This window comes from Enterobacter sp. CPE_E890 (assembly GCF_046521475.1).
Taxonomy (GTDB): Bacteria; Pseudomonadota; Gammaproteobacteria; order Enterobacterales; family Enterobacteriaceae; genus Enterobacter; species Enterobacter adelaidei.
Genome location: NZ_JBKFZW010000001.1, coordinates 518,383 through 979,755 on the forward strand (window position 1 = coordinate 518,383; position 461,373 = coordinate 979,755).

Genomic DNA, 461,373 nt, shown 5'->3' on the forward strand with positions numbered 1-461,373 from the left:
GCAATATGAAGCTCGACGCGCTGGATATCGACACCAACCAGGGCTCGGTGAATGCCTCTGGCAACGCCCTGCTGCGCGACAACTGGCCGGTGGACATCACACTCAACAGCGCCCTGAATATTGACCCGCTGAAAGGCGAAAAAGTGAAGGTCAAAGTGGGCGGTGCGCTACGCGACAAACTGGACGTCGGTGTGAATCTCTCCGGCCCGGTAGATATGGTCCTGCGGGCGCAAACTCAACTGGCAGAAGCGGGTTTACCGCTCAATGTTGAAATGGTCAGTAAACAGCTTTACTGGCCGTTCACCGGCGAAAAACAGTTCCAGGCCGATGACCTGAAGCTGAAGCTGAGCGGCAAGATGACCGATTACACGCTCTCGTTCCGTACCGCAGTGAAGGGGCAGGGCGTGCCGCCCGCGAATATCACGCTGGATGCGAAGGGCAATGAACAGCAGGTTAATCTCGACAAACTGACCGTTGCGGCGCTGGAAGGCAAAACCGAGCTGACCGCGCTGCTCGACTGGCAGCAGGCGATCAGCTGGCGCGGCGAGCTGAAGCTGACGGGTATTAACACCGCCAAAGAGGTGCCGGACTGGCCGTCGAAGCTGGATGGCCTGATCAAAACCCGCGGCAGCCTGTACGGCGGCACGTGGCAGATGGACGTGCCGGAAATCAAACTCACCGGGAACGTGAAGCAGAACAAGGTTAACGTTGAGGGCTCGGTCAAAGGTAACAGCTACCTGCAGTGGACGATCCCGGGTCTGCACGTAGCGCTGGGCCGCAACACGGCGGATATCAAAGGCGAGCTGGGGGTGAAAGATCTCAATCTGGATGCCACTATCGACGCGCCGAATCTGGATAATGCTCTGCCGGGCCTGGGTGGCACGGCGAAAGGGTTAGTGAAAGTGCGCGGGACGGTAGACGCCCCCCAACTTCTGGCGGATATCACGGCCAATAACCTGCGCTGGCAGGAGCTGACTGTCGCCCGCGTTCGCGTTGAAGGGGATGTGAAATCCACCGATCAGATCGGCGGTAACCTGAACCTGCGCGTGGAGCGCATTGCTCAGCCGGACGTGAACATTAATCTGGTGACGCTGGAAGCGAAAGGCAACGAAAAGCAGCACGACCTCCAGCTGCGTGTGCAGGGTGAGCCGGTCTCCGGGCAGCTTCACCTGACAGGAAGCTTTGATCGTAAAGAGGAACGCTGGAAAGGTCTGCTTGATAACACTCGCTTCAACACACCGGTCGGGCCGTTGGCGTTGTCACGCTCTATTGCGCTGGACTACCGTAACGCGGAACAAAAGATCAGCATCGGACCACACTGCTGGACCAACCCAAATGCTGAGCTGTGTATACCTCAGACCATTGATGCGGGCGCGGAAGGGCGCGCGCAGATCAACCTCAATCGCTTTGACCTGGCGATGCTGAAGCCGTTTATGCCAGATACCACGCAGGCCAGCGGCGTCTTTAGCGGGAAGGCCGATGTCGCCTGGGACACCACTAAAGAAGGGCTGCCACAGGGTAGCGTCACGCTTTCGGGTCGTAACGTGAAGGTGACGCAACAGGTGAATGATGCGCCGCTGCCGGTAGCCTTTGACACCCTGAACCTGAGTGCGGATCTACATAATAACCGTGCAGAGCTGGGATGGCTTATCCGTCTGACCAACAACGGTCAGTTTGATGGACAAGTGCAGATTTCCGATCCGCAAGGACGGCGTAATCTTGGCGGCAACGTCAATATCCGTAACTTCAACCTGGCGATGGTGAACCCGATTTTCGACCGCGGGGAAAAAGCGGCAGGCATGCTGAATGCCAATTTGCGTCTGGCTGGCAACGCGCAAAGCCCGCAGCTGTTTGGTCAGATGCGGCTCAGCGGTGTGGATATCGACGGCAACTTCATGCCATTTGATATGCAGCCTAGCCAAATCTCGATGAACTTCAACGGCATGAGTTCAACGATTAGCGGCTCGGTGTTGACTCAACAAGGGCAGATCAACCTGAGCGGCGACGCAGACTGGAGTCAGCTCAATAACTGGCGCGCCCGTATTGCCGCAAAAGGCAGCCGAGTGCGTATCACCGTACCGCCAATGGTTCGCCTGGATGTCTCACCTGATGTGGTCTTTGAAGCCACGCCAAGCCTCTTCACGCTCGACGGACGCGTCGATGTGCCATGGGCACGCATTGTGGTTCACGACGTGCCTGAAAGTGCGGTGGGTGTTTCAAGTGATGAAGTTATGCTCAATGAAAATCTGAAACCTGTCGAACAGAAGAGCGCTGGCATACCGATTAATAGTAACCTTATCGTGCACGTGGGGAATAACGTGCGGTTGGATGCGTTTGGGCTGAAGGCAAGGCTCACGGGTGATCTGAAGGTGGCGCAGGATAAACAAGGGTTGGGCCTGAACGGGCAGATTAATATTCCTGAAGGGCGTTTCCATGCCTATGGTCAGGATTTAATTGTGCGTAAAGGTGAACTGTTGTTCTCCGGTCCACCGGATCAACCTCTGTTGAATATCGAAGCGATTCGTAACCCGGAGGCAACGGAAAACGACGTCATCGCGGGTGTACGCGTCACCGGTTCCGCCGACGAACCGAAGGCGGAAATCTTCTCTGACCCGGCGATGTCACAACAGGAAGCTCTTTCTTACCTGTTGCGTGGACAAGGTCTGGACAGCGGTCAGAGCGACAGTGCGGCGATGACCTCGATGTTAGTGGGTCTGGGGGTTGCACAAAGTGGGCAGGTTGTGGGTAAAATCGGCGAGACGTTCGGCGTAAGCAATCTGGCGCTGGACACCCAGGGCGTGGGTGACTCCTCGCAGGTGGTGGTCAGCGGCTATGTACTGCCGGGTCTGCAGGTAAAATATGGTGTGGGGATCTTTGACTCACTGGCAACACTCACGTTACGCTATCGCCTGATGCCTAAGCTATATCTGGAAGCAGTGTCCGGCGTAGACCAGGCACTTGATCTGCTCTATCAGTTTGAGTTTTAGCAATGCGAATATTTGTCTACGGCAGTTTACGAACCAAGCAAGGCAACAGTCACTGGATGACCAATGCCCTGCTGCTGGGGAATTACAATATCGAGAACTACCAGTTGTACAGCCTGGGCCACTATCCAGGCGCGGTTCCCGGCGAAGGAACAGTACAGGGTGAAGTCTATCGTATTGATAACGCGACACTTGCCGAACTTGATGCCTTGCGCACCAGGGGCGGTGAATACGCGCGCCAGTTGATCCAGACTCCGTACGGAAGCGCGTGGATGTATGTCTACCAGCGTCCGGTCGAAGGGTTAACGCGGATTGTAAGCGGTAACTGGTTAGACAGAGACCAGTACTGAAAAAAAACAACGCCACCGAAAGGTGGCGTTGTTTTTTGTGGGCTAAATGGCTTCCCGACGCAGCTTGAATATCTGCACCGATTCCAGAAGCTGTTCCGCCTGGCGATGCATTGCCTGCGCCGCGGCGGAAGATTCTTGCGACAAGGTCGCATTTTGCTGTGTTGCCGTATCCATATGCGTGACGGCCACATTGACCTGATCGATCCCGGTACTTTGTTCGTGGCTGGCATGAGAAATTGCCTCAATCAGTTCACTCACCTTACTGACGCTGTGCAGAATATCCGCCATCGCTGCGCCGGCTTGCTGCACCTGGCCATTCCCCTCGTCAATGCGGTTAACGGAGCGGTCGATCAGAACGCGGATATCTTTGGCGGCGGCGGCTGAACGTTGCGCCAGGGCGCGCACTTCTGCTGCAACGACGGCAAAACCGCGGCCTTCAGTTCCCGCGCGCGCCGCTTCAACAGCAGCGTTAAGTGCCAGGATATTGGTCTGGAAGGCGATACTGTCGATCATGCTGATGATGGAGTTGATCTCGCTGGAGAAATTATGAATTTCACTCATGGTGTGCATCGCACGTTCAACGGCCTCTTCGCCCTGGCGGGCTACCTGACGGGCATTACGGGCAAGATCGCTGGCAGTGCGTGAATGTTCTGCGTTGCTTTTCACGACCGATGTCAGCTCCTCCATGGATGCTGCAGTCTGTTCCAGTGCGCTGGCCTGCGCTTCGTTGCGGGAAGAAAGCTCATGACTACCGCTGGCAATCTGCGCTGATGCGGTGGCGATGGTTTCGGTACCCTTACGTACTCCAGAGACAATACGCGTGAGGTTTTCATTCATCTCCTGCAGAGCGCGCATGAGCTCAGCCGTTTCATCTCGACCGGCCACGGTAAAGCGGGACTGCAAATCACCGGCGGCTACGGTACGCGCTATCGTGACGGCTTGTGCCAGCGGAAGAGTAATGCTGCGAATCAGCCACCAGGTAACTAGCATCCCGGCCGCCAGCGTGAGGGCCATTGCCAGCACCAGCATCCATTTTGTCTTCTGATACTGCTCCTGATTGCGGGCGATGGTCTGCTGGTGAATAGTCTCGGCATGCTGCAATGTACGGGCCACGACGTTGTCGATCATTTTTGTCGGCTCGCGGTCAATCCCTGTAACCTGCTTGTCCACGCGCTGGGCGCTGGTGAGATCTCCCACCTGGTAGGTAGCCAGTGCCGCCAGGTATTTCTGTTCGAGGCTGGCGTGGATGTCGCGCGTTGCCAGCACTTGTTGATTATCCATGCCAATTTTCGGCAGAAGCTCACTTAGCCGGGTCAGCAGTGTCTGCGTGTTCTGACTTTCTGCGACAAAGGCCTTTTTGTATTTATCGAATGCTTCTTGCCCCTGCGCGCCACGAATCAGGGTGTTTTTCCACTCCTGGACCTGGATCTTGAATTGCACCTGAGCATTGCGTGCAGTATCTATGCTGCTGGTAATGGTTTGTTCCATCGCCATAATCTGTTCGTTCTGCGCCTGGCTGTCGCTGTTGATCAACAGGCCACGCAGACCAATAAAAAGTGTTGCAAGCAGCAGAAGTGACGCCAAAAGGCCCAGTCGCTGCCCAATTGTGAGTGTGTTGAGTTTCATGATTTCCTGTTATATGAAAAAGCGATTGCGCTCATATCACGGGAGGTATCGACCGTCGGCAGGGAGACTTTAAGAAGAAAAGTGGGGATAAGGCAGGTAAAAAGCGATATCTAATTAATATTATGAGACAAAATCTCTTTATGACGTTTTTGTGACAGTTCAGAGAGACAAAAAAGCCCCGACTTGCGGGGCTTTAATATCAGCAGTAAGAATTACTTCTTAGCAGCGCGTTCGAAAGAGGCGATGATTTCTGCTTTCGCCGCTTCTGCGTTGTCCCAGCCGTCAACTTTAACCCACTTGCCTTTTTCGAGGTCTTTGTAGTGCTCGAAGAAGTGAGTGATCTGCGCTTTCAGCAGCTCTGGCAGGTCGTTCACATCTTTGATGTGATCGTATTCTTTGCTCAGCTTGGTGTGCGGTACCGCAACCAGCTTCGCATCTTCACCGGATTCGTCGGTCATTTTCAGCACGCCAACTGGACGGCAGCGAATGACGGAGCCTGGCTCCAGTGGGTATGGCGTTGGGACCAGTACGTCAACCGGGTCACCGTCCAGAGACAGGGTGTGGTTGATGTAACCGTAGTTGCACGGATAGAACATCGCGGTAGACATGAAACGGTCTACGAACAGGGCGCCGCTCTCTTTGTCCACTTCGTATTTGATAGGATCTGCGTTAGCCGGGATTTCGATTACTACGTAGATATCTTCTGGCAGTTCTTTACCCGCTGGGACGTTGAGTAAGCTCATGTCGGTGTCCTTTAAAATGGATGGTAAACAAGTGGCAGGTATTATAGCCAACTCGCGCTGAATGTCTTCGCCTGTTTTCGCCTTCTCTCACCGCTAACCCCACTTTTCAGACCGATTCCATGACAGAAAAATCCATAAACTCAGCTGCATTTTTCATGGCGAAATGAAAGCGATTACAAACTTGTGATTAACGTTTTATTCACTTTCCCGAAGTGTGATGTAACGCAATTCGTTACATATTTCATTGGCTATAGTCATTTCGCAGAACATATTTTCACCAACAATAATCCCCCTACGAGGACGTTCATATGTGGAAGCGCTTACTCCTGGTCACAGCAGTTTCGGCAGCCATGTCGTCTATGGCGATGGCCGCCCCTTTAACCGTAGGTTTTTCGCAAGTCGGCTCTGAATCCGGCTGGCGAGCAGCAGAAACCAACGTTGCAAAAAGCGAGGCCCAGAAACGTGGTATCACCCTGAAAATTGCCGATGGTCAGCAAAAGCAGGAAAACCAAATCAAAGCCGTGCGTTCGTTTATTGCCCAGGGCGTTGATGCCATCTTTATTGCGCCTGTCGTCGCGACGGGCTGGGAACCTGTCCTGAAGGAAGCGAAAGACGCTGAGATCCCGGTTTTCCTGCTCGATCGTTCCATTGATGTCAAAGACAAATCGCTCTATATGACCACCGTCACCGCCAACAACATTCTTGAAGGACAGTTGATTGGTGACTGGCTGGTGAAACAGGTGGATGGCAAGCCGTGTAACGTCGTTGAGTTGCAGGGCACCGTTGGCGCGAGCGTGGCCATCGACCGTAAGAAAGGGTTTGCTGAGGCTATCGCTAAAGCACCAAACATCAAGATTATCCGCTCTCAGTCCGGTGACTTCACGCGCAGTAAAGGCAAAGAGGTCATGGAGAGCTTTATCAAGGCTGAAAACAACGGCAAGAACATCTGCATGGTTTACGCCCACAACGATGACATGGTGATCGGTGCGATTCAGGCCATTAAAGAAGCGGGCCTGAAGCCGGGCAAAGATATCCTCACCGGCTCAATCGACGGCGTGCCAGACATCTACAAGGCGATGATGGACGGTGAAGCGAACGCCAGCGTGGAGCTCACGCCGAACATGGCGGGTCCGGCATTTGATGCGCTGGAGAAATTCAAGAAAGACGGCACGATGCCTGAAAAACTGACCATCACCAAATCCACACTCTACCTTCCTGACACAGCAAAAGAAGAGTTAGAGAAGAAGAAAAATATGGGTTACTGATCCAGTGTAATTGCCGGGTAGCGCTACGCTTACCCGGCCTACGATTTGTGCCGGAGGCGTAAATATGAACTCGGAACAACATCAGGAAATCCTCCGCACAGAGGGCTTGAGTAAATACTTTCCTGGCGTAAAAGCGCTGGATAACGTTGATTTCAGCCTGCGGCGCGGTGAGATTATGGCGCTGCTGGGTGAGAACGGAGCAGGGAAGTCGACGCTGATTAAAGCCCTGACCGGCGTCTATCATGCCGATCGCGGCACTATCTGGCTGGAAGGCAATGCCATTTCGCCAAAAAATACCGCTCACGCCCAGCAGCTTGGGATCGGGACGGTCTATCAGGAAGTGAACCTGCTGCCGAACATGTCGGTGGCGGATAATCTGTTTATTGGCCGTGAACCACGACGCTTTGGCCTGCTGCGCCGCAAGGAGATGGAGGCGCGGGCGACAAAGCTGATGGAATCCTACGGCTTTTCTCTTGACGTTCGCGAGCCGCTGAACCGCTTTTCCGTTGCCATGCAGCAGATCGTTGCGATTTGTCGCGCTATCGATCTCTCCGCAAAAGTACTGATCCTCGATGAGCCCACCGCCAGTCTCGATACCCAGGAAGTGGAAATGCTCTTTACCCTGATGCGCCAGCTGCGCGATCAGGGCGTGAGCCTGATCTTCGTGACTCATTTCCTCGATCAGGTGTATGAAGTGAGCGATCGCATTACGGTACTGCGTAACGGCAGTTTTGTCGGCTGTCGGGAAACCCGTGAATTACCCCAGATTGAACTGGTCAAAATGATGCTCGGGCGCGAGCTGGAGACCAACGCGCTCCAGCGCGCCGGCCGCACGTTGCTGAGTGATAAACCCGTCGCGGCTTTCAGTGATTTCGGCAAAAAAGGGACTATTTCACCGTTTAACCTGGAGGTTCGTCCTGGCGAAATTGTCGGTCTGGCCGGATTGCTGGGCTCCGGACGAACAGAAACCGCCGAAGTTATCTTCGGAATTAAGCCAGCAGACAGTGGCACCGCATTAATCAAAGGCAAACCGCAAACGCTGCGATCGCCGCATCAGGCCTCGTGTCTGGGCGTTGGCTTCTGTCCGGAAGACAGAAAAACGGACGGTATTATTGCCGCCGCCTCGGTGCGGGAGAATATCATTCTGGCGTTACAGGCGCAGCGAGGCTGGCTGAGGCCAATCCCACGCAAAGAGCAAAACGCCATTGCGGAACGCTTTATCCGCCAGCTTGGCATTCGTACCCCGAGCGCAGAACAACCTATTGAATTCCTTTCAGGGGGTAACCAGCAGAAGGTCTTGTTGTCGCGCTGGCTGCTGACCAAACCCCAGTTCCTGATCCTCGATGAACCGACGCGCGGGATTGACGTCGGTGCGCATGCTGAAATCATCCGGCTTATTGAAACGTTGTGTGCGGACGGCCTGGCGCTGCTGGTCATTTCGTCTGAGCTGGAGGAACTGGTGGGGTATGCCGATCGCGTTATCATCATGCGCGATCGTAAACAGGTGGCAGAGATCCCGCTGGATAAACTGTCCGTTCCGGCGATCATGAATGCCATCGCGGCGTAAGGAGTGAATTGTGATGTCTCGTTCGCTTTCGCAAACAGGGGAGTCAAAGCGCCGCTTCAACTGGCCAACCGGCACACCGCAAATCGCGGCACTACTGGTGGTACTGTTGGTTGACAGCCTTGTCGCGCCGCATTTCTTCCAGATTATTGTCCAGGATGGCCGTCTGTTTGGCAGCCCGATCGATATTTTGAACCGTGCGGCGCCGGTGGCGCTGCTGGCGATTGGCATGACGCTGGTCATTGCCACTGGCGGGATTGACCTCTCCGTCGGCGCGGTGATGGCTATCGCCGGGGCTACGGCAGCCTCAATGACCGTGGCCGGGCACAGCCTGCCGGTGGTGCTGCTTGCCGCCTTAGGCACTGGCGTACTCGCCGGGCTGTGGAACGGTATTCTGGTGGCAGTCCTCAAGATCCAGCCGTTTGTCGCCACCCTGATTTTAATGGTCGCCGGGCGCGGTGTGGCGCAGCTGATCACATCCGGGCAGATCGTCACCTTTAACTCTCCGGGCCTGGCGTGGCTTGGCAGCGGAAAACTGCTGTTCTTCCCGACTCCGGTGATCATTGCCCTGGTGACGCTGGTGGTGTTCTGGCTCTTTACCCGCAAAACGGCACTGGGCATGTTCATCGAGGCCGTCGGGATCAACATTCGTGCCGCGCGAAACGCCGGGGTCAATACCCGGTTGATGGTGATGCTGACCTATGTGCTGAGCGGCATATGCGCCGCCATTGCCGGGACGATCGTCGCGGCAGATATTCGTGGGGCCGATGCCAACAACGCAGGACTCTGGCTGGAACTGGATGCGATCCTGGCGGTGGTGATCGGCGGCGGATCGCTGATGGGCGGGCGTTTTAACCTGCTGCTCTCGGTGATTGGCGCGCTGATTATTCAGGGGATGAACACCGGGATCCTGCTCTCTGGTTTCCAGCCGGAACTCAACCAGGTGGTGAAAGCGGTGGTCGTGCTCTGTGTGCTGATCGTCCAGTCGCCGCGCTTTGTCAGCATCATTAAGGGGATCCGTGGCCATGATAAAACGTAATTTGCCGCTAATGATCACGCTGGGCGTGTTTGTGCTGGGTTATCTCTACTGTCTGACCCAGTTCCCGGGGTTTGCCTCCACGCGTGTGATTTGCAATATCCTGACCGATAACGCTTTTTTAGGCATTATCGCCGTCGGGATGACCTTTGTGATCCTTTCCGGTGGGATCGATCTCTCCGTTGGTTCGGTGATCGCATTCACCGGCGTGTTTCTTGCGAAGGCGATCGGTTTCTGGGGGATCTCACCGCTGGTGGCTTTCCCGCTGGTGCTGGTGATGGGGTGCGCGTTTGGTGCCTTTATGGGGCTACTGATCGATGCGCTGAAAATCCCGGCTTTTATTATTACCCTCGCCGGGATGTTCTTCCTTCGCGGCGTGAGTTATCTGGTGTCGGAAGAATCTATTCCGATTAACCATCCGATTTACGATACGCTCTCCAGCCTGGCGTGGAAAATACCCGGCGGTGGTCGTTTGAGCGCGATGGGGTTATTGATGCTCGGCGTCGTGGTGATTGGTATTTTCCTTGCGCATCGCACCCGGTTTGGCAATCAGGTTTACGCCATTGGCGGAAACGCCACGTCGGCAAACCTGATGGGGATCTCCACCCGCAGTACAACTATTCGCATCTATATGCTCTCAACAGGTCTGGCGACGCTGGCGGGAATTGTATTCTCGGTTTATACCCAGGCGGGTTATGCCCTGGCAGGCGTAGGGGTGGAACTGGATGCCATTGCCTCGGTGGTGATCGGTGGAACCCTGCTCAGTGGTGGCGTGGGGACGGTGCTGGGAACGCTGTTTGGCGTAGCAATCCAGGGCCTGATACAAACCTACATTAACTTTGACGGCACGCTCAGCTCCTGGTGGACCAAGATTGCCATAGGTATTTTGCTGTTTATTTTTATCGCCCTGCAGCGTGGTCTGACGGTGCTCTGGGAGAATCGTCAAAGCTCGACGGTTACACGCGTAAACACATCAGTAACAGAGCGATAACACGCTGAATTTGCTTAAAGTCTAAACATTTTCCGGTAGCGGCCGATACTCTTTTTTTATGCCCAGAAATATCTCGCTACCGGAAATAATATCATGCTTAAAACGCTATCGATTCGTACCGGCTTGCTCTCTTTACTGGCCGTTATGACCCTTCTGCTGCTGATTGTCAGCGGTATTGGCATTTATGCCCTCACACAGAGTTCTTCTTCACTACAGCGCATCAACCACCTTCAGGGTGAGCAGATGGTGCAGCTTAATTCCGGCTATACGCTGATCCTCCGCGCCCGCAATGAGGCGGGTCAGGCCGTCCGAATGATGGAAATCGGCATGCTGGATGATGCGGCCAAATCGGTAAAAAATATCAATCAGGAAGTCACCCTGGCTCAGAAAACGCTGAAAGGCGTGATCGATGGCGGCGTGGCCGATGAGCAAGGCCAACAACTGCTTGATAAAGTGGCGGTCAGCCTCGCGACGTACAACCAGCAGGGGATTAACCCGATGCTGAAAGCGCTGAACGAACAGAGCGCGGACAGCTATTACGACCTACTGGAAAACAAGCTGATTCCGGTGGCCTCCCGGTTTGATAACGATATGCAGGCCTTCCAGAAATGGAGTGAAGCGCGCGGCAAAGCGGAAGTGAGTGCCGTGCAGTCCAGCAAAAATCGGGTACTGATCCTGATCGTGGTGGCGGCTCTGCTGACGGCGGGCATTATTGTGCTGGCCTGGCTGGTACTGCGCCACATGTTGCTCAAACCGCTCTCGACCTCTATTGCTCAACTGGAGAATGTGGCAGCAGGCGATTTAACCCACACGCTGAATCCACCGGCAAGCCAGGAATTTAATCGCCTGAATGCGGCAATCGAAGAGATGCGCCATTCGCTGATGAACTCGGTTCTGCGGGTACGTGATGCCAGCTCGCAAATTGATACCGGCAGCCGTGAGCTGACGGCGGGGAACAGGGATCTTGCTGAGCGTACGGAATCGACCGCCACGTCGCTGGAGCAGACCGCCGCCAGCATGGAACAGATCACCGCGACGGTGAAACTCAACGCCGATAATGCCGAACAGGCCCACCAGCTGGCGAAATCGGTGTCAGACACGGCCGATCACGGCAGCGAAATGGTCTGCTACGTCATTGAAAAAATGCGTGATATCTCCGGCAGTTCGGCACGTATCGCGGACATTCTCAGTGTTATCGACGGTATTGCCTTCCAGACCAATATCCTCGCGTTGAACGCCTCCGTGGAAGCGGCGCGCGCGGGTGAGCAAGGACGCGGGTTTGCCGTCGTCGCGGGCGAAGTGCGAAACCTTGCAAGCCGCAGTGCCGATGCAGCAAAAGAGATCCGAGCGCTTATCAGTGATTCCCAGACCCACGTCAGCGAGGGCAGTGAACTGGCCCAGCAGGCTGGCGAAACCATGGATGAGATCGCAACCGAAGTGCTGCGCATGACGAAACTGATGCGTGAAATTGCGACTGCGTCCCAGGAGCAGAGTCGCGGCATTGAGCAGGTGAATATTGCGGTGAATCAGATGGATGAGACTGCGCAGCAGAATGCGGCGCTGGTACAGCAATCCTCCGCCGCGACTCGCTCCCTTGAGGAGCAGTCGCGCCAGCTGATGGAAGCCATGTCATCATTCAAGCTGTCGGCTCAGACTGCAGCATAATATTATCCAGCCCCGGTGCATGATGTGCCGGGGTTTTATTCTTCCCTGAATTTACTTCAGCAATATTATCGTGAATATTACCCACTAACATTTCCAGTGCGCTGGTTAAGGCTAACGCATTTTCCGTCGGCTCAAGATATAAACCTTTGCGGAAAAATAGTGGCTCATCAAACAGTTGATTAAAGCGCTTCAACGCCAGACTGACCGCTGGACGAGACATCTCCAGGCGCAAAGAGGCTTTTGCCATGCTGCCGCAGCGGACAACTTCAATAAATACCGGGATAAGATTTAAATCAATGCCGGTATTAGCACGGGAATAATTTTTCATTGCGATTTTGCTCCACGAAATATTTGCCAAACTGTTATGGAAATAATGCAGGAGCAGTGATGAATATTAAAGCGTGTTTTTTATAAACACTTATACGGTTAAATATATAAATGACCTGGGGAGCCGGATGGGCTCCCCTGAGGAAAGGTATTACGCGTCCGGATACTCACGAATAAAACGTTCAACGTCTTCAACCATATGGTTGTTGCCGACGAAGAACGAACGGCGCTGGTGAAGGCTTTCTGGCACGATTTCCAGAATACGCTCTTTACCGTCGCTCGCCTTGCCGCCAGCCTGTTCGGCCAGGAACGCCATCGGGTTGCATTCGTACAGCAGGCGCAGTTTCCCGTCCGGGTGGCTTGCAGTGCTTGGGTAGAGGTAGATACCGCCTTTCAGCAGGTTACGGTGGAAATCCGCGACCAGAGAGCCGATATAACGGGAGGTGTAAGGGCGCTGAGTGGCTTTATCTTCTTCCTGGCAGAATTTGATGTACTTCTTCACGCCGTTCGGGAATCGGATGTAGTTTCCTTCGTTGATGGAGTAGGTGTTGCCCTTCTCCGGGAAGCGCATACGTTCCTGGCTCAGACAGAAAACGCCCAGTGAAGGATCGTACGTAAAGGCGTGAACCCCACACCCGGTGGTATACACCAGCATGGTGGAGGAGCCATACACGACGTAACCGGCAGCAACCTGATTAATGCCCGGCTGCAGGAAATCTTCTTCGGTCACCGGCGTGCCAACAGGCGTGACGCGGCGGTAGATGGAGAAAATGGTACCGACAGAAACGTTAACGTCGATGTTAGAGGAGCCGTCCAGCGGATCCATCAGAACAACGTATTTAGCGTGTTCACACCCGTCGAAAACAACAATTTCATCTTCTTCTTCGGAGGCGATACCCGCCACGATGTCGCGTGCGCGCAGTGCAGCTTTCAGTTTTTCATTTGCGAACAGATCGAGTTTCTGTTGAACCTCGCCCTGAACGTTCTCGGCACCGCTGGCACCCAGGATATCGACCAGACCGGCCTTGTTGATATCACGATGGATGATCTTAGCGCCCAGCTTTATTGCCGACAGCAAAGCAGTGAGTTCACCCGTAGCATGAGAAAACTCGTGCTGCTTTTCGACAATAAATTCACCTAACGTTTTCATAACACTTTCCCTGCATCTTTGTGAGTAGAGCGATTGTATGTTCACTAAAACGACTAAAGCCCAACAATCTTAACAAATATTCAAATAGTAGCGCAGTGGTGAATCGCGCCAGCAGTATACGGATTTACCTGAAATGCATTTCACAGCCGCTAACATGTGAGTAAAATGTGCGCCACATTGAAGAGGGATAGTGACGTATGCGCATTCATATATTGGGGATTTGTGGCACTTTCATGGGCGGACTGGCAATGCTGGCGCGCTCGCTGGGCCATGAAGTGACAGGTTCGGACGCCAATGTGTATCCGCCAATGAGCACACTTCTGGAGAAACAGGGCATCTCTTTGATTCAGGGCTACGATGCCAGCCAGCTGGAGCCTGAACCGGATCTGGTGATCATTGGTAACGCCATGACGCGTGGGAACCCGTGTGTTGAGGCGGTGCTGGAACGCAATATTCCGTTCATGTCCGGCCCACAATGGCTGCATGATTTCGTCCTGCGTGACCGCTGGGTGGTTGCTGTTGCCGGAACGCACGGCAAAACCACGACCGCCGGTATGGCGACCTGGATCCTTGAAGCCTGTGGCTACAAGCCGGGCTTCGTGATTGGCGGTGTGCCGGGTAATTTCGATGTTTCTGCGCGCCTGGGTGACAGCCCGTTCTTTGTGATCGAGGCCGACGAATATGACTGCGCGTTCTTCGACAAGCGTTCCAAGTTTGTACACTACTGCCCGCGCACGCTGATCCTCAACAACCTTGAGTTCGACCACGCGGATATTTTTGACGATCTGAAAGCGATTCAGAAACAGTTCCACCACCTGGTGCGCATCGTTCCGGGCCAGGGGCGCATCATCCTGCCGGAAAACGACATCAACCTGAAGCAGACCATGGCGATGGGCTGCTGGAGCGAACAGGAGCTGGTGGGCGAGCAGGGCCACTGGCAGGCGAAAAAACTCAACGCCGATGCCTCCGAGTGGGAAGTCCTGCTCGACGGGGAAAAAGTGGGTGAGGTGAAGTGGGGTCTGGTGGGCGAGCACAACATGCACAACGGCCTGATGGCGATTGCTGCTGCACGCCATGTGGGTGTTCTGCCTGCGGATGCGGCCAATGCTCTGGGTTCGTTTATCAACGCCCGTCGTCGTCTGGAACTGCGTGGTGAAGCCAATGGCGTCACGGTGTATGACGATTTCGCACACCACCCAACGGCCATTCTGGCAACGCTTGCCGCCCTGCGTGGCAAGGTCGGCGGCACAGCCCGTATTCTGGCGGTGCTGGAGCCGCGCTCAAACACCATGAAAATGGGCATCTGCAAAGACGATCTCGCGCCGTCGTTAGGCCGCGCCGATGAAGTCTTCCTGCTGCAGCCGCAGCATATTCCGTGGCAGGTGGCGGAAGTGGCTGATGCCTGTATTCAGCCTGCACACTGGAGTGCGGATGTGGATGCGCTCGCGGATATGGTGGTGAAAGCCGCTCAGCCTGGTGACCACATTCTGGTGATGAGCAACGGCGGTTTTGGTGGCATCCACCAGAAGCTGCTTGATGGTCTGGCGAAGAAAGCCGAGGCCGCAGAGTAAAAAAGAGCCCGGTGGCGCTAGCGCTTACCGGGCCTGCATTCTTTTCTCCCTCGCCCCTATAGGGAGAGGGGATTACTCTTCGTTCTCAGACAGCTCGCGCAGATACTGGAAAATCAGGCGCGCGGACTTCGGCGGCTTATTCCCTTCTTTCTCTTTCTTCGCGTTGCGGATCAATGAACGCAACTGCTGGCGGTCGGCGTCTGGCCACAGATTTAAGACTTCCGGTACCGCGTCATCACCCTGTTCAATCAGACGATCGCGGATCTGCTCCAGCTTATGGAACAGTGCAACCTGCTGGTTATGGCGGTTTTTCAGCTTGTCCAGCGCCTGGCGGATCGGATCAACGTCGCGCTGACGCAGCATTTTACCGATAAGCTGAAGCTGGCGACGACGGCCTTCTTTTTTGATTTTCTGTGCCAGTTCAATGGCATCACGCAGATCCTGGTCGAGCGGGATCTTATCCAGCGCGTTTTTACCCAGTTCTACCATTTCTGCGCCAAGCTGTTTTAACTCTTCGGCGTCACGTTTAATTTCACTTTTACTGACCCAGATGATCTCATCATCTTCGTCTTCGATGTCATCACCGGGAACGTCGTCGAGCCAGTCTTCGGGCTGCTTAGTCATGTCAGGCTCCTTAAAAAAAGAGGCTAATGTTACCAGTTAAGACGCGCACTGAAAAACGGTTCTCTGTTAGACTTCAGTTAACTCTCTCTTACAGTATGGCATTTGCGATGAAAGTAACCTCACAAGTTGAAGCGCAGCGTAAGATTCTGGAAGAAGCCGTCTCCACCGCGCTGACGCTCGCTTCAGGTAAATCAGATGGCGCCGAAGTGGCGGTCAGCAAAACCACCGGCATTAGCGTGAGCACCCGCTATGGCGAAGTGGAGAATGTAGAATTCAACAGTGATGGCGCGCTTGGCATCACGGTGTACCACCAGAATCGCAAAGGCAGCGCGTCGTCGACCGATCTCAGCCCGGATGCGATTGCTCGTACGGTGCAGGCGGCGCTGGATATCGCCCGTTATACCTCTCCGGACCCTTACGCCGGCGTGGCTGATAAAGATCTGCTGGCGTTTGACGCCCCGGATCTCGATCTTTTCCACCCGGCAGAAGTCACCCCGGACGAGGCGATCGAGCTGGCGGCGCGTGCCGAACAGGCTTCTTTGCAGGCGGATAAACGCATCACCAATACCGAAGGCGGCAGCTTCAACAGCCACTACGGTATCAAAGTGTTCGGCAACAGCCACGGCATGTTGCAGGGCTACTGCTCAACCCGTCATTCACTCTCCAGCTGCGTCATCGCCGAAGAGAACGGTGATATGGAACGTGACTACGCCTACACCATTGGCCGTGCGCTCGGTGATTTGCAGTCTCCGGAGTGGGTGGGTAAAGAGTGTGCCGAACGCACGCTGTCACGCCTGTCACCGCGCAAACTCTCCACCATGAAAGCCCCGGTGATTTTTGCCAATGAAGTGGCGACCGGCCTGTTTGGTCACCTGGTCGGGGCCATTGCCGGTGGCTCTGTGTACCGTAAATCAACCTTCCTGCTCGACTCACTGGGCAAGCAGATCCTGCCGGAATGGCTGACCATCGAAGAACACCCGCATCTGCTGAAAGGACTGGCCTCCACACCGTTCGACAGCGAAGGCGTGCGCACGGAACGTCGCGACATCGTCAAAGACGGCGTGCTGACCCAGTGGCTGTTGACCAACTACTCCGCGCGCAAGCTGGGGCTGAAAAGCACCGGTCACGCGGGCGGTATCCATAACTGGCGTATCGCCGGACAGGGCCTCAACTTTGCGCAAATGCTCAAAGAGATGGGCACCGGCCTGGTGGTGACCGAGCTGATGGGCCAGGGCGTAAGTGGTATTACCGGGGATTACTCTCGCGGTGCGGCGGGCTTCTGGGTGGAAAACGGCGAAATCCAGTATCCGGTAAGCGAAATTACCATCGCCGGAAACCTGAAAGATATGTGGCGCAATATTGTTACGGTCGGTAACGATATTGAAACACGTAGCAATATACAGTGTGGTTCTGTACTTCTGCCGGAAATGAAAATCGCCGGCCAGTAATACCCGTAAAGGCGTTTTAATAATAAAAAAGGAAGTGAGCAATGCGTAAACATCTGTTAGCGATCGTCGCGGCTTCAACGCTGGTTATTGGCTCTTCTGCGTTTGCTGCCGATCTTGAAGAAGACATGGGCACCCTCGGTCAAAACCTGAAGGTGGTGCAGAAAACCGACAATGCGGCGGAAATGAAAGACGCACTGACCAAAATGCGTGAAGCGGCGCTGGACGCCCAGAAAGCGACACCGCCGAAGCTGGAAAGCAAAGCGGCAGACAGCGCGGAAATGAAAGATTACCGCCACGGTTTTGATATCCTGGTCGGCCAGATTGACGGTGCGCTGAAGCTGGCGAACGAAGGTAAAGTGAAAGAGGCGAAGGCGGCGGCCGAGCAGTTCGTGACCACCCGCAATACCTACCACCAAAAATACCGCTAACAGAGACTGCATCTGACACAACAGCAAGGCGAGGGCGAAATGCCCTCGCTTTTTTTATGCGTCGTAATAAGTAAACCCTATCGCTGTCACATTTCTGCGACTCCCTTGCCAGATGTTTTCGTTTTCTTCCCTGCCGTTTTGCCAATGGATTGCGTGATATTCATCACGTAAATCCAGCGAATTGTCATTATTCACCGCATTTATGTGGCACAGATCACTGCTGCGGCTCTCCTTTCCACTTCGAAGTGGAAAACAACTCGCTACAAACATTTCCCACCCAACGTTAGTTTTATTCCAGAGCCATTAACGGGGTAAGACGAGTGATTAACGGAGCGGTAATGAACGACGTTGGGGATCAGGCGAAGCAAACAGAGCAGCTCGCTAACACCATGCTGCAGCAGGTTTATGCCCTGCTGGCCCGGCACAACATCATCCCCAACGCAGTACAGGAACAGATGCTGACCTCCCACGTTCGCGCAATGGCGCACCGGTCGGTGACCGGCGAGCCGCTGCCGGAGGTTGAAGCGGAACTGTTTGACGAAATTTCACCGGATTCAATGCGGCTCGCCCGTGAAGTGGTAGCTCAGTTTGGCAATCTTCCTGATGAAGAAGCCTGGCTGCTCTCCGTTCACTTTGAAGTCGCAAAAGACAACCTTTAAGGAGCAATACATGGAACAGATTACAGTCGTGATTGGCGATCGCCTGGGTAAAGGTCAGAAAGTGGCTGCAGGTGTGGAAAAAGCCGGTGGACGCGCGGTTGTCGTACCGGGTATGGCGGCAGACATGAAGCTGGGCGACGTCATGAAAGCGGAAAACGCCACCTTCGGCATCTCCTTCTGCGGCAGCGGCGGCGCGGGTGCCATTACTGCACAAACCAAATATGGCTACAAGGCCAAATACGGTATGCGTTCAGTGGAAGAGGGCGTGACCGCTATCAACGAAGGCTGCAACGTGCTGGGCTTTGGCTTTATGGATAAAGAAGAGCTGGGCGAGCGTCTGGTACAGGCGTGGCAGAAGAAATTCGGCGCATAAGCATGAAAGAACAATTCACGACCACGGTGAGAGTGAAGGGGAAAGGCGACGCCAAAGCGCGCGCCTTTGCCGATGCGCTCAACCACGTTCAGGCCGCGGTGATGAAAGCGTCACCGCATATCTTACTGCGTATTGAGCCACAGGATGTGCAGGTCGTTCAGGCGCAAGAAGCGGTGCGTAAAGAAGCGTTTCTGTTCTTCTTTTTGCGCCGGGAAAGACGCACCTACAGCGTGGAGCTGGATGTGACCGTCAACGTGACCGCCATCAATCTCGATCGGGTGGATTTCGTCACGCAACGCTGATTATTCATAAAAGGGCAGACTGATGTTCTTAATTATATTAATAAAATCGCTCATCATTGGCGGCCTGGTAGGCGTCGGTGTCGGAGCCGGGGCTGCACGCATGTTTCATGCGCCTACCACACAGGGTATGGGCGCGTTTCGTACGTTGGGGGAACTGAACTCCTGCGAAGGGGATCCGGCTTCTCACTTCTCCTTTGGGTTAGGCTTCTTCTTTAACGCCTGGGCCTCTTCCGTGGCCGCAGGTGCCTTCACACAGGACGTAGACCACCGCATCATCCCAAACTGGGGTGCTGCTGCACTGATGATCAAAAACCGCAACGTCGGCGAAACGCTGCATGATCCCCGCAAAATGGCGATTGCCTGCGGCATCATCGGCATGATTGTCGTCACCTTCCTTAACTTGACTGCCTCGTCTGTTCCGGCCGCACTGCAGGTCACCGCCGTGAAGGTACTGGTACCGGCGGCAAACCTGCTGGTGAATACCGTGATGCCGGTGATCTTCTGGCTGGCGGCCATCGACGCGGGCAAAAAGTCGGGCTTCTGGGCCACCATTTTCGGCGGCGCGGCGCAGCTGATTATGGGGAACGCCGTACCGGGCCTGGTACTGGGGATCCTGATCGGTAAAGGCGTCGAAGAGAGCGGCTGGAACCACGTCACCAAAGTGATGATGGCGGCTATCGTCCTGCTCTTCGTGCTGAGCGGCTTCTTCCGCGGCTTCGACATGAAGATGATCGAATCCTTCCATCTGACCGTGCCGAACTGGCTCGATATGATCCACAACTCGCTCAGCGGTAAATAACAGGAGCCTCTAAATGGAACAGAATAAAGGTTTTTGGTATGCCGACTGGTCGTTCCCGATCTTCGTTGGCCTGCTCTCCTCCGGCGTGTTCGCCGGGACGCACATGTACTACCTCTACGGCATTGGCGCGTTCAACGAAGTGGCCTTCGTGGCGATGCTGAAAGCGGGGATTGATACCGGCGTGTACGGCGCGGTGGCGGCATTCGGTGCGAGCTTCCTGTTCGCCCGTATTATCGAAGGCTCGCTGGTCGGTATTCTCGATATCGGCGGGGCGATCCAGACCGGTGTGGGCCTCGGTGTCCCGGCGCTGCTGCTGGGCGCGGGCATCATGTTCCCGGTGACCAACTTTATTGCCGCGCTGATCACCGGCCTGGTGATTGGTCTGGCGATTGGCTACGTCATCATCCTGGCGCGTAAGTTCACCATCAACCAGAGCAACTCCACCTACGGTGCAGACGTGATGATGGGCGCGGGTAACGCCTCCGGCCGCTTCCTCGGGCCGTTGATTATCCTCAGCGCCATGACTGCCTCTATTCCTATCGGTGTCGGTTCACTGGTGGGCGCGCTGCTGTTCTACATCTGGCAGAAACCGATTACCGGTGGCGCCATCCTCGGCGCAATGATTTTGGGCTGGCTGTTCCCGGTCGCCCTTTAATACCCACGGGCGCTCCGGCGCCCGTCTTATCAGGAGATCCTCATGTTTGATTTACTCCTGCGCCGTGCGCGCCTTGCCGACGATACCCTGACCGATATCGCCATTCAGGACGGGAAAATCGCGGCGTTGGGCGAGATTACTGCCCCTGCCCGTAAAACGGTTGAGTTGAACGGCGATGTGTTCGTCAGCGCAGGCTGGATTGACTCCCACGTTCACTGTTACCCGAACTCCCCGATTTATCACGACGAACCAGACAGCGTAGGTATTGCTACTGGCGTCACCTCCGTGGTGGATGCAGGCAGTACCGGCGCGGATGACGTGGACGATTTTTACGAAATTACCCGCAAAGCCTCAACCGACGTCTTTGCTCTGCTGAACATCTCCCGCGTGGGGCTGATAGCCCAGAACGAACTGGCCAACATGGCGAATATTGATGCAGATGCCGTGAAGCAGGCGGTAAAACGCCATCCGGATTTTATCGTCGGCCTGAAAGCGCGTATGAGCAGCAGCGTGGTGGGTGAAAACGGCATTACGCCGCTGGAGCGCGCCAAAGAAATTCAAAAAGAGAACGGCGACCTGCCGCTGATGGTGCACATTGGCAACAACCCGCCGAACCTCGACGAAATTGCCGAACTGCTGAGCTCGGGCGACATCATTACCCACTGCTACAACGGCAAACCCAACCGCATTCTGACGCCGTCCGGCGAGCTGCGAGCGTCCATTACGTCTGCGTTAAAACGCGGCGTGCGGCTGGACGTCGGCCACGGCACGGCGAGCTTTAGCTTTGAAGTGGCAAAACGCGCCATCGCGATGGGCATTCTGCCGCACACCATCAGTTCGGATATCTACTGCCGTAACCGCATTAATGGCCCGGTAGGGTCGCTGGCGAGCGTGATGTCGAAATTCCTCGCCATCGGCATGTCGCTGCCGCAGGTGATTGACTGCGTGACCGCGAACGCCGCCGACGGCCTACGCCTGGCGCGTAAAGGCCGCATTCAGGCGGGTCTCGACGCCGACCTGACGCTGTTCACCATTAAGCGCCAGCCAACGGTATTAACCGATGCCGAAAACGACAGCCTGCAGGCTGAACACATTTTGGTGCCGCTTGCCGCGATCCGCGCGGGCAAGGGCTACATGACAGAACAAGGGAGCACGGAACATGCCTTCGATTTATGAGAAATACCACTTAAAGCAAGTCATCAACACCTCTGGCCGCATGACGGCGCTGGGCGTCTCCACGCCGCGCCCGGAAGTGGTGCAGGCGGCGATGGACGGCATGAACCACTATTTCGAGATGAAGGATCTGGTCAACAAAACCGGTGAATACATCGCGAAACTGCTGGAAGTAGAAGGCGCGACAGTGGTTTCCTGCGCGTCAGCAGGGATTGCCCAGTCCGTGGCGGCAGTGCTGGTAAAAGACAGCGACTGGCTGCTGGAAAACCTGCACGTTACCCCGATTGAGAACAACGAGATCGTGCTGCCGAAAGGCCACAACGTGAACTTTGGCGCGCCGGTAGGCACCATGGTCGCACTGGGCGGCGGTAAGCTGGTGGAAGCGGGCTATGCCAACGAATGCTCAGCCGATCAGCTGGCGGCGGCGATTACCCCGCGCACGGCAGCGATCCTCTACATCAAATCTCACCACTGTGTGCAGAAAAGTATGCTCAGCGTCGAGCAGGCGGCGGTTGTGGCACGTAAGCACGGCCTGCCGCTGATTGTCGATGCGGCGGCGGAAGAAGATTTGCACGTTTACTACCGTTCCGGTGCAGACCTGGTCATTTACAGCGGTGCGAAGGCGATTGAAGGGCCAACCAGTGGTCTGGTGATCGGCAAAACCCAGTACGTTGAGTGGGTGAAACGCCAGACGGCGGGCATTGGCCGTGCGATGAAGGTCGGCAAAGAGGGCATTCTGGGCCTGACCTGCGCTATCGAACATTACCTCACGGCGACCAAAGAGAGCGGCGAAGAGATGGTGGCGAAGATGACGCCGTTTATCGAGGCGCTCAACACCCTGAACGGCGTGACGGCACGCGTGGTCTGGGACAGCGCCGGGCGCGATATCGCCCGCACCGAAATTAAGTTCGATGAAGCGACAACCGGCGTCGGCACCGGGGATTTGGTAGCGAAACTCAAGCAGGGTGACTACGCCATTTACTTCCGTGGCTACAAGGCCAACGAAGGGATTATCGAAGCGGACGTGCGCAGCGTGAATGCTGACCAGCTAAACATTGTTTACCGCCGCATTAGCGAAGTATTAGAACAGGAGAAAAACGCATGAAACTGACCCCCAACTTTTACCGTGATCGCGTCTGCCTGAACGTGCTGGCGGGCTCTAAAGCCAATGCCAGTGCCATTTACGAAGCGGCAGAAGGTCATGTGCTGGTGGGCGTGCTCTCCAAAAATTACCCGGATGTGGCAAGCGCCGTTGCTGATATGCGTGAATACGCTCAGCTTATTGATAACGCGCTGTCCGTTGGCCTGGGGGCGGGCGATCCGAACCAGTCGGCGATGGTCAGTGAAATTTCCCGCCAGGTGCAGCCGCAGCACGTGAACCAGGTCTTTACTGGCGTAGCAACCAGCCGCGCGCTTTTGGGACAAAACGACTCCGTGGTCAACGGTCTGGTTTCTCCAACCGGAACCGTCGGCATGGTGAAAATCTCTACCGGTCCGCTGAGCAGCGCGGCACCGGACGGTATCGTTCCGGTGGAAACGGCAATTGCTCTGCTGAAAGATTTTGGCGGTAGCTCCATTAAATATTTCCCGATGGGTGGCCTGAAATGCCGTGATGAGTACAAAGCGGTGGCGGAAGCCTGCGCGCGTCACGACTTCTGGCTGGAGCCAACCGGCGGTATCGATCTGGAAAATTACGAAGAGATCCTGCAGATCGCCCTGGACGCGGGCGTGAGCAAAATCATCCCGCATATCTACAGCTCGATTATCGATAAAGCCAGCGGCGATACGCGCCCGGAAGATGTGCGCACGTTGCTAGCGATGACGAAAAAGTTAGTTAAGTAGTCCCTCACCCTAACCCTCTCCCACCGGGAGAGGGGATAATGATCAGGAGCCACCATGCACACCCGTAACCTGCTTGTTGCTTCACTCTCTCTGCTTGCTACTTCCGCTGTTGCCCAGACTCATTACGCCTGGGTGGGAACCTATAATCCTAACGGTGAAGGGCTGTACCGTTTTACCGTCGATCCGCAAAGCGGCGCGCTTGCGGATAAAACGCTGGTCAGCACGCTGCCGAATGCTGCACAGCTTACCGTCTCGCATGATGGCAAAACGCTCTATCTGGCGAGTGAAGTAGAGCAGGGCGTGGTGCAGGCGCTGCGGGTGAATGACAACGGTGAGCTGAGTGAGCTCAATCAGGTGGCTTCCGGTGGCGCGGGGCCGGTGTATCTCTCCCTGACGCCGAACGGCCAACATCTGCTGGTGGCCAACTACGTCAGCGGAACGATTGCCGTTCTGCCGGTCAAAGCCGATGGCAGCCTGGGTGATGCCACGGACAAACATCAGGATCAGGGCGAACCGGGTGCGGCGAAGCCGGAAGCCGCTGCGGAGGGCAGTTTCGCTATCAGCGATCATAACGGGCCTCATGCACACATGATTGCCGCCGATCCGAGCGGAAAATACGTGTTTTCAACCGATCTGGGGCTGGATCGCATCTATCAGTATCGCTTTGACGATCGAAGCGGAAAGCTGACGCCTAACGATCCACCGTTTATCAACGCCTCCTCGAAAGGGGCCGGGCCGCGCCACTTTGTCTTTACACCAAAAGGCGATGCTCTGTGGTTGATTAACGAAGAGGCGTCTACGCTGACTCACTATACTGTGGATGCAAACGGCATTCTGAAAGAGGGCAAAACGCTCTCCGCCCTGCCGAAAGGTTACAAAGGCACCAGTTTTGCTGCAGGTCTGGCGTTAAGTGCGGATGGTAAGCAACTGTATGTGGCTAACCGTTTGCATAACAGCATCGGGCACTTTACCGTAACAACGGAAGGCACGCTGACGCATCAGGATGATGTCTGGACCCGTGGCGACTACCCGCGCACCCTGACGCTCGATAAACAGGGGCGTTGGCTGTACGTCATGAATCAACGCAGCGATAACATTACCCGTTTCCGCGTGGCGCAGGACGGCAAGCTCAGCTTTGAGCCAGACTATACGCCGGTCGGTAGCCCATCTCAGATGATCATTTCACCCTAAGCCGTAAGAGGACAACGACGTGCGATTTCCGAATCAACGTTTAGCGCAACTTTTCGATCTGTTGCAAAACGAGACGCTGCCGCAGGATGAACTGGCGCAGCGGCTGTCGGTTTCCACGCGAACCGTCCGCGCTGATATCACGGCCCTGAACGCGCTGCTGGCGAGCCACGGCGCGCAGTTTATTCTGAGCCGGGGGAATGGTTATCAGCTTAAAATTGATGACGCCGAGCGTTATCAGCAATTGCAGGCCTCCCACCCGCGCGCGCTGCGTATTCCCCGAACCGGGATGGAGCGCGTGCATTATCTGGTGGTGCGTTTTCTTACCTCGGCATTTTCTCTCAAACTTGAGGATCTGGCTGACGAGTGGTTCGTCAGCCGCGCCACGCTGCAAAGCGACATGGCGGAAGTGCGCGAGTGGTTCCACCGTTATAATCTGACGCTGGAAACCCGACCGCGCCATGGTATGAAGCTGTTTGGCAGCGAGATGTCGACCCGTGCCTGCCTGACGGACTTGCTCTGGGAGCTGGCACAGCAGGACAGTCTGAACCCGTTGGTGACCGACGTGGCGCTCAATGCAGGTGTGGCAGAACAGATGGTGCCTGTACTGCACGATGCGCTAACACGCCACCATATCCGCCTGACCGACGAAGGTGAGTTGTTCCTGCGCCTGTACTGTGCGGTATCGGTACGTCGTATCAGCGAAGGCTATCCACTGCCGGAATTCCATGCTGAAGATGTGGAAGAGAACGTGCGTGACGCCGCGAAAGATATCGCAGTGTCCATTCAGCATCTGGCGGGCAAAACGCTTTCGCCGTCGGAAGAGAGCTGGCTTTGCGTACACATTGCCGCGCGGCAGATCCAGGAGATAGCACCCAGCGCGATCAACGCTGACGACGACGAAGCGCTGGTCAACTACATCCTGCGCTACATCAACACCCACTATAACTACAACCTGCTCAGTGACGAGCAACTGCACGCGGATCTGCTCACACACATTAAAACCATGATCACCCGGGTGCGGTACCAAATCATGATCCCCAATCCGCTGCTGGAAAACATCAAGCAGCACTACCCGATGGCGTGGGATATGACCCTGGCGGCGGTGTCGAGCTGGGGCAAATACACGCCGTATGTGATCAGCGAAAACGAGATTGGTTTTCTGGTATTACATATTGGCGTTGGGCTGGAGCGTCACTACAACATTGGTTACCAGCGCCAGCCGCGCGTGCTGCTGGTGTGCGACGCCGGAAACGCCATGGTGCGTATGATTGAGGCGGTGCTGCAGCGCAAATACCCGCAGATTGAGGTGACACGCACGCTCACCCTGCGCGAGTACGAGCTGGCGGAAATGATTAGCGAAGACTTTGTGATCGCCACCGCCCGCGTCAGCGAAAAGTCGAAACCGGTGGTGATGATCGCCCCATTCCCGACCGACTATCAGTTAGAACAGATCGGCAAGCTGGTGCTGGTGGACCGCACCCGCCCGTGGATGCTGGATAAATACTTCGACGCTGCCCATTTCCGCATTATCGACACGCCCGTTGATCAGCAAACGCTGTTCCGTGAGCTGTGCGCGCAGCTTGAAAGCGAGGGGTTTGTTGGCGCGGAGTTCCTGGATTCGGTCGTCGAGCGTGAAGCCATCGTCAGCACCATGCTCGGCGATGGCATTGCGCTGCCGCACTCACTCGGCCTGCTGGCGCAAAAAACGGTGGTCTATACTGTGCTGGCTCCGCACGGCATCCCGTGGGGCGACGAAACCGCACACGTCATCTTCCTGCTCGCCATCAGCAAAAGCGAGTACGAAGAGGCGATGGCGATATACGATATCTTCGTCACCTTCCTGCGTGAACGGGCGATGTCGCGGCTCTGTAGCTGCGGAGATTTTTCCGAGTTTAAGGCAGTGGCGATGGAGAGTTTGAGCCGGTTTTGAGAGGCGTTATCCAGAATTCGATGTAATGCGAATGTAATGCTAAACTGCATTACGCATTCGATTTTACTGGAGGCATAATGGCCACGCTGAACGTCCGTCTGGATGACAAACTCAAAAACGAGGCTTATGCCGTGCTGGAAAAACTCAATATCACCCCAACGGAAGCCGTGCGATTACTGTTTCAGTACGTCGCGGAGACGGGGCGTATGCCGGTGAAAACGGTCACCATTAGCGACAATGAAGAAGAACTGATACAGGCAGTCCGGGAGCGGCTGGCTAATCCGCAAAAGGGAATTAAGGTTAGTCTGGATGACTTATGAACTGGCATTTGATCCGAGGGCGTTAAAGGAATGGAGCAAGCTGGGGGAGACTGTAAAAGACCAGTTTAAGAAGAAACTAGCGGACGTATTGGTGAACCCAAGGGCCGAATCGGCCCGCCTGCATGGTCTACCGGATTGCTACAAAATAAAACTCAGATCCCAGGGTTATCGTTTGGTCTATCAGGTTCAGGAAAACGTTGTAACGGTATTTGTTATCGCTATCGGCAAGAGAGAGAAAGCAGCCGTTTATCATGATGCAAACAAACGGCTCTAACGATCACTGCAGATGATGCACAACCTGATTGCTGCTGCCGCGCCAGATCAGCGCCGGGTCTTTTAAATCCTGCACGAATTTGCCGTCGACCAGCACGTTAATCAGATCCACCACTTCCATTTGCTGCGCGTTCAGCTCATCCAGCTTGTAGCCTGTCCAGACCCAGATATCTTTTCCCGTACATTCGCGGCGAATGCGTTTAACCAGCTTCAGGATTTCCGGCACGTTTTGCGGGTGGAGCGGGTCGCCACCGGAAAGTGAAATCCCTTGGCGGTTGATGCGAGTGTCGTTGAGATCGTTAATGATCCGGTCTTCCATCTCTGCGGTGAACGGCATACCGGAATTTAAACGCCAGGTGCTTTTGTTGTAGCAGCCGGGGCATTCGTGGACGCAGCCTGAGACGAACAGGGTGCAGCGGGTGCCGGGACCGTTGACGATGTCGACGGGATAATATTGATGATAATTCATAGCGTTAACCTGATGCCCTCACCCCGGCCCTCTCCCACAGGGAGAGGGAGAAAACCGGCGTCAGGCTTGCAATGTGCTCGATCGGTTCCCTCTCCCTTGAGGGAGAGGGGTAGGGTGAGGGGGAAAACCCGGCGAAGAACTTACCCGATCTGCCCATTCCCCAAATGCTTCACGCGGCGCTTCACCTCTTCCTGCTTGCCGGCGTTGAACGGACGCGCATCCGGGCTGCCGAGATAGCCGCACACGCGGCGGGTCACAGAGACGCGAGCCGCATCGTGGTTGCCGCATTTCGGGCAGGTGAAACCTTTGCTGGTGCACTCAAACTCACCGGTAAATCCGCACTCGTAACACTCGTCGATTGGCGTGTTGGTCCCGTAATACGGCACGTGCTGATAGCTGTAATCCCACACGTCTTCCAGCGCTTTCAGGTTATGCTGAATGTTTGGGTACTCGCCATAGCAGATGAAGCCGCCGCTGGCGATCGGCGGGTACGCCGCTTCAAAGTCGATCTTGTCGTACGGGTTCACCTTCTTCTCCACGTCGAGGTGGAAGCTGTTGGTGTAGTAACCTTTGTCGGTAACCCCTTCCACAATCCCGAACTCGGCGGTGTCCAGACGGCAGAAACGGTCGCAGAGGTTTTCGCTCGGCGTACTGTACAGGCTGAAGCCGTAGCCGGTTTCCTCTTTCCACTGATCAACGGCGTCGCGCAGGCGCTGAACGATGGCGATGCCTTTCTCACGCAGGGCTTCGCTGTCATACATATGCGTGCCGCCAGCCAATGCGTTGATGGTCTCGTGAATGCCGATATAGCCCAGCGAAATCGACGCACGACCATTTTTGAAGATCTCAGACACGTCATCGTCCGCTTTCAGACGCACGCCACAGGCCCCTTCCATGTAGAGGATTGGCGCCACGCGGGCTTTGACTCCTTCCAGACGCGCAATACGGGTCATCAACGCTTTGCGCGCCAGCTGCAGGCGCTCGTCCAGCAATTTCCAGAACTCGGCCTCATTGCCTTTGGCTTCCAGCGCGATGCGCGGCAGGTTCAGGCTGATGACGCCGAGGTTGTTGCGCCCGTCGTGGATCTGCTCGCCGTTTTCATCTTCGTAGACGCCGAGGAAGCTGCGGCAGCCCATAGGCGTTTTAAACGAACCGGTGACTTTAACGACCTGATCGTAGTTCAGGATGTCCGGATACATACGTTTGCTCGCGCACTCCAGCGCCAGCTGTTTGATGTCGTAGTTCGGATCGCCAAACTTATGGTTCAGGCCGTCGCGGATGGCGAACACCAGTTTCGGGAACACGGCGGTTTTGCGGTTTTTGCCGAGGCCGGAAATACGGTTGCGCAGGATCGACTGCTGAATCAGGCGCGATTCCCAGCTGGTGCCCAGGCCAAAACCGAAGGTCACAAACGGCGTCTGGCCGTTGGCGGTGTGCAGCGTGTTCACCTCATATTCCAGCGACTGGAAGGCGTCGTAGCACTCTTTCTCGGTGCGGGAATGGGCGTAGCCGTCCGCGTCCGGGATCTGCCACTCTTCTGCCGTTTTACGGTGCTTGTTGAAGCTTGCCGTCACGAACGGAGCCAGCACTTCATCAATGCGGTTAATGGTGGTGCCGCCATAAATGTGGCTGGCAACCTGAGCGATAATCTGCGCGGTGACGGCGGTGGCCGTGGAGATGGACTTAGGTGGTTCAATCTCGGCGTTACCCATTTTAAAACCGTGGGTCAGCATGCCTTTCAGGTCGATCAGCATGCAGTTGAACATCGGGAAGAATGGCGAGTAGTCGAGATCGTGATAGTGGATCTCACCGCGCTCGTGCGCCGACACCACGTCGCGCGGCAGCAGGTGCTGGCGGGCATAGTGTTTAGCGACGATACCGGCCAGCAGGTCGCGCTGGGTCGGGATCACTTTACTGTCTTTGTTGGCGTTTTCATTCAGTAGGGCGGAGTTGGTCTGCTCTACCAGGCCACGGATCTCCTGGTTCAGACGGCCGCGCTTCTCACGCTCAACGTCACGATCGTGACGGTATTCAATGTAGGCACGGGCTAACTGCTTGTAGGGGCCCGCCATCAGCTGGTTCTCAACCGCGGTCTGGATCTCGTTGATATCCACCTGGTTGCGTTCATTCATCTGGCTGCTAACGACTTCTGCGACGGTGGCGCAGTAATCTGCGTCATCGACTCCCGCTGCTTTAGCTGCACGCAGAATGGCTTCCTGGATGCGCTCTGATTTAAACGGCACTTTACAGCCATCACGTTTCATCACATGCGGTGTCATGATCACTCCATTTTAAAAACAGGTTATCCACAGAGGTGGAGAAGTATTCAGAGGCTGTATTGTCAGCCAGGTGAGTGACTTCCCTCGTTCCCGACATTTGTTATCCACAATTCCGGAGAGCTGAGTCGCCGTCTTGTTGTTGGAATAGTAGACGATAAATACAAGATGTTGGGTCGGCGTGCATTTTAAGTGCTACATATAGTGATTTGCATCAAACATGTTTGCGTTTTATTTGATTCAGAACAAAGTAAAAAGACGAGAGTACAAACGACGGGCGCTTCAGCGATTGTAAATACGGGCAGGAAAAATCTGATTAATTATTCAACAAAAACAGTAAAATAAGCCGGGCACGGTATTGTGCCCGGCGTCGCATTACGGTTGCAGCCACCAGACGGCTTCAAACGGACGTAGGCTGGTGGTTTGTGGCGCGGCATAGTTGCTCATTACTGGCTGCCATTCGCCACTGAGGGCGTCATTCTGCCATGTCTGGCTCTCGCCGCTGAGGTTCGCCACCACAATCAGCGTCTTTCCCTGCCACTGACGACGGTAGCACCACAGAGAAGGATGTTCTGGCAGGAGATCCTCATAATCCCCCCACGTCAGTACCGGCAGGGTTTTACGCAGGCTAATCAACGACTGATAGGTGTAAAACACCGAATCCGGGTCGTCCAGCGCGGCGCGGGCGTTTACCGTCTCGTAGTTGTCGCAAACGCCAATCCACGGCTCACCTTCGGTGAAGCCCGCATTGTGCGAAGCGTCCCACTGCATTGGCGTGCGGCCGTTATCGCGGGATTTACTCGCCAGAATCGCCAGTAATTCGTCCGGATCGCGCTCGCTGGCCCGCAGTTCGGCGAACATGTTCAGGCTTTCCACGTCACGGTAATCGGTGATGCGGCTGAAGTGCGGGTTGGTCATGCCAAGTTCTTCACCCTGATAGATATACGGCGTACCTTGCATGCCGTGCAGCACCATGCCGAGCATCTTCGCAGCCTGAACGCGGTATTCGCCTTCGTCACCAAAGCGCGACACGATGCGCGGCTGGTCGTGGTTACACCAGAACAGCGCGTTCCAGGCTTTGTTGTGCATGCCCTGCTGCCAGTGGCGGAAGAGGGTTTTTAGCGCCACGAAGTCCGGTTTCGCCTTCGTCCACTTTTCGCCGCCGGGATAATCCACCTTCAGGTGGTGGAAGTTAAAGGTCATCGACAATTCACTGCCATCAAGAGAGGCGTACTGCTGGCAGTTTTCCAGCGAGGTCGAGGACATCTCGCCCACCGTCATCAGGTTGCGCGGCGTAAAGACGTCGCGGCTCATCTCCCGCAGATATTCATGAATGCGCGGCCCGTCTGTGTAGAAACGGCGGCCATCACCCGTCTCGTCATTCGGGAAATCCTGATCTTTTGAGATCAGGTTAATCACGTCGAGACGTAAGCCGTCCACGCCGCGATCGGCCCAGAATTCGCACACCTTTTTCAGCTCGGCGCGCACTTCAGGGTTTTCCCAGTTGAGATCCGCCTGCTCCGGAGCAAAGAGGTGCAGGTAGTACTGTTCGCTCTCGGCGTGCCAGCGCCAGGCGTTGCCGCCAAACTTGGAGCGCCAGTTGTTGGGAAGCTGCTCCGGCGTGCCGTCGCGCCAGATATAAAACTGGCGGTACGGACTCTCTTTATTCAGTGATTCGCGGAACCAGGCATGCTGCGTTGATGTATGGTTAAACACCATATCCAGCACGATGCGAATGCCGCGCTCATGCGCCCTGGCGACCAGTTCATCAAAATCATCCAGAGTGCCGTAGGCGGGATCGATGGCGGTGTAATTCGCCACGTCGTAGCCGTTATCCACCTGCGGGGAGATATAAAACGGTGTCAGCCAGATGGCGTCGATACCGAGGGTTTTCAGGTAGTCCAGACGCTGCGTCACGCCGCGTAAATCACCGGTGCCGCTGCCAGTGGTGTCCTGGAAACTCTTTGGATAGATCTGATAGATGACGCCGTTCTGCCACCAGTGAGGAAGGGTATTCATAATGCGTTCCTGCAAATGCGAAGGGGCGCAACTGCGCCCCGAAAGATAAAGTTAAACAATCTGCAGCGAGCCCTGACGGAACTTACGCTGGTAAACCACGGTGGTGAGCGCCATTGGGACGATAATCGCGATGGCCATCGCCAGGGCAAACACCTGCCAGAAAGCGGGCTGGATGGAGAGAATGCCCGGCAGACCGCCAACACCGATACCGTTCGCCATTACGCCGTTCAGACCGCACACCAGCCCTGCCAGACCGGAACCGATCATCGCGCAGAGCATCGGGAAACGGTATTTCAGGTTGATACCGTACATCGCTGGCTCGGTCACGCCGAGGTAGGCGGAGATGGCAGCCGGAACGGAGATTTCACGCTCGTTATGTTTACGGCTGACCAGAATAATGCCGGTTACCGCAGACGCCTGTGCGATGTTAGACAGGGCGATAATCGGCCAGACCGGCGTACCGCCAAGGCTCTGAATCATCTGCATATCAATGGCCAGGGTGGTCTGGTGCACGCCGGTGATCACCAGCGGGGCGTACAGGAAGCCAAACAGCGCGGCACCAATCGGCGCGAAGCTGCCGGTCATCAGGTGACGAACCGCGAAGGCCACGCCGTCGCCGATCATGCGGCCAAACGGACCGATAAAGGCATGCGCCAGGAATACGGCAATAATCAGTGAGCAAACCGGAACCACCACCAGATAAAGGTAATCCGGGACGATGCGTTTTAAGCGAGTCTCAATGAATCCCAGCGCCAGACCTGCCAGCAACGCCGGAATGACCTGCGCCTGATAGCCCACTTTAGCGATGGTAAACAGACCAAAGTTCCACACTTCCGGCACCTGCTGACCAAGTAAGTAAGCGTTCATTAACTGTGGAGAGACCAGCGTGACGCCCAGCACGATACCGAGAATCGGCGTGCCGCCCATTTTGCGCACTGCGGACCAGCAGATCCCGACCGGCAGGTAGAAGAAGATCGCTTCGCCAATCAGCCACAGGAAGTCGTAAACGGTTTTCAGCGCCGGGTACATCTGCGCCAGGGTTTTGCCGTCGCTCATCGGCACATCACCGATGACGTTACGGAAGCCTAAAATTAAGCCCCCGCTGATCAGCGCTGGCAGCAGCGGGAAGAAGATTTCTGCGAAGTGGGAAATCAGCTGCTCGTGCCACTTCATGTTCTGGCGCGCGGCTTTCTTTGCCTGCTCTTTATCGGCAGAAGAGTGCCCGGTAGTCGCCAGCAGAGCCTGATAGTAATCGCCCACTTCGGTACCTATAACGACCTGGAACTGACCGGCGTTGGTGAAGCAGCCTTTAACCATTGAGAGTTCTTCAATGGCTTTCGGGTTGGCTTTGGCCGGATCGTTCAGCACGAAACGCAGGCGGGTAATGCAATGGCTGACGGTTGCGATGTTTTCGCTCCCGCCGACCAGGACGATCAGCCGATCGATATCTGCTTGTTTGACTTTACTCATCATGAAACCTCATGACAGATGGTTAGGGGTGTAATGACCTGAGCGCAAGCCTACTCCTTCATCGTAACGGCGAAAATGGGAACGTTCCCGAAATCGGGCGAAGATCACAATAAACCGTTGAGCGGGGGTTAAGAGAGGTGGGCAGGAATAACGATCTGGCGCGGCTCAGTTCGCCCGTTGATCTGCTCGATCAGCTGTGTGGCGGCCTGTCTGCCGGACTCGGCGTAGCCCGGGTCGACTGTAATAATTTCCGGGTGCAGGAACTTCATCAGCGGCGTGCTGCCGACGCTCGCGACCTGCAGGTCGTCGATGCCCTGTTCCTGCAAATATTTGCTCGCACCCAGCGCCAGGGTATCCGTGGCACACACCAGTGCGGTGGTCTGCGGCGTCAGGACGCTGGCGACCTGCTCGTAGCCCTGCTTCATCCCCAGCCCCGGCAGGGAGGCCACGGCAGAGAGGTTGTGCTTTTTGCAAAATGCCAGGTAGGCTTCGTGGCGACGCTTGCCGGTAGTGACGTCCGCGTGCGGCACGCCGAGGAAACTAATGTGGCGATGACCTTTATCGAATAGTCGCTGCATCAGGGTGATAATCGCGCCTTCGTCGTCATAACAAACGGAGGCAAAACCGTTGGCATCGCGCGCCAACAGCACCAGCGAAGGCTGCCAGGGTTTCAGTATCTCTTCCTGAATGCCGGTAAAACCAAACAGCACCACGCCGTCAATGTTGCGTCGCTGAAGCATCCCCAGATGCTCTTCAACCAGTTGGGGAGAGAACTGGCTCTCCATCATGATCGGATCGTAGCCTTGTTCATAGAAAGCGGGCAGCATGGTCTGAACGGCGAGGTTTTCCGACAGCGAATCCAGACGCGAAACAATGATGGCCACCACCTTGTCACTCTGTCCCCGCATGGCACGCGCAGAGCGGGAAGGGGAAAAACCGTGCTGATTCATCACCGCCTCAACGCGCTCGCGAGTACGCTCGCTGACGCCACTTTCGTTGTTCAGCACGCGCGACACGGTGGATTTCCCCACGCCGCTTAAACGTGCGATGTCTTTAATCGTAAGGCGGTTCTGCATACTGTATTCCCTGTAACAACAACAAAGTGGTTAATTGAGCCTAATGACTGAGCACAATTTCGCTATGGGCAAAGTCTGGTTTACGTTCGGTTTATTTGCAGGGGGGTATAATACCGCCCGAATCATCACAAAGGGTACGCTTAAATCCTTATACTGCGCGGCGACACCCTGTTTTTTACTTACCGGAGGCTTCATGGATCCCGATCCCACACCTCTCCTGAACGGGAGAAGACGTTCTTTCCGGTAAGCCAGCCTTTTGCTGTCTCACCGGCGTGAGGCAGCAACGTCATAAACGTTCCTGCTTGAAAAATTGAGTGCCTCTCAGGTACGGCCTTGCCACGCCTGAAGGAAATGCTGCGTCCGCGTTTGCGGATGTGGAGGAATGACTATGTTGAAAAATTTTACCCGGCAACTACAGGCCCTGTTAAGCCGCCACCTGCCACATCGCCTGGTTCAGCGCGACCCGCTGCCCAATGCCAAAAACATGGCTGGCGCGGCGATCCCCGCTTCTCTGACCGAGCGCTGCCTGAATGTGGCAGCAATGGATGAAAACGAAGTCTGGCGCGCCTTTGGCGGACACCCGGAAGGGCTGAATGCGGCCGAAGTGGAAAAAATCCGCGCCGTGCATGGCGATAACCAGATCCCGGCGCAAAAACCGTCTCCGTGGTGGGTGCATCTGTGGCTCTGCTACCGCAACCCTTTCAACCTCCTGCTGACCGTGCTCGGCATCATCTCTTATGCCACGGAAGATCTGTTTGCCGCAGGCGTGATTGCCCTGATGGTGGGGATCTCCACGTTGCTGAACTTTATTCAGGAAGCCCGGTCCACCAAAGCGGCGGATGCCCTGAAGGCGATGGTCAGTAACACCGCGACAGTCTCGCGCGTGATTAACGATCTCGGCGAAAATGCCTGGGTGGAACTGCCCATCGACCAGCTGGTGCCGGGCGATCTGGTGAAGCTTGCCGCAGGGGATATGATCCCGGCGGATTTACGCATCATCCAGGCACGCGATCTGTTCGTCGCGCAGGCCTCCCTGACCGGGGAATCCCTGCCTGTGGAAAAGGTGGCGCGCAGCCGCGACCCGCAGCAGATGAACCCGCTCGAGTGCGATACCCTGTGCTTTATGGGCACCACGGTGGTGAGCGGCACCGCGCAGGCGATTGTCACCGCTACCGGGGGCAACACCTGGTTTGGTCAGCTTGCCGGGCGCGTCAGTGAGCAGGAGAGTGAACCCAATGCCTTCCAGAAAGGGATTGGCCGCGTCAGCATGCTGCTGATCCGCTTTATGATGGTGATGACGCCGATCGTACTGCTGATCAACGGCTACACCAAAGGCGACTGGTGGGAAGCGGCGCTGTTTGCGCTTTCCGTGGCCGTCGGCTTAACGCCGGAAATGCTGCCGATGATCGTCACCTCTACTCTGGCGCGTGGGGCGGTGAAGCTCTCTAAACAGAAAGTGATCGTTAAACACCTCGACGCCATTCAAAACTTTGGCGCGATGGACATTCTCTGCACCGATAAAACCGGCACCCTGACGCAGGACAAAATCGTGCTGGAGAACCACACCGATATCTCCGGTAAAACCAGCGAGCGTGTCCTGCACAGCGCGTGGCTGAACAGCCACTACCAGACCGGGCTGAAAAACCTGCTCGACGTTGCGGTGCTGGAAGGGGTGGATGAAGAGTCTGCCCGCACCCTCTCTGGCCGCTGGCAGAAGGTGGATGAGATCCCGTTCGACTTCGAGCGCCGCCGTATGTCGGTGGTGGTGAGCGAGCAGGCGGATGTCCATCAGCTGATCTGCAAAGGTGCGCTGCAGGAGATCCTGAATGTGTCAACGCAGGTGCGCTATAACGGTGACATCGTGCCGCTGGACGACACCATGCTGCGCCGCATCAAGCGCGTCACCGACAACCTGAACCGCCAGGGGCTGCGCGTGGTGGCGGTAGCGAGCAAGTTCCTGCCAGCCCGCGAGGGGGATTATCAGCGTATTGACGAATCCGATCTGATCCTCGAGGGCTACATCGCCTTCCTCGATCCGCCGAAAGAAACCACCGCACCGGCGCTGAAAGCGCTGAAGGCGAGCGGGATTACCGTGAAAATCCTCACCGGGGACAGCGAACTGGTGGCGGCGAAAGTGTGCCACGAAGTGGGGCTGGACGCGGGTGATGTGGTGGTGGGGAGCGATATTGAGCATCTCTCCGACGACGAACTGGCAAAACTGGCGCAGCACACCACGCTGTTTGCCCGCCTGACGCCGATGCACAAAGAACGTATTGTCACCCTGCTGCGTCGTGAAGGTCACGTGGTAGGCTTTATGGGCGATGGCATCAACGATGCACCCGCCCTGCGAGCAGCGGATATTGGCATCTCCGTGGATGGTGCGGTGGATATTGCCCGTGAAGCGGCCGACATCATTCTGCTGGAAAAGAGCCTGATGGTGCTGGAGGAAGGGGTTATCGAAGGGCGTCGTACTTTTGCAAATATGCTCAAGTACATCAAAATGACCGCCAGCTCCAACTTCGGTAACGTCTTCAGCGTTCTGGTGGCGAGTGCATTTTTGCCGTTCCTGCCAATGTTGCCGCTGCATCTGCTGATCCAGAACCTGATGTACGATGTGTCTCAGGTGGCGATCCCGTTTGATAACGTGGACGATGAACAGATCCAGAAGCCACAGCGCTGGAACCCGGCCGATCTGGGGCGCTTTATGCTGTTCTTTGGCCCGATCAGCTCCATCTTTGACATCCTGACCTTCTGCCTGATGTGGTTTGTGTTCCATGCCAACACGCCGGAACACCAGACGCTGTTCCAGTCTGGCTGGTTTGTGGTGGGGCTGCTGTCGCAGACGCTGATTGTGCATATGATCCGCACCCGCCGCATTCCGTTCATCCAGAGCCGTGCCGCGTGGCCGCTGATTGTGATGACGGGGATTGTGATGGCGCTTGGGATCGCGCTGCCGTTCTCGCCGCTGGCGAGCTACCTGCAGCTGCAGGCGCTGCCGCTGAGCTACTTCCCATGGCTGGTGGCGATCCTTGCGGGTTACATGGTACTGACGCAGATGGTGAAAGGATTCTACAGCCGTCGGTATGGATGGCAGTAACGGCAAGCCCGGTGGCGCTGCGCTTACCGGGCCTACGATCCGAACGTAGGCCGGGTAAGGCGAAGCCGCCACCCGGCAGCTGGCTTTCCTCTCAAATTCAACAACCTGTGATCTCCGTCGGCGCATTCGCTTGACGACAAATTGAGCGCATGTTAACAGAATGTTTTGCCTTTATTTGGCCCGTCAGATAAGGAACATTCATGTTACGGTACAGTCTCTTAACCGCCGGGCTGATGCTCGGCTTCTCTGCGTTTGCCGCCCCGGCAGGCGATCTCCCCCTGATGCCCTGGCCTGCCAAGGTCGAACGCCCGACAACCCAGGGCACGCTGGTGCTCAGCAACAACGTTTCCATTAGCGTCAGCGGGGACGATCTCGGTGACGCCGTCAACCGCCTTCGCCAGCGCATCGCTCTGCAAACGGGCTGGACGCTCCAGCCGCAGGCTGAAAAGCCGGAAAAACCGACCATCCGCATTGCCATCGCCAGAAAGGTCAAGCCCCAGCCGCTGCCGGATAGCGATGAAAGCTATAAGCTGACGGTGGATGCCAGCGGTGTCGATATCTCCGCCAACACCCGTTTCGGCGCATTGCGCGCCATGGAAACCCTGCTCCAGTTGATGCAGAACGGCGCGGAAAACACCTCGCTGCCGTGGGTTGCCATTGAAGATTCGCCACGCTTCCCGTGGCGCGGGCTGCTGCTTGATTCGGCGCGTCACTTTATTCCGCTGGCGGATATCAAGCGCCAGATCGACGGTATGGCTGCCGCAAAACTTAACGTATTGCACTGGCATCTGACCGACGATCAGGGCTGGCGCTTCAGCTCGACGCGCTATCCAAAGCTCACTCAACTTGCCAGCGACGGGCTGTTTTACACGCCTGAGCAGATGCGTGAGGTCGTTCGCTATGCGACCGAGCGCGGTATTCGCGTGGTGCCAGAGATCGACATGCCGGGCCACGCGTCGGCCATTGCCGTGGCTTACCCGGAACTGATGAGTGCGCCGGGGCCATACAAAATGGAGCGTAACTGGGGCGTGCTCAAGCCGGTACTGGATCCCACTAAAGACGCAACCTATGCCTTTGCTGATGCGATGGTCAGCGAACTGGCAGCGATCTTCCCCGATCCGTATCTGCATATCGGTGGTGATGAGGTGGATGACAGCCAGTGGAAAGCGAACCCGACCATTCAACAGTTTATGCGCGATCACAAACTGGCGGACAGCCACGCATTGCAGGCGTATTTCAACCGCAAGCTGGAAACGATCCTTGAAAAGCATCACCGCCAGATGGTCGGCTGGGACGAGATCTACCACCCGGATCTGCCAAAAAGCATTCTGATCCAGTCCTGGCAGGGGCAGGACGCGCTGGGGCAGGTGGCACAAAGCGGCTACAAAGGTATTCTCTCGACGGGCTTCTATCTCGACCAGCCTCAGTCCACGGCCTATCACTATCGCAATGAAATCGTCCCACAGGGATTAAACGGTGTGGATGTGATTGCCGACACCGACAGCGTCCAGAGCTGGGCCTTCTCCATGCCGCGTCTGAAAGGTAAACCGGTAGAAGGGAGTTTCACCCTGGTGAAAGGGGAATCTGGCTGGCGCGGGTTTATTGATTTCGCCGGGAAATCCCGCCGCGCGGTGCAGGATATTGAATGGCGTGATGACAGCCAGGTGACGTTCACCGTCGATACCTGGATGGGCGAAACGCGGCCGGTTGTCTCCGTTGAAAACGATAAGCTGAGCGGCTATTTCCTCGTGGGGAATACGCGCTACCCGATTAGCGGCACGCGTCTGGACGACGTGCCGAAAGGCATTCCACCTGTCGTGCCGGACGTAGCGAATCAGGCCAACCTGCTCGGCGGTGAAGCCGCGCTGTGGGCGGAAAACGTGGTGGCGCCGGTGCTGGATATCCGCCTGTGGCCGCGTACTTTTGCAGTGGCGGAGCGGCTGTGGTCCGCGCAGGACGTCAACGATGTCGACAACATGTATACCCGTCTGCAGGCAATGGACAGCTGGTCGACGGTATCGGTCGGGTTGCAGCAGCATACCCAGCAGCAGGTGCAGTTCACGCGGCTGGCGAACAATGCCGACACCTTGCCGCTGCAAATCCTCGCCCAGGCGGTAGAGCCGGCACAGTATTACACGCGTCAGCATCTGAAGTTCCAGGCCGGAAACTATCATCAATTTGAGCCGCTTAACCGGTTCGCCGATGCGCTGAACGCCGAAAGTGCCACCGTGCGCCAGATGAACAAATGGGCTGACCGTCTGGTCAGCGATGCCGAAGACACGGAAAGTGCTGACGCGCTGCGTCACGTCTTCAACCGCTGGCAGAGCAACACCAGCGATGCGCTGGCGTTAAGCGAAAATAGCTACCAGTTGAAGGCGATAAAACCGGTTATCCAGGAGGTGGACAAGCTTGCCTCCATTGGCCTCAGGTTGACGGATCTGGTGGCCCGTCAGGGGACGCTGGATGATAAAGAGATTGCGTCGATTCAACGCGAGCTGGATAACGCGGCGAAAGTTCAGGATGAAGTGGTGATTGCGGCGGTTTATCCGCTGGAGACGCTGCTGCGCGCGACGCGCAATCAATAGCGGGCAACAAAAAAGGCAGCCAGGCTGCCTTTTTTATCGCAAAAGCGAATTAGCGACGAACGGCAATCGCTTCAATTTCGATTTTCACGTCTTTTGGCAGACGTGCAACTTCCACGCAGGAGCGCGCCGGGAATGTCGCGTTGTGCTCGGTGAAGAAGGCTTCGTAAGTGGCGTTAACGGTCGCGAAATCGTTAAGATCTTTCACGAAAACGGTGGTTTTCACGATGTCGCCAACTTTCAGACCGGCAGATTCCACAATTGCCTGCACGTTCTCCAGCGACTGACGCGCCTGTGCCGCCACGTCTTCCGGCACAGCGCCGGTTTTCGGGTTCACCGGGATCTGGCCAGAGGTAATAATCATGCTACCCAGATCAACGCCCTGAACGTATGGGCCGATAGCCGCTGGTGCATTTTCCGTCGCGAGTACTTTGGTCATGATTTCTCCAGAATAACAGCTGATTAAATGTTCCCGGCCATTATAGGGAGGCCGGGATCCTTTACCAACCTCAATTAGTTGGCCAGCACCACATAATGAGAAAACTCTTTTTCGCAGTATTTGCATTTGAGTGCGATGTCATCAGCGCGTTTTTTCACTGCAAAACTGGAAGAAACCGGCTCAGCATGACTGATGCAGTTGCTGTTCGGACAGACCAGCACGCTTTCTATGCGCTCCGGCAGGCTCGGACGGGATTTGCCGACCACTTCATATTCGTCGATGCGGTTGACGGTGGCGTCCGGCGCGTACAGGGACAGTTGGTTCACCTGCTCATCGGTCAGGAAAGTGTTCTCGATCTTGATCAGATCCTTACGACCCATTTCGCCCGACGGCAGGTTCAGGCCGATGGTGATGCGCTGGTCGGTTTCGGTCAGTTTGAACAGCGTCAGCAGCTTAAAGCCTACCTGTGCAGGGATGTGGTCAATCACGGTGCCACGCTTGATGGCTTCAACCTGGAGTTTGTTATCGTGTGTCATTGTCGTTTCCCCTTACAGAGCCAATTCGCGATTCAGAACCAGTGCCAGTAACGCCTGGCGAGCGAAAATGCCGTTCCCGGCCTGCTGGAAATACCAGGCGTGCGGCGTTTTATCCACGTCGGTGGTGATTTCATCAATACGCGGCAGCGGGTGCAGCACCTTCATGTTGTCGCGTGCGCCCTCAAGGTCGCTGGCGCGCAGCACGAACTGCGCCTTCACGTTGGCGTATTCGGACGGGTCCAGACGCTCTTTCTGCACGCGGGTCATATACAGAATATCCACGTGGCTCATCACCTCTTCGATGCTCGCATGCAGGCTCCACTGAATGCCTTTCTCGTCCAGCATGTCGAGAATGTACTGCGGCATCGCCAGGGCGTCCGGGGCGATGAAGAAGAAACGGTTGCCGTTAAATTTCGCCAGCGCTTGGGTCAGCGAGTGGACGGTACGGCCATATTTCAGGTCGCCGACCATCGCGATGTTCAGGTTTTCAAGCGTGCCCTGGGTTTCCTGAATGGTGAACAGATCCAGCAGGGTCTGCGTCGGGTGCTGGTTGGCACCGTCACCGGCGTTCAGCACCGGAATGCCACCGGAAAACTCGGTCGCCAGACGCGCCGCCCCTTCTTGCGGATGGCGCATGACAATCGCGTCTACGTAAGTACTGATAACTGAAATGGTATCCGCCAGCGTTTCGCCTTTTTTACCCAGCGACGTGTTGCTGCTGTCAGAGAAGCCGACCACGCTCGCGCCCAGGCGGTGCATGGACGTTTCAAAGGAGAGGCGCGTACGGGTAGAGGCTTCGAAGAAGCAGCTCGCAATCACCTTGTGCTTCAGCAGCTCCGGTTGCGGATTAGCTTTCAGTTTTGCCGCGGTTTCCAGAACCAGTTCCAGCTCTTCGCGGCTGAGGTCGTTTATGGAAATGATGTGTTTTTGATAAAGCGGATTCATGTTTATCTCCTGACGCCGGGCAAAAAAAAAGCCCCTCAAATGAGGGGCTCTGGGAATAGGTTTAGCAACGGGAAGAAAAACGGCAGGCCAGCGTCTGATTTCAGACGCGGTAAGACGTTATGTCGTACACGCTTGACCATGCTTCCTCCCGGCAAATTGTCGGGCATTATACGCACCCCGATTTTCGGATCAAGCGATTTAATGCACGCTTTACTCAATGCAAACGGTTCTTTGTGAATATTAATTCGTTCTGAGTAAATAATTAATTTGCTTATGCACCAGCGCGGTACGCTTCACCACCCGGGGAGCGACCCAGACGATACTGCTGCCAGCCACCACGCCTAAAATTTCCGGTAACTGGTGGTAATCCAGAATACGCGCCACCGCGCGGCCATATCCGGCGACAGTATGAATGAGGATAAACTCGCTATTGTGCTCCACGCTCACCACCATTTCAGAAACGGTACGCGCGGCATCGGGGGCAGGGCGCAGCTGGGGATTCAACGAATAAATCTTTAGCCCTTTGGCATTTCGAATTTTTATGACGCCGAGCAATTTCAGCAGACGCGAAACGGTCGACTGGCTGATGCTGTCAAACCCTCTCTCCTGCAGGTCGCGGCGAATTTCTTCCTGTGAAAGATAGCTCTTTTCGGCGATGAGACGCTGGCACACCGTTAGCTGCAGTTGTTCTTTGGGAGAGTACGCTTCGTAATCCATCATGTTTCCCATATTAGTTCCTGAAATAACCGGTGGCACTGCACCGATCCGTAAGCTGGATAAGCGCAGCGCCATCCGGCAAATCACAACAAGGCACCCAGGCTTAGCGCCACCATAATCACCACCGTCAGGATCGCCAGCAGCGGCGCAACCCATTTCAGGTAGCGCACGTAAGGCACACGGGCGATAGCCAGCCCGCCCATCACCACCGCTGAGGTTGGCGTGACCAGGTTAACGATGCCGGAGGCCGACTGGTAAGCCGTAACTACCAGGTCGCGGTTGACGTTAGCGAAATCGGCTAGCGGTGCCATGATCGGCATCGTCAGTACGGCCAGGCCGGATGAAGAAGGCACAAGAAACGACAGAACAACTTCCAGCCAGTACATCACGTTGATAAACGCCACCGTGGACAACCCGCTGACCAGACCTTCCGCGCTGTGCAAAATGGTGTGGGTAATCATGCCCTTATCCATGATGACTACGATACCGCGCGCAATGCCGATAATCAGCGCGACACCCAGCAAATCTCGCGCACCGTTGATAAAGGTTGAGGTAAGCTCCTCTTCACTCATACGGGCGATAAGTCCCACGATGATGGCGCTGGCGAGAAACACCGCCGAGATTTCTGCCATCCACCACCCCAGCACCGCCACGCCGTAGATCATCACCGCGAAGGCGAGGGCGAAGATCACCAGAATGATTTTGCGCACCGGGGTAAATTCCAGCGACTGTTCACCCTTGTTGCCGAGGAAATGGGCGCGGTTCTCTTCCTGTTTGTCTGCGACGATAGAGAGAGACGGATCCTGACGAACTTTACGGGCGTAGCGCATCACCCATGCCACGCAGATGATCCAGCCGATCACCAGCAGCGCCACGCGCAGGGCAATACCGTGGGTGAAGGGGATCCCGGCGGCGTTGGCGGCGATCACCGTGGCAAACGGGTTAATGGTGGAACCGAGCGTGCCGATCCCCGCCCCGAGCAGCACGGTAGAGGCGGCAACCACCGGATCAAAACGGGCGGCCAGCATGACGGGCACCAGCAAGGTATAGAAAGGCAGTGACTCTTCGGCCATGCCGTAGATCGTGCCGCCTGCGGCAAACAACGCCATCAGGATCGGGATCATCCACTCTTCGCGTCCGCGCAGGCGGGTCGTCACACGTTCGATCCCGGCGTCAATCGCCCCGGTTTTGGTGACGATCCCGAGAAATCCCCCGATGATCAGGATAAACAGCGCCACGTCGATCGCCCCGGCCTGACCGGAAACGGGATCGTACAGCCCGGCGATGGGGGCCATCAGGACGGAAACCAGCCCCTGCGGGTGCGCCGCCACGTGCGCGTACGTTCCGGCAATCGGGACTTCTTTGCCAAGGGTTTCATTCATCGCCATCTGGTACTGACCGGCCGGAACAACCCAGCTCAGCGCCGCCACAACGGCAATCAGAAAAAAGAGAATGGTGTAAGCGGAGGGAAACTTGAACTTGCCCATGATGTTCTCCTGAACCCGGCGCACCCCGTGGCGCGCCGGGCGGTGATTAGTCGCCGAGTGTCGCCACCATGACCGCTTTAATGGTGTGCATGCGGTTTTCTGCTTCGTCAAAGACGATAGAGTTCGGTGATTCAAAGACCTCTTCCGTGACCTCAAGCCCTTTCAGGCCGTAAGCCATCTCAATTTCACGGCCCACTTTGGTGTGCTCGTTGTGGAACGCCGGCAGGCAGTGCATGAACTTGACGTTCGGGTTGCCAGTGGCTTTCATCACCTGAGCGTTAATCTGGTAAGGCTTCATCAGACTGACGCGCTCGGCCCATGCCTCTTTCGGCTCGCCCATGGAGACCCACACGTCGGTGTAGAGGAAATCGGTCCCCTGAACGCCTTCTTCCACGTCGTCGGTGAGGGTGATGCGCGCGCCAGTCTCTTTGGCGATGGCGCGGCACTGCTCAACCAGCCCCGCCTCCGGCCAGAAAGATTTCGGTGCCACGAGGCGGATATCCATCCCCATCTTGGCCGCGCCAACCATCAGAGAGTTGCCCATGTTGTTCCGCGCGTCACCCAGATAGGCAAAGCTCAGCTCCGGCAGGGTTTTCCCTGGCGCATGCTCCAGCATGGTCATCAGGTCAGCGAGGATTTGGGTCGGGTGAAACTCGTCGGTCAGACCGTTCCACACCGGTACGCCAGCGTACTCGCCCAGCTCCTCGACAATCGCCTGGCCGTAGCCGCGATACTCAATGCCGTCGTACATGCGGCCCAGCACGCGGGCGGTGTCTTTCATCGACTCTTTATGGCCGATCTGCGATCCGCTTGGGCCGAGATAAGTGACCTGTGCGCCCTGGTCAAACGCGCCGACTTCAAAGGCACAGCGGGTGCGGGTGGAGGTTTTTTCAAAGATCAGGGCGATGTTTTTCCCGACCAGGGTTTGCTTTTCACGTCCGGCTTTTTTGGCGGCCTTGAGTTCGATGGCAAGGTCGATCAGGAACTGGATTTCTGCCGGGGTATAGTCCAGCAGTTTCAGGAAGTTGCGGTTTTTCAGGTTGATGGTCATGGGTAAATCCTTTTTGAAATTTGAATTAGTTGCGAATCAACGTGCCTTTCTCGCCCGCGAGGATCTCCGCGCCGTCAGCCAGCGCGCCGATCCCGGCAATCCCGTTGCAGGTTTCAACAAACTCGCGGCAGGCGGCCACTTTTGGTCCCATCGATCCGGCGTCGAACTGCATGCCTCTGAGCAGTTCCGGTGTTACCTGTGCCAGCGGACGCTGGGTCGGTTTGCCCCAGTCGAGATACACCGCGTCGGCATCGGTCAGGATCAGCAGGGCATCGGCTTCGATCTGGCGCGCCAGCAGCGCGGCAGAGAGGTCTTTGTCGATCACCGCCTCAATGCCGTGATAGCCGTTGGCGTTTTCCACCACCGGAACCCCGCCGCCGCCGTTGCAGATCACCAGGTGATCGCGCTGGATAAGCGCCGTAATCGCGTCGCTCTCGACGATGCGTTTGGGTTGTGGGGAGGGCACGACGCGGCGGAAGTAGCTGCCGTCGGCCTTAAACACCCAGCCTTTTTCCGCAGCCAGCGTTTTCGCCTGGGCTTCGCTGTAAACCGGACCGATATACTTGGTCGGGTTGCGGAACGCCGGGTCGGCGGCATCCACCTCTACCTGGGTGAGCAGCACGCTCACCTCGCGCTGGGGAAGATTGTTTTTCAGCGCCTGCTGGAGCATGTAGCCGATCATTCCCTGGCTTTCGGCGCCGAGAACATCCAGCGGGTAGGGCGTGACTTTGTCGTAGGCGCTGTTCTGCAATGCCAGCAGCCCGACCTGCGGGCCGTTGCCGTGAACCAGTACCACGCGCCACTGCTCCGTCAGCCCGGCGATGGTGCGGGCGGCCTGCTCGATGTTCTGGCGCTGGATCTCCGCTTCCAGCGGTTCGCCGCGTTTCAGTAACGCGTTACCGCCAAGCGCCACAACCAGAGTGGGTTTTCGTTCCATGATGACTCCTTTAAATTCCGTCACGTTCCAGTGGGCAGCTCATGCAGCGCGCGCCGCCGCGACCGCGTCCGAGTTCGTCACCTGGGATCGGCAGCACGGTTATGCCGGCTTTGTCGTATTTCTCGTTGGTCCAGACGTTGCGCTCGTAGCCAATCACCACGCCCGGGCGGATGGTCAGAACGTTATTGGCGTCGTTCCACTGCTCGCGCTCGGCCTCAAAGGCGTCGCCGCCAGTGGTGATCAGGCGCACCTGGTTAATGCCGAGGGCTTTTTCGATGGCGTGGAGCAGGTCGGTTTCCTGAGTACGCAGCAGACCGCCGCGTCCGTCCGGGGTGAGCGTCCAGCACTGGGCATCTTTGCGCACCACTTCCGGGTAGACGGAGAAGGTGTCCACGTCGATGTGGGTCATCACGGTGTCGAGGTGCATGCAGGAGCGGTGTTTTGGCAATTCAACGGCGATCACGCGCTCGGCCTGGCGGTGTTTGAACAGGCTATTAGCAAGGAATTCCACACCCTGTGGCGTTGTGCGCTCTGACATGCCGATTAATACCGCGCCGCGTCCAATCACTAATACATCGCCACCTTCTAATGTCGCGTGATCGTAATTAATATTCTCGTCGCCGAAATATTTAATAAAATCACCGTCAGCAAACGCAGGATGCCAGCGATATATGGCCCGCAGGTTATTGGTTTCACGCTGGCGAGCCGGTTTAGCCATTGGGTTAATGGACACGCCGTTATAAATCCAGCAGGAAGTGTCGCGAGTAAATAAATGGTTAGGCAGCGGCTTCATAATAAAATCATTCGCCGTGTGGGTATCCACCACCATATTTTTAATGGCTGCCGGAATTTCACCGTAGGTTAATCCGCCGCTTAACCGGCGCGCCAGTTCACGGTGCGGCATATCCGCCAGCCAGCCGCGCACATCACCTGCAAAGGTTGGCCCGAGGCGGTAGTCAGAGATTTGGGTTTCGAGAAGCCAGGCTTTTGCTTCTGCAATATCAAGCGTTTGAGTAAGAAGGTCGGTCAACAGCAGGACTTCCACACCCTGCTCGCGCAGTGTGTTTGCGAAAATATCGTGCTCTTCACCCGCCCGTTCAACCGAGAGCACATCATCGAAGAGTAATTCCTGACAGTTCGACGGCGTTAAACGTTTCAGACTTAAATTTGGACGGTGCAGCATAACGCTACGCAATTGACCAATTTCAGAACCGACATAATGCTTTTCCATAATTATTCCTTTAACTGTTTTTCAGAATAAAAAGGGCATGCGCCATGTGATGTGATTATTTCCATGGCGGCTAAGCTCAATTGATTTCGAGGTTCATACTAGGCGGTTAAATAATCCGTATTGTGATATTGCTCACGTGAAACCGGATATTAAGCGGTTTGTTTTCATTTGCATGATTCGCATCAGATAATGATGAATTGGATATAATTGCCGGGTGAATAGCTAAGCAGGATGCGCTGGTGTTATTTGGAGTTGTTATTATTTTGTGGAATTTAATCATTTGAAATATTTTGTTATCCTGTTGATTTTAAAAGAATAAAAATTATGAGAGGAATGACTATGCAGTATTAGTAATTAACTATTTTCAACTTAAGGAAAATCAATAAATAATTATGGGATTTAATAGCAAATTATCAAAATGATAAAGTGTGAGCCCGGAGAGAGTTTTGTTGTTAACGCCATACGATCAGTGAGTTAGCGATAGGGCGAGACCACGAAGATCTGAGGTTATGCATAACGACTGCATAAATGCCTGTGAGGGCTTAACAGCAAATTAACACATTTCCCGATAAACATGCGCTGGCGCAAAACCTGTCGTGAAAGCGGTGGTATGGCAGTGAGAATTCTCGTATAAAAGATTAAAGTGAAACGATGTTTTATATTGAGGGTTTGTTTATGATTATCGGCAATATCCACCATCTGCAATCCTGGCTCCCTGACGAATTGCGCCAGGCCATTGAGCACGTTAAAGCCCACGTCAACGACGCCACTCCGCTGGGCAAGCACGATATCGACGGCAACAACCTGTTTTATCTGGTCTCGGAAGACATGACCCAGCCGTTCGCCGAGCGCCGCGCCGAGTACCACGCACGTTATCTGGACATCCAGATCATTATGAAGGGGCAAGAAGGGATGACCTTCAGCACTCTGCCGCACGGTACACCGGACACAGACTGGCTGGCGGATAAAGACATCGCGTTTCTGCCGGAAGGTGAGCAGGAGAAAACGGTGGTGCTGAGCGAAGGGGATTTTGTGGTGTTCTGGCCGGGCGAAGTGCATAAACCGCTGTGCGCGGTGGGGGCACCTGCTAAGGTGCGTAAAGTCGTTGTGAAGATTCTGGTGGAGTAAGACCCTCACCCAGGGTTTTGTACGCCGGGTAAGCGCAGCGCCACCCGGCAAGAAGATCGTACCGAATCAGTATTATTGTCAGTACGTCGTTTGGCTCATTTCGTGGTAGCCAGATTTCTTGAAAAATCCGCATTTGAAACCGACTGTACCTTCCATAAGTTGTTTTCTTTAACCATGCAGTCTATGACTACGTGGTCCTGCTTTTTACCGAATGCAATGTATACGTTGACACAGACTGGATCGGTATCCCCAGCTATGGCTGTTACATTCTGCGGCCAGTCATCGCCGACGTATTGCGCTTTTAAAAATATATCTGCCTCGTAAAACTCTTCGTCTGCATAGCGAGGATCCTGCGCGTGACGGAGTTTTTTCATTGTTGATGCTGTGACATATTTATCTATTTCGTTTCCATCAGTGATCGGAAATGCATCTTTGTTGATTTGATTAACGTACCAGCTGTTAAATTTAACCGCACGCTCAATCGGATCAGAATGACCAGCCATCGCAGAGAAAGAAAATATGAAGAGAAGCGGTAAGATATTTTTCATATCAGTAGTGCCTGTAAAGGGTGATTTTTGGCTGTATCTTCCGATATGTCGGACCGGGATAAAGGCTGTTCTGTTTAAAGTCTGAATACCAGGTACCCGATCCGTCGTAGATACATGCATGCCCGTTCTGATGCGCACCAGGTAATGCGTCAATGACTGCAACATCACCTTCAATAGGGGTGCCGTACACCTTACTGAATCCTGCCTTCTCAAGTGATCGCCAGAAGTTTTTTGCATCAGCGCCATCAATCTTCAATCCTCCGGCACGGATAGCAGCAGCAACGGCGCGAGCGCAGTAACCGGTACTTTTATGATGTGAGTGGCTGCGGGCATATGACACAGCTTCGTGCTTATTCCATGACATAAATAATCCTTATTAACGAAATGCAGCAATAAGGAAATATTACGCCTTTAATATACAATGTTTTGTAATAGATAATGAGTTAATATTAACCATTATCTATCCAATAAATAATGGCTAATAAAATCATAAATACATATTATGGTTGATGTGTATCTCTGGGAAGTGTCAGGAAAATGAATTTTTTATGCCAATTGGCCGGAAATGATTATCTGCTGAAAATTAATTCAGCAGATAATCACCATTTCAATGTGGGAGAGAGGATCACTCCCCAAGCGTCGCCACCATCACCGCCTTAATCGTATGCATCCGGTTTTCCGCCTGGTCGAACACGATGCTCGCCGACGACTCAAACACCTCGTCCGTCACTTCCATCCCGCCGTGCAGATCGAACTCTTTCGCCATCTGCTTGCCGAGGGTAGTCTGGTCGTCATGAAACGCCGGCAGACAGTGCAGGAACTTCACGTTCGGGTTGCCGGTCAGCGCCATCATCTGCGCGTTCACCTGATACCCGCGCAGCAACGCAATCCGCTCCGCCCACTTCTCTTTGGCTTCGCCCATCGACACCCAGACGTCGGTGTAGATGAAGTCCGCGCCTTTCACGCCTGCCGCCACATCTTCCGTCAGGGTGATTTTCCCGCCGTTCTTCGCGGCCAACGCGCTGCACTCCGCCACCAGGCTCTCTTCCGGCCAGCAGGCTTTCGGAGCGACCAGACGCAGATCCAGCCCGGTCAGCGCTGCGGCTTCGAGCATCGAGTTGCCCATGTTGTTGCGCGCATCGCCTGCATAAACCAGCGTCATCTCGTTAAACGCTTTGCCCGGCAGGTGCTCCTGCATGGTCAGCAGGTCCGCCAGCAGCTGCGTTGGGTGGAACTCGTTGGTCAGCCCGTTCCACACCGGCACGCCCGCATACTGTGCCAGGGTTTCAACCACTTCCTGACCGTGACCACGATACTGAATGCCGTCGTACATCCGTCCGAGCACGCGTGCGGTATCTTTAATTGATTCTTTATGCCCAATCTGGCTGCCGCTCGGCCCTAAATACGTGACGCGCGCGCCCTGGTCAAATGCGGCAACTTCGAAAGAGCATCGTGTACGGGTTGAGTCTTTTTCGAAGATGAGCGCGATGTTTTTACCGGTAAGCTTTTGTACTTCCTTGCCATTTTTTTTATCGGCTTTGAGTTGTGCGGCAAGAGTCAGCAGAGAAGTGAACTGTGCAGGGGTAAAGTCGAGCAATTTCAGAAAGTGTTTCTTGTACAAATCAGACATTTTATCCTCACATGGCGAACGCCACTTATTGAATTAAAATTCACTTTATATGTGTAATTATTCATTTGCAACCCCGTTTAACAAATCTTTCTCACAAAGGTGGAGGCAAACACGTCCGTGTGTGAAAATAGAAGTATCTGCCGCACTTTAAAGAGGATTGAGCCATGGCAAACCCGGAACACCTGGAAGAGCAACGCGAAGAGACGCGTCTGATTATTGAAGAGCTGCTGGAAGACGGTAGCGATCCGGACGCGCTGTACACCATCGAGCACCATTTCTCTGCGGATGATTTCGACGCGCTGGAAAAAATGGCGGTGGAAGCCTTCAAACTGGGTTACGAAGTGACCGAGCCGGAAGAGCTGGAAGTGGAAGAGGGCGACACCGTCATCTGCTGCGACATCCTGAGCGAAGGCGCGCTGAAGGCGGAGCTGATCGACGCGCAGGTTGAACAGCTGATGAACCTGGCCGAGAAGTTCGACGTGGAATACGACGGCTGGGGAACCTACTTCGAAGATCCGAACGGTGAAGACGGCGAAGAAGGCGACGACGAAGATTATATCGACGAAGACGACGACGGCGTGCGTCACTAATAGCGTTCAAGCGGCAGTGCATGCTGCCGCTTTCAAGGTTTAAACATGGATTACCCGCAGATACTCGCCCCCGTACTCAACTTCCTCCAGTGCCCGACCCCGCAAGCATGGATTGATCAAGCCCGCGACCCGGCGAACCTGCCGCTGCTGCTCACCGACCACATGGTGTGCGAGCTCAAGGCCGCCCAGACCGCGCTGCTGCTGGTGCGTAAATACGTCGCCGACGAAAGCGGTGCCGACGCGCTGCTCGACTGGCTCAAACCCTACGAACAATTCACCTTCCGCGACGGCCCGGAGCCGGACTTCATCGCCCTGCACAAGCAGATTGGCAAAAGCGTGATGCCCAAAACTGACGACCCGTGGGGCCAGGCGCTTATCGACAGCATGGTGTTGCTGATTAAAGAAGAGCTGCACCACTTCTGGCAGGTGCGCGAGGCGATGCTGGCACGCGACATTCCGTACGTCAAAATTACCGCCAGCCGCTACGCCAAAGGAATGCTGAAAGAAGTACGCACTCACGAACCGCTGACGCTGATCGACAAGCTTATCTGCGGCGCGTACATCGAAGCCCGCTCCTGCGAGCGCTTCGCCGCGCTGGCCCCGTTCCTCGACGATGATTTGCAGAAGTTCTACCTCTCGCTGCTGCGCTCGGAAGCGCGCCATTATCAGGACTACCTGACGCTGGCCCAGCAGGTGAGCGATAACGATATCTCACCGCGTATAAAGCTTTTTGGCGAAATTGAAGCCACACTTATCTCGACACCGGACAACGAGTTTCGCTTCCACAGTGGCGTGCCGGTGTAAACCGGCATAGCTAAAGGATAAGGATGCGAGATGAATAAAACGTGGACCCGTATTGTCATTGTCATCATCGCGGCCGCCGCCGTGGCGTTCTGGGTGTACTTCGACAAACAGCGTATGCAGCGCACCCCCGAACAGCAGCTTGATACCACCCTCAACACGATGCCCGCCTGGCAGGTCATCAAAGAACAAGAACCCGCGTTCCAGAAACGCATTCGCGAGCAGATCCTCACCATGCAGAAAGCGGGCGAGTCTGAACAGCACATTATCGACGTCATCCAGCCGCAGATTTTGACCCTGCAGATGTCACGCCTGCAGCATGCCCCGGACGCCAACGTGGTGGAATATATGAAGGTCAACATGGAGCAGACTGCCGCAATCCAAAAGGTGAGCGACGACGCCTGTTTCCGCTTCCTGTACCCGGCAGTGAAAGGCGGCGTCAACCCGATGCGCGTGCTGGACCAACAGATGATGGCCCGCCGTATGCAGGCCGACGCCGATATGATGCGCGCAGCCTACGGCAAAAACAGCCACACCGTGACCCCGGCCGAACGTGAGGCGGCTGTTGAGGATGTGCGACCGATTATGAAGGAACTTGCCGATAAGTACGGCGAGGACATCCAACTGCTGGAGATGCCGGATAAGGCGGTGGGCAAAGAGAAGCTCTCCTGCGATATGGTGCAGGAGATGTGGGCGAAGGTGCTGGCGCTGCCGGAGCAGAAGGCGGCGAGGGTGATTCGGCTGGCGGTTTCCGAGCTGGATTGATGAAGGGCGCTGGTTTTTTGGGCACTTAGCGCGGGTTTAGCGCGTCGCCGCTTGCATGGCGGCGCGTGACAGGTATAATCCACAACGTTTCCGCATCCCCTTCAGTGCCGAAGTGGCGAAATCGGTAGACGCAGTTGATTCAAAATCAACCGTAGAAATACGTGCCGGTTCGAGTCCGGCCTTCGGCACCAACAGATGTAAATCAAAGTCGCTTAAGGGCGGCTTTTTTTGTGTCTGAAATCCCCTATCCACCCAATTATTTTCCTTTATGAACAGCAAGCAGATTCCACATTACTCACTCTGCTGATAATTAGTTATTCAATATCATTGTTCATTTCTTTGCCCTGTATCGTTTGCGATAGCCTTTATAGCGGGTATGATTTTGCGCACTGGATTCCAAAAATGAATATTTGCCTGTGCACATTTGCATTATGGCTGCGATCTCCCCGAGGGTTTCATGACTAACACTAACTTTTCCCAAACGGCTGCGTTTATCTGGTCGGTGGCCGATCTGCTGCGCGGTGATTTCAAACAGTCTCAGTACGGGCGCGTGATCCTTCCCTTTACGCTGCTGCGCCGTCTTGAATGTGTATTGGCAGAGACTAAAGACGCGGTTGTGGCGAAATATGATGAATTAAAAACGAGCCCACTGCCGGAAGATGCCAAAGAGAAGTTTCTGCTGCGCGCCAGCGGGCTCTCCTTCTTCAATACCTCGAAGATGGATCTGGGGAAGATGGGGCAGAACGACATCAAAGCCAACCTGGAAAGCTACGTACAGGCGTTCTCCCCGGACGCGCGTGAAATCTTCGAGCACTTCAAATTCAGCGAGTTTGTCGGCCTGCTGGAGGATGCCAACCTGCTGTTTAAAGTGGTGAAGAAATTTGCCACCACCGATCTCAGCCCGAAAGCCATTTCCAACTATGAAATGGGCCTGGTGTTTGAAGAGCTTATCCGTCGTTTCGCGGAAAGCTCTAACGAGACTGCCGGTGAGCACTTTACCCCACGCGATATCGTGCGCCTGACCACCTCGCTGGTGTTTATGGAAGATGATGAAGCCCTGACGCAGCCCGGTATCATCCGCACCATTTATGACCCGACGGCCGGGACCGGCGGCTTCCTCTCTTCAGGCATGGAATATGTGCACGAACTGAACCCTAACGCGGTCATGCGAGCCTTTGGCCAGGAGCTGAACCCAGAGTCTTACGCTATCTGTAAAGCCGATATGCTGATCAAAGGTCAGGACGTCAGCCGCATTAAGCTGGGTAACACCCTCTCTAACGACCAGTTACCGCAGGACCAGTTCGACTACATGCTCTCTAACCCGCCGTTTGGCGTGGACTGGAAGAAGATCGAGGGCGAGATTAACGACGAACATACGCAGAAAGGTTTTAACGGTCGATTTGGCCCGGGCCTGCCGCGTGTTTCCGACGGCTCACTGCTGTTCCTGATGCACCTGATTAGCAAAATGCGCGACAACCACAATGTGGATGGCTCCGTAAGCAACGGCGGGCGTATCGGGATTATCCTTAATGGTTCACCGCTATTTACCGGTGGTGCGGGCAGCGGCGAGAGTGAAATCCGTCGCTACATTCTGGAAGCCGATTTGCTGGAAGGCATTGTCGCACTGCCAACGGACATGTTCTACAACACCGGCATTGCCACCTACGTCTGGATCCTCTCCAACAAGAAAGCGCCTGAGCGTAAAGGAAAAGTACAGCTGATTGATGGCACCAACCTGTGCGGCAAAATGCGTAAATCACTGGGTTCCAAGCGTAACCTGATGGGCGATGACGACATTAAACTGATCACGCAGACCTTTGGCGATTTTGAGGTGGTGGATGTCACAACCCTGGAAGAACTGGGTCTGGAAAAAGCCGCCGAGCAAAAATCCAACCGTGGCCGTCAGCCAGCAACGGCCAAAACCGAAGCGCCGAAAACCTTCGCCAGCAAAATCTTTAACAGTACCGACTTTGGCTATCGCCGCCTGACTATTGAGCGCCCACTGCGTTTATCCGCTCAGATCACGGATGAGGCGATTGCAACTCTGCGTTTTGCACCGAAACCGTTTAACGCGCCGATGGAGCGCCTGTATGAAGAGTTCGCAGCCCAATGGCAGGAGGAGACCTATGGTGATTTCTCTGAGCTGGAAGCAGAAGCGCGCGCCATCATCAAAGCTGAATTTGCCGAACTGAAAGAGAAGCAGATTAAAGACCTGCTCGACAGCAAACTGTGGCTGGCGCAGCGTGAGTTAATGGAAAAAACGCAGCAGATTCAGACGGCTCTGGGTACGCAGACTGGTGGCAAAACGCGGGTAAGCAATGACTTCAACCAGTTCCAGCTGACCCTGAAAGGGGCCATCAAAACGGCTGGAGTGAAGCTGGACGCCAAAGAGAACAAACAGTTTATCGATGCCATCACCACAAAAAACCCGGATGCCGAGCCGGTGGTGAAGAAGGCGCTGAAAGAAGCCGCTCAGCCGCTGTACGGTGCATTTGAATACAAAGGTAAGGTTGTTGAGTTTGAGCAGGACGGCGAGCTGCGCGATAACGAAAACGTGCCACTGAACCCTGCATTGTCCACCAGCGACCTGATTGAAAACTATTTCAAAGCAGAAGTACTACCGCACGTGAATGACGCGTGGATCAACGCCGATAAGCGTGATGCGAAAGATGGCGAGGTGGGGATTGTTGGCTATGAGATTCCGTTTAACCGCCATTTCTATGTCTATCAGCCACCGCGCCCGTTAGAAGAGATTGATGCCGATCTGGATACGGTCAGCGCCGAGATTATGAAGCTGTTGCAGGAGGTACATTCCTGATGGCTAAGTATAAGGCGTATCCGGAGTATAAGGATTCTGGGGTTGAGTGGTTGGGGGATATTCCCACCCATTGGGATTGCACAGCATTAAAACGCTTATGTTCACTTATCACAGGCTTAACTCCCCCAACTCAGAACGAAGATAACTATGCGGATGAAGGATATCCTTGGGTTAGGCCTGAAGATTTAAATGAAAGTGGATTTGGGACACATGCCTCTAAATATGTTAGCGACATCGGTTGGAAATTGCTGAGGCATATTAAACCTAATTCGACACTGATTTGTTGTATAGGAACAATAGGGAAATGTGGCTATGTAAAGGAAACTGTTTCAACTAACCAGCAACTTACCGCCGCTACTTTCCGTGATTGTGAACGATTCAATTATTATCTTTTGCAGGCTGCCAGAGCACAGCTTGAAGAGTTAGCTACTGGAAATGTTTTAAAAATCTTGAACTCCGAACGACTTGGAGCATTAAATGTTGTAAAAGTGAATCGTAAGGAAGCGAATACCATAGCAGAGTTCCTCGATCACGAAACCACAAAAATCGATGATCTGATCGAGAAGCAACAGCAACTGATTGAACTACTGAAAGAAAAATGTCAGGCAGTGATTATTCATGCCGTCACCAAAGGGCTAAACCCTGATGTGACGATGAAAGATTCTGGTGTTGAGTGGTTAGGGGAATTGCCGGAGCATTGGGAACTCGTACCACTTAAATATTTGTGCAGTTTTAGTGGGGGTGGGACTCCAACAAAAGATAACTTATCTTATTGGCAGGGGGGGACTGTTCCATGGGTTTCGCCGAAAGATATGAAGTATTTTTGGATTTCAGAAACTCAAGATTATGTTACACCAAAAGCAGTAAGTGAATCCTCAACAAACTATGTTGAAGAAGGTTCATTGCTCATGGTAGTTCGTTCTGGAATTCTTCAGCGAAATATTCCTGTGGCTATAAATATCGTAAAGGTTACGATGAATCAGGATATGAAAGCGTTAAGGTTTAATGAAAGAATGAAGGCCCTTTATGCCGCGTATTTTATCAACGGGAATGTCAATTCTTTGTTGTTGGAATGGACAAAAGAAGGGGCTACTGTCGAAAGCATTGAGCATGAGTATCTTGCAAATGGATTGATCCCTGTCCCACCGATAGATGAGCAACATTCGATAATTAAGAGCATCTCAGACCAAATGATACGCTTTGAGTTATTGGAAGAAAAAGCATTAACAGGTATCCGACTTCTCCAGGAACGCCGCACAGCCCTAATCTCAGCCGCCGTCACCGGAAAAATTGACGTCCGTGATTGGGTCGCCCCTGAGACGCAGGATATTGAGGAGACACAGGAGGCTACCGCATGAGCATGGACAGCACCAAAGAGCTGATTTTTCAGAATGAGATGATTGCTCAGATGGAAGCAAGAGGTTGGATTTGTGGCAAAACGGACGGCTACGATCGCGAACGTGCGTTGTACTCGCAGGATGCGCTGACCTTTGTGCAGACCACACAGCCGCAGGAGTGGGAGAAGTTTGCCAAAATTTACCCTACCGATACCGAGCGTCATTTTCTTGATGCGCTGGTGGCGCAGCTGAAAAAAGCGGATATCAACGCCACTGATGTTTTGTCTCGCACCTACGGCACGCTCGGCGTGCTGCGTCACGGCATCAAAAGCCATAATGCGCGTTTTTCGCTGTGCCAGTTTAAGCCGGAACATAATCTCAATCCGGAAACCCTTACGCGCTATAAACAAAATATCTGTCGCATCGTGCCTGAACTGGTTTACAGCCCGCATGCGTCGAACGCCGCGTTTGAAGAAACGGGCGTGAAGGCGAAGAAATGGCGTATCGACCTGGTATTGTTCGTCAATGGTCTGCCGATTGCGACTCTGGAGCTGAAGTCCGAATTTAAGCAGACGGTGCAAAACGCCATTACGCAATATATGAAAACGCGTTTGCCGAAGGACCCAGGCACTAATAAACCTGAGCCGCTGCTGACCTTTAAACGCGGCGCGTTGGTGCACTTTGCCGTCAGCCAGTACGAAGTGTTTATGGCGACCAAACTCGATGGCGATAAAACCTTCTTCCTGCCGTTTAACAAAGGCACCCATGATGGCGGTGCGGGGAATGATATCCCGGAAGATGCCAATGACTACGCCACCAGCTACCTGTGGAATGAGGTGCTGCTGCCAGACAATCTGCTGAAAATTCTCGCCAGTTTTGTGCATCTGCAAATCGTCGAAAAAGAAAACGCCGTTGGCCTGAAGTACAAGAGCGAGAGCCTGATTTTCCCGCGTTATCACCAGTGGGATGTGGTCAACAAACTGATCGTCGCCGCCACGGTGGAAGGCACCGGCAATAAATACCTGATTCAGCACAGTGCGGGGTCGGGAAAATCGAACTCTATCGCCTGGACGGCTCACCAGCTTTCCCGCCTGTACGACGAAAATGGCGAGAAGCAGTTCCACTCGGTGATTGTGGTGACGGACCGCACCGTGCTGGACGATCAGCTGCAGGACACCATCTATCAGTTTGAGCATCAGGATGGCGTGGTCGGGCGTATCAATAATAAAGAGGGTGATGGTTCTAAATCGGAGAAGCTGGCGAGCGCGCTGGAAAACTCGCAGCCGATTATTATCGTCACCATTCAGACCTTCCCGTTTGTCCTGAAGGCGATTGAAAACAGCGTCAGCCTCAAGCAGCGTAAATACGCGGTGATTGCCGATGAAGCGCACTCCTCGCAGAGCGGTTCTACGGCGCGTCAGCTGAAAGAAGTGCTGATGACTGAAGAAACGGATGATGATGTGGAGATGTCTTCAGAAGATATTCTGGATGCCACCGTCGCCGCGCGTAAAGGCAGCAACAACCTCAACTATTACGCCTTCACCGCCACGCCGAAAGCCAAAACCCTGGAGCTGTTTGGCCGTCGCCCGAATCCGCAGGAACCAGCGTCAAAAACCAATAAGCCGGAAGCGTTCCACGTTTACTCTATGCGCCAGGCCATCGAAGAGGGCTTTATTCTTGATGTGCTGAAGAACTACACCAACTACAAAGTGGCGTACAAGCTGCTGCAAAAGCTGGACGATCCTGATCGGGAAGTGGACAGTAAGAAAGCGAAGATCAAACTGAACCAGTGGGTCTCGCTGCACGATCATAACGTGTCGCAGAAAGTGAAGGTGATTGTTGAGCACTTCCGTAAGCATGTGATGCACTTATTGGCTGGCCAGGCGAAAGCGATGGTGGTGACCAGTTCGCGTAAAGCGGCGGTGCGTTACAAGCTGGCGTTCGATAAATACATCGCCGAGCAGAAGTACGACAAGATCAGCGCCATGGTGGCGTTCTCCGGGGAGGTGGAATTCCATGAAGATGACCACAACAGCCTTGCGCTGCTCAATCAAAAGTTCACCGAGATCAATATGAACCCAGGCCTGAAAGGCCGGGATATGCGCAAAGCGTTTGATACCGACGACTACCAGGTGATGCTGGTGGCCAACAAATTCCAGACCGGTTTTGATCAGCCTAAGCTCTGCGCTATGTATGTGGATAAAAAGCTGGGCGGCGTGGAGTGTGTGCAGACTCTGTCGCGCCTGAACCGTACCTATCCAGGGAAGGCGCAGTCCGGCACGTTTGTGCTCGATTTCTACAACGAGCCCGACGAGATTCTGGGAGCTTTCCAGCCGTACTACCAGACAGCAGAACTGACGGATGTCAGCGACCCGCAGCTCGTCTTTGAACTGTTTGAAAAGCTGCGTACCAGCGGTATTTTCCTGTGGAACGAAGTGGAGCAGTTCTGTGAGGCGTTCTTCAGTAAAAACAAATCCAACGCGGCCATTAGCAATATCTGCAAACCTGCAGTAGAGCGCTGGAAGCATCGTTACACCTCAGCGATTGATTCCTATGTGCTGGCCAAAGAGATGTTTGAACGCACTAAAAAAACCGGCGATGTTGTGCTGATAACCAATGCGGAATACACCTTTAAGGACTGCGAGAAAGAAAAAAGTAAGCTGGATATCTTCAAGAAAGATCTCGGCAGCTTTGTCCGCTTTTACGAGTTTATGTCGCAAATCGTCGATTATGACGACAAGAATCTTGAAAAGCTGAGTCTCTTTGCTCGTCATTTGCGTCCGTTACTGCATGAACAGCGTATTGAAGAAGGTGAAATTAATTTAAGCAACGTGGAGATGAGCCATTACCGCCTGTCAAAACTCCACGAACAGCACCTGAAGCTGCAAGAGGATGCTGAAGAATACAAAATCAAACCGGGTAATGATGTCGGAACGGCGAAACCAAAGGACAAGAAAGAGGAGTTTCTTTCAAATATCCTGGCTCGTCTGAACGAGCTTTTTGTCACCGATAATCTGACCGATAAAGACATGATCAATTATGCCTTTGCGGTGCGCGACAAGCTGTCAGAAAACCAGGCGGTGATGACCCAGATCGCGAACAATACGCGCGAACAGGCGATGTTGGGGGATTTCCCGAAGGCGATTGATGACGCTGTTATGGACAGCAATGAAGCCCAGCAGGAGATGATGGTGCAATACCTTTCTAATCCTGAACTGGCGAAGGGCTTTGCCCGCGTGGTGTTTGATATGTTGAAAGGGGCTTAAGGTTTCACTATCAGCCATAATAAGGGATGTTTTGTCAGACGTAAAAAATGACATTTCATCCCGCAACTTAAAATTCACTTTTGCTTTGAAAATCAATTATTACTTTATTATTAATTTAATTCATATGACTGATTTTCTATAAATGGCCTTTTTTACAGGCCATTTATTGTTATAAAAAACTTGCATTTTGATGATTTTTTACATGCTATACCTTGCGTTCTCAGTAATTAAAGTAATCATAGTCAGGAACCCAAGTGTAATTTCTTAGTTGATCTTTGTCATAGTCAACGAAAAAATGACATTGGTCACAATTGCGAATGCTTAATACAGGCGACTCAAATATTTCGCCGTCTTTTTTTCTCATAGTGGCAGTTAGTGTCATTGCTCCTGCTTTTTTTTGAGCTCGAAGCCAGACGTTTTGAAGCACTTCATTCCCTTTAATTCTTTCATTACCGTCGAAAATAATTTCTGTATTTTCTGCTGGTTTGAACATAAATGTTGTTATCCAGTAACCTCGGTCTTGTAGTTGAAAAAATCGCGTTAATTTTAAAAGGCGATCAAGTGTTAAAGATTCTGCTTTTGCAATGGAATCTATAAGTGCATTATTTTCAAATAATTTATCGGGCTCTCTGAAAGGAAATGTTATATCACCGAAGGAAAAGGATAATACAGGCTTTTTATCAAGGAAAGAAGATAATTCGATCCTTAAATTATCCTTCATTTGCTCTGATATGTAATTTGATAAGAACTCTTTATCATTATCATCCAACCCTTTCTTTATTCTGGCTAGAATCAATTCTCTATAGTCACTTGCGAATGTTTCTTTTTTTGTTATTTTTAATTCCGAGATTAAATTGTTGATTGATTTATTATCCATGCCATTTTCAATTAAAAAAACACCTAATTGAATTCTATTGCTAATATCTTTAAATTCAGTTATATTTCTTTCGGCAAATTTTATGGCTAACTCTTTATTAAAGTTTTTGACATTTTCAAATGCTTTCATTTGAAAATCCTCATGCATTTGAGGACTATTATCATTAATTACTGCTAATGCCCAAGGGAACAATGCGCGATCTTTACTTAGGTAATTTATTACATCTATTTTTTTACTATCACTAAATTCTTGGTAATGACTCCAACTTATTGATAGTGTTTTATGTTCAGATAATGCCCGATGACTTTGTCATGCAGCTCCACCGATTTTGAGAACGACAGCGACTTCCGTCCCAGCCGTGCCAGGTGCTGCCTCAGATTCAGGTTATGCCGCTCAATTCGCTGCGTATATCGCTTGCTGATTACGTGCAGCTTTCCCTTCAGGCGGGATTCATACAGCGGCCAGCCATCCGTCATCCATATCACCACGTCAAAGGGTGACAGCAGGCTCATAAGACGCCCCAGCGTCGCCATAGTGCGTTCACCGAATACGTGCGCAACAACCGTCTTCCGGAGCCTGTCATACGCGTAAAACAGCCAGCGCTGGCGCGATTTAGCCCCGACATAGCCCCACTGTTCGTCCATTTCCGCGCAGACGATGACGTCACTGCCCGGCTGTATGCGCGAGGTTACCGACTGCGGCCTGAGTTTTTAAGTGACGTAAAATCGTGTTGAGGCCAACGCCCATAATGCGGGCGGTTGCCCGGCATCCAACGCCATTCATGGCCATATCAATGATTTTCTGGTGCGTACCGGGTTGAGAAGCGGTGTAAGTGAACTGCAGTTGCCATGTTTTACGGCAGTGAGAGCAGAGATAGCGCTGATGTCCGGCAGTGCTTTTGCCGTTACGCAACACCCCGTCAGTAGCTGAACAGGAGGGACAGCTGATAGAAACAGAAGCCACTGGAGCACCTCAAAAACACCATCATACACTAAATCAGTAAGTTGGCAGCATCACCAAATTCTTTGTTATCCAATATACTTGCAATTTTTTTTCCGATGTCATCTTCGTAATATCTACCATAGAGTCCTCTGCTTATAGTTATTAAGCGTAAGGCATCCCTATAATTTTGTTCATCCGTTTCGGGGTTTAAAATTAATGACATCAGACGCAGTCTTTCCTCTGTATTCAAATTAATATTATTCATCGGACCTGAGTTGACTTTTTCTCTTTCATATTTCAATGTTAAGGAATCGAGCAAGGCCTCAGTTCGCAAATCATTGAGAACTCGGCTTCCCCCACTTTCTGAGCTATCGAAGCGTAACCAATGATGCACAGTGTTTATATAATAATCTGTAATTTCCTTGTTAACGCTCTTATAACCTATAAACCCTGCAATGCCTATGAATATAGCAAAAAAACTAGAGCCATAGATTAACCAGAGTCGTGTCTTTTCTAGGATTGACATCGTCTTATCTATTGCGCTTTCTGTTATTTCTACTTTCGCATTTTCTATCTTATCTCTTATTTGTTGCATTAGATTTAAATTTTCATCACGAAGCTTTTCAAGCTCCATCTTATGTTTAATAGCATCTCGCTCAGCTAAGATTATTGTAAGATCTCTTTCCATAAGAACCTCATTGGTTTATATAACATTAATGTGGCTAAAAGTATAATATTTAACCTAATGCTATATCAATATATTTTTTGCGATTTATGAAGTGAAAGTGCTCAGCTATTTGAGTTTATATTGATTGCAATTTTTTCTGTAAACTAATAATCCTAATGAATTATATAGTTAATTACTTCAGAGTGGCAGAACACTTGTACAAGGATCCTGTGTTTGTTTTGTTTCCTTAAACACTTTTCTCCGAGTTTACTCAACAACCCTTCCCTTGAAAATTATCTATTACAAACGATGGAGCATCGTTCTCATTCATTGGGGCTAAGCTATGAAAATACTTTCAAAAGTCCTGAAGTGGTGTGCACTCTCGGTCGCCACAGTCTTTATCCTCGGATGGCTGTTTGTCTGGCTCGTGGCATCGGTTTGGATGAAACGACAAATTACACTGAAAATGACTTTTTGCATTACCACACGCTGACTGGCAAGGATATTGAAAACGCCCCGCGTGTAACGAACGATTACTATTTCGAGGCGAATCCCGGTGATGGTTATGCCCCGTCAAATAGCAAGGAGATACCGGTACTGCACCATTGCGTACGTATCTCGAAACGCTGGGATACACGAAGGAAAAGCGTCGCCTCGGCGAAAAGGAAATCTGGTCAAAACCCGATCAGGTAACCGGGGACATTTTCTATCTGTACTTTAACGCCGCTACGGGTGAAGTTGAGCTGACCAAAGTGATGAATTACTGAGTTAACTTGCTCTGTGCCGATTCATTTTCTTTTTGTGCTTTGGTCATCAAGACCTTCAATTCCTCAATAGTAAGTGAAGGTTTTTGCCTGTGGATCATTGCATGGCAATTGGGACAGACAGGGCGAAGATCATTTACAGGATCGAGTTTGTAGCGCTCTCCCATTTCAGAGAGAGGGGTGATATGGTGGACGTGGATATAGTCCTTGCCGGTTTCACCATATGTTTTCTCAAAGTCCATATTGCACACGGTGCAATGGCAGCCGTAGTGGTCTATACATTTGTCTCTTGCTGTTTTGCTCCGTTCGTACTTGTTAACTTTGATCTGTTTTACGGCCCCTTCATAAAAGGTTTCCGGGACATCATCTGGATAATCGATATCTAACTTGGTAGAAAGCGATTCTGCTTTTTTGATGCCCTCATGAGTGAGTTTCCAGATGCCGAGGCCTGATTCTTTGGCATTATGAAGATACTTGTAATCAACAAGCTTTTTACGCGCCCATTGGACCATATTGTTCCATTGGGGACGGTTGCTATCATCAGGAAGTAAGATGCTCATTTCTTCATCGGTAAGGCCGAACGCCCTCCCCAACGGCACATAACATGAGGAAGAACTAACTTCTCCCCCTCGGTTATAAATATTTAAAAGTAAGGGAATCTCAATCTCTTTATAACTCGGGAATGCCATGTTTATCACCATCAAAATGAATAAGTTACTTTCTGAAAATTTCGCGTATATGCCACTCTATATAACTATCCTGCGGATAATTTTCTTTTTGTAGTGGGAGGTGAATTTGAGCTCCTGCGAAGTCCCAAAAGAATCTGGATACAACGCTATTACCATTTACAGCGGAAGATATTTGAACGCGCATGTTTTCATCCACTCCAAGAGAGCCTTTATCAAAGGCTTTATGATGGATTGCACAGAGAGCTAAGCCATTCGCGATCTCACATGGCCCTCCAAATTGCTTCCATTTGATATGAGCGGCTTCGAGTGCGACAGAGGTATTATCATGTCGCATATTGAAACCGCAAACGGCGCACTGATAGTTATAGGCTCGCAATACCTGCTGTCGAAATAAAGGATCGCGCTGTTTGCGAATTTGCAGGAGGTTGAATCCCAACTCGTCGGCAAGTTCTTCCTGAATGCTTTCGGTAAAGTGTGCTTCGAGGATTTGCTGAGCTATAGAGTTAATGAGGTTCTTACTGTTTATCAAACGAGAGTAATGCTGCTCGTCAAAACCGCCTGCAACATGATTTTCAACCAGCTCTCCCGCAGGAGGTTGTTTGCTGGTACCTGATGTGGAACAGCGCTCCGCATTTTGTAGTTCCCAAAAGCCATCACCTTGTAAACGCCAGAACGGCATATCAGGACGGTACTGTGCACGCTGTGGTCCAAAACGTTCCAACAGGCTGTGCAGCTGATCGCGTACTTCCGTACCGTAATCAAACAGTCTCGCATGCCCCTGCTGATACTTCGCCAGCACGTACAGAAGCAATAAAGGCTTATGCGGCGCGCGCTGTTCGCCTTTGCGCCAGATGGTGATGTCGGCAATTGCCTGTTCGAGAGTTTTGCTGGAAGCCATCGCGTTACGGAAGAAGGTAAATAATTACGATGATGCTCGCAAAACTCAGACCAATCAACCCGCAACTAACAAAAACATGACCTTACCGCACACAACACTATTTCCTGAATCCCCCTCGCAAAATCCAAATTTACCCCACACCAAACCGCTGTATTTATATTCAGCCCTGTATAATGAGCACAAGAAATTACGCCGAACGGCGAAAGGAAGTATCGAAGAATATTTAATTAGGAATTCGCGATATGAAGGTGCTGCAACACCCCCATACCGCTAACCACAAACAACTATAGAGGAGTTGAAAATGGCTGCGACGAATTTTAAGCCAGAGTTTACCGTTTGCAAAACAGAATCAGACACTTTCACCGGCATGATTGAAAACCGCGAGCTGGTACGCAAAAACAGCGCCCGCCGTCTTCACGGCAACCCGCCTAACGCGGCGCCCGTCCACCCGCGCGCGGAAACGCCGCAGGACAGTGCTGCCTGCTGCGAACTGTATGCGCGCATAGACATGAAATACCTTCTTCTGGGCGGCGACTGGTTAACCCGTGCAGGCTTTATCAACGGCATGCCCGTGAAAATCCGCGCCATGAAAGACTGCATTGTGATTACGCCGCAGCATACAAGAGAATTATGGGGATGCCTGGAAGGTATGAGCGTGGTGAATATAAATAAACAGAAAGTCGCACAGTGGCTGAAGACCTTTCCAGGGGCGCTGAATGATACCGGTGATATACCGGCTGTTAAGCGTGGAACAGGGAAGGCGATGTCGGAGTAACCGTGCTTCCCATCTAATGTAACCCTTAAGTAATAAAACGGGCATGTCATCCCATGCCCGTGTTAAGGAACAGTCACTCGTGCTTTACCTGCTCTTTCACAGCTTTAACCAGCACAGCATGAAGTTCGCCGACGGTTAAATCGCGTATAACAGGTTCGGGTATGCCACGTACCCAGCGGATAAACCGACAGATGCCAAAAAAGTCTCTACCTTCACCCGTAAACAGATACTCATTCTCTGCGAGAGAGAACGTTTTCATATAGCCATCTTCTTCCGTGGCAAGCTGAACGCCAAACGCTTCTTCGCAGTCTTCCAGTAGGTCTTCGCCGTCCATACCGCAAATATGCAAATCGGCCTTAATTTAAGGTTTATCACACCAAGGGCTTGAGCTTCTCTCAAAAAACTTAAATTGATGCCTTCTTTTGCCATTTCCAGGTGTTGGTTCATAGAGCCTGAATGTCCCTTTGGATATGTTTTCCATGAAATAAATCCTGCATCTACCAATTCGTTATGACTTTTCCCTGGATAAACAATCATTGCCTCATGTTTGTAATCATCTGTATAAGTCCGCCCTATAGTTTAAACGTAAGCTTTTTTCTCGTTTCAGGGTTTTGAGCTATAAAGTACCTTCCAGATGTAAGTTCTTAGGTTTTCGAAATGAGAAATGGGGCATTAGATATTTAATCTTCATTTAAAGCTCGCCTCCTGAAAGCTGAAAAATTAAGGAAGGTGCGAACAAGTTCCTGATATGAGATCATCATATTCATCCGGAGCGCATCCCAGAGGGACATCATGAGCCATCAACTCACCTTCGCCGATAGTGAATTCAGCACTAAGCGCCGTCAGACCCGAAAAGAGATTTTCCTCTCCCGCATGGAGCAGATTCTGCCATGGCAGAATATGACCGCTGTCATCGAGCCGTTTTATCCCAAGGCGGGCAATGGCCGACGGCCCTATCCGCTGGAGACCATGCTGCGTATTCACTGCATGCAGCATTGGTACAACCTGAGCGACGGTGCCATGGAAGATGCCCTGTACGAAATCGCCTCCATGCGCCTGTTTGCCCGATTATCCCTGGATAGCGCCCTGCCGGATCGCACCACCATCATGAATTTCCGCCACCTGCTCGAGCAGCATCAACTGGCCCGTCAATTGTTCAAGACCATCAATCGCTGGCTGGCCGAAGCAGGCGTCATGATGACCCAAGGCACTTTGGTGGATGCCACCATCATTGAGGCACCCAACTCTACCAAGAACAAAGAGCAGCAACGCGATCCGGAGATGCATCAGACCAAGAAAGGCAATCAGTGGCACTTTGGCATGAAGGCCCACATTGGTGTCGATGCCAAGAGTGGCCTGACCCACAGCCTGGTCACCACCGCGGCCAACGAGCATGACCTCAATCAGCTGGGTAATCTGCTTCATGGAGAGGAGCAATTTGTCTCAGCCGATGCCGGCTACCAGGGAGCGCCACAGCGCGAGGAGCTGGCCGAGGTGGATGTGGACTGGCTGATCGCCGAGCGTCCCGGCAAGGTAAAAACCTTGAAGCAGCATCCGCGCAAGAACAAAACGGCCATCAACATCGAATACATGAAAGCCAGCATCCGTGCCAGGGTGGAGCACCCGTTTCGCATCATCAAGCGGCAGTTCGGCTTCGTGAAAGCCAGATACAAGGGGCTGCTGAAAAACGATAACCAACTGGCGATGTTATTCACCCTGGCCAACCTGTTTCGGGTGGACCAAATGATACGTCAGTGGGAGAGATCTCAGTAAAAACCGGAAATAACGCCAGAAATGGTGGAAAAAATAGCCTAAATAGGCTGATTCGATGTGTTTGCGGGAAAAAAATCGGCCCAGATCCGCGAAATTTTAATCAGCGAGTCAGCTTGGGAAGAAATGACCTGCTTATTCGCACCTTCCTTAAATCTTCCGAGTAGAATATTTTATCTATGAGTTTTTCTAAAAGATGTGCCTGTTTTTCGTTTATATTATAAACACCGATGCCATGCGAGAAGTCGGCTTCATCTTCATCTGAAATGCCCATAATGTCATACAGCGCAGCTACATTTCGCTGAGAGATTATGATTTCATAAAGTAAAAGTTCATCTGTTTTACTGTATACATCTATAGAGTAAACGATCATTGTTTTAATCCTAAAAAATCACTCAGACTTGAAGCAAGGTTTACCATGAGGCTGACGCCACTCTTTTACTTCCTGGACAACGCCTTCTGGGCTATCAACTTTTCCATCTTCGGGATAAAAAATAAGATCTGCACCAGAGGTATGCTCTGCAAGCCATTCGAACTCTCTAACCTGAAAATTACCATCTTCCTCTGTTTCACAATCGGCAGAGCATATTTTTTGTACTAAAGATAGAAATTCACTTTCAGTGTAATTACTTAATTTTTTCATACTTTTATCTAATTAAATTTTTTGCATACAATCCGCGCCCGAAAGCGCGGCATTGTTATTGGTTGTTATTCCTTAAATCCGGATTTTCCATTTTCTCTGCGCCATTCCTTCACTTCTCTAACAATACCTTCTGGACTGTAATCTTTACCTTTCTCTGGATAAAAAATAACATCAGATCCATTAGGATGTTCAGAAAGACGTTCAAACTCTAAAACCAATAAACTTCCTTCTTCTTCTGTATCACTTTCGGCAGTACAAATTTTTCTTACCAAGTCTAAAAATTCTTTTTCAGTATAATCGCTGATGGTTTTCATCCTAATTTCCTCGATGTATATCAATATGATGTTTAGGTGTTGTTATGCTCATATTATCTAGATCATATACAGCACCGCCCTGACTTATAGGATTAATGTGATGTATCTCATACCGATTTCTTTTACCGACTTTATCTATTGCGGGGGTAAAAGGAGAAGCTCCGCTCTGAATATTTGATTGATTGTTAATGATAAATTGCTCCAGCAGTACTGGCTCCCTCGACACCTCCAGCCAAAACGCCTTACGAAACTGGTCAAAGTCCGTAAATGTCTGCCCACGTAACCGATCCGCTATCTGGCTCGGAATGGGAGACCCATTACCCACATTCGCATCAGATAACCAAATGCCGCTAATTTTCTGCCCCTTGCCTGTGACCTGTCCGGGATTGTGGCGGATATAAACATAAATCGGCGGCACCCCGCCCACCGGCAGAATCAGAATATAATCCGCAAACGTCTTCTCTTCCGGTGTCGGGCTGGTCGTCGCACCAATCCCCGTATCCTCCGGCAGCGGATCAACCACAACCGGGTTCGGTATCCGTACCGGGTTATGATTGCCCGTATCCCACGGCTTATTCTCTCCGGTGCGGTTCGGTGTCCAGATGAGGGTGATACCGGGGGCTTCTTCGGTAGTAAAGGTATATGCCTTGCGTTGGCTATCCCACTCCATCCTGCGAACGCGCACGCTGTCTTTGCCGGGCGGCGTATGCCAGCCGCGCGGTGTCGGGTTACCGCTGGCGTCGTTCTCCCAGGTGAAGCGAACGCGGGTAGGGGCTTCCCGCATCTGTTCGGCGCGCATCCTGTCGATAAAATCCTGCTCTCCGTCGTTCAGCTTGCCGGGATACATCCCTATCAGCAGCCCTGCGACAGGTGCACCAAGGCCTCCCGTGGCTATCTCGCCAAGTGCAGCGCCGCGCACGGCCCATGTGCCGGAAATGACAGTACGTCCGCCAACCAGTACGAGTTCGCTGGCATCGGCTATCGCGTTCCGCGCTGTCCAGGCCCTTTCTTCGGCTGCAACGGCAGCCTGATAGTCCATCTCCTCGTGATGCCCATTCCACCAGAGATAAAGCGCGCTGCGTTGCTTGGGTTTTGGGAGCGCCTTACGCTTTGCCGCCTGGGCGTGTTGTGGGGCATTGTTGGGTATGGCCTGGTAAAGCGCCATCTCGGCGAAGTTGGTGTGCGGCTCACTTCCGGTGCCTGCATCGTTACAGCCTTCACCGCGCAGGCAGGATTTCGCAAAGACCCGGTTGCGATCGCGTTCTTCTGCTTGTCGCTGCGCTTCGGCCTCTTGCTCTTTTCGGCGTGCTGCGAGCATGGCCTGATGCTTTTCTTGTGCGATCTGTTCAGGAGAGGGACCAGAGCCGAGCCACTCTCCCGATGGGGCGATCACGCGGTTGGTTCCGTGCGGGCAGCCACAAATGACGACAGAACCATCGACGGCTGAGGTTTGTCCCATCCAGTTAACGCGAGGTTCGCCGTCTGCAACAACGCCCTGTTTGCCGCATTTAGGGCATGCCGTAGTTTTATCGCCAACGCGGATAACGCCGCGACCGTGCTCGGTGCAGTTGGGCAGGGTGCTACAACATATTGCGCCGGTGGTCGTTCTGTCGCCATGCAGCGCCTGACCGCGGCCGTAGTTCGTTGAACGGTAGCCCATGGCCTATTCTCCGGGCCAGGTTAAGAAATCCTCTTGAGGTGGAATCCCTTCGCGGGTGACCAGATAAGTACTGCCGAGCGGTGTGCTGATAATCTCGTCATCGTTATCAAGCAGGCTACCTACCAGGGCAACGCCGTGTCCTTTCCACGTAAACGCGGTTCCTGATGAGGTCATAATCGTGGCGAGCGTTCCATCCGGATAGGCCACACAGTCTCCTTCGACAATCGGGCTGGTGTAACTCCCATCGTCCATGAGCATTGTGGCTTCACGATCGACGGGAAGTACCATGCCGCCCATTCGGGTCTGGCTGCCAGCAGTGGCAATCCGCCAGATGGCGGTGACGGGATGTTGTCGATGAAAGGCTTCCTGTTCAGCAATAATGGCGCGCGCGTCCTCAGGCATGGCGGCCAGTTGTTCATCGGAAAAAGGCGAACGATCTATTTCCGCTTTCAACTCAGCGGTAAAATCATTGGTATAAAGCTGCATGACAATTCCTTGTAGGGGCAGAAGAGTAAATGCAGCAATGCTAGGTTTTAGCCTGTAAGGCGAATATACATAAAGTGGTTAATAAGTCGGGCTAAAATCCGAAATAAATATCCAGATTGATATTGGTTATCTTTTAAAGAAGGGATAGTAATGGTTCCTGTTAATTATAAATGTAATATTCGTTGAATTGCCGATAAATAATATTATGCAGCGCATGTAATATTTGAATACATACGCTGCATGACGTTTTTTCAAAACACCGGCACCCCCAACCCAACCTTCACCTCCCTCAACGTCTCCTGCGTCACCCCCTGCGCCCGTTCGGTCCCGCGCTTCAGCATCGCCATCAGCTCGCCCTTATCCTGCATGTACATCGCCCTCCGCTCCCGCATCGGCGCAATTAGCTCCTGCAAACACGCCTCCAGCTCGTTCTTGCACGCCCGGTCGCCCAGCCCGCCCGCCTGATAGTGCGCCTTCATCGCCGCCACTTTCTCCTTGTCCGGATGAAACGCGTCGAGGTACGTAAACACCACGTTCCCCTCAATTTGCCCCGGGTCGCTCATCTTCAGGTGGTTCGGGTCGGTGTACATGGCGCTGACCGCACGGTGAATCGTCTCTTCGCTGGCCGAAAGGTGCAGCGTGTTGCCCAGCGATTTCGACATCTTGGCGCTGCCGTCGATGCCGGGCAGGCGGCTGGTGTCGCTCAGCATCGCCTTGCAGTGGCGCAGCACCGGGGCGGGCAGCAGGCTGTTCATCTTGTGCACAATCTCGTTGGTCTGCTCAATCATCGGCAGCTGGTCGTCGCCGACGGGCACGCACTCGGCCTTGAACGCGGTGATGTCCGCCGCCTGGCTGATGGGGTAGGCCATAAACCCGACCGGCAGCGAGCGGGCAAAGCCCTTCTGCGCAATCTCGTTTTTCACTGTCGGGTTACGCTCCACGCGGGCGACGGTGACGATGTTCATATACAGCATCGTCAGCTCGGCGAGGGCGGGCAGGGCGGACTGCAGGCAGATCGTGGTCAGGTTCGGGTCGATGCCGGCGGCGAGGTAGTCGGCCAGCACTTCGGGGATGTTGTCGCGGATCTTTTGCGGGTTGCTACCGTTGTCGGTCAGCCCCTGCAGGTCGGCAATCAGCACAAACTGGTTGTGCGTCTGCTGAAGCGCCACGCGCTGGCGCAGCGATCCGACGAAGTGTCCGAGGTGCAGCGGGCCGGTTGGGCGGTCGCCGGTGAGGATGGTTGGCGTGTTCATAAAGACTCCTTAATGTGCAATTGCCGAAAGGGGTCTTAGAAATGTGAAAGCCGCCTTTCGGCGGCTATCTGAAAATGGGGAAAACAACTCCGTGCCGCCTTTAAGAAGGCAGCCACCAGCGGTTTACGGTGAGCACGGCGTGGTTTATGTTCATCTCTTTACCGTACCACGTCCGGCGCGAAAAACAAAAGGGCACGTCATGCTGCAATCACTCAACCACCTGACCCTCTCGGTCAGCGACCTGCAAAAAAGCGTCAGCTTCTGGCACGAGCTGCTGGGGCTTGCGCTGCACGCCCGCTGGAATACCGGGGCCTATCTCACCTGCGGCGATCTGTGGGTCTGCCTGTCGTACGACGAGGCGCGCCAGTACGTGCCGCCGCAGGAGAGCGACTATACCCACTACGCGTTTACCGTGTCGGAAGAGGATTTTGAACCGCTCTCGCAAAGCCTTGAGCAGGCGGGCGTCACCGTCTGGAAGCAGAACAAAAGCGAGGGGGCGTCGTTCTATTTTCTCGACCCGGACGGGCACAAGCTGGAGCTGCACGTGGGCAGCCTCGCCGCGCGGCTGGCGGCGTGTCGCGAGAAGCCCTATGCGGGCATGGTCATTACCTCAGACGAGGCTTGATGCCCGCACTTTCAGCCTGCCCGCCAGCGTCACGTGCGTGGCGGCATCTTCCTGATTGCACAGGTACTCCACCGCCAGCCGTCCCAGCTCGCTGTAGGGCAGCTGGATACTGGTCAGCGGTGGGGTGAGCTGCTCGGAGATCTTCTGGTCGTCGTAGCCCGCCAGCAGCATGTCCTGCGGGATGCCCACGCCGTTCACCGCCAGCGCCTGATAGCAGCCAATCGCCAGCCAGTCGCTGGCGCAGAAGATGGCGTCCGGGCGCTCGGCCAGTTCCAGTAGGGACGCTGTCGCGGTAAAGGACTCGCTGAACTGCCAGTTGGTCTGGCGCACCAGGTTGTCATCACACGCGAGTCCGGCCTGCTGTAGTGCCGCCTGGTACCCCGCCAGACGCTGGCGGGAGGCTTCCATCCAGCTCTCCCCGGTGATGTGGGCGATGCGCGTGGCTCCGCAGGCGATGAGGTGTTTCGTCACCTGGAAAGCGTTGGCGTAGTCGTCCGGGATAAACGACGGCAGCAGCGGCGAGCCGGGGTCGCGCTGGTTGAGCAGCACCAGCGGGATGCGGGTGCAGTCCTGGAACGCCGTCATGTCCACCAGCGTGGTGACCGGGGAAGCAAGAATAATCCCGATGCAGTTGCGCTTCTCCAGCTGGCGAATGATGTTCAGCGCCAGCTCGATGTCGTCGCCGTAGTCGTAGACGGTGAGCAGGGTCTCGTTGCGCCACGCCGCTTCCCGCGCCTGGCTGATGGCGTCAATAAACGGGTCGAAGCTCTGCATGGAGCTGACCAGCAGGGCGATCTCTTCCTGGTTGCGCGGGGCGTGTACGGCGGGGAGGCGGTCGTAGCCGAGCTCGGTGGCCACATTAATGACCCGCTGGCGTGTGTCGTCGCTAAGCTTGATGTTGCGGGACTGGTTAAGCACCAGCGATACCGTCGCCTGCGACACCCCTGCCGCCCGCGCAATATCGTTCATCGTCACTTTCGTTTTTCGCTTCATCCGTCCTCTCCCTTTCGCGACTTCGCATCATACCCTAACCGCACGCTTTAGCGCCGTCGATCACGTTTCTCATTCATCGAAGCGCGAACTTTGTGAGGGGCATCGCTTTTCTTCGTGCGAGAAATTGCGCATTTATCCCGCGGCTAATATTTATTAGCTAAATATTATCAGTAAGAGGACGCGTAATGAAAGAGCAGTGGAGCAGGGAGCAGGCACAGGCGTGGTATGAACAAAAAGGCTGGCTGTGCGGGTTTAACTATCTGCCGTCAACGGCGGTGAACTGGACCGATATCTGGCAGGAAGAGACTTTCGATGCCGAAACCATCGACCGCGAGCTGGGTTGGGCGGCAGACGCGGGTTACAACACCCTGCGCATCAACCTGCCGTTTATCGTCTGGGAGCACGATCGCGACGGGCTGATGGCGCGCATCGACCGCTTTTTGACGATTGCCGACGGTCACGGGTTCAGAACCATGCTGACCCTGATGGACGACTGCGGCTTCTCCGGCGACGAGCCGTATCTCGGCCCGCAAAAGCCACCGGTGCCGGGCAAGCACAACAGCCAGGCAGCGGCGAGTCCGGGGCGAGACAAAGTGTGCGATCCCGACTGCTGGCCGCAGATTGAGCGCTATATCCGCGACGTTGTTCGCCAGTTTCGTGAAGACGGGCGCGTGCTGCTGTGGGATCTCTATAACGAGCCGGGCAACCGTGGCATTTTTGCGACGGGTACACAGGAGGTGCAGTACGACGCGAAGCTGGAGACCTGCGCCCACGAGCTCATGAAGCTGGCGTTCCAGTGGGTGCGTGAAGAAGACCCAACCCAGCCGCTCACGGTCTGCGCGTGGCGAGTCCCGCCGGAAGAGGAGGGCGAGACATTCTTCCAGCATCCGCTGGACCAGACCGCGCTGGCGCTCTCGGACGTGGTGAGCTTCCACGCCTACACCAACACCGGGCGTATGACGGCGATTATCCAGCAGTTGGAGGCGCTCGGGCGCCCGCTGTTCTGCACTGAATGGCTGGCGCGCCACGTGGGCAGCACCATCGAAGAGCAACTTCCGCTGATGTACATGGCGAAAGTCGCACCGTATCAGTGGGGGCTGGTGCGCGGTAAAACCCAGACGTGGCTGCCGTGGCCGGTGGTGATGAAGGAGTCCACGGACTACTGTCGCCTCTGGTTCCACGACGTGTTCGAGGAAAACGGTATTCCGTTCTCGCGCCGTGAAATCGCGCTGATGCAGAAGTTTCGTCAGATCGCCCCGAAAGCGCAGGGCTAATCATATTGCCCCGGCGCCTGTCGCCGGGTAATCAGGTACGCACTATGGCAACGATAATGAAAATACCGTCTCGCGAGTTGTGGTCTTATTTTGGTTATGGTTTAGGTCAGTGTTTTAGCTTTGGTTTAGTGGGTTCGTTTATTAACTATTTTTACACCGACGTGCTGGGGATCTCGGCGCTGGCGGCGAGTACCATCTTCCTGATTGCCCGTGCGTGGGACGCGGTTCACGATCCGCTGTTTGCCAGCATTATGGACACCATTAACAGCCGGTTCGGCAAGTTTCGCCACTTTTTACTGATTGCTCCGTTGCTGATCACCGGCGTCACGCTGCTGTCGTTCTATAAAATCGAAGCGGACATGACCACCAAAATCCTCTACGCCGGGGTGACCTACATCCTGTGGGGGACGCTGTACGCTATCTCCGATATCCCGTTCTGGTCGATGTCGTCGGTGATGACCAACGACTCCGCCCAGCGCACCCGCGCGGTGACGGCGGCGATGCTTGGGGTAAACGCCGGGATTGCCTGCGCCAATATTTTCTTCCCGAAACTGGCGGCGTTTTTTGCCCAGCACAGCAACGATAAAGGCTACTTTATGGCGGCGCTGGTGATGATGCTGGTGGGCCTGCCGCTGATGCTCAACGGCTTTATGCAGATCAAAGAGCGCGTGCCGCCAAGCCCGGAAAAGGTGACGATGCGCGATACCTTCCACAACCTGCGCCAGAACAAACCGCTGTTTATCGTCCTGCTGTCGTTCTTCTTCTGCGTGTTTCATAACGTGGCGGGCGGTCTGTATATCTACTTCTTTATCAACAACCTGGGCGACGGTAGCCTGCAAATGGCGATTGGCGTGATGGGGATAGTGGCGGCGGTGCTGTGCCTGGTCGCCCCGATGCTGACGCGCCGGATGCAGAAGCGGAAGCTGTTTATGATCCTCTGCGGGCTGGACGTGGCGGTGCGCGTGGTGATGTGGTTTGTCGGCTATCAGCAGGTGACGATGCTGTTCATTCTGCTCGGCCTGAGTACCCTGTTCGTGATGATGACCAACATCCTCACCTCGTCGATGATTGCCGACACCATCGAGTACGCGGAGTACCACACTAACAAGCGCTGTGCGGCGATCACCTTCTCCGGGCAGACCTTTACCGGCAAGATGTCGGTGGCGGTGGGCGGCGGGTTAATCGGCGTGTTCCTGACGATGATTGGCTACGTGCCGCAGGCGCAAATCCAGAGCGAGAGCGTGCTGTCTGGGCTGTTCTTCGGGATTTGCCTGCTGCCGGCGATAGGGTCGCTGATCCGAATGGGCTTTATGTCGCGCTTTACCTTTACCGAGGAGAAGCACGCGGAGATTTGTCGGCTGCTGGCAGAGCGCAACGCGTCTGTGAAAGCGCCGGATGGCGGCTGTGCCTTACCCGGACTACAAAACCAACCCTTGTAGGTCAGATAAGCGAAGCCCAAAAGGCTTCGCTTTTAATCGTTTGTACCGACAAGCTCAATCTGTGTTGCCGTTCGGAACCCGGTGCGGCAGCTGCAATCTTATAAACTCCCTCGCTGTCTGTCTCAGAGGACTTTGACCGGTAAAACAGGCTACACTCTGGTTTTGAGCGCGATAAGCTGAGGAAATAACAATGCACTACACACTGAAAGAAAGTGACAAGGATAAGGCCGAAGGGGCAAACGGCGCAGGCGCGCTGCAGCAAAAACTGCTGGAATCCCGTTCGATTGTCATCTCTGGTGAGATCAACCAGGAACTGGCGCAGAAAGTTATCACCCAGATGATCCTGCTGCAAAGCGTAAGTAACGATCCGATCAAACTGTACATCAACAGCCAGGGCGGCCACGTGGAAGCGGGTGATACCATCCACGACTTCATTAAATTCATCCGTCCGGACGTGCACGTCATTGGCACCGGCTGGGTCGCGAGCGCTGGGATCACCATCTTCCTGGCGGCGAAAAAAGAACACCGCTACTCGCTGCCAAATACCCGTTTCATGATCCACCAGCCGCTGGGCGGCGTACGTGGTCAGGCGACGGACATCGAAATCGAAGCGCGTGAGATCATCCGTATGCTGGATCGCGTGAACAAGCTGATTGCTGACGCCACCGGCCAGCCGCTGGAAAAAGTGAAAAAAGACACCGACCGTAACTTCTGGATGTCTCCGGCTGAAGCGCTGGATTACGGTATCGTGGGTAAACTGATTACCCATTATGACGAGTTGAAGCTCGATTAAGCGCTAATATCGTGTATGTGTCGGGTAGTGGCTTCGCCTTACCCGACCTACGCAAGCTCGTTTGACCCATGACAAGTTCCCCCTCCACCGTCTCCCCTATAATCGCGCCTGTTTCCCCTCTCACTGGTGCTACCCATGGCGTATCAACTGAACCTGAACTGGCCGGAATTTCTCGAAAAATACTGGCAGAAAAAACCCGTTGTGCTGAAAAATGCCTTCCCGAATTTTGTTGACCCGATTACCCCGGACGAGCTGGCTGGCCTGGCGATGGAGCCGGAAGTCGATAGCCGTCTGGTGAGCCATTTCAACGGTAAATGGCAGGCCAGCAATGGTCCGTTCGAGCACTTTGACGGTCTGGGGGAAACCGGCTGGTCGCTGCTGGCACAGGCGGTGAACCACTGGCATATGCCTGCGGCGGAGCTGGTGCGTCCGTTCCGCGTATTGCCCGACTGGCGTCTGGACGACCTGATGATCTCCTTCTCTGTTCCGGGTGGTGGTGTAGGCCCGCATATCGATCAGTACGATGTGTTTATCATTCAGGGGATGGGCAACCGCCGCTGGCGCGTGGGGGACAAGCTGCCAATGCGTCAGTTCTGCCCGCATCCGGCGCTGCTGCACGTTGATCCATTTGAGCCGATCATCGACGAAGATCTGGCTCCGGGCGATATCCTCTACATTCCACCAGGATTCCCGCACGACGGCTTTACCCATGAAACCGCGCTGAACTACTCGGTCGGTTTCCGTGGGCCAAATGGCCGCGATCTGATCAGCAGTTTTGCCGATTACGCGCTGGAAAACGATCTGGGGGGAGAGCATTACAGCGATCCGGATCTGACCTGCCGCGAACACCCCGGCCGCGTGGAGCAGTATGAACTCGATCGTATTCGCCAGATGATGATCGACATGATCAGCAAACCTGACGATTTCACGAAGTGGTTCGGCAGCTTTGTTTCTACGCCGCGTCACGAGCTGGATATTGCTGCTGCGGAACCGCCGTACTCAACAGAAGAGGTGCTCGATGCGCTGCAGGGCGGCGAAAGGTTATCTCGCCTGAGCGGGCTGCGCGTGCTGAACATTAACGGCAGCTTCTTTATCAACAGTGAACTGCTGGAAACGGTAGATGCAAAGGCCGCAGATGCGCTGTGCCGCTACACCGAACTCGGTCAGGCCGAGCTGGGTGATGCGCTGAAAAACCCGGCGTTTGTCGACGAGCTCACCGGGCTGATTAACCAGGGATACTGGTACTTCGACGAGTAGTGCTGCACGGTTTTCTCCCTCTCCCGACGGGAGAGATACCGTCTTGCCGGTTATCCGGCAAGCGGTATTTCAGCATTAAATTCATGCCCGGATTTCACCACACCATAAGCCAGTTGCAGTAATTTCCTCATTCCGGCACATACTCGTTCTTTTCCTGTCTTTCCCCGGGCTGCAAGCCTGTCCATCAGGTTTTTCACCACCTCATTGCATCTTCCTGCCACAATCGCTGGCATATACAGTGCGCTGCGTAGCTCTGCATGGCCCACTTTCGACAGCCTGCTTTTTCCTTTCCACATCCCTGACTCACAACGACGCGGATTCAGACCGGCGTATGCCACCAGAGCTTTGCTGTCGCTGAACCGTCGCAGGTTACCTGCGAACGCCAGCAGGCTCACACTCAGCATGTCTCCTATTCCGGGGATACTCTTCAGTAGCTCCCGGTCCCGCTTCAGATCCGGGTTGTCATCGATGTGCCGGTTGATTTTCTTGTGCGTTTCTTCAATCAGTTCCTCCAGCATCGCAACGTGTTCATTCAGGGAAGGAACAATGACTTCATCCGCTGCTTCAAGACGATTTATCTCCATCTGACGCATCTCTTCCAGGTTACGCAGGTGGCGCACCAGAGCTGTCAGTTGCCGTTCGCTCAGCGGAGCAGGATGCCAGGGGGCGGGCTGATGCAGGGCGCAGTAGCGTGCTATCAGCGCCGCGTCGCTTTTGTCCGTTTTATTGCGGGTCAGTTCAGTGCTTGCGAACGCATGGATACGTGCCGGGTTTTCAAGGCTGACGCAGCAGCCATTATCGGCCAGCAGGGTGGCCAGTTCAGTGCTGTAGCAACCTGTTGCTTCCATGCAGACGTGGCAGTCGCCAAAACGTGCCAGCCAGTTCAGGAATTCACGGCATCCGGCAGACGTATTAGAGAATTTTTTGGTTTTGTACTTCTGATTTGGCAGCAGGACAGCAACATCAAATTTGAGTTTGGCAATATCAACGCCGACAGGGACAAGATTCATCATGGCACTCCGTAACCTTATGAATAATATCGCCGGACCATCCTTATATGTGGGTGCTCAGGGCACAGGATACCGTTCGGTCTTGAGGCGACAGGGAAACGGGTTACCGGGGCATAATCTCTCCCGCGGGCTCAGGGGCGCCAGGGCCGGGTGATGCTCACCGGTAACCTCCCGATGATCAATCGGGGATCTTCTCCGCCGGAGCAGAGAAGATCAATACATAAGGGCCGGGGTGAGGGCATCAGGCCGCACTAGCCCTCCTCCATCGCAATCACAATCGCCTCACCCATCTTCTTCAGTGCATCACGATTTTTTTCCGTCGGGGGCAGCGCCACGTTGATCCGCAGGCAGTTGCGATACTTCCCGGAGGCGGAAAACAGCGACCCGGCCGCCGCCTGGATCTTCAGCCGACACAGTTGTTTGCTGACGCACACCATATCCACTTTCTCTGGTAGCTCAACCCACAGCAGGAAACTTCCCTGCGGTCGCGTCACGCAAATCCCTGCCGGAAAATACTGCCGTACCCAGCAGGTGTAGGTTTCCATATTCTGCTGATAAATCTGACGCATACGGCGCACGTGGCGATGATAATGGCCGTCGCGAATAAACGCCGCCACCGCCATCTGGGTGCCGGGCACGTTAAAGCCACCTGCGGCGTATTTCATGTGCATCACCCGGTCATAATAGCGTCCCGGGACAATCCAGCCGACGCGCAGACCTGGCGCAACGGTTTTGGTAAATGAGCTACAGAGGATCACGCGACCATCAATATCCATCGAATGAATGGTGCGCGGGCGCGGGTACTCCGCCGCCAGCTCGCCGTAGATATCATCTTCCACGATCACGATGTCGTGCCGCTGGGCCAGAGCCAGCACCTGCTTTTTACGCGCTTCCGGCATGATGAATCCCAGCGGGTTATTGCAGTTTGGCACCAGGATCACCGCTTTAATCGGCCACTGTTCCAGCGCCAGTTCTAACGCCTCAATGCTGATCCCGGTTTCAGGATCGGTGGGAATTTCAATCGCCTTGATATCAAAGCCGCGCAGCATCTGCATGGTGCCGTGAAACGACGGCGACTCGACCGCCACGATATCACCCGGCTTGCAGACCGAGAGCAGGGCAATCGACAGCGCGCCGTGGCAGCCGTTGGTGATCACAATCTCATTCGCCGCTACGGTCGAGCCGCCATCCAGCATCAGGCGGGCGATCTGCTCGCGCAGCTCAAGACGGCCGTCAAGCACGTCATAGCTCAGCATCTCGCTCGGGTTATGCTGCGCAATACGGCTCATCTCGCGCCACAGAGGCTTCAGGCTCGGCTGGTTAATATCCGGCGAACCGCCACCGAAGGAGATCATCTCTTTGTCGGCGCGGGCATCAAGCAGCATCATCACCTCATCCCATTGTGTCACGTCCACGGGCCGCTGCACCGGTCGCGTCATGGCGGGAACGGGGGGCTGGGCTTTACGTTGTGAGACAAAATAGCCGGAACGCGGCTGGGGGGTGATCAGCTGGAGATTTTCGAGGATCTGATACGCCTGCTGTATGGTGCTGATACTCACGCCGTGCTCCTGGCTCAGCGCACGTACCGACGGTAAACGTTCTCCGCTGCGATACAGCCCTTGTTCAATGCGTTCTGCCAGAAGGTTGGCAAGATGTTGGTAGCGCGTCATGCTGTATCCTTTGTTTTCACCATACAGATTGTAAAACCAGTACAGATTGCCGCAAAAAACGGCATGCAGATACTGTTTTAGCGGATCTGTATGTTAAACAAAAGCTGTTTTTGAATCTGTATTGTGCATGCCGTTTTCCCTGATGATATCCCCACTGGCACAGCGAGGAGAGCATCATGGAATTCTATGAGAATCGTTCAAAACGTCCGTTTATTGCGTTTGTCTGGATCGCGAAAACGCTACGCAACTGGTACCGCATCAACCGTACCCGCCGCATTCTGAGTCAGATGAGCGACGAGCAGCTCAGGGATGTTGGGTTGTCGCGATATGATGTGTGATCCACGTCGCCGCCGGGTGGCGGCTGCGCCTTACCCGGCCTACTCGATCCCGTAGGCCCGGTAAGCGTAGCGCCACCGGGCGATTTTCAGCGCAACAGCGCAAGCGTCTGCCGTTTCGGCCTTTCCAGCAGCTCAATCGCCTCCTGATATGTCCGCACGTTGTTATACCCCATCACCAGCCCATAGCGTTTACCCGACCCGCGATACCATTCCGAAAGGGCATTCACCTGCAACTGCTGTTCCTGCCAGCAACGGGCGATTTCTCTGTCGCAACTGCCTTTCGCCAGAAAGGCCACGATATGCATCCCGCCATCGTTTTGCTCGGTGAAAAACAGATCGCCATACACCTCGCGCAGGGCGGCAATCATCCAGTCGCGGCGGGTCTGGTATAGCGCGCGCATCTTTTTCAGGTGACGGAAAAAATGGCCTTCGTTGAGAAACGCGGTGAGGATCTTTTGCGTCAGCACCGGTTGGCCGCTGGTGGTGATGTCAGCACAGTCGGTAAACGCCCCGACGGTGCTGGCGGGCATCACCACGTAACCCATGCGCAGTGACGGCATAATGGTTTTACTGAAGGTACCCATAAAGATCACCCGGTCATGCTGGTCGAGGCTTTTTAGCGAAGGCAGCACCTTACGGGTGTAGTGAAACTCCCCGTCGTAATCGTCTTCGATAATCCACGCTTCGTGCTGGCTGGCCCAGTCGAGAAGCTGCTGTTTACGCGGCAGGGAGAGCGTCACCGCCAGTGGGCTCTGGTGCGACGGGGTGACAATGACAAAACGCGCATCGCGATGGTGACGAAGTAGATAATCTGTGTCGAGGCCGCAGCGATCGACCGGCACCGTGTGCAGGCGCGGAACGATCCGCTTGAGTAACTGCTGGCCCATAAAGTAGCCCGGATCTTCAAACACCACCTTATCGCTGCGGCTGGCGAGGGTGTCGAGGATCAGGCGCAGGCTGCCGCTGTAGCCGCTGGTGATCAGCACCTGTTCGGCGCTGCAGGAGAGCCCGCGCGAGATGTTGAGGTAGCTGGCGATGGCCTGGCGCAGCGGATACCAGCCCGGAACGGGCGGGTTGAGCATCTCCTCCTGGCGCATGGCGCGCGTTGCCTGGCCTGCCAGCAGCAGCCATTTTTTATACGGGAAGCTGTCGAGCGCGGGGATGCCGGGTCGCAGAAAACCGGCCCGTTCGCGTTGGCTGATAAGCGATGCCGGAAGCGTGCCGGTGGGCTGTTCCGCAGGGGCATTTTTATCCGGTAACAGTAAATCCGGGTTGACCCGCGTGCCGCGTGCGCCCTGGCTCACCAGATACCCTTCGCCCGTCAGGATGGCATAGGCCGTTTCGACGGTTTTGCGCGCCACTTTCAGCTCTTCGGCCAGGACCCGTATAGCAGGCACTTTGTCGCCGGGCTTCAGCACGCCGCGCGTGATGTTGTCGCGATAGCGGGTATAGATCTCGTGATAGCCCGGCTTCATGTCCTACCTCATTTCATGGTTTTTGTATCTTTTTACTATGTCATGAACGGCGTAGATTTGCCTCATCGCATGACATATGCCGCACAAAAAAGAGGAAAGACAATGAGCACTCGCGTTAACCACCATAAAGCCACCCCCGCCCTCGCCAACGCGCTGTCTGCCCTGAGTATGGAGGTGGCGAAAACCTCCATCGACCCGGCGCTGAAACACTTGATCGACATTCGCGTGTCGCAGCTGAACGGCTGTACCTTCTGCCTGGATATGCACTCGAAAGAGGCCAAAATTGCCGGCGAGCGCGAGCTGCGCCTGTATCATCTGGCGGCGTGGCGCGAGTCCCCGCTGTTCAGCGCTCGCGAAAAAGCCGCGCTGGCCTTCACCGAAGCGCTGACCCAGATTGGCGTGCATGGCGTTAGCGATGCGCTCTACCGCAGCGTGGCGGAGCACTTCTCGGACGTCGAGATTTCAGAGCTGAACTTTGCCATCGTGGCCATCAACGCCTGGAACCGCCTGGGGATCACGTCCCGCATGGCACCCGGCTCGCTGGACGCGGCCTACGGGCTGAATAAGGCTAACCTGGAATAATCCCGCGCTCGCGGATCATCGCCACCAGCGCCCGTAGTCCTGGCGGGACGTGGCGGTGGCCGGGGTAATACAGGCGCAGCCCGGCAAACGGCTGCGCCCAGTCGTTCAGGACGCTCACCAGTTCTCCACTCTCAAGCTCTTCCCGAATATACAGTTCCGGCAAAAATCCCACGCCTAATCCCGCTTTCACGGCGCGAATCGAAGCAAAAAGGTCGGAGGTCGCAAAGCGCGGTGGCACGGCAAGCGCGTACGTTTCCCCCCGACGCGCCAGCTCCCAACGGTAGATCCCGCCGTGGGCCATACGCATACCGATCCCCTGGTGTTGCAGCAGATCGTCCGGCGTCTCGGGTATGCCGTGCTGGGCGAAATAGCCCGGCGTAGCGGTGACAAGCTGGCGGATCTCTCCGGTCAGCGGCACGGCGATCATGTCCTGAGGCACGGACTCTTCAAGGCGGATCCCCGCGTCATAGCCTTCAGCAACGATGTCGATCATCTTTGCTTCGCTTACTGTTTCCACGCGCATTTTCGGGTAGCGGATCATAAAGTCGATCAGCAACTGATCCAGGAATAGCGTGCCGATATTGTTTGGCACGTTCAGGCGCAGCGTTCCGGCGGGTTCCCCGGTATCGCTGTGGATCTCCTCGCTGGCGAGACGGATCTCCTGCAGGGCTGGGCCAATACGTGCCGCGTAGCGCTTTCCGGCGTCGGTGAGCGCTACGCTGCGGGTGGTGCGGTTAAAAAGGCGGATATCAAGGCGACTCTCCAGCCCGGCGATGGCATTGCTCACCGCCGTGGCGGACATCCCCAGCTCCTGCGCCGCGCCGCGAAAGCTACCGCGCCGCACGACGGCCATTACCACTTCCAGCTCTGTCAGACCTGAACGATGCATAGATTATCCTGAAAATCGAAACAACCCTTGCAGCATAGCGTGGATTATCGCAACGGAGAAGCCGTGCCAGACTGTCCTCAAACAGCCTCAGGAGGGTTATATGCACACTATCGAACAGATCTTTATTAACGGCGAATTTGTTACCCCGCACGGCACCGAACGGTTTGATTTGTACAACCCGGCGACGGCGCAGGTCATAGGGCAGGTTTGCCTGGCGGATGAGGTTGACGCAGAGCGCGCCATTGCGGCGGCAAAAGCGGCCTTTCCGGCGTGGTCGCAGACCACAAAGCAGGAGCGCATCGCAGCGCTGAAGCGTATGCACGCGGCTGTGGTGGCCCGTCATGACGATTTGCTGGAAGCCGTCATCGAAGAGTACGGCGCGCCGGCCTCGCGCTCGGCGTGGATGGCCAGCTATCCGGCAGATGTTATTGCTCAGGCGATAGAGGCGCAGGAGGCGTTTGAATTCGTTACCCTCGCAGGCGTAGCAACGGTGCAGATGACCCCGCTGGGTGTAGCCGGGCTGATTACGCCGTGGAACAGCGACGCGGGCTTTATCTGCGGCAAGCTGGCAACCGCGTTGGCAGCGGGCTGTACGGCAGTTATCAAGCCGAGCGAAATGTGCGCCCTGCAAACCCAGATTGTCACCGAAGCGCTGCGTGATGCCGCGCTGCCGCCGGGCGTGTTTAATATCGTCACCGGGCGCGGCGAGACGGTGGGTGACACCATCAGCCGCCATCCGGACGTGGCAAAAATTTCGTTCACCGGTTCGACGAATACCGGTAAGGCTATCCTGCGCAACGCGGCGGAAAGCTTTAAGCGCGTGACCCTGGAGTTAGGCGGTAAATCGCCGACGGTCCTGCTGGATGATGTGGATCTGGTTCAGGCGATCCCGCTTGTGATTCAGGCCGGGTTTATGAACAGCGGGCAGGGGTGTGTGGCCGGAACGCGCATTCTGGTGCCGCAGTCGCGTAAGTTTGAGATCGAAACCGCGCTGGCGCAGGCAGTGGCGGCGGTGAAATCCGGTGACCCGCGCGATAGCGAAACGGATGTCGGCCCGATGGTCAGCGAAAAGCAGTGGCAGCGGGTGCAGGGCTATATCCGCAAGGGCACAGAAGAGGGGGCACGCCTGCTGGCGGGCGGTGAAGGGCGACCGGAAGGCACGCAGGACGGCTGGTTTGTGCGCCCGACGCTGTTTGCGGACGTGAATAACCAGATGACGATTGCCCGCGACGAGATTTTTGGCCCGGTGCTGTGCGTGATCCCCTATCAGGACGAGGCGGAGGCTGTCGCCATTGCCAACGACACCGACTACGGCCTGAGCGCGATGGTGCTGGGCGGTGATGTTGAGCGTGCGCGTCGCGTGGCGCAGCAGATTGTCTCCGGTCGCGTGCTGATAAACACACTTGTTCATGAACCGAAAGCACCGTTCGGCGGGTTTAAGCACTCTGGCGTGGGGCGTGAGATGGGCGAGTGGGGGATTCGGGCGTTTATGGAGCCGAGGTCAATTCTGGGCTAAAACTTCGCTATTTACCGAAGCATTGTGCTTATCCATCCCGCATGCTCTCCTCAACATCACCACGGAGAGACCCTCATGATCGCAGTTATTTTCGAAGCCAAAGCCGCGCCAGCCCATCAGGCGCGCTATCTTCAGCTTGCCGCAGAGCTTAAGCCTTTGCTGGCCGACATCGACGGCTTTATTGATATCGAACGTTTTCAGAGCCTGACCACCGACGGCAAAATTCTGTCCCTTTCCTGGTGGCGTGACGAAGAGGCTATCCGTCACTGGAAGCAGAACGTTTTTCACCAGGCGGCGCAGGCTGAAGGACGGGAGTCAATTTTTGCGTACTACCGCATTCGGGTGGCGCAGATGGTGCGGGAGTATAGTTCCGAAACCGGAGGGCATGCCGATGTATGACCTTCACGTGATTTTCAGCGACAGGCCCGGTGAACTGGCGCGCTTTGGGCAACTGTTAGGCCGCAACGGCGTGGGGCTGGAGGGCGGTGGCGTATTTGGTACCGATGCCCATTTTCTCGTTGAGGATGGAGAAAAAGCGCAACGTGTTCTGATGGCGGCAGGATTTACCGTGCAGGCGGTGCGCAAGCCGATTATCAGGAAACTCAGGCAGGAGCGGCCTGGCGAGTTAGGCGACATTGCGGCGGCGCTGGCGGCACGCGGTGTGTCTATTCTTACTCAGTATAGCGACCACGCAAATCACCTTATTCTGCTGACGGATGATGATAAGCTGGCCGCAGAGATCACCGAACCCTGGGCGACCCATGTTAAAAACGAGCTTACCGCCAGATAACAGTGCGGTGCTGGAACAGGCCATTGCAGCGGTGGCGGCGGCAATGGCCGATCCGTCGCGCGTGAAGATGCTCTGCGCGCTGATGGACGGGCGCGCGTGGACGGCTACCGAACTGAGCGCGGCGGCAGATGTCGCACCGTCGACCGCCAGCGGGCATCTCGCCCGGCTGCTTGAAGGGCAACTGATTACTTGCCTGTCGCAAGGGAGGCATCGCTATTATCGCCTTGCCGGGCACGACGTGGCGGCGCTGGTGGAGCAGATGATGGGGCTTTCGTGGAGCCGCATTACTCCACCGGAAACCACCGCGCCGAAAGCCATGCGGGAAGCCCGGACCTGCTACGACCATCTGGCGGGTACGGTGGCGGTGCAGATCTACGATTTCATGCAGGCTGAAGGCTGGCTGGAGGCAGACGGTTTAGCGCTGACCCTGTATGGCCGGGAGCAGTTCCTGACGCTCGGCATTTCGTTAAGCGCTCATCCGCGGCGGAAGGCCTGCTGCGCCTGTCTCGACTGGAGCGAGCGGCGGTTTCATCTTGGCGGAGAGGCGGGCGCGGCGCTGCTTACTCATTTGGAAAGTAAAGGCTGGATCCAGCGGGTGGCGGGGTATCGGGAGGTGGTGGTGACGGCTTCGGGGAAGAGCGCTGTAAAGAGGCTTTTTAGCCGCTAAACTCCGCTGCGGGCTGAGGAATCCCAGTAATTTTTTACCTGAAGCGATTAACGTTTCTTCGGCAAAATTAACGGCTTACAGCAACTCCCTGGTCCGGCTGTAAATCGCCGAAGCGTTTCCGTAAGGCCGGGGCGAGGCGCAGGGATGCGCCGAGAGGGCGTGGCCTGCAGGGATGCAGGCTCATGCCCGACCCGATAGCCTGAAGGAATAAGCTGAGGGTACCGCGAAGCGGCGATTTACCGCCGGGAGCCCGGGTTGCCAGGGCGGCGGCGATTGAGCCGCCCTGGCACGTTCACAGGTCATGCTGTTATAGAGTAGCAATGAACATAAAGTGAACGGAATGACCACCAGAGTCGTATGTTCCCCCTCACCCCAGCCCTCTCCCTGTGGGAGAGGGAGAATATCGTTTTCGCAATTCCTGCGCTTTTACCTCTCGTTTCTTGATACTTACCCTGATAACTATTATCGTGACCGCGTGTGATGAGAGGTTTCCCCATGAGTGAAGAAGATCTGTTTAGCCGCAGGCCGATGGGCATGCGGATGGCAATGATCGTGCGTCAGTGGCGTGCCGTCATTGACGATGCCATTCTCGATACCGGATTAACCCAGTCGAGCTGGACAGTAATGATGCAGCTTCATCAACTTGGGGATAACGTCTCGGTGAGTGAACTGGCGGAGATGCAGGGGATTGAACTGCCGCCGCTGATGCGCACTCTGACACAGCTGGAAAAGCAGGGATACCTGCTGCGCTCCGTATCGCCTTATGACAAGCGTATCCGGCTTCTGACGCTGACGCCTGAGGGAAAGGCCATATTAAAAAGGCTTACTCAGGTGATTGAGACATATCAGACGCGTGTATCGCAAAACATCGCGCCGGAGCATATTGACATTTTCAGCGCCACCCTGAATCAATTCGCCTGCAATTTGCGGACAATCCGCGAAGAAGATAACAAGATCGAAAAATAATGACACCTGAACAAAAGTTTGCCCGCTGGGTAAGGGTGAGTATTGCCTCTTTCCTGCTGATGTTTGTCTACTTTATCGTCGCGGATATCTGGATCCCGTTGACGCCAGATTCCACCGTGATGCGTGTGGTGACGCCGGTTTCTCCGCGCGTCTCCGGCTACGTGGCGGCAGTTCACGTGCATAACAACAGCCAGGTGAAGAAAGGCGATCTGCTCTTTGAACTGGATGACACGCCGTTTCGCAATAAAGTGGAAGCGGCGCAAATTGCGCTGGAGCAGGCACGTCTTTCCAACGAACAGCTGGATGCGCAAATCGCCGCCGCGCAGGCCAACCTGAAAACCGCCGTGCTGACCGCGCGTAACGACAAAGTCACGTTTGATCGTTATCAGAAGCTGAGCACCCTGCAGAACGTTTCGCAGGCGGATCTGGATAAAGTCCGCACCACCTGGCAGAGCAGCGAACAGTCTGTCAGTTCGATTCAGGCCAATATCCAGAACCTTCGCATCCAGCGCGGCGAGCGGGACGAGCACCGCAACGTGACGCTGCAAAAATACCGTAACGCGCTGGATGACGCAGAGCTTAATCTAGGCTGGACGAAGGTCTACGCGCAGGCGGACGGTACGGTGAGTAACCTGCAGTTAAGCCCCGGTTTCTATGCCTCGTCAGGCTCAGCCGCGCTGGCGCTGGTGAACAACCAGACCGATATCGTGGCCGACTTCCGTGAAAAAAGCCTGCGTCATACCCATCAGGGCACCGACGCGGCCGTGGTGTTTGACGCCTTTCCGGGGCACGTCTTTCGCGCCCACGTGACCAGCAGCGATGCGGGGATCCTTGCGGGCCAGGAGGCCGTTAACGGCCAACTGTCAGAGCCGGAAACCTCTAACCGCTGGGTACGTGATGCCCAGCGGATGCGCATTCACGTGACGCTGGATGAAACGCTGCCGAAGCATCTGCCAACCGGGGCACGCGCGACCGTGCAGCTCTACAACAGTGAAGGCCCGTTTGCGCGCTTCTTCTCCGGGATGCAGATCCACCTGGTAAGCCTGCTGCACTATGTCTATTAATACGCTGGCGCGGGTATTTACCCCGCACGGTAATATCGTCTACACGGCAAACGATTTTCGTCAGACCCTGCGAATCGTGTTTGCCGGGATGATTGCCCTGAGCATCTCGAGTTTCTACAACACCAGCTACGGCGTGTTTTATGTGGTCTACCCGATCATGCTTCTGTCGCTGGTCCCGGTGTTTAACCGCCACGTGGCGAAGCAGTTTATCTTCAGCGCATCGCTAAACTGCGTTGAAATGGTGATTATCATCGGCTATCTGTCGCAATGGCCGCTTATTATGACGCTGGTGGTGTTTGCCCTGTACGTGATGCGTTTTCGCTTTATGAGCAAGGGGCCATTGTTCCTGTTCGGTTCGATGGGGGTGGTGTGTCAGAGCGTGATGCTCAACTTTATGAGTTACCCCACCACCAACTGGCACACGCTTTTGTTTTCCAACATCGAAGCGAGCATCATGGCGGTATGCCTGAGCGCGCTGATGAACTATCTCCTGCCGGATGTGGAGCCACGCAAGCCGCCACCGCTGATTGAGAAAGACGACGCCCGGGTGCGACACGAGTCGCTGCTCTCCGGCATCGTCGCGACGCTGATATTCGTGGTGTTTCAGATTAGCGATTTAAGCGATTCGCTCTCGGCGCTGATGGCGGGGATATTGATTCTGTTCCCGATGCACTATCGCGGCGCGGTGATGAGCTCCATCTGGCGCGTGGTCGGCGTAGTGCTGGGCTGTCTCTATATTCTTGTCGTCCAGCTTATCCTCTACGATCACAGCAGCCATATGCTGCTGATGATGCCACTTATTGGCCTCGGCCTGGCGTTTGGTGCGCGTCTGCATGTGATGGAGAAAGTGGGGGCCGGGGTGGGGTTTTCCAGCATCACCACCATCGGCATTATGTTCGGGCAGAACATGCACCCGGACACTGACCTGGTGTTCAGCGATCTCTATCGCATCACCTCCGTCACCTTTTCGCTTGTGGCGACGCTGACGATGATCTTTCTGGTACACCTGATCCTCAATCGCTTCGAGGCGACGCGCTACGTTATCGCGCCGCCCAATGAAGATTAGAAACTCAGTACGACGGGGAGTTGCGAGAGTAAAAACAGGATCAGGCCAATCGTCCCGCCCACCAGCGTGCCGTTGACGCGGATGAACTGCAGATCCTTGCCAATATTCAGTTCAATCTGGCGGGACATATCTTTGGCATCCCAGCTTTTCACCGTGTCGCTGATGTGCCGGGTCAGGAACGCGGCGAAATCCGGCGCCAGGCGATGCGCGGCCTGCTCCAGATGCTCGTTCAGCGACGCCCGCAGGCTGGCGTCGTTTGACAGCGTTTCGCCAAACCACAGCCCGGCGTTGGCGATGCGCTGCTTCACGCGCGAATCCTCACTTTGCATATCCGCTTTCAGCCACTGGCGCAGGTCGGCCCACATTTCCCCCAGATAGCGGTTAAACGCCTCATCGTTCTTCAGATAGTGCTTGATGTTGTCGGCTTTCGCCGCCATCTCCGGGTCATTTTTCAGGTTGTCGATAAGCTTCAACGTGGCGCGGTCGAACGCCTGGCGGATCTGGTGCGTGCGGTCGTGGCTGATATCGTCCAGCAGCGTATTTACCGCGTTCGATACCATCTCCGCACTCTGGTCACCTAGCCACTCGGTGGGAAGCACCATCGCCTTGCGCGGATGCTCGGTCTTCAGCCAGTGGACAATCTGGTCGGCAATAAAGTCCCGCGTGCTTTCCCGCTGAATCAGGGTAATCAGGCGGTTGATGATGGCGTCCAGCAGCACCTGGTGGCGGTTATTTCTGGTCATGCTTTCGAGGATCACGGCGCTGGTTTCGGTGAAGTCGACCTTGTCGATGGCTTTATGCACCGCGCGCTTGAGCAGACGCTGGATACGTCCGTCGTCGGTGAGTTCGAGAAAACCGCTCATCACCTGCATCAGATGCAGCCCGACGCGCTGGGCGTTGTCTGGTTTACTGAACCAGGCACCGATCATCTGTGCGGGTTCATAGCGGCGGATCAACGCCACCAGCGACTGGGTATCAAGAAATTTTTCCTGCACGAACTGGCCGAGATTGTCGCCGATCCTGTCCTTATTGCGCGGGATAATTGCCGTATGGCGCGAGATGAAGGGAATGGGCACTCTGCGGAACAGCGCAACCACGGCAAACCAGTCTGCCAGCGCGCCGACCATCGCCGCCTCGGCAATGGCCTTCACGCCGCGCACCCAGAAGGTCTGCGGCAGGAACAGGGTGGTGATAAACGCCGCAGAGGCCAGCAGTAGCAGCGACAGCGCCAACAGCTTGGCGCGCTTGAGTTCAGTAATTTTTTCCATGGGGTAAGGATAGAGGGAATTGAACGAAAAATGCAAAGCTGGTGTATGGGGAGGTGTCTTAAAATGAACAGACATTTATTATCCGATAAATATATACATTACAATTATTCATTATTAATTTTTCTATATTTTTTGTGCTTAACTCTTCTCGAATGTAAGGTTTTGTGATTGATGTGGTAATTTTTGCTCTTTATTAATATTAAGGTGGGTTAATTTTAATGACAGGGAGCAAGGTTAATGACATGGGAATATGAGATTTCTACAGGGATATTAAGTCACAATGGTGAGTTTATTGCCCGCTGCTATAGCGGTGCCGGTGAATCGAAAGACAAACCTGAGTGTGAACGGCAACGAAACAAAGGCCCTGTTCCACGTGGTATTTATTTTATTGCCGGATGGAATAATCACAAAAGTGCTGAGGCGATTATTCTTGAACCTATAGCGGGGACCAATACTTTTGGTAGGAGTTATTTTCAAATTCATGGTGATAAGAAAGGGCAACCGCCAGGTTCTGCGTCAGCAGGTTGCATTATTATGAATGGACAGGATAAGCGTCATCTGATTTATAATTCGGGTGACACAATACTGGTGGTGAGATGATGAAATATTTCATTGTTTTTTTCTTCTCGTGTTTTTCAGTAGTGTTATTGGCAAAAGATCACTCTCCTGAGCAGATTATGCAGATGATAAATAACAAAGGCGCCAGGAGTGTTGTGGATAATCTGTATTCAAATGATAGTGAAGGGTCGGAATGGTGGAACCATGTAATTCCGGAGATAAGTAAAGGAGCCCATGCATGGTTAGTCGTAGCGAGTGCCATCGAACCCGGGGTGGACGCCGGTACCGCTGAAGATTTAAAGGCGGCGCTTTCAGAAGCCATCCCACATAACCCTGAGGGAGTCTTAGCAATCTTAAAAGACGATAAACCGTTGCTCACTATTGAACAAATCTGCTCTTTTGCTAATTTTCCGGAGACAGAAGCAGAGAGTAATAAGCTTTATGTAGATTCAATCAGGGAAATTTTTAAGGTTAACAACCCTAAGGGTAAAAGATGTCTCGCTGTTATGATCGCTACTGTTGAAAACTCAGTTCCATTCGAAAAGGATAATTAAATGGCCATCCCAGGATATATGTCCTTAACGGACGATGCGGGTAATATCATAAAAGGTAGCGTAAAGGTTAAAGACCGTGAAAACCAGATTGAAGTCTTAGGACTCTATCATAACGTAAGTTATAACTCTGATCTTCATAATGGCAGAGTGTTGAGTAAATGCCAGCATCGCCCATTTCTTATTGAAAAGGAAATTGATGCTTCCAGTGTTCTGCTATACAAAGCACTGAGTACGGGAGGCACACTCAGGAAAGTGGCTATCGACCTTTATCGAATCAACGATGCCGGTCAGGAAGAAATCTATTTCACGATAACGCTGGAAGCGGTAAATATCGTCACATTGTTTTCATTGATGCATGACGTGAAAGATACTTATCATGAAAAACAGGGGCATCTTGAGCTTGTTTTGCTTCGTTATGAAAAGATTACCTGGCATTACCGTGACGGCAACGTTATTCATACGGATGACTGGGATTATCGGTTAGGGGTTTAAGAAGGGCCTGTGAAAATCCTTTCATAGCAACCGCCACAACACCCACCCACCAAACCCCATCAGCACTACTCCTGCCGCGCGCTCAATCAACCACAGCGAACGGCTGAGCTTCTGTTGCACCGCCGATAGCCCCATCAGCGACACCAGCGCCAGATCCCACACCAGAACCACCATCACCATCCAGACGCCGCAGGTCGCCTGCTGAAGCAGCGTGACGTCCGGTCCCAGTAGCGCCGTCATCAGCGCCAGATAGAACAACGCATTCTTCGGATTAAGCAGCGCGGAACCGAGCCCCAAAAGAATCTGCTTACGCAGTGAAGGGAAGCGCTGGTGAGTTTCATTCAGCGCCAGTGCCTGCGGTCGGCTGCGCACCAGATGCGAGCCGATCCATAGCAGGTACAGCGCCCCGCAAAGCTCGATAAGCGTAAATAGCCACGTAAACTGGCGCAGCGCGCTCCAGCCGATAATGACCAGTAAGATATACAACCCGTTGCCCGTAGCGATGCCGACGCACAGCCCGGCGCTGCCGCGTAACCGATAGCGCGCCGAGTAGCCCACAAGCAGGAAGAAATCCGGCCCCGGGCTTAACAGGGCAACAAAATGCGCCAGCGCCAGGGCGAGAAAAGCGGAAGGGAAGAACAGTTCCATAGCGACCTCAGAATGCAAAACCGGGTACAGACTACGGAAACGCAGAACCTATTTATTGTCTGATATTGATCGGCCCGTGGCGTACTGGCGCGGCGTGGCGGCGGTATAGCTCACGAAGGTCTTGTGAAAATGGCTCTGGTCGGCAAACCCGCTCTGGTAGCCGACGTCGGCGATATTATCCCCGGCGCGCAGCCGCGCTTTGGCATACTCTACTCGGGAGATATTGAGGAAGCTCCCCGGCGTCAGGCCGGTATCCTGTCTGAAAGTGCGGATCAGCGTCTCCTTGCGCAGCGAGAATCGTTGGGCAAGTTCGTCTAGGGAAGGCGGGCTGGCGAGATCGGAAAGAAATGCCTCCTGAACCTGCTGGCTGGTTGAGCGAAGCGCTTCTGCATTATCCGCACAGCGGGGAAGGGCAGAAAGCAGCCTGTCGACGGATGCCGGAGACATCGTCTCCGCAATATCAAGATAGTACTTAAAGAGCACAGGGTTGCGAATCACCTGAAGCGCCAGAGGAAGCCCGGTGTCGATATAGAGCATGTGGTAGCTGCGCGGCTTTCCGGCGACGGGGTTGCAGCTGTGCGGCATATAAGCTGGGATCACAATCAGGTCCCCGGGCTGGAGGATGTACTCTCTGTCATGGCACATGCAGCAGGTCTGGCCTTCTACTATCGCGCCAATGGAGAGCTGAGGATGACAATGACGTTTGTACGCCTGCGTGCTCTGCCACGTGCTTCGCAGCTCAAGTCCTGAGGCGCGGTGAAACGTCTGGCGGATATGTCGGGTATTGGTCATGGGAACTCCTTCTGGAGGTTTTTTATACCACGTCAGACAACCGTCTGGCAGCGCTTCATTAAGAACCTTCCGGATATACCCAACTTTACGTCCATAGCCAGTCACGTTGACTACCCTTAATACCCTAAGCGGTAAAACAAGGAGATTCGACATGGCTTATCAGACAGTAAATCCTGCCACTAACCATCTCATCAAAGAATACCCCTCTCATACCGACGCGGATATCGAAGCAGCACTGAAGGCGGCCGATGCGCTCTACCATTCAGAATGGGCGAAAGGCGACATCAGCCAGCGCCTCCCGGTACTGCATAAGCTTGCCGACCTGATCGACCAGCGCACCGAGGAGCTGGCTAAAATCGCCAGCCAGGAGATGGGTAAGCTCATCGAACAGAGCCGCGGTGAGGTGAAGCTGTGTGCGAAAATCGCCCGCTATTATGCTGATAACGCGAAACAATTCCTGGCCCCGGTGAAGTATGAGTCTGAACTCGGGGAAGCGTGGGTGGAGTATCACCCCATCGGCGTGCTGATGGCCGTCGAGCCGTGGAACTTCCCGTATTACCAGCTAATGCGCGTTCTGGCGCCGAACCTGGCGGCGGGTAACCCCGTGCTGGCAAAACATGCCAGCATCGTGCCGCACTGCGCCGAGGCGTTTGCCCATCTGGTGCGCGAAGCGGGGGTACCGGAAGGGGCGTGGACTAACCTGTTTATCTCGTCCGATCAGGTGGCGAACATCATCGCCGACGATCGCGTGCAGGGCGCCGCGCTGACCGGTTCCGAAAAAGCCGGTAGCGTCGTGGCTGCGCAGGCGGCGAAGCACATTAAGAAATCGACCCTTGAGCTAGGTGGTAACGACGTCTTCGTGGTGCTTGATGATGCGGACCTGGATAAAGCCGTGAAGATTGGCGTGAATGCGCGACTCAACAACGCCGGGCAGGTCTGCACCGCGGCGAAGCGCTTTATCCTGCACGAGAAAATTGCAGATGCCTTCCTCAGCAAATTCACCGAGGCGTTTAAGCAGGTGAAGATTGGCGATCCGCTGGACGAAAGCACCACGCTGGGGCCGCTGTCGTCTAAAGATGCCCTGGAAACGCTGACCAGACAGGTTAACGAAGCGGTGAAAAACGGTGCGACGCTGCACTATGGCGGCAAACCGGTGCCGCGAGACGGGAGTTTCTTCGAGCCGACGATCCTGACGACTATCTCGTGCGACAACCCGGCGTATTTCGAAGAGTTCTTCGGCCCGGTGGCGCAGATGTTCGTGGTGAAAAACGATGACGAGGCGGTTGCGTTGGCCAACGACTCCCACTACGGCCTGGGCGGGGCGGTATTCAGTCAGAATATCGAGCGCGCGAAGAAAATGGCGTCGCGGATTGAAACAGGGATGGTGTATATCAACTGGCTCACCGATACCGCGCCAGAGCTGCCGTTCGGCGGGGTGAAGCGCTCCGGCTACGGACGCGAGCTGTCGGATCTGGGGATCAAAGAGTTTGTGAACCAGAAGCTGGTAGTAGTGCGTAAGTAAGAGGTAATAAAAAACCTGCCAGACGGCAGGTTTTTTATCTGTGCGGAGCCTTAGAAGCTCACGCCGCCGCCCACATAGGCGCCGTCAATCAGCGTATGGCCAGGACGGCCGTCTTTGCCATCTACGCTCACGTGACGGTAACCCACTTTCAGGGTCACTGGCGTAATTGGCGTCCAGCTTACGCCGCCATTGGCTTCAACGTAGTTTTTCACGCTGTTGTTCAGACCTTCTGGCGCGACATAACCTTCACCAAATACGTGAATGCTGTCGGTCAGGGCAACGTTAACGCCGCCACCAATCGGGAACGCCACGCCGTTATCGCCTTTTTTCGGGCCAAGGTAGATCGCCTTCGCGCCCGCATTCAGCATGACCGGGCCGACTTCCAGGTTGTAACCTGCACCCACTCCACCTGTCTGGGTGCCGTCGTCAGTGTTTTTAAGCCAGTTGCTTTCGGCATACAGGCCAGACGAGGATTTACCCATTTCCAGATTGAGGTTGGTAAAGTTTTTACCCTGCTCAATGCTGCCACCCATCGCCAGTGCGGAACCCGAGATAGCGGTCAGAGCAGAAAGAAGAAGGATATTCAGTTTTTTCATGTTTTATGCCTCGTCATCAAATTAATCTTACGGCACCTTAACAAGCGATGTTTATGACTGCAAATGTGGTTAGGATCAACTTTTTATACTGTAAATGTTAATTTTATTGCTCAAGTTGTTATGAAAGTGTTTTGTTTTAGGGGTGTCAACGCGTGATTTTCTGCTGTTTAAGAACAGTTTAATTTTTTGACTAAACATAAACTGAACGAGGCGGGGATAATCATTCGGAATGCATTAATGGCATTTCTAATAATTTCCAGAAATGTTTCGGGTGTCATACAAAACCACAAAAAATTACATTTCTGGCGCTGACTATACGTTCAACTGCTCGGCCCTGTTTCCTCGCAATGTCATTTTTCTGACACGTTGATTCTTTACGGTGTTGGCTTCACTCTATGGATGCTAACAATATGAAAAGAAAAATTATTCCTGTACTTATCGGTTGTGCGCTCTCTTTCTCTGGCCTGGCGGCGCAGCCCACGGCTGAACACTATGTCGTTAGCTTTCCCGAAGGCTCCCACGTGAACTACAGCGGGGCGTTTGCGGATGCTTTCCCGCATGGACTTCCTGTCGGAATCGGTTCTGGCCTGTTGTTCACCGGCAAGCAGGGCGATGCGCTGACCTTCGTGACGGTTACCGATCGCGGTCCGAATGCGGACGCGCCAAAAATGGGTAAAAACGAAGCCAAAATTTTTGTTACGCCGGATTTCGCGCCGCTGCTGATGACCATCCGTGTACAAGACGGTAAAGCCGAGGCCATTGATGCCCGCCCTCTGCACGACGATAAAGGCGAGATTAACGGGCTACCGCTGCAAAGCGGCGTGATTGGCTCCACCAATGAAGTGGCATTCAGCGACACGTTAAAGACGCTGAAGGGTGACAACCGCGGGCTGGACACGGAAGGCATCACGCCGGACGGCAAAGGCGGATACTGGCTGTGCGACGAGTATGGTCCGTTCCTGATAAACGTCGACAGTAGTGGGAAAATCCTGGCTATTCATGGGCCGCAGGCGGCGGAAGGGGAAAAATCCATCGCGGGCGGTCTGCCAAACATTATCAAATGGCGTCAACCGAACCGGGGCTTTGAAGGTCTGACCCGTATGCCTGACGGACGCATTATTGCCGCTGTGCAAAGCACGCTGGATATCGACGGTAAAAGTAAAAAACAGGCGCTGTTTACGCGTCTCGTCAGCTTCGACCCGGCGACCGGGAAAACCGCGATGTACGGCTATCCCATCGATAGCTCCGCCTACAGTAAAAACAGTGATGCCAAAATTGGCGACATTGTGGCGCTCGATGACCAGCACATCCTGCTGATTGAGCAGGGAAGCGATAAAAACGACGGGATGCGTAACCTGATCTACAAGGTGGATCTCAGCAAGGCGAGCGACCTTTCCGCCTTTGACAAGCCGGGCGAGTACCCGGAGTTTGATGATGAGAAGACCCTGGCGCAGCGCGGCATAACCCTTGCGGTGAAAACGCAGGTCGTTGATTTACGCGCCCTCGGCTGGCAGCAGGAGAAGGCCGAAGGGCTGGCGCTGATCGACAGCAAAACGCTGGCAGTGGCGAACGATAACGACTTTGGCGTAAAGGTGGCGATGCAAAACCCGGTCGAGGGCAAGAAGCTCAAGGATTATCGGGTGAACGCAGAAGGTAAGCTGACGCTGGATGATAAACCGGTAGAAACCACGCTCAGCGTGAAGCCGCTGAAGAAGCCGGACTCAGACAGCGAGCTGTGGATTGTGACGCTGCCGGAGGCGGTGAAATAAGTATCCCCACAAAATAATGCCTGCACAGACGGCCCCCTCTCCCTTGAGGGAGAGGGCTGGGGTGAGGGGGAACATATGGCAGTGGAGGTTATTCCGTTCACTTTATGTTCCTTGCTACTCTGTAACGGCATGACCTGTGAACGTGCCAGGGTGGCTCACTCGCCACCACCCTGGCGACCCGGGCTCCCGGCGGTAAATCGCCGCTTCGCGGTGCCCTCAGCTTATTCCTTCAGGCTATCGGGTCGGGCATGAGCCTGCATCCCTGCAGGCCACGCCCTCTCGGCGCATCCCTGCGCCTCGCCCCGGCCTTACGGAAACGCCTCGGCGATTTACAGCCGGACCAGGACATCGCTGTAATTTATTCATTTTCCTGATACAAAGCTCATCGCTTCAGGTTAATAAATTACTGGGCAGAGGGGATGCATAGCGTTTATTTCTGTAGTCCCGCAAATGCCGCCCGAATCTCCTCTTCCGGCAGCTGGATGCCAATAAACACCATCACGCTGCGTGGTGTTTCCTCACCCCACGGCCTGTCCCAGTCAGCGCTGTACAGGCGCTGCACACCCTGGAACAGCAGGCGGTTTGGTTCACCGTCTATCCACAGCATCCCTTTGTAGCGCAAAAGCTTGTCGGCAAACGACAGCAGCAGGTTCTCCATGACGCGGGACACGTCGCTGATATCCACCGGGTAATCGAGCTCGACCACAATCGACGCCACGTCGTTTTGCTTGTCGGCCATAAAGTGAAAGCGCGGCTTCGTGGTGACGTTCTCTTCCAGCATAAAGCCGTTGGTGTTGAACAGTTGAGACAGGTCGATATCCCCGTGCGTCACCGTGTAAATCGGGGCGCGGGAGTTGATGCGCGTCAGGCGCTCGCGCAGTTTTTCGCTCTCGCCCGCCACGTCGGTTTTGGTCAGCAGAATGCGGTCGGCATAACCCACCTGAGACTGAGCAATGGTGAACTGATTCATCTGTTCGTCGGCGTGGACGGCATCGACAAGCGCAATCACGCCGTCCAGCAGGTAGCGCTGGCAGAGGATCTCATGGGAGAAAAAGGTCTGAATAATTGGGCCGGGGTCAGCCATACCGGTGCATTCAATCACCAGGCGGTCGAAATTGATGTCACCACGATCGCGGCTGTCGAGCAGGTCCAGCAGAGCGTCTTCCAGTTCGTTAGAGCGGGTGCAGCAAATGCAGCCGTTGGTCAGGGTTTTGATCTGCGTGGCGCGATCGCCGATCAGCTGATCGTCTACCGAAACTTCGCCAAACTCGTTTTCGATAACGGCGATTTTGAAGCCGTGCTGCTCGTTCAGAATATGGCGCAGCAGGGTGGTTTTACCTGCGCCGAGGAAACCGGTCAGCAGGGTGACGGCAATCGGGGTCATGGTGTCTCCTTTAGCAGCAGCGGACGCCGCCTTCTCCACTTCCGCCGTAGCGCGCTTCCTGACGCTCGCGGAAGAATTCGGTGTAGGTCATGTACGGCTTATCCGGATGATTGGTCTTCATATGCTCAACGTAGTTGTCATAGTCCGGAATGCCAATCAGCATTTTCGCCGCCTGACCGAGGTATTTTTTTGCTTCGCCTAAGTTACCAAACATAACGTGTCCTGATAAGAACAAAGCCCCGCCGAAGCGGGGCTGGATATGACGTCATTAATGGTGTGAAGAGGTCTTCACGCCGCCTTCCGGCACCGGTACATACGGGGTTTCTTTATCCGTACGACCCTCGGCGTTACGCACTTTCAGCCAGGTTTTGATGCCGTAGAAGATGATGCTGTACACCACCACCAGGAACAGAATACTCAGACCCGCGTTGGTGTAGTTGTTCACCACGATATGGTTCATGTTGGCAATCTGCTGCGCAGTCAGGTCTGCGCCGCCTGCGGCAATCTTCTCTTTGTACTGGTTAGCCATAAAGAAGAAGCCTTCCAGCTGCGGGTTGGCACTGAACAGTTTCAGGCCAAGTGCCCAGGTGGTGCAGAGCAGCAGCCACAGCGCAGGGACCACGGTGACCCAGATGTATTTGGTGCGTTTCATCTTCACGAGGACAACGGTACCGAGCACCAGAGCAACGGCTGCGAGCATCTGGTTAGAGATACCGAACAGCGGCCACAGGCTCTTCACGCCGCCCAGTGGGTCGACAACGCCCTGATACAGCAGGTAACCCCACAGGCCAACACAGCCCGCCGTGCCCAGAACGCCCGCAACCAGAGAGTCGGTTTTCTTCAGGAACGGCACGAAGTTACCCAGCAGATCCTGCAGCATGAAGCGGCCTGCACGGGTACCGGCGTCCAGCGCGGTCAGGATGAACAGGGCTTCAAACAGAATACCGAAGTGGTACCAGAAGCCCATGTCCGCCCATGGCAGCACTTTGTGGAACACGTGTGCGATACCAACAGCCAGCGTTGGAGCACCACCTGCACGGTTCAGCACGGACGGTTCGCCGATGTCTTTCGCGGTCTGCATGATCTGCTCAGGCGAAATCACGAAGCCCCAGGAGCTGACGGTCGCTGCAGCATGTGCGCTTGCGTCTTTCAACTGCGCCATAATCAGTGCCGCGTTGTCACCACCCATCTCATGCAGGTTTGGCATGGTAATGCCCAGACCCGCCGGAGGCGTGTTCATCGCGAAGTAGAGACCCGGTTCGATAATGGACGCAGCAACCAGCGCCATGATCGCCACGAAGGATTCCATCAGCATGGCACCGTAACCGATCAGACGTGCGTCTTTCTCGTTCGCCAGCAGCTTAGGTGTGGTACCTGAAGAGATCAGCGCGTGGAAGCCTGAAACTGCACCACACGCGATGGTGATGAACAGGAACGGGAACAGCGCGCCTTTCCACAGTGGGCCAGTACCGTCGATGTACTGCGTCACTGCTGGCATTTTCAGATCCGGGTTAATCACCAGGATACCGATCGCCAGACCGACGATCACGCCGATTTTCAGGAAGGTCGCCAGGTAGTCACGCGGAGCCAGAATCAGCCATACCGGCAGCAGAGCGGAGATAAACGCATAACCGATCAGCGCGAAGGTGATGGTGGTGTCCTTGAAGGTCAGCGCCGGGCCCCAGTACGGGTCGTGCGCAATCACGCCACCGAAGTAGATGGAGGCCACCAGCAGCACGATACCAATCACCGACACTTCACCCACGCGTCCTGGGCGCAGGAAGCGCATGTAGATACCCATGAACAGCGCAATCGGCACGGTAGAGCAGACGGTGAAGACACCCCACGGACTCTCAGCCAGGGCTTTCACCACGATCAGAGCAAGCACCGCGAGGATGATGATCATAATCAGGAAGCAGCCGAACAGGGCGATAGTCCCCGGCACGCGGCCCATCTCTTCTTTGACCATCTCACCCAGAGAGGCGCCGTTACGACGAGAAGAGATAAACAGCACCATAAAGTCCTGCACCGCACCCGCCAGCACGACACCGGCGAGCAGCCACAGGGTGCCAGGCAGGTAGCCCATCTGCGCGGCCAGTACCGGGCCGACCAGCGGGCCAGCGCCAGCGATAGCGGCAAAGTGGTGACCAAACAGCACGTAGCGGTTGGTTGGCACATAGTTCAGGCCGTCATTGTTTATGACCGCCGGAGTGGCACGCGTCGGGTCGAGCTTCATGACCTTCTGCGCGATGTACAAGCTGTAGTAGCGATAAGCAACAAGATAGACGGAAACCGACGCGACCACGATCCACAGGGCGCTTACGTGCTCGCCCCGGCGTAATGCGACAACCGCCAGACAAAAAGCGCCGAGGATCCCGAGTAAGGCCCAGGGCACGTGCTTCAGTAGTTTTTTAGTATCCATAATAGACCTGGTTTTTTATGTAAAGAAAAAAGGGTCAGGGTTCGTTGTGAGGAGGTGTTGATTAATGCTGGTGGGATCTTGCCAGAACGTCGCGTGTGTAAAGGAGGGTAAATGGATGAGTGGTTGAAAGTGCCAGGTAAGCGGTCAAAGGTGGCGGCGAGTGGTTCCGGTTCGCCGCCAGCGGTCGGAATTATGTGATTGAGATCACTTGGTTATGCGCGCTGCTCTCCATTGCCAGGTAGCTTTCCAGTGTTCGGATGAGTTTCTCCTTAAGCCAGCTCGGCTCCAGGATCTGAATGTCTGGCAGCCAGTAGAAAAGCAGCGGCAAGATCTGATTTTCGTGTGCCGCCTGACAGCGCAGCGTGACGCCGCCGTGTTGCTCCTCCAGCAACTCTTGCTCCGGCAGGAGATCGCGGCGCAGGAAGTAATGTGAAATATTATTTTTAATAAATATTTTCACTGCGAAAGTATCTTCCGACACCCAGGGGTCGAGGCTTTTTTCCAGCAGCTCGCGGGCATTCTCTTCAGGAGTGAAGGTGGTCGTATGAATATCAAGCCAGCTAATCTGACTCAATGAGAAGGATTTCAGTCTGCCATTCTCGGTGGCTTGTAAATACCATATATTTTTTTTGTTAATCAGTTTATAGGGATTAATCAGACGGGTTTTACTCTTATAAACGATCTGGCAAACATTATGGTTCTTAATCGATTTCTCGATTTTCGCTAAATGACGACGAATATCGCGTTGTACCGTGTGTTCTGCTTCATTCCCAAGGATAAGAATATGGTTTTCGTCAACGCGTGTTTCAAGTTTCTGCCAGAATTCCGTATTTCTTTCAGGGAAAAAGCTATCAGCATTCAGGAAGTTAGCCAGTGAGTGATGTAATCCTTGTCCGCCGGGAGATTGTGAAGAATGGATCAGTCGATATAGCCCATTACCGGTATGTTCAACAATCGGAGAGAGTGCATTTAAATCCCGGTAGACGGTACGCTCGGTAATTTTAAATTTTTCCATTAGCGCACTGCGGTTTACCACACCGTTTAAATGTAGTTCAACCAGAATATCGACCAGACGTTCAGCCGAGCGGCTCCGCGTCGTTTTAGCCATAAGGTCATCCTGTATATTTGTGTATGCGCTGAATGATGCGGATGGCACTGACAACAGATGTCAGTATTCAGGCACAGAAAATTTCTCTTATGGTTATATAACGGCGTGATTTAGTGGAAACCTTAGGAATTTTTGTGGAAAGCGGCGCTGGCCGGAAAAAAAGGCCAGCGCGAGAGGGGTTATACTGCGGCTTCCGTCTCCATCATGACCGGGTGAAAACGGCGTTTGAAGTAGATCAGGCCATGTTCCGCGTCACTGAGAATGATATTTTTAATTTCAACGAGATAGACAAGATGCGTACCGATGGTTTGCACCTGGCTTATCTCGCCCTCAAGGCTGGCCAGCGCGCCTTTCAGCACCGGTTGTGCCAGCGCACCGTTCTGCCAGCAGGAGAGCGCAAAGCGCTCCTCCATGGCCATACCGGTCATTCCGGCGAAGTGGCGAGCCATGATCTCCTGCTCGTGGTTCAGCACGTTAACGCACAGCCTGCCGTTGCCCTGAAATACCGGGTTCATGGCGCTATTGGCGTTGATGCACACCATCAGCGATGGTGGCGTGTCCGTTACCGAGCAGACGGCGGTGGCGGTGATCCCGCAGCGACCTGCTTCACCCTCGGTGGTGATAACATTCACTGCGGCCGACAGGCTGGCCATCGCATCGCGAAAACGCAGACGTTGTTCTGATTGCATTGTCATCTCCCGCTGCGTTATTTCAGCAGCTTATCCAGCATGTTTATATCGCTGTTGTTGTGCAGGTGCGGCACCGTCCAGCCGTGTTGGTCGTACTCGGACATGCAGCGGTCGACCATTGCCATCATCTTGTCCATGTTGCCGGAGCTCTGCGCCTGACGCAGACACTGCAGGCGGATCTCATCCTGGCTACCGGAGTAGTTGATTTCGTACAGCTCGTGACGGCCGCCAAATTCGCTGCCGATGGCGTCCCACATCAGTTTTAAAATCTTGATGCGTTCGACGTGATCCATACCGTTGGAGCCGCGCACGTATTTCGCCAGATACTGGTCGATCTGCGGGTTGTTCAGATCCCGGGCACTGGACGGCAGGTAGATCAGACCGGACGTCACGTTACGTTCGATGATGTTCTTGATCTTCGCGTAGGCCATTGGTGCCATTACGCGGTAGGTTTGCAGCGCGGCGTGATCCGGCAGATACGCACCGTTGACCCACGGCGTGGCTTCAGAGCACATGGAGTCGCTCAGCGCCCAGAACATGTTGCGCCAAGCCACCACTTCGCCGAGATCTGCCTGCACGCCGCGGAACTCCAGGGTACCGGTACACTCCAGGGATTTCTTCAGCAGGGCAGTGATGAAGTCGAGCTTCACCGCCAGACGTACGCAGGCCTGCAGCGGGTACATACGGGCAAAGCCACCTTCCATTGTCCAGCGACGGCAACGGTCGAAATCGCGGTAGATCAGCACGTTTTCCCACGGGATCAGCACATTGTCCATCACCAGGATCGCGTCGTTCTCGTCGAAGCGGCTGGAGAGCGGGTAGTCGTACGGAGAGCCGGTTGCGCCTGCCACCATCTCGTAAGAGGCGCGGGAGATCAGCTTCACGCCTTCGGCATCCATCGGGGCGACGAACATCAGTGCGAAATCCGGGTTTTCGCCCATCACCTGCGCGGAGCCGAAGCCAATCATGTTGTAGTGAGTCAGCGCCGAGTTGGTGGCCACCACTTTCGCACCGCTGACAATAATTCCCGCGTCGGTCTCTTTCTCCAGCTTGATGTAGACATCTTTCACTTCATCGGCGGGTTTATGGCGATCGATCGGGGGGTTAACGATCGCGTGGTTGAAGTACAGGCCGGTTTCCTGAATGCGGGTGTACCAGTTGCGAGCGTTCTGCTCGAACTGACCGTAGAAGGCCGGGTTAGCGCCGAGCGCGCAACCAAATGCCGCTTTGTAATCCGGCGTGCGACCCATCCAGCCGTAGCTCAGGCGCGACCACTCGGCGATGGCATCACGCTGCTGGCGCAGGTCGTCGGCACTTTTCGCCACGCGGAAGAACTTATGGGTATAGCCGCCACTGCCCGTATCGGTACCCCAGCACAGCGTGTCCTGCATGTCCGGCTTGTGCAGGGCATCGTACATCTGCGCGATGGAGGCTGCCGCATTACGAAATGCCGGGTGGGTGGTGACGTCTTTGACGCGCTCGCCGTAGATATAAATCTCACGACCGTCCTGCAGGCTTTTTAAATACTCTTCGCCGGTTAACGGGCGTTTGGCATCAGCGCGGAAATCTTCTGGCTTCATAGGGACCTCGTATCGGAATAGGGTTGTTAAATTTATGTTTTGTTTTTGTTGTTTAATTGAAGCGTGAGAGCGGCGAGACGTGAAGGGACGATTGGGACAACGGCGGGTACTTTTCGCGAGAGATCGCAGAGTGTGATTTCCCTCACCCTAACCCTCTCCCAAAGGGAGAGGGGACGGTTACTCCCTCTCCCTTTGGGAGAGGGCAGGGGTGAGGGGAACAGGTGACACCGGTACTTTCTGCGCCCGATAGCTGCTGGGTGAGCACCCCACTAACCGGTTAAAAAAGCGGGCAAAATAGGCCGGATCTTTAAACCCGAGCTGCCAGGCAATCTCACTGACCGCGCTGTCGGAGAAGAGCAGCAACCGTCTGGCTTCGCGCAGCTGACGATCGAAGATCAGCCGCTTCGGCGGACGGTTGGCAAAGCGGCGGCAGATATCGGTCAGACGGGATTCGGTGAGATGAAGTTCGCTGGCATATTCCGGCACCGTCCAGTGCTGGTGGTAATGCGCATCAATCAGCTGTGTAAAGCGCTGGAAAAGTTTGAGCTCGCCGCGCATCCCGCCTGAAGCATGGTCGTCGAGCTTCGCGTTGCGCAGCAGCAGGGTGAACACCGCCTGTGCCAAAAGTGCCAGCGTATGTTCACGTCCGGGCAGCTGTTCCGTGGATTCGCGTTCGATCAGCCGCCAGTAGTGTTTCAGCGCCGCCAGTTCATCCGGTTTGTCGGCCAGGGACAAGCAGATCCCCGGCAGGCCGAACGTTTCACGCGTGCCGGGGTAGAGCACTTCCAGCAGCGGCCAGATCAGATCCTCGCGCACGGTCAGGACATGCCCGTCGCTGTCAGATTCGGTGATAAACGCGTGCGGCACCGACGGTGGCGTAAGGACGAAAAGCGGCGCCTGCACCGAATAGCGGTGATCGTCGAGCTGAAGCTCAATCTGCCCGGTATCAAGAAAGTGCATCTGAAAATACTGGTCGTGACGATGCGCCTGCATGTCGCGGCCAAAAAAGGCCGCCATGCGCGCGAACGACTGGTAGTGCACATCGTCGGTGCCCAGACTTTCGTCGTACTCCTTGCTGATATCAATGTTGGCGATGGGGCTCTGGCACATGGCCGCTCCTCTGCTGATCCCGGTGCGTCATCGGGATGCGTGTTAATACCAGCGCACCGACCACCAGCAGCCCGGCGACAAACCACAGCCCTGAACTGAAGCTTCCTGTCGCATCACGCAGAATGCCGATCAGCAGCGGGCTGACGGCAGATCCCACGTTGCCGATGGCATTGATCACCGCCAGTGCCACCGCGCGGGATTGCAGGCTAATAACCTGATCCGGCGTGGTCCAGAATATCGCCATGGCGGTAAACGATCCGGTTGAGGCCATGATGATGCCAAGTAGTTGGATCAGACTGTGATCCGTCGCCGAGGCCAGCATCCATCCCGCCGCCGCGAACAGATACGGCAGGATGGTGTGCTTTTTTCGCTCTTTTAGCCTGTCGGAGCGGCGGCTCCACCAGATCATCCCGAGGATGGTACAAAACTGCGGGATCGCCGCCAGCAGGCCGATCACGATATTGCTGCTGTGGCTGTTAAAGCTTTGCAGGATCTGCGGCGTCCAGATGTTGATTGCACTCAGCGTGTTGGTCAGACAGAAGTAGGCCAGGGTGTAGAGCAGCACCGCAGGGGTCAATACTTCACGTAGCGTCGAGCGCGGCGTGGCGGAATGCGCAACGGCAAGCTCCTGCTCGCGGGCGATCATGGTTTTGAGCGCCTGCTTTTCGTCATCATCCAGCCAGGTGGCCTGATCCGGCGTGTCGTTAAGGAAGAACCAGGTCACCACGCCAAGCACCACGGACGGCAGGCCTTCCAGCAGGAACAGCCACTGCCAGCCTTTCAGGTTCCATAGCCCGTCCATAGCCAGAATGTACCCGGAGAGGATCGAACCAAGCATCATGGTCACCGGCATGGCAATCATAAACAGCGCGTTGGCGCGGGCACGGTGATACGCCGGGAACCACCAGGTGAGATAGACCAGGATCCCCGGCAGGAAGCCGGCTTCGGCAATGCCCACCAGCATACGCAGGACGTAGAGCGTCTGCGGGCTGGTGGCGAACATGGTGCAGGTCGAGGCAATGCCCCACACCACCATGATCCCGGCGATCCAGCGGCGTGCGCCGATCTTTGCCAGCATGATGTTGCTCGGGATCCCACACAGCACGTAAGTGACGTAAAACAGCGTTGCCGCCAGGCCAAACATGGTGGACGTCAGGCCCAGATCTTTTCCCATCGTCAGCCCGGCAAAGCCAATGTTAATGCGGTCGAGAAACGAGAAGACAAACAGGATAAAGAGAAACACGATCAAGCGACGGAACAGTTTGTTAATGACGCGATGTTCAACAGCTTTATTATTTTGCAGGGTAGAGGTCGTCATGGTGCGCTCCAGATCTTACGTTTAGTAGACGGATTTATTGTTATTAACTGACGTAACCGGTTTTTCGATAAATCTCGCAGCCAGGGCTTCGGCGCTGCGGGCGAGCAGGGTGGTATCAACGCCGACGGCGACAAACAATGCGCCGAGTTCGAGGTAGCGTTTTGCCAGCGCTTCATTCGCCATCAGGATGCCGGGCGCTTTACCTGCGTCGCGTATCTGGGCAATGGCCTGTTCGATAGCGGCCTGTACGTCCGGGTGCTGCGGATTACCCGCAAAACCCATGTCGGCGCTGAGATCCGCCGGGCCGATAAACACCCCGTCGACCCCTTCCACGTCCAGAATTTGCGGCAGATTTTTTAGCGCCTCGCGGGTTTCGATTTGCACCAGTACGCACATAGCATCGTTCGCCTGTTGCAGGTAATCCGGGATACGGTTCCAGCGCGACGCACGGGCCAGCGCACTGCCCACACCGCGAATACCCGCAGGGGGATAACGGGTAGCGCTTACCGCCAGCCGGGCTTCATCGGCGTTTTGCACCATCGGTACCAGCAGGGTTTGCGCGCCCACGTCGAGCAGCTGTTTGATCTGCACCGGATCGTTCCACGACGGGCGCACGACCGGCTGGCTGGCGTAAGGCGCAATTGCCTGTAGCTGCGTTAAGATGGTTTGCACATTGTTTGGTGCGTGTTCACCGTCGATCAGCAGCCAGTCGAAGCCCGCGCCTGCCAGTAGTTCGGCGCTGTAGCTGCTGGTCAGCCCCAGCCATAACCCAATTTGCGGCGTTCCGGATTTCAGCGCCGCTTTGAATGCGTTTTGCATGGTTGTCTCCTAGACGAAGCGGCAACTGATGGAGCCCATGTTGCCGTAGTCGACATGGAAGGTATCGCCCTTGCTGGCAGCCACCGGGCGGGTAAACGAACCGCCGAGGATGATTTGCCCCGGTTCAAGCTGCACGTCGTACGGTGCCAGTTTGTTCGCCAGCCACGCCACGCCGTTCGCCGGATGGTTCAGCACGCCTGCGGCGACGCCGGTCTCTTCGATCACGCCGTTGCGATAGAGCAGGGCGGAGATCCAGCGCAGATCCAGCTCGTCGGGTTTAATCGGGCGACCACCGAGGATCACCCCAGCGTTGGCGGCGTTGTCGGAGATGGTGTCGAACACTTTGCGCGGGCGTTGGGTGTCGGGATCGATGTTGTGGCAGCGGGCGTCGATCAGCTCCAGCGCCGGGATCACGTAATCCGTAGCGTTGTAGACGTCGAAGATCGTGCAGTTCGGGCCGCGCAAGGGCTTAGCCAGCACGAAGGCCAACTCCACTTCGATGCGCGGCACGATAAAGCGATCGACAGGGATGTCGCTGCCGTCGTGGAAGAACATGTCGTCCAGCAGCGCGCCGTAATCCGGTTCGCTGATCTGCGAGCTGGCCTGCATCGCTTTGGAGGTCAGGCCGATCTTGTGGCCTTTCAGCACGCGGCCTTCGGCGATTTTCAGGCTGACCCATTCGCGCTGCACGGCGTAGGCGTCGTCGATGGTGATCGTCGGGTAGTCCAGCGAGATCTGGCGGATCTGCTCGCGGGATTGCTCCGCCTGGTGCAGACGATGGGCGATCAGGGTATGGGTGTGTTTATCGAGCATGGCGTATCCTTTGTGCGGCTGTTGCCGGGTGGCGCTTCGCTTACCCGGCCTACGTTCGAGCCGTTGTAGGCCCGGTAAGCGAAGCGCCACCGGGCGAAAAGATGTCTACTTAAACAACGCGTGCACGTTGTTTTGTTTGTAATTGAGCGTCGGGTGAAGCTCGTCGAGCTCAAACGACAGCGCCAGATAGCGAGCTGCCATCAGATCCGCGAAATGCGTTTTGATAAGCTCAAACAGCATCTCTCCCACGGCCTCACGGCTCTCCAGGCTTCGCCCGGCACCGATTTTCAAGGTCATGTGTACAAAGGCGTAATCATGTTTGCCGTCGGCCATCTGCCAGGTATCCAGCCAGTGCGCGCGGCTGCGGATGCCCCCGAGCGGGAAAATGCCCGTGGCGGCCAGCGCCTCGTTCACTTTGGCGAACAGTCCCGGCAGATCGGCCTGCTCGCGGATATTGTCGGTACATTCAGCGATAAAATGCGGCATGGTGGCTCCTTAAGCGGGCAGTGGGAAAACAGCGTTGACCTGGCCGGTGCCGGAACTGGCAAACAGCTCGGTGAGAAACTCCACCTTGCCGTCGTAATTGTCCCAGCCGAGCATCCCCAGCAGCATCACCGTGTCGTGCATATTGCCTTCCCCATAGCAGTAGTCGGCGTACTCCGGCAGCATGCTGCAAAACTCTTTGAACTGGCCTTCGCGCCACAGCTTCACCACGCGCTCGTCCATCTGGCGGTCGAACTCGCGGGTGTAGCTGTTCATCCCTTCTTCCGCGCGCTGGTCGTCAATAAAGCGGTGCGACAGCGACCCGCTCGCCAGTACCGCGACCGTGCCGTTGTATTTCTCAATCGCGCTGACGATGGCTTCGCCGAGCCTGCGGCTGTCGGCGAAGTCGTGAACGGTGCAGAACGCTGAAATGGAGATCACTTTGAAGTGCTTGTCGCTGTTCATGTAGCGCATCGGCACCAGCGTGCCGTACTCCAGCTTCAGGCTCGGGATGTTGTGCGCTTTGGCGCGCACGCCAAGCTTCACCGCTTCGTCGGCGATAAGCTGGCCGAGCGCCGGGTTACCGTCGTAGTCGTAGGTCATGTCGCGGATAAAGTGCGGCAGCTCGTTGCTGGTGTAGATGCCGGAAAAATGGTCCGCACAGTTAATGTGGTACGCGCTGTTCACCAGCCAGTGGGTGTCGAAAACAATAATGGTATCGACGCCCAGCTCGCGGCAGCGCTTGCTGATCTCTTTGTGTCCGTCGATGGCCGACTGACGGCAGCCGTGGTTTTTCCCCGGCAGCTCAGAAAGGTACATCGACGGAACGTGGGTAATTTTTGCCGCTAACGCTAACTTGCCCATATCAGACTCCCCATTTTGGAATCGGATGGTCGCCCATAGAGATGCAGACGTTCTTCATCTCCGCAAACACTTCGAAGCTGTACTCGCCGCCCTCGCGGCCGGTGCCGGAGGCCTTCACGCCGCCAAACGGCTGACGCAGATCGCGCACGTTCTGAGTGTTCACAAACACCATGCCCGCTTCGATATTGCGCGCCAGGCGCAGCACTTTGCTGACGTCCTGGGTCCAGATGTACGACGCCAGACCGTACTCCACGTCGTTGGCCAGACGCAGGCCTTCCGCTTCGTCTTTAAACGGCAGCAGGCACGCCACCGGACCGAAGATCTCCTCCTGTGCCACGCGCATGCGGTTATCGACGTCCGCGAGCACGGTTGGGCGCAGGAAGTTGCCGCCCCTCAGGTGCGCAGGCAGATCGGTCGGTTTATCCGGCCCGCCCGCCAGCAGGGCCGCGCCTTCTTCAATACCGAGACGGATGTAGCCGGAGACTTTCTCCCAGTGCTGCTGGCTGATCAGCGCGCCAACCTGCGTGTTCGGATCGGTCGGGTCGCCCACGCGCAGGCGGTTGGCGCGTTCCGCGAAGCGTTTGACGAATTCCGGGTAAATGCTCTGCTGAATGAAGATGCGCGAGCCCGCGGTACAACGCTCGCCGTTGATAGAGAAAATGGTGAACAGGGCGGCATCCAGGGCGCGCTCGATATCGGCATCTTCAAAAATCAGCACCGGGGATTTACCGCCCAGCTCCATGGAGTATTTCTTCAGCCCGGCGTTTTTCATGATATTGCGCCCGGTAGCCGTACCGCCGGTGAATGACACGGCGCGCACGTCGTGATGACGTACCAGCGCATCGCCCGCCGTTGCACCGTAGCCCTGCACCACGTTCAGCACGCCCGCCGGAATGCCCGCCTCCAGCGCCAGCTCGCCCAGACGGTCGGCCGTCAGCGGGGAAAGCTCAGACATCTTCAGCACTGCGGTATTGCCCAGCGCCAGGCACGGCGCAACCTTCCAGGTGGCGGTCATAAACGGCACGTTCCACGGCGACACCAGCGCGCAAACACCCACCGGCTGCACCAGGGTGTAGTTGAGCATCTTGTCGTCAACCGGGTAGGTCTTGCCGTTCATTTGCTGGCACACTTCGGCGAAAAACTCGAAGTTGTGCGAGGCGCGCGGGATCAGCACGTTTTTGGTCTGGTGGATCGGCAGGCCGGTGTCGGCGGTCTCCATGGCGGCGATCTCAGGGACGTTCTGGTCGATCAGATCGCCCAGACGACGCATCAGGCGCGCGCGCTCTTTCATCGGCAGGTTAGCCCATTTTGGGAATGCCTCTTTTGCCGCCGCTACGGCCTGGTTCACTTCGGCTTCGCCGCCGGAAGCGACTTCTGCCAGTACCTCGCCGGAGGCCGGGTTGGTAGTGTGGAAGTACTCACTTCCCGCCACGTTTTTACCGTTGATCCAATGGTTTATCTTTTTCATTTTGTCGTCTCCTCACTGACAATTCGGTTCACCAGGCGGCCCACGCCTTCTACTTCCACCACCACTTCGTCACCCGGCACCACGTCGGAAAGCCCTTTCGGCGTGCCGGTGGCAATCATGTCGCCCGGCTGCAGGGTCATAAATTCGCTCAGGTACGCAATCAGGAACGGGATGCTGAAGATCAGGTCTGCCGTGGTGCCTTCCTGGCGTAATTCGCCGTTAACAAAGGTGCGAAGGGCCAGGTTGTGCGGGTCGGGAATGGCCGCTTTCGGCACGATGTTGGGGGAAATAGGGGTCAGCCCGTCGCGGCTTTTGACGCGCAGATTCGGGCGATAGTAATTTTCGAGATAGTCGCGGATGGCGTAGTCGTTGCACACCGTATAGCCCGCCACGTAGTCCATCGCGTCGGCTTCACTCACCTTGCGGGCGGTTTTGCCGATGACCACCACCAGCTCCGCCTCGTAGTGCATGTACTCGACGTTGTCCGGGCGTACCGACGTCTGGTTATCACCGTTAAAAGTGTTCGGGGCTTTGATAAACACCAGCGGCTCGGTGGGCGGTTTGAAGTCCAGTTCGCTGGCGTGGTCGGCGTAGTTCAGCCCCAGGGCAAACAGCGTGGCATGCGGGTGCGGGCCGTGTGCGATGGCTACGTCGCGTTCATCCACCACCGGGTTTTCCAGCGGGGGAAAACCTTTCGCCATAACGCGCACGCGATCGCCGGGCTGCAGGGGGACGCGGGAATGCGGAGTACCGAGCAGAATGGCATCACCGGGATTGAGGGTGGCGAATTCGCTCAGGGCGCTGAGCAGTTCGGCGGCATTGCGCTGCAAATCGGCCGTGTTCCAGTGGTCAGCTTCGCGGCCGTTGATCTCGGTGATGATGGTCAGGTTATCGACGTTATCAACGGCGACAAGCTCACCCAGCGGACAAAAACCGTCACGGCATTTGGCCTTAATCGCCGGGCGGTAGAAACTCTCTTCCGGCAGGCTCACTTCATTGGCTAACGCATATCCCGCGATGTATGCCGCCGCGTCTTCCACGCGCACCTTGCTGGCGGTTTTGCCCACGACCAGTGCTACCGTCGCACCGCTTAACACCGTTTCCCCTTGTGGGAACGGAATGGGCTCGCCTGCGCGGATCACGGTGTTATGCGGTTTGATAAACCACACCGCCGTTTTTGGCGGCGTGGTGTAGGGGGCTTTTTCAAACGCGTCGCGCCAGGCATCACGCTGGCTTTGATGGTTCAATGCGACGGCAAAAACAGTACCTTTCATTGACTACTCCTCACCCTGAAAGTCCGGGTTGTGATTTCGTTAATATATTAATGATCTGGTTTTATGCTTTTGCTGTTCGTTTCGCAATCAGAAGTGAAAAATTTGTGATATGAATAACAATAAATTTACATATAGATAATTAAATATTTATTTATCATGTAGTTAATAAAATTGTGTTGTTTCTGTTAGACTTTTTGACGTAAAACGAGTTGTTTATAAAAACATCTTTTGTGTAATTGTTTACTTGTTAATGACTGGTGGGGAGAGGCTATGCATGATTCATTAACCATCGCGCTGTTGCAGGCGCGGGAAGCGGCGATGTCTTACTTCCGCCCGATTGTGAAGCGGCATAACCTGACCGAACAGCAGTGGCGGATTGTGCGCGTGCTGGCTGAACATCCGTCGATGGATTTCCACGACCTCGCGTTTCGGACCTGCATTTTGCGCCCGAGCCTGACGGGCATTCTGACGCGCATGGAGCGCGACGGGCTGGTGCTGCGCTTAAAGCCGGTGAACGACCAGCGCAAGCTGTACGTGTCGCTGACTAAAGAGGGTAACGCGCTGTACGAGCACGCCCAGGCGCAGGTGGAAGAGGCCTATCAGCAGATTGAAGCGGAATACACGCCGGAGAAAATGAAACAGCTAACGGCGCTACTGGAAGAGTTCATCGCGCTCGGTAATCGCCATATTGCCGAACGCGGGGAAGAGGAGTAACTCAGCCCTCCGGTTTTGCCAGGTGGATCAGCGTGTCGATACGCGCGGGAGAAAGCGGCTCGCGCGGTTGCGGCAGCGGCCAGCCGTACAGCCAGCGGGCGCTGGTGGCGCAGGTTTTCCCCTGACACGCGCCCATTCCGCAGCGCGAGGCGAGCTTCGCCGCCTGCCAGCTTTCGGCATTTTGCACATCGCCGCAGCGCACATCTTCGCAGCGGCAGAGCAGGGTGTCGGCAGTGATAACGTCTTTTAATGATTCCGGTAAGGTGAAGGTGGTATGAAGCGCCCGGGCAAAACGCTGCCAGCGTGCGCGGGTTGCGATGGCCTTTTCTGCTTTCCCGGGGTTATCCGCCGCGCTATAACCCGCAATCTCCCCTTCTGCCTGCGCCAGTTCGCTGCCGCCAAAACCGGTGCACTCACCCGCAGCATAGATATCCTGCACGCTGGTGCGTTGAGAAGCATCGACCCGGATAGCCTGATTTTCGGTTGTGCAGCCGAAGAGCAGACCGGGTTCAATATTGGGCACCAGCCCATAGCCGATAGCCAGCCTGTCGCACGCTATCTCACGGGTTTTTCCCCCGTGACGCACGGTGACAGACTGAAGGTGTCTCTCCCCCCGGGCGTGGATGACCTGGCTTGCCGGGTGATAGTGGGCCGGAAAAAGCTCGCCGAGCTGGAGCAGTTTTTCTTGCCAGCGCCAGAGCCCAGCCGCGAACCGGGCCAGCGCGCTCACCGGCGCCTGTTCGATGATGGCGACGATATTTCCGCCTGCGCGTTTCACCGTACCGGCGACCGCCAGCAGCAGTGGCCCGCTGCCGGCAATGACGACCCGCTCGCCGTTGAGCGGCAGGCCATGTTTAATCTGTGCCTGTAGCCCACCGGCTCCCGTTACGCCGGGAAGCGTCCAGCCAGGAAACGGCAGGGAGAGTTCCCGTGCGCCGCAGCATAAAATTAACCGCTGCCAGCGGATCTCGCCGCAACTGTCTGCGGTTTCAAAAACAACGCAATGCGATTCAGGGCGGGCAATCAACCGGGCGCCGTTCAGTAGCGTAATGCCCGGCTGTTCCGCCACTGCCTGCCGCAGGCGTAAGGCGCGCGGAGGCAGCGAAACCTGTGGACCATCACGCCAGATTTGCCCCCCAGGGCGCGGGTTGTCGTCAAGTACCATCACCGACTTTCCACAGCGTGCAGCGGCCAGTGCCGCCGACAGCCCGGCTGGCCCGGCACCGAGGACAAGGATCTCGCACTCAAACGTTCGCATGTTGGCTCCTTTCAATCACCATGTCGGGCTGGCATTCCGTCTGGCAGGCCAGCACCCGTCGTCCATTCACCGTGACGCGACACTCCTGGCAAACGCCCATGCCGCAGAAGGGGGCGCGCAGCTCACCGCTGACCGAACGTCGCGTCACGCCGCTACCCGTGAGTGCCAGCGCCGCTGCGATGCTGATGCCAGCAGGAACGTCGCAGGGTTTACCTTCAATAATCAGGTTCAGGGTCGTCATGCAATCGCCTCCTGTGTTTGCAGCCGCGCGGGGAGCCAGGCATCCGGTGAAACGGGTGGACGCTCGCCGAGGATCTGCGCGCAGAGCAGTTCGGCGGTTGCGGGGGCGGTGGTGACACCCAGCCCTTCGTGCCCCAGTGCCAGCCAGATACCCGGCCGCGCAGGATGCGGGCCGATGAGCGGGTTGCCGTCTGCCGACGCGGCGCGAAAGCCGCTCCAGCAGCGAATGATATTGAGGTTATCCAGAGAGGGGAGAAAATGGCGCGCGCGTGCCAGCATGGCCGCCAGAAGCGGTAAATCCAGCTCGCGGTCGGTATTGTCGAACTGGCGGGAAGAGCCAATCAGCAGCTGCCCGGTGGGACGCGGCTGGACGTTAAACGCCACCGAGGTGCCACCCGCATGGGCGCTGGCACCGTATCCCAGCTCTACCAGCTGGTGGCTGAGCAACGGGGCGTAGCGATCGGTGATCGCCAGTTGGCCTTTTTTCGCCCGTAGCCAGTTTTCACCAAGCAGCGCGTTGGCCCCCAGACCGCAGGCGATGACGATGGCGCGCGAGCGCAGGCGTTTGCCGCTGTGCAGGGTGACATAGGGGGCATCGACTGCGAGGGCGCGGTCACGAAGATGCGTGACATCGGCATCATCAATTAACCAGCGAGCGACGTTCGGCGCGTAGACAATCCCGTCTCCGGGCACCCACAGCCCCCCGCTGAGCCGGGAGGTGAGCAGGGGTTCACGTGCGGCAAGCTGGTCGCGGGTCTGCATGTCGCTGGCGACCTGGTGTTGCGCCATCCGCCGTTGTTTTTCTTCTGCCAGTTCAAGCTCCTGCGGCGTTTCCGCCAGCCACAGCGTGCCGCATCCGCGCCAGGCGCAGCTTTCCGGCATCCGGGGCGTCAGTTCCCGCCAGCGTGCCAGAGACCAGGCTGAAAGGGTAAGCTCGGCTGGGTCGTCATCCATGCACACCAGATGTCCCATCCCTGCTGCCGTTGCGCCCGCGTTACCGTCGTCGATCAGCGTGACCCGCTGCCCGCGCTTTGCCAGTTGCCAGGCACAGGCGGCACCGACGATCCCGGCACCAATGACAATGACGTCGGTGTCGGTCACAACGTAATCCCCCAGCGGAACGGATCGCCAGGATTGAGGATCAACCGGTTATCGCCGCAGACCCATGCCTCACCACGGATCGTCGGGATGATCTTGTTGCCATGCGGCACGAAATGGGCGGTAAATTCGCTGCCGATGATGCTCGCCTGCCGCCAGGTTTCTCCCGGCCTGAGTTTGCCGTCTTCTGCCAGACAGGCCAGCTTGGCGCTGGTGCCGGTGCCGCAGGGTGAGCGATCCCAGGCTTTTCCCGGACAGAGCACAAAGCTGCGGCTGTCCGCGCGGTCATCCTCCGCGAAGAGCTCAATATGGTCGATAATGCCGTCATGTTCACCGCGAATACCGGCACGTTCTAACCCTTCCCGGATCGCCCAGGCATACTCCGTTAACTGGTGTATCTTGTCCGGCGTCACTGCAAAAGGATGATCGTTGACGAGGAAGAACCAGTTTCCGCCCCAGGCGATATCCCCCGTGACCGTACCGTGAGCGGTTTCAACCTGCACCTGTTTGCGCCAGCGATATGCCGGGACGTTTTCTACCGAAACGCTGCCATCGTCGTGCAGCGTGGCGGTCACATCACCCACCGGGGTTTCAATCAGATGTTTGCCGGGCTGAATGCGGCCAAGCCAGGCCAGCGAGGCGACAAGCCCGATCGTCCCGTGACCGCACATGTTCAGAAAACCGCTGTTGTTGAAGAAGATGACCCCCGCCGTGGCCTTAGGCGATACCGGCACACACAGCAGAGCGCCGACCAGGACATCGTTGCCGCGCGGCTCAAGAATGATGGCTTTGCGCCAGTCGTCATAGTCGCGGGCGAAGCGGTCCCGGCGCTCGGCCATGTTTCCAGCGCCCAGATCCGGAAAACCGTCGATGACCAGGCGGGTTGGTTCGCCGCCGGTGTGGGAGTCAATTACTCTCAGTTCGCTGTGCTGCGCTGTCATGGGATCTCCGGAAAGTTAACACCTTGTTGCTAAATGCTGGCGTAAGGCCGGGATTCCTGCTTGATCGCTTTCGTCACCAGAAATGACGAAATCAGCACAGTGACCGGTTTTATTCTTAAGTTAAATTCATATTTATTTCTTATTAATCATTCTGTTGTTGGTGTGGTAAACCAAAAAAGGTGACTGCGCCAGTGGATGAAAAGGGTAAATCATAAACCTGTGGCAGGATCGCAAAACGCGGTAAGGGCGCTTGATGAGTTAACGAAAAGTTAATAAAGATCCAGCTCACCGATCGGGAGGAAGCGTTATGTCCTGTGTGATTGATAATGCGCTGGCGCCCTCGCCAGCACTGGAAGTGACTGAACTGAGCCAGATTTGTGAAGGGCTGGCGCGTCAGCGTCCGGACAATATCCAGACCTTGCTTCATGCGATGGCGTTGATTGCGCCGCTGCTCAATGCCATTCCTAATGTGGTGTTTTTTGTCAAAGACGTGCAGGCGCGCTATCTGATGGTCAATATGACCCTGGCGCGTCGCTGCGGATTTAAGACGGTGGCTTCGCTGCTGGGGAAAACCTCTGCCGATGTTTTCCCTTCCGCACTGGGGCAGGGTTATACCGAGCAGGATATGCGGGTGCTGCGCGAAGGGGTGACGCTGCGCGATCAGCTGGAGATGCATCTCTATAACGGCCGCGAGCGCGGCTGGTGTCTGACCCAGAAACTGGCGTTGCGGGATGCGCAGGGCCAGGTGATCGGCATGGCGGGCATTTCGCATGACCTACAGGAAGCGCAGGCGCGTCATCCGGCGTGGCAGCGGCTGGCGATCGTCGACGATCATATCCGCAAGCATTACCACCGGCCGATCGCCATGGAGGAGTTGACCGCGCTGAGCGGTATGTCGGTGGCGCAAATCGAACGCTACTGTAAGCGCATTTTCCATCTCACCCCGCGTCAGATGATCCATAAAGTCCGGCTGGAAAAAGCGACCGAATTGCTGGCGGGCGATACGCCGATTACCGATATTGCCCTGCAATGTGGCTATACCGATCACAGCGCCTTTAGCCGCCAGTTCAAGGCCATGACCGGCTCTACGCCGCGTGATTTTCGCGTCACGCTGGTCGGGTAAGACAAACGCACTGTGCTAATTTCGTCATCAAAGGGGAGGAAAACCACCAAGCCGTCGGCCGCCTGAAACGTCAATCTGTCAGTGAATATTCACCATTCATTCACTTTGATTTAACAAATTGACGACAAGGAACCGAACATGAGCAAGAAAGCCATTCACTGGAGCGGTGTATTCCCGGCAGTCAGCACCCAGTTTCGCAGCGATTACTCTCTCGACCTGGATGCCACCCATACGGTGATGAAAAACCTGGTCAAGGATGGTGTTTCCGGCCTGGTGGTGTGCGGCAGCGTGGGCGAGAACACTTCTCTGACCACGCAGGAAAAGCTGCAAATTATCGAAGTGGCGAAAGACGCGGCGGGTGGTCAGATCCCGGTTATCGCCGGTGTCGCAGAATTTACCACCGCCTTTGCGCAGAAGATGGCGAAAGAGGCCGAGCGTGTGGGCGTTGACGGTATTATGGTGATGCCTGCGCTGGTGTACTCTTCAAAACCGCATGAAACAGCGGCCCACTTCCGCAGCGTGGCAACCGCCACTGACCTGCCAATCATGGTGTATAACAACCCGCCAATCTACAAAAACGACGTGACGCCGGACATCCTGGCGACGCTCGCCGACTGCGACAACATCGTCTGCTTTAAAGACTCTTCCGGCGATACCCGCCGCTTTATCGACCTGCGTAATTCCGTTGGCGACCGCTTTGTGCTGTTTGCCGGGCTGGATGACGTGGTGGTCGAGAGCATCGCCGTGGGGGCGGAAGGCTGGATCTCGGGGATGTCGAACGCGTTCCCACGTGAAGGGGAGACGCTGTTCCGCCTGGCAAAACAGCAGCGCTATGAAGAAGCGATGGCGCTTTACCGCTGGTTTATGCCGCTGCTGCATCTGGATGCGCGTCCGGATCTGGTGCAGTGCATCAAGCTTTGCGAAGAGCTGTTGGGCCGCGGCAGCGCGATTACCCGTCCGCCGCGCCTGGCGCTGGAAGGGGAAACCCGTGCGCAGGTGGTAGCGATTGTCGAGAAGGCGCTGGCGACTCGCCCACAGCTGCCTGACGTCGGCCTTTAAGCACAGGAGTGACGATGACTTTATCTCTCTCTGTAAAAGGCCAGCAGTTTATCGCCGGACGCCGCGTGGCAAGCGGTGAGGCGACGCTGCCGGGCCTGCGTGCCGCTGACGGTGAACCCACCGGATACCGCTTTTACCCGGCCTCCCGCGAGGAGGCCGCCGCTGCGGCGCTGGCGGCAGAACAGGCATTTCCGATCTATTCACAGACGTCACCCGAGGTACGCGCCCGCTTTCTCGAAACTCTCGCCGACGAGCTGGATTTACTCGGCGATGAATTTTTCGCGATAGCCCGCCAGGAGACGGCGCTGCCGCTGCCGCGCTTGCAGGGAGAGCGCGCCCGGACCAGCAATCAGCTGCGCATGTTTGCTGGCGTGCTGCGTCGGGGCGATGCCTTCGGCGTGCGCATTGATACCGCACTCCCTGCGCGCCAACCGCTGCCGCGCCCGGACCTGCGCCAGTATCTGACGGCGCTGGGCCCGGTGGCAGTATTCGGTGCCAGCAATTTTCCGCTGGCTTTCTCCACCGCAGGGGGCGATACCGCCTCTGCGCTGGCGGCGGGCTGCCCGGTGGTGGTGAAGGCCCATCCGGGGCATATGGCAACGGCAGAACTCACCGCCCAGGCCATTGTGCGTGCGGTGGAGAAAGTCGCCCTTCCTGCGGGCGTTTTTAACATGATTTTCGGCACCGACATTGGCGCAGAGCTGGTGCGTCACCCATCGATCCAGGCGGTCGGGTTTACCGGTTCTTTACGCGGCGGTAAGGCGCTCTGGCTGCTTGCGCAGCAGCGTCCGCAGCCGATCCCGGTCTTTGCGGAGATGTCAGCCATTAACCCGCTTATTATCCTGCCGCAGGCGTTAGCCACCCGGGCAGAGGGGCTGGCGAAGGAACTGGTGGCCTCTTTTACCCTCGGCAGCGGGCAGTTTTGTACCAAGCCCGGGCTGATCCTGGCCTTGCGTGGCGAAGGCATGACCCGCTTCACGCAGGCGCTGAAGGAGGCGGTGGATCAGGCTCCGGCACAGACCATGCTCAATGCCCCGACCCTTGCCCACTACGAAGAAGGCGTCAGTGCGTTTGAGGCGCATCCCGCGATTCAGCGGCTGGCAGGCTCTGATGATTCTGTTAGCGGACGCGCGCAGGCTCGCCTGTATCAGGCCCCGGTTTCGCTGCTGCTGGCGCAGGAGCCTCTGTTGCAGCATGAGGTGTTTGGCCCGCTGGCGGTGCTGGTTGAGGTGGCTGACGAGGCTGAAATGCAGGCTGTTCTGCGTGCCATCCAGGGGCAGTTGACGGCAACGGTGCACGCCGAATCCGATGACGGCCCGCTGGCACAACGCCTGCTACCAGCCCTGAGCGAAAAGGCCGGGCGCGTGCTGTTTAACGGATATCCGACCGGCGTGGAAGTGTGCGATGCGATGGTGCACGGCGGCCCGTGGCCTGCCACCACCGATTCACGCGGGACCTCCGTCGGAACCCGCTCCATCGAACGTTTTATGCGTCCGGTGTGCCTGCAGAATGTGCCCGCTGCACTGCTGCCGCCTGCTGTCCAGGATGCTAACCCTCTGAACCTGCTGCGCCTGATTAACGGGCAGTGGACCCGGGAAGCCATTTCCCCCTCTGTTGACTGAAGGGCATGACCATGACGATTCACTCTACGCATCAAACATCGTCCCGCGTTGTTGAGTCAGGGAAATTTAAAAAGCAGCTCACGTTAACCGACCTGACGTTTATTGGTCTTGGGGCTATCTTCGGCTCCGGCTGGCTGTTTGCCGCAAGCCATGTGGCCTCGATTGCCGGGCCTGCGGGCATTGCCTCGTGGGTTATCGGCGGGATTGCCGTGCTGCTGCTGGGGATTGTCTATTGTGAACTGGGGGCGGCGCTGCCGCGCGCCGGGGGGATCATCCGTTATCCGGTGTTTTCCCACGGCGAGCTGATGGGGTATCTGCTGGGCTTTATTACGCTGATTGCGTTCTCAAGCCTGATCTCCATTGAGATTGTTGCCGCGCGCCAGTACGCGGCCGCCTGGTTCCCGATGCTAACGCAGCCAGGCTCAAGCGATCCGACGCTGCTGGGCTGGGTGGTGCAGTTTTTACTGCTCTGTTTCTTCTTTGGCCTGAACTACTACAGCGTAAAAACGTTCGCCCGCTCCAACAACATCATCAGTATTCTGAAGTTTCTGGTGCCGCTGGCGGTTGTCGTCACCCTGTTTACCTTTTTCAAACCTGAAAACCTGCACGTTCAGGGGATTGCGCCGTTTGGCATGTCAGGCGTTGAGGCAGCGATCAGCGCCGGGGGGATTATTTTTGCCTACCTGGGGCTGACACCGATTATCTCTGTGGCGAGCGAAGTACAAAATCCGCAGCGGACCATCCCGGTTGCGCTGATTTTATCTGTGGTGCTGTCGACCATTATCTACGTGCTGTTGCAACTGGCATTTCTTGGCAGTATTCCAACCGAAATGCTCGGCAGCGGCTGGGCGGAGATCAGCAAACAGTTCTCGCTGCCTTATCGCGATATCGCCATTACGCTCGGTATGGGCTGGCTGGCATTTATGGTGGTGTGCGATGCGATTGTCTCCCCAAGCGGCACCGGCAATATCTATATGAACGCGACGCCGCGCGTGATTTACGGCTGGGCGAAAGCGGGGACGTTCTTTAAGGCGTTTACCCACATTGATAAAGAGTCCGGCATTCCGCGTCCGGCGCTGTGGCTGACCTTCGCCATGTCTATCTTCTGGACGCTACCGTTCCCGTCCTGGGAGCAGTTGATTAGTGTGGTGTCGGCGGCGCTGGTGTTGAGCTATGCCATTGCCCCGGTCACGGCGGCGGGGCTGCGCCGTAATGCGCCCGATCTGCCGCGCCCGTTCCGCGTGCGTGCCTTCGGGATTATCGGCCCGGTGTCGTTTGTGATTTCAGCCCTGATTGTCTTCTGGTCTGGCTGGGGGACGCTGTCATGGCTGCTGGGGTTGCAGATTGTGATGTTCGTGGTCTACGTGCTGTGCAAAGCAAAAGTGCCTGTCCACACTGTGAGTCTGGCACAGCAGGTGAAATCGTCCCTGTGGCTCATCGCTTTCTACGCGCTGATTATGCTGTTCTCGTGGCTGGGCAGTTTTGGCGGCACAGGGGTGATTGGTCATCCGTGGGATACGGTGGTGGTGGCGCTGATGTCGCTGGGCATTTACTACTGGGGCGAGCGAACCTGTCTGCCACAGGCTAACTTTACCGGAGACGAAGAAGAGTAGAGGAGTGGGTCATGGAGATGGTAAACCTCTCGTTAACAGAGGCTTATGCGCTGGCATTTAACGTGCTGCGCGGGAACGGATTCAGCGAGGCGCACGCCGCCGCGGTGGCGAAAAACGTCACCCACGGCGAGCGCGATGGCTGCGCCTCGCACGGTTTGTGGCGGTTGCTGGGTATTGTCGAAACGCTGCGTAAAGGGAAGGTGTCACCAGACGCAGAACCGGCGATCGCCGATACCGCACCCGCCATCGTGAAAGCGGACGCTGGTGGGGCATTTTCCCTGCTGGCGTTCGAACGTGCGCTGCCGCTGCTGATAGAAAAGGCGCGACACGGTGGTATCGCCGCGCTGGCGATTAACCGCTGCGTGCACTTTTCTGCCCTGTTTGCGGACGTTGAACCGCTGACGGAGGCCGGCCTGGTGGCGCTGGCGACCACGCCGAGCCATGCGTGGGTCGCCCCAGCGGGCGGCACGCAACCGCTGTTTGGCACGAACCCGATTGCCTTTGGCTGGCCGCGCGGCGATAAACCGCCGTTTATTTTTGATATGGCCACCAGCGCGGCGGCGCGGGGTGAAATCCAGCTGCATCAGCGTGCGGGTAAGGCGGTGCCGGAAGGGTGGGGGATTGATGCTCAGGGCAATTCGACGACCGATGCACAGGCTATTCTTGACGGCGCGATGTTGACCTTCGGCGGACATAAAGGCTCGGCGCTGGCGGCGATGGTGGAACTGCTTGCCGGTCCGCTGATCGGTGATATGACCAGCGCGGAATCGCTGGCGTGGGATGAGGGCGCAGGCGGCCTGCCTTACGGCGGTGAACTGATTCTGGCGCTCGACCCGACGCGTTTTTTAGGGAATGACGCCGCAGCCCATCTGGCTCGTGCCGAGACACTCTTCAGCGGGATGACGCAGCAGGGGGCCCGATTGCCGGGAGAGCGCCGCTATCAATCTCGTGAGCGCGCAAACCGTAATGGCCTGGAGATAACCCTCACACTTTTCAATGACATATCTGAGCTGCTGAAATCATCATCGTGATCATCAACACAAGAGGAGGGAAATAGTCCCTCTTCTCAGTACGTTTTTCGTAAAGTTTTCCCTTTCCAGGCCGAAAATTCTGTTATCTGTCTGAAGGAAAGAGAAAACATGTTAAACCGTATCAAGATTGTCACCAGCCTAATGCTGGTTTTAGCGATATTTGGCCTTTTACAACTCACATCCGGTGGTCTTTTCTTTAACGCTCTGAAGAATGACAAAGAGAACTTCACCGTCCTGCAAACCATTCGCCAGCAACAATCCACGCTGAACGGCAGCTGGGTGGCGTTGCTGCAAACCCGTAATACCCTGAACCGTGCGGGCATCCGCTATATGATGGATCAGAGCAATATCGGCAGCGGCGCGACCGTTAACGATTTGATGCAAATCGCGTCTGCGTCTCTGAAACAGGCGGAAAAAAACTGGGCTGACTATGAAGCCCTGCCGCGCGACTCGCGTCAAAGTGATGCAGACGCGATGGAAATCAAACGTAACTACGATATCTATCACGGTGCGCTGGCGGAGCTGATTCAGCTGCTGGGCGCAGGTAAAATCAACGCCTTCTTCGACCAGCCGACTCAGAGCTATCAGGACGGTTTTGAGAAGCAGTACGTAAACTACCTGCAGCAGAACGACAAGCTGTACAAGACCGCCGTTGAGGACAGCAACAGCTCTTACTCTCAGGCCATCTGGGTGCTGATTAGCGTATTGGTTGCCGTTCTGGTGGTGATTGTCGCCGTCTGGCTGGGTATCAAACAGGCGCTGATCTCTCCGTTGAACCGTCTCATCGACAGCATTCGCCATATCGCCAGCGGCGACCTGGTGAAGCGCATTGATGTGGAAGGCTCCAACGAGATGGGCGAACTGGCCGATTCACTGCGTCATATGCAGGGTGAGCTGGTGCGTACCGTTGGCGACGTGCGTAATGGCGCAAACGCCATTTACAGCGGTGCGAGCGAAATCGCGATGGGCAACAACGATCTCTCCTCCCGTACCGAGCAGCAGGCGGCTTCTCTGGAAGAGACCGCTGCCAGTATGGAACAGCTGACGGCAACCGTTAAGCAGAACGCCGAAAACGCCCGTCAGGCAAGCCATCTGGCGCTAAGTGCGTCTGAAACGGCGCAGAAAGGCGGTAAAGTGGTGGATAACGTGGTGCAAACCATGCGTGACATCGCCGGAAGTTCGCAGAAAATTGCCGACATTATCAGCGTAATTGACGGCATTGCTTTCCAGACCAACATTCTGGCACTGAACGCGGCGGTAGAAGCGGCGCGTGCGGGCGAGCAGGGCCGTGGCTTTGCGGTGGTGGCAGGTGAAGTTCGTAACCTGGCGCAGCGCAGCGCCCAGGCGGCACGTGAAATTAAGAGCCTGATTGAAGACTCTGTTGGCCGTGTGGAAGTGGGCTCTACCCTGGTAGAAAGCGCCGGTGAAACCATGGGCGAGATCGTTAATGCAGTCACTCGCGTTACCGACATTATGGGTGAAATCGCCTCTGCGTCAGACGAGCAGAGCCGCGGTATTGACCAGGTGGGTCTGGCAGTCGCAGAGATGGATCGTGTGACCCAGCAGAACGCCTCGCTGGTGGAAGAGTCTGCTGCGGCCGCGGCCGCGCTGGAAGAGCAGGCGAGCCGTCTGACTCAGGCTGTGGCGGTGTTCCGCATTCAGCAGGAGCAGATGAAAGCGCGCGAGTTCGCTGCGGCTAAAGCGGTTTCCACGCCGGTGATGGCGCGTAAAACCGCGACTGCCGATTCAGGCGATAACTGGGAAACGTTCTAATTAAGTGACAGGCGCATGGCACAGCGGGATTCATACGCTAAGCCATGCGCCGCTTCATCATCTCTTTTCTGACGCAGTTCTGGCGTTAGCTCAGCAATTTGTTCAAATCCCAACCGCGCATAGAACGGCGCATTCCACGGGACGTCCCGGAACGTCGTTAACGTCAGCGACGTCAGCCCTAGCTGACGAGCATGGTCAGCCACACAGGCGATGAGCTGCCGGCCAATCCCTTTTCCCTGCCAGTCCAGATCAACCGAAAGCTCCACGATAAACAGCGATGAAGAGTGTGCTTCGGTGAGGATAAACCCCACGGGGCGGTCATTCGCCAGCGCCAGCCAGCTTTGCCCGCGTTCGGCATACTCAAGATGCTGCTCAGCGGAAATGACCTCACCCTCGGCAAGCCAGGCGAGCTCCGGATAGCGTCGAAAACGTTCCCCCGCCGCGCGTTCAATGGCGGGCAGGGCGTAAACGTCGTCACAGCGAGTTGGCCGAACGGTTATGTTAAGGGGGACGGTCATTAGCCTGCATTACTCACAATTTTAATTTCGACCATGCCTACCCCCAGCTGACGCGGTGAATGGCCGAGGATATTCCCGTCATTCGTGGACTGCGGGTCTGGCGGCACAATCACCAGGGTATTGCTGCGGGATGGATTCTCAAAATGAAGCGTGTGAGTGGTCACTTCGTTTCCAAGCGTTAGCGTCTGCTCTTGTTCGCCCACGCGCACGGGCACGGGCTTATTTGCATTGGAACCATACGCCCTGGCCGTGATCACCAGGTCAAATTGTTCTGGCAGGGGATGGGTGTACTCAATTTTCACCTCGTTGCCCAACTGCGCATTTGACCAGCGTCCCCAGGACTCCGGACGTGAGATGCCGCTAAACTGTTTCACCTCTTCCGGCGCGCCGGCTACGTTAAAGATAAAGCTGTCCGCCTTGTAGCGAATATCGTTATCGACGATTTTCAGCATGTCGACGTTGTGCTGATAGCGTGCGGTATCAATCACCGTGTCTTTAAACGCGGTTTTGCCTTTCCACTGGGCTTTATCCACATGCTGCACGGATTGCTCTCCGCCAAGCTGGCCCTGAGAAACACACCAGTCGGTAGAAAGCGCCAACGGCTGTGACCAGAGTTGGCCCATTTTGTAACATTTGTCGACCCAGACGAAGTTATCGCGAGGGGCAAAGTCAGCCAGCTGGAAACGCAGTGGGGCGGAATACTCACTTTCCGGCAGCGGTTCGACGCGATTGTCCGACACGCGCACCAGCAGCGGCAGGCGGAAGCTGCTGCCCGAGAAGGCAATCGTGTTTTTATTTTGATCGATGGTGAAATCTTTCATCTCTTTCGGGAAGTTCCACAGGCGGATGATGTCTGGCTTCCACGCGAGGATTTTTTCCTTCATGTTGAGGAAGACTTCAGACAGAGATTGCCCCGACAACGTGCTGCGGCCCAGACCAATAAAGTTGTCTCCGCCCAGAATGTCCAGCACGGTCGCGCCGTTATCCATTGAGTTACGTTTGGTGGCAATCACTTCCTGTTGCGGCTGGTCGCCGCGAAGCACGAAGAACAGATTGCTGCGATCCTGCTTGTTGAGTTGATCCCATGCGCTGTTTTTCATCGCCAGATGGTCAGACGAAACGACGATGACGGTATTTTTAAAATACGGTGAAGCTTTGATTTTCTCGACCAGTGCGGCGATATGCTCCTGGCTACAGGTGACGGCGCTGAAAGATTTGTTGTTTTTGCCGCCGACATCATAGCTTCTGCGTTTACAGGTACGTGAGACGAACCCGTCCGGGTGGTGCGTATCCACGGTCAGAGCAAAGAGGGAGAAGCGCTTACCCGAGCGGGAAAGTTCTTCGAATTTCTTCCAGGTTTCGTCCAGCACCGTATCGTCGTAGAAGCCCCAGTCGTTACGGTAGTTTGGATCGGCAACTGTCGTTTTTAACTCCTCTGAGCCATACAGGTGGTCAAAACCGTGGGACTTCAGGAACACATCTTTTCCGGCAAAGCGCAGGTTCGCCCCCTGGACAAAATAGTTTTCATAGCCGGAGTTTTTCAGAATATCGCCCAGGCAAACATTCTGCGGGAAGAATGTCGACATCGAGGCTGAGGCGTTCCCTTCAAAAGGTGCAAACAGCGGGATACCACACTGGGAGGCAACCATTCCGGCGATAGTGTAATCCGTGCCGGGCAGCTGCATGGTGTGGCTGAAATCAAGACCTTCGTTTTTCAACGCGCCCAGCTCTGGTGTCAGGTTCGGGAACGCGTCGTTATCAAAGTACGTGCGCTCCAGACTTTCGCCGTAGATATAGACCAGATTGAGTTTCGGGCTGGCGATCTTTTTCGACGGCTCTTTGTAGTAGGCCACGAAATCCGGATCGCCGTCGCGCGACTGGGACTTTACCAGCTCGGCGATCTGATGGAATGCGGGACTGGCGTCGACTGAGGCCAGTGCCAGGAAAAGCGCCAGCAGGCTGTAACCATGATGGTGCGGATGATGGCGACGTCGCCGCAGTACCCAGGCCAGTGCGCCAAAAACGACCACCAGCGCCACAACCAGGCCCAGCCCAGGAAGAATATACTTACCTACGCCCGCGCCCGTCAGGCTGTTCGTCAGGGTGTAGAGAACCGCATCGTTAATCCCGTCACCGGTAAAGTAATCGCTGGCGTATAAGGTAATGTTTAAAATAATAAAAATGCCGAGCACCACCAGCGTGGCGATAAACCACCAGGTGTGACGGCCAGCTTTCCAGGCGTAAACGCCGACAGAAGCCAGAAAAAGGATAAGAGACATGAATTCAGACAACAGCATATCCTCATGACGCCAGATGCTTCGCTGGCTAACTGTTTATTTTTAGGTACTACAATGTAATTGCGATGTCGTTTAGCTGCAATTCTAGTGTCATGAAAGTGTGCTGTTATTAGGATTTGGTTTAGAAAACCGTTTTTTTGAAGGTGCTCGCATCCTGACAAACGGACGCTGAGACGGTGGCAGGCAGGGAAAACGCTCATTTAGCGCCGCGTTGCAAGACTATCGCATTAAACGCGGCGTGTTGTGGCAGAAAATGGGATGGATCAGGAGATGAAATTAACGCCTTGTTTCAGCACCAGATCGCAGGCTTTGGTTTTCACCTGTTTGGCCAGAGAAGAGTTGCCGATGGTGCTCAGGTTAAGCTGCTGGCCGTTTTTCGCGTTAAGCAGACCCTGAATACCGTCCATGTAGTTGGTATCCGCTTTCTGCTCCTGGGTATCCAGACCCAGCTTGCCCAGCACCTGGTTTTTGACATTTTGCGCGTCGGTCACGGAGGCCAGCTTTTGCTTCGCGCAATATTCCAGAATGCCCGCCGCGTTGTTCATTGTACCCGCACTCAGGCTCTGGGAGCTGTTACCCAGCAGGCTGGTGAGAGAAGATGCGGACAGCCCGCCCTGAGTGCTGCTGCTCTCTTTGGTCAGTTCGTTTGCTGCGCTTGACAGAGAATCCTGCCAGGACGCCGCTTGCACTGCGCCGGTAACCAACAGGGTGCCTAACAGCGTGCTGATAATAATCTGTTTTTTCATCGTAAATTTCTCAAAAAGGTCCGTTTTGGGCCGGAAGTGATTCCAGTATATACCGCCTTCTCACCATCGATTCCTGGAACTATCTTAATACTCTTTTCCGGTGACGCGGCTACGGTAACTTTCCCAGTCGAAGATGACATACAGGCTGTTACCCAGCTTCATGCGATCCATAACGCGCTCACCCAGTAAGCGGGTCATCTCGTCGATATTGTGGTTTGTCAGCATACCGGTAGGTCGTTTGGACGAGGAACGGCGGTCGACAATCTGGTTAATGATCACCTTTTCATAACGGGATTCCGTCTGCACGCCAATCTCGTCGATGACCAGTAAATCGACGTTACTCAGGTCGTTCAGGAGTTGTTCTTCGCTGGTTTCGCGGTTGCTGAAGGTGTCTTTCATCGCGGACATGATATCGGCCACGGTGATGATGAGCACCGATTTTCCGCGCAGGAGCAGTTCGTTGCAGATAGCGGCGGCGAGGTGATTTTTTCCGGTGCCAGGTTTGCCGCTAAAGATGAAGCTGGCAATATTACCATCGAATTCATCCACATACTGACGGGCGGCGGCAAGCGCGTTCATCTGCCCGTTGGTCTCAACTTTATAATTATCAAATGAGCAGTTCTGATGCAGGGGACGAATACCTGAACGGTTAAAGGTGCGCTGCATTTTCATCGCCCGATTTTCACGGGCGAGCGCGGCGGCGCGGATCTCTCCTTGCTCTTTTTGCCACGCCAGCAGTTCTTCACCCGTGGTGAAAGCGGGCTTCACGTTGGCAGGCATCATTTTTTGCAGACGTTTCATCAGGTCGCCGACGTTCTTCATTTCGCACCTCGGAATCCGTTAGGGATCTGTTTATCCGGTTCTGAAAACGCGTTGATATCGCGTTTTGGCTGGCCATTATTGCTGGCGCGGGTGATTTGAAGATGGCGCGCGAGCTTTTGCTGCCACTGAATATGGGTGAAGACTTTACCTTCTGCCTGCCACCAGGCCGTAAACGCGGCCAGTTCTTCAGCGGTGGCGGGTTGTGTTAACGCAATACCCCACAGCGCGGCCTGCCGCTGAAAATCGGCATCAGGTTGCCAGCCCGCATAGAGAGCAAATTTTCCCATCGGAACGCTCATCGGGGCGTTAACCGGCTCATCAAAGAACTGGTTATCCAGCATGATATCGCTCGCCGGGCGTGATAATTGCGCTTCGATCTCCAGGAGCTGTGCCAGACGTTCCGGTGTGATGGCGTAAAATGCCGGTGCATTGTCGGCAAAAACCGCAACCATGCCGCCTTCGGCGTGGGTCAACACACCGCGTGGGTCGCGCATAAAGGCATCAATGCCAGCAATGCTGGTGGTCAGAATTCTGGAGGACATAACGCTTACTCTACTGATGACTACGGGCGTGATATGAGCTTATGGTAGCACAGAGAGGATGAGGGGATGGAGGGGATTTCCCCGGTGGCGATGCGCTTATAGGGCTACAACCGTAGACCTGATAAGCGCAGCGCCATCAGGCATTTATCATGCGATGATATTCAGGGTCACGTCGATGTTGCCGCGGGTCGCGTTAGAGTACGGGCAAACGATGTGGGCGGCATCGACCAGCTTTTTGGCTTCCGCAGGATCCATGCCTTCAACATGGATGTTCAGTTTTGCTTCGATACCAAAGCCGGTTGGCAGCGGACCAATACCCACTTCGCCTTCAATAAAGGCCTCTTTTGGCAGGGTAAATTTGTCGCGTGCGGCGACAAACTTCATCGCGCCCAGGAAGCAGGCAGAGTAGCCGGCAGCAAACAGCTGCTCAGGGTTCGTCACTTCTCCCCCCATGCCACCCATCTCTTTTGGCACGCCCAGTTTCACGTCCAGGACACCATCAGAAGAGGTGGCACGACCGTCACGACCTCCGGTTGCTTTTGCTTTGGCGGTATAAACGACTTTTTCTAAAGACATGTCAGGTTCCTCATTTTATATTTAAGTGCGCTATTAAATAGCGTGCGATATATATGTTTAAATAAATACGCGTAAAGTATAGCCTTACGCGTGGTGTAACTGGTGTCGCAAAAGTTCAAGCTGCTGCTTCAGCGCCAGCATCGTGTCAGTATCACATTGCGCTGCGCAACCCACCGCATGGGGGATATTTAGTGCCTGCTGTTGCAGTGCACGTCCCTCGTCGCTCAGCGTGACGGCCACCTGACGTTCGTCTTTACGCGAGCGCTGACGTTTTATCAGCCCGGCGCTTTCCAGACGTTTTAACAGCGGCGTCAGGGTGGCAGAGTCAAGGAACAGCCGCTCACCAATGTCCGACACCGTCATGTCGTCCTGCTCCCAGAGCACCAGCATCACCAGGTATTGCGGGTAAGTCAGGTTCAGCGGCGCCAGCAGTTGCCGGTACAGCTTGTTAAGCGCCAGATTTGCCGAGTAGAGAGCAAAGCAGAGCTGGTTATCCAGCAGGAGCGCAGCGGTGGTGTCGTTCGTTTTCGTGTTCATGGAATGAATATAGATAGTGCGCGATTTAATTGCAAGCAATTTTATGGGCAGGTATAGCGGAGTGCCACCTGAACGGCCATTTTGCGGTAGTGCTGGCGCTGAGCCTGTTCATCCGCCCCATCTTCAAACAGCAATGTGAAGGTGTAGCTGTTGGCGACGTAGTGAAAGCTGAAACTGCTTATCAGACGGTGGAGATCGCGGGCGTCAACTGTCTGGTTGAATAGCTGCTTTTCTTTACCCCGGTCCAGGATCGCTTCCAGCAGATCGAGCGCGCTACGGTTGACCTGGCGCAGATAGCTCGACTGCTGCATAAAGCGACCACGCTGCATGTTTTCCATGCAGATAATGCGGATGTAATCCGGGTGATCGGCATGATAGTCAAAGGTAGCTTCAACCAGGTTGACCAGCGCTTCTACCGGTGGCATTCCCGCCAGGCTCAGTGCTTTCTCACTGGCGCGGATTTGGGTGTAAACATGCTCCAGGACGAGAAGGTAGAGATTTTCTTTGTTCTTGAAATGGTAAACCACCATGCGCTTGGTCGTGCCTGCTTTCTCCGCAATTTGCTCCATGCGGGCACCGTTCAAACCATATTCGGCGAAAAGCGCGATCGCGCTCTGAAAAATTTTCTCTTTCAGGCTGGATTCTTCATTGTGTGCGGGGTGTTCGCTGCCTGGGTTAGCCACAATCTTTCCTTATTATCACCAAACGGACCAGGACGATTATCCCCATGGCAGCGAAATAACACAAATATCAAACGCGTGGGCGTTTGCGGTACAGCCACAGTCCCGGGATCGACAGCCCGATAGAGAGTGCACCGACAATGGAAGAGGCCTTAAGGAAGTTGCTCAGAAGGAGGATCATCTGTGGCTCGGTGTAGCCAAAATGGCTGATTTTTACTGCGGAAATCATTGCCGTGTAGGCAGATATGCCCGGGAACATCGGGATAACGGCGGCAACGGTGAACACTTTGGGATGCGCCAGATACCAGCGCGACCACTGAATGCCTATGCTACCGACCAGCATAGACGCCATAAATGTCGACCATTCGATGTTAAAACCTGCCGTCATCATGATCATCCGTGACCCATGACCAATCGCACCCAGCAGGGCACACCACGGGAGAGCACGTTGCGGAACATTAAAGACCATCGCAAAGCCAACGGCAGGAATGGCGGCCAGAAGCATGTCCTGTACCAGTGCCAGCAGAAAATCTATCACGCCCATCCGCGTAACCCCCAGAGAGTCATGGCCATGACGACGCCAATACAGGTCGCCAGCGTCAGCAGGCTGGCGATAGCCCAACGTGCCAGACCGGTATTGATGTGCCCTTTAAACATATCGGCGACAGCGTTAATCAACGGGAACCCCGGGACCAGCAGAAGCACACTGGCGGCCATGGCAACAGTGGGGGTGTTAACAAACTGCGGCAGGCGCAGCAGTAAACCAGACACCGTGGTGGCGACAAAAGCGGTAATACAGAAATTGATTTGTGGGTGCATTTGCCGGTGTGTCAGTAGCTGGCGGACATACATCGCGATGCTGCTGGCGAAAAATGTAATGATTGCGCCGTCCCAGCCGCCTTTATTGAGCTTACAAAAACAGGCGCACGACAGCCCAACCATGAGCACAACGAGCCAGCGTGGGTAACGCAATGGCTTTATTTGGTTGAATTTTTTTTCAATCTCATTGTGGTCGAGCAGCTTATGCTCAGCAAGAATGACGATATGTTGCACTTCGGTGACGACGTGCATGTTAATACCACGGTCGTGGTTTTTGCGGGTGGAGGTCAGGCATTGACCATCTTTGATCGTAGTCAGCACAATGGCGTTTGAAGAGATCGCGCTTTCAACGCTATCCATACCTAACGCCAGCCCCAGCCGTGTTGAGAGCTCCTCAACCAGCGCGCTTTCCGCTCCGTGCTGGAGCAGAAAAAGACCGCACTGAATACATAGCCGCGTGATAGCACGCTGCGTTGACCGATCTGCCTGCATGTATTGTCCTGAAGAGAAAATGGATGTTAGCGGTTTGGCCCGTGATGCTTACTTTTAACACAAAGTGCGGTACCCCTTGCTGTGGGTCAGATCAAGATTTATGCAAACAGTTGCAACCTGTATTGTGAAAGGGTTTTCGCTTTAATTCATAACAATGGTGAATCATTAATGCGGTAACATAAAATATTTGTATTTAGTTATTCTAAATTTATATTGTCGATATTTTAATGAGTCCGTAATTAAATTTTCTTGCACTTTATGAGATATTATCTCTGTTTTAGGCATTTCTTAAATCAGAAACATATCTCATCTTCTGCTTGTATTAATCTGTTTTACACTCAGGGACGAAAATACTTATTACGTTGATGCGTATTAACGTTACTCATCAAATGAAAAATGGACACGGAGGGTCTATGTTGTCATTACATGGTAAACATTGCGTAGTCATAAGCCGGATACCCGTGATGCAAAAAGGGTTTGCAGGCGTTATGGCACGTCACTTCCCCGATTTTGAATTGACCTTTTGCCGCTCACTGCAGGAGCTAACGCTGCTTCAGTTACGCAGTGCAGATGTAATTATTGCCGATATTTCAGGTGAATACAGAAACCCCCGGGGCTCGCTCGAAGAGTACTACAGCTTATTGAACCAATACCGTGAAATACACTGGATCTTCTTAGTCTCCCGACCGCTGTACCCGATAGCGGTTGAGTTGCTTATGCGACCAGAAAGCACGCTGCTTTCCGATATGGAACCCATCGACGGCGTGATTAATGCCATCCGGGCCGGGAGTGAGCGTGCTGAACGGATAAGCCAGACGTTATTAATACCAGAACCTCAGAGTGTTGAAGATGAACACGTTATTGCGCTCACGCACTCTGAACGCAAAGTATTACGTTTGTTAGGTAAGGGATGGGGGATTAATCAAATTGCCACCTTGCTCAAGAAGAGCAATAAAACGATAAGTGCGCAGAAAAACAGTGCGATGCGACGGCTGTCGTTGCGGTCTAACGCCGATATGTATGCCTGGATCAGTAGTACACAGGGAATGAGAGAGCTGAGTTTAATCTCAGCCTATGGAGAGTTTGAGGAATGGAAAAAACCGATTCAACAAGACACATCGCCATTATCGAAAATTGTTCGATGAGTGCTGTTGGGCTACAGCATCTTTTTGCTATGCCCACCCTTAACCATTATCAGTTGCACTTATTTAGTGGATTTGAGGGCTTTAAGAAGGCACTTCATCAGACCAATTTTTTTTCGCTGATCTATTCACTTTCCGATGCGCGAGAAGAGCGTCGTAATTGCCTGGCGCACGTGCGGGATCTCGCATTTACCCATAGCCATATTCAACGCATTATTCTGGCGTCTGATGAGATGGAAGCACGGTTAATTAGCCATCTATCACCTTCACGTCTTCACGGAGTGGTCAGTAAATCCTTAACACTTGAGCACTTGCAGAAGGAGCTCGTGGTGTTGTTGGGTGAAACGCTGCGCATCAATGACAATATGCTGAACCACTGGTATCGGAGTCAAAACAGGATGTTAAGCCCCACGGAGCGGGCCATTTTGCGTTATATGTCTTGCGGGTATTCCATTCCCGAAATCGCCGCACAGCTTGAACGCAATATTAAGACTATCCGGGCACATAAGTTTAATGCGATGGTGAAGTTGGGAGTGAGTTCTGACGTAGGGCTGCTTGATGCAGCGGATATTCTTACGCATCTCCCGGCACGAGAACCGCTTAATCCTGCACTCAGCAAACCCACATTTTTATAACCTGCCTTGTGCGCCAGATACTCTCTGGCGCATCAATCAGATGCATACATCAACCCATTTTGCAGATGTTAGCTCTGCCATCCTGTCAGGTGAAATACGTACGGCACTGTGGATCGCGCCAGCGGCAGGAAGTACTTCAGCGTACTGCTTTAAGGAAATATCGCAGTAAACCGCAAGCGGGTTTTCCAGCCCGAACGGACAAACACCACCAACAGGATGACCTGTTATGGTCACTACTTCATCACTGCTGAGCATGCGTGCTTTTGCACCAAAGGTGTCTTTTAGCTTTTTGTTATCCAGGCGCGCATCACCTTTCGCTACCACCAGAATCACCTCGTTTTTCACCTTCAATGACAGGGTTTTGGCAATTTGTCCCGGCTCAACGCGATGGGCGGCTGCAGCGAGTGCAACGGTAGCGGTACTCTGACTCAATTCAATAACGTCTATATCCGGAGCGTTGTCGGCAAAAAACTGCTGTACAGACTGCAAACTCATTGTTTCCTCCTGACAAATATCCTGCGTAATCTGTCATAAGAATTTATGCTCTGTAAATATCTCTTAAGTAACAAATACCCCATATAGCTGATTTCTGGATCATCTTCACAATCACAGAAACCGGTTACAGTAACCGGTTGCAGAGCGTGGTGCGTAGATTAATACTGAGTACGTAACGTTCCCTGTATCCAATAATAAGAGCAAATTATGAAACCATTTAGTCTGAGCAGTACCGCTGGTACACAAGCCAGCAAGGTTGTGAAGCTGATTTATGGAACAACGTGTGGCACGAATGTGCCCGTAACAAACGTCTGACAGGAGATCTGCCATGTCTGCCAACCATGCTGCGTTTAACCTGATATTCCGTTTTGTTGAAAATTACGTTAGCCCAATTGCCGGGCGCATCTCTTCCCAGCGTCATGTTATGGCTATTCGTGATGGGTTCATCTCCGCGATGCCATTTATGATTGTCGGCTCATTTTTGTTAGTGTTCGCTTACCCACCGTTTTCGCCTGATACCACCTGGGGTTTTGCGCGCGCCTGGTTGGATATGGCGAAGCAATTTGAAGGCCAGATCCTGACGCCGTTTGATATGACAATGGGTATTATGTCCATTTATATCTGTGCGGCCATTGCCTATAACCTTGGCAAACACTATGTCAAATCGCATCAGTTAGACCCATTTATGTGTGCCATGCTGTCGCTGATGGCGTTTCTCCTGGTCGCAGCACCTAAAACCAAAGGCACACTTCCTGTGGACAGCCTGGGCGGGACGGGCATCTTTACCGCGATTCTGGTGGCTATTTACTGCGTTGAGATGATGCGTTTCCTTAAAGCGCATAACATTGGTATTCGCCTGCCAGACCAGGTTCCCCCGATGATCAAAAACTCTTTCGACCTGCTGATCCCGGTGCTGGTTGTGGTGTTGACGCTCTATCCGCTGAGCCTGATTATTCAGTCTCAGTTTGACATGCTGATCCCGCAGGCGATTATGTCAGTCTTTAAGCCTTTGGTTTCTGCTGCGGACTCGCTGCCTGCGATTCTGTTAGCTGTGTTGATTGGTCATTTGCTCTGGTTCGCCGGGATCCACGGAGCCGCCATTGTCTCCGGGATGTTACAGATGTTCTGGTTGACTAACCTGGGGGCTAACCAGACTGCGCTGGCTGCCAGTCAGCCTCTGCCACATATTTTTATGGAAGCATTCTGGACGTTCTTTATCGTGATTGGTGGGTCGGGAGCCACAATGGGGCTGGTGATTTGCTATCTGCGCAGTCGTTCAGCACATTTACGCTCTATTGGGCGTTTGAGCGTGGTACCAAGCTTCTTTAACATTAACGAACCTGTCATTTTCGGTACGCCGATTGTGATGAACCCAGTGTTCTTTATTCCGTTCCTGTTGGCACCCATGGTGAATGCCGTGCTGGCCTGGGCGGCGATGTCATTTGATCTGATTGGCCGTGTCATTTCAGTCGTGCCCTGGACAGCACCCGCTCCGATTGGCGCCGCATGGGCCCTTGGCTGGGATTTCCGCGCAGCCATTCTGGTCGTTGTTCTGGCCTGCGTATCAGCAATAATCTACTTCCCATTCTTCAAAGTCTACGAGAAGCAATTGCTGGAGCAGGAAGCCGAGGAAGCGCAGCGTAACGCGGAAGAGGAAAATCAGCAGGTGGCTTAAAAGCGTTGTGCCGGGTGGCGGCTACGCCTTACCCGGCCTACGGGTTGAGGTTTTTGTAGGCCCGGTAAGCGAAGCGCCACCGGGCAATTCAGTGCACTATTTCAGCGTGCAATCTCCGCACTGCTTAACGTCCGGCAGGCGATAGCGCTGGCAGCAGGTGCGACGAACCAGAAGTCCGTCACGGAGAACTACGGAACGGAATAACGGGTTTTCACTGCCATCAGAAAGTTGTTTTGCAAAGAAACAGGACTGACGCAGGGCATCAACGATCTCATCACCAAGCAGAGGCTTCATTTCCGTTAAATACCAGTGGATTAAATACCCGGTATTATTCCAGATAAGTTTCCCGTTAATCTCACCCGTCTCTTCAAGGGCATTAACCACCGGAATCAGAGCCTGAGTGATAAGCTGCTCCATACGCTCCTGAGCAGAAAGTGGCTCTGCGGCCTGGTCTTCGTGGAGATCAATCCAGAAACAGGCTGCACGCCCGGTTTCGTGAAACTCGACATGGAAATTATCCGGCGAGAGTTCCAGCATGCTCTTTTGCGTTAACAGCGCCAGCATGAGGGGAGGCACCATCAGCCCGATATACCACTGCGCCCAGAGAGAGAGCAGGGGTTTATTTTCCCGCTTAAGGGTGGGTTGATGACGATAGATATGGTCGGAATAGGTGGCCAGCAATGATTGCAGTTGGGCTGGTTGCCGCCACTCAGCAAGCGTCATGGCGTGCTGCGGGTGCGCTTCATCAAGCCGGATAAAGTCCAGCAGATGAGCACGAGTTTTCGCAATCTTATCCCGTATGGCATCCGCAAGCGAAGCATTCCCGCTGGCGAGGGGGGCTCGCCAGAGGAGTGGTTCAGCAATGTGTGCGGTCTGAGTGGCCATAGTATGGATAGAAATCTAAATGATAATGATTGCCAATCCTAACTATTGCTCAAACCAATGGCAAGACTTTTGTCCTGGTTAAACGACCTCGTGCTTAAGCCGACTGAAGGCCTTCACTAAGCAGAATATTATTGCGTCCCATATGCTTGGCTTCGTAGAGAGCTTTGTCCGCTTTTTCCAGCGCGCCTTCCACGTCTTCATCCTCGAAAATAGCAATACCAATGCTGATGGTGACATTTGTCGCAACGCTTTCGTTGAACAGATGCGGGATTTTCAAATCGTAGACTTTCTGACGGATCCGCTCTGCCGTCTGGCGGGCATGTTCGAGTGAAATATTGGTCAGCAGCACCATAAACTCCTCCCCGCCAAAACGCGCCACAATATCGCGAGAACGCACGGCGTCGCGAATTGCCGCAGAGACGCGTTTCAATGCCTGATCGCCCATCATATGGCCGTAGTGGTCGTTATAGGCCTTGAAGTGGTCGATATCCATCAGCAGGACAAAGTGTTCGCCGTTTTCAACCGCTGGCAAGTTCTCCAGACGGCTTTGCAGGCCGCGACGATTATAGAGTCCGGTAAGGGGATCCATCATGCTGAGATCGGTGAGGGTTTCCCGTTCTTCCAGTAAGCGAGAGAGCAGCTCCTGAGCAAAGCGATCGTTACGTCTTTGCAAAATGTTATGAATAGCAATTGCCACCACAGGAAGTGCGAAAGAATAGGCTATTCTCAGCCATATATCGTGGTTACCTAACCACAGGCAGACAATAAAGGTGGGTAATGAGTGCAGTATGAATGCCACAATATTACTGGCAAATGCCAGCGTACCGATAAAAAGCACCGTTAATAGCGCTATTATCAAATACGTCATATGGTCGTGAGTAATTAGTGAAAATTTTGAGACAATTTGCCAGGCCCACAAAATACCGAAAATCCCTGAAATAACAGGAATATTGATCTTCCGTGTCCTTTTCTTCCAGTGCCAGGCGAGCAGGCCAGTGCTGATGGAGAAAATAGCAATCAGAGGGAAAGAGAACACGCGCACAGAATTAAGTGGATTTGTTACCGAGAACACGGCTGATGTTGCGTTCAGGAATAAAAATAAACGTAACGATAATTGATATTTTCTGTGAACCAAAGACCGCCAGGATTGTGATGTCATAGTAGTACGTTTTTATTAAAATTTAATTAAAACAAATAAATAGGTGTGGTGTCGCAATTAAAAAAGTAAAAAACTCAAAGAATAATTATCAGAAAATCTTTAGGTGTAGTTAACAGGTGTGCAATTTATCACCTTAGGCAATTCCTGTCATTATGGGAAAGGTAAAGGTCGATGGTTTTTGATTCGCTATGCTGACAAATGATAATTTATTTCATATGATATTGGTTATCATTATCGCTGTGAGAGGGCGAGTCATGTTGAACAGAGCACTGGGAAGTGGTTGGGGTGTATTACTGCCGGGAGTGATTCTCGGCGGTTTGATGTTTGCCGATCTCTCCATCAATGTCTGGAAAGCCATCATTGTGTCAGGATTATTAGTCACGTCAGGAATGATATGGCATAAGCAGTTACGCCACTTTATTCTACTGCCATCGTGCGTTGCACTGGTTAGTGGAATTCTGGTGATACTGATGAGTTTGAAATAACAGAAAAAAGAAGAATTTCAGAAGGGCTGTAAGATAATTGGTGCGAGGGGGGGGACTCGAACCCCCACATCCGTAAGGACACTAACACCTGAAGCTAGCGCGTCTACCAATTCCGCCACCTTCGCACAGTCATCTTACTATTTTTGATATCGCCTCGTTGGTGCGAGGGGGGGGACTCGAACCCCCACATCCTAAGGACACTAACACCTGAAGCTAGCGCGTCTACCAATTCCGCCACCTTCGCCCAGTGCGAGCAATATCAACGTGATTTATGGTGCGAGGGGGGGGACTCGAACCCCCACATCCGTAAGGACACTAACACCTGAAGCTAGCGCGTCTACCAATTCCGCCACCTTCGCATACCATCGATACTGTAAAAGTATCGTAACCACGGAGGCGCATTCTAGATGTTTTCAGCTTTACGTCAACAGAAAAGTGCGCGCGACACCTTGATTGCTGGAAAAATGGCCGATGGTGATGCCATGTGGAGCCGGATAGCGCTTGCGCTTCTCCGGCCTACAGGATTAGAGATTATTTTTTGGCCTGACGCGTCATCACGGTGCGGTAAACCTTAAAGCGACCGGTCTGAGCGATCACTTCATGGAAGCCGAAGGTTTCGTCCAGCACTTTCGGGTACGCCAAGAAGGCGTTAGCCACGATGCGCAGCTCTCCACCGCTGTTAAGGTGACGAACTGCGCCACGGATCAGCGTTTGCGCGGCTTCAAGGCTGGTCTCCATGCCATCATGGAACGGCGGGTTGGAGATAATCATGTCGAAACGACCCGTAATGTCGGAGAAGACGTTACTGGCAATCACTTCGCCTTCGATTCCGTTTGCGGCAAGCGTTGCGCGACTGGCTTCTACCGCTGGCGCGCTCACATCACACAGGGTTAAACGCACTTTTGGCGAATGGCTGGCAAGAACTGTTGAAAGTACCCCCGCGCCACAGCCCACGTCCAGCACTTTGCCTTTGGTGTGCGGCGTCAGGGTGGAGAGCAGCAGTTTGCTACCCGTATCCAGCGCGTCACGGCTGAACACGCCCGGCAGGGTTTTGATGGTCAGACCGTCAAGCTGGTACTCGTCCCAGTAAGCTTGTGCATCAAACGAAGTCTGTTTTTCCAGACGGCCATGGTACAGACCACAGCGGCGAGCGCTGTCGACTTTATTCAGCGGCGCGTAGCCTTCCAACATCTGTTCAGCGCTACGCACGCCGCTGCGGTTCTCACCCACCACAAAAATATCGCAGCCGACCGGCAGCAGGGAGAGCAGGTTCATCAGCTGGAACTGGGCTTCCGGTTTATTCTTCGGCCAGTAGTAAATCAGCGTATCGCAGTCGGCGATATCGCTCTGCTCCGCCACCAGGCTAAAGCGCGCGCGCTCGCCCATCTGGCGGCTCAGGACCTGCCAGTGGTGATAATATTGGGTGTGGGCACGGCTTTCAGCACATTCGAAACGTGCGGGCAGGTCATCCTGCATATCTCCGGCAAACAGAATACGGCTTTCTTCGAAATCATCACTGTGACGCAGCAAGACTTCACTTGCCGGGGTAAATGCAGACATGAATTGTTCCTCAATAAACTCAGGCGGGGATTATAGTAGGTAGATGGCGCACTTTCGACACATTTGCTATATTTGCGCGCCTGAGAGACAGGAGTTTTCCCTATGACATCCCGACGAGACTGGCAGTTGCAGCAACTGGGCATCACCCAGTGGGCTTTGCGTCGCCCGACGGCGTTGCAGGGCGAAATCGCCATCTCCATCCCGGCGCACGTTCGCCTGGTGATGGTGGCGGAAGAACTGCCTGCCCTGAACGAACCCCTGATCGGTGATGTCCTTCGCAGCCTGAAGCTGACGGCCGACCAGGTTTTACAGCTGACGCCAGAACGGGTCGCGATGCTTCCTCCTGATAGCCGCTGTAACAGCTGGCGTATCGGAGAGACAAACGAAATCCCCCTACAGGGGAGCCAGATCTGCACGCCAGCGCTGGACGAACTGAAAGCCAACCCAAAAGCGCGCAGCGCGCTATGGCAACAAATCTGCGAATATGAACACGATTTCTTCCCTCACGACGCCTGACCTGACCACAGCGTTTGCGATTGAAACACGCGCCCACGCGTTTCCGTGGAGCGAAAAAACCTTCGCCAGCAATCAGGGCGAGCGGTATCTGAATTACCGCCTGGACGTTGACGGCACCATGGCCGCCTTCGCGATTACGCAGGTTGTTCTTGATGAAGCGACGCTGTTTAATATCGCGGTTGATCCTGCGTTTCAGCGTCGTGGGCTGGGAAGAGAACTGCTTGAGCACCTCATCCGTGAGCTCGAAACCCGTGACGTTTTCACCCTGTGGCTGGAAGTGCGCGCATCGAACGTCGCCGCCATCGCGCTCTATGAAAGCTTAGGCTTTAATGAGGCGACAATCCGCCGTAACTATTACCCCACCGCAGAGGGACGTGAAGACGCCATCATAATGGCTCTGCCGATTGGATAACGAAAATAAGGTTGTAACGATGAAATGGGACTGGATTTTCTTTGATGCCGACGAAACGCTGTTTACGTTCGACGCGTTCGGTGGTCTACAGCGGATGTTTCTCGACTATAGCGTAACCTTCACCGCAGAGGATTTTCAGGACTATCAGGCGGTGAATAAACCGCTGTGGGTGGATTACCAGAACGGTGCCATCACCGCGTTACAACTTCAGCATCAGCGTTTTGACGTCTGGGCGGAACGTTTAAAGGTGAGTCCGGGAACGCTGAACGATGCCTTCCTGAATGCGATGGCCGATATCTGCGCGCCGCTGCCGGGTGCGGTTTCCCTGCTTGATTCTCTGAAAGGCAAGGCGAAACTGGGCATCATTACCAACGGGTTTACCGCATTACAGCAAATCCGTCTTGAACGTACCGGCCTGCGCGATCATTTCGATGCGCTGGTGATTTCAGAAGAAGTGGGCGTACCAAAACCCGATCCGCGTATTTTTGATTACGCGCTGGCGCAGGCAGGTAATCCTGACCGTGAACGGGTACTGATGGTAGGGGACACCGCTGAGTCGGATATTCTGGGTGGCATGAACTCGGGCTTATCGACCGTCTGGCTGAATGCGCACGGTCGCGTGAAGCCTGAAAGTATCGAACCGAACTGGACCGTGACGTCGTTGAACGAACTGGAGCAACTCCTGTGTAAACAATGATTGCCTGCCCCCCATTGATGGGTAAAATAGCCGCATTTTTCGTATTCCATGATGCACGGCGTGCTGCCGCGCTTATATAAGAAGATTTGATTATGACGTTGTCTCCTTATCTGCAAGAGGTGGCCAAGCGCCGCACTTTTGCCATTATCTCGCACCCGGATGCCGGTAAAACGACCATCACCGAAAAGGTGCTGCTGTTCGGACAGGCGATTCAGACTGCCGGTACGGTTAAAGGCCGTGGTTCCAGCCAGCATGCGAAATCCGACTGGATGGAGATGGAAAAGCAGCGTGGTATTTCGATTACCACCTCCGTGATGCAGTTCCCGTATCACAACTGCCTGGTGAACCTGCTGGACACCCCGGGGCACGAAGACTTCTCCGAAGATACCTACCGTACGCTGACGGCGGTTGACTGCTGTCTGATGGTGATCGACGCCGCAAAAGGTGTAGAAGACAGGACCCGTAAGCTGATGGAAGTGACCCGTCTGCGCGATACGCCGATCCTCACCTTCATGAACAAACTCGACCGTGACATCCGTGATCCGATGGAGCTGATGGATGAAGTGGAAAACGAGCTGAAAATCGCCTGTGCACCAATCACCTGGCCAATCGGCTGTGGCAAGTTGTTCAAAGGTGTTTACCACCTTTATAAAGACGAAACTTACCTGTATCAGACCGGTAAAGGCCACACTATCCAGGAAGTGCGCATCGTGAAAGGTCTGGATAACCCGGATCTGGATACGGCGGTAGGTGAAGAGTTGGCCGCACAGCTGCGCGACGAGCTGGAGCTGGTGAAAGGCGCGTCTCATGAGTTCGACAAAGAGCTGTTCCTGAGCGGTGAAATCACGCCGGTATTCTTTGGTACCGCGCTGGGTAACTTCGGCGTTGACCACATGCTTGACGGTCTGGTGGAGTGGGCGCCGCAGCCGATGCCACGTAAAACCGACACCCGTGAAGTGGAAGCGCAGGAAGAGAAGTTCACCGGTTTCGTATTTAAAATTCAGGCCAACATGGACCCGAAACACCGCGACCGCGTGGCCTTTATGCGCGTAGTGTCCGGTAAATATGAAAAGGGCATGAAACTGCGCCAGGTGCGTATCGGTAAAGACGTGGTAATTTCCGACGCGCTGACCTTTATGGCGGGCGACCGTTCGCACGTTGAAGAGGCGTACCCGGGCGACATCATCGGTCTCCACAACCATGGCACCATCCAGATCGGTGATACCTTCACCCAGGGCGAAATGATGAAGTTCACCGGAATTCCGAACTTCGCACCGGAGCTGTTCCGCCGTATTCGTCTGCGCGATCCGCTGAAGCAGAAACAGCTGCTGAAAGGCCTGGTACAGCTTTCTGAAGAGGGCGCGGTACAGGTGTTCCGCCCAATCGCAAACAACGATCTGATCGTTGGCGCGGTGGGTGTGTTGCAGTTTGACGTAGTGGTGGCTCGTCTTAAGAGCGAATACAACGTGGAAGCGATTTACGAATCGGTGAACGTGGCGACCGCGCGCTGGGTTGAGTGTTCTGACGTGAAGAAATTCGAAGAATTTAAGCGTAAGAACGAAATTCAGCTGGCGCTCGATGGTGGCGATAACCTGACGTACATCGCCCCAACCATGGTTAACCTGAACCTGACTCAGGAACGCTATCCTGATGTTCAGTTCCGCAAAACCCGCGAACACTAATCCCCTCTCAGAGCACGGCTGCCGCCGTGCTTTTCTTTAATTCCTGTCTTATTAATCCCTTGCGGAATGTTCTTAATTCAACGCAATTTCTCGCTATTCGCGCGTTTTTTACCCAATTCTGAAAGCGGCTCTGTGAGAGTGATCTATATTTAACTCAGTGTTTAACGCCGGGCGTGGATAAATTAACTGTTCAATGCATGACTTTAGGTTATCCATTTTGCCCGTGTGTTTATTCGCAATATATAAGACTACTAAGGAAGTATGTAGCCCGAATAACGGGTAAACACAGGAATAGATCGATGAATATGACAAGACTGAAGATTTCGAAAACTCTGCTGGCTGTAACCCTGGGCAGCGTTCTGGTGAGCGGTTCCGCTCTGGCGGAAAGCAGCACCATGGATAAAGCACAGTCCACGGCCGATACCGCAGGGCAAAAAATCGATAGCTCTATGAATAAAGTCGGCAATTTCATGGATGACAGCTCAATCACAGCAAAAGTGAAAGCCGCACTGGTGGATGATGAAGCCATTAAGAGCACCGATATATCCGTTAAGACCGACAAGAAAGTGGTCACGCTGAGTGGCTTTGTTGAAAGCCAGGCTCAGGCCGAACAGGCGGTGAAAGTGGCGAAAGGCGTCGAAGGCGTTGCGTCCGTCAGCGATAAGCTGCACGTACGTGACAGCAAAAACGCGTCGGTGAAAGGTTATGCCGGTGATGCAGCCACCACTAGCGAAATCAAAGCTAAACTTTTAGCAGATGACATCGTGCCGTCCCGTAAGGTGAAGGTGGAAACCACCGATGGCGTGGTTCAGCTCTCCGGTACGGTAGATTCGCAGGCGCAAAGTGAACGTGCCGAGTCCATCGCCAAAGCGATTGATGGCGTGAAAAGCGTTAAAAACGATCTGAAAACGAAGTAATTCTGGATCATTCGCCCGTCTGGCTAAAACCAGCGGGCGAAAATAAGAACGACTCTGGAAAACGCCGGTGAGTGACCTGAGCGCTCACGTTTAGCGGCCGACATTAACTATGGTAAAGGAGAGGCTTATGTTTCGTTGGGGCATTATATTTCTGGTTATCGCGTTAATTGCCGCCGCATTGGGCTTTGGTGGACTGGCGGGTACTGCGGCATGGGCAGCAAAAGTTGTCTTTGTCGTCGGTATTATTCTGTTCCTGGTCAGCCTGTTTACCGGACGTCGACGTCCGTAGCAAACGCAATATTCCTTCAACAAAAAAAAGCCAGTCACTGCGACTGGCTTTTTCTTATTTGCGTTGCAGGTCGTGTGCGTTACTGTGTTGTTAAAGAATAATCAGAACAGGAAGGCAGAGGTGGGGCAACGAATTCCCGTTACGCTCGGCAATATCGCGCCGCTAACGTTAAAGCCGTTTCGTGCAGGCCAGCTCGCGCTGGTCTGTGAGGGGGGTGGGCAGCGTGGCATTTTCACTGCAGGCGTGCTGGATGAATTCATGCGCGCGCAGTTCAACCCGTTTGACCTTTACTTCGGCACCTCTGCCGGGGCACAGAATCTGTCTGCCTATGTCTGTAACCAGCCGGGTTATGCGCGAAAAGTGATTATGCGCTATACCACGGCGAAAGAATTTTTTAATCCGGTACGCTTTGTGCGTGGCGGCAATCTGATCGATCTCGACTGGCTGCTGGAATCCACCTCCAGCCAGATGCCGCTGGCTATGGACACTGCAGCGCGCCTGTTTGATGGCGGGAAAGAATTCTGGATGTGTGCCAGCCGGGGAGATGATTATTCACCGGGGTATTTCTCTCCGCAGAAGGAGAACTGGCTGGATATCATTCGTGCCTCGAGTGCCATTCCCGGTTTTTATCGTACCGGTGCGCAGCTGGATGGCATCAGTTATCTGGATGGGGGGATCAGTGACGCAGTGCCAGTGCAGGAAGCTGCCCGGCGCGGAGCGAAAACTATTGTGGTGATCCGTACCGTACCGTCGCAAATGTACTACACCCCGCAGTGGTTTAAACGCATGGAGCGCTGGTTAGGCGACAGCAGCCTGCAACCGCTGGTGAACATCGCTAAACAGCATGAAACCACCTACGGCGCGATGCAGCGTTTCATTGAAAAACCGCCGGGAAAACTGCGTATTTTTGAAATCTATCCACCTAAGCCGCTGGTCAGTATGGCGCTGGGCAGCCGCGTCCCGGCGTTGCGTGCAGATTATAAAACGGGCCGGCTGTGCGGCCGTTACTTCCTGGCGACAGTGGGGAAAATGCTGGCGGAGCAACCACCGCTACATCGGCATAAACGTATTATTATGCCGCCTGCGATTGTCGCTAACGATGCTCTGACGATGCCGCTGGTGGATATTCCGCAGGCGAATGACGCTCTATTGGATAACGAGGATCTGGCGTGACGCACTGCTTTGTCGATACCCACTGCCACTTTGATTTTCCACCGTTTACGGGGGATGAAGAGCAAAGTATTGCGAAAGCTGCCGAAGCAGGCGTTCAGGCCATCATTGTGCCGTCAGTCGAAGCTGCTTACTTTTCCCGTGTGTTGGAGCTTGCCACACGACATCCCGCGCTCTATGCCGCGCTCGGCCTCCATCCGATTGTCATTGAGCGACATCTTGATGAGCATATTGAGAGGCTTGATGAGGTACTGCAGACCGCAGGAGACAAACTTGTCGCCATCGGTGAGATCGGCCTCGATCTTTACCGTGAAGATCCGCAGTTTGAGCGCCAGCAGACGATCCTTGATGCGCAGCTCAGGCTGGCCAAGCGTTACGATCTGCCCGTGATCCTCCACTCAAGACGCACGCACGATAAGCTGGCGATGCACCTGAAACGCATCGACCTACCACGGAGAGGTGTCGTACACGGTTTCTCCGGCAGCCTGCAGCAGGCGCAGCGTTTTACCGAACTGGGCTATAAAATTGGCGTGGGTGGCACCATCACTTATCCGCGCGCCAGTAAAACCCGGGACGTAATGGCACAGCTGCCGCTGTCGGCGCTTCTGCTGGAAACCGACGCGCCGGATATGCCGCTGAATGGTTTTCAGGGCCAGCCGAATCGCCCGGAACAGGCGGCGCGTGTGTTTACCACCCTGTGTGAACTGCGAAAGGAGCCTGAAGAGGTGATTGCCGATGCGCTGCTTGAGAATACCCGTTCGGTATTTGGCATTACGCTATAGGTAAAGCGCCGGACGAATCACCGTTATCTTCTGTTTTTCCAGCGCGAGCGCCAGCGGCTCAACGTCTTCCGGTGTAGCGCTGCGCCATGACGCCGCTTCGCCATAAACCCCCTGCGCATGAAACGCGTTGATTCGCACCGGGACGTTTCCAAGCCCGTGGATAAATGTCGTCAGCGGTTTGATCTGTTCCAGATAATCGCACCGATCCGGGATGACCAGTAAGCGCAGTTCCGTCAAACGGTGACGATCGGCCAGCCAGCGAATGCTTTGTTTAATCTGTGGGTTTTCGCGTCCGGTCAGGAAACGGTGATGCTCATTTCCCCATGCTTTTAGATCCAGCATCGCGCCATCCAGCACCGGCAGGAGTTTCTGCCAGCCGGTTTCACTTAACAGGCCATTGCTGTCCACCAGGCAGCTTAGATGATTCAGCGTGGGATCCGTTTTGATCGCCGTGAAAAGCGCGATCAGAAAAGGAAGTTGCGTGGTAGCCTCACCGCCACTCACCGTAATACCCTCAATAAAGGGTGCAGCTCTGCGGATTTGCGCGAGGATCTCCTCCACGCTAAAGCGATGCGCCATGGGCGTTGCCTGCTGCTGGCACTGGCGGAGGCAGGTGTCGCACTGCTGGCAGTCACTCTCCTGCCACCAGACGCGCCCGGCATGAATGGTCAGCGCGTCGTGCGGACAGTGGGGCACGCAGTCACCGCAGTCGTTGCAGCGGCCGATCGTCCACGGGTTGTGGCAGGTTTTACAACGCAGGTTACATCCCTGCAGGAAAAGAGCCAGGCGGCTGCCCGGCCCGTCCACGCAGGAGAAAGGGATAACCTGACTAACTAAAGCGCATCTGCTGTTCATGGCTAATCACGCGCGGCTGACGTTCGAGGATGCGGGTGTTACGCGCGGCTTCTTCTCCAAGCCACGTGGTATTAGTACGCGATCCGGCTTCACGGTATTTTTCAAGATCTGACAAGCGCACCATATACCCGGTCACGCGTACCAGATCGTTACCGGCTACGTTCGCGGTGAATTCACGCATACCGGCTCTGAACGCACCAAGACATAGCTGAACCACCGCCTGCGGGTTGCGTTTTACCGTCTCATCCAGGGTCAAAATATCGCTGATCCCTGAGTGGTAGTATTTATGATGCGGCGCTACGGCCAGCAGATGGTTGATCGGATCCGGTTCATCCCCATAGGGCAGGCGCGCCCCCGGCGTGGTGCCGGAGTCAGAGCTGATCCCCGACTGCGCGTGGAGCATCGCGCGGTGCTTCCAGCCGTGTTTCACCGGCGTGTTTTCCACAAATGCCGCAAGCTGCCCGCTGATGCGGTAGCCCAGCGCGTTGGCCTGCTCGTCTTTACCGTAGCGCCCCGCAATACTTTCCTTTTCGCAAAGTATGTTCACCGCTTCTGCCAGACCGTACATCCCAAACATCGGCACAAACCGATCGGCATCAATCAGTCCCTCTTTTACCAGGAAGCTATTCTCAAAGAAGCCAGATTGCTCGTACAGGAAATCGCAGCGTGAATCGATGATAGCAATTTGCTGCCGGCAGTAATGCGGGAGCGTGCGGGTGAAGAAGTCTTCAATGGAAGTGCTGCGTTCAGCAATGGCTTTGAGGTTAAGGCGTACCAGGGTGCTGCCACCGCCCGCAAGCGGCAGGGAGTTGTAACAACTCACCACGCCGTAACGGCCTTTTGTGAAAATTTTATCATTTACCGGGCCGTTAGAAATATGTGGTTTGCTGCACTCACAGATGTTTTTTGCCACCTCAAGCAGCAAATCGTCCGGGGTAATATCTGGATCGTAGATAAAGGTGAGGTTCGGTGCGACCTGCTTCAGCTCTGCATCGGTACGTAGAATGGCACGGGTGATGGGGCCGTCAGCAGGCCCGATGTTAGCGTGCATAAATGCATCCGGCAGCGTTCGGTCGAGATAGCGCCAGAAACGTTTTATTCGGCTATCAACCTCTTCTTGTGTTATAATTCTAACATACGGTTGCAGTAACACATCGAGATGGCCCAGATAGACAGGCATGGATGTTACGGATGGCACATGGTGGTAAAGAATGGTGAGTAGTGAAAGAGCGTCATCCAGGTCTTTCGCGCCTTCCAGCTCCAGCCATTCTGAGCCGTTGGACAAAAATTTTGCGTAATCCGGCAGAACATAGCGGGGTTTGTAAGGCGCATGGCCTTCGAACATGTCGCAGATAAACCCCTCGTCCAGCGCGGCGCGCGCTGCCTGAGGGAGTTCCGGATAAGGCAGGTTGTTTTCCGCTTCCAGCGCCAGGAAATGACGTTTTTGTTCCGGGGTTAACACCGGGCTTGTCACAATGTGCTGGCAACGTTGTTGCAGGGCGTCGGGGCTGGAGTGGGACATGATCGCTTCCTTGTTTATTCTGCGGATGATGAACGGATTGTAGGAAGCACATCTGTTGGGGCTTTTGATCCGACAGGGGGTATTGCTGCTTTCGTCAGCAATTAGCACGATAAAATTTGAAGAAGATCTCATTATAGTAATGCAAATTTGTACGTAGTTTTCATTAACTGTGATGAATGTCGAAGTGTGGATGCGGGTGAATGTTAGAATACTCACAGACCCGCAAGGTAAAATTTATACGGCACTGCCGTTGGAGAATGTTATGACCGATTTAACTGCAAGCAGCCTGCGCGCGTTGAAACTGATGGACCTGACCACCCTGAACGATGACGACACCAATGAAAAAGTCATCGCCCTGTGCCATCAGGCGAAAACGCCCGTCGGTAACACCGCTGCTATCTGTATCTACCCGCGCTTTATCCCGATTGCCCGTAAAACGCTGAAAGAGCAGGGCACGCCGGACGTGCGTATTGCAACCGTGACTAACTTCCCGCACGGCAACGACGATATCGAGATTGCGCTGGCAGAAACTCGCGCAGCTATTGCTTACGGTGCAGATGAAGTTGACGTGGTATTCCCATACCGTGCGTTGATCGCGGGTAACGAGCAGGTCGGTTTTGACCTGGTGAAAGCCTGTAAAGATGCGTGTGCTGCGGCAAACGTACTGCTGAAAGTGATCATCGAAACCGGTGAGCTGAAAGAAGAAGCCCTGATTCGTAAAGCATCTGAAATCTCCATCAAAGCGGGTGCTGATTTCATCAAAACCTCTACGGGTAAAGTGCCGGTTAACGCCACCCCGGAAAGCGCACGCATCATGATGGAAGTGATCCGCGATATGGGCGTGTCCAAAACGGTTGGTTTTAAACCTGCGGGCGGCGTACGTACCGCGGAAGATGCGCAACAGTTCCTGGCCATCGCGGATGAACTGTTCGGCGCTGAATGGGCAGATTCCCGTCACTATCGCTTTGGCGCATCTAGCCTGCTGGCCAGCCTGCTGAAAGCGCTGGGTCACGGCGATGGTAAGAGCGCAAGCAGCTACTAAGGTTTGAATTGCCGGGTGACGCGAAGCGATCCCGGCTTATTTCGGGAGGTTACCGTGTTTCTCGCACAAGAAATTATTCGTAAAAAACGTGATGGTCATGCATTAAGCGACGAAGAGATCCGCTTCTTTATCAACGGCATTCGTGATAACACCGTCTCTGAAGGGCAGATCGCTGCGCTGGCGATGACCATTTTCTTCCACGATATGTCGATGCCTGAGCGGGTCTCGCTGACGATGGCGATGCGAGATTCAGGAACCGTTCTGGACTGGAAGAGCCTGAACCTTAACGGCCCGATTGTGGACAAGCACTCCACAGGTGGCGTAGGTGATGTGACTTCCCTGATGCTCGGCCCAATGGTGGCGGCCTGTGGGGGTTACATCCCGATGATCTCCGGGCGCGGCCTCGGCCATACCGGTGGTACGCTCGACAAACTGGAAGCCATTCCGGGCTTCGATATCTTCCCGGATGACAACCGCTTCCGCGACATTATTAAAGACGTTGGTGTGGCGATTATCGGCCAGACCAGCTCTCTTGCTCCGGCAGATAAGCGTTTCTATGCCACCCGCGATATCACCGCGACCGTTGACTCCATCCCGCTGATCACCGCCTCTATTCTGGCGAAGAAACTGGCCGAAGGGCTGGACGCGCTGGTGATGGACGTAAAAGTAGGTAGCGGCGCGTTTATGCCAACCTATGAACTTTCTGCCCAGCTTGCCGAAGCGATCGTTGGCGTCTCCAACGGTGCCGGCGTGCGCACCACTGCACTGCTCACCGACATGAACCAGGTTCTGGCCTCCAGTGCAGGTAATGCGGTTGAAGTGCGTGAAGCCGTACAATTCCTGACCGGTGAATACCGCAACCCGCGTCTGTTCGACGTCACCATGGCACTGTGCGTTGAGATGTTAATCTCCGGCAAGCTTGCCAAAGATGATGCAGACGCGCGCGCGAAACTGCAGGCGGTGCTGGATAACGGCAAAGCAGCGGAGATCTTTGGCCGCATGGTGGCGGCGCAGAAAGGTCCAACCGATTTCGTGGAAAACTACGCGAAATACCTGCCAACGGCGACGCTCAGTAAAGCGGTTTATGCCGATAGCGAAGGCTTTGTCTCAGCCATGGATACCCGTGCACTCGGCATGGCGGTTGTCTCAATGGGCGGCGGTCGTCGCCAGGCATCGGACATGATTGATTACAGCGTCGGCTTTACCGATATGGCCCGATTGGGCGACAGCGTCGACGGACAACGTCCGCTGGCGGTGATCCACGCCAAAGATGAAGCCAGCTGGCAGGAAGCGGCGAAAGCGGTTAAAGCGGCCATTACACTCGACGATAAAGCACCGGAAAGCACACCAACGGTCTATCGTCGTATCACTGAATAGCGGTATACTGATCTGATCAATCATTTTTAAGCACTACGTACGGAGAACAATTATGAAACGTGCATTTATTATGGTGCTGGACTCATTCGGCATCGGCGCAACCGAAGATGCAGAACGTTTTGGTGACGTGGGTTCCGATACCATGGGTCACATCGCGGAAGCCTGTGCCAAAGGCGAAGCGGATAAAGGTCGTAAAGGCCCTCTGACTCTACCCAACCTGACCCGCCTGGGTCTGGTGAAAGCGCATGAAGGTTCTACCGGTAAAATTGCAGCAGGTATGGACGGCAACGCGGAAGTGGTGGGTGCCTACGCATGGGCTCACGAGCTTTCTTCCGGTAAAGACACCCCGTCTGGACACTGGGAAATCGCCGGTGTGCCGGTTCTGTTCGACTGGGGCTACTTCTCCGATCATCAGAACAGCTTCCCGCAGGAACTGCTGGACAAGCTGGTTAAGCGCGCAAACCTGCCGGGCTACCTCGGTAACTGCCACTCTTCCGGTACCGTGATCCTGGATGAGCTCGGTGAAGAGCACATGAAAACCGGCAAACCGATTTTCTATACCTCTGCTGACTCCGTGTTCCAGATTGCCTGTCACGAAGAAACCTACGGCCTGGATAAACTTTACGAGCTGTGCGAAATCGCCCGTGAAGAGCTGACCGAAGGTGGATACAACATTGGTCGCGTTATCGCACGTCCGTTTATCGGCGACAAAGCGGGTAACTTCCAGCGTACCGGTAACCGTCACGATCTGGCCGTTGAGCCACCGGCACCAACCGTGCTGCAGAAGTTGGTTGAAGAGAAAGACGGTCACGTGGTGTCCGTGGGTAAAATTGCGGATATCTACGCCAACTGCGGCATCACCAAGAAAGTGAAAGCCACCGGCCTGGACGCGCTGTTTGATGCCACCATCAAAGAGATGAAAGAGGCGGGTGACAAGACCATTGTTTTCACCAACTTCGTCGACTTCGACTCTTCCTGGGGCCACCGTCGTGATGTTGCCGGTTATGCAGCGGGCCTGGAGTTGTTCGACCGCCGCCTGCCGGAGCTGATGGAGCTGGTGGGTGAAGATGACATTCTGATCCTGACTGCGGACCACGGCTGTGACCCAACCTGGACCGGTACCGATCACACCCGTGAGCACATTCCTGTGCTGGTGTACGGCCCGAAAGTGAAACCAGGCTCCCTTGGTCACCGTGAAAGCTTCGCGGATATCGGCCAGACCCTGGCGAAATACTTTGGTACGTCCGACATGGAATATGGCAAGGCCATGTTCTGAATCATGTTGGGTGCGGTCTGATGCCCGCACCCAACCCTCTCCCGCAGGGAGAGGGTGAAAAGAATAAACAATTTAAAAGGAACTGAAGATGGCAACTCCTCACATTAACGCAGAAATGGGTGATTTCGCTGACGTCGTATTGATGCCGGGTGACCCGCTGCGCGCGAAGCACATTGCAGAAACTTTCCTCGAAGACGTGCGTGAAGTGAACAACGTTCGCGGCATGCTGGGCTTCACCGGGACTTACAAAGGCCGCAAAATCTCCGTTATGGGCCACGGTATGGGTATCCCATCCTGCTCCATCTACACCAAAGAGCTGATCACCGATTTCGGCGTGAAGAAAATCATCCGTGTGGGCTCCTGCGGCGCTGTGCGCATGGACGTTCAACTGCGTGATGTGGTCATTGGTATGGGTGCCTGCACCGATTCCAAAGTCAACCGCATGCGTTTCAAAGATCATGACTTTGCTGCGATTGCAGACTTTGGCATGGTGCGTAACGCCGTTGACGCAGCAAAAGCGCTGGGCGTTGACGCTCGCGTAGGTAACCTCTTCTCTGCTGACCTGTTCTATGCGCCAGACGGCGGCGAGATGTTCGACGTGATGGAAAAATACGGCATCCTGGGTGTGGAAATGGAAGCTGCGGGCATCTACGGTGTGGCGGCTGAGTTTGGTGCGAAAGCGCTGACCATCTGCACCGTGTCTGACCATATCCGTACCCACGAGCAGACCACCGCTGCCGAGCGTCAGACCACCTTCAACGACATGATCAAAATCGCGCTGGAATCCGTTCTGCTGGGCGATAAAGAGTAATTCTGTCTCTTCCGCCCCTCTCCCGTTGGGAGAGGGGCGGGGTTAGGGTACCAGACCGCACCTAGCGCACGGCCTGCGCAATCCACGCTGACAGCTCCCGCAGCTCATTTTCCTGCTCCGGGAAATCCTCGATCAACACCTCGCATTCCTGTTGCAGCATATCCGCCCGATACAAACAGCCCTGTACACGTGCCGCAAGTGCTTCCAGCGGTGCCGGATTCAGGCTATCGGTAAACACCTGCGTGCGGGTGATATGGCCTTTCTCCACGTCAAAGTGTAACTCCACTCCGCCCCAGGTAAAACGCTCATCCAGCAGGTGAGAAAATGCAGGAGCCTGACCGAAGTTCCACTCCCAGCTGCTCTGACGGGCAAACGTCTCGGCAAAGTTGGGCAGATCCGGGGTTTTGTCAGGGGAGATCACTTCTGCTTCCACGCGCTCGCCGTAATGTTCAAAGAAAGCGTCACGAATCGCATTACAAATCTGCTCGTGAGTAATCCCCGGCAGCAGTTCCACCAGATTCGCCACGCGGCCGCGAACGGAAGTGATCCCTTTGGCCTGCAGCTTTTTCTTGTCCGGGTTCAGATAGTTCGCCAGACGGCTGAGATCGGCGTTCAGAAGAAGGGTACCGTGGTGGAACCCGCGATCCATCGTTTCGCGGTAAGCCGAACCCGAGACTTTCCGGTCGCCTTCAGCGGTTTTCACCACCAGGTCGTTACGCCCGGAGGCCTCTGCCGTCACGCCGAGCGCATTGAGGGCGTTCAGGACGATGGATGTTGAGATGGTTTTGTCGTACTCCGGTTTGCCCGCCATAAAGGTAAAGCAGGTATTGCCCAGATCGTGAAACACCGCGCCGCCGCCGCTGCTTCTGCGCGCCAGGCGGACGTTGTCCTCTTCCATACGCCGCGTATTGCACTCTTTCCACGGGTTTTGCGCACGACCGATGACCACCGTATCCGCGTTGCGCCAGAGAAACAGTACACGTTGGGTGGCGGGCATCTGGCGGAAGATGCACTCTTCTACCGCGAGATTAAACCAGGGATCGTAAGAGTCAGAGATAAGCAGGCGTAACGTCGTCATGGCAGAGTTCCTTTTCCGGGTCGTCCGCCTACTTTATCATTAATCTTTCTTCTCGCTCTCTTCCTCTTCGGGGATAGACTTGCTTGCGGTCAGCAGGAACGGCGACTGTTGCCAGCGGGTGCGTTTGCCCTGAAGCAGCGTGCGCGCCAGCACGACGCCAATTGCCAGAGAGAGCAGCAGCATCAGGCGGAGAATATTGGTGGTGTTATCCACCTGTTTAGCTTCGGTTGGCAGGGTGTGGGTGTCGAGCGTCATACGCAGATACCCCAGTGGGCCATTTTTGCCCTGGACAGGTTCGACAATCTGCTGGTTGAAATAGCCTCCGGCTTTTTTGCCGTCCAGCGCCAGCCTGTCGCGCACGTCGACATGTTCGCCTGCGCGGGCAATCAGGTCACCTTGCTCGTCATAAACGCCCGCATCCAGAATACGACTGTTTTCAGTGAGCTGACGTAAGACCTGACCGATTCGTTTATCGTCCGGCGTCTCGGTACGCATATAGGGTGCGACGTTGAGTGTCACCTGACGCGCCAGCGTGCGGGCCAGCTCTTCAAACTGTGGGTTACGTTGCCGTTGATGATTCTGGCTAAACCACGACGCCCCCTGCATCAGCACCACGAGGAGTGCGAGACAGAAAAGGACAATCACGGCGCGATGAAGCCGGAATTTCAGTTTTGCGCGAGCCATATTCCACCTGCTGAAAATTTAGGGCTTAATGTTGCCAGAAGTGATGGTTACAAGGTAGCCTCATGCGTTATTTTCCCTCTGGAACCTTCCGGCGCGAACGAAATTACAGGAGCTTTAATGCCGAACATTACCTGGTGTGACCTGCCAACGGATGTCTCTTTATGGCCAGGATTGCCGCTCTCTCTTAGTGGCGATGAGGTGATGCCTCTGGATTACCACGCTGGCCGTAGCGGCTGGCTGCTGTACGGACGCGGCCTGGATAAGCAACGCCTTACCCAATATCAAACCAAACTGGGTGCCGCGATGGTCATTGTCGCCGCCTGGTGTGTCGAGGATTATCAGGTCATTCGTCTGGCAGGCTCCCTGACGCAACGTGCGACACGCCTGGCGCATGACGCCGGGCTGGATGTTGCCCCGCTGGGTAAAATTCCTCACCTGAAAACGCCGGGCCTGCTGGTGATGGATATGGACTCTACCGCCATTCAGATCGAGTGTATTGACGAGATTGCGAAACTGGCAGGCAGCGGCGATCTGGTGGCAGAAGTCACCGAGCGTGCGATGCGCGGAGAACTGGACTTCACCGCCAGCCTGAGACAGCGCGTGGCGACCCTGAAAGGGGCCGATGCCAACATTCTGCGTCAGGTACGCGACGTGCTGCCGCTGATGCCAGGGCTGACGCAGCTGGTACTGAAGCTGCAGTCGTTAGGCTGGAAAGTCGCGATCGCCTCCGGTGGCTTCACCTTCTTCGCGGATTATTTGCGGGAAAAACTGCATCTGACCACCGTTGTGGCCAACGAGCTGGAGATCATGGATGGCAAGCTGACCGGCCAGGTGATCGGCGATATCGTGGATGCTCAGTACAAAGCCAACACCCTGACCCGTCTGGCGGAAAAATATGAAATTCCGCACGTCCAGACTGTCGCCATCGGCGATGGCGCGAACGACCTGCCGATGATCAAAGCCGCCGGGCTTGGCATTGCCTATCATGCTAAGCCGAAAGTGAACGAAAAGACGGAAGTGACTATCCGTCATGCTGACCTGATGGGAGTGTTCTGCATTCTCTCTGGCAGCCTTAATCAGAAATAACGAGGTAAACCGTGGCGAAAGCTCCAAAACGCGCATTTGTCTGTAATGAATGTGGTGCGGATTATCCGCGCTGGCAGGGGCAATGCAGCGCCTGTCATGCCTGGAACACCATCACCGAAGTGCGTGGTGTGGCGGCTTCGCCGAGCGTGGCGCGCAACGAGCGCCTGAGCGGTTATGCCGGTAACGCGGGCGTGGCGAAGGTGCAAAAGCTCTCGGATATCAGCCTCGAAGAGCTGCCGCGCTTCTCCACCGGGTTCAAAGAGTTTGACCGCGTGCTCGGCGGCGGCGTGGTGCCGGGCAGCGCCATCCTGATCGGCGGTAACCCGGGCGCGGGTAAATCAACCCTGCTGCTGCAAACGCTCTGTAAGCTCGCCGAGCAGATGAAAACCCTGTACGTCACGGGGGAAGAGTCCCTGCAGCAGGTAGCAATGCGCGCGCACCGCCTTGGCCTGCCAACCGGCAATCTGAATATGCTTTCGGAAACCAGCATCGAGCAGATCTGCATGATTGCCGAAGAAGAGCAGCCGAAGCTGATGGTGATCGACTCCATCCAGGTGATGCACATGGCGGACATTCAGTCTTCGCCTGGCAGCGTTGCGCAGGTGCGTGAAACCGCGGCCTATCTGACGCGCTTTGCTAAAACGCGCGGCGTGGCGATTGTGATGGTCGGCCACGTCACCAAAGATGGCTCGCTGGCGGGGCCGAAGGTGCTCGAACACTGTATCGACTGCTCCGTGATGCTCGACGGCGACGCAGATTCCCGCTTCCGTACCCTGCGCAGCCATAAAAACCGCTTCGGGGCGGTGAACGAACTGGGCGTATTTGCCATGACCGAGCAGGGGCTGCGCGAAGTCAGCAACCCGTCGGCCATCTTCCTGAGTCGCGGCGATGAAATCACCTCCGGCAGCTCGGTGATGGTGCTGTGGGAAGGGACGCGTCCGCTGCTCGTTGAAATTCAGGCGCTGGTGGACGTGTCGATGATGGGCAACCCACGGCGCGTGGCGGTCGGTCTGGAACAGAACCGCCTGGCGATCCTGCTGGCCGTGTTGCACCGTCACGGTGGGTTGCAGATGGCGGATCAGGACGTCTTCGTTAACGTGGTCGGCGGCGTTAAAGTCACTGAGACCAGTGCAGACCTGGCGCTGCTGCTGGCGATGGTCTCCAGCCTGCGTGACAGACCGCTGCCGCAGGATCTGGTGGTATTTGGTGAGGTCGGTCTGGCTGGAGAGATCCGTCCGGTGCCAAGCGGCCAGGAGCGTATCTCCGAGGCGGCAAAACACGGCTTCCGCCGGGCGATTGTACCTGCCGCTAACGTGCCGAAAAAAATCCCGGAAGGGATGCAGGTTTTTGGCGTTAAGAAACTCGCAGATGCGTTAAATGTCTTTGACGACTTATAATTACGTATTCGATTTTGCAGGAGGCACCGTAATTTATGTCATCATTTGACTACATTAAGACCGCAATCCGCCAGAAGGGCTGCACGTTACAGCAGGTGGCGGACGCCAGCGGTATGACCAAAGGCTACCTTAGCCAACTGCTGAACGCCAAAATCAAAAGTCCCAGCGCGCAAAAGCTGGAGGCGTTACATCGCTTTCTGGGGCTGGAATTCCCGCGTATGCAAAAGAATATCGGCGTGGTATTCGGCAAATTTTACCCGCTGCATACCGGGCACATCTATCTGATTCAGCGCGCCTGTAGCCAGGTAGATGAGCTGCACATCATCATGGGGTATGACGAAACCCGCGATCGCCAGCTGTTTGAAGACAGCGCCATGTCGCAGCAGCCGACCGTGCCGGACCGTCTGCGCTGGCTACTTCAGACCTTCAAATACCAGAAAAATATCCGCATCCATGCCTTTAATGAAGAGGGCATGGAACCGTATCCGCACGGCTGGGACGTGTGGAGCAACGGCGTCAAAGCGTTCATGGAAGAGAAGGGCATCAGCCCGAACTGGATCTACACCTCTGAAGAGTCAGACGCGCCGCAGTTCCGCGAGCATCTGGGTATTGAAACGGTGCTGATTGATCCGAAACGGACGTTTATGAACATCAGCGGGGCGCAAATCCGCGAAAACCCGTTCCGCTACTGGGATTACATCCCAACTGAAGTGAAACCGTTCTTTGTCCGCACCGTCGCCATTCTGGGCGGTGAGTCGAGCGGGAAATCAACGCTGGTTAACAAACTGGCGAATATCTTCAACACCACCAGCGCGTGGGAATATGGCCGCGATTATGTCTTCTCGCACCTCGGCGGCGACGAGATGGCGCTGCAGTATTCCGACTACGACAAAATTGCGCTCGGTCATGCCCAGTACATTGATTTCGCGGTGAAATACGCGAATAAAGTGGCATTCATTGATACTGATTTCGTCACCACTCAGGCGTTTTGTAAAAAGTATGAAGGGCGTGAGCACCCGTTCGTGCAGGCGCTGATTGATGAATACCGCTTTGACCTGGTGATCCTGCTGGAAAACAACACCCCGTGGGTGGCTGACGGGATGCGCAGCCTCGGCAGCTCCGTGGACAGGCGGGAATTCCAGACCATGCTGGTGGATATGCTCAATGAGAACAACGTTGAGTTTGTGCATGTTGAAGAGTCAGATTACGACTCCCGTTTCCTGCGCTGCGTCGAGCTGGTGAAGGAGATGATGGGGGAGCAGGGGTAAGCGTTAACCGCCCTCTCCCTTTGGGAGAGGGCCTGGGTGAGGGAATCAGACCACTCAGAACTCAACCACCACTTTCCCGCGCATATGCCCGTCCAGCACTTTACGGTGCGCCTCGGTAATGCTTTCCACGCTCAGCCCGTACAGTGTCTCACTCAGCGAACTCTCTACCACACCGTTATCTACCAGTTTCGCCACCTCATTGAGGATCTCCCCCTGACGTGCCATATCGGCAGTCTGGTACATGCTGCGGGTGTACATAAATTCCCAGTGCAGGGCGGCAGATTTTGATTTCAGCTTATCCTGGTTCAGCGGATGCGCATTCTCAACGATGGAGCAGATATGCCCCTGTGGTGCAATCAGCTCACTGACCGCATCCCAGTGGCCATCGGTGTCGTTGAGAATGAAAATGTAATCCACAAAGGTGATCCCCTGTTTTGCCAGTTCACCTTTCAGGTCGCGGTAGTTCACCACCACATCAGCACCGCGATCGCGGCACCACTGGGCGGAATCCTCTCTTGACGCTGTCGCAATGATCTTCACCTTGCTGTTGTGCTTCGCAAACGGGATCGCCAGCGATCCTACGCCACCCGCACCGCCGATAATCAACAGCGTTTTATCCGCGTCGGCATTCTGAATGTTCAGCCGCTCGAATAATCCTTCCCAGGCTGTCAGGGCGGTCAGTGGCAATGCGGCTGCGGCGGCCCAACCGAGGTTGGCTGGTTTGTGCCCGACGATACGCGCATCGATCAACTGGTGGGTAGTGTTGCTGCCAGGGCGGGTGATATCCCCTGCATACCACACCGCATCGCCCGGTTTAAATCCGCTAACGCCAGCGCCAACGGATTTAACGATACCGCTGGCATCCCAGCCGAGAATACGCGGCTCCTGCAGACCGTTTCTGGCAATACTGGCATGCACTTTGGTATCGACCGGGTTGATGGAAACGGCCTTCACCTCGACCAGCAGGTCGTGCTCGCCGGGTTGCAGCATCGGTTGAGCAATCTCAATAAAGGCTGAAGGGTTCGATGGGTTAACGGCAATGGCTTTAACGGACATGGTGTGCTCCTCAATGGAATGCGTTTTGTTGAGGCTAGTCTATTAAGTGGACAGCTGCATGATAAGATGGACAATCGAGAACTCAGCGTTCGTACAGGGTGAACAATCATGTTTAAACAGCTGCAGGATATGGCGCTGTTTGCGCTGGTGGCAGAGATGGGAAGTTTTACCGCTGCGGCGCAGAAGGCCGAACTGCCGAAATCCAGCGTCAGCCAGCGCATTAGCCAGCTTGAGCAGCAGGTGGGGATCCGTCTGCTTAACCGTACCACGCGCAGGCTGAACCTGACGTTTGCGGGCGAGCACTATCTGGTGCACTGCCGCGAGATGCTGGCAGCCAGCGAGCGTGCGGAGTACGCCATCCAGCGGCTGCGCGAAAACCCGAGTGGTCGGCTAAGGATCACCTGCCCGGCAGGGATTGGCGCGACGCTGCTGGCGCATATGAACGCCGAGTTCCAGTTGAGCTTTCCTGACGTGTCGCTGGATGTGTCGATCTCTGACGACGTGGTGGATCTGGTCGAGGCCGGATTTGACGTGGCGCTGCGTACCGGCAAGCCGCAGGACTCATCCCTGATTGGCCGGATGATCGGGCACTGTCCGCGCTTTATGCTGGCCTCACCCGAATATCTCGCGCGTCGGGAGCCGCTGACGCATCCCCGCCAGCTGGTGGAGCACCGCTGTATTACCCACAAAGCCTGGTCTGAATGGCTGCTGCGAAGCGAGAGTGAGGATTACCGCTATCTGCCGGATAACGCCCATATGACGGATAACCTGGTGTACGCGCGTGAGTGCGCGATTGCTGGCGCCGGCATTACGCTGCTGCCTGCTTTTCTGCTGGAAGATAAGGTGGAGAAGGGCGCGTTGGTAAAAGTGCTGCCTGAGTGGAATGTCGAGGGGAATGACCTGTGGCTGGCCTATCCGAGCCGCAAGCTGAATTCGCCTGCGCTGATGAGCTATATCGAGTTTGCGATGCAGTTCGATGAGGTGAAGCGGTATTACGTGGGCAAATAAACAAGCCGGGTAAGCGTGAGCGCCACCCGGCTTTTTAGACACTTACTTAGCAATACGCTTGTACTTAATACGCTTCGGCTCCAGCGCGTCTGCGCCCAGCGTGCGTTTCTTGTACTCTTCGTATTCGGTGAAGTTACCTTCGAAGAACTCCACCTTACCTTCGTCCTGGTAGTCCAGGATGTGGGTCGCGATACGGTCCAGGAACCAACGGTCGTGCGAGATCACCATCGCGCAGCCCGGGAACTCCAGCAGGGCGTTTTCCAGCGCGCGCAGGGTTTCGATGTCCAGGTCGTTGGTTGGTTCATCGAGCAGCAGAACGTTACCGCCCACCTGCAGCAGTTTCGCCAGGTGCAGACGACCGCGCTCACCACCGGACAGCTCGCCTACGCGTTTGCCCTGGTCGGTGCCTTTGAAATTAAAGCGGCCAACATAGGCGCGGCTTGGCATCTCTGTGTTGCCGATACGCATGATATCCAGACCGCCGGACACTTCTTCCCACACGGTTTTGCTGTTATCCATCGCGTCACGGAACTGGTCAACGGACGCCAGCTTCACGGTTTCACCCAGGGTGATAGAGCCGCTGTCAGGTTGTTCCTGACCGGACATCATGCGGAACAGGGTGGATTTACCCGCGCCGTTCGGACCGATGATCCCGACAATCGCGCCCTTCGGCACAGAGAAGCTCAGATCGTCGATCAGCAGGCGGTCGCCGTAAGACTTACGCAGATTGCTGACTTCAACCACTTTATCCCCCAGACGTGCTCCAGGTGGAATAAACAGTTCGTTGGTTTCGTTACGTTTCTGGTATTCGGTGTTGTTCAGCTCTTCGAAGCGTGCCAGACGGGCTTTGCCCTTAGACTGACGGCCTTTCGCGCCCTGACGAACCCACTCCAGCTCTTTCTCAATAGACTTGCGACGCGCCGCTTCCTGAGAGGCTTCCTGCGCCAGACGCTGATCTTTCTGCTCCAGCCAGGAGGAGTAGTTACCTTCCCATGGAATACCTTCACCACGGTCCAGCTCCAGGATCCAGCCTGCTACGTTGTCGAGGAAGTAACGGTCGTGGGTAATCGCCACAACGGTGCCTTCGAAGTCGTGCAGGAAGCGCTCCAGCCACGCCACGGATTCTGCATCCAGGTGGTTGGTTGGTTCGTCGAGCAGCAGCATGTCTGGTTTTTCCAGCAGCAGGCGGCACAGCGCTACACGGCGGCGTTCACCACCGGACAGATTAGCGATTTTTGCATCCCAGTCCGGCAGACGCAGGGCGTCAGCGGCGCGCTCCAGCTGCACGTTCAGGTTGTGACCATCGTGCGCCTGGATAATTTCTTCAAACTTGCCTTGCTGAGCAGCCAGTTTATCGAAGTCAGCATCCGGTTCAGCGTATTTGGCATACACTTCATCCAGACCTTTCAGGGCGTTAACCACTTCGGACACCGCTTCTTCAACGGATTCGCGGACGGTGTGTTCCGGGTTCAACTGAGGTTCCTGCGGCAGGTAACCAATCTTGATGCCAGGCTGCGGACGGGCTTCACCTTCGATGTCTGTATCGATGCCGGCCATGATGCGCAGCAGGGTGGACTTACCGGCACCGTTGAGACCCAGAACACCGATTTTTGCGCCCGGGAAGAAGCTCAGCGAGATATTTTTAAGAATATGACGTTTCGGCGGGACAACTTTGCCGACACGATGCATGGTATAAACGAATTGAGCCACGTTGGACTTCGCCTCTTTTATCGTAATGAGAAGGAATTTCAGCCTCGAAGTGTAGCCTTTTTCACGACCTAATCCCAGCCAGGAACGTCGGGAGTGTTAAAACGCGCAAGAAAGGTAAAAAAGTGTCCATGACGTGGCGCGTTGCAGGATGCCTGGTTAGCATAAGTTGATTAGACTTTGACGTGGCAAGACGCTGCAATTGACGAAAAACAAAGAGGAAGAGCTTGTGGAAAAAGCCAAACAGGTGGTCTGGCGTCTGCTCGCTGCCAGCGTATGCGTAATGGCGGTAAGCCAGGCGGTGCATGCCGATTCACTGGATGAACAACGTAATCGCTACGCCCAGATCAAACAGGCGTGGGACAACAAGCAGATGGATACCGTGCAGGCGCTGATGCCGACACTGAAGGATTACCCTCTGTATCCGTATCTGGAGTATCGCCAGCTAACTGACGATCTCATGAATCAACCGACCGTCGCGGTGAATAATTTCATTCAGGCTAACCCAACCCTGCCTCCCGCGCGGACGCTACAGTCTCGTTTTGTGAATGAACTGGCTCGTCGTGAAGACTGGCGCGGGCTGTTGGCTTTCAGCCCTGAAAAACCGAACACCACGGAAGCGCAGTGTAACTATTACTACGCAAAATGGGCCACGGGGCAGCAGGAAGAGGCGTGGAACGGTGCCAAAGATCTGTGGTTGACCGGTAAAAATCAGCCCAATGCCTGCGACTCTCTCTTTGGTGCCTGGCGTGCCTCTGGAAAGCAAGATCCACTGGCGTATCTGGAGCGTATTCGCCTGGCGATGAAAGCCGGGAACACGCGTCTGGTCACCGCGCTGGCGGGGCAGATGCCATCGGATTATCAAACCATTTCCACTGCGGTGATTGGGCTGGCCAACGATCCTAACTCGGTGCTGACCTTTGCCCGCAGCACAGGCGCGACCGATTTTACCCGCCAGATGGCGGCGGTAGCCTTTGCCAGCGTGGCGCGTGACGATGTGGAAAACGCGCGGCTGATGATCCCGCAGCTGGTGCAGGCGCAGCAACTTAACGAAGAGCAAACCCAGGAGTTGCGCGATATTGTGGCGTGGCGACTGATGGGCACGGATGTGACTGACGAACAGGCGCGCTGGCGAGACGATGCCATTATGCGTTCGAACTCCATGTCGCTGGTGGAACGTCGCGTGCGAATGGCGCTGGGCTCAGGCGATCGTCGTGGGCTCAATACCTGGCTTGCGCGCCTGCCGATGGAAGCGAAAGAGAAAGACGAATGGCGTTACTGGCAGGCCGATCTGCTGATGGAGCGAGGACGTGATGAGGAAGCGAAAGAGATCCTCCATACGCTGATGCAGCAGCGCGGGTTCTACCCGATGGCGGCCGCGCAACGCCTGGGGGAAGAGTACACCTTCCGCATTGATAAAGCGCCAGCCAATGCGAACCCTGCATTGACGCAGGGGCCTGAAATGGCGCGCGTTCGCGAGCTAATGTACTGGAATATGGATAACACCGCGCGCAGCGAGTGGGCGAATCTGGTCACCAGCCGTAGTACTGACGAGAAAGCTCAGCTTGCCCGCTATGCGTTTGATAACCACTGGTGGGATCTGAGCGTGCAGGCCACGATCGCCGGTAAGCTGTGGGATCATCTCGAAGAGCGTTTCCCGCTGGCTTACAAAGATCTGTTCGATCGCTATACCAGCGGTAAAGATATCCCGCAAAGCTATGCGATGGCGATTGCCCGTCAGGAGAGTGCCTGGAACCCGAAAGTTCGTTCCCCGGTGGGTGCCAGCGGTCTGATGCAGATTATGCCGGGCACGGCAACGCACACGGTGAAGATGTTTAATATCCCGGGGTACAGCAGCCCGTCACAGCTTCTCGATCCGGATACCAACATCAATATCGGTACCAGCTACCTGCAGTATGTTTATCAGCAGTTCGGTAACAACCGTATCTTCTCGTCTGCGGCGTATAACGCGGGCCCTGGTCGCGTGCGCACCTGGCTTGGCAACAGCGCCGGACGTATCGATGCCGTGGCGTTTGTCGAGAGTATTCCGTTTTCGGAAACGCGTGGCTACGTGAAGAACGTTCTGGCGTATGACGCATACTATCGCTACTTCATGGGGCAGAAAGATACCCTGATGAGCGATGCCGAGTGGCAGAGACGTTACTGATCGGCGCGGGTTGTGTTATGCTGTACTCGCTAAAGAGTACAAGAGGCAGCATAACATGACCCAGCATTCCCCGTATTCCTCGGCAATGGCCGAACAACGTCATCAGGAGTGGCTTCGTTTTGTGGAGTTGCTCCGCCAGTCTTACGATCAGGATTTGCATTTGCCCCTTATGCAGCTGATGCTCACGCCAGATGAGCGTGAAGCGCTGGGCACGCGCGTGCGGATCATTGAAGAGCTGTTGCGCGGCGAAATGAGCCAGCGTGAACTCAAAAATGAGCTCGGCGCGGGTATCGCAACGATTACCCGCGGATCGAACAGCCTGAAATCAGCACCGGTTGAGCTGCGTCAGTGGCTGGAGTCTGTGCTGTTGGGCGATCAGCGATAAATCGCGTTATGGAACGGGCTTAAGGCCAGGATCACCGCCTGGTGGTAAACGCCTGAACGCGTCAGTGCGCCTGCAGTAAAGACGCCAATAGCCCCTTCTTTACGGCCAATCTCATCAATGCCGGTGTACTGTGACATCACCGGCCCCAGCGCTTCACCCGCACGGACTTTTTCCAGAATGATCTCTGGCAGAGGGAGGGTAGCCGAGCGCGCTTCACCACGCTGTTCGCGGCTTTCAATCACCACCCAGCTAAAGGTTGCACCTTCGTCGATACCCGCTTCAATCGCCACCCAGAAGTCAGCCTCAGGTGCCGCAACTTTGGCATTTGCCACGCGATTTCGTGCGCCAGCCCGCGTTTCCTCGCTGCCAAACGGCTGTTCAGGAACACCACTCTCGACGCCGATGGCATCAATATGGCAGGATCCTTCGCCGAAGATCTCTTCAAATGCCCTTAGAATTGCCTGAATTTTGGCAGGATTAGTGGTAGCAGAGACAACATGGTGCATAATTAAGCTCGATTCGAAAAAAACTCATCGCAGTATAACGGAAAAAAAGCATGTTACAGGTATACCTTGTTCGCCACGGTGAAACGCAGTGGAACGCCGAGCGACGTATTCAAGGCCAGTCAGACAGTCCCCTCACTGAAAAGGGGGTACAGCAAGCGTGGCAGGTGGCGGAACGCGCCCGAACGCTGGGCATCACCCACGTTATCACCAGCGATCTCGGTCGCACACAGCAGACGGCACGCATCATCGCGGACGCCTGTGGCTGTGACGTCATGCTTGAGCCGCGCCTGCGCGAGCTGGATATGGGCGTGCTGGAAAAACGCCATATTGATACGCTGACGGAGAAGGAGGAGGGCTGGCGTCGTACGCTGGTTAACGGTACCGAAGATGGCCGTATTCCTGAAGGCGAATCCATGCAAGAGCTGAGCGTTCGTATGCATGCCGCACTGGCGGAATGCCTGAAGCTTCCAGCGGGAAGCCGTCCGCTGCTGGTGAGTCACGGGATTGCGTTGGGTTGCCTGGTGAGCACCATTCTGGGGTTACCGGCTTACGCTGAACGCCGTTTGCGTCTGCGCAACTGCTCCATTTCCCGGATTGATTACCAGGAAAGCGCATGGCTGGCGTCGGGGTGGGTGGTGGAGATGGCAGGGGACATCTCGCATCTCGATGCCCCTGCACTTGACGAACTGCAGCGTTAACGACGAATCGGAATTAAGAATTCCATACGCAGATTGATTGGGCCTTCTTCCGGTTTGGCATCCTGCGCCGGGTAGTAGCGCTCAATGTCCTGACCTTTACGGCGATTCAGATTCAGCATAGGCATGCAGGTTCCGTAAACGGTCAGGATAAACTCCTGAACGCCCGTTCCCAGCCCTTCATAGGCGAACATTACGTATTCGCCGCCTTCGAGCACGACAGGCTTCGAACCCTGAATATAGCCATTGGCCATCTCTGGGGTCAGCGCGGTGGTGTAGAACACCTCCTGCTCGTCGTCTTTTTCCTGACTTGGATGCGTTTCGTTGAGGCCATACAGAATCGGCGGGATCGCCGGGGCGTGGCTCAGGAAGTCGCGCCAGAACTGAACGCGCATCTGATGACGGAACTCAGAAATCTGCTCCAGAGAACAGGAGTAGCTCTGCGTCGTACCGATCAGATGGGTTTCAGGCAACGTGACAATTTCGTATTTTGGCATCGCGAACTCGCCCAGACGCAGCGGTGGACGCATACCAAACGAGCTCCAGTCAGGCGAGCGACGATAAAGCGCAGGCGTTAACGAGAACTGTTTTTTAAAGGCTCGGGTGAAGGTTTGCTGCGAATCGAAACGATATTGCAGGGCAATATCCAGAATCGGCCGTGCCGTAAGGCGCAATGCCACAGCAGACTTAGACAGACGACGCGCGCGAATATAGGCCCCGATAGCATGACCGGTGACATCCTTGAACATCCTTTGCAGATGCCACTTGGAATAGCCTGCTTTAGCCGCCACATTATCCAGTGACAAAGGCTGGTCGAGATGACCTTCCAGCCAGGTGAGCAGGTCGCGAATAATTCCAGCCTGATCCATATACTATCCTCATCCTTAAAACAGCAGGTGCCTGATAACAGGTTAGCGGATAATAGCATTTTTTGATGTTTTAGCATTCAGTGTTTTTTTTGCGCATTCATGCTTTTTGGAGCACATTGTGGGCAAATATATTCTAATCCTGTGATCTTGCTACATTTTTGTCTAAAGTGTTGAATAATCGCCCAGTGTAATTTTAAAGAATGGTAACAATATGAAATACAAGACTTTGATCTTCACCGCGTTGATGCTAATGGTCGGGCGCGTGGCGCAGGCAGAACAGATTGGTTCCGTCGATACCGTGTTCAAAATGTTTGGCCCGGACCACAAAATTGTGGTCGAGGCGTTTGACGATCCAGACGTGAAGAACGTCACCTGCTATGTCAGCCGGGCGAAAACCGGCGGTATCAAAGGTGGCCTGGGACTGGCGGAAGATACCTCCGATGCGGCAATCTCTTGCCAGCAGGTGGGTCCGGTTGAGTTAAGCGATAAAATTAAGAACGGTAAAGCGCAGGGCGACGTGGTGTTCCAGAAACGCACCTCGCTGGTGTTTAAAAAGCTACAGGTAGTACGTTTCTATGATGCGAAACGCAACACCCTGGCTTACCTGGCCTATTCCGACAAAGTGGTGGAAGGTTCACCGAAAAATGCAATTAGCGCGGTGCCAATCATGCCGTGGCGTTAATTCAGGGACGAACCATGCAACTACCTGTGGTCTGGCTGGTTGAAGACGAAATCAGCATCGCTGACACACTTATCTACATGCTTCAGCAGGAAGGATTCGCGGTGAAGGCGTTTGAACGCGGTCTGCCCGTGCTGGAAGAGGCGCGGCGGCAGTTACCCGCGCTGGCAATTCTTGATGTCGGGTTGCCGGATATCAGCGGCTTTGAGCTGTGCCGTCAACTGCTGGCGCTGTATCCGGCGTTGCCGGTACTGTTTCTGACGGCGCGAAGCGACGAGGTGGATAAACTGCTCGGTCTGGAGATGGGGGCTGATGACTACGTCGCTAAACCTTTCTCACCGCGCGAAGTGTGTGCCCGGGTGCGGACAATTTTACGGCGGATGCAAAAATCAGCCGCGCCTTCGGATGTTGTGCGTATCGGCCAGTTTGAACTGAACGAACCTGCGGCACGAATCAGCTGGTGCGGTGAGGTGTTACCCCTCACGCGCTACGAGTTTTTGTTACTTAAAACATTGTTACAGGCTCCCGGACGTGTGTACTCCCGCCAGCAGCTAATGGACAAGGTGTGGGGCGAAGACGGGGACAGTTTCGATCGTACCGTGGACACCCATATCAAAACCCTGCGCGCCAAGCTGCGGGCGGTGAACGAGGAGCTTTCACCCATCAGCACCCATCGTGGTATGGGCTACAGCCTGGGGCTTTATTAATGCGCATTGGGATGCGGTTGCTGCTGGGGTACTTCCTGATCGTGGCCATTGCCGCGTGGTTTGTGTTGTCGATCTTTGTTCAGGAAGTGAAACCCGGCGTGCGCAGGGCAACTGAAGGGACGTTGATCGATACCGCGACCTTGCTCGCCGAAGTCGGGCGCGAGGACCTCCTTTCGGGCAATGCGCAGCAGGGCAAACTGGCGCAGGCATTTTCACAACTTCATCAGCGGCCTTTCCGCGCCAATATCGGCGGCATTCATAAAGTGCGCAACGAATACCACGTCTACATGACCGATGCGCAGGGCAGAGTGGTGTTTGATTCCGCGAGTCTGGCTGTGGGGAAAGATTACTCCCGCTGGAACGATGTCTGGCTGACCCTTCGTGGCGAATACGGCGCGCGGAGCACCCAGAGCAATCCTGACGATCCAGAGAGCACGGTGATGTATGTTGCGGCTCCGGTTGTGGACAACGGTAAGATTATTGGCGTGCTGTCGGTCGGGAAACCCAACAGCGCGATGGCACCTGTTATCCATCGCAGCGAGCGACGGATCCTGTGGGCGGGTGGTGCATTGCTTGGCATTGCTTTGCTGATTGGTCTTGTTGTGGCGTGGTGGATCAATCGTTCTATCGGTACGTTGTCGCGCTACGCTGACGCGGTTACCACCGATTCCCCTCTGCCATTGCCGAATCCCGGCAGCAGTGAACTGCGCAAGCTGGCGCAGGCGCTGGAGAATATGCGTATTCGCCTGGAAGGGAAAAATTACATTGAACACTATGTCCACTCGCTCACCCACGAGCTGAAAAGTCCGCTGGCCGCAATCCGGGGCGCGGCGGAAATTCTTGCTGAGCAGCCCTCACCGCAGGTCGCCAGGCGGTTTATCGACAACATCCTGGTGCAAAACGCGCGTATGCAATCGTTGGTCGAAAAGTTGCTTGCCCAGGCCCGGCTTGAAAATCGGGTGGAGATTGTCCCCACAAGCGTCGATGTCGATGCGCTGTTTGCGCGGCTGGCTGACGCCCGCTCGACGCTACTGACCGCTAAAAATATCACCCTGACCTGTAAAAGCACCGCGCTGTGTGTGGAAGGTGATGCGGAGCTGCTTGAACAGGCATTGGGTAATTTACTGGATAACGCCATCGACTTCACGCCGGAGGGCGGGGCTGTTCAGCTTGCAGCCCATGAAGGGGACAAGCAGATACACTTTACCGTCACCGACAGCGGCAGCGGGATCCCGGATTATGCCCTGAAGCGAATTTTCGAACGTTTTTACTCTCTTCCTCGTGGCAACGGATTGAAAAGCAGCGGCCTTGGGCTGGCCTTTGTACAGGAGGTGGCGCGTCTGCACCAGGGGGAGGTCACATTGCGTAATCGTGATGAAGGTGGCGTGATGGCCACGCTGATACTTCACCGTCCCTTCACATAACTTCAAACTGGCCCCACATAGCCCGGTTACGCTCTCCTCATCACAAAGGAGACGTAATGATGAAATCCCCCCTGTTCTGGAAAGTAAGCACTCTGCTGGGGTGCATCCTGCTGTTGTTAGTCCCGCTTTTTATGGTCAGTAACCTGATTTCAGAGCGTGAAAACTACCGTAATGATGTCGAAAACACGCTGCGCCAGAGCACCAGCGGACCACAAAAACTGGTCGGCCCGCTGATTGCGATTCCGATGACGGAGATCTTTTACAAGATAGAGGACGAGAAGAAGGTCGAATACAAGAAAAGCTATATGCACTTTATTCTGCCGGAATCCCTAGTTGTGGAAGGTAACCAGCGCGTGGAGTCCCGAAATATTGGCATCTACGACGGGCAAATCTGGAACGCTGACCTGAAGATAAAAGCACAGTTTAATACCGAAGAGCTAAAACAACTGAGAGGGGAAACGATAACAACAGGGCAACCGTTTATCGTAACGGGCGTTGGCGACGCGCGGGGCATTGGCACGGTCAGTATCTCTAAAATCAACGGGGAGACGCTAAGCGTGGAACCCGGTTCAGGCGTCTACGGGGCGCTTGCTGGGATCCACATCCCGCTGACCGACAAAGCGCTGGAAGCCAAAACGTTTGCGCTTGAGATGTCCCTCAGCCAGGCGGGAACGGGCAGTTTTGCGGTGGTGCCGGTAGGCCGTAATAGTGAAATGATGCTCAACAGTAACTGGCCACATCCGGGCTTCATGGGCGACTACCTGCCGGTTAAGCATCAGATAGGTGAGTCTGGGTTCCAGGCGAACTGGCAGAGTAGCTGGTTTGCAAATAACATGGAAAGTTGGTTCAACGATAAGGAATCCCCGGAGTGGGAGGCGCTCCCGGCCTTTAGCGTGACGGTAGCGACGCCTGCCGACCAGTACCAATTGACTGAGCGCGCGATTAAGTACGCGATTCTGCTGATTGCACTGACGTTTATGGCGTTCTTTGTTTTCGAAACCTTAACCGGATTACGCCTTCACCCGATGCAGTATCTGCTGGTTGGGCTGTCGCTGGTCTTGTTCTATCTGGTATTGCTGGCGTTGTCTGAGCACGTTGGGTTTACCCCAGCCTGGATTATTGCAAGCCTTGTTGGCGCGGTGATGAATGGGATGTATCTGCAGGCGGTGCTGAAAAGCTGGAGGCGCAGCGGGGTGTTTGTGCTCTCATTACTGGGTCTGGATGTGGTGATGTGGTTCCTGTTGCGGTCAGAGGATTGTGCATTATTGCTGGGGTCAGCGGTGCTCGCGCTGGCGCTGTTTGCGGTGATGTTCCTGACCCGTCATTTTGACTGGTACTCGCTTTCTCAGCCGAAGCGTCCTGAGCCTCCCGCAGAGCCTGATAACGATACACTGCGAATCTGGAAATAAAAAAAACGGCGCAAAGCGCCGTTTTTTTATGTGTTGCGTGCGGGATTACTCCTGCAGATCGCCGCAGAAACGGTACCCTTCGCCGTGGATCGTGGCGATGATTTCCGGGGTATCCGGCGTAGATTCGAAATGTTTACGAATACGACGGATCGTTACGTCTACGGTACGGTCGTGCGGTTTCAGCTCACGGCCGGTCATTTTCTTCAGCAATTCTGCACGGGACTGAATTTTGCCCGGGTTTTCGCAGAAGTGCAGCATCGCGCGGAATTCACTGCGCGGCAGTTTATACTGCTCGCCGTTCGGGCTAATCAGCGAACGGCTATTGATATCAAGTTCCCAGCCGTTGAATTTGTAGCTGTCTACGCTACGACGCTCTTCGCTGACCGTACCCAGGTTCATGGTTCGGGAAAGCAGGTTGCGTGCACGAATGGTTAACTCGCGAGGGTTGAACGGCTTGGTGATGTAGTCATCCGCACCGATTTCCAGGCCAAGAATTTTATCAACTTCGTTGTCACGGCCCGTCAGGAACATCAACGCGACGTTCGCCTGTTCACGCAGTTCGCGCGCCAGAAGAAGACCGTTTTTGCCCGGAAGGTTAATATCCATGATCACCAGGTTGATATCATTTTCAGAAAGGATCTGATGCATCTCTGCGCCATCGGTCGCTTCAAAGACATCGTAGCCTTCTGCTTCGAAAATGCTCTTTAACGTGTTGCGTGTTACCAACTCGTCTTCAACGATAAGAATGTGCGGGGTCTGCATGTTTGCTACCTAAATTGCCAACTAAATCGAAACAGGAAGTACAAAAGTCCCTGACCTGCCTGATACATGTCGCAAATTAACATGACCGGCCTAACGTGACTAAAGTACGTAATTGCGTTCTTGATGCACTTTCCATCAACGTCAACAACATCATTAGCTTGGTCTTGGGTACTTTCCCTTTGGACCCGACAGTGTCAAAAACGGCTGTCATCCTAACCATTTTAACAGCAACATAACAGGCTAAGTGACACCAGACACCCAATAAAACTACGCTTCGTTGACATATATCAAGTTCAATTGTAGCACGTTAACAGTTTGATGAAATCATCGTAGCTGAATGCTAGCCTTTATCACAATTTTTCAATAAACCAACTAGTTGCGGACCTTGATTTATAAACGAAGTGAATCCAATCAGAATAGGGTATTCATGTCGCTATTATCATTATAAAACATAAGGATAATAGTCTTCTGTTAACATTCTAACTGATTGTTCAGACACAAAATAGTTTAGCGTTTTTAATTTGTTATGAAACGCTATTTCGGTGATTTGTGTTGCAATTTTGTAAATTCGCGCTGCGTAATATGTTGATGTGCATCACATTTTTACCCGCTAACTGATTAAAAAGAGAGCATAAATGCATCTGTCGATTGTACTGGTTGCCCCAGCCAGAGCCGAAAATATAGGCGCAGCGGCGCGTGCCATGAAGACCATGGGTTTTACCGATTTACGTATTGTGGACAGCGCGGCCCATCTGGAGCCTGCCGCCCGGTGGGTGGCGCACGGGTCGGGAGATATTCTCGATAATATAACCACTTACGACACACTAGCCGCCGCGTTGCACGACATTTCGTTTACCGTTGCGACCACCGCGCGCAGCCGTGCGAAATTCCACTACTACGCCACCCCTGCTGAACTGGTGCCCATGCTGAAAGAGAAAAGCCAGTGGCTGGAGAAAGCCGCGCTGGTGTTTGGCCGTGAAGATTCCGGGTTAACAAACGAAGAGCTGGAACTCGCTGACGTGCTCACGGGGGCACCGATGGTGGCCGATTATCCGTCCCTGAATTTAGGCCAGGCGGTCATGGTCTACTGCTATCAATTAGCTTCCCTAATGCAAATCCCTCAGCCACAGGCTGAAGGGGCAAACGAAAACCAGCTGGCCGCACTGCGCGCTCGTGTTGAGCAACTGTTATCTCAATTGGGGGTAGCGGACGATCAAAAAATGGCTGACTGGCTGCAGCAGCGTTTGGGGCGTCTTGAGCGGCGGGACACCGCCATGCTGCACCGTTTGCTGCACGATATTGAAAAAAAATTGGCCGAGTAAAATACTGCCATAAGTTTTTACTATGGCGAATAAGTCTGTCTGGATGGGTTGCACTTGGGGGAATCGGATGAAAATAAATCTGCACGCAGCGGGACGTGAGAGTCTCCCGAAATGTGATCAAATTAAAAATCCATTGACTTAAGGTGCCCGATCCTTTAACCCTAAAAGAATACAGCACAGACAGATAATAATGACAGAGTACACAACATCCATGAAACGCATCAGCATCAGCATCACCACCATTACCACAACCATCATCATTACCACAGGTAACGATGCGGGCTGACGCGTACAGGAAAAACAAAAAAAAGCCCGCACCTGAACAGTGCGGGCTTTTTTTTCGGCTAAAGGAAACGAGGTAGAACCATGCGAGTGTTGAAGTTCGGCGGTACATCAGTGGCAAATGCAGAACGTTTTCTGCGCGTTGCCGATATCCTGGAAAGCAACGCCAGGCAGGGGCAGGTTGCGACCGTGCTCTCTGCCCCGGCAAAAATCACGAACCATCTGGTGGCGATGATTGAAAAAACCATCGGTGGTCAGGATGCACTCCCGAACATCAGCGACGCAGAGCGTATCTTCGCTGACTTACTGCAAGGGCTGGCAGAGGCGCAGCCAGGCTTTCCGCACGCTCAACTGAAGTCCTTCGTTGAGCAGGAATTCGCGCAAATTAAACATGTTCTGCACGGCATCAGCCTTCTCGGCCAGTGCCCGGACAGCATCAACGCGGCACTGATCTGTCGAGGCGAAAAACTCTCTATCGCCATCATGGCGGGCGTGCTGGAAGCGCGTGGTCATCACGTGACTGTGATCGATCCGGTTGAAAAACTGCTGGCGGTGGGCCACTACCTCGAATCCACTGTTGATATTGCCGAATCAACTCGCCGCATCGCTGCAAGCAAAATTCCGTCTGACCACATGATCCTGATGGCAGGCTTCACCGCCGGTAACGAGAAGGGTGAGCTGGTGGTGCTGGGCCGTAACGGCTCCGACTACTCCGCCGCCGTGCTGGCCGCCTGTTTACGCGCAGATTGTTGTGAGATCTGGACTGACGTCGATGGTGTTTATACCTGCGATCCGCGCCAGGTACCGGACGCCAGGCTGTTGAAGTCGATGTCGTATCAGGAAGCGATGGAGCTTTCCTACTTCGGCGCTAAAGTCCTTCACCCGCGTACCATCTCCCCGATTGCCCAGTTCCAGATCCCTTGCCTGATTAAAAACACCGGTAACCCGCAGGCACCCGGTACGCTGATTGGCGCGAGTAACGATGAAGACGGCCTGCCGGTGAAAGGGATCTCTAACCTCAACAACATGGCGATGTTCAGCGTCTCAGGTCCGGGGATGAAAGGGATGGTCGGTATGGCGGCGCGCGTGTTTGCAGCCATGTCCCGCAACGGCATCTCCGTGGTGTTGATCACCCAGTCTTCTTCCGAATACAGCATCAGCTTCTGCGTGCCGCAGGCCGACTGCCTGCGCGCCCGCCGCGCGCTGGAAGAAGAATTCTATCTTGAGCTGAAAGAAGAACTGCTTGAGCCGCTGTACATTCAGGAACGTCTGGCGATCATCTCGGTGGTGGGCGATGGCATGCGCACGCTTCGTGGTATCTCCGCCAAGTTCTTTGCTGCGCTGGCACGCGCCAATATCAATATCGTGGCGATTGCCCAGGGCTCGTCAGAGCGTTCAATCTCTGTTGTTGTGGACAACGATGACGCCACCACCGGCGTTCGCGTGGTTCACCAGATGCTGTTCAACACCGATCAGGTCATCGAACTGTTCCTGATTGGCGTGGGCGGCGTTGGCGGCGCGCTGCTGGAGCAGGTGAAGCGCCAGCAGGCGTGGCTGAAGAAGAAACATATTGATCTGCGCGTCTGCGGGATAGCCAACTCAAAAGCGTTGCTGACCAACGTGCATGGCTTGAATCTGGAAAACTGGCAGGCGGAAATGAACGAGGCGAAAGAGCCGTTTAATCTGGGACGCCTGATCCGACTGGTGAAAGAGTATCACCTGCTCAACCCGGTGATTGTCGACTGTACGTCGAACCAGGCGGTCGCCGATCAGTACGCTGACTTCCTGCGTGAAGGCTTCCACGTGGTGACGCCGAACAAAAAGGCCAACACCTCGTCGATGAACTATTACCACCAGTTGCGCCTGGCGGCGAGCAAATCGCGTCGCAAATTCCTGTATGACACCAACGTGGGTGCTGGTTTGCCGGTTATCGAGAACCTGCAAAACCTGCTGAACGCGGGGGATGAACTGCAGCGTTTCTCCGGTATCCTCTCCGGATCGCTGTCGTTTATTTTCGGCAAACTGGATGAAGGCATGAGCCTCTCAGAAGCGACCCGCGCTGCGCGTGAACTGGGCTATACCGAGCCGGATCCGCGTGACGATCTCTCCGGGATGGATGTGGCGCGTAAGCTGCTGATCCTGGCGCGTGAAACAGGTCGTGAGCTGGAGCTTTCCGATATCGTGATTGAACCGGTCCTGCCCGCAGAATTTGATAGCTCCGGTGATGTCGGTGCCTTTATGGCTAATTTGCCGCAGCTTGACGATGCGTTTGCCGCACGCGTTGCGAAAGCCCGTGATGAAGGTAAGGTATTGCGCTATGTTGGCAATATTGAAGAAGATGGTGTGTGCCGGGTGAAGATTGCCGAAGTGGATGGCAACGATCCGCTGTACAAAGTCAAAAACGGCGAAAACGCCCTTGCGTTTTACAGCCACTATTATCAGCCATTGCCGCTGGTGCTTCGCGGTTATGGCGCAGGGAACGATGTTACAGCGGCGGGTGTGTTTGCCGATCTGCTGCGTACCCTGTCATGGAAGTTAGGAGTTTAACATGGTCAAAGTTTATGCCCCGGCTTCCAGCGCCAATATGAGCGTCGGATTTGATGTGCTGGGTGCGGCGGTCACGCCGGTTGATGGTTCTCTACTGGGCGATACGGTCACGGTTGAAGCGGCAAATAGCTTCAGCCTGAATAACGTGGGCCGCTTTGCCAGCAAACTGCCGTCGGACCCGCGCGAGAATATCGTCTATCAGTGCTGGGAGCGCTTCTGTCAGGAGATTGGCAAAAATGTGCCGGTCACCATGACGCTGGAAAAAAGTATGCCGATTGGCTCAGGGCTGGGCTCCAGCGCCTGCTCGGTGGTCGCTGCGCTGGTGGCCATGAATGAACACTGCGGCAAACCACTCAACAATAACCGCCTGCTGGGGTTAATGGGCGAGCTGGAAGGACGGATCTCTGGCAGCATTCACTATGACAACGTTGCGCCGTGCTTCCTTGGCGGCATGCAACTGATGATTGAAGAAAATGGCATCATCAGCCAGCAGGTGCCAGGGTTTGATGAGTGGCTGTGGGTGCTGGCCTATCCGGGTATTAAGGTTTCCACCGCTGAAGCGCGTGCGATCCTGCCTGCGCAGTATCGTCGCCAGGACTGTATCGCGCACGGACGTCATCTGGCCGGCTTTATTCACGCCTGCTATACCCGTCAGCCGCAGCTGGCGGCGAAATTGATGAAAGATGTTATTGCCGAGCCATACCGCACCAAACTGCTGCCTGGTTTTAACGAGGCACGACAGGCATCTTTGGATATTGGCGCGCAGGCATGCGGCATCTCCGGCTCCGGCCCGACGCTGTTCGCCTTATGCGATAAACCAGACACTGCGCAACGCGTAGCGGACTGGCTCTCTAAACACTACCTGCAAAATCAGGAAGGCTTTGTTCATATTTGCCGTCTGGACACGGCTGGCGCACGAGTACTGGGATAACGAATGAAACTCTACAATCTTAAAGATCATAACGAGCAGGTCAGCTTCGCGCAGGCGGTGACTCAGGGACTGGGCAAAAATCAGGGGTTATTCTTCCCCCATGACCTGCCGGAATTTCAGCTGACCGAGATTGATGAACTGCTGAAGCTGGATTTTGTCACCCGCAGTACCAAAATTCTGTCTGCGTTTATCGGCGACGAAATCCCGCAGGATCTGCTGGAAGAACGCGTGCGGTCGGCGTTCGCTTTCCCGGCTCCGGTTCAGCAGGTGGAGCCTGACGTTGGCTGTCTGGAACTGTTTCACGGCCCGACCCTGGCGTTCAAAGATTTCGGTGGCCGCTTTATGGCTCAGATGCTGACCCACATCAGCGGCGACAAACCGGTAACTATCCTGACGGCTACCTCCGGTGATACCGGTGCGGCGGTTGCGCATGCGTTCTACGGCCTGAAAAACGTTCGTGTGGTGATCCTCTACCCGAAAGGCAAAATCAGCCCTCTGCAGGAAAAACTGTTCTGTACCCTCGGCGGCAACATTGAGACCGTGGCTATCGACGGTGATTTCGACGCCTGCCAGGCACTGGTCAAACAGGCCTTCGATGATGAAGAGCTGAAGGCGGCGCTGGGTCTGAACTCGGCGAACTCCATCAACATCAGCCGTCTGCTGGCGCAGATTTGCTACTATTTCGAAGCGGTTGCACAGCTCCCGCAGGAAGCGCGTAATCAGCTTGTTGTCTCTGTGCCAAGCGGTAACTTTGGTGACCTGACGGCTGGCCTGCTGGCAAAATCCCTGGGTCTGCCGGTGAAACGATTTATCGCTGCCACCAACGCTAACGACACCGTGCCGCGTTTCCTGAAAGACGGCAAATGGGCGCCGAACGCGACGAAGGCAACGCTCTCCAATGCGATGGATGTGTCGCAGCCGAATAACTGGCCGCGAGTGGAAGAACTGTTCCGCCGCAAAATCTGGCGTCTGGGCGATCTGGGTTACGCAGCGGTGACGGATGAAACCACCAAAGAGACCATGCGTGAGCTGAAAGCGGTGGGGTACACCTCCGAACCGCACGCCGCAATTGCTTACCGTGCTTTGCGCGATCAGCTTAATCCAGGTGAATATGGCCTGTTCCTGGGGACGGCGCATCCGGCAAAATTCAAAGAGAGCGTGGAAGAGATTCTGGGTGAAACGCTGCCGCTGCCGAAAGAGCTGGCCGAACGTGCCGACCTGCCGCTGCTGTCTCATGAACTACCTGCGGATTTTGCCGCGCTGCGTAAGCTGATGATGGCTCGAGCGTGATTTTTGTCGGGTGACGGCTACGCCTTACCCGACCTACAACGGCTCAGAACGTAGGCCGGGTAAGCGCAGCGTCACCCGGCAACAGCAGCACTGTACCGAGGCCGGGTAAGGCGACGGCGCCCCCCGGCTTTTTTATGGAGAAATTAAGGAGAAAAAAAGAAGGGAAAATGCAGAAATTCCCAATAAATGCGGTCACTTAGAGATTAGGATTGCAGAGAATAACAACCCCGGTTCCCCTCACGTAACCTCCTTACATCGGCCCACGTTGGGCAAGAAGAATAAGGAGTCACCTATGTCTACGTTGAAACCTGTCCTCATCGCACTTTCACTGATGCTGGTCGCTCCTATGGCGGTACAGGCATCTGAAATCACACTCGTGCCTGCGGTAAAACTGCAGATTGGTGACCAGGATAACCACGGACACTACTGGGATGGCGGTAGCTGGCGTGACCATGACTGGTGGAAGGCCCATTATGACTGGCGCGATAATCACTGGCGTCCTCATGACGAACATCACGATCGTGACGACCATCCAGACCACCGTCACGACGATCATCGTCCAGGTCCGGACTGGAAGCACCATTAATGCAAACCCCGCCAGCTGGCGGGGTTTTGTTTTACTGCTCGTGGCGCTTAAACACCAGTTCACCTTTCCCTGACGACGCTTCGTCAAAGAAATACCCTTCGCTGTTAAATCCGGTCAACTGCTCCGGCTTCGTCAGTCGGTTCTGAATGATGTAGCGGCTCATCAGACCACGCGCTTTTTTGGCGTAGAAACTGATCACTTTGAACTTACCATTTTTCTCATCAAGGAAGACCGGCTTGATGATTTCCGCATCCAGTTTCTTTGGCTTCACGGACTTGTAGTATTCGTCAGAGGCCAGATTAATCACCACGTTATCGCCCTGGGCATGTAGCGCTGCGTTTAGCTTGTCGGTGATGATGTCACCCCAGAAATGGTACAGATCTTTGCCTTTTGCATTCTCTAATCGGATACCCATCTCAAGACGGTAAGGTTGCATCAAATCCAGCGGACGCAGAACACCGTACAGGCCTGAGAGCATGCGCAGGTGCTGCTGGGCAAAATCGAAATCGGCTTCGCTGAACTCTTCCGCCTGCAGGCCGGTATACACATCACCTTTAAACGCCAGCAGCGCCTGGCGAGCGTTGGCTGGCGTGAAATCCGGGTGCCACTCGTGGAAGCGGGTGGCGTTAAGATCTGCGAGCTTATCGCTGATGCTCATCAGCGAGGCGATTTGTGGTGCAGAGAGTTTACGCGCTTCGCGGATCAGCTGTTGTGAATAGTCCAGCAGTTCAGGTTGCGTATAGCGCTCGGTGGCGAGCGGGCTCTGGTAGTCGAGCGTTTTTGCAGGTGAAATAAGAATCAGCATATCCAGTCCTTGCAGGAAATTTAGAGCGACTTTAGCAAAAAATCGCCCTGAATTGATCGATAGCTGTTATCGCCGGGGCAAATCATCCCATGTGCCGGGGGGCAGTTGCGCGTTAACTTCAGGATAGCGTGTGGGATCAAATACCGGTGGAACACCCAGTTTGCGTTGACGAAGATAGTCCCGGGCAATCAGGCTAACAATGGGGGAGAGCAGCAGGATCGCCGTAAGGTTGGTGATGGCCATCAGTGCCATGATGACGTCAGCCAGTTGCCAGACCAACGGCATGCTGAGTAGGGATCCTGCAATGACCATCAGTATCACTCCCAGGCGCAACGCACTGATTGCGGCACGGGAGTCGAGTTTCAGGAAGATAAGGTTATTTTCGGCGTAAAGGTAATTCACCACAATTGAGCTGAAGGCGAACAATATCAGTATGATCGCGACAAAACCGGCCCCCCAGCTGCCAGTAAGGTTCACCAGAGCCTGCTGAAGAAGCTGTATCCCGGCGTTTCCCGACGAATGCGGTACGGGGCCTGCCAGTAGCAAAATCATGGCGCTGGCGGAGCAGATAATAATGGTATCGGTAAAGACGCCAATCATTTGCACAATGCCTTGTGCGGCAGGGTGTGGCGGCCAGGAAGAGGCGGCTGCCGCCGCGTTGGGGGTTGACCCCATCCCCGCTTCATTGGAAAACATTCCTCGCTGAAAACCCGCCATCAGCGCCTGGCTGAAGGTGTAGCCCAGCGCACCTGATGCCGCCTCACGCCAGCCAAAAGCGCTTTTGAAGATAGTGGTAATGATTCCTGGAACCTGGTCGGCATGCAGTGCGGCGACAAACAGGCTCGCGCCAACCCAGAGCAGCGCCATCACGGGAACCATCCACTGCATCAGGCGGGCGATGCCTTTGAGGCCAGCAGAAATGGTGAACAGAACGAAGAGGGATAAAACGATGCCTGTGATCCACTCCGGGCAGGCGAAGGCATAGCGCAGAGCATTGGCGACAGAATTAGCCTGAACCGTATTAAAAATAAGGCCATAAGCGAGCAGTAAAAAAAGCGAGAACAGAACGCCCATCCAGCGCATCCCTAACCCACGCGCCATATACCAGGCAGGACCGCCGCGAAACTGACCGTGTTTGTCCTTCTCTTTGTACAGCTGTGCGAGAGAGCATTCGGCAAACGAGGTGGCCATGCCAACGATCGCGGTGACCCACATCCAGAAGACGGCGCCAGGACCACCGGCGCTGATGGCCAGCGCTACACCCGCCAGGTTACCGCTACCGACGCGTGCGGCGAGACTGGTACAAAGCGCCTGAAACGAGGTGAGTCCGCCTGGCTGCGGCGTAATGCTGTTTTTCAGACTTCTGCCAAACTTGCGTATATATCTAAACTGGATAAAACCACTGCGCAGTGTGAACCATATACCTGCCCCTAATAGCAGATATATCATTATCGAACCCCAGAGGATTTCGTTGATAAAGAAAAGGAAATCAGGCATTAACGTCCCTCTTGTTGATGCCAATATGAATATGTAAGCGCTACCACTGATTGAGCATGCTGTTACTTAGCAGCCTGTTAATATTCTGAGTTTATCATACTCTGTCTAAGCGCACTGTCTGCGGTTGCGCTACCTCTCACTCGTGTTATCATCTGGGCAGACCGGTTACATCCCCCTAACAAGTAAACCTGTCATTTTTCCGCTGCAGGCATGCTGTCGGTAGCGTGAATTATCCAGGGCACGTTAAAAGAGAAACACTATCATGACGGATAAATTGACCTCCCTTCGTCAGTTCACCACTGTCGTAGCTGACACCGGAGATATCGCGGCAATGAAGTTGTACCAGCCGCAGGATGCCACAACTAACCCTTCTCTGATCCTGAACGCTGCACAGATCCCTGAGTATCGCAAACTGATTGACGACGCTGTGACCTGGGCGAAAGCGCAGAGCAATGACCGCGCGCAGCAGATCGTTGATGCCACTGACAAACTGGCAGTGAACATCGGTCTGGAAATCCTGAAACTGGTTCCTGGCCGTATCTCTACCGAAGTGGATGCACGCCTCTCCTACGACACCGAAGCGTCAATCGCCAAAGCAAAACGCCTGATCAAAATGTACAACGATGCGGGTATCAGCAACGACCGTATCCTGATCAAACTGGCCTCTACCTGGCAGGGCATTCGCGCGGCTGAGCAGCTGGAAAAAGACGGCATCAACTGTAACCTGACTCTGCTGTTCTCCTTCGCGCAGGCGCGTGCATGTGCAGAAGCCGGTGTCTACCTGATTTCTCCGTTCGTAGGCCGTATTCTGGACTGGTACAAAGCCAACACCGATAAGAAAGAGTACGCACCTGCTGAAGATCCAGGCGTGGTTTCCGTTACTGAAATCTACGAATACTACAAACAGCACGGTTATGAGACTGTTGTTATGGGCGCAAGCTTCCGTAACGTCGGTGAAATCATCGAGCTGGCTGGCTGTGACCGCCTGACCATCGCCCCTGCACTGCTGAAAGAGCTGGCAGAAAGCGAAGGCGCGATCGAGCGTAAGCTGTCTTACACCGGTGAAGTGAAAGCGCGCCCAGAGCGCATCACTGAATCCGAGTTCCTGTGGCAGCACAACCAGGATCCAATGGCAGTAGACAAACTGGCGGACGGTATCCGTAAGTTTGCTGTTGACCAGGGCAAACTGGAAAAAATGATCGGCGACCTGCTGTAATCATTTCTGCGTGACCGGGTTCCCGGTCACGCGACTTCTTTCGTACCCTGTCTGAATTTCCTCTCTGCGTGTATCATTCCCTTTAATCAGTACTTTTTAAATGGAATGGCTATGAATACCTTACGCATCGGCTTAGTGTCGATTTCTGACCGCGCCTCCAGCGGTGTTTACCAGGATAAAGGCATCCCGGCTCTGGAAGAGTGGCTGGGCAGCGCGCTGACTACCCCCTTTGAAATCCAGACTCGCCTGATCCCTGACGAACAACCGATCATTGAGCAGACGCTGTGCGAGCTGGTGGATGAGATGAGCTGCCATCTGGTGTTGACCACGGGTGGAACCGGGCCTGCACGTCGCGATGTCACGCCAGATGCGACGCTGGCAGTCGCCGACCGTGAAATGCCGGGCTTCGGTGAGCAAATGCGCCAGATCAGCCTACACTTTGTTCCAACCGCCATCCTCTCTCGCCAGGTGGGCGTGATCCGCAAACAGGCGTTGATCCTGAACCTGCCTGGCCAGCCGAAGTCGATCAAAGAGACGCTGGAAGGGCTTAAAGCCGACGATGGCAGCGTGATCGTACACGGGATCTTTGCAAGTGTACCGTATTGTATACAGCTGCTGGACGGTCCGTATGTGGAAACCGATGAGAAAGTCGTAGCAGCTTTTCGGCCTAAAAGCGCGCGCCGCGAGACAATATCCTGAAAATAATGATTATGTGACATTAGCTGAAGCGGCGATGGCGTGGTAAAGGTTTTACGGTATAGTAATTTTTTCTTTACGTTTGCTGTAAAAATAAATCCACAACACACGCATAATGGTTCGCTATGTCACATAACACCCGACCTCTGAATCGACAGGACTACAAAACCCTCACGCTCGCTGCTCTGGGGGGCGCGCTGGAGTTCTACGACTTCATCATCTTCGTTTTCTTTGCCGCCGTCGTGGGGGAGCTTTTCTTCCCAGCGGATATCCCGGAATGGTTGCGCCAGGTACAAACCTTCGGCATTTTTGCCGCCGGGTATCTGGCTCGTCCGTTGGGTGGCATTGTTATGGCGCACTTTGGCGATCTGGTTGGGCGTAAGAAGATGTTTACCCTCAGTATTTTGCTGATGGCTGTACCTACGCTTGCCATAGGCCTGCTGCCTACGTATGCCTCAATGGGCCTTGTTGCCCCGCTATTGCTGTTGCTTATGCGCGTGCTTCAGGGGGCCGCAATTGGCGGTGAAGTGCCTGGCGCGTGGGTGTTTGTGGCGGAGCATGTTCCGGCGCGTCGCATTGGTATCGCCTGTGGAACCTTAACGGCGGGCCTGACCATCGGCATTCTGCTGGGCTCGGTCGTTGCAACTCTCGTGAATACCCATATGACGCAACAGGCCGTGCACGACTGGGGCTGGCGTCTTCCGTTCCTGCTGGGTGGGGCCTTTGGTCTGGTGGCGATGTACTTGCGCCGCTGGCTACAGGAGACGCCGATCTTCCTTGAGATGCAGCAGCGCAAGGCACTGGCGCAGGAGTTACCGGTTAAGGCGGTGGTGGTCCGTCACAGAAGTGCGGTGGTGGTGTCGATGCTGCTGACCTGGCTGCTGTCGGCGGGTATCGTCGTCGTGATCCTGATGTCGCCGGTCTGGCTGCAAAAACAGTACGGTTTCGCCCCAGCGGTCACCCTGCAGGCGAACAGTATTGCGACCATTATGCTCTGTTTTGGCTGTCTGGCGGCTGGCCTTGCTGTTGACCGGTTTGGCGCGAGCCGGACCTTTATCGTCGGCAGTCTGCTGCTGGCAGCATCAAGCTGGGCGTTCTACCATCTGGCGGGTAGCCACCCGGAGCAGCTGTTCCTGCTGTATGGGGTAGTCGGGCTGTGCGTCGGTGTTGTGGGGGCGGTGCCGTATGTGATGGTGCGTGCGTTCCCGCCAGAGGTTCGTTTCACCGGTATCTCTTTTTCTTACAACGTGTCGTATGCCATTTTTGGTGGTCTGACACCGATTGCCGTCACCATGCTGATGGGGATATCGCCGATGGCTCCAGCCTGGTACGTTCTCGCGCTCTCGCTGATGGGGCTGGTGTTAGGGGTCTGGCTTCGCAAAGGGTGGGAGTGTCGTGCCCGCGAGGCAGGCACGACAGAGGGATCAGTGTTTTTCACCAATCGGTAGAATGGTGCGGTCAAACTGCTCGTTCAGCACTTCGCCCATTGCCAGGTAGATAGCGCTCGCGCCACATACCAGGCCAATCCAGCCGGCAACGTGAACGATGCCTTCGTTATCCACCAGGTGACCGATCGCCAGCAGAGCGAATAGTACGGTCAGGCTCAGGAAGACGAACTGCAGCGCGCGGTTACCTTTCAGGGTGCCGAAGAACATGAACAGGGTGAAGACACCCCACAGACCCAGGTAAACGCCCAGGAAGTGGGCGTTTGCCGCATCTGCCAGACCCATTTTAGGCATCAGCAGAATGGCAACCAGGGTCAGCCAGAAAGAGCCGTAAGAGGTGAAGGCGGTTAAGCCGAAGGTATTACCTTTCTTATATTCCAGCAGGCCCGCGAAAATTTGCGCGATGCCGCCGTAAAAAATGCCCATCGCCAGGATGATGCCATCCATCGGGAACATCCCGATATTGTGCAGGTTCAGCAGGATAGTGGTCATGCCAAAACCCATCAGGCCCAGCGGAGCCGGATTAGCCAACTTAGTGTTGCCCATAAGTCCTCAAAAAAATCATCATTAATATGGTGAAATGGTGAATCCCGCGTCAATACTCCCTGACGGGGCGCGGCATCATAATGGGCGCAATCGATGGCGTCTATGATCTCATCAGGGTGAAATTAAAATTTTTTTTATCCTTCCCCCTTGATGGATGCTGTGGCGACCCCATCTTGTAGTCAACCGCAGTGTGTGGACCTGAAAAAAATCAAATCTGGGCAGTTGAAAAAGCACGTTCTGCCCTTATTACAGGTACACAACCACATGTTGACTGAATTTTTAGTGGAGACGTTTAGATGGGTAAAATTATTGGTATCGACCTGGGTACTACCAACTCTTGTGTAGCGATTATGGATGGCACTACTGCACGCGTGCTGGAGAACGCCGAGGGCGATCGCACCACGCCTTCTATCATTGCTTATACCCAGGATGGTGAAACTCTGGTTGGTCAGCCGGCTAAACGTCAGGCAGTGACAAACCCGCAAAACACCCTGTTTGCGATTAAACGCCTGATTGGCCGCCGCTTCCAGGACGAAGAAGTTCAGCGTGACGTTTCTATCATGCCTTACAAAATCATCGCAGCAGATAACGGCGATGCATGGCTTGATGTGAAAGGCACCAAAACTGCACCACCGCAGATCTCTGCTGAAGTGCTGAAAAAAATGAAGAAAACCGCGGAAGATTACCTGGGTGAGCCGGTAACTGAAGCTGTTATCACCGTTCCTGCATACTTCAACGATGCTCAGCGTCAGGCAACCAAAGATGCTGGCCGTATCGCAGGTCTGGAAGTAAAACGTATCATCAACGAACCAACCGCGGCTGCACTGGCTTACGGTCTGGATAAAGAAGTTGGCAACCGTACTATCGCGGTTTACGACCTGGGTGGTGGTACCTTCGATATTTCTATTATCGAAATCGACGAAGTTGACGGCGAAAAAACCTTTGAAGTTCTGGCAACCAACGGTGATACCCACCTGGGTGGTGAAGACTTCGATACCCGTCTGATCAACTACCTCGTTGACGAGTTCAAGAAAGATCAGGGCATTGACCTGCGTAACGACCCGCTGGCCATGCAGCGCCTGAAAGAAGCCGCTGAGAAAGCGAAGATTGAACTGTCTTCCGCTCAGCAGACCGACGTGAACCTGCCGTACATCACTGCAGACGCGACCGGTCCTAAACACATGAACATCAAAGTGACCCGTGCGAAACTGGAAAGCCTGGTAGAAGACCTGGTGAACCGTTCCATCGAGCCACTGAAAGTTGCTCTGCAGGACGCTGGCCTGTCTGTATCTGACATCCAGGACGTTATCCTGGTGGGTGGTCAGACACGTATGCCAATGGTTCAGAAGAAAGTGGCTGAGTTCTTTGGTAAAGAGCCACGTAAAGACGTGAACCCAGACGAAGCTGTTGCTATCGGTGCAGCGGTTCAGGGTGGTGTACTGACTGGTGAAGTGAAAGACGTACTGCTGCTGGACGTTACCCCGCTGTCTCTGGGTATCGAAACCATGGGCGGTGTGATGACTGCGCTCATCAACAAAAACACCACCATCCCGACGAAACACAGCCAGGTGTTCTCTACCGCTGAAGACAACCAGTCTGCGGTAACCATCCATGTGATTCAGGGTGAGCGTAAACGTGCGGCGGATAACAAGTCTCTGGGTCAGTTCAACCTGGATGGTATCAACCCGGCACCACGCGGCATGCCGCAGATCGAAGTCACCTTCGATATCGATGCTGACGGTATCCTGCACGTGTCTGCGAAAGACAAAAACAGCGGTAAAGAGCAGAAGATCACCATCAAGGCATCTTCTGGCCTGAACGAGGCTGAAATCGAGAAAATGGTTCGCGATGCAGAAGCTAACGCTGAGTCCGACCGTAAGTTCGAAGAGCTGGTTCAGACCCGTAACCAGGGTGACCATCTGCTGCACAGCACCCGTAAGCAGGTTGAAGAAGCAGGCGATAAACTGCCAGCGGAAGACAAAACTGCTATCGAGGCTGCACTGAGTGCGCTGGAAACTTCACTGAAAGGTGAAGATAAAGCGGACATCGAAGCGAAGATGCAGGAACTTGCACAGGCTTCCCAGAAGCTGATGGAAATCGCTCAGCAGCAGCACGCTCAACAGCAGGCAGGCGCTGACGCTTCCCAGAACAACGCGAAAGACGACGATGTTGTTGACGCTGAGTTCGAAGAAGTTAAAGACAAAAAATAATCGCCCTGATGCAGGGTAATTAATCGGCACGGGCGTAGGAGAACTCTCCACGCCCGTGCTCGCATGTTAAGGGGCTTAAAAAAAACAATGGCAAAGCAAGACTATTACGAGATTTTAGGCGTTCCGAAAACTGCGGAAGAGCGTGAAATCAAAAAGGCATATAAGCGCCTGGCCATGAAATTCCACCCGGACCGTAACCAGGGTGACAAAGAGGCTGAAGCCAAATTTAAAGAGATCAAAGAAGCCTACGAAGTCCTGACCGATGCACAAAAACGTGCAGCCTATGACCAGTATGGTCACGCAGCCTTTGAACAGGGCGGCATGGGCGGCGGTGGATTCGGTGGCGGCGGCTTTGGCGGCGGTGCTGACTTCAGCGATATCTTTGGTGATGTATTCGGCGACATCTTCGGCGGTGGCCGTGGTCGTCAGCGCGCAACGCGCGGCGCGGACCTGCGCTACAACATGGAACTGACGCTGGAAGAGGCCGTTCGCGGTGTCACCAAAGAGATCCGTATCCCGACGCTGGAAGAGTGTGACGTTTGCCACGGAAGTGGCGCAAAAGCGGGGACCCAACCGCAGACCTGTCCAACCTGTCACGGTTCAGGCCAGGTACAGATGCGTCAGGGCTTCTTCGCGGTACAGCAGGCCTGTCCTCACTGTCACGGTCGCGGTACGCTGATTAAAGATCCGTGCACCAAATGTCACGGCCACGGTCGCGTTGAGAAAACCAAGACCCTGTCCGTTAAAATTCCGGCTGGCGTCGATACGGGCGACCGCATTCGTCTGGCGGGTGAAGGTGAAGCTGGGGAACACGGCGCACCGGCAGGCGATCTGTATGTTCAGGTGCAGGTTAAACAGCACGCCATCTTCGAGCGTGAAGGTAACAACCTGTATTGCGAAGTGCCGATCAACTTCGCGATGGCGGCACTCGGTGGTGAAATCGAAGTCCCGACGCTGGATGGTCGCGTCAATCTGAAGATCCCAGGTGAAACCCAGACCGGTAAGCTGTTCCGCATGCGCGGGAAAGGCGTTAAATCCGTTCGTGGTGGTGCTCAGGGCGACCTGCTGTGCCGCGTCGTCGTGGAAACGCCGGTTGGCCTGAACGACAAGCAGAAGCAGCTGCTGAAAGAGCTTCAGGAGAGCTTTGGCGGCCCGACGGGTGAGAAGAACAGCCCGCGTTCCAAAAGTTTCTTCGATGGCGTCAAAAAATTCTTCGATGATTTGACCCGCTAATTCGTTAGCTGGCCTTAATCTGCAAAAGCCTGGAAGCAATTCCGGGCTTTTTCTTTTTGTAATGATAGTTCGGTAAAACTGAATCTATACTCAATATTAATCTGTTTTTGCCGAGCTATATGGCTTGGTATTATGGTTTTATCGAGGTATTGTTGTAAAAGAGAGAATTAAAGTGAAATTACTACACCGTTTCTTTAGCAGTGAAGCGTCCGGTGGCGTGATCCTGATTATTGCCGCTGCGGCTGCGATGGTGCTGGCTAACCTGGGGGTTACCCGCGATCTATACCACGCATTTCTGGAAACGCCCGTCGAGCTGAAGGTCGGGGCGCTGGAAATTAACAAGAACATGTTGCTGTGGATCAACGATGCACTGATGGCTGTGTTCTTCCTCCTGGTGGGGCTTGAAGTTAAACGCGAGCTGGTGCTGGGTTCACTTGCCAGCCGCCAGCGTGCAGCGTTTCCGGTGATTGCCGCCATCGGTGGGATGGTGGTTCCGGCGTTGCTCTTCCTGGCATTTACCTGGCAGGACCCCCTTGCGCGTCATGGCTGGGCGATCCCGGCGGCAACGGATATCGCGTTTGCGCTCGGGGTGCTGGCCTTGCTGGGAAGTCGTGTGCCGGTGGCACTGAAGATATTCCTGATGGCGCTGGCAATTATTGATGATTTGGGCGCTATTGTGATTATCGCGCTGTTCTATACCAGCGAGCTGTCGATCCTGTCGCTGAGCGTGGCGGCTGGGGCGATTGCAGTGCTGGCACTGCTGAACATTTTCAATGTGCGTCGCATCGGCATCTACATCCTCGTGGGGATGGTGCTGTGGACGGCAGTGCTGAAATCGGGCGTGCATGCCACGCTGGCAGGTGTGATCGTCGGTTTCTTCGTGCCGCTTAAGCCGCAGGACGGCAAGTCGCCTGCCAAACAGCTGGAACATGTGCTGCACCCGTGGGTAGCCTTTATGATCCTGCCACTGTTCGCATTTGCCAACGCGGGCGTTTCCCTGGGCGGTGTGACGCTTGACGGGCTGACGTCCGTGCTGCCTCTGGGCATTATTGCCGGGCTGTTTATCGGTAAGCCGCTGGGGATTAGCCTCTTCTGCTGGCTGGCGCTAAAGCTGAAGATGGCATCATTGCCACACGGCACCACGTTTAAGCAGATAATGGCCGTAGGTGTGCTGTGCGGAATCGGGTTTACGATGTCGATTTTTATCTCGACGCTGGCATTTGGTACGCATGCGCCGGAGCTTATCGTCTGGGCTAAACTGGGCATTCTTATCGGGTCATTGCTGGCCGCAGTGATCGGTTATACCTTGTTGAAGGTGAAGTTGTCCGGACAGGCCGTCCAGGCATAACGGAAAACCGGGAGGAGGGGAGCCTTCTCCCGACACACTATCAGGGAGCGAAAACGCAATGTCTCATTTGAATTACAACCATCTTTACTACTTCTGGCACGTCTACAAACAGGGCTCGGTCGTGGGGGCCGCAGAGGCGCTCTACCTGACACCACAAACCATCACCGGGCAAATCAAGGCGCTGGAAGAACGACTGCAGGGCAAGCTGTTCAAGCGTAAGGGCCGTGGGATTGAGCCCAGCGAACTGGGTGAGCTGGTGTTCCGTTACGCAGACAAAATGTTTACCCTGAGCCAGGAGATGCTGGATATCGTTAACTACCGCAAAGAGTCTAACCTGCTCTTTGATGTCGGTGTGGCCGATGCGCTGTCAAAACGGCTGGTGAGCGGCGTGCTGGATGCGGCTGTGGTTGAAGATGAGCAAATCCACCTGCGCTGCTTTGAATCTACTCACGAGATGCTGCTGGAGCAGTTAAGCCAGCATAAGCTGGACATGATTATCTCGGATTGCCCAATCGACTCTACCCAGCAGGAAGGGCTGTTCTCAGTGAAAATTGGCGAATGCGGCGTCAGCTTCTGGTGCATTAACCCGCCGCCGGAAAAACCGTTCCCCGCGTGCCTTGAAGAGCGCCGCCTGCTGGTGCCGGGAAGGCGCTCAATGCTCGGGCGCAAGCTGCTGAACTGGTTTAACTCGCAGGGGCTAAAGGTAGAAATCCTCGGTGAGTTCGATGATGCGGCTCTGATGAAAGCCTTTGGCGAAGCCCACAATGCGATCTTCGTTGCGCCGACGCTGTACGCGCACGATCTCTATTCGGACGACAAGATTACGGAGATAGGCAGAGTGGATAACGTGATGGAGGAGTATCACGCCATATTTGCCGAAAGGATGATTCAGCACCCGGCGGTACAGCGAATCTGTAACCGCGACTACTCTGCGCTGTTTACATCACCGGCAATCTGAAGGCATAAAAAAACCCGCGTTAAGCGGGTTCTTTAAACAAGCAACAACAAGTAGCGATTAAGCCAGTTTGTTGATCTGCGCGGTCAGGTTTGCTTTATGACGCGCTGCTTTGTTTTTGTGGATCAGACCTTTAGCAGCCTGACGATCCACGATTGGTTGCATTTCGTTAAATGCGTTCTGCGCTGCAGCTTTGTCGCCTGCTTCGATTGCTGCGTATACTTTCTTGATGAAAGTACGCATCATAGAGCGACGGCTTGCGTTGTGCTTACGAGCCTTTTCAGACTGAACGGCACGTTTCTTAGCTGATTTGATATTAGCCAAGTCCAACTCCCAAATATGATCTATGTGGACAATTCAAAGGCCGAGGAATATGCCCTCTTTGCCTTCTTTTGTCAATGGATTTGTGCAAATAAGCGCCGTTAATTAGCGACGCTACGTTACGTAGTGATGGCGCAGGATTCTACCAGCTTGTGTTCCCTGAATACAGCCTTTCGGCATAAAAATCGCAGTTCACGAGCAGATTTTTTCGCTGCGAAAGGTCAGCCTGATGAAATCATTACGGCTTTCTGTTTTGCGCGAACAATCGCCGGTTAACCTTAACCGCCGTACAAGGTATACTTTGGCGATTTTCACTGTTTTGAGCCAGACATGAAGCTGATACGCGGCATACATAATCTCAGCAGAGCACCGCACGGGTGCGTGCTGACCATTGGTAATTTCGACGGCGTGCATCGTGGTCATCAGGCGCTGTTGCAGGGATTGCGTAAAGAAGGGGAGGCCCGTGGCCTACCTGTCGTAGTGATGATTTTCGAACCGCAGCCGCTGGAGCTGTTTGCGGGCGATAAATCTCCCGCCCGTCTCACTCGCCTGCGCGAGAAGTTGCGCTACCTGGCAGAGTCCGGTGTGGACTACGTATTGTGTGTACGTTTCGATCGTCGCTTTGCCGCACTGACAGCACAAAGTTTCGTCAGTGACCTGCTGGTTGAGCGTCTTGGCGTGCAGTTTCTTGCTGTGGGGGATGATTTCCGCTTTGGCGCTGGTCGTCAGGGCGATTTCTTGCTATTACAGAAGGCTGGTCTGGAGTACGGTTTTGACGTCACGAGCGCGATGACCTTCTGTGAAGGTGGCATTCGCGTCAGCAGCACGGCGGTACGCCAGGCACTGGCAGATGATGAACTGGATACGGCAGAAACCCTGCTGGGACATCCGTTCACCATCTCAGGTCGCGTCGTTCATGGCGATGCGCTCGGCCGCACTATTGGTTTCCCGACGGCGAATATACCGCTGCGTCGTCAGGTTTCCCCGGTTAAAGGGGTCTATGCGGTGGAAGTGGCTGGACTGGGCGATAAGCCGTTTTACGGCGTCGCTAACATTGGCACGCGTCCAACTGTCGCGGGTGTGCGTCAACAGTTAGAAGTGCACCTGCTGGATGTTGTAATGGACCTTTATGGTCGCCATATAGATGTGATACTGCGTAAAAAAATACGCAACGAGCAGCGATTTGCTTCGCTGGATGAACTAAAAGCGCAGATTGCGCGAGATGAATTGACGGCCCGCGAGTTTTTTGGGCTTTGAACCCGGCTTAAATGCCTACGTGATAAATACGGAACCGAGAATCTGATGAGTGACTATAAATCAACCCTGAATTTGCCGGAAACAGGGTTCCCGATGCGCGGCGATCTCGCCAAGCGTGAACCGGGAATGCTGGCGCGTTGGACTGATGATGACCTGTACGGCATCATTCGTGCAGCCAAAAAAGGCAAAAAAACCTTCATTCTGCATGATGGCCCTCCATATGCGAATGGCAGCATTCATATTGGTCACTCTGTAAACAAGATTCTGAAAGACATTATCGTGAAGTCCAAAGGACTCGCGGGATATGACTCGCCTTACGTTCCGGGCTGGGACTGCCACGGTCTGCCAATCGAGCTGAAAGTTGAGCAAGAGTTTGGTAAGCCAGGTGAGAAGTTCACCGCCGCAGAGTTCCGCGCGAAATGCCGCGAATATGCAGCCACTCAGGTTGACGGTCAGCGTGCTGACTTTATCCGTCTGGGCGTGCTGGGCGACTGGTCACACCCATACCTGACCATGGACTTCAAAACTGAAGCCAACATCATCCGTGCGCTGGGCAAAATCATCGGTAACGGCCACCTGCACAAAGGCGCGAAGCCGGTGCACTGGTGCGTGGACTGCCGTTCTGCGCTGGCAGAAGCGGAAGTTGAGTATTACGACAAAACCTCTCCGTCTATCGACGTGGCGTTCCACGCGGTAGATCAGGATGCGGTGAAAGCTAAATTTGGCGTGTCGTCCGTTAACGGTCCGGTCTCTCTGGTTATCTGGACCACCACGCCGTGGACGCTGCCTGCCAACCGCGCGATCTCCCTGTCAGGTGAGTTCGAATACGCACTGGTGCAGATTGACGGTCAGGCGGTTATCCTGGCGAAAGACCTGGTTGAAAGCGTGCTGAAACGCGCGAATATCGCCAACTATACCGTGCTGGGTACCGTGAAAGGCGACGCGCTGGAGCTGATGCGCTTCAAACACCCGTTCCTGGACTTCGATGTTCCGGCGATCCTGGGCGACCACGTCACGCTGGACGCGGGTACCGGTGCGGTGCATACCGCCGGTGGTCACGGTCCTGACGACTACAACATCAGCCTGAAATACGGCCTGGAAATCGCCAACCCGGTTGGTCCGGACGGCTCATACCTGCCTGGCACCTACCCGGCGCTGGACGGTATCAACGTCTTTAAGGCGAACGACATCATCGTCGATATGCTGCGCACCAGCGGCGCACTGCTGCACGTTGAGAAAATGCAGCACAGCTATCCGTGTTGCTGGCGTCACAAGTCGCCGATCATCTTCCGTGCGACCCCGCAGTGGTTCGTCAGCATGGACCAGAAAGGCCTGCGCGAGCAGTCTCTGAAAGAGATCAAAGGCGTGCAGTGGATCCCTGACTGGGGCCAGGCGCGTATCGAATCCATGGTGGCGAACCGTCCTGACTGGTGTATCTCCCGTCAGCGTACCTGGGGCGTGCCAATGTCTCTGTTCGTGCATAAAGAGACGCAGGAACTGCACCCGAACACCCTGGAACTGATGGAAGAAGTGGCGAAGCGCGTCGAAGTTGACGGCATTCAGGCGTGGTGGGATCTCGATTCCCGCGACATCCTGAGCGCAGACGCTGATAGCTACGAAAAAGTACCAGATACTCTGGACGTGTGGTTCGACTCCGGGTCTACCCACTCCTCAGTCGTTGACGTACGCCCGGAATTTGCCGGTCACGCTGCCGACATGTATCTGGAAGGTTCTGACCAACACCGTGGCTGGTTCATGTCATCTCTGATGATCTCTACCGCTATGAAAGGCAAAGCCCCTTACCGCCAGGTACTGACCCACGGTTTCACCGTGGATGGTCAGGGCCGTAAGATGTCCAAGTCTATCGGTAACACCGTTTCTCCGCAGGACGTGATGAACAAACTGGGCGCGGATATCCTGCGTCTGTGGGTGGCTTCGACCGACTACACCGGCGAAATGGCGGTGTCTGATGAGATCCTGAAACGTGCTGCCGACAGCTATCGTCGTATCCGTAACACCGCGCGCTTCCTGCTGGCGAACCTGAACGGTTTTGATCCAGTGAAAGACATGGTGAAACCGGAAGAGATGGTGGTTCTGGATCGCTGGGCGGTAGGCTGTGCGAAAGCGGCACAGGAAGATATCCTGAAAGCCTATGAGTCTTACGACTTCCACGAAGTGGTGCAGCGCCTGATGCGCTTCTGCTCCATCGAGATGGGCTCGTTCTACCTCGACATCATCAAAGACCGCCAGTACACCGCGAAGGCGGACAGCGTGGCGCGTCGTAGCTGCCAGACCGCGCTGTTCCACATCGCAGAAGCGCTGGTGCGCTGGATGGCGCCGATCATGTCCTTCACCGCGGATGAAATCTGGGGCTACCTGCCAGGCAACCGTGAGAAGTATGTCTTCACGGGCGAGTGGTACGAAGGTCTGTTCGATCTCTCCAGCACCGAAGCGATGAATGACGCTTTCTGGGACGAGCTGCTGAAAGTGCGTGGCGAAGTGAACAAGGTTATCGAGCAGGCACGTGCGGATAAGAAAGTCGGTGGCTCTCTGGAAGCGACAGTGACTCTGTACGCAGAACCTGAGCTGGCGGCAAAACTGACGGCGCTGGGCGATGAATTGCGATTTGTCCTGTTGACCTCCGGTGCGAAAGTTGCAGATTATGCCGACGCTTCTGCTGATGCTCAGCAGAGCGAGCTGCTCAAAGGACTGAAAGTCGCGCTGAGCAAAGCCGAAGGTGAGAAATGCCCGCGCTGCTGGCATTACACCACTGATGTCGGCAAGGTGGCGGAACACGCAGATATCTGCGGACGCTGTGTAAGCAACGTCGCCGGAGACGGCGAAAAACGTAAGTTTGCCTGATGAGTAAAACTCTCTGTTCAACAGGACTGCGCTGGCTGTGGCTGGTTGTGGTGGTGCTGATTATTGATCTGGGCAGCAAGTTCCTGATCCTCCAGAATTTTGCTCTGGGGGAGACGGTTTCACTGTTCCCGTCGCTTAACCTGCACTATGCACGCAACTACGGTGCGGCGTTTAGTTTCCTTGCTGACAGCGGTGGCTGGCAGCGCTGGTTCTTTGCAGGTATCGCGATCGGTATCTGCGTGGTGCTGGCGGTGCTGATGTACCGTTCGAAGGCAACGCAAAAGCTGAATAACATTGCCTACGCACTGATCATTGGCGGCGCACTGGGCAACCTGTTTGACCGCCTGTGGCACGGCTTTGTGGTCGATATGATCGACTTCTACGTCGGCGACTGGCACTTCGCGACCTTTAACCTCGCCGATAGCGCAATTTGCATCGGTGCGGCGTTAATCGTGCTGGAAGGCTTCTTGCCTAACTCGGCCGCGAAAGAGCAGGCGTAACACACTCGCCCGGTGGTGTAGTGCCACCGGGCAAAACAAGCGAGCAATTTGCATGTCTAAATCCGTACAGAGCAACAGCGCGGTTCTCGTTCACTTCACGCTGAAACTGGATGATGGCTCTACCGCTGAATCCACCCGCAATAACGGCAAACCAGCCCTGTTTCGTCTTGGCGATACCTCGCTGTCTGAAGGTCTTGAACAACAGCTTCTTGGTCTGAAAGAGGGTGAGAAAAAGGCGTTTTCACTGGAGCCGGATGCCGCGTTTGGCGTGCCAAGCCCGGATCTGATCCAGTATTTCTCGCGCCGCGAGTTTATGGATGCGGGCGAGCCGGAAATCGGGGCGATTATGCTCTTTACCGCTATGGATGGCAGCGAAATGCCTGGCGTGATCCGCGAAATCAACGGCGACTCCATCACCGTTGACTTCAACCATCCACTTGCCGGGCGCACCGTCCATTTTGATATTGAAGTGCTGGAGATTGACCCAGTACTGGAGGCCTGAAATGCAGATCCTGTTGGCTAACCCGCGCGGCTTCTGCGCCGGTGTAGACCGCGCTATCAGCATTGTTGAAAACGCGCTGGAGATCTACGGCGCGCCGATTTATGTGCGTCACGAAGTAGTGCATAACCGCTATGTGGTCGACAGCCTGCGCGAGCGCGGTGCCATCTTTATCGAGCAGATTAGCGAAGTGCCGGATGGTGCGATCCTGATTTTCTCCGCGCATGGCGTTTCTCAGGCAGTGCGTAACGAAGCGAAAAGCCGCGATTTGACGGTGTTTGATGCCACCTGTCCTTTAGTGACAAAGGTGCATATGGAAGTGGCGCGTGCCAGCCGTCGTGGTGAAGAGTCGATTCTGATTGGCCACGCGGGTCATCCGGAAGTTGAAGGCACCATGGGCCAGTACAGCAACCCGGAAGGGGGCATGTATCTGGTTGAGTCACCGGAAGATGTCCTGACGCTGAATGTGAAAAACGAAGCCCGTCTGTCGTTTATGACCCAGACGACGCTCTCCGTGGACGATACCTCTGACGTGATTGATGCCCTGCGTCAGCGTTTCCCGAAAATCGTCGGGCCGCGTAAAGATGACATCTGCTACGCGACCACTAATCGTCAGGAAGCTGTGCGTGCACTGGCTGAACAGGCGGATGTGGTGCTGGTTGTTGGCTCGAAGAACTCCTCTAACTCCAACCGCCTGGCCGAGCTTGCGCAGCGTATGGGGAAAGCGGCATTCCTGATTGACGATGCAACGGACATTCAGGAAGCGTGGGTGAAAAATGCGGCCTGCGTCGGCGTTACCGCAGGCGCTTCCGCGCCGGATATTCTGGTGCAGAACGTGATTGTCCGTCTGCAGGAGTTGGGCGGTGGCGAAGCAGTTCCACTGGAAGGACGCGAAGAGAATATCGTCTTCGAAGTCCCGAAAGAACTGCGTATCGACGCCCGCGAAGTGGAATAGTCCTTTTTCTTATGAAAGGCCAGCACCTCCTGTGCCGGCCTTTTTTTTACCCGTTACTTTATCGTGACGACAAAATCATGTCTTTTACTGATATTTAAGTCGGTTTCACGTTAAATTCTAATTATTGGTGTTTTCAGTTGGCAGCCTCCGTGAAGGCTGGTTAATCTGAAAACGGTTTACATCATTTTAACGTAAGAGAATAACTATGCATGATGCACAGATCCGTGTCGCGATTGCGGGCGCGGGTGGACGTATGGGCCGCCAACTGATTCAGGCGGCACTACAGATGGATGGCGTGGCGCTGGGTGCGGCCCTGGAGCGTGAAGGTTCCTCACTTCTTGGTGCCGACGCAGGTGAGCTGGCGGGTGCAGGAAAGACGGGCGTTACCGTTCAGAGTAGCCTTGACGCGGTTAAAGATGACTTCGATGTATTCATCGACTTTACCCGCCCGGAAGGAACGCTGACGCATCTGGCGTTTTGCCGCCAGCACGGCAAGGGAATGGTCATCGGTACTACCGGTTTTGACGACGCAGGTAAGCAGGCTATTCAGGATGCATCAAAAGAAATTGCGATTGTCTTTGCTGCGAACTTTAGTGTGGGCGTAAACGTCATGCTCAAGCTGCTGGAGAAAGCGGCGAAGGTGATGGGTAACTATACCGACATTGAGATTGTTGAAGCGCACCACCGTTACAAAGTTGATGCGCCATCAGGTACGGCGCTGGCAATGGGCGAAGCGATTGCTCATGCACTTGATAAAGATTTAAAAGACTGCGCGGTCTATACCCGCGAAGGTTACACCGGCGAACGCGTGCCGGGTACCATTGGCTTCGCAACCGTGCGAGCGGGTGACATCGTCGGCGAACATACCGCGATGTTCGCCGATATTGGCGAGCGTGTTGAAATTACGCATAAAGCCTCCAGCCGTATGACATTTGCAAACGGTGCCGTACGTTCTGCTTTGTGGTTAAAAGACAAAGGAAATGGTCTTTTTGATATGCGAGATGTGCTGGATCTTAACAATTTGTAAGGTTTATTACCCATCGTGATGTGGTTATTGCAGTCGTAATTACTTGATTGCATAGGGCAATAATTTATTGCCCTTTTATTTTTCTTATTTCGAGCTTTATTTGCGATTTTGCTTTCAAAAGTAAGCTTATCATCCTATTTTTTCGTTGCTGAAATGTAAATTTTGACCATCTGGTCTACTTTTTATTGCTCTCTTGCCAGATTTCTCATTAAACTTGTCGCGCAAGCGTTTTCCGTGGTGATTTACCTGATCTTTTTGTCGGTTAAGCGGCATTCGGTACGCCAGGCTTGCAAAAGAACAAACAAAATATCCGTTTTAAGTTGACTTTTACCCACCAAATCTCCAGAATGCCGCCGTTTGCCAAAAATCCGCTGGCAACACATTTGCATTGATTCATGACATGGTTATGAATTAATATGCAAATAAAGTGAGTGAATATTCTCTGGAGGGTGTTTTGATTAAGTCAGCGCTATTGGTTCTGGAAGACGGAACCCAGTTTATCGGTCGGGCCATAGGGGCAACAGGTTCGGCGGTTGGGGAAGTCGTTTTCAATACTTCAATGACCGGTTATCAAGAAATCCTCACTGATCCTTCCTATTCTCGCCAAATCGTTACTCTTACTTATCCTCATATTGGCAATGTCGGCACCAATGCGGCTGATGAAGAATCCTCTCAGGTACATGCGCAAGGTCTGGTCATTCGCGACCTGCCGCTGATTGCCAGCAACTTCCGCAACACCGAAGACCTCTCTTCTTACCTGAAGCGCCATAACATTGTGGCGATTGCCGATATTGATACCCGTAAGTTAACGCGTCTGCTGCGCGAGAAAGGTGCACAAAACGGCTGCATCATTGCAGGTGATAACCTGGATGCGGCCCTGGCGCTGGAAAAAGCGAAAGCCTTCCCGGGCCTGAACGGCATGGACCTGGCGAAAGAGGTGACTACCGCTGAAGCCTACAACTGGACGCAGGGCAGCTGGACGCTGGAAGGCGACCTGCCAGAAGCGAAAAAAGAGAGCGAGCTGCCATTCCACGTGGTGGCCTACGATTTCGGTGCCAAGCGCAATATCCTGCGCATGCTGGTTGACCGCGGTTGCCGTCTGACCGTTGTGCCTGCACAAACCTCTGCGGAAGAAGTCCTGAAGATGAACCCGGACGGTATCTTCCTCTCTAACGGTCCGGGTGACCCGGCTCCGTGCGATTACGCTATCAACGCCATTAAATCTTTCCTGGAAACCGATATCCCGGTCTTCGGCATCTGTCTCGGCCATCAGCTGCTGGCGCTGGCGAGCGGTGCGAACACCGTTAAGATGAAATTCGGTCACCACGGTGGTAACCACCCGGTGAAAGATATCGACAACAACACGGTGATGATCACCGCGCAGAACCACGGTTTTGCTGTCGATGAAGCCTCAATGCCGGCTAACCTGCGCGTGACGCATAAATCACTGTTCGATGGCACCCTGCAGGGTATCCACCGTACCGACAAGCCAGCGTTCAGCTTCCAGGGTCACCCTGAAGCCAGCCCGGGCCCGCACGATGCCGCACCGCTGTTCGATCACTTCATCGAACTTATCGAGCAATACCGTAAGACCGCTAAATAATCAGGAGCTGAGAAGACAATGCCAAAACGTACAGACATAAAAAGCATCCTGATCCTTGGCGCTGGCCCGATTGTTATCGGCCAGGCCTGTGAATTTGACTACTCCGGTGCGCAGGCGTGTAAAGCTCTGCGTGAAGAGGGCTACCGCGTCATTCTGGTGAACTCTAACCCGGCAACCATCATGACCGACCCGGAAATGGCTGATGCAACCTACATCGAGCCAATTCACTGGGAAGTAGTGCGCAAGATCATCGAAAAAGAGCGCCCGGATGCGGTACTGCCAACGATGGGCGGCCAGACGGCGCTGAACTGTGCGCTGGAGCTGGAGCGTCAGGGCGTGCTTGCCGAATTCGGCGTAACCATGATTGGTGCGACCGCCGACGCGATTGATAAAGCAGAAGACCGTCGTCGCTTCGACGTGGCGATGAAGAAAATCGGCCTCGACACCGCCCGTTCCGGTATCGCACACAATATGGAAGAAGCGCTGGCCGTGGCGGCTGACGTGGGTTATCCATGTATCATCCGTCCTTCCTTTACCATGGGCGGCACCGGCGGCGGTATCGCTTACAACCGTGAAGAGTTCGAAGAGATTTGCGAACGCGGTCTGGATCTTTCCCCAACCAAAGAGCTGCTGATTGACGAATCGCTGATTGGCTGGAAAGAGTACGAGATGGAAGTGGTGCGTGATAAAAACGACAACTGCATCATCGTCTGTTCCATTGAAAACTTTGATGCGATGGGGATCCACACCGGTGACTCCATCACCGTGGCGCCTGCCCAGACCCTGACCGACAAAGAGTATCAAATCATGCGTAACGCCTCGATGGCGGTACTGCGTGAAATCGGCGTGGAAACCGGCGGTTCTAACGTACAGTTCTCGGTGAACCCGAAAACCGGACGCCTGATTGTTATCGAAATGAACCCGCGTGTATCCCGTTCCTCGGCGCTGGCCTCTAAAGCCACCGGCTTCCCGATTGCCAAAGTAGCAGCGAAACTGGCGGTGGGTTACACCCTCGACGAGCTGATGAACGACATCACCGGCGGCCGCACCCCTGCGTCCTTCGAACCGTCTATCGACTACGTTGTGACGAAAATTCCTCGCTTCAACTTCGAGAAATTCGCTGGCGCGAACGACCGTCTGACTACCCAGATGAAATCTGTCGGCGAAGTGATGGCAATTGGCCGCACCCAGCAGGAATCCCTGCAGAAAGCACTGCGTGGCCTGGAAGTAGGCGCGACCGGCTTTGACCCGAAAGTGAGCCTGGACGACCCGGAAGCACTGACAAAAATTCGCCGCGAGCTGAAAGACGCGGGCGCAGAGCGTATCTGGTATATCGCCGATGCCTTCCGCGCAGGCCTGTCTGTGGACGGCGTCTTCAACCTGACCAACATTGACCGCTGGTTCCTGGTGCAGATTGAAGAGCTGGTGCGTCTGGAAGAGAAAGTGGCGGATCTGGGCATCAACGGTCTGGACGCTGACTTCCTGCGCGTGCTGAAGCGTAAAGGCTTCGCCGATGCGCGTCTGGCTAAGCTGGCAGGCGTGCGCGAAGCGGAAATCCGCAAGCTGCGTGACCAGTTCAACCTGCACCCTGTCTACAAGCGTGTGGACACCTGTGCGGCAGAATTCTCGACCGATACCGCGTACATGTACTCCACGTATGAAGATGAGTGCGAAGCGAACCCGTCAGTCGACCGCGACAAAATTATGGTACTGGGCGGTGGTCCAAACCGTATCGGCCAGGGCATTGAGTTCGATTACTGCTGCGTTCACGCCTCTCTGGCGCTGCGTGAAGACGGTTACGAAACCATTATGGTTAACTGTAACCCGGAAACCGTATCCACTGACTACGACACCTCTGACCGTCTGTACTTTGAGCCGGTAACACTGGAAGACGTGCTGGAAATCGTGCGTATCGAGAAGCCAAAAGGCGTTATCGTGCAGTACGGCGGCCAGACCCCGCTGAAGCTGGCGCGCGCGCTGGAAGCGGCTGGCGTACCGGTTATCGGTACCAGCCCGGATGCGATTGACCGTGCAGAAGACCGTGAGCGTTTCCAGCAGGCGGTTGACCGTCTGAAACTGAAACAGCCGGCAAACGCCACCGTAACTGCGATTGAACAGGCCGTTGAGAAGGCGAAAGAGATTGGCTACCCACTGGTGGTGCGTCCTTCTTACGTACTGGGCGGCCGGGCGATGGAAATCGTTTATGACGAAGCAGACCTGCGTCGCTACTTCCAGACTGCGGTAAGCGTCTCTAACGATGCGCCAGTGCTGCTCGACCGCTTCCTGGACGATGCAGTAGAAGTGGACGTTGACGCTATCTGTGACGGCGAAATGGTGCTGATTGGCGGCATCATGGAGCACATCGAGCAGGCGGGCGTTCACTCCGGTGACTCCGCCTGTTCTCTGCCAGCGTACACCCTGAGCCAGGAAATTCAGGACGTAATGCGCCAGCAGGTGCAGAAGCTGGCCTTCGAGCTGCAGGTTCGCGGTCTGATGAACGTCCAGTTCGCCGTTAAAGACAACGAAGTGTACCTGATTGAAGTGAACCCGCGTGCGGCACGTACCGTACCGTTCGTCTCCAAAGCGACCGGTGTTCCACTGGCGAAAGTGGCGGCGCGCGTGATGGCAGGCCAGACGCTGGCTCAGCAGGGCGTAACTAAAGAGATCATCCCACCGTACTACTCGGTGAAGGAAGTGGTACTGCCGTTCAACAAATTCCCGGGCGTTGACCCACTGTTAGGGCCAGAAATGCGCTCCACCGGGGAAGTGATGGGCGTAGGCCGCACCTTCGCAGAAGCCTTTGCGAAGGCGCAGCTGGGCAGCAGCTCCACCATGAGAAAATCAGGCCGTGCGCTGCTCTCTGTTCGCGAAGGCGATAAAGAGCGCGTGGTTGACCTGGCTGCCAAGCTGCTGAAACAGGGCTTCGAGCTGGATGCGACCCACGGTACGGCGATTGTGCTGGGTGAAGCAGGTATCAATCCACGTCTGGTGAACAAGGTGCATGAAGGCCGTCCGCACATTCAGGACCGTATCAAGAATGGCGAATACACCTACATCATCAACACCACGGCGGGCCGTCAGGCGATTGAAGACTCCAAGCTGATTCGCCGCAGCGCGCTGCAGTACAAAGTGCACTACGACACCACCCTGAACGGCGGTTTCGCAACAGCCATGGCGCTGAACGCGGATGCCACCGAGAAGGTGATTTCGGTGCAGGAAATGCACGCGCAGATTAACAAGTAAGTAAAAATGCCCGGCAGCACTCTGTTGCCGGGCATTATCCCCACCTTCAGAACCTTCTGGTTTTCCATCCACATTCAGTCAGTTAGCCTAAAATGGTTAGGTCGATAACGAAATCCAACTGAATGCAGGGGAAAACACCATGCAAAATAAATTACTGATCGCTTCCGTTCTGGCTGCTACGACAATGTTTACCGTTGTGGGCTGTTCGTCTAATCAGGCCGTAAAAACCACTGATGGCAAAACCATTGTCACCGACGGCAAACCGCAGGTGGATGACGATACCGGTCTGGTGTCGTATAAAAACGCCGAAACCGGTCAAACCGAGCAGATTAACCGTGACCAGGTAAAATCCATGGGCGAGCTGGATAACTAATTCAGAATTCTGCCGTTAGCCCGTCAATAATATTCACTATTAGCCTGCTGAATTACTGACTACACTCTTTTGTTAAAAGAAAGCAGTAACAACAGGCTAATCAATGATTCTGATAATTTATGCACATCCCTATCCGCAGCACTCGCATGCGAATAAGCGGATGCTTGAGCAGGTAAGGACGCTTGATAACGTAGAGGTACGTTCCCTCTATCAACTTTATCCCGATTTTAATATCGACATCGCCGCTGAGCAGGAAGCGGTTTCGCGCGCTGATCTGATTATCTGGCAGCATCCTATGCAGTGGTACAGCACCCCTCCGCTCCTGAAACTGTGGATTGATAAAGTCTTCTCCCATGGCTGGGCATATGGTCATAACGGCCATGCACTGAAGGGCAAAAACCTGATGTGGGCGGTCACGACCGGCGGTGGGGAAAGCCACTTTGATATTGGTTCCTTCCCGGGTTTTGACGTCCTGGCACAGCCTCTGCAGGCCACCGCGCTCTATTGCGGGATGAACTGGCTTCCGCCTTTTGCGATGCACTGTACATTTGTATGCGACGATGAAACGTTGCAGGCGCAGGCTCGTCATTATAAACAACGCTTACTTGAGTGGCAGGAGACGCACCATGGATAGCCATACGCTGATACAGGCGCTGATTTACCTCGGCGCGGCGGCGCTGATTGTGCCCGTGGCAGTACGTCTGGGGCTGGGGTCTGTCCTCGGCTACCTGATTGCGGGTTGCGTCATTGGGCCGTGGGGCTTTCGTCTGGTCACGGATGCAGAGGCGATTCTCCATTTCGCTGAAATTGGCGTCGTCTTGATGTTGTTTGTGATTGGCCTTGAGCTCGACCCGCAGCGTTTGTGGAAACTTCGTGCCTCGGTATTTGGCGGTGGCGCGCTGCAAATGGTGGCCTGTGGCCTGCTGCTGGCTGGGTTCTGCATTCTGTTGGGAATGGACTGGAAAGTGGCTGAGCTTATCGGCATGACGCTGGCGCTCTCCTCGACGGCCATTGCTATGCAGGCCATAAACGAGCGAAATCTGACGGTCTCTCAGATGGGGCGCAGTGCGTTTTCGGTGCTGTTGTTCCAGGATATTGCTGCTATTCCGCTGGTGGCAATGATCCCGCTGCTGGCGGCAAGTGGTTCCTCTACGACGCTTGGCGCTTTCGCTCTGTCGGCATTGAAGGTGGTAGGGGCGCTGGCGCTGGTGGTCCTGCTTGGCCGTTACGTGACTCGTCCGCTGCTGCGGTTTGTTGCCCGCTCAGGACTGCGTGAAGTCTTCAGTGCGGTGGCACTGTTCCTGGTGTTCGGTTTTGGTCTGCTGCTGGAAGAGGCCGGTCTGTCGATGGCGATGGGAGCGTTCCTCGCAGGCGTTCTGCTGGCGAGTTCTGAATATCGTCACGCGCTGGAAAGCGATATAGAACCGTTTAAAGGGCTACTGCTGGGACTGTTTTTCATCGGTGTGGGGATGTCAGTCGACTTCGGCACGCTGGTGACACATCCGCTGCGGATCATCATCCTGCTGGTCGGTTTCCTGGTCATTAAAATGGCGATGTTGTGGTTGATTGCCCGTCCGCTGAAGGTGCCGGGCAAACAGCGTCGCTGGTTTGCCGTGCTGCTGGGGCAGGGAAGCGAATTTGCGTTTGTGGTCTTTGGCGCGGCGCAGATGGCAAACGTACTCGAGCCTGAGTGGGCGAAAGCGCTGACGCTTGCCGTGGCGCTGTCGATGGCGGCGACGCCTGTTCTGCTGGTGGTGCTGACGCGTCTGGAAAAATCGGGCAGCGAGCAGGAGCGGGAAGCTGATGAAATTGACGAAGAACAGCCGCGGGTGATCATCGCCGGATTCGGGCGCTACGGGCAGATTGTAGGTCGTTTACTGCTGTCGAGCGGGGTTAAAATGGTTATCCTCGATCACGATCCTGACCATGTCGATACCCTGCGTAAATTTGATATGAAAGTCTTTTACGGGGATGCGACCCGTGTTGATCTGCTGGAGTCTGCCGGGGCGGCAAAAGCCGAGGTATTGATTAACGCCATCGACGATCCAGAGACCAGCATGCAGATGGTGGAACTGGTAAAAGAACATTTCCCGGAGCTGACCATTATCTCCCGTGCACGCGATGTGGATCATTATATCCGCTTGCGACAGGCGGGCGTCGACGCACCTGAGCGTGAGACGTTTGAAGGTGCGCTGAAATCTGGCCGTATGGCGCTGGAAAATCTGGGGCTTGGCGCGTATGAAGCGCGAGAGCGTGCAGACCTGTTCCGCCGCTTCAATACCGATATGGTAGAAGAGATGGCGGCGATGGCGGGTAGTACGGCCACTGAGCGTGCTGCAGTGTTTAAACGTACCAGTGCGATGCTGACAGAGATCATCAATGAAGATCGTAATCATCTGTCGCTGATCCAGCGTCATGGCTGGCAGGGCACGGAAGAGGGCAAGCACACAGGTAACCCGGAAGACGAACCAGAGAGTAAACCCTCAGTGTGAAGAGGTGTTGCCAGCAATAATAAAAAATTTCTGTTTCTTTACCCTGCCGCCAGTCGACGAAAGATTAAGCTTTCCGTATAGTGGCGGCAATTTTTTGCATCCGGGAAATTTTCAATGATCAGTCTGATTGCAGCGCTGGCGGTGGACCGTGTTATCGGTATGGAAAATGCCATGCCGTGGAACCTGCCTGCCGATCTCGCATGGTTTAAACGTACGACGTTAAACAAGCCGGTAGTGATGGGCCGCCTGACCTGGGAGTCGATTGGTCGTCCATTGCCGGGCCGTAAGAATATCGTTATCAGTAGCCAGCCTGGCACTGACGATCGCGTTGAATGGGTGAAATCCGTGGACGAGGCGATTGCCGCATGCGGTAACGCCGAAGAGATCATGGTGATTGGTGGCGGGCGCGTGTACGAGCAGTTCCTGCCAAAAGCGCAGAAGCTGTATCTGACGCACATTGATGCAGAAGTGGAAGGGGATACCCATTTCCCGGATTACGATCCGGATGAGTGGGAGTCTGTCTTCAGTGAGTTTCACGATGCGGATGCACAGAACTCCCACAGCTACTGCTTCGAGATTCTGGAACGTCGTTAAGTGATTTTCCCTCTCCCGTCCGGGAGAGGGAATAAACCTCAGGAGGCAACGGCCTCGTCTTCACCTAAGTCCAGCTGTCGGTTGGATGGCTGGACAAAGTAAGCTTTATCTTCCCAGCGCAAGCAGGTTAACTCTCCACCCCAGCAGCATCCGGTATCAAGACCGTAGATCCCTTCAGGCGTGCCTTTACCTTCCAGCGCAGCCCAGTGACCGAACACCACGCTGTATTCGTTTGTCACAGGCCCCGGAATGGCAAACCACGGTTTGAGCGGGGCGGGCGCACTTTCCGGTGTCTCTTTTGAATACATGTCCAGCTGCCCGTTCGGGAAACAAAAACGCATTCGGGTAAAAGCGTTGGTGATAAAGCGCAGGCGGGCCAGACCGCTGAGATCTTCGCTCCAGTGGTTCGGCATATCGCCGTACATGGCATCGAGGAAGAAAGGATATGAGTCGCTTGCCAGAACCGCTTCAACATCACGCGCGCAGGTTTTAGCCGTTTCAAGATCCCATTGCGGCGTGATCCCAGCATGGGCCATGACCAGCTTTTTCTCTTCGTCGACCTGCAGCAAGGGCTGCCGGCGTAGCCAGTTGATCAGATCGTCCGCGTCAGGCGCATCCAGTAATGGCGTGAGCCGGTCTTTGGGTTTGTTGCGACTGATCCCGGCGAAGACAGCCAGTAAATGCAGATCGTGATTGCCCAGCACCATGCGCACGTTGTCTCCCAGCGATTTGACGAAACGTAAAACATCAAGAGAGCCGGGGCCACGCGCAACTAAATCTCCCGTCAGCCAGAGTGTGTCCTGTCCGGGCGTAAAGTCGACCTGTTTTAATAATGCGATCAGTTCATCGTAGCAACCGTGAACGTCGCCAATCAGATATGTAGACATTAGATTAATGAATGAGTGTTGTAACGGCGAGACGGAACACAGGAATAGCAACGCGGAACACATTGCCATCAACGTCGACCATTTCGTAATGGCCTTGCATGGTACCCAGCGGCGTTTCAATCACCGCGCCGCTGGTGTACTGATACTCTTCGCCAGGATCGATATGTGGTTGTTCACCGACCACACCTTCACCCTGAACTTCGATTTCACGGCCATTACCGTTGGTGATAAGCCAGTAGCGCCCGCGCAGTTGCACAGGCATCCGCCCCAGATTGCGAATGGTCACGGTGTAAGCGAAGACATAGCGTTCTTCATCCGGTGAGGATTGAGATTCAACATAGACGCTTTGTACATGGACACAGACGCGGGGCGAATCAATCATGGCTTAACTCTCCTTCGGAGGCGCATTTTCACTGATGTAATTAGCCAGCTTGCAGTACTGCTCTACGGAGATGTTCTCTGCACGCATTGCCGGGTCGATACCCAACTCAGCCAGCACGTCAACCGTAAACAGATTACCCAGGCTATTACGGATTGTTTTACGGCGCTGGTTAAAGGCTTCCGTAGTGATACGGCTCAGTACGCGCAGATCCTTGACCGGGTACGGCATCGTTTTATGCGGCACCAGGCGCACAACCGCAGAGTCTACTTTCGGTGGCGGCGTAAAGGCAGATGGCGGAACTTCGAGGACCGGGATCACGTTGCAGAAATATTGCGCCATCACGCTTAAACGACCATACGCTTTACTGTTCGGCCCTGCAACCAGTCGGTTAACAACCTCTTTTTGCAACATGAAGTGCATGTCAGCAATGGCATCAGTATAGCTAAAGAGATGGAACATTAGCGGTGTGGAGATGTTATACGGCAGGTTGCCGAATACGCGCAGAGGCTGTCCCATTTTTTCTGACAGTTCGCCAAAGTTCATGGTCATGGCATCCTGCTGATAGATGGTCAGCTTTGGCCCCAGGAACGGGTGCGTTTGCAGGCGTGCGGCCAGATCGCGGTCCAGTTCGATAACGGTCAGTTCGTCGAGGCGTTCACCTACTGGCTCGGTCAGTGCGGCAAGACCTGGGCCGATTTCGACCATAGCCTGACCTTTCTGCGGATTAATGGCAGAGACGATGCTGTCGATCACGAACTGATCGTTGAGGAAGTTTTGCCCGAAGCGTTTTCGGGCTAAGTGGCCCTGATGGACTCGATTAGTCATTGAGTATTAACAATCATTTTGATGGCGAGATTAAGCGCCGTAATAAAACTGCCGACATCCGTTTTCCCCTGGCCTGCCAGATCCAGCGCAGTACCGTGGTCAACGGACGTTCGAATAAAAGGTAAACCGAGGGTGATATTCACCCCGCGGCCAAAGCCCTGGTATTTTAGCACGGGCAGGCCCTGATCGTGGTACATCGCAAGTACGGCGTCGGCATTATCCAGGTATTTCGGCTGGAAAAGGGTATCAGCAGGCAGTGGCCCGCTTAAATTCATCCCTTTTGCACGCATTTCTTCAAGTACCGGAATAATGGTGTCGATCTCTTCGGTGCCCATGTGCCCACCTTCACCAGCGTGTGGATTCAGGCCGCAGACCAGAACGTGTGGCTGTTTGATGCCGAATTTGGTTTGCAGGTCATGATGCAGGATCCCGATGATCTCCCGCAGCAGTTCCGGAGTGATGGCATCAGGGATGGCCTTAATGGGCAGGTGGGTTGTCACCAGAGCAACGCGCATCTCCTCCGTCGCCAGCATCATCACCACTTTCGGACTGTGCGAGCGTTCTTCAAAGAACTCGGTATGGCCGGTAAACGGGATACCCGCTTCGTTGATGACGCCTTTGTGCACGGGGCCGGTGATAAGCGCGGCAAATTCACCTTTCAGACAACCGTCGCAGGCGCGTGCAAGGGTTTCAACGACATAGTGGCCGTTTTCCGTGCTGAGCTGGCCTGGGACAACAGGCGTACGAAGGGGAACAGAGAGCAGCGTGAGCGTACCGGCTTGTTGCGGTGCTGGCTGTTGACCTTCAACGTAAGGGATAAGCGTTAAAGGCAGACCGAGCAGTGTTGCCCGGTCTTGTAACAGTGTTGCATCAGCGCAGACAACCAGTTCTACCGGCCAGCTGCGCTGGGCGAGCTGGACAACGAGGTCAGGCCCAATCCCGGCGGGTTCGCCGGGAGTGATAACAACACGATGCTGTTTCATTAGTTACTCAGAATTTTCACGTAAGCACTGGCGCGTTGTTCCTGCATCCAGGTTGCCGCTTCTTCAGAGAACTTACGGTTAAACAGCATCCGGTAGGCTCTGTCTTTCTGCGCCGCGTCCGTTTTATCAACGTTACGGGTATCCATCAGCTCGATCAGATGCCAGCCAAACGAAGAGTGAACCGGAGCACTGATCTGGCCCTTGTTCAGCTTCATCAGTGCATCGCGGAATGCAGGATCATAAATATCCGCAGCCGCCCAGCCCAGATCGCCGCCCTGGTTAGCAGAGCCTGGATCCTGAGAGAACTCTTTTGCAGCATTTGCGAAGGATGTTTTACCGCTCTTAATGTCAGCAGCAATTTGTTCCAGTTTCGCACGTGCCTGATCATCATTCATGATCGGAGAGACTTTCAGCAGGATATGGCGAGCATGGACTTCCGTAACGGAAATATTCTGGCTCTGCCCACGGAGATCGTTCACTTTCAGAATGTGGAAACCCACACCTGAACGGATTGGTCCGACGATATCGCCTTTCTTCGCTGTGCTCAGTGCCTGGGCAAAGATGGATGGCAGCTCCTGAATACGTCCCCAACCCATCTGGCCGCCTTTAAGCGCCTGTTGGTCTGCGGAGTAGGTGATCGCCAGCTTGCCAAAGTCACCGCCATTACGCGCTTGTTCGACAATAGAACGTGCCTGGCTTTCTGCTTCAGCAGCCTGATCGGAGGTTGGATTCTCTGGCAGTGGGATCAGAATGTGGCTCAGATTCAGCTCTGTGCTGGCATCATTCTGGTTACCGACCTGTTTTGCCAGCGCGTCCACTTCCTGAGGCAGGATCGTGACACGGCGACGCACTTCATTGTTACGCACTTCCGAAATCAGCATCTCTTTACGGATCTGGTTGCGGTAGGTGGCGTAGCTGATGCCGTCGTAGGCCAGACGGCTGCGCATCTGATCCATGCTCATGTTGTTCTGTTTCGCGATGTTAGCAATCGCCTGATCGAGCTGCTCGTCAGTGACCTTCACACCCATTTTTTGACCCATCTGCAGAACGATCTGATCCATGATCAGACGCTCCAGGATCTGGTGGCGCAACGTTGCATCATCCGGAAGTTGCTGGCCTGCTTCGCCCGAATTGAGCTTCACAGATTTCATCAGACCGTCAACGTCACTTTCAAGCACGACGCCGTTGTTAACCACAGCAGCGACCTTATCAACAACCTGGGGGGCCGCGAAGCTGGTATTCGCAACCATAGCGACACCGAGCAGCAGCGTTTTCCAGTTCTTCATACTTTTTCCATTTCAATTAACCGCAAAGCGGATTACGTTGCAAATCAAGCACATTACAAAGAGCTACGGTACGGCAGAATGTTGGAACGAAGCATTTTCTGCGTACCCAGACCGTAATTGGAACTCAAACCGCGTAACTCGAAGTTAAAGCCAATCACGTTATCGTATTCGCTTTGATTGTTTTTAGTATCCCAGCCGTTAAGTTTGCGTTCGTAACCGACGCGCAGCGCGTAACAGCAAGAGTTATATTGCAGACCCACCATCTGGTCAGCTGATTTACTGGTGTTGGTGTCAAAGTAGTAAGCCCCTACGATTGACCAGCGATCGGCGATTGGCCAACTTGCCGCGCCACCCACCTGCGAGATGCCGTCTTTATACTGTGCCCCAGTACCATAGTTTGGCAATGTGGCCTGAATATATTCCGGACTGGCGTAACGATAGGTCAACTGCACCATACGGTCTTCATCACGGCGATATTCAATGGCCGCAGTACTGTTGGCTATATTGTCCAGGCGAGTGTCATATTGCACTCCGCCACGCAGGCCCCAGCGCTCAGTCATACGCCAGTAAGTATCACCAGCCCAAACCAGTGAACCCGTTTTGTTGTCTTTCTCCCAGTTAATGTTGTCATCACCGGTTCGTGACTCGGTGAAATAGTAGATTTGACCAACAGAAACGTTAAAACGTTCAACGGCAGCATCATCATAAACACGCGATGTGACGCCGGTCGTTAACTGGTTCGCAGATGCAATGCGGTCAAGGCCACCGTAGGTACGGTCGCGGAACAGGCCGCTATAGTCAGATTGCAGTAAAGAGGAGTCGTAGTTATTGATGTTGCTCTGGTCGCGATAAGGCACGTACAGGTACTGCATACGTGGCTCAAGCGTCTGGGTATAGCCATCCGCCAGCAGGCCCATATTGCGTTCGAAGATTAGCTTACCGTCCATTTTGAACTGAGGAAGCGTACGGTTTACGGATTCCTCAAGATGGGCATTGTTGGTGGTATTGTAATCATCAATATTTTTCTGCTGATAGTGGGTCGCCATCAGCTTGGCTTCTGTGTTCAGACTTGCCCAGTCGTTCGACCATGGCAGGTTGATGGTCGGCTCCAGGTGAACACGCGTGGCTTCCGGCATATTGGCGTTTGTGTTTACAAAATGCACCGCCTGACCATAAATACGGGTATCGAATGGACCTACGTCATTCTGGTACCAGTTGACGTCCAGCTGTGGCTCAGCACCATAGGTACTTGCTGTTTGGCTGGAGAAGACCTGGAACTGCTTGCTTGTGACCGTTGCATCAAAGTTCTGCACCGCATAGCCAACGCTAAAGATCTGTGTGGCATAGCCATCGGTACTTGAACCGTATTTTGACGAGAAATCGTTGAAGTAGTTCGGGTCACTGACCTTGGTGTAGTTGACGTTGAAACGCCAGACCTGATCCATCACCCCGGAATGCTGCCAGAAATACATCCAGCGGTGCTTGTTACCTTCCGTTGGATGCTCGTCCTGGAAGACTTTATCCGACGGCAGATAATCCAGCTCCATCAGACCCGCACCGGCGTGAGTCAGATAACGGAACTCGTTTTCCCACATGATGTTGCCGCGCTTATGGATATAGTGCGGTGTGATCGTCGCGTCCATGTTGGGCGCAATGTTCCAGTAATACGGCAGGTAGAACTCAAAGTAGTTCGTGGTGCTGTATTTGGCATTAGGGATCAAGAAGCCGGAGCGACGTTTGTCACCCACGGGAAGTTGCAGGTAAGGGCTGTAGAACACAGGAACCGGACCCAGCTTGAAGCGGGCGTTCCAGATCTCGGCAACCTGTTCTTCACGGTCATGGATGACTTCGCTCCCGACCACGCTCCAGGTATTCGAACCTGGCAGACAGGAGGTAAAGGTACCATTTTCCAGAATGGTATAGCGGTTTTCACCGCGCTGTTTCATCAGGTCAGCGTCACCGCGCCCCTGGCGACCCACCATCTGGTAATCACCTTTCCAGACGTTAGTATCTTTAGTATTCAGGTTTGACCAGGCTTTCGGACCTTTCAGGATGACCTGATTGTCGTCATAGTGCACATTACCCAGCGCATCCACCGTTCGTACCGGCTCGGCCGCACCTTCCGGCTGCTTCTGGTGCAACTGCACTTCATCTGCCTGCAGGCGGCTGTTACCCTGGTTAATATCCACATTGCCCGTAAACGTGGCGTTGTCAGGATAGGTACCTTGGGAACTGTCGGCAGTAATGGTTACCGGTAAGTTATTTGTATCGCCACTCACCAGAGGACGATTATAACTTGGGACGCCAAGCATACACTGCGAGGCGAGATCGGCCGCCAGCCCCTGTTGACTGTACAGGGCTGTGCCAATCATTGTGGCCAGGAGGGTGGGGATACGTTTTTTCATACGTTGTATTTTATTGTTCCGTCATCAGTGGCTACGGCTTACAAACGCTCAGAGACTATCTTACTCATCAGCGCAGTACCAGCGTTAATCCTGCCGTTTGCGTGCCAGAGTGTTAGGCTCGCTATCGAATGACGAGTATGATAAAGCAAATTATAGGCGATGTCCTTCAATTGACCGTGGCTTGAACACTGTGATGATGGCGTTGCGTCGTCCAGGAATATGACTATCCGGGGAGTATATGCAGTATTGGGGTAAAATAATCGGCGTTGCGTTCGCCATCATCATGGGTGCCGGGTTCTGGGGAATTGTGCTTGGGCTTATTATCGGCCATATGTTTGATAAGGCGCGCAGCCGCAAAATGGCCTGGTTTGCCAACCAGCGCGAGCGCCAGTCCCTCTTTTTCTCAACCACCTTTGAGGTCATGGGGCACTTAACCAAATCCAAAGGACGCGTGACAGAAGCCGATATTCAGATTGCCAGCGTCTTTATGGATCGTATGAATCTGCATGGTGACTCCCGTCTGGAGGCGCAAAATGCGTTCCGCATCGGTAAATCGGATAACTATCCACTGCGCGACAAAATGCGTCAGTTCCGCAGCGTCTGCTTCGGACGTTTCGATTTAATTCGGATGTTTCTGGAGATTCAAATTCAGGCGGCATTCGCCGACGGCTCGCTTCATCCTAATGAACGTGATGTTTTATACGTCATTGCGGAGGAACTGGGGATTTCCCGTATGCAGTTCGACCAGTTCCTGCGGATGATGCAGGGCGGTGCGCAATTTGGCGGCGGCTATCACCAGCAGTCATCTGGCGGTGCCTGGCAGCAGGCGCAGCGTGGCCCGACGCTGGAGGATGCTTGCAATGTGCTTGGCGTAAAGCCCTCTGACGATCAGACCACGATTAAACGTGCCTATCGTAAGCTCATGAGCGAGCATCATCCGGACAAACTGGTCGCGAAAGGCCTGCCGCCAGAAATGATGGAGATGGCGAAGCAAAAAGCGCAGGAAATCCAGAAGGCGTATGAGCTCATTAAAGAGAAGAAAGGTTTCAAATAAGAAAAAGCCCGACGGCGTCGGGCTTTTTCTTAGAAGTCCACCGGGGCTTTAAACGTCATCGCGTTACCGAAGGCCGGGTGGGTAATGGTTAGCGTCTGGGCATGGAGCTGCAGACGTGGAGCCATCGCCAGCGCTTCCGGCGGCGCGTAGAATCGGTCACCCAGAATCGGATGCCCCATAGCGAGCATATGTACGCGCAGCTGGTGAGAGCGTCCGGTAATCGGCTTTAACAATACGCGCGCGGTGTTATCCGGCGAGTACTCCAGCACTTCATACTCGGTTTGCGCCGCCTTGCCGGTTTCATAACACACTTTCTGCTTTGGCCGGTTCGGCCAGTCGCAAATCAGCGGTAAATCGACCAGCCCTTCCTCCTGCGCCGGGTGACCCCAGACGCGCGCCACGTACTGTTTTTTCGGCTCGCGCTCGCGGAACTGGCGTTTAAGCTCCCGCTCCGCCGCTTTATTCAGAGCCACTACAATCACGCCGCTGGTTGCCATGTCCAGACGATGGACGGACTCGGCCTGCGGATAATCGCGCTGAATGCGCGTCATCACGCTGTCTTTGTGTTCATCCAGACGTCCCGGCACGGACAACAAGCCGCTTGGCTTGTTGACAACCATAATGTGCTCATCCTGATAAAGAATGACCAGCCAGGGATCCGTCGGTGGATTGTAGGGCTCCATTACCATTTCGCGCTCCGTTTACTGATGCGTCACAACGATGAGACGCAGGGCATCCAGACGCCAGCTCGCCTGGTCCAGGCTTTCCAGCACCTGCTGGCGGTTGCTTTCAATCGCCGCCAGCTCGTCGTCACGGATGTTCGGGTTCACCGCTTTCAGCGCTTCCAGACGGGAAAGTTCAGCAGATAACTTCTCGTCCGCTTCACTGCGCGCGGCATCAATCAGCACCCTGGCCGCTTTTTCAACCTGGGTTTCACCCAGTTGCAGAATGGCATGCACGTCCTGCTGAACTGCGTTGACCAGCTTGCTGCCCGTATGGCGGTTTACCGCGCTTAGCTGACGGTTGAAGCTCTCGAACTCGACCTGTGCGGCCAGGTTGGTGCCGTTTTTGTCCAGCAGCAGACGCACTGGCGTCGGCGGCAGGAAGCGGGTGAGCTGCAGCTGTTTCGGCGCCTGGGCTTCCACAACGTAGATCAGCTCGACCAGCAGGGTACCGACCGGCAGCGCCTTGTTTTTCAACAGGGAGATGGTGCTGCTGCCGGTATCACCAGAGAGGATCAGATCCAGACCGTTGCGGATCAGCGGGTGCTCCCAGGTAATGAACTGGGCATCTTCGCGAGAGAGGGCCACATCGCGCTCGAAGGTGATGGTGCAGCCATCTTCCGGCAGGCCCGGGAAATCAGGGACCAGCATGTGATCGGACGGCGTCAGGACGATCATATTCTCACCGCGATCGTCCTGGTTGATCCCGACGATGTCGAACAGGTTCATGGAGAAGCTGATCAGGCTGGTGTCGTCATCCTGCTCTTCAATGCTTTCAGCCAGCGCTTGTGCCTTTTCGCCACCGTTGGAGTGGATCTCCAGCAGACGGTCACGTCCCTGCTCCAGCTGAGTTTTCAGCGCGTCGTGCTTCTCGCGGCAAGATTTGATCAGCTCATCAAAACCGTCGGTTGTTTCTGGCGCTGCCAGGTAACCGATCAGGTCGCTATGAACCTGATCGTAAATGGTACGGCCTGTTGGGCAGGTATGCTCGAATGCATCCAGACCTTCATGGAACCAGCGCACCAGAACGGACTGAGCGGTTTTTTCCAGATACGGAACGTGGATCTGAATATCGTGCGCCTGACCGATACGATCCAGACGACCGATACGCTGCTCCAGCAGATCCGGGTTAAACGGCAGATCGAACATCACGAGATTGCTGGCGAACTGGAAGTTACGACCTTCAGAGCCGATCTCAGAACACAGCAGAACTTGTGCGCCGCTGTCTTCTTCACCAAACCAGGCTGCCGCACGGTCACGTTCAACAATAGACATGCCTTCGTGGAACACGGCTGCACGAATACCTTCACGCTCACGCAGAACCTGCTCCAGCTGCAGTGCAGTGGCAGCTTTCGCGCAGATCACCAGCACTTTCTGAGAACGGTGTGCGGTCAGGTAGCCCATCAGCCACTCTACGCGTGGGTCAAAGTTCCACCAGGTGCCGGTATCACCTTCGAATTCCTGGTAAATTTGTTCCGGGTAGAGCATGTCACGCGCACGTTCTTCGGCGGTTTTACGCGCCCCCATGATGCCGGACACTTTAATCGCCGTCTGGTACTGCGTTGGCAGTGGCAGTTTGATGGTGTGCAGTTCGCGTTTCGGGAAACCTTTCACGCCGTTACGGGTGTTACGGAACAGAACACGGCTGGTGCCGTGACGGTCCATCAGCATATCGATCAGTTCTTTACGTGCTGATTCCGCGTTGTCACCTTCGCTGTTGGCTGCCTGCAGCAGCGGTTCAATATCCTGCTCGCCAATCAGATCGCTCAGGGTATTGAGTTCGTCATTGGACAGACGCTTGCCCGCCAGTAAAAGGGCGACAGCGTCGGCAACCGGGCGGTAGTTTTTCTGCTCTTCAACAAACTGCTCAAAATCATGGAAACGGTTTGGATCGAGCAGGCGAAGACGTGCAAAGTGGCTTTCCAGCCCCAGCTGTTCCGGCGTTGCGGTCAGCAGCAGGACGCCAGGTACACGTTCGGCAAGCTGTTCGATCGCCATATATTCGCGGCTCGGCGCATCTTCGCTCCAGACCAGATGATGCGCTTCATCGACGACCATCAGATCCCATTCGGCATCGCACAGGTGTTCAAGACGCTGCTTGCTGCGGCGCACGAAGTCCAGCGAGCAAATCACCAGCTGTTCGGTTTCAAACGGGTTGTCCGCATCGTGCTGGGCTTCTGCGTAGCGTTCGTCGTCAAACAGCGAGAAGCGCAGGTTAAAGCGGCGCAGCATTTCGACCAGCCACTGGTGCTGCAGGGTTTCAGGAACCACAATCAGCACGCGCTCGGCTGCGCCAGAAAGCAGCTGTTGATGCAGGATCATACCGGCTTCAATAGTCTTACCCAGACCCACTTCGTCTGCCAGCAGTACGCGAGGTGCATGACGACGGCCGACGTCATGGGCGATATTCAACTGGTGAGGGATCAGGCTGGTGCGTTGACCACGCAGGCCGCTCCACGGCATACGGTACTGTTCACTCTGGAACTTACGGGCGCGATAGCGCAGAGAGAAACGATCCATGCGGTCGATTTGCCCGGCAAACAGGCGGTCCTGCGGCTTACTGAAAACCAGTTTGCTGTCGAGCAGCACTTCACGCAGGATGACATTGGTCTCGTCAGTGTCCAGGCGAGTGCCAATGTAGGCGAGCAGTCCATTCTCTTCTTTTACGTCTTCAACCTTGAGCTGCCAGCCGTCATGGCTGGTCACGGTGTCACCCGGATTAAACATCACGCGGGTCACAGGGGAGTCATTGCGAGCGTACAGGCGGTTTTCACCAGTGGCAGGGAAGAGGAGGGTAACCATGCGCGCATCGACGGCAACGACAGTTCCTAATCCGAGTTCGCTTTCTGTATCGCTGATCCAGCGTTGACCAAGTGTAAAAGGCATAGTTGTTCGGCTCTAATCTTTAATTGCAGGCAATAGTTCGACCCCGTCAAAAAAGACGGTCATCGAAAAATGGGTCCGGGAATGGAAAGGGCGCTATGGTACTGGATGGCAGCCATTTCGTCACGTGTCAAAATAGGCCAAGTTGCCCTGTCACTAGTGTAGCAAAATCATCGTCGATGAAGGGTAAAATTCCCTCTGCAACGGGCTGGAGCTGGCGCGTCAGGTAGTGATCGTAATCGAGTGGCGACTGTTGATAATCAACAGGTTCCGGGCCGCTGGTGGTCCAGACATATTTGATTGTCCCCCGGTTTTGATACTGCGGCGAGCGACCCCGTCGCACATTCTCTTCATCCGCCAGACGGGCGGCGCGCACGTGTGGCGGTACGTTGCGCTGGTATTCAGCCAGCGGGCGGCGCAGGCGTTTGCGATATACCAGTTGATCGTCCAGCTCGCCGGCCATCAGGCTGGCAATGGTTTCGCGCACGTAATCCTGATAAGGCTCATTGCGAAAGACTCGCAGATAGAGCGTTTGCTGGAACTGTTGCGCCAGAGGAGTCCAGTCGGTGCGTACCGTTTCCAGCCCTTTAAAGACCATCCTCTGCGCGTCGCCTTCCTGAATCAGCCCGGCGTAGCGCTTCTTGCTGCCCTGATCGGTACCGCGAATGGTGGGCATTAAAAAGCGGGCAAAATGGGTTTCATATTCCAGTTCTAACGCGCTGGTTAACCGCTCTTTTTGCAAATGCACCCGCCACCAGTCGTTTACGTAGGCAACCAGCGCTTTGCCGATTTGCGCGGCATCGTCTTCCGAATGTGCACCCTTAAGCCACACAAAGGTGGAGTCCGTGTCGCCGTAGATGACGTCATAGCCCCTGGATTCAATCAGCGCTTTGGTCTGTCGCATGATCTCGTGACCGCGCATGGTGATCGAGGAGGCCAGCCGTGGGTCGAAGAAACGGCAGGCGCTGGTACCCAGCACGCCATAAAAGGCATTCATGATGATTTTTAGCGCCTGTGAGAGCGGCTTATTGCCGTGGCGCTTGGCTTCGTCGCGACCGTGCCAGATGCTTCCGACGATCTCCGGCAGACAGTGTTTTTCGCGTGAGAAGCGAGCCCCGAGAAAGCCTTCGGTGCTGTGCTCATCATCCGGTTGGGCCATGCCCTCAACCAGCCCGACGGGATCGATCAGGAAGGTGCGGATTATCGACGGGTAGAGGCTTTTGTAGTCCAGCACCAGCACGGAGTCATACAACCCTGGCCGGGAATCCATGACATAACCGCCGGGGCTGGGCTGCGGTGGTACCTCTCCGAGATTCGGGGCGACATACCCCGCACGGTGCATGCGGGGGAAGTAGAGATGACTAAAGGCCGCCACGGAGCCGCCGTGTCGATCGGCTGCGAGACCGTTTACCGTCGCACGCTCCAGCAGGAACGGCATAATCTCGGTTTTGTGGAAAATCTGCGTGACCAGCTCGCAGTCTTTCAGGTTATAGGTGGCAAGCGCCGGTTTATCTTCGTTAAAGCGCCGGTCTATTTCATCCATTCTGTCCCAGGGGTTGTCGATAGATTTGCCTTCGCCAAGCAGCTCCTGCGCGACGGCTTCCAGAGAGAACGAAGAGAAGTTCCAGAAAGCGGATTTCAGTGCCTCAATGCCGTCGATAATCAGGCGGCCGTTAGCCTGGGCAAAGAATACGCCGTTTTTAAATCCATGTTCGCGCCATTCTATTTCCGTGTTGCCACGTCCCAGCATCAGCGGAATTCGGTACCGCTCGGCGTGTTTTTGCAACACCCGCAGGTCAAACTGCACCACGTTCCAGCCAATCAGCACATCGGGGTCGTACTCGGCAAACCACTGATTCAGTTTTTCCAGCAGATGAGGACGGCTGTTGACATACTCCAGCCGGAAATCCAGCGCGGAGGCATCGCCATTCGGCGGTCCGAGCATATAGACAACCCGATCGCCGCAGCCTTCCAGACCAATGCAGTACAGTTCCCCGTGGCGGGTGGTTTCGATATCCAGCGACACCCATTTCAGCGGCGGGCGATAGTGCGGGTTGGGCTTCAGGCGTGCATCGACAATTCGGCCGTTTTGCTCGGTGCCATCGACCCAAACCGGTGCGGTAATAAACCGCTCCATCAGAAAACGCTCCGGCGGACGGATATCCGCTTCATAAAGCGTGACACCTGCTTCACGCAGCAGTTTTTCATAGCGCATTAATTGCCGGTGGGCGCGACAGTAAAGTCCGTAAACCGGCTGACGGTGAAAATCCTTCAGTTCAAGCGGCGTGATGCGCCAGTTATTTTCGCCGCGCAGCAACTGCTTCGCTTTTTCGACGTGTGCCTCAGGAATAAAGGCCACGGATTCCTGTGGCGGCAGCGTAACATTCAGCGGGCCGTTGTCCGTTGCCAGCCAGAATGCAACCTCAGTACCTTGAGGGGTATCCCGCCAGTGTCGGGTCAGTAAAAAGCCTTCTTGCGCCTGCGCCACGCCGTTATCCCATAAAACAAAACCAGGCATGATTATAGCCTGGTTGAATAGTTTATGCTGGGTATATATACAGTTTATTGCCCGTAATAGGCTTTCGCACCGTGCTTGCGCAGATAATGTTTATCCAGCAGGGTTTGCTGCATATCCGGTAACTGCGGCGCCAGCTGGCGACAGAAGATCCCCATATAGGCAATTTCTTCGAGTACTATTGCGTTATGCACTGCATCTTCCGCGTTTTTCCCCCAGGCAAACGGGCCGTGGGAGTGCACCAGAACCCCCGGCATCTGAGCCGCGTCGATTCCCTGCTTTTCAAAGGTTTCGACAATCACGTTGCCGGTTTCCCACTCATATTCACCGTTGATCTCTGCATCGGTCATTAAACGGGTACAGGGAATGGTGCCGTAAAAGTAGTCCGCGTGCGTGGTGCCAGTGGCCGGGATGGACTGGCCAGCCTGCGCCCAGATGGTCGCATGGCGTGAATGGGTGTGGACAATGCCGCCGACCGTCGGGAATGACTGGTACAGCAGACGGTGAGTTGGCGTATCAGAGGAGGGCTTTTTCGTTCCTTCCACTACTTCGCCCGTGGCGATACTGACCACGACCATATCTTCCGCCGTCATTACGCTGTAATCGACGCCGGAAGGCTTGATCACAAACACGCCTTTTTCCCGATCAACGGCGCTAACGTTACCCCAGGTCAGGGTGACGAGATTGTGTTTCGGCAGCGCCAGGTTGGCTTCGAGTACCTGACGTTTGAGTTCTTCTAGCATGTAATCCTCCAGGAAAAGAGGCCCGCCCTGCGGCAGGCCAAAGATTCCCCTGTTAACGTTTTGAACCGTAATAGACTTCGTTCCAGCGCAGCGCGTCTTTGAAGGCTGGCAGGCGGGTATCGTTATCAATCACGGTCAGCTCGATATCGTGCAGTTCGGCAAACTGACGCATGTCATTGAGATCCAGTGCGTGGCTGAAGACCGTGTGGTGCGCACCGCCGGCCAGGATCCAGGCCTCTGACGCGGTTGGCAGGTCAGGCTGTGCTTTCCACAGGGCGTTGGCAACCGGCAGTTTAGGCAGGGAGTGCGGCGTTTCAACCGCGTCGACGCAGTTGACCAGCAGGCGGAAACGATCGCCCAGATCGATCAGGCTGGCGTTGATAGCCGGGCCAGTACGCGTGTTGAAGATCAGACGCGCCGGATCGGCTTTGCCGCCGATACCAAGGTATTGCACGTCGAGGATCGGTTTCTCTTCGACGGCGATAGAAGGGCACACTTCCAGCATGTGCGAGCCGAGCACCAGGTCGTTGCCGTTCTCGAAGTGGTAGGTGTAATCCTCCATAAAGGAGGTGCCGCCCTGCAGACCGGTTGACATCACTTTCATGATGCGAAGCAGAGCGGCAGTTTTCCAGTCGCCTTCGCCCGCAAAGCCGTAGCCCTGCTGCATCAGACGTTGCACTGCCAGGCCTGGCAGTTGTTTCAGACCGTGGAGATCTTCAAACGTGGTGGTGAAAGCGTGGAAGCCGCCCTGTTCCAGGAAACGCTTCATGCCCAGCTCAATACGCGCCGCGTCCAGCACGTTCTGGCGCTTGTCGCCGTTGATCTGTGCCGCAGGCGTCAGGCGATAGCTGCTTTCGTACTCATCCACCAGCGCGCTCACGTCGCTATCGCTGATTTCATTCACCACCTGGACCAGGTCGCCCACGGCCCAGGTATTCACGGAGAAACCGAACTTGATCTGCGCGGCCACTTTGTCGCCGTCGGTCACAGCGACTTCACGCATGTTGTCGCCAAAACGCACCACTTTCAGGTGGCGGGTATCCTGTTTCGATACCGCCTGACGCATCCATGAGCCGATACGTTTTTGCGCGTGCTGATCCTGCCAGTGGCCAGTCACGACGGCGTGCTGCTGACGCATACGCGCGCCGATGAAGCCAAACTCACGGCCGCCGTGCGCGGTCTGGTTCAGGTTCATAAAGTCCATGTCGATGCTGTCCCACGGCAGGGAGGCGTTGAACTGGGTATGGAACTGCAGCAGCGGTTTATTGAGGATCGTCAGGCCATTGATCCACATTTTGGCGGGCGAGAAGGTGTGCAGCCACACCACCATCCCGGCGCATTTATCGTCGTAGTTGGCGTCCCGGCAAATGTGAGTGATTTCGTCCGGCGTGGTGCCCAGCGGTTTCAGCACCAGTTTGCACGGCAGTTTAGCTTCTGCATTCAGCGCGTTAACGACGTGCTCCGCGTGTTTCGTCACCTGTTTCAGTGCTTCCGGCCCGTACAGATGCTGGCTGCCAATCACAAACCACACTTCATAATTATTAAAAATGGTCATCGTCGTGTCCTTAATGGGTCAGGGTTGCCGTAGTGTCCGCGGTGCTTTTGGCCGGGGCGGCGACAGGGAGATAGTGGAGTTCGGCGCTTTTTGCCCATTGCTGGTAGCGCTGATAAAGCTGTTCAAAGCGCTGCGCCTGTGAAGCGCGCGGCTGCAGGGTGTTTTCGACGGCGCTCGCCATATGCTGCTGAGCCGTCGGAATATCCGCGTGAACACCCGCGGCGACGGCGGCGAAAATTGCCGCGCCCAGCGCGCAGCACTGATCGGAGGCCACAATCTGCAGCGGACGGTTCAGCACGTCGCAGCAGGCCTGCATGATCACCGGGTTTTTACGGGCGATACCGCCCAGCGCCATCACGTTGTTCACGTCGATGCCCTGTTCGGTGAAGCACTCCATAATGGCTCGTGCGCCAAACGCGGTGGCGGCAATCAAACCGCCAAACAGCGCAGGTGCGTCGGTTGCCAGGTTGAGATCGGTAATCACCCCTTTCAGGCGCTGGTTAGCAAACGGCGTACGGCGGCCGTTGAACCAGTCCAGCACCACCGGGAGATGATCGAGAGACGGATTTTTTGCCCAGGCGTCAGTGAGCTGTGGCAGGAGCTGTTTTTTGCTCTCGGCTATCTGGGTTTTCAGTTCAGAATGTGCCGCCGCCAGCTGATCCAGCGGCCAGCCCAGCACGCGGCCAAACCAGGCGTAGATATCACCAAACGCAGACTGACCGGCTTCAAGGCCGATAAAGTCCGGCACCACGCTACCGTCAACCTGGCCGCAGATACCTTTTACCGCGCGGTTGCCAACGGTGGATTTATCGGCCGTCAGAATGTCGCAGGTCGAGGTGCCGATCACTTTCACCAGCGTATTGGGTTGTGCACCTGCGCCGACTGCGCCCATATGGCAGTCAAACGCGCCGCCGGAGATGGCCACATTCTGCGGAAGCCCAAGACGCTTCGCCCACTCTTCGCAGAGCGTGCCGACGGGAATATCTGCGGTGAAGGTGTCGGTAAACAGCGGATATGTCAGGCTCTTGTTGATGATCGGGTCGAGTTCATCGAAGAACGCAGCCGGAGGCAGGCCGCCCCAGCTTTCGTGCCACAGAGATTTATGCCCGGCGCTGCAGCGACCACGACGGATATCCTGCGGGCGGGTGGTGCCGGAGAGCAGAGCGGGAACCCAGTCGCACAGTTCAATCCAGGAGACGGCCGCCTGGGCAACCGATGCGTCTTCGCGGGTAACGTGCAGGATCTTGGCCCAGAACCATTCGCTGGAGTAAATCCCGCCGATATAGCGCGAGTAGTCTGTTTTACCCGTTTGATGGCACAGGCGGGTGATGGCTTCGGCCTCTTCCACGGCGGTATGGTCTTTCCACAGCACGAACATGGCGTTCGGGTTGTCGGCAAACTCAGGGCGCAGCGCCAGCACGCGGCCTTCCGCATCCACAGGGGCTGGTGTAGAACCGGTACTGTCGACGCCAATCCCTACAATCTCTGCCCGCTGAGCATCAGTCAGTTCAGCGAGGACGGTTTTGATTGCCGCTTCCATTGACTCGATGTAGTCACGCGGGTGGTGACGGAACTGGTTATTTGGCGCATCGCAGTAGCGCCCCTCTTGCCAGCGCGGGTACCACTCAACGCTGGTTGCTATCTCCTGGCCGGACGTACAGTCCACTGCCAGCGCGCGAACCGAGTCGCTGCCAAAATCGAGGCCAATCGCAATTGCCATGGTGTTGCTCCATCAAAAAAACAGGTATGGAAGAACATTAGAGACTGGGGGCGAAAATCGTCAGGCAGGATTCGCTAATCTTATGGACTAAATTGCTGTTGCGATGGAAAGTGTGACGCCGTGCAAATATTCAATGTGGACATTTCTGCCGCACTTATAGACACTTTTGTTACTGCTTATTTGCCTGACCTGGCGGATAAATCAGGGGGAAAGGCTGAAACATGGCGGACGTAAAAGAGGCGTGATGCTTTTTGGATCTTTTCGCGGGCCATTTTTAACCTGCTTTTTACGATATGGACAATTGGTTTCCTTCAGGACCCTTGGGAGAACTGAATCTATGGCCGAAACGCAAAACGATCCTTTGCTGCCGGGATACTCGTTTAACGCGCACCTTGTGGCGGGACTGACCCCTATCGAGGCTGAGGGATACCTCGACTTTTATGTTGACCGCCCGCTCGGGATGAAAGGGTATATCCTCAACCTGACCGTGCGCGGGGAGGGGATCATCAAGAACGGTGACCAGCAGTTTGTCTGCCGCCCCGGCGATATTCTGTTGTTCCCGCCGGGGGAGATCCACCACTACGGACGTCACCCGGATGCAAAAGAGTGGTATCACCAGTGGGTCTACTTCCGTCCGCGCGCCTACTGGCAGGAGTGGCTTTCCTGGCCGGCGATTTTTGCGCATACCGGTTTTTATCGACCGGATGATGTCCATCTGGCTCAGTTTCGCGAGCTTTTTGCCCAGATCATTGAGGCGGGGCAGGCAGGAGGACGTTATGCCGAACTGCTGGCAATTAACCTGCTTGAACAACTGCTGCTGCGGCGTATGGAGGCCATTAACGAATCGCTTAATCCTCCACTGGATAACCGCGTGCGCGACGCCTGCCAGTACATCAGTGACCATCTGGCAGATAGTCAGTTTGATATCGCCAGCGTTGCTCAGCACGTCTGTCTGTCTCCGTCGCGGCTGTCGCATCTTTTTCGCCAGCAGCTTGGCGTCAGCGTGCTGAGCTGGCGTGAGGACCAGCGTATCAGTCAGGCGAAGCTGTTACTCAGCACCACCCGAATGCCGATTGCCACCGTGGGGCGTAACGTGGGCTTTGAGGATCAACTTTATTTCTCTCGTGTTTTCAAAAAATGCACGGGTGCCAGCCCCAGTGAATTCCGCGCGGGTTGTGAATAAACGGTAAAAAAAGATAAACAAACAGGTGAACTGTGGAAGCAACCTGTAAACTATTCAGACAATTGATGCCTTGACGCGGTGCGGTGCGCTAAGCAGAATCGCTGATTCGTTTTCTGACCGGAATAGTTATGCAGGCTTTGCTGGAACACTTTATTACCCAGTCCGTTATGTACTCGCTCATCGCCGTTGCGCTGGTGGCGTTTCTGGAATCGCTGGCGCTGGTCGGGTTAATTCTGCCCGGCACCGTGATGATGGCCGGGCTTGGCGCGCTGATTGGCAGCGGCGAGGTCAACTTCTGGCAGGCGTGGCTGGCCGGGATTATCGGCTGCCTGCTGGGCGACTGGATCTCCTTCTGGCTGGGCTGGCGCTTTAAGAAGCCGCTGCACCGCTGGTCGTTCATGAAAAAGAACAAAGCCTTGCTGGATAAAACCGAGCATGCGCTGCACCAGCACAGCATGTTTACCATCCTGGTGGGACGCTTTGTCGGGCCGACGCGTCCGCTGGTGCCCATGGTCGCCGGGATGCTGGATCTTCCGGTCACAAAATTTGTTGTGCCGAATATTATCGGCTGTGTCTTCTGGCCGCCGTTTTACTTCCTGCCGGGGATCCTCGCGGGGGCGGCTATTGATATTCCTGATGGTATGCAAAGCGGTGAGTTTAAGTGGCTGTTGCTGGCGACCGCTCTGCTGCTGTGGATCGCCGCATGGCTGTGCTGGCGGCTGTGGCGCAGCGCGAAAGCGAATATTGATCGTCTGACGCGCTACCTGCCTCGCTCGCGCCTTTTGTGGCTTGCGCCGTTGACGCTCGGCATAGCCGTAGTGGCGCTGGTGGCGTTGATCCGCCACCCGCTGATGCCGGTGTATGGCGAGATTTTATTGAAGGTTGTCAGCCGTTAACCAATACCCAGAAGCTGTGATGCGCTCGCTTTTCCACTTACCAGTGCTTCCGTTTCGCCATCCCATAAAATGCGACCCTCCGCGATCACCACCGATCGCGGAGCAATCCTCGCGGCATCCTCAATGCTGTGCGATACCATCAACATGGTGAGCTTCTGACGCTGGCAGACCTCCTGTACCAGAGCCAGCATCTCCTGGCGCAGCGCCGGGTCGAGTGCAGAGAACGGCTCGTCCAGCAGCAGAACAGGCTGCTCGCGTACCAGACAACGCGCCAGCGCGACACGCTGGCGTTGACCGCCGGAAAGCTCCCCTGGCAGACGGTCGATAAACCCGGTGATCCCCATCTGCCCGGCAATAAGCTCCAGCTTCTGGCGTTGTGTATCGTTCAGTTTTAACCCCGGATCCATCCCCAGGGCGATGTTCTGCCGTACGGTAAGATGGGTGAAAAGATTATTTTCCTGAAACAGCATCGACACCGGACGCCGGGCGGGTGGCGTGCGGGTATGATCGTGGTTTTCAATCATTATTGACCCGCTTGCCGGTTGCAGAAACCCGGCTATCAGATTGAGCAACGTACTTTTTCCTGCTCCACTTGGGCCCAGAACCGCAATCATCTCTCCCTGGCGGGCAGAAAGCGTGAAGCGCATTGGCAGGTGCTGGTAGAGCCAGGTTACATCAATCAGTTTTAACATCACGCCCCGGAAGTTTTTCGATAACGGTAAATAAGGCAAAGCAGAGTAGCAGCAGCAAGAGTGCCGTGACGGCGCCATCCTGGCTACGGTAAGAGCCGATCTGCTGGTACAGCCAATATGGCAGCGTGCGGAAATCTTCATTGCCGAAGAGCGCGACCACGCCAAAATCACCGATTGAGAGCACGCAGGCGAAAGCCAGCGCCTGTGCCAGCGGGCGTTTTAGTGCCCGCAGTTCGACCACTCTCAGCCGTTGCCAGCCCTGAATGCCAAGTGACTGACACAGCAGAGCGTAGCGGCTATTAACGTCGCGCATCGGGTTTTCCAGTACCTTCAGAGCATAAGGGATCGCCATCAGGGCATTGGTAAATATCACAATGCCGTCGGCACTTTCCGGCAGACCCACGGTACTGTTGAAAAGTAAAAAGAATCCCGTCGCCAGTACAATGCCTGGCATGGCCAGGATCAGCATACCCGTTAGCTCCAGCGCCTGTCCGGCTTTACGGGCATGGCAGGCATAAAGCTCGCGACTGCTCCACAGCAGCATCATGGTCAGTATGACGCACAGCAACCCGGCGGCCAGCGCAATGCGCAGTGAAGTCCAGGTCGCTTGCCAGAGCACAGACTGCTGCAACACGGACAGGAGATTGAGGTTCAGGCCATCGATGATAACGGCCATCAGCGGCGGCAGCATCAGCAGCAGCGCCAGCGTAATAAGCGAAATATCGGTGATACGGCTACGCAGGCTATCCTGGGGATCGCGCCAGCCTGTTATCTGGTTACTGCCCGGCGGAATGGCTTTACTCAGACGCTGGCTCAGCAGCACCAGTACAAGACAGCACACCATCTGAACTATCGCCAGCAGCGCAGCCCGACCAGGATCGTAGTCGTAACTCAGTGCCTGATAGATTGCCAGCTCAATGGTTGTTGCCTGCGGTCCACCACCCAGTGAAAGCACGGTAGCAAAGCTGGCAAAGCAGAGCATGAAGATCAGTGCGGCAACTGGCGGGATTTGGCGGCGCAGCCACGGCCACTCAACAAAGCGGAAGAAAGACCAGCCACGCATGCCCAGCTGTGCCGCAAGCTGGCGCTGCTCGCCGGGGATATTTTCCAGCGCCTGTAAAAAGAGCCGTGTCGCCATCGGCATGTTGAAAAAGACGTGCGCCAGCAGGATGCCCTGAAGCCCGTATGGCGAGAAATGCCACTCCAGACCGAGCAGGCCGAACAGTGAAGCCAGCCAGCCCTGACGACCATAAACGCTCAGGATGCCAAACACGGCGACCAGCACGGGCAGGATCAGCGTCATGGCGCACAGGCGCAGCAGCGCCTGCCTGCCGGGGAAACGCCTGCGATAAAGTGCACGAGCAAGGAAAATGGCGGGGATCACCGACAGCAGGGCAGAGAGAAACGCCTGCCAGAAAGAAAAGCGGATAACGTGCCAGAGATAGCTGTCGTGCCAGAGGGAGAGCAGGTCACTCTCTGGCGCGTTCAACCACAATGCAAGAAAAGCGCCCAGGCTGACCGCCACCATCAGCATGGCGGCGAGCAGCCCAGGAATTAACCAGCCGGGAATTAGCGGCTGACGGCGCGTTGCCATTCACTTACCCATGCTGCACGCTGCGAAGCGACCTGTTGCGGCGTAAACTCCAGAGACGTTTGCGGTTTGGTCAGCTGTTCGAAACCTGCTGGCAGCGCTACGTTGGTCACGGGATACATCCAGTTACCCGCCGGAATGGCATTCTGGAATGCCGGTGAAACCATAAATTTCAGGAACTTCTCGGCAAGTTCTGGCTGCTTGCTGGCCGCGGTACGCGCAGCCACTTCCACCTGCAGGTAATGGCCTTCAGCGAAATTGGCCGCGGCATAGTTGTCTTTCTTCTCAGCGATGATGTGGTAGGCCGGGGAGGTGGTGTAACTCAGTACCAGGTCGCTTTCCCCTTTCAGGAACAGACCGTAGGCTTCACTCCAGCCTTTAGTCACGGTGACGGTTTTGGCTGCCAGTTTCTGCCATGCTTCAGGCGCTTTATCCCCATAGACTTTCTGCATCCACAGCAGCAGACCCAGACCTGGAGTGCTGGTGCGAGGGTCTTCATAAATGACGCGCCATTTCTGATCGCCTTCCACCAGCTCCTTCAGGCTTTTCGGCGGGTTCTTCAGCTTGTTTTTGTCGTAAACAAAGGCAAAGTAGCCGTAGTCGAACGGAACGAAAGTGTCATTTTTCCAGCCGCCCGGAACGTTGACGGCATCTGCAGCTACGCCACTTTTGGCAAACAGTTTGGTCTGCGAGGCGGCCTCCAGCAGGTTGTTATCCAGCCCCAGCACCACATCGGCTTTACTGTTTTTCCCTTCCATACGCAGGCGGTTGAGCAGTGAGACGCCATCTTCCAGCGCCACGAATTTCAATTCACAGTTACAGTCCGCTTCAAAGGCTTTTTTCACCACCGGGCCTGGGCCCCAGTCAGCAGAGAAGGAGTCGTAGGTGTAGACCGTCAGAACGGGCTTCGCAATAGCAGGCAGCGCGAACAGCGCCAGCAGGGGAAGAACTTTTTTTAACACTTTGCACCTCAGGGTTGAGTGGCAAAGGATTTTGAGCAACAGCCTCAAATCCCTTCGCCGGCGTTATCCGGATCAGGTTCGACGGGTATTATCTCAGCGCACATCAGTGATGCAGCACCCCGTTGAGAACGGCGCTATTGTAATGATTTGGTGAATATTGCGAAAGCGTTATGGCTCCGGCGGGGCAAACCAGGCGGATTTAAAATCAAACCAGCCTAAGGTGTTCATCCGCAGGCCGCGCATACTGCGCTGACCCTGAATCATCAGCCAGTGATGGATCAGCGGCACAATCGCCTGCTGCGCGAGCAGTTGCTGACACCACGAGGCCAGGTTCATCTCACCTGCTCGCCACCGGGCGGCATCCTGCTGCCAGTCGCGTTCGATGCAGTGCTGGATCAGCGGCACTTCATACAGGTGAGAGAACAGCGAGAAATCGAGCGGTAGGGTGAAATTGGCGCTGTTCAGCCAGATATCACTGACGATATCTCCGCGGTGCCATTCATCATAATCGACCTCCTGAATGTCGAGATGGACGCCTTCAGCAGCCAGCAGTTTGCTCATGATCCGGGCGATAAAGCGGTGTTCCACATGATCACGGTAATAGGTCAACGTGATCGACTCCAGCCCGGCAGGCTTTTCACCGTGAACCGGTCGGGCGTGATGCCAGCGAGGGAGCAGGCCGTATGCCGGGAACCAGTATGTCTGGTATTGCTCTTCCGCCTGATAGATAAGGTTAGCCGGAGAGAGAATGTGGCTAACCCACCTGCGCACCTCGCGACTGGCGCCACGATGGCTGCGAGCGTCAAACAGCAGATAATAGCAGCCCTCTTCAAGACGGCTTTCAACCGCTTTTTCCCCCTCGGTTGGCCCTTCCAGCGTTAAGCCGCAGCTCAACTCTTCGCTGATGTCAGGCAGAACCCAGACGTTGACTTCATCGATCAGCGCGCGATAGCCAAAGTAGTCGTCAAAGGCGCGAATTTTAAGCTGGTTGCTGGTATTGCGCGTCACTGCGTAAGGGCCTGTCCCTACGGGCTGGCTGGCAAAATGAGGCAGAGATGCCCATTCGCGCGGCAGGATCATCGACGGAACATAGCCCATTAGCCACGGCAACCACTGGTCTGGCTCGGACAGTTCGATGTCAACGGTCCATGCTGTCGGGGAATGGATCCGCGAGACATGGGCATACAGAGGAAGTGCGCGCGCGCGCTGAAGAGAGTCAATGACGTCGCTCATCTCCAGCTCGCGGCCGTGGTGAAAGTGAATGCCAGGGCGTAAAAAAAAGCGCCAGTGAAGCGGGGAAAGTTGCTGCCAGTGGTGCGCAATATCTGCTTCCAGTTCCCCATTTTCCTCATTTATGCGCGTCAGGCCGCTGAATATTTGTCGGGCCATATGGGTTTCAGAGCGACGCAACGCCGTGCCGGGTAACAGATTTTTCATTGGCCGATAGTAGAGCACCCGCAGGATGTGTCGGCCCTGACGAAAACTGCGCCCGAGATGTGAAACCAGCATCTGGCGTACGGCCGCTTTGTCGCCGACCAGCTGCACCAGCTGATCGATGCGATCCTGCTCCAGCAAATCTTCTGCACGCTGCTGCTGTAGCGCTAACCCGGTATAGAGAAAGGTCAGACGCGAGCGTTTGCCGCGACCCGCCTCTGCTTCCCAGCTCAACCAGCCTTGCTGTTGCATGGTGTTAAGCAGGGTACGCATATGACGGCGAGAACAGCTGAGCAGGTCAGCCAGCTCGTTCAGCGTGGTCTCCTTCGATTGCCCCTCACAGCACTGCCAGAGGCGGATAAATTGTTGTTGCAGTCGACCGGAAGGCATAAAAGAGGAACTCCTGACAAATAATCAGCAATTTATTAATCCCTATATTAAGCCAATAATAGTTCCCGATGAAGTGAGGAGGTAAATTATGAAGAGGTCTACCGCACGTCAGTTTTATCAGCACTATTTTTCAGCGACAAAAGGAACGTCCTGGCTGGCCCGCCAGTGTGCAGAGCAACGGCTGAAAATTCTGGAAGACCTGATGCAGTGGGACGTTACGAAAGCGACCTCTTCTCGCTGACTCGCCTCGATCATGTGTGACTGAGTATTGGTGCTTATCACCCGCCAGCAAAATGTTTTTGCTGGCTTTTTTCGTTTATTCTTTCACCCAATTTCGATTCGCTTTCACAAGGATTTGCGCATGCTCTGGTTGATGACAATGGGGCGACGCCTGAATGGCGTCTACGCCGCTTTTATGCTGGTGTCCTTTATGATGGGCGTTGCGGGGGCGCTACAGGCGCCGACGCTGAGTCTGTTTCTCAGCCGGGAGGTAGGGGCGCAGCCGTTCTGGGTTGGCCTGTTTTATACCGTCAACGCCATTGCCGGGATTCTGGTCAGCCTGGGGCTGGCGAAACGATCGGATAGCCAGGGCGATCGCCGTAAACTGATCCTCTTTTGCTGTGCGATGGCCGTTGGCAATGCGTTACTCTTTGCCTTTAATCGTCATTATCTGACGCTCATCACCTGCGGCGTGCTGCTGGCGTCACTGGCCAATACCGCCATGCCGCAGCTGTTCGCACTGGCGCGTGAGTATGCTGACAATTCCGCGCGGGAAGTGGTGATGTTCAGTTCGGTGATGCGTGCTCAGCTTTCCCTGGCATGGGTTATTGGCCCGCCTCTGGCCTTCATGCTGGCATTGAATTACGGCTTTACCGCCATGTTCTCCATTGCGGCAGGCATTTTTGCGATAAGCCTGGTGTTGATTGCTTTCGCGCTGCCGTCTGTGGCGCGCGTCGAGCAGACAACGGACAAACCCATTACTCAGGTGAGCGGCTGGCAGGACAAAAATGTCCGCATGCTATTTATCGCCTCCACGCTGATGTGGACCTGCAACACGATGTATATCATCGACATGCCGCTGTGGATCAGCAGCTCCCTGGGGCTGCCGGATAAGCTCGCGGGGATCTTAATGGGAACCGCGGCCGGGCTGGAAATTCCGGCGATGATTCTGGCCGGGTATTACGTGAAGCGTTTTGGTAAACGCAGGATGATGGTCATTGCGGTGGCTGCCGGGGTGATGTTCTACGTGGGGCTGATCTTCTTCCACTCGCGGGAGGCACTGCTGGCGCTGCAGCTATTTAACGCTGTGTTTATTGGAATTATCGCCGGAATAGGCATGCTCTGGTTCCAGGATTTAATGCCTGGCCGTGCGGGCTCGGCGACCACGCTTTTTACCAACAGTATTTCCACCGGGGTGATTCTGGCGGGGGTGATTCAGGGGGCGCTGTCGCAAAGCTATGGACATGCGTCGGTCTACTGGATGATTGCGGCGATTTCGTTGGTTACGCTTGGGCTGACCTGCCGCGTAAAAGACGTGTGATCGGATGAATGAGCGGAGCCCGGGTCTCCGGGCTCTGCAAACCTTTCTATTCCGAATACTGATATTTACGCTGTGCGCGTAAAGTCAGGTACATATGCACGAGACCCATAAATCCGTGTGCCCAGAAGTAGGTCTCAATAAAGACCGTCAGGAATTTATGCAAATCTAAGACGGATTCCGTGACGGATGAAACCGGTCCGAGCGTGGCGTTCAGCACGAACCATACCGCTCCGCAGAGTGCAACGCCGAGCAGAGCCAGTACACCTAAGCCTTGCACCGTTGCCGCCATACCGCCAGCGTGAGCATCAGGAAGCTGACGTTGCATGAGAGTGCGGATATCATCAACGATTCCGCTGAAGTCCAGTGCCAGCCACGCGAAGTAATACTTAAATCCGCGCTGGGTTAACATCCATGCCATCATGGCAATACCGCAAAAAATTAAACCAAAGCCTGAAATAACATGAACCCAGGTGACAATCGCGTTCAGACCCGATTCACCAAGTGCTTCGCTTTCAGTAAAGTTGGAATTAATAATCTGGGCCAGCACCAGTACTGCAACAAGAATGTGCAGTATGCGAAGAAAAGGGGTTTCTTTATGGGGAAGCGTATCGCGTATTGTTGGATTCATCGCTTTTTACCTCAATGATGAGAGAGCTGATGCGATGGAGTGTGACGCAGATTAATTAACGAAACCTTAACGATAAATAAAATGCATCACACCGAAATCATCCACACTATTTTAGTGTGCCGGATCAATATGCGTCATAACATTAAGCACATTAAATTTTTGCATCACGTTGTTTCTGGCCTTCACGGCAATTTCATGTCCTTCTTTTACGCTTAATTCTCCGTCGACTTCAAGATGAACATCGACAAGGGCTAAGTCGCCCATCTTGCGGGTTTTTAAGTCATGGATCCCGGCGACACCTTCGGTTTCGAGCAAACACGTTTTGATGTCGTGCTCAAGGTCAGGTTCAAGCGAACGATCCATCAGGTCGTGCAGGGCGTCAGCAGAGAATTTGTATCCCATATGAGCGATGAACATCCCGACAATCAGGGCGGCAACCAGGTCCATAGAGTGAAAGCCCATTAAATTCCCGGCTATACCAATGGCGACAACCACGGATGAAGCCGCGTCAGAACGGGCATGCCAGGCATTAGCTATCAGTAGTGAGGACTGGATGCGTTTTCCCGTTGCAAGCATGTATCTGAACAGACTTTCCTTAACCACTAAAGCCAGTATCGCTACCCATAGCGCGGCTCCTTTCACTGTCTGATGCGTCTCAGGGTTGAGCAGTTTATTGCCCGCCGACCAGAGCATTCCAATGCCCACAAGCAGCAAAATAGCACCAATAATGAGCTTTGCTCCGTTTTCGAAGCGAAGGTGACCGTAATGATGATCGATATCTGAGGCTTTCTGGCTTTTCTTGTTCGCAATCAGAACGACAAAATCAGAAGATAAATCGGAAAGAGAATGAATCCCATCAGCAATTAACCCTTGCGAGCCGGAAAATAGTCCTGCAACGATTTGAAAACCAGTGAGTAATATATTTATTACCACGCTAACCAATGTGCATTTATGTATTTCTTGAGAACGGAGGTGAGACTCATTGCTATTTTGCTTTTCCATTTAGATTTCCGCTGTAAGCCAACTTTTAGAGTATCTTGCGCAGGCATTATTAAATTGACATTAAATATAATGTCATTAGCGGATATTTTTTCGAGAACGGCGTGTCAGGAGTGGTGGGTAAGGGAATAAAGCGAGGCCTGCAGAATAAACTGCAGGCCAGAGGTTTACTTCATAAACGCAGGCTGTTTGTGTTCGTAAGTTGCAATTGCCGCTTCGTGCTGGAGTGTTAAACCAATGCTGTCGAGACCGTTCAGCATGCAGTGACGACGGAACGCATCAATGCTGAAGCTGTAGGTCTTATCACCGGCTTTCACGACTTCTGCTTCCAGATCCACCTCAAACGAAATACCTGGATTTGCCTGAACCAGAGCGAATAACTCGTCGACCTGCTCGTCCTTCAGTGTGACCGGCAAAAGCTGGTTGTTGAAACTGTTGCCGTAAAAGATATCCGCGAAACTTGGGGCGATAACCACTTTAAACCCGTAGTCGGTCAGAGCCCACGGAGCGTGCTCACGTGATGATCCGCAGCCAAAGTTTTCCCGCGCCAGCAGGATCGATGCGCCTTTATATTCCGGGAAGTTCAGAACGAATTCCGGGTTAGGGACTTCGCCTTTGTCATCCAGGAAACGCCAGTCGTTAAACAGATGGGCGCCAAATCCAGTGCGGGTGACCTTCTGCAAAAACTGCTTAGGAATGATCGCGTCGGTATCGACGTTAGCGGCGTCCAGAGGGACAACCAGGCCCGTATGTTGGGTAAATTTCTCTGCCATGATTGTCTCCCTATTTCAGGCTGCGAATGTCGGCGAAATGGCCGGTGACTGCCGCAGCGGCGGCCATTGCCGGGCTGACCAGATGGGTACGCCCACCGCGGCCCTGACGGCCTTCAAAGTTACGGTTGCTGGTGGAGGCACAGCGCTCGCCTGGATTCAGGCGGTCATTGTTCATGGCCAGACACATGGAGCAACCCGGCAGGCGCCACTCGAAACCTGCTTCGATAAAGATCTTATCCAGACCTTCGGCTTCGGCCTGGGCTTTTACCGGGCCGGAACCCGGAACCACCAGTGCCTGTACGCCTGGTGCCACTTTACGACCTTTGGCAATCTCGGCGGCAGCGCGCAAGTCTTCGATACGGGAGTTGGTGCAGGAGCCAATAAATACTTTATCAATGGTTACGTCGGTCAACGGAACGCCAGGTTTCAGCCCCATGTAAGCCAGCGCTTTTTCCGCACTGGCGCGCTCGACCGGGTCAGCGAAAGTGGCCGGATCGGGAATGGCGTCGTTGACAGAAATCACCTGGCCCGGGTTGGTTCCCCAGGTCACCTGAGGCGCAATCTCCTCTGCCTGCAGCGTGACAACCGTATCAAAGGTTGCCCCGTCGTCAGTTTTCAGGGTTTTCCAGTACGCGACGGCTTCGTCAAAATCATCCCCTTTCGGGGCATGCAGACGACCTTTGACATAGCTGAAGGTGGTTTCGTCTGGCGCAACCAGACCGGCTTTTGCACCCATCTCAATGGCCATGTTGCACAGGGTCATACGGCCTTCCATGCTCAGCGCCTGGATGGCCTCGCCGCAGAATTCCACTACGTGACCGGTGCCGCCTGCACTGCCGGTTTTGCCAATAATCGCCAGCACGATGTCTTTTGCCGTGATACCCGGAGCGGCTTTACCCTTCACTTCAATCTTCATGGTTTTGGCACGACCCTGTTTCAGGGTCTGCGTGGCCAGCACGTGTTCAACTTCAGAGGTACCAATACCGAAGGCCAGTGCGCCGAACGCGCCGTGGGTCGCGGTATGGGAGTCACCGCAGACGATGGTCATCCCCGGCAGGGTAATCCCTTGCTCAGGGCCCATTACGTGGACGATGCCCTGGTACGGGTGGTTCAGATCGTACAGTTCAACGCCAAACTCGTTGCAGTTCTTAATCAATTCCTGCATCTGGATACGTGCCATCTCACCTGACGCGTTGATGTCTTTGGTCTGGGTGGAGACGTTGTGATCCATGGTCGCGAAGGTTTTACCCGGCTGACGCACCGGGCGCTTGTGCGCGCGCAGCCCATCGAATGCCTGAGGAGAGGTCACTTCGTGCACCAGATGACGGTCGATGTACAGCAGCGGGGTTTCGTTTGGTGCTTCGTAAACAACGTGCGCATCAAACAGCTTTTCATATAAGGTCTTTGCCATGATTACACCCCTTCAGCGACATAGCGGGCAATGATGTCGCCCATTTCATCGGTACTGACTGCCGCCGTGCCGCGTGCTAAATCACCGGTACGGACGCCTTCTTCTAACGCCCGGTTAATGGCGTTTTCAATTGCGGTCGCTGCATCGCCTGCATCCAGGCTGTAGCGCAGCAGCAGGGCCAGGGAGAGGATCTGCGCAATCGGGTTAGCAATGTTTTTGCCAGCAATATCCGGTGCGGAACCGCCCGCCGGTTCGTACAGGCCAAAGCCTTCTTCATTCAGGCTTGCGGATGGCAGCATGCCCATGGAGCCGGTGATCATTGCGCATTCGTCAGAGAGGATATCGCCGAACAGGTTGGAGCACAGCAGCACGTCAAACTGGGACGGATCTTTAATGAGCTGCATGGTCGCGTTGTCGATGTACATATGCGACAGCGCGACGTCCGGGTACTGCTTAGCGACTTCACCGACGATCTCACGCCACAGAATGGATGACTGCAGCACGTTCGCTTTATCAATGGAGGTCACTTTATGGCGGCGTTTGCGCGCAGACTCAAAAGCGATGTGGGCGATACGTTCGATTTCAAAACGGTGATACACCTCGGTATCAAACGCTTTTTCATGCTGGCCACTGCCTTCGCGGCCTTTTGGCTGACCAAAATAGATGCCGCCGGTCAGCTCACGCACGCAAAGAATGTCGAAACCGTTAGCCGCAATATCGGCACGAAGCGGGCAGAACTCTTCCAGACCCTGATACAGCTTCGCCGGACGCAGGTTGCTGAACAGCTTGAAATGCTTACGCAGCGGCAGCAGTGCGCCACGTTCTGGCTGCTCTGCCGGTGGCAGGTGTTCCCATTTTGGACCACCGACTGAACCAAACAGCACGGCATCGGCATTTTCGCAGCCTTCGACGGTCGCTTTTGGCAACGGCGTCCCGTGATTATCAATCGCAATGCCGCCTACATCGTAGTGGCTGGTGGTGATTTTCATCGCAAAACGCGAACGAACGGCTTCCAGTACTTTCAGCGCCTGTGCCATCACTTCCGGGCCAATACCGTCACCCGGCAACACAGCAATATGGTAATTCTTCGACATTACACGGTTTCCTTTTTGTTCTCTTTATTCTGAGCTTTGCGTTGCAACTCTTTTTCGACTTCAGCGGCGCGCCAGATGTTGTTCAGAACATGCACCATCGCTTTCGCGGAGGATTCAACAATATCGGTTGCCAGACCTACACCATGGAAACGGCGGCCATTGTGAGTGACAACAATGTCGACCTGGCCCAGCGCATCTTTGCCATGACCTTTTGCCGTCAGGTCATATTTCACCAGCTCAACGTCGTATTCAGTAACACGGTTAATCGCCTGATAGATGGCATCGACAGGACCATTGCCGTTCGCGGCTTCCGCTTTAATTTCATCACCACAGGCCAGTTTGACCGAGGCGGTTGCGATATCGCTGGAGCCTGACTGCACGTTGAAGTAATCCAGACGGAAGTGCTCTGGTTCTTCCTGCTGCTTGTTAATAAAGGCCAGCGCTTCCAGGTCATAGTCGAACACCTGACCTTTTTTGTCGGCCAGTTTCAGGAACGCGTCGTACAACTGATCCATGTTGTAATCGCTGTCCTGATAACCCATCTCTTCCATACGGTGTTTTACTGCGGCACGTCCGGAACGCGAAGTCAGGTTCAACTGCACCTGGTTCAGACCGATCGATTCCGGAGTCATGATTTCGTAGTTTTCACGGTTCTTCAGCACGCCATCCTGGTGAATACCGGAGGAGTGTGCGAAGGCGCCAGTGCCGACGATCGCTTTGTTGGCCGGAATAGGCATGTTGCAAATCTGACTGACAGTCTGGCTGGTGCGCCAGATTTCGTTGTGATTGATGCGGGTGTGTACGTCCATAATGTCTTTGCGCACTTTAATCGCCATGATCACTTCTTCCAGCGAACAGTTACCCGCACGTTCACCGATACCGTTCATCGCGCCTTCAACCTGACGTGCGCCAGCGTGTACCGCGGCTATAGCATTGCCAACGGCCAGACCCAAATCATCATGGGTATGAACAGAGATAATAGCTTTATCAATATTCGGTACGCGCTCATACAGGCCAGTGATGATGTTGGAGAACTCAAAAGGCATGGTGTAACCGACGGTGTCCGGGATGTTGATGGTTTTGGCACCGGCGTTGATTGCGGCTTCAACCACACGCGCCAGGTCTTCAATCGGCGTACGGCCTGCATCCTCACAGGAGAATTCAACGTCATCGGTGTAGTTGCGTGCGCGCTTCACCATGTACACCGCGCGTTCAATCACTTCATCCAGGGTGCTGCGCAATTTGGTTGCGATATGCATCGGTGAAGTAGCAATAAAGGTATGAATGCGGAAGGCTTCGGCAACTTTCAGTGACTCAGCCGCGACGTCGATATCTTTCTCTACGCAGCGCGCCAGACCACATACGCGGCTGTTTTTAATGGTACGCGCAATGGTCTGGACGGATTCGAAATCACCCGGAGACGAGACAGGGAAACCTACCTCCATCACGTCGACGCCCATACGTTCGAGAGCCAACGCGATCTGCAGTTTCTCTTTTACACTCAGGCTTGCCTGCAACGCCTGTTCACCGTCACGTAATGTGGTATCGAAAATAATGACTTGCTGGCTCATGGGTTAGGTCCTTGTCAGTCTTAGGGCGCCTTGCTACGAGCATAAAAAAACCCGCGCAGTGGCGCGGGTTTTTAGTCTTACTGGTGACGATTCAACGCTGAATTTCGCCCGCCAGTCTACCGCGCACAGTGGATGCGTTTAGTAGTAGTAGACCGGTGAAACGAATGGTGCGAATCATGAATCGTGCTCCGTTAAATTCAATATGCTTTTAGTGGTACTGGATACGGCCTTTCATGTCAACCCCTGACGATAAAAACGGACCTGAAGGGCGTAACAGGCAAGATGCCTGCATTAGCTAATTGTGCTGGATTTTACTTTCATGACCCGACTAATTGTCTAATTTTGGACTTGAAAAACAGATTGCAGAAACAAATAAATATAATTGGTATAAATTGAGTAAAACACGTCGCAGTGAATGCATTATGCTTAAATTATTTTAATATCATTAAGTTATGGGTTTGGTGAATGTTTTTGATGCCGTTGAAATGCCAATGGAGATAACAGGTTGTTAACCAACTGTAGATGAATGGCGTTAACAGTTTAATAATACTTAAGTCATCATTAACTTTATGGTGATTGTATATTGGTTTGGTTTATGGTTTCATTCCTGGCATAAAGTTAAGTGTATCATTTTTGCGATCTTTTGTTTTTTTAGTCTTTGCATCATCTTTATATATTCCGAATTTTAAATAATTCTCTTTTGCTAATCGTATTTGCATGATAAATCATATTTTCCGGGATTATTATCGTACCTTGGCAAAGGGAGTGTAGCGTGACAGTGGAGTCTGAAGTGCCAGAAAACAATATTAAACAACCTCAAACTTCTGATGGGATTAAACCGCAATTACGCACGGTGGATCTTAATCTTCTGACGGTGTTTGATGCTGTCATGCAGGAACAGAATATTACCCGCGCGGCACAAGCGCTGGGGATGTCACAACCTGCCGTGAGTAATGCCGTTGCCAGACTTAAGGTCATGTTTAAAGACGAATTATTTGTTCGTTATGGGCGCGGGATCCAACCCACGGCGCGCGCATTCCAGTTATTCGGTTCTATCCGGCAGGCATTACAGCTGGTTCAAAATGAGTTGCCGGGGTCCGGCTTTGAACCCTTAAGCAGTGAGCGAGTATTCCATCTTTGTGTCTGTAGCCCATTAGATAATTATTTAACCTCGATTATTTATAATAAGGTTGAAGAAATTGCGCCGAATATCAACCTTGTTTTTAAGTCATCCTTAAATCAAAACACAGAACATCAGTTACGCTATCAGGAGACGGAGTTTGTTCTGGGATATGAAGAATTCCGTCGACCTGAATTCTCCTGCGTGCCGCTGTTTAAGGATGAAATGGTTTTAGTTGCCAGTAAAAAACACCCACGGCTGAATTCTCCGCTACGAGAAAGTGATGTTTATAGTGAACAGCACGCCGTTGTAGCACTCGACAGATATGCTTCCTTTAGCCTGCCGTGGTATGACTCCGTGGATAAACAGGCCAGCGTGGCTTATCAGGGGATGGCAATGGTTAGCGTATTAAACGTTGTCTCACAGACTCAGTTGGTCGCTATTGCGCCGCGTTGGCTGGCAGAAGAGTTTTCCGACCCGTTAAATCTGCAAATATTGCCACTGCCGCTCAAGCTGAATAGCCGTACCTGTTATCTTTCCTGGCATGAAGCTGCGGGGCGTGACAAAGGACATCAGTGGATGGAAGAGTTGCTTATTAGGGAAGGTGCGAATAAGCAGGTCATTTCTTCCCAAGCTGACTCGCTGATTAAAATTTCGCGGATCTGGGCCGATTTTTTTCCCGCAAACACATCGAATCAGCCTATTTAGGCTATTTTTTCCACCATTTCTGGCGTTATTTCCGGTTTTTACTGAGATCTCTCCCACTGACGTATCATTTGGTCCACCCGAAACAGGTTGGCCAGGGTGAATAACATCGCCAGTTGGTTATCGTTTTTCAGCAGCCCCTTGTATCTGGCTTTCACGAAGCCGAACTGCCGCTTGATGATGCGAAACGGGTGCTCCACCCTGGCACGGATGCTGGCTTTCATGTATTCGATGTTGATGGCCGTTTTGTTCTTGCGCGGATGCTGCTTCAAGGTTTTTACCTTGCCGGGACGCTCGGCGATCAGCCAGTCCACATCCACCTCGGCCAGCTCCTCGCGCTGTGGCGCTCCCTGGTAGCCGGCATCGGCTGAGACAAATTGCTCCTCTCCATGAAGCAGATTACCCAGCTGATTGAGGTCATGCTCGTTGGCCGCGGTGGTGACCAGGCTGTGGGTCAGGCCACTCTTGGCATCGACACCAATGTGGGCCTTCATGCCAAAGTGCCACTGATTGCCTTTCTTGGTCTGATGCATCTCCGGATCGCGTTGCTGCTCTTTGTTCTTGGTAGAGTTGGGTGCCTCAATGATGGTGGCATCCACCAAAGTGCCTTGGGTCATCATGACGCCTGCTTCGGCCAGCCAGCGATTGATGGTCTTGAACAATTGACGGGCCAGTTGATGCTGCTCGAGCAGGTGGCGGAAATTCATGATGGTGGTGCGATCCGGCAGGGCGCTATCCAGGGATAATCGGGCAAACAGGCGCATGGAGGCGATTTCGTACAGGGCATCTTCCATGGCACCGTCGCTCAGGTTGTACCAATGCTGCATGCAGTGAATACGCAGCATGGTCTCCAGCGGATAGGGCCGTCGGCCATTGCCCGCCTTGGGATAAAACGGCTCGATGACAGCGGTCATATTCTGCCATGGCAGAATCTGCTCCATGCGGGAGAGGAAAATCTCTTTTCGGGTCTGACGGCGCTTAGTGCTGAATTCACTATCGGCGAAGGTGAGTTGATGGCTCATGATGTCCCTCTGGGATGCGCTCCGGATGAATATGATGATCTCATATCAGGAACTTGTTCGCACCTTCCTTAGCATTTGCCGCCGGTAAACGCATCAGGGTAAATTGCATCGATATATGTGATTTATCCTGACTTCATTTTGATTATTGATATTTTATTCTGTTGTGATTTTTTTTGGCTGCTATCAGGCTCGCAAAAATAGATGAATTACTGAATCATCGCGCTTTTTAGCGATGATTTATCATCGCATCCTCTAATGCCAGATGAATTGACCACATCGCCTCCCAATGTCTGTTTTTTCTGCTTTAAGTACCTCTTCTCTCTGCCGGTTTGCTAATTGCCTGCCTCATAACGAGCGGTTAAGGTAAGGATCACTCTGCAAAATATAAGATTGGTTCATCCCAATCGTAAGACGGTGCGGAAATGAATTCGGCAGTCCGTCTATAACAAAATGCCTGGAGGCAAAGCATGGAGATGTTGTCTGGCGCGGAAATGGTCGTGCGATCGCTTATCGATCAGGGCGTGAAGCAAGTGTTCGGCTACCCTGGCGGCGCAGTCCTTGATATCTATGATGCGCTGCATACGGTAGGTGGCATTGACCATGTTCTGGTACGCCACGAGCAGGCGGCAGTTCATATGGCTGACGGCCTGGCACGTGCGACGGGTGAAGTGGGCGTGGTCTTAGTCACGTCAGGTCCTGGTGCAACTAACGCCATCACCGGTATTGCAACGGCGTATATGGACTCTATCCCGCTGGTGATCCTCTCCGGGCAGGTGGCGACCTCACTGATCGGCTACGATGCGTTTCAGGAGTGCGACATGGTGGGGATTTCGCGTCCCGTTGTGAAGCACAGCTTCCTGGTAAAGCAAACCGAAGACATTCCTGGCGTCCTGAAAAAGGCCTTCTGGCTAGCGGCAAGCGGGCGTCCGGGACCGGTGGTGGTCGATCTGCCTAAAGATATTCTGAACCCTGCAAACAAGCTGCCTTATGTCTGGCCAGAATCGGTCAGCATGCGCTCTTATAACCCAACAACGCAGGGCCATAAAGGTCAGATCAAGCGGGCTTTACAAACGCTTCTGGCGGCCAAAAAACCGGTGGTTTATGTCGGCGGCGGGGCGATCAATTCTGCCTGCGAAGTACAGCTTCGCGAACTGATTGAAAAGCTTAACCTTCCTGTAGCGTCGTCGCTGATGGGGCTTGGGGCATTCCCGGCCACCCACCCTCAGGCGCTGGGAATGCTGGGTATGCACGGTACCTATGAAGCCAACATGACTATGCATCATTCTGACGTGATCTTTGCGGTCGGGGTGCGCTTTGACGATCGTACTACCAACAATCTGGCGAAGTATTGTCCGAATGCCACCGTGCTGCATATTGATATCGATCCGACGTCAATTTCAAAAACGGTGTCGGCGGATGTGCCGATCGTCGGTGATGCTCGTCAGGTTCTGGAGCAAATGCTGGATCTGCTGGCCCAGGAGAACGCTACCCAGCCGCTGGATGAGATCCGTGACTGGTGGCAGCAGATTGATCGGTGGCGTGCGCGCCAGTGTCTGAAATATGACACGCAAAGCGAAAACATTAAGCCGCAGGCGGTTATCGAAGCGGTGTGGCGACTGACGAAAGGTGAGGCTTACGTGACCTCAGACGTGGGGCAGCACCAGATGTTTGCCGCCCTGTATTACCCGTTTGATAAACCGCGACACTGGATCAACTCGGGCGGCTTAGGAACGATGGGCTTTGGTCTACCTGCGGCGCTGGGCGTGAAGCTGGCACTGCCGAATGAAACCGTCGTCTGCGTAACCGGGGATGGCAGTATCCAGATGAACATTCAGGAGTTGTCTACCGCGCTGCAGTATGAACTGCCGGTTCTTGTGCTGAACCTGAATAACGGCTACCTGGGTATGGTCAAACAGTGGCAGGATATGATCTATTCAGGCCGCCATTCACAGTCATATATGAAATCGCTGCCGGATTTTGTTCGTCTTGCTGAAGCTTACGGTCACGTTGGCATGCGGGTGACAGATCCAGCTGAGCTGGAAACGAAGCTCGCTGAAGCGCTTGAACACGTTAAAAACAACCGCCTCGTCTTTATGGATGTGATTGTTGATGGGACCGAGCACGTTTATCCGATGCATATTCGCGGTGGTGGTATGGATGAAATGTGGTTAAGCAAAACGGAGAGAACCTGATATGCGCCGGATATTATCTGTGTTACTGGAAAACGAGTCTGGCGCACTGTCGCGCGTCATTGGGCTATTTGCGCAGCGCGGCTATAACATTGAAAGCCTGACCGTTGCACCGACGGACGATCCGACGCTGTCGCGGATGACCATTCAAACCGTCGGCGATGCCAAAGTGCTTGAGCAAATTGAGAAGCAACTGCATAAGCTGGTTGATGTACTGCGCGTGAGCGAGCTGGGCCAGGGGGCCTATGTTGAGCGTGAGGTCATGCTGGTGAAAATCCAGGCCACCGGCTACGGACGTGAGGAGGTCAAACGCAGTGCGGATATCTTCCGTGGGCAGATTATCGACGTCACGCCTTCCCTCTATACGGTTCAACTGGTCGGTACAAGTGACAAGCTGGATGCTTTCCTGGCGTCCGTGCGGGATGTAGCAAAAATTGTTGAGGTCGCGAGATCGGGCGTGGTTGGCCTGTCACGCGGCGAGAAAATCATGCGTTAGTTGTCAAAAAGGTTCGCCTCTTTCAGCCCGGTCACCAAAGCCGGGCTTTTTTTTGCGTAATCAGCCGACAACGCAGATAAAAGCGGTTGCCGCGAAGGCTTTTCTGCGTTTAGATGTTAAAAGATTTAACCATAACCTTGACAGGGCCATGGACTCTTTTCTTTTTTTAAGGGGCAATTGTGAAACTGGATGAAATCGCCCGGCTAGCCGGCGTGTCACGAACAACGGCCAGCTATGTGATTAACGGTAAAGCAAAGCAGTACCGTGTCAGCGATAAGACCGTTGAAAAAGTTATGGCGGTGGTTCGTGAACATAACTACCATCCGAATGCTGTCGCAGCCGGTTTGCGTGCCGGGCGCACCCGCTCTATTGGTCTGGTGATCCCGGATCTGGAAAACACCAGCTACACCCGTATCGCTAACTATCTTGAACGTCAGGCTCGCCAGCGTGGCTATCAATTGCTGATTGCCTGCTCGGAAGACCAGCCCGACAACGAAATGCGCTGCATTGAGCACCTGCTCCAGCGTCAGGTGGATGCCATCATCGTTTCGACATCTTTGCCACCAGAGCATCCGTTTTATCAGCGCTGGGCTAACGATTCGTTCCCGATTGTTGCGCTGGATCGCGCCCTGGATCGCGAACACTTCACCAGTGTTGTGGGAGCCGATCAGGATGATGCGGAAATGCTGGCTGCAGAGCTAAGAACCTTTCCGGCTGAAACCGTGCTTTATCTTGGCGCGCTGCCGGAGCTGTCTGTGAGTTTCCTCCGTGAACAGGGATTCAGGACCGCCTGGAAAGACGATCCGCGTGAGGTTCACTATCTCTATGCTAACAGCTATGAACGTGAAGCAGCCGCGCAGCTGTTCGAGAAATGGCTGGAGACGCACCCGATGCCTCAGGCATTGTTCACCACCTCGTTTGCTCTTCTGCAAGGTGTAATGGATGTGACCTTACGTCGGGAAGGTAAGCTGCCATCAGACCTGGCCATTGCCACTTTCGGTGATAACGAACTGCTCGATTTCCTCCAGTGCCCGGTGCTGGCGGTGGCGCAACGTCATCGTGATGTGGCTGAACGTGTACTGGAGATTGTGCTGGCGAGCCTGGATGAGCCGCGGAAACCGAAGCCGGGCCTGACTCGTATCAAACGTAATCTCTACCATCGCGGAATTTTAAGCCGCAACAAATGAAATGATTGGGGCGGCGAAATCTGCCCCATTTTGTTGTAATAATTTGCAGAGATAATTCCCTGACAGAAATTAGGATAATTCCTTAGGAATCATAATCGGCTATTTCTCTTAATTCATTTTGACTTTTAAAATGAGCGTCAAAGAACTTTTAAGCGGGTTTAAGCACCTATTTTTGTATTGTTTTGTTACAAAGCCTATTCGGCCGATGAATATTCAGACGTTTTTCCTTCTCCTGTGTCCGCTTGCATGCCAGCCGCCGTGCTTATCGAGCGCGGTGATGAATCTGGCGCTGTTATCCCCTGAGAATCTGTCATAAAATGCTGCCCGCGTCGCAAACTGACACTTTATATTTATCTGCGATGATATTGAGTGAGTCTTAACGCTCGTGTGCATATTCGGTTTTTTTCTTACAAATATTCATAACGTTAATTTTGCCTCGCCAGTTGTGCAGTTATTAACCAGGACTGTTTAACTCTGTAAATAGAGGGCATTTGAGTCCTTACAGGGAGAGTCCTGGCTTGACAAGCTTTTCCCTCGCTCCGTAAACTCCTTTAGGTGGGAATTTGTGGGTTAAAGTGGTGAGGAGGGGTGAGACTGGCATGTTCCGTGGAGCTACGTTAGTCAATCTCGACAGCAAAGGGCGTTTATCGGTACCAACCCGATACCGCGACCAGCTGATTGAGAACGCTGCGGGTCAAATGGTTTGCACCATTGACATTAACTCCCCCTGCCTGCTGCTTTACCCCTTGCCTGAATGGGAAATTATTGAGCAAAAGCTGTCGCGACTGTCGAGCATGAACCCACAGGAACGCCGCGTGCAGCGGTTGTTATTGGGACATGCGAGTGAGTGTCAGATGGATAACGCAGGGCGATTACTGATTGCACCTGTGTTGCGGCAACATGCCGGTCTGACCAAAGAAGTGATGCTGGTCGGGCAGTTCAACAAGTTTGAACTGTGGGACGAAACGACCTGGTATCAACAGGTCAAGGAAGATATCGACGCTGAGCAGTCTGATTCTGCAACATTATCGGAACGGCTGCAGGACTTGTCTCTATAAATATGATGGAAAATTATAAACATACAACGGTGTTACTGGACGAGGCCGTTAACGGCCTGAATATTCGTCCGGATGGCATCTACATTGATGGCACTTTTGGTCGCGGTGGCCATTCGCGTTTGATCCTCTCCCAACTTGGAGCGGAAGGACGTCTGCTGGCAATCGATCGCGATCCGCAGGCGATTGCCGTGGCGCAAACCATCGATGACCCACGCTTTTCCATCGTGCATGGACCTTTCTCTGCGCTCGCGGAATATGTTGCTGAGCGCGGCCTGACGGGCAAGATCGACGGGATTCTTCTCGATCTTGGCGTCTCTTCACCACAGCTTGATGACGCTGAACGTGGCTTTTCCTTTATGCGTGATGGTCCGCTGGACATGCGTATGGACCCGACTCGTGGCCAATCTGCCGCTGAGTGGTTACAGACTGCTGACGAAGCCGATATTGCATGGGTAATCAAAACCTTCGGCGAGGAGCGCTTTGGCAAACGTATTGCGCGCGCCATTGTTGAGCGTAACCGCATTGAGCCAATGACCCGCACTAAAGAGCTGGCCGAGGTGATCGCGGCGGCGACACCGGTGAAGGATAAACACAAACATCCCGCGACCCGTACCTTCCAGGCGGTTCGCATCTGGGTAAACAGTGAACTGGAGGAAATAGAGCTGGCGCTAAAAAGCTCGCTCGACGTGCTGGCCCCGGGTGGGCGGTTATCCATCATCAGCTTCCATTCGCTGGAAGACCGTATTGTGAAACGCTTTATGCGTGAACAAAGCCGCGGTCCACAAGTCCCAGCGGGGCTGCCGATGACGGAAGAACAACTCAGGAAGCTGGGTGGCCGTCAGTTGCGAGCATTAGGCAAGTTGATGCCGGGCGAAGAAGAGGTGGCAGAGAATCCACGTGCCCGTAGTTCAGTGCTGCGTGTTGCAGAGAGGACGAACGCATGATCAGCAGAGTGACAGAGACCCTAAGCAAAGTTAAGGATTCGTTAGGAAGCAACGAGCGCCATGCCTTGCCTGGCGTGATCGGCGACGATCTTTTGCGGTTTGGGAAGCTGCCACTCTGCTTGTTCATTTGCATCATTGTGACGGCAGTAACGGTGGTCACCACAGCCCACCACACTCGTTTATTAACTGCGCAGCGCGAGCAGATGGTACTGGAACGCGATGCGCTGGATATTGAATGGCGAAATCTGATCCTTGAAGAAAACGCGCTCGGCGATCACAGCCGGGTTGAACGGATCGCAACGGAAAAGCTGCAACTGCAGCATGTTGATCCTTCCCAGGAAAATATCGTAGTACAAAAATAAGGGAAAACGCGACGCATGAAAGCAGCGGCAAAAACGCTAAAACCAAAACGTCAGGAAGAACAGGCCAACTTTGTCAGTTGGCGTTTTGCGTTGCTTTGCGGCTGCATTTTACTGGCACTGGGTTTCCTGCTGGGACGCGTGGCATGGTTACAAATCGTCGCGCCTGACATGCTGGTACGTCAGGGCGATATGCGCTCTCTGCGTGTCCAGGAGGTCTCGACGTCCCGCGGGATGATCACTGACCGCTCAGGCCGTCCGTTGGCGGTGAGTGTGCCGGTCAAAGCGATCTGGGCTGACCCGAAAGAGCTGCACGATGCCGGGGGGATCACCCTCGATAACCGCTGGAAAGCGCTCTCCGATGCTCTGAAAATGCCGCTGGACCAGCTTGCCTCCCGCGTCAACGCTAACCCGAAAGGGCGTTTTATCTATCTGGCGCGTCAGGTGAACCCTGACATGGCTGACTACATTCGCAAACTGAAACTGCCGGGCATTCATCTTCGTGAGGAATCCCGCCGTTATTACCCTTCCGGCGAAGTAACTGCTCACCTCATTGGCTTCACTAACGTCGATAGCCAGGGGATTGAGGGCGTTGAAAAAAGTTTCGATAAGTGGCTCACCGGCCAGCCGGGCGAGCGAATTGTGCGTAAAGACCGCTATGGTCGCGTGATCGAAGATATCTCGTCCACGGACAGCCAGGCGGCACACAACCTGGCGCTGAGTATTGATGAGCGCTTGCAGGCGCTGGTCTACCGCGAGCTGAACAATGCTGTGGCTTTCAACAAAGCGGAGTCAGGTAGCGCCGTGCTGGTGGATGTCAGCACGGGCGAAGTGCTGGCGATGGCCAACAGTCCATCCTATAACCCGAACAACTTTACGGGCACCGCGAAAGACGCGATGCGTAACCGGGCGATCACCGACGTGTTCGAGCCGGGCTCGACGGTGAAACCGATGGTGGTGATGACGGCGCTGCAGCGCGGCATCGTCAATGAAAACACGGTTCTGAACACGATCCCTTACCGTATTAACGGCCACGAGATTAAAGACGTGGCACGCTACAGCGAATTAACCCTGACCGGGGTGTTACAGAAGTCGAGTAACGTCGGTGTTTCAAAGCTGGCGTTAGCGATGCCGTCCTCAGCGTTAGTAGAGACTTACTCACGTTTTGGACTGGGAAAGGCGACCAATTTGGGGTTGGTCGGAGAACGCAGTGGCTTATATCCTCAAAAACAACGGTGGTCTGACATAGAGAGGGCCACCTTCTCTTTCGGCTACGGGCTAATGGTAACCCCGTTACAGTTAGCGCGAGTCTACGCAACGATTGGCAGCTACGGCGTTTATCGTCCGCTGTCGATTACCAAAGTTGATCCACCGGTTCCTGGAGAGAGGATCTTCCCGGAATCTATCGTTCGTACCGTTGTGCATATGATGGAAAGCGTGGCACTGCCTGGTGGCGGTGGCGTAAAAGCGGCGATCAAAGGCTATCGTATCGCCATTAAAACCGGTACGGCGAAAAAAGTCGGGCCAGACGGCCGCTATATCAACAAATACATTGCCTACACCGCAGGCGTTGCGCCTGCAAGCAATCCGCGTTTTGCGCTGGTGGTCGTCATTAACGATCCACAGGCGGGTAAATACTACGGCGGCGCCGTCTCCGCGCCTGTGTTCGGGGCTATTATGGGCGGCGTATTGCGCACCATGAATATCGAACCGGATGCGCTGGCGACGGGCGAAAAAAGTGAATTTGTAATTAATCAAGGCGAGGGTACAGGTGGCAGATCGTAATTTGCGCGACCTTCTCGCTCCGTGGGTGCCAAATGCACCGGAGCGAGCACTGCGAGAAATGGTACTGGACAGCCGCGTGGCTGCATCTGGCGATCTTTTTGTGGCGGTGGTCGGTCATCAGGCGGACGGGCGTCGTTATATCCCGCAGGCGATTGCGCAAGGTGTTGCTGCCATTATTGCTGAGGCCAAAGATGAGGCAACCGACGGTGAGATCCGTGAGATGCACGGGGTGCCGGTTATCTATCTCAGCCAGTTAAATGAGCGTCTTTCCGCGCTGGCGGGGCGTTTCTACCACGAACCTTCCGACCAATTACGTCTGGTTGGCGTGACGGGAACAAACGGAAAAACCACCACCACACAACTCATGGCGCAATGGGCGCAACTGTTGGGTGAAACCGGTGCGGTGATGGGGACCGTAGGCAATGGCCTGCTGGGCAAAGTGAGCCCGACGGAAAATACCACCGGATCAGCGGTTGATGTACAGCATGTCCTTGCTGGTCTGGCAGAGCAGGGGGCAACCTTTGCTGCAATGGAAGTTTCTTCGCATGGACTGGTACAGCACCGTGTGGCGGCGTTGAAATTTGCAGCCTCTGTGTTCACTAACCTGAGCCGCGATCACCTCGATTATCATGGTGATATGGAGCATTACGAAGCCGCAAAATGGCTGCTCTACTCCACGCATCATTGTGGTCAAGCCATCATCAACGCCGACGACGAAGTAGGTCGTCGCTGGCTGGCGAAGCTGCCGGATGCGGTTGCGGTGTCAATGGAAGATCATATTAACCCCAACTGCCATGGTCGCTGGTTGAAGGCCGTTAAGGTGAACTACCACGATAGCGGTGCCACCATCCGCTTTACCTCTTCCTGGGGTGAAGGGGAAATTGAAAGCCGCCTGATGGGGGCGTTTAACGTCAGCAACCTGCTGCTGGCCCTGGCAACATTACTGGCGCTGGGCTATCCGATGGCTGAACTGCTGAAAACTGCCGAACGTCTGCAGCCGGTTTGTGGCCGCATGGAAGTGTTTAGCGCGCCAGGTAAACCGACCGTGGTCGTTGATTATGCCCACACGCCGGATGCGCTGGAAAAAGCGCTGGAAGCGGCGCGCCTGCACTGTGCCGGTAAACTCTGGTGCGTGTTTGGCTGCGGCGGCGATCGCGACAAAGGCAAACGTCCGTTGATGGGTGCCATTGCTGAGCAATTCGCGGATATTCCTGTCGTAACTGATGACAACCCGCGTACCGAAGAGCCGCGTGCCATTATCAACGATATTCTGGCAGGTATGCTGGACGCAGGTCGTGCGCGTGTTGTTGAAGGTCGTGCCGAAGCGGTAACGAACACCATCATGCAGGCGCAGGAAAATGACGTGGTGCTGCTGGCCGGTAAAGGCCATGAAGATTATCAGATTGTTGGCAATCGTCGTCTGGACTACTCGGACCGCGTAACGGCAGCACGTCTGCTGGGAGTGGTGGCATGATTAGCATCACGTTAAGTCAGGCTGCTGCGGTACTGCACGGCGAATTGCTGGGTCAGGATCTGACCATTGACGCCGTGACGACCGACACCCGCAAAGTCACTGCAGGTTGTCTGTTTGTGGCGCTAAAAGGTGAGCGTTTTGACGCGCATGATTTTGCACAGCAGGCCAAAGAAAATGGCGCTGGTGCGCTGCTGGTTAGCCGTAAACTGGCTGTCGATCTGCCGCAGATTGTGGTGAAGGATACGCGTCTCGCTTTTGGCGAGCTGGCGGCATGGGTGCGACAGCAAGTCCCTACTCGCGTCGTGGCCCTGACCGGGTCCTCTGGCAAAACGTCTGTGAAAGAAATGACCGCAGCCATTCTGAGTCAGTGCGGAAATACGCTTTATACCGCAGGCAACCTCAATAATGACGTCGGCGTGCCGATGACATTACTTCGCCTGACCAAAGAGCACGAATTTGCTGTTATCGAGCTGGGGGCAAACCACCAGGGTGAAATTGCCTGGACCGTGAGTTTGACTCGCCCGGAAGCGGCGCTGGTGAATAACCTGGCGGCTGCGCATCTGGAAGGCTTTGGCTCGCTGGAAGGTGTGGCGAAAGCGAAAGGTGAGATCTATACCGGCCTGCCTGTTGACGGCATTGCCATTATGAATGCCGACAACAATGACTGGCTGAACTGGCAGAGCATTATTGGCTCGCGTAAAACCTGGCGCTTTTCGCCGAATGCGGCCAACAGTGATTTTACCGCAACCAATATTCATGTGACGTCGCATGGCACGGAATTCACGCTCACTACCCCAACCGGGGGCGTCGATGTTCTGCTGCCACTGCCGGGTCGCCATAATATCGCCAATGCGCTTGCGGCGGCGGCATTGTCGACAGCGGTAGGTGCTTCGCATGAAGCGATTAAAACCGGGCTGGCAAATTTAAAAGCCGTACCGGGACGCTTGTTCCCTATCCAGCTTGCTGACAACAAACTGCTGCTGGATGACTCCTACAACGCGAACGTCGGTTCGATGACGGCTGCGGTGCAGGTGCTGTCTGAGATGCCGGGCTACCGCATCATGGTAGTGGGTGATATGGCTGAGCTGGGCGACGAAAGCGAAGCCTGCCACACTCAGGTCGGTGAAGCGGCGAAAGCGGCGGGACTGGACTGCGTATTGAGCGCAGGAAAACTGAGCCAGGCGATTAGCCAGGCCAGCGGCGTTGGCGAGCATTTTGCCGATAAAGCTGCGTTGATTAAACGCCTCAACGCGTTGATTGCAGAAAAACAAATTGTGACAGTACTTGTGAAAGGTTCACGTAGTGCCGCCATGGAAGAGGTTGTGCACGCATTACAGGAGAACGGGACATGTTAGTTTGGCTGGCCGAGCATTTGGTCAAATATTACTCAGGCTTTAACGTCTTTTCCTATCTGACGTTTCGCGCCATTGTCAGCCTGCTGACTGCGCTGTTCATCTCATTGTGGATGGGCCCGCGCATGATTGCCCGTCTGCAAAAACTCTCTTTTGGCCAGGTCGTGCGTAACGATGGTCCGGAGTCGCACTTCAGCAAACGTGGTACCCCTACCATGGGTGGGATCATGATCCTGACCGCCATTGTGGTGTCAGTATTGCTGTGGGCGTACCCGTCCAACCCATATGTCTGGTGTGTACTGACCGTCCTGGTTGGCTACGGCATTATTGGCTTTGTCGATGACTACCGCAAAGTGGTGCGTAAAGACACCAAGGGCCTGATCGCCCGCTGGAAGTACTTCTGGATGTCGGTGATTGCGCTGGGCGTGGCCTTTGCGCTGTACCTGGCTGGAAAAGACACACCGGCCACCGAGCTGGTGGTACCGTTCTTTAAAGACGTGATGCCGCAACTTGGGTTGTTCTACATCCTGCTGGCGTATTTCGTCATTGTTGGTACCGGTAATGCCGTCAACCTGACCGATGGACTGGATGGTCTGGCGATTATGCCAACCGTCTTCGTGGCCGCGGGTTTTGCGCTGGTAGCGTGGGCGACCGGTAACATGAACTTTGCCAACTATTTGCACATTCCTTATCTGCGACACGCGGGTGAGCTGGTAATCGTCTGTACGGCGATTGTCGGTGCGGGACTGGGCTTCCTGTGGTTCAACACCTACCCGGCGCAGGTCTTTATGGGGGATGTCGGTTCCCTGGCTTTGGGCGGTGCGCTCGGCATTATTGCCGTTCTGCTGCGTCAGGAGTTCCTGCTGGTGATCATGGGGGGTGTGTTTGTGGTTGAAACCCTGTCGGTGATTTTGCAGGTCGGTTCCTTCAAGCTGCGCGGTCAGCGTATCTTCCGTATGGCACCGATCCACCACCACTATGAACTGAAAGGCTGGCCAGAACCGCGCGTCATTGTGCGCTTCTGGATTATTTCGCTGATGCTGGTGCTGATTGGCCTGGCAACGCTGAAGGTACGTTAATCATGGCAGATTACCAGGGCAAAAAAGTCGTTATCATCGGGTTGGGCCTTACTGGCCTTTCCTGCGTGGACTTTTTCCTCGCGCGCGGCGTGACGCCACGCGTGATGGATACGCGTGTCTCACCGCCGGGTCTGGACAAGCTGCCGGAACAGGTTGAACGCCACCTTGGTGGTCTGAATGATGACTGGTTGCTGGCAGCCGATCTGATTGTCGCCAGCCCGGGTATGGCCCTGGCGCATCCGTCACTGAGCGCTGCTGCGGATGCGGGCGTTGAGATTGTCGGCGATATCGAACTGTTCTGCCGCGAAGCACAGGCACCGGTTATTGCCATTACCGGTTCTAACGGCAAAAGCACCGTAACCACTCTGGTGGGTGAGATGGCGAAAGCTGCAGGCATGAACGTAGGGGTAGGCGGTAATATCGGCCTGCCAGCGCTGATGCTGCTGGACAAAGGCTGTGAACTATATGTCCTCGAGCTTTCCAGCTTCCAGCTGGAAACGACCTCCAGCCTGCACGCTGCCGCTGCGACGATCCTTAACGTGACCGAAGATCATATGGACAGATATCCATTTGGTCTGCAGCAGTACCGTGCTGCCAAGCTGCGCGTGTATGAAAATGCCAAAGTCTGTGTGGTCAATGCGGATGACGCGCTGACCATGCCAGTGCGTGGGGCGGATGAACGCTGCATTAGCTTCGGTATTACCATGGGTGATTACCACCTGAACCGTCAGCAAGGGGAAACCTGGCTGCGGGTAAAAGGTGAGAAAGTGCTGAACGTCAAAGAGATGAAACTCTCCGGTCAGCATAACTATACCAATGCCCTGGCAGCACTGGCGCTGGCGGATGCAGTGGGTTTACCGCGCTCTTCCAGCCTGAAAGCGTTGACCACGTTTTCCGGTCTGGCGCATCGTTTCCAGCTGGCGCTGGAGCATAACGGCGTTCGCTGGATTAACGACTCCAAAGCTACCAATGTGGGCAGCACTGAGGCTGCGCTGAACGGCCTGCACGTTGACGGCACGCTGCATCTGCTGTTGGGCGGCGACGGTAAGTCAGCCGATTTCTCCTCCCTGAAGCAGTATCTTACTGGCGATAACATTCGTCTCTACTGCTTTGGTCGTGACGGCAGTGAACTGGCTGAACTGCGCCCTGAGGTCGCCGAGCAAACCGAAACCATGGAACAGGCTATGCGTCTGATTGCCCCACGTGTGAAGCCTGGCGATATGGTGCTGCTCTCTCCGGCGTGCGCCAGTCTTGACCAATTCAAGAATTTCGAACAGCGTGGTGATGTCTTTACCCGCCTGGCGAAGGAGTTAGGCTGATGCGTTTATCTCTCCCTCGCCTGAGAATGCCGCGCCTGCCAGGATTTGGGATCTTGGTGTGGTTGTTTGCGGCACTGAAAGGCTGGGTGATGGGCTCTCGTCAAAAAGATAACGACAGCCTGATCATGTACGATCGCACGCTGTTCTGGCTCACGCTGGGGCTGGCAGCGGTCGGTTTTATTATGGTGACATCGGCCTCAATGCCTGTTGGACAGCGTCTGGCGAACGATCCTTTCCTGTTTGCCAAGCGTGATGGTCTGTACATCATCCTGGCATTCTGCCTGGCGTTGGTGACTTTACGTCTGCCGATGGAGTTCTGGCAGCGGCACAGTACGGCAATGCTGATTGCTTCAATCATCATGCTGCTGATCGTTCTGGTGGTGGGGAGCTCCGTAAACGGGGCATCGCGCTGGATTGCCTTTGGCCCGCTGCGTATTCAGCCTGCGGAATTTACCAAGCTCTCCCTGTTCTGCTACCTGGCTAACTACCTGGTGCGTAAGGTAGATGAAGTGCGTAACAACCTGCGCGGCTTCTTAAAACCGATGGGCGTGATTCTGGTGCTGGCGGTATTACTGCTGGCGCAGCCTGACCTCGGTACCGTTGTCGTGCTGTTCGTTACCACCCTGGCGATGCTGTTCCTGGCGGGCGCGAAGCTGTGGCAGTTCATCGCTATCATCGGGATGGGGATTTCGGCGGTTGTGCTGCTGATCCTCGCCGAGCCTTATCGTATCCGCCGTGTGACATCCTTCTGGAATCCGTGGGAAGACCCGTTCGGCAGCGGTTATCAGCTGACTCAGTCGTTGATGGCCTTTGGACGTGGTGAGGTCTGGGGGCAAGGCCTGGGCAATTCCGTTCAAAAGCTGGAGTATTTACCGGAAGCGCATACTGACTTCATCTTCTCCATTATTGCGGAAGAACTGGGTTATATCGGTGTGGTATTAGCGCTATTAATGGTATTCTTCGTCGCTTTCCGCGCCATGTCTATTGGCCGAAAAGCGCTGGAAATCGATCACCGTTTCTCAGGTTTCTTAGCCTGCTCAATTGGTATCTGGTTTAGTTTCCAGGCATTGGTTAACGTCGGGGCCGCAGCAGGTATGCTGCCGACCAAAGGCCTGACGTTGCCGTTGATCAGTTATGGTGGTTCGAGTCTGTTGATCATGTCGACAGCCATCATGTTTTTGTTACGCATAGATTATGAGACGCGTCTGGAGAAAGCCCAGGCGTTTACACGAGGTTCACGATGAATCAACCGAAGCGGTTAATGGTGATGGCAGGCGGTACCGGGGGGCATGTGTTCCCGGGGCTGGCGGTTGCGCACCATTTAATGGATCAGGGCTGGCAGGTTCGCTGGCTTGGAACCGCAGACCGCATGGAAGCCGATCTGGTGCCGAAGCACGGGATCGAGATCGACTTTATTCGTATTTCTGGCCTGCGTGGCAAAGGTATCAAGGCGCTACTCCTGGCGCCGGTGCGAATTTTTAACGCCTGGCGTCAGGCGCGCACCATCATGAAGCGCTTTAAGCCGGATGTGGTACTGGGCATGGGCGGTTATGTGTCTGGTCCTGGCGGGCTGGCTGCATGGTCATTAGGTATCCCTGTCGTATTGCATGAGCAGAACGGAATTGCCGGCCTGACTAACAAATGGCTGGCGAAAATTGCCACCAAAGTCATGCAGGCGTTTCCCGGCGCGTTCCCGAAAGCGGACGTCGTGGGTAACCCGGTTCGTGTGGATGTGCTGGCACTGCCGCTGCCGGATGCTCGCCTGACGGGCCGTGAAGGGCCGGTTCGTGTGCTGGTCGTCGGCGGTTCTCAGGGCGCGCGCATCTTAAACCAGACGATGCCGCAGGTTGCTGCAAAGCTGGGGGATGCCGTTACCATCTGGCACCAGAGCGGCAAAGGTGCTCAGCAGACCGTTGAGCAGGCTTACGCCGAGGCGGGGCAGTCGCAGCATAACGTTACAGAGTTTATTGATGACATGGCAGCAGCATACGCCTGGGCCGACGTCGTCGTTTGTCGCTCAGGCGCGCTGACGGTGAGCGAGATCGCCGCCGCCGGTTTACCCGCGCTGTTTGTGCCATTCCAGCACAAAGACAGACAGCAGTACTGGAATGCGCTGCCGCTTGAGAAAGCGGGTGCCGCAAAAATATTTGAGCAGCCACAATTTACCGCCGATGCGGTCGCCACCACCCTGGCGGGCTGGAACAGAGACGTATTACTGGAGATGGCAGAACGCGCGCGCGCGACCGCCATCCCTGATGCGACGGAACGGGTGGCAAAAGAAGTGAGCCTGGCTGCCCAGGCTTAACCCTCGCAGCGCGTGTTGCGCTGCACGAATTTTTAAGTAGTCGATGGCGTTTAGAGAATGAATACACAACAACTGGCAAAACTGCGTTCAATCGTGCCCGAGATGCGTCGCGTCCGGCACATTCACTTTGTTGGCATCGGTGGTGCTGGCATGGGCGGTATTGCCGAAGTGTTAGCTAACGAAGGTTATCAGATCAGCGGGTCTGACCTCGCGCCAAACCCTGTTACGCAGCAACTGGCGTCGCTTGGGGCGACTATCTATTTCAACCATCGCCCGGAAAACGTGCGCGATGCGAGCGTGGTGGTGGTATCGAGCGCCATCTCCTCTGACAACCCGGAAATTGTTGCCGCCCATGAAGCGCGAATTCCGGTGATCCGCCGTGCAGAAATGCTGGCGGAATTGATGCGTTTTCGCCACGGTATCGCCATTGCCGGTACCCACGGTAAAACCACGACCACGGCGATGGTCTCCAGTATTTATGCGGAAGCGGGTCTCGACCCGACGTTCGTCAATGGTGGTCTGGTCAAAGCCGCAGGCGTACATGCGCGTCTGGGACACAGTCGTTATTTGATTGCGGAAGCAGATGAGAGCGACGCGTCGTTCCTGCACCTGCAGCCGATGGTGGCGATTGTCACTAACATCGAAGCTGACCATATGGATACCTACCAGGGTGACTTCGAGAACTTAAAACAGACTTTCATCAACTTCCTGCATAACCTGCCGTTCTATGGACGCGCGGTGATGTGCGTGGACGATCCCGTGATCCGCGAGCTGCTGCCGCGTGTCGGGCGTCAAATCACCACTTATGGTTTCAGCGAAGATGCTGATGTCCGTGTGGAAGAATACAAACAGATTGGTGCGCAGGGGCATTTCACCCTCGCGCGTCAGGACAAAGAACTGCTGCACGTGACGCTGAATGCGCCAGGCCGTCATAACGCCCTGAATGCGGCAGCGGCCGTTGCTGTTGCAACGGAAGAAGGTATTGATGATGAGGCGATTCTGAGGGCGCTGGAGAGCTTCCAGGGGACTGGCCGTCGTTTCGACTTCCTCGGTGAATTCCCGCTGGACGCCGTGAATGGTAAAGCCGGTACCGCGATGCTGGTGGACGATTACGGCCACCATCCGACCGAAGTGGACGCGACCATCAAAGCCGCGCGCGCTGGCTGGCCTGACAAGAATCTGGTCATGATCTTCCAGCCGCACCGCTTCACGCGTACCCGCGATCTGTATGATGACTTCGCCAGCGTGCTTTCACAGGTCGATACCCTGTTAATGCTGGATGTTTATTCTGCAGGCGAAACCGCGATTCCAGGTGCTGACAGCCGTTCATTATGTCGCACCATTCGTGGCCGCGGGAAAGTGGACCCTATTCTGGTTTCTGACCCGGCGCAGGTGGCAGAAATTCTGGCACCGGTACTGACAGGTAACGATTTAATTCTGATTCAGGGTGCCGGAAATATCGGCAAAATCGCCCGTACCTTAGCCGAAATCAAACTGAAGCCGCAAACCCAGGAGGATGAGCATCATGGCTGATAAGATTGCTGTCCTGTCTGGTGGTACCTCCGCAGAGCGCGAGGTTTCCCTGAATTCCGGTGCGGCGGTGCTGGCGGGTCTGCGTGAAGGTGGCGTCAATGCCCATCCGGTCGATCCGAAAGAGACGGATGTGACGCAACTGAAAGCGATGGGTTTCGATAAGGTCTTTATCGCGCTGCACGGTCGTGGTGGCGAAGACGGTACCCTGCAAGGGTTGCTGGATTTAATCGGCATGCCGTACACCGGCAGCGGCGTGATGGCTTCCGCAATCTCTATGGATAAACTGCGCAGCAAATTGCTGTGGCAGGGGGCAGGCTTGCCTGTCGCGCCATGGGTTGCACTGACGCGTCGCGAATTTGAATTGGGCCTGTCGGATAGCGTTAATACACGCATTGCTGAACTGGGCTTACCGGTTATTGTTAAGCCGAGTCGGGAAGGTTCAAGTGTTGGGATGTCCAAAGTTGATAAAGCTGAAGATTTATCAGCCGCTTTAGAACTGGCATTTCAACATGATGAAGAAGTTCTGATTGAGAAATGGCTCAGCGGACCGGAATTTACCGTTGCGATGCTTGGCGAAGAAATTTTACCGTCAATTCGTATCCAACCCGCTGGAGTCTTCTATGATTATGAGGCGAAGTATCTCTCTGATGAGACGCAATATTTCTGCCCAAGTGGTCTTGAAGCAGAACGTGAAGCAGATTTACAGTCCCTGGTGCTTAAAGCCTGGAATGTTCTAGGATGCCGCGGCTGGGGACGCATTGATGTCATGCTCGACAGTGATGGCCAATTTTACCTGCTGGAAGCCAATACTTCGCCAGGCATGACCAGCCACAGCCTTGTGCCGATGGCTGCGCGTCAGGCGGGAATGAGTTTCTCGCAGTTAGTCGTACGTATTCTGGACCAGGCGGGCTGATATGTCTCAGGCTGCATTGAACACACGCAACCGCGATGACGAAGAAGAATACACTTCTTCACGCCGGAGTAATGGAACGCGTCTTGCAGGGATTATTTTCCTGCTCGGGGTGCTGTGCACCGTGTTTATCAGCGGCTGGATGGTCCTGGGCTGGATGGAAGACGCCCAACGGTTACCGCTTTCTAAGCTGGTGGTCACCGGTGAACGTCACTACACGCGAAACGATGATATTCGCCAGTCAATTCTGGCGCTGGGATCGCCTGGCACCTTTATGACTCAGGACGTCAATATTATCCAGAGCCAGATTGAACGTCTGCCGTGGATAAAACAGGCGAGTGTAAGAAAGCAATGGCCTGATGAATTGAAGATTCATCTGGTTGAATATGTGCCCATTGCGCGTTGGAATGATCAGCACATGGTTGACGTAGACGGAAATTCCTTCAGCGTCCCGACCGATCGTGTCAACAAGCAAAATCTACCGATGTTGTATGGCCCTGAAGGTAGCGAAAATGAAGTGTTACAGGGTTTTCGCGAAATGGGACAGGTGCTGGCAAAAGACAGGTTCACGTTAAAAGATGCTGCCATGACGGCACGCCGCTCCTGGCAGTTGACGTTAACGAACGGCATAAAGCTTAACCTGGGTCGCGGCGACACAATGAAGCGTCTGGCGCGTTTTGTAGAACTTTACCCGGTTTTACAGCAGCAGGCACAGACTGACGGCAAACGGATAAGCTACGTTGATTTGCGCTATGACTCAGGCGCAGCAGTCGGTTGGGTACCGGCTCCGGTCGAGGAACCTAATCAGCAACAGAATCAGGCACAGGTACAGGCAGAACAACAATGATCAAGGCGACGGACAGAAAACTGGTAGTTGGACTGGAGATTGGCACCGCGAAGGTTGCCGCTTTAGTAGGGGAAGTTCTGCCCGACGGTATGGTCAATATCATTGGCGTGGGCAGTTGCCCGTCCCGTGGTATGGATAAAGGTGGGGTAAACGATCTTGAATCGGTGGTGAAATGCGTACAGCGCGCCATCGATCAGGCTGAATTGATGGCAGATTGCCAGATTTCTTCTGTCTATCTGGCCCTTTCTGGTAAGCATATTAGCTGCCAGAACGAAATCGGTATGGTTCCGATTTCTGAAGAAGAAGTAACACAGGAAGACGTTGAAAACGTTGTGCATACGGCGAAATCCGTGCGTGTCCGCGATGAGCATCGCGTACTGCATGTGATCCCGCAGGAATATGCCATCGACTACCAGGAGGGTATCAAGAACCCGGTAGGTCTTTCTGGCGTGCGTATGCAGGCAAAAGTGCACCTGATCACATGTCACAACGATATGGCGAAGAACATTGTAAAAGCTGTTGAACGTTGTGGCCTGAAAGTTGACCAACTTATTTTCGCCGGTCTGGCGGCAAGTTATTCCGTGCTGACCGAAGATGAACGTGAACTGGGCGTCTGTGTGGTCGATATTGGTGGTGGTACAATGGACATGGCCGTATATACCGGCGGTGCTCTGCGCCACACCAAAGTGATCCCTTACGCAGGGAATGTTGTGACCAGCGATATTGCTTACGCTTTTGGTACGCCACCGAGCGATGCAGAAGCGATTAAAGTGCGCCATGGTTGTGCGCTGGGGTCTATCGTTGGTAAAGATGAGAGCGTTGAAGTGCCAAGCGTAGGTGGTCGTCCACCGCGCAGTCTGCAACGCCAGACGCTGGCAGAGGTGATCGAGCCGCGCTATACCGAGCTGCTCAATCTCGTCAACGAAGAGATTTTACAGTTACAGGAACAGCTTCGTCAGCAGGGTGTTAAGCATCATCTCGCGGCGGGGATTGTATTAACCGGCGGTGCAGCGCAAATTGAAGGTCTTGCAGCCTGTGCTCAGCGCGTGTTCCATACGCAGGTGCGTATTGGTGCGCCACTGAATATCACCGGTTTAACGGATTATGCTCAGGAGCCTTATTATTCAACGGCTGTGGGCCTGCTTCACTATGGGAAAGAATCTCATCTCAGTGGCGAAGCAGAAGTGGAAAAACGCGTCTCAGTGGGGTCGTGGGTCAAACGACTGAACAACTGGTTGCGAAAAGAGTTTTAATTTTTTTAAGAGACCGGAGAGAATTAGCGGTCTCGGGCGACAGGCACAACGGAGAGAGAAATTATGTTTGAACCTATGGAACTGACCAACGACGCGGTGATTAAAGTCATCGGCGTCGGTGGCGGCGGCGGTAACGCCGTAGAGCATATGGTGCGTGAACGCATTGAGGGTGTTGAATTCTTCGCAGTTAACACCGATGCCCAGGCACTGCGTAAAACGGCTGTTGGCCAGACAATCCAGATCGGCGGTGGTATCACCAAAGGGCTGGGCGCTGGGGCTAACCCGGAAGTCGGTCGCAATGCGGCTGAAGAAGATCGTGAAGCCCTGCGTGCTGCACTGGAAGGTGCGGACATGGTCTTCATCGCAGCAGGCATGGGCGGCGGTACCGGTACTGGTGCTGCACCTGTTGTGGCTGAAGTTGCGAAAGATTTAGGTATCCTGACCGTTGCTGTTGTGACTAAGCCTTTCAACTTTGAAGGCAAGAAGCGCATGGCCTTTGCGGAGCAGGGTATCACCGAGCTGTCCAAACATGTGGACTCTCTGATCACCATCCCGAACGACAAGCTGTTGAAAGTTCTGGGTCGCGGTATCTCCCTGCTGGACGCCTTTGGCGCAGCAAACGACGTGCTGAAAGGCGCGGTTCAGGGTATCGCCGAACTGATCACCCGTCCTGGCCTGATGAACGTTGACTTTGCAGACGTTCGCACCGTGATGTCCGAAATGGGCTACGCGATGATGGGCTCTGGCGTGGCGAGCGGTGAAGACCGTGCAGAAGAAGCGGCTGAAATGGCTATCTCTTCTCCACTGCTGGAAGATATCGACCTGTCTGGTGCGCGCGGCGTGCTGGTCAACATTACCGCTGGCTTTGACCTGCGTCTGGATGAGTTCGAAACCGTGGGTAACACCATTCGTGCGTTCGCCTCTGACAATGCGACCGTGGTAATCGGTACTTCCCTTGATCCAGAAATGAACGACGAACTCCGCGTGACTGTGGTTGCCACCGGTATCGGTATGGACAAGCGTCCTGAAATCACGCTGGTGACTAACAAACAGACTCAGCAACCGGTAATGGACCGTTACCAGCAGCACGGTATGTCTCCTTTGACTCAGGAGCAGAAGCCGGCCGCGAAAGTGGTTAATGACCCAACACCGCAAACTGCGAAAGAGCCAGATTATCTGGATATCCCGGCATTCCTGCGTAAGCAAGCTGACTAAGAATTGGCTGGAATTTGGGGATTTGCGCTCTTTGTGCTAAACTGGCCCACCGTTAGTGATATACACTCTCGGTTGGATAGTTAATTTGGCGAGATTATACGATGATCAAACAAAGGACACTTAAACGTATCGTTCAGGCGACTGGCGTCGGTTTACATACCGGCAAAAAAGTCACACTGACGTTACGCCCTGCGCCGGCCAATACCGGGGTCATCTATCGTCGCACCGACTTGAATCCACCGGTAGATTTTCCGGCCGATGCCAAATCTGTGCGTGATACTATGCTCTGTACTTGTCTGGTGAACGAGCATGACGTGCGGATTTCTACCGTAGAGCACCTGAACGCAGCCCTGGCGGGTCTGGGTATCGACAACATTATTGTTGAAGTTGATGCGCCAGAAATCCCGATTATGGATGGTAGTGCTGCTCCGTTCGTTTATCTGTTGCTGGATGCTGGCATCGAAGAACTGAACTGCGCGAAGAAATTTGTTCGCATCAAAGAGACCGTTCGTGTCGAAGATGGCGACAAGTGGGCTGAATTCAAACCGTACAATGGTTTCTCGTTGGACTTTACCATCGACTTTAACCATCCGGCGATTGATTCCAGCACCCAACGCTATGCGATGAACTTCTCTGCTGATGCATTTATGCGCCAGATCAGCCGTGCCCGTACATTTGGCTTCATGCGTGATATCGAATATCTGCAGTCCCGCGGCCTGTGCCTGGGCGGCAGCTTCGATTGTGCCATCGTTGTTGACGATTATCGCGTACTGAACGAAGACGGCCTGCGTTTCGAAGATGAATTCGTTCGTCACAAAATGCTGGACGCTATTGGCGACCTGTTCATGTGTGGTCACAACATCATTGGTGCATTTACCGCGTTCAAATCCGGTCATGCGCTGAACAACAAACTGTTGCAGGCCGTCCTGGCAAAACAGGAAGCCTGGGAATATGTGACCTTCGAAGACGAAGCAGAGCTGCCTCTGGCGTTCAAAGCACCAAGCACGGTTCTGGCGTAACGGTACAAGCCGTTTCGTAAAAAATCGACTGGTTAACCTGGTACTCTCTCCGACCAGGGGAACCAGTCGTTTTTATTTATACCTATCTTCATTTTTGCCCTCAGTCTCTCAATCCGTTGCCATACGTTGAAAATCTGTGCGTTAGCTGCATTCTTGACCGTTTTTCCCCGCAGTAGTACGTCATTCCTGCTGCTGTGTATTGGCTTTAGTGGTAATATCTGGGCGCTTAAAAGAATAACTGACTTCAGCTTGTAAAGGCTGACTTATGTGGTGGAGCAAGTGAGCGGAATACTGACGCGCTGGCGACAATTTGGCAGACGTTACTTCTGGCCGCATCTCTTATTAGGGATGGTCGCGGCGAGTCTCGGCTTGCCTGCGCTCAGTAACAGTGCTGAAGCAGCGACACCGCCGAAAACCTCCACAACCAAACACGATCTCAATACGCGGGTTAATTTTACGAACCTCGCGTGGCTTGAAGCCAGTCGCCGCCCTAATTTCTCAGTAGATTACTGGCACCAGCACGCCATTCGCACGGTTATCCGCCATTTGTCAATTGCGATGGCACCGCAGGCAATGCCTGTTGCTGAAACGGCGCGGCCGGAGCAGGCTCAGCATCTTGCCCTGCTCGATACGCTTAATGCGCTGCTCACTCAGGATAGCCAGCCACCGGTCATGGTGCGTCAGACGGCGCGATTCGTGTTCGTTCCTCCTGCCTCATTCTCCGTTTCAACATGGATTAGCCAGGTTCACGGTATTCGCGCCGGGCCTCAACGCCTCAGTTAAATTAACTTTTTCAATACCTTAATTTATCTGCCCACGATGGGGCGTTTGAGAATTTATTATGCTAATCAAATTATTAACCAAAGTTTTCGGTAGTCGTAACGATCGTACCCTGCGCCGTATGCGCAAAGCCGTCGCAGTCATCAATGGCATGGAACCGGCGATGGAGAAGCTCTCTGATGACGAGCTGAAAGCCAAAACGGCGGAATTCCGTGCGCGTCTGGAAAAAGGTGAAACCTTAGAAAGCCTGATCCCGGAAGCTTTCGCCGTGGTCCGTGAAGCGAGCAAGCGTGTGTTCGGCATGCGTCACTTCGATGTTCAGCTGCTGGGTGGTATGGTGCTCAACGAACGCTGCATCGCGGAAATGCGTACCGGTGAAGGTAAAACCCTGACCGCAACGCTGCCGGCATACCTGAACGCGCTGACCGGTAAAGGCGTTCACGTCGTCACCGTCAACGACTATCTGGCACAGCGTGACGCCGAAAACAACCGTCCACTGTTCGAATTCCTCGGTATGACTGTCGGCATCAACATGTCTGGTCTGCCTGCGCCAGCCAAGCGTGAAGCGTATAACGCGGATATTACCTACGGTACGAACAACGAATACGGTTTCGACTACCTGCGTGACAACATGGCGTTCAGCCCGGAAGAGCGCGTACAGCGTAAGCTGCATTATGCGCTGGTGGATGAGGTGGACTCCATCCTGATCGATGAAGCGCGTACTCCGCTGATTATCTCCGGCCCGGCTGAAGACAGCTCTGAGATGTACCGTAAAGTCGACAAAATCATTCCACACCTGCTGCGTCAGGAGAAAGAAGACTCCGATACCTTCCAGGGTGAAGGCCACTTCTCCGTTGATGAAAAAGCGCGCCAGGTGAACCTGACCGAGCGTGGTCTGGTGAAAATTGAAGAACTGCTGGTCGCTGAAGGCATCATGGAAGAGGGAGAGTCTCTGTACTCTCCGGGCAACATCATGCTGATGCACCACGTGACCGCAGCCCTGCGTGCCCATGCCTTGTTTACCCGCGACGTCGACTACATCGTAAAAGACGGCGAAGTGATCATCGTCGATGAACACACCGGCCGTACCATGCAGGGGCGTCGCTGGTCTGATGGCCTGCACCAGGCTGTGGAAGCCAAAGAAGGTGTGGATATTCAGAATGAAAACCAGACGCTGGCGTCTATCACCTTCCAGAACTACTTCCGTCTGTACGAGAAGCTGGCGGGCATGACCGGTACTGCCGATACCGAAGCGTTTGAATTCAGCTCCATCTATAAGCTGGATACCGTGGTGGTGCCAACCAACCGTCCAATGATCCGTAAGGATATGCCGGACCTGGTGTACATGACCGAAGCGGAAAAAATTCAGGCGATCATCGAAGATATTCGCGATCGTACTGCGAATGGTCAGCCGGTTCTGGTAGGGACCATCTCCATCGAGAAATCCGAAGTGGTTTCTCACGAGCTGACTAAAGCGGGTATCAAACACAACGTTCTGAACGCTAAATTCCACGCCAAAGAAGCAGATATCGTTGCGCAGGCGGGTTATCCGGCTGCCGTGACCATTGCCACCAACATGGCGGGCCGTGGTACCGATATTATGCTGGGCGGTAGCTGGCAGGCTGAAGTGGCTGAACTGGAAAACCCAACGCCAGAACAGATTGCACAGATCAAAGCCGACTGGCAGGTTCGTCATGACGCGGTTCTGGCGTCCGGTGGTCTGCACATTATCGGTACCGAGCGTCACGAATCTCGTCGTATTGATAACCAGCTGCGTGGTCGTGCGGGTCGTCAGGGTGATGCCGGTTCTTCCCGCTTCTACCTGTCTATGGAAGATGCGCTGATGCGTATTTTCGCCTCTGACCGTGTATCCGGCATGATGCGTAAGCTGGGCATGAAACCAGGCGAAGCCATCGAGCACCCGTGGGTCACTAAAGCGATTGCAAACGCGCAGCGTAAAGTGGAAAGCCGCAACTTTGATATTCGTAAGCAGCTGCTGGAATATGATGATGTGGCTAACGATCAGCGTCGTGCGATCTACACCCAGCGTAACGAACTGCTGGATGTGTCTGACGTGAGCGAAACCATTAACAGCATTCGTGAAGACGTATTTAAAGCGACTATCGACGCGCATATTCCACCGCAGTCTCTGGAAGAGATGTGGGATATCGAAGGTCTCCAGGAACGTCTGAAAAACGACTTTGACCTCGATCTGCCAATCAAAGAGTGGCTGGACAAAGAGCCTGAGCTGCATGAAGAGACGCTGCGCGAACGTATTTACGAAACTGCGCTGGATGTCTACAAGCGTAAGGAAGAAGTCGTTGGTGCTGAGATGATGCGTCACTTCGAAAAAGGTGTGATGCTGCAGACCCTGGACTCACTGTGGAAAGAGCACCTGGCGGCGATGGACTACCTGCGTCAGGGTATCCACCTGCGTGGCTATGCGCAGAAAGATCCGAAGCAGGAATATAAGCGTGAATCCTTCTCGATGTTTGCGTCGATGCTGGAGTCACTGAAATATGAAGTGATCAGCACCCTGAGCAAGGTTCAGGTGCGTATGCCGGAGGAAGTGGAAGCGATGGAGCAGCAGCGTCGCGAAGAAGCTGAGCGTCTGGCACAGATGCAACAGCTGAGCCACCAGACTGATGACAGTGAAGCCGCAGCGGCGATCGCAGCGCAGACAGGCGATCGTAAAGTGGGCCGTAACGATCCGTGCCCATGTGGTTCCGGTAAAAAATACAAGGCGTGCCACGGCCGTCTGAACTAAGTTCATGAAAAAGCAAAAAGGCGCAGACATCTGCGCCTTTTTTATGGAAGTGACACTATGAAAATACTGCAAATTGCTGTCGGGATTATTCGCAACCCGCAAAACCATATCTTCATTACCCAGCGCGCGGCTGACGCCCATATGGCGAACAAATGGGAGTTTCCGGGGGGGAAAATCGAATCAGGTGAAACGCCGGAAGAGGCGCTGGTTCGCGAACTGCAGGAAGAGGTGGGGATTACTCCACTTGGCGCAACGCTGTTTGATAAGCTCGAATACCAGTTTCCGGACAGGCACATCACGCTGTGGTTCTGGCTGGTAGAAAGCTGGGAAGGTGACCCCTGGGGGAAAGAGGGACAACCGGGTAATTGGGTTGAACTTCAGGTAAGTGATGCCGAAAAATTCCCACCGGCTAATGAGCCTGTGATCCGCCGATTAGTGGCAAACAGGTAGGCCTGCTAAGCGAAGCGCCAGCAGGCTTTATACGTTACTGCTGGTTCTCGCTCCAGTCATCGCTATCCGTGAGATCGCCTTCACTCGGAATGCGTTTCTCCTCCGCTGCCCATTCTCCCAGATCAATCAACTGACAGCGTTTACAGCAGAATGGGCGGAATGGGCTCATTTCGCCCCAGACAACGGTTTTGCCACAGGTCGGGCAGTTTACGGTGGTTACGTCAGACATCGGTACTCCTCAACAACAGGCCAGTTCAAAATCGAGACGTTCTGGCACGGTGCCATTTTCACTGTCCAGTGGCATAAAGCGAATGGCGAAACGACTTTTATGTCCGGAAATTTGTGGGTAAAGCTGTTCGCCAAGCGATAAGTTCAGGCGTAGAAGATCGGCATCATCACCGTTATCCTGGTAGAAACCGTTCAGGCTGGTTTGCTTACGGAATGGGGCTGAGTTACGGATCAGATCGAGGATAAGCGACAGCGTCTGGTGCATCGGCTCCAGACTCGCCAGCCAGCTATTCACCTGTACATCACGTTGAGCTTGCGGCATATGCAGCCACATATGAAGCGTCGGGAGATCGAAACTACAGCAACCGCCAGGGATACTCAGACGCTGGCGGACCAGGCCAATCAGGCGGTCTTCACGCAAAAATTGTCCAACACGTGGCGCGGCCATCAGAAGGGTGCTGCTGGCTTTCAACTGCTGGCGGAGATCGTCGATACGGCTTTGATCGACACCGGGGACCTCAGTCCAGGCCTGCAATTTACGTTGCTGGCGCTCCAGCTCTTTGAGCAATTCTGTGCGGACATCTCCGCGTTCAATCACATCCAGTAGATCGCCCACGTTACGGAAGAAGTGTAACGCCGTGGCATGATCGTTGACAGGGAGATGCTGTGAAAGCTGTTGAATGAGAAATTCGATACGTAACCAGGTACGCATTTTTTCGTTGAGCGGATGCTCAAAAAGGATGTGAGTCGACATTATGGTTTTTCCTGTGCAACGGTCTGCGCGGCAAACGTCAGATACTGCGCGTGCAGACGGGCAACATCCGATGCAATGGCATCTGGTGCGCCGTTATTATCAATAACATCATCCGCCACGGCAAGGCGCTGATCGCGCGTGGCCTGAGCGGCAAGAATTTGTTCAGCATGTTCACGCGAGACGCGGTCGCGCATCATGGTGCGCTGGATTTGCGTTTCGGGAGAGACATCAATCACCAGCACCCGGTCGGCTTTTTTCTGCAACTGATTTTCCACCAGTAACGGAACTACCCACAATACATAGGGTGAGCTGGCTGCGGCAATCTGACGCTGGGTTTCCTGGTGGATAATGGGATGGAGCAAGGCATTAAGCCAGACTTTTTCCGCAGAATCAGAAAAAATGCATTCGCGAAGCTGACGGCGATTCAGAGTGCCATCGGCATTGATGATTGCCTGACCAAAATGTTCTGCGATGGCCTTTAGCGCGGGTGTATTAGGCTCTACCACCTGGCGGGCAATGATATCGGCATCAATAATCGTGATACCCAGACGAGAGAAAGCGTCCGCAACGGTACTTTTGCCACTACCGATGCCGCCGGTTAATGCAACGATATACCCCATTAAATCAAATCCTGGGAATTATTCATTATTAAAATCAGTTGATTAAAACTCTTAGGTGCCCCAGCAACTGTTTAGCCCCGTTTACCGGCTTTTTACCAGGTAAATTTATAGGATTGTAGCGTAAAAAAAGAGAATTTCGCAGTCTTGCGGAGCAGGTATTAGTGCGTATGATAACGTCACTGGAGTTGTGCTTTTAACATATTTGCCTCTAACCCCAGGAATCCGCACATGCGTATTGAAGAAGATCTGAAGTTAGGTTTCAAAGACGTTCTTATCCGCCCTAAACGCTCTACACTGAAAAGTCGCTCAGACGTTGAACTTGAACGTCAATTCACCTTTAAACATTCCGGTCAGACCTGGTCTGGTGTGCCAATCATTGCTGCCAACATGGACACTGTGGGCACATTTGAAATGGCAACGGCGCTGGCAAAATTTGATGTCCTCACCGCTGTGCATAAGCACTACTCTCCTGAAGAGTGGAATGCATTTGTTGCGTCAGCTTCAGACGATGTGGTTAAGCATGTCATGGTTTCTACCGGTACATCCGATGCGGATTTTGAGAAGACCAAACAGATCCTGAATGCGAATCCAGCACTAAACTTCGTCTGTATTGATGTGGCGAACGGCTATTCCGAGCACTTCGTGCAGTTTGTCAGCAAGGCTCGCGAAGCCTGGCCGACCAAAACCATCATCGCGGGTAACGTGGTGACCGGCGAAATGTGTGAAGAGCTGATCCTTTCCGGTGCCGACATTGTGAAAGTAGGCATTGGCCCGGGTTCCGTATGCACCACGCGCGTTAAAACCGGTGTCGGTTATCCGCAGCTTTCCGCCGTGATTGAGTGCGCTGATGCTGCGCATGGTCTGGGCGGCCAAATCATCAGCGACGGCGGTTGCACCATGCCGGGTGATGTTGCAAAGGCCTTTGGCGGCGGCGCAGACTTCGTGATGCTCGGCGGTATGCTGGCAGGCCACGAAGAGAGTGGTGGCACAGTGGTTGAAGAGAATGGCGAGAAATTTATGCTGTTCTACGGGATGAGCTCTGAATCTGCGATGACCCGTCACGTCGGTGGCGTAGCAAAATACCGCGCGGCTGAAGGCAAAACCGTGAAGCTGCCACTGCGTGGCCCGGTCGAAAACACTGCGCGCGATATCCTTGGCGGCTTACGCTCAGCCTGCACCTATGTTGGGGCATCCCGTCTGAAAGAGCTGACGAAACGTACTACGTTTATCCGCGTTCAGGAGCAGGAAAACCGCGTGTTCAACAGTCTGTAATAGCTTCAGCTGGCGCATGCCCGTGCGCCAGCATTATCCTGCACTCATCGCATCCCCCAGATGGAAAATAGGCAGGTACATTGCCACCACCAGTGTGCCGATGATGACTCCCGTCACAATCAGAAGCAAAGGCTCCAGAAGTGCCGCCAGGTTATCTGCCTGCTGGAAAGTTTGCTCCGTGTGATGGTGGGCAAGGTTCTTCAGCATGACGTCCAACGCACCTGACATTTCACCGGTTCGTAAAAGCTGAATACACAGCGGGGTAAAGATTGCCGTCTTCTGGAAGGATGACCAGATGGGGAGACCTTTTTCAATGTCCTCCCGAACGCAGCGGAGTATCCCCCGCCAGTAACAACTTTCAACGGTTTCCTCCGCGCTCTCCAGCCCCTGTAAAAAGGGAATACCCGCCTGTTGTGTAAGCGACAGCACGGTAAAGATCTGTCCCAGTTTTTGGCCTTTTGCCAGTGCGCCCATGACGGGAGTATGCAGCAAGATACGTTGCCAGCGAGGGGCATTTCGCAGAATCCAGGCGGCAGCCACAGGTACAAGCAGTCCCGAGAACAGTGCGAGGGAATATGACTGCATAAAGGCGGCCATCCCCATGACAATCTGTGTCAGTTTCGGGAGCGGGGTATTAAACGTTCTGTAGATAGCAGCAAATTCGGGTAAGACCAGAGTGACCATTGCCAGAACGACGATTACAGCCAGCATCAGGATTATCACCGGATAGCGCAGTGCCTTTTTCACTTTTGCACTGAGCAACTGCTGAGACTTTTGTTGCTGTGCTAGCCGGCGGCAGCACTCCTCCAGTTTTCCTGTTAGTTCACCGGTTTTCACCATCGAGACATGCAATGGGCTGAAGACCGCTGGCCATCGCTTTAGTGCCTCAGAAAAAGAGCATCCTTCACCAAGTTCATCGGCAATGCTTTGCAGGAGTGCCTGCCAGGGCTTTAATGGATGCTGGTCCGCCAGCATTTGCAGACTATGGGACAATGTCAGCCCAGCCTGCAGAAGAGTCGCGAGCTGGCGAAACATCTCGTAGCAGTGATGTGGCCGCCAGCGGTATTTCTGTGAGCATCGGGTCACTGCCAGCGGATGCAACTCGTTACGCATCAGTCTGGTGAAAGCCGCATTACGGTCTGTCGCCCAGAGTGTTCCACTCCGGGGCTCTCCTTCAATAGAAAGCGCTCGCCAGCGCCAGAGTTGATTAGCAACCATCGGGCATTCCCAGAACGCGCAGCAACTCTTCGAGCGTGGTCAGCCCCTGTTCAACCGCGATACAGCCGTGTTCGAACAGGGAAAGCATTCCTGCCTGTCGGGCACTTGCTTCTATCACTTCGGTTCCTGCGCCGCTGGCAATGGCCTGCCGCAGGAAACTATCGATCGCAAGAACTTCAAAAATGGCCACGCGGCCATAGAAACCGTGATAGCAACGATCGCAACCTGTGGGTTGCCAGCGTGGAAGCGGTCTGCACCAGACTGAGCGAGGTAATTCAGCGTGCTCGCTGGCTTCCCGGCGACAATGTGGGCACAGACGACGAACCAGGCGCTGAGCAATCACCATCGAGAGTGCGGAAGATATCATCCAGCGCGCCACGCCCATTTGCTCCAGGCGAGTCAGGGCTTCTGTTGTTGAGTTAGTGTGCAGCGTCGATAACACCAGATGCCCGGTCTGGGCGGCATTAATGGCAATCTCAGCCGTTTCACCATCACGAATTTCGCCGACCATAATGATGTCAGGATCCTGACGTAGCAGCGCTCTCAGCACGCTCTGAAATGTTAAGCCCGCGCGGGGATTAATCTGCGTCTGGTTTAATCCCGCAAGGGGGATCTCAATGGGATCCTCCACGCTACAGATGTTAACATCCGGCGTGTTGCGCGCTTGCAACGCACTGTAAAGCGTCACCGTTTTGCCGCTGCCTGTGGGACCCGTGACCAGAATCAGCCCCTGTGGCTGATGAAGAGCGTCGTTAAAGCAGGTCAGTTGTTCAGTACTCATACCAAGTGCTTTCGGCTCAAGAGCCTGCTGAACCTGATGCAACAGGCGCAGCACAATTTTCTCGCCACCGCTGCAGGGAAGCGTGGCGATTCGAAATGAGATCGGCTCATTTGCCAGCTCAATCGTAAACTGACCGTCCTGCGGTAAACGGCGCTCGGCAATATCCAGGTTACTTAACACTTTTAAACGCGCGCTGAACTGGGTTGCCAGTGCTGCAGAAAGCGGAGGTTGCGGGCACAGTACGCCGTCAATACGTAAGCGGATCTGACATGCGTGCTCCATCGGTTCAATATGAATGTCTGATGCGCGTTGGTTTATCGCCTGTTGCAGCGTGTGGTTGAGGATATCTACTGCTGAATGTGAAGGAGAAACGACAGGCAGATGTGATTGTGACGTTAACTGCCGGTGTTTTTCCATACGCTCAGTGCTCCAGCATTCGATATCAATCCGTTTTTGGGTCGCGAAACGCAGGGCTTCCATTAACTCACTGCCAGGGTTTCCCACGACGGCGATGCTAATCATGTCACTATCGCTGGTTAGCAGCAGAGCGTGATGGCGCAGACAGAGTGCCACGAGTTGATCCGTATTCATTCTCTGCTCCTCAGTTAGTGTCGAAGCGGAAAACATCTTCACAAGCTTGTTTAAGCGTACTGTCAGCACTGATGTTGCAGTCACGCATCCAGCCCGTCATGCCGTTGCCGTCGTTCCACTGTGGCGTCATGACCACCTCCAGCCCGTTGAGACTCTCCTGTCCCGTTAAGATCACAATCCCTTTCGCCACGCTCATTCCTGAGACGTAACGCGTTGTGGTAGGGGAAGGGATACCGTTACTGCCCGCGTCACAACGTTCCAAACCACCATGGTCCAGTGCGCAAAGCTCAATGGCGGTGCGGTAGGGAACGAATGTTTGCAGCATATCGGTCAGCGCGGCTTTTCGCAGGTAATTCTGGTATGCGGGTACGCCGATGGCGCTCAGAATGGCAATAATGCCAATGACCACCATCAGCTCAATGAGTGTGAATCCCTGTTGTCTGTCCATGTCTGCTCCTTATGTTGAATGGCGCTACTCTGGCAGCGCAAAAGGGCAGGGACGAGGGACAAAAAAGGGAACGGGAAGGGGTCTTCAGAGAATTCATTCGGTGTTGCAGGGAAGGACAACGGATTTGCGAGCGGGGCTGAAATTCCCCTCTCCGGGCGGAGAGGGGAGAAGACACTATTTAAAGCGCATCGAGAGGTCGAGGGCACGCACGTGTTTGGTCAGCGCCCCGACGGAGATGTAATCAACCCCGGTCTCGGCGAATTCGCGGATAGTATCGAACGTCACGTTGCCGGATACCTCAAGCTGAGCCTGTCCGTTAGTCAGTTTTACTGCCTCACGCATCTGCTCGGTTTCGAAGTTATCGAGCATGATGATATCGGCTCCGGCTTTTATCGCCTGCACAAGTTCTTCCAGGTTTTCGACTTCCACTTCGACAGGGACATCCGGGTGCAGCCAGAAGGCTTTTTCAACCGCCTGACGCACCGAACCCGAGGCAATAATATGGTTCTCTTTAATCAGGAACGCGTCTGACAACCCCAGCCGATGGTTTGCGCCGCCGCCACAGAGCACCGCGTATTTCAGCGCCGTACGCAGGCCCGGCAGTGTTTTGCGGGTATCCAGTAACTGCGTACGGGTGCCGACAAGCAGGTCAACGTAGCGGCGTACTTCACTTGCCACCCCGGATAAGGTCTGGACGAAGTTAAGCGCGGTTCGTTCACCGGTGAGCAAAACGCGTGAAGGACCATTCAGCTCAAACAGCGGCTGGTTTGCCGTAATCGCATCGCCGTCTTCAACATGCCAGGTGATCTGCACATCATCCCCCGCCAGTTGGGTAAAGACCTCTTCAACCCAGCGCTTGCCGCAAAAAACGCCATCTTCACGAGTGATAATGACCGCGTGCGAACGTGCTTCTTTTGGCAATAATTGGGCAGTAATATCCTTTTCGGCATTGATGTCACCGCCCAGATCTTCTTTCAAAGCATGGGCAACGCTTGCCGGAATATCCATATTAATACGTTCCAGAAGCGCTTCACGTCGGTGGTCGGGGTTGTAGCGGCGAGGCGGCATGATAAAACTCCAAATTGGTAACGAATCATAATATTGAAACATGCTACTCTGAACCGAGTAACAGCACCATACATAAGGAGTTCCAGCATGTTGTTAGAAAACGGATGGCTGGTGGATGCGCGGCATGTGCCCTCGCCGCACCACGACTGCCGCCCGGAGGATGAAAAGCCCACACTGCTGGTTGTTCATAATATTAGTCTCCCGCCGGGTGAGTTTGGCGGTCCGTGGATCGATGCATTATTCACAGGAACGATAGATCCTGATGCCCATCCTTTCTTTGCTGAGATTGCACATCTGCGCGTGTCGGCTCATTGTCTGATTCGTCGCGATGGTGAAGTCGTTCAGTATGTTCCCTTTGATAAACGCGCCTGGCATGCCGGGGTGTCGATGTACCAGGGGCGCGAACGATGCAACGATTTTTCTATAGGAATCGAGCTGGAAGGCACTGATACCGTGCCCTATACCGATTCACAGTATCAACAGCTCGTGGCTGTCACCAAAACGCTTATTGGACTCTACCCGGCCATCGCCGAAAATATCACGGGACACAGTGATATCGCTCCGGCGAGAAAAACCGATCCCGGCCCGGCCTTTGACTGGTCCCGGTTTCGCGCCATGCTTACTGCGCCGTCAGAATAAGGAGATAACATGACGTTGTTTACCATGCTGCTGGTCATCATCGCCGAACGCCTGTTCAAACTCGGCGAGCACTGGCATCTGGATCACCGGCTGGAGGTGCTTTTCCGCCGGATTAAGCACTTTTCCATGCTGCGCACGCTGCTGATGCTGGCAGGGGTAATGGTGATTACGTTTCTGCTGCTGCGCTCGCTGCACGGACTCTTTTTCAACGTGCCGCTACTTGTTGTGTGGATCCTGCTGGGTGTGTTGTGCATTGGCGCGGGGAAGGTACGTTTGCATTATCACGCTTATCTTAAAGCGGCATCTCGTGATGATGCCCATGCACGTAGTGCGATGGCGAGCGAACTGACCATGATCCATGGGGTGCCACCGGATTGCGATGAACGTGAGTTTTTACGTGAGCTGCAAAACGCGCTTCTGTGGATTAACTTTCGTTACTACCTGGCACCGCTGTTCTGGTTTGTGGTGGGGGGCCCGTGGGGGCCGGTATTGCTGATGGGTTATGCTTTTCTTCGTGCCTGGCAGACCTGGCTTGCCCGCTATCTGACGCCGCATGAGCGCTTGCAGTCCGGGATTGATGCCATTTTGCATGTGCTTGACTGGCTCCCGGTGCGGTTCGTGGGTGTGGTGTATGCGTTGATTGGTCACGGTGAAAAAGCGCTGCCTGCGTGGTTCGCTTCTCTTGCCGATCGCCATACGTCGCAGTACCAGGTGTTAACGCGTCTGGCGCAGTTCTCTCTGGCGCGCGAGCCGCATACCGATAAGATTGAAACGCCAAAAGCCGCAGTGTCGATGGCGAAGAAAACGTCATTTGTGGTGGTGGTGGTCGTGGCGCTGCTGACCATTTACGGCACGCTGGTGTAGGCCAGCGCGCCATAAACACTATAGCGTATCCGCAGGCGGGATGCCGAAATCAGGCATCCCGTTTTCTTTCCAGCGGACAAGCTTCAGGCGGGTATGACGGTTCGGATCGTAAAGCGGATCGCCCTCAATTTCGGTGTAGTTCCGTGCATGATACACCAGCACATCTTCCCCATCCGGCGTCTGCGTAAAACTGTTGTGCCCTGGGCCATACTGGCGATTTTCATCGCTGGTGGTGAATACCGGGCGCGGAGATTTCTGCCAGTTAGCCGGGTTTTGCGGATCGGCGGTCATATCGATCCACAATAGACCCATGCAGTAGTTCTCATCGGTCGCGCTGGCGGAATAGCTGATGAAGAGTTTGTCGCCGTGAAACAGTACTGCCGGGCCTTCGTTAACCCAAAATCCACGGCACTCCCAGTCATACTCCGGCTTGCTGAGCATCACCGGCTCGCCTTTTAGCGTCCACGGATTTTCCATTTCACACAGATAGAGGTTGGAGTTACCGGAGATATCCGGGGCTTTTTGCGCCCACAGAAACCAGCGTTTCCCCTGGTGCATAAAAGTGGTGGCATCCAGCGCAAAGGTGTCAAATAGCGTGATGACCTGACCTTTCTCCTCCCACGTGCCCGCGAGCGGATCGCGGTCAGTACATTCCAGCACAAACATGCGGTGCTGGAACATGCCGAGCCTGTCGAGCGCCTGAGTGTGTGCCGCTGCAAAGTAGATGTACCACTTACCGTCAATATGATGCAGCTCCGGCGCCCATATTAACTCGCTCATAGGGCCGGTGTCGGGTTTACGCCACACCACCACTTCGTCGGCGCTGCGCAGCCCTTCCAGCGAATCTGCGCGGCGGATCGCCAGCCTGTCATACTGTGGCACGGAGGCAATAAAATAGTATTGCCCCGCGTGGTACAAAATGTACGGATCGGCGCGTTGCTCAATAAACGGGTTTGGCCAGGTTTGCATTCGGCGTTCCTTATTTTGTCTCGGCGGCTTTGAGTTCCGGATAATCGTTCAGCTCGCGATAGTTGTTACGACGCTTTTGCAGATCGGACTGGATCTGCTTCATGGTTTCACGGTCCACTTTCAGCAGACGCACCACTCCCGCGGTAATCAGATATCCAACGCCCGGAATCACCGTGAACAGCAGCACAATACCGTTGATGGCGTCCGCGCTCTGCGCTTTCGCACCGGCATCGTAACCGTACCAGGAGAGCAGGAAGCCCACCATTGCACCGGCAACCGCCAGCCCCAGCTTGAGGAAGAAGATGTTGCCGGAGAAACTGATACCCGTGATGCGTTTTCCGGTCTTCCACTCGCCATAGTCATCGACATCAGCCATCAGCGACCAGTGCAGCGGCGACGGGATTTGATGCAGGATATTCAGCAGGAAGTAGAGCACAACGATGGTGACGGTGGCTTTCGGGTCGAAGAAATAGAATGCACAGGAGAAAATTGCCAGCGCGATGTTGGTCCAGAAGAATACCTTCAGCTTACACCAGCGGTCAGTTAATACTTTCGCCAGCATACTGCCGAGCATCATGCCGACCACCCCGAGGCTGATAAACAGCGTGGCGAAGTGGGTGCTCTGGCCCATAACCCAGGTGACGTAATACATGGTCGCCGCCATGCGGATAAAACCCGGACAGACGTTGCACAGGGTTAACAGCAGAATGCGCACCCATTGATCGTTCTTCCACACGTCTTTCAGATCGTTTTTCAATTCGTCATGCGTCTGTACCGCCGGGCGTACACGCTCGCGGACGGTGGCGAAGCAGAACAGGAACATACAGGTACCAATCAGCGCCAGTACGGTCATCGCCATCTGGTAACCTTTGGCTTTGTTATCCCCACCAAACCAGTCGGCCATCGGCAGCAAGGTGAGTGACAGCAGCAGCGTCGCAATACCGACCATCACGAAGCGATAAGACTGACAGGCGACGCGCTCTTTAGGGTCGTTAGTAATCACGCCACCCAGCGAGCAGTACGGAATGTTGATAGCGGTGTAGGTCAGCGACAACAGGAAGTAGGTGACAAAGGCATAGATAACTTTGCTGTTATAGCTCCACTCTGGCGTGGTGAACATCAGGATACTGAACAGTGCATAGGGGACGGCGATCCACAGCAGCCATGGACGAAACCGCCCATATTTACTGCGGGTACGGTCAGCGATAGCACCCATAATAGGATCTGTTACGGCATCAATGACACGAACAGACAACAGCAATACGCCGACCAGTGCAGGTGCCAGACCAAAAATATCCGTATAGAAATAGTTAACAAACAACATGATGGCGCCGAAGATGATGTTGCATCCCGCGTCTCCCATCCCATAGCCGATCTTTTCTTTTACTGACAGTTTGCTGTTATCCATTAACTGCTCTCCAGATTGCGGTATGGAGAGAATTATTTGCTGGCAAAGGAATTTTTGCGTTGCAGTATCGCGTCGGTGATATGGATAAAATTGCTGTTGGCGGGAATTTGTGAGGAAGGTAACAACACTCTGCACTCCGGAAAAGGCGTGCAGAGTGGAAGGGCAGATTAGTGTGCTTTCACCGCGTTGCCGTTTTTCTGTTTAACCAGATAACCCACGCCGAGGATCGCAATCCAGACCGGGATCAGGTACACGGAAATCGCCATTCCCGGGGTGATCAGCATGATGACCAGCACTGCGGCCATGAACAGCAGACACACCCAGTTACCCAGCGGATAAAGCAGAGCCGGGAAACGCGTAGTCACACCTTGCTGCTGTTTGGCGCGGCGGAACTTGATGTGCGCCAGGCTGATCATCGCCCAGTTGATAACCAGAGCCGAAACCACCAGTGCCATCAGCAGTCCGAAGGCGGATTCCGGGGCCAGATAGTTAATCAGTACACACAGCGCCGTCACAATGGCCGATACGATAATGGTGTTTACCGGCACACCACGTTTGTCGACGTTGAGCAGGGCTTTCGGGGCGTTACCTTGCTGAGCCAGACCAAACAGCATACGGCTGTTGCAGTATACGCAGCTGTTGTAAACGGACAGCGCTGCAGTCAGCACCACGATGTTCAGGGCGTTTGCCACGAAGGTATCGCCCAGCTCGTGGAAGATCAGCACAAACGGGCTGGTATCCGCGGTCACGCGCGTCCACGGCAGCAGGGAGAGCAGCACAGCCAGTGAACCCACATAGAAGATCAGAATACGGTAGATAACCTGGTTAGTGGCTTTCGGGATGCTCTGCTCCGGGTTGTCGGCTTCAGCGGCAGTGATGCCCACCAGCTCCAGCCCTCCGAAGGAGAACATGATGATTGCCATCATCATTACCAGGCCGCTCATGCCGTGTGGCAGGAATCCGCCCTGTTCCCACAGGTTACGTACGGTCGCCTGCGGGCCACCGTTACCGCTGAACAGCAGCCAGCCACCGAAGATGATCATGGCCACAACGGCGATGACTTTGATGATGGCGAACCAGAACTCCATCTCACCGAACACTTTGACGTTGGTCAGGTTGATGGCGTTAATGATGACGAAGAAGGCCGCAGCAGAGGCCCAGGTTGGGATCTCCGGGTACCAGAATTGAATGTACTTACCGACAGCGGTAAGTTCAGCCATGGCAACGAGTACGTACAGCACCCAGTAATTCCAGCCAGAGGCGAAGCCCGCGAAGCTCCCCCAGTACTTATAGGCAAAGTGACTGAAAGAACCGGCAACGGGTTCTTCAACGACCATTTCACCTAACTGACGCATGATCAGAAAAGCAATAAAACCTGCGATAGCGTAACCCAAAATAATGCCAGGGCCGGCAGACTGGATAACGGATGCGCTTCCCAGAAACAGGCCGGTACCGATAGCACCACCCAATGCGATGAGCTGAATGTGGCGGTTTTTTAGGCCGCGCTTTAGCTGATCGCCGTGCTGTTGAGCTTCCATTTGAAACCTCGTGTGTGGTTGTTATGTTCACGCTGGGCGTGTGTAATTATGAATGTCCGTTTTCTGTATTTATTTCTTTACGGTTAATGATACCGAAAAAATCGTAGATGACTTCCGTAAGCGCCAGAATAGTGGTAAGTGCCTGCGAATGCACCTGCTTTATGGAGGGCTGATGACGAGTTGAATAAAAAGAAAGCATTTGTAAATCACTCCGCGAACCTTTCTTACCCCAACCTATAGAATAGAAATGCGCCATAAGTGGGCTAATTTTCATTATTTGCTTTGTTGAATCGCTTCAGATTGCAAAAACCCTCGTTTCAATATGGTTAAAACTCCCTCTTTGTGAGTAATCAACTCATTTGTGCAAAGTTACATTTCTGAAACGTTATTTCTGTAAGGTTGTTAAAATGTGCAGCGTTTACTGATTTCAATCAAAACCAATATGGACAGAAGGTGAATACTTTGTTACTTTAGCGATACGAAATAGAAATTGGTAAGACCAATTGACTCCGGGCAAAAAGGCGTAAGACAGGGAATATGGCCTACAGCAAAATTCGCCAACCAAAACTATCTGATGTGATTGAGCAGCAGCTGGAGTTTTTAATCCTCGAAGGGACTCTGCGCCCGGGTGAGAAACTTCCGCCAGAACGCGAGCTGGCAAAACAGTTCGACGTTTCACGTCCTTCTCTGCGTGAGGCGATTCAACGTCTCGAAGCAAAGGGCTTGCTGCTTCGTCGCCAGGGCGGCGGAACCTTTGTGCAAAACAGCCTGTGGCAGAGCTTCAGCGATCCGCTGGTAGAACTTCTCTCTGACCACCCAGAATCCCAGTTTGACCTGCTTGAGACCCGTCACGCGCTTGAAGGTATTGCGGCCTATTACGCCGCACTTCGCAGCACTGATGAAGATCGCGTGCGTATCCGCGAACTGCATCAGGCCATTGAACGGGCACAGCAGTCCGGCGATTTAGACGCCGAGTCCAGCGCCGTCGTCCAGTATCAAATTGCCGTCACCGAAGCGGCCCACAATGTGGTGCTCCTCCATCTGCTACGCTGCATGGAGCCCATGCTGGCCCAGAACGTTCGTCAGAATTTTGAATTGTTGTATGCCCGTCGGGACATGCTCCCACTGGTAAGCAACCATCGCACCCGAGTATTCGAGGCGATAATGGCCGGGGAACCGGAGCAGGCGCGCGAAGCGTCGCACCGACATCTGGCTTTCATTGAGGAAATCTTGCTGGACCGCAGCCGTGAACAATCGCGTCGCGAACGTTCATTACGCCGCATACAGCAACGAAAGGATTAAGCGCCAGGTACTTTTAGAGCGCGGCAACTAAACGCAGAACCTGTCTTATTGTGTTCTTGCCCAAGAGCACAATGGGACAGGTTCCAGACAAATCAACGTATTAGATAGATAAGGAATACCCCCATGTCAGAACGTCTCCAAAATGACGTGGATCCGATCGAAACTCGCGACTGGCTACAGGCGATCGAATCGGTCATCCGTGAAGAAGGTGTTGAGCGCGCTCAGTATCTGATTGATCAGCTGCTTTCTGAAGCCCGCAAAGGCGGTGTGAAGGTTGCTTCAGGTGCAGGGGCTAGCAACTACGTAAACACGATTGCCGTCGAAGACGAACCGGAATACCCGGGCAATCTGGATCTGGAACGTCGTATCCGTTCTGCAATCCGCTGGAACGCCATCATGACCGTTCTGCGCGCATCCAAGAAAGACCTGGAACTGGGTGGCCACATGGCGTCCTTCCAGTCTTCTGCAACCGTTTACGAAGTGTGCTTCAACCACTTCTTCCGTGCAGCGAACGAGAAAGACGGCGGCGATCTGGTGTACTTCCAGGGCCACATCTCTCCGGGCATCTATGCACGTGCATTCCTGGAAGGTCGTCTGACTGAAGAGCAGATGAACAACTTCCGTCAGGAAGTTCACGGTAAAGGTCTGTCTTCTTATCCGCACCCTAAACTGATGCCAACCTTCTGGCAGTTCCCGACCGTTTCTATGGGTCTGGGCCCAATCGGTGCGATCTACCAGGCTAAATTCCTGAAATATCTGGAACACCGTGGTCTGAAAGACACCTCTGAGCAGACCGTATACGCCTTCCTGGGCGACGGTGAAATGGATGAGCCAGAATCTAAAGGTGCGATCACCATCGCGACCCGTGAGAAGCTGGACAACCTGTGCTTCATCATCAACTGTAACCTGCAGCGTCTGGATGGTCCGGTCACCGGTAACGGTAAGATCATCAACGAACTGGAAGGCATCTTCGCCGGTGCTGGCTGGAACGTGATTAAAGTCATGTGGGGCGGTCGTTGGGATGAGCTGCTGCGTAAAGACACCAGCGGTAAACTGATCCAGCTGATGAACGAAACCGTTGACGGTGACTACCAGACCTTCAAATCCAAAGACGGTGCCTACGTTCGTGAGCACTTCTTCGGTAAATATCCTGAAACCGCAGCCCTGGTTGCAGACTGGACTGACGAGCAGATCTGGGCCCTGAACCGTGGTGGTCACGATCCGAAGAAAGTCTACGCTGCACTGAAAAAAGCGCAGGAAACCAAAGGTAAAGCGACTGTAATCCTGGCCCACACCATCAAAGGTTACGGCATGGGTGATACCGCAGAAGGTAAAAACATCGCTCACCAGGTTAAGAAAATGAACATGGACGGCGTGCGTTATATCCGCGACCGTTTCAACGTTCCAGTGACTGATGAGCAGGTAGAAAACCTGTCTTACATCACCTTCCCGGAAGGCTCTGAAGAGCACAAGTACCTGCACGAACGTCGTCAGGCGCTGAAAGGCTACCTGCCAGCTCGTCAGCCTAACTTCACCGAGAAACTGGAACTGCCAGCGCTGGAAGACTTCTCTCAGCTGCTGGAAGAGCAGAACAAAGAAATCTCTACCACCATCGCTTTCGTTCGTGCCCTGAACGTGATGCTGAAGAACAAGTCGATCAAAGATCGTCTGGTTCCAATCATCGCCGACGAAGCGCGTACTTTCGGTATGGAAGGTCTGTTCCGTCAGATCGGTATCTACAGCCCGAACGGCCAGCAGTACACCCCGCAGGACCGTGAGCAGGTTGCATACTACAAAGAAGACGAGAAAGGTCAGATCCTGCAGGAAGGTATCAACGAACTGGGTGCTGGCGCATCCTGGCTGGCTGCTGCGACCTCTTACAGCACCAACAACCTGCCAATGATCCCGTTCTACATCTACTACTCCATGTTCGGGTTCCAGCGTATCGGTGACCTGTGCTGGCAGGCTGGCGACCAACAGGCTCGCGGCTTCCTGGTAGGCGGTACTTCCGGTCGTACGACCCTGAACGGTGAAGGTCTGCAGCACGAAGATGGTCACAGCCACATTCAGTCTCTGACTATCCCTAACTGTATCTCTTACGACCCGTCTTACGCGTACGAAGTGGCAGTCATCATGCATGACGGTCTGCAGCGCATGTACGGTGAAGCACAAGAGAACGTTTACTACTACATCACCACCCTGAACGAAAACTACCACATGCCGGCAATGCCAGCAGGTGCCGAGGAAGGTATCCGTAAAGGTATCTACAAACTCGAAACCCTCGAAGGTAGCAAAGGTAAAGTTCAGCTGCTGGGCTCCGGTTCTATCCTGCGTCACGTACGTGAAGCAGCACAGATCCTGGCGAAAGACTACGGTGTCGGTTCCGATGTGTACTCTGTGACCTCCTTCACTGAACTGGCGCGTGATGGCCAGGATTGTGAGCGCTGGAACATGCTGCACCCAATGGAAACCCCGCGCGTTCCGTACATCGCTCAGGTGATGAACGATGCACCAGCGGTGGCGTCTACTGACTATATGAAACTGTTCGCTGAGCAGGTTCGTACTTACGTACCAGCTGATGATTATCGCGTACTGGGTACTGACGGCTTCGGTCGTTCTGACAGCCGCGAAAACCTGCGTCACCACTTCGAAGTTGATGCTTCTTACGTGGTTGTAGCAGCACTGGGCGAACTGGCTAAACGTGGCGAAATCGATAAGAAAGTGGTTGCGGAAGCAATTACCAAATTCAACATCGATGCAGAAAAAGTTAACCCGCGTCTGGCGTAAGAGGTAAAAGAATAATGGCTATCGAAATCAATGTACCGGACATCGGGGCTGATGAAGTTGAAATCACCGAGATCCTGGTCAAAGTAGGCGACAAAGTTGAAGCTGAACAGTCGCTGATCACCGTAGAAGGCGACAAAGCCTCTATGGAAGTCCCGTCTCCTCAGGCTGGCATCGTTAAAGAGATCAAAGTCTCTGTTGGCGATAAAACCGAGACTGGCAAACTGATCATGATTTTCGATTCCGCCGACGGTGCAGCAACTGCTGCACCTGCGCAGGAAGAGAAGAAAGCCGCTCCGGCCGCCGCTGCTCCAGCAGCTGCCGCGAGCGCGAAAGAAGTTAACGTGCCTGACATCGGCGGTGACGAAGTTGAAGTCACTGAGATCCTGGTGAAAGTGGGCGATACCGTTGCGGCTGAGCAGTCACTGATCACCGTAGAAGGCGACAAAGCCTCTATGGAAGTGCCAGCGCCGTTCGCGGGTACCGTTAAAGAGATCAAGATCAACACCGGTGACAAAGTGTCTACTGGCTCTCTGATCATGATCTTCGAAGTGGCGGGTGCTGCACCTGCTGCTGCGCCTGCACAGGCAGCTGCTCCGGCGGCCGCGGCTCCAGCGGTTGCTGGTGGCGCGAAAGACGTTAACGTACCAGACATCGGCGGTGACGAAGTTGAAGTGACCGAAGTGATGGTTAAAGTGGGCGACAAAGTTGCCGCTGAACAGTCACTGATCACCGTTGAAGGCGACAAGGCTTCCATGGAAGTCCCTGCGCCATTCGCGGGTACCGTTAAAGAGATCAAAATCAGCACTGGCGACAAAGTGTCTACCGGCTCTCTGATCATGGTCTTCGAAGTAGAAGGCGCTGCGCCTGCTGCTGCTCCGGCGGCCGCGGCTGCTCCAGCACCAACTGCTGCACCGGCTCAGGCTGCTAAACCAGCTGCTGCCCCTGCTGCAAAAGCGGAAGGCAAATCTGAGTTCGCTGAAAACGACGCTTACGTCCACGCGACTCCGCTGATTCGTCGCCTGGCGCGCGAATTCGGTGTTAACCTGGCGAAAGTGAAAGGGACTGGCCGTAAAGGTCGTATCCTGCGCGAAGACGTTCAGACTTACGTGAAAGACGCGGTGAAACGCGCTGAAGCTGCACCAGCTGCAGCGGCAGGCGGCGGCATCCCGGGCATGCTGCCATGGCCGAAAGTGGACTTCAGCAAGTTCGGCGAAATCGAAGAAGTGGAACTGGGCCGTATCCAGAAAATCTCTGGTGCTAACCTGAGCCGTAACTGGGTGATGATCCCGCACGTTACGCACTTCGACAAAACCGATATCACCGATCTGGAAGCGTTCCGTAAACAGCAGAACGCCGAAGCTGAGAAGCGTAAACTGGACGTGAAATTCACCCCAGTGGTCTTCATCATGAAAGCCGTTGCCGCTGCTCTTGAGCAGATGCCACGCTTCAACAGCTCCCTGTCCGAAGATGGCCAGAAGCTGACGCTGAAGAAATACATCAACATCGGTGTTGCGGTTGATACGCCAAATGGTCTGGTTGTTCCGGTCTTCAAAGACGTGAACAAGAAGAGCATCACTGAGCTGTCCCGTGAACTGACCGTGATCTCCAAAAAAGCGCGTGATGGTAAGCTGACTGCTGGCGAAATGCAGGGCGGTTGCTTCACTATCTCCAGCATCGGTGGCCTGGGTACAACCCACTTCGCACCGATTGTGAACGCGCCTGAAGTTGCGATCCTTGGTGTGTCCAAGTCCGCGATGGAGCCGGTGTGGAATGGCAAAGAGTTCGTACCGCGTCTGATGATGCCAATCTCTCTGTCCTTCGACCACCGCGTGATCGACGGTGCTGATGGTGCGCGTTTCATCACCATCATCAACAACACCCTGAGCGACATTCGCCGCCTGGTGATGTAATCGAAAAGCCGGCCTGACGGCCGGCTTTTTTCTGGTAATCTCATGGTGTTTGTGAGGTTATTGGCGAAAGCGATAATTCGTGAGCCGTTTGTTGTTTCAAAATTGTTAACAATTTTGTAAACTGCGGGCGGATAGAACGACCCGGTGGACGACGGGTATAAATTAAGAGGTCATGATGAGCACAGAAATCAAAACTCAGGTCGTAGTACTTGGGGCAGGCCCGGCAGGTTACTCCGCAGCATTCCGCGCCGCGGATTTAGGTCTGGAAACCGTCATCGTAGAACGTTACAGCACCCTCGGTGGTGTTTGTCTGAACGTCGGCTGTATCCCTTCTAAAGCGCTGCTGCACGTAGCCAAAGTTATCGAAGAAGCCAAAGCGCTGGCTGAACACGGTATCGTCTTCGGCGAGCCGAAAACCGATATCGACAAAATTCGTACCTGGAAAGAGAAAGTTATCACTCAGCTGACCGGCGGTCTGGCAGGTATGGCCAAAGGCCGTAAAGTGAAAGTGGTAAACGGTCTGGGTAAATTCACCGGTGCGAACACCCTGGAAGTGGAAGGCGAAAACGGTAAAACCGTGATTAACTTCGACAACGCGATCATCGCGGCAGGCTCTCGCCCAATCGAACTGCCATTCATTCCACACGAAGATCCTCGTGTTTGGGATTCCACCGATGCGCTGGAACTGAAAACCGTTCCAAAACGCCTGCTGGTTATGGGTGGCGGTATCATCGGTCTGGAAATGGGTACCGTGTACCATGCGCTGGGTTCAGATATTGACGTGGTTGAAATGTTCGACCAGGTTATCCCGGCTGCTGACAAAGACATCGTTAAAGTCTTCACCAAACGCATCAGCAAGAAATTCAACCTGATGCTGGAAACCAAAGTCACTGCCGTTGAAGCGAAAGAAGACGGTATTTACGTTTCCATGGAAGGCAAAAAAGCCCCATCCGAACCACAGCGTTACGACGCGGTGCTGGTGGCTATCGGCCGTGTGCCGAACGGTAAAAACCTCGACGCGGGCAAAGCTGGCGTGGAAGTGGACGACCGTGGCTTCATCCGCGTTGACAAACAGCTGCGCACCAACGTGCCGCACATCTTTGCTATCGGCGATATCGTCGGTCAGCCAATGCTGGCACACAAAGGTGTTCATGAAGGTCACGTTGCCGCTGAAGTTATCGCCGGCATGAAACACTACTTCGATCCGAAAGTGATCCCATCCATCGCGTACACCGAGCCAGAAGTTGCATGGGTTGGTCTGACTGAGAAAGAAGCGAAAGAGAAAGGCATCAGCTACGAAACCGCCACCTTCCCGTGGGCTGCTTCTGGCCGTGCTATCGCTTCCGACTGCGCAGACGGTATGACCAAACTGATCTTCGACAAAGAGACTCACCGCGTTATCGGTGGTGCGATTGTCGGTACCAACGGCGGTGAGCTGCTGGGTGAAATCGGTCTGGCTATCGAAATGGGTTGTGACGCTGAAGACATCGCGTTGACTATCCACGCTCACCCAACTCTGCACGAGTCTGTGGGCCTTGCGGCAGAAGTGTTTGAAGGCAGCATCACCGACCTGCCAAACGCGAAAGCGAAGAAGAAATAAGTTTCTTCACGATTGCTAAACGCCTCTTCGGAGGCGTTTTTTTTGTCTAAAGCCTACCCATTATGGTAGGTATCTTATTGATATTTCCGCTAAAAAATTTCTCTCATCTGCCGATACCTTTTTCACCATTGTGTAGCTACTGGCCGCACGGTTTAGGGGTTCTGGACTTTTGATTACACGAAAAAAGGAAATAACATGTCTTTGAAGAAAGTTGCGGTGATTGGCTTAGTGGCAGCAGCGATGACGCTGACCGGGTGTGGTGCGATGACCACTGCGGTGAAAAAACGTAATCTGGAAGTGAAAACTCAGATGAGCGAAACCATCTGGCTGGAGCCATCTAACGAAAAAACAGTCTACATTCAGGTTAAAAACACCTCTGATAAAGACATGAGCAACCTGCAGACGCTACTGGCAAACGATCTGAGTGCCAAGGGATACAAGGTCACCAGCTCTCCTGACAGCGCATACTATTGGGTGCAGGCTAACGTTCTGAAAGCAGACAAAATGGACCTGCGAGAATCTCAGGGCTATCTGAAGACTGGCTATGAAGGTGCCGCTGTTGGTGCTGCGCTGGGTGCCGGTATTACGGCCTACAACAGCAACTCTTCTGGTGCGGCGTTGGGTGTGGGTCTGGCGGCAGGTCTGATCGGTATGGCGGCGGATGCGATGGTAGAAGATGTGAACTATACCATGGTGACCGACCTGCAGATCTCTGAGCGTAGCAAAGCAAAAGTCACCACCGATAACATCGCGGCACTGCGTCAGGGTACATCGGGCGTGAAACTGCAGACCAGCTCCGAGCAGGGCGATCGCGCTAAGTATCAGACACGTGTCGTGTCTAATGCTAATAAAGTGAACCTGAAATTCGAAGAAGCGAAACCGGTTCTGGAAGCGCAACTGGCAAAATCGGTCGCAAATATTCTGTAAGTTAAAAAGCCGGGCGGCGACTTTGCCTTACCCGGCCTACAGGCCTCGCTGGAGAAGAGCTACCGCACATTCAGGGCTCGACGGGCTGCCAGGTTTTATCAGGAGCATATGAGGCCAGCGCCCGCGCCTTATGCTCCGAATCGCTGCCGAGATCCGACTGGAACACCTTGTCGTCCTGATTTATCAAAAAGCTCATTACGCCCGTCTGGCCGTAGCTGACCGGCCAGGCAACCATTGCGAAACCGTGGTTATCCGGCAAAATTCTGAAGCGATAGCCGTGATACCCAGTACCCGGTTCTTTTGGACTGAATGCCGGACCGAGCGGGCTGGGCGCTTCACCGGGTGATGCAGGCCAGTACAAACCGTCCTTTTTCCCTGTGGTGCTGACGATCTTCTGGGCATACTTCTGGTTCATCGCATAATAGCTCTGCTGTGCATCCACGTAAGCATGTAAGGCTTCAATCGCTGCGAGCTCGTTACGCCCAATTTCGCGGGTCAGGATCTCCTCAGCACCTTCTTTGATATCAAATTGCCAGCCGGAAGTGGTCTTGATGACCGGAATAGGAAGTTGCCAGTCGGTCTCTCCGACAACAAGATGCGCCGTATTACCTTCAACAACGGTGTTATGACGGACTTTCCAGTCGCGCAGGAAGCGATCGACGGCATCAGGATCAACCCCTTCTGGGGGCAGAAAATCGCGCCAGTTCTCTCCAAGCAGGTTATTCATTGCACTTTCATTCTGATCACGAATGGCATTTGCCAGTGCGTCGGTCGCCTGGTCAGGCGTGCTAAAAGATTGTTGCGCCATCGCCGAGGCCGAAAGCATGAACAACACCATTCCACTGAGTAGTTTACTTTTCATGTCGGCTCCCTTAACGATGTCGAATTTCACGGCGTTCAGCGCGTCCGCCAGCTGCCTGGTGCGGTTGTTGTTGACGAGCGATCTGTCGGCTTTGCGCCCCTCGCTGCTGCTGTGCCTGCCAGTTGGCGGAGCGGCTGTCGTTGCCACTCAGAGCATTAGCCCGGGGCTGACTGATTCGCTGCTGGGTTGTGCGTTGCTGCGCAGGTTGCGAAACCCGTTTTTCATTTCTTTGCGCTGTGGTCTGACGATTATCACGCTGCTGTGTAGTCGTCCGCTTTGTCGTCTGTGGTTTGGTGTCATAGCCACGGTAGTTGTTGCGCTGGGAAATCTGCTTCAGCTGCTCATTTGAGGCCTTGCGCTGGACATCTTTGGTTCCCGGACGTGCCGTTTGAGGGAAGGTTTTACCCGTTGATTTCTCCATCTGGCTGAGGGCGGCCTGACGCTGGCTATCGCGATTAACCGGTTTTTGCTGCGTTGAACTTAACCCTACGGCCGTGTTGGTGGAGTGGAAGCGGTTGTTGAGCTGGCTCGTCGGATAGGGTACGCCTTCCCGATAAGCCGGGTTGTGCTGCCAGGTGCGGTTGGCATCCGTCAGGCGCTGCCCGCTGATTTTATTGAAGTTCTCAACGTTGATATTGATGTTGTTATCACCGTTGCGGTTATAGCCGCCGTGATTATCCCAGTCGTCATGGTGATGATCCCAGTCATCGTCATCATCCCAGTCGATGCTGCTGAAGATGGCATAGGTTGTCGCGACGCCCAGGCTGAAGCCTAAACCGTTAACGAAGCTGTTGCCAAACTGCTCGCCGGGTGAAGGCGGGAGATAGGTGGGGGGATAAGCGGTGTTTGGCCAGGTTCCGTAAACCGTATTAGGGTTGTAGGTGGGAACGTACACGACTTGTGGATCGGCAGATTCAATTTTGATCACCGTTGGAGCCGGTGCGGACGTTGTGTTTGTCGTGGTTGACTCGCTGGTGCTCGTTTTAGACGGCGCCGCTTTTGTCACCGTGGTGACTGTTTGTTGAGGTGTCGACTGTAAGGCTCCGGTCTTCTGCGCCAGCACGCGCAGGCGTTGAACGGAATCCATCACATCTTTGGGTTGTGCGAGAAACGCATCGCCCAGATTTTGTACCCACGGTGGGTTCTCTCCCATCAGTGACATCAACTGAGGAAAGGCGACCAGCGATTTTACGCTGGGATCCCAGGGTTGGCTGGCAACGGCCTGAATAGCGGCATCACCTTCCATTTTAGGGTTGTCTTTCGACCACTGTGCAGCCTGGATGACGTTGGCCGGGTAGGTTGATGCCATCAAAATTTGCGACAGCAGGGCATCCGGGTAGAGCGCGATGGGAGCAACCCATTGATCGATTTGCGCGGCAGTGTAGGCTGGCGCGACAACAGGGGCGGGCTGGGCTGCGGCAGGCGCCGCCGGTGCAGCCGGCTGTTGTGCGACGGGGGCCGGCGCAGCGGGCTCCGTTGCGCGACCTTTGACAAACATGACGCCTGAGGCGGCAAACAGCCCGGCACTGCACAGAAGGACGAGCAGATGTGGCTTAAAGGGCAACTTCATAAAATGACTCCAACGAGACAAGCGCTGTGCCGTGAGGCGTTACGGTTGGCGTGAGTATTATTCACCCGTCTTTTACTGTTTTGACTTTTATTGGGAAGCGTCCGGGACGCCCGGATAAAGAGTGTGAGTATTTATTACACAATTATATCTGATGGAGAAAAAACTGAAGCGTCACGGTGCAGAAGATGTCGCAAAATGATGCCCTTAATTCTCGCTACACCATGCTTAACGATTCAGCAAATTTTTTAATGTTGCTTTTTTGTAAACGGATTAACACTGTGCAGAAATCCTGCTATGCTGCCCGACGCGGTATCGGGCATTTACCCTACAAACTGCTGTCTCACAGGAGCGTGAAGAGAACGCCCGCCGCATATGACAATGAGAGCGAGGAGAACCGTCGTGCTAGAAGAATACCGTAAGCACGTAGCAGAACGTGCCGCCGAGGGAATTGTACCCAAACCTTTAGATGCAACCCAAATGGCCGCGCTCGTCGAGCTGCTGAAGAACCCGCCTAAGGGCGAAGAAGAATTCCTGTTAGATCTGTTGATCAACCGCGTACCGCCTGGCGTAGATGAAGCTGCCTACGTAAAAGCCGGATTCCTTGCTGCTATCGCCAAAGGCGAAGCCACCTCCCCACTGGTTACTCCTGAAAAAGCCATTGAACTGCTCGGCACTATGCAGGGCGGCTACAACATTCATCCGCTGATTGACGCGCTGGATAACGACAAGCTGGCTCCGATTGCCGCTAAAGCGCTCTCCTCAACGCTGCTGATGTTCGATAACTTCTACGATGTGGAAGAAAAAGCGAAAGCGGGCAATGTCTATGCGAAGCAGGTGATGCAATCCTGGGCTGATGCCGAATGGTTCCTGAACCGTCCTGCTCTGGCTGAAAAAATTACCGTTACCGTCTTTAAAGTGACGGGCGAAACCAACACCGATGACCTCTCTCCGGCACCGGACGCGTGGTCTCGCCCGGATATCCCTCTGCACGCCCTGGCGATGCTGAAAAACGCCCGCGAAGGCATTGAGCCGGATCAGCCAGGCAGCGTCGGGCCGATCAAACAGATCGAAGCTCTGCAGAAAAAAGGTTTCCCGCTGGCTTATGTGGGTGACGTCGTGGGTACCGGTTCTTCCCGTAAGTCTGCAACCAACTCCGTGCTGTGGTTCATGGGCGACGACATTCCACACGTGCCGAATAAGCGCGGTGGCGGTCTGTGCCTCGGCGGAAAAATTGCTCCAATCTTCTTCAACACCATGGAAGATGCGGGTGCACTGCCGATCGAAGTGGATGTTTCTAACCTGAACATGGGCGACGTGATTGACGTTTATCCGTTCAAAGGCGAAGTACGTAACCACGAAACCAACGAACTGCTGGCAAGCTTCGAGCTGAAAACCGACGTGCTGATCGACGAAGTGCGTGCAGGTGGCCGTATTCCTCTGATTATTGGCCGTGGCCTGACAACCAAAGCGCGTGAAGCGCTGGGTCTGCCACACAGCGATGTATTCCGTCACGCGAAAGACGTTGCGGAAAGCAATCGCGGTTACTCACTGGCGCAGAAAATGGTTGGTCGTGCATGCGGCGTCGCCGGTATCCGTCCTGGTGCATACTGCGAGCCGAAGATGACCTCTGTGGGCTCCCAGGATACCACTGGCCCAATGACCCGTGACGAACTGAAAGACCTGGCGTGCCTGGGCTTCTCTTCCGATCTGGTGATGCAGTCCTTCTGCCACACTGCGGCGTATCCGAAGCCGGTTGATGTGACGACACACCACACGCTGCCTGACTTCATCATGAACCGTGGCGGGGTTTCCCTGCGTCCGGGTGATGGTGTTATCCACTCATGGCTGAACCGTATGCTGCTGCCAGATACCGTGGGTACCGGTGGTGACTCCCATACCCGTTTCCCGATTGGTATCTCCTTCCCGGCGGGTTCTGGTCTGGTGGCGTTTGCTGCGGCAACTGGCGTGATGCCGCTGGATATGCCGGAATCTGTTCTGGTGCGCTTCAAAGGCAAAATGCAGCCGGGTATCACCCTGCGTGACCTGGTTCACGCGATCCCGCTGTATGCGATTAAACAGGGCCTGCTGACCGTTGAGAAGAAAGGTAAGAAAAACATCTTCTCTGGCCGTATCCTGGAAATTGAAGGTCTGCCAGATCTGAAAGTTGAGCAGGCGTTCGAACTGACCGATGCCTCCGCTGAACGTTCTGCTGCGGGCTGTACCATCAAGCTGAACAAAGAGCCGATTATTGAGTATCTGAACTCTAACATCGTGCTGTTGAAGTGGATGATTGCAGAAGGCTACGGCGACCGTCGTACGCTGGAGCGTCGTATCCAGGGCATGGAAAAATGGCTGGCCGATCCGCAGCTGCTGGAAGCTGATGCTGACGCAGAATACACGGCAGTGATCGACATCGATCTGGCGGATATCAAAGAGCCAATTCTGTGTGCACCGAACGATCCGGACGATGCGCGTCTGCTCTCTGATGTTCAGGGCGAGAAGATCGATGAAGTGTTCATCGGTTCTTGTATGACCAACATTGGTCACTTCCGCGCGGCAGGTAAATTGCTGGATACCCATAAAGGCCAGTTGCCAACCCGTCTGTGGGTGGCACCGCCAACCCGTATGGACGCGGCTCAGCTGACCGAAGAGGGCTACTACAGCGTGTTTGGTAAGAGTGGGGCGCGTATCGAAATTCCTGGCTGTTCCCTGTGTATGGGTAACCAGGCGCGCGTAGCTGACGGTGCGACGGTGGTGTCCACCTCTACCCGTAACTTCCCGAACCGTTTAGGTACCGGTGCGAACGTCTTCCTGGCTTCTGCGGAGCTGGCGGCGGTTGCGGCGCTGATTGGCAAACTGCCAACGCCGGAAGAGTACCAGACCTTTGTGGCTCAGGTTGATAAGACGGCGGTGGATACCTATCGCTATCTGAACTTCGACCAGCTCTCTCAGTACACCGAGAAGGCTGACGGGGTTATCTTCCAGACGGCAGTATAAACAGCAAAACCGTCTCCACGAGACGGTTTTTAGTGTTTGCACCCTCTCCCGTGGGAGAGGGACGGGGTGAGGGCATCAGGCCGCAGGGTCTCGCTCTCACCTTTTTATTTTCATTCCTCCTACCTCCCACGCTTTTTTTCTGCCTCTCTGCTGCGATAATTACCCTAATGGCTTTGCAGAGGAAAACACTATGGATTACGAATTTCTGCGCGACATCACCGGAGTGGTGAAAGTGCGTATGTCGATGGGCCACGAAGCCGTTGGACACTGGTTTAACGAAGAGGTGAAAGAGAATCTCGCACTTCTTGATGAAGTTGAACAGGCGGCGAATACGGTGAAAGGCAGTGAACGCTCCTGGCAACGTGCCGGACACGAATACACGCTGTGGATGGATGGCGAAGAGGTGATGGTGCGAGCCAACCAGCTTGAATTCTCGGGTGACGAGATGGAAGAGGGGATGAGCTACTACGATGAAGAGAGTCTGTCGCTGTGCGGCGTTGAAGACTTCCTGAAGGTGGTGAATGCATACCGCGAGTTTATGAAACAGAGATAATTTCCCGAAGCATCCTTGCTCCGGGCAACACTTACACGGCCGGAATATTGCGGCCGTAGTAGATTTCGCGCATCTCTTTCCAGAGCAGGTCAGTGATGGCCTTACGCTCTTCTTCGCTCAGATCTTCCGGCTTCGTGTGGAACATGTAGTGCTTAAGGTCGAATTCCTTCAGTAACATCTTGGTATGGAAGATGTTCTCCTGATATACGTTCACGTCCATCATGTCGTACAGCGCCTTCATATCCTCAGACATAAAGTTCTGAATCGAGTTGATCTCGTGGTCAATGAAGTGCTTCATGCCGTTGATATCACGGGTGAAACCGCGCACGCGGTAATCAATGGTGACGATATCGGATTCCAGTTGGTGGATTAAATAGTTCAGCGCGTTCAGCGGGGAGATCACGCCGCAGGTCGACACTTCTATATCGGCGCGGAACGTACACAGCCCACCTTCCGGATGGCTCTCCGGATAGGTATGAACGCAGATATGGCTTTTATCAAGGTGAGCAACAACCACTTCCGGCAGCGGGCCCGGATGTTCGGTTTTGTCGATAAGCTTAGGATCGACGGGTTCTTCGCTCACCAGAATGGTTACGCTGGCACCCTGAGGTTCATAATCCTGTCTGGCGATATTCAGGATGTTTGCCCCGATAATCGAGCAGGTTTCTGACAGGATCTCGGTCAGACGGTTGGCGTTGTAGAGTTCATCGATATAGGCGATGTAACCATCGCGTTCTTCCGCTGTTTTGGCATAGCAGATATCGTAAATACAAAAACTCAGGCTTTTGGTCAGGTTGTTAAAGCCATGTAGTTTAAGCTTTTTCAATTAGCTCACCCCCTTAGTGGATAAGGCGTCCTGAAGATACTGTGGCAGCGCAAACGCTGCGGTATGAACAGCAGGATTGTAATATCGGCACTGAAGACCAGCCTGATGGAAACGGGCCTGGATAATTTCGGTGGAGAGATGGCGCAGCACGTCGTTATCCGTCGCCCAGGCAAAGGTCATGATCCCGCCGTAGTAGGTCGGAATGGCGGCCTGGTAGAAGCTGACGTCGCCAAAGTAGGTGCTCAGTTTGCGATGGCTATCGAGAGCTTCATCCTGCTGCAGGAAGCAGACGCCATTTTGCGCGACAAAGATCCCTCCAGGATTCAGGCAGCGCTTGCAGCCTTCGTAGAAGGAGGAAGTAAACAGCGACGCGCCTGGGCCGATGGGGTCGGTACAGTCTGAGATAATGACATCAAAGGTCTGCGTGGTCTGATTAACGAAGTTAACCCCGTCGTCAATCACCAGATTAAAACGCGGATCGTCATAGCTACCAGCATTGTGGTTGGGCAGGTACTGACGGCAGAAAGAGACCACGCCCGCATCGATCTCCACCATGGTGATGGTTTCAATAGAGCGATGGCGAGAAACTTCACGCAGCATAGCCCCGTCGCCACCGCCGATAATCAGGACATGCTTCGCATGCCCGTGCGCCAGCAGCGGGACGTGGGTCATCATTTCATGATAGATAAACTCATCTCGCTCGGTCGTTTGCACGACGCCGTCCAGCGCCATGACGCGGCCAAAGGCGGCATTCTCGAAGATGATCAGATCCTGGTGATCGGTTTTCTCATGATAGAGCACGTTATCAACGGCAAAGTACTGACCAAACTGGTCATGCAGTGTTTCATGCCACAACGTGTGGTCGGCCATACGCAGACTCCTCCTTTGTTAACATCCGTTACATTCACAAAAAGTGAGCGAAACATGATAGCTAACTCTCACCGTGGTTGCACGGCTACAGGCTCAACAAGGAGCGTCGGGAAGCTTATTTCACGTAGGCGAGCAGGCTGAGTGAATCGCGAGCCAGCGCTTTGCATTTTTTGGCAGTAGGGATACCAATACCGCTCAGGTCACGGTAGCTGTCTTCACCAAGAGATTTCATGTCGAAGCTGTCGTAATTGCTGAGGTCCCATTGGTTCTGCTGAGCAAAAAAGACCAGCGCGCGGCGAATTTGCCCGTTGGGTAAATTCTGGTAGCCACAATCATTTTTCAGGAACACAAAAACCGCCGTCAGATCGGCCATATCTTCCGCTTCATTTTCACTTAGCGCATAGCTGTTCGCACACATTGCCATCAGGCTGGTGAACAAAATTGTCCTGAAAAACGTCTTCATTGCTTCTACCACTGCTTCACGGAAAAATAACGTTAGCATACTTGGTGCCAGTGCGACGATCTTTATTATTACCGCTTTACTTGACCTTCCGGTAAGGGGAGGGTTTATGCTCAAAAGATCGCCGGCTGGAAATAAGGAAATGAACATGCAACGTCGTGATTTTTTAAAATATTCCGTTGCGCTGGGGGTTGCCAGCGCATTACCACTGTGGAGCCGCACGGTTTTCGCGGCTGACAGACCTGCCTTACCCATCCCGGACTTACTGACTGCTGACGCTCGTAGTCGTATCCAGCTTGTTGTTCAGTCCGGTAAAACGGCCTTCGGTGGACACAACGCTACTACGTGGGGTTATAACGGCAATCTGCTTGGTCCAGCGCTTCAGCTACGTAAAGGGAAAGCCGTCACCGTTGATATTCACAACACGCTGGCAGAAGAGACGACGCTGCACTGGCACGGGCTGGAGGTGCCGGGCGAGGTCGACGGCGGTCCGCAAGGGATTATTAAAGCGGGCGGTACGCGCAGCGTTACCTTTACGCCTGACCAGCGCGCCGCGACCTGCTGGTTCCACCCCCATCAGCACGGCAAAACGGGCCATCAGGTGGCAATGGGGTTGGCGGGCCTGGTGCTGATTGAAGATGACGAAAGCCGCCTGCTGCGTCTGCCTAAACAGTGGGGGATCGACGATGTACCGGTGATTGTCCAGGACAAAAAATTCACCGCAGACGGTCAGATTGATTATCAACTGGATGTGATGACCGCGGCGGTAGGCTGGTTTGGTGATACTCTGCTGACCAACGGCGCCATTTATCCGCAGCACGCCGCGCCGAAGGGCTGGCTGCGTTTACGTCTGCTTAACGGGTGCAATGCACGCTCCCTGAACTTTGCTACCAGTGATAATCGTCCTCTGTACGTGGTCGCCAGCGACGGCGGATTGCTACCTGAACCGGTGAAAGCGAGCGAGCTCCCAATGCTGATGGGGGAACGTTTTGAAGTGCTGGTGGATATCAGCGACGGCAAAGTGTTTGACCTGGTCACGTTGCCGGTCAGCCAGATGGGTATGGCGCTTGCGCCCTTTGACAAGCCGCACCCGGTGTTGCGGATCCAGCCACTGCAGGTTACAGCATCGGGCACGCTGCAGGATACGCTGACGTCGCTCCCGGCGTTACCTTCCCTTGAAGGTTTAACCCAACGCAAGCTGCAGCTTTCCATGAACCCGATGCTCGATATGATGGGTATGCAGGCGCTGATGGCGAAATATGGCGATCGGGCGATGGCGGGGATGCACCACGGGCAGATGATGGGGCATATGAATATGGACCACGGCAAAATGGGCGGTATGGGCAACATGAATCATGGTGACCATGGCTTTGACTTCCACAACGCCAACATGATCAACGGCCAGGCGTTCGACATGAACACGCCAATGTTTGCTGCCACAAAAGGGCAGTTTGAGCGTTGGGTGATTTCTGGCGAAGGCGACATGATGCTGCATCCGTTCCATATCCACGGTACCCAGTTCCGCATTCTTTCTGAGAACGGCAAAGCGCCGGATGCGCACCGCGCGGGCTGGAAAGATACCGTCAGGGTTGAAGGAGGGGTCAGCGAGGTGCTGGTGAAATTTGACCATGCCGCGCCGAAAGAGTTTGCCTATATGGCGCACTGTCATCTGCTGGAGCATGAAGATACGGGGATGATGTTGGGGTTCACCGTTTAGATTAGTGCGGCCTGATGCCCTCACCCTGACCCTCTCCCACAGGGAGAGGGAATAAACACAAAAACGGCAACCGAAGTTGCCGTTTTGCATATTACCGTAGGCCGGGTAAGGCGTAGCCGCCATCTGGCTTTTCAGTTACTTACTTTCATCAGGCAGTGCATACGCGACAATATAGTCGCCCATCTTCGTGCCAAACGAACCGTGACCACCCGCAGAGATGACAACGTACTGCTTGCCATTCACTTCATAGGTCATCGGCGTTGCCTGTCCACCGGCTGGCAGACGGCCTTGCCACAGTTTCTCACCGTTGGTCATGTTGTACGCGCGCAGGTAGTTATCTGCGGTTGCCGCGATGAACAGGACGTTACCGGCGGTGGAGATTGGGCCACCCAGCATCGGCATACCCATATTGAACGGCACCGGAACTGGCATCGGGAACGGCATGCTGTCCTGTGGCGTACCAATACGTTTTTTCCACACAATCTGGTTAGTTTTCAGGTCCAGACCGGAGATATAACCCCAGGCAGGCTGTTTACACGGCAGACCAAACGGAGACAGGAACGGGTTCAGCGTCACGCCAAACGGCACGCCATACTGCGGCTGAATGCCGGATTCGGTCCCTGTGCCTTTCGCGTCTTTCGGTGGCTCCATTGGGTTACCTGGGCCACGTGGGATCAGACGGGAAACGAACGGCAGCGCCATCGGGTTGGCAATCGCCACCTGACGGTTCGGGTCAACGGAGATCCCGCCCCATTCGAACATCCCCAGGTTACCCGGGAAGACCAGCGTGCCCTGCTCAGAAGGCGGGGTGAAGATACCTTCGTAGCGCAACTGGTGGAACATCACGCGGCACACCAGCTGGTCAAACATGGTGGCCCCCCACATGTCTGCACCGCTCAGATCTTTCTTCGGACGGAAGCTCAGGTCAGAGAATGGCTGCGTCTTGCTGACGTAATCGCCTTTTGCCGCACCCTGCGGCACTGGTTTTTCTGGCGCAGGCACAACCAGTTTACCGTTGCTGCGATCCAGTACGAAGATGTTGCCGGTTTTCGCCGGAGCGTAAATCACCGGAACGGTTTTACCGTTAACGGTAATGTCCGCCAGTGTCGGCTGGGATGGCATGTCCATATCCCACAGATCGTGGTGAACGGTCTGGTAGCTCCAGGCCAGCTTACCGGTGGTCGCATTCAGCGCCACGATAGCGCTCGCGTAGCGTTCCTGCTCCGGTGTGCGGTTACCGCCCCAGATATCTGGCGTGGTCACACCCATCGGCAGGTAGACCAGGTCCAGCTTCGCGTCATACGCCGCTGGCGCCCAGGAGTTAGGCGAGTTAAAGGTAAAGGTGTGTTCATCCGACGGGATCGCGTTTGGATCTTTCGCGCCCGGGTCGAAGGCCCACAGCAGTTTACCGGTGTTCACATCGAAACCACGGATGACGCCGGAGGTTTCACGCGTGGAGAAGTTATCTGTTACCGAACCAGCAATCACGATGGTTTTATCGGTGATGATCGGCGGAGAGGTTGGCTCATACAGACCCGGAGTCGTATCCGGCATATTGGTCTGCAGATTAAGGATACCTTTGTTGGCAAAGGTTTCGCACAGCTTGCCCGTTTCGGCGTTGATGGCGAACAGGCGGCCATCGTTCACCGGCAGCATAATGCGGCGAGGACAGTCGGCAATGACTTCCGGGCTGGCATTATCGGCACGCGCTTCGTGGTAAGAGACGCCACGGCAGGTGACATGCTGGAATGACGGGTTGGAATTGAGCTGTGGGTCGAAGTGCCATTTCTCTTTACCCGTGGCCGCATCAAGCGCGAACAGACGCTGGTGCGCCGTACACAGATAAAGCATATCGCCCACTTTAATTGGCGTCACTTCGTTGGTCAGTTCGCCCGGATCGTTTGGCATCTTCAGATCGCCAGTACGGAATACCCAGGCTTCTTTCAGGTTTTTAACGTTATCCGCGTTGATCTGCTTCAGCGGGGAGTAGCGTTGACCTTCCTGATTACGACCATACGCAGGCCAGTCACCGTCCGCAACCTGCGAGATAGCCGCAGCAGGCGTGGATTCCGTGTTCAGCGTGCCTTTGATTTCCTGCGGGTCGTTAAAACCGGCCCAGGTCAGGATGCCACCGCTGATTAACAGGGCTACCACCAGCGCTGCAACGGCACCACTGGAAGGTACAATCAGGCGACGCCAGACGAAGGGCAGGATCAGCCAGATACCAAAGAACACGAGGATGTCGCTACGTGGCGTCAGTGCCCAGAAGTCGAACCCGACTTCCCAGACGCCCCAGATCATGGTGGCGAGGAGTAATGCAGCATACAGCCACAGCGCGGATTGTTTTCTACGCAATAGCAGGATGGTTACACCAACCATAACCAAACCTGCAATTGGGTAGTACCAGGAGCCGCCAAGCGCGACCAGCCAGACGCCACCGATTAACAAATACAGCGCGCAGAAAGCTGCGAAGGCCGCTGTTAATGTCACCAGTAGACGCGGCTGTTGAGTTTTTGTTTCAGCCATAGAAAAGTACTCGTCAGTTTTGTTAATTATTTGCTAGCAATTAATTATAGGCATTAACAAATGTGATCGGAATCACAATATTTGCTTTTTACAACTCATACGCCAGGGTTATCCATTTGCTGATATAATGGCTGACTTGCGTATCGATGCCGGAGATTAATTCATCCGCATTGAGAGATTTTCATTAAAATCATATGGTTAGTAATATGAAACATACTGTTGAAGTGATGATCCCGGAAGCCGAGATCAAAGCGCGTATCGCCGAACTGGGTCGTCAAATCACCGAACATTACAAGGACAGCGGCAGCGAAATGGTGCTGGTCGGTCTGTTGCGTGGCTCTTTCATGTTCATGGCAGACCTGTGCCGTGAAGTGCATGTGCCGCATGAGGTCGATTTTATGACCGCCTCCAGCTACGGCAGCGGCATGTCCACAACCCGTGATGTGAAAATCCTGAAAGACCTGGATGAAGATATTCGTGGCAAAGATGTGTTGATCGTTGAGGACATCATCGACTCCGGCAACACGCTGTCTAAAGTGCGCGAGATCCTGAGCCTGCGTGAACCAAAATCTCTGGCGATTTGTACGCTACTGGATAAACCTGACCGCCGTGAAGTGCAGGTGCCGGTTGAGTTCGTGGGTTTCTCGATTCCTGACGAATTCGTCGTCGGTTACGGCATTGACTACGCGCAGCGCTATCGTCATCTGCCGTATGTGGGGAAAGTGGTATTGCTGGACGAGTAATGGTGGGCTGATGCCCTCACCCCGGCCCTCTCCCACAGGGAGAGGGAGAAAATTCCCGGCTTTATTTATGGTTTACATGCTTAAGCTGAAGGTTGGCAATTCCCGAACGGTAACGCTGTTCCAGCGTTTCGCGGTTTGTTGCAGTCACTTCCAGATTGCGCAGCAGGCCATCGTGAATACCGTACGCCCAGCCGTGGACAGAGACCTTCTGCCCGCGCTTCCACGCCGATTGCATAATCGTTGAGTGGCCCAGGTTATAGACCTGCTCCATCACGTTGAGTTCGCAAAGGGTGTCCATGCGACGCTCCTGCGGCATTTCGCCGAGCAGTGAGCTATGTTTGAACCAGATATCGCGGATGTGCAGCAGCCAGTTATCAATGAGCCCCAGTTCCGTGTTTTCAACCGCCGCCTGCACGCCGCCGCAGCCATAGTGACCGCAAATAATGATGTGCTCGACTTCCAGAACGTCAACGGCATACTGAACCACAGAAAGACAGTTGAGGTCGGTATGGATCACCAGGTTGGCGACATTACGGTGAACAAACAGTTCGCCGGGCTCGAGGCCGGTCAGGCGTTCGGCCGGGACGCGGCTGTCGGAACACCCAATCCACAGAAAGCGTGGGTTCTGGGCTTGCGCCAGTTTTCCAAAAAATCCGGGGTCTTCCTCCACTAGCATTTTTGACCATAGTGCATTGTTGCTGATGAGTGTATCTATGTTGTTCATGGAGGTTAGCGACCTGTAACCGAGTTATTGCGTTGCGCTACTATAGGGTAACCCGACTTTTAATGAAACCACACAACGTGTGTAAGAACTGAAGGTAAGTTAAATTCATGGCTATTGCACTGGAGCTTGAGCAGCTTAAAAAAACCTATCCAGGTGGCGTTCAGGCGCTACGCGGGATAGATCTAAAAGTAGAGGCCGGTGATTTTTACGCGCTTCTGGGACCGAACGGCGCGGGGAAATCCACCACGATCGGTATTATCAGCTCGCTGGTTAATAAAACGTCCGGTCGGGTCAGCGTCTTTGGTTATGACCTGCAAAAAGACGTGGTGAACGCCAAGCGCCAGCTGGGGCTGGTTCCGCAGGAGTTCAACTTTAACCCCTTTGAAACCGTACAACAGATTGTAGTGAACCAGGCAGGTTACTACGGCGTTGAGCGCAAAGAGGCGCTTGAGCGCAGCGAAAAGTATCTAAAACAGCTCGATTTGTGGGAAAAGCGTAACGAACGTGCGCGTATGTTGTCCGGTGGGATGAAGCGCCGTTTGATGATTGCGCGTGCGCTGATGCATGAACCAAAACTGTTGATCCTCGATGAGCCCACCGCTGGTGTGGACATCGAACTTCGTCGTTCCATGTGGGGCTTCCTGAAAGATCTTAACGACAAAGGCACCACCATTATTCTGACAACCCATTACCTCGAAGAAGCCGAAATGCTCTGCCGCAACATCGGTATCATTCAGAATGGCGAGCTGGTGGAAAACACCTCGATGAAAGACCTGCTCTCCAAGCTGAAATCAGAAACCTTTATCCTCGACCTGGCGGCGAAAAGCCCGCTGCCAAAACTGGAAGGGTATCAGTATCGTCTGGTGGATACCTCGACGCTGGAAGTGGAAGTGCTGCGTGAGCAGGGGATTAACAGCGTGTTCTCTCAGCTAAGCGCACAGGGTGTTCAGGTCTTAAGTATGCGTAACAAAGCGAACCGACTGGAAGAGCTGTTTGTCTCTCTGGTGCAGGATAAACAAGGAGACAAGGCATGACGCATCTTTACTGGGTCGCGCTGAAAAGTATTTGGGCGAAAGAGATTAACCGCTTTATGCGCATCTGGGTGCAAACCCTGGTGCCGCCGGTGATCACCATGACGCTCTATTTCATCATCTTCGGCAACCTGATTGGCTCCCGAATTGGTGAGATGCACGGTTTTACCTATATGCAGTTTATCGTGCCGGGTCTGATCATGATGGCGGTGATCACTAACGCCTATGCCAACGTGGCGTCGTCATTCTTTAGCGCCAAGTTCCAGCGTAATATTGAAGAGCTGCTGGTCGCGCCTGTGCCAACGCACGTCATTATCGCCGGTTATGTCGGTGGCGGCGTGGCACGTGGCCTCTGCGTGGGGATTCTGGTCACGGCGATTTCGCTGTTCTTTGTGCCGTTCCAGGTCCACTCGTGGCTGTTTGTCGCGCTGACGCTGCTCCTGACGGCGATCCTGTTCTCGCTGGCCGGTCTGCTGAACGCCGTGTTCGCCAAAACGTTTGACGATATTAGCCTGATCCCGACCTTCGTGCTGACGCCACTGACTTATCTGGGTGGGGTATTCTACTCCCTCACGCTGCTGCCTCCGTTCTGGCAGGCACTGTCGCACCTGAACCCGATTGTGTACATGATCAGCGGCTTCCGCTTTGGCTTCCTTGGCATTACCGATGTGCCGCTGTTTACCACGGTGGCGGTGCTGGTGGTGTTTATCCTCTTCTTCTATCTGCTGTGCTGGTATTTGATCCAGCGCGGGCGCGGTCTTCGCAGCTAACGGTCTGCCCGGCGACATTCTGTTTGCCGGGCACTTTCTTTGACAGTTATCACCCAAAGCGAACCTTCACTCCGCTAAACTACTTGCCTGCTAAGGAGAGAGTTATGTTGGGATGGGTGATTACCTGCCACGATGAACGGGCGCAGGACATGCTGGATAAGCTTGAAGCCAAATTTGGCCCGCTGGCGCAATGCCGGGCGGTAAATTACTGGCGTGGATTGAGCACCAACATGCTCAGCCGCATGATGTGCGATGCCCTGCATGAAACCGACACCGGTGATGGCGTGATTTTTTTGACCGATAAATCGGGCGCGGCGCCTTACCGCGCAGCCGCATTGCTGAGCCATAAGCATGATTGCTGTGAGGTGATCTCGGGCATCAGCCTTCCATTACTGAAAATGATGTATCCGCAGCGTGAAACATTAACCAGTGCCGGATTCCGTGACGCTATTGTTGTGCAGGGCGCGCCGGAAGTCAGCAGCTTGTGGCATCAGCAGCAAAAAAATCCACCTTTCGTCCTGCTTCATGACCTGTATAAGAATTAAACGTTGGTATTGATGTCGCTTTTGCTACAATGGCATAAGTATTCCCGCTTCGAATAAGACCCTCATGTTCACGCGTATTGTTTTCCTGTTATTGATGTTCGTGTCTGGCATTTCTTCTGCCAGTTTACTCAGTCAGCAAAGCCTGCCTGCTCAATATATGCAAACCACCGAAGATGCGGCGATCTGGGCGCAGGTGGGGAACAGCGTCATTAATGTTGGCAATGTGCGCGCGGGGCAAATCCTGGCCGTCGTACCTGCGGCGGCGGATTATTACGAATTTCGCTTCGGTTTTGGCACGGGTTTTATCGACAAGGGGCACCTTGAGCCGGTTCAGGGGAAACAGCGCGTTGAGGACAGCCTTGGCGATCTGAATAAACCGCTGAGCAATCAGAACCTCATTACCTGGAAAGACACGCCGATCTATAACGCACCCTCCAGCGGTAGCGCACCGTTCGGGACGTTAAGCGCCAATCTTCGCTACCCTATACTGAACAAGCTTAAGGACCGTCTGAACCAGACCTGGTTCCAGATCCGCATCGGCAACCGTCTGGCATGGGTCAGCAGCCTGGATGCGCAGGAAGACAACGGTATTCCTGTTATTACCTACCACCATATTTTGCGTGATGAAGAGAACACTCGTTTTCGTCATACCTCCACAACCACCAGCGTGCGGGCCTTTAACAACCAGATGACCTGGCTTCGCGACCAGGGCTACACCACCCTGACCATGTACCAGCTGGAAGGGTACGTGCGGAATAAGATGAACCTGCCTGCTAAGGCGGTAGCGATCACCTTCGATGACGGACTGAAGTCCGTGAATCGTTACGCTTACCCAATTCTGAAAGAGTATGGTTTTAAGGCGACGGCGTTTATTATTTCCTCACGCATCAAGCGGCATCCGCAAAAATGGGCACCAAAATTCCTGCAGTTTATGAGCGTGTCGGAGCTGGAGCAGATGCATGACGTGTTCGACTATCAGTCTCACACGCATTTTCTGCACCGCGTTGACGTCAATCATCAGCCCATTTTACTGAGCCGCAGCTACCACAATATTTTGTTTGATTTTAAGCGCTCACGACGGGACCTGGCGCAGTTTAACCCGCACGTGCTTTACCTCTCATATCCGTTTGGTGGCTACGACGAGAAGGCGATAAAAGCGGCGAACGATGCAGGGTTCCACCTGGCAGTGACGACGGTAAGGGGAAAGGTGAAACCGGGAGATAATCCGTTCTTACTGAAACGCCTGTACATCTTAAGAACGGATTCGCTGGAGACGATGTCGCGGCTGATCAGTAATCAGCCGCAGGGATAATGCACTTATTCGTAAGTAATACTGAAGGTGGCCGCCGTCTGGAAATCGCCCGAGTTTACCGCACTACCATCCGGTACAACTTGCGCGGAATAGTTGTAGTTGGTGTTAGCCCCCCAACTATCACGAATATCGCTAACGCTGACTGAACCATCAGGCATCATCTGAACGTTATGATCGGTATTCATGATCTTCACGGCGACGCCTGATGCACTCCCGCCGCTTTTAGCGAGTAGACCCGTAACCGAAGACGGATATCCGCTCACCATTTTGACCGTCAGTCTTGACGCGTAACAATTCTGCGTACTAAAGCTAAAAGGCACTTCTTGTGTACTGTTTTTCTTAATATCACTGACAAAATAGTCGCCCAGGTTGACGTTGTTCGAACCATTCTGCAACTGTATTGAGCAGGTCAAGTCGGGAATGCGAAAGTTCAGCGTGCTGTCCGTCATCGCAAAAGTAATGACGGGTTGTCCTGAAGGTCCAATCCTGAACTGACCAATGGTTCCTGCTAAAGAGTGACCCGTTGAAATGCCTTTTTCAGGTTTAAAATCAGGGGTCCTGAAATATTCTATACGTAATGTCCAGTTAGAATCAGCTCCTTCCCAGGTAAATCCCCCCTGGGAAGGAAATACATTTTCGTTACCCCCTCCGGCAGGATAGTCTAGCTGCAGGGTATCGTGGTTCGAACCACAGTTATCCGCCGAGCTACACCATAATGTCGCGCTATAGACAATCCCTGGTATGCTTGTTTTAAAAAGTGCCTGCCCACCAGGTCCTGTATATTTTGTATCAAGCAGACTGCTGTCAGTGATCACATGAACGGAGTTATCCCAGGGGGATGCACTTTTACATCCAATAGGATTACTACCCCGGAAGGGAATAGTATAATCGTACGTCCCGTTGGCATCTTCTACGAAGTTAATATAACCATCAATGATCCCCATATTCAGATCCGTTGTAACAGGATCGTTTGTAACCGTGTAGATACCTGCGGCACTGGAGTTAATATAACAACTCTGATCCGCCAGAGCTGGCTTTATTATAATCAGCGATAGTAACCCTACTATCGAGAATATTATTTTCTTCATTACATTTCCTTGTAATTTATTCATACATGACGTTAACCAGAACATTGCTGGTAATTCTTCCCGCGGTAATTGGCCCCGTGTTCTGATAACGAGTATAGAAATCGTAATCCGTCAGATAAGCAAAGTTTTTTTGCTGCGAGGTGACATCGTAAACCACATCAGAACTGCCATCTGGTTTTAAAACGTTCTGATGAAAGGTGTCTGAAAAAATGACAAGACCGACATTTTTGGCTCCGTCACCTTCCAGCTCTTTATCGTTAGCAAATACCTGCTTATTGCCCACTGCCAGAGATCCCGATTGTGGTGTAAAGCTAAAATGTAATTTGCTTGCCGCACCACTAGCTATATCATCACAATCAGTCACTTGTACAGAAAACCGCGTTCCGCCTGCATCCTGGGCTGCATTGTATTTATTACTGCCATCGGTATTGAAAAACCAGCTGCGGGCAACCACCGGCAACTGAATCTGGCCGCCGTTCGAGACGTTAATTTTACAGGTATTGGCAACAATATTGGCCCTGATATTAACGTCCATCCATGCCCCATCCGCATGGGATGAGGCTGGGATCAGCAAACCTGAAATAACGGCCAGCAGCAGCCTGTATTTTTTTATAAATAACGGTGTATTTCGCATCGTCAAGCTACCGCCTGTTCTTTATGACTTATTGATAGGTGACCAGAAACGTGACAGGTGAAGTAACCGACCCTGTAGTGACATCAGCAACGGTCTTACCGTCAGCAACCACAACGCGCGAACTCAAATTATACGTTGCTGTACCTGACGAAATAGTCACGGTTTCGGTTTGTGGTGATTTACAGCTCAGCTGGGTACCTGTCGCTGAATCCCCATTCCACAGTTCAAATGCCGTATTGTTATTTGCACCAAAATTCAGGCTGGAGGCGGAGGAACAACTGCCACCTGCACCAGTGGTTGCTCTGATGGCTGCTGAAGACACACCAGCACAACCGGTGAAGGCAATTTTGAATGCCTCTTCACGGGTTTTATTGGCCAGATCGGATTTGAAGACATCACCGAAATTTATTTGAGATACTGGTGAGCCAGAAGCATTCTGTACCTGAGCGCTACAGGTCCCCGCTTCAATGGTGGTGTTGAAGGTTGCTGAAACACTGCTCGTCCCGGTAATGGTCGCAGACGCGGTTGCGGATACTAATCCCAGAACAGAGAGGGCAAAGATCGTAGGTTTAAATTCCATTATAGTTTCTCCGTTTTCTGTCTGGTTATTCGTAATAGAAGTTAAAAGTAGCGACGGCTCTAAACGTACCTGTCGTTGCACTGCCTGCCTGGGTTTCTACCAGTTTGGCGGTTAAAGGTACTTCTTTTGCCGTGATTTCACCCGGGGTCCAGACAATACGTTTGCTGTCATCTGTCGAGTTGATCTCAAAAGGCGTTGTCGGTGCTGAACTACGCGCAATAGACACCCCGACATAACTGGCTCCACCAGACGTCTCACTGTTAGCAATGGCCGTCTTCACTGTTGATGCTGAACCGCTTACGGTTGTTTTCAGTGAAGAGAGACTGGATGGACACTCTGTCAGCACCAGTTTGAAATCGGTTGTCGCTGTACCTGCCGCAATCGTATCAATACGGGTTTTCCCGCTGGTTCCAAGCGTAATAGTGTTGTTTTTACCATCGCCTGTTCCACCACTGATGGCCATATCACAGGTCGTTTCCCGGATATTGGCCGTGAAGGTAACGTCGAGATTATCCGAAGCCTGGGCATAGCCACAGGTAACGGACAAGAGCGTTGCTGCATACATGCAGCGAACAAAATGATTCAAAGTGAACTTCATGAGTGAAAACTCCCTGTTATAAATGAATTACATCCGGCAAAGTTGATGGGTCAAAATCGTGGTCAGCCCCGCCTTCTGTGCATTGGGTTGAATCTGATATTGAACGTGACAGGCGCTTTGTTGCCCGTTACCCCAGACAACCCTGAGTGTGCCTTTATCTTCAATACCGCGAACATAGGCTTGCCCGGCCTGACCCACACTGCCAACGATCTCGCCCTTTTCGTTAAGCACGTCGGCACCGAGAGGAATAAAGCCTTTGTCAGAACGCTGGAGTTCAAGTACTGCCGAACGACCTTCGTTGGTTTCGAAATTCACCAGCACTACAGCACCGCTACGCGGTACCGCAACCGTACTGGTATTTTTCACTTCAACGTCGGCACTCATGGTGCTGGTGTCGAGGCCGATACGGTTTTCGCGGTAGGCGGAAAGATAAGGCATGATGGCGTAGCCGGAATTGCCGATTTCACCGTCACCGTTATTCAGACGTGCCCCTTTTGCTCCACTGGCTTTAATCAGTGCCAGCGAGTCCGTATCACTGATGCTGCCTGGTGCCAGCGTGATCCCGCCGGAATGCAGCAGCATCCCGCCGCTATAACTGGCAGAATATTGTTGCTGATTGTCATCGTTAGCAGATGCCGACATACTCAGCGGGCCGTATGGGCTGTTATAACTGCCATAGCCGCTGATCTGATTGAGCGTATTATCATCCGTTCGGTTATTACTGGTCGTCACGCTGTAGTTGAAACGATTGTCCTCGGTATTGCCGCTCGCAGTGGTATTGAGGCTCGTGCTTCCGTTGAAATCAGAGTTCAGACCCACGTTAACGCTGTTGAAACCAGCAGGGTGTTTACCCGTACCAAACAGCGCATCGAATGGCAGGCTGACGTTGAGGTAAACGCTGTCTTCCTGTTCACCAAATTCATCATAAGTACGCTGCAAGGAGACGCTGTAACTGCCATAGGTAAAGGCGTTGCTATAACCCACGGTATAGTTAGAGCTTGAACGGCTGCCATCCCAGTAATCCTGCCAGCTACCGTTGACGTACATCGAACCATAATCCACTTTGCCAGAGCGTAGCGGCTGGCTGATGTTGACCTGAATTTGGTTTTTCATACGCTGGAAGGTGCTATACACATCCTCGCTGTTACTGCCGGGTTTCAGTTGCTGATCGCGATACTTCACGCGATCGGCCAGTGAGGCCGCATCGTGCAAGCTGAGGTAGTCTTCCGTGGAGAAGCGGTAGGCTGCCACGTTTAATGACGTATCCGTTGCCGAGAGCATCTTACTGAAGGAGAGTCGATAACTCTGGCCTGTCAGCGTACGAAGCCCGTCGATATCTGCGCTGGAGTGGGTAACATCCAGTGCAAATGCACCGATCTCAGTGTTCATGGCAAGACCTGCGAGGCCCGCGTAAAAACCGGTGTCCATATATTGCAGGCCGGTATACCCGGTAAAGGTATTGTTCAGCCCGTAATAGAGGGTGGCATAAGCCACTTTTGGTGAGTCATGCAATGAATCGTCATGCAACTCGCCGGCACCAACATCCCAACGTGCGAAGCCCGGACGTAACATTTGAGTCACGGATGAATACGGGACCGAGAAAGAGCGCTTGCTGCCATCGGCTTCCTCGATAGTCACCAGCAGGTCGTTGCCATAGCCCGTGGTGCTGAGATCGGAAATCTCAAATGCACCCGGTGGCACGGTTGTTTCATAAATCTTGTTCCCGCTTTGTGTTACAGAGACACGGGCGTTGCTGTTAGCAACACCGCGGATGACAGGCGCATAGCTGGAAAGCCCGTTCGGCAGCATACGATCGTCATTATAAAGACGTAAACCGCGCAGGCCGATCGAGTCAAATGCGTCACCACGCGTATAAGAGTCGCCAATCAACATCTGAGCTTTAAGCGGCGTGATATCTCTCTGCAGATAAATATCCTGGTTTGAGTAATCGCTGCCGTTTTTTTCATTCCAGTTCAGACTCCCGCGCGAACGGAAACGCCACGGGCCTAAATTGGCACCGTAACGTAAGCCTGCATAGGCGCTGTCACTGTTGCTGCCCGTACCTTCACTGTGCCAGGCGTTGAGGTCGTAGGACGCCATTGCGACAGGAATACCCTCTTCCCAGAGTGAAGGGTCGACATATCCCCGAGGAAGTTTAAGCACGTACAGCTGGGGAACGGTTAGATCCAGTTCTTGTGTTGAAGTATTAAAGTTGACCGTCGCACCACGGAACGCTTTCGTGATATCAATACACGTTGCCGCATCGCTAGAATCTGTTTTTTCGAGCGATTCAGTATTAATACCGACCTGTCTCAGCGTTGTTAACGTCATACACGGCGTAGCACGCGGTGTGCCGTTATCTTTAAACTCGACTTCGGTAGTTATTTTTGCTTTGCCATTAACATTTATTTTGGTCTGATATTTCCCCGGTAAAATAGGGTTACCTTGCGAAAAACGACCCACGTCGATTTTATTACCCGTGTTAAATAAAAACTGGTCGTTAAACTCGACATCATCCGCTGCGGAATTGACAGTGGATTTAATATCATCCGCGATAGCATTCAGAGGTATTGCCGCACTAATAGAAAGGCACAGAAATGAACGTCGAAAAAACATTATTATCCCGATCCGTGTGTTGCCGATAACGTGTTCGGCATAGCCATGTAATATGATTATTATTAGTTAAGCGCTGCTTCTTGTTCTTGCATTCCACCAAAGTCATTAATAGATGCATAATTAACTTTGCCGTTGCTAATGCCAGTCAGCCCTTTCACTTTCATTGTTTCGCTGGAGAACGGTTTCACAGAACTACTCTCCACTTCATATTTTTTGCCATTAACGGTCAGAGAAGCAGAGGCAATGGAAACGTTGTATGCAGAATCATTCTTCGCAACCAGCACAACATCGTTAGCAACTTTTTTCTGCGACCAGATCAGGTGCTTTGCAGATTCATCGGGTGAACCTTTGAGTCCTGTTGGGCGGAAAAAGAGTTTGATACGCGTGCGGAAAGCCAGTTGCAGCATATTCTGATCGCCATTGTTTTTGGCTTTGGGTGGTACTTCCAGCACGTTAAACCAGAACAGTGATTCACGGTCTTTGGGTAATGACTGGCCGAGTGAGGTAATACGGATAGACTGGCCTTTTTGCGCTTCTACGCGAGTTACCGGCGGTGTAATGACAAACGGTAATTTAAGCTCCTGAGGGTCGGTCGTGTCGCGGCCATCATCCAGCCATGACTGAACGAGTAAAGGGTGTGAGCCTCTGTTTTCCAGATTCACCACAACATCTTTTGCTTTTTCAGGGTAGATAATACGGGTTCCGGAGATAACAATATCAGCGTGGGCATGACATGCCATTATGCTGGTCAGCACAAAAGAGAGTGCTTTCATTCCTTTGATCATTTTTGCATTAAGCTGTCGCATATCCACTCCAGGATAATTGAGATAAACAAGCGCCCACGGCTAAGCGGGCGCATTATTAAATAAATAATCGGCGATTATTCGTAGCTCATGGTGAAGTAAGCGTTAGCAGAGACTTTACCCGCAGTGACTGGGTTAGTGTCTTTCACCCATGCAGAACCTGGAACGTAAGCCACACGGTAGTACAGTTTGCCGGAGCCATTGGTCACTGATGCAACCTGCGTGTTATTGTCAGGCTGACCAACCATAATACGATCGGTATTGCTGGTGGAGTTGTTATACATCGCCAGGCTTACGTTGGTTGCTGAACCTGCAACGTTAGAGTCTGGATCAACGGTACCGTTAGCCACGGAACCCATGTTTTTAGACATGAAGTTTGCGGAAGCTTTAGATACAGTTCCTGGGCAGTTTGTCAGCAGCAGTTCGAAGTTTTTCGCGCCAACACCTTTATCGATAGTGGTGCTTTCAACGTCGGATTTTTTAACGACTGGCAGTGCGATAGTGATGTTGTTAGTACCTTCACCATTGTTGGTGGTAATAGTACAGGTGGTATCGGTAACTGCGCCGTCAAATGTGATCAGGCCAAGATCGGTAGCAGCGAAAGATGAAGAGGAACCCAGTGCCAGAACTACGGTAGCAGCTGCCATGCTAATTTTTTTCAGTGACATAACAATATCCATGTAAAAGATTAAAAAGCCAAACATTGTTTTTGGCGGACGGATAATAGAGTGCACACTAAAAAAAGTAATTTTAAATTTACTTAAAATGGGCTTTAGCTATTCTGTTTTTTCAAATAAACCAGTTGGTTAATAGTGGTATTGTGAAAAGATTAAATAAAATCTTAAAAAAATGGAAAGGACTGGCGGAATATTTCTTTTTGAAGAACAATATTTCTTGGTGATAATTATATCTGCCGGCCCGAATTATTTATCTGGCGATATAATTCGGGCCTTTTTATCAGGCAACCTGAACAGGAATTGCCTTTGCGGTGCGTTTCATGTCGTTGTCGCCTTCGAAGTAGGCCACTTTCGGCTGCCAGCGGCGCGCTTCTTCGTCGGACATCATGACGAAGCTGGCGATGATTACGATGTCACCCACGTCAGCGCAGTGTGCTGCCGCGCCGTTGACGGAGATAATTTTTGAGCCGCGCTCGGCGGCAATCGCGTAGGTAGAGAAGCGTTTGCCGTTGTTCACGTTCCAGATATCAATCGCTTCATTTTCAAGGATGCCAGCTGCGTCCAGAAAATCCTGGTCGATTGCGCAGGAGCCTTCATAGTGCAGGTCGGCCTGGGTGACTTTCACTCGGTGAAGCTTACCTTGCAGCATTTTGCGAATCATTACGTTTACCTTTAATCGTCCGGGTAGAGAAAACTACGCCAGCTCAACCACTTTATTGTCAATAAGGCGGGCCTGGCCGAGCCATGCCGCCACCAGGATCACCGCACGTTTGCTGGTCTCTGCAAGCTCCAGCAGCGTATCGGCATCGCGAATTTGAACGTCGTCAGCGCGGAAACCTTTTTCGTTCAGCGCTTGTTCGGCCAGGGCGATAATCTCTTCTGCACTTAATTCTTTAGCCAGAAGTTGCTCAGCCATGGTATTCATGACCTTGCTTAAGCCCGGCGCGATTTTGCGCTGATCGGCCGTCAGATAGCCGTTACGGGAGCTGAGCGCCAGCCCGTCTTTGGCACGCACAATTGGCACGCCGACGATCTCGATATCGTAACCCATATCGGCAACCATCTTGCGGATCAATGCCAGTTGCTGGAAATCCTTCTCGCCGAAGCAGGCAACGTCTGGCTGCACCAGATTGAACAGTTTGCTGACGATGGTGGACACACCACGGAAATGACCCGGACGGCTCGCGCCTTCCAGCATGGTGGAAATGCCCGGAACGTCAACGTAAGTTGCTTCGTCGGTACCCTGAGGGTAGACATCGGCGGGAGCTGGGGAGAAGACAATATCCGCATGGCGTTTTTTGAGCTTCTCGCAATCTTCCTGCAGGGTGCGCGGGTAGCGTGCCAGGTCGTCGGCGCGGTCAAACTGCATTGGGTTAACGAAGATACTGACCACCACGATGTCTGCCCGGGCTCTCGCCTCATCGACCAGCTTCATATGGCCGTCATGCAGGTTGCCCATGGTCGGGACCAGTGCGATGCGTTTACCTTCCTGACGTGCACGACGGATGTGCTGGCGCAGCAGCGGCAGGGTTTCAATGATTAGCACAACGAGACTCCTTAATGGAAACTGTGTTCTTCGCCCGGGTAAACGCCGGACTCAACCTCGGCAATATACTGCCTGACCGCAGCGCGCATGTCGCCCGCTTCCGTGAGGAAATTTTTGGCAAATTTCGGGATATGTCCGCCAGTAATGCCAAAAGCGTCGTGCATCACCAGGATCTGGCCATCCGTCACGTTACCTGCGCCAATACCTATCACCGGAATCGACAGCGCGTCAGTGATGCGTTTTGCCAGCTCAACCGGAACGCACTCCAGCACCAGCAGTTGTGCGCCTGCGGCTTCAAGGGCGAGGGCATCATCGAACAGCGTTTGTGCGGCATCGCCACGGCCCTGCACTTTATAACCGCCAAAGATGTTCACGGATTGCGGCGTCAGGCCCAAATGACCGCACACCGGCACGGCGCGCTCGGTGAGCATTTTCACCGTATCAACGAGCCAGGCGCCACCTTCGATTTTGACCATGTTGGCCCCGGCACGCATCACGACTGCTGCATTTTCAAAGGCTTGCTCTGGCGTGGCGTAGGCCATAAACGGCAGGTCGGAAAGTAGCAGGCAGGCTGGCGCACCACGGCGCACGGCACGGGTATGGTAAGCAATATCCTCAACCGTAACCGGCAGGGTGGAATCATGTCCTTGTACCGTCATCCCTAACGAATCTCCGACCAACATGACGTTGATACCCTCTTCGGCAAAGAGTTTGGCGAAGCTGTAGTCATACGCGGTGATGGTGGCGAAGCGTTTTTTTTCCTGTTTGCATTTCTGCAGTAAGGAGATGGTGGTTGGTTTCATACTGTTTCCTGATAGCCCAAAAGCGAATCTTTGCGCATTTTAACAGTAACATTCGGGGGAACAATGATTTTAGCTAACCGATTAACGGCAAATATTTCAGGGTTAATCGGTAAGATGCAGGATTACCAGCGAGCGGGTCTTCCCGCCTTGAGAGTGTCCAGAATGGCTTTCAGCGAGATACCATCCGGAAAGGTGAGGTCGGGTGCAACTTCGAACAGCGGCCAGAGCATAAAACCCCGGTTTTTCATGTCGTAGTGCGGAACAGTGAGGCGGTCGGTGTTTATGATCTCATGACCAAACAACATAATATCGAGATCGAGAGTGCGCGGCCCCCAGCGTTCGGCTTTGCGTACGCGACCCTGCTGCAGTTCGATGCGCTGAGTATTATCCAGCAGCGTTTCGGCATCCAGAGTGGTCTCCAGCACAACGGCGGCATTGAGATAATCTGGCTGATCCTGCGGGCCCAACGGTGGGGTACGGTAAAACGAAGAGACGGCCAGGATCCGGCTTTGCGGAATTTCGCCCAACGCCTGTACGGCAGCGTTAACCTGCTCCAGCGGAGAGGCTAAATTGCTGCCGATGGCGATATACGCGAGGGTCATGAAGCACCTTCACGACGCGGCGCGCGTTTGCGCGGACGACGATGACGGCGACGTGGTTCCGGCTCTTCATCCAGCCCGGTGAGCATATCTTTCTGTTCAGGCGGGGCGGAAACCTGGAACTCGGCCCACCACTGCGCCAGACGCTGCAGCTCCTGATTCCTTTCAATTTCAGCCCGCAGTGACAGCAGATCGAATGCCGCGCGGAACTTAGGATGCTCCATCAACTTCCAGGCACGTTTGCCCTGACGACGGGACATGCGCAGCTGAAGCTGCCAGATATCACGCACCAGCGTGGTAATACGTTTCGGGATCGCCAGCGTACGGCACCCTTCGTCCAGCACGTCGTTCGCAGCCAGTGCGAAGGCATCGTAATAGGCGAGACCGCTCTCCTGAGTGATTCTTTGAGCCGTTTCCAGCAGTGGATACCAGAACATCGCCGCAAACAGAAACGCCGGATTCACGCGCATATCGTTGCGAATACGGGTATCGGTATTTTTCAGCACCTGCGCAATCATGCGCTCCATCGGGCTGTCACCGCTTTCGGTGAAGTAGCGGGTAATGGTCGGGAACAGCGGCTGGAACAGGTTGTATTCGCGCAGCAGATTATAAGTTTCAAAGCCGTGGCCGGCCTGCAGCAGTTTCAGGGCTTCCTCAAACAGACGGGCAGGGGGCACGTCGTTGATCAGCGTCGCCAGACGGGGAATAGGCTCTGCCGTTTCCGGGCTGATGCGCATATTCAGCTTGGCGGCGAAACGCACGGCGCGCAGCATACGCACGGGATCTTCACGATAGCGCGTTTCCGGCGTGCCAATCAGACGAATCAGACCTTCTTTCAGGTCCTGCATACCGCCGACGTAATCACGCACGGTGAAATCCGCCACGCTGTAGTAAAGGCTATTGATCGTGAAGTCACGACGCTGGGCATCTTCCTCGATAGAACCGAAGATATTATCGCGCAGCAGCATACCGTTCTGGCCGCGCTGCGACGTGGTGCGATCCGATGCGCCCGCTTCGTGGTGGCCGCGGAAGGTCGCCACTTCGATGATCTCCGGTCCAAACATCACGTGAGCCAGACGGAAACGGCGGCCAACAAGACGGCAGTTACGGAATAATTTACGCACCTGCTCAGGCGTGGCGCTGGTCGTCACGTCGAAATCTTTTGGCTTTTTGCCCAGCAGTAAATCACGCACTCCACCGCCCACGAGATAGGCCTCGTAGCCCGCTTTATTCAGACGATAGAGCACCTTGAGGGCATTTTCACTGATATCTTTGCGGGAAATATTGTGCTGCTCACGCGGAATAACCGACATGTGTGGCTGTGCAATAGCATCATTCGCCATGCTCTCTTCGCGGCTTAGCACTTTACGGCAAAAATTAGCGACTCGGGTAAAAATGGTACACCTCGTAGTGTGTTTTGTTATGAAAAAAGCGGCTAATCATAGCTCAGCGCAACGCATTTGAGAATGCTGGATTTTTTGCACCGCCGTGAGCGTCCAGTGGGCGATCGCCATTTTCAGCAGTTCGTCAATACGCAGATCCTGCCATTCGTTGGTTACATTCTGGTTGAGAAATCGCAGCGCGTCGATCAAAACCGGGCGTGGATCGCCGTGTGGCAGGGCTGGCGCATGGTTTTGCTTCGACAGCTTACAGCCATGTTCATTGACTGCCAGCGGCAGATGAATGTAATCCGGCGCTTTCCAGCCAAACTGGTGATAGAGCGATATTTGCCGCACGGTAGGTTCAACAAGATCTGCGCCACGAACGATTTCCGTGACGCCCTGGAAATGGTCATCCACGACAACGGCCAGGTTGTAGGCGAACAGACCGTCACGGCGGTGGATAATAAAATCTTCACATGCCAGACGTTCATCGGCATGGATCTTGCCGGAGAGTAAATCGTTAAAGTGTGTCACCGGGGAGCGCTGCTTGATGCGCACGGCGGCATTTTCCGGGGGAAGATTAAGCGTACGACAATGACCGTCATAAACCCCTCCCACGCTCTGGATGCGTGCGCGGGTACAGGTGCAGTTATAGGAAAGCCCCTGAGCGCGAAGCCAGGCCAGACGTTCCCGATACGCGTCGTGACGTTTTGATTGCCAGAGAACGTCGTCGTCCCAGTGAAGACCGTAATGTTCCAGCTGACGCAGAATGGTGTCTGCTGCACCGGGAACTTCACGCGGAGGGTCAATATCTTCAATGCGAACAAGCCATTTGCCCTGGCTGGCACGAGCCTGCAGGTAGCTGCCGAGCGCGGCAATTAATGAGCCGAAGTGTAATTCACCGGAAGGAGATGGCGCGAAGCGCCCAATATAGTGTGATTCAGACATATCAACAGTAACAAGGCGGGAGTGACTCCCGCCTTTGGAGTGTATAAACAGCGCTGGTATTAACCGGCCATCTGTTTTTCGCGGATTTCAGCCAGTGTTTTACAGTCGATGCACAGGTCGGCGGTTGGACGCGCTTCCAGGCGACGAATACCGATTTCAACACCACAGGATTCGCAGTAGCCAAAATCTTCGTCTTCGACTTTTTTCAGCGTTTTTTCGATCTTTTTGATCAGTTTGCGTTCGCGGTCACGGTTACGCAGTTCGAGGCTGAACTCTTCTTCCTGAGCGGCACGGTCGACCGGATCCGGGAAGTTAGCAGCTTCATCCTGCATATGAGTAACGGTGCGATCGACTTCATCCCTGAGTTGATTACGCCATGCTTCAAGAATACGCTTGAAGTGCGACAGCTGGGCTTCGTTCATATACTCTTCGCCCGGTTTCTCTTGATACGGCTCCACCCCAGCGATGGCGAGAATACTCAGGGACGATGTTTTACGGTTTTGCCCTTCTTGCATGTTGCTTCTCCTTAACACGCACTATCGATCCCCGTGTCGGGGGAAAAATCAGGTCGCTATAAATAGCAGATGCTTTTCCGGATGGCAATTATCTAAACGTAACACTTGACAAGCCTGTGAGGAAAAGCGTATTTGCGCACGCGGCCAGAACACTTAATCATCAATCGTCTAATCCCTTATAAGACAATGGGAAGAGAGGATCTCAGAGTCATATTATCGGCAGAAAGTTCCGCTTTATAAGCCAAAACCTCTACCCCCTGCTTTTGTGCCTCATTCAACAATTGCGCGTATTTAGGATCAATATGGCGGGCAGGAGAGAATCGTTCAATGGCTGAATGCAACACCGCAAACAGCAATACGGCGCGTTTGCCCGCCGCCGCAACACACATTAGCTCTCGCAGATGCTTCTGCCCGCGTAGCGTTACCGCATCCGGGAAGTAGCCATTTTCCTGTTCCGCTAACGTCACTGATTTTACTTCAATATAGCACTCAGGCCTGTCTTGCGCCTGTAACATGAAGTCAATTCTGCTGCCTTCATCGCCATATTTCACTTCACTTTTATGCGTGTCATAACCCACCAGTTCGGGAAGGGCATTATTCATTAGCGCTTCTTTAACCAGTTGATTGGCGCGCAGGGTGTTAACACAAATAAATGCCCCGCTTTGTGTTTCGGTCATTTCCCAGGTATGGGCATATTTGCGTTTCATATTCTCTGATGTGGAATACCAGACCCGGTCACCCGGTGTCGCACACCCCGTCATAGCACCGGTATTGGGGCAGTGCAGGGTGAGCTGTGTTCCTTCAGGCGTGACTACGTCTGCGAGGAAGCGTTTGTAGCGTTGAATCAGCGTGGCGTGCTGCAGGGGAGGGCTAAACTTCATCAGGCGTCCTTAACGGTATTGCCCAGCGTCCAGCGCTGTAGCGGCGTGTAGCGGGTGCGTCCTTGTGCAAAGACGGATTCATAAAGTGCGAATTCATTAACCGGAAAGGCCCAGTGAAAACCTGGTGGTGGGATGGCAACGGCCTGACCTGCATCGCGCAGCAACGTGATATGCGGATGAAAAGGCTGCGGGCTCTGGTAACAGCCGCTGCGTGCCGCCTGGGCGCGCAGCATATTTGCAAGCTGTAATATCCCACGAGGTGGCTGGCGCGTACCCAGCCAGACCACCCGCGAGCGCAACCACTGCCCGGCATCATCAAGGTGTAGCGTAAACCCCGGTTGAGAGATCCGTCCGGCCATTGTTGCCAGGGCCCGCTGTTTATCGGCGCTCACATTACCCAGAAAGGCCAGCGTCAGGTGCAGGTTAGCCGCGGCAACAGGGCGACCCGCTTCCGGCGGGAAGTGCTCAGCGCGCCAGCGAACAATTTGCCGCTGTATTGGGGCGGGTAATTCAATAGCAAAAAACAGCCGTTTCGACTCAGACATACGGGGGACTCGGTAATGATATGCGCCGATGCTACAATGTACGCCGACTAATGTTAACCCTCTGGAGCTGTTAGTGTCCTCATTGCCGGTCGCCGTCGTCCTTCCCGAGCTTCTCGCTGCCTTACAACATGCCCCGCAGGTTTTGCTGAATGCCCCGACAGGGGCCGGTAAATCCACCTGGCTGCCGCTGCAGATCCTGAAAGACGGGAATATCAGCGGGAAAATTATCCTGCTGGAGCCGCGCAGGCTGGCCGCGCGCAACGTGGCACAACGCCTGGCGGAATTGCTTAACGAAAAACCGGGCGAGACGGTGGGCTACCGTATGCGCGCTGAAACCTGCATCGGCCCAACCACGCGGCTTGAAGTGGTGACCGAGGGAATTCTCACCCGCATGCTGCAAAACGATCCTGAACTGACCGGCGTCGGGCTGGTGATTCTGGATGAATTCCACGAACGCAGCCTGCAGGCGGATCTGGCTCTGGCACTGTTACTGGATATTCAACAGGGGCTGCGTGACGACCTTCGGCTGCTCATTATGTCGGCGACGCTGGATAACGAACGGCTGCAGCAGACGCTGCCTGATGCACCGGTGATAGCCTCGCAAGGGCGAGCGTTTCCCGTAGAGCGCCGTTATCAACCGCTGCCTGCCCATCAGCGTTTTGATGAAGCGGTCGCCATCGCTACTGCAGAACTGCTGCGTCAGGAGCCCGGTTCGCTGCTGCTGTTTTTACCCGGCGTGGGCGAAATCCAGCGCGTGCAGGAGCACCTGGCCTCCCGTGTCAGTAGCGATGTCCTGTTGTGTCCGCTTTACGGTGCGCTGTCGCTGGCCGACCAGCGTAAAGCGATTCTCCCCGCGCCTGCGGGGCAGCGCAAAGTGGTGCTGGCAACCAATATTGCGGAAACCAGTTTGACCATCGAAGGTATTCGCCTGGTGGTGGATAGCGCGCAGGAGAGAGTGGCAAGCTTTGACCCGCGTACCGGGCTGACGAAACTCCTGACGCAACGTATAAGCCAGGCGTCGATGGTACAGCGCGCAGGCCGTGCAGGACGTCTTGAGGCGGGTATCTGCCTGCATTTGACCAGTGCAGAGCAGGCTGAACGCGCGGCACAACAAAGCCCCCCGGAAATTTTACAAAGTGATTTATCAGGTCTGGTGATGGATCTGCTGCAATGGGGCTGTCCGGATCCGGGACAACTGACCTGGCTTAATCCGCCTCCTGTCGTAAACCTTACCGCAGCACGTACACTGCTGGCCCAGCTTGGCACGCTTGAAGGCGAGCGTCTGACGACGCGCGGCCAGAAAATGGCTGCGCTGGGCAACGATCCGCGTCTGGCCGCAATGCTGGTTGCCGCGCAAGGGGAAGATGAAATTGCCACGGCGGCGAAACTGGCCGCTATTCTTGAGGAGCCGCCGCGTGGTGGCAGCAGCGATCTGGCGCAGGCATTTTCACGCAATCAGGGGAACTGGCAGCAACGGGCGCAGCAGCTCAGCAAACGGCTAAACAGCCGTGGTGGCTCGCCAGACACTGATATTATCGCGCTGTTACTGGCACAAGCATTTCCGGACCGAATTGCGCGCCGACGCGGGCTGGACGGTCGCTATCAGTTGGCAAATGGCATGGGCGCGATGCTGGACAGCGACGATGCTCTGACGCGCTATGAGTGGCTGATCGCACCGCTCCTGTTGCAGGGCAGCCAGTCGCCGGATGCACGGATATTACAGGCGATAGCTGTCGATATTGAGGCCCTGACGCGTGCCTGTCCGCAACTTCTTCAGCAATCTGATATCGTCGAATGGGATGACACCCAGGGCACCCTGAAGGCGTTTCGGCGTAGCCAGATTGGCAAATTGACCCTTGGCACGAAGCCGCTGGCGAAACCGTCAGAAGAAGAGATGCATCAGGCGATGCTGAACGGCATTCGGGAAAAAGGGTTGAACGTACTGAACTGGACGCACGAGGCGGAGCAATACCGTATTCGTCTGCACTGTGCCGCGCGCTGGCTGCCAGAATATGCCTGGCCTGAGGTGGATGATGAGACGCTGCTTGCCTCGCTGGAGAGCTGGCTGCTGCCGCAAATGAGCGGTGTACACTCGCTGCGGGCACTAAAAGCCCTTGATGTTAAGGTCGCGTTACAGAATTTACTGGACTGGTCATTACGTCAACGTCTGGATAGTGAACTGCCAGGGCATTACACTGTGCCGACCGGAAGCCGGATTGCCATTCGTTATCACGAGGATAATCCTCCGGCGCTGGCGGTACGCATGCAGGAGATGTTTGGTGAGGCGACCACGCCATCCATCGCTGAAGGGCGCGTGCCGGTGGTGCTTGAACTGTTGTCGCCTGCTCATCGTCCGCTACAAATCACCCGCGATCTGGGGGCGTTCTGGGCGGGCAGCTACCGGGAAGTGCAAAAAGAGATGAAGGGTCGATATCCCAAACACGTTTGGCCGGACGATCCGGCGAATACCGCGCCGACACGGCGTACGAAGAAATATTCTTAATTGAGAGATTTCTTCTTTCACGGTGATGTGGAAGAAAAGAGAATCGGGCCTTTGCGCCTGAAAGTTGCGGAGAAAAAGCATGGCGGGGAATGACCGCGAGCCAATAGGACGTAAGGGAAAACCAACGCGTCCGGCGAAAGAAAAGGTAAGCCGTCGTCGCCTCAGAGATGAGGACTATGACGATGACTATGAAGATGATTATGAGGATGAAGAACCGATGCCGCGTAAAGGGAAAGGCAAAGGGCGTAAGCCTCGGGGTAAACGCGGCTGGTTCTGGCTGCTGCTGAAGCTGTTCATTATTTTTGTTGTGCTGATGGCGATTTACGGCGTCTATCTGGATCAGAAGATCCGCAGCCGTATCGACGGTAAAGTCTGGCAATTGCCTGCGGCAGTATATGGCCGCATGGTGAACCTTGAGCCAGATATGTCCATCAGTAAGAACGAGATGGTGAAGCTGCTGGAAGCCACCCAGTATCGTCAGGTGTCGAAGATGACGCGCCCGGGTGAATTCACCGTGCAGGCGAAGAGCATCGAGATGATCCGCCGTCCGTTTGATTTCCCGGACAGCAAAGAGGGGCAGGTGCGGGCGCGTCTGACCTTTGACGGCGATCGTCTGGACACCATCGAGAACATGGATAACAACCGCCAGTTCGGTTTCTTCCGTCTTGATCCTCGCCTGATCACCATGCTTTCGTCAGCAAACGGTGAACAGCGTCTGTTTGTGGCCCGTAACGGTTTCCCGGATCTGCTGGTGGATACGCTGCTGGCAACCGAAGACCGTCACTTCTACGAGCACGATGGCATCAGCCTTTACTCCATAGGGCGTGCGGTGCTGGCGAACCTGACAGCAGGGCGCACGGTGCAGGGGGCGAGTACGCTCACCCAGCAGCTGGTGAAGAACCTGTTCCTCTCCAGCGAACGCTCTTACTGGCGTAAGGCCAACGAAGCGTACATGGCCGTGCTGATGGACGCGCGTTACAGCAAGGATCGTATCCTTGAGCTGTATATGAACGAAGTGTACCTCGGTCAAAGTGGTGATAACGAAATCCGTGGTTTCCCGCTGGCGAGTCTGTACTACTTTGGCCGTCCGGTTGAAGAGCTGAGCCTTGACCAGCAGGCGCTGCTGGTCGGCATGGTGAAAGGGGCGTCAATTTATAACCCGTGGCGTAACCCAAAACTGGCGCTTGAGCGTCGTAACCTGGTGCTGCGTTTGCTGCAGCAACAGCAGGTGATCGATCAGGAGTTGTACGAGATGCTGAGCGCGCGTCCACTCGGCGTTCAGCCGCGCGGCGGCGTGATCTCGCCTCAACCTGCGTTTATGCAGCTGGTGCGTCAGGAGCTGCAAAGTAAGCTCGGTGATAAGGTTAAAGATCTCTCCGGCGTGAAGATCTTCACTACCTTTGACTCCGTAGCGCAGGATGCCGCGGAAAAAGCGGCAGTGGAAGGCATTCCGGCGCTGAAGAAACAGCGCAAGCTCTCCGATCTTGAAACCGCGATGGTGGTGGTTGACCGTAACACCGGTGAAGTTCGCGCGATGGTGGGCGGGGCTGAGCCACAGTTTGCAGGTTACAACCGCGCCATGCAGGCGCGTCGTTCGATCGGCTCTTTGGCAAAACCAGCGACCTATCTCACTGCGCTGAGTCAGCCAAACCAGTACCGCCTGAATACCTGGATTGCGGATGCGCCAATTTCCCTGCGTCAGCCTAACGGCCAGGTATGGTCACCGCAGAACGATGATAAACAGTTCAGCGGCCAGGTGATGCTGGTGGATGCGTTAACCCGCTCCATGAACGTACCGACGGTTAATCTGGGCATGTCACTGGGCCTGCCAGCGATTGTTGATACCTGGCAGAAACTGGGTATTTCGAAAGATCAGCTGAATCCGGTACCGGCGATGATTCTGGGCGCGCTTAACCTGACGCCAATCGAAGTCGCACAGGCGTTCCAGACCATTGCCAGCGGGGGGAACCGCGCACAGCTGTCTGCGCTGCGTTCAGTAATAGCTGAAGATGGTTCCGTGCTGTATCAGAGCTTCCCGCAGGCTGAACGTGCGGTGCCCGCTCAGGCCGCCTATATGACGCTGTGGACGATGCAACAGGTTGTGCAGCGTGGTACCGGGCGTCAACTGGGAGCGAAGTATCCGGGTCTGCATCTGGCGGGTAAAACCGGGACCACCAACAACAACGTCGATACCTGGTTTGCCGGTATTGATGGCCGTGAAGTGGTGATCACCTGGGTCGGTCGCGACAACAACCAGCCGACCAAACTGTACGGCGCAAGCGGGGCAATGTCGATTTACCAGCGTTATCTGGCGAATCAGTCCCCGGTGCCGCTGAATCTGGTCGCGCCGGAAGACATTGTTGATATGGGCGTGGATGGTTCCGGTAACTTTGTCTGCGGCGGCGGGATGCGTACCTTGCCGGTCTGGACGACCAACCCGGACGCGCTGTGTCAGCAAAGTCAGCCAGAACAACCATCGGGCAATCCGTTTGATTCGTCTTCTCAGCCACAGCAGCCGCAGCAGCAACAGCCGCAGCAGCAGAATGAGAAGAAAGACAGCGACGGTGTCGCCGGCTGGATTAAAGATATGTTCGGCGGTAACTAGCCTTTTAAAGCCCTCTTCCCTGGAAGGGGGCTTTTTTTACCCGTAGACCTCATTTCGTTAACCCTCGCTTTAACTCTGATTAACCCTTCGTTTTCTCTTGATGATTTCTTAAACCCTTAATTCTCATAGGGCCGCTTACTGCTTGCTATGCAACCAGCGTTTCGCATATTATTCTGGCGCTCATAATAATAATTCTCGTTTACGTTATCATTCACTTTCACATCAGAGATTCAACATGGCGCTTTCCAATACTGCTCAGCCAATGAACACGTCGCTGCGTAAACTCGCGGTCGTCGTCGCCACAGCGGTTGCCGGCATGTCGACTTATGCACATGCTGCCGAAACCCCGAAAAAAGAAGAAACTATTACGGTAACCGCAGCACCTGCGGCACAGGAAAGTGCCTGGGGACCCGCTGCGACTATCGCTGCACGGCAATCCGCGACCGGAACGAAAACGGACACCCCGATTCAAAAGGTCCCACAGTCCATTTCGGTCGTGACTGCTGAAGAGATGGCATTGCATCAGCCACGCTCTGTTAAAGAAGCGCTGAGTTATACCCCTGGTGTTGCGGTCGGCACGCGTGGTGCGTCCAATACCTATGACTACCTGCTCATTCGCGGTTTCGCGGCCGATGGTCAGAGCCAGAATAACTACCTCGACGGTATGAAGATGCAGGGCAACTTCTATAACGACGCGGTGATTGACCCTTATATGCTGGAACGCGCTGAAATCATGCGTGGTCCGGTTTCTGTTCTGTACGGAAAAAGCAGCCCTGGTGGCTTGCTGAATATGGTGAGTAAGCGCCCAACCACTGAGCCGCTGAAAGAGATCCAGTTCAAAGTGGGTACTGACAGCCTGTTCCAGACTGGCTTTGACTTTAGCGATGCGATCGACGACGACGGCGTTTACTCCTACCGTTTAACCGGCGTGGCGCGTTCTAACAATGCCCAGCAGGAGCGTGCGGAAGAACAGCGTTATGCTATCGCGCCATCGTTCTCCTGGCGTCCGGATGATAAAACCACCTTCACGTTCCTCTCCTATTTCCAGAACGAGCCTGAAACGGGCTACTACGGCTGGCTGCCAAAAGAGGGAACGGTTGATCCGCTGCCAAACGGCGATCGTCTGCCGACTGACTTCAACGAAGGCGCGAAGAACAACACCTATTCCCGTAACCAGAAAATGGTGGGGTATAGCTTCGATCACGCATTCAACGATACCTTTACCGTGCGTCAGAACCTGCGTTTTGCCGAGAATAAAACCTCGCAAAACAGCGTTTACGGCTATGGCGTCTGTACCGATCCTGCAAATAGCGGCAACAAACAGTGTGCAGCGTTAGCCCCGGCAGACAAAGGCCATTACCTGGCGCGTAAATACGTTGTCGATCATGAAAAACTGCAGAACTTCACCGTTGATACTCAACTGCAGAGCAAATTCTCTACCGGTGAGGTGGACCACATTCTGCTGACCGGCGTTGACTTTATGCGTATGCGTAATGACATCAACTCCTGGTTTGGTTATGACGATTCTGTACCGCTGCTGGATCTCTACCATCCGGTGAACAGCGATTTTGATTTCGGCTCAAAAGATCCTGCAACTTCCGGCCCTTATCAAATTCTCAACCGCCAGAAACAGACAGGTCTGTACGTTCAGGATCAGGCGCAGTGGGATAAAGTGCTGGTAACCCTTGGTGGCCGTTATGACTGGGCCGATCAAGAGTCTTATAACCGTGTAACGAACACGACAGCTAAACGTGATGACACGCAGTTCACCTGGCGCGGTGGTGTTAACTATCTGTTCGACAATGGCGTAACACCTTACTTCAGCTATAGCGAATCCTTTGAACCGGCTTCCCAGACTGGTGCGAGTGGCAACATCTTTGCTCCGTCTAAAGGTAAGCAATACGAAGCGGGTGTGAAATACGTGCCGAACGATCGTCCGATCGTGATTACCGGTGCGGTATACCAGCTGACGAAAACCAACAACCTGATGGCTGATCCAGCGGGCTCATTCTTCTCCGTTGAAGGCGGTGAGATCCGTTCCCGTGGCGTAGAGCTGGAAGCGAAAGCGGCATTGTCTGCGAGCGTTAACGTTGTCGGTTCTTACACCTATACCAATGCCGAGTACACTACCGACACTAACTACAAAGGCAACACGCCAGCGCAGGTGCCGAAACACATGGCCTCCGTATGGGGGGATTACACCATGTTTGATGGCCCGCTGTCTGGCCTGACGTTGGGTACTGGCGTTCGTTATACCGGTTCCAGCTTCGGCGATCCGGCGAACTCCTTCAAAGTGGGCAGCTATACCGTGGTTGATGCACTTGTCAGATACGATCTGGCGCGTGTAGGGATGGCCGGCTCAAACGTCGCGCTTCACGTGAACAACCTGTTCGATCGTGAATATGTTGCCAGCTGCTTCAACACCTACGGTTGCTTCTGGGGTGCTGAACGTCAGGTTGTAGCCACTGCGACCTTCCGCTTCTAATCTCTCTTTGGGCACGGTTCGCCGTGCCCTTTTTATTTAAGTTGGCTGACATGCAGGATAATAAAACGCAATCTGACACCACTTTTACGCTCAACAATCTCTCCTTTCGCGTACCCGGGCGCACCTTGCTGCATCCGCTCTCTTTGACATTCCCTGCCGGTAAAGTCATTGGCCTGATTGGTCACAACGGTTCCGGTAAATCGACTTTGCTTAAGATGCTGGGCCGCCATCAGCCGCCTTCGGAAGGCGATATTCTGCTGGATGACCAACCGCTGGAGAGCTGGAGCAGTAAAGCCTTTGCCCGCAAAGTCGCGTATTTGCCGCAGCAGCTGCCGCAGGCGGAGGGGATGACGGTGCGTGAACTGGTAGCGATTGGACGTTATCCGTGGCACGGGGCGCTTGGGCGTTTCGGTGTCGCCGACAGAGAAAAAGTGGAAGAGGCGATTTCGCTGGTGGGATTAAAACCACTGGCACACCGTCTGGTGGATAGCCTGTCCGGGGGCGAACGTCAGCGCGCGTGGATTGCGATGCTGGTGGCTCAGGACAGCCGTTGCCTGCTGCTGGATGAACCCACCTCTGCGCTGGATATTGCCCATCAGGTTGACGTTCTGGCGCTGGTGCATCGCTTAAGCCAGCAGCGTGGGTTGACGGTGATTGCGGTCCTGCACGATATCAACATGGCCGCGCGTTATTGTGACTACCTCGTCGCGCTGCGTGGCGGGGAAATGATTGCGCAGGGCACACCATCCGAACTGATGCGCAGCGAAACGCTGGAGCACATTTACGGAATTCCAATGGGTATTCTGCCTCACCCGGCCGGGGCAGCACCGGTGAGCTTTGTATTCTGATGCTGGATTCAATGCAAATGAGCCGCCGTCGCCTGCTGACGGCAATGGCGCTATCACCGTTGTTATTAAAAATGAATACGGCGCATGCCGCTGCCGTCGATCCGCACCGTATCGTGGCTCTTGAGTGGCTGCCAGTCGAGCTGATGATGGCGCTCGGCGTCACGCCTTATGGCGTGGCGGACATTCCCAACTATAACCTCTGGGTGAACGAGCCGAAGCTGCCGGACTCGGTGATCGACGTCGGCCTGCGGACTGAGCCAAACCTTGAACTGCTCACTCAGATGAAGCCGTCATTCCTGTTCTGGTCTGCGGGGTACGGTCCGTCAGAAGAGACAATGGCGCGTATTGCGCCCGGTCGAGGTTTCTCCTTCAGTGACGGTAAAAAACCGCTGACCATGGCGAGACACTCTATTAACGAGATGGCGCATATCCTCAACCGTGAGGCGGAGGCTAAAAAGCATCTCGACGAATTCGACGCCCTGATTGATTCCCTGAAGCCGCGCTTTGCCCATCGGGGCGATCGCCCGCTGTTGATGATGACGTTACTGGATGCCCGCCATATGCTGGTCTTTGGCAAAAACTGTCTGTTCCAGGACGTGCTCGACAGTGTTGGTATTCGCAATGCCTGGGAAGGTGAGATGAACTTCTGGGGCAGTACGACCGTAGGTATTGACCGCCTGGCGGCATTTCGTGATGTCGACGTGCTGTGTTTCGACCACGGCAACGAACGTGGTATGCAAACGCTGATGGCCACTCCGCTCTGGCAGGCGATGCCGTTTGTGCGTGAGCAGCGTTTCCAGCGCGTGCCAGCGGTATGGTTCTACGGCGCGACGCTGTCGGCCATGCATTTTGCCCGCGTGCTGGATAATGCGCTGGGAGGTAAAGCATGAGTACGCGTATTGCACGCTTCCCGGCACTGCTGTTGTCCTTACTCTTCCTTGCTGCGCTGGTTTTAACCTGGTTCAACCTGTCGACGGCATTGCCGCGCGGGGAGTGGGGCACCGCGCTGACAGCCCCGGATATCAACAACATTCAGCAGATGGTGTTCCACTACAGCCTGCTACCGCGTCTGGCGATCTCGCTGCTGGTCGGGGCCGGGTTAGGCCTGGTGGGCGTTTTGTTCCAGCAGGTACTGCGGAATCCTCTGGCAGAGCCGACGACGCTGGGTGTTGCAACAGGTGCGCAGCTAGGGATCACCATTACCACGCTGTGGGCGCTGCCCGGCGCGTTAACCACGCAGTTTGCGGCTCTCGCGGGGGCATGTGTGGTGGGGGCGCTGGTCTTTGGCGTGGCCTGGGGTAAACGCCTGTCCCCTGTGACGCTAATCCTGGCCGGGCTGGTGGTCAGTCTCTATTGTGGCGCGATTAATCAACTGCTGGTGCTGTTCCATCACGATCAGCTGCAAAGCATGTTCCTGTGGAGTACCGGAACCCTTACCCAGACTGACTGGAGTGGTGTTGAGCGTCTGTGGCCGCAGCTAATTGGCGGTGTACTGCTGACCCTGCTGCTCCTGCGTCCGTTAACGTTAATGGGGCTGGATGATGGTGTGGCGCGTAACCTGGGGCTGGCGCTGTCGCTGGCTCGTCTGGCGGCGCTGACGCTGGCAATTGTATTGAGCGCTTTGCTGGTAAACGCCGTTGGCATCATCGGGTTTATTGGCCTCTTTGCACCACTGCTGGCAAAAATGCTCGGCGCACGGCGTCTTCTGGCGCGCCTGATGCTTGCCCCACTGATTGGCGCGCTGATCCTCTGGCTTTCCGATCAGATCATTCTCTGGCTGGCGCAAGTCTGGAGGGAAGTGTCGACGGGATCGGTGACCGCGCTCATTGGTGCGCCGCTGCTGCTTTGGCTGCTCCCGCGTCTGCGCAGTATTAGCGCACCGGCGATGGATGTCGGCGATAAGGTTCATGCTGAACGTCAGTCAGTACTGTGGTTTAGCCTTACCGGTCTGGCGGTGCTGATTATTGCCTCGTTTGCCGCATTGGCTTTTGGGCGTGATGCGGTGGGCTGGCACTGGGCGATGGGCGATTTATTCCATGAACTGCTGCAGTGGCGCTGGCCGCGGGTGCTTTCCGCGTTAAGTGCCGGGGTCATGTTGGCCGTCGCGGGCTGTATTATCCAGCGCCTGACCGGCAATCCGATGGCCAGCCCGGAAGTGCTGGGGATTAGCTCTGGCGCGGCGTTCGGCGTGGTGCTGATGTTGTTCCTCGTGCCGGGAAATGCATTCGGCTGGTTGATGCCTGCGGGGAGTATTGGTGCGGCGGTGACGCTGTTAATCATCCTGATTGCTTCTGGTCGCGGTGGTTTTTCCCCGCACCGAATGCTGCTGGCCGGGATGGCGCTCAGTACGGCATTTACCATGTTGCTGATGCTGCTTCAGGCGAGTGGCGATCCGCGTATGGCGAAGATACTGACCTGGATTTCCGGCTCAACGTACAGTGCTACCGGCAGCCAGGTTGTTCATACCGGGATCGTGATGATCGTGTTACTGGCGGTAGTGCCGCTGTGTCGTCGCTGGATGACCATCCTGCCGCTGGGTGGCGAAACCGCACGTGCGGTCGGGTTAGCGCTAACGCCAACGCGCGTGGCGCTACTTCTGCTGGCTGCGTGTCTGACAGCGACGGCCACCATGACGATAGGACCGCTAAGCTTTGTGGGGTTGATGGCTCCGCATATCGCCAGAATGATGGGTTTTCGCCGGACCATGCCGCATATTGTGATGTCGGCGCTAACGGGCGGGATAATGCTGGTGTTTGCGGACTGGTGCGGAAGAATGGTGCTGTTTCCCTATCAGGTCCCGGCAGGTCTGCTGTCGACCTTTATTGGCGCGCCGTACTTTATTTATCTGTTGAGAAAGCAGAGCAGGTAGGCCGGGTAAGCGTTAGCGCCACCCGGCAATGCCCTTAGAGCTTCGCGAACACCTTACGCGCCGCGTCGATGGTGTTATTGATATCGTCTTCGCTGTGCGCCACGGACATAAAGCCCGCTTCGAACGCTGACGGAGCCAGGTACACCCCTTCTTCCAGCATCAGGTGGAAGAAGCGCTTGAAGCGTTCGACGTCACATTTCACCACATCCTGATAGCAGGTGACGGTTTTCGCATCGGTGAAGAAAATTCCGAACATCCCTCCCACATGGTTCACCACCAGCGGGATACCCGCTTCTTCGGCGGCTTCCAGCAGACCGTTTGCCAGCTGAGTGGTGAGGTCAGTCAGGGTCTCATGAATACCAGGCTGAGCCACTTCGGTCAGGCAGGCGAAGCCCGCAGCCATCGCGATTGGGTTACCGGAGAGCGTTCCCGCCTGGTAAACCGGGCCTGTTGGTGCCAGGGCTTCCATCACATCCTTACGGCCACCGAATGCACCGACTGGCATACCGCCGCCGATGATTTTGCCGAGGCAAGTCAGATCAGGCTCAACGCCATAATAGGACTGGGCACCCGCCAGCGCTACGCGGAAGCCGGTCATCACTTCGTCAATGATCAGCAGCGCGCCGAATTCATCACACAGTGCGCGCAGGCCCGGCAGGAAATCAGGTTGCGGTGGGATGCAGTTCATGTTGCCCGCAACGGGCTCAACGATAATGCAGGCGATCTCCTGTGGATATTGCTCGAACGCTGCGCGAACGGTATCCAGATCGTTATAGGTACAGGTTAGCGTGTGCTTTGCGAAATCAGCCGGTACACCCGGAGAGTTTGGCTGGCCGAGGGTCAGCGCGCCGGAGCCCGCTTTCACCAACAGGCAGTCCGCGTGGCCGTGGTAGCAGCCTTCAAATTTGATGATTTTGTCGCGGCCAGTAAAACCACGCGCCAGACGGATGGCGCTCATGGTGGCTTCGGTACCGGAGTTCACCATGCGCACCATGTCCATGGTGGGCACCAGTTCAGTCACCAGCTCCGCCATTCTCACTTCCATCTCGGTTGGCGCGCCGAAGCTCAGGCCACGCTGAGCCGCTTCAATCACCGCGTTACGAATAGCAGGGTGGTTATGCCCCAGTACCATCGGTCCCCAGGAACCGACATAATCAATGTAGGCTTTGCCATCGACATCATACAGATACGCGCCGTCAGCACGTTCGATAAACAGCGGCGTGCCGCCAACGCCGGTAAAGGCGCGTACAGGTGAGTTCACGCCACCCGGAATAAGCTCGCGGGCTGCACTGTAGAGGTTTTCAGACTTGCTCATGGCGTCGTTCCTGGTTCGTATAAAATGATTAAGCACACTATTCTAAGTGATCCGCGGAAGGTAATGAAATTTTTGCCTCTTTCATTCCTAAACAATTGTTAAGTATTTTTCACGGGATGACATGGCGCACTCTGGTAGAATCCCTGGGGCTATTTGTATGACGATAAGAAACGGTAATGAAAGCAGACATCCCCACATTTGAAGAACAACAGTTCAGACGCATACAGCACCGTATTAGCATTCGGCGTTTGCTCAATCGCGATAAAACCCCGCTGGCTATTCTGCTGGCTGCTGCCGTGGTCGGTACAGTCGCCGGGCTGGTGGGTGTACTATTTGAAAAAGCGGTCAATGCGGTACTGAACTGGCGAGTTGGCACCGTAGCCGGTTTCGCCGATAGTCGGTGGCTGGTTTGGGTATGGGCGTTCGGACTGTCGGCGCTGTTTGCCATGGTGGGTTACTTTCTGGTGCGCAAATTTGCTCCTGAAGCTGGCGGCTCAGGGATCCCGGAAATTGAAGGTGCGCTGGAAGAGTTACGCCCGGTGCGCTGGTGGCGCGTCATCCCGGTAAAATTTATCGGGGGTATGGGAACGCTCGGGGCGGGCATGGTTCTGGGGCGAGAAGGGCCAACCGTACAACTGGGCGGGAACGTCGGCCGCATGGTGGGCGATCTGTTTCGGATGCGTAGTGCCGAAGCGCGCCATACGCTGCTGGCAACCGGCGCGGCGGCGGGGCTTTCGGCAGCGTTTAACGCGCCGCTGGCGGGGATCCTGTTTATCATCGAAGAGATGCGCGCGCAGTTTCGCTACAACCTGATTTCGATTAAAGCGGTGTTTACTGGCGTCATTATGTCGAGCATCGTTTTTCGCATCTTCAATGGCGAGGGCGCGGTCATTGAGGTAGGTAAACTGACCAACGCGCCGGTTAATACCCTGTGGCTTTACCTGATCCTCGGCATGATTTTCGGCGTGGTGGGACCGCTGTTTAACACCTTTATCCTCCGTGCTCAGGATATGTTCCAGCGCATTCACGGCGGAAATACCACCAAATGGGTGCTGATGGGCGGCCTGCTGGGTGGAATGTGTGGCGTACTCGGGTTTATTGAACCCAATGCCGCCGGCGGCGGCTTCGGGCTGATTCCCATCGCGGCGGCAGGGAATTTCAGCGTGGGTCTGCTGCTGTTTATGTTTATTTCTAGAGTCATCACGACGGTGCTGTGCTTCTCGTCCGGCGCACCCGGCGGGATTTTCGCGCCAATGCTGGCACTGGGCACGCTGCTGGGGACCGCGTTTGGAATGGCGGCTGAAGTGGGTTTCCCGGCTTATCATCTGGATGCCGGGACGTTTGCGGTGGCCGGAATGGGTGCGCTGCTGGCCGCATCCCTGCGCGCGCCGTTGACCGGCATCGTGCTGGTGCTGGAAATGACGGATAATTACCAGCTCATTTTGCCAATGATCATTACCTGCCTCGGCGCGACACTATTAGCCCAATTCCTGGGTGGAAAACCGCTATACTCCACCATCCTGGCGCGAACCCTGGCAAAACAAGAGGCTGAACGGGCGGCCACGCAGAATACTTGAATGAAATACCAGGGTATTAGATAATGACATAAAGAATTGGGTGAATTTTGCCCAATAGCAGTATTCATGGGAGCATAAGATGAGTGATGACGTAGCGCTGCCGCTGGAATTTACCGAAGCAGCAGCCAACAAAGTGAAAACCCTGATTGCCGATGAAGACAATCCGGATCTGAAACTGCGTGTCTATATTACCGGTGGCGGCTGCAGCGGCTTCCAGTATGGTTTTACCTTTGACGACCAGGTTAACGATGGCGATATGACTATCGAGAAGCAGGGCGTTGCGCTGGTGGTTGACCCGATGAGCCTGCAATATCTGGTAGGCGGTTCGGTGGATTACACTGAAGGTCTGGAAGGTTCACGCTTTGTTGTGACCAACCCGAATGCAACCAGCACCTGCGGATGTGGTTCGTCGTTCAGCATCTGATGACCAAAAACGGTAACCTGACGGTTACCGTTTTGCTTTTATCTTCCATTATCATCCAGCGCAAACGTCGGCAGCTTCAGATGCCAGCGTATCGCCGCTAAACGTATTCCCAACGTCACCACCATGCCCAGCATGGCAGCGTTTTCCAGCGGAACAGCAAAGGTGTAGTACGCCGTGGCGTGAACAATCCCGCCAATAATGCAGGCCGTAGCATAGATTTCGGTACGCAGAATCATCGGCACTTCACGCGCCAGAATATCGCGAATGATCCCGCCGCCGACGCCGGTTAAGACCCCCATGCAGATTGCCACCATCGGGCCTGTTCCCGCATTGAAGGCTTTGTTGACCCCAATACCCACAAACACGGCCAGGCCGACGGCGTCCAGCACCGGAAGTATCCATTTTGGTAATCTGCGGGGCTGACGCACCAGGACGATGGTTAACAGGCAGGTAACCATCGCCACCACCAGGTCGGTGGGATCTTTTACCCAAAACACGGGGCCATTCGCCAGCGCCATATCGCGGATAGTCCCGCCGCCAACGGCGGTCACAACGCCCAGTACCAGCACGCCAAACGGATCCATACGTAGTTTCCCGGCCAGCAGGACACCGGAGATAGCAAAAACGGCTGTGCCAAGAATATCCAGCCAATAGACGAGCATCGTTAAATCCTCGAACAGGGTCTTATGTTAGTGACTCTCTGCCAGCGCGGCACAGAGCTGTTTTGCGGCGAGGATAATACGCGGGCTGGCGCGTTCAAACCAGTCACTGTTGAGTGGGATCACCGGAATTTTTAGCTGGTTTCGCCAGAATTGTTCAATTTTAGGAATCTCGCTCGCATTTCCGACCACGACAATGGCCTGTGGCTGGCGTGCCAGTACCTGTTCTCGGCTGACCTGAGGCCACGGTACCCGGCTGGCAGCAAAGATATTTTCACCGCCGCAAACTTCCAGCACCTGATTCTGAATTGAGCCTTTACCGGTGGTGAACAGCGGCTGGCTACCAAACTGCAGGAAGATGCGCTTTTTAACTGGAGTGTCGTATCGCGATTTTAGCGCGGCATAGTCGCTGAGCATCTGTTTCGCCGCGCTCTCGGCTTTTTTGGGCGTTGGGCTATAAGGGGCGAGAGAGCGTAGCGCCTGAGCGACTTGTTCAATGCTCACGGCATCAATCCACATGACGTTGATCCCAAGCGAGGTAAGCTGGTTGACCTGCCGCTCGGCATTACCGCCACGCCACGCCAGCACCAGATCCGGTTTAAGTGCGACGATGCGCTCAAGGTTCATTCCCTGCCAGGTCGCAACCTGTTCAATACCTGCCGCTTGCGGGGGGTAATCTGAAAAGCTACTTACGCCAACGGGCGTGATCCCGGCGGCAAACGCCAGTTCGGTGTTGGCGGGAGAGAGTGTAATCACGCGCGGCACAGCATAGAGCCATACCGGCGTAAGCAGAAGCAGGGCGGCCAGCGCCCTGACGGTATGTTTAGCCACGTGCCAGTTTCTGCACCAGGCGTTCCACCATCACGGTGGACTGTTTTGCCGCAACGGTCAGGAACTCGTCGAAGCTGATGTGAGACTGCTGATCTGCCACGTCAGAGATGGCGCGAACCACCACAAACGGTACGTTGAAGTTATGGCAGACGTGAGCGATCGCAGTCGCTTCCATCTCAACGGCAACGGCCTGCGGGAAATTATGACGGATTTTTGCCAGGCCAACAGAACCATTGATGAAGGCATCACCGCTCACAATCAGACCACGCACAGCGTTGAGGTTCAGCTCGGCAATGCAGGTTTCTGCCGCCGCAATCAGTTTATCGTCAGCTTTAAACCCTGCCGGGCAACCCGGGAGCTGGCCGTACTCATAGCCGAATGCGGTGACGTCAGCATCGTGGTAACGTGCTTCGTCGGAGACGACGATATCACCTACTTTCAGCGACGGTGCCAGACCGCCCGCAGAGCCGGTGTTAACGATCACGTCTGGCTTGCAGCGCTCAAGCAACAGGGTTGCACCCAGTGCAGCAGCCACTTTACCGATGCCTGATTTCAGCAGAGCCACGTCAACACCGTTCAGTTGGCCGGTGTAGATCTCACAACCCCCCAGAGAGAGCGTCTGACGGTTCTCAATTTTGTCACGCAGCAGCGTAACTTCTTCTTCCATTGCACCAATAATGCCGATTTTCATAGATTTACTCGCGATGTGCCTTGTTAAGATGCATAGTCTATCATGGGCTTTAGTGGAAGCGCATTTCTCACGCGGGGGAGCACATGGCGCAGATCGATTTTCGCACCAAAATTAACTGGCACCGACGTTTCCGTTCGCCGCAGGGCGACAAGACCGAACATGAGATCCTGCGTATCTTCGAAAGCGATCGCGGGCGGATCATTAACTCGCCCGCCATCCGTCGTCTGCAGCAAAAGACTCAGGTATTTCCGCTTGAACGTAACGCTGCAGTGCGCACGCGCTTAACCCACTCAATGGAAGTGCAGCAGGTTGGCCGTTACATTGCCAAAGAGATTTTGAGCCGTCTCAAAGAGCAACGTTTGCTGGAAACCTATGGCCTGGACGAACTGACAGGCCCCTTCGAGAGTATTGTTGAGATGGCCTGCCTGATGCATGACATCGGCAACCCGCCGTTTGGTCACTTTGGTGAAGCGGCAGTCAATGACTGGTTTAAACAACGACTTTACCCTTCGGATGCGGTAAGCCAGCCGCTCAGTGATGACCGCTGCATCGTACGCGATTTACGCCTGCGCGAAGGCGAAGAGGGGCTGAACGATCTGCGTCGCAAAGTGCGCCAGGATCTGTGTCACTTCGAAGGTAATGCGCAGGGGATCAGACTGGTCCATTCCCTGATGCGTATGAACCTGACCTGGGCACAGGTCGGCTGTATCCTGAAATATACGCGTCCTGCCTGGTGGATGGGAGAGACGCCCGCATCCCACAGCTATTTGATGAAAAAGCCGGGCTATTACCTTTCTGAAGAAGCCTATATTGAACGGCTACGTAAAGAACTTTCATTGACGCCAAACGGCCGTTTTCCATTAACCTGGATTATGGAAGCCGCAGACGATATTTCCTATTGTGTTGCCGACCTTGAAGATGCCGTTGAGAAAAGAATATTCAGCGTCGAGGAGCTTTATCAGCATCTTTATACTGCCTGGGGAAAGCATGAAAAAGGGTCGTTGTTTGCTCAGGTTGTCGAAAATGCCTGGGAGAAATCGCGCTCAAATACATTAAGCCGCAGCACGGAAGATCAGTTCTTTATGTATTTACGGGTCAATACACTAAATAAACTGGTGCCGTATGCCGCGTCGCGTTTTATTGATAATTTGCCGCTGATTTTCAGCGGGGAATTCAATCACGCGCTGCTGGAAGATGACAGCAGTTTCAGTCAACTCCTTGAGCTTTATAAGCATGTGGCAATGCGGCATGTATTCAGCCATCCGGATGTCGAACAGTTAGAGCTACAGGGATACCGGGTGATCAGTGGGTTACTGGAAATTTACTCTCCATTGCTTCAGTTATCGGTCGATGAGTTCAGTGAACTGGTGGAAAAAGAACGCGTGCGTGGAATACCCATCGAATCCCGCCTTTATCAGAAACTCTCAACCCGTCATCGGCTGGCGTATGTTGAAGCGGTCGGTAAGCTGGATCGCCATTCTCCCCAATGGCCAGTGATGGAATATTATTATCGCTGTCGTCTTATCCAGGACTATATCAGCGGTATGACAGATTTGTATGCCTGGGATGAATACCGCAAGCTCATGGCTGTGGAATAAACGCTGAGTTTTGTAAAGACGGCCAATAAATTTTTACCTTTTCCATAAACTTATCGCCGGAACTAAGCGGTATAAAACGAATCTGAGTTACACAGCAATTATGCGTTACCTGTAAATCGAGATTGAGAAACATGAAAAAAACCACATTAGCAATGAGTGCACTGGCTCTGAGTTTAGGTTTAGCGCTGTCTCCTCTGACGGCTACGGCAGCCGAGACCGCGTCGTCGTCAGCAACCGCGCAGCAGATGCCAAGCCTGGCACCGATGCTCGAAAAAGTGATGCCATCGGTGGTGAGTATTAACGTTGAGGGCAGCACGACCGTCAACACGCCGCGTATGCCGCGTAACTTCCAGCAGTTCTTTGGTGACAACTCACCATTCTGCCAGGACGGTTCGCCATTCCAGAGCTCTCCGTTCTGTCAGGGCGGTGGCGCTGGGGATGACAGCCAGGGCGGCGGCCAGCAGCAGAAATTCATGGCGCTTGGTTCTGGGGTGATTATTGATGCGGCGAAAGGCTACGTGGTGACGAACAACCACGTTGTTGATAACGCCAGCACCATTAAAGTTCAGCTGAGCGACGGCCGTAAATTCGATGCAAAAGTCGTGGGTAAAGATCCGCGCTCCGATATCGCGCTGATCCAGATTCAGGATCCGAAAAACCTGACGGCGATTAAAATTGCCGACTCCGACGCGCTGCGCGTGGGTGACTACACTGTGGCGATCGGTAACCCGTTCGGTCTGGGTGAAACCGTCACCTCGGGTATCGTCTCCGCTCTGGGTCGCAGCGGTCTGAATGCGGAAAACTACGAAAACTTCATCCAGACGGATGCGGCGATCAACCGCGGTAACTCCGGCGGTGCGCTGGTTAACCTGAACGGTGAACTGATCGGGATCAACACCGCGATCCTGGCCCCGGACGGTGGCAACATCGGTATCGGCTTTGCTATTCCAAGTAACATGGTGAAAAACCTGACCGCGCAGATGGTGCAGTACGGCCAGGTGAAACGCGGTGAGCTCGGTATCCTCGGTACGGAACTGAACTCCGAACTGGCTAAGGCGATGAAAGTTGACGCTCAGCGTGGGGCATTCGTCAGCCAGGTGATGCCGAACTCCTCTGCGGCAAAAGCGGGTATTAAAGCGGGGGATGTGATCACCTCTCTGAACGGTAAACCGATCAGCAGCTTTGCCGCCCTGCGTGCGGAAGTGGGCTCTATGCCGATTGGCAGCAAAGTGACCCTTGGCCTGCTGCGTGACGGTAAGCCGGTTAACGTGAGCCTGGAGCTGCAGCAGAGCAGCCAGAATCAGGTGGATTCCAGCACCATCTTCAGCGGTATTGAAGGTGCCGAGATGAGCAATAAAGGTGCGGATAAAGGTGTGGTGGTGAACAACGTGAAAGCGAATTCACCGGCTGCACGTATCGGCCTGAAAAAAGGTGATGTCATCATGGGTGCTAACCAGCAGCCGGTGAAAAACATTGCTGAACTGCGCAAAATTCTCGACAGCAAGCCTTCCGTGCTGGCGCTGAATATCCAGCGTGGTGATACCTCTCTCTATCTGCTGATGCAGTAATCCTCTAAAGCCCCTGTACGCAGGGGCTTTCTCGTTTCTGTGACTCTTACCACAACTCCATATATCTTCCTCTCTCTTTGTGCATTCGCACAATGCAGCCGCCGCTGAACTTCCCTATGCTTGAGCTCTGCTCAGAGGAGGGTTACATGGCTGGCTGGCACCTTGATACCAAAATGGCGCAGGATATTGTGGCGCGCACCATGCGAATCATTGATACCAATATCAACGTAATGGATGCTCGTGGGCGCATTATTGGTAGCGGCGATCGTGAGCGTATTGGTGAATTGCACGAAGGTGCGTTGCTGGTGCTCTCCCAGGGGCGGGTCGTGGATATCGACGATGCGGTAGCGAAACACCTGCACGGCGTCCGTCAGGGCATTAATTTGCCGCTGCGCCTTGAAGGCGAGATTGTGGGGGTAATTGGCCTGACAGGCGAGCCGGAGTCCCTGCGTAAATACGGCGAGCTGGTCTGCATGACGGCAGAGATGATGCTGGAACAGTCGCGCCTGATGCACCTGCTCGCCCAGGACAGCCGCCTGCGTGAAGAGCTGGTGATGAATCTGATCCAGGCGGAAGAACATACGCCGGCACTGAGCGAATGGGCGCAGCGTCTGGGGATTGATCTGAACCAGCCGCGTGTGGTGGCGGTGATTGAGGTCGATAGCGGCCAGCTCGGGGTCGACAGTGCGATGGTTGAGCTACAGCAGCTACAAAATGCGCTGGCGACGCCGGAGCGCGATAACCTGGTGGCAATCGTATCTCTGACGGAAATGGTGGTACTCAAACCGGCGCTCAATGCATTCGGCCGCTGGGATGCGGACGATCATCGTCGTCGCGTGGAGCTGCTGATCTCCCGGATGAAGGAAAATGGTCAGCTGCGTTTTCGCGTTGCGCTGGGCAATTACTTTACCGGACCGGGCAGCATTGCCCGCTCCTGGCGTACTGCACGCACCACCATGATGGTGGGCAAGCAGCGGATGCCGGAAAGCCGCAGTTATTTTTATCAGGATCTGATGCTGCCGGTGCTGCTCGACAGCCTGCGCGGGGGCTGGCAGGCTAATGAGCTGGCACGGCCATTAGCGCGCCTGAAGGCCATGGACAACAATGGCTTACTGCGCCGGACGCTACAGGCGTGGTTTCGTCATAACGTGCAGCCGCTGGCGACCTCGAAAGCGCTGTTTATTCACCGCAATACGCTGGAATACCGGCTTAACCGGATTTCGGAGCTGACGGGGCTGGATTTGGGGAGTTTTGACGACAGACTGCTGCTGTATGTGGCGCTGCAGCTGGACGAACAGCGATGATGTAATTTTGCCCGGCATGCGGAGCGCCACCGGGCAATAAAACGGCTTATTTATTCCGCGTTAATTTCTCAAGATCCGCTTCAATCTCGCTGATCTTATTCGTCACAACGCTTTCAAGGTGACGCAAATCGTCGAGGATCTTACGCTTGAGATCGACTTCAGTGCGGTCGCGCTGGCAGATCTGATCGAGTTCATCGATCACGTAGCGCAGGTTAGGGCTGATTTCCTGAACTTCTTTGTACCCTTGTCCTACACCGTCAGCGACGACGGTTTTACGCTGGCGTGGATATTTAAACTTCACGCTCTTGGCGAAAAACTCTCCTTTGTCCTTGTGAAAATAGATTTTCAGAATATCGTTATTGGCTTCCTGACGGAGGCTGTAACGATCAATTTCATCAGGATTGGTAATGCCCAGACTTTTCAGATTATCGTACATAGCGGTACCCTTGATCTCAACATAACCTTTGAATAATTAACGAAAAAATCTATTTTCGCCACCCTCAGATATAAAAAAAGCGGGGTTGCCCCCGCTTTTTGTTATACCCGATTAATCGATGGTGCGCAGCAGTTCGTTGATGCCAACTTTGCCACGAGTTTTCGCATCGACTTTCTTCACGATAACCGCACAGTACAGGCTGTATTTGCCATCTTTTGACGGCAGGTTGCCGGAAACCACCACGGAGCCCGCCGGAACGCGACCGTAATGCACTTCACCGGTTTCACGGTCGTAGATACGGGTGCTTTGGCCGATGTAAACGCCCATGGAGATCACAGAGCCTTCTTCCACGATCACACCTTCAACCACTTCTGAGCGTGCGCCGATGAAGCAGTTGTCTTCGATGATGGTTGGGTTAGCCTGCAGTGGCTCCAGGACGCCACCGATACCGACGCCACCGGACAGGTGAACGTTCTTACCGATCTGTGCGCAGGAACCAACGGTAGCCCAGGTATCCACCATGGTACCTTCGTCAACGTAGGCACCGATGTTCACGTAGGATGGCATCAGCACGGTGTTGCGCGCGATGAAAGCACCCTGACGAACTGCTGCTGGTGGAACCACGCGGAAACCTTCTTTCTGGAAACGCGCTTCGTCATAGTCAGCGAATTTCATTGGCACTTTATCGAAGTAGCGGCTTTCTGCTCCGTCGATAACCTGGTTATCGTTGATACGGAAAGAGAGCAGCACGGCTTTCTTCAGCCATTGATGAGTGACCCACTGACCGTCGATTTTTTCTGCCACACGCAATGCGCCGGAATCCAGCAGGGAAATAACCTGGTTTACCGCTTCACGGGTCACGGTATCCACATTGGCCGGGGTGATCTCGGCGCGACGCTCAAAAGCGGACTCAATAACGTTCTGTAACTGCTGCATTGTTTACTCTTTCCATTTCACTAAAAAACACGTCACCCTTTATCGTTTGGATTGAGGGCTGCTGTCAACCGTTGTTGCACTTCAAGTTGCAGGTCATTATTAAGGGCACGCCGGTCTGCGGTGGCGATTATAAATAAATCTTCTACTCGCTCGCCAATGGTTGTAATTCTGGCCCCGTGAAGCGAAATTCCCAGATCGGCAAAAACCTGGCCGACACGGGCGAGCAGCCCTGGTTGGTCGAGCGCGATCAGCTCCAGGAACGATTTACGGTCAGTGTGGGTCGGCAGGAAATTGACCTCGGTATCGACGGTAAAGTGGCGTAATTTCGCAGGCTGACGACGCGGCTGCGGAGGTTGCCAGCTGCGCTGGGTGATGGCCTGTTCCAGACCGAAGCGTATTCCTTCGTGCCTGTCCGACGACAGCGGGCTGCCGTCCGGTTCCAGCACAATGAAGGTATCCATCGCCATGCCGTCGCGGGTGGTAAAAATCTGCGCGTCGTGAACGCTCAGATTACGCCTGTCCAGTTCGGCGCAGACGGCGGCAAACAGATAAGGTCGGTCCGGGCTCCAGATGAAAATCTCCGTGCCACCGCGCGTGGCTTGCGGGCTGAGGAGGATCATCGGCTGCGACAAATCATGTTGCAGCAGATGCCGCGCATGCCAGGCAAGCTGATTTGGGCTGTGGCGAACAAAATAGTTAGCACGACAGCGCGCCCAGATCTGATGCAGTGCTTCTTCATCAATGTTATCCATCCGCAGCAGAGCCAGTGCCTGCAACTGGTGGTGGCGCACACGCTCGCGCATGTCCGGGGTATTTTGCATCCCGCGGCGCAGCTGTTTTTCGGTGGCAAAGTACAGCTCGCGAAGCAGGCTTTGCTTCCAGCTGTTCCACAACGTCTCGTTGGTGGCACAAATATCCGCCACCGTCAGGCAGACCAGATAACGCAGACGGTTTTCCGTTTGCACCTCTTCCGCGAACTGCTTGATCACTTCAGGATCCTGAATATCACGACGCTGCGCGGTGACCGACATCAGCAGATGATGGCGTACCAGCCAGGCGACCAGCTGTGTTTCACGTGAGTTCAGACCGTGCAGTTCAGCAAATTTGAGCACGTCCTGGGCACCCAGCACCGAATGGTCACCGCCGCGACCTTTGGCAATATCGTGGAACAGGGCAGCAATCAGGATCAATTCCGGATGAGTGAGGCGCGGCCACAATTCCACGCACAGCGGATGGCGAGATCGCGTCTCTTCGCTGGCAAAGCTCTCCAGCTTGAGCATCACGCGGATCGTGTGTTCATCTACCGTGTAGGCGTGGAACAGATCGAACTGCATCTGCCCGACAATGTGTGACCACTGCGGCATATAGGCCCACAGCACGCTGTGGCGGTGCATCGGCAGCAAGCCGCGGCTGACGGCCCCCGGGTGGCGGAGCATGCTCAGGAACAGCGAACGCGCTTCCGGGATATAGCACAGCGGCTGCGTCAAATGGCGGCGCGCATGGCGCAGATGGCGCAGAGTGGTGGAGTAGATCCCGGTGATCGCGCTGTTACGCACCATGGTGTAAAACATGCGCAGGATCGCTTCCGGTTCGCGGATAAATAACGTTTCGTCGCGCAGATCGATAAGCGTGCCGCGCAGCTGGAACTCGTCGTCGATAGGGCGGGGCTTTTCATCCGCCGTCAGGGCCAGGATTGCCTCATCGAATAGCTGCAACAGCATCTGGTTCAGTTCGGTAACGCGGCGGGTGACGCGGAAGAAATCCTTCATCATGTGTTCAACCGGCTCGTTGCCTTCGCCCTGGTAATTCAGACGCTGAGCTACGCTGAGCTGACGGTCAAACAGCAAGCGGTTATCGTAGCGATTAAGCTCCAGATGCAGGGCAAAGCGAATGCGCCACAGCAGGTGCAGACACTCATTTAATTCGTTACGCTCGGCTTCGGTTAAAAAGCCAAAGCCCACCATCTCATCCAGCGAGGTCGCGCCGAAGTGGCGACGGGCCACCCACTGCAGGGTGTGGATGTCGCGCAGACCGCCGGGGCTGCTTTTGATATCAGGCTCCAGATTATAGCTGGTGCCGTGGTAGCGCTGGTGGCGCTGGTTTTGTTCCTCAACCTTCGCGGCGAAGAACTTTTCTGACGGCCAGAAACCGTCACTGAAAATATGTTTTTGTAGCTCCAGGAACAGCGCCACGTCGCCTATCAGCAGGCGGGTTTCAATCAGGTTGGTGGCGACGGTCAGGTCAGATAACCCTTCCAGCAGGCACTCTTCAAGAGTGCGTACGCTGTGGCCGACTTCCAGCTTCACATCCCAGAGCAGGGTCAGCAGTTCGCCAATTTTTTGCGCCTGTTCGTCCGGCAGTTTTTTGCGACTTAAGATCAGTAAATCAATGTCGGAAAGCGGATGCAGCTCACCGCGGCCATAGCCCCCAACGGCAACCAGTGCAACGTCGCTGATTTGCCCAAAACCGTAATCGATCCACAGGCGCTGCAGCAGCTGGTCGATAAATTCGGTGCGCGCTTCAATGAGCTGCTCGGCGGATACGCCTGCGTCGAACGCACTACCCAGCCAGCGATGGAAAACATCCATATGGGCTTTAATATGCGCGCAGGTCAGCTCGTGCGACGGCCATACGCCCGGGTTATCGGGCTGATCGGGGAGGGTGGGAAGTGCTGTGTTAGCATACTGTTCGGGTAAAAGATTACTCATCGTGCGCCACCCATAAGAAAAAGCTATAGCCATTAAAAAAGCCGGCATTTGCCGGCTTTTTTATCATTCATCGTGCGTCAGTATCGCCGGGATAGTGTCATCCTTGCGCAACGTCATAATTTCGCAGCCGTTGTCTGTTACCACAATAGTATGCTCGTACTGCGCAGACAAGCTTCTGTCTTTGGTTTTCACCGTCCAGCCATCTTTCATGGTGCGGATGCGGTAGTCACCGGCGTTGACCATCGGCTCGATGGTGAAGGTCATGCCTTTTTGCAGCACTACGCCGCCATCATCTGCATCATAGTGCAGAACCTGCGGTTCTTCGTGGAACACACGGCCAATGCCGTGACCGCAGTATTCGCGAACGACGGAGAACCCTTCCGCTTCCACGAACTTCTGAATCGCGGCACCAATGGTACGCAGGCGAATACCCGGTTTAACCATTTTCAGCGCCAGGTAGAGGCTCTCTTGCGTCACTTTACACAGACGCTCGCCCAGAATGGTTGGCTTGCCAACGATGAACATCTTAGAGGTGTCACCGTGGTAGTCATCTTTAATGACCGTCACGTCGATGTTGACGATGTCGCCATCTTTGAGCAGTTTTTCGTTGTCCGGAATACCGTGGCAAACCACTTCATTAATAGAAATGCAGACGGATTTCGGGAAACCGTGGTAGCCGAGGCACGCAGATACCGCGTGCTGCTCGTTCACAATATAGTCGTTACAGATGCGGTCCAGTTCACCGGTGCTGACGCCCGGCTTCACGAACGGCTCGATCATTTCCAGCACTTCCGCGGCCAGACGACCGGCGACGCGCATCTTTTCAATTTCTTCAGGTGTCTTAATAGAGATAGCCATGTAATCTGTCCATCGGTGTCGATTTTTTCGACAATACTAGTCTAAGTGTCGCCAATGGTATCAGTCAGGCACACCTCGTGCCAAATTGAGAATCATTAACAGCACACTCCGCCAACAACTGTTGGTTTCTGGTCGTGTTTTGTGGTATAAAGCGCGCCGGACTTCCGATCCATCTCAGATACACAAGCTGGACGGAAGCGACAAATCTCACTTTGTGTAACAACACACACGTATCGGCACATATTCCGGGGTGCCCTTCGGGGTCGGTAATATGGGATACGTGGAGGCATAACCCCAACTTTCAATATAGAGGTTTTAAACATGGCAACTGTTTCCATGCGCGACATGCTCAAGGCTGGTGTTCACTTTGGTCACCAGACCCGTTACTGGAACCCGAAAATGAAGCCTTTCATCTTCGGCGCACGTAACAAAGTTCACATCATCAACCTTGAGAAAACTGTACCAATGTTCAACGAAGCCCTGGCTGAGCTGAACAAGATCTCTTCCCGTAAAGGTAAGATTCTGTTCGTTGGTACTAAGCGCGCTGCAAGCGAAGCTGTGAAAGATGCTGCTAACAGCTGCGACCAGTTCTTCGTGAACCATCGCTGGTTGGGCGGCATGCTGACTAACTGGAAAACTGTTCGTCAGTCAATCAAACGCCTGAAAGATCTGGAAACCCAGTCTCAGGACGGTACTTTCGACAAGCTGACTAAGAAAGAAGCGCTGATGCGCACTCGTGAGCTGGACAAGCTGGAAAACAGCCTGGGCGGTATCAAAGATATGGGCGGCCTGCCAGACGCGCTGTTCGTAATCGATGCAGACCACGAGCACATCGCAATCAAAGAAGCTAACAACCTGGGTATCCCGGTATTCGCTATCGTTGATACCAACTCCGATCCGGACGGTGTTGACTTCGTTATCCCGGGTAACGACGACGCAATCCGTGCTGTTAGCCTGTACCTGAGCGCTGTAGCTGCTACCGTTCGTGAAGGCCGTTCCCAGGATCTGGCTTCTCAGGCGGAAGAAAGCTTCGTAGAAGCTGAATAATAAGGTTTCACCCCTTATTAGTACCGTGTATGAATAGGGGCCCATTATCGGCCCCTTTTTTCAATTTACACTGTTTGGCCGCAGGCCGGGCAGTTCACATCTCCCGAGGATTTAAGAATGGCTGAAATTACCGCATCCCTGGTAAAAGAGCTGCGCGAGCGTACTGGCGCAGGCATGATGGATTGCAAAAAAGCGCTGACTGAAGCGAACGGCGACATCGAGCTGGCAATCGAAAACATGCGTAAATCCGGTGCGATCAAAGCAGCTAAAAAAGCAGGCAACGTTGCTGCTGACGGCGTGATCATCACTAAAATCGACGGCACCTACGGCATCATTCTGGAAGTTAACTGCCAGACTGACTTCGTTGCTAAAGATGGTGGTTTCCAGGCATTTGCTAACAAAGTTCTGGACGCTGCAGTTGCTGGCAAAATCACTGACGTTGAAGTTCTGAAAGCACAGTTCGAAGAAGAACGTGTTGCGCTGGTTGCTAAAATCGGTGAGAACATCAACATCCGTCGTGTTGCTTCTCTGGAAGGTGACGTTCTGGGCTCTTACCAGCACGGTGCGCGTATCGGCGTTCTGGTTGCTGCTAAAGGTGCTGACGAAGAGCTGGTTAAACAGCTGGCTATGCACATCGCTGCAAGCAAACCAGAATTCGTTAAGCCAGAAGACGTGTCTGCTGAAGTGGTAGAGAAAGAGTACCAGGTTCAGCTGGACATCGCGATGCAGTCTGGTAAACCAAAAGAAATCGCAGAGAAAATGGTTGAAGGCCGCATGAAGAAATTCACCGGCGAAGTTTCTCTGACTGGCCAGCCATTCGTAATGGATCCAAGCAAGTCTGTTGCTCAGCTGCTGAAAGAGCACAACGCTGACGTAACTGGCTTCATCCGCTTCGAAGTGGGCGAAGGCATCGAGAAAGTTGAGACTGACTTCGCAGCAGAAGTTGCTGCAATGTCCAAGCAGTCTTAATGATTGAAAAGGAGCCGCCTGAGGGCGGCTTCTTTTTGTCACCCGTCACAGGAAATCAGACAGGCTCCAGTATCGCTGTGCTGATTTGCGGCATATCATGTCGCCAGAATTAACCCCCATCTTAATCGTTGACAGTCTCAGGAAAGAAACATGGCTACCAATGCAAAACCCGTGTACAAACGCATTCTGCTTAAGCTGAGTGGCGAAGCGCTGCAGGGATCGGAAGGCTTCGGTATTGACGCAAGCATCCTTGATCGCATGGCACAGGAAATCAAAGAACTGGTCGAACTGGGTATCCAGGTTGGCGTGGTCATTGGCGGTGGCAACCTTTTCCGTGGTGCTGGTCTGGCGAAAGCGGGGATGAACCGCGTTGTGGGCGACCACATGGGTATGCTGGCAACCGTCATGAATGGCCTGGCAATGCGTGATGCACTGCATCGCGCCTATGTGAATGCCCGCCTGATGTCTGCGATTCCACTGAATGGCGTATGCGATAATTACAGCTGGGCAGAAGCGATTAGCCTGCTGCGCAACAACCGCGTGGTGATCCTCTCCGCCGGTACGGGTAACCCGTTCTTTACAACCGATTCCGCTGCCTGCCTGCGCGGTATCGAGATCGAAGCCGATGTGGTACTGAAAGCGACCAAAGTAGACGGCGTGTTTACTGCCGACCCGGCAAAAGATCCTTCTGCCACCATGTACGATCAGCTGAGCTACAGCGAAGTGCTGGATAAAGAGCTGAAAGTGATGGATCTTGCCGCCTTCACGCTGGCTCGCGACCACAAACTGCCGATCCGTGTCTTCAACATGAACAAGCCAGGCGCACTGCGTCGCGTGGTCATGGGTGAAAAAGAAGGCACTTTGATCACGGAATAATTTCCGTTGACGCTAAATACAGGTAAGATTCCGCTTTATTTTGTAGTGGTATCTTACCCGGGCGCGCCTTTGGCGTTGTCATGAATTAAACGCGACTATACTTAGCACACCTGTAGCGCTGTGCTGGCGGATAGTCTGCCTGAGACAAGTTTTCAAGGATTCGTAACGTGATTAACGACATCAGAAAAGATGCTGAAGTACGCATGGAAAAATGCGTAGAAGCGTTCAAAACCCAAATCAGCAAAATCCGTACTGGCCGTGCTTCCCCAAGCCTGCTGGATGGCATCATCGTAGAATACTACGGTACGCCAACCCCTCTGCGTCAGCTGGCAAGCGTGACGGTTGAAGATACCCGTACGCTGAAAATCAACGTATTCGATCGTTCTATGGGCCCGGCCGTTGAGAAAGCGATCATGGCGTCTGACCTCGGTCTGAACCCAAGCTCTGCGGGCGCTGATATCCGCGTTCCACTTCCTCCGCTGACGGAAGAGCGTCGTAAAGACCTGATCAAAGTCGTTCGTGGCGAAGCTGAGCAGGGTCGCGTTTCCGTTCGTAACGTACGTCGCGACGCGAACGATAAAGTCAAAGCGCTGCTGAAAGAAAAAGAGATCAGTGAAGATGACGATCGTCGTTCACAGGACGATGTTCAGAAAATGACTGATGCTGCCATCAAGAAAATTGATGCGGCGCTGGCAGATAAAGAAGCGGAACTGATGCAGTTCTGATTTCTGTCGTACACTGATAAACGCCGTTCAGAGGGACTTCGGGTCTTGCTGGCGGCGTTTTGCTTTTATCTGGTCTAACTTTTTTCGGGCATCTCATGAAGCATTTAACACTCCTCGGCTCAACCGGCTCTATCGGTTGCAGTACTCTCGACGTCGTTCGCCATAATCCTGAACTTTATAGCGTGACAGCGCTGGTGGCCGGTAAGAATGTGCAGCGAATGGTCGAGCAGTGCCTGGAGTTTTCGCCCCGCTATGCGGTGATGGATGACGAAGAGAGTGCGCGTCTGCTGAAAGTGCAACTGCGTGAAAAGGGCTGTCGAACCGAGGTTCTGAGTGGACAACAGGCAGCTTGTGAGATGGCTGCGCTGGATGAGGTGGATCAGGTGATGGCGGCCATCGTCGGGGCGGCTGGGCTGTTGCCAACACTTGCCGCAATTGATGCCGGTAAGGATGTTCTGCTAGCCAATAAAGAGTCTCTGGTTACCTGTGGACGCCTGTTTATGGATGCGGTGAAGCAGCGCGGGGCGCGTCTTTTACCGGTCGATAGCGAGCACAACGCGATTTTTCAGAGTTTACCGCAACCTTTTCAACAGAACCTGGGGTACGCTGACCTTGAGCAGAATGGTGTGGTGTCTATTCTGCTTACCGGGTCTGGTGGCCCGTTCCGCGAAACGCCACTGTCTGAACTGAGCGCAATGACGCCGGATCAGGCGTGCCGTCATCCGAACTGGTCAATGGGGCGTAAAATCTCCGTTGATTCTGCCACCATGATGAATAAAGGTCTGGAATACATTGAAGCGCGCTGGCTGTTTAATGCGTCAGCGAAACAGATGGAAGTACTGATCCACCCGCAATCGGTGATTCACTCGATGGTGCGCTATCAGGATGGCAGTGTGCTGGCACAGTTGGGCGAGCCGGATATGCGTACGCCAATTGCCCATTCCATGGCGTGGCCAAATCGAGTGAAATCTGGCGTGAAGCCGCTTGATTTCTGCAAGTTAAGTTCTCTGACATTTAGCGAACCAGATTACGATCGCTATCCGTGTCTGAAGCTTGCGATGCATGCCTTTGACCAGGGGCAGGCGGCGACGACGGCACTGAATGCAGCTAATGAAATTACCGTTGAAGCATTTTTGAATCAGCAGATCCGTTTTACCGATATTGCAGCGTTGAATTTATCGGTACTGGAAATGATGGATTTGCGTGAACCACAAAGTGTGGAAGAGGTGCTGGCGGTAGATACAGCGGCTCGTGATATTGCGCGTAAACAAGTGACACGTCCCGCAAGCTGGTGATAAAGCAAGCACTAGTCGTCGTGCTATTTGTTAGCGTTGGGCTTCAGTGATATAGTCTGCGCCACCTGATCGCAGGTATTTGACTTAATGTGGTCAGGTAAGCCGTGGTTTGACACGGCTTTTTTATGTATAGGCTTCAGTATTCCTGAGTACCGTTAAATCCTTTTCAGGGACAAAAAACGCGTTATGTTGTCTGCGAATCAACCAATAAGCGAAAACTTGCCAGCTCATGGCTGTCGTCATGTAGCAATCATTATGGATGGCAACGGCCGCTGGGCGAAAAGACAAGGGAAGATACGAGCCTTTGGGCATAAAGCTGGGGCGAAATCTGTTCGCCGCGCCGTTTCTTTTGCCGCCAATAACGGCATTGATGCGTTAACGCTCTATGCTTTTAGCAGTGAAAACTGGAATCGACCTCCGCAGGAAGTGACCGCGTTGATGGAATTATTTGTGTGGGCGCTCGACAGCGAAGTAAAAAGCCTGCACCGCCACAACGTCCGCCTGCGTATCATTGGCGATACCAGTCGTTTTAACTCACGTTTGCAGGAACGGATTCGTAAAGCAGAAGCGCTGACTGAGAATAATACGGGTCTGACGCTCAATATTGCGGCGAATTACGGCGGACGCTGGGATATTATCCAGGGCGTTCGGCATCTGGCCGAACAGGTTCAGGAAGGGCTGTTGAGACCCGACCAAATTGATGAAGAGGCGCTGAACAAGCAAATCTGCATGAATGAACAGGCACCTGTGGATTTGGTAATTAGGACAGGGGGGGAACATCGCATAAGTAACTTTTTGATATGGCAAATTGCCTATGCCGAACTTTACTTTACGGATGTTCTTTGGCCCGATTTTGATGAACAAGACTTTGAAGGTGCGCTGCATGCCTTTGCCAATCGAGAGCGTCGTTTCGGCGGCACCGAGCCTGGTGGCGACAAAGCCTGATGGGGGTAGCTTTTGCTGAAGTATCGCCTGATTTCCGCTTTTGTATTAATACCCATTGTCATTGCGGCGCTGTTTTTACTGCCCCCAGTGGGATTCGCTATTGTTACGCTGGTGGTATGTATGCTCGCCGCGTGGGAATGGGGACAGTTTAGCGGCTTTACCTCACGCAGTCAGCGAGTATGGCTTGCGGTACTCTGTGGCTTTATCCTGGCCATAATGCTGTTTACGTTGCCTGAATATCATCATGATATTCATCAACCGCTGGTTGCTGGTTCCCTGTGGGTATCGCTGGCCTGGTGGGTTGCGGCTCTGCTGCTGGTGCTTTTCTACCCCGGCTCTGCGGCAATCTGGCGTAATTCAAAAGTGCTGCGGCTTATTTTTGGTTTGCTCACGATTGTTCCATTTTTCTGGGGTATGGTCGCACTACGTGCCTGGCACTATGACGAAAACCACTACAGCGGCGCGATCTGGCTGCTTTATGTGATGATTCTCGTCTGGGGGGCTGACTCCGGGGCCTATATGTTTGGTAAACTGTTTGGCAAACATAAACTGGCGCCGAAGGTTTCCCCAGGTAAAACCTGGCAAGGCTTCATCGGTGGCTTGTTTACGGCAGCGATTATCTCCTGGGGATACGGCGTCTGGGCGAATCTGGAAGTGGCACCGTCAATACTGCTGGTGTGCTCGATTTTTGCTGCGCTTGCCTCAGTGCTCGGTGATTTAACCGAGAGTATGTTTAAGCGTGAAGCAGGGATTAAGGACAGCGGACACCTGATTCCAGGGCATGGCGGTATACTGGATCGCATTGATAGCCTGACAGCGGCTGTTCCGGTATTTGCTTGCTTGCTTTTACTGGTATTTGGGACGATTTAACGGAAGGTTTTATGCTGAGCATTCTCTGGAATCTGGCGGCGTTCATTGTTGCACTGGGTGTACTGATTACCGTGCATGAATTTGGCCATTTCTGGGTTGCTCGCCGTTGTGGTGTGCGGGTAGAGCGATTTTCCATCGGTTTCGGTAAATCACTCTGGACGCGCACCGACCGTCACGGTACGGAATTTGTCATCGCCCTTATCCCGCTGGGCGGCTACGTTAAAATGCTCGACGAGCGCGTTGAGCCTGTCGCACCTGAATTACGACACAGCGCATTCAACAACAAAACGGTTGGACAACGCGCCGCCATCATCGCTGCCGGACCGGTAGCCAACTTCATCTTTGCTATTTTCGCATACTGGCTGGTGTTTATCATTGGCGTCCCCGGCGTGCGCCCTGTGGTAGGTGAAATTGCCCCCAATTCCATCGCGGCGAGTGCGCAAATTACGTCAGGGATGGAACTTAAAGCGATTGATGGCATCGAAACCCCTGATTGGGATGCCGTGCGACTGCAACTGGTAGCCAAAATTGGTGATCAGCAGACAACCATCAGCGTATCGCCGTTTGGTTCTGACACGCGTCAGGACAAAGTGCTCGATTTACGTCACTGGCGTTTCGAGCCAGACAAAGAAGATCCCGTCGCTGCACTGGGCATTCGTCCACGTGGCGCTCAGATTGAGCCGGTGTTAGCCGAAGTACAGGCAAATTCGGCGGCGAGCAAAGCAGGTTTGCAAGCGGGCGACAGGATCGTTAAAGTCGATGGTCAACCATTAACAGAGTGGATGACCTTTGTTACTCTGGTGCGCGATAATCCGGGAACGTCCCTCGCACTGGAAGTTGAGAGGAAAGGTAGTCCGCTTTCGCTGACGCTGATCCCGGATACGAAGTCGGTCGGCAAAAAAGCAGAAGGGTTTGCAGGCGTTGTGCCAAAAGTGATCCCGCTGCCAGATGAGTACAAGACAATACGCCAGTATGGGCCGTTCAGCGCCATCCTTGAAGCCACGGATAAAACATGGCAACTGATGAAGCTGACGGTCAACATGTTGGGGAAATTGATAACCGGTGATGTGAAACTGAACAACCTCAGTGGGCCAATTTCGATTGCTCAGGGGGCTGGGATGTCAGCGGAATTCGGGGTGATTTACTATCTCATGTTCCTCGCGCTGATTAGCGTGAACCTTGGGATAATCAACCTGTTCCCGCTTCCCGTTTTAGACGGGGGTCATCTGCTGTTTTTAGCGATTGAAAAGCTAAAAGGCGGACCGGTATCCGAGCGAGTTCAAGACTTTAGTTATCGCATTGGCTCGATTTTGCTGGTGCTGTTAATGGGGCTTGCACTTTTCAATGATTTCTCTCGGTTGTAAGAGAGTGTTAGGAAGAACGCATAATAACGATGGCGATGAAAAAGTTGCTCATAGCGTCGCTGCTGTTTAGCAGCGCCACCGTATACGGTGCTGACGGGTTCGTAGTGAAAGACATTCATTTCGAAGGCCTCCAGCGTGTCGCCGTTGGTGCGGCCCTCCTCAGTATGCCTGTACGCCCCGGCGATACGGTCAATGATGATGATATCAGTAACACCATCCGTGCTCTGTTTGCCACCGGCAACTTCGAGGATGTCCGCGTCCTGCGCGATGGTGATACGCTGCTGGTACAGGTAAAAGAACGTCCAACGATTGCCAGTATCACTTTCTCCGGTAACAAGTCGGTGAAAGATGACATGCTCAAGCAAAACCTTGAAGCATCGGGTGTTCGTGTGGGCGAGTCTCTGGACCGCACAACCCTTTCAGACATTGAGAAAGGTCTGGAAGACTTCTACTACAGCGTGGGTAAATACAGTGCCAGCGTGAAAGCAGTGGTAACACCTCTGCCACGTAACCGTGTTGACCTGAAGTTGGTCTTCCAGGAAGGTGTTTCTGCGAAGATCCAGCAGATCAACATTGTCGGCAACCACGCGTTTAGCACCGACGAACTGATCTCGACCTTCCAGCTGCGCGATGAAGTGCCATGGTGGAACGTGGTGGGCGATCGTAAATACCAGAAACAGAAACTGGCGGGCGACCTTGAGACCCTGCGCAGCTACTATCTGGATCGTGGTTATGCCCGTTTCAACATTGACTCAACCCAGGTCAGTCTGACGCCGGACAAGAAAGGGATCTACATTACGATTAACATCACTGAAGGCGATCAGTATAAGCTTTCTGGTGTTGAAGTAAGTGGCAACCTGGCGGGGCATTCTGCTGAGATCGAATCGCTGACCAAAATTCAGCCTGGCGATCTGTACAGTGGTTCTAAAGTGACCAAAATGGAAGACAGCATTAAGAAGCTGCTCGGCCGCTATGGTTATGCCTATCCTCGCGTACAAACACAGCCGGAAATTAACGACGCGGATAAAACCGTTAAGCTGCACGTGAATGTTGATGCGGGTAACCGTTTCTACGTGCGTAAGATCCGCTTCGTTGGTAACGACACCTCTAAAGATTCCGTACTGCGCCGCGAAATGCGTCAGATGGAAGGCGCATGGTTGGGTAGCGATCTCGTTGACCAGGGGAAAGAGCGTCTGAACCGTCTGGGTTATTTTGAAACCGTAGATACGGATACCCAGCGCGTACCAGGCAGTCCGGATCAGGTTGATGTCGTCTATAAAGTGAAAGAGCGTAACACCGGCAGCTTCAACTTCGGTGTGGGTTACGGTACTGAAAGCGGCGTGAGCTTCCAGGTCGGGGTACAGCAGGATAACTGGCTGGGTACGGGTTACTCTGTTGGTATCAATGGTACTAAAAACGACTACCAGACCTATTCTGAGTTCTCTGTCACTAACCCATACTTCACCGTAGACGGTGTGAGTCTGGGCGGTCGTATCTTCTATAACGACTTTAAAGCTGACGACGCGGACCTGTCCTCTTACACCAACAAGAGTTACGGTGTAGACGGTACGCTTGGTTTCCCGGTTAACGAATACAACACCCTGCGTGCGGGCTTAGGTTACGTGCATAACGACCTGTCCAACATGCAACCGCAGGTAGCGATGTGGCGCTACCTGGACTCTATCGGTCAGTCAACCAGTAAAAACGGTCATGACAACGGCTTTGCAGCAGATGACTTCACCTTTAACTACGGCTGGACCTATAACCGTCTTGACCGCGGTTACTTCCCGACGGAAGGTTCTCGTGTCAACCTGAACGGTAAAGTTACCGTACCGGGTTCCGATAACGAGTTCTATAAGGTCACGCTGGATACCGCGTCTTACTTCCCAATTGATGACGACCACAAGTGGGTGGTTCTGGGTCGTACCCGTTGGGGCTATGGTGATGGTCTGGGTGGCAAGGAACTGCCATTCTATGAAAACTTCTATGCCGGTGGTTCCAGCACCGTTCGTGGCTTCCAGTCCAACAACATTGGTCCGAAAGCGGTCTACTACGGCGGAAACGACAAAGATAACTGTGATAAGTCTTCGACTTCCGACGTTTGTAGCTCCAATGATGCTGTGGGCGGTAACGCCATGGCCGTTGCCAGCCTGGAGTTCATTACACCAACGCCGTTTATCAGTGATAAATATGCGAACTCAGTCCGTACGTCCTTCTTCTGGGATGCCGGTACTGTGTGGGATACCAACTGGCAGAATACTGCCCAGATGCGAGCGGAAGGTATTCCTGACTACAGCGATCCGAGCAATATTCGCATGTCTGCCGGTATCGCATTACAATGGATGTCACCGCTGGGGCCGTTGGTCTTCTCTTACGCCCAGCCGTTTAAGAAATATGATGGAGATAAGTCGGAGCAATTCCAGTTTAACATTGGTAAAACCTGGTAATAATCCGCTGCAAAGGAATGCGTTGGCAGTGTAGCGCTGACAACTGGCGATCGGTAACACGATCGCCTTGCCACGCAAAGAACGGTACCTTCTGGTGCCAATGGGATGGTAAGGAGTTAATTGTGAAAAAGTGGTTATTAGCTGCAGGTCTCGGTTTAGCGATGGCAACTTCTGCTCAGGCAGCAGACAAAATTGCAATCGTCAACATGGGTAATTTGTTCCAGCAGGTTGCACAGAAAACTGGCGTTTCTGCGACTCTGGAAAACGAATTCAAAGGCCGTGCAAGCGAACTGCAGGGTATGGAAAACGATCTTCAGTCCAAAATGCAGCGTCTGCAGCGTGATGGTTCTACCATGAAAGCAAGCGATCGCAGCAAGCTGGAAAAAGACGTAATGGCTCAGCGCCAGGCGTTCTCTCAGAAAGCGCAGGCTTTCGAGCAGGATCGTCAGCGTCGTTCTAACGAAGAACGTGGCAAGCTGGTGACTCGCATTCAGACTGCTGTTAAAGCAGTGGCTGCCGATCAGAGCATCGATCTGGTTGTTGATGCGAACGCCGTCGCTTTCAACAGCAAAGATGTTAAAGACATCACCGCTGATGTTCTGAAACAGGTTAAATAAGTAATGCCTTCAATTCGACTGGCTGATTTAGCTCAGCAGTTGGATGCAGAATTACACGGTGATGGCGATATCGTCATCACCGCTGTTGCGTCCATGCAATCTGCTAAAGCTGGCACGATTACCTTCATGGTAAGCCCTAAGTACCGTGAACAACTGGCTCAATGCCAGGCGTCAGCTGTTGTTCTGACGCAGGACGATCTTCCGTTTGCCACTAGCGCTGCACTGGTAGTGAAAAATCCCTACCTGACGTATGCACGCATGGCTCAAATTCTTGATACCACGCCGCAGCCGGCCCAGAACATTGCTGCCAGTGCAGCGATTGATCCGACGGCTCAGTTGGGTCACAACGTAGCGGTTGGTGCGAATGCCGTTATAGAGTCTGGCGTAGTGTTGGGCGATAACGTCGTTATCGGACCGGGTTGCTTCGTTGGGAAAAATACGAAAATCGGCGCCGGGACCCGTTTATGGGCCAATGTGTCCATTTACCATGAAGTTGAAATTGGCGAAAATTGCCTCGTCCAGTCCAGTACAGTGATTGGTTCGGATGGCTTTGGTTACGCTAACGATCGTGGTAATTGGGTTAAAATCCCACAGCTTGGTCGCGTGATCATTGGCGATCGTGTGGAGATTGGGGCCTGTACCACTATTGACCGTGGCGCGCTTGACGACACGATCATTGGCAATGGTGTTATCATTGATAACCAGTGCCAGATTGCGCATAACGTTGTGATTGGCGACAATACCGCGGTAGCGGGGGGCGTCATCATGGCTGGCAGCCTGAAAATTGGCCGTTACTGCATGATTGGCGGCGCGAGCGTGATTAATGGCCATATGGAAATATGCGACAAAGTCACAGTGACGGGAATGGGCATGGTAATGCGCCCTATCACTGAACCTGGCGTCTATTCCTCCGGCATCCCGCTGCAACCCAACAAGGTATGGCGTAAAACAGCAGCTCTGGTGATGAACATTGATGATATGAGCAAGCGTCTCAAGTCTCTTGAGCGCAAGATCGATCAACAAGACTAAACGTCATCCGTTTAACGCTATTTTTCCCGGCCTGTCGGCTTTCTAATAAACCGGCAGGCCGTGTTATTATTGTTATCAGTACATTTTGACAGGAAGAGTATTTTGACTACTGACACTCATACTCTGCATATTGAAGAGATTTTAGAACTTCTGCCGCACCGCTACCCGTTTCTGCTGGTAGACCGTGTGCTGGATTTTGAAGAAGGTCGTTTTCTGCGCGCAGTGAAAAATGTTTCCGTGAACGAGCCGTTCTTCCAGGGGCACTTCCCTGGTAAGCCTATCTTCCCGGGTGTGTTGATTCTGGAAGCGATGGCTCAGGCTACCGGTATTCTGGCGTTTAAAAGCGTTGGCAAACTGGAGCCAGGTGAGCTGTATTACTTCGCGGGTATTGATGAAGCGCGCTTTAAGCGCCCTGTCGTGCCTGGTGATCAGATGATCATGGAAGTCACTTTTGAAAAAACGCGTCGTGGCCTGACTCGCTTCAAAGGCGTAGCGCTGGTTGACGGCAAAGTTGTTTGCGAAGCGACGATGATGTGTGCTCGTAGCCGGGAGTCCTGATACGTGATTGATAAATCCGCCTTTATTCATCCTACCGCGATTGTGGAAACCGGTGCCATCATTGGCGCTAACGTCCACATTGGCCCGTTTTGTATTGTTGGACCCCATGTCGAAATTGGTGAGGGTACAGTACTGAAATCTCACGTTGTCGTGAATGGTCACACGACCATTGGCTGCAATAACGAGATCTATCAGTTCGCCTCCATCGGCGAAGTTAACCAGGATCTTAAATATGCTGGTGAGTCGACCCGTCTGGAAATTGGCGATCGTAACCGTATTCGCGAAAGCGTCACCATTCATCGTGGAACAGTACAGGGTGGTGGGTTGACGAAGGTGGGCAGCGATAACCTGTTTATGGTTAATGCGCATATCGCGCACGACTGTACCGTGGGTGACCGCTGTATTCTTGCCAACAACGCAACGCTGGCAGGACACGTATCGGTTGATGACTTCGCAATTATTGGCGGCATGACCGCAGTCCATCAGTTCTGCATTATTGGTGCACACGTGATGGTCGGCGGATGCTCCGGTGTGGCGCAGGACGTCCCACCGTATGTGATTGCGCAGGGCAACCATGCCACGCCGTTTGGCGTGAACATCGAAGGCCTCAAGCGTCGTGGCTTTAGCCGCGAAGCGATTACTGCCATCCGCAACGCGTACAAACTGCTGTACCGTAGCGGCAAAACGCTGGAAGAGGCGAAGCCGGAAATTGCCGAGCTGGCGAATAAGTACCCGGAAGTGAACGCGTTCATGGAGTTCTTTGACCGTTCAACAAGGGGCCTGATTCGTTAATGGTCGACAGTCGTCCGCTTAGGATAGCCCTGGTCGCCGGAGAAACCTCCGGCGATATTCTTGGTGCAGGTCTTATCCGTGCGCTTAAGGCGCGTGTACCCAATGCACGATTTGTTGGCGTTGCTGGCCCGCTGATGCAGGCCGAAGGCTGTGAAGCCTGGTATGAAATGGAAGAGCTGGCTGTGATGGGCATCGTTGAGGTGCTGGGGCGGCTACGCCGTTTACTGCATATTCGTGCCGATCTTACTCGCCGCTTTACCGAACTGAAACCCGATGTGTTTGTCGGTATCGATGCACCTGATTTCAACATTACCCTCGAAGGGAATCTGAAAAAGCAGGGCATAAAAACCATTCATTACGTCAGTCCGTCCGTCTGGGCGTGGCGACAGAAACGCGTTTTCAAAATCGGAAGGTCCACCAACCTGGTGCTGGCTTTCCTGCCTTTCGAAAAAGCGTTTTACGACAGATTTAATGTTCCGTGTCGTTTTATCGGTCATACCATGGCGGATGCGATGCCATTGGATCCGGATAAAAACGCGGCGCGCGACGTGCTCGGCATCCCGCATGATGCGCACTGTCTGGCATTGCTGCCAGGCAGCCGTGGCGCAGAAGTTGAGATGTTGAGCGCCGATTTCCTCAAAACGGCGCAAATTCTTCGCCAGACCTATCCCGATCTGGAAGTCGTTGTTCCGCTGGTGAATGCCAAACGCCGCGAGCAGTTTGAGCGCATCAAAGCGGAAGTCGCCCCGGATCTTCACGTTCGTCTTCTGGACGGGAAAGGGCGGGAAGCGATGTATGCGAGCGATGCCGCGCTGCTGGCCTCCGGCACGGCGGCGCTGGAATGTATGCTGGCGAAATGCCCGATGGTGGTCGGCTATCGCATGAAGCCGTTCACCTTCTGGCTGGCAAAACGTCTGGTGAAAACGGATTATGTCTCCCTGCCAAACCTGCTTGCCGGGCGCGAGCTGGTGAAAGAGCTGTTGCAGGATGAGTGCCAACCGCAGGCGCTTGCCGATGCTCTGCTGCCGCTGCTTGCCGACGGCAAGACCAGCCACCAGATGCATGATACGTTCCGTGAACTGCATCAGCAGATCCGCTGTAATGCCGATGAGCAAGCGGCTGATGCGGTGCTGGAGTTAGCAAAATGATGGAATTTGTTTATCCTCACACCCATCTTGTGGCAGGTGTGGATGAAGTGGGGCGTGGTCCGTTAGTCGGGGCAGTAGTTACCGCAGCGGTGATCCTCGATCCGACCCACCCGATTATTGGACTGAACGACTCTAAAAAATTGTCCGAAAAGCGTCGACTGGCGCTGTTTAGTGAGATTCAGGAGAAGGCGCTGGCCTGGAGCCTGGGGCGCGCTGAACCGCATGAAATCGACGAGCTGAATATTTTGCATGCCACGATGCTGGCGATGCAGCGTGCGGTGGCGGGTCTGAAAATACCCCCGGAATACGTCCTGATTGACGGTAACCGCTGTCCGTCATTGCCTATGCCTTCGATGGCCGTGGTCAAAGGCGATAGTCGCGTTGCTGAAATCAGTGCCGCTTCTATTATTGCCAAAGTGACACGCGATGCCGAAATGACCGCGCTGGATCTCACTTACCCTCAGTATGGTTTCGCCCAGCACAAGGGGTATCCAACAGCTTTCCATCTGGAAAAGCTGGCTGAACATGGCGCAACCGAACATCACCGGCGCAGCTTTGGCCCGGTGAAACGCGCGCTGGGACTGGTGTCCTGAATCAATACGCAAGCAATTAAGTAACGCGGAATCTGAAGATGGCTGAACCACGTTTCGTACACCTGCGGGTGCATAGCGACTACTCCATGATCGATGGGCTGGCGAAGACCGGACCGCTGGTTAAAAAGGCGGCCTCTCTTGGCATGCCTGCACTGGCGATCACCGATTTTACCAACCTGTGTGGCCTGGTGAAGTTCTACGGAACGGCGCATGGCGCGGGGATGAAGCCTATCGTCGGTGCAGATTTTCATGTGCAGAGCGATCTCATCGGCGATGAAATGACGCAAATCTCCGTGTTAGCGATGAACAACACGGGATATCAAAACCTCACACTGCTTATCTCAAAAGCCTATCAACGCGGCTATGGCGCGCTGGGGCCGTGGATCGACCGCGACTGGCTGGCTGAGCTAAATGAAGGGCTGCTGCTCATCTCTGGCGGCCGTATGGGGGATGTCGGTAAATGCCTGCTGCGTGGCAACAGCGCATTGGTGGAACAGTGCGTCTCGTTTTATGAAGAGTACTTCCCGGATCGCTATTATCTGGAGTTGATTCGTACTGGCCGCCCTGACGAAGAGAATTATCTGCACGCTGCTGTCGCGTTGGCTGAAGAGCGCGGCTTGCCCGTGGTGGCAACGAATGACGTGCGTTTCCTGGAGTCTGGTGATTTTGACGCGCACGAAATACGCGTCGCTATCCACGATGGCTTCACCCTCGACGATCCAAAGCGTCCGCGTAATTACTCCTCGCAGCAATATATGCGCAGCGAAGAGGAAATGTGCGAACTCTTCTCCGATATTCCGGAAGCGCTGGAAAACAGCGTCGAGATAGCAAAACGCTGCAACGTTACCGTGCGCCTCGGAGAATACTTCCTTCCGCAGTTCCCGACGGGAGATATGACCACGGAAGATTTCCTGGTCGTGAAATCCAAAGAGGGTCTGGAAGAGCGTCTGGAATTCCTGTTCCCGGATGAAGAAGAACGCAAAAAACGTCGTCCTGAATATGACGAACGCCTGGATATAGAACTCCAGGTGATCAACCAGATGGGCTTCCCGGGCTACTTCCTGATCGTTATGGAGTTTATCCAGTGGTCGAAGGATAACGGCGTGCCGGTAGGTCCGGGACGTGGTTCCGGTGCGGGTTCACTGGTTGCTTACGCGCTCAAAATTACCGACCTCGATCCGCTGGAATTCGACCTGCTGTTCGAACGTTTCCTTAACCCGGAACGTGTCTCCATGCCCGACTTCGACGTCGATTTCTGCATGGAGAAACGCGACCAGGTTATCGAGCACGTGGCGGATATGTACGGTCGTGATGCGGTATCGCAGATTATTACTTTCGGTACGATGGCGGCAAAAGCGGTTATCCGCGACGTAGGCCGCGTGCTGGGACATCCGTACGGCTTTGTTGATCGTATCTCGAAACTGGTCCCGCCCGATCCGGGCATGACGCTGGCTAAAGCGTTCGAAGCCGAGCCACAGCTGCCGGAAATTTACGAAGCTGACGAAGAAGTCAAAGCGCTGATCGACATGGCGCGTAAGCTGGAAGGGGTCACGCGTAACGCCGGGAAACATGCGGGTGGGGTGGTTATCGCTCCAACCAAAATTACCGATTTTGCGCCGCTTTACTGTGATGAAGCAGGTCAGCATCCGGTTACCCAGTTTGACAAGAACGACGTGGAATACGCCGGGCTGGTGAAGTTCGACTTCCTCGGTCTGCGTACTCTGACCATCATCAACTGGGCTCTGGAGATGATCAACGCCCGCCGTGAGAAGAACGGCGAGCCGCCGCTGGATATTGCCGCTATCCCGCTGGATGACAAGAAAAGTTTCGACATGCTGCAGCGCTCGGAGACCACTGCGGTCTTCCAGCTTGAATCCCGCGGCATGAAAGACCTGATTAAACGTCTGCAACCTGACTGTTTCGAAGATATGATCGCACTGGTGGCGCTGTTCCGTCCGGGGCCCCTCCAGTCAGGGATGGTAGATAACTTTATCGACCGTAAGCACGGGCGCGAAGAGATTTCCTACCCGGACGTTCAGTGGCAGCATGAAAGCCTGAAACCAGTTCTGGAGCCGACCTACGGCATCATTCTGTACCAGGAACAGGTTATGCAGATTGCCCAGGTGCTCTCTGGTTATACCCTTGGCGGTGCGGACATGCTGCGTCGTGCGATGGGTAAGAAAAAGCCGGAAGAGATGGCCAAGCAGCGTGGCACCTTCGAAGAAGGGGCGAAAAAGAACGGCGTTGACGGCGAACTGGCAATGAAAATTTTCGACCTGGTGGAGAAATTCGCCGGGTACGGATTTAACAAATCTCACTCTGCCGCCTATGCTTTGGTTTCGTACCAGACGCTGTGGCTGAAAGCGCACTATCCGGCTGAGTTTATGGCGGCGGTTATGACCGCCGATATGGACAACACCGAGAAGGTGGTTGGTCTGGTGGATGAGTGCTGGCGCATGGGGCTGAAGATCCTGCCGCCGGATATCAACTCAGGTCTTTACCATTTCCACGTCAACGAGCACGGGGAAATTGTCTACGGGATCGGTGCGATCAAAGGCGTAGGTGAGGGGCCGATCGAAGCGATCATCGAAGCCCGTAACAACGGTGGTTATTTCCGTGAGCTGTTCGATCTTTGCGCCCGTACGGATACCAAAAAACTGAACCGCCGCGTGCTGGAAAAATTGATCATGTCCGGCGCATTCGACAGGCTCGGGCCGCACCGCGCCGCGCTGATGAACTCGCTCGGCGATGCGCTGAAAGCAGCCGATCAACATGCGAAAGCGGAAGCCATTGGCCAGGCGGATATGTTCGGTGTGCTGGCAGAAGAGCCAGAGCAGATCGAGCAGTCATACGCCAGCTGCCTGCCGTGGCCAGAACAGGTGGTACTGGATGGTGAGCGTGAAACGTTAGGTTTGTACCTGACGGGGCACCCGATCAACCAGTACATCAAAGAAATTGAGCGCTATGTCGGAGGCTACAGGCTGAAAGACATGCATCCGACAGAACGTGGTAAAATCACCACGGCTGCGGGGCTCGTGATTGCTGCAAGGGTAATGGTCACCAAGCGCGGCAATCGTATCGGCATCTGTACGCTGGATGACCGTTCCGGGCGTCTGGAGGTGATGTTGTTCACCGACGCGCTGGATAAATACCAGCAATTGCTGGAAAAAGACCGCATACTTATCGTCAGCGGACAGGTCAGCTTTGATGACTTCAGCGGGGGGCTTAAAATGACCGCCCGCGAAGTGATGGACATTGACGAAGCCCGGGAAAAATATGCTCGCGGGCTTGCTATCTCGCTGACGGACAGGCAAATTGATGACCAGCTTTTAAACCGACTCCGTCAGTCTCTGGAACCCCACCGCTCGGGGACAATTCCAGTACATCTCTACTATCAGAGGGCGGATGCACGTGCGCGGTTGCGCTTTGGTGCAACGTGGCGTGTCTCTCCGAGCGATCGTTTACTTAACGATCTCCGTGGCCTCATTGGTTCGGAGCAGGTGGAACTGGAGTTTGACTAATACAGGAATACTATGAGTCTGAATTTCCTTGATTTCGAACAGCCGATTGCTGAGCTGGAAGCGAAAATCGATTCTCTGACAGCGGTAAGCCGTCAGGATGAAAAACTGGATATTAACATCGACGAAGAAGTGCATCGTCTGCGCGAAAAAAGCGTAGAACTGACGCGCAAAATCTTTGCCGATCTCGGCGCATGGCAGATTGCCCAGCTGGCGCGTCACCCACAGCGTCCGTACACCCTGGATTATGTCCGCCTGGCGTTTGATGAATTTGACGAACTGGCTGGCGATCGCGCTTATGCCGACGACAAAGCTATCGTCGGTGGTATTGCTCGTCTGGATGGGCGTCCGGTGATGATCATTGGTCATCAGAAAGGTCGTGAAACCAAAGAGAAAATCCGTCGTAACTTTGGTATGCCAGCACCAGAAGGCTACCGTAAAGCCCTGCGTCTGATGGAGATGGCTGAGCGTTTCAACATGCCAATCATCACCTTTATCGACACGCCGGGTGCATACCCGGGTGTGGGCGCGGAAGAACGTGGCCAGTCTGAAGCTATCGCACGCAACCTGCGTGAGATGTCTCGCCTGAGCGTGCCGGTCATCTGTACCGTTATCGGTGAAGGTGGTTCCGGTGGTGCGCTGGCGATTGGCGTTGGCGATAAAGTTAATATGCTGCAATACAGCACCTATTCCGTTATCTCTCCGGAAGGCTGTGCGTCCATTCTGTGGAAAAGCGCCGACAAAGCGCCGCTGGCCGCAGAGGCGATGGGCATTATTGCTCCACGTCTGAAAGAGCTGAAGCTGATCGATACCGTTATCCCGGAACCTCTGGGTGGCGCGCATCGCAAGCCTGAAGTGATGGCGGCTTCCCTGAAAGCACAGCTGCTGGCAGACCTGGCAGACCTCGACGTGCTGAGCAAAGAAGATTTGCTGAACCGTCGTTATCAGCGACTGATGACCTACGGTTACGCCTAAGCTTCACAATTGTCTGAAAAGCCGCACAATGTTGCGGCTTTTTTTATACCTGCCGTTTACCTTAACTATGCTTAGCTAATATTTTTCAAGGAGGTAAACCGTGAACATTATTGCCATTATGGGGTCGCACGGCGTCTTTTATAAAGACGAGCCCATCAAGGAGCTGGGACAAACCCTGCAGTCGCGCGGGTACCAGCTGATCTGGCCACACAATAGCGCCGATTTGCTGAAATTTATTGAGCACAACCCGCGTATCTGCGGGGTAATCTTCGACTGGGATGAATACGACCTCGAGCTGTGCAGCGATATCAACAAGCTGAACGAATATCTCCCGCTGTACGCGTTTATCAATACCCACTCGACGATGGATGTCAGCGCCCATGATATGCGTATGGCGCTGTGGTTCTTTGAATATTCGCTTGGCGTCGCGGACGATATTGCGACCCGTATTCAGCAGTACACGCGTGAATATCTCGATAACATCACGCCACCGTTTACCCGCGCGCTGTTCACCTATGTGAAAGAAGGTAAATATACCTTCTGTACGCCCGGACATATGGCGGGAACGGCGTATCAAAAAAGTCCGGTGGGCTGTCTGTTCTATGATTTCTTTGGTGGCAATACGCTTAAAGCGGACGTGTCGATTTCGGTCACTGAGCTGGGATCTCTGCTCGACCATACAGGCCCGCATCTGGAAGCTGAAGAGTATATTGCCCGCACGTTCGGCGCTGAGCAAAGCTATATGGTGACCAACGGCACCTCGACCTCGAACAAAATTGTCGGGATGTACGCCGCCCCCGCTGGTAGCACCTTGCTGATTGACCGGAACTGTCATAAATCGCTGGCGCACTTGCTGATGATGAGCGACGTCGTACCGCTCTGGATGTCACCCACACGCAACGCGCTCGGTATCCTCGGCGGTATTCCACGCCGGGAGTTTGCGCATGAAGCCATTGAAACAAAGGTTGGGACTGTTCCAGGCGCAAGCTGGCCTGTCCATGCGGTGATTACCAATTCCACCTATGACGGTTTGCTGTACAACACCAACTGGATCAAACAGACGCTGGACGTACCCTCGATCCACTTTGATTCCGCGTGGGTACCCTACACCAATTTCCACCCGATTTACGCGGGTAAAAGCGGCATGAGCGGTGAACGCGTGCCGGGTAAAGTGTTCTTCGAAACGCAGTCGACGCACAAAATGCTGGCCGCCTTTTCCCAGGCTTCGCTAATTCACATTAAAGGCGAGTACGACGAAGAGACGTTTAACGAAGCCTTTATGATGCATACCACGACCTCGCCGAGCTATCCGCTGGTTGCCTCCATTGAAACGGCAGCGGCAATGCTGCGCGGTAATCCTGGTAAGCGTTTGATTAACCGCTCGGTTGAACGAGCACTGCATTTTCGTAAAGAGGTTCAGCGACTTAAAGATGAGGCTGACGGCTGGTTCTTCAATATCTGGCAACCGGAAGAGATTGATGAAGCACAATGCTGGCCCGTCTCACCCGGTGAAAATTGGCATGGTTTCCGCGAAGCTGATAGCGACCATATGTTCCTCGACCCGGTAAAAGTCACGATCCTGACGCCGGGCATGGATGAGCAGGGTAAGATGAGCGACGAAGGGATCCCCGCCGCGCTGGTGGCGAAATTTCTTGATGAACGGGGTGTGGTGGTTGAAAAAACGGGTCCTTATAACCTGCTGTTCCTGTTCAGTATTGGTATTGATAAAACCCGGGCGATGGGGCTATTGCGCGGCCTGATGGAGTTTAAGCGCGCTTATGATCTCAACTTGCGGGTGAAAAACATGCTGCCGGATCTCTATGCTGAGGATCCTGACTTCTATCGCAATATGCGTATTCAGGATCTCGCTCAGGGGATCCATCGGCTTATTCGGCAGCACGATCTGCCGCGTCTGATGCTGCAGGCGTTCGATGTTTTGCCAGAGATGAAGCTTACCCCGCACAAGGCATGGCAGCGCCAGGTGAAAGGGGAGGTTGAAACCGTTGAGCTGGAAAATCTGGTCGGGCGCGTATCGGCCAACATGATCCTGCCTTACCCGCCGGGTGTACCGCTCCTGATGCCGGGAGAGATGATTACCGAGGAAAGCCGGGCCGTGCTCGATTTCCTGTTGATGCTTTGCTCGGTAGGGCGTCACTATCCAGGATTTGAGACGGATATCCACGGTGCGAAGCGCGATGAGAACGGCGTTTACTGGGTGCGAGTCCTAAAATAAAGATGGCCACTTGCCAGGTGTGGGTTTTCGGTTGTAACGTTCAGGGATCATAAAAAGGAGAAGCTATGCTGGGTTTAAAAGCTGTTCATCATATTGCGATCATTGCGACCGATTACGCGAAAAGTAAGGCCTTCTACTGCGATATCCTGGGCTTTACGCTGTTGAGCGAGGCCTATCGTGAGGAACGTGATTCCTGGAAGGGGGATCTCGCGTTAAACGGGCAATATGTGATTGAACTGTTCTCCTTTCCCTTCCCACCTGCACGCCCGTCACGCCCGGAAGCCTGTGGTCTGCGCCATCTTGCCTTTAGCGTTGATGACCTGGACAGCGCAGTAAAACATCTGGAAGCGCACGGTGTGGCGTGCGAAGCGATACGCGTCGATCCGTTCACCGACAAGCGTTTCACCTTTTTCAGCGACCCGGACGGCCTGCCGCTGGAGCTTTATCAGCAGTAATGATTTTCCTGTGTGATAATGCCCGCTCAGTTCGGGCATTTTTTATGTGTAATTTCCTATGACCTTACCCGCTATCGCCAAAGCCGTTTCACCGTACCGCCAGCTGCTGGTGGGGTTTAGCGGTGGCCTGGATTCTACCGTTCTGCTTCATCGTTTGAAGCTCTGGCGCGATCGGGAGCCTGATGTTCAGCTTCGGGCGGTACATATCCACCACGGATTGAGTTCTCATGCCGATGCCTGGGTGGCGCACTGTGAGGCGCTGTGTGCCGCGTGGGCGATCCCGTTCATTGCTGAGCGCGTCATGCTTCAGGACGAAGGGCTGGGGATTGAGGCACAAGCACGTAAAGCGCGTTATGCCGCTTTTGCCAGCGTAATACAGCCAGGCGAAGCGCTGGTTACGGCGCAGCATCTGGATGACCAGTGCGAAACCTTTTTGCTGGCGCTAAAGCGGGGCAGCGGGCCGGCGGGGCTTTCTGCCATGCCCGAACGTGCTGAATTTGCCGGGACGACATTACTTCGTCCGCTGTTGGGTGAGGCACGTGCGTCGCTGGAAGCCTGGGCACGGGAATATCAGCTGAACTGGATTGAAGATGAGAGCAATCAGGATGACAGCTACGACCGTAATTTTCTGCGTCTGCATGTCCTCCCGCTTTTGAGCGAGCGCTGGCCGCATTTTGCTGACGCCACAGCAAGAAGCGCCATGCTGTGCGCCGAACAGGAAGCATTGCTGGATGAGTTGTTGAGTGAAGAGCTGGCTCAACTGATCTCTGAAGACGGATCGCTGGCGATCGCACCGCTGGAAGCGATGAGCCCGGTGCGTCGGGCGGCACTGTTACGACGCTGGCTGGCCACTCATCGCGCCGCAATGCCATCGCGGGCAATGCTGAGCCGTATCTGGGACGAAGTTGCTCGGTCGCGGGAGGATGCGTCCCCGTGCGTACATTTGAATGGTTATGACGTAAGGCGCTATAAAGGGAAGCTCTGGTGGATAAAATCTACCCCCTCTTTTAGCGATGTCGTACTCAACTGGGCGTCACCCGAATTACCGCTGATATTGCCCTGTGATGCAGGACGAGTCTCTTTGGTATCGTCTGGCCATGTACGCCTACCGAATGGCGGTGAACAGGTTACCGTGCGCTTTAAGGCTGGCGGCATGCTGCATATCGTCGGGCGCAACGGGGGGCGGAAGCTGAAGAAAATATGGCAGGAGTGTAACGTGCCACCGTGGCTGCGCGATACCACGCCACTCCTTTTCTACGGCGAAACGCTGATTGCTGCTGCAGGGGTTTTCATCACGGAAGAGGGATGGGCAGAAGAGGGTGTTAGTTTTGCATGGCAGAAAGCGTAACGGGCAGTTTGACTGCCCGTTAGTATGATCAGGATTCACTCACCACAACGGTGCCGATTTGTGGGTGGCTGAAGCTGGCTATTTTGTCCAGACGCAACTCACGCGTCGCACCGGCATCTTCCACGATCAGATATTCCACATTCTTACGCGAAACCAGATCGCTGGCTTTCGCCTTCAACACTTCGCCATCTTTTAGCTCCAGCGTCAGTATTAAATGATGCTGGCAGGCGAGTTCGAGGTTGTCATAGTCATCACAATTGATGGGTTGATAAGTATCATTCATCGACATAATCGCTCACCAGTAAATTCGCCGCAGCATACGCTGCTTTCTCCCTGACCGACTCTGAAAGGCTCTCATCAGAGGCCACTTCATTAAGCACTTTCAATACACAGCCCAACGCGTCCGGGACATACCCCAGATCCCCGCTGGCGATTTCCGCATACCGTTTGCGAATTAACTCACAATAATTATTCACATCCCCTCCCGCCAGCGCACTGACTTACTGTGAGATATCATTAAGCCTACGAAGATAAACTCGGTTTAGCAAGGTGACTATACCATACTCATTTAAGCAATATCAGAGCCTTGATAGTGGTGTATTTATCACCCAGTAACAGCCTTTTGCCGCTGTTTTCGCTACAATGTGCGCCTGATTAGAATGGAGTTCTCTCATGGCGCTGAAAGCGACAATTTATAAAGCAGTGGTCAATGTGGCCGATCTTGATCGCAACCAGTTCCTGGATGCGTCGCTTACTCTGGCACGTCACCCCTCAGAAACTCAGGAACGCATGATGCTGCGCCTGCTGGCGTGGATTAAGTATGCTGACGAGCGACTGCAATTTACCCGAGGCTTAAGCGCAGAGGACGAGCCAGAAGCCTGGCTGCGCAACGATCATCTGGGTATCGATCTGTGGATTGAACTTGGCCTGCCGGATGAACGTCGTATTAAAAAGGCCTGCACTCAGTCTGCTGAAGTCGCGTTATTTGCGTATAATCAGCGTGCTGCGGAGATCTGGTGGCAGCAAAATAAGAGCAAATGCAGGCAGTTTGCCAATCTTACCGTCTGGTATCTGGATGATGAGCAACTGGCGCAGTTGAGTGCCTTTGCCAGCCGGACCATGATCCTGCAGGCGACGATTCAGGATGGCGCAATCTGGCTCTCTGATTCTCAGAATAATCTGGAAATTCATTTGACGGTGTGGCAACCCGCCTCATGATCGTCTTATCCCGAAACGTCAGCATTCCTGACAATGAGCTGGAGATCACCGCCATTCGTGCTCAGGGGGCAGGGGGACAGCACGTCAATAAGGCTTCTACGGCTATCCACTTGCGTTTTGACATTCGGGCCTCAAGCCTGCCAGAGTATTATAAAGAAAGCCTGCTTGCTGCCAGCCATCACCTGATCACCAGCGATGGCGTGATGGTGATCAAAGCTCAGGAATACCGCAGCCAGGAGCTCAACCGGGAAGCGGCCATCGCCAGGCTAGTGGCGGTAATCAAAGAATTAACCGCGGTACAAAAGAGCCGCCGGGCAACGCGGCCTACTCGCGCATCGAAAGAGCGTCGGCTGTCGTCGAAGGCCCAAAAATCCACAGTGAAAGCACTACGCGGTAAAGTTCGTCGCCCGACAGAGTGACGAAAGGGAACACAATTTTCAGAAGGAATTCATTGTGAAAAAAGTATTATTATCAGCGCTGGCAGTGAGTACGCTGTTTGCGCTTTTCGGGTGTAACAACCGTTCTGAAACGCAGGTTTTGCAGCCCGCGCAGAATGAAGAGTTAAAGCCCATGCAGCAGAGCTGGCGCGGCGTATTGCCTTGTGCAGACTGTGAGGGCATTGAAACGTCTCTGTTCCTGCAAAAAGACGGTACTTGGGTGATGAATCAGCGGTATCAGGGCGCGAAAGAACCGTCTTCTTTTGCGACTTACGGGACATGGGCGCGTACGGCTGAGAAGTTGGTCCTGACGGATACCACAGGTGAGAAAACCTATTTCCGCGCTAAAGGCGAGGGGATGGAGATGCTCGACCGCGAAGGTAATCCGATTGAGTCCCAGTTCAACTACACGCTGGCACCGGTAAAAGCGGCCCTGCCTGCCACGCCGATGGCAATGCGGGGCATGTATTTCTATATGGCTGATGCGGCGATCTTTACCGACTGTGCAACCGGCAGGAAAGTCAGCGTGGCGAACAATGCACAGCTTGAGCGTGATTACGCTGTTGCGCGCGGAAATGATAGTAAGCCGGTATTGCTGACGGTCGACGGTCACTTTACGCTGGAGCCAAACCCGGATAGCGGAGAGATGGTGAAAACGCTGGTGGCAGATAAAGACGCGAAGTTTGTCGCGGGTAAAGACTGCAACAGCAAGTAAGCCGACATAGCCCCATTAAAAAACCCCGCCGGAGCGGGGTTTTTTGTTTCTTAACCTTTAATGGCTTTCACCAGGTAATCAAGAATGTCGCCGGTCTTGATCATCTGTTTCTCGCCGTTACGACGGTATTTGTATTCAATTTCGTCGCTGTCGAGGTTACGGTCGCCGATGACGATGGTATGTGGGATACCAATCAGTTCCATATCAGCAAACATCACGCCTGGACGCTCTTTACGGTCATCCATCAGCACTTCGATACCCTGAGCGCGCAGCTCAGCGTAAAGCTTCTCAGCCAGTTCCTGCACGCGGTAAGACTTGTGCATGTTCATTGGCAGAATCGCGACCTGGAACGGTGCAATGTTGTCCGGCCAGACGATACCACGCTCGTCATAGTTCTGCTCAATCGCTGCGGCCACAACACGTGTTACCCCGATACCGTAGCAACCCATGGTCAGGATCTGGTTACGACCATCTTCGCCCTGAACGGCAGCGTTCATCGCACGAGAGTATTTATCACCCAACTGGAAGATGTGACCGACTTCGATACCGCGTTTGATCATCAGCGTACCCTGGCCGTCCGGGCTTGGGTCGCCAGCAACGACGTTACGGATGTCAGCCACTTCAGGTGTCGCCACATCGCGATCCCAGTTGATGCCGAAGTAATGTTTACCGTCGATGTTGGCACCTGCAGAGAAGTCGCTCATTGCCGCTACCGTACGGTCAATAACAACAGGCACAGGCATGTTTACCGGACCCAGAGAGCCAGGACCAGCATTGACCACAGCGCGGATTTCAGCTTCTGTAGCGAACATCAGCGGGCTGGCAACCTGCGGCAGCTTCTCTGCTTTCACTTCGTTAAGCTCATGATCGCCACGTACCAGCAGGGCAACCAGCGGATAAGCACTGCCTTCGGTGGATTTCACCAGCAGCGTTTTCACTGTTTTTTCGATTGGCAGATTGAACTGCTCAACCAGCTCGGCAATGGTTTTTGCGTTTGGCGTATCAACCAGCGTCATCTCTTGTGTTGCAGCAGCACGTGACTCTTTTGGTGCCAGCGCTTCTGCAAATTCGATGTTTGCCGCGTAATCTGAGGAGTCAGAGAAGATCACATCGTCTTCACCGCTCTGCGCCAGTACCTGGAACTCATGGGATGCGCTACCACCGATGGAGCCGGTATCAGCCTGCACAGCACGGAAATCCAGGCCCATACGGGAGAAGATTTTGCTGTAAGCCTCGTACATTTTGTCGTAGGTCTCTTGCAGAGATTCCTGAGAGGTATGGAAAGAGTAGGCATCTTTCATCAGGAATTCGCGAGAGCGCATGACGCCGAAACGTGGGCGAACTTCGTCACGGAATTTGGTCTGGATCTGGAAGAAGTTCAGCGGCAGCTGTTTGTAAGAGCTCAGCTCATTACGAATCAGGTCGGTAATGACTTCTTCATGCGTTGGGCCGAGGACAAACGGACGATCGCCTCGATCGGCAATACGCAGCAGTTCCGGACCGTACTGCTCCCAGCGACCACTCTCCTGCCACAGCTCAGAGGGCTGAACAACCGGCATTAACACCTCGATAGCACCGGCGTTGTTCATCTCTTCACGCACGATGTTTTCGACTTTTTTCAGGACGCGCACGCCGGTCGGCAGCCAGGTGTATAACCCGGAGGCCAGCTTGCGGATCATCCCGGCGCGCAGCATCAGCTGATGGCTGATCACTTCGGCGTCGGCAGGCGTCTCCTTCAGAGTGGAGAGCAGATATTGGCTAGTACGCATGTTGTTACGGTTCCGTTTCGACTAGTGAGACAGGTTGAAAGGTCAACCTGACACAAAAAAGTGGTTTAGTTTACCAGTGTGGCAAAGATGCCAAAAGAGAGGAGACTAAAATTACCTGGGTTCCAGGGCAAACACTTCAAAACCTGCCTGTGTGACGCGCCAGCGAACGTTAAAATCCAGCAGCCAGACAGCGTAGGTTTTCCCGGCTTCCTCTTCTTTGCGATAAGCGGGACGGGGGTCCTGCGCCAGAACTTCGGTGATGAAATTCTGCAAACGAGGATAGTGTTTCTCCAGTTGACTCAGCTGAGTTGCTATCTCAGGCGTAAAATATACAGGCATGTCCGCCTGGGGGGCATCCTGAGCATAACTTGCGCGCGCATCCGGGAGAGCTTCGGCGAAAGGCAAATAGGGTTTGATGTCGATAACCGGTGTGCCATCCACAAGATCAAGGCTACCTAACTCGAGTATCACCTGATCCTTCTGGCAACGTATACCCTTCAGTTCGACCAGCGACATTCCAACCGGGTTTGGACGGAAGGTCGAACGCGTCGCAAACACCCCCATTCTTGCATTTCCACCAAGCCGGGGAGGGCGCACGGTTGGACGCCAGCCACCTTCCATCGTCTGGTGAAACACAAATACCACCCATAAATGGCTGAAAGCGTCGAGTCCGCGTACCGCATCGGCCTGATTGTAAGGTGCAATCAGGTGAAGTTCACCGCTTCCGCTGGTGACAAGACCGGGCTGGCGAGGTACGGCGAACTTCTCTTTATAGGGCGAGCGGATAACGCCTATTTGCTCGAACTGAAATGCACTCATTTCGCCGTAATATTCAGCGCAGAACCGATGCATACTGCCTGACGGTAGCAGCCCGGTGTACCGCTGGTCACTTCGCAGCTGTGCAGCAGAACAGCGTTAGCTTTCATTTTTGCGGCATTGATCTGCATGCGTTTACGCGCTGTCGGGATATTCGGTGGAGAGTCCTGGTTGGTCGCCTGGCAGGACTCACCGCTCACTTCACCCAGTTCACGGAACGGTTTACCGACGAGCTCATCAGCCTTAGTGATAATGCGAACCGGTGCAGGACGAACCACTTTCGGTTTCGCAGGCTCTGTTTTTGGCGGGGTTGCCGTGCTTTGAACAGGTTCAACGGGAGATCTGCTTAGCATAGAACAGCCGCTCAACATGAGTGCTAAAAGACAGATCGGTAAAGCACGCATAATAGTTCCTCAATGGATAATCAAAACGTCAGATATTGAATCAGTTGACTGCACAAATGACAAGACGGGCATAAGCCCGTCCTGATGATATTACACTGAGGTGAGATTACCAGCCTTTAACAGCGCCACCGTTAAACACTTTGTTCGCTTCCTGGTAAACTTCATCAGACTGATAGGCCTGAACGAACTTCTTCACGTTTTCCGCGTCTTTGTTGTCTTCGCGAGTCACGATCAGGTTAACGTAAGGGGAGTCTTTATCTTCAACGAAGATACCGTCTTTGGCTGGCGTCAGGCCAATCTGGCTGGCGTAAGTGGTGTTGATAACGGCCAGGGCAATCTGCGCATCGTCAAGAGAACGTGGCAGCTGTGGTGCTTCCAGCTCAACAATTTTCAGATTTTTCGGGTTTTCAGTGACATCCAGAACGGTTGGCAGCAGGCCAACACCGTCTTTCAGTTTGATCAGACCCACTTTCTGCAACAGCAGGAGAGAGCGTCCAAGGTTGGTTGGGTCGTTAGGCACGGCAACCTGAGAACCTGACTGCAGTTCGTCCAAAGATTTAATTTTCTTGGAGTAACCCGCAATTGGGTAAACGAAGGTGTTACCCACACCAACCAGTTTATATCCACGATCTTTGATCTGCTGATCCAGGTACGGTTTATGCTGGAAGGCGTTAGCATCGATATCGCCTTTGCTCAGCGCTTCGTTCGGCAGAACGTAATCGTTGAAGGTCACCAGCTCAACGTCCAGACCATATTTCTCTTTTGCGACTTTCTGAGCGACTTCAGCAACCTGTTGTTCTGCACCCACGATAACGCCCACTTTAATGTGGTTTGGATCTTTTTCGTCCTGACCGCAACCCACCAGTGCCAGAGAGCCGATTAGCGCGCCTACTGCTGCAAAGGTCTTTAATTTAAACGCCATGTTTTATCCTTAACTCGTAGAGTTTGTGTTGTGTGTAACGTTATTTGTGCGTAACAGCCCGGACGATGCGATCGCCAGAGAACTGGATTAAGTAAACCAACACAACCAGCAATACCAGAACGGTATTCATCACGGTAGCGTTATATCCAATATAGCCGTACTGGTAACCAATTTGGCCTAAACCGCCAGCGCCAACTGCACCCCCCATCGCGGAATAACCCACCAGGGTGATAAGCGTAATGGTAGCCGCGTTGACCAGCCCTGGCAGTGCTTCCGGCAGCAGCACCTTGCGTACGATCTGCATCGGTGTGGCACCCATTGCGCGGGAGGCTTCAATCAAACCTGTCGGGATCTCCAGCAGGGCGTTTTCAACCATACGCGCGATAAACGGCGCAGCGCCGACAGTCAGGGGAACGATGGCAGCCTGCAGACCGATAGAGGTACCGACAATCACGCGGGTGAATGGAATCATCCATACCAGCAGAATAATGAACGGGATAGAACGGAAGATATTCACCAGCGCAGAAAGCGTGCGGTATAGTTTCGCGTTCTCAATGATTTGCCCCGGACGTGTCACATACAGCAGCACGCCGACCGGGAGACCAATCACAAACCCAAAGAAGCCAGATACAAAGGTCATTGCCAGCGTTTCCCAAACGCCGCGAACCAGCAGCCACATCATCGGCTCAGACATAACCCAGTACCTCTACTTTTACGTGGTGTTCTTGCAGCCAGGCAATCGCGGCCTGGGTTTCTTCTTGTGTGCCGTGCATTTCTGTCAGCATGATGCCGAACTTCACGCCACCGGCGTAATCCATCTGCGCGCTGATGATGTTGTTGTTCACGTTAAAGCGACGCGCGGTTTCGGAAAGCAGGGGAGCATCGACAGATTGACCCGTGAACTCCATGCGCAGCATCGGGACGCTATCTGCCGTCGGTTCTGTTTTTAAGCGTTCCAGATAATCTTCCGGAATATCCAGATGCAGTGTGGACTGGATGAATTGCTGTGCCAGCGGCGTCTTCGGATGAGAGAACACTTCACTTACCGTATCCTGCTCAATCAGTTCGCCGTTGCTGATCACTGCGACGCAGTCACAGATGCGTTTCACCACGTCCATTTCATGCGTAATAAGGAGAATTGTCAGGCCCAGACGACGGTTAATGTCTTTCAGCAGTTCCAGAATTGAACGTGTAGTGGCGGGATCCAATGCGCTGGTGGCTTCATCACACAGCAGTACTTTTGGATTACTGGCCAGCGCACGGGCAATGGCCACACGCTGTTTTTGCCCACCGGACAGATTGGCCGGGTAGCTATCATGTTTGTCGCCCAGACCCACGAGGTCGAGCAGTTCGATGACGCGACGCTTCACTTCTTCTTTTGGCGTGTTATCCAGCTCAAGCGGCAGTGCGACGTTGCCGAAAACGGTGCGGGAGGCCAGCAGGTTAAAGTGCTGGAAGATCATGCCAATCTGACGACGCGCTTTGGTGAGTTCTTTCTCTGAGAGGGCGGTAAGTTCCTGGCCGCCAACTTCTACGCTGCCCTGGGTTGGGCGCTCAAGCAGGTTAACACAACGAATCAGTGTGCTTTTACCTGCACCCGATGCGCCAATGACGCCATAAATTTGACCAGCAGGAACATGCAGGCTGACGTTGTTCAGCGCCTGAATGGTTCGGTTCCCCTGCTGGAACACTTTGGTGATATTGGAAAGTTTAATCATTAGATTATTTTTATCGTATGTAAGTTAGCCGTGGCATTTTCTTCTGCCATATACGGGTGATGACCGTAAACAAAACGGATGTTAAGGCATCCAGACGTCTAAATCAATCCAACTCTGTACGATGAGCACTTTATTGCGCTGCGATTCATGAGATACTAGCCGGACATGCCTTTTTCAGGAGCAAACCGGTGGCAAAATCAGTACCCGCAATTTTTCTCGATCGTGACGGCACTATTAATGTGGATCACGGTTATGTCCATGAGATTGATGAGTTCGAGTTTATCGAAGGCGTAATAGATGCAATGCGTCAGCTGAAAGAGATGGGCTATGCATTGGTGGTTGTCACCAACCAGTCTGGTATTGCTCGCGGTAAATTTACCGAAGCGCAGTTCGAAACGCTGACAGAATGGATGGACTGGTCGCTGGCCGATCGCGGTGTTGATCTCGACGGTATCTATTATTGTCCACATCATCCGCAAGGAACAGTTGAAGAGTATCGCCAGACCTGCGACTGCCGTAAGCCTCATCCAGGCATGTTTATCTCTGCGCAGGAATTTTTGCACATTGATATGGCTGCTTCTTATATGGTGGGCGATAAAATTGAAGACATGCAGGCGGCAACCGCAGCTGGCGTAGGCACCAAAATATTAGTACGCACCGGTAAGCCAGTGACGCCAGAAGCAGAGAATGCAGCGGATTGGGTGATTAATAGTCTGGCTGAACTGCCAAAAGAGATCAAAAAGCACCAAAAATAACCTTTTTGGTGAAAAGGTGAGCGGTTGAAATAAAAATGCATTTTTCCGCTTGTCATTCCTCGGCGGCCCCCTATAATGCGCCTCCATCGACACGGCGGATGTGAATCACTTCACAAACAACCCGGTCGGTTGAAGAGAAAAAATCCTGAAATAACGGGTTGACTCTGAAAGAGGAAAGCGTAATATACGCCACCTCGCAACGGTGAGCTGAAAGCCGCGTTGCAACTGCTCTTTAACAATTTATCAGACAATCTGTGTGGGCACTCAAAGTGACATGGATTCTTAATGTCTTCGGACACTAAATGAATACCAAGTCTCAACGAGTGAACACGTAATTCATTACGAAGTTTAATTCATTGAGCATCAAACTTTTAAATTGAAGAGTTTGATCATGGCTCAGATTGAACGCTGGCGGCAGGCCTAACACATGCAAGTCGAGCGGTAGCACAGAGAGCTTGCTCTCGGGTGACGAGCGGCGGACGGGTGAGTAATGTCTGGGAAACTGCCTGATGGAGGGGGATAACTACTGGAAACGGTAGCTAATACCGCATAACGTCGCAAGACCAAAGAGGGGGACCTTCGGGCCTCTTGCCATCAGATGTGCCCAGATGGGATTAGCTAGTAGGTGGGGTAACGGCTCACCTAGGCGACGATCCCTAGCTGGTCTGAGAGGATGACCAGCCACACTGGAACTGAGACACGGTCCAGACTCCTACGGGAGGCAGCAGTGGGGAATATTGCACAATGGGCGCAAGCCTGATGCAGCCATGCCGCGTGTATGAAGAAGGCCTTCGGGTTGTAAAGTACTTTCAGCGGGGAGGAAGGTGTTGAGGTTAATAACCTCAGCAATTGACGTTACCCGCAGAAGAAGCACCGGCTAACTCCGTGCCAGCAGCCGCGGTAATACGGAGGGTGCAAGCGTTAATCGGAATTACTGGGCGTAAAGCGCACGCAGGCGGTCTGTCAAGTCGGATGTGAAATCCCCGGGCTCAACCTGGGAACTGCATTCGAAACTGGCAGGCTAGAGTCTTGTAGAGGGGGGTAGAATTCCAGGTGTAGCGGTGAAATGCGTAGAGATCTGGAGGAATACCGGTGGCGAAGGCGGCCCCCTGGACAAAGACTGACGCTCAGGTGCGAAAGCGTGGGGAGCAAACAGGATTAGATACCCTGGTAGTCCACGCCGTAAACGATGTCGACTTGGAGGTTGTGCCCTTGAGGCGTGGCTTCCGGAGCTAACGCGTTAAGTCGACCGCCTGGGGAGTACGGCCGCAAGGTTAAAACTCAAATGAATTGACGGGGGCCCGCACAAGCGGTGGAGCATGTGGTTTAATTCGATGCAACGCGAAGAACCTTACCTACTCTTGACATCCAGAGAACTTTCCAGAGATGGATTGGTGCCTTCGGGAACTCTGAGACAGGTGCTGCATGGCTGTCGTCAGCTCGTGTTGTGAAATGTTGGGTTAAGTCCCGCAACGAGCGCAACCCTTATCCTTTGTTGCCAGCGGTCCGGCCGGGAACTCAAAGGAGACTGCCAGTGATAAACTGGAGGAAGGTGGGGATGACGTCAAGTCATCATGGCCCTTACGAGTAGGGCTACACACGTGCTACAATGGCGCATACAAAGAGAAGCGACCTCGCGAGAGCAAGCGGACCTCATAAAGTGCGTCGTAGTCCGGATTGAGTCTGCAACTCGACTCCATGAAGTCGGAATCGCTAGTAATCGTAGATCAGAATGCTACGGTGAATACGTTCCCGGGCCTTGTACACACCGCCCGTCACACCATGGGAGTGGGTTGCAAAAGAAGTAGGTAGCTTAACCTTCGGGAGGGCGCTTACCACTTTGTGATTCATGACTGGGGTGAAGTCGTAACAAGGTAACCGTAGGGGAACCTGCGGTTGGATCACCTCCTTACCTTAAAGAACCTGCCTTTGTAGTGCTCACACAGATTGTCTGATGAAAAACAGCAGTAAAATCTCTGCAGGCTTGTAGCTCAGGTGGTTAGAGCGCACCCCTGATAAGGGTGAGGTCGGTGGTTCAAGTCCACTCAGGCCTACCAAACTCCTTTTAAAGGATGAGCGGTACAGAGATTGCAAACGATGGGGCTATAGCTCAGCTGGGAGAGCGCCTGCTTTGCACGCAGGAGGTCTGCGGTTCGATCCCGCATAGCTCCACCATCCTTTACTGCGAACCCAAGAAAACTTCAGAGTGAACCTGAAAAGGTGCACTGCGAAGTTTTGCTCTTTAAAAATCTGGATCAAGCTGAAAATTGAAACGACACACATGTTATGTGTGTTCGAGTCTCTCAAATTTTCGCAAGTCGATGATGAATCGAAAGAAACATCTTCGGGTTGTGAGGTTAAGCGACTAAGCGTACACGGTGGATGCCCTGGCAGTCAGAGGCGATGAAGGACGTGCTAATCTGCGAAAAGCGCCGGCGAGGTGATATGAACCTTTGACCCGGCGATGTCCGAATGGGGAAACCCAGTGTGTTCCGACACACTATCGTTAACTGAATACATAGGTTAACGAGGCGAACCGGGGGAACTGAAACATCTAAGTACCCCGAGGAAAAGAAATCAACCGAGATTCCCCCAGTAGCGGCGAGCGAACGGGGAGCAGCCCAGAGTCTGAATCAGCTTGTGTGTTAGTGGAACGGTCTGGAAAGTCCGACGGTACAGGGTGATAGTCCCGTACACGAAAATGCACAGGCTGTGAACTCGAAGAGTAGGGCGGGACACGTGGTATCCTGTCTGAATATGGGGGGACCATCCTCCAAGGCTAAATACTCCTGACTGACCGATAGTGAACCAGTACCGTGAGGGAAAGGCGAAAAGAACCCCGGCGAGGGGAGTGAAAAAGAACCTGAAACCGTGTACGTACAAGCAGTGGGAGCACCTTCGTGGTGTGACTGCGTACCTTTTGTATAATGGGTCAGCGACTTATATTCTGTAGCAAGGTTAACCGTATAGGGGAGCCGAAGGGAAACCGAGTCTTAACTGGGCGTTAAGTTGCAGGGTATAGACCCGAAACCCGGTGATCTAGCCATGGGCAGGTTGAAGGTTGGGTAACACTAACTGGAGGACCGAACCGACTAATGTTGAAAAATTAGCGGATGACTTGTGGCTGGGGGTGAAAGGCCAATCAAACCGGGAGATAGCTGGTTCTCCCGAAAGCTATTTAGGTAGCGCCTCGTGAACTCATCTTCGGGGTAGAGCACTGTTTCGGCTAGGGGGCCATCCCGGCTTACCAACCCGATGCAAACTACGAATACCGAAGAATGTTATCACGGGAGACACACGGCGGGTGCTAACGTCCGTCGTGAAGAGGGAAACAACCCAGACCGCCAGCTAAGGTCCCAAAGTCATGGTTAAGTGGGAAACGATGTGGGAAGGCACAGACAGCCAGGATGTTGGCTTAGAAGCAGCCATCATTTAAAGAAAGCGTAATAGCTCACTGGTCGAGTCGGCCTGCGCGGAAGATGTAACGGGGCTAAACCATGCACCGAAGCTGCGGCAGCGACACTATGTGTTGTTGGGTAGGGGAGCGTTCTGTAAGCCGTTGAAGGTGTCCTGTGAGGGATGCTGGAGGTATCAGAAGTGCGAATGCTGACATAAGTAACGATAATGCGGGTGAAAAGCCCGCACGCCGGAAGACCAAGGGTTCCTGTCCAACGTTAATCGGGGCAGGGTGAGTCGACCCCTAAGGCGAGGCCGAAAGGCGTAGTCGATGGGAAACAGGTTAATATTCCTGTACTTGGTGTTACTGCGAAGGGGGACGGAGAAGGCTATGTTAGCCGGGCGACGGTTGTCCCGGTTTAAGCATGTAGGCGGAACGATTAGGTAAATCCGGTCGTTTATTAACGCTGAGGTGTGATGACGAGGCACTACGGTGCTGAAGTAACAAATGCCCTGCTTCCAGGAAAAGCCTCTAAGCATCAGGTAACATCAAATCGTACCCCAAACCGACACAGGTGGTCAGGTAGAGAATACCAAGGCGCTTGAGAGAACTCGGGTGAAGGAACTAGGCAAAATGGTGCCGTAACTTCGGGAGAAGGCACGCTGATATGTAGGTGAAGCCCCTGCGGGTGGAGCTGAAATCAGTCGAAGATACCAGCTGGCTGCAACTGTTTATTAAAAACACAGCACTGTGCAAACACGAAAGTGGACGTATACGGTGTGACGCCTGCCCGGTGCCGGAAGGTTAATTGATGGGGTTAGCGGTAACGCGAAGCTCTTGATCGAAGCCCCGGTAAACGGCGGCCGTAACTATAACGGTCCTAAGGTAGCGAAATTCCTTGTCGGGTAAGTTCCGACCTGCACGAATGGCGTAATGATGGCCAGGCTGTCTCCACCCGAGACTCAGTGAAATTGAACTCGCTGTGAAGATGCAGTGTACCCGCGGCAAGACGGAAAGACCCCGTGAACCTTTACTATAGCTTGACACTGAACACTGGTCCTTGATGTGTAGGATAGGTGGGAGGCTTTGAAGCGTGGACGCCAGTCTGCGTGGAGCCGACCTTGAAATACCACCCTTTAATGGCTGGTGTTCTAACGTAGACCCGTAATCCGGGTTGCGGACAGTGTCTGGTGGGTAGTTTGACTGGGGCGGTCTCCTCCCAAAGAGTAACGGAGGAGCACGAAGGTTAGCTAATCCTGGTCGGACATCAGGAGGTTAGTGCAATGGCATAAGCTAGCTTGACTGCGAGAGTGACGGCTCGAGCAGGTGCGAAAGCAGGTCATAGTGATCCGGTGGTTCTGAATGGAAGGGCCATCGCTCAACGGATAAAAGGTACTCCGGGGATAACAGGCTGATACCGCCCAAGAGTTCATATCGACGGCGGTGTTTGGCACCTCGATGTCGGCTCATCACATCCTGGGGCTGAAGTAGGTCCCAAGGGTATGGCTGTTCGCCATTTAAAGTGGTACGCGAGCTGGGTTTAGAACGTCGTGAGACAGTTCGGTCCCTATCTGCCGTGGGCGCTGGAGAATTGAGGGGGGCTGCTCCTAGTACGAGAGGACCGGAGTGGACGCATCACTGGTGTTCGGGTTGTCATGCCAATGGCATTGCCCGGTAGCTAAATGCGGAAGAGATAAGTGCTGAAAGCATCTAAGCACGAAACTTGCCCCGAGATGAGTTCTCCCTGACCCTTTAAGGGTCCTGAAGGAACGTTGAAGACTACGACGTTGATAGGTCGGGTGTGTAAGCGCAGCGATGCGTTGAGCTAACCGATACTAATGAACCGTGAGGCTTAACCTTACAACGCCGAAGCTGTTTCGGCGAAGAGACAGACAATCAAATTTCAGCCTTGATACAGATTTAACAGAATTTGCCTGGCGGCTTTAGCGCGGTGGTCCCACCTGACCCCATGCCGAACTCAGAAGTGAAACGCCGTAGCGCCGATGGTAGTGTGGGGTCTCCCCATGTGAGAGTAGGGAACTGCCAGGCATCAAATTAAGTAGTAAGCCGGTGCATAAATCCGGTGGTTACAGCAGTCTTCGGTGGAGCGGTAGTTCAGTCGGTTAGAATACCTGCCTGTCACGCAGGGGGTCGCGGGTTCGAGTCCCGTCCGTTCCGCCACTTATTAAAAGCCCTGAGTCAACGCTCAGGGCTTTTTTATTATCTGTCGTATAATTATTGCTTAATTAGCAAAAATCCTCTGCTTTTTACGCTCTTTTTCTGAATAACGACAATAGCGATAATCTTCCTCAGTTAACGAAAACTATGATTAACGAGGAATTACATGACTATCCCTGCATTTGGTCTGGGCACTTTCCGCCTGAAAGACGACGTTGTTATCGCATCAGTTAAAACCGCACTCGAACTGGGCTATCGCACCGTCGATACGGCACAAATTTATGAAAATGAAGCTGCTGTTGGTCAGGCTATCGAAGAGAGTGGTGTACCGCGTAACGAACTGTTTATCACCACTAAAATCTGGATTGAGAATCTCAGCAAGGACAAACTGATCCCCAGCCTGAAAGAGAGTCTGAAAAAACTGCGTACTGATTACGTCGATCTGACGCTGATCCACTGGCCTTCACCGAATGATGCTGTTTCAGTGGAAGAATTCATGCAGGCATTGCTGGAAGCGAAAAAACAGGGTTTAACCCGTGAAATTGGTATTTCTAACTTCACTATTCCGCTGATGGAAAAAGCAATTGCGGCCGTTGGTGCAGAAAATATTGCGACTAACCAGATTGAACTGTCACCTTACCTGCAAAACCGCAAAGTGGCTGACTGGGCAAAACAGCATGGCATTCATATTACATCTTATATGACGCTGGCTTATGGCAAAGCATTGAAAGATGAAGTGATTGCACGCATCGCAGCAAAACATAATGTGACTGCAGCACAGGTCATCCTGGCGTGGGCAATGGGTGAAGGTTATGCCGTTATCCCTTCTTCAACCAAACGTGAAAACCTGGCCAGTAACCTGTTAGCACAGAATCTCCAGCTCGACGACGAAGACAAAAAAGCGATCGCCGCACTGGATTGCAACGATCGCCTGGTCAGCCCGGAAGGATTAGCCCCTCACTGGGATTAAGTTTGACCCCACCTTTTGTATCCTGAAACCCTCACACAGCTCCTTCGGGAGCTGTTTTTATATGCTCGCTCAGGAAGTCGATAAAGGCACGAATACGCGTACTCACCGCTCTGTCACTGTAATACACCGCACTAAACGGCATTTCGACCGGCAGACGTTTATCTGCCATCAGTTCCACCAGTTCGCCACGCGCAATCTCTTTATCAATCATGTAGTCAGACAGACAGGCGATCCCGTTACCTTCAAGGCACAATTGCTTCAGCGTCTCCCCGCTGTTAGACGACAACCCGCAGGTGATCTCATGTAACTGACCGTCAGGGCAGGCGACAGGCCAGGTGTTCAGCGACACAGGTTCCGTAAAGCCCAGGCACAGATGCTGCTTTAACTCTTCAACCGTCTCAGGTTTTCCATGCTCTGCAATATACTGCGGTGAGGCGATAATTTTGCGGTAGCTCGCAAACAGTGGACGGGCACGCAAGCTTGAATCTGTGAGGGTTCCTGCCCGGATAGCCACATCCACTTTCCGTTCGATAAGATTGATAAACGTCTCTGAGGAGACCAGAGAGAGCGTCATCTCCGGATAGCGTTCGCGGAAAGGTTTGATCAGCGGCATCAGAAAGTGAAGCACAACCGGCGTGGCCGCATCAATGCGCAGCAATCCACGTGGTGTGCTGCGGGTTTCCATAATCTCCGTCTCTGCAGCGGCCATTTCTTGCAGGATGGACTGCACGCGGCGAAAATAGCGCTCTCCTTCTTCCGTCAGGCTGAGCTGCCGTGTCGTACGGTTGAGCAGACTGACTCCAAGCTTCATCTCCAGCTTTTTCACCGAGCGACTGATAGCCGAGTTAGCCTGCCCTAACTGTTCAGCCGCACGGCTAAAACTGCCGCTTTCGACGACGGCGACAAAGATTGTCAGCTCTTCCGACGTTGCTTTCATTGTTGCACCACCTGCAAAATTCAATTGATATTTTGACCATTTTTGTTATTTAAGCACTGGCGCATACTGCCTGTCATCTTAATCCTGAAGAGACGGAGTATTTTATGCCACTGGCGCTACTTGCCCTCACGATCAGTGCCTTTGCAATTGGCACGACCGAATTTGTTATCGTAGGACTGGTTCCTACCATCGCCGACCAGCTTGCGATTTCGCTGCCATCTGCCGGACTGCTGGTATCTATTTATGCACTGGGTGTTGCTGTCGGTGCGCCTGTATTGACGGCACTCACCGGACGATTCCCTCGCAAGCAACTGTTGGTGGCGCTAATGGTGTTGTTCACAGCGGGTAACGTTCTGGCCTGGCAATCCCCGGATTACACCACACTGGTGATTGCCCGCCTGCTGACTGGCCTTGCTCATGGTGTCTTTTTCTCAATTGGTTCTACCATTGCCACAAGTCTGGTACCCAAAGAGAAAGCGGCATCAGCCATTGCGATTATGTTTGGTGGACTGACTGTCGCGCTTGTTACAGGCGTACCGCTGGGGACATTTATCGGCCAACACTTCGGCTGGCGTGAAACCTTCCTGGCGGTTTCTTTACTGGGTGTGATTGCTCTGGTAGCCAGTTTTCTGTTGGTGCCATCGAATATACCTGGTCGTGCGAGCGCCAGCCTGCGCGACCAGCTAAAGGTTCTGACGCATCCGCGCCTGTTGATCATTTATGCCGTGACCGCACTGGGCTATGGTGGTGTATTCACTGCTTTTACTTTCCTGGCGCCGATGATGCAGGATCTCGCAGGCTTCTCCCCGAATGCGGTGAGCTGGATTTTGCTGGGCTACGGCATCTCCGTCGCAATAGGTAATATCTGGGGCGGCAAACTGGCAGACAAACATGGTGCGGTTCCCGCTCTCAAATTCATCTTTGCAGCATTGGTTGTTTTGCTGCTGGTGTTCCAGTTCACTGCATCAATGCAATACGCCGCACTGGCCACTGTCCTGGTCATGGGGATCTTTGCCTTCGGTAACGTGCCGGGCCTTCAGGTTTATGTGGTACAGAAAGCAGAACTGTATACGCCCAACGAGGTGGATGTGGCATCCGGCCTGAACATTGCCGCTTTTAATATTGGCATTGCTATTGGCTCCATTGTGGGTGGGCAGACGGTTGAACATTTTGGACTGGCGCAAACGCCATGGATTGGTGCTGCGATCGTGCTTGTAGCCTTCCTGTTGATTGGCCTGAGTGGACGCCTTGATAGACCAACTCGCGTAGCACTGGGGTAACATCAGTAAGTGCTTGCTTACAAAACTGGAAAGCGGTTTCTCAGAAATTGCGTTGAAAGTGTAACCTAAAGTCCCTATAACATTAGAACCAGTCCGTTTTCAGGGCTGGTTCATGTTACAGAGGCTGTTTCCAAAAGTGCGAAAAAATACCTATGCCATGCGTTATGTTGCCGGAATGCCAGCGGAGAGGATCTTGCCTCCGGGGTCGTTTGCGAGCATAAGCCAGGCATTACCCGCCGGTACACCGTTAAGCAGCGATGAGAAAATCCGTGTACTGGTGTGGAATATCTTTAAGCAGCAGCGTGCGGAATGGTTATCGGTACTCAAGAATTTTGGAAAAGATGCCCATCTGGTTCTGCTCCAGGAGGCGCAAACCACCCCTGAGCTGGTGCGGTTTGCCACCACGAACTATCTTGCCGCCGATCAGGTTCCCGCGTTTGTCCTGCCGCAACATCCCTCAGGTGTGATGACACTCTCTTCAGCGCATCCGGTCTATTGCTGTCCTCTGCGCGAACGTGAGCCTATCCTGCGTCTGGCAAAATCGGCGCTGGTGACGGTCTACCCGCTGCCGGATACACGAATGCTGATGGTCGTGAACATCCATGCGGTAAACTTCAGCCTGGGCGTGGATGTCTACAGTAAGCAGTTACTTCCAATTGGCGATCAGATTGCCCATCACAGCGGCCCCATCATTATGGCAGGCGATTTCAATGCCTGGAGCCGTCCGCGCATGAATGCCCTGTATCGCTTTGCGCGCGAGATGTCGCTGCGTGAAGTTCGTTTTAGCGATGACCAACGCAAGAAAGCCTTTGGTCGTCCTCTCGATTTTGTCTTCTATCGCGGTTTGAGCGTGCATGACGCCTCCGTTCTGGTGACGCGCGCCTCCGATCACAATCCTCTACTAGTGGAATTCAGTCCCGGCAAACCTGATAAATAATGGTGTGTCAGGTCTGCCGTGGGGCAGGCCTGTTCGGGTGCTGCCCTTTATTTTTTACCAACAAAGGACAGTACGATGACAACAACACACTCCCATCATGACAACGTAGAAAAACAGTTTGGCTCTCAGGCAAATGAGTATCTGAGCAGCGCCGTACATGCTTCCGGCCGCGATCTGGTGCGTCTCGGTGAACGTCTGGCTGCGTTCCCGCAGGCACACGTACTGGATTTAGGCTGCGGGGCAGGGCATGCCAGCTTTACGGCTGCACAACAGGTCGCGCACGTTACTGCATATGACTTATCCAGCCAGATGCTGGCGGTGGTTGCCGAGGCGGCGAAAGCGAAGGGGCTGGAAAACATTGATACGCGCCAGGGCTATGCCGAATCTTTACCTTTTGAAGATGCTTCGTTTGAGGTGGTTATCAGCCGTTATTCCGCACATCACTGGCATGATGTTGGCCAGGCATTACGTGAAGTAAAACGTGTCCTGAAGCCGGGTGGTGTTCTTATCATTATGGATGTGATGTCTCCGGGACACCCGGTGCGCAATATCTGGCTGCAGACGGTGGAAGCACTGCGCGATACCTCGCATGTGCAAAACTACTCCAGTGGAGAGTGGTTATCGCTCATTACCGAGGCGGGATTGATTTCGCGCTCATTAATAACCGATCGCTTACCGCTGGAATTCAGCTCATGGATCGCCCGTATGCGCACTCCGGAGGCATTAAGTCACGCTATTCGGCTGTATCAGCAGAGTGCGTCCGCAGAGGTGAAGGCTTACTTTGAATTACAGGAGGATGGTTCGTTTACCAGCGATACCATCATGGCTGAAGCGCAAAAAGCGGGATAAACAAAAAAGGCACCGAGGGGAATCGGTGCCTTTTTATCTTTCCATCGTGTTCTCAGGAGTCTGGCGTGGCGCTGTTCTTCACAAACAGCGTCAACTGGTCGCCTGGTTTCAGATTGTCAGTATCATTATTCCAGCGCATCACATCTTTGATGTTCACGCCGTGGCGTTTTGCGATACTGGACAGGGAATCGCCTTTACGCACGCGATAGGTGATGCTATCGCTGTTGCTGGCGAGACGCTGTGCGCTGCTACCTGCACCTACCGTCAGAGTTTGACCCACTTTAAGGCCTGAACTGCGCAGGTTATTCCACTGCTGCAGATCGCTTGCTGTCACGCCAAGACGTGATGCAATACCCGAAAGCGTATCACCTGAACGAACCTTATAACTGCGGCTGTTGACTGATGAAGCGTCCGCGATCAGCGTTGACTGAACGGCGGCGATTTCACCAGAAGCTAAAGACTCACGTAGCTGTTCAGCATGTTTCTGCGGAACCATTACGTACTGCGGGCCACTTGCCCCCAGCGTTGAGCCTTTAACGCCAGCATTAAAGGTTTTCAATTTACTTACCGACATACCCGTCATATCTGCAACCTGTTGAATATCAACTGGATTGCTGAGGCGAACGCGCGCCAGTGCACGACTTTCGTCTGGTGTTGGCAGTTGTACACCGTAACGCTTGCTGTTCTTGAGAATATCGCTCAATGCCAGCATCTTCGGTACGTAAATCTTTGTTTCCTGTGGCAGTGAGAGCGACCAAAAATCGGTGGATTTACCCCGTGCTTTATTCGCTTTCATTGCCTTCAGTACACGACCTTCGCCGCTATTGTACGCTGCGACCGTTAACAACCAGTCGCCATCAAACATCTTGTTCAGACGTTGCATCATGTCGAGAGCTGCTGTCGTTGAAGCGACAACATCACGACGCGCATCATAGCTGCGAGTCTGTTTCAGACCATAGTTTCGCCCGGTGCTCGGAATGATCTGCCAAATGCCTGCGGCATTGGCGCCAGACGTTGCGTGTGGGTCAAAAGCGCTCTCCACTATGGGTAGGAGTACCAGCTCCATAGGCATGTTACGTTTCTTAACTTGCCCGGCTATCCAGTACATATACGGCTCTGCCCGTAACGTTACATCGTGGAGATAGCTCTTATTTCTTAAGTACTTCTGTTTCTGTTCGCGAATCCGGCTGTTTTCCGGAATTCCCATCTTTAGCTCGTCGCCAATAGAGGTCCACAAGTCTTGATCCTGCGCGAATGATGTTCCATCGTCCATCCATCGCGCCGAACTTGCAAACTTCCCTGCTTCCCCTTGACCAGCTGCAGAAAGGCTCTGTGCGTGCTGTTGTACGTTGCTGCCGTTCTGCGACTGGCAACCTACAAGCAGGACAGAGGCGAGTAATATCGCTTTTGCCTTCATGTGTGTGTCAATAGTTGCTTAAAAGACGAGCGATGATAACGGCGAAATTTTGAAAAGGCAACCCGCAATTATCTGAAGTTATCTTTCTTTGACCTTAACCATGCAAAACGCTGCTCTGGTTGTTGCAAATTTGTTTCTTGGTTAATTTTGTTAATTAAATCAATATCATCTGTTCGTAAAAATAAATTAATCTTGCGCTCATTTTTCAGAATTACGGGGAGTGTGTTTTGGTTTTTTGCACGTAACTCCTTCACTTTGTGATAATAATCCTGGATCGCGCGATCCTCGGGTAAGAGGTTAACGGAAAACTTCATATTTCCTAATGTATATTCATGTGCGCAACAAATAAGCGTGTCATCGGGTAGGGCATTAATTTTCTGTAAGGACTGATACATCTGGGTTGCTGTGCCTTCGAAAAGTCTTCCACAGCCTCCAGAGAACAGTGTGTCGCCACAAAAAAGATAAGGTTTGCTGTAGAAACACAGATGTCCCAAAGTGTGACCTGGTGTGGCAAATACGGAAAATTCCCACTGGTGTATGAGGATCTTTTCGCCTTCCTGGACTATACGGGTTGTTCCCTTATCTTGTGTCTCTGCCGGTCCGTAAACCACCAGATGGGGAAAATGGGCCCGCAGCTCGGGAACGCCGCCAGTGTGATCGTGATGATGATGCGTCAAGAGAATGGCTTCTGGCTGCCAGTCATTCTCTTTTATTGCACGTAATACAGGGGCGGCTTCTCCGGGATCAACAATGACGCATCGACGATCATCGTCAACCAAAACCCAGATGTAATTGTCCTCAAAAGCAGGAATACTGATAAGATTCATACATTACCTCTAATAACGTGGCAGGTGTTTTGATGAAACCGGCAAGGATACCTCAGACTGTCGCAGCACCGGAGCGTTGGGCGGAATTGCCCTGGGGTGAATACTATCGCGAGGCCTTAGAGCAACAACTGAAGCCCTGGCTTGCGAAAATGTATGGCTTTCACCTGCTTAAGATTGGCAATCTCAGCGCGGAAATCAATACCGAAAGCTGCGCTATCTCACATCAGGTCAATGTCTCGCTCGGCGGATCGCCGGTTCAGGTGAAAGCAGACCCATTGCATCTGCCATTTGCGGAAAAGTCCGTTGATGCGTGTTTGCTTGCCCATACACTGCCCTGGTGTAGCGATCCCCATCGCTTGCTGCGTGAAGCCGACCGTGTTCTGATTGATGATGGCTGGCTGGTACTCAGCGGGTTTAATCCTCTGAGTTTGATGGGCCTGCGCAAGCTGGTACCCGTGTTACGCAGAACTCCACCTTATAACAGCCGGATGTTCACGATGATGCGCCAGCTCGACTGGCTTTCACTGCTAAACTTTGAGGTGCTCTGCTACGGCGGTTTTCAGGTGCTCCCCTGGGCGCGGCAGGGAGGTGTACTGTTGAGCACGCATTTGCCCGCTTTAGGCTGCATGCAGTTCATCGTTGCACGTAAGCGCACTATCCCTCTTACGCTTAATCCAATGAAGCAGAGCAAAACGAAAACGCATATCCGTCAAACTGTTGGTGCAACGCGGCAATACAAAAAAACCGATTAAACGTCGGGCTGATAGCCCGCATCTTCATGTGCGGGATTGGATGCCGCAGCACGCGCCAGTTCGTCGCAGCGTTCGTTTTCCGGGTGACCGGCGTGGCCTTTAACCCATTCCCATTTAATCTCGTGCTGGCCCAGCGCCGCATCAAGACGTTTCCAGAGATCGACGTTCTTGACCGGCTTCTTATCAGCGGTCTTCCAGCCGCGTTTTTTCCAGTTATGGATCCACTGGGTTATCCCCTGACGTACGTACTGGCTATCGGTGCTTAACACCACGTCACAATGCTCTTTTAACGCCTCCAGTGCCACTATGGCCGCCATCAATTCCATTCGGTTGTTGGTGGTCAGAAAATAGCCTTCGCTAAAAGTTTTTTCGTGCTGGCGATAGCGCATAATCGCGCCATAGCCGCCAGGCCCTGGGTTGCCGAGACAAGATCCATCGGTGAAAATTTCTACCTGTTTACGCATCTCTGGTAGACTTCCTGTAATTGAAACGTTCAGTTAAACGATAAGTCTGACATAAATGACCGCTATGAGCACTGCAATTACTCGCCAGATTGTCCTCGATACCGAAACCACCGGTATGAACCAGATCGGCGCGCACTACGAAGGGCACAAGATTATCGAGATCGGTGCCGTTGAAGTGGTGAACCGTCGTCTTACGGGGAACAACTTCCACGTCTACCTCAAACCCGATCGGCTGGTAGATCCCGAAGCGTTCGGCGTTCACGGTATTGCCGATGAGTTCTTGCTGGATAAGCCGACTTTTGCGGATGTCGCTGACGAGTTCCTGGAATACATCAGGGGCGCGGAACTTGTCATCCATAACGCCTCGTTCGATATCGGCTTTATGGATTATGAATTCAGCAAGCTTAATCGTGATATCCCGAAGACAAACACCTTCTGTAAGGTAACAGACAGCCTGGCGCTGGCGAGGAAAATGTTCCCCGGCAAGCGTAACAGCCTTGATGCGCTCTGTTCCCGCTACGAAATAGACAATACCAAGCGAACGCTGCACGGGGCATTACTCGATGCCCAGATCCTGGCCGATGTCTATCTGACGATGACCGGTGGACAGACGTCAATGAAGTTCAGCATGGAAAATGAATCTCAGCAGACGCAGGGCGAGGCGGGAATTCAGCGTGTTGTCCGCCAGGCAAGTCGGTTGCGGGTTGTTTTAGCCAGTGATGAAGAGCTTCTTAATCACGAATCCCGACTCGATCTGGTGCTGAAGAAAGGTGGAAGTTGTATGTGGCGCGCCTGAAAAGCGCCGGAATGCTTGTAAAAACATCGTTTGGGCGATTTTTGCAGCAAACGATTCAAAACGTGAGAAAAAGCGTTGACGAGATCAGAGGCACACCGTAATATGCGCCTCGTTCCCCAAACGGGAACAGTGGAGCGGTAGTTCAGTCGGTTAGAATACCTGCCTGTCACGCAGGGGGTCGCGGGTTCGAGTCCCGTCCGTTCCGCCACTATTCAGAAGGCCTGAATCAGAAATGATTCAGGCCTTCGTCGTTTCCACTTTCCGAATTACCCTTCCTTCTGTTATTAACAAAAAGTTAATTTTAGCGGTGCAATTAATTAACATATGCACAACATTAGTGCGTTATTTGCACTGATACTGTGCATTTAACCTCCCGTCGTCTCTTCTGGCGTCTGTCGGAATGTGTCACTTTGTAAATATAAATCACGAAAAATCATCCTCTTATCACTCGCTTTCCAATAAACACCTGAACCAATTGAATATTGGTTTGGTTATTGCTTAATCATTAGCACGATAAGCTTCATTTCATATCAATAACTTATCGTTAATAAAAATAAAGTAATGATGAAAGCGAGCGAACCAATATGGAAAAACCGTCACGGTTTCTGGCAAATTCCAGCACCGCGCTTGAACAACTGCGCGGGTTAATCAACCAGCACGAGTCAACACCAGGCACTCCGCTGCCCACAGAACGTGAGCTATCGGAAACTCTCGGCGTAGGACGACGTGAAGTTCGTCGTGCGCTGGATGTGCTGGAAGAAGAGGGGCGCATCTGGCGTAAACAGGGCAAAGGGACTTTTATCGGTCCGGCTGCCCCGGTTGAACCGCTAGCCCTTCAGGGATTGGTTCAGCAAACCAACCTTCTGGAAGTGATGGAAGCTCGTCTGCAGCTCGAACCCGGCTTAGCCCGGCTTGCGGCACTGCGTGCCACCAGGGAAAACCTCGCGCTGATGCAGCGCATGCTGGAACGCATTGATAAGGTCAGCCCGGATGACCGCGATCTCAACGAACTGTGGGACAGCGCCTTTCACCGGGCGATTGCGGAAGCTGCGGGTAATCGCCTGATGCTCGGCCTGTTTGATGCCATTGATGCCGTCAGACGTGAACCGGGCTGGCAGCATCTGCGCGAATTAGCCCGCACCCCCGAACGCGTCGATAGCTACAACGACCACCATCACAAGATCATGTCTGCGATTATCCATCGCCAGCCTAATGAGGCCGCGGCCGCCATGCGCGAACACCTGCTCAGCCTGCAAACCGCCCTGATCCATGCTATCCACCTTGAGGACGACTTCACGCTATGACGACGATTCCGTTTAAGGACACTGCGCCTGTACTGAACCTGCATAATCTCAACGTTAAATTCGCCGGCTCGCCTGTGAGCGTCCTTGATGGTATTTCACTGATAATTAAAGCGGGCGAAACGCTGGCGCTGGTGGGAGAGTCTGGATGCGGAAAAAGTATCACCTCACTGGCGTTAATGGGGTTACTGCCCGCCAGCGCGCAGATCGTCAGCGGGGAGATGCAGTTTCGCCGTCACAATCTCCGCAAGCTTTCGCCTCGGGAATACGCTGACCTGCGTGGCAGCGAGCTGGCGATGATTTTCCAGGAGCCGATGACCTCGCTCAATCCGGCGTTTACGCTGGGGGACCAGCTTAGCGAAGCGGTCATGCGACACCAGAGTGTCTCGCGCGCAGAGGCGATGAATGTCGCGCTGCAGATCCTCGAGAAGGTACAGATCCCGGCGGCAGAGATGCGCCTGAAAGCATATCCCCACCAGCTTTCCGGCGGAATGCGCCAGCGCGTGATGATTGCGATGGCGCTGATTAACCACCCGAAACTGCTGATTGCCGATGAACCGACCACAGCCCTTGACGTGACGATCCAGGCGCAAATTCTCACCTTGCTGAACACCCTCAAAGAAGAGACCGGCACGGCGGTCCTGATGATCACTCACGATTTAGGCGTGGTGGCAGAAGTCGCCCAGCAGGTGGCGGTGATGTATGCCGGGCAGGTGGTGGAGCAGGGGAGCGTTGAGGCCATCTTTGCCGATCCGCAGCATCCGTACACCATCGGCCTGATGGGGTCGATTCCTTCTCTTGGGGCACGTAAGGGGCAGCTCTCCACCATTCCAGGCTCGGTGCCACTGCCAGAATTGATGCCGAAAGGCTGCCGTTTCGCTACCCGTTGCCCGTTTGCGCAGTCACGCTGCCATGATGAAAAACCTTCGCTCAATACGATCGGCGCGGGTCATCAGGTTGCCTGCTTCCGCGTGCCGCTGGAGCAACACATTGCCCTGGGAGAAATTGCATGACTACGCCCATTCTTGAAGCCCGTGACTTGAGCAAGCTCTTCCCCGGCCCGAAAAAACTGTTTACCCCGGCGAAGTTTGTCACGGCAGTCGATCGCGTTTCACTTTCCGTTATGCCGGGGGAAACGCTGGCGATTGTGGGTGAGTCTGGTTCCGGTAAATCTACACTCGGTCGTCTGCTGCTGCGTTTGCTGGCCGCCAGTGAAGGGCGTGTGTTTTACCAGGGGGAGGAGATCACGCATGCCTCGGGTGCTCGTCTGAATCAGCTCCGGCGCGAGCTGCAGATTATCTTTCAGGATCCCTTCGCCTCGCTGAACCCGCGCATGACGGTGGAGCAGATCGTCGGTGAACCGCTGTGGCTGCACCAGAACATGAAGAAAACGGACCGTCAGTACCGCGTCGCGGAGCTTCTTAAAACCGTAGGTTTGCCTGCCGCCTGGACTGGGCGCTATCCGCACGAGTTTTCCGGCGGGCAGCGCCAGCGTATCGGCATTGCGCGCGCGCTGGCCTCGGGACCGAAGCTGCTGCTGGGTGATGAGCCGGTATCCGCGCTGGATGTGTCCGTTCAGGCGCAGGTAGTGAACCTGCTCGAAAGCCTGAAGCACCAGCTGGGGCTGACGATGGTGATTGTCGCCCACGGCCTGGCCGTTATCCGCCACATGAGCGACCGCGTGGCGGTGATGTATCTTGGGCAAATCGTCGAGCTTGCGACTGTTGAAGAAATTTTTGATGCGCCGCTACACCCCTATACCCAGGCACTTATCGCCTCTGCGCCGCAGATGCAGCCAGGCGTTGAACGTGACGCGCCGCTGCTGCAGGGGGACTTACCGAACCCGTCCAGCCCACCATCTGGTTGCCGGTTCCACACCCGTTGCCCGTACGTCACCGACGAATGCCGCCAGGTGGAACCGATAAATCAGGTACTGGACGGTGGACGTCAGGTGGCCTGCCATCGCTGGCAGGACATTAATCGCGATCGCAGCGTTATCCAGATTGCTCCGCCATCTGCTGCCTTTCTGCGCCGCCGCGCGCTGTTTGAACACGCGGCATCTCACTCCTCCCTTCCTTTAAGGAACTCATGATAATGACAATGCGTAATTCTCTTTTGACCGTACTGGGAAGTGTCATGTTGCTCGGCGCGGCGCTGCCCGCCCATTCTGAAAGCGTGCTGCGAATTGGTCTGGGCGCTGACCCGGACATGCTCGACCCGCATCTGGCGCGCACCTACTATGGCCGCTTCGTGTTTGCCTCCCTGTGCGACAGGCTGGTGGACGTGGATGAAAACCTGAAGGTTATCCCCGGTCTGGCGAAAGATTGGGCGTGGAGCGACGACGGTAAAACCCTCACCCTGAATTTGCGCGAGGGCGTCACCTTCCACGACGGTGAGAAATTCGATGCTGCCGCCGCAAAATACAACCTCGACCGTGCCCTGACCTTAAAAGGCTCCCTGCGTAAAAGCGAGATTTCCTCCGTGGAGTCCGTTGAAGTCACTGGCCCGATGCAGATTGCCCTGCACCTGAAAACGCCGGACGCCGCGCTGCTGATGCAACTCACCGACCGCGCGGGCGCGATGATGGCACCCGAAGCGGCAAAAAAACCGGATTTTGCCGCGCATCCCGTCTGTTCCGGTCCGTATAAATTCGACAGCCGCGTGTCGCAGGACCGCATCGTCCTGACGCGTTTCGACAACTACTGGAACAAAGACGCCTACCACTTCGACAAAATTATCTATCTGCCGATCCCGGATGCCTCCGTGCGCCTCGCGAACCTGCGCGCGGGCGATCTCGACTTGACTGAAGGCATCGCCGCCAGCGACGTGAAGACTGTGGAAGCTGACAGCAAGCTGGCGCTGGCGAAGGTCACCGGTCTGGGTTATCAGGGCATTACCTTCAACATTAATAACGGGAAGGTGCCAGCGAACGATCCGTTCAAGGACGCCCGCGTGCGCGAGGCGTTTTCTCAGGCAATTGACCGCGATGCGCTAAATCAGGTGGTCTTTGAAGGGCTGTATTCGCCAGCCAACCAGGCGTTTTCAACGGTGAGCCCGTATCACGTCAACCTGCCGGTACCACCGCGCGATGTCGTCAAAGCCAAAGCGCTGCTGAAAGCGGCAGGCGTCGCCACGCCGCTGACCGTCAACCTGCTGGTGCCGAACAACCCAACATCGCAGCAGGTGGGCCAGGTGCTGCAGGCGATGGTCGCCGAGGCCGGATTTAACCTGAACCTGCAGATGACCGAATTCGCCACGCTGCTCGATCGCCAGCAGAGCGGTGACTATCAGCTGAGCTTCTCCGGCTGGTCCGGTCGTCCCGATCCGGATGGCAGCATCTTTGGCTTCATTAACAGCAAAGGCACTTTAAACGACGGACGTTACAGTAATGCTCAGGTAGATGAATGGTTGACTCAGGCGCGTCAGAGCACCGATCAGGCCGCACGCCAGCCGTTGTACGAGAAAGTGGTGAAGCAACTGCAAACCGATATGCCGATTGCCTACCTCTACTTCGAGCCGCGCATTTTTGGCCTGAACAAAAGCGTGCAGGGCTTTAAGCCGTACCCGGACGGCATCGTGCGTCTGGCCGGTTTGACGCTGGCGAAATAAACGTCCTGAGGAGAACCCATGCTGGAACTGATTTGCAAACGTCTGCTGCTGGCTATACCAACCCTGCTGCTGGTGAGCATGATGGTCTTCGGGCTACAAAAGCTGCTGCCCGGCGACCCGTTGATTGCCATGGCCGGCGAGGAGCGCGACCCGGCAGTCATCGCCCAGCTGCGTGCGGAGCTGAACCTCGATGCGCCAATCCCCGTGCAGTATTTTAACTGGCTGACGCGTGCGCTGCAGGGCGATCTGGGCGTCTCCTTACGCACGCACGAGCCGGTGACGCAGCTGATTGCCAGCAAGTTGCCGGTGACGCTGGAGTTGTCGCTACTGGCGATGATTATCGCGCTGGTGTTTGGCATCAGCATGGGGATCCTTGCGGCGGTGAACAAAAACAGCTGGGTCGATCATGGGGCGAACTTTGTGGCGATCTCGGGGATCTCAATACCGCACTTCTGGCTGGGGATCCTGCTGATTCTGGTCTTCTCGGTAAACCTGCAGTGGCTACCCGCGTCTGGCTACGTACCGTTCAGTGAAGATCCGCTCCAGAACCTGCGCACGCTGCTGCTGCCCGCGTCCGTGCTCGGAACCGGCCTGGCGGCGACGCTGATGCGCCACACCCGCGCCTCGATGATTGCGGTCCTGAAAGCAGATTACATCCGTACTGCACGGGCTAAGGGGCTGCTGCCTAAGGCGGTGATCCTTAAGCACGCGTTTCGCAACGCGCTGGTGCCGGTAATTACCCTCACCACGCTGCTGTTCGGCGAGCTGCTGGGCGGCGCGGTGCTGACCGAGCAGGTCTTCACTATTCCGGGCTTCGGTAAGATGATTGTCGACTCGGTATTTAACCGTGACTACGCGGTGGTGCAGGGTGTGGTGCTGATCGTGGCGATTGGCTTCCTGATGCTCAACCTGCTGGCCGACGTGCTCTACGTTCTTATCAACCCGAAAATGCGAGGTTAACCATGGCGGAACTGACGACTCAAACCGTTGTGCCTGCACTGCCGCGCGCTCAGAACCGGGTGCTGAAGAAATTCCTCGCCAATAAAAGCGCAGTAATTGGTGCGGTGATTGTGGGCTTCTTTGTATTGCTCGCGCTGCTGGCACCGTGGATTGCGCCGTTCGACCCGGTCAAAGCCAACTTCCTGGCGGTGCGCAAAGCACCGTCGGCGATGTACTGGTTCGGCACCGACGAGCTGGGGCGCGACATTTTATCCCGCATTATCTGGGGAGCACGCACCTCGCTGATGGCAGGCTGTATGTCGGTGGTGATTGCCGTTGTCATCGGCGTTCCGCTGGGGCTGGTGGCGGGTTACTTCCAGAAGATGTGGGATGGGGTGATCTCGCGCGTTATCGAGGCGCTACTGGCCTGTCCGTTCCTGATTATGGCGATCGCGCTGGGGGCGTTTTTGGGCCCGAGCCTGACCAACGCCATGATCGCCATCGGTCTTTCGGCGATGCCGATCTTCGCCCGCCTGACGCGCGGGCAGGTGATCGCCATCCGCAACGAAGAGTACATCGACGGTGCGCGGGCGATTGGCCTGCCGGACCGCTGGATCATCATCAAATACATCCTGCCGAATGTAATGTCACCGATCCTGGTGCAGGCCACGCTGGCGATTGCCTCGGCGATTATCGCCGAAGCCAGCCTCTCGTTTTTGGGGCTGGGACAGCAGCCGCCAAATCCGTCCTGGGGCTCGATGCTCAATACCGCGAAAGGTTTCCTGGAGCAGGCTCCGTGGATGTCCGTTTTCCCCGGCGTGGCGATTTTCCTTGCCGTGCAGGGCTTTAATTTACTCGGCGACGGGCTGCGCGATGCGCTCGATCCGCGCCACGACTAAGGAGTCATGATGACCAAAGCGCTTGATTTCACATCCGGTTATGATTCACGACGCCCACCGATGATGGGGCATAACGCCGTTGCTACCTCGCAGCCGCTGGCGGCACAGGCGGGGATGCGCATGTTACAACTGGGCGGTAATGCCGTCGACGCGGCCGTTGCTACGGCGATGGCGCTGACGGTGGTCGAGCCCACCGGGAATGGTATTGGTAGCGATGCCTTTGCCATTGTCTGGGATGGGGAAAAGCTCCACGGCCTTAATGCATCGGGCCGCTCACCTGCCAGCTGGCATGCCGATCTGTTTGCTGGCAAAACCGCAGTGCCGGAAATTGGCTGGGATGCGGTGACGGTACCGGGCGCGGTATCCGGCTGGGTCGCACTGGCGGAACGCTTTGGCACGCTGCCGCTGACCACCCTGGCACAGCCTGCGATTGATTACGCGCGCAACGGTTTTCCGGTCTCTCCGCTGATTGGTCATCTGTGGCAACGGGGCTACAACAAGCTGAAAGACCAGCCGGGCTTTAGTGCGTGTTTTGCCCCTGAGGGACGCGCCCCGCGTATTGGCGCAATATTCCGTAACCCGGCGCAGGCAAACTCGCTGGAGCTGATTGCCAAAACCAACGGCGAAGCGTTTTATCGCGGCGAGCTGGCGCAGAAAATTGCTGGCTTTGCCAAAGAACATGGCGCACATCTTACCGCCGACGATCTGGCAAACCATCGTGTAGACTGGGTTGAACTGTTGTCACGTGATTTTGCGGGCGGTTCGGTGCAGGAGTTGCCGCCAAACGGGCAGGGGATCGCCACGCTGATTGCGCTCGGCATTCTGGAGCAGTGCGGTATCGAAAAACACCACCCGGATTCCGTTCAGGCGCTGCACTTGTCTATTGAAGCAATGAAACTGGCGCTGGCCGATCTTGATCGCTACGTGGCGGATGAAGAGCACATGGAGTTCGCTGCCAAAGCGCTGCTGAGCGATAGCTATCTCAAATCGCGTGCAGCGCTTATCGATCAGAATAACGCCTCTGATTTCGTCTATGGTTCGCCGACGCAAAGCGGGACGGTCTACATCAGCACAGCGGATGCCAACGGCATGATGGTTTCGTTTATTCAGTCTAACTATATGGGCTTTGGCTCCGGGATTGTGGTGCCTGACACGGGGATCAGCCTGCAAAATCGCGGCTGTGGTTTTTCGCTGGATCCGAATCACCCGAACGCGCTGGCGGGCGGCAAGCGTCCGTTCCACACCATCATTCCTGGCTTTGCGATGGACGGTAAGGGAAAACCGCTGATGTCATTCGGCGTGATGGGCGGGCCAATGCAGGCGCAGGGGCACATGCAGATGGCGCTGCGCATTATGCTGCACGGACAAAACCCGCAGGCAGCTATCGACGCGCCGCGCTGGCGCGTGGTGCAGGGGAGAGAGGTGATCGTTGAGTCGACGTTCGATCGCAACACGATTGCGGCGCTACGCGAACGCGGGCATCAGATCGTGGTAGAAGATCCGCTTCAGGATTACAACTTTGGCGGTGCGCAGGTGATTTACCGTCTGCCGGAAGGGCATTACGTTGCCGCGACGGAAAGCCGCAAAGACGGGCAGGCATTAGTGAGTTAATGTTTTATCCGCCCTCTCCCAATGGGAGAGGGCGGTGGTGAGAGGAAAATTTCACCCAATACTAAACGGATCCGCATCCTGCCACGCCGGAAACTTCTCCCGATACTCCTTCAGTGCCGTCAGCGACAGCTCGGCATCAATGCGCGTCGCCTGATGTGGCTCGGCGGTGGCAATGATCTCGCCCTGCGGGTTCACCACCCGGCTGTCGCCACGATAGTGATGCCCGTTGCCGTCAGTCCCCACGCGGTTACAGCCCACCACGTATGCCTGGTTCTCAATCGCGCGCGCCACCAGCAGCGACTGCCAGTGGAGGGAGCGTGGCGCAGGCCAGTTGGCGACATACAGTGCTACGTCGTAATCGTTGCGGTTGCGTGACCACACCGGGAAGCGCAGGTCATAGCAGACCAGCGGCAGAATTCGCCAGCCTCGCCATTCGAACACCACGCGCTCGTTTCCGGCTTCATAGTGATGATGTTCATCCGCCATACGGAACAGGTGGCGTTTGTCGTAAAAATGCACTTTCCCTTCTGGTTCAACCAGCAGGAAGCGGTTCACCGGCTCGCGCTCGGTTTGCAGAGCGGCGCTGCCCGCGATCAGCGCGTTGGTCTGCTGCGCTTTGGCATGCATCCAGGCGACCACCTCTTCCTGCGGCATCGACTGTTTAGCCGCTTCCATCGCGAAGCCGGTGGTGAACATCTCCGGCAGGACAATCACATCACGCCCGGTAATACCTTCCAGTTGACGATCAAAGTGACGCAGGTTGGCGGGGCCATCCATCCACACTAACGGTTGCTGCAAAATCGAAATCTTCAGACCAGGCACAATTCAGACTCCTCAAACGACCACTTTTTGACACTGTAGCACGACATAACGAGAAAATGTGGCAATAAAAAACCCCGCGCATGGCGGGGTTTGTGCAAGCGAAACGCCTTATGCAGCTTCAGATTTGCGGTGTTTCTCCGGTAGCTTTACCGGCTGCGTCGCCAGCTCATCCGGTTCGAAATCATCCACGTTGATACTGCGCAGACGGCTCTCTTCAGCTTTCACCAGGATTGCAGCTTCATCCTTATCGATGATACCGCCCGCCAGGGCCTGTTTTGCCAGTTCGTCCAGACGGGTAAACGGCAGGTTTTTGCCCAGCTGTTTGCAGATCTTCTGATGAATCGGATCGGCAGCCATCACGTCCAGCAGCGCCTCTTCCAGCAGACCCACCGGGTTATGCGGGGTTGGAGCCAGATACTGACCACGACCGATACGTGAACGGGTTGCGCTCGGAACCTGCAGGATCTTCGCTACTTTGTGATCCAGCTTGTCGGATGGTGCCTGGTGATGACGACCGGTCGGGAAGATCACCACGCGCAGGGCTCCGGCCACAAAACGGTTCGGGAAGTTCGCCAGCAGATCGTCAATGGCCTGTTCTGCCTGATACATCGCATCCTGTACGCCCCAGTGGACCAGCGGCAGATCCGCTTCCTGACGACCTTCATCGTCGTAGCGTTTCAGGACCGCAGAGGCCAGGAACACCTGACTCAGCACATCTCCCAGACGTGCTGAGATACGTTCGCGACGCTTCAGGCTACCGCCCAGCACTGCCATAGAAACGTCAGACAGCAGAGCCAGGTTGGCGCTCAGACGGTTCAGCTGTTGATAGTAACGTTTCGTCGCATCACCGGTTGGCGTAGCGCTGGTACGGCCATTCGTCAGACCGAGCCAGAAGCTGCGCATCTTATTGCTACCCACATGACCAATATGTTTGAACAGCAGCTTATCGAAAGCATCTACGTCGTTGTTCTGCGCAGCGGCCATCTCTTCCAGCACGTATGGATGGCAGCGAATGGCGCCCTGACCGAAGATCATCATGCTGCGGGTCAGAATATTCGCCCCTTCAACGGTGATTGCGATAGGCGCGCCCTGATAACCACGGGCGAGGAAGTTACCTTCGCCGAGCATAATGCCTTTACCGCCCGCGATATCCATCGCGTCAATGATCGACTGCTGCGCACGGTGAGTACAGTGGTACTTCACGATTGCGGACAGTACAGCTGGTTTCTCGCCCAGCATAATGCCGTAGGTAATCAGGGAAGCTGCGGCATCCATTACGTAGGCGTTACCCGCGATACGTGCCAGCGGTTCTTCAATACCTTCCATCTTGCCGATGGAGATTTTGAACTGACGGCGGATGTGAGCGTACGCACCAATCCCCATCGCCACAGATTTCAGACCACCAGTGGAGTTTGACGGCAGGGTAATACCGCGACCTACAGACAGACATTCCACCAGCATGCGCCAGCCCTGACCGGCCATTTTCGGGCCACCGATGATGTAATCAATCGGTACAAAGATATCCTGACCACGCGTTGGACCGTTCTGGAACGGTACGTTCAGCGGGAAGTGACGACGACCAATTTCAACGCCCGGGGTAGAAGTTGGGATCAGCGCACAGGTAATACCCAGGTCTTCTTCTCCACCCAGCAGTTTCTGCGGGTCAGAGAGTTTAAACGCCAGACCGAGCACGGTGGCGATAGGTGCCAGAGTGATGTAGCGCTTGTTCCAGGTCAGGCGCATCCCGAGCACCTGCTCACCCTGCCATTCACCCATGCAAACCACGCCAGTATCCGGGATCGCACCCGCATCGGAGCCCGCTTCCGGGCTGGTCAGCGCGAAGCAAGGGATTTCCAGACCGCGTGCCAGGCGCGGCAGGTAGTGATCTTTCTGCTCTTCCGTACCGTAATGTTGCAGCAGTTCGCCCGGGCCTAAGGAGTTAGGTACGCCGACAGTGATGGCCAGGATCCCAGAGACGCCAGCCAGTTTTTGCAGGACACGGGCCTGAGCGTAAGCGGAGAATTCCAGACCACCGTACTCTTTCTTGATGATCATCGCGAAGAAGCGATGTTCTTTCAGGTACGCCCACAGTTCTGGCGGCAGATCGGCCATTTCATGGGTGATGGCGAAATCATTTGCCATACGGCACGCTTCTTCCACAGGGCCGTCAATAAAGGCCTGTTCTTCAGCAGTCAGACGTGGCTGTGGGTAGTTATGCAGCTTTTTCCAGTCCGGGTTACCCTGGAACAGGTCGCCTTCCCACCAGGTGGTGCCCGCATCAATCGCTTCTTTTTCAGTACGTGACATTGGCGGCATCACTTTGCGGAAACCTTTGAACACCGGGGCAGAAATCATGGATTTACGCATCGGGGCAAAGTTAAACGGCAGAAGAATGATAGCGAGTGGGACTAAAAGCCAGATATTCCAGAGACCTGCGACGCCAAGCGCAGCCGTCCAGGCCAGAAGAATCAGGCTGCTCAGGAATAAACTTACACGGTGATAGAACAACACACCGAGCAGAACAACGGTTGCGAGAATGCTCAAAATCATCATAAAGAAAAGCTCCCTTGCTTGTAGGAGGTCTGACCACTTGTGATGATATGGTTGTAGTTGATGTGAATTCTTTTAGCAATATGTTTACAAAATAATTACAACCTGGTTCACATTGTTCGTGTTTTAGCCGGCACAAAAAATCAAAACGCCGGGCGATTCGTATGGCTTTAGCTTCTCGCTTTTCCCGCTATCCGGTACACTCCACTGTGTTATTTCATCAATACTGAAGGATTATCCTCATGTACCAGGATCTTATTCGTAACGAACTGAACGAAGCGGCGGAAACGCTGGCTAACTTTCTGAAAGATGATGCCAATATTCACGCTATTCAGCGCGCGGCGGTCCTGCTGGCCGACAGTTTCAAAGCCGGGGGCAAAGTGCTCTCTTGCGGTAACGGCGGTTCCCACTGCGACGCCATGCACTTCGCAGAAGAGTTGACCGGGCGTTATCGCGAAAACCGTCCGGGTTACCCGGCGATTGCGATCTCTGATGTGAGCCATATCTCCTGCGTGAGCAACGATTTTGGCTACGACTACGTCTTCTCCCGCTATGTTGAAGCGGTCGGACGTGAAGGCGACGTGCTGCTGGGTATCTCTACCTCTGGTAACTCCGGTAACGTGATCAAAGCGATTGCTGCCGCGCGCGAAAAAGGGATGAAAGTCATCACCCTGACCGGTAAAGATGGCGGTAAAATGGCGGGTACGGCGGATATTGAAATTCGCGTTCCGCACTTCGGTTATGCTGACCGCATTCAGGAAATTCACATCAAAGTGATCCATATCCTGATCCAGCTGATCGAAAAAGAGATGGTTAAGTAAGACTTCGCTGGGGGCTGAATTGCCCCCGCTGTTGTGGAGGTGATGTATGTGCGAATTGCTCGGGATGAGCGCCAATGTGCCAACCGATATCTGCTTTAGTTTCACCGGGCTGGTTCAGCGTGGTGGAGGAACCGGGCCGCATAAAGACGGCTGGGGCATCACTTTCTACGAAGGCAAAGGGTGTCGCACGTTCAAAGATCCACAACCCAGCTTTAACTCACCGATCGCTAAACTGGTGCAGGACTATCCCATTAAATCCTGTTCGGTGATTGCCCACATCCGCCAGGCAAACCGTGGCGAAGTGGCGCTGGAAAATACCCATCCGTTTACCCGTGAACTGTGGGGCCGTAACTGGACCTATGCACACAATGGGCAACTCACGGGTTATAAATCACTGGAGACGGGCAATTTCCGCCCGGTTGGCGAAACCGACAGTGAAAAAGCCTTCTGCTGGTTACTGCACAAGCTGACGGAGCGCTATCCCCGCACGCCTGGTAACATGGCCGCCGTGTTTAAATACATCGCGAAGCTGGCGTCGGAGCTACGCGAAAAAGGCGTGTTTAACATGCTGCTCTCTGACGGGCGCTATGTGATGGCGTTCTGCTCGACAAATCTGTTCTGGATCACCCGTCGTGCACCGTTTGGCGTTGCGACCTTGCTCGATCAGGATGTGGAGATTGATTTTCAGAAGGAGACCACACCGAACGATGTGGTCACTGTCATTGCTACGCAACCGCTGACGGGCAACGAAACCTGGCAAAAGATTATGCCAGGCGAGTGGGTGCTATTTTGTCTCGGGGACCGTGTAATTTGACGCCAGTTGTGGATGGACGACTTCGTGGCTCAGCGGTTTGCTGACCACGTAACGGCCATCTACGATAGAGACCACTGGTGGCTTGTGGGTCTGCTCAAAGTAGTCGTAACCAGGTTTCAGCTGTTTCCAGAAATCCGCGTAGTAAGAGTACTTGTGGCGTGCCATGTTGGCATCGGTCATGCGGAACGGATAGATGCTGACCTGAACGTTAGGTTGCCCAAAGACCAGCGCGCCCGTCACGAACTGGAAAATCTCATCAATGCCGGAATCGGTCATCGCATAACAGCCGATAGACACGCAGGCACCGTGGATCATCAGGTATTTACCTTCATAACCGTGAGCACGGTCATAGGCATTCGGGAAGCCGATGTTAATGGCTTTATAGAAGCGGCTGTCAGGTTTGAGCTGGTTACGCTGAACGCTGTAAAACCCTTCCGGACTTTTGAAATCGCCCTGACGCTGTTTTGGCCCCAGCCCGCCGGAGTAGTTACAAATTTTGTAGCTATCAAGCAGCTGATAAGTCTCGCCCATTTTTACAAACAGATCGAGAGTGCGCTCTTCCTTGAAGATCTGAATATAAACCGGCGATCCCATTAACTGCTGTTTATATTCTTTGCTGATCGGCGTCGTTGAGCTATTACTGCTGAGCAGCCCGGCAAACGACATGCACGGAATCAGAAGCATCGCAATGAACAATGCGATTTTACGCATACTACTAGTTCCTTGATAAAACCATGACCAACTTGCCAGGACGGCAAAAGAGACCCAAAATCAGATTATTCTGTTAGGAGCGCTCACATTAGCACCGCCAGAGATTTTCGCAAGAGCCGGGCGGTGAGTTTACAAATTAGTTTTACTTTATAAACCATCACAATCGCGTTTGCGCCAGGAACTTTGCGCAATAGCTCGCAATTTGGCGCCCCCGACGGCGGATTACCTGCCCGTCAGAAGGTGAAAATGGTACACTCCGCGTCCACTGGATTGTTGTTTATGGAAACCTGCTAACCACATGTTTAAAATAAAAAAAGGACTTAATTTGCCGATTGCAGGCGTGCCTGAGCAGCTCGTCTCGTCAGGCGCAAGTGTCCGTCATGTTGCCATTTTAGGTGATGATTATCTGGGAATGCGTCCTTCTATGCTGGTGCAGGAGGGCGATCGCGTGATTAAAGGGCAGGCGCTCTTTGAGGACAAAAAAAATCCCGGCGTCATGTTCACGGCACCCGCAAGCGGCACTGTTGTCGCGATCAACCGCGGCGAACGCCGCGTTCTGCAGTCGGTGGTTATCCGTATTGAAGGCGATGAGCAGTGTGAATTTGCGCATTATGACGCCGCAGACCTCGCATCGCTGAGCCGTGACGCGGTTCAGGCTCAGCTTCTGGCGTCTGGTTTATGGACCGCGCTTCGCACGCGTCCTTTTAGCAAATCACCTGTTCCGGGTACGGAACCGGCCGCTATTTTTGTTACGGCAATCGACACCAACCCGCTCAGCGCAGACCCGCAACCGGTTATTCTGTCTCAGCGAAAAGCCTTTGATGCCGGGCTGACTATTTTAACCCGCCTGACCTCAGGAAAGGTCCACGTCTGTCAGGCTGGTGGCGGTAAGCTCGGTGGGCACCCGCAGGGGCAGGTGACATTTAATGAGTTTGCAGGCCCTCATCCCGCAGGTCTGGTCGGGACGCATATTCACTTTCTTGAACCCGTGAGCCTGACGAAACAGGTCTGGCACCTGAATTATCAGGATGTTATTGCCATCGGTACGCTGTTTACCACGGGTGAACTCAGGGCTGAACGGGTAATCGCCATCGGCGGGCCGCAAGCGGCCAACCCGCGTCTGGTGAAAACGCTGCTGGGCGCTGACATTAATGAACTGCTGGTGGGTGAAATAAAAGAGGGCGAAAATCGCCTGATCTCCGGCTCGGTTCTCAGTGGACGCCATGCCGTGAATGCGCACGCTTATCTGGGACGTTTCCATTTGCAGGTCAGCATTGTGCAGGAAGGGCGCGAGAAAGAGCTGTTTGGCTGGGTTCTGCCCGGTGCGGAAAAATACTCCGTCACCCGGACCACGCTGGGCCATTTCCTGCGCCATAAACTCTTTAACTTCTCGACCAGCACGCATGGCGGAGAGCGCGCGATGGTACCCATTGGCAACTACGAGCGCGTCATGCCGCTGGATATTCTGCCGACCATGCTGCTGCGCGATCTGCTCGCCGGCGATACCGACAGCGCTCAGGCATTGGGTTGCCTGGAGCTGGACGAAGAAGATCTGGCGCTTTGTACCTATGTTTGTCCGGGAAAATACGAATACGGACCCGTATTGCGCGAGGTGTTAACCCGCATTGAGCAGGAAGGATAACCGATGGGCTTAAAACACCTCTTTGAAAAAATTGAGCCGCACTTTACCGAAGGGAAGCTCAAAAAGTATTACCCGCTGTATGAAGCGACGACCACCATTTTTTACACGCCAGGCCTGGTGACGAAAGGCGCGGCACACGTTCGCGATGCCATCGATCTGAAGCGAATGATGATTCTGGTGTGGTTTGCGGTCTTCCCGGCCATGTTCTGGGGCATGTACAACGTGGGGCTGCAGACCATTCCTGCACTGCATCATCTGTACGATGCTCAGCAGCTGGCGCAGGTGATCCAGTCTGACTGGCACTACCGTCTGGCGCAGTCATTGGGCGTGAGCTTTGCGTCAGATGCGGGCTGGGTCAGCATGATGACGCTGGGGGCGGTGTTCTTCCTGCCGATCTACATCACGGTATTTATCGTGGGTGGCTTCTGGGAAGTGCTGTTTGCCATCATCCGTAAACATGAGATCAACGAAGGCTTCTTTGTTACTTCCATTCTTTTTGCCCTGATTGTTCCGCCAACATTACCGCTCTGGCAGGCTGCGCTGGGGATTAGCTTTGGTGTGGTGATTGCGAAAGAGATCTTCGGCGGGACCGGGCGTAACTTCCTCAACCCTGCGCTGGCGGGACGTGCGTTCCTGTTCTTTGCCTATCCTGCGCAAATCTCAGGCGATCTGGTATGGACAGCGGCGGATGGTTTCTCCGGTGCGACACCTCTTTCTCAGTGGGCGGCACACGGGGGCGAAACGCTGGTTAACAACGCGACAGGCCAGCCTGTTACCTGGTTTGATGCCTTTATTGGCAACATACCGGGCTCCATTGGGGAAGTCTCTACGCTGATGATTTTGCTGGGTGGTGCGATCATTCTTTTCGGTCGCGTGGCCTCCTGGCGGATTGTTGCCGGTGTGATGATCGGCATGGTGCTGACCGCCACGATGTTCAATGTGATCGGTTCGACTACCAATCCGATGTTCTCCATGCCGTGGTACTGGCATCTGGTGTTGGGGGGCTTCGCATTCGGCATGATGTTTATGGCGACCGATCCCGTCTCTGCCTCGTTTACCGATAAAGGTAAATGGAGCTATGGCGTGCTCATTGGTGCGATGTGTGTCCTGATTCGTGTGGTCAACCCGGCGTATCCGGAAGGGATGATGTTGGCCATTCTGTTTGCCAACCTGTTTGCGCCACTTTTCGATTATCTGGTGGTGCGTGCCAATATTCAGCGGAGGAAGGCGCGTGGCTGAAGTTAAAAATAACGACAGCATCAGCAAAACGCTGCTGGTGGTGCTGGTGCTCTGCCTTGTCTGTTCCATTGTGGTGGCCGGTTCTGCCGTGGGGTTAAAGCCGCGACAGCAGGAGCAGCGCGCGCTGGATAAACAGCGCAATATCCTGGCTGTTGCCGGGCTGATGCAGGAAGGTATGAATGCCGACGACGTCTCTGCAGTCTTTTCTGAGCGTATTACCGCGCGTCTGGTGGATTTAAAAACCGGGCAACTGCTGGATAAAGATCCGGCGAAATACAACCAGTCGCTGGCATTAAAAGACCCGCAGATGAGCCTGACGCTGGACGCCTCACAGGATCCGGCTGGCATCAAGCGTCGCAGTAATCTTGCCGAAATCTATCTCGTGCGCGATGAACAAAAACGGGTGCAGGAAGTGGTAGTGCCTATCTACGGCAACGGTCTGTGGTCGATGATGTACGCCTTTGTGGCGCTTGATACGGATGGTCGCACTGTGAAAGGCATTACGTACTATGACCAGGGCGAAACGCCGGGGCTCGGCGGTGAAGTGGAGAACCCTAACTGGCGGGCACAGTTTGTCGGCAAGAAAGTGCTCGACGATAACGGTCTGCCTGCGCTGAAGGTAATGAAAGGGGCTGCTCGTCCCGGTGACGACTACGCCGTCGACGGGCTCTCCGGTGCCACGCTCACCTCAAAAGGTGTGCAGCACAGTTTTGATTTCTGGATGGGCGAGCTGGGCTTTGGTCCTTTCCTGAAAAACGTACGTGAAGGAGCGCTGAACAATGGCTGATACCGGTGAACTGAAAGAAGTCAAAAAGGTGCTCATTGGCCCGTTGCTCGCCAATAACCCGATCACGCTGCAGGTACTGGGTGTCTGTTCAGCTCTGGCGGTGACGACCAAGCTGGAAACAGCGGTAGTGATGACGTTGGCAGTCACGCTGGTTACCGCGTTTTCCAGCATGTTTATCTCCATGATCCGTCACCACATTCCCAACAGCGTGAGGATCATTGTGCAGATGGCGATCATCGCCTCGCTGGTGATCGTGGTCGATCAGCTATTGCGCGCCTTCGCCTATGAAACCTCCAAACAGCTGTCGGTGTTTGTCGGCCTGATTATCACCAACTGTATCGTGATGGGGCGTGCGGAAGCCTACGCTATGAAAATGCCGCCGCTGGCGAGCTTTATGGACGGTATAGGTAACGGCCTCGGCTACGGTGTGATCCTGCTGACCGTGGGGTTCCTGCGAGAGCTGATTGGCAGCGGCAAGCTGTTTGGCATCACGGTGCTGGACACGGTGCAGAACGGCGGCTGGTATCTGCCAAACGGCCTGTTCCTGCTGGCTCCTAGCGCATTTTTCATTATCGGTTTGCTGATCTGGCTGATTCGTACTTTGAGACCAGAACAGCAGGAAAAGGAGTAACCGACAATGGCTCATTACCTGAGTTTATTTGTGCGTGCGGTGTTTGTTGAAAACATGGCGCTCGCGTTCTTCCTCGGCATGTGTACGTTCCTTGCCGTGTCCAAGAAGGTCTCGACGGCATTTGGCCTGGGCGTAGCGGTTACCGTGGTGCTCGGCTTATCGGTGCCGATCAACAACCTGGTATACAACTTTGTACTGCGGGACGGCGCGCTGGTGGAAGGCGTTGATCTCAGCTTCCTGAACTTCATCACCTTTATCGGTGTGATTGCGGCGCTGGTGCAAATCCTTGAGATGATCCTCGATAAGTATTTCCCGTCGCTATACAACGCGCTGGGGATCTTCCTGCCGTTGATCGCGGTGAACTGCGCCATCTTCGGCGGCGTCTCGTTTATGGTTCAGCGTGATTACAACTTCAGTGAATCCGTGGTGTACGGTTTCGGTTCTGGCATTGGCTGGATGCTGGCGATTGTCACCATGGCGGGGATCCGCGAAAAAATGAAATATGCCAACGTGCCTGCAGGCCTGCGTGGCTTAGGGATCACCTTTATCACCACCGGGCTGATGGCGCTGGGCTTTATGTCCTTCTCCGGTGTGCAGCTATAAGGGCTAACTGATGGAAATTATGCTTGGCGTGGCGATGTTCACGCTGATTGTACTGGTGTTGTCAGGGCTTATTCTGGTGGCACGTGCGAAGCTGGTGAATGCCGGCGACGTGGTGATTGATATTAACGGCGAGCCGCAGAACCAGATCCGTACGCCCGCCGGAGATAAACTGTTGAATACGCTCTCCGGCAACGGGATCTTTGTCTCTTCGGCCTGTGGCGGCGGCGGTTCCTGTGGACAGTGCCGCGTTACGGTGAAAGAGGGCGGAGGAGATATCCTGCCAACCGAACTGGCGCATATCACAAAGCGTGAGGCAAAAGAGGGCTGTCGTCTGGCCTGCCAGGTCGCCGTACGTCAGAATATGAAAATAGAGCTGCCGGAAGAGATCTTTGGCGTTAAAAAATGGGAATGTGAAGTTATCTCTAATGATAACAAAGCCACGTTTATCAAAGAGCTGAAGTTGCGGGTGCCGGAAGGGGAAGATGTTCCGTTCCGCGCCGGAGGATACATTCAGATTGAGTGCCCGGAACACGCTGTGGCGTATGCTGACTTCGACGTGCCGGATGAGTACCGCGCCGACTGGGATAAATTCAATCTCTTCCGCTTTGTATCGGAGGTAAAAGAGCCGACGCTACGCGCCTACTCGATGGCTAACTACCCGGAAGAGAAGGGCATCATCATGCTCAATGTGCGTATCGCCACGCCGCCACCGAATGTGCCGGATGCACCGCCGGGCGTCATGTCTTCGTACATCTGGTCTCTCAAGCCTGGTGACAAAGTGACGATCTCCGGTCCGTTCGGTGAGTTCTTTGCCAAAGATACCGACGCGGAAATGGTGTTTATCGGCGGCGGTGCCGGCATGGCCCCGATGCGCTCGCACATCTTTGATCAGCTCAAACGACTGGGTAGCCAGCGTAAAATCAGCTTCTGGTACGGGGCCCGTTCGCTGCGTGAGATGTTCTACGACGATGAGTTCGAACAGCTGGCGCGTGAAAACCCGAACTTTACCTTCCACGTGGCGCTTTCCGATCCGCAGCCGGAAGATAACTGGACGGGCTATACGGGGTTCATCCACAACGTGCTGTATGAAAACTACCTCAAACAGCATCCTGCGCCGGAAGACTGCGAGTTTTATATGTGTGGCCCGCCAGTAATGAACGCCGCAGTCATTAAGATGCTGAAAGATCTTGGCGTGGAAGATGAGAACATCATGCTTGATGACTTTGGAGGCTGATGATGCTGACGTTTCTGGCAACCTTTGCGGTTTTTGTGCTTGTCATCTTCGGCATGTCGTTAGGCTGGATCGTTAAGCGGAAAAGCCTTCAGGGCAGCTGCGGCGGCATCTCTTCCATTGGGATGAAGAAGGTGTGCGACTGCCCGGAACCGTGCGATGCCCGTAAAAAACGCATGGCGCGCGAGCAGCAGCGCATCATTTAATCTGGTAGGTTGGGTAAGGCGAAACCGTCACCCGACAATTCTCACGCACACTTCTCAACCCTCATTTATTTACTGTATACTTATCCAGTAATGAGTGAGGGCTTACTATGCGCAAAATAATCCATGTTGATATGGACTGCTTTTTTGCCGCAGTGGAGATGCGTGACAACCCGGCGCTACGGGATATTCCCATCGCCATTGGCGGCAGCCGCGTTCAGCGTGGTGTTATCAGCACCGCCAACTACCCTGCGCGTAAATTTGGCGTGCGCAGCGCCATGCCTACCGCAATGGCCCTGAAGCTTTGCCCTCATCTCACTCTTTTACCCGGTCGCTTTGACGCTTACAAAGAGGCCTCAATTCATATTCGGGAAATCTTCTCCCGCTACACCTCTCGGATAGAACCGCTGTCGCTGGACGAAGCCTATCTTGATGTGACCGAAAGCGTACATTGCCACGGCTCAGCAACCCTGATGGCACAGGAAATCCGTCAGACCATCTTTAAAGAGTTAAATCTTACCGCGTCGGCAGGAGTCGCTCCGGTGAAATTTCTTGCCAAGATCGCCTCCGATTTAAATAAGCCCAACGGTCAGTACGTCATCACGCCTGAAGAGGTGCCTGCGTTCTTAAAAACGCTGCCGCTTGGCAAAATACCTGGTGTGGGAAAGGTGTCCGCCACAAAGCTGGAAAGTATGGGATTACGGACCTGTGAAGATGTGCAGCGAAGCGATCTGGCTATGCTACTTAAGCGTTTTGGAAAATTTGGGCGCGTGCTGTGGGAGCGCAGTCAGGGGATTGACGATCGCGATGTGAACAGTGAACGGTTACGGAAATCCGTTGGTGTTGAGCGAACGCTGATTGAAGACATTCATGACTGGTCTGAATGCGAAACCATCATTACGGAACAGCTCTATCCTGAGCTGGAGCGACGCTTGCTCAAGGTGAAACCGGATCTGCTCATTGCCCGTCAGGGTATCAAATTAAAATTCAACGATTTCCAGCAGACCACGCAGGAACACGTCTGGCCGCGTCTGAATAAAGAGGATCTCATTGCGACGGCGAAAAAGGCATGGGAAGAACGAAGAGGAGGGCGAGGGGTGAGGCTGGTGGGATTGCACGTCACGCTGCTGGACCCGCAGTTAGAGCGGCAGCTGGTTTTGGGATTGTAAAAAAGCCCGGAAGTACTAACCGGGCCTACGTTTTTCACCCTCTCCCTTTTGGTGAGGGCTGGGGGAGGGAGTTACTTAACAGGAATCGCTTTCAGCAGCTCAGTCAGCAGCGTCCAGTAATGACCCACGCTTTCGATATGAACCTGCTCATCCGGAGAGTGTGGCCCGGTAATAGTTGGCCCGATAGAGACCATGTCCATATTCGGATACGGTTTCTTGAACAGACCACATTCCAGACCCGCGTGGATCACCTGAATGTTCGGTGTGCTGTTGAACAAACGCTGGTAGGTTTCACGGACCAGTGCCATCACCGGAGAACTTGCATCCGGCTGCCAGCCAGGGTAACTGCCTTTAGCAGATGTTTTCGCACCGGCCAGCGTGCCCAGAGATTCCAGCATGCTCACCACGTACTCTTTGCCTGTGTCGATAAGTGAACGGATCAGGCAGATGATCTCTGCGCTGTCGTCACTCATGGTCACCACGCCCACGTTCAGAGAGGTTTCAACCACGCCTTTGGCCACGTCAGAGTTGCGGATCACGCCGTTTGGCGTCGCGTTCAGCAACTGAACGAAGGTGTCGCGGGACTGCGCGGTCAGCGCGGCTTTATCCGTGGAGACGGGTTCCAGCACCACGGTCAGATTTTTCTCTTTAGCCGACAGTTCGTTTTTCAGGATATCCAGATACACGCTGGAGAGTTTTTTCAACTCGTCCGCTTTTGCCGCTGGTACGGCCACGGTGGTGAATGCTTCACGTGGGATCGCGTTACGCAGGGTACCGCCGTTGAAGTCTACCAGACGTAGATCCAGCTCAGCCGCATGGCCAGCCAGGAAGCGTGCCAGCAGTTTGTTGGCGTTGCCGAGACCCAGATGAATATCACCGCCGGAGTGACCGCCTTTTAGCCCTTTCAGCGTCAGCTTGAAGGTCTGGAAGCCAGCAGGAATCGCTTCGCGTGACAGCGGCAGGGTAGAGATGAAATCAATTCCGCCCGCGCAGCCCATGTAGATCTCGCCTTCTTCTTCTGAGTCGGTGTTGATCAGAATATCTGCCTGCAGCCAGTTAGCCTGCAGACCGAATGCACCGTCCATACCCGCTTCTTCGGTCATGGTCAGCAGCACTTCCAGTGGACCATGTTCAACGCTATCGTCCGCCAGCACGGCCAGTGCAGAGGCCATACCTATGCCGTTATCCGCACCCAGCGTGGTGCCGCGTGCTTTCACCCAGTCGCCGTCGATGTACGGTTGAATCGGGTCTTTGGTGAAGTCGTGAACGGTGTCGTTGTTCTTCTGTGGCACCATGTCCAGGTGCGCCTGCAGTACAACCGGTTTGCGGTTTTCCATGCCAGCAGTTGCTGGTTTGCGGATCAGAATGTTACCAACCTGGTCACGTTCAGCATGCAGGCCTTTTTCCTTCGCCCAACCCATAATGTGTTCGGCAAGCTGTTCTTCATGGTAGGAAGGGTGTGGAATGGAACAGATTTTGGCAAAAATATCCCACAGTGGCTGCGGAGATAATTGAGACAGTTCAGACACGATAAGTCTCCTTGTCGATGCACTGCAAACAGGGTTGCAGGTCACAGGGTTAGCAGGTTAATAGTTACCACAAGTCAGACTTGCGAGATGAAACCGAGAATACCACTTTCTCCGCTGGCTGGTAGCATAAAGCATGTAAAAACTCGGGCTCAGGGCGCTAAACACTGGTTTTTAGTGCGTCAGATCTCTATAATCTCGCGCAACCTATTTCCCCCTCGAACACTTTTTAAGCCGTATAAAAACAGGCTGGGACACTTCACATGAGCGAAAAATACGTCGTCACCTGGGACATGTTGCAGATTCACGCCCGCAAACTGGCTGCGCGTCTGATGCCTTCCGAACAGTGGAAAGGCATTATTGCCGTTAGCCGCGGCGGTCTGGTACCGGGGGCGCTGCTGGCTCGTGAGCTGGGTATTCGTCATGTCGATACCGTCTGCATCTCCAGCTATGACCATGACAACCAGCGTGAGCTGAAAGTGCTGAAACGCGCGGAAGGTGACGGTGAAGGTTTCATCGTTATTGATGACCTGGTGGATACCGGTGGTACCGCTGTGGCCATTCGCGAAATGTATCCAAAAGCCCACTTCGTCACTATTTTCGCCAAGCCTGCAGGCCGCCCTCTGGTTGACGATTATGTGATTGATATTCCACAGGACACCTGGATTGAACAGCCGTGGGATATGGGCGTGGTCTTTGTACCACCTATCTCTGGTCGTTAATTCCGAACCGTCATTATTTTAACGCCCGGTGATACCGGGCGTTGTTTTTTTTAGTCTGGCGCGCGTTACAATAGTCTCTATATGACGATTCATGGAGGCAACGTAATGACGCAGGCGAATCTCACCGAGACTCTCTTCAAACCCCGTTTCAAACACCCCGAAACGTCGACGCTGGTGCGCCGCTTTAATCCGGGGACCATGCCTGCCATCCAGTCTGCATTAGACGGTAAAAACGTGCCCCACTGGTATCGCATGATTAACCGCCTGATGTGGATCTGGCGGGGTATAGACCCCCGTGAAATTCTCGACGTGCAGGCTCGGATCGTCATGAGTGACGCCGAGCGCACCGACAGCGAACTCTACGATACCGTCGTGGGATACCGCGGTGGTAACTGGATCTACGAGTGGTCTAAACAGGCGATGCTCTGGCAGCAAAAAGCCAGCCAGGAAGAGGACGCCACGATCAGCGGCAAGCACTGGCTGCATGCTGCAAACCTCTATGGCATTGCCGCGTATCCGCATTTAAAAGGGGATGAACTGGCTGAGCAGGCTCAGGCGCTGGCGAATCGTGCCTATGAAGAGGCTGCTCAACGCTTGCCGGGGCGGATGCGCGAACTGGAGTTTACCATTCCTGGCGGGGCGTCCGTTACCGGATTCCTGCATATGCCTGAAGGGGAAGGTCCGTTCCCGACCGTCCTTATGTGTGGCGGGCTGGATTCACTACAGATCGACTATTACAGCCTTTATGAGCGTTACTTCGCACCAAAAGGGATCGCGATGCTAACGCTTGATATGCCGTCAATTGGCTTCTCATCCAAGTGGAAACTGACTCAGGATTCCAGTTTACTGCACCAGCATGCGCTAAAAGCGCTGGAGAATATTCCCTGGGTAGATCACACCCGTGTTGCCGCATTTGGTTTCCGTTTCGGGGCGAACGTCGCGGTGCGTCTGGCTTACATTGAATCATCCCGCCTGAAAGCCGTCGCCTGTCTTGGCCCGGTCGTTCACGCGTTGCTAAGCGATCCCGAACGTCAGGGCAGCGTACCCGAAATGTATCTGGATGTGCTGGCCAGCCGTCTTGGCATGCATGATGCATCAGACGAAGCGCTACGCGTTGAACTCAATCGTTACTCGTTAAAAACGCAAGGTCTGCTGGGACGTCGGTGTCCAACACCGATGCTATCAGGTTTCTGGAAAAACGATCCGTTTAGTCCGGAAGAAGAGTCCCGCTTAATCACTTCGTCATCTGCGGATGGTAAATTGCTTGAGGTGCCGTTCAGCCCGGTTTATCAGAATTTTGACAAAGCCTTGAAAGAGATCACGCGCTGGATCGCTCAGAGATTGTGTTAATAGATTGCTAAATTTTGCTGGTTTGGTAAAACAGTGGCTTCACAAAAGGAGATCGCAATGACGTTACCGAGTGGACACCCGAAAAGTAGACTGATTAAGAAATTTATGGCTCTTGGCCCGTATATTCGAGAAGAGCAGTGTGAAGAGAATCGCTTTTTTTTCGACTGTCTGGCTGTATGCGTCAACGTGAAGCCTGCACCCGAAAAACGTGAATTCTGGGGCTGGTGGATGGAAATGGAAGCAGAGGAAAAACGCTTTACATATAGCTACCAGTTTGGCCTGTTTAATAAAGACGGCAAATGGCAGGCCACCTCCATTAAAGATCAGGAAGTCATTGACCGCCTGGAATATACCCTGAAAGAGTTCCAGGACAAGGCAAGCGCGCTGCTGGCTACTTTGGATCTCAAGTTCGAGCCAGCGGATGACTTCTCCAGCGAAGCGGTGAAGCTGACTGCCTGATGGCTTTCTCCCTCTCCTTGTGGATGAGGGCATCATACCGCATTAATCCCGACCAAAAAAAACCGGCATTAAGCCGGTTTTTTTATTTCTCATAATCAGAACTGGTAAGTCATCCCCAGGGCAACGATGTCATCGCTGCTCACACCCAGTTTATTATTGTCATCAATCTGGTTGATTTTATAATCAACAAACGCAGACATATTTTTGTTGAAGTAATAGGTTGCGCCAACATCAATGTATTTCACCAGATCTTCGTCACCAATACCCTCGATATCTTTGCCCTTAGACTGGACATAACCCAGGGACGGACGCAGACCAAAGTCGAACTGATATTGTGCGACAACTTCAAAGTTCTGAGCTTTATTCGCAAAACCACCAGAAATTGGCGTCATATTGCGAGTTTCTGAATACATTGCTGCCAGATAAATATCGTTAGCATCATATTTCAGACCGGTTGCCCACGCTTCTGCTTTGTCTCCCTGGCCGCGAGTCAGCAGGTTCTGAGCATTGGTACGGTCAGAGTTGGTGTAGGCGCCGCTGATGGCGAAATCGCTGCCACCGAAGTCATACGTCAGAGAAGTACCAAAGCCGTCACCGTTCTGCTTCTTGGCGTCACGGTTTTCGTTTTTACCCTGGTATTGCAGCGTCATATCCAGACCGTCAATCGCACCGAAGAAGTCGGTGTTACGGTACGTGGCAAGGCCGGTGGCACGCTTGGTCATGAAGTTGTCGGTCTGCGCGGAAGAGTCACCGCCGAACTCAGGGAACATATCGGTCCATGCTTCGACGTCGTACAGTGCACCCAGGTTACGACCATAATCCAGGGAACCGAAGTTTTTCAGTTTTAGACCGGCGAAGGCCAGACGTGTTTTCTGTGAGGAATCACTTTCTGCTTTGTTACCCGCAAATTCAGATTCCCAGCGGCCATAGCCTGTCAGCTGATCGTTGATCTGCGTTTCGCCTTTAAAACCGAAACGCACGTAAGTCTGGTCACCATCTTTGGTGGCATCATCACTGATGTAGTGCATGGCTTTAACTTTGCCGTACACGTCCAGTTTATTACCATCTTTATTATAAACTTCAGCTGCGTGAACAGATGCAGAAGCCACGACGCCCATAACCACTAATGCCAGAGTGCTCTTTTTCATTTTCGATCCTGTCTTATAAACGCGCTAAAAAATTCGCTGGACGATAAGCTCATGCTTAAGTCCCGTGAAAAAACAGGAAGGGTTTTATCGTTCTGGAGTGAAACTTTTATGACAAACTAAGAATAATTTTAAAAAACTGTGATTTATTATTTCAGTAATAAAATTGTCAAACTTTGCCGCTACGCTTCCTGATCCCGAGCAATAAAGTGTTTCGTGATGTGCTATGGCAGTTGGCAACGGGGCTGACTCCTGTTAAAACGTTCGTTTGACATTACTTTCCCTTATCGTTGAACGGCAGAGAATCATGAGTGACAGCCAGACGCTGGTGGTAAAACTCGGTACCAGTGTTTTAACAGGCGGATCGCGCCGCCTAAATCGCGCCCACATTGTTGAGCTTGTACGTCAGTGCGCTCAGTTACATGCCGCAGGGCATCGTATTGTGATTGTAACCTCCGGGGCGATTGCCGCCGGGCGTGAACACCTTGGCTACCCCGAACTCCCCGCGACGATCGCCTCCAAACAGCTGCTGGCCGCCGTGGGACAAAGCCGACTGATTCAACTCTGGGAACAGCTGTTCTCTATCTACGGTATCCACGTCGGGCAGATGCTGCTGACGCGTGCGGATATGGAAGATAGAGAGCGTTTCCTGAACGCCCGCGATACCCTGCGCGCGTTGCTGGACAATAATATTGTTCCCGTCATTAACGAAAACGATGCCGTTGCCACCGCTGAAATCAAAGTGGGTGATAACGACAACCTCTCAGCGCTGGCCGCGATTCTGGCCGGTGCCGATAAATTACTGCTCCTGACCGATCAGCAGGGTCTGTTTACTGCCGACCCGCGCTCTAACCCTGAAGCCGAACTGATTACCGATGTACACGGCATTGACGATGCGCTTCGCGCCATCGCGGGCGACAGCGTGTCTGGCCTGGGAACCGGCGGCATGGGTACCAAGCTGCAGGCCGCTGATGTAGCGTGCCGCGCCGGTATCGACACCATTATTGCGGCGGGCAGCCGCCCAGGTGTGATTGGCGACGTGATGGAAGGCCTCTCCGTCGGCACCCGTTTCCACGCGCAGGAATCCCCGCTGGAAAACCGTAAACGCTGGATATTTGGCGCGCCTCCTGCTGGCGAACTCGTCGTTGATGAAGGGGCGACAGCCGCGATTCTGGAACGAGGGAGTTCATTACTTCCTAAAGGAATTAAAAGCGTGACAGGCAACTTCTCCCGTGGTGAAGTGATCCGCATCCGTAACCTCGAAGGTCGCGATATTGCCCACGGCGTAAGCCGCTATAACAGCGATGCCTTACGCCGCATTGCCGGTCACCACTCGCAGCAGATCGACGCCATCCTCGGCTATGAGTATGGCCCGGTTGCCGTGCATCGTGATGACATGATTATTCGTTAAGGAGCCAGAACATGCTGGAACAAATGGGCGCAGCTGCGAAAGCCGCCTCTTACAAACTGGCGCTCCTTTCCAGCCGCGAGAAAAATCGCGTGCTGGAAAAAATCGCTGATTATCTGGAATCGCAATCCGCTGAGATATTGCGAGCTAATGAACAGGATCTGGCTGAGGCACGTGTAAACGGTCTGAGCGAGGCCATGCTTGACCGCCTGGCGCTGACGCCGGCGCGTCTGAAAGGTATCGCTGATGATGTCCGTCAGGTTTGCAATCTCGCTGACCCGGTTGGGCAGGTGATTGACGGTGGCCTGCTCGACAGCGGTTTACGTCTTGAGCGTCGCCGTGTGCCGCTTGGCGTAATCGGCGTGATTTATGAAGCTCGCCCAAACGTCACCGTTGATGTCGCCTCCCTGTGTTTGAAGACCGGCAACGCCGCCATTCTGCGCGGCGGAAAAGAGACCTGGCGTACCAATGCTGCGACGGTAAACGTTATTCAGCAGGCGCTGGAAGAGTGTGGTTTACCGGCGGGTGCCGTCCAGGCTATCGAGAGCCCGGACCGCGCACTGGTGAACGAAATGCTGCGCATGGATAAATACATCGACATGCTGATCCCACGTGGGGGGGCGGGCTTGCACAAGCTCTGCCGCGAGCAGTCGACCATTCCAGTAATTACCGGTGGTATTGGCGTGTGCCATATCGTCGTGGACGACAGTGCTGAGATTGAGCCGGCGCTGAAGATTATCGTCAATGCGAAAACCCAGCGTCCAAGCACCTGTAACACCGTGGAAACGCTGCTGGTGCATCAGGGCATTGCGAGCACTTTCCTGCCAGCACTAAGCAAACAGATGGCGCAAAGCGGCGTGACGCTGCACGCTGATGCCAGTGCTCTGGCGCTGTTGAAGGATGGCCCGGCGACTGCGGTTCCAGTAAAAGCTGAGCAGTATGACGATGAATTCCTGTCTCTGGATCTGAATGTGAAGATTGTTGCCGATCTCGACGACGCGATTGCGCACATTCGTGAACACGGTACGCAGCACTCTGACGCGATCCTGACACGCACCCTGCGCAATGCCGATCGCTTCGTGAACGAAGTGGATTCCTCTGCGGTATATGTTAATGCCTCGACGCGCTTCACCGATGGCGGTCAGTTCGGGCTGGGCGCCGAAGTGGCTGTCAGCACGCAGAAATTGCACGCGCGCGGCCCGATGGGCCTTGAAGCACTGACCACTTACAAGTGGATCGGCTTTGGTGACGATACGATTCGTGCGTAAATAATCACGGGTGATGCAAAAATAGCCGTTTGATTCAAAAGGGCATTGACGCATCACCCGGATAGATCTAACCTTTTGCCCCGTGGTTACACTCGTAACCGGCCTCTCAGGGCCGATATAGCTCAGTTGGTAGAGCAGCGCATTCGTAATGCGAAGGTCGTAGGTTCGACTCCTATTATCGGCACCATTAAAATCAAATTCTTACGTAAGATCTTATCATTCTCCCACCAAAAAATTATTTTCATGTAACAGCTGGTGTAAGTAAATTCTATCAACGAAGATCAATCTTATCTACTGACCAAAAAGGCCTGATAGGGCTTCGCTCACTATACATCCGTGGCTGCAGGTTTAGTTGTCCATGTCTACACCACTCCTAAATTTAATGTGTTGGCAATGTGTTCAATAAAGCTCGAACAAATTAGCTCATTATGATCGGTTAATACTTCAACTTCTGGTTGCATGATTGTTTGTCCGTAAAAAGATAACGCGCCCGCCGGGTAGTAGCAGGCGCATTACGCAATAGGTAAACAAGGGAGGAAGTTCAGAAATGTAAATCGGGAAGGTTGTACGCAATGTTCATCGTACTACGTTGTTACGGCTTTGCCGCAACAAGCCAGTTGCCTGCCGCGCTCGCAGAATGTCTACAGCCCGGAGATAAGGAGATTGTTCCTGCCAGCTAAATCCCTTCCTGTCTATACGAACCAGCTCGTATTTTTCTACCAGAAAATTCACGGCATCGGCTAGGGTGATACCGGCATCGATGTGTTCCTTAATCACAGCCTCATTGCAGAATGGCGTGTCGTTTATTGTCAGACCATAGTGCTGTTCCAGCAGACGTGTCAGTAACATTTGCCAGACAGCCACGGGTGACAGGCAGGGCTTCACCGCCCGCTGAGTTGTTGCAGGTAAAGTTTTCATGTTTGCTCTCGTGAAGGTAATTAACGCTGAGTGGGGTAAATGGCGATGTATACGTAGCCGCAACTGCCAAGGGTGTCGGCTTCGCAGGTTAAATCGTTGTGGTACAGGGTAACGCAGTGGGCATGGTGGGTGCTGAGTTCACCAGTGGTCAGCATCGATTCCATCTGGCGGATAAAGTGCGGGAATGTTTCATCCAGCTTCCGGTATTCGATGTCACTGAACTTGCCGGTCATGCTGGCCCGGTCAGCCAGATAATGCAGTCGGTTGCCTTCCTGCACCAGACGGGCTCCCAGACGTGGCGTGATATCACGCTGCAGACCCCATGTGATTTTGCTCATTGATAACCTCTTTATTGTCAGTTCAGGGTGATGCTCATCAGGCAGGCATAAGGCCCCTCGCGGTCCTGGCGGCGTTCGGCGTATACCGCCAGGACTCCTGTGATATCCGGAACGTCCCTGCCGGTGTAATGGCAGACGCTACCGTGCCACTGGTATTTGCCGGTGCAGAAACGAAAGATTCGGGACTCAGGATGCTGGCGGTATATCGTCATTGCCCGGCGTTTACTGATAATTTTCATGTAATACCTCACAGCAGACCGTGTTCTGCGAACGAATAGATTTGCCTGCCGCCGACAATCAGATGGTCAGGGACACGGATATCCACCAGTTGAAGTACCTGAACCAGTCGCTGCGTGAGGGCTTTGTCAGCCTGGCTGGGCGTCGTCTCGCCGGAAGGATGGTTATGCGCCAGTATTACCGCTGCCGCGTTGAAGTACAGAGCGCGCTTGACCACCTCGCGGGGATGTACCTCGGTACTGCTAATAGAACCGGCAAACAGGGTTTCGTGGGCAATCAACTGGTTCTGCTGGTTCAGATACAGCACCCGGAACTCTTCCCGTTCAAGCGCGGCCATATGCAGCCGCAACCACTCCCGGACGGCATGAGTGGAGGTGAAGGCTACCCCAGGCTCATGCAGGTGCCGCTCCAGAGCCCTGAGCGCCCGCTGAATGAGACGCCGGTCCTGTGGCGTTATCTCGCCGGGTAAAAAGGAAAGCTGTTTCATTCGTTGCTCCTCCGGTCAGTCAATGATACGCAAAATGGCGTGGGCTTCAGAATGCTGCAGGGCATAGTCCCGCAGGCGGTAATAGTGCGCGGTCATTGCGTCACACTCTGTACGGCAGGCGTGATGGCTGTATTCAATCAGGCAGACAGCAATGCCTGCGGCTTCAGCACTCATGTCCGCGCCATTGCCGTTCATACCGTTGAACAGATGCCATTTATCGTCAACGTCAGCATCAGGGGCCATAAACGCGCCGCCATTGCTGAGCGTGTAAAAGGACCAGATACCACTGTTGTACTCGTCACAGAAGCGGTCCATCCAGGCGAAAATGCGGGGTTCCAGCGTTATCCATTGTGGGATAGAGCCAAAGTACTGCGGCCAGAAGCAGATACGCTGTTCGTCGGGTATCTGCGTTACGGTCAGTTCAAATTCGGATTCGTTAGCAGCAGATGCGAGGTTGTTTTTTGTCGCTGTTGTCATGGGTATGTCTCCGTCAATAAAAAAACGCCAGCGGCGACGGCTGGCGTATGCGGTAATAATGAGTGTTCGGGAAGATTAAATGTTGCTGGTAAATCATGCGGAGCCAGCAGATGGATACGTCCGTACAGATGCCTGGCTTGCGGGTATAGCGGTTAAGACCTTCACCGGCATCCGGTTCAAAGTTCCATGCCTGCCCTAGTCGTCTTCAATGTTAACGCCGGTGATACTGGCAGGAACTAATGGCCCTGCTGCGCAATCAGCCGATACCCACTACGGTAGGTCATAAAGCGATTAGTGAAACGACTTCAAACCTTCAGAATTATTCATTACTCCCCCCCTGAAAAATAATAAAAAAGCGGCAGAATCGTGAGATTCTGCCGTTAGTTGTGTATGTTCAGAGGAATGATATATATCTGAATATTTTTATAATGCTGATAGGCCGTTTTGTGCCAAAAGCAGAAGCTGGTAATTCGTGTCTAATATACTTCACTTAACGTATATCCCAGCTCTGGTACAGAATATGCAAATTAAATACCCAAGAAGTGGCAGGCTGATTAACAAAGAACTCCTTCGATTATAGGATGATTTGTATCGGCACTCATCACACCATGTGCTCGATTCACGCCGCATAGTCAGTTGAATTTTGCTACTCTGTAAGAGGTGGTAAGCATTATCCAATACGGATTTAAATCAATGGAATAAATGATTATGAGTGAAAATGAAACAATCCCAAAGAAGTGTCACAGCCAGATTAACAAAGCTGTATTCTTTACATCTGCTTTGTTAATTTTTCTTCTTGTCGCTTTTGCCGCTGCATTCCCGGATGTTGCTGACAAAAATTTCAAACTACTTCAGCAACAAATCTTCACGAATGCAAGCTGGTTCTACATCCTTGCTGTGGCCCTGATTTTATTGAGTGTCACGTTTCTGGGACTCTCACGCTACGGTGATATCAAGCTGGGTCCGGACCATGCGCAACCTGATTTCAGCTATCACTCCTGGTTTGCGATGCTTTTTTCGGCAGGGATGGGGATCGGCCTGATGTTCTTTGGCGTTGCTGAACCGGTGATGCATTATCTCTCACCTCCCGTTGGCGCCCCAGAGACTGTTGCGGCAGCGAAGGAAGCAATGCGGCTGACCTTCTTCCACTGGGGTCTGCATGCCTGGGCAATCTATGCCATTGTAGCGCTGATTCTGGCCTTTTTCAGTTACCGCCACGGTCTACCTTTAACGCTGCGTTCTGCACTCTATCCCATTATTGGCGATCGCATATACGGACCTATAGGCCATGCGGTTGATATTTTTGCCGTTATAGGTACGGTCTTTGGCGTTGCAACATCGCTGGGTTACGGTGTTTTGCAGGTGAATGCCGGTTTGAACCACCTATTCGGGGTGCCCATTAATGAAACGGTGCAGGTCATTCTGATCGTGGCCATCACGGGGTTAGCGACGATTTCTGTGGTGACCGGCCTAGACAAGGGAATACGTATCCTGTCTGAGCTCAATTTGGGCCTCGCGTTGTTGCTCCTGGCGCTGGTCCTGTGTCTGGGGCCAACTGTGCTTCTGCTGAAGTCATTTGTGGAAAATACCGGCGGTTATCTTTCGGAACTGGTGAGTAAAACGTTCAATCTTTACGCATATGAACCTAAGTCGAGCAACTGGCTGGGGGGCTGGACATTACTGTACTGGGGATGGTGGCTTTCATGGTCGCCATTTGTGGGGATGTTTATCGCACGGGTCTCACGCGGCCGAACCATTCGCGAATTTGTCACCGGCGTGCTGTTTGTTCCGGCCGGCTTTACGCTCATGTGGATGACGGTGTTTGGTAACAGCGCAATCTATCTCATTATGAACCAGGGGGCGACCGATCTCGCCAATACCGTCCAACAGGATGTCTCGCTGGCCTTGTTCAATTTCCTGGAGCATTTCCCGTTCTCCTCCGTGCTGTCATTTATTGCAATGGCTATGGTCATCGTCTTCTTTGTCACATCTGCTGACTCGGGGGCAATGGTTGTAGATACTCTGGCATCAGGTGGGGTGGCAAACACACCCGTCTGGCAGCGAATCTTCTGGGCATCGCTCATGGGAGTTGTTGCAATTGCGCTTCTCCTTGCGGGAGGGCTGAGCGCGCTGCAAACGGTGACAATAGCAAGTGCATTACCCTTCTCCGTGATCTTGCTGATATCCATATACGGGCTGTTAAAAGCCCTGCGTCGAGATTTGACTAAGCGTGAAAGCCTGAGCATGGCGACTATTGCTCCTACGGCTGCACGTAACCCAATTCCCTGGCAGAGAAGGTTACGCAATATCGCGTATCTGCCGAAACGATCTCTTGTGAAACGTTTTATGGACGACATTATCCAGCCTGCCATGACGCTGGTTCAGGAAGAACTGAACAAGCAGGGGACGATAAGCCACATTAGTGACGCAGCCGACGATCGTATTCGTCTTGAAGTGGATTTGGGCAACGAGCTGAATTTTATATATGAAGTGAGGCTTCGCGGGTATAGCTCACCCACCTTCGCGCTCGCCGCAATGGATAATGATGAGCAGCAGACTGACCAACATCGATATTATCGCGCTGAGGTTTATCTCAAAGAAGGCGGTCAAAATTATGATGTGATGGGCTGGAATCAGGAACAGTTGATTAATGACATACTGGACCAGTACGAAAAACACCTGCACTTCCTGCACCTGGTTCGTTGATAGCAAAATGCCGTCCTAGGGGGCGGCAATTATTTATCCCGACCGCAATACGAGGGAATGCAGAATGATTTCACGCTGGCAATGGATTCTGAAGCAAACATTTAAGAAACTCTGGTTCAGAGCTACGTTATTCGCAATTGTCGCGATAATAACGGCTCTTTTATCTATTCTTTTTAAATCAATGATTCCTGAGTCGGTTTCAGTGAAGGTTGGTGCGGAAGCAGTTGATAACATTCTGAACATACTGGCATCGAGTATGCTGGCAGTGACCACATTTTCGCTGAGTATCATGGTCACAGCCTACGGTTCAGCCACTACTAATGTTACTCCCAGAGCAACGCGTTTAGTTGTGGAAGACGTAACCACACAAAATGTACTGGCCACCTTCATTGGTTCCTTTCTCTTCAGTCTGGTAGGAATTATTGCCCTCAATATGGGAGCCTACGGAGAAAGGGGAAGAGTCATTTTATTCATTGTCACACTCGTTGTCATTGCCCTCATCCTCATCACATTGCTTCGTTGGATACAGCATTTGACCTCTCTGGGGAGGGTCGGTGAGACAACAGCAAAAGTAGAACAGGCTGCCATCGAAACATTTATTGCGAGAGCCAGAAATCCCTGTCTCGGCGGATATCCATGGCTTGAGAGCTATGAACAGCCGAAAGGAACGGTTGCAGTTTATCCGAAGAAGATTGGCTATGTTGAATATATTGATATGGAGAAACTCAGCAAGCTGCTGGCCAATGATCCTCGTCATGTATACCTTGTGGCGCAACCAGGCAGTTTCATTCATCCGTCCATGCCAGCTTTGTACCTGAGTCAGGGCCAGGAGTCATCAATCTGCGCCGATTTACTTGAGACGATCATTGTCTCGGATGTGCGTTCATTTGCTCAGGATCCCCGATTTTGTCTTAGCGTCATGGCCGAAATAGCCTGCAGAGCCCTTTCACCCGCAGTGAACGATCCTGGAACCGCAATCGATGTCATTGGCAGAGGTGTTCGTATACTTTCTGCTTACGCGCAGAATAAGTCTCATGAAATTGAAGTGACCTATCCTTCAGTACACGTTGCGCCACTTCAGAACAACGATCTCCTGGAAGACTTTTTCTCACCTGTCGCACGCGATGGTGCCAGTATGAGAGAGATTCAGATAAGAGTGCTCAAAGGGCTATCTATGCTGAGTACGGGTTGGCCTGAGATGTTTGCTGATGCCGCGCACACTCTGGCAATTGAAACATTAGAGCATGCAAATCGCGCTGACCATATAGACTCCGATAGAGAATTCATAAAATCAATTTATTTTGATTTGTTTTTTGATGAAAACGCTAATAAGCAATCATAGTTGTGGAGCAAGCGATTTGGTTGCTAGCGAGACAAGAACAAAGCGTCTGCATGAGAATGGGCGTCTGCTTTGTATTAGAAGAGAACATACTGAGTCTTCATCACTTTTGCAGCAGGCTTTATCTCTACGTAAGACATCGCCTACAATCAAATATTTCGGTTTAATACCAGGAGAACACTAAATGTAGAAATTATGTCTACTCAGTTCGGAACAGACTACTGTTTTTTTATTCCGTAGCTGAGACCATCATATTTCCTCCAGCAAAGGAGATAAAAATGGAAAAATTATTTACCCCGTTTCAGACCGGTGATACTGACCTGGTAAACCGCGTCGTTATGGCCCCCATGACCCGCTCACGGGCAATGACTAGTGATACCGCTGATGAACTGACCGCAAAATATTATCAGCTGCGTGAATCCGTATGGGGCAAACCGGAGGTCGTCCGTGACGGGCTCAGGGATCTGGTTCGCCGCACGGGCGCAGATGAAATTATGGTGAACTCATGGCAAGGCACTCGTCTTTGCCGCTCTTCAGAAATAATGCTGAGTATTCTACCGGAAAGGCAAAAGGATCATTTACCAAAGATAATGACGAGAAAGTCATTGACGAAGCGGGGAAGGGGTTAAGTCATCAATCCATATCAAAATATCAGACGCCTGTTTACGCTATGCGGGCGTCCGCTTTTCGCTCACAGCGGACCTTCAATCCAGTAAGTATGTCGGCTTCGTGCTATGAGTCCAGCGATTATTGCAAGAATCGAAATACGCTAACCAACTGGGATCGGGGTACGTCGGCAATCGAAGCTGCAGGCAGGTAGCTCCTGCAGCCAGTATTGTTAACATTTCAACAGCAGCACTCTGCTTCTTTTTCACTACATTCTTCACAAATTCTGCAAGAGCAGAAGTCCTCAAGGTTATTGCACTGGCTACATTTTTTGCAGGTACAGTCCGACTCTTTCTTGTCACAGTTCTCACAAGTTCCACAAGTACATGCACTCATCATGTGTGCACACTTATCACAAATTTTATCCATAGTTTCTCTCAACCGCTAAATAAACAATCTCAACATAACACGTGATTATTTTATCATTGCTATATAGTCAACTAAAACTGGCCACTGCGCTCATTATTCGGAAGTGCCTGGACTAATCGGTGGAAATAAAAAATGAAAAAAATAAACCCTGACTGCTCCTGGCAGTCAGGTATGTTGTTATGGATGGAAAGCACAACTGTCACTCGTTAGTGCAGTCTGCTAATGTTGGCAGTGCCTTCGTAGCGTTCGTCAGGTCAACGCTGAAGGTCCCCGCTTTGCGGTCATTGACGTAGACGTCGAACTGCCTGGCCTTACGGATATCCATGATGAAACTAAACCAGGCATTATCCCCGTTACGCCAGCCAAGGGTTGAGGGAATGGCGTATTGCTTATGGGGCCCATCACCACTGTGATGTCGGTACTGTCATCATGCGAGCTGATCGTTTTATCCCCTGCGAGGGTCAGAAAAACCGATTGCTGGTAAATACCGTTCTGGTCCGGATTTTCCGTGCAGTTGATGGTAAACATCTTTCCGCTGCTATCCGTCACACGTAAGCGTACAGCGAGAACCGTATTGACGGGAACGGGTTATTCAGTTGGCAGGGTTATTCGCCAGGGTAACAGTTCGCTGACCTGATTGACCGGCCAGTCAGCTATGACGTTGAGCACATGACAGAGATACCTCTCTGGCTCCACGCCGTTCAGTTTGCACGTCCCGATCAGGCTGTACAGCAGTGCTCCGCGCTCACCACCGTGGTCAGAGCCGAAGAACAAGAAGTTTTTGCGGCCCAGGCTGACCGTCCGCAGCGCATTTTCAGCGATATTGTTATCGGCTTCAGCCCAGCCATCGTCTGCATAGTACGTCAGTGCTGGCCACTGGTTCAGTGCGTACGCGAACGCCTTCGCCAGCTCTGAGTGTCGCGACAGCGTTTTCATCTTTTCACGCAGCCAGCTTTCCAGGGATTTCAGTCGCGGTTTAGCTTTCTGCTGACGCTCACCAAGACGCTGCTCTGCCGGCATTCCCCGTATTTCAGCCTCGATAGCATACAGTTCGCCTATCCGTTTCAGGGCTTCCTCCGTCAGCACTGATGGAGTACGAACGTGCACATCATGGATCTTGCGGCGGGCGTGAGCCCAGCAGGCTGCTTCAGTTATCTGTCCATTGCGGTACAGCTCGTTGAACCCGGCGTACGCATCCGCCTGCAGAACACCGCTGAAGCCCGCAAGATGGCTCTGCGGATGGATGCCTTTTCTGTCCGGGCTGTAAGCGAACCACACGGCCGGCGCCAGCGCTGACCCGGCGTTGCGGTCGTCGCGAACGTACGTCCACAACCGCCCGGTCTTCGTCTTTTTATTACCTGGTAACAGTACCGGGACGGGCGTGTCATCGGCGTGGAGTTTGCCACCCATCAGGACATAGTCCTGAAGCGCCTCTTCCAGCGGCGACAGTAGCCGGCAGCATGCATCCACCCAGCCCGACAGCAGTGAGCGACTCAGTTCCACGCCCTGGCGGCCGTATATTTCAGACTGGCGGTACAGTGGTGTGTGCTCTGCATACTTTGAGGTCAGCACGCGGGCCAGCAACCCCGGGCCGGCGATACCCCGCTCAATGGGCCGTGAAGGCGCCGCTGCCTGCACGATCGCATCGCACTGAGTACAGGCATGTTTTTCACGTACTGTCCGGATAACCCGGAAGGCGCTGCGCATCAGCTCCAGCTGTTCGGCGGCATCTTCACCCAGGTAACTCAGCGAACCACCGCACTCCGGGCAACAGGATTCTGCCGGAAGCATACGCTTTTCATCACGCGGGAGTGATTCGGGGAACGGTCTGCGGGTGCGGGTCTGACGCAGCGAGCGCTGCACTTCCGGGTCATCCACACGACCGGTCAGCGTATCGCTTTCTTTCTGAAGCACCTTCAGGTCAGCTTCCATCTGTGCGATACGACGGGATACTTTTTCGGAACGGCTGCCGAAGTTCATCCGGCGGAGTTTATCCAGCTGCGCCTGCAGGTGGTCTATTTCGCGCTCACGGTCGGCCAGCTTTTCCAGCAGGGCGCGGTTCAGCGCTTCCTGTTCGGCAAGCCGCTGTTTCAGCAGAAGGATTTCGTCAGAAGAGGTGTCGTTCATAAGCCCGTATTTTACCAGGCTTATTCAGCAACAACCAGGATAAAGAGGCCTACAACATGGTCAGAGATGTCAGCAACCGTTTAGGTTGTCGCCAGTCGATGCCTTCCATCAGCATCGCCAGCTGGGCCGGGGTCAGGAACACTTTGCCATCACGGGCAGAGGGCCAGGCGAAGCGACCACGCTCCAGCCGTTTGGTCAGCAGGCACAGCCCGTCGCCGGTGGACCACAGCAGTTTGACCTGGTTGCCGCTGCGACCCCGGAAGATGAAGACGTGGCCGGACATCGGATCGTCTTTCAGCGCCGTCTGTACTTTTGCGGCAAGACCGTTGAAGCCATTTCTCATATCAGTGGTACCGGCAACCAGCCAGATTTTGGTACCTGTTGGTAACGGGATCATCGCTTCAGCTCCTGTATCAGCAGAGCCAGGAACTTTTCGCTGACAGTGCCGTTGAGGCGGAGCGTCCCGTGCCGGAACGTTATCTCACAGCTGATACTGAGGGCTTCCGGGCTCTCAGTGGGCGGCTCTGGCTGTACGTCAGCGGCATCGAGAGTCACAGGAAGTAGCTGCGGGTTCTCTGAAGAAGGTAATAGCAGCTTTCCCTCGCGCCATTGTTGGCGCCATTTGAACAGCAGATTGGCGTTAATGCCATTTTCAAGCGCCAGTTTTGAGATGGATGTTCCTGGTTCGCAGGAGGCAGCAACGAGTTGTTGCTTAAACTCAGGAGAATAATTAGGGCAGCCTTTTCGCCTGCCGGGAGTCACATTTTTCTGCATATCTGACACTTTGGTTCCCACTACTTATTTGGTGGACACCACTTTGTCGGATGCTTCGGATTATGACCAGACGGTTCACGCTGTACGCTTACCGTCACACTGTATTCCGCATTGCCCTGACCGTACCCCTGTTGCCAGAGTCCCGAAACCGCAGAGGCATTGAAGCTGACAAGCAGCACGCCAGCGAGCATGAGCCGACTTAAAGAATTTATTTTCATTTCTGTCTCCTTTGTCTTTGTATTTATTCCCGGTTATCAGGATTTGAGGGTATCAGCAGCCGTCCCATCAGTTTGCCGTCATGGGAATATTCAAGGAAACGCTCCCGGGTGCGCGGGTCCGTTTTCTCGTGGTATTCCAGGCTGATGTTGTCGGCAATACACAGCGCATTCATCAGCGGCTGCACGGTTTTCTCCTCCATATCCACGAGGTAGTAGTAACAGCCACCCTCGCAGCCATCGGGCGACTGACGGGTACGTAAGACCTGCATAGTGGGACCAGAAAGAGCAATCTGCGACCACTCTTCCCTGACATCATCCTGACGGCTCACCACATCGCTGAAGCGCGGAGGCGTGAGGTCCTTAAATTTACTGATAGCTTTCAGGTCATCACTCCTGTCATCGCAAGCGCTCAGAAACAGAGTGGAGGCAACCAGCGCCAGTAGAGGTAGTGTTTTACGTTTCATTATTTTTTCCTGAAATCAGACGAACCACTTTGGTAAAGACATAAATCCCCACGAAAATACCCACCGGCACGCCGACGAACGGCGTCAGCGCGACACTGGCAGCACCGGCTGCGCCACCTCCCGTCAGTAGTGCGGCAACGGTTGCAAGTGTCAGGGCCGTGAGGCTGTCGGACACTCCAGTTTTGTTCAGAATGATGACGATGATAACAATGGCGATAATGGCAATAACAGGCACTGGGCTCCTCCCTGTTGCCGGGTTGATAACAACGCCTGCGCTATTCCGGTGGGCTGTCAGCCGGAACAAACGTAAGCAGTGAATGCTGGATAAAGCGAAAATGGGGTAAGGCCTGAATGAAGACCGGGTCTTCAGTCAGGCGGCACAGACTGTCATTCCGGCGAAAAGTCTCCTGCAAAGGCTGAATCAGATGGATTTCATCAAGTGTGAATAAGGCGATATGCCCTTCGTGTTCAGCCACCAGATACCAGGTCTGCTGGTGGATGAGTAACCGGCAGGGAGCCAGGCGCTCACAGCGTCGCCCCTCCGCAATCAGCGTCACCCGCCTGCGCCCGGTAATGGCCTGAATCAGTCTCCAGAAAGACAATGCTCCTGAAGGCGAAGGCACCGGATTGGCTGGTGCTATCATGCAGGGAGACTCATCGCACATCAGCAGAGCATTCACCAGACGGCGGTCAAGGCCGGGAAAAAGCCCGGCCAGCCCGCTGCGGTGGGCAAAGATAAGCACGTCGGGCACCATCTGCATCTCGCTGCCAGCAGTGCGTAAGCGGCAGTATCCGGATTGATACTCCAGGTCCAGATACATCAGCCGCTCACGAAAATCACGCCGCAGCGTGCGCACCGACACACCAAACTCAGCGGCCAGTTTGCGCACACTCAACGTTTCACCCGCCACCAGACGGCTGATTATCAGTGACAGCCTGACAGCCAGCCGGTCATGGCGGCGTTCTGCCTGTGTCATGAGAGGTTCTCCAGGAAAGTTAACTGACTGAAAATGATGTGATTACTTTAAAGAGGGGGGCGGACAGGGTATGGACAACGCAGAAACTATTTTTTATTTCTGCAAAAGCCAGATGTAATGGGGGTTAAAGGCTATAACCGGAGGATTGAGGCACACGAGCACATAGCGATGCGGACAGGTGGTGTCCGATATTAACAACGCGGTAACATCAAGCAGCTACTGCAGCTGCGTGAGCAGCGTTTCCGCCATCACCCACAGTGCCCGGTTAAGCTTCACGTCCCCGTCAATGCCACGCACAGCACGGGTATGCGACCGTCCGCCTTTGGCATTACGGCCACTGAGCCCACCTTTAATCAGGTTCTCCTGAATACGCTGCCAGGTAGTCCACAGGTCGTTGCTTTCGTCCTGCCAGCGGCGCGGGGAGAGTATCTGCGATTCAGTAACCGGCTGGTGGTCCTCACCAAAGCGATACGTCAGCGCGGCTTTTGCCAGTGCCTGCTGCGCAGGTGGTGGTAACAGCAACGACTGCATGGCATCCCGCTTTTCTTCCACGCGATCAAAAATCCCCAGCACTTCATACGCTCCCTCAATCACCTGGCTCACCACATCCCCCTTGTGCGGCACCCGTACCTCGCCAAAGGATTCGCCGCAGACAAGACCGTTTTGGCACACAGCCCTGAACAGGCCCGGCAACATCTGGTAAGAACTTGTGCCATCATGGGAGTTAAGCAGGATAATTTCAGGCACCTGTTTACCGGTAATCTGTCCCTCCCGACGCAGGCGCAACATATGCTTCGTATGTTCACGACGACCAGGGTCACGAACACGGGTCTGACAGGCAAAGAACGGCTGAAAGCCCTCCCGATGCAGACTGTCCAGCAGAGAGATGGTGGGAATATATGTGTAACGTTCACTACGGGATTCGTGTTTGTCCTCGCTGAATACGCTGGGTACCACGCGAAACAGCTCTTCACGGGTTAACGGACGGTCACGACGAATAAGATTTGCAGCGCCAAAGCGCGAAGCCAGACGGGTCATAAGCAGATTCCTCATAATGGGGAAAACAAACAAAAGAAAGCCCTGTCGCACTAGCGACAGGGCTCGGGAAAGAACAGACAGGCGTTAAACGTTCAGAAGAAGAAATTCCAGACAGCCCGGGCAACGGACACCACGGTGTCACGGACGGCCTGTATTACGGCCCGTACCGGAGCCGGTATCAGTGGGAAAGCACTTACCGTGTCCAGTACCGCGCCGACCGTTTCACCAAAATCGTCACGTGCTTTTTCCTGGACTGTCGTTGTGCGAAAGGGAGACTGCAGTTGCGCCACCACCGGGCTACTGGCTTCACGTGGCAGACACTTTATCATCCGCTCGGCCATCACCCGTAACCCCCACTGCAGACGGACCGACACCGCACACACCGGATGTACAGGTTGAAACAGCTCGTGCAGCAGGCAGATTTTGCGGCTGAGATTCTGCTTCTGCGCCGTGGACAATTGACCACTACCGCTGGTGGGTTCAGTCTTGTCCGACTGGCTGATAACAAACAGCACCTTATGCCGGTATGACTCACCAATTACCTGATGATAAAAATGCTCATCCACCGCCAGCGCCCGATCATCGGCCTTGATCAGCCACAATACCAGGTCAAGTCGGGGAAGTTGCTGACGGTAAAGTGCAGCGTATTCCGCATCCCTGCGTTCACTTTCACCGACACCCGGCAAATCAACCAACGTCATAAAACGCTCGCCCAGTTGCAGCCGAAAACTCAGCGGATTACGGGTGCAGGCTGTGACATCGCTGACCGGGGATACATCACCAGCAAAAAGGGCATTGCAAAGGCTACTCTTTCCCGCTCCGGTTTTACCCAGAATACCTATCACTGGCTCGTAGTCTGTTAACTGGTTTATTTGCTGTAGAATCCGCTCTGATGCCCATTGTGGCAGACCAGAAAGCGATTGCTGAAATGACTTCAAACCTTCAGAATTGTTCATTACTACTCCTCTGAAAAATAATACAAAAACGGCAGAATCGTGAGATTCTGCCGTTAACCAGGTATGTTCAGAAGAATGATATCTATCTGAAAATAATTTGAATTAAGGTAGATGACGAGCCACTGCCGCCTGTGCTCTCGGTCCCTGAGTCGTTAGGTAATTCTGGTATCGCTCATCCCCAGACCAGAACAGTAGATAAGGGCAAATTGCCTGAGGGGGCTATATGGCATTGGGCAGCAAGGTTTTATAGTTGGATGGCATAAATATAACGGTATAGAAGCATCAGCCTATACGATGACTGCCTACGTTTAAGCCATAAATTCTAGCTGTTACATAAGTATTAATGCTGATTATCATCAATTTGATTATAACCATGGCATTTTATGGATTATCATATTAAATATTCATTTTTTCCTATAGTGATAATTCATGCTTGGTTCCCCTTCTAAGCGGCTTGAGGACTTGAGTCTGGTCCAGCGCGATCGGCTGGCCTACATAGATTTTCGGCTCTACTTCTTCGGTGAGATCGGTCGCCCAGATCTGATTGAGCGCTTCGGCGTGGCTCCAGCAGGGGCGACTCGCGATTTGGCTTTGTATCGGGAAATCGTGCCGCATAACATCACCTTCGATGGTAGCAACAAGATCTATCGCATCGGGCAGGCGTTTTCCCCGTTGTTCTGAATCGCCACGGATAATCTAGACACTTCCGAGCCGTTGATAATACTGGTTTTCATATTCTGTCGGTGACATCTGATCGCTGGAACCATGCCGACGCTTACTGTTATAAAACATTTCGATGTAATCAAAAATATCGCTGCGGGCTTCCTCCCGCGTTCCGTAGATCTTTTTCTTTATCCGTTCGCGTTTCAACAACTTGAAAAAGCTTTCTGCAACCGCATTATCGTGGCAGTTACCGCGACGGCTCATGCTGCCCTCCAGTCCGTGTGATTTCAGGAACGACTGCCACTCATGGCTTGTGTACTGACTGCCCTGATCCGAATGAACCAGCACCTGTTTTTGGGGATTACGCCGCCATACAGCCATCAGCAGTGCGTTCAGGACAATGTCCTTTGTCATCCGGGATTGCATGGACCAGCCGATAATTTTGCGTGAGAACAGATCAACAACCACAGCAAGATACAGCCAGCCTTCTTGGGTCCTGAGTAGAGTAAGAGGCAGGGCGTAGTCGGACTATTTCCCTGCCTCTCCTCCCCGAACCGGACGTGCACCTTTCAGCGCATCCGGCTCTCCATTTAAATGCTGGCGAACGCCATTGCCACTTCTGTAAAGCGCGATGTATACGTGTTTCTGGTCTCCGTCCTCAGATAGGGATTACCTTCGGGTAGCCGCCAGCGGAACAGCTTCTTGCCTTGCCCCACCAACCGGTACAGTATTTCGCCGCTGAGCTTGCCGTGATTGGTTTTACCAAATAAAACCCACGTTTTGCTCTGACCCGGTTTCGGTGATTTACACCACCACCTCATCAGGGAAGCGATACCTGTACGGTATTTGCGGGCCAGCCAGTGAGCCAGCTTCCAGAACACGACACGGTCGATATAACTGAAGACTTTGGCCTTAAAATCAACGAACTGATAGAACATGGCCCAGCCTTTCAGTTTTCGGTTGAGTTGTTCAGCCATATCGACTTTGCTTTCACTGTAGTTGCCTGATAACAGTGCTGTCAGCGATGCGGCGAAGTTTCTGGCTTTCTCCTGCGGGATCGTTGAGACCACTCGCATCTCGCCATAACGACTGCGTTTGCGAATGATCCTGTGCCCCAGAAAGATAAAGCCGTCATTAACATGGGTGATTTTAGTCTTATCCATGTTCAGCCTGAGTTTCAGACTGCCTTCGAGCACACCCCGACACTCCTCCCTGATGGCTTCCGCCTGTGCTTTGGTGCCTTTGACGATGAGGACAAAATCATCGGCATAGCGGCAGTACGCCACCGCGGGTTTCCACTGCCAGTTTTCTCTGACCGCCGTACTTCGGCCCCGTTGGATACTGTTATTCCAGTACCACCGATCTTTTCTGGCTTTCCCGCTCAGGTAGCGCTCATGCAGGTATTGATCGAACTCATTCAGCATGATGTTCGATAATAGCGGCGATATAACACCGCCCTGTGGCACACCTTCACTGGCCGCCCGAAAGAGACCGACATCGATATGTCCCGCCTTGATGGTTTTCCACAGCAGAGTCATGAAACGTGCGTCACTGATCCTGCGGCGTACAGCCTTCATCAGCAGTCGATGATGTACGGTGTCGAAGTAACTGGACAGGTCGCCTTCAATCACCCAGCGTCCCCGGGTTTCACCGCAGTCTGTGAGCTGTAATTTCACCGTGCGGATCGCGTGGTGGACACTGCGCTCAGGCCGGAAGCCATATGAGAGCGTATGAAAATCACTCTCCCATATCGGCTCCATCGCCATCAGCATGGCCCGCTGAACAATACGATCCCGCAACGCGGGGATACCCAGTGGTCGCAGTTTGCCGTTGCTTTTAGGGATGTAAACCCGTCTGGCGGGCAAGGGCTGGTAGTGGCCTGAGAGTAATTCATCCCTGAGGATTTGCAGCTCAACAGCCAGTCTGGCCTGTAGCATTGTTTTGTTCACGCCATCAACGCCGGGGGTATGCGCCCCCTTTGATGAAAGCGTGATCCGCGCCGCTTCAGCCAGCCATTCTGGTTGTGTTATCAGACGCAGCAGCCGTTGAATCCGTAGGGACGGATCGGTGGCTGCCCATGTGGCAAGCTTGCGTTGCATTTCGCTGATTATCAAAGGTCTTCACCTCGTTAGGTCAGTTAATTCACGTCGCAAACACATTCAAACTGCTTCCCTTCGCCATGTAATGGGCTTTCCCCATCGCGGACTACTACGGAAGCTCCGCCAGCCAGCGCGTCATCGGAGCCATGCCCCCTTAACATCCGTCGCTGACCTTCCCCGGTTTACCTGCCTGGACTCAGGCATACTGAGGAGGCTGCCCGTCGCACTCTTTATCCTTGCTTGCCGCAAGTTGGCAGAAGTCAGCAACGCAAGCGTGATAGACGCTGCTGCCCCGGTGTTTCGCATACATGTCAAAACACCTTCGACCGGCAGTGCTTACGTATCACTGCCAGTTCCTCCTGCACGGCCTGTCAGATCACGTAGGCCGTGGTGACGTTTTCAACCCACAGAGGCGGATTAACGGGTTCATGTTCTTCAGCCTTTCAGTACTTAACCTTGAGGATCATCTCGGCTTAGTGATCTCGCCTCAATCCCCGTTGTCAGCGGGTTACATCACCCTGCGGGCATGCCGCAGGTCACTGCCGCTCAGGTTCTCCACCGTCACACCCGGTGGGATTGTTGGGTTTCTCATCGTGAGTTACCGGTTCAATATTCCAGACAGACTCGCGGTTCATTTAAGCATCCATGCCCGCCCTGAACTCCGGGCACACTATAGGTTATGTCGGTTACCCAACGCTCATCCGGAGCATCCGGATTGAACTGTCGCTGGAGCCTGTTGGGCGACACGATACTGGCCTCGCCTTTACGTGCCCACGGGCTCCGGTATCCGACCTGAGCCTTTATCCCGACACGTTTCATCAGTCGCCAGACTCTGTTGACTCCGCACTGTTGCCCGCTGTCCCGCAGATCCAGATGGATCTTGCGATAACCATAGACGCATCCCGATTCCAGCCAGAACTGTTTAATCTGTCCTGTCAGTCTCAGGTCTGCCCGATGGCGTTGTGAATGCGGCTGCTGAAGCCATGCGTAAAAGCCACTGGGATGAACATCCAGCACCCGACAGAGCAGGCGAACAGGCCAGCAACGGGCGTTGTCACGGATAAAGGCGTACCTCAGTCGGACAGTTTTGCGAAGTACGCCGCTGTAGATTCAATTGGTCAACGCAACAGTTATGTGAAAACATGGGGTTGCGGAGGTTTTTTGAATGAGACGAACATTTACAGCAGAGGAAAAAGCCTCTGTTTTTGAACTATGGAAGAACGGAACAGGCTTCAGTGAAATAGCGAATATCCTGGGTTCAAAACCCGGAACGATCTTCACTATGTTAAGGGATACTGGCGGCATAAAACCCCATGAGCGTAAGCGGGCTGTAGCTCACCTGACACTGTCTGAGCGCGAGGAGATACGAGCTGGTTTGTCAGCCAAAATGAGCATTCGTGCGATAGCTACTGCGCTGAATCGCAGTCCTTCGACGATCTCACGTGAAGTTCAGCGTAATCGGGGCAGACGCTATTACAAAGCTGTTGATGCTAATAACCGAGCCAACAGAATGGCGAAAAGGCCAAAACCGTGCTTACTGGATCAAAATTTACCATTGCGAAAGCTTGTTCTGGAAAAGCTGGAGATGAAATGGTCTCCAGAGCAAATATCAGGATGGTTAAGGCGAACAAAACCACGTCAAAAAACGCTGCGAATATCACCTGAGACAATTTATAAAACGCTGTACTTTCGTAGCCGTGAAGCGCTACACCACCTGAATATACAGCATCTGCGACGGTCGCATAGCCTTCGCCATGGCAGGCGTCATACCCGCAAAGGCGAAAGAGGTACGATTAACATAGTGAACGGAACACCAATTCACGAACGTTCCCGAAATATCGATAACAGACGCTCTCTGGGGCATTGGGAGGGCGATTTAGTCTCAGGTACAAAAAACTCTCATATAGCCACACTTGTAGACCGAAAATCACGTTATACGATCATCCTTAGACTCAGGGGCAAAGATTCTGTCTCAGTAAATCAGGCTCTTACCGACAAATTCCTGAGTTTACCGTCAGAACTCAGAAAATCACTGACATGGGACAGAGGAATGGAACTGGCCAGACATCTAGAATTTACTGTCAGCACCGGCGTTAAAGTTTACTTCTGCGATCCTCAGAGTCCTTGGCAGCGGGGAACAAATGAGAACACAAATGGGCTAATTCGGCAGTACTTTCCTAAAAAGACATGTCTTGCCCAATATACTCAACATGAACTAGATCTGGTTGCTGCTCAGCTAAACAACAGACCGAGAAAGACACTGAAGTTCAAAACACCGAAAGAGATAATTGAAAGGGGTGTTGCATTGACAGATTGAATCTACAGCGGCTTTTTTTAATATGTCCCGTTCGTCAGTAACCCGCTTCAGCTCTTTCTGGAGACGGCGGATCTCGGTCTGAGCATCTGACTGTTCTTTATGAGTGGAGGAATCCGGCCCGTACTTCTTTATCCAGGCGTAAAGGCTGTGGGTGGTGATATCGAGACGTGTTGCAACGCTGGAAACAGAATAACCACGATCAACAACCTGTTTGACTGCTTCAATTTTAAACTCTTCGGGATAACGCTTACCGCTCATGGGCACCTCTCTTTAAGCCATCTTAAATGACTCTGAGGTGTCTGTTAAACCCGTGTCGATTCAGGTCGCCCGGCGTATCCCTTGATGGCGATGCTGCGTATCCATCTGATGCAGAACTGGTTCGGCTACAGCGATCCGGCCATGGAAGAAGCGCTGTACGAGACGACCATCCTACGTCCGTTAGCCGGGCTGAGCATGGAGCGTATTCCTGACGAAACCACCATCCTCAACTTCCGTCGTCTGCTGGAGAAACATGAGCTGGCAGCCGGCATCCTCTGCGTGATCAATGGCTACCTGGGGGATCGCGGTCTGTCGCTGCGCCAGGGCACTATCGTCGATGCCACGCTGATCCACGCGCCCAGTTCAACCAAGAACCAGGACGGCAAGCGCGACCCGGAAATGCACCAGACCAAGAAGGGGAACCAGTATTACTTTGGCATGAAGGCGCACATCGGCGTTGATGATGAATCGGGGCTGGTACACAGCGTGGTGGGCACGGCAGCCACCGTGGCGGATGTCACCCACGTCGACAAGCTGCTGCACGGCGACGAGAACGTCGTCTGCGCCGATGCCGGCTACACCGGCGTCGAAAAGCGCTCCGAGCATGCCGACCGAGAAGTGATCTGGCAGGTCGCAGCACGCCGCAGCACCTACAAGATGCTCGATAAACGCAGCGCCCTGTACAAAGCCAAGCGCAAGATCGAGAAGGCCAAGGCGCAAGTGCGAGCGAAGGTAGAGCCCCCGTTTCGCGTGATCAAGCGGCAGTTTCGGCTACACCAAGGTACGTTTCCGAGGGCTGGTGAGGAACACTGCACAACTGGTGACGCTGTTTGCCCTGTCGAACCTATGGATGGCCCGCCGACATTTGCTGGCAAGCGCAGGAGAGGTGCGCCTGTAATGCGGAAAATGGCCGTCGCAAGGTGCTCGCGACGGCTGAAAGCACCGAAATGAGCGGGTGATCCGATCGTTTTTGATCGGTTCACCGCTTTCAAAATCAGCAGTGGCTGAAGTCAGCCGGAAATACAGGGCTACTTCAGACCATCCCTAGCTAGGGCTCGTAGTTCGGCGCAAGGCTGAAGTCGCTTGGCTGCTTCGCTGTGCAGATCCATGACCCACTTTCCATCAAACTCCCGGTTGTAGTTCCACAAGCATCTCGCGAGTCTTGCCGGCCCGCTCCACTAACAAGACCACAACATCTCCAACGTTCTTGTCGTCTAGCCGGGCCTGTAATGTGGTGACGTCGTCGACGGCGATACCGTCGATGCTGATAACGCGATCGCCGGGCACGATGCCGCCTGCGGTGACCTCGACGCCGACGAGCCCGGCCCTGTGCGCCGCCGAGCCCGGCGTCACGCGCAATACGAATACGCCCTTACTGCCGGTCAGCGCCTGCAGACGCGCGTTGAGCTGCTCATCCACCTCGATGCCCAGCGCCGGACGGATGTACTTGCCGGTCTTTATGAGTTGCGGCACCACGCGCATGACGGTATCGACCGGCACCGCAAAGCCTATGCCGGCCGAGGCGCCAGACGGACTGTAGATGGCGGTATTGATTCCGATCAGCCGCCCAGCCGAATCGAGCAGCGGGCCACCGGAATTGCCGGGGTTGATGGCGGCGTCGGTCTGGATCAGGTGATCGATGGCCGGGCCGCCCGCTTCTCCCGGCAACGAGCGGTCGAGCGCGGAGACGATACCAGTTGTGAGCGTCCAGTCCAGGCCGAAGGGGTTGCCGATAGCGAACACCTTCTGACCCACCTTGAGGTCGGCACTGGTGCCGACCGGCACGGCCGGCGGGCGCTTGAAACCGACGCCGATCTTGAGCACGGCGATGTCGTGCGCGGGGCTCGTCCCCACCAGCGCGGCCTGGTAGTCGCGGCCGTCGGCCAGTTTGACGGTGGCTTCGGACGCGCCCTGGATGACGTGGAAGTTGGTGACGACGTGGCCGGCGTCGTCCCAGATGAAGCCCGATCCAGTGCCGCGCGGCACGGAGAACACGTTGCGCGTCCAGACATCGCGTACTAATTGCGCGGTGGTGATGTAGACCACCGAGGCGCGCGATTTTTCGAACAGTTCGATGGTGGTTTTCTCGTCCGCCGCCAGATCGCCACGCGCCATCACGGTGCGTTCTGCTGCCTCGCGCGGACTGAACCATGCTTCGATGGCGGGCAGAAACTGCCACAGCAGCATGAGCGCGGCAATGCAGGCGGTGATGAAGAGCCCGCGCCGGACGAAGCGGTCCGGCGCGGGGCGTTGGTACGGGTCGAGATAGGCCATGAGACGTCTCCTGTTGATGGGCAATCAGCGCCACAGCCCGCTCGGGCGCCAGCGCGGTGGGCGCGTCGCCAAAGCGGATTCCGGCAAAAAATGGGGCGCGCGGAGTGGCAACGCTGATGCTGGCCCAGGCGCCAACGTCAGCAGGCGTGCGATGCGCTCTTGCGTTGCCGGACGCGTGCGCAAGCAGGAGGGCTCGGGATTGCCCCATCCCGGCCATAGCCAGGCACGCCAGGAGCGGCTGACCCGCTCGATTTTCGCCAGCGCGGACGCCAGCCCCTGCGGGTCGCCAGTCAGTTCCGCCGCAAGGCGGTCAGCGTCGAACTCACGCACGCGAGACAAGCCGAGCAGTGCGAGCAGAGCCAGCTGGGGCGATGCGGCCAATAACAATAGACCAGGCCAATAGACCTCCGCCGCGCCAACCAGCTGCGCGGGCAGGCTGAGCAGGATCGCGATCTGTCCCATAAGGGCCAGTAGGCTCGTGAGGCGACTGTCGGAATCCGCCAGCCCCATGACACGCAGATCCTCATTAGCGATGTGCGCGACCTCGTGCACGAGCACACCCGCCAGCTCGCGTGGGCTCAGGCTGCGCAGCAGGCCATCGGTGAGGGCGATCGATGCCTCCTGCTTCGATCCGGTGGCGAAGGCGTTGACGACGGCACTGGGCACATAGTGCGGCACCGGCGTGGCGGGCAAACCGGCACGGGCGGGCAGCTCGCGCAACCGGGCCCACATCTCGTGGGCTTCTTGCGGGTGCAAGGCCCGTACGCGGTACAGGCGCAAGCTCAGCGCCGACGCGGCTACCGGTTCCAGCAGCAACGCACCTGCAACGGCAAACAGCGCGAGCCACAGGCAGCCTTCCCCAAACGGCAGTCTCCCTGCTGCGGCTGCGATCCCGACCAGGGTCAGGACCAACAGCCCGGTCTGCAGGCGGTTGAGCCAGCGGTGTTGCAAGAGCGCCGTGCGCGGATCACTGGGATGATGACGGGTCATGCTCAGAGGTCTCGGCGGCGCGGTCGCCGCGCTTGCGCAGCAGCCAGTAGGTCGCACCCAGAGCCAGCGTGGCGCTTGCCAGCGCGGCTATCTTTGCGGGGCTCGCGTCGGAGTCGAGGACCACGAACTTGCGGGAGAGTGCGATCAGCGCGATCAGGACCACTGTCTTGACCTGGATGATGCTGTCCCGACGCAGCGCCACGCGCACGATGGAATGCTTGAACTCCATCGCGATCAAGAGCGTCATGATCATACCGAACACGCTCTGGAATACCTTGTGGTCCAGGGGATTGAAGGCATCGAGAACCAGCAGCGTGAAGACGATGGAGATGAGCTGGAACAGCGACACCACGATGATGACGGCGATCACCGCCGACAGCACGAGCGCGACGACCTGCTCGAAGCGCTCGTAAAAACTCATGATGGCTAATTGGTCACGCAAGACCTGAAATGGGTTAAGGCGTGTTGATTTCATGACGATGAACTCCCTGGAAAACGGCTGCTGTCGAGACGGCGGCGCATTGCGTTGATGTGTCCTTCAATCAGCTCGGTCGACATGCCAAGCGTCGACATCACCTGTTCCGCCAGCCCAATAGCTGCGGCAAAGGATTGCTGATACACGCGCACGTTGGGCATGGCGCGAAATGCATCGGCCGCGGTCGTACTTCTGCATGACACCCACAAGGTCAGCGCCGGACGGCGCTCGGCAATCGCCTGGGCGATGCGCAACGCTTGCTGGGCATGGGCGAACGTCAGCACCACCAAGTGCGCATGCGTCAAGCCGGCAGCCAGCAAGGTATCGGGCCGACTGGCATCGCCATGGAACACCGGCGCGCCGGCGGCACGCGCGGCCTCGACCTTCTGCGCGTCCGCCTCCAGCAGCAGATGCGCCACGCCGGCGTGGCGAAGAATCTCGCTGACTGTAAGGCCAAGCTCGCCCGCGCCGCAAACGATGACATGGTCTCGATATCGCGTCGTCTGCGCGGCGATCTCGACTTCTTCAGCCTGGGGTGGCTGAATGACGCCGCCGGTGCGGCTCAAGAACCGGGCAAGTACATCGTGATGGCGGATCAGTAGCGGTGCCAGAGCCATGCTGAGCACCAGCGCGACCAGCATGGGTTGGACGACGGTCGCGGGGATCAGATGCTGCTGCAAGACCGTGCCCAACAACAGCAGGGCGAACTCGCCGCCGTGCCCCAACGCTATGCCCGCGCGCCAGGCATCGAGGGCGGACAGGCGCGTCGCCCGCAAGGCCAGCGTATTGAGCAGGATCTTGACTGGTACCAGCACCACCAGCCACGCCAGCACCGCCAGCGGTGCCGAAAGAATCTGTGCTGCGTCCAGTTGCAGGCCGATGGTCACGAAGAACACGCCCGACAACACATCGCGAAAGGGCCTGAGGTGGCTTTCCATGTGGTGCCGGAAGTCGCTCTCGCCCAGGACCATCCCGGCGAGGAAGGCCCCCAGGGCGGCGGATACGCCGACCGCGTGCGCAGCGGCGGCGGCAGCCACCACCACGCACAAGGAGACGAGCACGAACGATTCCTCGTGGCCCCGCCGCGCCACCCAGCCCAGCAGGCCATGCAACAGACGGCGCGAGGCGAGGGCCGCTGCCGCGAACAGCAGCAGCACACCGAATACTTCGAGCAGCACATGCTCGATCTTCGGCGACTCGCCGCGCGCCCAGATTGCCAGCAAGGCCAGCAGGGGCACGCTGGCCAGGTCCTGAAAGACCAGCACGGCGATGGCACTGCGGCCGTGGCGGGTGGTGAGCTCGCCTTGGTCGGCCAGTTGTCGGCTGACCAGCGCCGTGGACGACATGGCCGCCGCAGTGCCGAGCAGCGCGGCGCTCTGGCCGGGCTGCCCCAGCCACATCAATAGCAGGATCAGCGGCGGGGCCACGGCGATCATCTGCAGAGCGCCCGCCATCAGCACCGTCCTGCGGGCGAGCCAGAAGTGTCCGAGGGAGAATTCCAGTCCGACCATGAACAACAGCAGCGCCACGCCCAGCTCGGACAGAAAGCTCAGCGTCTCCCCCGGCGCGATCACGCTGATGACTGAGGGGCCCAGTACAACGCCGACAGAGAGATACCCCAGCAAGGCGGGCACTCTGAACGCCGCCGTCGCCATCGACGCCAGGCTGCAAGCCGCCAGCAGGATTAGCGTATCGCCGAGTAAGGCCTGCATCGGTCAGCGTCCCACTTGCGTCGACGTCCAGCGCACGATGTCCTGCGCGCCCATCGCGCCGGCCTGACGGGCGATCTCCCGCCCACCCTGGAACAGGGCGAGCGTCGGGATGCTGCGGATACCGAACTGCGCGGCCAGGTGGGGCTCAGCCTCGGTATTCACCTTCGCCAGCCGGATCCTCGGTTCGAGCTGGTGCGCCGCTTGCTGGAACTGTGGCGCCATCATCTTGCACGGCCCGCACCATGGCGCCCAGAAATCGACCAGTAGCGGCAGATCGCTGCGCTCCACGTGGCGCGAGAACGTCGCCGTGGTCAACTCGATGGGCTCGCCCGTGAACAAGGGCTGCTGGCAGCGGCCACAGTTGGGATGTTCCGATAGCTTCGCAGTCGGTACGCGGTTGATGGACTGGCAATGCGGGCAGACGAGGTGAAGATCATTCTTCATGGTTCGCCTCCTTGGACCACAGTGAGGCTGCCTCGCTTCGGGTCACAGACAATGCCGACCAATCAACGCCTTGGAGCCAATCGTTCCCGTTTTTGCTTACTCCGGCCTCTTCCAGATGAGCAGCGATGAATGCTTCGGCCTGCATGAGCCACCTTCGGACAGCATCTTCCTTACTAGGAATCAGCAGGATTTCAGAGACGCTGCTGGCATTCAGCCCGTCCACACGGATAAGCAGAAAAATGCGCCGCCACAAACGCGGCATGTCCTTCAGCAGGTCAAATGCAAAAGCGAGCTCGCTCGACCGATCAATCAGCTCCTCCTGTTCCGCGATCGTTGCGACATCGGGATGCTGACTGCCAGCGAAGATATCGGCCAGCTTGAGTGTGTCATCGGGCTGATAAAATTCGAAGATTTCCTCTTCCACCATGGCCTCGGCCACGTCTTGGGCATCCGGTTCGACCGGCGCGTCCAGAGAAACGAATTCGCCAAATTGCCGGCTGCTTGCCACTTCGTTATCCAGGACGGCGAACAGATGCTTCAAAAGATCGGTGTAAGCCTCTTTTTCCCCCGGCACGGATTGCCATTCCACCTCAGCTCGGACAATCGCTTCATCCACCACGTCGCGCAGCGTCGGATAATCGCGCGGTAAATCGCCGACGGCCCGCAGATAAGCCAGCTCACGCCTTGCGACAGCCTCAAGTTTCGACAGTAGAGGCATTCGGGTCACCTCGGCCTCATGGGCGGCTGATGCGGGTTTTGCGGCAATCCGCACCTTGAGCTCGCGCAAGCGCTCGCGTCGTGCTTTGCGCTTGATTTGATCCTGAGCATGCAGTCGGTCAAAATGCTTCCTGGCCTGACGGAACAACGACTGTGCGAGCATCTTCGCGAGGGGCGTAAGCTCGTCATGTGATGCAGTAACGCTGACAATCTTTTTGCCGGGCAGGTGCATATAGCCACTGGCCAGAAATTGCCGCTTGATCTTGTCGCGATCAAGGACGATTTGAAGTTGCGCTGAATCTTTAGTGTGTTTGTCGAGCAATGGCTTGAGGGCGTGCTCGATCACATTTCCCAAAGTTCTCTGCCAAGGTTCATGAAACTCTTTGTCGATAGCTCGATAGCTATATTGCATCTGCATGTATGACTCCTTCGATGTCATTTCTATGGAGGTATGAATCGAGGATGCTCATATCCATAGATTTTGGTTTGGCACGCTCTTACCCCAGGCGCGTTTTGCGAAGACTCCAACTCAAGAACAAAAGCGTGACGCCATAGACTGCCGCATGGAAACCCAACAGCCAGCCTGCGGCCACGAATGACTCGACCGGACGGGTAAAAAATATCCACAAGACGATAGCGCCAAGGATAATCGAGAGCAGTCCACTGAGGGCAAGCCAGATTTCACCCTTGATTTCCCGACGCAGCCGAACGGCGGCGGATATCTCCAGCACACCGGTGAAAATCGCCCAGAAGCCCACGCTAGCCCATAAAAAAGAAGCCAAGACTATCGTGGCGGCCCAAGGAGCAACCAGGACGACGACGCCCGTAAGTATGCCGACAATGCCGCTGAACAGCAGCCAGCCCCAGCGCTCTTTTTTCTGTATATGGCGCACCGCTGCAAACAAGTTGAACGCGCCATTGACCAAGGAAAATGCGCCGAACATGATGGTCATGGCCAACAGAGCCGATTGTGGCATCCAGAACGCGAGGGCTGCAAAAATCAATGCCAAGACACCGCGCAGCACAAAAAGCCACCAATTTTGGCTCAGCGAACACAGTGCTTTGGTGGGGTCATCCGCATTGGAATTAGCGATGGTGTCTGTGTTCATGCAATATCTCCTAAAGATCTATACAGAATAAAAAATCAAACACTCATGGAACAAGAGAGGGGGCGCTATGCGCCCCCTATCCAGGGGTTTCAGAACAACTTGGACAGTTTTGCCTTGACTTCATCGAGCCAGCCTTTTCCGCAGCCTCCCCCTCCCGTCTTTTCCTTGATTTTCTTGAGTTCAGCGTACAGGGGCTCAAAGTCCTTCCTTTTTCCATAGCCCAGCAGTTCTGCCATTTCCAATTGCTGCCGGGCTTCGTTCAACAATGTCTCCAGGCGCTCATTGGATGCTTCGCTGCGCTGACCATCTTCTACCAGGGGCTCGGCGCGCTTCAGGAGCAGCTTCGCACGCAGGACGGGCAGCGGAAGCACGCTGCGCTCCTCGACCAGCGTGCTGAGCGCTGACTGCAGCGCGGCTTTGGCTTCTTCGATCTTGCCCTGATCGATCAGCGGCACGACTGCCTTCACGGCTGCGGGATAGGACGCCAAAGGGATGCTGGTGACCGTGATCACGATTTCACTGGCCAGCAAAGCCAGCACGTGGCGAGCCTGTTGCACCTCGCCATGTTTGAGGGCATCCAGCGCCTCGTCGGTCATCGCCTCAATGGTTTCCGTGTTGGCGAACAAGTCGTGCACGATGGTGCGCACATCAACGCCGGCCAGGGCGAGCGTGGGTTCGCGCGCGACGATCAGCTCCAGCTTTCCCGTCACTTCGGCCAGCGTTGCCAATGCGCGTGCAGTGTCCTTGCCGTCAAGTGCGGCCAGCGCGGATTTGGTCAGCGACAAGGCCGAGACTGCCTCATCGAGGACTTGTTTACGTTTGTCTTCCGCCTGCGAGTCCGTTTCTTTCTGAACCTCAGGCTGTACCTCCGTGACGACTTCAGGCTTGGACTCTGGACTGACAGGAAGGCTGCTTACCGCGGCCTGTTCGTTTATTCCTTCGTTCGTCGCATTGGGATTCGGTGTTTGCTCATTCATGGTGATATGCCTCGTATGAGATAGTGAAAATAGGCGAATCTATTGGGGCTGAATGCGAACATCGCGAGACTGACCGACAGAGCAGTCAGCCCCTTCATCACCTCAAAACAGCTTTTGGATGCGCGTCTTCAACTCGTCGAACCATCCCTTGCCGCTTTTGCCACCAGCCGACTTTTGCTCAATGGACTTCACCTGATCGAAGATGGGTTTGAAGTCCGCCTTCTTGCCATAACCCAGGATCTGCGCCATCTCGATCTCCGTGCGCACGGACGACAGCAAGGTGCTGAGCTCCTCGTTCTGCTTGGCATCGCGCCTGTCGGTCTCGGCCAGCTTTTCAGCTTTTGCCATCGCGGCTTCGGCCCGTAGCACGGGCAGAGGAAAGGCGACCGAGGTCACCACCAGCGTGTTCAGTGCTCGGGCGAGTTCCGCTTTGGCGTTGTCGATCTTGCCGCTGTCGATGAGCCGTGCGGCCGACTTGATCGCTGCCGGGTACGTTGCCATCGGAAGGTTGTCGGTTTGGATTACGATTTCGCTGGCCAGATTGGCAACGATGGGCCGGGCCTTTTGCACCTCGCCATCACCCAACAACTCCCGAGACAACTTGACCGCTTTCTTTACCGATTCCACGTTGGCGTGGATATCGTGGGTGATGACGCGTACATCGACCGGCGCCAAAGCAAGTTTGGCGTCGCGTGCCAATACCAGTTCCATCTTTCCGCTGGCCAGTTCCAGCGCAGCAAGCGCCTCCTTGGTCTTATTTGCATCAAGGAGGGTCAAAGCCTCCTGGGTCTTGGTGAGCGCCGTGATGGCGTCTTGAGTGAGCTCGGCACGCTTTTTATCGGCTTCCCGGGCGGCCTTGTCATCTACCTGTGGCTGTGCCGCCTTGGATGCGGCAGAGGGTGCTGCAGCACCTGGGCTAGAACCTGCCGCCGATTGGGCCAGAGCCGGTCCGCTCAGTCCGACGACGACCGCCAGGGCAAGTGCGGAGAAGGTGTATTGTGGCTGTTTGATATTCATGATCTTGGGCTCTTGATTGAAGTTAGTTGACTGAGATTTCAATCTGTTTCGGTTTGGCTTGCTCGGCCTTGACAAGCCGCACTTCCAGCACGCCGTCTTTCATGGAAGCCGTCACCTTGGTCGGATCAACGTTGTCAGGCAAGACAAAGCTGCGCACAAAGCGGCCATACGCACGTTCGATGCGGTGGAACTTCTTGCCCTGCTCCTCTTTTTCCAGTTTGCGCTCGCCGCTGATGGTGAGCACACCGTTTTCCGCGCTGACGCGCACGGCATCCTTGGGGACCTCCGGCAGATCCAGCTTGAGGAGGAATGCGTTCTCATCCTCGCTGATGTCCGCCATTGGTGCCCAGTCCGCCGTGGTCATGGCTTCGTTGCCGGTACGGGCGCCCTGTCGCTGGGGTATTCGTCCGAACATCGTCGCCAGGCGGTTTTGCAATTCATCCAGTTCCCGGAAGGGGTCCCACGGTGTCAATGCAGACATATCGGTTCTCCTTGAACAATGCCGACGAATTGGATGACGCACTGAACAGAGCCGTCGGTTTACTCTGAATGGCACCTACTACTGTTTTCAGTTCCGAACAAGTCCTTGAGTCAATTGACGGATATCGCTTTCGTCGAGCGTTTCCCGCGCCAGCAGCTCGCGCGCACAGCGCTCCAGCACCGCGCGGTTGATGTCGAGAATCCGGTAGGCGCGCTCGAACACGCCCATCACGATGTCGCGGATAGCCTGATCGATGCGCGCCTGGGTCGATTCGGCCAACCGGCAACCGCCGTGGGCCAGTTCAGGTGTATCGAGAAAGCGGGGCCGCTGCGCCTCGAAGGCGATGTAGCCCAGGCCCTCGTCCATGCCAAAGCGGGTGATCATGTCGCGGGCGATGTCGGTGGCTCGCGCCAGATCGTCCGCCGTCCCGGTAGACAACTCGCCGAACACCAGCTTTTCGGCGGCACGCCCGCCCAGCAGTACGGCGATCTTGTGCTCGAGATCGGTACGCGTCATCAGGAAGCGGTCTTCGGTGGGGCGCTGCAAGGTGTAGCCCAGCGCGCCGATGCCGCGCGGGATGATCGAGATCTTGTGTACGGGGTCGGTTTCGGGCAGCGCCAGCGCCACCAGCGCATGGCCCATCTCGTGATGGGCCACGGTTTCCCGCTCCTTGGGGTTGAGCACGCGGCTCTTCTTTTCCAGGCCCGCCACGATGCGCTCGATGGTCGCGGTGAAGTCCTGCAATTCCACGGCGGACGCACGGCGTCTCCTCGCCGCCAGCGCCGCCTCGTTGACCAGATTGGCGAGGTCCGCGCCGGAAAAGCCCGTGGTCAGTGCGGCTACCTGTTCGAGGTCTACATCCTGGGCCAGCGTCACCTTCTTGACATGAACCTTCAGGATGTCCAGCCGCCCCTTCTTGATGTCGGGCCGGTCCACCAGCACCTGGCGGTCGAAGCGGCCGGCACGCAGCAGCGCCTGGTCGAGGATTTCGGGGCGGTTGGTGGCGGTGAGGATGATCAGCCCGACCGAGCTGTCGAAGCCGTCCATCTCCGTGAGCAGCTGGTTGAGGGTCTGCTCGCGCTCGTCGTGGCCGCCGACGCCGCGCGCGCGGCCCAGCGCATCGAGCTCGTCGATAAAGATGATGGCCGGTGCCTGCCCGCGGGCCAGCTCGCACACACGGACCGCACCCACGCCGACGAACATCTCGACAAACTCTGAGCCGGAGATGGAGATGGAGAAGCAGGGCACCGCCGCCTCGCCGGCAACAGCCTTGGCCAGCAATGTCTTGCCGGTGCCCGGTGGGCCGACCAGCAACACGCCCTTGGTAATGCGCGCCCCGAGACGGCCATAGTCCTGCGAATTCTTCAGGAAATCGACGATCTCGACCAGCTCCGCCTTGGCCTCATCCCCCCCCGCGACATCGGCGAACGTCACACCGGTGTTCTTTTCCACGAACACCTTGGCGCGGCTCTTACCGATGTTGAGAAACCCGCCCATGCCCTGCTTCTCGGCGAAGCGGCGGAACAGGAAGAACCAGACGCCAAAGAAGGCTACCGCTGGCAGGATCCACGACAGCACATCGCGCAGCCAGGTGCTCTCCAACACGCGGGCATAGGGCACGTCGTACTTCGACAGGCGATCGGCAAGATCGGGTTCGACCCTCGTTGCAACGATCGTCGTCTTGCCCCGGCTGTCCGGCGACTTCAGGCGCCCGGTCACCGTACGATCCGACACCAGCACTTCGGCCACGCGCCCCTCGGCCAGCGCCTTCTCGAACTCGCTGTAGGGCACCGGCTCGACGGTTTTCGCCGTCTGCCAGTAGCTCTGCAAACTCAACAACAGCAGGAGTGCAACGATCCAGTAGCCGGTATTCCATTGATTCTTTTTTTCCATGGGCCGTGTTCCTCGAAAGTCGAGTTGCCAGAGGATCAGGTGAACAGACGGGCCGCACCGTCACGCAAACGGATGGCCAGCGAGCGGGAGAGCAGTGCCGCCGCTGATGAGCAGCCCCCACGGCGTGGCCGACCGCGGATCACGCTTGTAGACGACCGCGTGACCCGCGGCCACGACCGCCACCGCGATCGAGGCCAGGGAGGCTGCCCATGCCAGGCCGATGGGGTCGGACACGGCAGCCTCGCCCGCCATCAAGATGCGTCGCTCGCCGACTTCTTCTTGCGCGAGCCTTTGCCAGCGTCGCCGTGCGGCGTCTCGGTCGCCTTCGCGGCATCCGGCAGCTCCGGCTCGGCCGGGGTCTGCGGTGGCTCTTTGCGTTCGAACACCACGCGTTCGGCCTTGTCGTCCCAGCGTGCGCTGGCGTGATCGCCCTTGCCGATGCCGCCACCGAGCATCTCGCGCGCCAGCGCAGTTTCCAGCTCGCTACGGATCAGGCGCTTGAGTTCACGCGCACCGAACTCGGGCTTGTAGCCTTCTTCCGCGAAATGGTCGATCAGCGTCTGATCGAAAGTGAGCGTCACGCCCTGGCTGGCGGCGCTGCGCGCCACGCGATCGAGCTGCAGGCCGACGATGTGGCGGATCTCCTCCTTGCCCAGCGCATGGAAGACGATTATCTCGTCGATGCGGTTGAGGAACTCGGGCCGGAAGTGGCCGCGCAGCACGTCCATGACCTCGGCCTTGGTCTTTTCGTACTCCTCGCCAGCCGCCTCACGCGCCTTCAGCCGTCGCTGGATGATGTCCGAACCCAGGTTGGACGTGGCGATGATGATGGTGTTGGTGAAATCCACCACCCGGCCCTTGCCGTCGGTGAGGCGACCGTCGTCGAACACTTGCAGCAGGATGTTGTAGACGTCAGGGTGTGCCTTCTCGATCTCGTCGAGCAGCAGCACGCTGTAGGGCTTGCGCCGCACCTTCTCGGTGAGCTGACCGCCTTCGTCGTAACCGACATAGCCCGGAGGCGCGCCCACCAGCCGCGCCACGGTATGGCGTTCGCCATATTCCGACATGTCGATGCGCAACAGGGCGTGCTCATCGCCGTAGATAGATTCGGCCAATGCCTTGGCGAGCTCGGTCTTGCCCACCCCGGTCGGGCCCAGAAACAGGAAGGTAGCCACCGGTTTGCTGCCTTCGCGCAGGCCGGCGCGGGACAGCCGCACGGCATCGGCCACGGCACGGACCGCCTCGTCTTGTCCCACCAGGCGCTCGTGCAGCCGTTGTTCCAAGTGCAGCAGCTTTTCGCGCTCTTCCACCGTCAACTCGTTGACCGGGATGCCGGTCAGGCGCGAGACGATCTGCGCCACGTGTTCCGCCTTTACCTCGGCACTGCCGGAGGCCCGCTCCCGCTCCCAGTCCTCGACGAGCTTCTTGAGCTCGGCCTCCTTGGCTTCGATGCGCTTGCCGAGCTCGGCGGCCTGGTCGTACTGCTTGCGCGCGGCCACGTAATCCTGTTCACGCCGCAGCTGGTGCAGTTCGGACTCCAGCTCCTGCACGGCCACCGGCCGGGCCGTGGCCGACAGCTTCACGCGCGCGGCCGCCTGGTCGAGCAGGTCGATCGCCTTGTCCGGCAGGAAGCGCGCCGTGATGTAGCGGTCGGACAACTCGGCCGCCGCGATGATCGCGTCCTCGGAGATGCTGACCTTGTGGTGCGCCTCGAAGGTGTCGCGCAGGCCGCGCAGAATCATGATGGTCTGGGCCACCGTCGGCTCGGGCACCGTCACCGGCTGGAAGCGCCGCTCCAGTGCGGCATCCTTCTCGATGTATTTCTGGTACTCGTTCAGCGTCGTGGCGCCGATCAGGTTGAGTTCACCGCGCGCCATCATCGGTTTGAACACGTTGGCCACGTCCAGCCCGCCTTCGCCACCGCCCTGGCCGGCACCGACGATGGTGTGCACCTCGTCGATGAACAAAATCAGCTCGCCCTGGTGCTCGGTCACCTCCTTCAGCACCTTCTGCACGCGCTCCTCGAACTCGCCGCGATATTTGGCGCCGGCCACCATGGCGTTGATGTTGAGTTCCACCAGGCGCTTGTCGCGCAAGGTCTCGGGCACTTCACCCGCCACCATGCGCTGCGCCAGCCCTTCGACGATGGCGGTCTTACCCACACCCGGCTCGCCGATCAGCACCGGGTTGTTCTTCTTGCGCCGGGCCAGCACCTCGATGGTGGTTTCGATCTCCTGCGCGCGGCCGATCACCGGGTCGAGCTTGCCGTCGCGCGCCATCTTGGTCAG

424 protein-coding genes, 9 tRNA genes, 3 rRNA genes, 11 pseudogenes, 1 riboswitch and 1 other annotated feature (2 of these 449 cut by a window edge) are annotated in these 461,373 nt (G+C 54.4%); of the genes and pseudogenes, 238 read left to right on the plus strand and 209 right to left on the minus strand.

Annotated elements, in window-relative coordinates:
* Both tamB and ACLHV9_RS02510 read left to right on the plus strand, forming a co-directional pair.
* Positions 1–2,987, plus strand: partial view of an autotransporter assembly complex protein TamB gene (gene tamB / locus ACLHV9_RS02505; RefSeq protein ID WP_108089456.1) — the 3' portion only. Its footprint begins 790 nt before the window's first position; 2,987 of the gene's 3,777 nt are visible here — the last part of the coding sequence; its start codon lies off the left edge, out of view; its stop codon occupies positions 2,985–2,987.
* A gap of 2 nt (positions 2,988–2,989) precedes the next feature.
* A complete protein-coding gene (locus tag ACLHV9_RS02510; protein ID WP_014830431.1) occupies positions 2,990–3,334 on the plus strand; it encodes a gamma-glutamylcyclotransferase in 345 nt (114 codons plus the stop codon).
* A 42-nt stretch (positions 3,335–3,376) separates the two neighbouring features.
* Here the strand turns inward: ACLHV9_RS02510 and ACLHV9_RS02515 are convergent, their stop codons facing one another.
* Positions 3,377–4,960 (minus strand): methyl-accepting chemotaxis protein, encoded by a 1,584-nt coding sequence (locus ACLHV9_RS02515; protein ID WP_407220133.1) that lies wholly within the window; start codon positions 4,958–4,960, stop codon positions 3,377–3,379.
* Between the two features lie 212 nt (positions 4,961–5,172).
* The gene (gene ppa / locus ACLHV9_RS02520) at positions 5,173–5,703 is read right to left on the minus strand and encodes an inorganic diphosphatase (protein ID WP_010427397.1); all 531 of its coding nucleotides are present in this window, start codon (positions 5,701–5,703) and stop codon (positions 5,173–5,175) included.
* A gap of 308 nt (positions 5,704–6,011) precedes the next feature.
* On the opposite strand from ppa, the gene ytfQ reads away from it, so the two are divergent.
* From ytfQ to ACLHV9_RS02545, 5 genes are all read left to right on the plus strand, one after another.
* Positions 6,012–6,968, plus strand: a complete 957-nt coding sequence (gene ytfQ / locus ACLHV9_RS02525) for a galactofuranose ABC transporter substrate-binding protein YtfQ (RefSeq protein WP_014068659.1) — start codon at positions 6,012–6,014, stop codon at positions 6,966–6,968.
* Between the two features lie 64 nt (positions 6,969–7,032).
* Positions 7,033–8,535 (plus strand): galactofuranose ABC transporter, ATP-binding protein YtfR, encoded by a 1,503-nt coding sequence (ytfR, locus tag ACLHV9_RS02530; protein WP_049005177.1) that lies wholly within the window; start codon positions 7,033–7,035, stop codon positions 8,533–8,535.
* A 10-nt stretch (positions 8,536–8,545) separates the two neighbouring features.
* Entirely contained in the window at positions 8,546–9,571 is a 1,026-nt protein-coding gene (gene ytfT, locus ACLHV9_RS02535) for a galactofuranose ABC transporter, ATP-binding protein YtfT (protein ID WP_028016478.1), read from the plus strand.
* Positions 9,558–10,559 (plus strand): galactofuranose ABC transporter, permease protein YjfF, encoded by a 1,002-nt coding sequence (gene yjfF, locus ACLHV9_RS02540; protein WP_028016479.1) that lies wholly within the window; start codon positions 9,558–9,560, stop codon positions 10,557–10,559. Before ytfT ends, yjfF begins: the two co-directional genes overlap by 14 nt.
* Positions 10,560–10,652: 93 nt before the next feature.
* Positions 10,653–12,224 carry a methyl-accepting chemotaxis protein gene (locus ACLHV9_RS02545; protein WP_108089459.1) on the plus strand — a complete coding sequence of 524 codons (1,572 nt, stop codon included), beginning with the start codon at positions 10,653–10,655 and terminating at the stop codon, positions 12,222–12,224.
* On the opposite strand, the gene ACLHV9_RS02550 is transcribed toward ACLHV9_RS02545, so the two are convergent.
* Together ACLHV9_RS02550 and fbp are read right to left on the minus strand one after the other, a co-directional pair.
* Positions 12,196–12,552: a LysR family transcriptional regulator gene (locus ACLHV9_RS02550; RefSeq protein ID WP_049005179.1), complete on the minus strand. Its 357-nt coding sequence runs from the start codon at positions 12,550–12,552 to the stop codon at positions 12,196–12,198. The genes ACLHV9_RS02545 and ACLHV9_RS02550 overlap by 29 nt on opposite strands.
* Before the next feature lie 150 nt (positions 12,553–12,702).
* On the minus strand, positions 12,703–13,701 hold the full coding sequence (gene fbp, locus ACLHV9_RS02555; RefSeq protein WP_108089461.1) for a class 1 fructose-bisphosphatase: 999 nt from the start codon (positions 13,699–13,701) through the stop codon (positions 12,703–12,705).
* 197 nt (positions 13,702–13,898) lie between these two features.
* Between fbp and mpl the strand changes: the two genes are divergently transcribed.
* The gene (gene mpl / locus ACLHV9_RS02560; RefSeq protein ID WP_108089462.1) at positions 13,899–15,272 is read left to right on the plus strand and encodes a UDP-N-acetylmuramate:L-alanyl-gamma-D-glutamyl-meso-diaminopimelate ligase; all 1,374 of its coding nucleotides are present in this window, start codon (positions 13,899–13,901) and stop codon (positions 15,270–15,272) included.
* Between the two features lie 72 nt (positions 15,273–15,344).
* Here the strand turns inward: mpl and yjgA are convergent, their stop codons facing one another.
* Positions 15,345–15,896 (minus strand): ribosome biogenesis factor YjgA, encoded by a 552-nt coding sequence (yjgA, locus tag ACLHV9_RS02565; protein ID WP_008501414.1) that lies wholly within the window; start codon positions 15,894–15,896, stop codon positions 15,345–15,347.
* Between the two features lie 95 nt (positions 15,897–15,991).
* On the opposite strand from yjgA, the gene pmbA reads away from it, so the two are divergent.
* The 14 genes from pmbA to ACLHV9_RS02635 all read left to right on the plus strand — a co-directional run bounded on the left by pmbA (position 15,992) and on the right by ACLHV9_RS02635 (position 27,290).
* Positions 15,992–17,344: a metalloprotease PmbA gene (pmbA, locus tag ACLHV9_RS02570; protein WP_032666755.1), complete on the plus strand. Its 1,353-nt coding sequence runs from the start codon at positions 15,992–15,994 to the stop codon at positions 17,342–17,344.
* A gap of 41 nt (positions 17,345–17,385) precedes the next feature.
* Positions 17,386–17,772: a cytochrome b562 gene (cybC, locus tag ACLHV9_RS02575; RefSeq protein WP_028016485.1), complete on the plus strand. Its 387-nt coding sequence runs from the start codon at positions 17,386–17,388 to the stop codon at positions 17,770–17,772.
* Positions 17,773–18,092: 320 nt separating this feature from the next.
* Complete coding sequence (locus ACLHV9_RS02580) at positions 18,093–18,431, plus strand: glycine dehydrogenase (protein ID WP_114979603.1); 339 nt, start codon at positions 18,093–18,095, stop codon at positions 18,429–18,431.
* Positions 18,432–18,441: 10 nt separating this feature from the next.
* The gene (locus ACLHV9_RS02585) at positions 18,442–18,804 is read left to right on the plus strand and encodes an SFCGS family glycine-rich protein (protein WP_407220136.1); all 363 of its coding nucleotides are present in this window, start codon (positions 18,442–18,444) and stop codon (positions 18,802–18,804) included.
* 2 nt (positions 18,805–18,806) lie between these two features.
* The gene (locus tag ACLHV9_RS02590) at positions 18,807–19,106 is read left to right on the plus strand and encodes a DUF4312 family protein (RefSeq protein ID WP_008501409.1); all 300 of its coding nucleotides are present in this window, start codon (positions 18,807–18,809) and stop codon (positions 19,104–19,106) included.
* A gap of 22 nt (positions 19,107–19,128) precedes the next feature.
* Positions 19,129–19,905 (plus strand): DUF4311 domain-containing protein, encoded by a 777-nt coding sequence (locus ACLHV9_RS02595; protein WP_006810337.1) that lies wholly within the window; start codon positions 19,129–19,131, stop codon positions 19,903–19,905.
* Between the two features lie 13 nt (positions 19,906–19,918).
* Entirely contained in the window at positions 19,919–20,560 is a 642-nt protein-coding gene (locus tag ACLHV9_RS02600; RefSeq protein ID WP_015572508.1) for a DUF4310 family protein, read from the plus strand.
* 42 nt (positions 20,561–20,602) lie between these two features.
* Positions 20,603–21,736 carry an amidohydrolase/deacetylase family metallohydrolase gene (locus ACLHV9_RS02605; RefSeq protein WP_129324123.1) on the plus strand — a complete coding sequence of 378 codons (1,134 nt, stop codon included), beginning with the start codon at positions 20,603–20,605 and terminating at the stop codon, positions 21,734–21,736.
* Positions 21,720–22,838: a DgaE family pyridoxal phosphate-dependent ammonia lyase gene (locus tag ACLHV9_RS02610; RefSeq protein WP_407220138.1), complete on the plus strand. Its 1,119-nt coding sequence runs from the start codon at positions 21,720–21,722 to the stop codon at positions 22,836–22,838. The genes ACLHV9_RS02605 and ACLHV9_RS02610 overlap by 17 nt, the downstream gene beginning before the upstream one ends.
* Positions 22,835–23,575: a 2-dehydro-3-deoxy-phosphogluconate aldolase gene (dagF, locus tag ACLHV9_RS02615; protein ID WP_028016490.1), complete on the plus strand. Its 741-nt coding sequence runs from the start codon at positions 22,835–22,837 to the stop codon at positions 23,573–23,575. Before ACLHV9_RS02610 ends, dagF begins: the two co-directional genes overlap by 4 nt.
* 54 nt (positions 23,576–23,629) lie before the next feature.
* The gene (locus tag ACLHV9_RS02620) at positions 23,630–24,766 is read left to right on the plus strand and encodes a lactonase family protein (protein ID WP_407220140.1); all 1,137 of its coding nucleotides are present in this window, start codon (positions 23,630–23,632) and stop codon (positions 24,764–24,766) included.
* A 19-nt stretch (positions 24,767–24,785) separates the two neighbouring features.
* Entirely contained in the window at positions 24,786–26,696 is a 1,911-nt protein-coding gene (locus tag ACLHV9_RS02625; protein WP_407220141.1) for a BglG family transcription antiterminator, read from the plus strand.
* Between the two features lie 77 nt (positions 26,697–26,773).
* Positions 26,774–27,016: a type II toxin-antitoxin system RelB/DinJ family antitoxin gene (locus tag ACLHV9_RS02630; protein WP_028016493.1), complete on the plus strand. Its 243-nt coding sequence runs from the start codon at positions 26,774–26,776 to the stop codon at positions 27,014–27,016.
* Complete coding sequence (locus tag ACLHV9_RS02635; protein ID WP_108089467.1) at positions 27,006–27,290, plus strand: type II toxin-antitoxin system RelE family toxin; 285 nt, start codon at positions 27,006–27,008, stop codon at positions 27,288–27,290. Before ACLHV9_RS02630 ends, ACLHV9_RS02635 begins: the two co-directional genes overlap by 11 nt.
* Positions 27,291–27,293: 3 nt before the next feature.
* Here ACLHV9_RS02635 and nrdG read toward each other — a convergent pair whose 3' ends face one another.
* From nrdG to treR, 5 genes are all read right to left on the minus strand, one after another.
* On the minus strand, positions 27,294–27,758 hold the full coding sequence (nrdG, locus tag ACLHV9_RS02640; protein ID WP_108089468.1) for an anaerobic ribonucleoside-triphosphate reductase-activating protein: 465 nt from the start codon (positions 27,756–27,758) through the stop codon (positions 27,294–27,296).
* Positions 27,759–27,898: 140 nt separating this feature from the next.
* Entirely contained in the window at positions 27,899–30,037 is a 2,139-nt protein-coding gene (gene nrdD / locus ACLHV9_RS02645) for an anaerobic ribonucleoside-triphosphate reductase (RefSeq protein WP_028016496.1), read from the minus strand.
* 372 nt (positions 30,038–30,409) lie between these two features.
* Positions 30,410–32,053: an alpha,alpha-phosphotrehalase gene (gene treC / locus ACLHV9_RS02650; protein WP_208594684.1), complete on the minus strand. Its 1,644-nt coding sequence runs from the start codon at positions 32,051–32,053 to the stop codon at positions 30,410–30,412.
* Positions 32,054–32,104: 51 nt separating this feature from the next.
* The gene (gene treB, locus ACLHV9_RS02655) at positions 32,105–33,523 is read right to left on the minus strand and encodes a PTS trehalose transporter subunit IIBC (protein ID WP_108089470.1); all 1,419 of its coding nucleotides are present in this window, start codon (positions 33,521–33,523) and stop codon (positions 32,105–32,107) included.
* A 128-nt stretch (positions 33,524–33,651) separates the two neighbouring features.
* The gene (treR, locus tag ACLHV9_RS02660) at positions 33,652–34,599 is read right to left on the minus strand and encodes a trehalose operon repressor TreR (RefSeq protein WP_028016499.1); all 948 of its coding nucleotides are present in this window, start codon (positions 34,597–34,599) and stop codon (positions 33,652–33,654) included.
* Between the two features lie 388 nt (positions 34,600–34,987).
* Between treR and mgtA the strand changes: the two genes are divergently transcribed.
* Positions 34,988–37,696 (plus strand): magnesium-translocating P-type ATPase, encoded by a 2,709-nt coding sequence (gene mgtA, locus ACLHV9_RS02665; protein ID WP_108089471.1) that lies wholly within the window; start codon positions 34,988–34,990, stop codon positions 37,694–37,696.
* A 200-nt stretch (positions 37,697–37,896) separates the two neighbouring features.
* Positions 37,897–40,281 (plus strand): beta-N-acetylhexosaminidase, encoded by a 2,385-nt coding sequence (locus ACLHV9_RS02670; protein WP_108089472.1) that lies wholly within the window; start codon positions 37,897–37,899, stop codon positions 40,279–40,281.
* Between the two features lie 49 nt (positions 40,282–40,330).
* On the opposite strand, the gene ridA is transcribed toward ACLHV9_RS02670, so the two are convergent.
* From ridA to ACLHV9_RS02690, 4 genes are all read right to left on the minus strand, one after another.
* Positions 40,331–40,717 carry a 2-iminobutanoate/2-iminopropanoate deaminase gene (gene ridA, locus ACLHV9_RS02675; protein WP_014068687.1) on the minus strand — a complete coding sequence of 129 codons (387 nt, stop codon included), beginning with the start codon at positions 40,715–40,717 and terminating at the stop codon, positions 40,331–40,333.
* A gap of 74 nt (positions 40,718–40,791) precedes the next feature.
* Entirely contained in the window at positions 40,792–41,253 is a 462-nt protein-coding gene (pyrI, locus tag ACLHV9_RS02680) for an aspartate carbamoyltransferase regulatory subunit (RefSeq protein WP_028016502.1), read from the minus strand.
* 12 nt (positions 41,254–41,265) lie between these two features.
* Positions 41,266–42,198 (minus strand): aspartate carbamoyltransferase, encoded by a 933-nt coding sequence (pyrB, locus tag ACLHV9_RS02685; RefSeq protein WP_025759900.1) that lies wholly within the window; start codon positions 42,196–42,198, stop codon positions 41,266–41,268.
* A gap of 35 nt (positions 42,199–42,233) precedes the next feature.
* Positions 42,234–42,338: a pyrBI operon leader peptide gene (locus tag ACLHV9_RS02690; protein ID WP_022646880.1), complete on the minus strand. Its 105-nt coding sequence runs from the start codon at positions 42,336–42,338 to the stop codon at positions 42,234–42,236.
* Here ACLHV9_RS02690 and ACLHV9_RS02695 point away from each other — a divergent pair.
* A pseudogene (locus ACLHV9_RS02695) lies at positions 42,318–42,435 on the plus strand (hypothetical protein). The gene ACLHV9_RS02690 and the pseudogene ACLHV9_RS02695 overlap by 21 nt on opposite strands.
* A gap of 3 nt (positions 42,436–42,438) precedes the next feature.
* On the opposite strand, the gene ACLHV9_RS02700 reads toward ACLHV9_RS02695, so the two are convergent.
* The 5 genes from ACLHV9_RS02700 to arcA (ACLHV9_RS02720) all read right to left on the minus strand — a co-directional run bounded on the left by ACLHV9_RS02700 (position 42,439) and on the right by arcA (ACLHV9_RS02720) (position 47,621).
* Entirely contained in the window at positions 42,439–42,918 is a 480-nt protein-coding gene (locus tag ACLHV9_RS02700) for an arginine repressor (RefSeq protein ID WP_028016503.1), read from the minus strand.
* A gap of 80 nt (positions 42,919–42,998) precedes the next feature.
* The gene (locus tag ACLHV9_RS02705; RefSeq protein ID WP_129324112.1) at positions 42,999–44,402 is read right to left on the minus strand and encodes a YfcC family protein; all 1,404 of its coding nucleotides are present in this window, start codon (positions 44,400–44,402) and stop codon (positions 42,999–43,001) included.
* 46 nt (positions 44,403–44,448) lie between these two features.
* A complete protein-coding gene (gene argF, locus ACLHV9_RS02710) occupies positions 44,449–45,453 on the minus strand; it encodes an ornithine carbamoyltransferase (RefSeq protein WP_028016505.1) in 1,005 nt (334 codons plus the stop codon).
* Between the two features lie 25 nt (positions 45,454–45,478).
* Positions 45,479–46,390: a carbamate kinase gene (arcC, locus tag ACLHV9_RS02715; RefSeq protein WP_128348270.1), complete on the minus strand. Its 912-nt coding sequence runs from the start codon at positions 46,388–46,390 to the stop codon at positions 45,479–45,481.
* A gap of 10 nt (positions 46,391–46,400) precedes the next feature.
* The gene (arcA, locus tag ACLHV9_RS02720; RefSeq protein ID WP_008501384.1) at positions 46,401–47,621 is read right to left on the minus strand and encodes an arginine deiminase; all 1,221 of its coding nucleotides are present in this window, start codon (positions 47,619–47,621) and stop codon (positions 46,401–46,403) included.
* 675 nt (positions 47,622–48,296) lie between these two features.
* On the opposite strand from arcA (ACLHV9_RS02720), the gene ACLHV9_RS02725 reads away from it, so the two are divergent.
* Entirely contained in the window at positions 48,297–48,749 is a 453-nt protein-coding gene (locus ACLHV9_RS02725) for a YhcH/YjgK/YiaL family protein (protein ID WP_108089475.1), read from the plus strand.
* Between the two features lie 95 nt (positions 48,750–48,844).
* Here ACLHV9_RS02725 and ACLHV9_RS02730 read toward each other — a convergent pair whose 3' ends face one another.
* The 4 genes from ACLHV9_RS02730 to argL form a co-directional block, all read right to left on the minus strand.
* Positions 48,845–49,297: a DUF3828 domain-containing protein gene (locus ACLHV9_RS02730; RefSeq protein ID WP_028016508.1), complete on the minus strand. Its 453-nt coding sequence runs from the start codon at positions 49,295–49,297 to the stop codon at positions 48,845–48,847.
* A gap of 1 nt (position 49,298) precedes the next feature.
* The gene (locus ACLHV9_RS02735; RefSeq protein ID WP_028016509.1) at positions 49,299–49,661 is read right to left on the minus strand and encodes a hypothetical protein; all 363 of its coding nucleotides are present in this window, start codon (positions 49,659–49,661) and stop codon (positions 49,299–49,301) included.
* A gap of 261 nt (positions 49,662–49,922) precedes the next feature.
* Entirely contained in the window at positions 49,923–50,927 is a 1,005-nt protein-coding gene (gene argF, locus ACLHV9_RS02740) for an ornithine carbamoyltransferase (RefSeq protein ID WP_407220143.1), read from the minus strand.
* Positions 50,897–50,992, minus strand: a complete 96-nt coding sequence (argL, locus tag ACLHV9_RS02745) for a putative translational regulatory protein ArgL (protein WP_213014347.1) — start codon at positions 50,990–50,992, stop codon at positions 50,897–50,899. The genes argF (ACLHV9_RS02740) and argL overlap by 31 nt, the downstream gene beginning before the upstream one ends.
* 99 nt (positions 50,993–51,091) lie before the next feature.
* Between argL and rraB the strand changes: the two genes are divergently transcribed.
* From rraB to ACLHV9_RS02780, 7 genes are all read left to right on the plus strand, one after another.
* The gene (gene rraB / locus ACLHV9_RS02750) at positions 51,092–51,517 is read left to right on the plus strand and encodes a ribonuclease E inhibitor RraB (protein WP_025759886.1); all 426 of its coding nucleotides are present in this window, start codon (positions 51,092–51,094) and stop codon (positions 51,515–51,517) included.
* Between the two features lie 45 nt (positions 51,518–51,562).
* Positions 51,563–52,321 (plus strand): tRNA isopentenyl-2-thiomethyl-A-37 hydroxylase MiaE, encoded by a 759-nt coding sequence (gene miaE / locus ACLHV9_RS02755; RefSeq protein WP_134708457.1) that lies wholly within the window; start codon positions 51,563–51,565, stop codon positions 52,319–52,321.
* Between the two features lie 30 nt (positions 52,322–52,351).
* Positions 52,352–53,083, plus strand: a complete 732-nt coding sequence (locus ACLHV9_RS02760) for a topoisomerase II (protein WP_407220144.1) — start codon at positions 52,352–52,354, stop codon at positions 53,081–53,083.
* Positions 53,084–53,189: 106 nt separating this feature from the next.
* A tRNA-Leu gene (locus ACLHV9_RS02765) sits at positions 53,190–53,274 on the plus strand.
* 266 nt (positions 53,275–53,540) lie between these two features.
* Positions 53,541–55,901: an N-6 DNA methylase gene (locus ACLHV9_RS02770; RefSeq protein ID WP_407220145.1), complete on the plus strand. Its 2,361-nt coding sequence runs from the start codon at positions 53,541–53,543 to the stop codon at positions 55,899–55,901.
* The gene (locus tag ACLHV9_RS02775; protein ID WP_407220146.1) at positions 55,901–57,259 is read left to right on the plus strand and encodes a restriction endonuclease subunit S; all 1,359 of its coding nucleotides are present in this window, start codon (positions 55,901–55,903) and stop codon (positions 57,257–57,259) included. Before ACLHV9_RS02770 ends, ACLHV9_RS02775 begins: the two co-directional genes overlap by 1 nt.
* Positions 57,256–60,504 (plus strand): type I restriction endonuclease subunit R, encoded by a 3,249-nt coding sequence (locus ACLHV9_RS02780; protein ID WP_407220147.1) that lies wholly within the window; start codon positions 57,256–57,258, stop codon positions 60,502–60,504. Before ACLHV9_RS02775 ends, ACLHV9_RS02780 begins: the two co-directional genes overlap by 4 nt.
* Positions 60,505–60,724: 220 nt before the next feature.
* Here ACLHV9_RS02780 and ACLHV9_RS02785 read toward each other — a convergent pair whose 3' ends face one another.
* The 3 genes from ACLHV9_RS02785 to ACLHV9_RS02795 all read right to left on the minus strand — a co-directional run bounded on the left by ACLHV9_RS02785 (position 60,725) and on the right by ACLHV9_RS02795 (position 63,011).
* A complete protein-coding gene (locus tag ACLHV9_RS02785; RefSeq protein WP_407220148.1) occupies positions 60,725–61,510 on the minus strand; it encodes a hypothetical protein in 786 nt (261 codons plus the stop codon).
* A gap of 137 nt (positions 61,511–61,647) precedes the next feature.
* Positions 61,648–62,344, minus strand: a protein-coding gene (locus ACLHV9_RS02790) for an IS1-like element IS1A family transposase (protein WP_370610343.1) whose coding sequence is annotated in 2 segments (ribosomal slippage) — positions 61,648–62,092 and positions 62,091–62,344 — 699 coding nt in all. Because the reading frame shifts where the segments join, the coding sequence is not laid out codon by codon here.
* A 28-nt stretch (positions 62,345–62,372) separates the two neighbouring features.
* Positions 62,373–63,011 carry a hypothetical protein gene (locus ACLHV9_RS02795; RefSeq protein ID WP_410375940.1) on the minus strand — a complete coding sequence of 213 codons (639 nt, stop codon included), beginning with the start codon at positions 63,009–63,011 and terminating at the stop codon, positions 62,373–62,375.
* Between the two features lie 584 nt (positions 63,012–63,595).
* Here ACLHV9_RS02795 and ACLHV9_RS02800 point away from each other — a divergent pair.
* Positions 63,596–63,757, plus strand: a complete 162-nt coding sequence (locus tag ACLHV9_RS02800; RefSeq protein ID WP_407220150.1) for a hypothetical protein — start codon at positions 63,596–63,598, stop codon at positions 63,755–63,757.
* Here ACLHV9_RS02800 and ACLHV9_RS02805 read toward each other — a convergent pair.
* Both ACLHV9_RS02805 and ACLHV9_RS02810 read right to left on the minus strand, forming a co-directional pair.
* Positions 63,751–64,443: a winged helix-turn-helix domain-containing protein gene (locus tag ACLHV9_RS02805; RefSeq protein ID WP_407220151.1), complete on the minus strand. Its 693-nt coding sequence runs from the start codon at positions 64,441–64,443 to the stop codon at positions 63,751–63,753. The two genes, ACLHV9_RS02800 and ACLHV9_RS02805, sit on opposite strands and share 7 nt — an antisense overlap.
* 25 nt (positions 64,444–64,468) lie before the next feature.
* Positions 64,469–65,341 (minus strand): phosphorothioated DNA-binding restriction endonuclease, encoded by an 873-nt coding sequence (locus tag ACLHV9_RS02810; RefSeq protein WP_407220152.1) that lies wholly within the window; start codon positions 65,339–65,341, stop codon positions 64,469–64,471.
* 301 nt (positions 65,342–65,642) lie between these two features.
* Between ACLHV9_RS02810 and ACLHV9_RS02815 the strand changes: the two genes are divergently transcribed.
* On the plus strand, positions 65,643–66,116 hold the full coding sequence (locus ACLHV9_RS02815; RefSeq protein ID WP_407220153.1) for a SymE family type I addiction module toxin: 474 nt from the start codon (positions 65,643–65,645) through the stop codon (positions 66,114–66,116).
* 73 nt (positions 66,117–66,189) lie between these two features.
* Here the strand turns inward: ACLHV9_RS02815 and ACLHV9_RS02820 are convergent, their stop codons facing one another.
* Positions 66,190–66,450 (minus strand): hypothetical protein, encoded by a 261-nt coding sequence (locus ACLHV9_RS02820; protein WP_407221202.1) that lies wholly within the window; start codon positions 66,448–66,450, stop codon positions 66,190–66,192.
* Positions 66,372–66,653 (minus strand): DUF6392 family protein, encoded by a 282-nt coding sequence (locus ACLHV9_RS02825; RefSeq protein ID WP_407220154.1) that lies wholly within the window; start codon positions 66,651–66,653, stop codon positions 66,372–66,374. Before ACLHV9_RS02825 ends, ACLHV9_RS02820 begins: the two co-directional genes overlap by 79 nt.
* A 255-nt stretch (positions 66,654–66,908) precedes the next feature.
* On the opposite strand from ACLHV9_RS02825, the gene ACLHV9_RS02830 reads away from it, so the two are divergent.
* Together ACLHV9_RS02830 and ACLHV9_RS02835 are read left to right on the plus strand one after the other, a co-directional pair.
* Positions 66,909–67,889 carry an IS5-like element ISKpn26 family transposase gene (locus ACLHV9_RS02830; RefSeq protein WP_407220155.1) on the plus strand — a complete coding sequence of 327 codons (981 nt, stop codon included), beginning with the start codon at positions 66,909–66,911 and terminating at the stop codon, positions 67,887–67,889.
* Positions 67,871–68,053: a hypothetical protein gene (locus ACLHV9_RS02835; RefSeq protein WP_407220156.1), complete on the plus strand. Its 183-nt coding sequence runs from the start codon at positions 67,871–67,873 to the stop codon at positions 68,051–68,053. The genes ACLHV9_RS02830 and ACLHV9_RS02835 overlap by 19 nt, the downstream gene beginning before the upstream one ends.
* On the opposite strand, the gene ACLHV9_RS02840 is transcribed toward ACLHV9_RS02835, so the two are convergent.
* The 6 genes from ACLHV9_RS02840 to trpS form a co-directional block, all read right to left on the minus strand.
* Positions 67,990–68,259, minus strand: a complete 270-nt coding sequence (locus tag ACLHV9_RS02840; RefSeq protein ID WP_407221203.1) for a hypothetical protein — start codon at positions 68,257–68,259, stop codon at positions 67,990–67,992. The genes ACLHV9_RS02835 and ACLHV9_RS02840 overlap by 64 nt on opposite strands.
* Before the next feature lie 18 nt (positions 68,260–68,277).
* Positions 68,278–68,529 carry a bacteriocin immunity protein gene (locus tag ACLHV9_RS02845; RefSeq protein WP_407220157.1) on the minus strand — a complete coding sequence of 84 codons (252 nt, stop codon included), beginning with the start codon at positions 68,527–68,529 and terminating at the stop codon, positions 68,278–68,280.
* A gap of 65 nt (positions 68,530–68,594) precedes the next feature.
* Positions 68,595–68,843, minus strand: a complete 249-nt coding sequence (locus ACLHV9_RS02850) for a bacteriocin immunity protein (protein WP_108089492.1) — start codon at positions 68,841–68,843, stop codon at positions 68,595–68,597.
* 1 nt (position 68,844) lies between these two features.
* The gene (locus ACLHV9_RS02855; protein ID WP_407220158.1) at positions 68,845–70,503 is read right to left on the minus strand and encodes an S-type pyocin domain-containing protein; all 1,659 of its coding nucleotides are present in this window, start codon (positions 70,501–70,503) and stop codon (positions 68,845–68,847) included.
* A gap of 3 nt (positions 70,504–70,506) precedes the next feature.
* Positions 70,507–70,989 carry a hypothetical protein gene (locus ACLHV9_RS02860; protein ID WP_407220159.1) on the minus strand — a complete coding sequence of 161 codons (483 nt, stop codon included), beginning with the start codon at positions 70,987–70,989 and terminating at the stop codon, positions 70,507–70,509.
* A 251-nt stretch (positions 70,990–71,240) separates the two neighbouring features.
* Complete coding sequence (gene trpS / locus ACLHV9_RS02865; protein ID WP_407220160.1) at positions 71,241–72,242, minus strand: tryptophan--tRNA ligase; 1,002 nt, start codon at positions 72,240–72,242, stop codon at positions 71,241–71,243.
* A gap of 199 nt (positions 72,243–72,441) precedes the next feature.
* Between trpS and fosA the strand changes: the two genes are divergently transcribed.
* Positions 72,442–72,867, plus strand: coding sequence for a FosA/FosA2 family fosfomycin resistance glutathione transferase (gene fosA / locus ACLHV9_RS02870; RefSeq protein ID WP_134708330.1), 426 nt, complete (start codon positions 72,442–72,444; stop codon positions 72,865–72,867).
* Here fosA and ACLHV9_RS02875 read toward each other — a convergent pair.
* Positions 72,853–73,860 (minus strand): LacI family DNA-binding transcriptional regulator, encoded by a 1,008-nt coding sequence (locus ACLHV9_RS02875; protein ID WP_134708226.1) that lies wholly within the window; start codon positions 73,858–73,860, stop codon positions 72,853–72,855. The two genes, fosA and ACLHV9_RS02875, sit on opposite strands and share 15 nt — an antisense overlap.
* Before the next feature lie 185 nt (positions 73,861–74,045).
* Between ACLHV9_RS02875 and ACLHV9_RS02880 the strand changes: the two genes are divergently transcribed.
* The 4 genes from ACLHV9_RS02880 (at position 74,046) to ACLHV9_RS02895 (ending at position 78,623) form a co-directional block, all read left to right on the plus strand.
* Positions 74,046–75,134, plus strand: coding sequence for a cellulase family glycosylhydrolase (locus ACLHV9_RS02880; protein WP_407220161.1), 1,089 nt, complete (start codon positions 74,046–74,048; stop codon positions 75,132–75,134).
* A gap of 44 nt (positions 75,135–75,178) precedes the next feature.
* Positions 75,179–76,573: an MFS transporter gene (locus ACLHV9_RS02885; RefSeq protein ID WP_108089499.1), complete on the plus strand. Its 1,395-nt coding sequence runs from the start codon at positions 75,179–75,181 to the stop codon at positions 76,571–76,573.
* A gap of 190 nt (positions 76,574–76,763) precedes the next feature.
* Positions 76,764–77,366 (plus strand): ATP-dependent Clp protease proteolytic subunit, encoded by a 603-nt coding sequence (locus ACLHV9_RS02890; RefSeq protein WP_028016528.1) that lies wholly within the window; start codon positions 76,764–76,766, stop codon positions 77,364–77,366.
* 135 nt (positions 77,367–77,501) lie between these two features.
* Positions 77,502–78,623, plus strand: a complete 1,122-nt coding sequence (locus tag ACLHV9_RS02895) for a cupin domain-containing protein (RefSeq protein ID WP_108089500.1) — start codon at positions 77,502–77,504, stop codon at positions 78,621–78,623.
* 50 nt (positions 78,624–78,673) lie between these two features.
* On the opposite strand, the gene ACLHV9_RS02900 is transcribed toward ACLHV9_RS02895, so the two are convergent.
* The gene (locus tag ACLHV9_RS02900) at positions 78,674–79,636 is read right to left on the minus strand and encodes an IS110 family transposase (RefSeq protein ID WP_407220067.1); all 963 of its coding nucleotides are present in this window, start codon (positions 79,634–79,636) and stop codon (positions 78,674–78,676) included.
* Positions 79,637–79,884: 248 nt separating this feature from the next.
* The gene (locus ACLHV9_RS02905; RefSeq protein WP_108089501.1) at positions 79,885–81,303 is read right to left on the minus strand and encodes a PLP-dependent aminotransferase family protein; all 1,419 of its coding nucleotides are present in this window, start codon (positions 81,301–81,303) and stop codon (positions 79,885–79,887) included.
* Positions 81,304–81,479: 176 nt separating this feature from the next.
* Between ACLHV9_RS02905 and ACLHV9_RS02910 the strand changes: the two genes are divergently transcribed.
* A complete protein-coding gene (locus ACLHV9_RS02910; protein ID WP_032666760.1) occupies positions 81,480–81,641 on the plus strand; it encodes a DUF1127 domain-containing protein in 162 nt (53 codons plus the stop codon).
* Positions 81,642–81,727: 86 nt separating this feature from the next.
* Here ACLHV9_RS02910 and ACLHV9_RS02915 read toward each other — a convergent pair whose 3' ends face one another.
* Entirely contained in the window at positions 81,728–83,116 is a 1,389-nt protein-coding gene (locus ACLHV9_RS02915) for a PLP-dependent aminotransferase family protein (protein WP_108089502.1), read from the minus strand.
* Between the two features lie 102 nt (positions 83,117–83,218).
* On the opposite strand from ACLHV9_RS02915, the gene ACLHV9_RS02920 reads away from it, so the two are divergent.
* On the plus strand, positions 83,219–83,698 hold the full coding sequence (locus tag ACLHV9_RS02920) for a carboxymuconolactone decarboxylase family protein (protein WP_008501331.1): 480 nt from the start codon (positions 83,219–83,221) through the stop codon (positions 83,696–83,698).
* Here ACLHV9_RS02920 and ACLHV9_RS02925 read toward each other — a convergent pair.
* Entirely contained in the window at positions 83,685–84,587 is a 903-nt protein-coding gene (locus tag ACLHV9_RS02925; RefSeq protein ID WP_108089503.1) for a LysR family transcriptional regulator, read from the minus strand. The two genes, ACLHV9_RS02920 and ACLHV9_RS02925, sit on opposite strands and share 14 nt — an antisense overlap.
* Positions 84,588–84,687: 100 nt before the next feature.
* Between ACLHV9_RS02925 and ACLHV9_RS02930 the strand changes: the two genes are divergently transcribed.
* The 7 genes from ACLHV9_RS02930 to ACLHV9_RS02960 all read left to right on the plus strand — a co-directional run bounded on the left by ACLHV9_RS02930 (position 84,688) and on the right by ACLHV9_RS02960 (position 90,656).
* Entirely contained in the window at positions 84,688–86,103 is a 1,416-nt protein-coding gene (locus ACLHV9_RS02930) for an aldehyde dehydrogenase family protein (RefSeq protein ID WP_108089504.1), read from the plus strand.
* A 75-nt stretch (positions 86,104–86,178) separates the two neighbouring features.
* Entirely contained in the window at positions 86,179–86,502 is a 324-nt protein-coding gene (locus ACLHV9_RS02935; protein ID WP_108089505.1) for an antibiotic biosynthesis monooxygenase family protein, read from the plus strand.
* The gene (locus ACLHV9_RS02940) at positions 86,495–86,893 is read left to right on the plus strand and encodes an amino acid-binding protein (protein ID WP_108089506.1); all 399 of its coding nucleotides are present in this window, start codon (positions 86,495–86,497) and stop codon (positions 86,891–86,893) included. The genes ACLHV9_RS02935 and ACLHV9_RS02940 overlap by 8 nt, the downstream gene beginning before the upstream one ends.
* Positions 86,865–87,560, plus strand: a complete 696-nt coding sequence (locus ACLHV9_RS02945; RefSeq protein ID WP_108089507.1) for an ArsR/SmtB family transcription factor — start codon at positions 86,865–86,867, stop codon at positions 87,558–87,560. Before ACLHV9_RS02940 ends, ACLHV9_RS02945 begins: the two co-directional genes overlap by 29 nt.
* Before the next feature lie 495 nt (positions 87,561–88,055).
* Entirely contained in the window at positions 88,056–88,526 is a 471-nt protein-coding gene (locus ACLHV9_RS02950; RefSeq protein WP_049006216.1) for a MarR family winged helix-turn-helix transcriptional regulator, read from the plus strand.
* Entirely contained in the window at positions 88,523–89,590 is a 1,068-nt protein-coding gene (locus tag ACLHV9_RS02955) for an HlyD family secretion protein (RefSeq protein WP_028016538.1), read from the plus strand. Before ACLHV9_RS02950 ends, ACLHV9_RS02955 begins: the two co-directional genes overlap by 4 nt.
* The gene (locus ACLHV9_RS02960; RefSeq protein ID WP_028016539.1) at positions 89,580–90,656 is read left to right on the plus strand and encodes a DUF2955 domain-containing protein; all 1,077 of its coding nucleotides are present in this window, start codon (positions 89,580–89,582) and stop codon (positions 90,654–90,656) included. Before ACLHV9_RS02955 ends, ACLHV9_RS02960 begins: the two co-directional genes overlap by 11 nt.
* Here the strand turns inward: ACLHV9_RS02960 and ACLHV9_RS02965 are convergent.
* Positions 90,653–91,924 carry a DUF445 domain-containing protein gene (locus ACLHV9_RS02965; RefSeq protein WP_028016540.1) on the minus strand — a complete coding sequence of 424 codons (1,272 nt, stop codon included), beginning with the start codon at positions 91,922–91,924 and terminating at the stop codon, positions 90,653–90,655. The two genes, ACLHV9_RS02960 and ACLHV9_RS02965, sit on opposite strands and share 4 nt — an antisense overlap.
* 237 nt (positions 91,925–92,161) lie before the next feature.
* Between ACLHV9_RS02965 and ACLHV9_RS02970 the strand changes: the two genes are divergently transcribed.
* The 3 genes from ACLHV9_RS02970 to tssD are packed head-to-tail and all read left to right on the plus strand — an operon-like array spanning position 92,162 to position 93,528.
* Positions 92,162–92,524, plus strand: coding sequence for a tlde1 domain-containing protein (locus tag ACLHV9_RS02970; protein WP_407220163.1), 363 nt, complete (start codon positions 92,162–92,164; stop codon positions 92,522–92,524).
* Complete coding sequence (locus ACLHV9_RS02975; protein ID WP_229255525.1) at positions 92,521–93,036, plus strand: hypothetical protein; 516 nt, start codon at positions 92,521–92,523, stop codon at positions 93,034–93,036. The genes ACLHV9_RS02970 and ACLHV9_RS02975 overlap by 4 nt, the downstream gene beginning before the upstream one ends.
* Positions 93,037–93,528, plus strand: coding sequence for a type VI secretion system tube protein TssD (tssD, locus tag ACLHV9_RS02980; protein WP_028016543.1), 492 nt, complete (start codon positions 93,037–93,039; stop codon positions 93,526–93,528).
* Between the two features lie 21 nt (positions 93,529–93,549).
* On the opposite strand, the gene ACLHV9_RS02985 is transcribed toward tssD, so the two are convergent.
* On the minus strand, positions 93,550–94,176 hold the full coding sequence (locus ACLHV9_RS02985) for a LysE family translocator (protein WP_028016544.1): 627 nt from the start codon (positions 94,174–94,176) through the stop codon (positions 93,550–93,552).
* A gap of 48 nt (positions 94,177–94,224) precedes the next feature.
* Positions 94,225–94,968: a helix-turn-helix domain-containing protein gene (locus tag ACLHV9_RS02990; RefSeq protein WP_108089508.1), complete on the minus strand. Its 744-nt coding sequence runs from the start codon at positions 94,966–94,968 to the stop codon at positions 94,225–94,227.
* A gap of 151 nt (positions 94,969–95,119) precedes the next feature.
* On the opposite strand from ACLHV9_RS02990, the gene ACLHV9_RS02995 reads away from it, so the two are divergent.
* Positions 95,120–96,490, plus strand: a complete 1,371-nt coding sequence (locus tag ACLHV9_RS02995) for an NAD-dependent succinate-semialdehyde dehydrogenase (protein WP_407220164.1) — start codon at positions 95,120–95,122, stop codon at positions 96,488–96,490.
* A 50-nt stretch (positions 96,491–96,540) separates the two neighbouring features.
* Here ACLHV9_RS02995 and ACLHV9_RS03000 read toward each other — a convergent pair whose 3' ends face one another.
* Positions 96,541–97,086 (minus strand): YfaZ family outer membrane protein, encoded by a 546-nt coding sequence (locus tag ACLHV9_RS03000; RefSeq protein ID WP_028016547.1) that lies wholly within the window; start codon positions 97,084–97,086, stop codon positions 96,541–96,543.
* Positions 97,087–97,496: 410 nt separating this feature from the next.
* Here ACLHV9_RS03000 and ACLHV9_RS03005 point away from each other — a divergent pair, with 410 nt between their 5' ends.
* Positions 97,497–98,855: an esterase-like activity of phytase family protein gene (locus ACLHV9_RS03005; RefSeq protein WP_133175272.1), complete on the plus strand. Its 1,359-nt coding sequence runs from the start codon at positions 97,497–97,499 to the stop codon at positions 98,853–98,855.
* 430 nt (positions 98,856–99,285) lie between these two features.
* On the opposite strand, the gene yjiA is transcribed toward ACLHV9_RS03005, so the two are convergent.
* The 14 genes from yjiA to hpaG all read right to left on the minus strand — a co-directional run bounded on the left by yjiA (position 99,286) and on the right by hpaG (position 114,187).
* Positions 99,286–100,239, minus strand: a complete 954-nt coding sequence (yjiA, locus tag ACLHV9_RS03010) for a GTPase (protein WP_108089510.1) — start codon at positions 100,237–100,239, stop codon at positions 99,286–99,288.
* Between the two features lie 10 nt (positions 100,240–100,249).
* A complete protein-coding gene (locus ACLHV9_RS03015; RefSeq protein WP_003856610.1) occupies positions 100,250–100,453 on the minus strand; it encodes a YbdD/YjiX family protein in 204 nt (67 codons plus the stop codon).
* Between the two features lie 54 nt (positions 100,454–100,507).
* Positions 100,508–102,661, minus strand: a complete 2,154-nt coding sequence (locus ACLHV9_RS03020) for a carbon starvation CstA family protein (protein ID WP_028016551.1) — start codon at positions 102,659–102,661, stop codon at positions 100,508–100,510.
* A gap of 190 nt (positions 102,662–102,851) precedes the next feature.
* The gene (locus tag ACLHV9_RS03025; RefSeq protein WP_028016552.1) at positions 102,852–103,769 is read right to left on the minus strand and encodes a helix-turn-helix transcriptional regulator; all 918 of its coding nucleotides are present in this window, start codon (positions 103,767–103,769) and stop codon (positions 102,852–102,854) included.
* Positions 103,770–103,948: 179 nt separating this feature from the next.
* On the minus strand, positions 103,949–104,458 hold the full coding sequence (locus tag ACLHV9_RS03030; RefSeq protein ID WP_028016553.1) for a 4-hydroxyphenylacetate 3-monooxygenase reductase subunit: 510 nt from the start codon (positions 104,456–104,458) through the stop codon (positions 103,949–103,951).
* 17 nt (positions 104,459–104,475) lie between these two features.
* Positions 104,476–106,038 (minus strand): 4-hydroxyphenylacetate 3-monooxygenase, oxygenase component, encoded by a 1,563-nt coding sequence (gene hpaB / locus ACLHV9_RS03035; protein ID WP_028015397.1) that lies wholly within the window; start codon positions 106,036–106,038, stop codon positions 104,476–104,478.
* A gap of 177 nt (positions 106,039–106,215) precedes the next feature.
* Positions 106,216–107,148, minus strand: a complete 933-nt coding sequence (hpaA, locus tag ACLHV9_RS03040) for a 4-hydroxyphenylacetate catabolism regulatory protein HpaA (protein ID WP_108089511.1) — start codon at positions 107,146–107,148, stop codon at positions 106,216–106,218.
* Complete coding sequence (gene hpaX, locus ACLHV9_RS03045; protein WP_108089512.1) at positions 107,120–108,466, minus strand: 4-hydroxyphenylacetate permease; 1,347 nt, start codon at positions 108,464–108,466, stop codon at positions 107,120–107,122. The genes hpaA and hpaX overlap by 29 nt, the downstream gene beginning before the upstream one ends.
* Positions 108,467–108,487: 21 nt before the next feature.
* Positions 108,488–109,285, minus strand: coding sequence for a 4-hydroxy-2-oxoheptanedioate aldolase (gene hpaI, locus ACLHV9_RS03050; RefSeq protein WP_108089513.1), 798 nt, complete (start codon positions 109,283–109,285; stop codon positions 108,488–108,490).
* A 9-nt stretch (positions 109,286–109,294) separates the two neighbouring features.
* Positions 109,295–110,098, minus strand: coding sequence for a 2-oxo-hept-4-ene-1,7-dioate hydratase (gene hpaH / locus ACLHV9_RS03055; RefSeq protein ID WP_108089514.1), 804 nt, complete (start codon positions 110,096–110,098; stop codon positions 109,295–109,297).
* 105 nt (positions 110,099–110,203) lie between these two features.
* Complete coding sequence (locus tag ACLHV9_RS03060; RefSeq protein ID WP_049007411.1) at positions 110,204–110,584, minus strand: 5-carboxymethyl-2-hydroxymuconate Delta-isomerase; 381 nt, start codon at positions 110,582–110,584, stop codon at positions 110,204–110,206.
* A 9-nt stretch (positions 110,585–110,593) separates the two neighbouring features.
* Complete coding sequence (gene hpaD, locus ACLHV9_RS03065; RefSeq protein ID WP_108089515.1) at positions 110,594–111,445, minus strand: 3,4-dihydroxyphenylacetate 2,3-dioxygenase; 852 nt, start codon at positions 111,443–111,445, stop codon at positions 110,594–110,596.
* A gap of 1 nt (position 111,446) precedes the next feature.
* Complete coding sequence (gene hpaE / locus ACLHV9_RS03070) at positions 111,447–112,913, minus strand: 5-carboxymethyl-2-hydroxymuconate semialdehyde dehydrogenase (RefSeq protein ID WP_108089516.1); 1,467 nt, start codon at positions 112,911–112,913, stop codon at positions 111,447–111,449.
* Entirely contained in the window at positions 112,910–114,187 is a 1,278-nt protein-coding gene (gene hpaG / locus ACLHV9_RS03075) for a 4-hydroxyphenylacetate degradation bifunctional isomerase/decarboxylase (RefSeq protein ID WP_108089517.1), read from the minus strand. The genes hpaE and hpaG overlap by 4 nt, the downstream gene beginning before the upstream one ends.
* A 270-nt stretch (positions 114,188–114,457) precedes the next feature.
* Between hpaG and hpaR the strand changes: the two genes are divergently transcribed.
* The gene (gene hpaR, locus ACLHV9_RS03080; protein WP_028016562.1) at positions 114,458–114,901 is read left to right on the plus strand and encodes a homoprotocatechuate degradation operon regulator HpaR; all 444 of its coding nucleotides are present in this window, start codon (positions 114,458–114,460) and stop codon (positions 114,899–114,901) included.
* 1 nt (position 114,902) lies between these two features.
* Here hpaR and ACLHV9_RS03085 read toward each other — a convergent pair whose 3' ends face one another.
* Genes ACLHV9_RS03085 through ACLHV9_RS03100 form a run of 4 tightly spaced genes read right to left on the minus strand, consistent with a single transcriptional unit; the run spans position 114,903 to position 118,438 of the window.
* Complete coding sequence (locus tag ACLHV9_RS03085) at positions 114,903–116,159, minus strand: FAD/NAD(P)-binding oxidoreductase (RefSeq protein ID WP_108089518.1); 1,257 nt, start codon at positions 116,157–116,159, stop codon at positions 114,903–114,905.
* The gene (locus ACLHV9_RS03090; RefSeq protein WP_108089519.1) at positions 116,146–116,400 is read right to left on the minus strand and encodes a (2Fe-2S)-binding protein; all 255 of its coding nucleotides are present in this window, start codon (positions 116,398–116,400) and stop codon (positions 116,146–116,148) included. Before ACLHV9_RS03090 ends, ACLHV9_RS03085 begins: the two co-directional genes overlap by 14 nt.
* Positions 116,397–117,500, minus strand: a complete 1,104-nt coding sequence (locus tag ACLHV9_RS03095; RefSeq protein ID WP_108089520.1) for an NAD(P)/FAD-dependent oxidoreductase — start codon at positions 117,498–117,500, stop codon at positions 116,397–116,399. Before ACLHV9_RS03095 ends, ACLHV9_RS03090 begins: the two co-directional genes overlap by 4 nt.
* Positions 117,497–118,438, minus strand: a complete 942-nt coding sequence (locus ACLHV9_RS03100; protein ID WP_108089521.1) for a 4-hydroxyproline epimerase — start codon at positions 118,436–118,438, stop codon at positions 117,497–117,499. Before ACLHV9_RS03100 ends, ACLHV9_RS03095 begins: the two co-directional genes overlap by 4 nt.
* A 307-nt stretch (positions 118,439–118,745) precedes the next feature.
* On the opposite strand from ACLHV9_RS03100, the gene ACLHV9_RS03105 reads away from it, so the two are divergent.
* The 6 genes from ACLHV9_RS03105 (at position 118,746) to tsr (ending at position 126,659) form a co-directional block, all read left to right on the plus strand.
* Positions 118,746–119,561 (plus strand): AraC family transcriptional regulator, encoded by an 816-nt coding sequence (locus ACLHV9_RS03105; RefSeq protein WP_108089522.1) that lies wholly within the window; start codon positions 118,746–118,748, stop codon positions 119,559–119,561.
* Positions 119,562–119,699: 138 nt separating this feature from the next.
* Positions 119,700–120,620: a dihydrodipicolinate synthase family protein gene (locus tag ACLHV9_RS03110; protein WP_049007403.1), complete on the plus strand. Its 921-nt coding sequence runs from the start codon at positions 119,700–119,702 to the stop codon at positions 120,618–120,620.
* A gap of 14 nt (positions 120,621–120,634) precedes the next feature.
* A complete protein-coding gene (locus tag ACLHV9_RS03115) occupies positions 120,635–122,242 on the plus strand; it encodes an aldehyde dehydrogenase (NADP(+)) (protein WP_108089523.1) in 1,608 nt (535 codons plus the stop codon).
* Between the two features lie 11 nt (positions 122,243–122,253).
* The gene (locus tag ACLHV9_RS03120) at positions 122,254–123,855 is read left to right on the plus strand and encodes an APC family permease (protein WP_108089524.1); all 1,602 of its coding nucleotides are present in this window, start codon (positions 122,254–122,256) and stop codon (positions 123,853–123,855) included.
* An 11-nt stretch (positions 123,856–123,866) separates the two neighbouring features.
* Entirely contained in the window at positions 123,867–124,886 is a 1,020-nt protein-coding gene (locus tag ACLHV9_RS03125) for an Ldh family oxidoreductase (RefSeq protein ID WP_108089525.1), read from the plus strand.
* Positions 124,887–124,994: 108 nt separating this feature from the next.
* Positions 124,995–126,659: a methyl-accepting chemotaxis protein gene (gene tsr, locus ACLHV9_RS03130; protein ID WP_028016572.1), complete on the plus strand. Its 1,665-nt coding sequence runs from the start codon at positions 124,995–124,997 to the stop codon at positions 126,657–126,659.
* Here tsr and ACLHV9_RS03135 read toward each other — a convergent pair.
* From ACLHV9_RS03135 to ACLHV9_RS03180, 10 genes are all read right to left on the minus strand, one after another.
* Positions 126,656–127,177, minus strand: coding sequence for a GNAT family N-acetyltransferase (locus ACLHV9_RS03135; protein ID WP_028016573.1), 522 nt, complete (start codon positions 127,175–127,177; stop codon positions 126,656–126,658). The genes tsr and ACLHV9_RS03135 overlap by 4 nt on opposite strands.
* Complete coding sequence (opgB, locus tag ACLHV9_RS03140; RefSeq protein WP_133175273.1) at positions 127,177–129,468, minus strand: phosphatidylglycerol--membrane-oligosaccharide glycerophosphotransferase; 2,292 nt, start codon at positions 129,466–129,468, stop codon at positions 127,177–127,179. Before opgB ends, ACLHV9_RS03135 begins: the two co-directional genes overlap by 1 nt.
* 269 nt (positions 129,469–129,737) lie before the next feature.
* Positions 129,738–130,220 (minus strand): DUF2501 domain-containing protein, encoded by a 483-nt coding sequence (locus ACLHV9_RS03145; protein WP_049007398.1) that lies wholly within the window; start codon positions 130,218–130,220, stop codon positions 129,738–129,740.
* Positions 130,221–130,304: 84 nt separating this feature from the next.
* Positions 130,305–131,042, minus strand: a complete 738-nt coding sequence (dnaC, locus tag ACLHV9_RS03150) for a DNA replication protein DnaC (RefSeq protein ID WP_023334409.1) — start codon at positions 131,040–131,042, stop codon at positions 130,305–130,307.
* Positions 131,039–131,584: a primosomal protein DnaT gene (gene dnaT / locus ACLHV9_RS03155; RefSeq protein ID WP_028016576.1), complete on the minus strand. Its 546-nt coding sequence runs from the start codon at positions 131,582–131,584 to the stop codon at positions 131,039–131,041. The genes dnaC and dnaT overlap by 4 nt, the downstream gene beginning before the upstream one ends.
* A 147-nt stretch (positions 131,585–131,731) precedes the next feature.
* On the minus strand, positions 131,732–132,160 hold the full coding sequence (locus ACLHV9_RS03160) for an organic hydroperoxide resistance protein (RefSeq protein WP_013095463.1): 429 nt from the start codon (positions 132,158–132,160) through the stop codon (positions 131,732–131,734).
* Between the two features lie 84 nt (positions 132,161–132,244).
* Positions 132,245–132,697, minus strand: a complete 453-nt coding sequence (locus tag ACLHV9_RS03165; RefSeq protein WP_108089611.1) for a MarR family winged helix-turn-helix transcriptional regulator — start codon at positions 132,695–132,697, stop codon at positions 132,245–132,247.
* Positions 132,698–132,738: 41 nt separating this feature from the next.
* Positions 132,739–133,380: a TetR family transcriptional regulator gene (locus ACLHV9_RS03170; protein ID WP_028016578.1), complete on the minus strand. Its 642-nt coding sequence runs from the start codon at positions 133,378–133,380 to the stop codon at positions 132,739–132,741.
* 67 nt (positions 133,381–133,447) lie between these two features.
* Positions 133,448–133,921 (minus strand): threonine/serine exporter, encoded by a 474-nt coding sequence (locus ACLHV9_RS03175; protein WP_108089527.1) that lies wholly within the window; start codon positions 133,919–133,921, stop codon positions 133,448–133,450.
* Positions 133,912–134,688, minus strand: coding sequence for a threonine/serine exporter ThrE family protein (locus ACLHV9_RS03180; protein ID WP_028016580.1), 777 nt, complete (start codon positions 134,686–134,688; stop codon positions 133,912–133,914). Before ACLHV9_RS03180 ends, ACLHV9_RS03175 begins: the two co-directional genes overlap by 10 nt.
* Positions 134,689–135,101: 413 nt before the next feature.
* Between ACLHV9_RS03180 and ACLHV9_RS03185 the strand changes: the two genes are divergently transcribed.
* Together ACLHV9_RS03185 and bglJ are read left to right on the plus strand one after the other, a co-directional pair.
* Complete coding sequence (locus ACLHV9_RS03185) at positions 135,102–135,833, plus strand: helix-turn-helix transcriptional regulator (protein WP_108089528.1); 732 nt, start codon at positions 135,102–135,104, stop codon at positions 135,831–135,833.
* Positions 135,830–136,465, plus strand: a complete 636-nt coding sequence (gene bglJ, locus ACLHV9_RS03190) for a DNA-binding transcriptional activator BglJ (protein WP_049007394.1) — start codon at positions 135,830–135,832, stop codon at positions 136,463–136,465. Before ACLHV9_RS03185 ends, bglJ begins: the two co-directional genes overlap by 4 nt.
* Before the next feature lie 36 nt (positions 136,466–136,501).
* Here bglJ and ACLHV9_RS03195 read toward each other — a convergent pair whose 3' ends face one another.
* A complete protein-coding gene (locus tag ACLHV9_RS03195; RefSeq protein WP_008502085.1) occupies positions 136,502–136,960 on the minus strand; it encodes a YbaK/EbsC family protein in 459 nt (152 codons plus the stop codon).
* Between the two features lie 328 nt (positions 136,961–137,288).
* On the opposite strand from ACLHV9_RS03195, the gene ACLHV9_RS03200 reads away from it, so the two are divergent.
* Entirely contained in the window at positions 137,289–138,635 is a 1,347-nt protein-coding gene (locus ACLHV9_RS03200; RefSeq protein ID WP_028016583.1) for a PTS sugar transporter subunit IIC, read from the plus strand.
* A gap of 96 nt (positions 138,636–138,731) precedes the next feature.
* Here the strand turns inward: ACLHV9_RS03200 and fhuF are convergent, their stop codons facing one another.
* Together fhuF and ACLHV9_RS03210 are read right to left on the minus strand one after the other, a co-directional pair.
* On the minus strand, positions 138,732–139,520 hold the full coding sequence (gene fhuF / locus ACLHV9_RS03205; protein WP_108089529.1) for a siderophore-iron reductase FhuF: 789 nt from the start codon (positions 139,518–139,520) through the stop codon (positions 138,732–138,734).
* 94 nt (positions 139,521–139,614) lie between these two features.
* Entirely contained in the window at positions 139,615–140,679 is a 1,065-nt protein-coding gene (locus ACLHV9_RS03210; RefSeq protein ID WP_028016585.1) for a GGDEF domain-containing protein, read from the minus strand.
* A gap of 215 nt (positions 140,680–140,894) precedes the next feature.
* On the opposite strand from ACLHV9_RS03210, the gene ACLHV9_RS03215 reads away from it, so the two are divergent.
* Positions 140,895–141,164, plus strand: coding sequence for a DUF1435 domain-containing protein (locus tag ACLHV9_RS03215; RefSeq protein ID WP_407221165.1), 270 nt, complete (start codon positions 140,895–140,897; stop codon positions 141,162–141,164).
* Positions 141,165–141,202: 38 nt separating this feature from the next.
* Here ACLHV9_RS03215 and ACLHV9_RS03220 read toward each other — a convergent pair.
* From ACLHV9_RS03220 to rsmC, 4 genes are all read right to left on the minus strand, one after another.
* Positions 141,203–141,289, minus strand: a tRNA-Leu gene (locus tag ACLHV9_RS03220).
* Between the two features lie 33 nt (positions 141,290–141,322).
* A tRNA-Leu gene (locus ACLHV9_RS03225) sits at positions 141,323–141,408 on the minus strand.
* Between the two features lie 28 nt (positions 141,409–141,436).
* Positions 141,437–141,523: transfer RNA gene (locus tag ACLHV9_RS03230), tRNA-Leu, on the minus strand.
* Positions 141,524–141,695: 172 nt separating this feature from the next.
* Positions 141,696–142,724, minus strand: a complete 1,029-nt coding sequence (gene rsmC / locus ACLHV9_RS03235) for a 16S rRNA (guanine(1207)-N(2))-methyltransferase RsmC (RefSeq protein ID WP_028016587.1) — start codon at positions 142,722–142,724, stop codon at positions 141,696–141,698.
* A 102-nt stretch (positions 142,725–142,826) separates the two neighbouring features.
* Between rsmC and ACLHV9_RS03240 the strand changes: the two genes are divergently transcribed.
* From ACLHV9_RS03240 to ACLHV9_RS03275, 8 genes are all read left to right on the plus strand, one after another.
* Positions 142,827–143,240 (plus strand): DNA polymerase III subunit psi, encoded by a 414-nt coding sequence (locus ACLHV9_RS03240; protein WP_028016588.1) that lies wholly within the window; start codon positions 142,827–142,829, stop codon positions 143,238–143,240.
* Positions 143,209–143,652, plus strand: coding sequence for a ribosomal protein S18-alanine N-acetyltransferase (rimI, locus tag ACLHV9_RS03245; protein WP_023334424.1), 444 nt, complete (start codon positions 143,209–143,211; stop codon positions 143,650–143,652). Before ACLHV9_RS03240 ends, rimI begins: the two co-directional genes overlap by 32 nt.
* A gap of 19 nt (positions 143,653–143,671) precedes the next feature.
* Positions 143,672–144,349 carry a pyrimidine 5'-nucleotidase gene (yjjG, locus tag ACLHV9_RS03250; protein ID WP_108089531.1) on the plus strand — a complete coding sequence of 226 codons (678 nt, stop codon included), beginning with the start codon at positions 143,672–143,674 and terminating at the stop codon, positions 144,347–144,349.
* A gap of 92 nt (positions 144,350–144,441) precedes the next feature.
* A complete protein-coding gene (prfC, locus tag ACLHV9_RS03255; protein WP_028016590.1) occupies positions 144,442–146,031 on the plus strand; it encodes a peptide chain release factor 3 in 1,590 nt (529 codons plus the stop codon).
* 299 nt (positions 146,032–146,330) lie between these two features.
* Positions 146,331–146,948, plus strand: coding sequence for a molecular chaperone OsmY (osmY, locus tag ACLHV9_RS03260; RefSeq protein ID WP_028016591.1), 618 nt, complete (start codon positions 146,331–146,333; stop codon positions 146,946–146,948).
* 127 nt (positions 146,949–147,075) lie between these two features.
* Complete coding sequence (locus tag ACLHV9_RS03265; RefSeq protein ID WP_032666762.1) at positions 147,076–147,237, plus strand: DUF1328 domain-containing protein; 162 nt, start codon at positions 147,076–147,078, stop codon at positions 147,235–147,237.
* A gap of 120 nt (positions 147,238–147,357) precedes the next feature.
* Entirely contained in the window at positions 147,358–148,410 is a 1,053-nt protein-coding gene (locus ACLHV9_RS03270) for a patatin family protein (protein WP_032666763.1), read from the plus strand.
* The gene (locus tag ACLHV9_RS03275; RefSeq protein WP_028016593.1) at positions 148,407–149,189 is read left to right on the plus strand and encodes a TatD family hydrolase; all 783 of its coding nucleotides are present in this window, start codon (positions 148,407–148,409) and stop codon (positions 149,187–149,189) included. The genes ACLHV9_RS03270 and ACLHV9_RS03275 overlap by 4 nt, the downstream gene beginning before the upstream one ends.
* On the opposite strand, the gene ACLHV9_RS03280 is transcribed toward ACLHV9_RS03275, so the two are convergent.
* Together ACLHV9_RS03280 and ACLHV9_RS03285 are read right to left on the minus strand one after the other, a co-directional pair.
* A complete protein-coding gene (locus ACLHV9_RS03280) occupies positions 149,184–150,044 on the minus strand; it encodes a YjjW family glycine radical enzyme activase (RefSeq protein WP_108089532.1) in 861 nt (286 codons plus the stop codon). The genes ACLHV9_RS03275 and ACLHV9_RS03280 overlap by 6 nt on opposite strands.
* Positions 150,019–151,566, minus strand: a complete 1,548-nt coding sequence (locus ACLHV9_RS03285; protein WP_108089533.1) for a YjjI family glycine radical enzyme — start codon at positions 151,564–151,566, stop codon at positions 150,019–150,021. Before ACLHV9_RS03285 ends, ACLHV9_RS03280 begins: the two co-directional genes overlap by 26 nt.
* A 262-nt stretch (positions 151,567–151,828) precedes the next feature.
* Between ACLHV9_RS03285 and deoC the strand changes: the two genes are divergently transcribed.
* The 4 genes from deoC (at position 151,829) to deoD (ending at position 156,072) form a co-directional block, all read left to right on the plus strand.
* Positions 151,829–152,608, plus strand: coding sequence for a deoxyribose-phosphate aldolase (gene deoC / locus ACLHV9_RS03290; protein ID WP_032666764.1), 780 nt, complete (start codon positions 151,829–151,831; stop codon positions 152,606–152,608).
* Positions 152,609–152,662: 54 nt separating this feature from the next.
* The gene (deoA, locus tag ACLHV9_RS03295) at positions 152,663–153,985 is read left to right on the plus strand and encodes a thymidine phosphorylase (RefSeq protein ID WP_049005216.1); all 1,323 of its coding nucleotides are present in this window, start codon (positions 152,663–152,665) and stop codon (positions 153,983–153,985) included.
* A 52-nt stretch (positions 153,986–154,037) separates the two neighbouring features.
* Positions 154,038–155,261, plus strand: coding sequence for a phosphopentomutase (deoB, locus tag ACLHV9_RS03300; protein ID WP_028016598.1), 1,224 nt, complete (start codon positions 154,038–154,040; stop codon positions 155,259–155,261).
* Positions 155,262–155,349: 88 nt separating this feature from the next.
* Positions 155,350–156,072: a purine-nucleoside phosphorylase gene (gene deoD / locus ACLHV9_RS03305; protein WP_028016599.1), complete on the plus strand. Its 723-nt coding sequence runs from the start codon at positions 155,350–155,352 to the stop codon at positions 156,070–156,072.
* Positions 156,073–156,133: 61 nt separating this feature from the next.
* On the opposite strand, the gene lplA is transcribed toward deoD, so the two are convergent.
* Both lplA and ACLHV9_RS03315 read right to left on the minus strand, forming a co-directional pair.
* Entirely contained in the window at positions 156,134–157,150 is a 1,017-nt protein-coding gene (gene lplA / locus ACLHV9_RS03310; RefSeq protein WP_108089534.1) for a lipoate--protein ligase LplA, read from the minus strand.
* 39 nt (positions 157,151–157,189) lie between these two features.
* On the minus strand, positions 157,190–157,834 hold the full coding sequence (locus tag ACLHV9_RS03315) for a YtjB family periplasmic protein (protein WP_028016601.1): 645 nt from the start codon (positions 157,832–157,834) through the stop codon (positions 157,190–157,192).
* A 117-nt stretch (positions 157,835–157,951) separates the two neighbouring features.
* Here ACLHV9_RS03315 and serB point away from each other — a divergent pair, with 117 nt between their 5' ends.
* Genes serB through nadR form a run of 3 tightly spaced genes read left to right on the plus strand, consistent with a single transcriptional unit; the run spans position 157,952 to position 161,585 of the window.
* On the plus strand, positions 157,952–158,920 hold the full coding sequence (serB, locus tag ACLHV9_RS03320; RefSeq protein ID WP_028016602.1) for a phosphoserine phosphatase: 969 nt from the start codon (positions 157,952–157,954) through the stop codon (positions 158,918–158,920).
* Positions 158,921–158,931: 11 nt separating this feature from the next.
* Positions 158,932–160,317, plus strand: coding sequence for a DNA repair protein RadA (gene radA / locus ACLHV9_RS03325; protein WP_014068810.1), 1,386 nt, complete (start codon positions 158,932–158,934; stop codon positions 160,315–160,317).
* 35 nt (positions 160,318–160,352) lie between these two features.
* Positions 160,353–161,585 carry a multifunctional transcriptional regulator/nicotinamide-nucleotide adenylyltransferase/ribosylnicotinamide kinase NadR gene (gene nadR / locus ACLHV9_RS03330; RefSeq protein ID WP_407220168.1) on the plus strand — a complete coding sequence of 411 codons (1,233 nt, stop codon included), beginning with the start codon at positions 160,353–160,355 and terminating at the stop codon, positions 161,583–161,585.
* 54 nt (positions 161,586–161,639) lie between these two features.
* On the opposite strand, the gene ACLHV9_RS03335 is transcribed toward nadR, so the two are convergent.
* Positions 161,640–162,641, minus strand: coding sequence for a zinc-binding alcohol dehydrogenase family protein (locus ACLHV9_RS03335; RefSeq protein WP_407220169.1), 1,002 nt, complete (start codon positions 162,639–162,641; stop codon positions 161,640–161,642).
* A 108-nt stretch (positions 162,642–162,749) separates the two neighbouring features.
* Between ACLHV9_RS03335 and ACLHV9_RS03340 the strand changes: the two genes are divergently transcribed.
* Positions 162,750–163,649 carry a LysR family transcriptional regulator gene (locus tag ACLHV9_RS03340; protein ID WP_028016605.1) on the plus strand — a complete coding sequence of 300 codons (900 nt, stop codon included), beginning with the start codon at positions 162,750–162,752 and terminating at the stop codon, positions 163,647–163,649.
* A 42-nt stretch (positions 163,650–163,691) separates the two neighbouring features.
* Here the strand turns inward: ACLHV9_RS03340 and ettA are convergent, their stop codons facing one another.
* The gene (gene ettA / locus ACLHV9_RS03345; protein WP_028016606.1) at positions 163,692–165,359 is read right to left on the minus strand and encodes an energy-dependent translational throttle protein EttA; all 1,668 of its coding nucleotides are present in this window, start codon (positions 165,357–165,359) and stop codon (positions 163,692–163,694) included.
* Between the two features lie 226 nt (positions 165,360–165,585).
* On the opposite strand from ettA, the gene sltY reads away from it, so the two are divergent.
* Positions 165,586–167,523, plus strand: a complete 1,938-nt coding sequence (gene sltY / locus ACLHV9_RS03350) for a murein transglycosylase (protein WP_049005325.1) — start codon at positions 165,586–165,588, stop codon at positions 167,521–167,523.
* Between the two features lie 55 nt (positions 167,524–167,578).
* A complete protein-coding gene (gene trpR, locus ACLHV9_RS03355; protein ID WP_080328985.1) occupies positions 167,579–167,908 on the plus strand; it encodes a trp operon repressor in 330 nt (109 codons plus the stop codon).
* On the opposite strand, the gene yjjX is transcribed toward trpR, so the two are convergent.
* On the minus strand, positions 167,899–168,414 hold the full coding sequence (gene yjjX / locus ACLHV9_RS03360; RefSeq protein ID WP_049005222.1) for an inosine/xanthosine triphosphatase: 516 nt from the start codon (positions 168,412–168,414) through the stop codon (positions 167,899–167,901). The two genes, trpR and yjjX, sit on opposite strands and share 10 nt — an antisense overlap.
* A gap of 50 nt (positions 168,415–168,464) precedes the next feature.
* On the opposite strand from yjjX, the gene gpmB reads away from it, so the two are divergent.
* On the plus strand, positions 168,465–169,112 hold the full coding sequence (gene gpmB / locus ACLHV9_RS03365; protein WP_048989680.1) for a 2,3-diphosphoglycerate-dependent phosphoglycerate mutase GpmB: 648 nt from the start codon (positions 168,465–168,467) through the stop codon (positions 169,110–169,112).
* Here gpmB and robA read toward each other — a convergent pair.
* Positions 169,109–169,978, minus strand: a complete 870-nt coding sequence (robA, locus tag ACLHV9_RS03370; RefSeq protein ID WP_028016611.1) for an MDR efflux pump AcrAB transcriptional activator RobA — start codon at positions 169,976–169,978, stop codon at positions 169,109–169,111. The two genes, gpmB and robA, sit on opposite strands and share 4 nt — an antisense overlap.
* 211 nt (positions 169,979–170,189) lie before the next feature.
* On the opposite strand from robA, the gene creA reads away from it, so the two are divergent.
* From creA to creD, 4 genes are read left to right on the plus strand one after another with little or no spacing between them, the layout of a single operon-like run.
* Positions 170,190–170,660 (plus strand): protein CreA, encoded by a 471-nt coding sequence (gene creA, locus ACLHV9_RS03375; protein ID WP_028016612.1) that lies wholly within the window; start codon positions 170,190–170,192, stop codon positions 170,658–170,660.
* A gap of 14 nt (positions 170,661–170,674) precedes the next feature.
* Positions 170,675–171,364 (plus strand): two-component system response regulator CreB, encoded by a 690-nt coding sequence (gene creB / locus ACLHV9_RS03380; protein ID WP_407220170.1) that lies wholly within the window; start codon positions 170,675–170,677, stop codon positions 171,362–171,364.
* Complete coding sequence (gene creC, locus ACLHV9_RS03385) at positions 171,364–172,788, plus strand: two-component system sensor histidine kinase CreC (protein WP_407220171.1); 1,425 nt, start codon at positions 171,364–171,366, stop codon at positions 172,786–172,788. The genes creB and creC overlap by 1 nt, the downstream gene beginning before the upstream one ends.
* 56 nt (positions 172,789–172,844) lie before the next feature.
* A complete protein-coding gene (gene creD / locus ACLHV9_RS03390) occupies positions 172,845–174,197 on the plus strand; it encodes a cell envelope integrity protein CreD (RefSeq protein WP_407220172.1) in 1,353 nt (450 codons plus the stop codon).
* Positions 174,198–174,242: 45 nt separating this feature from the next.
* Here the strand turns inward: creD and arcA (ACLHV9_RS03395) are convergent, their stop codons facing one another.
* The gene (gene arcA, locus ACLHV9_RS03395; RefSeq protein ID WP_003856501.1) at positions 174,243–174,959 is read right to left on the minus strand and encodes a two-component system response regulator ArcA; all 717 of its coding nucleotides are present in this window, start codon (positions 174,957–174,959) and stop codon (positions 174,243–174,245) included.
* A 95-nt stretch (positions 174,960–175,054) separates the two neighbouring features.
* On the opposite strand from arcA (ACLHV9_RS03395), the gene yjjY reads away from it, so the two are divergent.
* From yjjY to ACLHV9_RS03430, 7 genes are all read left to right on the plus strand, one after another.
* A complete protein-coding gene (yjjY, locus tag ACLHV9_RS03400) occupies positions 175,055–175,195 on the plus strand; it encodes a protein YjjY (protein WP_085928893.1) in 141 nt (46 codons plus the stop codon).
* 399 nt (positions 175,196–175,594) lie between these two features.
* Positions 175,595–176,281, plus strand: a complete 687-nt coding sequence (locus ACLHV9_RS03405; RefSeq protein ID WP_407220173.1) for a tRNA/rRNA methyltransferase — start codon at positions 175,595–175,597, stop codon at positions 176,279–176,281.
* Between the two features lie 190 nt (positions 176,282–176,471).
* Positions 176,472–176,567, plus strand: coding sequence for a thr operon leader peptide (gene thrL / locus ACLHV9_RS03410; protein WP_202820751.1), 96 nt, complete (start codon positions 176,472–176,474; stop codon positions 176,565–176,567).
* Positions 176,506–176,623, plus strand: a sequence feature (Thr leader region). Its footprint overlaps the gene before it by 62 nt.
* 24 nt (positions 176,624–176,647) lie before the next feature.
* Positions 176,648–179,110, plus strand: coding sequence for a bifunctional aspartate kinase/homoserine dehydrogenase I (gene thrA, locus ACLHV9_RS03415; protein ID WP_049005227.1), 2,463 nt, complete (start codon positions 176,648–176,650; stop codon positions 179,108–179,110).
* Position 179,111: 1 nt separating this feature from the next.
* The gene (gene thrB, locus ACLHV9_RS03420) at positions 179,112–180,041 is read left to right on the plus strand and encodes a homoserine kinase (RefSeq protein WP_028016618.1); all 930 of its coding nucleotides are present in this window, start codon (positions 179,112–179,114) and stop codon (positions 180,039–180,041) included.
* A gap of 3 nt (positions 180,042–180,044) precedes the next feature.
* The gene (thrC, locus tag ACLHV9_RS03425; RefSeq protein WP_028016619.1) at positions 180,045–181,331 is read left to right on the plus strand and encodes a threonine synthase; all 1,287 of its coding nucleotides are present in this window, start codon (positions 180,045–180,047) and stop codon (positions 181,329–181,331) included.
* A 292-nt stretch (positions 181,332–181,623) separates the two neighbouring features.
* Positions 181,624–181,917, plus strand: coding sequence for a DUF2502 domain-containing protein (locus tag ACLHV9_RS03430; protein WP_028016620.1), 294 nt, complete (start codon positions 181,624–181,626; stop codon positions 181,915–181,917).
* Between the two features lie 31 nt (positions 181,918–181,948).
* Here the strand turns inward: ACLHV9_RS03430 and yaaA are convergent, their stop codons facing one another.
* Together yaaA and ACLHV9_RS03440 are read right to left on the minus strand one after the other, a co-directional pair.
* Positions 181,949–182,722, minus strand: a complete 774-nt coding sequence (yaaA, locus tag ACLHV9_RS03435) for a peroxide stress protein YaaA (RefSeq protein WP_028016621.1) — start codon at positions 182,720–182,722, stop codon at positions 181,949–181,951.
* Positions 182,723–182,788: 66 nt separating this feature from the next.
* On the minus strand, positions 182,789–184,219 hold the full coding sequence (locus ACLHV9_RS03440; protein ID WP_032666765.1) for an alanine/glycine:cation symporter family protein: 1,431 nt from the start codon (positions 184,217–184,219) through the stop codon (positions 182,789–182,791).
* Positions 184,220–184,481: 262 nt separating this feature from the next.
* Between ACLHV9_RS03440 and tal the strand changes: the two genes are divergently transcribed.
* The 3 genes from tal (at position 184,482) to ACLHV9_RS03455 (ending at position 187,579) form a co-directional block, all read left to right on the plus strand.
* A complete protein-coding gene (gene tal / locus ACLHV9_RS03445) occupies positions 184,482–185,435 on the plus strand; it encodes a transaldolase (RefSeq protein WP_028016623.1) in 954 nt (317 codons plus the stop codon).
* 111 nt (positions 185,436–185,546) lie between these two features.
* Positions 185,547–186,134 (plus strand): molybdopterin adenylyltransferase, encoded by a 588-nt coding sequence (gene mog, locus ACLHV9_RS03450; protein ID WP_049005231.1) that lies wholly within the window; start codon positions 185,547–185,549, stop codon positions 186,132–186,134.
* A gap of 122 nt (positions 186,135–186,256) precedes the next feature.
* Positions 186,257–187,579, plus strand: a complete 1,323-nt coding sequence (locus ACLHV9_RS03455) for an MFS transporter (RefSeq protein ID WP_028016625.1) — start codon at positions 186,257–186,259, stop codon at positions 187,577–187,579.
* Here ACLHV9_RS03455 and satP read toward each other — a convergent pair.
* Positions 187,556–188,122 carry an acetate uptake transporter gene (gene satP, locus ACLHV9_RS03460; protein ID WP_028016626.1) on the minus strand — a complete coding sequence of 189 codons (567 nt, stop codon included), beginning with the start codon at positions 188,120–188,122 and terminating at the stop codon, positions 187,556–187,558. The two genes, ACLHV9_RS03455 and satP, sit on opposite strands and share 24 nt — an antisense overlap.
* 296 nt (positions 188,123–188,418) lie before the next feature.
* Here satP and dnaK point away from each other — a divergent pair, with 296 nt between their 5' ends.
* The 4 genes from dnaK (at position 188,419) to nhaR (ending at position 193,871) form a co-directional block, all read left to right on the plus strand.
* Entirely contained in the window at positions 188,419–190,332 is a 1,914-nt protein-coding gene (gene dnaK, locus ACLHV9_RS03465; protein WP_108089544.1) for a molecular chaperone DnaK, read from the plus strand.
* Positions 190,333–190,419: 87 nt separating this feature from the next.
* Positions 190,420–191,565: a molecular chaperone DnaJ gene (dnaJ, locus tag ACLHV9_RS03470; protein ID WP_028016628.1), complete on the plus strand. Its 1,146-nt coding sequence runs from the start codon at positions 190,420–190,422 to the stop codon at positions 191,563–191,565.
* A gap of 172 nt (positions 191,566–191,737) precedes the next feature.
* Complete coding sequence (gene nhaA, locus ACLHV9_RS03475) at positions 191,738–192,913, plus strand: Na+/H+ antiporter NhaA (protein WP_028016629.1); 1,176 nt, start codon at positions 191,738–191,740, stop codon at positions 192,911–192,913.
* A gap of 58 nt (positions 192,914–192,971) precedes the next feature.
* Positions 192,972–193,871, plus strand: coding sequence for a transcriptional activator NhaR (gene nhaR, locus ACLHV9_RS03480; RefSeq protein WP_028016630.1), 900 nt, complete (start codon positions 192,972–192,974; stop codon positions 193,869–193,871).
* Between the two features lie 57 nt (positions 193,872–193,928).
* On the opposite strand, the gene rpsT is transcribed toward nhaR, so the two are convergent.
* Entirely contained in the window at positions 193,929–194,192 is a 264-nt protein-coding gene (gene rpsT / locus ACLHV9_RS03485) for a 30S ribosomal protein S20 (RefSeq protein WP_003856458.1), read from the minus strand.
* Between the two features lie 101 nt (positions 194,193–194,293).
* Here rpsT and ACLHV9_RS03490 point away from each other — a divergent pair.
* The 13 genes and pseudogenes from ACLHV9_RS03490 (at position 194,294) to folA (ending at position 209,594) form a co-directional block, all read left to right on the plus strand.
* A pseudogene (locus ACLHV9_RS03490) lies at positions 194,294–194,512 on the plus strand (DUF2575 domain-containing protein).
* Positions 194,513–194,519: 7 nt separating this feature from the next.
* Positions 194,520–195,446: a bifunctional riboflavin kinase/FAD synthetase gene (ribF, locus tag ACLHV9_RS03495; protein WP_028016631.1), complete on the plus strand. Its 927-nt coding sequence runs from the start codon at positions 194,520–194,522 to the stop codon at positions 195,444–195,446.
* 45 nt (positions 195,447–195,491) lie between these two features.
* The gene (gene ileS, locus ACLHV9_RS03500) at positions 195,492–198,308 is read left to right on the plus strand and encodes an isoleucine--tRNA ligase (protein WP_108089545.1); all 2,817 of its coding nucleotides are present in this window, start codon (positions 195,492–195,494) and stop codon (positions 198,306–198,308) included.
* Complete coding sequence (gene lspA, locus ACLHV9_RS03505; RefSeq protein ID WP_028016633.1) at positions 198,308–198,808, plus strand: signal peptidase II; 501 nt, start codon at positions 198,308–198,310, stop codon at positions 198,806–198,808. Before ileS ends, lspA begins: the two co-directional genes overlap by 1 nt.
* 52 nt (positions 198,809–198,860) lie before the next feature.
* Positions 198,861–199,310: an FKBP-type peptidyl-prolyl cis-trans isomerase gene (fkpB, locus tag ACLHV9_RS03510; protein WP_013095528.1), complete on the plus strand. Its 450-nt coding sequence runs from the start codon at positions 198,861–198,863 to the stop codon at positions 199,308–199,310.
* A gap of 1 nt (position 199,311) precedes the next feature.
* Entirely contained in the window at positions 199,312–200,262 is a 951-nt protein-coding gene (gene ispH, locus ACLHV9_RS03515) for a 4-hydroxy-3-methylbut-2-enyl diphosphate reductase (RefSeq protein WP_014882496.1), read from the plus strand.
* A gap of 205 nt (positions 200,263–200,467) precedes the next feature.
* Complete coding sequence (dapB, locus tag ACLHV9_RS03520; protein WP_108089546.1) at positions 200,468–201,289, plus strand: 4-hydroxy-tetrahydrodipicolinate reductase; 822 nt, start codon at positions 200,468–200,470, stop codon at positions 201,287–201,289.
* Positions 201,290–201,743: 454 nt separating this feature from the next.
* Positions 201,744–202,892, plus strand: a complete 1,149-nt coding sequence (carA, locus tag ACLHV9_RS03525; protein WP_028016644.1) for a glutamine-hydrolyzing carbamoyl-phosphate synthase small subunit — start codon at positions 201,744–201,746, stop codon at positions 202,890–202,892.
* Positions 202,893–202,910: 18 nt separating this feature from the next.
* Positions 202,911–206,135 carry a carbamoyl-phosphate synthase large subunit gene (gene carB / locus ACLHV9_RS03530; protein WP_028016645.1) on the plus strand — a complete coding sequence of 1,075 codons (3,225 nt, stop codon included), beginning with the start codon at positions 202,911–202,913 and terminating at the stop codon, positions 206,133–206,135.
* Between the two features lie 139 nt (positions 206,136–206,274).
* Positions 206,275–206,508: a YgdI/YgdR family lipoprotein gene (locus ACLHV9_RS03535; protein WP_108089547.1), complete on the plus strand. Its 234-nt coding sequence runs from the start codon at positions 206,275–206,277 to the stop codon at positions 206,506–206,508.
* Positions 206,509–206,611: 103 nt separating this feature from the next.
* Positions 206,612–207,142: a glutathione-regulated potassium-efflux system oxidoreductase KefF gene (gene kefF / locus ACLHV9_RS03540; protein ID WP_108089548.1), complete on the plus strand. Its 531-nt coding sequence runs from the start codon at positions 206,612–206,614 to the stop codon at positions 207,140–207,142.
* Positions 207,135–209,000: a glutathione-regulated potassium-efflux system protein KefC gene (gene kefC, locus ACLHV9_RS03545; RefSeq protein ID WP_407220174.1), complete on the plus strand. Its 1,866-nt coding sequence runs from the start codon at positions 207,135–207,137 to the stop codon at positions 208,998–209,000. Before kefF ends, kefC begins: the two co-directional genes overlap by 8 nt.
* A 114-nt stretch (positions 209,001–209,114) precedes the next feature.
* Positions 209,115–209,594 carry a type 3 dihydrofolate reductase gene (gene folA, locus ACLHV9_RS03550; RefSeq protein ID WP_008502023.1) on the plus strand — a complete coding sequence of 160 codons (480 nt, stop codon included), beginning with the start codon at positions 209,115–209,117 and terminating at the stop codon, positions 209,592–209,594.
* Between the two features lie 38 nt (positions 209,595–209,632).
* Here folA and apaH read toward each other — a convergent pair whose 3' ends face one another.
* Genes apaH through lptD form a run of 6 tightly spaced genes read right to left on the minus strand, consistent with a single transcriptional unit; the run spans position 209,633 to position 216,362 of the window.
* On the minus strand, positions 209,633–210,481 hold the full coding sequence (gene apaH, locus ACLHV9_RS03555) for a bis(5'-nucleosyl)-tetraphosphatase (symmetrical) ApaH (protein WP_028016648.1): 849 nt from the start codon (positions 210,479–210,481) through the stop codon (positions 209,633–209,635).
* A gap of 4 nt (positions 210,482–210,485) precedes the next feature.
* Positions 210,486–210,863 carry a Co2+/Mg2+ efflux protein ApaG gene (gene apaG, locus ACLHV9_RS03560; protein ID WP_028016649.1) on the minus strand — a complete coding sequence of 126 codons (378 nt, stop codon included), beginning with the start codon at positions 210,861–210,863 and terminating at the stop codon, positions 210,486–210,488.
* A gap of 3 nt (positions 210,864–210,866) precedes the next feature.
* The gene (gene rsmA, locus ACLHV9_RS03565) at positions 210,867–211,688 is read right to left on the minus strand and encodes a 16S rRNA (adenine(1518)-N(6)/adenine(1519)-N(6))-dimethyltransferase RsmA (protein ID WP_013095540.1); all 822 of its coding nucleotides are present in this window, start codon (positions 211,686–211,688) and stop codon (positions 210,867–210,869) included.
* Positions 211,685–212,671: a 4-hydroxythreonine-4-phosphate dehydrogenase PdxA gene (pdxA, locus tag ACLHV9_RS03570; RefSeq protein ID WP_407220175.1), complete on the minus strand. Its 987-nt coding sequence runs from the start codon at positions 212,669–212,671 to the stop codon at positions 211,685–211,687. The genes rsmA and pdxA overlap by 4 nt, the downstream gene beginning before the upstream one ends.
* A complete protein-coding gene (gene surA / locus ACLHV9_RS03575) occupies positions 212,671–213,957 on the minus strand; it encodes a peptidylprolyl isomerase SurA (RefSeq protein WP_049005247.1) in 1,287 nt (428 codons plus the stop codon). Before surA ends, pdxA begins: the two co-directional genes overlap by 1 nt.
* A 53-nt stretch (positions 213,958–214,010) precedes the next feature.
* A complete protein-coding gene (lptD, locus tag ACLHV9_RS03580) occupies positions 214,011–216,362 on the minus strand; it encodes an LPS assembly protein LptD (protein ID WP_108089550.1) in 2,352 nt (783 codons plus the stop codon).
* 238 nt (positions 216,363–216,600) lie between these two features.
* On the opposite strand from lptD, the gene djlA reads away from it, so the two are divergent.
* Positions 216,601–217,416: a co-chaperone DjlA gene (djlA, locus tag ACLHV9_RS03585; protein WP_028016653.1), complete on the plus strand. Its 816-nt coding sequence runs from the start codon at positions 216,601–216,603 to the stop codon at positions 217,414–217,416.
* Between the two features lie 29 nt (positions 217,417–217,445).
* On the opposite strand, the gene rluA is transcribed toward djlA, so the two are convergent.
* The 6 genes from rluA to araB all read right to left on the minus strand — a co-directional run bounded on the left by rluA (position 217,446) and on the right by araB (position 227,554).
* On the minus strand, positions 217,446–218,105 hold the full coding sequence (gene rluA, locus ACLHV9_RS03590; protein WP_108089551.1) for a bifunctional tRNA pseudouridine(32) synthase/23S rRNA pseudouridine(746) synthase RluA: 660 nt from the start codon (positions 218,103–218,105) through the stop codon (positions 217,446–217,448).
* Between the two features lie 12 nt (positions 218,106–218,117).
* On the minus strand, positions 218,118–221,024 hold the full coding sequence (rapA, locus tag ACLHV9_RS03595) for an RNA polymerase-associated protein RapA (RefSeq protein ID WP_028016655.1): 2,907 nt from the start codon (positions 221,022–221,024) through the stop codon (positions 218,118–218,120).
* A 127-nt stretch (positions 221,025–221,151) separates the two neighbouring features.
* Positions 221,152–223,539, minus strand: coding sequence for a DNA polymerase II (gene polB, locus ACLHV9_RS03600; protein WP_108089552.1), 2,388 nt, complete (start codon positions 223,537–223,539; stop codon positions 221,152–221,154).
* A 44-nt stretch (positions 223,540–223,583) separates the two neighbouring features.
* Positions 223,584–224,279 carry an L-ribulose-5-phosphate 4-epimerase gene (gene araD / locus ACLHV9_RS03605; RefSeq protein ID WP_028016657.1) on the minus strand — a complete coding sequence of 232 codons (696 nt, stop codon included), beginning with the start codon at positions 224,277–224,279 and terminating at the stop codon, positions 223,584–223,586.
* Between the two features lie 52 nt (positions 224,280–224,331).
* The gene (gene araA / locus ACLHV9_RS03610) at positions 224,332–225,834 is read right to left on the minus strand and encodes an L-arabinose isomerase (RefSeq protein WP_108089553.1); all 1,503 of its coding nucleotides are present in this window, start codon (positions 225,832–225,834) and stop codon (positions 224,332–224,334) included.
* 10 nt (positions 225,835–225,844) lie between these two features.
* Positions 225,845–227,554 carry a ribulokinase gene (gene araB, locus ACLHV9_RS03615; protein ID WP_407220176.1) on the minus strand — a complete coding sequence of 570 codons (1,710 nt, stop codon included), beginning with the start codon at positions 227,552–227,554 and terminating at the stop codon, positions 225,845–225,847.
* A 337-nt stretch (positions 227,555–227,891) separates the two neighbouring features.
* Between araB and araC the strand changes: the two genes are divergently transcribed.
* Both araC and ACLHV9_RS03625 read left to right on the plus strand, forming a co-directional pair.
* Complete coding sequence (araC, locus tag ACLHV9_RS03620; RefSeq protein WP_108089555.1) at positions 227,892–228,737, plus strand: arabinose operon transcriptional regulator AraC; 846 nt, start codon at positions 227,892–227,894, stop codon at positions 228,735–228,737.
* 128 nt (positions 228,738–228,865) lie between these two features.
* Positions 228,866–229,633: a DedA family protein gene (locus tag ACLHV9_RS03625; protein WP_028016661.1), complete on the plus strand. Its 768-nt coding sequence runs from the start codon at positions 228,866–228,868 to the stop codon at positions 229,631–229,633.
* On the opposite strand, the gene thiQ is transcribed toward ACLHV9_RS03625, so the two are convergent.
* The 4 genes from thiQ to sgrR all read right to left on the minus strand — a co-directional run bounded on the left by thiQ (position 229,630) and on the right by sgrR (position 234,702).
* Positions 229,630–230,325, minus strand: a complete 696-nt coding sequence (gene thiQ, locus ACLHV9_RS03630) for a thiamine ABC transporter ATP-binding protein ThiQ (protein ID WP_108089556.1) — start codon at positions 230,323–230,325, stop codon at positions 229,630–229,632. The genes ACLHV9_RS03625 and thiQ overlap by 4 nt on opposite strands.
* Positions 230,309–231,919 (minus strand): thiamine/thiamine pyrophosphate ABC transporter permease ThiP, encoded by a 1,611-nt coding sequence (gene thiP, locus ACLHV9_RS03635; RefSeq protein WP_108089557.1) that lies wholly within the window; start codon positions 231,917–231,919, stop codon positions 230,309–230,311. Before thiP ends, thiQ begins: the two co-directional genes overlap by 17 nt.
* Positions 231,895–232,878, minus strand: a complete 984-nt coding sequence (gene thiB, locus ACLHV9_RS03640; RefSeq protein WP_108089558.1) for a thiamine ABC transporter substrate binding subunit — start codon at positions 232,876–232,878, stop codon at positions 231,895–231,897. Before thiB ends, thiP begins: the two co-directional genes overlap by 25 nt.
* A gap of 31 nt (positions 232,879–232,909) precedes the next feature.
* A riboswitch (TPP riboswitch) is annotated at positions 232,910–233,010 on the minus strand.
* 36 nt (positions 233,011–233,046) lie between these two features.
* Complete coding sequence (gene sgrR, locus ACLHV9_RS03645) at positions 233,047–234,702, minus strand: HTH-type transcriptional regulator SgrR (protein ID WP_049005259.1); 1,656 nt, start codon at positions 234,700–234,702, stop codon at positions 233,047–233,049.
* Positions 234,703–234,790: 88 nt separating this feature from the next.
* Between sgrR and sgrT the strand changes: the two genes are divergently transcribed.
* Positions 234,791–234,943 (plus strand): glucose uptake inhibitor SgrT, encoded by a 153-nt coding sequence (gene sgrT, locus ACLHV9_RS03650; protein ID WP_032666766.1) that lies wholly within the window; start codon positions 234,791–234,793, stop codon positions 234,941–234,943.
* A gap of 120 nt (positions 234,944–235,063) precedes the next feature.
* Complete coding sequence (locus tag ACLHV9_RS03655; RefSeq protein WP_028016666.1) at positions 235,064–236,242, plus strand: sugar efflux transporter; 1,179 nt, start codon at positions 235,064–235,066, stop codon at positions 236,240–236,242.
* A gap of 46 nt (positions 236,243–236,288) precedes the next feature.
* On the opposite strand, the gene ACLHV9_RS03660 is transcribed toward ACLHV9_RS03655, so the two are convergent.
* The 7 genes from ACLHV9_RS03660 to leuL form a co-directional block, all read right to left on the minus strand.
* Entirely contained in the window at positions 236,289–236,870 is a 582-nt protein-coding gene (locus ACLHV9_RS03660; protein WP_028016667.1) for a cytochrome b/b6 domain-containing protein, read from the minus strand.
* 111 nt (positions 236,871–236,981) lie between these two features.
* Positions 236,982–237,872, minus strand: a complete 891-nt coding sequence (locus tag ACLHV9_RS03665) for a cation diffusion facilitator family transporter (protein ID WP_028016668.1) — start codon at positions 237,870–237,872, stop codon at positions 236,982–236,984.
* A gap of 164 nt (positions 237,873–238,036) precedes the next feature.
* Positions 238,037–238,642, minus strand: a complete 606-nt coding sequence (leuD, locus tag ACLHV9_RS03670; protein WP_028016669.1) for a 3-isopropylmalate dehydratase small subunit — start codon at positions 238,640–238,642, stop codon at positions 238,037–238,039.
* 10 nt (positions 238,643–238,652) lie between these two features.
* Positions 238,653–240,053, minus strand: coding sequence for a 3-isopropylmalate dehydratase large subunit (gene leuC / locus ACLHV9_RS03675; protein WP_108089559.1), 1,401 nt, complete (start codon positions 240,051–240,053; stop codon positions 238,653–238,655).
* 2 nt (positions 240,054–240,055) lie between these two features.
* Positions 240,056–241,147, minus strand: a complete 1,092-nt coding sequence (leuB, locus tag ACLHV9_RS03680) for a 3-isopropylmalate dehydrogenase (RefSeq protein ID WP_028016671.1) — start codon at positions 241,145–241,147, stop codon at positions 240,056–240,058.
* Positions 241,147–242,718, minus strand: coding sequence for a 2-isopropylmalate synthase (leuA, locus tag ACLHV9_RS03685; protein ID WP_108089561.1), 1,572 nt, complete (start codon positions 242,716–242,718; stop codon positions 241,147–241,149). Before leuA ends, leuB begins: the two co-directional genes overlap by 1 nt.
* Before the next feature lie 91 nt (positions 242,719–242,809).
* Positions 242,810–242,896 (minus strand): leu operon leader peptide, encoded by an 87-nt coding sequence (leuL, locus tag ACLHV9_RS03690; RefSeq protein ID WP_071530973.1) that lies wholly within the window; start codon positions 242,894–242,896, stop codon positions 242,810–242,812.
* A 594-nt stretch (positions 242,897–243,490) separates the two neighbouring features.
* Between leuL and leuO the strand changes: the two are divergent.
* Positions 243,491–244,435 (plus strand): annotated as a pseudogene (gene leuO / locus ACLHV9_RS03695) (transcriptional regulator LeuO); the annotation flags it as partial.
* A gap of 149 nt (positions 244,436–244,584) precedes the next feature.
* On the opposite strand, the gene ACLHV9_RS03700 reads toward leuO, so the two are convergent.
* Positions 244,585–245,565, minus strand: coding sequence for an IS5-like element ISKpn26 family transposase (locus tag ACLHV9_RS03700; RefSeq protein WP_407220155.1), 981 nt, complete (start codon positions 245,563–245,565; stop codon positions 244,585–244,587).
* Between the two features lie 467 nt (positions 245,566–246,032).
* Between ACLHV9_RS03700 and ilvI the strand changes: the two genes are divergently transcribed.
* From ilvI to mutT, 22 genes are all read left to right on the plus strand, one after another.
* Positions 246,033–247,757: an acetolactate synthase 3 large subunit gene (ilvI, locus tag ACLHV9_RS03705; RefSeq protein WP_049005266.1), complete on the plus strand. Its 1,725-nt coding sequence runs from the start codon at positions 246,033–246,035 to the stop codon at positions 247,755–247,757.
* Position 247,758: 1 nt separating this feature from the next.
* Complete coding sequence (gene ilvN / locus ACLHV9_RS03710; protein WP_028016675.1) at positions 247,759–248,250, plus strand: acetolactate synthase small subunit; 492 nt, start codon at positions 247,759–247,761, stop codon at positions 248,248–248,250.
* A 179-nt stretch (positions 248,251–248,429) separates the two neighbouring features.
* Entirely contained in the window at positions 248,430–249,437 is a 1,008-nt protein-coding gene (gene cra, locus ACLHV9_RS03715) for a catabolite repressor/activator (RefSeq protein WP_028016676.1), read from the plus strand.
* Positions 249,438–250,036: 599 nt separating this feature from the next.
* A complete protein-coding gene (mraZ, locus tag ACLHV9_RS03720; protein WP_021240528.1) occupies positions 250,037–250,495 on the plus strand; it encodes a division/cell wall cluster transcriptional repressor MraZ in 459 nt (152 codons plus the stop codon).
* 2 nt (positions 250,496–250,497) lie between these two features.
* On the plus strand, positions 250,498–251,439 hold the full coding sequence (gene rsmH / locus ACLHV9_RS03725; protein WP_028016677.1) for a 16S rRNA (cytosine(1402)-N(4))-methyltransferase RsmH: 942 nt from the start codon (positions 250,498–250,500) through the stop codon (positions 251,437–251,439).
* Positions 251,436–251,801 (plus strand): cell division protein FtsL, encoded by a 366-nt coding sequence (ftsL, locus tag ACLHV9_RS03730; RefSeq protein ID WP_014830643.1) that lies wholly within the window; start codon positions 251,436–251,438, stop codon positions 251,799–251,801. Before rsmH ends, ftsL begins: the two co-directional genes overlap by 4 nt.
* A 15-nt stretch (positions 251,802–251,816) precedes the next feature.
* Positions 251,817–253,583: a peptidoglycan glycosyltransferase FtsI gene (locus ACLHV9_RS03735; protein WP_028016678.1), complete on the plus strand. Its 1,767-nt coding sequence runs from the start codon at positions 251,817–251,819 to the stop codon at positions 253,581–253,583.
* On the plus strand, positions 253,570–255,057 hold the full coding sequence (gene murE / locus ACLHV9_RS03740) for a UDP-N-acetylmuramoyl-L-alanyl-D-glutamate--2,6-diaminopimelate ligase (protein ID WP_257246802.1): 1,488 nt from the start codon (positions 253,570–253,572) through the stop codon (positions 255,055–255,057). Before ACLHV9_RS03735 ends, murE begins: the two co-directional genes overlap by 14 nt.
* Positions 255,054–256,412 carry a UDP-N-acetylmuramoyl-tripeptide--D-alanyl-D-alanine ligase gene (gene murF, locus ACLHV9_RS03745; RefSeq protein WP_128348249.1) on the plus strand — a complete coding sequence of 453 codons (1,359 nt, stop codon included), beginning with the start codon at positions 255,054–255,056 and terminating at the stop codon, positions 256,410–256,412. The genes murE and murF overlap by 4 nt, the downstream gene beginning before the upstream one ends.
* Positions 256,406–257,488, plus strand: a complete 1,083-nt coding sequence (mraY, locus tag ACLHV9_RS03750) for a phospho-N-acetylmuramoyl-pentapeptide-transferase (protein ID WP_008501985.1) — start codon at positions 256,406–256,408, stop codon at positions 257,486–257,488. Before murF ends, mraY begins: the two co-directional genes overlap by 7 nt.
* Positions 257,489–257,490: 2 nt before the next feature.
* Positions 257,491–258,807: a UDP-N-acetylmuramoyl-L-alanine--D-glutamate ligase gene (murD, locus tag ACLHV9_RS03755; RefSeq protein WP_128348250.1), complete on the plus strand. Its 1,317-nt coding sequence runs from the start codon at positions 257,491–257,493 to the stop codon at positions 258,805–258,807.
* Positions 258,807–260,051 carry a cell division protein FtsW gene (gene ftsW, locus ACLHV9_RS03760; RefSeq protein WP_028016683.1) on the plus strand — a complete coding sequence of 415 codons (1,245 nt, stop codon included), beginning with the start codon at positions 258,807–258,809 and terminating at the stop codon, positions 260,049–260,051. Before murD ends, ftsW begins: the two co-directional genes overlap by 1 nt.
* Positions 260,048–261,112, plus strand: a complete 1,065-nt coding sequence (gene murG, locus ACLHV9_RS03765; RefSeq protein ID WP_049005271.1) for an undecaprenyldiphospho-muramoylpentapeptide beta-N-acetylglucosaminyltransferase — start codon at positions 260,048–260,050, stop codon at positions 261,110–261,112. The genes ftsW and murG overlap by 4 nt, the downstream gene beginning before the upstream one ends.
* 57 nt (positions 261,113–261,169) lie before the next feature.
* The gene (murC, locus tag ACLHV9_RS03770; protein ID WP_028016685.1) at positions 261,170–262,645 is read left to right on the plus strand and encodes a UDP-N-acetylmuramate--L-alanine ligase; all 1,476 of its coding nucleotides are present in this window, start codon (positions 261,170–261,172) and stop codon (positions 262,643–262,645) included.
* Positions 262,638–263,558 carry a D-alanine--D-alanine ligase gene (locus ACLHV9_RS03775; protein WP_134708294.1) on the plus strand — a complete coding sequence of 307 codons (921 nt, stop codon included), beginning with the start codon at positions 262,638–262,640 and terminating at the stop codon, positions 263,556–263,558. The genes murC and ACLHV9_RS03775 overlap by 8 nt, the downstream gene beginning before the upstream one ends.
* A 1-nt stretch (position 263,559) precedes the next feature.
* Positions 263,560–264,402: a cell division protein FtsQ gene (gene ftsQ / locus ACLHV9_RS03780; RefSeq protein WP_008501979.1), complete on the plus strand. Its 843-nt coding sequence runs from the start codon at positions 263,560–263,562 to the stop codon at positions 264,400–264,402.
* The gene (ftsA, locus tag ACLHV9_RS03785) at positions 264,399–265,655 is read left to right on the plus strand and encodes a cell division protein FtsA (RefSeq protein ID WP_006173845.1); all 1,257 of its coding nucleotides are present in this window, start codon (positions 264,399–264,401) and stop codon (positions 265,653–265,655) included. Before ftsQ ends, ftsA begins: the two co-directional genes overlap by 4 nt.
* A gap of 63 nt (positions 265,656–265,718) precedes the next feature.
* Entirely contained in the window at positions 265,719–266,870 is a 1,152-nt protein-coding gene (gene ftsZ, locus ACLHV9_RS03790) for a cell division protein FtsZ (protein ID WP_008501978.1), read from the plus strand.
* A gap of 101 nt (positions 266,871–266,971) precedes the next feature.
* Positions 266,972–267,889, plus strand: coding sequence for a UDP-3-O-acyl-N-acetylglucosamine deacetylase (gene lpxC / locus ACLHV9_RS03795; RefSeq protein WP_028016687.1), 918 nt, complete (start codon positions 266,972–266,974; stop codon positions 267,887–267,889).
* Positions 267,890–268,168: 279 nt separating this feature from the next.
* Positions 268,169–268,672, plus strand: coding sequence for a secA translation cis-regulator SecM (gene secM / locus ACLHV9_RS03800; RefSeq protein WP_407220177.1), 504 nt, complete (start codon positions 268,169–268,171; stop codon positions 268,670–268,672).
* A 58-nt stretch (positions 268,673–268,730) separates the two neighbouring features.
* On the plus strand, positions 268,731–271,436 hold the full coding sequence (gene secA / locus ACLHV9_RS03805) for a preprotein translocase subunit SecA (protein ID WP_108089569.1): 2,706 nt from the start codon (positions 268,731–268,733) through the stop codon (positions 271,434–271,436).
* Between the two features lie 57 nt (positions 271,437–271,493).
* Positions 271,494–271,886 carry an 8-oxo-dGTP diphosphatase MutT gene (gene mutT / locus ACLHV9_RS03810; protein WP_108089570.1) on the plus strand — a complete coding sequence of 131 codons (393 nt, stop codon included), beginning with the start codon at positions 271,494–271,496 and terminating at the stop codon, positions 271,884–271,886.
* 34 nt (positions 271,887–271,920) lie between these two features.
* On the opposite strand, the gene yacG is transcribed toward mutT, so the two are convergent.
* Genes yacG through coaE form a run of 3 tightly spaced genes read right to left on the minus strand, consistent with a single transcriptional unit; the run spans position 271,921 to position 273,488 of the window.
* Positions 271,921–272,115, minus strand: a complete 195-nt coding sequence (gene yacG / locus ACLHV9_RS03815) for a DNA gyrase inhibitor YacG (protein ID WP_028016691.1) — start codon at positions 272,113–272,115, stop codon at positions 271,921–271,923.
* A gap of 9 nt (positions 272,116–272,124) precedes the next feature.
* A complete protein-coding gene (gene zapD, locus ACLHV9_RS03820) occupies positions 272,125–272,868 on the minus strand; it encodes a cell division protein ZapD (protein ID WP_108089571.1) in 744 nt (247 codons plus the stop codon).
* A complete protein-coding gene (gene coaE, locus ACLHV9_RS03825; RefSeq protein ID WP_028016693.1) occupies positions 272,868–273,488 on the minus strand; it encodes a dephospho-CoA kinase in 621 nt (206 codons plus the stop codon). The genes zapD and coaE overlap by 1 nt, the downstream gene beginning before the upstream one ends.
* A 228-nt stretch (positions 273,489–273,716) precedes the next feature.
* On the opposite strand from coaE, the gene ACLHV9_RS03830 reads away from it, so the two are divergent.
* Complete coding sequence (locus tag ACLHV9_RS03830; RefSeq protein ID WP_049005275.1) at positions 273,717–274,760, plus strand: GMP reductase; 1,044 nt, start codon at positions 273,717–273,719, stop codon at positions 274,758–274,760.
* Positions 274,761–274,793: 33 nt separating this feature from the next.
* Here ACLHV9_RS03830 and hofC read toward each other — a convergent pair whose 3' ends face one another.
* From hofC to nadC, 4 genes are all read right to left on the minus strand, one after another.
* Positions 274,794–275,978 carry a protein transport protein HofC gene (gene hofC, locus ACLHV9_RS03835; protein ID WP_108089572.1) on the minus strand — a complete coding sequence of 395 codons (1,185 nt, stop codon included), beginning with the start codon at positions 275,976–275,978 and terminating at the stop codon, positions 274,794–274,796.
* On the minus strand, positions 275,968–277,350 hold the full coding sequence (gene gspE, locus ACLHV9_RS03840) for a type II secretion system protein GspE (protein ID WP_049005277.1): 1,383 nt from the start codon (positions 277,348–277,350) through the stop codon (positions 275,968–275,970). Before gspE ends, hofC begins: the two co-directional genes overlap by 11 nt.
* Before the next feature lie 10 nt (positions 277,351–277,360).
* Positions 277,361–277,798: a prepilin peptidase-dependent pilin gene (gene ppdD / locus ACLHV9_RS03845; RefSeq protein ID WP_028016697.1), complete on the minus strand. Its 438-nt coding sequence runs from the start codon at positions 277,796–277,798 to the stop codon at positions 277,361–277,363.
* Between the two features lie 174 nt (positions 277,799–277,972).
* Positions 277,973–278,866: a carboxylating nicotinate-nucleotide diphosphorylase gene (gene nadC / locus ACLHV9_RS03850; protein ID WP_028016698.1), complete on the minus strand. Its 894-nt coding sequence runs from the start codon at positions 278,864–278,866 to the stop codon at positions 277,973–277,975.
* A gap of 87 nt (positions 278,867–278,953) precedes the next feature.
* On the opposite strand from nadC, the gene ampD reads away from it, so the two are divergent.
* Together ampD and ampE are read left to right on the plus strand one after the other, a co-directional pair.
* Complete coding sequence (ampD, locus tag ACLHV9_RS03855) at positions 278,954–279,505, plus strand: 1,6-anhydro-N-acetylmuramyl-L-alanine amidase AmpD (RefSeq protein ID WP_028016699.1); 552 nt, start codon at positions 278,954–278,956, stop codon at positions 279,503–279,505.
* A 9-nt stretch (positions 279,506–279,514) separates the two neighbouring features.
* Positions 279,515–280,369, plus strand: a complete 855-nt coding sequence (gene ampE / locus ACLHV9_RS03860; protein WP_028016700.1) for a beta-lactamase regulator AmpE — start codon at positions 279,515–279,517, stop codon at positions 280,367–280,369.
* An 18-nt stretch (positions 280,370–280,387) separates the two neighbouring features.
* Here the strand turns inward: ampE and ACLHV9_RS03865 are convergent, their stop codons facing one another.
* From ACLHV9_RS03865 to ACLHV9_RS03880, 4 genes are all read right to left on the minus strand, one after another.
* Positions 280,388–281,338, minus strand: a complete 951-nt coding sequence (locus tag ACLHV9_RS03865; protein ID WP_108089573.1) for a family 43 glycosylhydrolase — start codon at positions 281,336–281,338, stop codon at positions 280,388–280,390.
* Between the two features lie 10 nt (positions 281,339–281,348).
* A complete protein-coding gene (locus tag ACLHV9_RS03870; protein WP_028016702.1) occupies positions 281,349–282,746 on the minus strand; it encodes a glycoside-pentoside-hexuronide (GPH):cation symporter in 1,398 nt (465 codons plus the stop codon).
* A 167-nt stretch (positions 282,747–282,913) separates the two neighbouring features.
* Positions 282,914–284,284 (minus strand): aromatic amino acid transporter AroP, encoded by a 1,371-nt coding sequence (aroP, locus tag ACLHV9_RS03875; RefSeq protein WP_028016703.1) that lies wholly within the window; start codon positions 284,282–284,284, stop codon positions 282,914–282,916.
* A gap of 46 nt (positions 284,285–284,330) precedes the next feature.
* Positions 284,331–284,558 carry a hypothetical protein gene (locus tag ACLHV9_RS03880; RefSeq protein ID WP_407220178.1) on the minus strand — a complete coding sequence of 76 codons (228 nt, stop codon included), beginning with the start codon at positions 284,556–284,558 and terminating at the stop codon, positions 284,331–284,333.
* Between the two features lie 263 nt (positions 284,559–284,821).
* On the opposite strand from ACLHV9_RS03880, the gene pdhR reads away from it, so the two are divergent.
* From pdhR to traT, 5 genes are all read left to right on the plus strand, one after another.
* Positions 284,822–285,586 carry a pyruvate dehydrogenase complex transcriptional repressor PdhR gene (gene pdhR, locus ACLHV9_RS03885; protein WP_008501960.1) on the plus strand — a complete coding sequence of 255 codons (765 nt, stop codon included), beginning with the start codon at positions 284,822–284,824 and terminating at the stop codon, positions 285,584–285,586.
* Positions 285,587–285,709: 123 nt separating this feature from the next.
* Entirely contained in the window at positions 285,710–288,373 is a 2,664-nt protein-coding gene (gene aceE, locus ACLHV9_RS03890) for a pyruvate dehydrogenase (acetyl-transferring), homodimeric type (RefSeq protein ID WP_028016704.1), read from the plus strand.
* 14 nt (positions 288,374–288,387) lie between these two features.
* Positions 288,388–290,283 (plus strand): pyruvate dehydrogenase complex dihydrolipoyllysine-residue acetyltransferase, encoded by a 1,896-nt coding sequence (gene aceF, locus ACLHV9_RS03895; protein WP_108089575.1) that lies wholly within the window; start codon positions 288,388–288,390, stop codon positions 290,281–290,283.
* Positions 290,284–290,458: 175 nt separating this feature from the next.
* Positions 290,459–291,883, plus strand: coding sequence for a dihydrolipoyl dehydrogenase (lpdA, locus tag ACLHV9_RS03900; protein WP_023332094.1), 1,425 nt, complete (start codon positions 290,459–290,461; stop codon positions 291,881–291,883).
* A gap of 195 nt (positions 291,884–292,078) precedes the next feature.
* Positions 292,079–292,810, plus strand: coding sequence for a conjugal transfer complement resistance protein TraT (traT, locus tag ACLHV9_RS03905; protein ID WP_028016706.1), 732 nt, complete (start codon positions 292,079–292,081; stop codon positions 292,808–292,810).
* A gap of 70 nt (positions 292,811–292,880) precedes the next feature.
* Here traT and ACLHV9_RS03910 read toward each other — a convergent pair whose 3' ends face one another.
* Both ACLHV9_RS03910 and ACLHV9_RS03915 read right to left on the minus strand, forming a co-directional pair.
* The gene (locus ACLHV9_RS03910) at positions 292,881–293,672 is read right to left on the minus strand and encodes a DUF2950 family protein (RefSeq protein WP_407220179.1); all 792 of its coding nucleotides are present in this window, start codon (positions 293,670–293,672) and stop codon (positions 292,881–292,883) included.
* A 10-nt stretch (positions 293,673–293,682) separates the two neighbouring features.
* The gene (locus ACLHV9_RS03915; RefSeq protein WP_407220180.1) at positions 293,683–295,242 is read right to left on the minus strand and encodes a DUF3300 domain-containing protein; all 1,560 of its coding nucleotides are present in this window, start codon (positions 295,240–295,242) and stop codon (positions 293,683–293,685) included.
* A 399-nt stretch (positions 295,243–295,641) separates the two neighbouring features.
* On the opposite strand from ACLHV9_RS03915, the gene acnB reads away from it, so the two are divergent.
* Together acnB and yacL are read left to right on the plus strand one after the other, a co-directional pair.
* A complete protein-coding gene (acnB, locus tag ACLHV9_RS03920) occupies positions 295,642–298,239 on the plus strand; it encodes a bifunctional aconitate hydratase 2/2-methylisocitrate dehydratase (RefSeq protein ID WP_407220181.1) in 2,598 nt (865 codons plus the stop codon).
* A gap of 190 nt (positions 298,240–298,429) precedes the next feature.
* On the plus strand, positions 298,430–298,792 hold the full coding sequence (gene yacL, locus ACLHV9_RS03925; RefSeq protein WP_028016710.1) for a protein YacL: 363 nt from the start codon (positions 298,430–298,432) through the stop codon (positions 298,790–298,792).
* 31 nt (positions 298,793–298,823) lie between these two features.
* Here yacL and speD read toward each other — a convergent pair whose 3' ends face one another.
* From speD to ACLHV9_RS03940, 3 genes are all read right to left on the minus strand, one after another.
* The gene (speD, locus tag ACLHV9_RS03930; RefSeq protein WP_028016711.1) at positions 298,824–299,618 is read right to left on the minus strand and encodes an adenosylmethionine decarboxylase; all 795 of its coding nucleotides are present in this window, start codon (positions 299,616–299,618) and stop codon (positions 298,824–298,826) included.
* On the minus strand, positions 299,619–300,488 hold the full coding sequence (gene speE / locus ACLHV9_RS03935; protein WP_028016712.1) for a polyamine aminopropyltransferase: 870 nt from the start codon (positions 300,486–300,488) through the stop codon (positions 299,619–299,621).
* Between the two features lie 115 nt (positions 300,489–300,603).
* Positions 300,604–300,951, minus strand: a complete 348-nt coding sequence (locus ACLHV9_RS03940) for a YacC family pilotin-like protein (RefSeq protein WP_028016713.1) — start codon at positions 300,949–300,951, stop codon at positions 300,604–300,606.
* 145 nt (positions 300,952–301,096) lie between these two features.
* Here ACLHV9_RS03940 and cueO point away from each other — a divergent pair, with 145 nt between their 5' ends.
* A complete protein-coding gene (gene cueO / locus ACLHV9_RS03945) occupies positions 301,097–302,665 on the plus strand; it encodes a multicopper oxidase CueO (protein WP_407220182.1) in 1,569 nt (522 codons plus the stop codon).
* A 135-nt stretch (positions 302,666–302,800) separates the two neighbouring features.
* Here the strand turns inward: cueO and ACLHV9_RS03950 are convergent, their stop codons facing one another.
* Positions 302,801–305,191: a glucose/quinate/shikimate family membrane-bound PQQ-dependent dehydrogenase gene (locus tag ACLHV9_RS03950; protein ID WP_407220183.1), complete on the minus strand. Its 2,391-nt coding sequence runs from the start codon at positions 305,189–305,191 to the stop codon at positions 302,801–302,803.
* A gap of 206 nt (positions 305,192–305,397) precedes the next feature.
* On the opposite strand from ACLHV9_RS03950, the gene hpt reads away from it, so the two are divergent.
* Positions 305,398–305,934 (plus strand): hypoxanthine phosphoribosyltransferase, encoded by a 537-nt coding sequence (gene hpt / locus ACLHV9_RS03955; protein WP_008501948.1) that lies wholly within the window; start codon positions 305,398–305,400, stop codon positions 305,932–305,934.
* Positions 305,935–305,995: 61 nt separating this feature from the next.
* Here the strand turns inward: hpt and can are convergent, their stop codons facing one another.
* Positions 305,996–306,658, minus strand: a complete 663-nt coding sequence (can, locus tag ACLHV9_RS03960; RefSeq protein WP_028016716.1) for a carbonate dehydratase — start codon at positions 306,656–306,658, stop codon at positions 305,996–305,998.
* Between the two features lie 107 nt (positions 306,659–306,765).
* Between can and ACLHV9_RS03965 the strand changes: the two genes are divergently transcribed.
* The 4 genes from ACLHV9_RS03965 (at position 306,766) to ACLHV9_RS03980 (ending at position 310,316) form a co-directional block, all read left to right on the plus strand.
* Positions 306,766–307,692, plus strand: a complete 927-nt coding sequence (locus ACLHV9_RS03965; RefSeq protein WP_028016717.1) for an ABC transporter ATP-binding protein — start codon at positions 306,766–306,768, stop codon at positions 307,690–307,692.
* On the plus strand, positions 307,689–308,459 hold the full coding sequence (locus ACLHV9_RS03970) for an ABC transporter permease (RefSeq protein WP_028016718.1): 771 nt from the start codon (positions 307,689–307,691) through the stop codon (positions 308,457–308,459). Before ACLHV9_RS03965 ends, ACLHV9_RS03970 begins: the two co-directional genes overlap by 4 nt.
* 104 nt (positions 308,460–308,563) lie before the next feature.
* Entirely contained in the window at positions 308,564–309,004 is a 441-nt protein-coding gene (locus ACLHV9_RS03975; RefSeq protein WP_028016719.1) for a PTS sugar transporter subunit IIA, read from the plus strand.
* Positions 309,005–309,068: 64 nt separating this feature from the next.
* A complete protein-coding gene (locus tag ACLHV9_RS03980; RefSeq protein WP_028016720.1) occupies positions 309,069–310,316 on the plus strand; it encodes a polysaccharide deacetylase family protein in 1,248 nt (415 codons plus the stop codon).
* Between the two features lie 5 nt (positions 310,317–310,321).
* Here the strand turns inward: ACLHV9_RS03980 and ACLHV9_RS03985 are convergent, their stop codons facing one another.
* From ACLHV9_RS03985 to thpR, 16 genes are all read right to left on the minus strand, one after another.
* Positions 310,322–311,404: a fimbrial protein gene (locus ACLHV9_RS03985; RefSeq protein WP_407220184.1), complete on the minus strand. Its 1,083-nt coding sequence runs from the start codon at positions 311,402–311,404 to the stop codon at positions 310,322–310,324.
* Positions 311,405–311,420: 16 nt separating this feature from the next.
* Positions 311,421–312,038 carry a fimbrial-like protein gene (locus tag ACLHV9_RS03990; RefSeq protein ID WP_407220185.1) on the minus strand — a complete coding sequence of 206 codons (618 nt, stop codon included), beginning with the start codon at positions 312,036–312,038 and terminating at the stop codon, positions 311,421–311,423.
* 28 nt (positions 312,039–312,066) lie between these two features.
* A complete protein-coding gene (locus ACLHV9_RS03995) occupies positions 312,067–312,618 on the minus strand; it encodes a fimbrial protein (protein ID WP_407220186.1) in 552 nt (183 codons plus the stop codon).
* A 25-nt stretch (positions 312,619–312,643) separates the two neighbouring features.
* Complete coding sequence (locus tag ACLHV9_RS04000) at positions 312,644–313,216, minus strand: fimbrial protein (RefSeq protein ID WP_407220187.1); 573 nt, start codon at positions 313,214–313,216, stop codon at positions 312,644–312,646.
* A 27-nt stretch (positions 313,217–313,243) separates the two neighbouring features.
* A complete protein-coding gene (locus tag ACLHV9_RS04005; RefSeq protein WP_407220188.1) occupies positions 313,244–315,832 on the minus strand; it encodes an outer membrane usher protein in 2,589 nt (862 codons plus the stop codon).
* Positions 315,833–315,894: 62 nt separating this feature from the next.
* Positions 315,895–316,638, minus strand: coding sequence for a fimbrial chaperone (locus ACLHV9_RS04010; protein WP_080282792.1), 744 nt, complete (start codon positions 316,636–316,638; stop codon positions 315,895–315,897).
* Positions 316,639–316,712: 74 nt separating this feature from the next.
* Positions 316,713–317,303 (minus strand): fimbrial protein, encoded by a 591-nt coding sequence (locus ACLHV9_RS04015; RefSeq protein WP_407220189.1) that lies wholly within the window; start codon positions 317,301–317,303, stop codon positions 316,713–316,715.
* 289 nt (positions 317,304–317,592) lie between these two features.
* Complete coding sequence (panD, locus tag ACLHV9_RS04020; protein WP_006810068.1) at positions 317,593–317,973, minus strand: aspartate 1-decarboxylase; 381 nt, start codon at positions 317,971–317,973, stop codon at positions 317,593–317,595.
* Between the two features lie 33 nt (positions 317,974–318,006).
* Positions 318,007–318,858: a pantoate--beta-alanine ligase gene (gene panC, locus ACLHV9_RS04025; RefSeq protein WP_028018323.1), complete on the minus strand. Its 852-nt coding sequence runs from the start codon at positions 318,856–318,858 to the stop codon at positions 318,007–318,009.
* Between the two features lie 11 nt (positions 318,859–318,869).
* The gene (gene panB, locus ACLHV9_RS04030) at positions 318,870–319,661 is read right to left on the minus strand and encodes a 3-methyl-2-oxobutanoate hydroxymethyltransferase (protein WP_049005295.1); all 792 of its coding nucleotides are present in this window, start codon (positions 319,659–319,661) and stop codon (positions 318,870–318,872) included.
* Positions 319,662–319,783: 122 nt separating this feature from the next.
* Positions 319,784–320,263 (minus strand): 2-amino-4-hydroxy-6-hydroxymethyldihydropteridine diphosphokinase, encoded by a 480-nt coding sequence (gene folK, locus ACLHV9_RS04035; protein ID WP_407220190.1) that lies wholly within the window; start codon positions 320,261–320,263, stop codon positions 319,784–319,786.
* Positions 320,260–321,657: a polynucleotide adenylyltransferase PcnB gene (gene pcnB, locus ACLHV9_RS04040; protein ID WP_028018320.1), complete on the minus strand. Its 1,398-nt coding sequence runs from the start codon at positions 321,655–321,657 to the stop codon at positions 320,260–320,262. The genes folK and pcnB overlap by 4 nt, the downstream gene beginning before the upstream one ends.
* A 42-nt stretch (positions 321,658–321,699) precedes the next feature.
* Positions 321,700–322,590: a tRNA glutamyl-Q(34) synthetase GluQRS gene (gene gluQRS, locus ACLHV9_RS04045; RefSeq protein WP_028018319.1), complete on the minus strand. Its 891-nt coding sequence runs from the start codon at positions 322,588–322,590 to the stop codon at positions 321,700–321,702.
* Between the two features lie 59 nt (positions 322,591–322,649).
* A complete protein-coding gene (gene dksA / locus ACLHV9_RS04050) occupies positions 322,650–323,105 on the minus strand; it encodes an RNA polymerase-binding protein DksA (RefSeq protein WP_001155232.1) in 456 nt (151 codons plus the stop codon).
* A 176-nt stretch (positions 323,106–323,281) separates the two neighbouring features.
* A complete protein-coding gene (gene sfsA, locus ACLHV9_RS04055; protein ID WP_129323910.1) occupies positions 323,282–323,986 on the minus strand; it encodes a DNA/RNA nuclease SfsA in 705 nt (234 codons plus the stop codon).
* Positions 323,986–324,531 (minus strand): RNA 2',3'-cyclic phosphodiesterase, encoded by a 546-nt coding sequence (gene thpR / locus ACLHV9_RS04060; protein ID WP_407220191.1) that lies wholly within the window; start codon positions 324,529–324,531, stop codon positions 323,986–323,988. Before thpR ends, sfsA begins: the two co-directional genes overlap by 1 nt.
* Before the next feature lie 73 nt (positions 324,532–324,604).
* On the opposite strand from thpR, the gene hrpB reads away from it, so the two are divergent.
* The 6 genes from hrpB to fhuB all read left to right on the plus strand — a co-directional run bounded on the left by hrpB (position 324,605) and on the right by fhuB (position 335,841).
* Positions 324,605–327,034 carry an ATP-dependent helicase HrpB gene (gene hrpB, locus ACLHV9_RS04065; RefSeq protein WP_407220192.1) on the plus strand — a complete coding sequence of 810 codons (2,430 nt, stop codon included), beginning with the start codon at positions 324,605–324,607 and terminating at the stop codon, positions 327,032–327,034.
* 79 nt (positions 327,035–327,113) lie between these two features.
* Entirely contained in the window at positions 327,114–329,639 is a 2,526-nt protein-coding gene (gene mrcB, locus ACLHV9_RS04070; RefSeq protein ID WP_128348534.1) for a bifunctional glycosyl transferase/transpeptidase, read from the plus strand.
* Between the two features lie 235 nt (positions 329,640–329,874).
* Entirely contained in the window at positions 329,875–332,124 is a 2,250-nt protein-coding gene (fhuA, locus tag ACLHV9_RS04075; RefSeq protein WP_129323907.1) for a ferrichrome porin FhuA, read from the plus strand.
* Positions 332,125–332,174: 50 nt separating this feature from the next.
* Positions 332,175–332,972, plus strand: a complete 798-nt coding sequence (gene fhuC / locus ACLHV9_RS04080) for a Fe3+-hydroxamate ABC transporter ATP-binding protein FhuC (RefSeq protein ID WP_407220193.1) — start codon at positions 332,175–332,177, stop codon at positions 332,970–332,972.
* On the plus strand, positions 332,972–333,862 hold the full coding sequence (gene fhuD / locus ACLHV9_RS04085; protein ID WP_129323905.1) for a Fe(3+)-hydroxamate ABC transporter substrate-binding protein FhuD: 891 nt from the start codon (positions 332,972–332,974) through the stop codon (positions 333,860–333,862). Before fhuC ends, fhuD begins: the two co-directional genes overlap by 1 nt.
* Entirely contained in the window at positions 333,859–335,841 is a 1,983-nt protein-coding gene (gene fhuB / locus ACLHV9_RS04090; protein ID WP_407220194.1) for a Fe(3+)-hydroxamate ABC transporter permease FhuB, read from the plus strand. The genes fhuD and fhuB overlap by 4 nt, the downstream gene beginning before the upstream one ends.
* Positions 335,842–335,875: 34 nt before the next feature.
* Here fhuB and hemL read toward each other — a convergent pair whose 3' ends face one another.
* Complete coding sequence (gene hemL, locus ACLHV9_RS04095; RefSeq protein ID WP_134708315.1) at positions 335,876–337,156, minus strand: glutamate-1-semialdehyde 2,1-aminomutase; 1,281 nt, start codon at positions 337,154–337,156, stop codon at positions 335,876–335,878.
* 176 nt (positions 337,157–337,332) lie between these two features.
* Between hemL and clcA the strand changes: the two genes are divergently transcribed.
* Positions 337,333–338,733, plus strand: a complete 1,401-nt coding sequence (clcA, locus tag ACLHV9_RS04100) for a H(+)/Cl(-) exchange transporter ClcA (protein ID WP_028018309.1) — start codon at positions 337,333–337,335, stop codon at positions 338,731–338,733.
* A 79-nt stretch (positions 338,734–338,812) separates the two neighbouring features.
* Positions 338,813–339,157: an iron-sulfur cluster insertion protein ErpA gene (gene erpA, locus ACLHV9_RS04105; protein ID WP_013095643.1), complete on the plus strand. Its 345-nt coding sequence runs from the start codon at positions 338,813–338,815 to the stop codon at positions 339,155–339,157.
* A 38-nt stretch (positions 339,158–339,195) separates the two neighbouring features.
* On the opposite strand, the gene ACLHV9_RS04110 is transcribed toward erpA, so the two are convergent.
* The 3 genes from ACLHV9_RS04110 to mtnN are packed head-to-tail and all read right to left on the minus strand — an operon-like array spanning position 339,196 to position 341,338.
* Complete coding sequence (locus tag ACLHV9_RS04110; protein ID WP_028018308.1) at positions 339,196–339,819, minus strand: TRIC cation channel family protein; 624 nt, start codon at positions 339,817–339,819, stop codon at positions 339,196–339,198.
* Between the two features lie 27 nt (positions 339,820–339,846).
* Positions 339,847–340,647, minus strand: coding sequence for a vitamin B12 ABC transporter substrate-binding protein BtuF (btuF, locus tag ACLHV9_RS04115; protein WP_049005309.1), 801 nt, complete (start codon positions 340,645–340,647; stop codon positions 339,847–339,849).
* Positions 340,640–341,338, minus strand: coding sequence for a 5'-methylthioadenosine/S-adenosylhomocysteine nucleosidase (gene mtnN, locus ACLHV9_RS04120; protein ID WP_028018306.1), 699 nt, complete (start codon positions 341,336–341,338; stop codon positions 340,640–340,642). Before mtnN ends, btuF begins: the two co-directional genes overlap by 8 nt.
* An 83-nt stretch (positions 341,339–341,421) precedes the next feature.
* Between mtnN and dgt the strand changes: the two genes are divergently transcribed.
* The 3 genes from dgt (at position 341,422) to ACLHV9_RS04135 (ending at position 345,808) form a co-directional block, all read left to right on the plus strand.
* The gene (gene dgt / locus ACLHV9_RS04125; RefSeq protein ID WP_407220195.1) at positions 341,422–342,936 is read left to right on the plus strand and encodes a dGTPase; all 1,515 of its coding nucleotides are present in this window, start codon (positions 341,422–341,424) and stop codon (positions 342,934–342,936) included.
* Between the two features lie 131 nt (positions 342,937–343,067).
* Positions 343,068–344,504: a serine endoprotease DegP gene (degP, locus tag ACLHV9_RS04130; RefSeq protein WP_032666893.1), complete on the plus strand. Its 1,437-nt coding sequence runs from the start codon at positions 343,068–343,070 to the stop codon at positions 344,502–344,504.
* Between the two features lie 146 nt (positions 344,505–344,650).
* Entirely contained in the window at positions 344,651–345,808 is a 1,158-nt protein-coding gene (locus tag ACLHV9_RS04135) for a CdaR family transcriptional regulator (protein WP_028018303.1), read from the plus strand.
* 46 nt (positions 345,809–345,854) lie between these two features.
* Here the strand turns inward: ACLHV9_RS04135 and ACLHV9_RS04140 are convergent, their stop codons facing one another.
* The 4 genes from ACLHV9_RS04140 to map all read right to left on the minus strand — a co-directional run bounded on the left by ACLHV9_RS04140 (position 345,855) and on the right by map (position 350,746).
* Complete coding sequence (locus tag ACLHV9_RS04140) at positions 345,855–346,244, minus strand: DUF3461 family protein (RefSeq protein ID WP_008501916.1); 390 nt, start codon at positions 346,242–346,244, stop codon at positions 345,855–345,857.
* Between the two features lie 111 nt (positions 346,245–346,355).
* Positions 346,356–347,180, minus strand: a complete 825-nt coding sequence (gene dapD / locus ACLHV9_RS04145) for a 2,3,4,5-tetrahydropyridine-2,6-dicarboxylate N-succinyltransferase (RefSeq protein ID WP_008501915.1) — start codon at positions 347,178–347,180, stop codon at positions 346,356–346,358.
* A 32-nt stretch (positions 347,181–347,212) separates the two neighbouring features.
* A complete protein-coding gene (gene glnD / locus ACLHV9_RS04150) occupies positions 347,213–349,888 on the minus strand; it encodes a bifunctional uridylyltransferase/uridylyl-removing protein GlnD (RefSeq protein ID WP_032666892.1) in 2,676 nt (891 codons plus the stop codon).
* 63 nt (positions 349,889–349,951) lie between these two features.
* Complete coding sequence (map, locus tag ACLHV9_RS04155) at positions 349,952–350,746, minus strand: type I methionyl aminopeptidase (RefSeq protein ID WP_028018301.1); 795 nt, start codon at positions 350,744–350,746, stop codon at positions 349,952–349,954.
* Positions 350,747–351,067: 321 nt separating this feature from the next.
* Between map and rpsB the strand changes: the two genes are divergently transcribed.
* The 20 genes from rpsB to tilS all read left to right on the plus strand — a co-directional run bounded on the left by rpsB (position 351,068) and on the right by tilS (position 374,550).
* Positions 351,068–351,793 carry a 30S ribosomal protein S2 gene (rpsB, locus tag ACLHV9_RS04160; protein ID WP_003856207.1) on the plus strand — a complete coding sequence of 242 codons (726 nt, stop codon included), beginning with the start codon at positions 351,068–351,070 and terminating at the stop codon, positions 351,791–351,793.
* A gap of 117 nt (positions 351,794–351,910) precedes the next feature.
* Positions 351,911–352,762 (plus strand): translation elongation factor Ts, encoded by an 852-nt coding sequence (gene tsf / locus ACLHV9_RS04165; RefSeq protein WP_014830708.1) that lies wholly within the window; start codon positions 351,911–351,913, stop codon positions 352,760–352,762.
* 150 nt (positions 352,763–352,912) lie between these two features.
* On the plus strand, positions 352,913–353,638 hold the full coding sequence (gene pyrH, locus ACLHV9_RS04170) for a UMP kinase (RefSeq protein ID WP_008501910.1): 726 nt from the start codon (positions 352,913–352,915) through the stop codon (positions 353,636–353,638).
* A 167-nt stretch (positions 353,639–353,805) separates the two neighbouring features.
* Entirely contained in the window at positions 353,806–354,363 is a 558-nt protein-coding gene (frr, locus tag ACLHV9_RS04175; RefSeq protein WP_028018300.1) for a ribosome recycling factor, read from the plus strand.
* A gap of 95 nt (positions 354,364–354,458) precedes the next feature.
* Positions 354,459–355,658 (plus strand): 1-deoxy-D-xylulose-5-phosphate reductoisomerase, encoded by a 1,200-nt coding sequence (gene ispC, locus ACLHV9_RS04180; protein ID WP_028018299.1) that lies wholly within the window; start codon positions 354,459–354,461, stop codon positions 355,656–355,658.
* Between the two features lie 186 nt (positions 355,659–355,844).
* Positions 355,845–356,603, plus strand: a complete 759-nt coding sequence (gene ispU / locus ACLHV9_RS04185; RefSeq protein WP_028018298.1) for a (2E,6E)-farnesyl-diphosphate-specific ditrans,polycis-undecaprenyl-diphosphate synthase — start codon at positions 355,845–355,847, stop codon at positions 356,601–356,603.
* A gap of 12 nt (positions 356,604–356,615) precedes the next feature.
* Positions 356,616–357,473 (plus strand): phosphatidate cytidylyltransferase, encoded by an 858-nt coding sequence (gene cdsA / locus ACLHV9_RS04190; protein ID WP_028018297.1) that lies wholly within the window; start codon positions 356,616–356,618, stop codon positions 357,471–357,473.
* A gap of 11 nt (positions 357,474–357,484) precedes the next feature.
* Positions 357,485–358,837 (plus strand): sigma E protease regulator RseP, encoded by a 1,353-nt coding sequence (rseP, locus tag ACLHV9_RS04195; protein ID WP_028018296.1) that lies wholly within the window; start codon positions 357,485–357,487, stop codon positions 358,835–358,837.
* Between the two features lie 29 nt (positions 358,838–358,866).
* Complete coding sequence (gene bamA, locus ACLHV9_RS04200) at positions 358,867–361,284, plus strand: outer membrane protein assembly factor BamA (protein ID WP_028018295.1); 2,418 nt, start codon at positions 358,867–358,869, stop codon at positions 361,282–361,284.
* 122 nt (positions 361,285–361,406) lie between these two features.
* On the plus strand, positions 361,407–361,901 hold the full coding sequence (gene skp, locus ACLHV9_RS04205) for a molecular chaperone Skp (protein ID WP_008501902.1): 495 nt from the start codon (positions 361,407–361,409) through the stop codon (positions 361,899–361,901).
* Positions 361,902–361,904: 3 nt separating this feature from the next.
* Positions 361,905–362,930: a UDP-3-O-(3-hydroxymyristoyl)glucosamine N-acyltransferase gene (gene lpxD, locus ACLHV9_RS04210; protein WP_108089600.1), complete on the plus strand. Its 1,026-nt coding sequence runs from the start codon at positions 361,905–361,907 to the stop codon at positions 362,928–362,930.
* Between the two features lie 102 nt (positions 362,931–363,032).
* A complete protein-coding gene (gene fabZ / locus ACLHV9_RS04215) occupies positions 363,033–363,488 on the plus strand; it encodes a 3-hydroxyacyl-ACP dehydratase FabZ (protein WP_010426706.1) in 456 nt (151 codons plus the stop codon).
* A 3-nt stretch (positions 363,489–363,491) separates the two neighbouring features.
* Positions 363,492–364,280, plus strand: coding sequence for an acyl-ACP--UDP-N-acetylglucosamine O-acyltransferase (lpxA, locus tag ACLHV9_RS04220; protein WP_049005315.1), 789 nt, complete (start codon positions 363,492–363,494; stop codon positions 364,278–364,280).
* Positions 364,280–365,428 carry a lipid-A-disaccharide synthase gene (gene lpxB / locus ACLHV9_RS04225; protein WP_108089601.1) on the plus strand — a complete coding sequence of 383 codons (1,149 nt, stop codon included), beginning with the start codon at positions 364,280–364,282 and terminating at the stop codon, positions 365,426–365,428. Before lpxA ends, lpxB begins: the two co-directional genes overlap by 1 nt.
* Positions 365,425–366,021, plus strand: coding sequence for a ribonuclease HII (gene rnhB, locus ACLHV9_RS04230; RefSeq protein WP_108089602.1), 597 nt, complete (start codon positions 365,425–365,427; stop codon positions 366,019–366,021). The genes lpxB and rnhB overlap by 4 nt, the downstream gene beginning before the upstream one ends.
* A 38-nt stretch (positions 366,022–366,059) precedes the next feature.
* A complete protein-coding gene (gene dnaE, locus ACLHV9_RS04235; RefSeq protein WP_028018290.1) occupies positions 366,060–369,542 on the plus strand; it encodes a DNA polymerase III subunit alpha in 3,483 nt (1,160 codons plus the stop codon).
* Between the two features lie 12 nt (positions 369,543–369,554).
* Positions 369,555–370,514 (plus strand): acetyl-CoA carboxylase carboxyl transferase subunit alpha, encoded by a 960-nt coding sequence (gene accA / locus ACLHV9_RS04240; protein WP_006810033.1) that lies wholly within the window; start codon positions 369,555–369,557, stop codon positions 370,512–370,514.
* Positions 370,515–370,614: 100 nt separating this feature from the next.
* Positions 370,615–372,747, plus strand: a complete 2,133-nt coding sequence (locus ACLHV9_RS04245; RefSeq protein ID WP_108089604.1) for a lysine decarboxylase LdcC — start codon at positions 370,615–370,617, stop codon at positions 372,745–372,747.
* Positions 372,748–372,812: 65 nt separating this feature from the next.
* Positions 372,813–373,202 carry a VOC family protein gene (locus ACLHV9_RS04250; RefSeq protein WP_049005320.1) on the plus strand — a complete coding sequence of 130 codons (390 nt, stop codon included), beginning with the start codon at positions 372,813–372,815 and terminating at the stop codon, positions 373,200–373,202.
* A 58-nt stretch (positions 373,203–373,260) separates the two neighbouring features.
* A complete protein-coding gene (tilS, locus tag ACLHV9_RS04255; RefSeq protein ID WP_108089605.1) occupies positions 373,261–374,550 on the plus strand; it encodes a tRNA lysidine(34) synthetase TilS in 1,290 nt (429 codons plus the stop codon).
* Positions 374,551–374,578: 28 nt separating this feature from the next.
* Here tilS and rof read toward each other — a convergent pair whose 3' ends face one another.
* Positions 374,579–374,839, minus strand: coding sequence for a Rho-binding antiterminator (gene rof / locus ACLHV9_RS04260; RefSeq protein WP_014830722.1), 261 nt, complete (start codon positions 374,837–374,839; stop codon positions 374,579–374,581).
* Entirely contained in the window at positions 374,826–375,026 is a 201-nt protein-coding gene (locus ACLHV9_RS04265; RefSeq protein ID WP_008501889.1) for a YaeP family protein, read from the minus strand. The genes rof and ACLHV9_RS04265 overlap by 14 nt, the downstream gene beginning before the upstream one ends.
* 196 nt (positions 375,027–375,222) lie before the next feature.
* On the opposite strand from ACLHV9_RS04265, the gene ACLHV9_RS04270 reads away from it, so the two are divergent.
* From ACLHV9_RS04270 to nlpE, 3 genes are read left to right on the plus strand one after another with little or no spacing between them, the layout of a single operon-like run.
* Entirely contained in the window at positions 375,223–375,768 is a 546-nt protein-coding gene (locus ACLHV9_RS04270; protein WP_028018286.1) for a YaeQ family protein, read from the plus strand.
* Positions 375,765–376,187, plus strand: coding sequence for an alternative ribosome rescue aminoacyl-tRNA hydrolase ArfB (gene arfB, locus ACLHV9_RS04275; RefSeq protein ID WP_028018285.1), 423 nt, complete (start codon positions 375,765–375,767; stop codon positions 376,185–376,187). The genes ACLHV9_RS04270 and arfB overlap by 4 nt, the downstream gene beginning before the upstream one ends.
* 34 nt (positions 376,188–376,221) lie before the next feature.
* Positions 376,222–376,920, plus strand: coding sequence for an envelope stress response activation lipoprotein NlpE (nlpE, locus tag ACLHV9_RS04280; protein WP_028018284.1), 699 nt, complete (start codon positions 376,222–376,224; stop codon positions 376,918–376,920).
* A gap of 50 nt (positions 376,921–376,970) precedes the next feature.
* Here the strand turns inward: nlpE and proS are convergent, their stop codons facing one another.
* The 6 genes from proS to metN form a co-directional block, all read right to left on the minus strand.
* Positions 376,971–378,689 carry a proline--tRNA ligase gene (proS, locus tag ACLHV9_RS04285; RefSeq protein ID WP_028018283.1) on the minus strand — a complete coding sequence of 573 codons (1,719 nt, stop codon included), beginning with the start codon at positions 378,687–378,689 and terminating at the stop codon, positions 376,971–376,973.
* A gap of 111 nt (positions 378,690–378,800) precedes the next feature.
* Entirely contained in the window at positions 378,801–379,508 is a 708-nt protein-coding gene (gene tsaA / locus ACLHV9_RS04290) for a tRNA (N6-threonylcarbamoyladenosine(37)-N6)-methyltransferase TrmO (protein ID WP_028018282.1), read from the minus strand.
* Positions 379,505–379,909 carry an Rcs stress response system protein RcsF gene (rcsF, locus tag ACLHV9_RS04295; protein ID WP_008501883.1) on the minus strand — a complete coding sequence of 135 codons (405 nt, stop codon included), beginning with the start codon at positions 379,907–379,909 and terminating at the stop codon, positions 379,505–379,507. The genes tsaA and rcsF overlap by 4 nt, the downstream gene beginning before the upstream one ends.
* Positions 379,910–380,015: 106 nt before the next feature.
* Positions 380,016–380,831: a methionine ABC transporter substrate-binding lipoprotein MetQ gene (gene metQ / locus ACLHV9_RS04300; protein WP_108089606.1), complete on the minus strand. Its 816-nt coding sequence runs from the start codon at positions 380,829–380,831 to the stop codon at positions 380,016–380,018.
* Between the two features lie 40 nt (positions 380,832–380,871).
* Positions 380,872–381,525: a methionine ABC transporter permease MetI gene (locus ACLHV9_RS04305; protein WP_003856130.1), complete on the minus strand. Its 654-nt coding sequence runs from the start codon at positions 381,523–381,525 to the stop codon at positions 380,872–380,874.
* Positions 381,518–382,549, minus strand: coding sequence for a methionine ABC transporter ATP-binding protein MetN (gene metN / locus ACLHV9_RS04310; protein WP_028018280.1), 1,032 nt, complete (start codon positions 382,547–382,549; stop codon positions 381,518–381,520). The genes ACLHV9_RS04305 and metN overlap by 8 nt, the downstream gene beginning before the upstream one ends.
* 188 nt (positions 382,550–382,737) lie before the next feature.
* On the opposite strand from metN, the gene gmhB reads away from it, so the two are divergent.
* From gmhB to dkgB, 8 genes are all read left to right on the plus strand, one after another.
* On the plus strand, positions 382,738–383,304 hold the full coding sequence (gmhB, locus tag ACLHV9_RS04315; protein ID WP_108089607.1) for a D-glycero-beta-D-manno-heptose 1,7-bisphosphate 7-phosphatase: 567 nt from the start codon (positions 382,738–382,740) through the stop codon (positions 383,302–383,304).
* A 373-nt stretch (positions 383,305–383,677) separates the two neighbouring features.
* Positions 383,678–385,216 (plus strand): 16S ribosomal RNA (locus ACLHV9_RS04320).
* A gap of 68 nt (positions 385,217–385,284) precedes the next feature.
* Positions 385,285–385,361, plus strand: a tRNA-Ile gene (locus tag ACLHV9_RS04325).
* A 42-nt stretch (positions 385,362–385,403) separates the two neighbouring features.
* Positions 385,404–385,479, plus strand: a tRNA-Ala gene (locus ACLHV9_RS04330).
* A 180-nt stretch (positions 385,480–385,659) separates the two neighbouring features.
* A 23S ribosomal RNA gene (locus tag ACLHV9_RS04335) occupies positions 385,660–388,561 on the plus strand.
* Between the two features lie 73 nt (positions 388,562–388,634).
* Positions 388,635–388,750: ribosomal RNA gene (gene rrf / locus ACLHV9_RS04340) — 5S ribosomal RNA — on the plus strand.
* Together the 16S, 23S and 5S rRNA genes with 3 tRNA genes alongside form the textbook arrangement of a ribosomal RNA operon.
* Positions 388,751–388,805: 55 nt before the next feature.
* Positions 388,806–388,882 (plus strand) — tRNA-Asp (locus ACLHV9_RS04345).
* A 163-nt stretch (positions 388,883–389,045) separates the two neighbouring features.
* A complete protein-coding gene (gene dkgB, locus ACLHV9_RS04350; RefSeq protein WP_028017747.1) occupies positions 389,046–389,849 on the plus strand; it encodes a 2,5-didehydrogluconate reductase DkgB in 804 nt (267 codons plus the stop codon).
* Between the two features lie 31 nt (positions 389,850–389,880).
* Here dkgB and yafC read toward each other — a convergent pair whose 3' ends face one another.
* Positions 389,881–390,786 (minus strand): DNA-binding transcriptional regulator YafC, encoded by a 906-nt coding sequence (yafC, locus tag ACLHV9_RS04355; protein ID WP_028017746.1) that lies wholly within the window; start codon positions 390,784–390,786, stop codon positions 389,881–389,883.
* Between the two features lie 104 nt (positions 390,787–390,890).
* Here yafC and ACLHV9_RS04360 point away from each other — a divergent pair, with 104 nt between their 5' ends.
* The 3 genes from ACLHV9_RS04360 to ACLHV9_RS04370 all read left to right on the plus strand — a co-directional run bounded on the left by ACLHV9_RS04360 (position 390,891) and on the right by ACLHV9_RS04370 (position 393,852).
* Positions 390,891–392,066: an MFS transporter gene (locus ACLHV9_RS04360; RefSeq protein WP_108090750.1), complete on the plus strand. Its 1,176-nt coding sequence runs from the start codon at positions 390,891–390,893 to the stop codon at positions 392,064–392,066.
* 136 nt (positions 392,067–392,202) lie between these two features.
* Positions 392,203–393,003, plus strand: coding sequence for an endonuclease/exonuclease/phosphatase family protein (locus tag ACLHV9_RS04365; protein WP_028017744.1), 801 nt, complete (start codon positions 392,203–392,205; stop codon positions 393,001–393,003).
* A 75-nt stretch (positions 393,004–393,078) separates the two neighbouring features.
* Positions 393,079–393,852, plus strand: coding sequence for a class I SAM-dependent methyltransferase (locus ACLHV9_RS04370; protein WP_407220196.1), 774 nt, complete (start codon positions 393,079–393,081; stop codon positions 393,850–393,852).
* A 52-nt stretch (positions 393,853–393,904) separates the two neighbouring features.
* Here the strand turns inward: ACLHV9_RS04370 and mltD are convergent, their stop codons facing one another.
* Positions 393,905–395,269: a murein transglycosylase D gene (gene mltD, locus ACLHV9_RS04375; RefSeq protein WP_028017742.1), complete on the minus strand. Its 1,365-nt coding sequence runs from the start codon at positions 395,267–395,269 to the stop codon at positions 393,905–393,907.
* A 68-nt stretch (positions 395,270–395,337) separates the two neighbouring features.
* Entirely contained in the window at positions 395,338–396,096 is a 759-nt protein-coding gene (gene gloB / locus ACLHV9_RS04380; protein WP_049005846.1) for a hydroxyacylglutathione hydrolase, read from the minus strand.
* A 32-nt stretch (positions 396,097–396,128) separates the two neighbouring features.
* Here gloB and ACLHV9_RS04385 point away from each other — a divergent pair, with 32 nt between their 5' ends.
* Positions 396,129–396,848, plus strand: coding sequence for a class I SAM-dependent methyltransferase (locus ACLHV9_RS04385; RefSeq protein WP_108090748.1), 720 nt, complete (start codon positions 396,129–396,131; stop codon positions 396,846–396,848).
* Here the strand turns inward: ACLHV9_RS04385 and rnhA are convergent.
* Complete coding sequence (gene rnhA, locus ACLHV9_RS04390; RefSeq protein ID WP_028017739.1) at positions 396,845–397,312, minus strand: ribonuclease HI; 468 nt, start codon at positions 397,310–397,312, stop codon at positions 396,845–396,847. The genes ACLHV9_RS04385 and rnhA overlap by 4 nt on opposite strands.
* Positions 397,313–397,376: 64 nt before the next feature.
* Between rnhA and dnaQ the strand changes: the two genes are divergently transcribed.
* The 9 genes from dnaQ (at position 397,377) to ACLHV9_RS04435 (ending at position 406,467) form a co-directional block, all read left to right on the plus strand.
* Positions 397,377–398,108 (plus strand): DNA polymerase III subunit epsilon, encoded by a 732-nt coding sequence (dnaQ, locus tag ACLHV9_RS04395; protein WP_075204687.1) that lies wholly within the window; start codon positions 397,377–397,379, stop codon positions 398,106–398,108.
* 131 nt (positions 398,109–398,239) lie between these two features.
* Positions 398,240–398,316: transfer RNA gene (locus tag ACLHV9_RS04400), tRNA-Asp, on the plus strand.
* Between the two features lie 376 nt (positions 398,317–398,692).
* Entirely contained in the window at positions 398,693–399,412 is a 720-nt protein-coding gene (locus ACLHV9_RS04405) for a FadR/GntR family transcriptional regulator (protein ID WP_108090747.1), read from the plus strand.
* On the plus strand, positions 399,409–400,422 hold the full coding sequence (locus tag ACLHV9_RS04410; protein ID WP_108090746.1) for an ABC transporter ATP-binding protein: 1,014 nt from the start codon (positions 399,409–399,411) through the stop codon (positions 400,420–400,422). The genes ACLHV9_RS04405 and ACLHV9_RS04410 overlap by 4 nt, the downstream gene beginning before the upstream one ends.
* The gene (locus ACLHV9_RS04415; RefSeq protein ID WP_108090745.1) at positions 400,419–401,501 is read left to right on the plus strand and encodes an ABC transporter ATP-binding protein; all 1,083 of its coding nucleotides are present in this window, start codon (positions 400,419–400,421) and stop codon (positions 401,499–401,501) included. The genes ACLHV9_RS04410 and ACLHV9_RS04415 overlap by 4 nt, the downstream gene beginning before the upstream one ends.
* Positions 401,502–401,503: 2 nt before the next feature.
* Entirely contained in the window at positions 401,504–403,018 is a 1,515-nt protein-coding gene (locus ACLHV9_RS04420; RefSeq protein ID WP_176691080.1) for an ABC transporter substrate-binding protein, read from the plus strand.
* Between the two features lie 18 nt (positions 403,019–403,036).
* Positions 403,037–403,978: an ABC transporter permease gene (locus ACLHV9_RS04425; RefSeq protein WP_028017733.1), complete on the plus strand. Its 942-nt coding sequence runs from the start codon at positions 403,037–403,039 to the stop codon at positions 403,976–403,978.
* Between the two features lie 2 nt (positions 403,979–403,980).
* Complete coding sequence (locus ACLHV9_RS04430; RefSeq protein WP_134707172.1) at positions 403,981–404,856, plus strand: ABC transporter permease; 876 nt, start codon at positions 403,981–403,983, stop codon at positions 404,854–404,856.
* A 9-nt stretch (positions 404,857–404,865) separates the two neighbouring features.
* Positions 404,866–406,467 (plus strand): gamma-glutamyltransferase family protein, encoded by a 1,602-nt coding sequence (locus ACLHV9_RS04435; RefSeq protein WP_407221166.1) that lies wholly within the window; start codon positions 404,866–404,868, stop codon positions 406,465–406,467.
* A 51-nt stretch (positions 406,468–406,518) separates the two neighbouring features.
* On the opposite strand, the gene ACLHV9_RS04440 is transcribed toward ACLHV9_RS04435, so the two are convergent.
* Positions 406,519–407,289, minus strand: a complete 771-nt coding sequence (locus ACLHV9_RS04440; RefSeq protein WP_407220197.1) for an amidohydrolase — start codon at positions 407,287–407,289, stop codon at positions 406,519–406,521.
* Positions 407,290–407,397: 108 nt separating this feature from the next.
* Positions 407,398–409,842 carry an acyl-CoA dehydrogenase FadE gene (gene fadE / locus ACLHV9_RS04445; protein ID WP_028017729.1) on the minus strand — a complete coding sequence of 815 codons (2,445 nt, stop codon included), beginning with the start codon at positions 409,840–409,842 and terminating at the stop codon, positions 407,398–407,400.
* A 239-nt stretch (positions 409,843–410,081) separates the two neighbouring features.
* Here fadE and lpcA point away from each other — a divergent pair, with 239 nt between their 5' ends.
* Both lpcA and ACLHV9_RS04455 read left to right on the plus strand, forming a co-directional pair.
* Complete coding sequence (lpcA, locus tag ACLHV9_RS04450; RefSeq protein WP_028017728.1) at positions 410,082–410,660, plus strand: D-sedoheptulose 7-phosphate isomerase; 579 nt, start codon at positions 410,082–410,084, stop codon at positions 410,658–410,660.
* Positions 410,661–410,706: 46 nt separating this feature from the next.
* Entirely contained in the window at positions 410,707–411,474 is a 768-nt protein-coding gene (locus ACLHV9_RS04455; RefSeq protein WP_407220198.1) for a class II glutamine amidotransferase, read from the plus strand.
* Here ACLHV9_RS04455 and dpaA read toward each other — a convergent pair.
* A complete protein-coding gene (dpaA, locus tag ACLHV9_RS04460; protein WP_028017726.1) occupies positions 411,445–412,185 on the minus strand; it encodes a peptidoglycan meso-diaminopimelic acid protein amidase in 741 nt (246 codons plus the stop codon). The two genes, ACLHV9_RS04455 and dpaA, sit on opposite strands and share 30 nt — an antisense overlap.
* 298 nt (positions 412,186–412,483) lie before the next feature.
* On the opposite strand from dpaA, the gene ACLHV9_RS04465 reads away from it, so the two are divergent.
* From ACLHV9_RS04465 to dinB, 8 genes are all read left to right on the plus strand, one after another.
* Positions 412,484–413,827 (plus strand): Na(+)-translocating NADH-quinone reductase subunit A, encoded by a 1,344-nt coding sequence (locus tag ACLHV9_RS04465; RefSeq protein WP_028017725.1) that lies wholly within the window; start codon positions 412,484–412,486, stop codon positions 413,825–413,827.
* A gap of 3 nt (positions 413,828–413,830) precedes the next feature.
* Positions 413,831–415,066 carry an NADH:ubiquinone reductase (Na(+)-transporting) subunit B gene (locus tag ACLHV9_RS04470; RefSeq protein ID WP_129323778.1) on the plus strand — a complete coding sequence of 412 codons (1,236 nt, stop codon included), beginning with the start codon at positions 413,831–413,833 and terminating at the stop codon, positions 415,064–415,066.
* Positions 415,059–415,853, plus strand: coding sequence for a Na(+)-translocating NADH-quinone reductase subunit C (locus ACLHV9_RS04475; RefSeq protein ID WP_049007187.1), 795 nt, complete (start codon positions 415,059–415,061; stop codon positions 415,851–415,853). Before ACLHV9_RS04470 ends, ACLHV9_RS04475 begins: the two co-directional genes overlap by 8 nt.
* A complete protein-coding gene (locus tag ACLHV9_RS04480; RefSeq protein ID WP_008500256.1) occupies positions 415,846–416,484 on the plus strand; it encodes an NADH:ubiquinone reductase (Na(+)-transporting) subunit D in 639 nt (212 codons plus the stop codon). Before ACLHV9_RS04475 ends, ACLHV9_RS04480 begins: the two co-directional genes overlap by 8 nt.
* A 6-nt stretch (positions 416,485–416,490) precedes the next feature.
* Complete coding sequence (gene nqrE / locus ACLHV9_RS04485; protein WP_023334613.1) at positions 416,491–417,087, plus strand: NADH:ubiquinone reductase (Na(+)-transporting) subunit E; 597 nt, start codon at positions 416,491–416,493, stop codon at positions 417,085–417,087.
* Positions 417,088–417,097: 10 nt separating this feature from the next.
* Positions 417,098–418,321: an NADH:ubiquinone reductase (Na(+)-transporting) subunit F gene (gene nqrF / locus ACLHV9_RS04490; RefSeq protein ID WP_407220199.1), complete on the plus strand. Its 1,224-nt coding sequence runs from the start codon at positions 417,098–417,100 to the stop codon at positions 418,319–418,321.
* A complete protein-coding gene (nqrM, locus tag ACLHV9_RS04495; protein ID WP_028017721.1) occupies positions 418,321–418,524 on the plus strand; it encodes a (Na+)-NQR maturation NqrM in 204 nt (67 codons plus the stop codon). The genes nqrF and nqrM overlap by 1 nt, the downstream gene beginning before the upstream one ends.
* A 107-nt stretch (positions 418,525–418,631) precedes the next feature.
* Positions 418,632–419,690 carry a DNA polymerase IV gene (gene dinB / locus ACLHV9_RS04500; protein ID WP_407220200.1) on the plus strand — a complete coding sequence of 353 codons (1,059 nt, stop codon included), beginning with the start codon at positions 418,632–418,634 and terminating at the stop codon, positions 419,688–419,690.
* A 71-nt stretch (positions 419,691–419,761) separates the two neighbouring features.
* Here the strand turns inward: dinB and pepD are convergent, their stop codons facing one another.
* Positions 419,762–421,219, minus strand: a complete 1,458-nt coding sequence (gene pepD, locus ACLHV9_RS04505) for a cytosol nonspecific dipeptidase (protein ID WP_028017719.1) — start codon at positions 421,217–421,219, stop codon at positions 419,762–419,764.
* Positions 421,220–421,479: 260 nt separating this feature from the next.
* Here pepD and gpt point away from each other — a divergent pair, with 260 nt between their 5' ends.
* The 3 genes from gpt (at position 421,480) to crl (ending at position 423,747) form a co-directional block, all read left to right on the plus strand.
* Entirely contained in the window at positions 421,480–421,938 is a 459-nt protein-coding gene (gene gpt / locus ACLHV9_RS04510) for a xanthine phosphoribosyltransferase (protein ID WP_003863205.1), read from the plus strand.
* Between the two features lie 105 nt (positions 421,939–422,043).
* Positions 422,044–423,288: an esterase FrsA gene (frsA, locus tag ACLHV9_RS04515; protein ID WP_134707175.1), complete on the plus strand. Its 1,245-nt coding sequence runs from the start codon at positions 422,044–422,046 to the stop codon at positions 423,286–423,288.
* A gap of 57 nt (positions 423,289–423,345) precedes the next feature.
* Positions 423,346–423,747 (plus strand): sigma factor-binding protein Crl, encoded by a 402-nt coding sequence (crl, locus tag ACLHV9_RS04520; protein ID WP_114977848.1) that lies wholly within the window; start codon positions 423,346–423,348, stop codon positions 423,745–423,747.
* 95 nt (positions 423,748–423,842) lie between these two features.
* Here crl and phoE read toward each other — a convergent pair whose 3' ends face one another.
* Positions 423,843–424,895 carry a phosphoporin PhoE gene (gene phoE, locus ACLHV9_RS04525; RefSeq protein ID WP_134707176.1) on the minus strand — a complete coding sequence of 351 codons (1,053 nt, stop codon included), beginning with the start codon at positions 424,893–424,895 and terminating at the stop codon, positions 423,843–423,845.
* Between the two features lie 304 nt (positions 424,896–425,199).
* On the opposite strand from phoE, the gene proB reads away from it, so the two are divergent.
* From proB to ACLHV9_RS04540, 3 genes are all read left to right on the plus strand, one after another.
* Positions 425,200–426,303 carry a glutamate 5-kinase gene (proB, locus tag ACLHV9_RS04530; protein ID WP_028017715.1) on the plus strand — a complete coding sequence of 368 codons (1,104 nt, stop codon included), beginning with the start codon at positions 425,200–425,202 and terminating at the stop codon, positions 426,301–426,303.
* A gap of 11 nt (positions 426,304–426,314) precedes the next feature.
* Positions 426,315–427,568 (plus strand): glutamate-5-semialdehyde dehydrogenase, encoded by a 1,254-nt coding sequence (gene proA / locus ACLHV9_RS04535; protein ID WP_049007196.1) that lies wholly within the window; start codon positions 426,315–426,317, stop codon positions 427,566–427,568.
* A gap of 111 nt (positions 427,569–427,679) precedes the next feature.
* Positions 427,680–427,755, plus strand: a tRNA-Thr gene (locus ACLHV9_RS04540).
* Between the two features lie 389 nt (positions 427,756–428,144).
* Here the strand turns inward: ACLHV9_RS04540 and ykfI are convergent.
* From ykfI to ACLHV9_RS04570, 6 genes and pseudogenes are all read right to left on the minus strand, one after another.
* Positions 428,145–428,486, minus strand: coding sequence for a type IV toxin-antitoxin system toxin YkfI (gene ykfI / locus ACLHV9_RS04545; RefSeq protein WP_003031349.1), 342 nt, complete (start codon positions 428,484–428,486; stop codon positions 428,145–428,147).
* Between the two features lie 20 nt (positions 428,487–428,506).
* On the minus strand, positions 428,507–428,824 hold the full coding sequence (locus ACLHV9_RS04550) for a type IV toxin-antitoxin system YeeU family antitoxin (protein ID WP_003031347.1): 318 nt from the start codon (positions 428,822–428,824) through the stop codon (positions 428,507–428,509).
* 17 nt (positions 428,825–428,841) lie between these two features.
* On the minus strand, positions 428,842–429,063 hold the full coding sequence (locus tag ACLHV9_RS04555) for a DUF987 domain-containing protein (RefSeq protein ID WP_003031346.1): 222 nt from the start codon (positions 429,061–429,063) through the stop codon (positions 428,842–428,844).
* Positions 429,064–429,071: 8 nt separating this feature from the next.
* Complete coding sequence (locus ACLHV9_RS04560; RefSeq protein WP_003031345.1) at positions 429,072–429,548, minus strand: RadC family protein; 477 nt, start codon at positions 429,546–429,548, stop codon at positions 429,072–429,074.
* A 15-nt stretch (positions 429,549–429,563) separates the two neighbouring features.
* The gene (locus tag ACLHV9_RS04565) at positions 429,564–430,025 is read right to left on the minus strand and encodes an antirestriction protein (protein ID WP_003031344.1); all 462 of its coding nucleotides are present in this window, start codon (positions 430,023–430,025) and stop codon (positions 429,564–429,566) included.
* Positions 430,026–430,137: 112 nt separating this feature from the next.
* Positions 430,138–430,230 (minus strand): annotated as a pseudogene (locus tag ACLHV9_RS04570) (DUF905 family protein); the annotation flags it as partial.
* A gap of 503 nt (positions 430,231–430,733) precedes the next feature.
* Here ACLHV9_RS04570 and ACLHV9_RS04575 point away from each other — a divergent pair.
* From ACLHV9_RS04575 to ACLHV9_RS04585, 3 genes and pseudogenes are all read left to right on the plus strand, one after another.
* Entirely contained in the window at positions 430,734–432,731 is a 1,998-nt protein-coding gene (locus ACLHV9_RS04575) for a BCCT family transporter (RefSeq protein ID WP_032939120.1), read from the plus strand.
* 64 nt (positions 432,732–432,795) lie between these two features.
* On the plus strand, positions 432,796–434,073 hold the full coding sequence (locus ACLHV9_RS04580; protein ID WP_003036928.1) for a DUF2254 domain-containing protein: 1,278 nt from the start codon (positions 432,796–432,798) through the stop codon (positions 434,071–434,073).
* A 275-nt stretch (positions 434,074–434,348) separates the two neighbouring features.
* A pseudogene (locus tag ACLHV9_RS04585) lies at positions 434,349–434,492 on the plus strand (morphinone reductase); the annotation flags it as partial.
* Between the two features lie 812 nt (positions 434,493–435,304).
* Here ACLHV9_RS04585 and yfjT read toward each other — a convergent pair.
* From yfjT to ACLHV9_RS04635, 10 genes and pseudogenes are all read right to left on the minus strand, one after another.
* Positions 435,305–435,654, minus strand: a pseudogene (yfjT, locus tag ACLHV9_RS04590) (protein YfjT); the annotation flags it as partial.
* 39 nt (positions 435,655–435,693) lie between these two features.
* The gene (tnpC, locus tag ACLHV9_RS04595; protein WP_003843773.1) at positions 435,694–437,232 is read right to left on the minus strand and encodes an IS66 family transposase; all 1,539 of its coding nucleotides are present in this window, start codon (positions 437,230–437,232) and stop codon (positions 435,694–435,696) included.
* Between the two features lie 49 nt (positions 437,233–437,281).
* On the minus strand, positions 437,282–437,629 hold the full coding sequence (gene tnpB / locus ACLHV9_RS04600; RefSeq protein ID WP_003843771.1) for an IS66 family insertion sequence element accessory protein TnpB: 348 nt from the start codon (positions 437,627–437,629) through the stop codon (positions 437,282–437,284).
* On the minus strand, positions 437,626–438,006 hold the full coding sequence (gene tnpA / locus ACLHV9_RS04605; RefSeq protein ID WP_032939119.1) for an IS66-like element accessory protein TnpA: 381 nt from the start codon (positions 438,004–438,006) through the stop codon (positions 437,626–437,628). Before tnpA ends, tnpB begins: the two co-directional genes overlap by 4 nt.
* A 92-nt stretch (positions 438,007–438,098) precedes the next feature.
* Positions 438,099–438,224: pseudogene (gene ykfB / locus ACLHV9_RS04610) on the minus strand (protein YkfB); the annotation flags it as partial.
* Between the two features lie 23 nt (positions 438,225–438,247).
* Positions 438,248–438,688 carry a YfjS/YafY family lipoprotein gene (locus ACLHV9_RS04615; protein ID WP_003029616.1) on the minus strand — a complete coding sequence of 147 codons (441 nt, stop codon included), beginning with the start codon at positions 438,686–438,688 and terminating at the stop codon, positions 438,248–438,250.
* On the minus strand, positions 438,678–438,923 hold the full coding sequence (gene ypjK / locus ACLHV9_RS04620; protein WP_003029614.1) for a protein YpjK: 246 nt from the start codon (positions 438,921–438,923) through the stop codon (positions 438,678–438,680). The genes ACLHV9_RS04615 and ypjK overlap by 11 nt, the downstream gene beginning before the upstream one ends.
* A gap of 40 nt (positions 438,924–438,963) precedes the next feature.
* The gene (locus ACLHV9_RS04625; protein ID WP_003847795.1) at positions 438,964–439,665 is read right to left on the minus strand and encodes a WYL domain-containing protein; all 702 of its coding nucleotides are present in this window, start codon (positions 439,663–439,665) and stop codon (positions 438,964–438,966) included.
* Between the two features lie 216 nt (positions 439,666–439,881).
* Positions 439,882–440,703 carry a DUF932 domain-containing protein gene (locus ACLHV9_RS04630; protein WP_003847794.1) on the minus strand — a complete coding sequence of 274 codons (822 nt, stop codon included), beginning with the start codon at positions 440,701–440,703 and terminating at the stop codon, positions 439,882–439,884.
* A gap of 92 nt (positions 440,704–440,795) precedes the next feature.
* Complete coding sequence (locus tag ACLHV9_RS04635; RefSeq protein WP_003847792.1) at positions 440,796–441,659, minus strand: GTPase family protein; 864 nt, start codon at positions 441,657–441,659, stop codon at positions 440,796–440,798.
* A 429-nt stretch (positions 441,660–442,088) separates the two neighbouring features.
* Between ACLHV9_RS04635 and ACLHV9_RS04640 the strand changes: the two genes are divergently transcribed.
* Positions 442,089–442,340: a hypothetical protein gene (locus ACLHV9_RS04640; RefSeq protein ID WP_003847791.1), complete on the plus strand. Its 252-nt coding sequence runs from the start codon at positions 442,089–442,091 to the stop codon at positions 442,338–442,340.
* A 15-nt stretch (positions 442,341–442,355) separates the two neighbouring features.
* On the opposite strand, the pseudogene ACLHV9_RS04645 reads toward ACLHV9_RS04640, so the two are convergent.
* The 3 genes and pseudogenes from ACLHV9_RS04645 to ACLHV9_RS04655 form a co-directional block, all read right to left on the minus strand.
* Positions 442,356–442,832, minus strand: a pseudogene (locus tag ACLHV9_RS04645) (IS3 family transposase); the annotation flags it as partial.
* An 80-nt stretch (positions 442,833–442,912) separates the two neighbouring features.
* On the minus strand, positions 442,913–444,421 hold the full coding sequence (ltrA, locus tag ACLHV9_RS04650; protein WP_001189111.1) for a group II intron reverse transcriptase/maturase: 1,509 nt from the start codon (positions 444,419–444,421) through the stop codon (positions 442,913–442,915).
* A gap of 672 nt (positions 444,422–445,093) precedes the next feature.
* Positions 445,094–445,522: pseudogene (locus ACLHV9_RS04655) on the minus strand (IS3 family transposase); the annotation flags it as partial.
* Positions 445,523–445,586: 64 nt separating this feature from the next.
* On the opposite strand from ACLHV9_RS04655, the gene ACLHV9_RS04660 reads away from it, so the two are divergent.
* Positions 445,587–446,738: an IS30-like element IS30 family transposase gene (locus ACLHV9_RS04660; protein WP_001254932.1), complete on the plus strand. Its 1,152-nt coding sequence runs from the start codon at positions 445,587–445,589 to the stop codon at positions 446,736–446,738.
* Between the two features lie 9 nt (positions 446,739–446,747).
* Here ACLHV9_RS04660 and ACLHV9_RS04665 read toward each other — a convergent pair.
* Positions 446,748–446,996 (minus strand): annotated as a pseudogene (locus tag ACLHV9_RS04665) (transposase); the annotation flags it as partial.
* A 57-nt stretch (positions 446,997–447,053) separates the two neighbouring features.
* Here ACLHV9_RS04665 and ACLHV9_RS04670 point away from each other — a divergent pair.
* A pseudogene (locus tag ACLHV9_RS04670) lies at positions 447,054–447,894 on the plus strand (IS5 family transposase); the annotation flags it as partial.
* 224 nt (positions 447,895–448,118) lie between these two features.
* Here the strand turns inward: ACLHV9_RS04670 and ACLHV9_RS04675 are convergent.
* From ACLHV9_RS04675 to clpK, 13 genes are all read right to left on the minus strand, one after another.
* Complete coding sequence (locus tag ACLHV9_RS04675) at positions 448,119–449,270, minus strand: S1C family serine protease (protein WP_003847784.1); 1,152 nt, start codon at positions 449,268–449,270, stop codon at positions 448,119–448,121.
* 24 nt (positions 449,271–449,294) lie between these two features.
* The gene (locus ACLHV9_RS04680; RefSeq protein ID WP_003847782.1) at positions 449,295–450,260 is read right to left on the minus strand and encodes a zinc metalloprotease HtpX; all 966 of its coding nucleotides are present in this window, start codon (positions 450,258–450,260) and stop codon (positions 449,295–449,297) included.
* The gene (gene psiE-GI, locus ACLHV9_RS04685; protein ID WP_003847780.1) at positions 450,238–450,735 is read right to left on the minus strand and encodes a heat resistance protein PsiE-GI; all 498 of its coding nucleotides are present in this window, start codon (positions 450,733–450,735) and stop codon (positions 450,238–450,240) included. The genes ACLHV9_RS04680 and psiE-GI overlap by 23 nt, the downstream gene beginning before the upstream one ends.
* Positions 450,732–452,447: a heat resistance system K+/H+ antiporter KefB-GI gene (gene kefB-GI / locus ACLHV9_RS04690; protein ID WP_003847777.1), complete on the minus strand. Its 1,716-nt coding sequence runs from the start codon at positions 452,445–452,447 to the stop codon at positions 450,732–450,734. The genes psiE-GI and kefB-GI overlap by 4 nt, the downstream gene beginning before the upstream one ends.
* Positions 452,448–452,450: 3 nt before the next feature.
* A complete protein-coding gene (trx-GI, locus tag ACLHV9_RS04695) occupies positions 452,451–452,891 on the minus strand; it encodes a heat resistance system thioredoxin Trx-GI (protein ID WP_000786814.1) in 441 nt (146 codons plus the stop codon).
* Complete coding sequence (locus ACLHV9_RS04700) at positions 452,881–454,026, minus strand: hypothetical protein (RefSeq protein ID WP_003847774.1); 1,146 nt, start codon at positions 454,024–454,026, stop codon at positions 452,881–452,883. Before ACLHV9_RS04700 ends, trx-GI begins: the two co-directional genes overlap by 11 nt.
* A 79-nt stretch (positions 454,027–454,105) precedes the next feature.
* The gene (gene hdeD-GI, locus ACLHV9_RS04705) at positions 454,106–454,717 is read right to left on the minus strand and encodes a heat resistance membrane protein HdeD-GI (protein WP_003847772.1); all 612 of its coding nucleotides are present in this window, start codon (positions 454,715–454,717) and stop codon (positions 454,106–454,108) included.
* A gap of 89 nt (positions 454,718–454,806) precedes the next feature.
* Positions 454,807–455,694 carry a heat resistance protein YfdX2 gene (yfdX2, locus tag ACLHV9_RS04710; RefSeq protein ID WP_003847770.1) on the minus strand — a complete coding sequence of 296 codons (888 nt, stop codon included), beginning with the start codon at positions 455,692–455,694 and terminating at the stop codon, positions 454,807–454,809.
* A gap of 102 nt (positions 455,695–455,796) precedes the next feature.
* Positions 455,797–456,711: a heat resistance protein YfdX1 gene (yfdX1, locus tag ACLHV9_RS04715; protein ID WP_003847769.1), complete on the minus strand. Its 915-nt coding sequence runs from the start codon at positions 456,709–456,711 to the stop codon at positions 455,797–455,799.
* A gap of 22 nt (positions 456,712–456,733) precedes the next feature.
* Positions 456,734–457,192 carry a small heat shock protein sHSP20-GI gene (hsp20-GI, locus tag ACLHV9_RS04720; RefSeq protein ID WP_001275372.1) on the minus strand — a complete coding sequence of 153 codons (459 nt, stop codon included), beginning with the start codon at positions 457,190–457,192 and terminating at the stop codon, positions 456,734–456,736.
* An 87-nt stretch (positions 457,193–457,279) separates the two neighbouring features.
* Entirely contained in the window at positions 457,280–459,085 is a 1,806-nt protein-coding gene (ftsH, locus tag ACLHV9_RS04725) for an ATP-dependent zinc metalloprotease FtsH (RefSeq protein WP_003847766.1), read from the minus strand.
* Between the two features lie 60 nt (positions 459,086–459,145).
* Positions 459,146–459,337, minus strand: a complete 192-nt coding sequence (locus ACLHV9_RS04730) for a hypothetical protein (protein ID WP_001446316.1) — start codon at positions 459,335–459,337, stop codon at positions 459,146–459,148.
* Positions 459,337–461,373 carry the 3' portion of a heat shock survival AAA family ATPase ClpK gene (gene clpK / locus ACLHV9_RS04735; protein WP_003847763.1) on the minus strand. The gene runs 813 nt beyond the window's last position, so only the last 2,037 of its 2,850 coding nucleotides appear in the window; its start codon lies beyond the right edge, outside the window — the gene reads right to left on this strand; it ends in the stop codon at positions 459,337–459,339. The genes ACLHV9_RS04730 and clpK overlap by 1 nt, the downstream gene beginning before the upstream one ends.

Excerpts from the sequence above, each read along its gene's own strand:
- mltD (WP_028017742.1), bottom strand. The coding sequence starts at position 395,269 with ATGAAGGCAAAAGCGATATTACTCGCCTCTGTCCTGCTTGTAGGTTGC.
- rof (WP_014830722.1), bottom strand. The coding sequence starts at position 374,839 with ATGTCGATGAATGATACTTATCAACCCATCAATTGTGATGACTATGAC.
- ACLHV9_RS03975 (WP_028016719.1), top strand. The coding sequence starts at position 308,564 with ATGTTGGGATGGGTGATTACCTGCCACGATGAACGGGCGCAGGACATG.
- nadC (WP_028016698.1), bottom strand. The coding sequence starts at position 278,866 with ATGCCGCCTCGCCGCTACAACCCCGACCACCGACGTGAAGCGCTTCTG.
- thiQ (WP_108089556.1), bottom strand. The coding sequence starts at position 230,325 with ATGTTAAAACTGATTGATGTAACCTGGCTCTACCAGCACCTGCCAATG.
- leuC (WP_108089559.1), bottom strand. The coding sequence starts at position 240,053 with ATGGCAAAGACCTTATATGAAAAGCTGTTTGATGCGCACGTTGTTTAC.
- ACLHV9_RS02845 (WP_407220157.1), bottom strand. The coding sequence starts at position 68,529 with ATGAAAAAATTAAGTAATTACACTGAAAGTGAATTTCTATCTTTAGTA.
- yjjG (WP_108089531.1), top strand. The coding sequence starts at position 143,672 with ATGAAATGGGACTGGATTTTCTTTGATGCCGACGAAACGCTGTTTACG.
- ilvI (WP_049005266.1), top strand. The coding sequence starts at position 246,033 with ATGGAGATGTTGTCTGGCGCGGAAATGGTCGTGCGATCGCTTATCGAT.
- murD (WP_128348250.1), top strand. The coding sequence starts at position 257,491 with ATGGCAGATTACCAGGGCAAAAAAGTCGTTATCATCGGGTTGGGCCTT.
- proA (WP_049007196.1), top strand. The coding sequence starts at position 426,315 with ATGCTGGAACAAATGGGCGCAGCTGCGAAAGCCGCCTCTTACAAACTG.
- ACLHV9_RS02735 (WP_028016509.1), bottom strand. The coding sequence starts at position 49,661 with ATGTCATGGAATAAGCACGAAGCTGTGTCATATGCCCGCAGCCACTCA.
- mgtA (WP_108089471.1), top strand. The coding sequence starts at position 34,988 with ATGTTGAAAAATTTTACCCGGCAACTACAGGCCCTGTTAAGCCGCCAC.
- ACLHV9_RS02780 (WP_407220147.1), top strand. The coding sequence starts at position 57,256 with ATGAGCATGGACAGCACCAAAGAGCTGATTTTTCAGAATGAGATGATT.
- dpaA (WP_028017726.1), bottom strand. The coding sequence starts at position 412,185 with ATGCGTAAAATCGCATTGTTCATTGCGATGCTTCTGATTCCGTGCATG.
- lpxD (WP_108089600.1), top strand. The coding sequence starts at position 361,905 with ATGCCTTCAATTCGACTGGCTGATTTAGCTCAGCAGTTGGATGCAGAA.
- hpaD (WP_108089515.1), bottom strand. The coding sequence starts at position 111,445 with ATGGGCAAGTTAGCGTTAGCGGCAAAAATTACCCACGTTCCGTCGATG.
- ACLHV9_RS04385 (WP_108090748.1), top strand. The coding sequence starts at position 396,129 with ATGAAACCGGCAAGGATACCTCAGACTGTCGCAGCACCGGAGCGTTGG.
- creD (WP_407220172.1), top strand. The coding sequence starts at position 172,845 with ATGATGAAATCCCCCCTGTTCTGGAAAGTAAGCACTCTGCTGGGGTGC.
- ACLHV9_RS02990 (WP_108089508.1), bottom strand. The coding sequence starts at position 94,968 with ATGACCAATACCCGACATATCCGCCAGACGTTTCACCGCGCCTCAGGA.
- coaE (WP_028016693.1), bottom strand. The coding sequence starts at position 273,488 with ATGGGGTATATCGTTGCATTAACCGGCGGCATCGGTAGTGGCAAAAGT.
- miaE (WP_134708457.1), top strand. The coding sequence starts at position 51,563 with ATGGATTACCCGCAGATACTCGCCCCCGTACTCAACTTCCTCCAGTGC.
- bamA (WP_028018295.1), top strand. The coding sequence starts at position 358,867 with ATGGCGATGAAAAAGTTGCTCATAGCGTCGCTGCTGTTTAGCAGCGCC.
- fbp (WP_108089461.1), bottom strand. The coding sequence starts at position 13,701 with ATGAAAACGTTAGGTGAATTTATTGTCGAAAAGCAGCACGAGTTTTCT.
- tal (WP_028016623.1), top strand. The coding sequence starts at position 184,482 with ATGACGGATAAATTGACCTCCCTTCGTCAGTTCACCACTGTCGTAGCT.
- rsmC (WP_028016587.1), bottom strand. The coding sequence starts at position 142,724 with ATGTCTGCATTTACCCCGGCAAGTGAAGTCTTGCTGCGTCACAGTGAT.
- mtnN (WP_028018306.1), bottom strand. The coding sequence starts at position 341,338 with ATGAAAATCGGCATTATTGGTGCAATGGAAGAAGAAGTTACGCTGCTG.
- apaG (WP_028016649.1), bottom strand. The coding sequence starts at position 210,863 with ATGATTGATTCGCCCCGCGTCTGTGTCCATGTACAAAGCGTCTATGTT.
- ACLHV9_RS03950 (WP_407220183.1), bottom strand. The coding sequence starts at position 305,191 with ATGGCTGAAACAAAAACTCAACAGCCGCGTCTACTGGTGACATTAACA.
- arfB (WP_028018285.1), top strand. The coding sequence starts at position 375,765 with ATGATCGTCTTATCCCGAAACGTCAGCATTCCTGACAATGAGCTGGAG.
- yacL (WP_028016710.1), top strand. The coding sequence starts at position 298,430 with ATGGATTACGAATTTCTGCGCGACATCACCGGAGTGGTGAAAGTGCGT.
- nadR (WP_407220168.1), top strand. The coding sequence starts at position 160,353 with ATGTCATCATTTGACTACATTAAGACCGCAATCCGCCAGAAGGGCTGC.
- gpt (WP_003863205.1), top strand. The coding sequence starts at position 421,480 with ATGAGCGAAAAATACGTCGTCACCTGGGACATGTTGCAGATTCACGCC.
- ykfI (WP_003031349.1), bottom strand. The coding sequence starts at position 428,486 with ATGAAAACTTTACCTGCAACAACTCAGCGGGCGGTGAAGCCCTGCCTG.
- frsA (WP_134707175.1), top strand. The coding sequence starts at position 422,044 with ATGACGCAGGCGAATCTCACCGAGACTCTCTTCAAACCCCGTTTCAAA.
- ACLHV9_RS03880 (WP_407220178.1), bottom strand. The coding sequence starts at position 284,558 with ATGAAAATTAGCCCACTTATGGCGCATTTCTATTCTATAGGTTGGGGT.
- ACLHV9_RS02730 (WP_028016508.1), bottom strand. The coding sequence starts at position 49,297 with ATGAAAAATATCTTACCGCTTCTCTTCATATTTTCTTTCTCTGCGATG.
- ftsA (WP_006173845.1), top strand. The coding sequence starts at position 264,399 with ATGATCAAGGCGACGGACAGAAAACTGGTAGTTGGACTGGAGATTGGC.
- map (WP_028018301.1), bottom strand. The coding sequence starts at position 350,746 with ATGGCTATCTCTATTAAGACACCTGAAGAAATTGAAAAGATGCGCGTC.
- pyrI (WP_028016502.1), bottom strand. The coding sequence starts at position 41,253 with ATGACACACGATAACAAACTCCAGGTTGAAGCCATCAAGCGTGGCACC.
- ACLHV9_RS02815 (WP_407220153.1), top strand. The coding sequence starts at position 65,643 with ATGGCTGCGACGAATTTTAAGCCAGAGTTTACCGTTTGCAAAACAGAA.
- ACLHV9_RS04550 (WP_003031347.1), bottom strand. The coding sequence starts at position 428,824 with ATGAGCAAAATCACATGGGGTCTGCAGCGTGATATCACGCCACGTCTG.
- ACLHV9_RS04135 (WP_028018303.1), top strand. The coding sequence starts at position 344,651 with ATGGCTGGCTGGCACCTTGATACCAAAATGGCGCAGGATATTGTGGCG.
- ACLHV9_RS04560 (WP_003031345.1), bottom strand. The coding sequence starts at position 429,548 with ATGAAACAGCTTTCCTTTTTACCCGGCGAGATAACGCCACAGGACCGG.
- leuB (WP_028016671.1), bottom strand. The coding sequence starts at position 241,147 with ATGTCGAAGAATTACCATATTGCTGTGTTGCCGGGTGACGGTATTGGC.
- ACLHV9_RS03090 (WP_108089519.1), bottom strand. The coding sequence starts at position 116,400 with ATGACGACCCTGAACCTGATTATTGAAGGTAAACCCTGCGACGTTCCT.
- trpS (WP_407220160.1), bottom strand. The coding sequence starts at position 72,242 with ATGAACACGCCAACCATCCTCACCGGCGACCGCCCAACCGGCCCGCTG.
- prfC (WP_028016590.1), top strand. The coding sequence starts at position 144,442 with ATGACGTTGTCTCCTTATCTGCAAGAGGTGGCCAAGCGCCGCACTTTT.
- ACLHV9_RS02820 (WP_407221202.1), bottom strand. The coding sequence starts at position 66,450 with ATGGACGGCGAAGACCTACTGGAAGACTGCGAAGAAGCGTTTGGCGTT.
- arcA (WP_008501384.1), bottom strand. The coding sequence starts at position 47,621 with ATGGAAAAGCATTATGTCGGTTCTGAAATTGGTCAATTGCGTAGCGTT.
- rapA (WP_028016655.1), bottom strand. The coding sequence starts at position 221,024 with ATGCCTTTTACACTTGGTCAACGCTGGATCAGCGATACAGAAAGCGAA.
- tsf (WP_014830708.1), top strand. The coding sequence starts at position 351,911 with ATGGCTGAAATTACCGCATCCCTGGTAAAAGAGCTGCGCGAGCGTACT.
- ACLHV9_RS02805 (WP_407220151.1), bottom strand. The coding sequence starts at position 64,443 with ATGGCATTCCCGAGTTATAAAGAGATTGAGATTCCCTTACTTTTAAAT.
- carB (WP_028016645.1), top strand. The coding sequence starts at position 202,911 with ATGCCAAAACGTACAGACATAAAAAGCATCCTGATCCTTGGCGCTGGC.
- ACLHV9_RS03625 (WP_028016661.1), top strand. The coding sequence starts at position 228,866 with ATGCAGGCTTTGCTGGAACACTTTATTACCCAGTCCGTTATGTACTCG.
- ACLHV9_RS03060 (WP_049007411.1), bottom strand. The coding sequence starts at position 110,584 with ATGCCGCATTTTATCGCTGAATGTACCGACAATATCCGCGAGCAGGCC.
- ACLHV9_RS02825 (WP_407220154.1), bottom strand. The coding sequence starts at position 66,653 with ATGATTGTTTATCCAGGGAAAAGTCATAACGAATTGGTAGATGCAGGA.
- murF (WP_128348249.1), top strand. The coding sequence starts at position 255,054 with ATGATTAGCATCACGTTAAGTCAGGCTGCTGCGGTACTGCACGGCGAA.
- dkgB (WP_028017747.1), top strand. The coding sequence starts at position 389,046 with ATGACTATCCCTGCATTTGGTCTGGGCACTTTCCGCCTGAAAGACGAC.
- ACLHV9_RS03195 (WP_008502085.1), bottom strand. The coding sequence starts at position 136,960 with ATGAGTTTGCAGTCTGTACAGCAGTTTTTTGCCGACAACGCTCCGGAT.
- murG (WP_049005271.1), top strand. The coding sequence starts at position 260,048 with ATGAATCAACCGAAGCGGTTAATGGTGATGGCAGGCGGTACCGGGGGG.
- rnhB (WP_108089602.1), top strand. The coding sequence starts at position 365,425 with ATGATGGAATTTGTTTATCCTCACACCCATCTTGTGGCAGGTGTGGAT.
- argF (WP_028016505.1), bottom strand. The coding sequence starts at position 45,453 with ATGACCATCAACCTGAAAAACCGCAACTTCCTGAAACTGCTGGACTAT.
- ACLHV9_RS02850 (WP_108089492.1), bottom strand. The coding sequence starts at position 68,843 with ATGAAAACCATCAGCGATTATACTGAAAAAGAATTTTTAGACTTGGTA.
- ACLHV9_RS04360 (WP_108090750.1), top strand. The coding sequence starts at position 390,891 with ATGCCACTGGCGCTACTTGCCCTCACGATCAGTGCCTTTGCAATTGGC.
- mutT (WP_108089570.1), top strand. The coding sequence starts at position 271,494 with ATGAAAATACTGCAAATTGCTGTCGGGATTATTCGCAACCCGCAAAAC.
- araB (WP_407220176.1), bottom strand. The coding sequence starts at position 227,554 with ATGGCAATTGCGATTGGCCTCGATTTTGGCAGCGACTCGGTTCGCGCG.
- rraB (WP_025759886.1), top strand. The coding sequence starts at position 51,092 with ATGGCAAACCCGGAACACCTGGAAGAGCAACGCGAAGAGACGCGTCTG.
- yjgA (WP_008501414.1), bottom strand. The coding sequence starts at position 15,896 with ATGACTAAGCAGCCCGAAGACTGGCTCGACGACGTTCCCGGTGATGAC.
- lpxC (WP_028016687.1), top strand. The coding sequence starts at position 266,972 with ATGATCAAACAAAGGACACTTAAACGTATCGTTCAGGCGACTGGCGTC.
- treR (WP_028016499.1), bottom strand. The coding sequence starts at position 34,599 with ATGCAGAACCGCCTTACGATTAAAGACATCGCACGTTTAAGCGGCGTG.
- dapB (WP_108089546.1), top strand. The coding sequence starts at position 200,468 with ATGCATGATGCACAGATCCGTGTCGCGATTGCGGGCGCGGGTGGACGT.
- sgrR (WP_049005259.1), bottom strand. The coding sequence starts at position 234,702 with ATGCCTTCCGGTCGACTGCAACAACAATTTATCCGCCTCTGGCAGTGC.
- surA (WP_049005247.1), bottom strand. The coding sequence starts at position 213,957 with ATGAAGAACTGGAAAACGCTGCTGCTCGGTGTCGCTATGGTTGCGAAT.
- ACLHV9_RS03940 (WP_028016713.1), bottom strand. The coding sequence starts at position 300,951 with ATGAAGACGTTTTTCAGGACAATTTTGTTCACCAGCCTGATGGCAATG.
- ACLHV9_RS02975 (WP_229255525.1), top strand. The coding sequence starts at position 92,521 with ATGATGAAATATTTCATTGTTTTTTTCTTCTCGTGTTTTTCAGTAGTG.
- mraZ (WP_021240528.1), top strand. The coding sequence starts at position 250,037 with ATGTTCCGTGGAGCTACGTTAGTCAATCTCGACAGCAAAGGGCGTTTA.
- ACLHV9_RS03430 (WP_028016620.1), top strand. The coding sequence starts at position 181,624 with ATGTCTACGTTGAAACCTGTCCTCATCGCACTTTCACTGATGCTGGTC.
- ACLHV9_RS02860 (WP_407220159.1), bottom strand. The coding sequence starts at position 70,989 with ATGCAGCTTTATACCAATGATTTTACCGCTGAGTTGAAAGCGGAAATA.
- treB (WP_108089470.1), bottom strand. The coding sequence starts at position 33,523 with ATGAGTAAAGTCAAACAAGCAGATATCGATCGGCTGATCGTCCTGGTC.
- lpxB (WP_108089601.1), top strand. The coding sequence starts at position 364,280 with ATGGTCGACAGTCGTCCGCTTAGGATAGCCCTGGTCGCCGGAGAAACC.
- ispU (WP_028018298.1), top strand. The coding sequence starts at position 355,845 with ATGTTGTCTGCGAATCAACCAATAAGCGAAAACTTGCCAGCTCATGGC.
- fkpB (WP_013095528.1), top strand. The coding sequence starts at position 198,861 with ATGTCTAAATCCGTACAGAGCAACAGCGCGGTTCTCGTTCACTTCACG.
- thrB (WP_028016618.1), top strand. The coding sequence starts at position 179,112 with ATGGTCAAAGTTTATGCCCCGGCTTCCAGCGCCAATATGAGCGTCGGA.
- ACLHV9_RS03870 (WP_028016702.1), bottom strand. The coding sequence starts at position 282,746 with ATGGATAACAGCAAACTGTCAGTAAAAGAAAAGATCGGCTATGGGATG.
- hpaI (WP_108089513.1), bottom strand. The coding sequence starts at position 109,285 with ATGCAAAACGCATTCAAAGCGGCGCTGAAATCCGGAACGCCGCAAATT.
- dnaC (WP_023334409.1), bottom strand. The coding sequence starts at position 131,042 with ATGAAGAACGTCGGCGACCTGATGAAACGTCTGCAAAAAATGATGCCT.
- polB (WP_108089552.1), bottom strand. The coding sequence starts at position 223,539 with ATGCCTGGTTTTGTTTTATGGGATAACGGCGTGGCGCAGGCGCAAGAA.
- hpaR (WP_028016562.1), top strand. The coding sequence starts at position 114,458 with ATGCATGATTCATTAACCATCGCGCTGTTGCAGGCGCGGGAAGCGGCG.
- gloB (WP_049005846.1), bottom strand. The coding sequence starts at position 396,096 with ATGAATCTTATCAGTATTCCTGCTTTTGAGGACAATTACATCTGGGTT.
- ACLHV9_RS04625 (WP_003847795.1), bottom strand. The coding sequence starts at position 439,665 with ATGACACAGGCAGAACGCCGCCATGACCGGCTGGCTGTCAGGCTGTCA.
- ACLHV9_RS03665 (WP_028016668.1), bottom strand. The coding sequence starts at position 237,872 with ATGGAAAAGCAAAATAGCAATGAGTCTCACCTCCGTTCTCAAGAAATA.
- folK (WP_407220190.1), bottom strand. The coding sequence starts at position 320,263 with ATGACCCTCGCGTATATCGCCATCGGCAGCAATTTAGCCTCTCCGCTG.
- ACLHV9_RS03965 (WP_028016717.1), top strand. The coding sequence starts at position 306,766 with ATGGCTATTGCACTGGAGCTTGAGCAGCTTAAAAAAACCTATCCAGGT.
- murC (WP_028016685.1), top strand. The coding sequence starts at position 261,170 with ATGAATACACAACAACTGGCAAAACTGCGTTCAATCGTGCCCGAGATG.
- thrL (WP_202820751.1), top strand. The coding sequence starts at position 176,472 with ATGACAGAGTACACAACATCCATGAAACGCATCAGCATCAGCATCACC.
- ACLHV9_RS02635 (WP_108089467.1), top strand. The coding sequence starts at position 27,006 with ATGACTTATGAACTGGCATTTGATCCGAGGGCGTTAAAGGAATGGAGC.
- tnpA (WP_032939119.1), bottom strand. The coding sequence starts at position 438,006 with ATGCAGAAAAATGTGACTCCCGGCAGGCGAAAAGGCTGCCCTAATTAT.
- hofC (WP_108089572.1), bottom strand. The coding sequence starts at position 275,978 with ATGGTTGCTAATCAACTCTGGCGCTGGCGAGCGCTTTCTATTGAAGGA.
- fhuF (WP_108089529.1), bottom strand. The coding sequence starts at position 139,520 with ATGGCCACTCAGACCGCACACATTGCTGAACCACTCCTCTGGCGAGCC.
- zapD (WP_108089571.1), bottom strand. The coding sequence starts at position 272,868 with ATGTCGACTCACATCCTTTTTGAGCATCCGCTCAACGAAAAAATGCGT.
- ACLHV9_RS04660 (WP_001254932.1), top strand. The coding sequence starts at position 445,587 with ATGAGACGAACATTTACAGCAGAGGAAAAAGCCTCTGTTTTTGAACTA.
- lpdA (WP_023332094.1), top strand. The coding sequence starts at position 290,459 with ATGAGCACAGAAATCAAAACTCAGGTCGTAGTACTTGGGGCAGGCCCG.
- fhuD (WP_129323905.1), top strand. The coding sequence starts at position 332,972 with ATGCTGGATTCAATGCAAATGAGCCGCCGTCGCCTGCTGACGGCAATG.
- djlA (WP_028016653.1), top strand. The coding sequence starts at position 216,601 with ATGCAGTATTGGGGTAAAATAATCGGCGTTGCGTTCGCCATCATCATG.
- thrA (WP_049005227.1), top strand. The coding sequence starts at position 176,648 with ATGCGAGTGTTGAAGTTCGGCGGTACATCAGTGGCAAATGCAGAACGT.
- ACLHV9_RS02550 (WP_049005179.1), bottom strand. The coding sequence starts at position 12,552 with ATGAAAAATTATTCCCGTGCTAATACCGGCATTGATTTAAATCTTATC.
- degP (WP_032666893.1), top strand. The coding sequence starts at position 343,068 with ATGAAAAAAACCACATTAGCAATGAGTGCACTGGCTCTGAGTTTAGGT.
- ACLHV9_RS03660 (WP_028016667.1), bottom strand. The coding sequence starts at position 236,870 with ATGAATCCAACAATACGCGATACGCTTCCCCATAAAGAAACCCCTTTT.
- ACLHV9_RS02995 (WP_407220164.1), top strand. The coding sequence starts at position 95,120 with ATGGCTTATCAGACAGTAAATCCTGCCACTAACCATCTCATCAAAGAA.
- rnhA (WP_028017739.1), bottom strand. The coding sequence starts at position 397,312 with ATGCGTAAACAGGTAGAAATTTTCACCGATGGATCTTGTCTCGGCAAC.
- ytfQ (WP_014068659.1), top strand. The coding sequence starts at position 6,012 with ATGTGGAAGCGCTTACTCCTGGTCACAGCAGTTTCGGCAGCCATGTCG.
- ACLHV9_RS04675 (WP_003847784.1), bottom strand. The coding sequence starts at position 449,270 with ATGGCCTATCTCGACCCGTACCAACGCCCCGCGCCGGACCGCTTCGTC.
- yaaA (WP_028016621.1), bottom strand. The coding sequence starts at position 182,722 with ATGCTGATTCTTATTTCACCTGCAAAAACGCTCGACTACCAGAGCCCG.
- ACLHV9_RS04005 (WP_407220188.1), bottom strand. The coding sequence starts at position 315,832 with ATGTTTTTTCGACGTTCATTTCTGTGCCTTTCTATTAGTGCGGCAATA.
- deoB (WP_028016598.1), top strand. The coding sequence starts at position 154,038 with ATGAAACGTGCATTTATTATGGTGCTGGACTCATTCGGCATCGGCGCA.
- ACLHV9_RS02795 (WP_410375940.1), bottom strand. The coding sequence starts at position 63,011 with ATGGAAAGAGATCTTACAATAATCTTAGCTGAGCGAGATGCTATTAAA.
- serB (WP_028016602.1), top strand. The coding sequence starts at position 157,952 with ATGCCGAACATTACCTGGTGTGACCTGCCAACGGATGTCTCTTTATGG.
- sfsA (WP_129323910.1), bottom strand. The coding sequence starts at position 323,986 with ATGAAGTTTAGCCCTCCCCTGCAGCACGCCACGCTGATTCAACGCTAC.
- aroP (WP_028016703.1), bottom strand. The coding sequence starts at position 284,284 with ATGGAAGCTCAACAGCACGGCGATCAGCTAAAGCGCGGCCTAAAAAAC.
- ACLHV9_RS03340 (WP_028016605.1), top strand. The coding sequence starts at position 162,750 with ATGTTTAAACAGCTGCAGGATATGGCGCTGTTTGCGCTGGTGGCAGAG.
- metN (WP_028018280.1), bottom strand. The coding sequence starts at position 382,549 with ATGATTAAACTTTCCAATATCACCAAAGTGTTCCAGCAGGGGAACCGA.
- ACLHV9_RS04575 (WP_032939120.1), top strand. The coding sequence starts at position 430,734 with ATGAGTGAAAATGAAACAATCCCAAAGAAGTGTCACAGCCAGATTAAC.
- ACLHV9_RS03000 (WP_028016547.1), bottom strand. The coding sequence starts at position 97,086 with ATGAAAAAACTGAATATCCTTCTTCTTTCTGCTCTGACCGCTATCTCG.
- dnaE (WP_028018290.1), top strand. The coding sequence starts at position 366,060 with ATGGCTGAACCACGTTTCGTACACCTGCGGGTGCATAGCGACTACTCC.
- ACLHV9_RS03215 (WP_407221165.1), top strand. The coding sequence starts at position 140,895 with ATGATATTGGTTATCATTATCGCTGTGAGAGGGCGAGTCATGTTGAAC.
- lpcA (WP_028017728.1), top strand. The coding sequence starts at position 410,082 with ATGTACCAGGATCTTATTCGTAACGAACTGAACGAAGCGGCGGAAACG.
- ACLHV9_RS02605 (WP_129324123.1), top strand. The coding sequence starts at position 20,603 with ATGTTTGATTTACTCCTGCGCCGTGCGCGCCTTGCCGACGATACCCTG.
- lspA (WP_028016633.1), top strand. The coding sequence starts at position 198,308 with ATGAGTAAAACTCTCTGTTCAACAGGACTGCGCTGGCTGTGGCTGGTT.
- can (WP_028016716.1), bottom strand. The coding sequence starts at position 306,658 with ATGAACAACATAGATACACTCATCAGCAACAATGCACTATGGTCAAAA.
- gspE (WP_049005277.1), bottom strand. The coding sequence starts at position 277,350 with ATGAATACGGATCAACTCGTGGCACTCTGTCTGCGCCATCACGCTCTG.
- ACLHV9_RS04110 (WP_028018308.1), bottom strand. The coding sequence starts at position 339,819 with ATGCTCGTCTATTGGCTGGATATTCTTGGCACAGCCGTTTTTGCTATC.
- hpaX (WP_108089512.1), bottom strand. The coding sequence starts at position 108,466 with ATGACGACCTCTACCCTGCAAAATAATAAAGCTGTTGAACATCGCGTC.
- accA (WP_006810033.1), top strand. The coding sequence starts at position 369,555 with ATGAGTCTGAATTTCCTTGATTTCGAACAGCCGATTGCTGAGCTGGAA.
- ACLHV9_RS02515 (WP_407220133.1), bottom strand. The coding sequence starts at position 4,960 with ATGAAACTCAACACACTCACAATTGGGCAGCGACTGGGCCTTTTGGCG.
- creA (WP_028016612.1), top strand. The coding sequence starts at position 170,190 with ATGAAATACAAGACTTTGATCTTCACCGCGTTGATGCTAATGGTCGGG.
- ACLHV9_RS04140 (WP_008501916.1), bottom strand. The coding sequence starts at position 346,244 with ATGTACGATAATCTGAAAAGTCTGGGCATTACCAATCCTGATGAAATT.
- ribF (WP_028016631.1), top strand. The coding sequence starts at position 194,520 with ATGAAGCTGATACGCGGCATACATAATCTCAGCAGAGCACCGCACGGG.
- ACLHV9_RS02760 (WP_407220144.1), top strand. The coding sequence starts at position 52,352 with ATGAATAAAACGTGGACCCGTATTGTCATTGTCATCATCGCGGCCGCC.
- dnaJ (WP_028016628.1), top strand. The coding sequence starts at position 190,420 with ATGGCAAAGCAAGACTATTACGAGATTTTAGGCGTTCCGAAAACTGCG.
- traT (WP_028016706.1), top strand. The coding sequence starts at position 292,079 with ATGTCTTTGAAGAAAGTTGCGGTGATTGGCTTAGTGGCAGCAGCGATG.
- fosA (WP_134708330.1), top strand. The coding sequence starts at position 72,442 with ATGCTGCAATCACTCAACCACCTGACCCTCTCGGTCAGCGACCTGCAA.
- ACLHV9_RS02935 (WP_108089505.1), top strand. The coding sequence starts at position 86,179 with ATGATCGCAGTTATTTTCGAAGCCAAAGCCGCGCCAGCCCATCAGGCG.
- ACLHV9_RS03700 (WP_407220155.1), bottom strand. The coding sequence starts at position 245,565 with ATGAGCCATCAACTCACCTTCGCCGATAGTGAATTCAGCACTAAGCGC.
- arcA (WP_003856501.1), bottom strand. The coding sequence starts at position 174,959 with ATGCAGACCCCGCACATTCTTATCGTTGAAGACGAGTTGGTAACACGC.
- ftsQ (WP_008501979.1), top strand. The coding sequence starts at position 263,560 with ATGTCTCAGGCTGCATTGAACACACGCAACCGCGATGACGAAGAAGAA.
- fhuB (WP_407220194.1), top strand. The coding sequence starts at position 333,859 with ATGAGTACGCGTATTGCACGCTTCCCGGCACTGCTGTTGTCCTTACTC.
- secA (WP_108089569.1), top strand. The coding sequence starts at position 268,731 with ATGCTAATCAAATTATTAACCAAAGTTTTCGGTAGTCGTAACGATCGT.
- folA (WP_008502023.1), top strand. The coding sequence starts at position 209,115 with ATGATCAGTCTGATTGCAGCGCTGGCGGTGGACCGTGTTATCGGTATG.
- tsaA (WP_028018282.1), bottom strand. The coding sequence starts at position 379,508 with ATGAGTGCATTTCAGTTCGAGCAAATAGGCGTTATCCGCTCGCCCTAT.
- ACLHV9_RS04700 (WP_003847774.1), bottom strand. The coding sequence starts at position 454,026 with ATGCAGATGCAATATAGCTATCGAGCTATCGACAAAGAGTTTCATGAA.
- rcsF (WP_008501883.1), bottom strand. The coding sequence starts at position 379,909 with ATGCGTGCTTTACCGATCTGTCTTTTAGCACTCATGTTGAGCGGCTGT.
- hpaH (WP_108089514.1), bottom strand. The coding sequence starts at position 110,098 with ATGCTCGATAAACACACCCATACCCTGATCGCCCATCGTCTGCACCAG.
- creC (WP_407220171.1), top strand. The coding sequence starts at position 171,364 with ATGCGCATTGGGATGCGGTTGCTGCTGGGGTACTTCCTGATCGTGGCC.
- yacG (WP_028016691.1), bottom strand. The coding sequence starts at position 272,115 with ATGTCTGACGTAACCACCGTAAACTGCCCGACCTGTGGCAAAACCGTT.
- yjjX (WP_049005222.1), bottom strand. The coding sequence starts at position 168,414 with ATGCACCATGTTGTCTCTGCTACCACTAATCCTGCCAAAATTCAGGCA.
- ACLHV9_RS04565 (WP_003031344.1), bottom strand. The coding sequence starts at position 430,025 with ATGACAACAGCGACAAAAAACAACCTCGCATCTGCTGCTAACGAATCC.
- ACLHV9_RS04415 (WP_108090745.1), top strand. The coding sequence starts at position 400,419 with ATGACTACGCCCATTCTTGAAGCCCGTGACTTGAGCAAGCTCTTCCCC.
- cueO (WP_407220182.1), top strand. The coding sequence starts at position 301,097 with ATGCAACGTCGTGATTTTTTAAAATATTCCGTTGCGCTGGGGGTTGCC.
- ACLHV9_RS03020 (WP_028016551.1), bottom strand. The coding sequence starts at position 102,661 with ATGGATACTAAAAAACTACTGAAGCACGTGCCCTGGGCCTTACTCGGG.
- dgt (WP_407220195.1), top strand. The coding sequence starts at position 341,422 with ATGGCGCAGATCGATTTTCGCACCAAAATTAACTGGCACCGACGTTTC.
- tnpB (WP_003843771.1), bottom strand. The coding sequence starts at position 437,629 with ATGATCCCGTTACCAACAGGTACCAAAATCTGGCTGGTTGCCGGTACC.
- ACLHV9_RS02945 (WP_108089507.1), top strand. The coding sequence starts at position 86,865 with ATGTTAAAAACGAGCTTACCGCCAGATAACAGTGCGGTGCTGGAACAG.
- psiE-GI (WP_003847780.1), bottom strand. The coding sequence starts at position 450,735 with ATGAAATCAACACGCCTTAACCCATTTCAGGTCTTGCGTGACCAATTA.
- mrcB (WP_128348534.1), top strand. The coding sequence starts at position 327,114 with ATGGCGGGGAATGACCGCGAGCCAATAGGACGTAAGGGAAAACCAACG.
- pyrB (WP_025759900.1), bottom strand. The coding sequence starts at position 42,198 with ATGAATCCGCTTTATCAAAAACACATCATTTCCATAAACGACCTCAGC.
- ACLHV9_RS04430 (WP_134707172.1), top strand. The coding sequence starts at position 403,981 with ATGGCGGAACTGACGACTCAAACCGTTGTGCCTGCACTGCCGCGCGCT.
- ppa (WP_010427397.1), bottom strand. The coding sequence starts at position 5,703 with ATGAGCTTACTCAACGTCCCAGCGGGTAAAGAACTGCCAGAAGATATC.
- deoD (WP_028016599.1), top strand. The coding sequence starts at position 155,350 with ATGGCAACTCCTCACATTAACGCAGAAATGGGTGATTTCGCTGACGTC.
- ACLHV9_RS03265 (WP_032666762.1), top strand. The coding sequence starts at position 147,076 with ATGTTTCGTTGGGGCATTATATTTCTGGTTATCGCGTTAATTGCCGCC.
- ACLHV9_RS03995 (WP_407220186.1), bottom strand. The coding sequence starts at position 312,618 with ATGGAATTTAAACCTACGATCTTTGCCCTCTCTGTTCTGGGATTAGTA.
- sgrT (WP_032666766.1), top strand. The coding sequence starts at position 234,791 with ATGAAGAGGTCTACCGCACGTCAGTTTTATCAGCACTATTTTTCAGCG.
- ACLHV9_RS04000 (WP_407220187.1), bottom strand. The coding sequence starts at position 313,216 with ATGAAGTTCACTTTGAATCATTTTGTTCGCTGCATGTATGCAGCAACG.
- rimI (WP_023334424.1), top strand. The coding sequence starts at position 143,209 with ATGAACACGATTTCTTCCCTCACGACGCCTGACCTGACCACAGCGTTT.
- panD (WP_006810068.1), bottom strand. The coding sequence starts at position 317,973 with ATGATTCGCAAAATGCTGCAAGGTAAGCTTCACCGAGTGAAAGTCACC.
- ACLHV9_RS04480 (WP_008500256.1), top strand. The coding sequence starts at position 415,846 with ATGGCTGATACCGGTGAACTGAAAGAAGTCAAAAAGGTGCTCATTGGC.
- ACLHV9_RS03285 (WP_108089533.1), bottom strand. The coding sequence starts at position 151,566 with ATGTCCCACTCCAGCCCCGACGCCCTGCAACAACGTTGCCAGCACATT.
- ACLHV9_RS02620 (WP_407220140.1), top strand. The coding sequence starts at position 23,630 with ATGCACACCCGTAACCTGCTTGTTGCTTCACTCTCTCTGCTTGCTACT.
- leuL (WP_071530973.1), bottom strand. The coding sequence starts at position 242,896 with ATGATTCGCACCATTCGTTTCACCGGTCTACTACTACTAAACGCATCC.
- ltrA (WP_001189111.1), bottom strand. The coding sequence starts at position 444,421 with ATGCAACGCAAGCTTGCCACATGGGCAGCCACCGATCCGTCCCTACGG.
- ACLHV9_RS02595 (WP_006810337.1), top strand. The coding sequence starts at position 19,129 with ATGTTCTTAATTATATTAATAAAATCGCTCATCATTGGCGGCCTGGTA.
- osmY (WP_028016591.1), top strand. The coding sequence starts at position 146,331 with ATGAATATGACAAGACTGAAGATTTCGAAAACTCTGCTGGCTGTAACC.
- hsp20-GI (WP_001275372.1), bottom strand. The coding sequence starts at position 457,192 with ATGTCTGCATTGACACCGTGGGACCCCTTCCGGGAACTGGATGAATTG.
- ridA (WP_014068687.1), bottom strand. The coding sequence starts at position 40,717 with ATGACCAAAGTACTCGCGACGGAAAATGCACCAGCGGCTATCGGCCCA.
- leuA (WP_108089561.1), bottom strand. The coding sequence starts at position 242,718 with ATGAGCCAGCAAGTCATTATTTTCGATACCACATTACGTGACGGTGAA.
- hpaG (WP_108089517.1), bottom strand. The coding sequence starts at position 114,187 with ATGAAAGGTACTGTTTTTGCCGTCGCATTGAACCATCAAAGCCAGCGT.
- ACLHV9_RS04465 (WP_028017725.1), top strand. The coding sequence starts at position 412,484 with ATGTTTAAAATAAAAAAAGGACTTAATTTGCCGATTGCAGGCGTGCCT.
- thpR (WP_407220191.1), bottom strand. The coding sequence starts at position 324,531 with ATGTCTGAGTCGAAACGGCTGTTTTTTGCTATTGAATTACCCGCCCCA.
- araA (WP_108089553.1), bottom strand. The coding sequence starts at position 225,834 with ATGACCATTTTTAATAATTATGAAGTGTGGTTTGTGATTGGCAGCCAG.
- kefC (WP_407220174.1), top strand. The coding sequence starts at position 207,135 with ATGGATAGCCATACGCTGATACAGGCGCTGATTTACCTCGGCGCGGCG.
- lplA (WP_108089534.1), bottom strand. The coding sequence starts at position 157,150 with ATGACGACGTTACGCCTGCTTATCTCTGACTCTTACGATCCCTGGTTT.
- ACLHV9_RS02690 (WP_022646880.1), bottom strand. The coding sequence starts at position 42,338 with ATGGTCAAGCGTGTACGACATAACGTCTTACCGCGTCTGAAATCAGAC.
- ACLHV9_RS03970 (WP_028016718.1), top strand. The coding sequence starts at position 307,689 with ATGACGCATCTTTACTGGGTCGCGCTGAAAAGTATTTGGGCGAAAGAG.
- ACLHV9_RS03180 (WP_028016580.1), bottom strand. The coding sequence starts at position 134,688 with ATGCAGGCAGATCGGTCAACGCAGCGTGCTATCACGCGGCTATGTATT.
- ACLHV9_RS03105 (WP_108089522.1), top strand. The coding sequence starts at position 118,746 with ATGTCCTGTGTGATTGATAATGCGCTGGCGCCCTCGCCAGCACTGGAA.
- nrdD (WP_028016496.1), bottom strand. The coding sequence starts at position 30,037 with ATGACACCGCATGTGATGAAACGTGATGGCTGTAAAGTGCCGTTTAAA.
- ACLHV9_RS03175 (WP_108089527.1), bottom strand. The coding sequence starts at position 133,921 with ATGGGCGTGATAGATTTTCTGCTGGCACTGGTACAGGACATGCTTCTG.
- ACLHV9_RS02970 (WP_407220163.1), top strand. The coding sequence starts at position 92,162 with ATGACATGGGAATATGAGATTTCTACAGGGATATTAAGTCACAATGGT.
- ACLHV9_RS02985 (WP_028016544.1), bottom strand. The coding sequence starts at position 94,176 with ATGGAACTGTTCTTCCCTTCCGCTTTTCTCGCCCTGGCGCTGGCGCAT.
- ACLHV9_RS02895 (WP_108089500.1), top strand. The coding sequence starts at position 77,502 with ATGGCGTATCAACTGAACCTGAACTGGCCGGAATTTCTCGAAAAATAC.
- dksA (WP_001155232.1), bottom strand. The coding sequence starts at position 323,105 with ATGCAAGAAGGGCAAAACCGTAAAACATCGTCCCTGAGTATTCTCGCC.
- ACLHV9_RS02785 (WP_407220148.1), bottom strand. The coding sequence starts at position 61,510 with ATGAAAGCATTTGAAAATGTCAAAAACTTTAATAAAGAGTTAGCCATA.
- ACLHV9_RS03915 (WP_407220180.1), bottom strand. The coding sequence starts at position 295,242 with ATGAAGTTGCCCTTTAAGCCACATCTGCTCGTCCTTCTGTGCAGTGCC.
- ACLHV9_RS03110 (WP_049007403.1), top strand. The coding sequence starts at position 119,700 with ATGAGCAAGAAAGCCATTCACTGGAGCGGTGTATTCCCGGCAGTCAGC.
- ACLHV9_RS04010 (WP_080282792.1), bottom strand. The coding sequence starts at position 316,638 with ATGCGACAGCTTAATGCAAAAATGATCAAAGGAATGAAAGCACTCTCT.
- ispH (WP_014882496.1), top strand. The coding sequence starts at position 199,312 with ATGCAGATCCTGTTGGCTAACCCGCGCGGCTTCTGCGCCGGTGTAGAC.
- ACLHV9_RS03535 (WP_108089547.1), top strand. The coding sequence starts at position 206,275 with ATGCAAAATAAATTACTGATCGCTTCCGTTCTGGCTGCTACGACAATG.
- ACLHV9_RS03655 (WP_028016666.1), top strand. The coding sequence starts at position 235,064 with ATGCTCTGGTTGATGACAATGGGGCGACGCCTGAATGGCGTCTACGCC.
- ACLHV9_RS03015 (WP_003856610.1), bottom strand. The coding sequence starts at position 100,453 with ATGTTTGGTAACTTAGGCGAAGCAAAAAAATACCTCGGTCAGGCGGCG.
- aceE (WP_028016704.1), top strand. The coding sequence starts at position 285,710 with ATGTCAGAACGTCTCCAAAATGACGTGGATCCGATCGAAACTCGCGAC.
- metQ (WP_108089606.1), bottom strand. The coding sequence starts at position 380,831 with ATGGCGTTTAAATTAAAGACCTTTGCAGCAGTAGGCGCGCTAATCGGC.
- ACLHV9_RS02920 (WP_008501331.1), top strand. The coding sequence starts at position 83,219 with ATGAGCACTCGCGTTAACCACCATAAAGCCACCCCCGCCCTCGCCAAC.
- kefF (WP_108089548.1), top strand. The coding sequence starts at position 206,612 with ATGATTCTGATAATTTATGCACATCCCTATCCGCAGCACTCGCATGCG.
- nqrM (WP_028017721.1), top strand. The coding sequence starts at position 418,321 with ATGATGCTGACGTTTCTGGCAACCTTTGCGGTTTTTGTGCTTGTCATC.
- dinB (WP_407220200.1), top strand. The coding sequence starts at position 418,632 with ATGCGCAAAATAATCCATGTTGATATGGACTGCTTTTTTGCCGCAGTG.
- satP (WP_028016626.1), bottom strand. The coding sequence starts at position 188,122 with ATGGGCAACACTAAGTTGGCTAATCCGGCTCCGCTGGGCCTGATGGGT.
- crl (WP_114977848.1), top strand. The coding sequence starts at position 423,346 with ATGACGTTACCGAGTGGACACCCGAAAAGTAGACTGATTAAGAAATTT.
- proS (WP_028018283.1), bottom strand. The coding sequence starts at position 378,689 with ATGCGTACTAGCCAATATCTGCTCTCCACTCTGAAGGAGACGCCTGCC.
- ACLHV9_RS02930 (WP_108089504.1), top strand. The coding sequence starts at position 84,688 with ATGCACACTATCGAACAGATCTTTATTAACGGCGAATTTGTTACCCCG.
- ACLHV9_RS02900 (WP_407220067.1), bottom strand. The coding sequence starts at position 79,636 with ATGATGAATCTTGTCCCTGTCGGCGTTGATATTGCCAAACTCAAATTT.
- ACLHV9_RS03120 (WP_108089524.1), top strand. The coding sequence starts at position 122,254 with ATGACGATTCACTCTACGCATCAAACATCGTCCCGCGTTGTTGAGTCA.
- ACLHV9_RS04015 (WP_407220189.1), bottom strand. The coding sequence starts at position 317,303 with ATGTCACTGAAAAAAATTAGCATGGCAGCTGCTACCGTAGTTCTGGCA.
- ACLHV9_RS03145 (WP_049007398.1), bottom strand. The coding sequence starts at position 130,220 with ATGAAAAAACAGATTATTATCAGCACGCTGTTAGGCACCCTGTTGGTT.
- ispC (WP_028018299.1), top strand. The coding sequence starts at position 354,459 with ATGAAGCATTTAACACTCCTCGGCTCAACCGGCTCTATCGGTTGCAGT.
- hpaE (WP_108089516.1), bottom strand. The coding sequence starts at position 112,913 with ATGAAAAAGATAAACCATTGGATCAACGGTAAAAACGTGGCGGGAAGT.
- ACLHV9_RS04250 (WP_049005320.1), top strand. The coding sequence starts at position 372,813 with ATGCTGGGTTTAAAAGCTGTTCATCATATTGCGATCATTGCGACCGAT.
- ACLHV9_RS02840 (WP_407221203.1), bottom strand. The coding sequence starts at position 68,259 with ATGATCGTTTACTCTATAGATGTATACAGTAAAACAGATGAACTTTTA.
- ACLHV9_RS02585 (WP_407220136.1), top strand. The coding sequence starts at position 18,442 with ATGGAACAGATTACAGTCGTGATTGGCGATCGCCTGGGTAAAGGTCAG.
- ACLHV9_RS03980 (WP_028016720.1), top strand. The coding sequence starts at position 309,069 with ATGTTCACGCGTATTGTTTTCCTGTTATTGATGTTCGTGTCTGGCATT.
- ACLHV9_RS04435 (WP_407221166.1), top strand. The coding sequence starts at position 404,866 with ATGACCAAAGCGCTTGATTTCACATCCGGTTATGATTCACGACGCCCA.
- apaH (WP_028016648.1), bottom strand. The coding sequence starts at position 210,481 with ATGTCTACATATCTGATTGGCGACGTTCACGGTTGCTACGATGAACTG.
- ACLHV9_RS03025 (WP_028016552.1), bottom strand. The coding sequence starts at position 103,769 with ATGGCTAAAACGACGCGGAGCCGCTCGGCTGAACGTCTGGTCGATATT.
- pyrH (WP_008501910.1), top strand. The coding sequence starts at position 352,913 with ATGGCTACCAATGCAAAACCCGTGTACAAACGCATTCTGCTTAAGCTG.
- robA (WP_028016611.1), bottom strand. The coding sequence starts at position 169,978 with ATGGATCAGGCTGGAATTATTCGCGACCTGCTCACCTGGCTGGAAGGT.
- ACLHV9_RS03100 (WP_108089521.1), bottom strand. The coding sequence starts at position 118,438 with ATGACAGCGCAGCACAGCGAACTGAGAGTAATTGACTCCCACACCGGC.
- yfdX1 (WP_003847769.1), bottom strand. The coding sequence starts at position 456,711 with ATGAATATCAAACAGCCACAATACACCTTCTCCGCACTTGCCCTGGCG.
- clcA (WP_028018309.1), top strand. The coding sequence starts at position 337,333 with ATGAAAGCAGACATCCCCACATTTGAAGAACAACAGTTCAGACGCATA.
- ACLHV9_RS02915 (WP_108089502.1), bottom strand. The coding sequence starts at position 83,116 with ATGAAGCCGGGCTATCACGAGATCTATACCCGCTATCGCGACAACATC.
- hemL (WP_134708315.1), bottom strand. The coding sequence starts at position 337,156 with ATGAGCAAGTCTGAAAACCTCTACAGTGCAGCCCGCGAGCTTATTCCG.
- ACLHV9_RS02775 (WP_407220146.1), top strand. The coding sequence starts at position 55,901 with ATGGCTAAGTATAAGGCGTATCCGGAGTATAAGGATTCTGGGGTTGAG.
- nqrE (WP_023334613.1), top strand. The coding sequence starts at position 416,491 with ATGGCTCATTACCTGAGTTTATTTGTGCGTGCGGTGTTTGTTGAAAAC.
- yjfF (WP_028016479.1), top strand. The coding sequence starts at position 9,558 with ATGATAAAACGTAATTTGCCGCTAATGATCACGCTGGGCGTGTTTGTG.
- ACLHV9_RS03910 (WP_407220179.1), bottom strand. The coding sequence starts at position 293,672 with ATGAAAAGTAAACTACTCAGTGGAATGGTGTTGTTCATGCTTTCGGCC.
- ytfR (WP_049005177.1), top strand. The coding sequence starts at position 7,033 with ATGAACTCGGAACAACATCAGGAAATCCTCCGCACAGAGGGCTTGAGT.
- ACLHV9_RS02510 (WP_014830431.1), top strand. The coding sequence starts at position 2,990 with ATGCGAATATTTGTCTACGGCAGTTTACGAACCAAGCAAGGCAACAGT.
- speE (WP_028016712.1), bottom strand. The coding sequence starts at position 300,488 with ATGGCCGACCACACGTTGTGGCATGAAACACTGCATGACCAGTTTGGT.
- ftsL (WP_014830643.1), top strand. The coding sequence starts at position 251,436 with ATGATCAGCAGAGTGACAGAGACCCTAAGCAAAGTTAAGGATTCGTTA.
- ACLHV9_RS03440 (WP_032666765.1), bottom strand. The coding sequence starts at position 184,219 with ATGCCTGATTTCCTTTTCTTTATCAACGAAATCCTCTGGGGTTCGATA.
- ACLHV9_RS02960 (WP_028016539.1), top strand. The coding sequence starts at position 89,580 with ATGTCTATTAATACGCTGGCGCGGGTATTTACCCCGCACGGTAATATC.
- arcC (WP_128348270.1), bottom strand. The coding sequence starts at position 46,390 with ATGGAACGAAAACCCACTCTGGTTGTGGCGCTTGGCGGTAACGCGTTA.
- nqrF (WP_407220199.1), top strand. The coding sequence starts at position 417,098 with ATGGAAATTATGCTTGGCGTGGCGATGTTCACGCTGATTGTACTGGTG.
- erpA (WP_013095643.1), top strand. The coding sequence starts at position 338,813 with ATGAGTGATGACGTAGCGCTGCCGCTGGAATTTACCGAAGCAGCAGCC.
- ACLHV9_RS02670 (WP_108089472.1), top strand. The coding sequence starts at position 37,897 with ATGTTACGGTACAGTCTCTTAACCGCCGGGCTGATGCTCGGCTTCTCT.
- rsmA (WP_013095540.1), bottom strand. The coding sequence starts at position 211,688 with ATGACTAATCGAGTCCATCAGGGCCACTTAGCCCGAAAACGCTTCGGG.
- ACLHV9_RS03985 (WP_407220184.1), bottom strand. The coding sequence starts at position 311,404 with ATGAAGAAAATAATATTCTCGATAGTAGGGTTACTATCGCTGATTATA.
- lptD (WP_108089550.1), bottom strand. The coding sequence starts at position 216,362 with ATGAAAAAACGTATCCCCACCCTCCTGGCCACAATGATTGGCACAGCC.
- ampD (WP_028016699.1), top strand. The coding sequence starts at position 278,954 with ATGTTGTTAGAAAACGGATGGCTGGTGGATGCGCGGCATGTGCCCTCG.
- ACLHV9_RS02950 (WP_049006216.1), top strand. The coding sequence starts at position 88,056 with ATGAGTGAAGAAGATCTGTTTAGCCGCAGGCCGATGGGCATGCGGATG.
- phoE (WP_134707176.1), bottom strand. The coding sequence starts at position 424,895 with ATGAAAAAGAGCACTCTGGCATTAGTGGTTATGGGCGTCGTGGCTTCT.
- thrC (WP_028016619.1), top strand. The coding sequence starts at position 180,045 with ATGAAACTCTACAATCTTAAAGATCATAACGAGCAGGTCAGCTTCGCG.
- mraY (WP_008501985.1), top strand. The coding sequence starts at position 256,406 with ATGTTAGTTTGGCTGGCCGAGCATTTGGTCAAATATTACTCAGGCTTT.
- fhuA (WP_129323907.1), top strand. The coding sequence starts at position 329,875 with ATGGCGCTTTCCAATACTGCTCAGCCAATGAACACGTCGCTGCGTAAA.
- ACLHV9_RS03210 (WP_028016585.1), bottom strand. The coding sequence starts at position 140,679 with ATGACATCACAATCCTGGCGGTCTTTGGTTCACAGAAAATATCAATTA.
- ACLHV9_RS03125 (WP_108089525.1), top strand. The coding sequence starts at position 123,867 with ATGGAGATGGTAAACCTCTCGTTAACAGAGGCTTATGCGCTGGCATTT.
- ACLHV9_RS02940 (WP_108089506.1), top strand. The coding sequence starts at position 86,495 with ATGTATGACCTTCACGTGATTTTCAGCGACAGGCCCGGTGAACTGGCG.
- fhuC (WP_407220193.1), top strand. The coding sequence starts at position 332,175 with ATGCAGGATAATAAAACGCAATCTGACACCACTTTTACGCTCAACAAT.
- ACLHV9_RS02965 (WP_028016540.1), bottom strand. The coding sequence starts at position 91,924 with ATGGAAAAAATTACTGAACTCAAGCGCGCCAAGCTGTTGGCGCTGTCG.
- ACLHV9_RS04640 (WP_003847791.1), top strand. The coding sequence starts at position 442,089 with ATGCTTGGTTCCCCTTCTAAGCGGCTTGAGGACTTGAGTCTGGTCCAG.
- leuD (WP_028016669.1), bottom strand. The coding sequence starts at position 238,642 with ATGGCAGAGAAATTTACCCAACATACGGGCCTGGTTGTCCCTCTGGAC.
- ACLHV9_RS02770 (WP_407220145.1), top strand. The coding sequence starts at position 53,541 with ATGACTAACACTAACTTTTCCCAAACGGCTGCGTTTATCTGGTCGGTG.
- ppdD (WP_028016697.1), bottom strand. The coding sequence starts at position 277,798 with ATGGACAGACAACAGGGATTCACACTCATTGAGCTGATGGTGGTCATT.
- ACLHV9_RS02590 (WP_008501409.1), top strand. The coding sequence starts at position 18,807 with ATGAAAGAACAATTCACGACCACGGTGAGAGTGAAGGGGAAAGGCGAC.
- ACLHV9_RS02905 (WP_108089501.1), bottom strand. The coding sequence starts at position 81,303 with ATGACGCGCTACCAACATCTTGCCAACCTTCTGGCAGAACGCATTGAA.
- ACLHV9_RS03165 (WP_108089611.1), bottom strand. The coding sequence starts at position 132,697 with ATGAACACGAAAACGAACGACACCACCGCTGCGCTCCTGCTGGATAAC.
- cybC (WP_028016485.1), top strand. The coding sequence starts at position 17,386 with ATGCGTAAACATCTGTTAGCGATCGTCGCGGCTTCAACGCTGGTTATT.
- proB (WP_028017715.1), top strand. The coding sequence starts at position 425,200 with ATGAGTGACAGCCAGACGCTGGTGGTAAAACTCGGTACCAGTGTTTTA.
- ACLHV9_RS04425 (WP_028017733.1), top strand. The coding sequence starts at position 403,037 with ATGCTGGAACTGATTTGCAAACGTCTGCTGCTGGCTATACCAACCCTG.
- fadE (WP_028017729.1), bottom strand. The coding sequence starts at position 409,842 with ATGATGATTTTGAGCATTCTCGCAACCGTTGTTCTGCTCGGTGTGTTG.
- ileS (WP_108089545.1), top strand. The coding sequence starts at position 195,492 with ATGAGTGACTATAAATCAACCCTGAATTTGCCGGAAACAGGGTTCCCG.
- bglJ (WP_049007394.1), top strand. The coding sequence starts at position 135,830 with ATGAGTGCTGTTGGGCTACAGCATCTTTTTGCTATGCCCACCCTTAAC.
- ACLHV9_RS03030 (WP_028016553.1), bottom strand. The coding sequence starts at position 104,458 with ATGCAATCAGAACAACGTCTGCGTTTTCGCGATGCGATGGCCAGCCTG.
- deoC (WP_032666764.1), top strand. The coding sequence starts at position 151,829 with ATGACCGATTTAACTGCAAGCAGCCTGCGCGCGTTGAAACTGATGGAC.
- pdxA (WP_407220175.1), bottom strand. The coding sequence starts at position 212,671 with ATGAAACAGCATCGTGTTGTTATCACTCCCGGCGAACCCGCCGGGATT.
- ftsZ (WP_008501978.1), top strand. The coding sequence starts at position 265,719 with ATGTTTGAACCTATGGAACTGACCAACGACGCGGTGATTAAAGTCATC.
- ACLHV9_RS03335 (WP_407220169.1), bottom strand. The coding sequence starts at position 162,641 with ATGTCCGTTAAAGCCATTGCCGTTAACCCATCGAACCCTTCAGCCTTT.
- ACLHV9_RS03990 (WP_407220185.1), bottom strand. The coding sequence starts at position 312,038 with ATGCGAAATACACCGTTATTTATAAAAAAATACAGGCTGCTGCTGGCC.
- ACLHV9_RS03160 (WP_013095463.1), bottom strand. The coding sequence starts at position 132,160 with ATGTCTTTAGAAAAAGTCGTTTATACCGCCAAAGCAAAAGCAACCGGA.
- araD (WP_028016657.1), bottom strand. The coding sequence starts at position 224,279 with ATGCTAGAAGAACTCAAACGTCAGGTACTCGAAGCCAACCTGGCGCTG.
- ACLHV9_RS04410 (WP_108090746.1), top strand. The coding sequence starts at position 399,409 with ATGACGACGATTCCGTTTAAGGACACTGCGCCTGTACTGAACCTGCAT.
- ACLHV9_RS02925 (WP_108089503.1), bottom strand. The coding sequence starts at position 84,587 with ATGCATCGTTCAGGTCTGACAGAGCTGGAAGTGGTAATGGCCGTCGTG.
- ACLHV9_RS03315 (WP_028016601.1), bottom strand. The coding sequence starts at position 157,834 with ATGGCTCGCGCAAAACTGAAATTCCGGCTTCATCGCGCCGTGATTGTC.
- tnpC (WP_003843773.1), bottom strand. The coding sequence starts at position 437,232 with ATGAACGACACCTCTTCTGACGAAATCCTTCTGCTGAAACAGCGGCTT.
- nhaR (WP_028016630.1), top strand. The coding sequence starts at position 192,972 with ATGTCTCATTTGAATTACAACCATCTTTACTACTTCTGGCACGTCTAC.
- mog (WP_049005231.1), top strand. The coding sequence starts at position 185,547 with ATGAATACCTTACGCATCGGCTTAGTGTCGATTTCTGACCGCGCCTCC.
- pdhR (WP_008501960.1), top strand. The coding sequence starts at position 284,822 with ATGGCCTACAGCAAAATTCGCCAACCAAAACTATCTGATGTGATTGAG.
- ftsW (WP_028016683.1), top strand. The coding sequence starts at position 258,807 with ATGCGTTTATCTCTCCCTCGCCTGAGAATGCCGCGCCTGCCAGGATTT.
- ACLHV9_RS04580 (WP_003036928.1), top strand. The coding sequence starts at position 432,796 with ATGATTTCACGCTGGCAATGGATTCTGAAGCAAACATTTAAGAAACTC.
- kefB-GI (WP_003847777.1), bottom strand. The coding sequence starts at position 452,447 with ATGCAGGCCTTACTCGGCGATACGCTAATCCTGCTGGCGGCTTGCAGC.
- hpaA (WP_108089511.1), bottom strand. The coding sequence starts at position 107,148 with ATGTGCCAGAGCCCCATCGCCAACATTGATATCAGCAAGGAGTACGAC.
- argL (WP_213014347.1), bottom strand. The coding sequence starts at position 50,992 with ATGAATAATTACACATATAAAGTGAATTTTAATTCAATAAGTGGCGTT.
- yfdX2 (WP_003847770.1), bottom strand. The coding sequence starts at position 455,694 with ATGAATGAGCAAACACCGAATCCCAATGCGACGAACGAAGGAATAAAC.
- hdeD-GI (WP_003847772.1), bottom strand. The coding sequence starts at position 454,717 with ATGAACACAGACACCATCGCTAATTCCAATGCGGATGACCCCACCAAA.
- yafC (WP_028017746.1), bottom strand. The coding sequence starts at position 390,786 with ATGAAAGCAACGTCGGAAGAGCTGACAATCTTTGTCGCCGTCGTCGAA.
- ACLHV9_RS04455 (WP_407220198.1), top strand. The coding sequence starts at position 410,707 with ATGTGCGAATTGCTCGGGATGAGCGCCAATGTGCCAACCGATATCTGC.
- ilvN (WP_028016675.1), top strand. The coding sequence starts at position 247,759 with ATGCGCCGGATATTATCTGTGTTACTGGAAAACGAGTCTGGCGCACTG.
- ACLHV9_RS04630 (WP_003847794.1), bottom strand. The coding sequence starts at position 440,703 with ATGACCCGTCTGGCTTCGCGCTTTGGCGCTGCAAATCTTATTCGTCGT.
- ACLHV9_RS04270 (WP_028018286.1), top strand. The coding sequence starts at position 375,223 with ATGGCGCTGAAAGCGACAATTTATAAAGCAGTGGTCAATGTGGCCGAT.
- ACLHV9_RS03830 (WP_049005275.1), top strand. The coding sequence starts at position 273,717 with ATGCGTATTGAAGAAGATCTGAAGTTAGGTTTCAAAGACGTTCTTATC.
- tssD (WP_028016543.1), top strand. The coding sequence starts at position 93,037 with ATGGCCATCCCAGGATATATGTCCTTAACGGACGATGCGGGTAATATC.
- ACLHV9_RS03455 (WP_028016625.1), top strand. The coding sequence starts at position 186,257 with ATGTCACATAACACCCGACCTCTGAATCGACAGGACTACAAAACCCTC.
- pmbA (WP_032666755.1), top strand. The coding sequence starts at position 15,992 with ATGGCATTTGCGATGAAAGTAACCTCACAAGTTGAAGCGCAGCGTAAG.
- dapD (WP_008501915.1), bottom strand. The coding sequence starts at position 347,180 with ATGCAGCAGTTACAGAACGTTATTGAGTCCGCTTTTGAGCGTCGCGCC.
- ACLHV9_RS03185 (WP_108089528.1), top strand. The coding sequence starts at position 135,102 with ATGTTGTCATTACATGGTAAACATTGCGTAGTCATAAGCCGGATACCC.
- ampE (WP_028016700.1), top strand. The coding sequence starts at position 279,515 with ATGACGTTGTTTACCATGCTGCTGGTCATCATCGCCGAACGCCTGTTC.
- ACLHV9_RS02890 (WP_028016528.1), top strand. The coding sequence starts at position 76,764 with ATGCACTACACACTGAAAGAAAGTGACAAGGATAAGGCCGAAGGGGCA.
- ACLHV9_RS03005 (WP_133175272.1), top strand. The coding sequence starts at position 97,497 with ATGAAAAGAAAAATTATTCCTGTACTTATCGGTTGTGCGCTCTCTTTC.
- hpaB (WP_028015397.1), bottom strand. The coding sequence starts at position 106,038 with ATGAAGCCAGAAGATTTCCGCGCTGATGCCAAACGCCCGTTAACCGGC.
- ACLHV9_RS04420 (WP_176691080.1), top strand. The coding sequence starts at position 401,504 with ATGACAATGCGTAATTCTCTTTTGACCGTACTGGGAAGTGTCATGTTG.
- ACLHV9_RS02725 (WP_108089475.1), top strand. The coding sequence starts at position 48,297 with ATGATTATCGGCAATATCCACCATCTGCAATCCTGGCTCCCTGACGAA.
- trx-GI (WP_000786814.1), bottom strand. The coding sequence starts at position 452,891 with ATGAAGAATGATCTTCACCTCGTCTGCCCGCATTGCCAGTCCATCAAC.
- ACLHV9_RS02855 (WP_407220158.1), bottom strand. The coding sequence starts at position 70,503 with ATGGGCTACCGTTCAACGAACTACGGCCGCGGTCAGGCGCTGCATGGC.
- ACLHV9_RS03085 (WP_108089518.1), bottom strand. The coding sequence starts at position 116,159 with ATGCGAACGTTTGAGTGCGAGATCCTTGTCCTCGGTGCCGGGCCAGCC.
- ACLHV9_RS03200 (WP_028016583.1), top strand. The coding sequence starts at position 137,289 with ATGTCTGCCAACCATGCTGCGTTTAACCTGATATTCCGTTTTGTTGAA.
- ACLHV9_RS04680 (WP_003847782.1), bottom strand. The coding sequence starts at position 450,260 with ATGACCCGTCATCATCCCAGTGATCCGCGCACGGCGCTCTTGCAACAC.
- trpR (WP_080328985.1), top strand. The coding sequence starts at position 167,579 with ATGACCCAGCATTCCCCGTATTCCTCGGCAATGGCCGAACAACGTCAT.
- treC (WP_208594684.1), bottom strand. The coding sequence starts at position 32,053 with ATGAATACCCTTCCTCACTGGTGGCAGAACGGCGTCATCTATCAGATC.
- ACLHV9_RS02885 (WP_108089499.1), top strand. The coding sequence starts at position 75,179 with ATGGCAACGATAATGAAAATACCGTCTCGCGAGTTGTGGTCTTATTTT.
- gluQRS (WP_028018319.1), bottom strand. The coding sequence starts at position 322,590 with ATGTCTGAATCACACTATATTGGGCGCTTCGCGCCATCTCCTTCCGGT.
- ACLHV9_RS02880 (WP_407220161.1), top strand. The coding sequence starts at position 74,046 with ATGAAAGAGCAGTGGAGCAGGGAGCAGGCACAGGCGTGGTATGAACAA.
- ACLHV9_RS03135 (WP_028016573.1), bottom strand. The coding sequence starts at position 127,177 with ATGACCGTCCCCCTTAACATAACCGTTCGGCCAACTCGCTGTGACGAC.
- araC (WP_108089555.1), top strand. The coding sequence starts at position 227,892 with ATGGCCGAAACGCAAAACGATCCTTTGCTGCCGGGATACTCGTTTAAC.
- ACLHV9_RS04555 (WP_003031346.1), bottom strand. The coding sequence starts at position 429,063 with ATGAAAATTATCAGTAAACGCCGGGCAATGACGATATACCGCCAGCAT.
- rsmH (WP_028016677.1), top strand. The coding sequence starts at position 250,498 with ATGATGGAAAATTATAAACATACAACGGTGTTACTGGACGAGGCCGTT.
- yjiA (WP_108089510.1), bottom strand. The coding sequence starts at position 100,239 with ATGACCCCGATTGCCGTCACCCTGCTGACCGGTTTCCTCGGCGCAGGT.
- panB (WP_049005295.1), bottom strand. The coding sequence starts at position 319,661 with ATGAAACCAACCACCATCTCCTTACTGCAGAAATGCAAACAGGAAAAA.
- tilS (WP_108089605.1), top strand. The coding sequence starts at position 373,261 with ATGACCTTACCCGCTATCGCCAAAGCCGTTTCACCGTACCGCCAGCTG.
- ACLHV9_RS02600 (WP_015572508.1), top strand. The coding sequence starts at position 19,919 with ATGGAACAGAATAAAGGTTTTTGGTATGCCGACTGGTCGTTCCCGATC.
- ftsH (WP_003847766.1), bottom strand. The coding sequence starts at position 459,085 with ATGGAAAAAAAGAATCAATGGAATACCGGCTACTGGATCGTTGCACTC.
- ACLHV9_RS04470 (WP_129323778.1), top strand. The coding sequence starts at position 413,831 with ATGGGCTTAAAACACCTCTTTGAAAAAATTGAGCCGCACTTTACCGAA.
- creB (WP_407220170.1), top strand. The coding sequence starts at position 170,675 with ATGCAACTACCTGTGGTCTGGCTGGTTGAAGACGAAATCAGCATCGCT.
- tsr (WP_028016572.1), top strand. The coding sequence starts at position 124,995 with ATGTTAAACCGTATCAAGATTGTCACCAGCCTAATGCTGGTTTTAGCG.
- ACLHV9_RS03115 (WP_108089523.1), top strand. The coding sequence starts at position 120,635 with ATGACTTTATCTCTCTCTGTAAAAGGCCAGCAGTTTATCGCCGGACGC.
- nrdG (WP_108089468.1), bottom strand. The coding sequence starts at position 27,758 with ATGAATTATCATCAATATTATCCCGTCGACATCGTCAACGGTCCCGGC.
- ACLHV9_RS02810 (WP_407220152.1), bottom strand. The coding sequence starts at position 65,341 with ATGGCTTCCAGCAAAACTCTCGAACAGGCAATTGCCGACATCACCATC.
- mpl (WP_108089462.1), top strand. The coding sequence starts at position 13,899 with ATGCGCATTCATATATTGGGGATTTGTGGCACTTTCATGGGCGGACTG.
- dnaT (WP_028016576.1), bottom strand. The coding sequence starts at position 131,584 with ATGTCCTCCAGAATTCTGACCACCAGCATTGCTGGCATTGATGCCTTT.
- ACLHV9_RS03865 (WP_108089573.1), bottom strand. The coding sequence starts at position 281,338 with ATGCAAACCTGGCCAAACCCGTTTATTGAGCAACGCGCCGATCCGTAC.
- ACLHV9_RS03280 (WP_108089532.1), bottom strand. The coding sequence starts at position 150,044 with ATGAACAGCAGATGCGCTTTAGTTAGTCAGGTTATCCCTTTCTCCTGC.
- ACLHV9_RS04305 (WP_003856130.1), bottom strand. The coding sequence starts at position 381,525 with ATGTCTGAGCCGATGATGTGGCTGCTGGTTCGCGGCGTTTGGGAAACG.
- ACLHV9_RS04405 (WP_108090747.1), top strand. The coding sequence starts at position 398,693 with ATGGAAAAACCGTCACGGTTTCTGGCAAATTCCAGCACCGCGCTTGAA.
- ACLHV9_RS02700 (WP_028016503.1), bottom strand. The coding sequence starts at position 42,918 with ATGATGGATTACGAAGCGTACTCTCCCAAAGAACAACTGCAGCTAACG.
- dagF (WP_028016490.1), top strand. The coding sequence starts at position 22,835 with ATGAAACTGACCCCCAACTTTTACCGTGATCGCGTCTGCCTGAACGTG.
- ACLHV9_RS02910 (WP_032666760.1), top strand. The coding sequence starts at position 81,480 with ATGGAATTCTATGAGAATCGTTCAAAACGTCCGTTTATTGCGTTTGTC.
- rluA (WP_108089551.1), bottom strand. The coding sequence starts at position 218,105 with ATGGTAATGGAGCCCTACAATCCACCGACGGATCCCTGGCTGGTCATT.
- glnD (WP_032666892.1), bottom strand. The coding sequence starts at position 349,888 with ATGAGTAATCTTTTACCCGAACAGTATGCTAACACAGCACTTCCCACC.
- ACLHV9_RS03735 (WP_028016678.1), top strand. The coding sequence starts at position 251,817 with ATGAAAGCAGCGGCAAAAACGCTAAAACCAAAACGTCAGGAAGAACAG.
- ACLHV9_RS03240 (WP_028016588.1), top strand. The coding sequence starts at position 142,827 with ATGACATCCCGACGAGACTGGCAGTTGCAGCAACTGGGCATCACCCAG.
- hpt (WP_008501948.1), top strand. The coding sequence starts at position 305,398 with ATGAAACATACTGTTGAAGTGATGATCCCGGAAGCCGAGATCAAAGCG.
- ACLHV9_RS02705 (WP_129324112.1), bottom strand. The coding sequence starts at position 44,402 with ATGGGCAAGTTCAAGTTTCCCTCCGCTTACACCATTCTCTTTTTTCTG.
- gpmB (WP_048989680.1), top strand. The coding sequence starts at position 168,465 with ATGTTACAGGTATACCTTGTTCGCCACGGTGAAACGCAGTGGAACGCC.
- dnaK (WP_108089544.1), top strand. The coding sequence starts at position 188,419 with ATGGGTAAAATTATTGGTATCGACCTGGGTACTACCAACTCTTGTGTA.
- dnaQ (WP_075204687.1), top strand. The coding sequence starts at position 397,377 with ATGAGCACTGCAATTACTCGCCAGATTGTCCTCGATACCGAAACCACC.
- aceF (WP_108089575.1), top strand. The coding sequence starts at position 288,388 with ATGGCTATCGAAATCAATGTACCGGACATCGGGGCTGATGAAGTTGAA.
- rseP (WP_028018296.1), top strand. The coding sequence starts at position 357,485 with ATGCTGAGCATTCTCTGGAATCTGGCGGCGTTCATTGTTGCACTGGGT.
- ACLHV9_RS04370 (WP_407220196.1), top strand. The coding sequence starts at position 393,079 with ATGACAACAACACACTCCCATCATGACAACGTAGAAAAACAGTTTGGC.
- ACLHV9_RS03775 (WP_134708294.1), top strand. The coding sequence starts at position 262,638 with ATGGCTGATAAGATTGCTGTCCTGTCTGGTGGTACCTCCGCAGAGCGC.
- ACLHV9_RS02610 (WP_407220138.1), top strand. The coding sequence starts at position 21,720 with ATGCCTTCGATTTATGAGAAATACCACTTAAAGCAAGTCATCAACACC.
- ACLHV9_RS02830 (WP_407220155.1), top strand. The coding sequence starts at position 66,909 with ATGAGCCATCAACTCACCTTCGCCGATAGTGAATTCAGCACTAAGCGC.
- ACLHV9_RS04635 (WP_003847792.1), bottom strand. The coding sequence starts at position 441,659 with ATGAACAATTCTGAAGGTTTGAAGTCATTTCAGCAATCGCTTTCTGGT.
- rpsB (WP_003856207.1), top strand. The coding sequence starts at position 351,068 with ATGGCAACTGTTTCCATGCGCGACATGCTCAAGGCTGGTGTTCACTTT.
- ACLHV9_RS02630 (WP_028016493.1), top strand. The coding sequence starts at position 26,774 with ATGGCCACGCTGAACGTCCGTCTGGATGACAAACTCAAAAACGAGGCT.
- ACLHV9_RS04730 (WP_001446316.1), bottom strand. The coding sequence starts at position 459,337 with ATGGCGGGCGAGGCTGCCGTGTCCGACCCCATCGGCCTGGCATGGGCA.
- thiP (WP_108089557.1), bottom strand. The coding sequence starts at position 231,919 with ATGGCAACGCGCCGTCAGCCGCTAATTCCCGGCTGGTTAATTCCTGGG.
- argF (WP_407220143.1), bottom strand. The coding sequence starts at position 50,927 with ATGTCTGATTTGTACAAGAAACACTTTCTGAAATTGCTCGACTTTACC.
- ACLHV9_RS03405 (WP_407220173.1), top strand. The coding sequence starts at position 175,595 with ATGCATCTGTCGATTGTACTGGTTGCCCCAGCCAGAGCCGAAAATATA.
- ACLHV9_RS02875 (WP_134708226.1), bottom strand. The coding sequence starts at position 73,860 with ATGAAGCGAAAAACGAAAGTGACGATGAACGATATTGCGCGGGCGGCA.
- ACLHV9_RS04615 (WP_003029616.1), bottom strand. The coding sequence starts at position 438,688 with ATGAAACGTAAAACACTACCTCTACTGGCGCTGGTTGCCTCCACTCTG.
- ACLHV9_RS02545 (WP_108089459.1), top strand. The coding sequence starts at position 10,653 with ATGCTTAAAACGCTATCGATTCGTACCGGCTTGCTCTCTTTACTGGCC.